This window comes from Pseudomonas sp. WOUb67, from assembly GCF_050058005.1.
GTDB classification, from domain to species: domain Bacteria; phylum Pseudomonadota; class Gammaproteobacteria; order Pseudomonadales; family Pseudomonadaceae; genus Aquipseudomonas; species Aquipseudomonas putida_R.
The window spans coordinates 4,052,225-4,513,597 of the sequence record NZ_CP170112.1 but is presented as its reverse complement, the minus strand read 5'-3'; the positions used below and the strand labels follow the sequence as shown (position 1 = coordinate 4,513,597).

Below are 461,373 nucleotides of genomic sequence, written 5' to 3'. Positions count from 1 at the left end.
CCCAGCTCCGAGCAGTTGGCGCGGATTTCCGGCTTCAGATCTTCAACAAAACCGCGACCGGCCCATGGGTTCTTGATCACGACGGCCAGGCCGACCATGGTCACCGGCTTGTCGGTGGCCTTGCCGCCTTCGATGCGGGTCTCTTCGGAGTAGGTGACGATCTTGCGGATTTCGAAACTCATGGGTGGCTCCTGGTGAGGGTTATCAGCTCTTGTTGTCTGATGGTATACCATAATATTTGTTGTGCAAGAGGTGTCAGGAAATTTCTCTTGCTTGGGGACGAAAGGTGGCCTGATGCCTTGATTTCTCTACTGCCTGTGCTGGCCTCTTCGCGGGTGAACCCGCTCCCACAGGGATACGCGGTCCTTTGTGGGAGCGGGTTCACCCGCGAAGAGGCCAGTGCAGGTTTCAAAAAAAAGCCCGCTCACGCAGGCCGAAGGGGCCCACGGGAGCGGGCGCGTCCCGCAATGATTCAGGCAAAGGGAATTCAGGCGAACGCCGGCACCACTTCCTTGATGAACAGCTCCAGCGACTTCTTCTTCTCGGCGTGTGGCAGGCTGTTGTCGCACCAGAAGCTGAACTCGTCGACGCCGAGTTCCTGGTAGTACTTGATGCGCGCGATGATTTCTTCCGGGGTGCCGATCATGGTGTTCTTGCGGATGTTCTCCAGCTGGAACGCCGGCACTTCGGCAAACTTCGATTCCGGGCTCGGCTCCAGAAAGCCGTTGACCGGCACGGTCTTGTTGCCGAACCAGGCATCGAAGGTACGGTAGAAGCGCGAGATGGCCTGGGCGCCGACCTTCCAGCCTTCAGGCTCGGCCGGGCTGTGTACGTGGGTGTGGCGCAGCACCATCAATTGTGGGCGCGGCACGTCCGGATTGTTGTCCAGGGCCGCCTGGAACTTGTTCTTCAGGTCCAGCACTTCTTCGTCACCCTTCATCAGCGGGGTGACCATGACGTTGCAGCCGTTGGCCACGGCGAAGTTGTGCGAATCCGGGTCGCGGGCGGCGATCCACATTGGCGGCGTCGCGTTGAACGGTTTCGGCACGCTAGTAGAGGTGGGGAACTTGTAGACTTCGCCGTCATGGGCGTAGTCGCCTTCCCACAGTTTGCGTACCACAGGCACCATCTCGCGCAGCGCCTTGCCGCCGTCGGTGGCCGGCATGCCGTTGGCCATGCGGTCGAACTCGAACTGGTAGGCGCCACGGGCCAGGCCCACTTCCATGCGGCCGTTGCTGATCACGTCGAGCAGGGCGCATTCGCCGGCGACGCGGATCGGGTTCCAGAACGGCGCGATGATGGTGCCGGCACCCAGGCGGATCTTCTCGGTGCGCGCGGCCAGGTAGGCCAGCAGCGGCATCGGGCTTGGCGAAATGGTGTACTCCATGGCGTGGTGTTCGCCAATCCACACGGTGCTGAAACCGCCGTCTTCGGCCATCAGGGTCAGTTCGGTCAGGTCTTCGAACAACTGGCGGTGGCTGACCTGTTCATCCCAACGTTCCATGTGTACGAACAACGAAAATTTCATGGGGCTTTCCTCAACGCTTGAAAGGGGCTGGCGCCTGGCAGGGTGGGCACCAGTGGTCACGATTCAGAATAGGCTTCAGGCAAAGGCCGGCAGGCTGGCCATCTTGCCGCGGCAGTACACCATCGGCCGTGGCGCTTCTTCGGGCACGATCAGGTTATGCACCTTGCCGACCATGATGGCGTGGTCGCCACCTTCATATTCACGCCACAGTTCGCATTCGATGACGGCGGTGGCACCGGCCAGGATCGGGTTGCCCAGTTCGCTCATGGACCACTCGATACCGCTGGCCTTGTCTTTGCCCTTCTTGGCAAACGCGTAGGCTTCGGCTTGCTGTTCACCGGAGAGCAGGTGAATGGCAAAGCGCTTCTGCTTGATCAGCACAGGGTAGGAGTCGGAGGTGTAGTTGGGGCAGAACAGCACCAGCGGCGGGTCCATCGACAGGGAGGAGAATGCGCTGGCGGTCAGGCCGACAACCGAGCCGTCGTCGTCCAGGGTGGTGATGACGGTAACGCCGGACGGGAAGGAGCCCAGGACGTTCTTGTAGACGGTTGCGTCGATCATCGGGAGTACCTCTTAAGGGCTGCGGTGGTCCGCGGTTTTTATCGTTGATGTGTCTGATGGTATACCGTAATACCTATTTTGCAAGCGGAATTTTCAGGCCGGGGTATTGCGCGATGAACGGCTAAAGGCCACGTAAACCGTGGCTTTGAATGGTTAGGCGGTTTGTCGCAGGGGTTTCCCAAGCAGATCAGTGGATGCTTTTTCGTGCGGATCAGTGTTGTCAAAAGTTTGGAATACCATAATATGGTCCGCAGCTGAGAGGCCGCCCTGGATGCGGTTTCCTTACAACGATAAAAACGACCTTTCGAGCTGAATCCTATGTCCCAACCGTCATCGCAACACCAGTTTGTCGAGAATCACACGGTCGATTACGTTCCACCTGCCGAGCGCCACGGGAAGGCGCGCGACCTGTTCACCCTCTGGTTCAGTACCAACATTGCGCCACTGCCTATCGTTACCGGCGCCATGGTGGTCCAGGTGTTCCACCTGAACCTGTTGTGGGGGCTGATCGCCATTGTGCTGGGCCATCTGGTCGGGGGCGTGGTTATCGCCCTGGCCTCTGCGCAGGGACCGCAGCTGGGCATTCCACAGATGGTGCAAAGTCGTGGCCAGTTCGGCCGTTACGGCGCCTTGCTGATCGTGTTCTTCACCGCGCTGATCTATGTCGGCTTCTTTATTTCCAACATCGTCCTCGCGGGCAAGACCATTCACGGCATTGCCCCGAGCATGCCGATGCCGGGCGCGATCGTGATCGGTGCCCTGAGCGCCACGGCGATTGGCGTGATCGGCTACCGCTTCATCCATGTGCTGAACCGCATCGGTACCTGGGTGATGGGCTCTGCGCTGCTGGCGGGCTTCATCATGATGTTCGCCCAGGAGCTACCGGCCGACTTCTTCAGCCGTGGTGCGTTCAACCTGTCGGGCTTTATCGCCACCGTGTCGCTGGGCACCATCTGGCAGATCAGCTTCTCGCCGTACACCTCCGACTATTCGCGTTACCTGCCGCGTGAAGTGGGCATTGCCAAGCCGTTCTGGGCCACTTACTTCGGCGCCACCCTGGGCACCATCTTGTGCTTCAGCTTCGGTGCCGTGGCGGTGCTGTGCGTGCCGGAAGGTACCGACGCCATGGACGCAGTGAAGCAGGCCACCGGTTGGCTGGGCCCGATCCTGATGGTGCTGTTCCTGCTCAACATCATCAGCCACAACGCCCTCAACCTGTATGGCGCGGTGCTGTCGATCGTCACCGCGATCCAGACCTTCATCGCCGAATGGACGCCGAGCATCAAGGTGCGGGTGATTCTGGCCACGGTGATTCTGGTGGGCTGCGGGTTGGTCGCACTGAACGCTTCGGCGGACTTCATCGGCCACTTCATCGGCCTGATCCTGGCGCTGCTGCTGGTGCTGGTGCCGTGGGCTTCGATCAACCTGATCGACTTCTATCTGATCAAGAAGGGTCAGTACGACATCGCTTCGATCTTCAGTGCGGACGGCGGCATCTATGGCCGCTTCAACCACCACGCGATCATTGCCTATGCCTGCGGCATCCTGGTGCAGTTGCCGTTTGCCAACACGTCGCTGTATGTGGGGCCGTATTCGAACATTGTCGAAGGGGCGGACTTGTCCTGGGTGTTCGGGCTGATTGTTACGGTGCCGCTGTATTACTGCCTGGCGACCCGGGGTAAGGCTGCCGAGAAGGCGGGGCGGGTTGTGAGTGTCAACGACTGATAAATGAATTTTGCTGTAAATGGGGCTGCTTTGCAGCCCTTCGCGGGCTTGCCCGCTCCCACAGGTTTTGTGTTGCTCTTGAGGCAAGCCACATTCCTGTGGGAGCGGGCAAGCCCGCGAAGGGCCGCAGAGCGGCCCCAGCCATTTCAGATCAAACCCTGAACTGCGCCACCATGCCATTCAGGTCTACCGCCAGCCGCGACAAATCCTGCGCCGCCGCACTGGTCTGGTTAGCCCCCGCCGACGTCTGCATCGCCAAGTCGCGAATGTTCACCAAATTGCGATCCACCTCCCGCGCCACCTGCGCCTGCTCCTCCGAGGCGCTAGCAATCACCAGGTTGCGCTGGTTGATCGATGCAATCGCCTCGGCAATCACTTCCAATGCCTGCCCGGCGCCTTGCGCCACCTCCAACGTTCCGGTGGCACGCCCCTGGCTGCTGTGCATCGCGGTCACGGCCCGCTCGGTACCGTTCTGGATGCCGGCAATCATCTGCTCGATCTCCGCCGTCGACTGCTGTGTCCGGTGGGCGAGGGCACGGACTTCGTCGGCCACTACGGCAAAGCCACGGCCCGCCTCACCGGCGCGCGCGGCCTCGATGGCGGCGTTCAGTGCCAGCAGGTTGGTTTGCCCGGCAATTGCGCCGATCACATCCAGCACGCGGCTGATCTCATTGGCATTGCTGGCCAGCTGTTCGATTTCGGCGGAGGTACCGGTCACGTCGGCCACCAGGTGCTGGATGGAGGCCAGTGCCTGATTGACCCGGTCACGGCCATCGCGGGTAGTCTGGTCGGCGCCTTTCGAGGCATCCGCCGTGCTGACCGCATTGTTCGCCACTTCCTCGACCGCAGCAGTCATCTGGTTGACGGCCGTGGCGGCCTGGTCGATTTCGGCGCTCTGCTGGTGCAGCCCGCGGCTGGTGTCTTCGGTGACGGTGTGCAGTTCTTCCGAGGCCGAAGCCAGTTGGTCGGACGACGCGGCGATCTTGCGAAGGGTGTCACGAAGGCTTTCCTGCATGCGGCCCAGAGCGCGCAACAGCAGGGCGGGCTCGTCGCGGCCGCTAACGCGGATTTCGCGCGTGAGGTCGCCGGTGGCAATACGTTCGGCGACAGCCACGGCATCGGCCAGCGGCACCACGATGCTGCGGGTAAGCACGGTGGCAATGGCGGCCAGGGCGACCATGATCACCAGTAACGAGAGGATGAGGGCAGTGAACGCTTCGTCGGCCACGTCGCTGCTGCGCTGGGAGGCCTCTTCGGCACCTTTGCTGTTATAGGCAATCAGCGCGGTCAGGGCCTTCATCATGGTGTCGGCACGCTGTGTGAGCGGGCCGCTTATCTGCTGCTTGGCCTCGTCCATGCGGCCTGCGGCAATGTCCTGGAGCACGCGCAGCTGCAGGTCGAGGTACTGCTGGTGCGCCTCGTCGAAGGTGTTGAACAGGGCGCGGTCGTCGGCGGCGATGATGGTGTCGGCGTAGTCTTTCAACCCGTCCTTGAGCTCGGCATTGATGCCATCGAGCATCTGCAGGTTGCGTGCACGTTCGGCGGGGTTATCGTCCAGTGCGGCGCGCAGGGTGACGGCGCGGGCGCGCCCCAGGTTGCTGCTGATGTCCCCCAGGGCTGCCACAGCGGGCATCCAGGTGACCCGGATCTCGTCCGTGGCCTTGTCCATCTGGCGGGTTTCGTAGAGTGCGATAAGGCCCATGAACAGGACCAGAATGCCCAACAGGGCGAATACGCTGGCAGCGCGAATGCCGATCTTCATATTCCGTAAATACATGGAATGCTCCTTGACGGTGGCGTGCAGGCCTCAGGAGCTTTGACGGAAAAGCCGGAACACCGGTAAGGCGTCAGGCTCTTGATGCGCTGCGGATTAGATTATGTGCCTCACCCTCGTGAATCCTTTTTTGATTTGAATGATGCCATATTGCCATCATTGTTGAACAGTCATTCAATGTAACGAAATGATTGACAAAACCGTCGTTTTTTGACGGTTTTGTCAGGTTTTTGCCGTTAAACGATCGCAATCATCGGGTCGGCAGCGGCCAGGGCTTGGGCGCGATCAGCTGCGGGTGGGTAGATCCATACCGAGTTGATCTGGCGTTTCAGCGCCTTGCCTTCCTGCCCCTGCAGTTTCAGTTCGCGCTCCCAGCCCTCGCTGTACGCCGCGCCCCATTCACCCAGGTCGAGGCAGGTAACGTACTTGGGCTGGCGGTACACCACCGGCGCCACGCCGAGCAGGTCGGCCATGGCGTTGTTGCCGCTGTGGCGGCCCATGGGGATGGCGTGCTGGCAGGTCATCAGGGCGTGGTTGCCGATTTCATCGACGGCCGCCCAGGCGGTATCACCGGTGGCATAGATGTGTTGCTGGCCAACCACCTTCAGGTGATCGTCGACCTTCAGCCGGCCGAAGTTGTCGCGCTCGCCGGCTACCTGCGCGGTCAGCGGGCTGGCCTTGACGCCAACCGTCCAGATGACCGTGTTGCTGGCGATGTATTCGCCGTTGTCGAGGGTGACACCGCCTGCGTCCACCGCCACCACAGAGGTGCTGGTCAGCCATTCGACACCGGCCTGCTGCGAGGCGGCAACGATCGACGGCTTGATGCCCGCACCCAGTGCCGCGCCGATGCTGGCGCCACGGTCTACAAGCACGACGCGCACATCGGCGTCACCGAGGATGGCACGTACCCGGGCGGGCATTTCGGTGGCGGTTTCGATGCCGGTGAAACCACCGCCGCAGACCACCACGGTGTTACGGGCAGGCGAAGCGGGCAAGGCGGCCAGGCCCGCCAGATGCTGCTCAAGACGCACGGCCGACGGCATCTGGTCGACATCGAAGGTGTGCTCGGCCAGCCCCGGGACTGCCGGGCGTGCCACCTGGCTGCCAGCGGCAAGGATAAGGCGGTCGTAGCCGATCTGCTGGCGCTGGCCGTGGCTGTCGGTGTAGCTGACGCTGCGCGCGTCGGCGTCGATGGCCTCGGCATTGCCGGTGATGAAGCGTACGCCCACGGCTTCGAACAGCTCACCCACAGGTGCCTTCAAGGTGTGCGCGTTGGCCTCGTAGAGGCGTGGGCGAATGTGCAGTTCCGGCTGCGGCGCGAGCACGCTGATGCTCAGGTCATCGCGCTGGGCCTGGTCAAGCAGGCGAGCGGCACTCAGGGCGCTCCATACGCCGGCGAAACCGGCACCGATGATCAGGATGTTGGATTTCATGCAGGTGCTCCGCAAATGTCGTACAGGGAATGTAGAGGGCTTCGATCACACGGCAGGTGTCTCTCGAATAACTACGACTCTATTGGTCGTAGTTTGTCTTTGCAAGTATTTTCTTCGCTGCGAGCAGGCAGCTGATCGGTGGGCTGTAAGCGATTTCTTCTGCGCAGGCTGGCGGGGCGGCGGGGCGCAAGCCTTGATATCCCCACCCCCATCCGTTATAGATAAAAAGGAAACCACAAAGAAAAGAGGCCATTGCAGCCCCCATGTACGAGATCACACGTATCTTGCGCCCCTCAGGCCCCCATTTTGCGCCCCGCGCCGATGGATACGGGCCCACCCCCATGATCCTTTCCCCGCTTTCCAGCCTGTTCCACGTGTTGTCGATTCCGCCCGCCAACATCCTGCTCAACCAGATGCGCAAACGCCCCGTTCCTCCGCCTGCACCGTAACGCCTGAATCCCGCCTCACCCCCGGCTTTTCGCCGTCTGGGGTTGGGGAGCCTTTGCATTTTTTTCAGCGTTCAACTGTTCAGGAATCACTATGACTCTTCGTGTAGCTATCATCGGTGCCGGCCCGTCCGGCCTTGCGCAACTGCGTGCATTCCAGTCTGCCCATGCCCTGGGCGCGCCCATGCCGGAAATCGTCTGCTTCGAAAAACAGGCCGACTGGGGCGGTATGTGGAACTACACCTGGCGCACCGGCCTCGACCAGCATGGCGAGCCGGTGCACGGCAGCATGTACCGCTACCTATGGTCCAACGGCCCCAAGGAGTGCCTGGAATTCGCCGACTACAGCTTCGATGAGCACTTCGGGCGGCCGATCTCTTCGTATCCGCCGCGCGAGGTGCTGTGGGACTACATTCAAGGCCGGGTGAAGAAGGCCGGCGTGCGCGATTACATCCGCTTCAATACCGTGGTCAAGAACGTCAGTTTCGATGAACACACCCGCGCGTTCACCGTCAGCGCCCATGACTACAGCGCAGGGGTGGGTATCGAGCAGGTGTTCGATTACGTGGTGGTGGCCAGTGGACACTTTTCCACCCCGCACGTGCCGGAGTTCGAAGGTTTCGAGCGCTTCACCGGGCGTATCCTGCACGCCCACGATTTTCGCGAAGCGGTGGAATTCAAGGGTCAGGACCTGCTCATTGTCGGCAGCAGCTACTCTGCCGAAGACATCGGTTCGCAGTGCTACAAGTACGGTGCGCGCTCGATCACCACGGCCTACCGTACCCAGCCGATGGGCTACAAATGGCCCAAGGGGTGGGAAGAGCGGCCGCAACTGGTGCGGGTCGAGCACGACCAGGCGTTCTTCGCAGACGGCTCGAGCAAGCGCGTGGATGCGATCATCCTGTGCACGGGCTACCAGCATCACTTCCCGTTCCTGCCGGATGAGCTGACCCTCAAGACCAACAACCGCCTGTGGCCGGCGGGGTTGTACCAGGGCGTGGTATGGGAGCAGAACCCGCAGTTGCTGTACCTGGGCATGCAAGACCTCTGGTACAGCTTCAACCTGTTCGACGCACAGGCTTGGTTTGCCCGCGACTACATGATGGGCCGCATCAAGCTGCCGTCCAGCGCAGACATGCAAGCCGACAGCCAGCGCTGGCGCGAGGACGAAGAAAGCCTGGAAACCACGGCCTCGATGTATGAGTTTCAGGGCAGGTACATCAAGCACCTGATCGAGCAGACCGATTACCCACGCTTCGACATCGATGCGGTCAACCGCATCTTCCTGCAATGGAAGCAGGACAAGAAGCACGACATCATGGGCTACCGGGACAAATCCTACCGCTCGGTGCTCACCGGTACCAAAGCGGTGCCCCACCATACCCGCTGGATGCAGGCGATGGACGACTCGCTGCAGGAGTACTTGCGCGAGACGGACGGCAAGAAGGGCGAAGTGAAGGCTCTGCGCGGGTAGACGCCAGCCTTTTTCAGCACGGCGCGGCTGGCGAGCCGGCGCTTCAAGGCAGAAGACCGCTTTGCGGTGCTGGCCCTACCGGCGTATGATTTGCGACAAAGTTGGTCGGAGATTTAAATGTCGCTTTACAGTGCTGGCGTCGAATACGGCATCCATTGCCTGTTGTTCCTGGTGGACGAGCGTGGTGATTCGCGCGAGTCCAGCGTGCGCGACCTGGCGGAGTTGCAAGGCGTGCCCCAGGAGTACCTGGCCAAGGTCTTCACCAAGCTGGCGCGCGCCAAGCTGGTGGTTGCCACCGAAGGTGTGCGCGGGGGCTTTCGCCTGGCCCGGCCTTCGGACGAGATCACCGTGCTGGACATCGTCAATGCCATCGACGGGCCGAAGAAGATTTTCGACTGCCGCGAGATCCGCGAACGCTGCACGCTGTTCGAGGGTTCTGCACCGGGCTGGGCGACTGAAGGCACCTGTGCGATCCATGCCGTGATGCTCGGGGCACAGAAGCGCATGGAAGAGGCCTTGGCGCAGCAGACCATCCTCGACCTGGCGCGACGGTTCGGGCGCAAGGCGCCGGCCGAGTTCGGCCAACAGGTGAATAGCTGGATGGGTGAGCGACGGGAAGGTAAAGGTGGCGGGGACATACCTGTCAGCCAGGTCTGAATATTTTGCCTGTACCGGCCTCTTCGCGGGTGAACCCGCTCCCACAGGTACTGCACAGGTCTTGAAACCTGTGGTGACCCTGTGGGAGCGGGTTCACCCGCGAAGAGGCCGGTACAGGAGTAACGCTATCAGCGCCCTTCATGCTGGCGCCGATACGCCCCCGGCTGCACCCCCACCGCCTTGGCAAACGCCCGGGTAAACGCCGCCACCGACTGATACCCCACCTGCGCACCCACTTGCTCCACGGTATTCCCTGCCCGCAGCAACTGGCTGGCATGGCGCATGCGCAGCGCCAGCAGCACCTGCCCCGGCGATTGCCCGGCCAGTTCATTGAAGCGCTTGAAAAACGCCGACCGCGACAAGCCGGTGCAGGCGGCCATGCTCTCCAGCGTCCAGGCTTGCCCCGGTTGCTCGATCAATTGTTCCAGCAAACCGGCGAACGCGGGCTGGCGGGCGAGGGCGACCAGCCCGCCCAGTGACTGCCCGGCATTGACCTGCTGGCGCAGCACGTACAGGAACAACAGGTGGGTCAGCCGCTCCAGCAACGCCTGTGACGGGCCAGCGGCACGCCGGCATTCTTCCAGAATCAGCTCGAACAGCGCCCGCGCCGCACTGCCAGCGGGGTCTTCGGCGCGCAGCAAGATCCAGTCAGCCAGGCCCTCGACAATCAGCGAAGACAAGCCGGACTGGAAATGGAAAAAGCCGCACACCAGCCCGACGCCGTCGCTGGCCTCGCTGTCCAGTGCCTGCATGGCCTGGCGCGGTTGGGCACAGGCGTCGACCGGGTCCTGGTCGCTGGACAAGCGATAGGCAAGGTCGCGCAACAGGAATACGGCATCGCCCTTTTCCAGGCGTACCGCTTGCGGCTGGCCGTCGATGTGTAACCAGCAATGCCCTTGCACCACCAGGTGGAAGCTGGCGCGGCCCATGCCCTGGGTGCTGGCGTGCCAGCCGCCGCAGTAGCGGCCGACATGAAACAGGCTGGCATCAAGCTCCAGGCCTTCTAATAACCAATCGACAAGGTGGCTCGACGAAATCATCTAATACAAAGACTCAGGAACAAGGAAAGGCGACTGATGAATATGGAGGGTAATTCTTATAACCAACAGACTGTAGTGACACCCATCAAAGGAGACCACTCCATGTCCTCGCGCATTACTTTACACACGCTGCAGAGTGCTCCGGAAGCGGCCCGGCCGTTTCTCGAGAATGCCCAGAAGAATTCCGGCTTCATCCCCAACCTGCTGGGCGTGCTGGCCAACGCCCCGGCGGCGCTGGAAACCTACGTGACCGTTTCGGCACTCAATGGCAAGGCCGAGCTGAGCCTGGCCGAGCGTGAAGTGGTGCAGCTGATTGCCGCCACCCGGCATGGCTGCGACTTCTGCGTGGCCGGCCACACCGCCGTGGCGCTCAACAAGGCCAAGCTGCCGCAAGAGGTAGTCGATGCCCTGCGTGCCCGCGGCGAACTGCCCGATGCCCGTTACGAAACCCTGGCCGCCTTCGCCCGTGAAGTGATCGACACCCGCGGCAATGTCAGCGAGGCCACCTACCAGGCCTTCCGTGAAGCCGGCTTCAGCGAAGGCAACGCGCTGGAAGTGATTCTGGGGGTCAGCCTCGCAACCCTGTGCAACTTTGCTAATGTTTTCGCCCAGACGCCACTCAACGAAGAGCTTGGCAAGTACCGCTGGCAGCCTTCTGCGTAGCCCACGTGAGAGAGCGGCCGTGACGCGGTCGTGGTAGGAGCGGCCTTGTGCCGCGAATGGGCCGCCAGGCGGCCCCGGCGTTCAAAAGGAGCAAGACCATGCAAGATTGTGCATTTCGACACTGGCTGGATGCCAATGCCGAGGCCATCGACCGGGGCCTGTGCGAACCGCAGCAGGTGCTGGCGCAGATCGCCGAATCGCAGCTGTTGCGCATCGGTGTCGACCCCGCCCTGGGCGGCACGGGCGGGCAGGTGACCGACGCGGTCGAGGCGATTGCCGCCATCGCCAGCCGCTCGTTGGCTGCGGCCTTCGTCTGCTGGGGCCAGCGCGCTTTTATCGAATACCTGTTGCACAGCCCTAACCAGCCCCTGCGCGAGCGCCTGCTGCCGCGCCTGCTGACCGGCGAACTGGCCGGCGCCACCGGGCTGTCCAACGCCATGAAGTTTTTGTCCGGCATCGAAGCGTTGCAGGTGCGCGGTCGCCCTGCAACCGATGGCTGGAACCTGGAAGGGCGCCTGCACTGGGTGACCAACCTGCGCAAGAGCGGCTTTGTGGTGGCGGCGGCCATTGAAGACGAAGCCGGTGGCACGCCGTTCGTGCTGGCCATTCCTTCCGAGGCCCGGGGCCTGGAGCGCTCCGACGACTTGCAACTGCTGGGCCTGCAGTCGAGCAACACGGCGGCGCTGGCCTTCCACCAGGTGCCGTTGGCGCGTGACTGGCTGCTGCACGAAAATGCCCGCGAATTCCTGCCACGGGTACGCCCGGCGTTCCTGGCGTTGCAGTGCGGCATGGCGATCGGCCTGGCGCGACGGGCGCTGGAAGAGGTTCAAACGCACCTGCATGGCCGTGCCTCGTTCCTCGACGAAGCACGTCAGGTGCTCAGCGAACGCCTGGAAAACACCGTGAGCGAGCTCAAGCAGGGATTGCTCGATGGCCGCTTCCAGCAGCAGCCGGCAGCCTTGTTCAAGCTGCGCATCACGCTGGCCGAAAGTGCCGCCGATGCGGTACAGCTGGAGCTGCAGGCCAGTGGAGGCAAGGCTTACCTCAGCGAATATGGCGAAGGTTTTGCCCGCCGCTGGCGCGAATCGGCCTTCGTGCCGATCGTCACGCCTAGCCTGGTGCAACTGCGCGCCGAACTGCAACGCCAGGCGGGCGCCGCATGAGCCACGTGTTGCTCGAGGCCCGCGATATCAGCCTGGGCTACCCGCGTGAGGGGGGCTGGCAGCAGGTGCTGGCGCAGTTCGACCTGCAGCTGGCGCCCGGCGAAGTGGTGAGCATTCTGGGCCCCAGTGGCGTCGGCAAGTCCAGCCTGCTGCGGGTACTGGCCGGCCTGCAACAGCCCCGCGGCGGCAGTGTGGCCTTGCACGGCCAGCCGTTGCAGGGCCCGCACCCCCGGCTGGCGGTGGCGTTCCAGGACCCGAGCCTGCTGCCTTGGCTTAGCCTGGAAAAGAACGTCGCCTTCGGCCTGGACTTCGCCCGCCAGCCCAAGCTGGCCGCTGCCGAGCGACGCGCGCGCATCGACCATGCGATTGCCGCCGTGGGCCTGGCCCACGCCCGTGGCCAGTACCCGGCGCAGTTGTCCGGCGGCATGGCCCAGCGCACCGCACTGGCCCGCTGCCTGGCGCGCCAGCCCGAGGTGCTGCTGCTGGACGAGCCGTTCGGCGCGCTGGATGAAGTGACCCGCGCCGACATGCAGCAACTGCTGCTGCAACTGATCGCCACCCATAACACGGCGGCGGTACTGATCACCCATGATATCGACGAAGCCCTGCTGCTGTCCGACCGGGTCCTGCTACTGGGCAACCACCCAGCGCACATCCTCGGCCAGTGGCACATCGACCTGCCGCAACCGCGCACGCAACGGGTCGAAGAACTGGGTGCGCTGCGCATCGAAATCCTCAAAACCCTTCGGCGGGCAAGCCGCACAGTCGAACCTACCTCAACCCCGTTGCCCTCGGAGGCTGTCCATGTGCATGGATGACTGCTGTTCCTCTTCTTCGCGTCGCGATTTTCTCAAGCTCGGCGCCATGCTCACGGCCGCCGGCGCGCTGCCATTGCTCTCAAGCCTGCAAGCCCGTGCCGCTTCCGAGCCGGACGCGCCGGTGCGTATCGGCTACCTGCCGATCACCGATGCCACGCCATTGCTGGTGGCACATAACAACGGCCTGTTCGAGGCCGAAGGCATCAAGGCCGAGCGCCCGGTGCTGCTGCGCAGCTGGGCACAGGTGATCGAGGCGTTCATCTCCGGGCAGGTCAACGTCATCCACCTGCTGTCGCCGATGACCGTATGGGCGCGCTATGGCAGCAAGGTGCCGGCCAAGGTAGTGGCCTGGAACCATGTAGGCGGCTCAGGCCTGACCGTGGCGCCCGATATAAGCGACATGAAACAGCTCGGTGGCAAGACCGTGGCCATCCCGTTCTGGTATTCGATCCATAACGTGGTGTTGCAGCAGATGCTCAACGACAACGGCCTGACACCGGTGTCAAAGCCTGCCAATGCGCAGTTGGCCGCCAACGAAGTCAACCTGCTGGTGCTGCCGCCATCCGACATGCCGCCAGCCTTGGCCAGCAAGCGCATTGCCGGCTACATCGTCGCCGAGCCGTTCAACGCCCTGGCCGAGAACCTCAAGGTTGGCCGCGTGCAGCGCTTTACCGGCGATGTGTGGCGCAACCACGCGTGCTGCGTGGTGTTCATGCATGAACATGACCTGAACAACCGCCCCGAGTGGTCGCAGAAGGTGGTCAACGCCATCGTCAAAGCCCAGCACTGGACCCGCGACCACCGCGCTGAAGCCGCCGCACTGTTGTCCAAGGCCGGCCCCAACAAGTACACCCCTCACGAGCCTGCGGTGCTGGCCAAGGTTCTCGCCCCGGCCGCCGAGGACCGTGCCGGCTACATTGCCAGTGGCGCCATTCGCCATCAGCAGTGGGACGAAAAGCGCATCGACTTCCAGCCATACCCGTTCCCGAGCTATACCGAAGAGCTGGTCAAGCGCCTGAAAACCACGCTGATCGAAGGTGACAACACGTTCCTTGCCGGGCTGGACCCGGCGCAGACCGCCCGCGACCTGGTCGACGATCGTTTCGTGCGTAACGCCATCGCTGCGGTTGGTGGCCCGTCGGTGTTCGGCATTGCCGACAACTTCGAGCGTAGTGAGGAGTTCGCGGTCTGATGCGCACGCATGTCGTACATGCCGGCCTTGGGCTGGCCGGGTTGCTGGCTTTGTTGCTGTTGTGGTGGGCTGGCGTTGCCGTGTTCGGCCAGGCCGACGGCCTGTCGGCGCGTTTTTCGCCGGCGGCAACCTTGGCCAGCCTGGTCGAGTTGCTGGGGCAGGGCGAGGTTTACGGGCACATCTGGGTCAGCCTCAAACGCATTCTGGTCGGGCTGCTGCTGGCGTTGCTGATTGGCGTGCCACTGGGCTTGCTGGTGGGCAGCTACCGGCATCTGGAAGCGGCGACTACGCCGGCGTTCCAGTTCCTGCGCATGATTTCGCCGTTGTCGTGGATGCCGGTGGTGGTGATGCTGATGGGCGTGGGTGACCAGCCGATCTACTTCCTGCTGGCGTTTGCCGCGTTATGGCCGATCTTGCTGAACACCGCGGCGGGCGTCAGGCAGCTGGACCCACGCTGGCTGCAACTGAGCCGCAGCTTGAGCGCCACGCGCTGGGAAACCTTGTGCAAGGTGATCGTGCCCGGGGTGATCGGTCACGTGCTGACCGGCGTGCGCCTGGCCATCGGCATTCTGTGGATCGTGCTGGTGCCGTGCGAAATGCTCGGGGTGAGTGCGGGATTGGGGTATTTCATCCTCGATACCCGCGACCGGCTGGCATATTCCGAACTGATGGCGATGGTGCTGCTGATTGGCGTGCTGGGGTTTGTGCTTGATGCCCTGGCGCGTGCGCTGCATCGGCGCTGGGTGCATGGCTGAGGGGCCAGTGAGGCGCCTTCGCGGGTGAACCCGCTCCCACAGGGATAACACAGGTTTTGAAAGCTGTGGTGTACCTGTGGGAGCGGGTTCACCCGCGAATAGGCCTTTGGATCAATGCACGGTCTTGCGCTGCCGCACACATTCCTGGGCTTGGGCGGTCAGCTCATCCAGCCGCTCATCGCGCATCTGCTCTGCTTCGATCATCGCATCCTCACCCTGCTGGTTAAGCAGGTAGGTGTGAATCTGCATCACTTCAGTGGTCTGATAAATCGGCGCAATGTCCAGGCGCCCGATTAGCGCACCACTGGCCTGGCCGGTACTGCTCATCAGCACCTGCGGCCCATTGGCGGCCACCACCTGCATGCCCATCGCCTCGAACCACGGCACCTGGCTGGCAAAGGCGTTCAGCTCCACGCAGGCATGGCGTGCCTGCAGGTCGCCCAGCAGGGCGCGGGCGATGCCCTGGCGGCGATGGCTGGGGCGCACGGCAAGAAATGCCAGTGAGCACGCCTGCTCATCGTCCTCGGCCGGCAGCGACAGGGCAAAACCCAGCAACTGGTCCGGCGCCTCGGCATCCAGTGCAAGGGTGAGCGCCACGGCAAGGCCGCGGGTGCCATCCAGCGCTTGCAGGTACTGGTGCACCTCCATGCCGACGCCGTACTGGTACAGCGGGTACAGCGGGTTGTCGGCGGTAATGGCGACACTGCTCAGTTCGCCGACATGGTGGATCACCAGCTCGCGGATCTGGTTCTGGAAAGATTCGGGCGGCACGCTGTCGAGGCGGCTCAGGATGAACATCGGGGGGCGGGCTCCGGCGGGTGGGAATACAGCCCGGGCCAGGTTGGCGCGGGCTGTACAGTTTAACCGGTTTTGCCGTATCAGCCTTGTTGCTGTAGCGCACCGAGCATCAGGTCGAGGTTTTGCACTGCCGCGCCCGAAGCGCCTTTGCCCAGGTTATCGAACACGGCGGTCAGCAAGACCTGGCCATGCTCGGGGTTGGCGTACAGCGCCAGGCGCAGGTCGTTGCTGTCGTTCAAGGCCTCGGGGTCGAGGTTTGCAGCTGCGCCCTGCTGATGCAGCGGCATCACCTGCACATGGCGTGCGCCCTGGTAATGCTGTTCCAGGCAGGCCTGTAGCTGTTCGGCGCTGACATTGCCCGGTAGCAGGCGCAATTGCAGCGGAATGCTCAGCACGATGCCCTGACGGTAGGCACCGTAGCCGGGCATGAACACTGGCCTTGCCGACAGCCCGGCGTGTTGCTGGATTTCGGGTACGTGCTTGTGCGCCAGTTCCAGCCCATAAAGTTGCAAGACCGGGGCGTTGCTGGCGCCGGGTTGTTCGTGGCGTTCAACGGCCGCGCGGCCACCGCCGGAATAGCCGGAGATGGCATGGATGCCCAGCGGGTAGTCGGCTGGCAGTAACCCGGCTTTGACCAGTGGGCGTAGCAAGGCGATGGCGCCAGTGGGGTAGCAGCCCGGGTTGCTGACGCGCTTGCTTTGGGCGATGCGTTCGGCCTGTTGGTCGTCCAGTTCTGGCAGGCCATAGACCCAGCCTGGGGTGGTGCGGTGCGCCGAGCTGGCGTCGATCACCCGCACCTGCGGGTTGTGGATCGCTGCCACGGCCTCGCGAGCGGCGTCATCGGGCAGGCACAGCAGGGCGATGTCGGCGCTGTTGATGGCCTCGCGGCGGCGCTGCGGGTCTTTGCGCTCGGCCTCGGGCAGGGTGAGCAGGCGCAGGTCGCTGCGGCCTTGCAGGCGGGCATGGATCTGCAGGCCGGTGGTGCCTTGGTCGCCGTCGATGAAGACAACAGGAGTGTGCATGTTCGCGTCCGGTTGGGGAAAGATGGCCTATGGTCGCTTGTGGATTTGGTAATGAAAATTTGAATATGATGATCGATATGCTCAGTTTTACTGAACAAAGTATCCAGTGCCGGCCTTTTCGCGGGTAAACCCGCACCCACAAGGTTGGTGGTGGTTTTGATAAAAGTGGTAAACCTGTGGGAGCGGGTTTACCCGCGAATAGGCCGCCACTGAAAATGCGTGAAATCAGCCTCGACCGCCTCCGCACCCTGGTGTTCATCGCCGACCTGGGCTCTTTTGCCGAGGCCGCCCGCCAGCTCAACCTGGCACCGCCCACCATCAGCCTGCATGTGGCCGAACTGGAGGCGCGTATCGGCGCTCCGTTGCTCAGCCGCACCCGCGGCCAGGTACGCCCCACGGCCATTGGCGAAACGCTGCTGGCCCGTGCCCGGCGCCTGCTGGCCGACGCCGACCTGGCGCTGGACGAAGTACGCCGGCAGGTGGAGGGGCTGACCGGCCGGGTACGCCTGGGCGCATCCACCGGTGCTATCGCCCACTTGCTGCCGCAGGCGCTGGAGCACTTGCGTGTGGACCATCCGGGTATCGACGTGCAGGTACAAGTGCTGACTTCCCAGGCATCGCTGGGGCGATTGCGTGAAGGGACGCTGGATATCGGCCTGGTGGCCTTGCCGCAGGTGGCCGGCAAAGGGCTGACCGTTACCCCCTGGTGGCGCGATCCGATCCTGGCCTACGTACCGGCCGACTGGCAGCCGCCGGCGAAGGTCACACCGGCCTGGCTGGCGCAGCGGGCGTTGATTCTCAACGACAGCAGTACCCAGCTGTCACGGGTTACCGGCGAGTGGTTCGCGGCAGCAGGGTTGTACCCCGAGCCGCGGATCGAGCTGAACTACAACGATGCGATCAAGAGCCTGGTCGGGGCCGGGTACGGCGCGACGTTGCTGCCGCAGGAAGGCGAAGCCGCCGAACTGGACCGGCGCATTGCGCGCCGGCCGCTGCGACCAGGGTTGTGGCGGCAGTTGGGTATCGCCTGCCGGGAGGGCCAGGTGGAACGTGCCACGGGGTATGTGTTGCAGGCGTTGGAGCGGTTGCGGCAGTGAGGGGCTAGCAACCCCGCTCTCGCGCCCGGACTGCGGTCACCGTCTCGCCACCTACACCCCAGTTGTCGGTGGGCACCTCTTCGATCACCACAAAGGTACTGGCCGGCGGCTTGCCCAGCACGTCTTGCAGCAGACGGGTCGTCCCCTCGATGAGCCGGCGCTTGTGCTCGGCGGTAACGCCTTCATCGGTCACGCGGATGTGTACATAAGGCATGGCTGCGCGCTCCTTTGATCAGTGCCAGGTGCCAGCGGTGCTACCGCCATCCACAGGCAGTATCACACCGCTGACAAAGCGCGAGTCGGCCAGATACAGCACCGCGTCCACCACGTCCTGGGGTGAGCCGGTGCGGCCACTGGGTGACAACGCGCCCATCCCCTGCACATTGTCACCATGCAGCGGTGTCTCGATGATTCCCGGTGCCACGGCATTCACCTGCACGCCGCTGGCGGCCAGTTCCAGCGCCAGGCCTTTCACCGCCTGGTTCAGGCCACCCTTGACCAGCACCGGCAGCAGGGCCGGCACGCGGGTGTCCGGTTGCAGGGCGATGGAGGCAGTGATGGCGATGATCTGCCCGTACCCTTGCCGGGTCATGATCCGCGCCGCTTCCTGGGCTGGGTAGAAGAAGCCCTTGAGGTTGGTGCCGACCAGCGCGTCGACATCGGCCTCGCTGTACTCGGCAAACGGTTTGGCAATGAATATGCCGGCGTTGTTGATCAGGATGTCCGCGCCGCCAAAGGTTTGCAGGGCGGCAGCGAACAGCCGCTGCGCCGTGTCCGCCTCGGCAATGTCGCCCGCCACGCCGATGAAGCGCGAGGGGTTGCCGAGGCGGGCGGCGGCCTGCTCCAGGCGTGCCTGGCTACGGGCATTGCCGACCACGTTGTCGCCGCGTTCGAGGAAGGCCTCGGCCAGGGCGAACCCCAGGCCGCTGGAGGCCCCGGTGATGATGACGGTGCGTGGGGTGTTCATGTGCATGGTCTCCAGTGAAACGAGCATCGGCTCGGTGTGGCGTCACTGTAGGGCGCTGCCAGCACTTGAAAAATGAGGCGTAAGGCATTTCAATCGATACATCATGTAATCAATAGGGCCGTCATGAGCCGCCATTTCGATGACCTGCAACTGGGCAGCCTGGAGCTGTTCTGCCTGGCCGCTGACAGCGGCAGCTTCACTGCCGCAGCCACAGAGGCCAGCGTCACCCCGGCGGCGGTCAGCCGCAGCGTGGCGCGTCTGGAGGAGCGTCTGGGTGTACGCCTGTTCGTGCGGACCACCCGGCAGATGCGCCTGTCCTCTGCCGGCCAGGCTTATTACCAGCAATGCCGACAGGCGCTTGGGCAACTGGTCGAAGCCGAACGCCAGGTGACGGGCGGGCAGGTCGAACCCAGTGGCCTGCTGCGCATCAGTGCGCCCACGCCTTATGCGCACCATCGGCTGTTGCCGGTGTTGCCGCGTTTTCGCCAACGCTATCCGAAGGTGCAGGTGGACGTGCATGTCAGCAACCGCAACGTAGACTTTGCCGAGGAACCGTTCGACCTGGCCATTCGTGGTCGCGAACCGGCCGATTCACGTTTGGTGGCACGCCGCCTGGAGGATGCCGAGCTGGTGGTAGTGGCCACGCCAGGCTATCTGGCCCGTGCAGGTGTGCCGCAGGCACCGGAGGATTTGCTGCGGCACGAATGCATCCAGTTTGAGATGCCCAGCAGTGGCCGCCGCCCGCCGTGGAGCTTTCGCCAGGATGGCCGCCAGGTGGAACTCGAAACACAGGGCGCTTTTACCTGCCTGGGCGATTTTCTCGCCACTGTCACGCTGGTGCGCAATGGCGGTGGGCTGATGCAGGCTTACCGCTTTACCGTGCAGGATGCCCTGGCGAAGGGTGAACTGGTGGAAGTGCTGACCGAGTTTGGCGGGACTTCGCGGCCGTTCATACTGATCTACCCACAGGCGCGGCACATGCCGTTGCGGGTGCGGGTGTTCATCGATTTCCTGTTTGCCGAGACCGGGCAACCGCTGGGCTGAGGGGGGGCGGGGCAGGCGTGGGCCTACTATGCTTTTGGCTGCGTCGAGCGAACGCGCCTCGACGAACCCTATGGTTTTCCAGGAGAACGCTCCATGAAATCCACGAAATGCATACCCTTGCTAGTGATTGCGTCTGTCCTCAGCTTTGCCGCACACGCCGACCCTGCGAGCAATTGTGCGGCCAAGATCAAGGAGCTTGAAGACATCCAGAAGACAGATGGCCAGGCCATACATGGGGGCATGGCGCACGATTATCACGAGCTGCTGAAGCAAGCCAAGGAAGGGCAGGCTGCGGGCGACATGACCAAGTGCCAGGCCTCGGCAGACCGGGCCAAGACCATCTACAACAAAGCGCGCGGCAGGTAGGCGCATTCCTGCACTGGCCTCTTCGCGGGCTCGCCCGCTCCCACAGGATTTGCAACAGATTCAAGGCTTGTACAGTACCTGTGGGAGCGGGCAAGCCCGCGAAGGGGCCGGTGCAGGATGGCCACGCTGTCAGAACCAGCGATCGTTCTTCTTCCGCCCCCGGGTCAGCGCCGGCAAAATCAGCCCCGCCAGCAACCCCGCACCGGCAATGCTGCCGCCATACACCATGTAGCGCATCATCACCTGTTTGTTCTCGTCACCCAGGCGCGCCTGGGTATCGCGCAGCTCCGACTGGCTCTGGTCGAACTGTTCATTCAGCGCCTTGTTGCGCGCCTCCAGTTCGTCGATCAGCTTTTTCCGTGAGTCGAGGGTTTCCTGCATGCCCTGCACGCGGCTCTTCCAGCTGTCGTCGATGGTCTTCAACTGCCCGGTCAGCTCCGCGACCTGGGTGTCGAGCTGCGGCAGGCGTTCGTTCTGGCCTGGCACCGCTTGCAGGTCGTTGCTGAGTATCCACACCACATCGCCATTCTGCCCGCGCACCTGGCTGTAATTGCCCTGGGTGCCGAGCAGGGTCAGCGGTTGCCCCGACTTCAGGGTACCGACGATGCGGTGGCCATCGGTAGGGCCGCTGCGCACATAGGTACTCAGGCTGTCGCTGACCCAGCGTGCGTCGCTGGCAGGCTCTTCGGCGTGCACCGGCGCGGCAAGGGCCACCAAGGCGGCAATCAGGCCGCCGCGCAGGGCAGGGAGGACGGAAGCGGTTGGGCGGGATTCGGGCATGTTGGGTCTTCGCTGAAACAGGACAAAAGTAGGCCCGGTGACTGGGCCGATGAACCGGTCGGTGAGTTGACCGTCAGCCAAAGACCCTTTTTTTGTAGGCAGGTTCACTACCTGATGTCGGAAATGTCTGCAGGATGTTGCGGAACTCGCCCCAGAGCGCTTCGCCGCCGATGACGCAATTGTAATGCGCGGATCACCTTGGCGTTATCTGCCGGCCGTCAATCTCGGCCAGCCGACACAACTATAAAGACGACGTACAAGGAGCATCGGATGACCTGCAGATCACCCCTGAAACTGGCTGCGTGCATGGCGCTATCCGGCGTCGGCAACCTGGCGATGGCGGCGGACGAAGCCGCGGATGGTTTTATCGAGGGCAGCACGCTCAGCGTGCTCAACCGCAACTTCTACTTCAACCGCGACAACCGCGATTCCGCTGCCCCCACGCACAACTCAGGCAAGCAACCTGATAACGGTTATTCCGAAGCCTGGGCCCACGCCGTGATTGCCCGATTCGAGTCGGGTTTTACCCAGGGCACCGTGGGTGTTGGCCTGGATGCGTTCGCCATGCTCGGCCTCAAGCTGGACACCGGCGGCGGCCGCAACGGCGGGCGCAGTTCGTTCGATGTATTGCCGGTAGACCACGACGGCCAGGCCCGTGACGCGTACACCAAGGTGGGTGGCGCGGCCAAGGTGCGCCTGTACGACACAGTGCTGAAGGTAGGCGATGTGTACCCGGCCAACCCGGTGGTGGCCGCTGGCGACTCACGGCTGCTGCCGGAAAGCTTCCGTGGCGTGACCCTGGAAAACACCAGCATCAAGGACCTCACCCTGCAGGCTGGGCGCCTGCATGCCATGAGCCAGCCGGTGTCCAGTGACCTGCGGGAGAACTTCGTGACCTTCTATGGCGGCCCGGTCGATTCGCCGTGGATCGCTTATGGTGGCGGGGACTACACGCTCAACGAACATGTCAGCGTCAGCCTGTTCAGCAGCCGGCTGAAGGATGTGTGGAACCAGTACTACGCTGGCACCAGCCTCAGTTGGCCGCTGAGCGATGAGCTGGCCCTGATCGGCGGCTTCAACTATTACAAAGCCGTGGATGAAGGGCAGCAGCGCCTGGGCGCCTTCGACAACGATATTTGGAGCGCCAAGCTGGGTTTGCGCTTCGGCGCCCACACCCTGGCGCTGACACACCAGCGCAACAAGGGCGACGATGACTTCGACTACCTGCGCCAGTCAGACTCGATCTTTCTCGACAACTCCATCCAGTACAGCGATTTCAACTCGCCCAAAGAGCGTTCGTGGATGCTGCGTTATGACCTGAACATGGCCGCCTACGGTATTCCCGGGCTGTCGTTCATGACGCGCTACGGCAAAGGCACCGACGCCGACTACTCCAATGCCAACGCTGTGTACATGCGCCGCGATGCCGACGGCAACCCGCTGACCGACCAGAAGCGCTGGGAGCGTGACATCGAGGTCAAGTACGTGGTGCAGACCGGCGCGGCCAAGGACTTGTCGTTGCGCGTGCGCCAGGCCACCACCCGGGCCACGGCGTTCGAGTCGGACCTGGACGAAGTGCGGCTGATCGTGGAGTACCCGTTGTCGATCCTGTGAATTCACCTGGGTAGCCTTGCCGCTCCTTTGGTTTGGGTGGATATTCTGGCGCTCCGTATGGGGCGCTTTTTTTTTGTTCAAGGGAGCGGGCTAGACTGAAGGGTCCACACCCTTCATGGAGCACGGCCATGACTGCCAAGAACACCATCTGCCTCTGGTACGACAACGATGCCGAGGAGGCCGCCAACTTCTACGCCAGCATCTTTCCGGACAGCAAGGTGATCGCGCTGCACAAGGCGCCAGCTGACTATCCTTCGGGCAAGGAGGGCGATGTCATTACTGTCGAGTTCACGGTCATGGGCATTCCCTGTGTGGGGCTTAATGGCGGCTCGACGTTCAAGCACTGTGAGGCGTTTTCGTTCCAGGTCAGTACCGAAGACCAAGCTGAAACCGACCGCTTGTGGGATGCGATCATCGCTAATGGCGGCGAGGCCAGCGTGTGTGGTTGGTGCAAGGACAAATGGGGGATTTCCTGGCAGATCACCCCCCGTATCCTGATCGAGGCCATCGGCCACCCTGACCGTGCAGCGGCCAAACGGGCGTTCGAGGCCATGATGCAGATGGACAAGATCGACGTGGCCAGGATAGCGGCGGCATTGAAGGGGTGATCCCTCGGGTGCGGCTTGGTCTGTCATACGCTGTGGTTATCGATTGACTCTGGAAAATATCGCTTATCGAAGGGTGCCGCTGTTCCTAGACTCAGGTGGCGGCCCCCGAACCAAACGCTGTTTTCCACACAACAATAACCAACGGAATACCGCACGCCATGATGACATCGCCATTCTCGATCCCAGCGCACTCTCGCCGCATCGACCCGTCCCGCCAGCGCGCCGCCGCGCTCAAGGCCGATGGCTCTGTGGATGACAACGACCGCACCGAAATCGGCCCGACGCCGCTGGCCTTTGCCGAGTGGGCGGCACTGGGTCTTGAGCCGCAACATTTGCCGACGATGCGCGAATACCGCCTGCAACGCATTCGCGAACAGCTGGTAGCCCGTGACTTGGGCGGCGTGCTGCTGTTCGACCCGCTGAACATCCGCTACGCCACCGACACCACCCACATGCAGCTATGGACCACCCACAACCCCGCACGCGCCTGCTTTGTCGCCGCCAGTGGCCATGTGGTGCTGTGGGACTTCCATGGCTGCGACCACCTGTCTGCGCATCTGCCGCTGGTCAGCGAGCTGCGCAGTGGTGCTTCGTTCTTCTACTTCGAAACCGGCGACCGTACCGACGCACACGCCAGGCGCTTTTGCGCCCAGGTTGACGAACTGCTGCGCACACACGCCGGCAACAACCGCCGCCTGGCTGTCGACCGTATCGAAGTGGCCGGCCTGCGCGCCCTCGATGCCCTTGGCGTGCAGGTGCACAGCGGCCAGGAGGTCACCGAGTTTGCCCGGTTGATCAAAGGCCCCGACGAAATCCTGGCCATGCGCTGCGCAGTGGCCTCCTGTGAGGCCTCGGTTGCCGAAATGCGCCAGGCCATGCGTGCGGGGGCGACCGAGAACGATGTCTGGGCAGCGTTGCACAGCGGCAATATCCGCCGGGGCGGTGAGTGGATCGAAACCCGCATCCTCAGTTCCGGGCCACGCACCAACCCGTGGTTCCAGGAGTCTGGCCCGCGGGTGCTCAGCGATGGCGACCTGTTGTCGTTCGACACCGACCTTATCGGCGTGTATGGCATTTGCGTGGACATGTCGCGCAGCTGGATCTGCGGTGGCCTGGCACCCACGGCGGAGCAGAAGCGCCTGTACCGCATCGCCCATGAACACATCCACGTCAACGCCGGGATGGTCAGGCCAGGGGTGCGTTTCACCGAGCTCACCCGCAACGGCCACCGCCTGCCCGAAAGCTGTCGCGAGCAACGTTACGGCGTGATGTTCCATGGCGTGGGGCTGTGCGACGAGTACCCGAGCATTCGTTATCCGGAAGACCTTGAGTCCTACGGCTACGAAGGTGAACTGCAGCCGGGCATGGCCTTGTGTGTGGAGGCCTATGTTGGCGAAGTGGGTGGGCGAGACGGGATCAAGCTGGAGAACCAGTTGCTGGTGACCGAGGACGGGTACGAGTTGCTGACCCATTACCCGTTCGAGGACAACTTTCTGCGCGATTGATTGTTACAGGACAGAAGAAACTCCGAAGGTTTGCCGGGAATCATGTGGGAGCGGGTTCACCCGCGAATGCGATGGTGAATTTACCGCCGCATTCGCGGGTAAACCCGCTCCCACAGGGAACATGCGTCAGCTTGGCGGGTTCAACCCTGCCAGCCACCCCCCAGCACTTTGTACAACGTCACCCGGTTCTGCTGCTCGGCCAGCGCCAGGCTGATCAGCGTCTGCTGCGCCGAGTACAGCGAGCGCTGCGCATCCAGTACCTCAAGGAAGCTTTCCGATCCTTGCTTGTACAGCGCCAGCGACAGGTCATAGCTTTTCTCGGTGGCGCTGGTCAGGCCACGCTGGGCGTCCAGCCGCTCATTGATGTGCCCCCGCACGGCCAAGGCATCGGCCACTTCGCTGAAGGCGGTCTGCAGGGTTTTTTCATAGGTGGCCACCTCGATGTCGCGGCTGACCTTGGCCGCATCCAGCGTCGCCCGGTTGCTGCCGGCATTGAAGATCGGCAAGTTGATCGACGGCGCAAAACTCCAGGCGCGGCTACCACCGGCAAACAACCCGGACAGCTCGCTGCTGGCGCTGCCACCGCTGGCGGTCAAGGTGACGCTGGGGAAGAACGCCGCCCGCGCCGCACCAATGTCGGCATTGGCTGCCTTGAGCGTGTGCTCGGCGGCCAGCACATCCGGGCGCCGCTGCAACAGGCTTGACGGCAAGCCAGCCGGCACGCCTACCAGCAACGCCGCATCGAGGCGGGCATCCCCCGGCAACAGTTTGTCGTCCAGGCGGCGCCCCACCAGCAATTCCAGCGCGTTGCGGTCCTGCGCCACCTGGCTTTGGTAGCTGGCAACGTCGGCGCGCGCCGACTCCACAGTACTTAGCGCCTGCGCCAGGCTGAGGCCAGACTCGCCCCCCAGCGCGTGGCTCTGCTGCACAAGGTTGTGGGTTTTCTGCTGGCTGGTGTAGGTTTCCTGGGCCAGTGCCAGCAGTTGCTGGTCGGCCGCCAGGGTCATCCAGGCACTGGCCACTTCAGCCACCAGGCTGATCTGCGTGCTGCGCCGGGTCTGCTCCAGCGCCAGATAGTCTTCCAGCGCGGCGTCCTTGAGGTTACCCAGACGGCCGAACAGGTCCAGCTCGTAACTGCTCACCCCCAGGCCAACGCTGTACTGGCTGCTGACCGCGTTGCTGCCATCGCTCACGCTGCGTTGGCGGGTGCCGTCGGCACTGGCGGAAACCGACGGCAACAACGCCGCACGCTGGATACGGTATTGCGCGCGCTGGTACTCGACGTTCAAGGCCGCCACGCGCAGGTCGCGGTTGTTGGCCAGGGCCAACGCCACGGTGTCACGCAGGCGGGCGTCGACGAACAGGGCTTGCCAGGCGATATCGGCATTGTTGCTGCTTTTGGCCGTGGTGGCCGGCCATTGCTCGGCCACCGGGGCGGCCGGGCGCTGGTATTCCGGGGCCAGGTTCACGCAACCGGCCAGGGCCATTACCAACACCAAGGGAAGAGGGAACAGGCGCATCAGGCTTCTCCTGCGACAACGTCGGTGCGTGGGGCGTTGCGGCGCGCGGCCAGGCGCTGCACCAGCACATAGAACAAAGGGATGAAGAACAGGCCGAGCAGGGTGGCGGCGAGCATGCCGCCAAGCACACCGGTACCGATTGCCTGGCGCCCGCCGGCACCGGCACCGTTGCTCAGGGCCAGCGGCAGCACGCCGAGGATGAACGCCAGTGAGGTCATCAGCACCGGGCGCAGGCGGATGCGCACGGCCTCCAGGGTGGCGACCAGCAAGTCCTGGCCGCGCTCGTAGCCTTCCTTGGCGAACTCGACGATCAGGATCGCGTTCTTCGCCGCCAGGCCCACGGTGGTCAGCAGGCCGACCTGGAAGTACACATCGTTGGCCAGGCCGCGCAGGCCAGTCAGCACCAGGGCGCCAAGGATGCCCACCGGCACCACCAGCATTACCGCGAACGGCACCGACCAGCTCTCGTACAGCGCCGCCAGGCACAGGAACACGAACAGGATGGAGATGGCATACAGCAGCGGCGCCTGGTTGCCGGCCAGGCGTTCCTGGTAGGACTGGCCGGCCCAGGCGTAGCCGATACCTTCCGGCAACTGCGCCATGATCTGCTCGACCGCCGCCATGGCGTCGCCAGAGCTGACGCCGCTGGCCGGCTCGCCAACCAGTTCGTACGCACCAAAGCCGTTGAAGCGCTCCAGCAGCGGCGAGGCGGTGCTCCATGAGGTGCTGGTGAAGGCCGACAACGGCACCATGGCATCGCTGTCGTTGCGCACGTACCAGGCGCCGATGTCCTCGGCCAGCATGCGTTTGTCGGCTTCGCCTTGCAGGTAGACCTTCTTCACCCGGCCGGCGTCGACGAAGTCGTTGACGTAGCTGCCACCCATCACGGTGCTGAGGGTGGCGTTGATGTCACTGGCGGCAACCCCCATGGCACCGGCCTTGCGGTCGTCGATGGCGACGTTCAGCTGGGGCGTGTCTTCCAGGCCCTGCGCACGCACATTGGCCAGGCGCGGGTCCTTGGCGGCCAGGTCGATGAACTGGTCGCGTGCCTTCAGCAGCGCAGAGTGGCCCAGGCCGGCCAGGTCCTGCAACTGCACATCAAAGCCCGAACTCTGGCCCAGGCCCTGAATGGCCGGCGGCGCGATGACGAACACATTGGCGTCGAGGATCTTCGACAGTGCCCTGTTGGCCCGTTGCGCCACGGCCGCGGCGCTGTGCTGCTCGCCCTGGCGTTCGCTCCAGTCCTTCAGCTTGATAAAGCCGCGCCCCGAGTTCTGGGCGTTGCCACCATTGCCCAGGCCGCGCACGGTCAGGATCGAGGCCACTTCCGGTTGTTGCAGGATGTAGTCCTGCACCTGGCTGCTCACCGCCTGCAGGCGTTCGTCGGTGCCGCCCACCGGCAGGGTCATCTGCATCATCAGCATGCCCTGATCCTCTTCGGGCAGGAACGCTGACGGTAGTTTCTGGAACATCAGCGCTACACCGCCCAACACCAGGACGTACACCAGCAGGCCACGCAATGGCCGCGCCAGGACCGAGCCGACAGCCTGCTGGTAACGCCGGGACGTGCGATCAAAGTGGCGGTTGAACCAGCCGAAGAAACCACGACGCGCTTCGCCGTGGGCAGACACGGGCTTGAGCAGTGTCGCGCACAGGGCCGGGGTGAGGGTCATGGCCACCAGTACCGACAGCGTCATTGCCGCTACCAGGGTGACCGAGAACTGCCGGTAGATCACGCCGGTGGAGCCGCCAAAGAAGGCCATGGGCACGAAAACCGCCGACAGCACCACCGCAATGCCTACCAGCGCGCCGCTGATCTCGCCCATCGACTGGCGTGTTGCCTCGCGCGGTTGCAGGCCTTTTTCGGCCATGATGCGTTCGACGTTCTCCACCACCACGATGGCATCGTCCACCAGCAAGCCGATGGCCAGCACCATGCCGAACATGGTCAGGGTGTTGATCGAGTAACCGAGCAGGGCCAGCACACCAAAGGTACCCAGCAACACCACCGGTACGGCAATGGCCGGAATCAGCGTGGCGCGCAGGTTCTGCATGAACAGGTACATGATCAGCACCACCAGGGCGATGGCCTCGAACAGCGTCTTGACCACTTCCTCGATGGAAATCTTCACGAACGGCGCGGTGTTGTAGGCCACTTCGCTGCGCAGTTGCAGCTTGCTGGGGAAGAACTGCTGCAGCTCGGCGAGCTTGGCTTGCACCGCTTCGGACACGTCCAGCGCGTTGGCTCCGGTGGCCAGGCTCACGGCCAGGCCGCCAGAGGGCCGGCCGTTGTGCTCGGCGACCACGTCATAACTTTCGCTGCCAAGCTCCACCCGGGCCACGTCCGCCAGGGTCACCACCGCGCCAGCGCTGTTGTGCTTGAGCACCAGGTCGCGGAACTGCGCAGCGGTTTGCAACTTGCTGCGGGCATTGATGGTGGCATTGAGCTGCTGGCCGGCGCGGGCGGGCAGGGCGCCCAGCTGGCCGGCCGAGGTGTCGACGTTCTGTGCCTCCAGCGCGCTGCTCACATCCGATGGCATCAACGCGTACTGCTTGAGCTTGTCCGGGTCGAGCCAGATGCGCATGGCGTAGCTCGAGCCCAGCGTGGTCACCTGGCCGACGCCGCTGACCCGGCTGATCTGGTCGTACAGGGTGCTGGAGATGAAGTCGCTGATGTCGGTGGCGCTGACGTCGGGGTTGTCCGACACCAGCGAGAGGATGATCAGGAAGTCGCTGGCCGAGTTGTGAATCTCGATGCCTTGTTGCTGCACGGCTTCGGGCAACCGCGCCTTGGCCTGCTCCAGCTTGGTCTGCACCAGCATCTGCGCGGTGTTGATGTCGGTACCGGCCTCGAAGGTGAGGGTGATCGAGGCACTGCCCGCCGAGCTGCTGCTGGACGACATGTAGGTGAGGCCGTCGAGGCCGGTCATCTGCTGCTCGATCACCTGGGTCACCGAGTCTTCCATGGTCTTGGCCGAGGCGCCGGTGTAGGTGGCGCTGAGGCTGATTTGCGGCGGAGCAATGTTGGGGTATTGCGCCAGCGGCAGCTGGAAGATGGCCAGGCCGCCGCCCAGCATCACCAGGATGGCGATGACCCAGGCGAAGATCGGCCGGTCGATGAAGAAGCGTGCCATGTCATTCGCCTCGGTTGCTGTCGTTGTGGGCGGTCAGGGCGGTGTCCTGTACCTGGACTTGCTGGCCGACGCGGACCTTTTGCAGGCCCTGGACGATCAACTGGTCGCCAGCGGCCAGGCCCTGGCTGACCCACCAGCGGTTGCCCACTGCACGGGCCAGGGTCAGTTCGCGCTGCTGCACCTTGCCGTCGACCACCACCAGGGCGGTGGCGTCGCCGCGTTCGTCACGGCTCACGGCCTGCTGTGGCACCAGGATGGCGTCCGCCTGCACGCCTTCCTGCACGCTGGCCTTGAGGTACATGCCCGGCATCAGCAGGCCATCGGGGTTCGGCACCACGGCGCGGAAGGTCACGCTGCCGGTGCTTTCATCCACGCTCACGCCGTTGAAGGTGAGGGTGCCAGGGTGGGCGTAGGTGCTGCCGTCTTCCAGCTCCAGGCTGATACGGGTGGCGTCCTGCTGTGTGCTGGGGGCCAGCTTGCCTTCGGCCAGTTCGCGTTTCAGGCGCAGCAGGGTGCTGCTGGGCTGGGTGAAATCGACGTAGATCGGGTCCAGTTGCTGCACAGTAGTAAGCGCGGTGGTCTGCTCGGCGGTGACCAAGGCGCCGGGGGTGACCGAGGAAGTGGCGGTGCGGCCATCGATGGGTGCGTTGATGCGGGTGTAGTCGAGGTTGATACGCGCGCTGCGCTGCGTGGCCATGGCCGATTGCAGGCTGGCGCGGGCTTCGAGCAGGGCGGCCTGGGCGCTTTCGTTGTCTTCGGCGCTGATGGCGTCGATCTTCACCAGTTGCGCATCGCGCCTGGCTTTCAGCTCGGCGGCCTTGAGCGTGGCGCGGGCCGAACTGACGGTGGCCTCGGCCTGGGCCAGTGCGGCCTGATACGGCTGTGGGTCGATCTGGTACAGCGCCTGGCCAGCCTTGACCGTGTCGCCCTCGTTGAACAGGCGCTTCTGGATGATGCCGCCGACCTGCGGGCGGATTTCGGCGATCAGGTGAGCACTGGCGTGGCCGGGCAGGGTGGTGGTCAGGGCTTGGGCCGCGGTGGTCACTTCGTACACTGCAACTTCTTGCAAGGGGGCCGCTGCGCCAGTTGTTTCGGCCTCGCGGCAACCGCCGGTGAGCAACAGGCCGGCGCCCAGCAACAGGGCGCGCGTCAGGGGCGAACGGGCGAACATCAGGGAGTGGAACAAAGTAGGCATCGCAGGCTCCGAGCCAAAGGATTTCGATGGCTGCAGCGTGCGCGGCAATTGTGCAGGTAATGTGCAGAAAGCATGGAGATTGCCCAGCGCGCCTTGCGGCGCAGGGGCCTGCACGCTTCAATACGGGCTATTCCAACGTGCCGGCGGTGCCATGAGAGTCAGCCTTTCGCGCAAGTTCTTCTTCGCCATGCTCGCGGTGTGCGCGTTCGCCGTGCTGGGCATGGTGTTTGCCGCCTACCTGAGCCTGAAGTACGGCTTTCTCGGCTACCTCAACCAGCAAGCCGAGGAGCGCATGGAGCGCATCGTGCCGCGGGTCGAGCAGGCTTATGCGCGTAATGGCAGTTGGGACTTCATTCGCCGCGACAAGGACCAGTGGTTCGAGCTGCTGCGCCCGGAAGATGTGCTGCCCAATGCCCGTTTCGACCCCAGCCTGCTGACGGTTTCCGACCTGACCGGTGCGTTTGTGCGTTTTGCCCTGCTTGATGCACAACGTCAGCCGATCATTGGTTACCAGGGCGCCCCGGCCGACATGCTGTTGCGCCCTGTCCGCCATCAGGGCCAGGTGGTTGGCTGGATGGCCTTGGCACCCTTGCAGTCGGTGACCAGCGTTGGCGACCAGCGCTTCCAGCTCAACCAGTTGCGCTCCAGCCTGCTGATCGGCCTGGCCTGCTTGCTGGCCACGGCAGTCATCGCCTGGTGGCTGAGCCGCGCCTTGCTGCGGCCCATCCGCGAAGTGGCCAGCGCCACCCATCGTCTGGCTGCGGGCGACTACGCCATTCAGCTGCCGGTGCGCTCGGCAGACGAAGCCGGGCAACTGGCCGGTGACTTCAACCGCATGGCCGCCACGCTGGCCAGTAACGAGCGCCTGCGCCGCGATTTCATGGCGGACATTTCCCATGAATTGCGCACACCATTGGCGGTGATGCGGGCCGAGCTGGAAGCGATGGAAGATGGCATTCGCCCGCTCGACGGCAATGCCTTGCGCTCAATGCTGGGGGAGGTGGGGGCGTTGAGCAAGCTGGTCGACGACCTGTCCGATTTGTCGCTAGCAGAAGTTGGCGGCCCCACTTACCGCCGCGAACGCATCGACCTGTGCGTGTTGTTGCCGGTGATGGCCGAAGCCTTTCAGGCCGGTTTTGCCGAGCGCGGTCTGGCATTGCGCCTGGAGCTGCCCGGCCAGCCGTTGTGGGTGATGGGCGACGAGGCGCGCCTCGGGCAGTTGTTGCACAATCTGCTGGAGAACAGCCGCCGCTACACCGATGCGGGTGGCCTTACGGTGTTGCGTGCATTCCAGGAGGGTGACCAGGTGCTGGTGCAATGTGAAGACACCGCCCCGGGCGTGGACAGCGCGTCGTTGGCGCGCCTGTTCGAGCGCTTCTACCGCGCGGAGCGTTCGCGCAACCGGGCCAGTGGCGGCACCGGGCTGGGCCTGGCAATTTGCCGCGGTATCGCGGAAGTACACGGAGGCCGGCTGACCGCCAAGGCCTCCGCCATGGGCGGGCTGCTGCTGGCGCTGGCGCTGCCGGTTGCAGGAGATGATGCATGAACCGGATTTTGCTGGTTGAAGACGAGCCCAAGCTGGCCGCACTGGTGGGCGATTATCTGCGTGTGGGCGGTTACAGCGTCGAGCACCTGGCTGACGGCCTGGCGGTGATCCCGGCCATTCGCCAGGGCCAGTACGACCTGATGCTGCTCGACCTGATGCTGCCGGGCCGTGACGGCCTGGACATCTGCCGTGAGCTACGCAGTTTCAGCCGGCTGCCGTTGATCATGATGACTGCCCGTGTAGATGAGATCGACCGGCTGCTGGGGCTGGAGCTGGGCGCGGACGACTACATCTGCAAGCCGTTCTCGCCACGCGAACTGGTGGCACGGGTGAAGGCGGTGCTGCGCCGCAGTGGCGAGCAGCCCGGCAACCTGGGCCTTGAACTGGACGCCCGGGCATTCCAGGCGCGCTACCGGGGCGTGGCACTGGAGCTCACACCAGTGGAGTTCCGCATGCTGGCGGCGCTGGCGGTGCACCCGGGGCAGGTGTTGTCCCGGGACCAGTTGATGAACCACATCTACCAGGACCACCGGGTAGTGGCCGACCGTACCGTGGACAGCCATGTAAAGAACCTGCGGCGTAAGCTGACCGCGGTGACCCCGGGGCACGACCCGATCCGCTCGGTGTATGGCGTGGGCTACAGCCTGGAGTTCGAGTAACCCACATCTGAAGGCTTGCGCCATCCCTGTAGGAGCGGCCTTGCGTCGCGATGGGCTGCAAAGCAGCCCCAACAATTTGTGCCGCGAAGCTGAAAACCCGGGGCCGCTTTGCGGCCCTTCGCGACGCAAGGCCGCTCCTACAAGGACCGCGCAGGGTTGGAGTATCAGGTTTCGGACACTTCGCTCGCTGCTGGCGTCACCTTCACCGAAGCCTTCTTCTCCTGCACCACGATGTAGAACTCCTCGCCATGCTTCACCGCCCCATACAACACGGCCTTCTCGATCAGCTCGTTGCCGCGCAGGTGGCGCAGCATCATCGGGTCTTTGCGCAGGTCGCGGTACAGCGCCAGGCACAGCAGCACCATCACCACCACAAAGGGCAGGGCCACGACGATGGTCAGGTTCTGCAGCCCGGTCAGCGCTTCGCCCGGGTCCCGCGGGTCGCCGATCGCCAGCATGATCGCCGCCACCGTCCCGGTGAGCGCGCCCCAGAAAATCACCGTGCGCCGCGATGGCGCGGTGGTGCCGTGCTCCGACAGCGTGCCCATTACCAGTGACGCCGCATCGGCACCGGAAACGAAGAAGATGCCCACCAGGATCATCACCAGTACCGAGGAAGCCGACGCCAGCGGGTAGCTGTCCAGTAACTGGTACAGTGCCTGGTTGCTGTTGACCGCACCGTTTGCCAACTGGAGGGTGCCTTCACGCAGGGCGTCGATGGATGCACCGCCGAAAATGGTGAACCACACCAGGCTGACCAGGCTCGGCACCAGCAGCACCCCGGTGACAAACTGGCGGATGGTGCGGCCGCGGCTGATACGGGCGATGAACATGCCCACGAACGGTGTCCAGGAAATCCACCAGGCCCAGTAGAACACCGTCCAGCCGGCCAGCCAGCTGTTCATCTGCTCGCCGCCGCTGGCGTTGGTGCGGGCCATCATTTCCGGCAGCATCTTGATGTAGATACCGAGCGAGGTCGGCAGCAGGTTGAGCATGAGCAGGGTCGGGCCGACCATGAACACGAACACCGCCAGTACCAGTGCCAGCACCATGTTGGTATTGGACAGCCACTGGATGCCCTTGCCCACGCCGGACACCGCCGAGGTGACGAAGGCGATCGTCAGCAGGGTGATGATGGCGATGTAGAACAGCTTGCCGGGGTGTTCGACCCAGCCGTTGTATTCCAGTCCACCGGCAATCTGCAGCGCACCCAGGCCCAGCGAGGCCGCCGAGCCGAACAGCGTGGCGAAGATCGCCATCATGTCGATCAGGCGGCCGAGCGGGCCGTTGGCGTGCTTGCCGATCAACGGCCGGAATGCGGCGGATATCAACTGCGAGCGGCCGCGGCGGTAGGTGCCGTAGGCAATCACCAGGCCGACGATGGCGTACATCGCCCAGGGATGCAGGGTCCAGTGGAACAGGGTAGTGGCCATCGCCACCTGCATCGCTTCGCTCGTCTGCCCGGTGGCCGAGCCGGGTGGTGGTGTCACATAGTGCGACAGCGGCTCGGCAACGCCGAAGAACATCAGGCCGATGCCCATGCCGGCGCTGAACATCATCGCCACCCAGGACACCGTGCGGAATTCTGGCTGTTCGCCATCACGGCCCAGTGGCACCCGGCCATAACGGCTGGCGGCCAGCCACAGCACGAACACCACGAAAAGCGTCGAGGTGAGCACGAAGAACCAGCCGAAGTTGAGAATGACCCAGGATTGCGCGCTGGAGGCGCTGCTGGCGAGGCTGGCCTGGTTGAGGAAGCCCCAGAGGACGAACGCGAGGGCCAGGAGGCTGGTGAAACCAAAGACAATCCAGTCGAGCTTGCCCTCGAAATGCCGGTCCTGGCGGGCTTCTGCGGTTTTCGAGGGGTCTGTCACGCCAAGGTCGAGTGTTTCGGTGATGTGTTCCTTTGCCATGAATGATGAGGCCCCTTTGTGGTTTACCTGCACGCGCAGGCTTGTTGTTGTATGGGCGACCGAGTTCGATGACGGCCTCGGCGGGGAGATAGCTGGCTGATTATCCTGTGCCCGAAACCGCGGCTCCTGTCCCGTAAACGTCCTGGGGCGTCCATTGCGCGACCTGCCAAATACTTTTAGTTCTGGGGGCGATAGCCCTTTCTGCTTCGCGTTCTGGTACCCTGTGGGCATTACCCTGGCCTACACATCCGGGCACCGTAGAAGCGTTGCTGCTTGTGGGCCAGGCCGCATCAGGAAACGGAGATTCGTCAATGGCCACTGACCGTGTGAGCCTGATTCATTTCGATAAATTGAGCATGAGCCCTGCCGCTGCCGATCGGTTCCAGAAAGCCCTCGACGCGCTGGCAGCGCTCAAGCTGCAGGACCGTTACGTGTACCTCATCGCTCCTTATCTGGGTGATATCGCTGACGCCTCCGACGCCGAGCAACTGGACACCGCCCTGGGCCAGTGCATTCGTGTGGTCGATGAACTGCTGGCCGCCAGGTCGGTCAGCAAAGCCAAGTCTGAAGAAGTCCGCCAGGTGTTCCAGAGCGCTGCCGAACGTGCACGGGCAGAACTGCCCGGCTGAGTGGTGGCATGGCCAAAGATATCGACAACCCTTGTGTCTCGTTATGCCAGCTCAACAGCGAGCTGTGCGTAAGCTGTGGCCGCACCCGTGACGAAATTCGCAAATGGCGGGGCATGAAACGCCCGGAGAAGATGGCGACCGTGCAGCGCGCAGCAACGCGGATGAAAGCTATCGCCAAGAAGGCAGCCAAGCGGCAGAATGCTGACTGAACCTGCGTGCCCTGCACGCGGCCTTGCCCGATTTGCCTGACGAGCCTGAAAATGGATTCTCACTCGCTGTTTGCGTTTACCCTGGTCGCTGCCATCGCGATCGCCAGCCCCGGCCCTGCCACCCTGATGGCCATCAACAACAGCCTGGCCCACGGCCAGCGCAGCGCGATCTGGTCGTCGCTGGGCAATGGCTCGGGCCTGTTCTGCCTGTCGGCTGCGGCCATGCTTGGGCTGGGCGCGTTGCTGGCCAGTTCCGAAGTATTGTTCAACGGCGTGAAAATCCTCGGGGCCGGTTACCTGTTCTACCTCGGGGCGCGGCAGTTGCTGAAAAAGAGCCCGATGCTGGAGCAGGGGGCTGCCGATGGCGCTGCCAAGGTACGGCCCACACCGCTGAAGTTGTACAAATCGGCTTTCCTCACAGCCGTGACCAACCCCAAGGCGACCATGTTCTTCACCGCGCTGTTCCCGCAGTTCATCGACCAGGGGGCGGCACTGTTGCCGCAGTTCCTGACCCTGACCGGGATTTTCGTGGGCTTGTCGCTTGCTTCGCTGAGCTTGTATGCCGCACTGGCTGCGCGGGCCAAGGGTGTGCTGACCCGGCCGTCGATGTCACGCTGGGTGAGCCGCGTGGTAGGCACCACCTTTATCGGCTTTGGCGCGGCGATCCTGGCGATGCGTCGGCAGGGCGCCTGATACCTGGGGGCTGCTGCGCAGCCCATTGCGACACAACCTGGAGCGTGACGCGATCCCTGTAGGAGCGGCCTTGTGTCGCGATTGGGCCGCACAGCGGCCCCGGCATTCTCAACCCTTGGTACGCATCTGCAGCAAGCACCCCGAATCGGGTGCACTGCCCAGCACTTCCAGCTTCAACGCCTGCCGGGCACTGGTAATGAACAGCGTGGTGCCATCTTCCCCGCCAAAACACAGGTCGGTCGGGCAAGGCACCGGCAGGCCGATCATGCGTTCCAGGTTACCGTCGGCATCGAAGCGGGCCAGGCTCCAGCCGTCCAGCTGAGTTGTCCACACGCCGCCTGTGGCATCCAGCGCCAGGCCGCCCAGCCGGCCACCGCCACGCGGCAGCGAGGCCAGCCGGCGCACGCTGCTGCTGCCAGGTTGCAGCAGCAGGATATCGCCAGACTCCGGCGCCAAGGCATACACCGCGCTGCCCTTGGCGTCCCAGCGAAAGGCACTGACCTGCTCTGGTAACGCCCAGCCATGGCGCAGTTCGCCCTCTGCGCTCAGCTCGCCGATCAGGCAGCCACTGGCAGTTTTCCCACACGCCCACAGCGCACCCGAAGGGTGTGTGGCCAGTGCCAGCAGGCGGCTGCCAAGCAAATCCTGCCGGGGGTGTTCGTGGCCGTCCCAGTCGATCAGTGACCAACCGCCAGCCTGGGCCACCAGCAAACCATCGGGGTGCAGCTCCATGCCGCGTACAGGCAGGTCCAGGCGGGTCAACAACCGGCTGCTGCGGCCATCCCAGCAATGGATGGCCGGTGCAAGGGTGTCGGCCCAGTACAACTGCCTTTGACCGGTGTGCCAGCGTGGGAACGCCCCGTGGAATGCCCACGGTCCAGGTAGCACGCTGATCTCGCCCCCGGCTTGCGGCGCGTTGGCTGGGCGTAGCTGCTCACCCACCCGGCGCGCGGCCTCGGCCAGCTCCGGGCCGAGCAGGGTCAGGCGTTCCAGGGTCAGGCGGTACGCCGGCCCGGCTACGCTCAGGGCGCCACGTACCTGGCCTTGCTTGTCGATGATCGGCGCGGCGACGCAGCGAATCCCGAGGCGGATTTCTTCATCGTCCAGCGCGTAGCCGCGGGCCTGGGTGATCTGCAACTCGGCCAACAGCCTGCGGCGGTCGGTGATGGTCAGTGGCGTCAGCGGGGCCAGCACCAGGCCTTTGAGGATTTCGTCGCGTGCCGAGGGCGTCAGTGCCGAAAGAATCGCCTTGCCTTGCCCGGTGCAGTACACCGGCTTGCCTTGGCCCAGGCTGGCCGCCGAGCGCTGGGTATGGGCGCCGTCACAGCGCTCCAGTGACAGCACCTGATTACCGTCGAGCACGGCCAGGTATGAGGTTTCGCCAGTCAGGTCGCGCAAGGCGCGCAGTTCTTCGCTGGCCGCCGCCACCAGGTCGGGCTCCAGGTAGGCGTTGCGCACCATTTCCAGGTAGTTGAAGCCCAGCCGATAGACCTTGCGGGTCGGGTCGCGGCGGATCATGCCCCGTTCCACCAGCGTGGCGATGATGCGGTACAGCGTGGTACGAGGCAGCGGCACCTGTTCGGCCAGCTCGGCCTGGCTGATGCCGCTGGCACTCGCGCCAATGGCCTGGAGCACGTCCAGGGCTTTCTCCAGCGCTGCGGTGCCTTCACCTGTTTTCATTGTTTTCCCACCCTTTGGAACTCGGCCGCGTGAGCGTACAGAATGCCCCTTTCTCGTGGGAATTTCCGCCATAGAATCGGCCTCAGCAGGGCTTGCAACGAAGATGCGTCCCACATCATGGGAATTCGCCCTGGCAGCCCATCGGATGAACCCGCGAGGAGAACCTACAACAATGTCCGTCATCCACAACTACGCCGATGCCCATGAAAGCGTCTCCGGCAAGCAGGTTGAAGTCAGCGACGAAGTGCTGGCCAGGCTCGCCACCTGCAGCAGCGGCTCGCTGACTACCCAATTGTTCAAGCGCGGCTTCCGCCAACCGGCGCTGGTCGGCCTGCGTGCCATGACCCGTGACGTCAAGCCGTTCGCCGGCCGTGCCTTCACCATGCGTTTCATCCCCGCCCGTGAAGACATCGACACCTATTCGACCATGACCACCAAGCCCAATGACGACAACCTGCAATGGGTGGGCGTGGAGCAGATCAAACCCGGCGATGTGCTGGTCATCGACAGCCGTAACGACCCGGCAGCCGCCTCGGCTGGTAACATCCTGGTGACCCGCCTGCTGGCCCGTGGTGCCAAGGCCATCGTCACGGATGGCGCCCTGCGTGACGGCAGCGAAATCGCCGCCATGAGCCTGCCGGCCTATGCCCGCGAAATTACCGCTACCACACGCATTTCCTACCACCACGTGGCCGACCTGCAGGTGCCGATTGGTTGTGCCGGGGTGGCGGTGTACCCGGGTGACATCATCGTCGGCGACGCCGACGGCCTGACCGTGGTACCGGCGCACCTCGCTGAAGAACTGGCCGAGGTGTGCAGCGTGCAAGACGACATTGAAAACTACCTGGCCATGCGCATCGCCTCGGGCGAAGCACTGTGGGGCGTGTACCCACCGAGCCCGGCGTCGGTGTCCGACTATCACGCCTGGGTTGCAGCCGGGCGCCCGGCAATTCCATCGATCATCGACAAGCAGGAGGTCTGAGCCATGGCCGAGCACAAGCATGCGCAAACGATTCGTCGCTACTTCGAGGCTTGCAACGAAGGCGACTACGACAAGCTGGTGTCCTGCTTCACCCCGGATGCGGTGCATTACTTCCCGTCCGGGCTGCCGGAGATTCCGTGGCGCACGGCCGACACCATCGCCCGCAACTGGGTGTGGTGTGTGGAGAACCTGGGGTCGCAGTGGACCATCGAGAAGATCCTCATCAGCCACGACAGCAATGAAGCGGTAATTGAGTGGACCCACTGGAAAAGCAAGCTGGGCACCGCGCTGCGTGGGGATGAGTGGTACGTGTTCGATGAGCAGAGCGGGTTGATTCAGGAGATCCGTGCCTATTACGCGTCACCTGCTGACAAGGATGTGGCGATCAACGAATTGGTCGATTTCGACTATGTCGGCCGTGGGTATCACCTGGAGCCGAAGGCACGTTAGGGCTACTGGCCTCTTCGCGGGCACGCCCGCTCCCACAGGACAGTGGTGCGCTCGACTCGACGCTGTACCTGTGGGAGCGGGCATGCCCGCGAATGGCCGCACCACATTGTTCAAGGAGTTACCCATGACCAACCTGCAAAACCTGAGTTTCGCCGATATCGATGCAGTGGTTGCACAATCCGCCGCCGCAGCCGAATTCTGGGCCGATTCCAGCGCCAACCAGCGTGCCACCTTGTTGCGTGGCCTGGCCACCGCCCTGGAACAACATCAAGCCGAACTGGTCGCCATCGCCGACCGCGAAAGCGGCCTGGGCGAAGCGCGCCTTAACGGCGAAGTGGCGCGCACCACCTTCCAGCTGCGCGGCTTCGCCAGCGAAGTGGAAGCCGGAGTGCCGTATCGCCAGGTCGATGACCAGGCCATTGCCGGTGCCCCGCCTGCAGGCCGCCCCCGCCTGACCCGCGTGCAGCGCGCCCTGGGCCCGGTGGCGATGTTCTCGGCCAGCAACTTCCCGTTCGCCTTCTCGGTGCTGGGCGGTGACACGGCTTCGGCCCTGGCTGCCGGTTGCCCGGTGGTGATCAAGCCGCACTCGGGTCACCTCGAGCTGTCCCGCGCCGTATTCGCCCTGGCCGCTGGCGTGGTGCGCGCCCAGGGCCTGCCGGAAGGCCTGCTGACCCTGGCCGAAGCGCCTGACCGCGCCACCGGCACCTACCTGGTGCAGCACCCGGCGATTGCCGCAGTGGCTTTCACCGGTTCCTACCAGGGCGGCAAAGCCCTATGGCAGGCGGCCAATGAGCGCGCTCGCCCGGTACCGTTCTTTGGCGAGCTGGGTTCGATCAACCCGCTGGTGGCCTTGCCTGCAGCACTGGAAAAGGACAGCGAAAACCTGGCCAGGACCCTGGCGGCGTCGATCACCCTCGGTTGTGGGCAGTTTTGTACCAGCCCAGGCGTGATCGTGCTGCTCGAATCACCGCACAGCCAGCGCTTCGTCGCTCAGTTGGCCGAGGCCATTGCGCCGATCGCTACGCACCGTATGCTCACCCCGGGCATGCAGCAGGGTTTCGAAGCCGCTGCCGCCACAGTTGCCGCCAACGCCGCGCCGGTATTCGCCGCGCATGCCGATGGCGCCGGCCCGGCACCGCGCCTGTTCGCCACCGATGCCGCCGGGTTCATCGGCAACGCCCACCTGCGTGAAGAGATGTTCGGCCCCGCCGCGCTGGTCGTCACCGCGCAGTCGGTAGCCCAGCTCGCCGAAGTGCTCTACGCGGTGGGTGGTACCCTGACGACCACACTGTGGGGCCTGGACGCTGACAGCGAAGACAATCGCCAACTGCTGCGCGCTGCCCAGCGAGTGTCCGGGCGGGTGCTGTTCACGGGTGTGCCGACCGGTGTTGCCGTGTGCCACGCCCAACAGCACGGCGGGCCATGGCCTTCGTCAACTGCCCCGCAGACCACCTCGGTGGGCTATGCCGCCATAGAGCGCTTTTTGCGGCCGGTGGCCCTGCAGGACGCGCCAGCCTGGGTGCTGGGTTGAGGAGGGCAGGGCGATGATGCGACATATCGTGCTGTTCCGCCGCCTGCCGGGCGTCGAGGCGCAGCCTGAACGGGAAGCGACACTGGTGGCGCGCATGCGCGACCTTACGGAGGAAATCGACTTCATTCGCGGCTGGCGGGTAGCCGCCAACGAGCTGGACCGGCCGATCTGCTGGGACTACATCCTCGAGTCCAGCTTCGACGATGCCGATGCGGTACAGCGTTACCTGCCGCACCCGGCGCACCAGGCCCTGGTCGCCGAGCTCAAGCAGTACTTCGAGTGGGTGGCAGTGGATTACAGCGTATAGACCTCAGACCAGCGCCTGGCCCGCTGGCTGGGGGCAGGCGCTATAACAAAAAAGATCCGGCATCACAGGTGCCGGGCGGAGTCGTACATGAACAAGAAAAAGAACTACCGCTGGACGATCCTGACCATGTTGTTCCTGGCCATGATCATCAACTATGTCGATCGCGCTGCCTTGTCGATCGCCATGCCCTTCATTACCCAGGAGTACCACCTCACGCCCGCCGAGAAGGGCATGATCTTCAGCAGCTTCTTCTTTGGCTATGCGCTGTTCTGCTTTGTGGGTGGCTACCTGGCCGACCGCTTCGGGCCTAAACGTGTACTCACATGGTCAATGAGCTTCTGGTCGCTGCTGTGCGGCTCTACCGCGCTGGCTTTCAACTTCTGGTCGTTGCTGATCGTGCGCGCACTGTTCGGAGTGGGCGAAGGGCCAGTGTCGACCACCGCCAACAAGACCGTGAACAGCTGGTTCCCGATCAAGGAGCGCGCCCGCGCCATCGGCATCAACCAGGCAGGCGGCCCGTTGGGAGGGGCCCTGGCCGGTCCGATCGTGGGGTTTCTCGCCTTGTGGCTGGGTTGGCGCGTAGCTTTTGTCGTCATCGCCGTGATCGGCGTGCTGTGGGCCATCGCCTGGTGGCGCATGTCGGCCTCCACGCCCAAGGAGCATCCGCTGGTGTCGGCAGAAGAGCTGGCGCTGATCAATGAAGGCCGCGCGGCGCCGGTTACCGCCGTGGAAGACGCGCCGCGCACGCCGGTGTTGCAGATCATCCTGCAGCGCTCGGTGCTGGTCACCGGGGTTTCGCTGTTCTGCTACAACTACATCCTCTACTTCTTCATGACCTGGTTCCCCAGCTACCTGATCGACGCCAAGGGCATCGACCTCAAAGCCATGAGCATCGTCACCGCGTTGCCCTGGCTGGTGGGCACGGTGGGCTTCGTCTGCGGTGGCCTGCTGATCGACTGGGTATTCAAACGCACCGGCAAGCAGTTGTTCTCGCGCAAGGTGGTGCTGGTGACCTGCCTGCTGATCGCCGCCGTGTGTATCGGACTGACCGGCCAGGTGCAGAGCGTGACCAGCACCGTGGCAGTGATGACCGTGGCCATCGGCTTCCTTATGCTGACCGCGCCCGCCTACTGGTCGCTGATCCAGGATGCGGTGCCGGACCACCAGGTGGGCACTGCCGGGGGGGTCATGCATGGCCTGGCCAACCTCAGCGGCATTGTCGCGCCGACCGTGACCGGCTTCATCATCCAGTCTACCGGCACCTACGCCAGCGGTTTCGGCCTGGCGGCGGGCCTGGGTATCCTGGGGGCACTCATCGTTGCCTTGTTCGTCGGCCAGAAGCCGGTGAAACATGCCACCGTGGCCGTCACAGCCTGACTTGCGCACGCCTGGCGGCCAAGTACCGCCAGGCCCTTGCACTACCTCTGTTTTCGGGAATTCGTCATGCCTACGCTACTTGTCACCGGCGCTGCCGGTATTGTCGGAACCGCACTGCGCCCCTACCTGCGCGCACGTTTCAACCTGCGGCTGCTGGACCGGCGGCCAGTCACTGACCTGGCCGCCGGGGAAACCGCGCTGGTCGGCGACCTGACCGACCCGGCCTTTGTCCGCCAGGCAGCCGAAGGGGTCGACGCGGTGTTGCACCTGGCCTGTGCCCACGGCACCGATATCCAGTTCCAGAGCACGGTGGAGCCCAATTACCACGCCACCCTGTATTTGCTGGAAGCTGCACAGCGCGCAGGCGCCAGGCGTTTTGTCTTTGCCAGCAGCCACCATGTACTGGGCCAGTACCACAGCCAGTCGGCCACGCACTTCGATGACAGCCCGGTAGCACCGGACAGCTATTACGCCTTGAGCAAGGTGTTTGGCGAGGCGGCGTGTGCCACCTTCTCCCAGCGCAGCGAGCTGGCCACCTACATCGTGCGTATCGGCAATGCTGATGCCAAGGTCGCCGATGCCCGCCGCCTGCGTCTGTGGACCAGCGCACGCGACTTGGCGCAGTTGGTGCTGATCGGCCTGGAGCATCCGCAGGTGCGCCACGAAATTGTCTACGGTGTGTCGGAATGCCCCGATGCCTTCTTCCACAACCGCCGCGCGCGCGAACTGGGCTATCGGCCACAAGACCATGCCACCGATCACCTGGCAGACAACTTCCTGGCGTATGAAGCCATGGCACCGGTCGGGTCCGGCCGTGATCACGTAGGTGGCGCTTACGCCGGGGTTCCTTTGGCAAGTGTGCTGGAGCAAGCATGAAGATCGTCCGTATCGATACGCAGATCGTCGAAATCCCCTTCCACGATGGCGGCAAGGGCCAGGGCATTACGCCGACCACCTGGCACACCCTGGAAAACGTCTTGATCCGCCTGGAGGACGAACATGGCAACGTCGGTTGGGGCGAAGCTTTCGGCTACTTCGTTGCCGATGCCACCAAGGCTTTGATCGACCGCCTGATCGCACCTTTGCTGCTAGGGCGGCAGGTCGATGACATTGCCGCGTTCAACTGCGAACTGCAGTTGCGCCTGCACCTTTTCGGTCGCTATGGGGTGACCATGTTCGCCATCTCCGGGGTCGACATCGCCCTGTGGGACCTGGCGGCTCGCCGTGAAGGTGTGCCGTTGCACGCGCTGCTGGGCCACGCCCGACGTGAACAGGTGGCAGCCTACGCCAGCCTGGTGCGCTATGCCGATGCCGAGGTTGCACCGGCAATCTGCGAAAAGGCGCTGGGGATGGGTTTCGGCGATATCAAGCTGCATGAAGTGACCCTGCCGGAAATCGCCGCCTGCCGGCATGCCATCGGCTTCGATGTGCCCCTGGCCACCGATGTGAACTGCGCCTGGGCCGTGGCCGATACCCGCGAGTGGCTGCCGGCGCTGGCCGACCTGCAGCTGGCCTGGCTGGAAGAACCGGTCTTTCCGCCAGAGGATTTCGCTACCCTGGCCAGCCTGCGCGGGCATGGCGTGCCCCTATCGGCAGGCGAGAACTGGTGCACCGCGGTGCAGTTCGAGCAAGCCCTGCTGGCCGGTGCGGTGGATTCGATCCAGCCCAGCGTGACCAAGGTCGGTGGTATTTCCGAATGCTTGCGCATTGCTGCACTGGCCGACCGGCATGACGCAGTGGTGCTGCCGCATTGTCCTTACTTCGGCCCCGGGCTGATCGCCACCTTGCACCTGGCTGCAGTACAACCACGGGTGCCGCAAGTGGAGTACCTCTTCGTCGAACCGGCCGGCTGGCTGTACCCCGTGGAGCAGCTACGCCAGGGCAATCAACTGCAAATCCCGCAGGGGCCGGGCCTGGGCGTGGACATCGACCTTGCTGTGGCCGAGCGCTTCCGCCGCTAAGCCCTACACCATCACCTGTTGAGCTTCTCTGCGCTGCGCCCCGGCGCTGCGGCAGGGCCATGTCGTGCCTGGAAAAGGGCACAGGAGGTTCCATGCAACCTTTGCTGCTGAGCAATGCCACCTGGTCACTTGGCCTGCTTCCCGCCTGGGGCGGGCGCATCGCCCACCTGCGTGCCGACGGGCTCGACCTGCTGCTGCCGATTGCTGCCGGGGCATTCGACCCGCTGGACTGGCCCCGGGCCGGTGCTTACCCGCTGATGCCGTATTCCAACCGTATTCGCAACGCCCACCTGCATTTCGCAGGCCGCGATTACCCCTTGCCGGCGCACCGCGCCGCGCAGCCGCACACCTTGCATGGCGTGGCGCATACGGTGCCTTGGCAGGTAGTGGAGGAGGGGGACCAACAGTTGACCCTCGCCTGCGACTACCTGGGGAAGCACTGGCCCTGGGCATTCCGGGCTGAGCAACGTTTCGTGCTCGACGGCAAGCGCTTGCGTATCGAGCTGGCGCTGGTCAACCGGGGGGATACACCGATGCCCGCAGGGCTGGGGCTGCACCCGTACTTCCAGCGTCACCCTGGCCTTAAGGTCCGCTACCAGGTGGGCCGCGAATGGCAAATCGACGACCAGTACCTGGCCACGGGCGAATTCTGCGAGGTAACCCAGGCGCTGTTGATCGATGCCGACGGCGCCCAGGGGGTGGCGCATTACCAGTCGTGCTGGGATGGTCAGCTGCAGCTGGACTACACCAGCGGCAGCCTGCGCCTGCAGGCCAGCGCGCCGCTCAGCCATTTTGTTGCCTTCGCCCCAGTCGGCAGCCCTTATCTGTGCCTGGAGCCGGTTTCGCACCTGGCCGATGCCTTCAATCAGCCGCAGGACTGTTGGGAGCACACGGGTACCCATGAGCTGGCCCCCGGTCAGCGCCTGCAAGCATCCCTCGATTTTACCTGGCAAGGACGCTGAGTTACTGCCCGACCGCTGTACCCGACACAAACCATAAAGAGAACAACAACAATGAAACACTCCTCGACTGGAGCGGGCTTCGCTCGCGCTGCAAAACCGTTGTCGCTGCTGCTGGGCCTGGGGCCGCTATGTGCCCAGGCAGCGTTTCTGGACGACAGCAAGGCCAACCTGACCTTTCGCAATTTCTACTACAACCACGATCTGCGCGACTCGACCAAGCCGGCCCAGTCCAAGCTGGAGGAGTGGGCCCAAGGCTTTATTCTCAAGGGTGAGTCTGGCTATACCGACACCACGGTAGGGGTCGGCGTGGATGTGTATGCGGGCCTTGGGTTGAAGCTCGATTCATCGCCCTCGCGCAGCGGCACGGCCTTGCTGCCCGGTGCCTATGACCGCGCGGGCGGGCCGCGCAATGCCGACCCGCGCTCGGTCGATGAGTACTCCGAAGCCACGGCAGCGCTCAAGCTCAAGTACTCGAAGAGCGAACTGAAAGTGGGCGGGCTGTTCCCCAAAATTCCGCTGGTCAGTTCTGGCGATGCCCGTTTGCTGCCCCAGTTCTTCGAAGGCGCCATGCTCGATATCCGCGAGCTGGACAACATCGACATCGGTCTGGGCCAGATGCGCAAGGTCAACCAGCGCGAGTTTGCTGGTGCCCGTGACATCCAGGTGGGCAACTACTACAGCGTGTTCAGCGACCGCTTCGACTATCTCGGCGGCACCTGGCGTGCCACCCCGCAGACCTCGCTGGGGCTGTGGAGCGGCCGTTTGCAGGACGTCTACCAGCAGACGCTGTACACCGCCACCCAGGGCTTGAAGGCAGGTGACTGGAACCTGTCCGGCACCCTCAATTACCTCGACACTGGCGAGTCTGGCAGCGAGAAGGCCGGCAATCTGGACAGCCGCATGACCTCGGCGATGCTCAGCGCCAACCTGCGGGCGCAGACATTTCGCCTTGGTTACCAGTACAACGCTGGCGATAGCGCCTTGCCGTTCATTCATGACACCGACCTGCCGGGGGTGGCCAACGCTGTGCAGGTGCTGCGTTTCGACCGTGCGCAGGAACGCTCCTGGCAGGCCCGTTACGATGTGGATTTTGCCGCACTGGGCGTGCCGGGGCTGACGGCGTTCGCCCGTTATGTGCGCGGGGACAACTTCAAGGTGGCGGGGGAGGATGGCAGTGAGTGGGAGCGCAACATTGATGTCACCTACGTGATCCAGAGCGGGCCGTTGAGGAACCTGGCGCTGCGCTGGCGTAACGTCGAACTGCGCGGGGATGCGACCGGGCGGCGCGACGAGAACCGTGTGATCATTGCCTATACCTTACCGCTGTTCTGAGCTTTTGGCCTGGGGCTGCTTTGCAGCCCTGTGGGGGAGGGCTCCGGAGAATCATCCCCCCATTCACAACCCCCCCAGGAGGACACCCATGCCCCAGCCTTTGCACCCCGCCATGCAGGCCTACATCGACAACAGCAAGCGCTTCACCCCGACCGACAACAGCCTGGCCGCCCGGCGCTCGGCATTCTTGCGAGCCTGCCGCCATTGCACTCCGCCACCACCTGAAGGCTGGCTCATCGAGGACATCGACCTGCAGGGCCTGCGCCTGCGCTGTTATCAACCCACCGGCCCGGCACCAGAAGGTGGCTGGCCAACGCTGCTGTACATCCACGGCGGCGGCTGGGACCTGGGCAACCTCGACACCCACGACTGGTTTGCCTACAGCCTGGCGCAAAGGGCCCGGTTGGCCATCGTTGCAGTCGAATACCGCCTTGCCCCCGAACATGCCTTCCCCGCACCCCTGGAAGACTGCCTGAAGGCGTGGGCGGCACTGCGTACCGGCAAAGTCGACGCCAACCTCAGCCAAACCACGCTCATGGTCGCTGGCGACAGCGCTGGCGGCACCCTGGCAGCGGGGCTGTGCAGGGCACTGCTCAGTGCTGGCCAACCACAGCCCTTGGGGCAGCTACTGGTCTATCCGGTGCTGACTGCCCGTCAGCACCTGCCGTCGATGCATGAACATGCCCAGGCACCCATGATGACGGTGGCTGGGTTGACCCAGTCGCTGCAAGGCTTCTTACCCAACGAGGCCGAGCGCAACAACCCTTGTGCCATGCCGCTGGAGGCTGATGATTTTGCCGGGCTGGCACCGGCCCTGGTAATGGTGGCCCGGGTTGATCCACTGTGCGACCACGGCATCGCTTATGCTGCCGCGCTGACCGCGCACAACGTGCCCGCGGAGGTGTGGGTGGGCAAGGGCATGGTGCATTCCAGCCTGCGGGCGTTCGGCGTGGCCGAAGTCGAGCAGGCCTGGGCGCGCATGGCCGCGCAACTGCTGCGCTGGGCATACGGCTGACAGGTCAGGTACTTTCGCGCACCGCCAGGCTGAAGCCCACGTCTTCAACACATTCGCCGCGCCCCAGGCTGCCATCCATGCGTTGCAACAGCAGCTCGGCAGTACGCAGGCCGATGCGCTCGCCATCAATGCTCACGGTGCTGAGCCGCGGGTGGGTGTGGGCGGCGAACTCCAGGTCGCCGAAGCCCATCACGGCAATGTCCCTCGGGATGTGCAACCCCTGGGCCTGGGCTTCGGCCATGGCGCCCTGCGCCAACAGGTCGATGCTGCAGATCACTGCGTCCATTTCCACGTTGGCGGCCAGCAGCCGGGCCATGGCCCGGCGGCCGTGGCCCATGTTCACCGGTGCCGATTGCAATTCGCAGGCGACAATCTCTACACCCGCCTGTTGCAAGCTGGCCACACAGGCCTGGCGGCGGCGGTTGGCGCGGTCGTCATCGCTCCACACCAAGCCGACCCGATGATGGCCGCGCTCGATGATGTGTTCTGCCATGGCGCGGCCAACGGCCTCGTGGGAAAACCCCACCACGGTGTCGATGGGCTGCTCGGTCAGCTCCCAGGTTTCGACCACTGGCACGCCGCGGAGCAGCAGTTTTTCACGTGCGGCATCGCTTTGCAGGCGGCGGGTGAGGACGATGCCATCCGGGCGGCGGGCGAGGATCGTGTCGATCAGCTCGGATTCGTGGCTTTCGTTGAGGTCCGACTGGCTCAGCAGCAACTGATAGCGGGCGGTTGCCAGGCGCCTGCCCAGTTCGGTGATGGTGTCGACAAAGGCGCGGTTGGCCAGGTTGGGCACCACCACGATGACCAGCCGGCTGCGCTGCGAGACCAGGGCGCCGGCCAGCATGTTGGGCACGTAACCAGTCTTGCGAATGGCACTGCGGACCTTTTTCTGGGTTTTTTCCGACACCAGTTCCGGCCGGTTGATCACCCGGGAAACGGTGATCGGCGACACCTTGGCCATTTTCGCCACGTCATCGAGGGTGGCGGGCGCGGCCAGAGATGGCTTCGAATCGGCAACTGTAGCGGGTGTTTCCAGCATCGGGGGCCTCTGCGCGGGAGCTTTGAGCGTGCTGTCGATTCTACCGGAACGGCACGTGGTTTTTTGCACTTCCTGCACATTCCCAACGCATGGGAATGTGCGGCGAAAGGCGATTTGCAAAGCCAGCCAGCTCGGGCCTAGGATTAATGACAGCGCTGTCATTTGATAGCGCTGTCATTGGTCGGAAGCGGCTCTGCGAAAGGCTGCAAGCTGCCAGAATTCAGAGCAGGTGCCGGTGCAAGGCCCTGCATGACGCCAAATAAAAACAATGAGGCAACTGCGATGCACAACCACGATACCTACGCCGCCGGGCCTGCCCCCGGTGCCGTGGCCGCGGCCACCACGGCCACCCGTTATCGCTACCTTATCCTGGCCTTGATCACCATGGTGCTGGCCTTGAGCAGTGGCGACCGTGCCGCCCTGTCGGTGGCCGGGTCGGACATGAGTCAGGAACTGGGCATCAGCTCGGTAGAAATGGGCTATCTGTTCTCCATCTTCAGCTGGGCCTACGTGATCTTCCTGATCCCCTCAGGCTGGCTGGCCGACCGCTTCGGCTCGAAGAAAACCATGGCACTGGCCATCTGCGTGTGGTCTGCCTTTACGGTGTGCATGGGGCTGGTGCACTACGTCGGCATGATCGTGCCACTGCTGCTGGCCCTGCGTTTTCTGCTGGGCGTGGCCGAAGCGCCGGTGGGGCCAGCCTCCACCCGGGTGATCGCGTCGTGGTTCCCGTCGGCGGAGCGGGGCATGGCCGGGGCCATCTTCAACAGTGCACAGTACATCTCGCTGGCGTTCTTCACACCGTTCATGGGCTGGCTCTGCTACGCCTTTGGCTGGCAATACGTGTTTATCGTCATGGGCATCGTCGGCTTCGGTATCGCCGCGGTCTGGTGGAAGAACTACTACCTGCCGGTCAGCCACCCGAAGATGAATGGCGAAGAACTCGACTACCTGCGCAAGGGCGAAGCACTGGTCGACCTCGAAGCCCAGGCCGCGCTGCCCAAGGAAAAGCGCCGCAGTTCGCTGGCTGAAGTGGGCTTGCTATTCAAGAGCCGCATGCTGCTGGGCATGTTCATCAGCCAGTACTGCGTCAGCGCGGTTACCTGGTTCTATGTCACCTGGTTCCCCATCTACCTGGTCAAGGAGCGTGGCTTCGACATCCTCCAGGCCGGCCTGGTGGCGTCGATCCCGGCCCTGTGCGGGCTGATTGGCGCGGTGTCGTCGGGCTTCTTCTCCGACTATCTGCTGCGCCGCACCAAATCCCTGAGCATTGCCCGCAAGACGCCGATCATCACCGGCGTGTTGCTGAGCTCGACCATGATGTTGTGCAACTACGTCGACACCCAGTGGCTGGTGATTGCGGTGATGAGCCTGGCCTTCTTCGGCAAGGGCTTCGGCAACCTCGGCTTCAGCGTGGTGGCCGACACCGCCCCGCGGGAAATGATCGGCATGACCGGCGGCGTGTTCAACGCCCTGGGCAACACCGCCGGCATCGTCACCCCGGTGGTCATCGGCTACCTGCTGCACTCCAGCGGCTCGTTCAACAGCGCGCTGATCTACGTCGGCGCCCACGGCCTGATCGCGGCGTTTTCCTACCTGGTGATCGTTGGCCGCATCCAGCGCCTGCAACTGTCCGACCTGACCGGCAAACCTTCCAGCACTCATTGATTCAGAGGAACGCTCCATGATCGAAAGCAACGTCTACATCGACCCGAAGATCGCTGCCCTGCAAGCCGGCGAAGCCACCACCGACAGCATCGATTGGATCAAGCTGTCGTACACCGTGCTACCGCTGGGCGCGCCGATCAGTGACGCCAAGGTGCTGACCGGACGCCAGAAACCGCTGACCGAAATCGCCTTCATCTTCGCTGAAATTCGCACCCGCGAAGGCCATGAAGGCATTGGCTTTGGCTACTCCAAGCGCGCCGGTGGCCCAGGCATGTACGCCCACGCCAAGGAAATCGCCCCCACACTGCTGGGCGAAGACCCGAACGATATCGCCAAGCTGTACAGCAAGCTGCTGTGGGCCGGAGCCTCGATGGGCCGCAGCGGCCTGACCACCCAGGCCATCGCGCCGTTCGACATCGCCCTGTGGGACCTGAAGGCCAAGCGTGCCGGTTTGCCGCTGGCCAAGTTGCTGGGCGCGCATCGCGACTCGGTGCAGTGCTACAACACCTCTGGCGGCTACCTGTCGACGCCGCTGGAAAAGGTCCTGGAAAACGTTCAGACCTCCCGTGCAAATGGCATTGGCGGCATCAAGATCAAGGTCGGCCAGCCGGACACCAGCATCGACTTCAAGCGGGTGCAGGCTGTGCGTGAGCAACTGGGCGAGGGCTTCCCGCTGATGGTCGATGCCAACCAGCAATGGGACCGGGTAACCGCCCAGCGCTTCTGTCGCAAGCTTGAGCAGTTCGACCTGACCTGGATCGAAGAGCCGTTGGACAGCGCCGACGTTGAAGGCCACGCGGCCTTGTCTGCGTCGCTGGACACCGCCATCGCCACCGGCGAAATGCTCACCAGCTTCAACGAGCATGCCCAGTTGATCACGGCCAATGCCTGCGATTTCATTCAGCCCGACGCGCCTCGGGTCGGCGGTATCACGCCGTTCCTGCAAATCATGAACCTTGCCAGCTTCAAAGGCCTGAAGCTGGCACCGCACTTTGCCATGGAGATTCACCTGCACCTGGCGGCCGCTTACCCGGAGGAGCCATGGCTGGAGCATTTCGAGTGGCTTGAGCCGATGTTCAACGAGCGCCTGGAGTTGAGCGAAGGCCGCATGTGGGTGCCCAACCGCCCAGGCCTGGGCTTCTCCCTCAGTGAACAGGCCCTGGCCTGGACCCAGCACAGCGTCGAGTTCGGCAAGCGCCCCTGAGCCCACCATGGCGGTGGCGCTTATGCCGCCACCGCCTTGGGTGTCACACCTATAGGAAAACACCATGAGTCACCGTGAAGTCAGCCCTGTCATTCGCCTCGATGCTGCCGACAACGTCGTTGTCGCCCGCATCGAAATCCCCGTCGGCACGCCCATTCCGGGTGAAGGTGTGACCACCTTGCAACCCGTGCCGCTAGGCCACAAGATCGCTGCCCGGTTGATCGCCAAGGGCGAGCCGGTGCTCAAGTACAACACGGTGATCGGTTATGCCGCCGAGGACCTGCCAGCAGGCACCTGGATGCACAGCCACAACATCGCCTTCGGCGAAACCGACCGTGACTACCGCTACGGCCTGGACTACGTGCCCACCGACCTGCTGCCGCCCGAGCAACGCGCTACCTTCCAGGGCATTGTCCGGAAAGATGGTCGGGTGGCCACGCGCAATTTTCTGGGTGTGTTCGTCGTCGGCAATTGCGGCGCCACGGTGGCCCGCAAGATCGCCAACCATTTCGACGAAGCGCGCCTGGCGGGCTTCGCCAACATCGATGGCGTGGTGCCTTTCGTGCACGAAATCGGCTGCGGCATGGAGATGACCGGTGAACCCATGGACCTGCTGCGCCGCACCATCGCCGGGCATATCAAGCACCCCAATACGGTTGGCGCGCTGGTGATCGCACTGGGTTGCGAGCGCAACAATATCCACGGTTTCTTCGAGCAGGAAGGGCTGGTGGAAGGCGACATGCTGAAGAAGTTGGTGATCCAGGATGTCGGTGGGGTCAAGAGTGCCACCGACCAGGGTATCGCCCTGATCGGAGGCATGCTGCCCCAGGCAGACCGAGTCCGCCGCCAACCGGTGTCGGCCGAACACTTGATGATCGGCATGCAGTGCGGCGGCTCGGATGGCTTCTCGGGCCTGTCCGCCAACCCGGCGCTGGGGGCGGCGGTGGACATCCTGGTGCGCCATGGCGGCACGGCAATATTGTCGGAAACCTCGGAAATTTTTGGTGTCGAGCACACGCTCACCGCCCGCGCTGTCACCCCGGCAGTAGGCCGCAAGCTGGTCGACCGTATTGACTGGTGGCTGGAATACAACCGCGGCCGCGACACCCAGATCAACGGCCGGGTCAGCCCGGGCAACAACGCCGGTGGCCTGGCCAACGTACTGGAAAAATCCCTGGGCGGGGCGAAGAAGGGCGGCAATGCACCGCTGATGGATGTGTTCGAGTACGCCCACCCGGTGACCAGCCATGGTCTGGTGTTCATGGACACACCTGGCTATGACCCGGTTTCTGCCACCGGGCAGATTGCCGGCGGTGCCAACCTCATTGCCTTCACCACCGGGCGCGGTTCGTGCTTTGGCTCGGTGCCGGCGCCCACCTTCAAGCTGGCCAGCAACTCGCCCATGTACCAGCGCATGAGCGATGACATGGACATCAACTGTGGGCAGATCATCGACGGTGACAAGACCATTGCCGAAATGGGCCAGGAAATTTTCGAACGCTTGCTGGCGCACGCCTCGGGGGAGGCAACCAAGAGCGAGCTCAATGGCCTGGGTGAGGACGAATTCTGCCCATGGCAGATAGGCGTGCTTGCCTGATCGGTCGACCTGCTCCGGCCTGTTCGCGGGCTTGCCCCCGAACAGGCCCTCCCAAACAACCACAACGATAACGGCCAGCGCTCAGCCTGGCCGAACGGACCAGCCATGCACAAAAACAACAAAATCTTGCTTGCCGTTCCTCTGCTTTTCTTCACACTTCCGGCCCATGCTGAAGGTTTTCTGGAAGACAGCCAGGCCACGCTGAAGGCCCAGAATTTCTACCTCAACCGCGACTTTCCCGAGGGGGAGGGCATTTCCAAGCGCGAAGAATGGGCCCAGGGCTTCGTCCTTGATTTGCGCTCCGGCTATACACCCGGCACCGTGGGCTTTGGCGTCGATGCCCTGGGCATGCTCGGCCTGAAGCTCGACTCCTCGGCGTGCCGCAGCGGCACCGGCCTGCTGCCCGTAGGCGATGATGGCCGCGCCCCGGACGAATACAGCAAGTTTGGCCTGACCGCCAAGGCACGCCTGTCGAAGACCGAGTTGAAGATCGGTACCCAGTTGCTCAAGTACCCGACCATCGCCTCCAGCACCGGTCGTATCTTGCCGCAGACTTTCCAGGGCGGCGTTCTCACCTCGAAAGAGCTGGACGCCCTGACCTTCACCTACGCGCAGGTCGACCGCACTACCAAGCGTGACTATTCACACAGCGAGGCCATGAGCCTGGTCAACAAGAATGGACGTTTTCGTGGCACGCCCGAAGCCGATGACTTCCGCATGGGCGCAGTGGACTATGTGCTCAGCCCGAACCTGAGCCTCAGCTACCAGTACGGCGAGCTGGACGAAACCTACGGTCAGCACTACTTCGGCCTACTCGGCAGTACCCCTCTGGGGGCCGGCAAGCTGGCGGTGGATGCGCGCTACTTCATCAGCGACGACAAGGGCCAGGCCCTTGCCGGGCTGGTCGACAACCGCACGCTCAACGTGCTGATCAGCTACAGCCAGTCTGGCCATACTGTCGGTGTCGCTTACCAGGGGTTGTCGGGTTCCACGGCCATGCCGTACCTGATCGGTACCGATGCCTACCTGACCAACTACATGATGGCTGCCGACTTCATGGAAACCGGCGAGCGCACCTGGCAGTTGCGCTATGCCTATGACTTTGTGGCGCTGGGCCTGCCAGGGCTGACCTTCTCGACCCGCTACAACCATGCCGACCACGCCAACCCGGCCACCGTTGCAGGGGAGGGGCGCGAGTGGGAGCGGGACACCGACTTGGGATACACCATCCAGTCGGGGCCGCTGAAAAACGTCAATGTGCTGTGGCGCAACGCGGCGCTGCGCTCCAACTACCAGCGCGATATCGATGAGAACCGGCTGATCGTGAGTTATACCTTGCCGCTGCGCTGACCGCCGTCGCGGTTTAAAAGATCATGTACGAGGAGTAATCGCCCACCATTGGCGGTATGGCCGGCAAAGGTTTTTGCCGGCCTGTTTTTTCCGGCCGATGAAAGGACAGCCGGCTGGCCGCTCATGGTCCAGACTGTCTACAGCACGCGCAGATGAATGCTGCGGTCGAGCACAGGATGTGGCAGCCTTTGGCCACCACGCCGGATCGCCGGATGTTACATGTGCCGAGGGTTGTAGATGATCCAGCGTTGCTTGCGCCAAGCCTTGCTGCTGTTGCCTTGCCTGTTGCTGCCCTTGGCGGTGGCAGCCGACGAACCATGCCGACGGCTGACCGCTACCGGCAACCCGGAATACCCCCCTTACCTGTGGCGCGACCCGCAAAACCCTCAGCAACTGATCGGTGCCAACGCCGACCTGCTCAAGTACCTGGGCAAGCAGTTGGGGCTGGAAATCGAGGTGGTGTACGGTGGGCCCTGGTCGCGTGCCCAGGAAGAAGTGCGCACCGGCCGGATCGACCTGCTCGCCGGGTATTTCATCACCCAGGCCCGGCAGCAACAGATGGACTTTGTCGCCCCGCCATTCCTGAGTACCCCCAGCGTGGTCTGGGTGCGCCAGGACAATGCCTTTGCCTACCGCCAGTGGGCAGACCTGAAGGGCCGCAAAGGCGGGACTCTGGTCAACAACAGCCATGGCCAACAGTTCGATGAATACGCCCAGGCCAACCTCACCCTCGAAGCGGTGCCCGGCGCACGGCAGGCGTTCGAGAAGCTGATGCACAAGCGCAGTGATTACGTGGTGTACGAGCAGTACCCCGGCATGGCGCTGGCGCGCACCTTGGGCATTGCAGCCACTGTGCAGGTGTTGCAACCACCGGTGTCCAGCGAAGGGTTGTACCTGGCGATCTCGCATGATTCGCCCTGCAACAAGCCACAGCTGCGTGAAGCGCTGGCGCGGGAGATGGCGAAGATCGTCGCCGGGGCGCTGCCCGAACAGATGCTGAAGCAGAACCTGGAGCGGTGGCAGTAACCGAGTGATTCAGGTGCTGCGCGGTCTATTTTTGTGGGAGCGGCCTTGCCGGGGCGCCGGACCGGTCGGAAAGGGCCGCAAAGCGGCCCCGGCGATTTTGCGCTCATGCACAGAACCTGGGGCCGCTTCGCGGCCCTTTCGCGACGCAAGGCCGCTCCCACAATGAGATCGCGCCAGCAGGAATCACCGATGCGAGGCTTCTCGGGTTAGCTTGGCCTGGGTCACGTTGACCGCACCGGGCAGGGTGACGTCGTTTTTTGCCGCGAGGATTTCGGCCATGACACTGACGGCGATCTCGGCCGGCGTCTTGCTACCAATGTAGATGCCAATCGGGCCGTGCAGGCGCTGCAGCGAGGTCTCGCTTTCGCCGAAGTGTTCGATCAGGCGCTCACGGCGCAGCTGGCTGTTGCGCCGCGAGCCGATGGCGCCAATGTAGAACGCAGGGCTGTGCAAGGCTTCGAGCAGGGCCAGGTCGTCCAGCTTGGGGTCATGGCTGACCGCGACGATGGCACTGCGAACGTCTGCGTCAAAGGCGCGGACCACGTCGTCCGGCATGCCGGGCAGCAGGTTGACCCCGGCCACATTCCAGCCGGCCGTGTACTCCGGGCGCGGGTCGCACAGCGAAACGCTGAAACCGTTGAACAGCGCCATGGTAGCGAGGTACTCGGCCAAGGCGCCGGCACCGATCAGCAGCAGGCGGTAGCCGGGGCCGAGGGTACTGAGCATGCACTGGCCGTCGAAGCTGAACAGGTCGGGTGTAGAGGTGGAGGCAAGGCTTACTTCGCCGCTGTACAAATCGAGCCTGCGGCGGATCAGGCGGCCATCGTCGAGGCCGGCCAGCAGTTGCTCAAGGTGTTCCAGCGGCAGGGCGAACTCAAGGACCAGCTCCAGGGTGCCGCCACAGGGCAGGCCAAAACGGTGCGCCTCATCGGCACTGACGCCGTAACGTACAACCTGAGGCAGGCCACCGGGCATGCCGGGGCCGCCGTATGCGGTGGTGTAGCGGTGGATGAGGTCGTCCTCGATGCAGCCACCGGAGACACTGCCAACCACGCGGCCGTCGCTGCGCAAGGCCATCATCGAGCCGACCGGGCGGGGGGAGGAGCCCCAGGTGCGGGCGACCGTGGCCAGCAGGACGCTATGGCCGGTGGCGAGCCAGTCTCGGGTGGTGCGCAAAACCAACAGATCAATGCTTTCCATTGGGGTTCCATCAAAGCCTGATGTTCAAGGGTGGCTGTACCGGCCTCTTCGCGGGTAAACCCGCTCCCACAGGAAGCGCGCCGCCTTGGAAACTAGTGAAGTACCTGTGGGAGCGGGTTTACCCGCGAAGAGGCCGGCACAGGCACCCTCACTTTCAGCGCATATGCAGGATGATCGGGCTGCTGCTGGCCGGGTCGGTATGCCCGCGCAACTTACCCACTGCCTGCGCATTCACGGCGCCTCCATGGTTGCCCCAGGCCGTGCGCACGAAGCTCAGCACCTCGGCAATTTCCTGGTCACTCAACTGCTCGCGGAAAGCCGGCATGCGATAGGCATCGGGTACCCCGGCAGCCACCACTCGCTGCGAACCATTGAGGGTGATATTGATCGCCGAGGCGTCTTCTTTCGCCAGTGCCGAGGTGGCCCCCGCCAATGGCGGCATCCACTCGGCCTGGCCTTTGCCGTCCAGACCGTGGCACGACGCGCAGCGGGTCACGTAGGTATGCGCCCCCGGGTTGTCTAGCCGTGCCGCTGCCGATTCGGCCTGGTACTGCCACGGCGCCCCATCGCGCTGTGGGTCGCCCGGCAGCGACTTCAGATAATGGGCGATGGCAGCCAGGTCATCGTCGTTCATGAACTGCGTGGAGTTGTTGAACGCTTCGGTCATCGAGCCGAACACCACGGCATGCCGGTTACGCCCGGTTTTCAGAAACTGCGCGATTTCTGCTTCGCTCCAGCGCCCCAGCCCAGTGTTGTGGTCGGCGCGCAGGCTTGGTGCGTACCAGCCGTCGAGCAGGGCACCTGCCAGGAACGGCTTGCCGCCTTCATCCAGGGCCTTTTCGTTGAAGGCCAGGCCGCGTGGGGTGTGGCAGCTGCCGCAGTGGCCGGGGCCCTGAACGATGTAGGCACCCCGGTTCCACTGCGCATCTTGACCGGGCTTGGCGGCGTATGGCGTGGTGGCAGCGAACAGGCCATTCCACAAGGCGATTGGCCAGCGCAGGTTCAGTGGCCAAGGGATGTCGCTGGCCAGGTTGGCCTGCTGCACCGGTTGCACGCTGTGCATGAAGAACGCGTACAGCGCCTTTACATCGTCATCGCTGAGCTTGGCGTAAGACGGGTAGGGCATGGCCGGGTACAGCCGTCGGCCACCGGGCGCGACCCCCTGGCGCACGGCACGGTCGAAGTCGGCCAGGCTGTAGCTGCCGATACCGCTGTCGCGATCAGGGGTGATATTGGTGGCGTGGATGGCGCCCAGCGGGGTGGCCATTTCCAGCCCGCCAGCGAACGGTTTGCCCTCCGGCAGGCTGTGGCAGGCCACGCAGTCGCTGAGGCGGGCCACGTACTCGCCGCGGCTGATCAGCGCCGGGTCAGCGGCAGTGGCCTGTGCGTCGGCAAGCGGCGAGGCCGGCTCACGGGTGACATACCAGGCCAGCAGGCCTGCCGCGACCAGGCACGGCAGCGCCAGCCAACCAGCGGTTCTTGCGAAACGATGGGTCATGGGGCGTCCCTTGTGCGATCAGCTGAAGGTATGGCGGCTTAGTGGCAGGCTGCGTACGCGCTGCCCGGTAAGCTGCGCGACCGCATTGGCCACTGCCGGGGCCACGGCGGGTAGCGGTGGCTCGCCGATACCGCCCATCTTCGCCCCGCTTTCGACAATGCGCACATGCACCCGGGCCATGCGCGAGGGCGGCAGGATCGGGTACAGGTCGTAGTTGCGCGCGCGTGGCTTGCCATCCACGTATACCGCTTCTTCCACCAGCGTCTGCGACAGGCCAAGGGCAACCGCGCCGTTGACCTGGTGTTCGATGATCGCCGGGTTGACGATGCTGCCCGGGTCGATGGCCTCCCAGATATCGTGCACCTTGACCTGTCCGTTCTCGATCGATACCTCGGCGATGACGGCCGCCTCCGAGCCGAACGGTGAGGCCATGGCCACGCCACGTGCCCGTTTGCTGCCATCCTCGGCGGTGAACGGCCCGCGCTTCCAGCCCCCGGACAACTCGGCGACCGCGTTCAGCAGGTTGGTCAGCCGCGGGTTGTCGCGCAGCAGGTGCAGGCGTAGCGCGAACGGGTCCTTGCCGCCTTTGTCGGCCAGTTCATCAAGGAACGATTCATAGAAGAAGTCGTTCAGCGAGTTGCCCACCGAGCGCCAGTAGCCAAGCATGACAGGGCCTTTGACATAGATCTGGGCAATGCGTTTGTTGGCGATGGCGTACGATTTGCCTGACAGCCCCTCAAGCGCGGTCGGGTCGATCTTTTCCCCTTGCTTGCCAGCCAAGGCCTCGGTTGGGCCTTCGGTGGCGCTGACCGCTTCGAGGGCCACCGGCATGCCGTCGGCATCCAACCCGGCGCGGAACTTCACCACTGCGACCGGGCGCAGCACATCACGCAGGAATTCTTCTTCGCGGCTCCAGATGAGTTTTACCGGCCGGCCAACCGCTTTTGCCAAGGCAATCGCCTGCGGGTAGGGGTTGGCCGAGTCGTACAGGAAGTGGCGGCCAAAGAAGCCACCCAGTAGCGGCGAGTGCAGGTTGATCTGCGCAGGCTCCAGGCCGGTGCGCTTGGCAATGTCGTCACGGAACATGTCCGGGGCCTGGTTGGGCAGCCAGACGTCCAGGGTGCCGTCCGGGTTGAAGCGGGCGAGGGCGGACGGTGGCTCGAGCTGGGCATGGTTCAGGTACTGGTTGTGGTAGCTGGCTTCGACCTTGGTTTTGGCATTGCTCAAGGCGCCGGCGATATCGCCTTCGTTTTCGTCATCACGGGCCGGGCCTTCGACCGTGGCCAGGTGTTCACGCCAGGCGTCGCTGGAGAAATCGGCCGGCATCGGCCGCACCTTGCTGTCGGCGGTCGGCTCTTGCCAGTCCACCTGAATCGCCTCCACCGCACGCTTTGCGTGCCACCAGCGTTCAGCAACCACGGCCACGGCGCCCGCCAGCTGGTGCACCGAGTGCACGCCTTTCATGGCCTTGACCTGCTCTTCGTTGCGCAGGCTGCCCACGGTCATGCCCAGGCGGGGCGCGTGCTGCACCGCGGCGTGGAGCATGCCGTCGACCTTTATGTCGATGCAGTACTGGGCCTTGCCGGTGGACTTGTCGTAGGCATCCAGGCGGCGAACGGGTTTGCCAATCCAGCGAAACTGGCTGGGGTCACGCAGCTTGACGCTGGCCGGGTCGGGCACTGGCAGGTCCATGGCGCGTCCGGCCAGTTCACCGTAGGGTATCGAGCGCCCGGTCGTGGTATGTACTACGTTTCCTGGTGTGGTCGAGAGTTCTTCCACCGGTACGCCCAGCTGTTCGGCGCCCGCCTGCAGCAGCATGGCCCGGGCAAGGGCGCCCAGGCGGCGCATGGTCGGGTAGCTCATGCGCACCGACATGCTGCCACCGGTGATGCGCATGCCGTTTTCCATCACTACATAGGCTTCGCCCGGTGGTGCGCTATCGACCACGAAGTTGACGGGGTCGACATCCAGCTCTTCACCCACAATCTGCGCCATGGCGGTGAAGGGGCCTTGCCCGCCTTCCATGAAAGGGCTGAGCAGGCGCACCGTGCCGTCTGGGCGAATCTCCAGAAACGCAGGCACCTGGGTGCCGCGTTCCGCAGTTGCCGTGGCTGCGGCCTGCACGCGGGCCGAGCCCATGGGCAGGCCGAAGCCCAGCACCAGGGCGCCGACTGCGGTGCCGGCAAGAAAGCGCCGGCGCGACAGGTTGACGGTTTCGCCCAGTTGCAACTTGAGCAGTTCGGCGGGGGTGTCTACTGGCGTGTTCATCAGGCCTGCTCCCCTTGGGCCAGGTCATGCACCGCGGCATGGATGGCGTTGTAGGTGCCGCAGCGGCACAGGTTGACCATGGCCGCGTCGATCTGCGCATCACTGGGCTTGGGGGTGTGCTTGAGCAACGCCGTAGCGGCCATGACCTGGCCGGACTGGCAGTAGCCGCACTGCGCCACCTGGTGCTCGACCCAGGCCGCAACTACCCTTTTGCCGACGACATCGGCTTCGATTGCCTCGATGGTGGTGACCTCGCGCCCCACCACACCGGCCACCGGGGTGACGCAAGCGCGGACCACGTTGCCGTCTACCAGCACCGAACAGGCGCCGCACTGGGCCAGGCCGCAGCCGTACTTGGTGCCGGTCAGCCCCAGGTCATCGCGGATCACCCACAACAAGGGCGTATCGGCGTCCGCCTCGACCTGATAGGTCTTCTGGTTGATGCGTAGTTCCATGGTTCACCTGCCAGTCATCGGTTGCTGTCGCTGTGTTTTTTTCTGTGCGGGGAATACGTTGTTCCCCAGAGAAGAAACGCTAGCACAGGGGGATGACCGCTGGTCTGGAGGCGCGGGCAGGTTCAGAGGATCAGGCAAGCAATCCGGTGGAATGCGCAAGCGATGAGGTAAACAGGACTTCCGGGGTGAAAACCCGGATAATGCCGGCCAATTTCGTTTTGCACGCTTAAATCACGGTAATCCCGCATGGAAATCAAGGTCAATTTTCTCGACAATCTCCGTCTCGAAGCCAAGTTCGACGACTTCACGGTGATCGCCGACCAACCGATCCGCTACAAAGGCGATGGTTCGGCCCCAGGCCCGTTCGACTATTTCCTGGCGTCTTCGGCCTTGTGCGCGGCTTACTTCGTCAAGCTGTACTGCCAGGCCCGGGACATCCCCACCGAGAACATCCGCCTGTCGCAGAACAACATCGTCGACCCGGAAAACCGCTACAACCAGATCTTCAAGATCCAGGTCGAGCTGCCCGAGGACATTTCCGATAAGGACCGCCAGGGCATCCTGCGCTCCATCGACCGCTGCACGGTTAAAAAGGTGGTGCAGACCGGCCCCGAGTTCGTGATCGAAGTGGTCGACAACCTCGATGCCGACGCCCAGGGCCTGTTGATGCCGGTGGCGGACAGCAGCACCTACATCCCAGGCAAGGACCTGCCGCTGGAGCAGACCATCGCCAACATGTCGGGCATTCTCGCCGGGCTGGGGATGAAGATCGAGATCGCTTCGTGGCGCAATATCGTGCCCAACGTATGGTCGCTGCATGTGCGCGATGCGCAGTCGCCGATGTGCTTCACCAACGGCAAGGGTGCAACCAAGGAAGCGGCGCTGGCCTCGGCGCTGGGCGAATTCATCGAACGCCTGAACTGCAACTTCTTCTACAACGACCAGTTCTGGGGCGAGGAACTGGCCAACGCGCCGTTCGTGCACTACCCGAACGAGCAGTGGTTCAAGCCAGGCCCGCGCGATGCGCTGCCGGCCGAGATCCTCGACGAGCATTGCCTGGAAATCTACAATCCGGACGGTGAGCTGCGTGGTTCGCACCTGTACGACACCAACTCGGGCAATACTGCGCGTGGCATCTGCTCGCTGCCGTTCGTGCGCCAGTCCGACCAGCAGGTGGTGTACTTCCCGTCCAACCTGATCGAAAACCTGTTCCTCAGCAACGGCATGAGCGCCGGCAATACCCTGGCCGAGGCACAGGTGCAGTGCCTGTCGGAAATCTTCGAGCGCGCCGTGAAGCGCGAGATCCTTGAAGGTGAGCTGTGCCTGCCGGACGTGCCGCAGGAGGTACTGGCCAAGTACCCGGCCATTGTTGCCGGTATTCAGGGCCTGGAAGAGCAGGGCTTCCCGGTGCTGGTCAAGGATGCGTCGCTGGGTGGCGAGTTCCCGGTGATGTGCGTGACCTTGATGAACCCGCGCACCGGTGGCGTGTTCGCCTCGTTCGGCGCCCACCCGAGCCTTGAAGTGGCGCTGGAGCGCAGCCTCACCGAACTGCTGCAGGGCCGCAGCTTCGAAGGCCTGAACGACCTGCCGCAGCCGACCTTCGAAAGCCATGCGCTGACCGAGCCGAACAACTTCGTCGAGCACTTCATCGACTCCAGCGGCGTGGTGTCGTGGCGCTTCTTCGGCGCCAAGGCCGACTTCGAGTTCGTCGAGTGGGACTTCTCCGGCCATGGCGAGGATTCCAATGTTCAGGAGGCCGCCACCCTGTTCGGCATTCTCGAAGACCTGGACAAGGAAGTGTACATGGCGGTGTACGACAACCTTGGCGCGACTGCCTGCCGTATCCTGGTGCCGGGCTACTCGGAAATCTACCCGGTCGAGGACCTGATCTGGGACAACACCAACCGCGCCTTGTCGTTCCGCGCCGACATCCTCAACCTGCACAGCCTCGAAAGCCGCCCCCTCAAGCTGCTGCTCAAGCGCCTGGACAACTGCGATGTGGATGACTACACCACCATCACCACGCTGATTGGTGTGGAGTTCGACGAGAACACCGTATGGGGCCAGTTGACCATTCTGGAGCTGAAGCTGCTGATCTGCCTGGCAGTGCAGCGCTTCGAGGATGCCAAGGAACTGGTCGAGGCGTTCCTGCAGTTCAACGACAACACCGTCGAGCGCGGCCTGTTCTACCAAGCGCTGAACGTGGTGCTGGAAGTGCAGCTGGATGACGAACTGGAGATGGACGATTACGAAGCCAACTTCCGCCGCATGTTCGGCAATGCGCGCATGGACGCGGTGCTGGGTTCGCTGGACGGCAGCGTGCGCTTCCATGGCCTGACCCCGACCAGCATGAAGCTCGAAGGCCTTGATCGCCACTTGCGCCTGATCGAGAGCTACAAGAAGCTGCACGCGGCCCGGGCCAAGTTGGCCTGATAGCAGCTGTCCCAGCCGTTATTCTGTGCTGGCAAAATCCAAGCGTTTGCGCGATCACTGTGGAAGCGCGCAGGCTTCGAGCTTATGCAGTACCTGTGGGAGCGGCTTTAGCCGCGAACACCGGCGAAGCCGGTGCCATCCAACGCGCTGGGTTCTTCGCGGGTGAACCCGCTCCCACAGGTACGGAGCAGGCTTCAGGCTTGTGCAGTACCTGTGAGAGCTGGCTTGCCGGCGGTTGAGTCATTAGCCCTCCTATAGCACTTTGATCTTGGCGCTATCCCCAATGCGTCTTTCCGCTTCGCCCGACAGAAGCTAAAATTTTCTCCCCCAATATTTGGCGCGAAGACCGCCAGAAGGACCTCGGCCGCGCACGACAAGAAGGCGCAGACCATGAGCACCCCTTTGGATACCAATGCCTTGAAGGCCCGCCAGCAAGCCGCGTGGGCCAGTGGTGACTACGCGGCAATCGGCACCACCCTGCAACTGGTTGGCGAACGCTTGGCCGAGGCCTGCGACTTGCGCTGGGACGAGCAGGTGCTGGACGTTGCTGCCGGCAACGGCAACGCCACCCTGGCCGCTGCCCGGCGCGGCTGTCGCGTCACCTCCACCGACTATGTGCCCGAACTGCTCAAGCGCGGCGAAGAGCGGGCGCGGGCCGAGCACTTGAATGTGCTGTTCCAGGCCGCCGATGCCGAAGCGTTGCCGTTTGCCGACGGTACCTTCGATGCCGTGCTTTCCACCTTCGGCGTGATGTTCGCCCCCGACCAGGCCCAGGCCGCACGCGAACTGGCCCGGGTGTGCCGGCCCGGTGGCCGCATCGGCCTGGCCAACTGGACTCCGCAAGGCTTTGTCGGGCAGATGTTCAAGATTCTCGGGCGGCATGTTCCTCCACCCCCCGGTGCCTTGCCGCCTTCGCGCTGGGGCGATGAGGAGCAGTTGCGCGTGATGTTCGAAGGGGCGCTTGGCGAACTGAAAGTCAGCCGTCAGCAGTTCAACTTCCGCTATCGCTCGGCGGCGCATTTCATCGAAGTGTTTCGCACCTGGTATGGGCCGGTGCACAAGGCATTTGCTTCGTTGGATGCCGAGAAGGCCAGTGCTTTGGAGCGAGACCTTGCTCAGTTGCTGGATGAGTGCAACCTGGGAGGGCCTTCATCGTTGGTGGTACCCAGCGAGTACCTTGAGGTTGTGATCCTCCGAGGCTGAGCTCACGGGCAGGGTGTCAGTTCTTGCACTTGGCCATCACTACTTGGCAAGTCTTGGGTGAGCCCCCCGAGCGGCCGGCATAGCGTATGCAGTTGTTCATGGACTTCTTACGGGCAATGCTCAGGGTGTCGCCCCAGGCCAGGCCGCCTTCGCCGGTCGTGGGCACCGCTTTGGCAAAGCAATTGGAGCCTGAGGCAGGCGTGGCATAGCGGGCCTTGCCGGATTTGCTGGAGCAGCCTGCGATGAGCGCCAGGCTGAGGGCGAGCAGGGTGGCCAGCGCCCAGGACGCGTGTGGGCGAATCGGTTGTCTGCTCATGGTTGTCTCCGTGGTAGCAGTGGGATGCCACAGCTTCAGGCTGAAGATGGTACCGGCTTTACCGATGTTCGCGGTGGTTCGCCGCCTCGATGAGCCAGCTCCCACACGGACTGCGCCAGCCGAGCATCCAATACATTGCAGGATATTTCATTCCAGCGAAGCGGTGAACTATCGCGTCGTGAAGGCGCTCCTTTGCTAAGCGCACCCTGCGCTCACCTGATGGCGCAAGCCCATCAGCCCCTTGGGTCACTGAATGAAAAGGAGGCACTGTGACCGCTACTGACCAAACCCTCTACCGCTGTACGCCCAGCCCGCTGCACGCCCTGCTGCTGGCGGGCAGTGTGCCGTTGTTCCTTGGCGCATTGCTGAGCGACATCGCCTACTTCAACAGCTACCAGATCCAGTGGAGCAACTTCGCGGCCTGGCTGATCGCCGGTGCCTTGGTGTTCTGCGGGCTGGCGCTGTTGTTTGCGCTGGCCAACCTGGTCCGCGCCGAACGCAAGGGCGGGCGCGCCACGTTGTACTTCGTGCTGCTGCTGGTGACCTGGGTGCTTGGGCTGATCAATGCGTTCGAGCACGCCAAGGATGCCTGGGCGGTAATGCCGTCGGGGCTGGTGCTATCGGTAATCGTGACTGTGCTCGCGGTGGCGGCTGCCTGGACCGGCTTGAGCAACCTGCGTTCGGGAGGTGCGGCATGAAGCCTTTGCATGCATTGAGCCTGTTGAGCCTGGCGCTGATGCTGGGTGCCTGCGGTGGCGACGGCGAGCCAACCCAGGCCCATGGCCCGGACCCGAAATTGCCCGCGCCGCAGCGTGGCCTGCTGCCGAGCATGAAGATTGCGCAGCCGGTTGCCTGGGGCGAGCAGAAACCGACCGTGCCGGAGGGCTTCAGCGTCACGGCCATTGCCACTGACCTGAAAATTCCGCGGCAGAGCCTGGTGCTGCCCAATGGCGACATTCTGGTGGCCGAGGGCAGGGGCGGCAGCGCAGCCAAGCTCAAGCCCAAGGATGTGATCGCCAGCCAGATCAAGGCCAAGGGCAATACGCAGGTCAAGGGTGGCAACCGCCTGACCCTGTTGCGCGATGCCGACGGCGATGGCACCTACGAGCTGCAGACCGTGTTCGCGGAAAACCTCAACGCACCGTACGGCCTGGCCTTTGCCAACGGCAAGCTGTATGTGGCCAACCAGGATGCGCTGGTGCGCTTTGACTACAAGGAAGGCCAGACCCAGGCCGACGGCCCGCCATCCAAGGTCACCGACCTGCCGGCCGAGATCAACCACCACTGGACCAAGGCGCTGACGATCAGCCCGGATGGTCGCTACCTGTATGTGGGGATCGGCTCGAACAGCAACATCACCGAGCGCGGCCTGGAGGTGGAGATCGATCGGGCCATGGTCTGGCAGGTCGATGCCGAAACCGGCGCGCACCGGCCTTACGCCACTGGCTTGCGCAACCCGACGGCATTGACCATTCAGCCGCAGACCGGGCAATTGTGGACGGTGGTCAACGAGCGCGATGAACTGGGCCCCGACCTGGTACCGGACTACCTCACTTCGGTGCGTGAAGGTGGCTTCTACGGTTGGCCTTATAGCTACTGGGGCCAGCATGTGGATGAGCGGGTACGGCCGCAAAACCCGGACAAGGTGGCTGCGGCGATCAAGCCGGACTACAGCCTGGGCTCGCATGTGGCTGCATTGGGTGTCGACTTCTCGATCCCGGCCATGGGCAAGGGCTTTGCCGATGGGGTGTTCGTGGGCGAGCACGGCAGTTGGAACCGGCCCGACCCCGTGGGCTACAAGGTTATTTTCGTGCCGTTCAGCAATGGCAGGCCGGCAGGCGAGCCAATCGACTTTGCCACGGGCTTTCGCGGTGAGGATGGCAAGACCCGTGGGCGGCCGGTGGGGGTGACCGTGGACCCGCGCGGGGCGTTGATCATTGCCGATGACCTGGCCAATACGGTGTGGCGGGTGACGCGTAACCGCTGAGTGATGGCCTGGCGCAAATCTGCTCCCGTGCAGGAGCAACTGTCTTGCACCATCACTCAGGCTACCGCATCACCTTGTAGGAGTAGCCTTGTGCTGCGAAGAGGCCGGTAAGGCGGAAGATGACCTTCGGCTGCAATGGCCTCTTCGCAGCACAAGGCTGCTCCTACAGGGCTAGGTGACGCAGCGCAAACCCGTTCCTGCACCAGGCATCAGAAGCGGTAGTTGAAGCTGGCTTCCAGCGTGCGCGGCGCGCCCGGCGTAATCAGGTCCACCGAGCCGTGTGCAGACGCATAATAGTCGCGGTCGAACACGTTCTTCAGGCGCAGCGCGGCATCCCACTGCGGCACGCTGTACAGCAGCGCTGCGTCGAAGGTGGTGTAGCCCGGCATCACCACCACGTTGTCGAGCGCGGTGTAGCGTTCGTCGACGTAATTGGCACCGGCGGCCACGCGCCATTGCGGTGTCAGGGTACGTACCAGCCAGACGTTGGCGCTGTTACGCGGCGTCAGGGTCGGGGTCTGGCCTTCGTTGGCCACGCCGTTGGTCTTGCTGTTGGACTTGGTGATCTGGGCATCCAGGTAGGCGTAGCCGGCGTAGATTTGCCATTTGTCCGTAAGCTGCCCGCTGACGGTGGCCTCGAAGCCGTCGGTGCGTTGTTCGCCGGCCAGCACGGTCAGGTTGGGGTTGGCCGGGTCGGCGGTCTTCATGTTGGTGCGTTCCAGCCGGAACACCGCTGCGGTCAGCGACAGGCGGCTGTCGAGCAGGTCCCACTTGGCGCCGATTTCGTAGTTGGTGGTTTCCTCCGGCTCCAGGTGCTGGTTGGTCGGGCTGACCGCGAACACCTCACCCGAAGGCTGGTAGCTGCGGCTGACCGACACGTAGTAGGACTGAATCGCGTCTGGCTGGTAGACCAGGCCGGCACGTGGGCTCCAGGTTTTGTCGGTACGGTCGAGGTCGACGTTCTGCACGCGGTCGTCGTCGTACTCCTGGCCGAAGATGTCGTAACGCACGCCCACCAGGGCTTTCCAGTGCTCGTTGAGCTCGATCATGTCCTGCAGGTACAGGCCGGTGGTCTGCTGGAAGTTGGTGCCCTTGGACGACAGGTTGGCAGCATGGTCCGGTACCGGCACCAGGGCGTCGCGGTAAACCGGCACCTGGGCCACGTTGTTCTGGCTCAGCACGCGCTGGTACTTGTCCTGGAAGCCCACCTCAACGCCATACAGCAGGTTGTGCTGCATGCCGGCCAGTTGTGCCTGTTGCTTGAGCTCGGTCTGGTTGAACACGCCGTACTCGTCGCGGGCCACGTTGCCGCGGTTGAGCTTGACCAGCAGTTCGCCGTTGGGCGCGGTGACGAAGCGCGTCGGGCTGCTGTCGGCCAGGGTGTTGTTGCGGTCTAGGTCGTAGCGGTAGTAGCGGCTGGTGTTGGTCAGGGTAAAGCTGTCGTTGATGCGGTAGTCCAGGCTTGCGGTCAGCGAGAACACTTCGCTGCGGGCGTAGTCCTGGTCGGCGTCGCCAGAGCCGAAGCGCTTGTCGCGGTCCACGTCTACCGGGCGGTTGCCCAGCGCCGGGATGCCGAAGTCGATCAGGCGCTTGTCGTACAGGTAGGTGGCCCCCAGGTTCAGCTCCAGGTCGTCGGACAGGCGGAAGTAGGCCGACGGCGCAATGGCCTTGCGGTCGATGTAGCCATCGTCGCGGAAGGTGTCGCTGTCTTCGAAGGCGCCAGTCACGCGGTAGGCCTGGTTGCTCTGCGGGTCGGCCCAGCCGGTGTCGAACTGGGTACGGCGCTTGCCTTCGCTGTCGAAGTTCATGCCGACTTCGCGCTTGGGCGTGAAGCTTGGTTTCTTGCTGATGCTGTTGATCAGGCCGCCGGAAGAGCCGCGGCCATACAGCACTGCAGCCGGGCCCTTGATGACTTCGACGCGCTCGATGTTCGACAGGTCGCGGAAGTACAGGGCGTCGTCGCGCACGCCGTCGATGTACATGTCACCAATGGCGCTGAAGCCGCGAATGGTCACCTGGTCGCGCTGACCGTCACCGTTGGACAGGCCGATGCCGGGCACGTTCTTCAGCACGTCTTCCATGGATTGCGCGCCCTGGTCCTTGATCACGCTTTCGGGCACGACGTTGACGGTTTGCGGGATATCGCGCAGCGGCGCGTCAATCTTCATGGCGCTGCGGCTTTCGCTGGCCTTGTAGCTTTGTTGCTCGTAGGTGCTGGTGACGGCGGTGGCGGGCAGGGCAAGGCTGCCCTGTGTATCGGTTGGAACGGCAGCTTGAACAACAGGCACAACCAGCAGGCCCAGCATGGAAATGGATGCTGGGGCAACAGACCTTTTTGCCATTACAGGTGACTCTTTGTTGTTTTGGAAGGTCACGAATAGTAATGATTTGTAAATGTAAATCAAGTGTAAAGGATTCGCATTTGCTATTACAGCGGTCGCGCTGGCGAGATAGAGACGAAATGCGTCGCAGTGGGTGTAGGCCGGCAGGGTGGCGGGTAAGGTCTATGCTTGTGAGCGCGTGAACATTTCGCGCTCCTATCCGGTCTTGATCACATGGAAGCAGGCCTATGAACCCGATTCGCTCTCTCGCTCGTGCTGTTGCCCTGGCCACGCTGGCATCCACTGCCAGCCTCACGGTGCAGGCTGCCGGTATCCCGATTGCCAGCGAGGCGCTTGAAAGTCACGTCACCACGCAAGTTACCGCCATCGACCTGGCCAACCGCCAGGTCACGGTGAAAGGCCCTGATAACAAGAAGGATGTGACGTTCCAGCTCACTGAAAAGGCCAAGGCCTTGCCCAACCTCAAGGTCGGGGACCAGGTCGACATCTTCGTTACCCGTGCCGTGGCCTATGTGCTCAACACCGATGTGGGCGGGGCTCCGAAGGCCAGCGAGGAGTCCGGCACCATTCGCGCCACGGCGCAAAACCCAAACCCGGGCGGCGAGGCATTCCGCCAGGTCCGGGTCACCTCGCAGATCAAGAAGATCGACCTCGCCAAGCATGAAGTAAGCCTGCTGCCGCCAGAGGGCAAGCTGCAGGTGGTCAAGGTCGAGAATCCGGACCTGCAGGCGCGCATGAAGAACCTCAAGGTCGGTCAGACCGTCGACGCGATCTACACCGAAGTGCTGCGCGTCGAAACCTCGCGCTGATTTCAGCTGCTGCCGACCTCGGTTGCCTCCGAGGTCGAGCGTGGGGTGCGGGCATGTGCTGTGAGCAGCCGGATCAAGGGTGAGGCGATGAAAGTACTGATGATGGCCATGATCACCAACAGGGTGAAGTACTCCTTGGGAAGTACGCCCAGGTCATAGCCGACATTCAGCACGACCAGCTCCATCAGCGCCCGGGTATTCATGCACACGCCTATCAGCGCCGCATCACGGCGGCTTTCGCCAAGCAGGCGGCTGGCTCCGTAGGCACCGAAAAACTTGCTGGCGAAGGCCACCAGGCAGATCAGCAGGCAATTCCACAGTGCGGTCGTCCCTTCCAGGGCGCCCACATCCGTGCGCAGGCCGGTGTAGGCGAAGAATATCGGCAAGAAGAATGCATTGACCACGCCACTGACCTTGGCATTCCACTGCTGGACGAAGCGGCGTTCAGTGTGCAGGGCAACGCCGAGAATGAAACCGCCGATGATCGAGAACACGCCGATCAGGTTGGTCACGGTCGCGCTGGCCAGCAGGATGATCAGCATCAGCGATATGCCTTGGGCCGTCAGCGGTCGGCGCTCCAGGTCGCCGAGGATCCAGCGCATGATCAGTGGTCGCACCAGGCCGATCACCAGCAAAATGAACAAGCCCAGCGCCAGCACCCGGGCCAACGAAGCCCAAGGGTTGAACTGCGAGGCGATCAGCGATGTAACGCCACCAAGGATGAGCCAGCCACAGACATCGTCTATTGCCGCCGCACCGATGGTAAGGGTGGCGACTCGCGAGCGCGAAAGGCCCAGTTCCATGAAGATGCGCCCGAGGATGGGCAGAGCGGTAATTGACAGTGCCGTGGCGAAGAACAGCTGGAACGCCAGCAGGGGCGGTCTGTCCCCGCTGATTTGCTGCCAGAAGTACTCGGCAGTGAGCATGCCGCTGGCAAAGGGTACCAGCAGCCCACCCATGCTGATGATGATGACCGAACGCTTGCGGCCCTTGAGGTGCGCACCAAACTCGAACTCCAGGCCGACCTGGAACATCAGCAGGATAAGGCCGATTTGTGCTGTTACCACGAAGGCAGTGGCCGTTTGCGGTACGAACAGCGCGGCCAGTTGCTCAGGAAAAAAGTAGCCGAGCAGGCTTGGGCCTAGCACCAGCCCGGCAAGGATTTCGCCGGCGACTGGCGTTTGGCCCAAGCGGCGGGTGCTGAACCAGGCGATCAGCCGCGAAACACTGAAGATCACGATGAGCTGCAGCAGAAACATCAGGGTCAGGTGTTCGGCCTGGGAGCCAACGGCTGACTGTGCCGGCGCCGTTGGCGCGAGTTGCACGGTACTGGCGTGAAGGGTATTGGGCATGATGGTGTCCCGAATGTGTTGGGTCAGAAGGGCGGTGCGATCCAGCCACCGAATGCGAGCTCCAGTGAGCCTGCTGCGTCGAGCAGCACATGCTCCTGGCCGGGGCCGGCCACCAGCTGCAGGGCCACCGGGCAGCCTTGATTGAGGCGCCCCATGGGTACCGTCAGGGCCGGCAGGCCCAGTACGTTGAACAACGCGGTGTAGCCGATATCCCCCGGGTAGCGCAGGGCATGGCCATGCTCGGGCGAGGTGCCGGGCAACGCTGGCAGGGCCAGTACACTGTTGCCATCCAGCCGTTCGGTCAGCGCGTGGAACAGGGCATCGCGTTTGGGTAGCTGCCTTGCAAGGCCGGGGTTACCCAGGCATTCGCCCAGGCTGTCGAGCACGGTTGCCAGCCAAGGCCCGGTGGCATGCTGCGGTTGGCCGAGCAGTGCTTGCCAGGCATGCGCCAAATGCGCCACAGGCTGGCCGTCACCGAGAATGTCGGCCAGGCGCACGCCGGTTTCCTGCTTGAGCACGGCCAACCAGATGGCGAACGCATCGTTCAGTGCGTGGGGTAGCCAGCGCTCGACATGGGTGCCTTGGCTTTGATAGTGGTGGGCCACGTCATCCAGCGCCTGAGCCACGGCCGGCGAAACCCGGCTTCCCCAGGCCAGGCGTTTGGGCTGGCACAGGTACAGGCGTTGCAACACTACAGGCGGTGGGCGGTGTACGTAGCTGTCGAGGATATTGCGGTCCAGTTGGTCAGGCCCGGCAATGATCTCCAGCAGCACGGGCAGGTCTTCGGCATGCCGACACAATGGGCCGGCAGCAAAGTGCCTGGCGATGGCCATGGCATTCGGCTGCCCCAGGCCGCGTTCGTCCAACGGGAGATGCCCGGTCAGTGGCACCAACCCCCGTGACGGCTTGAGGCCGAAAATGCCGTTGCAGGCAGCCGGGATTCGCACCGAGCCACCGCCGTCGGTACCCAGCGCGAAAGGCACGCAAGCGCTGGCTACCAGCACGGCATCACCGCCACTGCTGCCACCGGCACTCCGGTCGTTCCGGTAGGGGCTGCTGGTACGGCCGTAGACAGGGTTATCGGTTTCTGGCCATAGCGCCATCTCGGCCTGGTTGCCCAGTGCGACCGGAATGGCGCCCGCATCGATCAGGCGTTGCGCGGCGGTGGCGGTAAACCCGGCAATCTTGTGCTGTCGGCGGCGTGAGCCGCACGTTTTGGGCGCATCGGCCAGCCCCAGGCCCTCCTTGAAGCTGAAGGGCACGCCATGCAGTCGACCCAGCGGGACGCCTTGGTCTCGCTGGCGTTCGGCAACTTCGGCGGCCCGCCGCGCCTGGTCGTACAGCGCCACTGCCACCGCGTTGCAGCGCCGTTGCACGGTTTGGCAGCGGCGGATGCTGTGTTCGACCAGTGCTACCGGCGACAGCGTGCCATCACGGACCCCGGCAGCCAGGCGCACACCGCTATGAGCCAGCAGTGAGTCGCTGCTGGCTTCGGCCATGGGCATGCCCATCAGTGGCGCGCCAGGTCGAGGAAGCCGCCGTCGCTGCCGAACGGCGACTTGAGCAGCTCGGGCGCCTCGCCGTACTTGTAGAACAGTGAAGGCATCAGCCGCAGGCTGGTAGCGCGTCCCAAGTCCTGCAGCGTGCCCAGGCTATGCCGCGCCAGCAGTTTCAGGTGGCGAGGCGCCAAACTCCAGCGCACCATGCGCATCAAGCGTAAGCGCAGCAGCGCCGAGCGCAGGAAGTAGCTGGCGGCGTATCGCGGCCGGGCCTGGTTGTCTGCCTTGTACAGGGCGAAGTTGATGGTGCGCGAATACAGGTTGGGGATCATCTGCGGGCTGATGCCCGGATTGGAACGGCGTACTTCACGTAACAGGCAGGCAAAGGGCAGCGGTGATGGCTGCAAGTCCCGCGTGTAGCGTGGCAACAAATCGGCGAATTGCTGGGCCTGATGGCCGTCGAGAAAATCACCGCTGACATACATGGGCAACACCACATGGAAGTACGCCATGTTGGCGAACAGCAGCGTCCAGCCCATCAGGAACGGGTCGTCCATTACCTCGTACCACTTGCTCCAGGTGTCCTGAAGCGCCAGTTGCGCCTGGATGTGCGATTCCAGGCAATTGACATAGGCGGGCGTCAACGTGCCCTGGATGTCTTTCTCGATCATGGCGGCCACTTGCGGTATCTGCTGGGCTACATAGGCCAGCCCCGCACTGTTGGCCGGGTCGAAGGTGAACGCTGCATCGCCGATCAGGAACCAGCCATCGGTGGAGTAGTACTGGTTGGCCTCGTACATGTAGTTGTACATGGCGTGCTGGTCGATGATTTCGCCCGATGCTATCAGCTCGGTGATCACCGGGTGGTCTGCCATGACCCTTTCCTTGAAGGCTTCCAGCGTGCCAATCCGTTCGTTGATCATGTCCGGGCGGTAGGTAATACCGATGCTGATCATGTCGGCACCGTCTTCGCTGCGCATGGGTATGAGCCAGATCCAGTAGCCCTTGCCGTAGAAGTGATGGGTGACGTAATACGGGTCGAAACAGTGATGCTTGTCCTTGTGGGTGTTGATGCTGTGCAGGATGTTGCGATCAAACTGGCGAAGGCGGAACCAGAACGTGCTGCGCTGGTAGGTCGGCTCCTTGTGCAGCTTCAGCTTCTTGGCCATGAAACGGTTGCGTCCGGTGGCGTCGACCACCCAGTCGGCGTCCATTTGCCAGGTTTGCGCTTCGCTGCGCAGGGTCAGGCGGTGACGGGTGTGCTCGCCTTCGTGCAGGTCGACCGCAGCCACGTCGGCCTCGATCAATTGCACCTGCTGGTCGGCCACGATGGCACGCAGGTCTTTGTCGAAGCTGAAGCGGTTGAGGTTGTAGGCGGGCATGCGGATCACCCCAGGTGCCTCATGGACCACGTAGTTACGGCACTCCGGGTTGTTGCGCAGTTTCAGGTAATAGGTCAGGCCGTATTTGTGGTAATGCTTTTCTTCAAGCAGGCTGCCCAGACCGATACCTTTGAAAAAATGCGTGGTCAGCTCGACCGTCGACTCACCGACGATCGGCCGCTTGCGGTCCGGGCGGCCGATCAGCGTCACTTCTACGCCAGGCAAGCGCTTGCGCAGGTACAGGGCAGCCAGGTGGCCGGCCACGCCGGCCCCCATGATAGCGATACGTTTCATGTCATCAGTCCGTGATGAGGTGGGGCACCGGGAAAACCGGTGCCGGGGAGTGGCACTCAGTGGCTGGCGGCTTCGATCAGTGCCTGGGGTTCGGCGCGCTCGGAGTAGTCGACATTGATGAGCGCCCGGCGTATGTGACCATCCTGGCCGATGACGAATGCGCTGGCCATCGGCAAACTGAGGTCGTCGCTGGCATTGAGGGCCTTGAGGTCTGCACCGAGTGAGCGGTACACCGCCTCGAGCTCCGGTTCCAGTTCGAAGACGATGCCGTACTGGCGCGCCAAGTGGTTGCCGGGGTCGCTCAACAGTTGATAGCGTACCCCCAGGGCTTCGCGGGTTTTCCAGGTGGCGGCAGGGCTCTGGGCGGAGACAGCCACCAAGGTGGCACCGCTGGCGGCCAGGTCACCCACCATCTGCTGGTATTCGCCAAGCGCGGCATTGCAGAACGGGCACCACAGGCCGCGATAGAAAACCAGCACCAATGGGCCGCGTGCCAGCAAGGCATGCAGGTCTACCGCCTTGCCATCGGCATCCTCCAACACGGCCAGTGGTGCGCGGTCGCCGGCTTTCAGCGCATGGGCTTCGGGGTGGCGTGCGATCAAGGCCTGTAGCGACGTGCTGAATTTTTCCAGCACGTCGGCGGGCAGTTGGCCCATCTGCTGTTTGATGGCGTCGAGTTTTTCCTTGAGTGACATGCTTCTCTCCTTGTGGTGATTCACTGGGGCAGGCTTCGGGTTGCCCGGGCGTGGATTCGCTGCGAGGCCTTGCAGCCGGGGGGATAGCGCTGGAACAGCTGGAGCACCCAATCGGGTCGGGTTTTGCTGGCATCGTTAAGCCAGTTGGCGACCGAGTCCTGGGCGTACTTTTCAGCCTCGGCCAACAGCGGCACCAGCAACAGCTCGGCCACTTCCGGTTGTTCTTTGAGCGAGGCTATATGCTCACACCAGACGCCACGTGGGCGCAGGATTTCGATACAAAAGCGTCGCACCAGCGGGTCTGCGTCGCCTGCGTAGCGGCTGAGCAACGGCAGGGCGGCGTCCAACTGCTGTGCCAGGCGTGGGCGCAGGGCAATCCAGGCCCATTCGCGTACACCAAAATGCTCATCGCGGGCGAAGCGCAACTGCGCCAGCAGGGCGTCTTGTGCAGGCAAGGTGCGTGACAGGTGCGCCTGAGCGAAGGCTGCCCAGCTGCGTACGGTGTCGGACGGGTGCGCACAGCATTGCTCGAACACCTCCTGGCGCAGGGGGGCGGGTGCATGTTCCAGCCATTGGCCCAGCGCCAGGCCGATGGCTGCAACCTTTTTTGACAGGCCCAGCGTCTGAACCTGGTCAGCGCAGACAGCCAGTTGCGCGACCAGCGCCGCAGGTAACCGGGTGACCAGTGCATTGGCCAGTGTCGCCTGATCCACGGCCAGGCATTCGGCCAGGTTGCGGGTTGGCAGTTGGCCAAGGTCGATCAGGGACTTGCGATCATCAGTCATTGCTGAGGCTCCATCACAGCAGGTTGGCAGTGGGGGGCTGGCGCCAACGGGCAGTAACGCCCTGGCGCGAGCAGGTGCTCTGGGTCCAGCGCATCCTTGATGCGCTGTCCGAGTTGCCAGGCAGACGCTTGTGTTTCGCTCAGCAAGCCCATGAAGGCCAGGGGAAGCCGATAGGGCAGTACGCCTTGCTGTCTGCCCGTGCGGAACAACTGCCGGTAGCAGTCTTCGGCGCGGCTGCTGCCGGGGGCATCGTTGCGGTCGAACAGTAGCGGCACGGTGCAGTCGATTGCGCGGCCCGACAAGGTGGTGAGGGTAACCGGGCAGGGCATTCGGTGGGTTTCGCAAGCCTGTTCCATGTGCGAGACGAAGGTGGCTACCTGCTGGCTGCGCAGAGGCAGGATGGGCGCGTACCAGATCAGGCCGCAGTTGTCCCGGGCCGGGTCGAGCAAGGTGCCTTGCTGCGGTTGCGCACCTGCGGCGTAAGCCAGCGGCAGTGCCACCTGGTTCGGCTGGCCTTCCATCAGTTCAACGCCCATGCGCAGTTTGCTCAAGGTCAGTTGCCAACGCCTGGACCAGGCCCCCGGCAGCAGACGCAAGGCACGCTCAGTCAGCGCCAGCTGGCGTTGGCTGCGGAACAGGTAACGGCTGCAGAACCGCCGCAGTTCGCTGCGGATGATGCCCTTGAGCGAGGCCAGCTGCGCCTGTTCGCAGTAGATCGAACCTACCCCCATCCAGGCGGGCAATGCCAGCGATTGCGCGGCGGCGTTGCGTTCGGCCTGATTCAGTTGGGTAAGGGGCCGGGTATCGTAGGCCATGCTTAGCAGACGCGTGCTGTTCATCAGGTTGATGCCGCCCACCTGGCTGCCGCAACGTTCCAGAATGCGCTTGATGCCATCGAGGGCGGCCGGGAGCTGTGCTGCCGAATCCACCCAGAAATAGAACGGTTGCACGACCTGTGGGCGCTTGACCAAGGCGATCGACATGTTTGTCACCACCCCCAGCCCGCTCTGGCTGAACAGGCCGTCCAGGTAGGGGCCGATGCCCCATTTGAAGCAGGCGGTTGTGCCCGTTGCCCACATCGGCGAGCGATAGCATTGGCCATCGGGCAGAATGGCTTCAAGGCCCATGACGGCTTGCCAGTGGTCCGTTAACGGTGTGATGCCAAAGCCGCGCTCCAGCGCGTTGGCCAACACACTGCAGGTGGGCCCTGCGCCGGTGACTGGCGTAAGGAATGGCAGGTTGCGACTGGCCAGGTAATCGGCCAGCGCGGCCTGGGTAACGCCTGGTTCAAGGGTGACCACACCCAGAGCCTCGTCGAAGGCAAGGATTTTGTCCATGCGCGACAGGTCAAGTTGCACGCAGCGCCCGTGAAGCGTTGCCACGCCGCCATAGCCCCAGTTGTGGCCTGTGCTTACCGGCTGCACCGCGACACCGTGCAGGTGTGCAATGGCCAGGCAGGCAGCTACCTGCTCGCTGTTGGCTGGCCTGAGCCTGGCACTGGCATGGGCGGGCGAGCGCATGGTGTCCTGGCTCAGCTGGCGCAGCGTGCTGGCGTCACTCTGTACATGGGCGTCACCCAGCGCTGCGCGCCAGGCTGCCAAGGCGGCTTGCAGCCCCTGCGGCTCAGAACGCACTTGCCAGGCCTCCCATGCCAAGGAACAGCCGCAGTTGGTCGACATCGGCCCGACGGCTGCGTGGCAAATCGCGGTAGCGTCGCCGAAATTCGCCCTTCATCGCTGCCACACAGCGCCGCTTGGGGGTGCGGATCACCATCATCAGAGGGCTGACCGCCGTGCTGTAAACCTTGGCACAGGGGCCCAGGTAGCTGGCGGCAAGGGTCTGGAATTCTTCCAGAGAGAAAGCAGCCAACAGCGAGTTGCGGTAGTCGAGCAGTGTGGCCTGGTCGGCCCCATCACTGGCGCGGCTGACGAAATAGTCCACCGACTCTACCGACTTGAGCCGGCCAAAGTCGTTCAGGTAGATGGCCCGGTCATTGCGGAGCACGCGTGCGATGTTGCGAAACGTGGCTTCCAGTTGAGCGAGGTCGGCCAGGTGATGCAGCGCCATCGAAGAGATCACCACGTCAACGCTACGGTCGGCGATACCGGCCAGGCGAGTCATGTCTTCCTCGCGCAGTTCGACGTTGTCGATGCCTTGCTGGCGAATCGAGGCCTGCCCCACCTCGAGCATGGTGGCTGACAGGTCGGTGCCGATGAATTCGGCTCTCGGGTTCAGGCGGGCCAGTTGCAGCAACAGGCTGGCCGGGCCACAACCGATGTCCAGCACGACATCGCCGGGTTTGATCAGTGCACACATCTGGGCGCAGTGGTACAGGTACGTACCGGACAGCGCCTGGCCTTGGCCTGCACTGTCGGCGTAAGCCGAGACACAGGCGTCGTCGGCCATTACCAGATCAGGCTCAGGCGTGCGCACCAGCGGGTGCCTGAGGGTAATTTCCCTGTAGATCGCGCGCAGCAATCCCATGTCCATGAACGTATCCTCCATGAAAGTCGTGTGGTGTGGAGCGCGGGGCGGGCTGCTCAATCCAGTTGCAGAATCCGCCGTACCCGCGGCGTCAGATGGCGCGGCGAAGTGCCGCAACGTGCCATGTGGGTGAGCACTTCGTCAGTGCTCCAGTGGGTTTGAGGCGGCGCGACGGGCAACTGGATGTGCGGGAAATGCCGTGCGCAGAAGAAGTCGAAAAGATCGGTGTGCTGCTGCTCGACGGTAAAGCCAAGGCCTGGGTGCTGGTAGACCTTGGCGAACACCTGGCGTGCCTGGTTCAGGTTCAACGCCAGGGGTAGCGACAGGGCATTGTTGAGTTTGGTGTAGGTCTGCACAGGGCCAATGGGCGAAAAGAACAGCACGTTGCGGTAGAAGCTGGCCGCGCGAGGGTGCACGGCGATCAGCAGGCTATTTACCCGGCGATGGTCCATGGCCCAACGGAACATGGCGTTGTACAGCATGAGGGGCACGCCTTTGCCTTTGTAGTGGCTACAGACCGCCAGGGTGCCGACTTCGGCCAGGCGGTTACCGCCCAGGCGTTGCAACACTGCTTCGTTGACATGCACGTCTTCCAGCGGCAAACCGAGCGGCGAGTCTTCGATCAGTGACACGGTCCCCACCACCTGGTCACCTTTCAGTGCCACGAACGTGGTGGTGCCAGGTAGCAGATGAAAGGGTGAGAAGCGCATGCCGGCGCGGCACACAGTAGCAATGCCGCGACGGGCATAGCTGTCGTTGACCAGGCGCAGGGCCTGCTCAAGTTCGTACAGATTCTGCACCGGTCGAAAGCTGAAGCCTTCAATGGCTAGCGGGTGGCTGGAGAGGCGGCGAATGAACAGCCGCCGGTAGAGTGCTGCTGGCAGGCAGGCTTCAAGCCAGGCCTGGCGCCGCCTTACCTGGTCGCGCTCGCTGTGCACGCGCGGCTTCCTGCCGATTCGTGCCAGTACGCTCTGATTCTGCAACATCATCCACCTCCATGTGGTTTGACGGGTGTATTGGCTTCAGTCCTTGTCGGGTGGCAATGCCAGGGCAGGGCTCGCCGAAAGTGCCTGTAGCGCGGCGGAAAGGGCTTCCCGCTGTGTGATGTCCAGTGTGTGCATGATCGTGCCGATCCAGTCGGTGTGTTCGGCGAATACCGCGTCCAGGACAGAAACACCTGCCGGGGTAAGGCTGATGCTCAGTTTGCGACGGTCATGGGCATCCTTGCGGCGCTTGATGAAGCCGTCGCCTTGCAGGCCGTCGAGCAGGCCGGTGACGGTGCCCGAAGTGATCGCCAGACGCGTCGCCAGTTCCAGCGGCGACAAGCGTCCGCCAGCCGCTTGCAACGTCAGCAAGATGGCGAAACGCCCCTCTGACAGGTTATGGCGAGCCAGGCGCACCGCGCACACGCGGTTGATTGCCGCAGCCGCGGACAGCAGTTCGAAACACAGGCGCACGCTTTGCCTGGCGTCGGCAGGGGCCTCTGCCAGTGCGTCGAGCATGATGTGATGCTTGTTCTCAAGAATATTCATAAGGCGCAGTTTATCTTGGTGCCTTAGTAAGTCAATAGTGCCTGTGTTACAGGGCTGCGACAGCGATTGAATTATTGCGTTGCATGGCTGTTTCCATGCATGTTACGAATAGTTCATGTGCATGATTTTGATTTCCATCAGCTTGGTGCATTACGCGATGATGACGGTCATCAAAACGTTGAAAAGGCACGGCCATGTTCAGTAAATCCATGCTTCTGTTGGTTCTGCCGCTTGCCCTGGCGTTGTTTGCCGGTGCCGTATTGCCCTTTCAGGCCACCGCTAACGCTGCCGTAGGCCGGGCATTGGGGCACTGGTTATGGGGGGCGTTCACCTCGTTGACGGTGAGTTCGCTGGTGGTGATTGTTGCCCTGCTGGTTCTCAGGGTGCCCGCACCGGACATGGGCAAGGCGCTGCAGGGGCCTTGGTGGCTGTGGGTAGGGGGTGTTCTGGGGGCTCTGTATGTGGCCGGTGCTGCTGCACTTATCCCTAGGCTGGGGGCGGCGGGCTTCCTGGTACTGGTCGTGGCAGGGCAGATCATCACTGCAGTGCTGGCCGACCATTTTGGTGTAATGGGGTTGGCTGGCAAGCCACTCAACCTGGCCAGGCTGGCAGGCGTGGTGCTGATTTTATGTGGCGTGCTGCTGGTGCAGGGCACCTGGACGACGGCGACACCGGCCGGTGCCGCAGCGGTGGTGAAGCAGCCAGAAGGTTGATCAGCCCCCCGGTTGGCTGCAGGCCCACACGGTTTCGCGTAGCCAGCGATGCCCGGGGTCGTTGTCTTTGCGGCTGTGCCAGGCTTGCTGGTAGTCGAACGAGGGGATTGCCAACGGCGGCTCGAACTGGCGTAACGCCGTGTGCGGGTGCAGTGAGCCTACGGCGCGGCTGGCCACGGTAAGGATCAGGTCGGTACCGGCCAGTACCTCCACCGCTGCGCTCCAGTGCGGCAAGGCCAGGGCAATTCGACGGCGCAGGCCTTGGGCCGCCAGCGCACGTTCAATCTCATCGAAGGCGTCCGGGCGCATGGCCATCAGTACATGCGGGCGCGCCAGCCAGTCTTCCAGCGCCAAGCGGCCGCTGGCTGGCAGCACCTGGCGGTCGGCGACGCTGATGAAGCTGTCGGCAAACAGCGGCTGGGTGGTGATGCCCTGGGGCTGGTCCGGGAAGATGCCCAAGGCCAGGTCAAGCTCACCGTCGAGCAGTTGGGCCAGCATGGTTTCGCGGCTGGCCTGGCTGATGGCCAGGTCTACCCCGGGTGCGACCTGGCGCAGATGGCGCATCAGGGGTGGCAGGATAATGCGCGACGAGTAGTCGGACAGCGACAGCCTGAAGCGACGCTGGGCCTTGGCCGGGTCGAACTGGGGGGTGGCGAGCAGGCCGTTGAGGCTGCCCAGCGCATCCTGCAGCGGGCTGGCCAGCGACTGGGCGAGTGTGGTGAGCGCCATGCGGCCGTTCTGGCGAACCAGCAAGGGGTCGTCGAAGTGTTTGCGCAACTGCGCCAGGGCGTGGCTTACCGCCGGTTGGCTGCGGTGCAGGCGCAGGGCGGCGCGGGTCACGTGTTTCTCGCTGAGCAGCGCGTGAAGGGCCAGCAGCAGGTTGAGGTCGATCTTGCGCAGTTCATCCATGGGGTGAATGGCCTTGGTTAATTCTGGCGACTCAGATCAGCTTAACAAATACCTGCGCCTTACACGGTCGTTGTAGGAGCGCGTCAGCTGTCGGGGGTATACTCTTCGTCCGTTTTACGGTTATCCGAGTACTCCGATGGGTCTTTCCGCAACTGCCACACCCGAACCGCGTCGCCTGGGCGCCCCTTTGATCGCCATGGCCCTGCTGTTGGCAGGCGCCTGGTTCCTCAACCTGAATGCCGGCTTCAAGCAGGTGTTGCTGCTGCTTGTTGGCGCAGCCCTCGGCCTGACCTTGTATCACGCCGCCTTTGGCTTCACCTCGGCGTGGCGGGTGTTCATCAACGAGCGCCGTGGCGCGGGCTTGCGTGCGCAGATGGTCATGCTGGCCCTGGCCGTGCTGCTGTTCTTCCCGGCATTGTCAGCGGGCAGTCTGTTCGGCAACCCTGTCACCGGCCTGGTGGCCCCGGCGGGTGTTTCGGTCGTGTTCGGTGCGTTCATCTTCGGCATCGGCATGCAGCTGGGTGGCGGTTGCGCTTCGGGCACGCTGTTCACCGTGGGCGGTGGCAATGCGCGCATGCTGGTGACCCTGCTGTTCTTCATCATCGGTTCTGTAACCGCCACCCATCACGCTGACTGGTGGTTTGCCTTGCCGTCGTTCCCGGCAACTTCGATCGTTCAGGCCTGGGGTGTGGGGCCTGCGCTGCTGGTGAGCCTGGCAGTGTTCGGGCTGATCGCCTGGGCCACCGTGGTGCTGGAAAAGCGCCGGCACGGCGCGCTGGAAGCGCCAGTTGCCAGCGAACACCAGGGCCTGCGTCGCTTCCTGCGTGGCCCTTGGCCGTTGCTGTGGGGTGCCATCGCTCTGGCACTGCTCAACTACGCGACCCTGGTGCTGGCAGGGCGGCCTTGGGGCATTACTTCGGCTTTCGCCTTGTGGGGTGCCAAAACCCTCAACGGCCTGGGCGTGGATGTCGGCAGCTGGGTGTTCTGGCAGGCGCCGGCCAATGCCAAGGCTTTGGCCTCGCCGTTGTGGCAAGACATCACCACGGTGATGGACCTGGGCATCGTGCTGGGTGCGTTGCTGGCGGCTGGCCTTGCAGGGCGCTTTGCGCCAAGCCTGAAAATCCCGCTGCCGTCGCTGGTTGCCGCAGTCATCGGCGGCTTGCTGTTGGGCTACGGTTCGCGCCTGGCCTATGGCTGCAACATCGGCGCGTACTTCAGTGGCATTGCCTCGGGTAGCGTGCATGGCTGGCTGTGGCTGGTAGCGGCTTATGCCGGCAACCTGATCGGCGTACGCCTGCGCCCGTTGTTTTTCGCCGGTGAGCGGCGCCCTACGGTGCTGACAGGCTGCTAATGCGCTGAGTGAATTGCTGCAAGGGGTGCAGAAATCATCTGCACCCCGCCTGATTGTTCAACTTTTCCTACCTGATTAGCCTGACTCGAACACTCATCAAGCAGGATTCGAACATGGCTATCCGTATCACTCTCAATTGCACCGGCAGCGCCGACGTCATGCAGCCTGAACACGTATCAGCACAAACTCCAGGGCCCGGCCAGGTCTGGCTGGAGCAGACAGCCATGGGCGTGAACCCGCTGGACCTGTTGCAGCGCAAGGGCGGTGCGCCCCTGGCCTTGCCTTCCGGCCTGGGGCTGGAAGGCGCCGGGCGGGTTACTGCCGTCGGTGATGGGGTACACAACGTGCAGGTGGGGGACCGGGTCGCCTATGCCATGGGGCCGGTCGGCGCATACGCCAGCGGCCGGTTGTTCCCGGCCGAACGGCTGGTCAAGCTGCCGCCGCAGTTGGAGGATGAGGCCGCCGCAGCGGTGCTGTTCAAGGGCATCACGGCGCAGTACTTGCTGAAAACCACCTACGCTGTGGGCCCGGGTACCCAGGTGCTGCTGTACGGTGCTGCCGGTGCCTTGGGCCAGCTGATGGCGCCTTGGGCGCGACATCTTGGGGCGACAGTGATTGGTGTGGTATCACGCCTGCAAAGTGTAGCCAGGGCCCAGGCGGCGGGTTGCCACCATGTGCTGGTGTTCGACGCGGAAACGCTGGCCAGGGAAGTGCGCAAGCTGACCCAGGGGCAGGGCGTGGACGTGGCCTATGACTGTGTCGGCAAGGTGTCGCTGGAAGCTTCGCTGGACAGCCTGCGGGTGCGCGGCCTGCTGGTATCGTTTGGGGGCACTTCCGGTGCGCCGGCGGCGATCGAGGTGGCCACGCTCAATGCCAAGGGCTCGCTGTACGTGACCCGCCCCTCGCTGGCGGCACATACACGCACGGTCGAGGAGTACCAGCAGCGCGCCGCCGACGTGCTGGCAGCCGTCGCGGAGGGTATCATCCAGCCTCGGGTCTGGCGTCGCTACCCGCTGGCCGAAGTGGCCAGGGCCCACCGGGACCTGGAGCAGGGGTTGTCGGAGGGCGCGCTGGTCCTTACGGCCTGATGCCCGAACCTGCCACCGAGTTTAGCCATGGATGCTTTCGACAGTCGCCGCGCCGATGAACTTGCCACCTTGCTGGCCCTGCACGAGCAGGGCTCGTTTGCCGCTGCCGGGCGGCAGCTGGAGCGCCACCCTACGGTGCTGTCGAAGCGCCTGAGTGCGCTGGAGGCGCGGTTGGGCATTCGCCTGGTGGAACGCAGCACGCGGCAGCTGCGCTTTACCGATGAAGGCGAGCGGCTGGTGGCCAAGGTACGCGAGGCCAACCGGCTGATCGCCGAGGCGGAGCAGGAAGCTGCCGAGGGTGCGGCAACGGTGCGCGGGCGCTTGCGCCTGGCATTGCCGGCGGCGATGGGGCGGCGCTGGTTGAGCGGGATGCTGGCCGACTTCGTGCTGGCTTATCCGCAGGTGACGGTGGAGGCCGAGTATGCCGACCGTTTCGTCGACCTGATCGGCGAGGGGTTCGATGCCGCCATTCGTATCGGTGAGCTGGCAGACAACCGTCTGGTGGCCAGCAAGCTGTGCGACCACGTGCGTATCCTCTGTGCGTCGCCCCGGTACCTCGCTCAACAGGGCGTACCCGCAATACCGGAAGATTTGTCTAATCATAACTGCTTGGTTTTCAGTGGCTTACGTTCATTTCCTGAATGGCGACTGATGAATGCCGAGCAGCAGATAAGCGTCAAGGTAGCCGGTAGCCTACGCAGCAATGACAACGAAGCGCTGCTGGAGGCGGCCCGGCGCGGTGTGGGGATTCTGGCCGGAGGCGACTGGCTGATGGGCGAGGACCTGGCCAGCGGTCGTCTGGTGCGCGTGCTGCCACAATGGCAGCTAGACGTGGCGGCGGGCATTTATCTGGTGCGCCCGACAGCACGGCTGAACACCGCGGCCATGGGTGCCTTCAAGGCGTGGCTGGAAGACCGCTTCAGGGCTGGCGCCCCCTGGCGGACACGGTCTTTGTAGGAGCAGCCTTGTGCTGCGAAGCGGCCCGCAGCACCGGCCTCTTCGCAGCACAAGGCTGCTCCTAGAGGGCTTCATGTTTGTCTCATAAGCTATTGATAAATAGGTAATTAACGTTTAGCCACGGCATGCTGAACGCACTGCTCATAGTAAGTCTGCCTGATCGCCGCAGGCTTGAGTCGCGAACGGCTGTTATAGGTCTGCTCGGTAATGCCGAAGGCGGTCATGCGCATCCAAGGCTTGGGGAATTTGCGTACCTGCAGCTTTTTGCGCGTCGCATACAAGGTCACCCCTGAAAGCTTGGCCTGCTGGGCCTCGGCGGCTATCTGCGCACCCCAGCCGCAGGTGTGGCGATCATTCTGGCTCAGCGCCCGGGCCTGGGCGCCGAAAGCCAGCGCGGCCAGCATACAACCGGCCATCGTTGCTAGAAATACTCGCATGTTGCTGTCCTAAGCATCTGAAAGAGAACGGAGTTTGCCTTCGCTTTTCGATGCTGGGGGCCAGCAATTTGCCGTCAGACCACGGCCATGCGCAGCGGGCGGGCGGCTGGCTTGCGCAGGCTCGCCCAGGCCAGGCTGGCAACCCAGAGGACCGACACACCATAGTTCAGGCGCTGATACAGGCCGAATAGCTGGCCGTTTTGCGCTGCCTGGCCCATCAGTGCGACGGTAATGATCGCCAGCACCACGCAGGCCAGGGAGAACAACGCCAGGGCCCGTGAGCCGGCAATGCGATTGCCCAGCCATGCCCACAGGGCACTGGCCAGGGTCAGCGAAAGGAACATCAGCAGGCCGGACAGGTTATGCAGTTGCTGTGAGGTGGACGGCTGCGCTGGTGCGCAACCTTGGTCACAGGGAAACCAGCCGGTGCCCAGGCTGCCGACACCATGCAGCAATACCAGGGCCGCACTCAGCATTGCCAGTTTCGAACCACGCCAGCGCCGCGCCAGGCCCCAGGCAAACAGCGCGAACAGGGCGGCCAGTGGGAAGTTGTTTACCAGTGGCGACCAGCCGTGGGTTGGCGCGCCTACGGCGCCGAGCTGGCTCATGGCCTGTTGCAGGTGGTCATAGCCGGGGTAAGCCTGGGCGGTGAGCCACACACCTGCCAGCAACCAGAGGGGTATCAGCAGGCCGCTGGCGAGTAATAGGCGGTCGAGGGGTTTCATGCGGCATTTTCCTTCCATGGATGACTAAGCGCAAAGGCGCACAGTACAGGCTTGCGCGGGCTCTGGGCCAGCACTTGCGCCGGCTTTTTCATAGGCGTGGCTTGCGAGGGAGAGCAAGAAATACCGCACCGGGTGTATGTGATCGTACAACTGCTTGCGCTATGATGAGCGCTGTCTTTCTAGGTGAAATACAGGGCAATGACAGAGCAACAGGTACAGGCAAGGACCCGGCGCAAGCCGCGTAGTCTGGCCCAGGAACTGGTCACAGTGCTGACCGAACGCATCCGCAGTGGCCAGCTCAAGCGTGGCGACAAGCTGCCGACCGAATCGCAGATCATGGTCGAAGAGGGCGTCAGCCGCACCGTGGTGCGTGAGGCGATCTCGCGGCTGCAGGCCGCCGGGCAGGTCGAGACCCGCCATGGCATCGGCACGTTCGTGCTGGACGCGCCGGCGTCGGGGGGCTTTCGCATCGACCCGGCGACGGTGGTCACCCTGCGTGAAGTGCTGGCGGTGCTGGAGTTGCGTATTGCCCTGGAGATCGAGTCGGCGGGCCTGGCGGCGCAGCGGCGCAGCGATGAAGAGCTGGCGGGCATGCGTGCGGCGCTGGACGAACTCAACGAAGGGGCGGCCCATGCCAATGATGCGGTGTCGGCGGACTTCCAGTTCCACCTGCGCATTGCCCAGGCCAGCGGCAACCACTACTTCGCCGACATCATCAACCACCTGGGCACCAGCATCATCCCGCGCACCCGGGTGAACTCGGCGCGGCTGGCCCGTGATGACCAGGCGCATTACATGAGCCGGTTGATGCATGAGCACGAGGCGATTTATGAAGCAATCGCCCGGCGTGACAGCGAAGGGGCGAAGATGGCCATGCGCATGCACCTGAGCAATAGCCGGGAGCGCTTGCGTCAGGTGCATGAAGAGGCTGAGGCGCAAGGGGTCTGAGGCCTTTGTGACCTGTACCGACCTCTTCGCGGGCTCGCCCGCTCCCACAAGTATCACTACACCCTCAGGGATAAGGTGATCCCTGTGGGAGCGGGCATGCCCGCGAAGAGGTCGGTACAGGCAAAAGAAAAGCCCCGCCATGTGCGGGGCTTTCTTGTTTCAGGCCATCAGTCAGACCGCCTCATCACTCCATTGCCCATTCACCAGCCGACGCAGCCCCAGTGGGTTGCCATCGCGCAGTGCCTCAGGCAGCAACGCCTGCGGGTAGTTCTGGTAGCACACCGGCCGCAGGAAGCGGTCGATGGCCAAGGTGCCGACCGAAGTACCGCGGGCGTCCGAGGTCGCAGGGTAAGGCCCGCCGTGGACCATGGCTTCACACACTTCGACACCGGTCGGGTAGCCATTGATCAGGATGCGCCCGACCTTCTCCTCCAGCAACGGCACCAACCAGGCGTAAGCCTCGAAATCTTCCGCTTCGCCGATCAGGGTAGCGGTCAGTTGGCCCCGCAGGCCCAGCAGGGCGGCGCGCAGTTGTTGGTCGTCCCGCACTTCTACGGCGACTGTGGTAGGGCCGAACACTTCTTCCTGCAGCAGCGGGTCAGACTCGACCAGCAGGCGGGCATCGGCCTTGAACAGCTGGGCGCGGGCCTGGCTGCCTTCCTGTGCCTGGCCGGCCAGGTGCTCGATACCGGTATGGGCTTGCAGGTGCTCAAGGCCGCCAACGTAGCTGCGCAGGCCACCCGCGTTGAGCATGGTTTGCCCGGCCTGCTGCTCCACGTGCTGGCCAAGTTCAGACAGAAGCTGGCTGTATTGTGGCGATTGCAGGCCGATCACCAACCCCGGGTTGGTGCAGAACTGCCCGGCACCCATGCACACCGAGCCGGCCAGTTCGCGGGCGATGGCCTCGCCACGTTTGGCCAGGGCGGCTGGCAGGATGATGACCGGGTTGATGCTGGACATCTCGGCGAACACTGGAATCGGCTGCGGGCGCTCGGCAGCCATGCGGCACAGGGCGTCGCCGCCTTTGAGCGAGCCGGTGAAGCCGACGGCCTGGATGGCCGGGTGCTTGACCAGCCACTCGCCGACACCACCACCGAACACCATGTTGAACACGCCCTTGGGCATGCCGGTGCGTTCGGCGGCGCGCACGATGGCGCAACCCACCAGGTCGGCGGTGGCCATGTGGCCGCTGTGCGCCTTGAACACCACCGGGCAGCCGGCAGCCAGTGCAGCTGCGGTGTCACCGCCGGCGGTAGAGAAGGCCAGCGGGAAGTTGCTGGCACCGAACACGGCGACCGGGCCGACGCCAATGCGCATCTGGCGCAGGTCCACCCGCGGTAGCGGCTGGCGCTCGGGCAAGGCCAGGTCGATACGCGCACCCAGGTAATCACCACGGCGCAGTACCTGGGCGAACAGGCGCATCTGGCCGCTGGTGCGGCCACGCTCGCCTTGAATGCGGGCAGCGGGCAAGGCGGTTTCGCGGCAGACTATGGCGACGAAGGCGTCGTCCAGTTCGTCCAGTTCGGCGGCAATGGCGTCGAGGAATTCGGCGCGGCGGGCCGGGGCCAGCTGGCGGAACGCAGCGAAGGCGGCAGCGGCGGCCTTGGCGGCCTGGTCTACTTCGGCCTCTGTGGCTTGAGCGAAGCTGAAGGGCAGGGCTTCGCCAGTGCTGGCGTCCAGGCTCTGCAGGCGCTGTGGGCCAGCGGCGCTGCGCTGGCCGGCGATGAAGTTGTGGCCGAGGATTTCAGGCATGGGGTGCTCCTGTAGGTTGAAAGGCAATCTGGCGGGTTGTCACATGACCTGTGGGAGCGGGCGCGCCCGCGAAGCAGGCAACCCGGTACATGGCACCGGCTTTGCCGGTGTTCGCGGGCATGCCCGCTCCCACAGGGAAAGAGGGGAGTTCTATGATCGAGTTAGCCCGGGGCATCAGGTAATCGGTGCCGGGTTGAACAGGGTGATGTCGTTGTGCAGCCGGTGCTGCTCGGCCCAGGTCTGCTTGCGGCCGCTGGCCACGTCCAGGTAGTAATGGAACAGTTCCCAGCCCAGCTCTTCGATGGTCGAACGGCCTGTGGCGATGCGCCCGGCGTCGATATCGATCAGGTCGGGCCAACGCTGGGCCAGTTCGGTGCGCGTGCACACCTTGACCACTGGCGCCATGGCCAGCCCGTAGGGGGTGCCTCGGCCGGTGGTGAACACATGCAGGTTCATACCGGCGGCCAGTTGCAAGGTGCCGCAGACGAAGTCGCTGGCCGGGGTGGCGCAGAAGATCAGGCCCTTGCGTGTTACCCGCTCGCCTGGGCCGAGCACACTCTGGATGGCGCCGCTGCCGGACTTGACGATCGACCCCAGCGACTTCTCGACGATATTGGACAGGCCACCTTTCTTGTTGCCCGGCGTCGTGTTGGCGCTGCGGTCGGCGGCGCCTTGTTGCAGGTAGCGGTCGTACCAGTCCATTTCGCGTATCAAGGCACCGGCCACCTCCTGGTTTTCGGCGCGTGAGGTCAGCATGTAGATGGCGTCGCGCACCTCGGTCACTTCCGAGAACAGCACGGTAGCGCCGGCGCGTACCAGCAAGTCGGCGGCGTAGCCCAGCGCCGGGTTGGCGGTGATGCCCGAGAACGCATCGCTGCCACCGCACTGCATGCCAAGGATCAACTCGCTGGCCGGTACGGTTTCGCGACGGCGCTGGTCGAGCTTCTTCAGGCGGGTTTCGGCCAGTTCCATGATCTGCTCGATCATTTCCACAAAGCCCAGGCTGGCGTCCTGCAGGCGGTACAGCCACGGGTCGCTGAGGTCTACCGAAGGGTCGTTGTCGTGCATCACCTGGCCGGCTTGCAGCTTTTCACAGCCAAGGCTGATGACCAGGGCCTCGCCACCCAGGTTGGGGTTGCGCGCCAGGTTGCGTACGGTGCGGATCGGGATGTAGGCGTCGCGCGCGTTGATGGCCACGCCGCAGCCGTAGCTGTGGGTGATGGCCACCACGTCATCGACGTTGGGGTATTTGGGCAGCAGTTCGCTGCGAATGCGCTTGACCGCATGCTCCAGCACGCCGGTTACACACTGCACGGTGGTGGTAATACCCAGGATGTTGCGGGTGCCGACGGTGCCGTCGGCGTTGCGGTAGCCCTCGAACGTGAAGCCTTCGAGCGGCGGCAGCGGTTGTGGGACGGCGTCGCAGAGCGGCAAGCTGTCCAGCTCGGGGGCGGCCGGCATGGCCAGCTGGCTTTCCTGCACCCAGCTGCCCTGGCGCAGGTCTTCCAGCGCGTAGCCGATGATTTGCCCGTAGCGGCGCACGGGCTCTCCCTTGGCGATGGCCACGGTGGCCACCTTGTGGCTTTGTGGCACGCCTTCGACCAGGGTCAGGCCGTCGGCAAAGCGGGCGCCTTCGCCCAGGCCGCCGTCGTTGACCACCACCACGACATTATCGTCGTCGTGCAGGCGGACGTAGCGGGGCGAGTCGGAATGTTCGATCAACTGCATGTTTGGGCCCTACTTGTCAGGTTCTCAGGCTTTTTTGTACATCCGCCCGCACCGGTTGCCCCGGCGCGGGCGTGTTCACTCAGTGGCGCGAGCTGGCCAGATCGCCGTTGGCGGCAGGCTCAGCCTGTGGCTTTGGGGCATCTTCGCGCAGCTCGATACGCTTGATCGGGCCGACGATCACCAGGTAGCTGAACACGGCTACCAGGGCGTTGGCACCCACGTACACCAGCGCCCACTTGAACGAGCCGGTGGCGCTGATGATGTAGCCGATCACGATAGGGGTGGTGATCGAGGCGATGTTGCCGAAGGTGTTGAACAGGCCACCGGACAGCCCGGCGATCTGCTTGGGCGAGGTGTCTGCCACCACCGCCCAGCCCAGCGCGCCAATGCCTTTGCCGAAGAATGCCAGGGTCATGAAGCCAACCACCATCCACTCGGCGTCGACGTAGTTGCAGAACACCATGGTGGTCGACAGCAGCAGGCCGCACACAATCGGCAGTTTGCGCGAGAAGGTCAGCGAGTTGCCACGGCGCAGCAGCCAGTCGGAGATCACGCCACCCAGCACGCCACCAATGAAACCGCAGACCGCTGGCAGCGAGGCGATGAAGCCGGCCTTGAGGATGGTCATGCCACGTTCCTGCACCAGGTACACAGGGAACCAGGTGAGGAAGAAGTAGGTGATGGCGTTGATGCAGTACTGGCCCAGGTACACGCCCAGCAGCATGCGGCTGGTCAGCAGTTGCTTGACGTAGCCCCATTTCGGGCCGTCGTTGCCGCGCTTCTGGTCCATGTCCACCAGGCCGCCGTTCTGCTCGATGTGCTCAAGCTCGCTTTGGCTGATGCGTGGGTGTTGGCGCGGGTTGTGAATGGTTTTCAGCCACACCATGGAGAACACGATGCCCAGTGCACCCATGACCACGAACACGTGCTCCCAGCCGAAGCTGAATACGATCCAGCCCATGATCGGGGCGAACAGCGCCGTAGCGAAGTACTGCGCCGAGTTGAAGATGGCTGAGGCAGTGCCGCGCTCCTGAGTCGGAAACCAGGCGGCGACGATGCGTGCGTTGCCCGGGAACGACGGGGCTTCGGCGAAGCCAACCAGAAAGCGCAAGGTGAAGAGGGTGACAACCGCCCAGGCAACCGGCAGGCCACCGACAAAACCCTGCAACAGTGTGAACAGCGACCAGGTGAAGATGCTGAAGGCGTAGACGTTCTTGGAACCGAAGCGATCGAGCAGCCAGCCACCAGGAATCTGGCCAGCCACGTAAGCCCATCCAAAGGCGGAGAAGATATAACCGAGGGTAACGGCGTCAATGCCGAGGTCTTTCTGCAGGCTGGAACCTGCGATTGCGATGGTAGCGCGGTCGGCATAGTTGATCGTGGTCACCAGGAACAGCATGAACAGGATCAGGTAGCGCACATGCGTCTTCTTAGTCGCTTGCATGCTGGCAATACTCCCACTAGTTATTTTTGTGCGGGCTCACGAATTGTAACCGGAGCGGGGCTGGCCCACTCCGGGCGCGGCACTTGGCAGGCCGCGGGCGACGCTTACTGCGGGCCCATCTTGTCCATCAGCGCGGCGAGCATCTCGTACTCTTCTGCGGTGAGGTCGGTCAGCGGGGTACGCACCGGGCCTGCGTCGTAACCGGCAATCCTGGCACCGGCCTTGACGATGCTCACGGCGTAGCCGGCCTTGCGGTTACGGATGTCCAGGTACGGCAGGAAGAAATCGTCGATCAGTTTGGCCACGGCGGCGTGGTCGTCACGGGCGATGGCGTTGTAGAAGTCCATGGCGGTCTTTGGTACGAAGTTGAACACCGCGGAGGAGTACACCGGCACGCCCAGGGCCTTGTAGGCCGCAGCATACACTTCAGCGGTCGGCAGGCCACCCAGGTAGCTGAAACGGTCGCCCAGGCGGCGACGGATCGACACCATCAGCTCGATATCACCCAAGCCATCCTTGTAGCCGATCAGGTTCGGGCAGCGCTCGGCCAGTTTTTCCAGCAGGTCGGCATTCAGGCGGCAGACGTTGCGGTTGTACACCACCACACCGATCTTCACCGATTTGCACACGGCTTCGACGTGGGCGGCGACACCGTCCTGGCTGGCTTCGGTCAGGTAGTGCGGCAGCAGCAGCAGGCCCTTGGCACCCAGGCGCTCGGCTTCCTGTGCGTATTCGATGGCCTGGCGGGTGGAGCCACCAACACCTGCGAGGATAGGTACCGAGGTAGCGCAGGTATCGACGGCAGTCTTGATCACCTGGCTGTACTCGCTGGCGGCCAGGGAGAAGAACTCACCGGTGCCGCCAGCGGCGAACAGGGCGCTGGCGCCATACGGGGCGAGCCATTCCAGGCGCTTGATGTAGCCAGCCGGGTTGAAGTCGCCCTGGGCGTTGAAGTCGGTGACCGGGAAAGACAGCAGGCCGTGGGAGAGGATGGATTTAAGTTCTTGTGGATTCATTGTTGTAGGCATCCTGTGGCGCTTGGGTGAAGGGTGTTGTTTTGCGTTGGAGGTAAGTTATCGTACAACTGGTGCGATGACTAGTCCCCCCGCAAAAAATTTTGTAGGCGCCTGCCTGAAGATTTGTGGTGGGGCATAAATCGAGCGCCGCCCGCGCGGCGCATCGCGAGCTGCGCTCGCTCCTACGTTTGTTTCGGGCCAGTAACGCCTGTGACAAGCACGCGCGACCGCCTTGTGTTCAACGCGATATCACGCCATGCACCAAAGCGTACGCGCGCAAATTCCACAGGAATAACTGGCTTGAAACAAACGTAGGAGCGAGCGCAGCTCGCGATGCGCCGCGCGGGCGGCGCTCGATCTCACAGGCGCTGGAAATGACATGGCGAGCACATGCCAGTCATCGTATCTCTTGAGGGGAGAGGAAAAAAACGATCGCGGAGACAGGCACAAGGCCGCCGCCCGATTCCACGGGAAGTGTTCTGGGACCAGCAGAGGGTGACCGGGGAAACGGGGGCGGCCTTGCGCCGCCCCGCGATCAAAGCAGAGGAAACTGAAGGTCAGGCAGCGTGCTGGCGCTTGATTTGCGCCTTGCGTACCTGGGCACGGCACGCATCGCCGAAGGCCTGGAACATCTTGATCGAATCTGGGTTCTTCGCAGCTTGCCACTCCGGGTGCCACTGCACCGCGAACAGGAAGGGCGAAATGCTCGGGGCGTGGATGGCCTCGACCAGGCCGTCTTCGGCCAGGGCGATGGCTTCGATGCCGGCGCCGAGGGTGCGCAGGCCTTGGCCATGCAGCGAGTTGACGCGAATTTCGTCGGTACCCAGGGTGTCACGCAGCCAGCTGCCCGGCTTGATCTTCACGCCATGTACCTGGGCGTACTGCACTTCAACCGGGTCTTCCGGGTTTTCCCGGTGGTCGTTGAAGCCAGGCTCGGCGTACACCTTCTGGTAGATGTCGCCACCCAGGGCCACGTTGATTTCCTGCATGCCACGGCAGATACCGAAGATCGGCAGGCCACGCTTGATCGCCGCTTTCACCAGCGGGATGTCGAACAGGTCGCGGTTCTGGTCCTGGCCCTTGCCCGGGGTTTCATTCTCCTGGCCGTACAGGGCCGGGTCGATGTTGCTGCCGGCGCCGGTCAGGTACACGCCGTCGGCCATGTCCAGATAGGTGTCGAGGTCTTCAGTGCCGCAGCAGGTGGGCACCAGTACCGGGACGCAATCGGAGAACTCGACCAGCGGGGTAATGTATTTGTGGGTCATGACCTGATAGTCATGGCCTTTGCGCTCTTGGCTGCCCATGGTCATCAGGACGACGGGTTTGCGCAGGGAAGGTTGTTTGTTGCCAATGTTGCTGTTGGACATATGTCACCTTGGGACAGGTTCAGCCTGTCGTTGTTGTGCAGGTGCACGGCGCGGGGCCCTGAGTGCAGCCTGAAGCTCCGAGCACTGCCGGCTCGTCAGAGGCGACGATTCCGGTCGGGGCATGTAGATAGCTTGCCAGAGCCGTTCGATATGTCAAACGACGGAAGACGGCTTTAACGCGGGGAATGCACCGGTTTTTGGGGGCTGAAACCGATGCGGGCCTGTGGCGGCGTGGGTTTGGCGGGGGTGTCGGTCAATAATATTTAACGATGCAGTTGGGTCTTTGCAGCGGTGCAATGAAGTGCTGCCTGTGCCGGCCTCTTCGCGGGTAAACCCGCTCCCACAGGATTACCTTGGCCCTCAGGATCTGTGACACACCTGTGGGAGCGGGTTTACCCGCGAAGAGGCCGGCGCAGGTTTCAGTGCAGTATCTGCGCCAGGAACGCCTTGGCGCGCTCGGTACGCGGCTGGTTGAAGAACACCTGCGGCGGGCTGTCTTCGATGATCTGCCCACCCTCAAGGAACAGCACCCGCTCGGCCACTTGCCGGGCAAAGCCCATTTCATGGGTGACGCAGAGCATGGTCATGCCCGTGCCGGCCAGTTGCACCAGTACATCCAGCACCTCGGCGACCATTTCCGGGTCCAGTGCCGAAGTAGGCTCGTCAAACAGCATGATCCGCGGCTTCATGCACAGTGCCCGGGCAATCGCCACGCGCTGCTGCTGGCCACCGGACAGCTGGCTTGGGTACTTGTGCGCCTGGCTTTCGATACCCACCTTGCTCAGGTACATGCGCGCCCGTTCTTCGGCGTCCTTGCGCGACAGCCCGCGCACGCTGGTGGGGGCCAGCAGGCAGTTGTCGAGCACGCTCATGTGCGGGAACAGGTTGAAATGCTGGAACACCATGCCGATGTCGCTGCGTACCTGCGCCGCTTCACGGGTGGTGGCCGCCAGGTCGATGCCGTCCACCTGGATGTTGCCCTGCTGGGCCACCTCCAGGCGGTTGATGCAGCGGATCAGGGTCGACTTGCCCGAGCCGGACGGCCCACACAGCACGATGCGTTCGCCTTCGCGCACCTGCAGGTCGATGTTGTGCAGCACCTGGAAAGCGCCGTAGTGCTTGTTCAGGCCTTCGATGCGGATCAGCACCGGGCGTGGATCGGGCTCGGGGGCAAGGCTTGCAAGGCTCAGTGGTGCGGTCATGTTGTTTTTCTCCCGCGTGGGTTCAGTCGAAACGGGTCGCGCTGTAAGGCGCGGGGTCGGTGAATGGGCGCTCGCCGGTGATCAGCTCGGCCACCAGTCGGCCGCTGACCGGGCCCAGGGTCAGGCCGTGGTGGGCGTGGCCAAAGTTGAACCACAGCCCCGGGTGGCGCGCTGCCGGGCCGATGACCGGGCGCATGTCGGGCAGGCACGGGCGGCGGCCCAGCCAAGGGGTGTCGTCCAGGCGCTCGCCCAATGCCGGGAACAGCTTGCGTGCCAGGGCCTCGCAGCGGCCCAGCTGAATCTGGTTGCCCGGCGCGCTGCTGGCGTCGAACTCGATGCCGGTGGTCAGGCGCACACCGCGCGCCATTGGCGCCAGCACGTAGCCACCCTGGGTGTCGCAGATTGAATGCTCAAGCGTCGCGCCGTCACGGGTGCTGTAGTGCATGTGGTAGCCGCGTTTGATCGCCAGCGGAATCTGGTAGCCCAGGCCGCTGAACAGGTCGGCCGACTGCGGGCCGAGGCAGGCAACCACCTCGTCGGCGGTGATCGGGCCACGGCGGGTCTCTACCCGCCATTTACCGTTGGCCTGGCGCAGGCTGCGCGCATCACCATGCACGAACTGCCCGCCGCGCTGCTGGAACAGTGCCGCATAGCCGCGGGTGAGGGCGCCGGGGTTGTTCACGGTCTTGGGGTCGAGCCAGTGGATGCCGCCGACCACGGTGGCGTCCAGCTGATGCTCGCGGGCCTGCAGCTGCCCGCATTCGAGGATTTCAAATTGCAGGCCATAGCGGCTCAGGCCCTTGGCGTCGGCCTTGGCCTGCTCGAACAGGGCCGGGTCGCGGAACACTTCGATCCAGCCTTTGGCCTGCACCAGCCCTTCAAGGCCGGCGGCTTTGATCAGCGCGTCGTGTTCTTCGACGCAGCGCTGCACCAGCGGCAGCATGTCGGCGGCGGCCCCGGCCAGGCGCCCGGGCGCCGACTGGCGCCAGTAGCGCCACAGCCACGGCGCGGCCTTGGGCAGGTGCGCCAGGCTGTAGCGCACGTCGGGCTGGCGGTTCAGGCCGTAGCGCAACAAGGCGCCGAACTGCCGGGGGAAGGCGTAGGGGATGACGCTGGAGCGCTCGATCAGCCCGGCGTTGCCGTGGCTGGTGCCGCTGCCGGGTTCATCGCGGTCGATCAGGAGGACCTGGCGCCCGCGGGCCTGCAAGTGCAGGGCGGTGCTGACGCCGACGATGCCGGCGCCGAGGACAAGGGTCTGGCAATGCATGGAACGTATCCTTCGGTCAGTTCAGGTGGCGGCCCAGGCGGCCTTCCAGGTGTTTCAGCAGGCGCCGCACCAGTTCGACGATCACCAGGTAGAGCACGGCGGCCCACAGGTAGATCTGGAAGTCGAAACTGCGCGAGAAGGCCAGTTTGGTCACGCCCATCAGGTCGTAGATGGTCACCAGCGAGGCAATTGCGCTGGCCTTGATCATCAGGATCAGTTCGTTGCCCAGCGGGCCGATGGCCACCAGCAACGACTGCGGCAGAATCACCTTGAAAAAGGTGGTCGAGCGCTTCAGGTTCAGCGCCCGCGCCGCTTCATGCTGCCCCGGCGCGACGGCCATCAGGCTGCCGCGGAAGATCTCCGCCTGGTAGGCAGCGGTGTTCAGGGTGAAGGCCAGCAAGGTGCAGAACCACGCCTCGCGGAAAAACCACCACAGGCCGACGTCCTGCCAGAAGCCCTTGAGCGAACCCAGGCCGTAGTACAGCAGGAACAGCTGAGCCAGCAGGGGCGAACCGCGGAAGAAGTACACGTAGCCGGCAGCCAGGCGTTGCAGCAGCAGGCTGCGCGACATGCGCGCCAGGGCCAGCAACAGGCCGAGCACGGCCCCCAGGGTGAATGAAATCGCCACCAGTTTGGCGGTTACCAGCAGGCCGTCGAGAAAGCGCGGGCCGTAGCGTTCCAGCAGGTCGGGGTCGAGTACCAGTGCCAGCAGTTGTTCGAAGCTCATGCCCGTGCTCCCAGCAGGTGGCGGTTACTGCGCCGTTCGATGAAGGCGAACACGCGCCCGGAAAGCGCTGCGAACAGCAGGTAACCCACGCAGGCGACGCCATAGAAGAACATCGGCTCCTTGGTCACGCTGACGGCCAGGTTGGTCTGGCGCATCAGGTCGACCAGCGAAATGGTCGACACCAGCGAGGTGTCCTTGAGCAGCGACAACCAGTTGTTCGACAGGCCGGGCAGGGCGATACGGGTCAGTTGTGGCAGCAGCACCTTGAAGAAGGCAGTGCGTTTGCTCAGGCCCAGCGCCGAGCAGGCCTCCAGCTGGCCCTTGGGCAGGGTTTTGAACGCCGCCAGCCAGATCTCGCTGGAGAACGCGGCGAACACCAGGCTGAAGGCAATCATCGCGGCGAGGAAGGTGTTGATCAGGAATTCACCCTGGTAGCCCATGGCCGCGAGGATTTTCTGCGCGGCGATCTGGCAGCCGTAATAGATGATCAGCAGTGTCAGCAGTTCGGGCAGGCCGCGGAACACCGTGGAGAAGGTGGTGGCCCAGGCCCGTGGCAGGCGCTTGCGCGAGCGCGCCGCCAGTGCGACTACCAGGCCCAGCGGCAGGCCGATGGGCAGGCAGGCCAGGGCCAGTGAAACGGTAACCAGGGCGCCGGCCAGCAGCGCCTGGCCCCAGCCTCCGCTGGCGAAGGACAGCAAGGACAATTGATCGAGCATGACGAACCTCTTGGGCAGGTTATGCGGCCTTTGTGGGAGCGGCCTTGCGTCGCGAAAGGGCTGCGTAGCGGCCCCAGAATTTATGCAACTTGCAGAGTTTGCCGGGGCCGCTAGGCGGCCCTATCGCGACGCAAGGCCGCTCCCACAGGGGTTTCGCAAAACTTCCTGAAGATCAGTTGTAGATATCGAAAGCAAAATACTTGCTGGCGATCTTCTGGTACGTGCCGTTGGCCACGATCTGTTGCAGCGCGGTGTTCAGGCGCTGGCGCAGGGCTTCGTCGTCCTTGCGCACGGCGATGGACGCATCGGCCTTGGTATCAGCCACGTCGCCGAGGATCTTGCAGCAATCCCCGCCGTTCTTGGTCATCCACTCGTGCAGCGGGAACTTGTCCGCAATTACCCCGTCCAGGCGCCCGGCGGCCAGGTCGGCGTTGGCTTCGTCCATGGTCGGGTACAGCTTCACATCGGCGCCGGCCTTGCCGTACACGTCTTCGGCATAAATAGCCTGGGTGGATGACGACTGGGCACCGACGGTGTAGCCGACGAAGTCGGTCTGGGCGCTGTCGATCTTGCTGTCCTTGGCGACTGCAACGGTCAGCGGGGTGCGGTAGTAGTGGTCGGTGAAGGCGATTTTCTTGCGCCGTTCTTCGGTATTGATCATCGACGCGACGACGGCGTCGTACTTGCGCGCCATCAGGGCGGGGATGATGCCTTCCCAGTCCTGGGCCACCAGCGTGCACTCGACTTTCATCTGTTCGCACAGGGCATGGGTGATGTCGATATCGAAGCCGTGCAGCTTGTTATCGGCGTCTACATAGTTGAAGGGCGGGTAGGCACCCTCGGTGGCGAAGCGCAGGGTTTCGGCACTGGCGGCGCCCGTCAGCAGCAGGGCACACGCACCCACCAAGGCCATGGTCTTGTTCATCTCGCACCTCATTGCACTCTTGCTATTGTTGTTTGCCCGTCGGCCACGAGGTGTAGCCGACGAATTCGTTATGTAGAGCGGCAGTCGCTTCCAAGCGTTTTTCAACATCAGGCCCGAGTTTCTTGCAGACCTCGTTGACCATCAGGTGCACCCACGACAGCATCGTCGAGGTGGATTCCCAGAACAGATTGAACTCGGTGGGGATGCGGAACACCTCGTCGGCGTTGGCATCGGCCCAGTCACAGAAGGTGTCGGTCACCAGGGTGACAGCAATGCCCGCCTCGCGTGCCTTTTGGCACAGCAGCAGGGCGTGGCGGGAATAACGGCGCGCCTCGAACACCACCAGGGCGCTGTCTTCGGCACGCCCCAGCAGCACCTCGCCGAAGTGCCCGGCGCTGATGTCCACCAGTTGCACGCCATCGCGCAGGTACTGCAGCAGGTGGCTCATGCACATGGCGATGCCGCGCTCGGTCTGGAAGCCGGCGATGAATACCCGCGGCTTGCTCGCCAGGCGCTGCGCTACGCTGTGCCAGGTCGGGCTCTGGCGGTACTCGTGCACGCGCATCAAGGCGGCGATTTCCAGCTCCAGGCTGCCGGCGTTGTCACTGGCGTCCTGGTTCTGGCGGTAATCTTGCAGGCGGTCACCTACCAGCCATGGGCCATCGCCCAGGTCGTTCTGCAGGTCTTGCTTAAGCGCCTTGAGGTGGGCATAACCGAGTGAGCGGCAGAAACGCCCGACGCTGGATTCGCTGACGCCCAGCTTGGCGGCAATGCTGGCCGAGGTCTGGAACGGCAGTTCGTGCAGGTTGGCGAGCATGTAGGTGGCGATCGTGCGACCCGAGGCAGCGGCCCCTTCGAGGCTGTTTTCCAGGCGTTGCTTGATCGGTTGGCTCATGCTGCGGCTCCAGGGGTAAGGCTTGGGAAGAAAATGAATGTTTTCTGTCATCAAGTCAACATTTGACAGATTGCTGTCACATGCCGGAAAGTTTTTGTCGTTGCAACGCTGTAGCCATTCCAATACCAACAAGGAGCTTCAGATGTCCGCACCTTCCACCAGCGCCGTCGTGCGTGTGCCTTTTACCGAGCTGCAGGGCCTGTTGCAGGCCATTTTTCAGCGCCATGACTGCAGCGAGAGCGTGGCCCGGGTGCTGGCTTACAACTGCGCCAGCGCCCAGCGCGATGGTGCTCACAGCCACGGCGTGTTCCGTATGCCTGGCTACGTCTCGACCTTGGCCAGCGGTTGGGTCGATGGCCAGGCCACGCCGAAGGTCAGCGATGTGGCGGCCGGCTATGTAAGCGTTGATGCCGCGGGCGGCTTTGCCCAGCCGGCGCTGGCGGCCGCCCGTGAGCTGTTGGTAGCCAAAGCGCGCAACGCGGGTATTGCCGTGCTGGCGATCCACAACTCGCACCACTTCGCCGCGCTGTGGCCGGATGTAGAGCCGTTCGCCGAAGAGGGCCTGGTGGCCCTGAGCGTGGTCAACAGCATGACCTGCGTGGTGCCGCACGGCGCGCGCAAGCCACTGTTCGGTACCAACCCCATCGCTTTTGCTGCGCCTTGTGCCGAACACGATCCGATCGTCTTCGACATGGCCACCAGTGCCATGGCCCACGGTGATGTGCAGATTGCCGCGCGTGCCGGCCAGCAACTGCCGGAAGGCATGGGCGTGGATGCCAATGGCGAACCGACCACCGACCCCTTGGCCATTCTCGAAGGCGGCGCCTTGCTGCCGTTTGGCGGGCACAAGGGTTCGGCGTTGTCGATGATGGTCGAGTTGCTGGCGGCGGCGCTGACCGGGGGCAATTTCTCCTGGGAGTTCGACTGGTCGGGCCACCCGGGGGCGAAGACACCCTGGACCGGGCAGCTGATTATCGTCATCGACCCCGGCAAGGCCGAAGGTGAGCGGTTTGCCCAGCGCAGCCGCGAACTGGTGGAGCAGATGCAGGCGGTGGGGCTTACGCGCATGCCGGGCGAGCGGCGTTACCGCGAGCGTGAGGTGGCCGAGGAGGAGGGCGTGGCGGTGACCGAGCAAGAGTTGCAAGGCCTGAAAGAGCTGCTTGGCTGACCCGGCCCTTTCGCGGGTGGACCCGCTCCTATGTATGGACTCGCCCACACTGTCTAGCTGCTTTTGAACATAGGAGCCCGGTTGCATCTATGTATCAGGCCTATTCGAGGAAGCTTTTCGCTTCTGGCCAACATCGTGGTGAGCTCGCAGCGTGCCGTTTACATTGAGGCCAGTACATCAGGCCTGTAGGAGCGGAGGCATCTGTCTGCGACGGTCTTACCAAAGGTCAATGTTCACTAGCAGGGGTTGGAGCGCTCGGCGCCCCGGTGGCATTGCTCGGTTGGTCAGAGGCTCATAGCAGCCTCCGAGTTGTTGTTCGGTTTGCGTTGGTAAACCTGATTGCTCTGTAACAGGGCCCAGATAATGCGCAGATTTCGATTAGCCAGCCTGATCGCCGCCTCCTTGCGCCCAAGGCGGGACAGCCAGCGCAAGAGGCGGCGATCGTCTGGCTGATCGGAATCAGGCCTCAGCTGACTCAAGACAGCATGCGCGCCTTGGATCATCAGGCTGCGTATGTAGCCGTCACCTCGCTTGCTCATCCTGCCCAGTCTGATTTTGTTTCCGCTGCTGTGCTGGTCGGGCACGATACCGAAGAAAGCAGAATACATTCGGCCACTGGCGAAGCGGCTGGGCTCCGTCTGTTTCGCCACGATTGCCGTGGCAATGATTGGGCCGACGCCACGAATGGTGGTCAGCCGCTGTGCGACCTCATCTTCCTGGGCTGTTGCTTCGAGCCGCCTACTCAGCACCGCAATGCGCTCACCTAGATAGAGCCAGTCAGCCAGCAGCTCATCGAGCAACTCGCGCAACAAATCAGGCAGGGGCAAGGTGGCATCCTCAAGAGCTCGCGGTACATGCGCACTGATCGCGGCATCGCCTTGGGGCATCGACACGCCATGCTCAAGCAGCAAGCCACGTATCTGATTGCCCAGTGCTGTATGCCGCTTGATGCTGCCGCGTCGGACACGGTGCAACGCTTGAATTGCCAATGCTGTGGTGCTCTTGATCGGTATCGAGGCAATGCTGGTATCGCGACCGGCACGCAAAATGGCATGGGCGTCGTTTCGGTCGTTCTTCGCGCCGCTGCGGTGTTCGGCCACTCGTTGCGCAGGCAGGATGCGAACCGGATTACCTTGGGTCTGCAGCAGCCTGGCCCAGGCTTGTGCACCTGGACCGCATTCCATCAAGACGGTCACTGTCGCTGGCAGCTTGAGCAGGAAATCATGGAAAGCCTGCCGTGATTTGATGCGATCTTCGTAGATCACCCGACCGGCAGCATCCTCGCCTGCTAACTGGAAGACCTGTTTGGCCAGGTCTACGCAGATGGTTGTGCAAAGCTCCACATCAGTGGAAGACAGGGGATCGTGCTTCGAACTATGCTTTTTCATGGTCTCGCCCTCGCTGCCGTTGGCTTCTTTGAACGCCACCGTGGCACTGTGATGCCTCGGCGGGGGCGAGTCCATCGATTACAGGTACTGCACAGGTTTCAAGGGCAGTGATATTTCTGTGGGAGCGGGTTTACCCGCGAAGAGGCCGGTATTGGCAAGCCAATTTCAAGCCATGCAATGTTGCATAGACAACCTTGCACAATAGTGGATGTTCCTGAGCGCACACTCCGGGTATGCTCAGGTCTGCCTTTTCGAACTGTCCTGATCCAAGGAGCTGCACGCTGTGTTCAAACATGTCGATGCCTATGCCGGCGACCCGATCCTCTCGCTGATGGAAACCTTCAAGGCCGACCCGCGCGCCGACAAGGTCAACCTGAGTATCGGCCTGTATTACGATGAGGCTGGCGTAGTGCCGCAACTGGCGGCTGTGGATGCGGTGGAAAAACGCATTGCCGGCCAGGACCACGAAGCGTCCCTTTACTTGCCGATGGAAGGCCTGGCCAGCTACCGCCAGGCCATCCAGGCGCTGCTGTTCGGTGCCGATCACCCGGCCGTGACTGGCGGCCGTGTGGCCACTGTGCAGACTGTGGGTGGCTCCGGCGCCCTGAAAGTCGGTGCCGACTTCCTCAAGCGTTACTTCCCGCAGGCTGAAGTCTGGGTCAGCAACCCGACCTGGGACAACCACCGCGCCATCTTCGAAGGCGCCGGCTTCAAGGTGCACACCTACCCGTATTTTGACCAGGCCACCCGTGGCGTGGACTTCGACGGCATGCTGGCCACCCTGCAGACCCTGCCGGCCAACAGCGTGGTACTGCTGCACCCGTGCTGCCACAACCCCACCGGCGCCGACCTTACGCAAAACCAGTGGCAACAAGTGGTCGAAGTGGTCAAGGCGCGTCAGCTGATCCCGTTCCTCGACATCGCCTACCAAGGCTTCGCCGAAGGCCTGGTGGAAGACGCCTACGCCATCCGCGAAATGGCCCGCGCCGGCGTGCCGTGCCTGGTCAGCAACTCGTTCTCGAAAATTTTCTCGCTGTACGGCGAGCGGGTAGGGGGCCTGTCGGTGGTCTGCGACGATGACGCCACTGCCCAGAGCGTGCTTGGCCAGCTCAAGGCAACCGTGCGCCGCAACTACTCCAGCCCGCCCAACTTTGGCGCTCAGCTGGTTGCAGGCGTGCTCAGCGATACCGCCCTCAACGCCCAGTGGGCCGAGGAAGTCGAAGTGATGCGCAAGCGTATCCTCGACATGCGCCAGGCGCTGGTCGATGCCCTGGCCGTGCTGCTGCCAGGCCAGGACTTCCAGTTCTTCCTGCGTCAGCGCGGCATGTTCAGCTACACCGGCTTCAGCGTCGAGCAAGTGCGCCGCCTGCGTGACGAGTTTGGCGTGTACCTGATCGACAGCGGCCGCGTGTGCATGTCCGGCCTGCGCCCGGCCAACTTGCAACAGGTTGCCGAAGCGTTCGCTGCTGTTCAGAAGTAACACCTCAAGGGGCCCTGCGCGGCCCCTCCTGTGGGAGCGCGGCCGCTCCCACAATTATCTCCTTTGCCTACCGGTGTAGCCTGCTTGTAAAGACAAGTGCAACCGCCCCTCGGAAAAGGGCTTCGCAAGTGCAACCTTTCCGTGCACAATCGCGCCCCTCTTTTCCGGTTGAGTTGGGCGAAGGCACTGTTTCGCCATTCTCAGCCTGTTACAGTCTTGCGAGTGGAGCTTCACCCGGAATGAATGAGCAGGCCCCAAGCGTTGAACAACGCTTTGTAGAATCGACCCCCGCCACCCTCGGCAGCTGGGCGCGTCACGACACCACCTGGATGCTGGGCCTGTTTGGCACAGCCATTGGCGCCGGAACCTTGTTCCTGCCCATCAACGCCGGCCTCGGTGGCTTCTGGCCGCTGATGATCCTCGCCGTTCTGGCCTTCCCGATGACCTATTTCGCCCACCGCGGGTTGACCCGTTTCGTGCTCTCCGGGCGCAATGGCGGCGACATCACCGAGGTGGTCAAGGAGCACTTCGGCAGCACCGCCGGTGCTTCGATCACCGTGCTGTACTTCTTCGCGATCTTCCCGATCCTGCTTATCTATAGCGTGGCGCTGACCAACACCGTGTCCAGCTTCATGGAGCACCAGCTGCACATGGCGCCGCCACCGCGGGCCATCCTGTCGTTTGTGCTGATCCTCGGCCTGCTGGCCATCGTGCGCTGCGGCGAGCAGGCCACGGTCAAGGTCATGAGCCTGCTGGTGTACCCGTTCATCGTCGCCCTGGCGCTGCTGGGCCTGTACCTGGTGCCGCATTGGACCGGTGGCATCCTCGACAGCGCCACCCAGGTGCCGCCGGCCTCGGCCTTCCTGCACACCCTGTGGCTGGCCATTCCGGTGATGGTGTTCTCGTTCAACCACTCGCCGATCATTTCGGCCTTTGCCGTTGACCAGAAACGCCGCTACGGCGAGCACGCCGATGAGCGCAGCGGCCAGATCCTGCGCCGTGCCCACCTGCTGATGGTGGTGATGGTGCTGTTCTTCGTGTTCAGCTGCGTGCTCACCCTGAGCAGCGCCCAGCTGGCCGAAGCCAAGGCACAGAACCTGTCGATCCTGTCGTACCTGGCCAACCACTTCAGCAACCCGACCATCGCGTTCGCGGCGCCGCTGATCGCCTTCGTAGCCATCGCCAAGTCGTTCCTGGGCCACTACATCGGCGCCAGCGAAGGCCTGAAGGGTATTATCGCCAAGACCGGCGCACGCCCGGGTGCCAAGACCCTGGACCGCGTGGTAGCCGCGTTGATGCTGGTGGTGTGCTGGATCGTTGCCACCCTCAACCCGAGCATCCTCGGCATGATCGAATCGCTCGGCGGCCCGATCCTCGCGGTGCTGCTGTTCCTGATGCCGATGTACGCCATCCACCGTGTACCGTCGATGCGCAAGTACAGCGGTGCGGCCTCCAACGTGTTCGTTGTGGTGGTCGGCCTGGTTGCGTTGACCTCGGTGGTGTACGGCCTGCTGGGCTGATTCGCTGCCAGAAATAAAGAATGCCCGGGTCGCTTGTCGCAACCTGGGCATTTTTTTGTCCACAAAAATTGTCCGGCAATAGAACAATTTCACCTGACCCCATAGGCACCCGGCCGCCTTCATGCTTAACTCGGTGTCCTTTTCAAACACAGCATAAGGATTTCGTCATGGCTCAAGTGACTCTCAAAGGCGGCCCGGTTCAGGTCAAAGGCGAACTGCCGAAAATCGGCGCCCAGGCTCCGGCATTCTCCCTGGTCGGTGAAGGCCTGGCTGACAAGTCGCTGAAGGATTACGCCGGCAAGCGCAAGGTGCTGAACATCTTCCCGAGCGTCGACACCCCAACCTGCGCCACCTCCGTGCGCAAGTTCAACGCCCAGGCCAACGATGTGGCCAACACCGTGGTGCTGTGCATCTCCGCCGACCTGCCGTTTGCCCAGGCGCGCTTCTGCGGTGCCGAAGGCCTGGAAAACGTGAAGAACCTGTCGACCCTGCGTGGCCGCGAGTTCCTCGAAAACTACGGCGTTGCCATTGCCGACGGCCCGCTGGCCGGCCTGGCTGCCCGCGCCGTGGTGGTGCTGGACGAGAACGACAACGTGCTGCACAGCGAGCTGGTTGGCGAAATCGCTGACGAGCCAAACTACGATGCAGCGCTGGCTGTACTGAAGTAAGGGTTGCGTGGGGCAGGGCTGCTGCCTTTAGCCTGTGCTGGCCCTTTCGCGGGTAAACCCGCTCCTACAAGGGTCCGTACAGTCCTGTAGGAGCGGGTTTACCCGCGAAAGGGCCGGTACAGGCAAAGGAACCCTCAAGCCCGCCACCGCTCCAAGCAACACCCTGTAACGGCCCGGAACGCTTTCCGGGCCGTTTTCATTTAAAGTTCAGCGTCTTGGCAACGTCAGCCAAAGGTAAACCTCTGGTAAAGGCCCTTTGCTAAAACGATGCCATTGCTTATCGTTCACCCTCCCCAAGCCGCCATTCCGAACAAGGTTCGTTCAACCCATGCAAGCGTCCAATTCCCGTTCCCCCCGTCGCTGGCTCGTCGGCCTGCTGATCCTGCTGCTGGTGGCTGCACTGGCCTGGTGGCTGTGGCCTGCAGCAACGCCTGCGCATAAAGAAGCCAGCGGCGGCGGGCGTGGCGGCAAGGGCATGGGCATGATGGGCGGCCGCCCGGGCTTCGGCGGCTCCAGCGAAGCGGTGCCGGTGCGCGTCGAACCGGTACGGGTAGGCGACTTCCCACTGTATTACAAGGCCCTGGGCACGGTCACCGCGACCAACACGGTCAATGTGCGCAGCCGCGTGGCTGGCGAACTGGTGAAGGTCCACTTCAAGGAAGGCCAGCAGGTCAAGGCCGGTGAACTGCTTGCCGAAATCGACCCGCGTTCATACCGCATTGCCCTGCAGCAGGCTGAGGGCACCTTGGCGCAGAACCAGGCGCAGTTGAAAAACGCCCAGGTCGACGTAGCCCGCTACAAAGGCCTGTACGCCGAAGACAGTATCGCCAAGCAAACCCTCGACACCGCCGAAGCGCAGGTGGCGCAGTTCCAGGGCTTGGTCATGACCAACCAGGCGCAGGTCAACGACGCCCGCCTGAACCTCGACTTCACCCAGATCCGCGCGCCAATCGCCGGCCGCGTGGGCCTGCGCCAGCTCGACCTGGGCAACCTGGTGGCGGCCAACGACACCACTGCGCTGGTGGTGATTACCCAGACCGAGCCGATCAACGTCGCTTTCACCCTGCCGGAAACCGAGCTGAGCACCGTGCTGGAACGCTACCGCAGCGGCGCCAGCCTGCCGGTCGAGGCCTGGGACCGCAGTGACAGCAAGTTGCAGTCCACCGGCGTGCTGGGCAGCATCGACAACCAGATCGACACCACCACCGGTACCCTCAAGTTCAAGGGCCGCTTCGAGAACAAGGACCTGGCCCTGTTCCCCAACCAGTTCGTCAACGTGCGTCTGCTGGCCGATACCCTCAAGCAAGTGGTCATGGCCCCGGCAGCAGCCATCCAGTTTGGCAACGACGGTACCTTTGCCTATGTGGTCAACGCCGAGAACACGGTGAACGTGCGCAAGCTCAAGGTCGGCGCCAGCGATGGCGAGAACAGCGTCATCCTCGAAGGCCTGAAGGCCGGTGACCGCCTGGTGCTGGAAGGCACCGACCGCCTGCGCGAAGGCACCAAGGTGGAAGTGGTCGAAGACAGCTCGCAAGTACCGACCACGCCAGGCCAGCACCTGCAAGGCCAGGAAGCCAAAGGTTCGGCGCACACCGGTGAAGCACAGCCTGGCAACGCAGCAGGCAAGGCGGGCGCATGAACCTCTCGCGTCTGTTCATCCTGCGGCCGGTCGCCACCACGCTGAGCATGCTGGCCATCGTCCTGGCCGGCCTGATCGCCTACAAGCTGCTGCCGGTTTCCGCGTTGCCGCAGGTGGATTACCCGACCATCCGCGTCATGACCCTGTACCCCGGCGCCAGCCCGCAGGTCATGACCAGCGCGGTCACTGCTCCGTTGGAGCGCCAGTTCGGCCAGATGCCGGGCCTTAGCCAGATGGCCTCGACCAGCTCCGGCGGGGCGTCGGTGCTGACCCTGCGTTTCAACCTCGACATGAACATGGACGTTGCCGAGCAACAGGTGCAGGCCGCGATCAACGCCGCCAGCAACCTGCTGCCCAGCGACCTGCCGGCACCGCCGGTGTACAACAAGGTCAACCCGGCCGACACCCCGGTGCTGACCCTGGCCATTTCCAGCAAGACCATGCCACTGCCCAAGCTCAACGACCTGGTCGATACCCGCGTGGCGCAAAAGCTCGCGCAGATCAGCGGCGTGGGCATGGTCAGCATCGCCGGCGGCCAGCGCCAGGCGGTACGCATCAAGGTCAACGTCGACGCCCTGGCCGCCAACGGCCTGAACCTGGATGACGTGCGCACGCTGATCGGCGCTTCCAACGTCAACCAGCCCAAGGGCAATTTCGATGGCCCCACCCGGGTGTCGATGCTCGATGCCAATGACCAACTACGTTCCCCCGAGGAATACGCCAACCTGATCCTGGCCTACACCAACGGTGCACCGCTGCGCCTGAAGGATGTGGCCGAAATCGTCGATGGCGCAGAAAACGAGCGCCTGGCCGCCTGGGCCAACGAAAACCACGCGGTGCTGCTGAACATCCAGCGCCAGCCGGGCGCCAACGTCATCGAAGTGGTCGACCGCATCAAGGAGCTGTTGCCGTCGATCACCGACAACCTGCCGGCCGGCCTCGATGTGTCGGTGCTGACCGACCGCACCCAGACCATTCGCGCGGCAGTCAAGGACGTACAGCACGAACTGCTGATCGCCATCGTGCTGGTGGTGATGGTCACCTTCGTCTTCCTGCGCCGCTTCAGTGCCACCCTCATCCCGTCGATTGCCGTGCCGCTGTCGCTGATCGGCACCTTCGGCGTGATGTACCTGGCCGGTTTCTCGGTAAACAACCTGACGCTGATGGCCCTGACCATTGCCACCGGCTTTGTGGTCGACGACGCCATCGTCATGCTGGAGAACATCTCCCGGCACATCGAAGAGGGCGAGACGCCCATGCAGGCAGCGCTCAAGGGCGCCCGGCAAATCGGCTTCACCCTGATTTCGCTGACCTTCTCGCTGATTGCGGTACTGATCCCGCTGCTGTTCATGGCCGATGTGGTCGGCCGCCTGTTCCGCGAGTTCGCCATCACCCTGGCAGTGGCCATCCTGATTTCCCTGGTGGTGTCGCTGACCCTGACGCCGATGATGTGCGCGCGCCTGCTCAAGCGTGAGCCCAAGGAAGATGAACAAAGCCGCTTCTACCGCGCCAGCGGCGCCTGGATCGACTGGCTGATCAAGCACTACGGCAACGCCCTGCAGTGGGTACTCAAGCACCAGCCGCTGACGCTGTTGGTGGCCGTGGCCAGCCTGGTGCTGACCGTGTTCCTGTATATGGTGGTGCCCAAGGGCTTCTTCCCGGTGCAGGACACCGGGGTGATCCAGGGCATTTCCGAAGCACCGCAGTCCACCTCGTTTGCCGCCATGAGCGAGCGCCAACAGGCCCTGAGCAAGGTCATCTTGCAGGACCCTGCCGTGCAGAGCCTGTCGTCCTACATTGGCGTCGATGGCGACAACGCCACGCTCAACAGCGGCCGCCTGCTGATCAACCTCAAGCCACACGGCGAGCGCGATGTCACCGCCACTGAAGTGATCAGCCGCTTGCAGCCGCAACTCGACCGGCTGGTGGGCATCCGCCTGTTCATGCAGCCGGTACAAGACCTGAGCATCGAGGACCGGGTCAGCCGTACCCAGTACCAGTTCAGCCTGTCATCCCCGGACGCCGACCTGCTGGCACAGTGGAGCGGCAAGCTGGTGCAGGCGCTGCAGCAGCGCCCGGAACTGGCCGACGTGGCCAGTGACCTGCAGGACAAGGGCCTGCAGGTGTACCTGGTGATCGACCGTGACATGGCCAGCCGCCTGGGCATCAACGTGTCGCAGATCACCAACGCCCTGTACGACGCCTTCGGCCAGCGGCAGATCTCGACCATCTACACCCAGGCCAGCCAGTACCGCGTGGTGCTGCAGTCCAAGAACGCGGCAGTCATCGGCCCGCAGGCGCTGGAGTCGATCCACGTCAAGGCCGCCGATGGCGGCCAGGTGCGGCTGTCGGCGCTGGCGCGCATCGAGCAGCGCCAGGCCCAGTTGGCCATTTCCCATCTCGGCCAGTTCCCGGCGGTGACCCTGTCGTTCAACCTGGGCCACGGTGCATCGTTGGGCGAGGCGGTGCAGGTGATTGAGCAAGTGCAGAAAGACATCGGCATGCCGCTGGGGGTGCAAACCCGCTTCCAGGGCGCGGCGGAGGCCTTCCAGGCGTCGCTGTCGAGCACCTTGCTGCTGATTCTGGCGGCGGTGGTGACCATGTACATCGTGCTGGGCGTGCTGTACGAAAGCTACATCCACCCGGTGACCATCCTCTCGACCTTGCCGTCGGCGGCGGTGGGGGCCTTGCTGGCCTTGCTCATCAGCGGCAACGACCTGGGCATGATCGCCATCATCGGCATCATCCTGCTGATCGGTATCGTCAAGAAGAACGCGATCATGATGATCGACTTCGCCCTCGAGGCCGAGCGCCACCAGGGCATGAGCCCGCGCGATGCGATCTACCAGGCGGCGCTGCTGCGCTTCCGGCCGATCCTGATGACCACGTTGGCCGCGCTGTTCGGTGCGGTGCCGCTGATGCTCGCCACCGGTTCCGGCGCCGAGCTGCGCCAGCCGCTGGGCCTGGTGATGGTCGGCGGGTTGCTGGTCAGCCAGGTGCTGACACTGTTCACCACCCCGGTCATCTACCTGTACTTCGACCGCCTGGCCCGCCGCTGGCGCCCGGCCACTGACGTGAAGCAGGCCGAGGCATGAACCTGTCCGGTCCTTTTATCCGTCGCCCCGTGGCGACCATGCTGCTGAGCCTGGCGATCATGCTGCTGGGCGGGGTCAGCTTCGGCCTGTTGCCCGTGTCACCGCTGCCGCAGATGGACTTCCCGGTCATCGTGGTGTCGGCCAACTTGTCCGGCGCCAGCCCGGAGGTCATGGCCTCCACCGTGGCCACGCCACTGGAGCGCAAGCTGGGCAGCATCGCCGGCGTGACCACGTTGACCAGCAGCTCCAACCAGGGCTCCACGCGGGTCATTATCGGCTTCGAGATGGGCCGCGACATCGACGGCGCCGCGCGCGAGGTGCAGGCAGCGATCAACGCCACCCGCAACCTGCTGCCCAGCGGCATGCGCAGCATGCCCACCTACAAGAAGATCAACCCGTCGCAAGCACCGATCATGGTGCTGTCGCTGACCTCGGACGTGCTGCAGAAAGGCCAGTTGTACGACCTGGCCGACACCATCCTGTCGCAGAGCCTGGCCCAGGTGTCGGGGGTAGGGGAGGTGCAGATCGGCGGCAGTTCGCTGCCGGCGGTGCGCATTGCGGTCGAGCCGCAATTGCTCAACCAGTACGGCGTGTCGCTGGACGATGTGCGCACTGCCGTGGCCAACGCCAACCAGCGCCGGCCCATGGGCTTTGTCGAGGACGCCGAGCGCAACTGGCAGGTGAGGGCCAACGACCAGCTGGAAAGCGCCAAGGATTACGAGCCGGTGGTGATCCGCCAGCAGAATGGCACCATCCTGCGCCTGTCCGACGTGGCGACCATTACCGATGGCGTGGAAAACCGCTACAACAGCGGTTTCTTCAATGACCAGAGCGCGGTGCTGTTGGTGGTCAACCGCCAGACCGGTGCCAACATCATCGAAACGGTCGACCAGATCAAGGCGCAGTTGCCAGCCCTGCAGTCGTTGTTGCCGGCCAATGTCCAACTGAACGTGGCAATGGACCGCTCGCCGGTGATCAAGGCCACCCTCAAGGAGGCCGAACACACCCTGCTGATCGCTGTGGTGCTGGTGATCCTGGTGGTGTACCTGTTCCTCGGTAGTCTGCGCGCCTCGTTGATCCCCAGCCTGGCAGTGCCAGTGTCGCTGGTGGGCACTTTCGCGGTCATGTACCTGTGCGGCTTCTCGCTCAACAACCTGTCGCTGATGGCCTTGATCCTCGCCACTGGCCTGGTGGTGGACGACGCCATCGTGGTGCTGGAGAACATCTCGCGGCACATCGAGGACGGCCAGCCGCCAATGACGGCGGCCTTCCTTGGGGCCAAGGAAGTGGGCTTCACCTTGCTTTCGATGAACGTGTCGCTGGTGGCGGTATTCGTCTCCATCCTGTTCATGGGCGGCATCGTGCGCAACCTGTTCCAGGAGTTCTCGATCACCCTGGCGGCGGCGATCATTGTGTCGCTGGTGGTATCGCTGACCCTCACGCCGATGCTGTGCGCCCGCTGGCTCAAACCCCACCAGGCCGAGCAGACCCGCGTGCAGCGCTGGAGCGACAAGGTGCACCAGCGCATGGTCAACGCCTATGACCGTAGCCTGGGCTGGGTCTTGCGCCACAAGCGCCTGACCCTGCTCAGCCTGCTGGCGACCATTGGTATCAACATCGCCCTGTACGTGGTCGTGCCCAAGACGCTGATGCCGCAGCAGGACACTGGCCAGCTGATGGGCTTTATCCGCGGTGACGACGGCCTGTCGTTCAGCGTGATGCAGCCGAAAATGGAAATCTACCGCCGCGCCTTGCTGGCCGACCCGGCAGTGCAGAGCGTTGCCGGGTTCATCGGTGGCAACAGTGGCACCAACAACGCCATGGTGCTGGTGCGCCTGAAGCCGATCAACGAGCGCAAGATCGATGCGCAGAAGGTGATCGAGCGCCTGCGCAAGGAAATGCCCAAAGTGCCCGGTGGTCGGCTGTTCCTGATGGCCGACCAGGACCTGCAACTGGGTGGCGGCGGGCGTGACCAGAGCTCGTCGCAGTACCTGTATACCCTGCAGAGCGGCGACCTGGCGGCATTGCGCCAGTGGTTCCCCAAGGTAGTCGCGGCGCTGCGTGCACTGCCGGAGCTGACTGCCATCGACGCTCGTGACGGTTCCGGTACCCAGCAGGTGACACTGGTGGTCGACCGTGACCAGGCCAAGCGCCTGGGCATCGACATGGACATGGTCACCTCGGTGTTGAACAACGCCTACAGCCAACGTCAGATCTCCACCATCTACGACAGCCTCAACCAGTACCAGGTGGTGTTGGAGATCAACCCCAAATACGCCTGGGACCCGAGCACGCTGGAGCAGGTGCAAGTGATTACCGCCGACGGCGCTCGCGTACCGCTGTCGACCATCGCCCACTATGAAAACAGCCTGGCCAACGACCGGGTCAGCCACGAAGGCCAGTTCGCCTCGGAAGACATCGCCTTCGACGTTGCCGAAGGCTACAGCCCCGACCAGGCCATGGCGGCGCTTGAACGTGCAGTGGCCAAGCTGGGCCTGCCCGAGGACGTGATCGCCAAGCTGGGCGGTACGGCCGATGCCTTTGCCAAGACTCAGGAAGGCCAGCCGTTCATGATTCTTGGTGCGTTGGTGCTGGTGTACCTGGTGCTGGGTATTCTTTATGAAAGCTACATCCACCCGCTGACCATTCTCTCGACACTGCCTTCGGCAGGCGTCGGTGCCTTGCTGACGCTGTACGTCACCGGTGGCGAATTTAGCCTGATCTCGCTGCTGGGGTTGTTCCTGCTGATTGGTGTGGTGAAGAAGAACGCCATTCTGATGATCGACCTGGCCTTGCAGTTGGAGCGCCATCAGGGCATGTCGCCGGAAGAGTCGATCCGCCGGGCCTGCCTGCTGCGCCTGCGACCGATCCTGATGACCACCCTGGCTGCCATCCTTGGCGCCTTGCCGTTGCTGCTGAGCCACGCCGAAGGCGCGGAGATGCGCCAGCCGCTGGGCCTGACCATCATCGGTGGCCTTGTGTTCAGCCAGGTCCTAACCCTTTACACGACGCCGGTTGTCTACCTGTACCTGGACCGCCTGCGCCACCGTTTCAACCGTTGGCGCGGCGTGCGCACCGACGCCGCCCTGGAAACCCCGCTATGACTTTTGCCCAGACCCCACTACACCGTGCGCTGCAAGCGCTGACCCGTGGGCGTGGCTCGCGCCTGCTCGGCGCCGGGTTGTGCGTGGCCTTGCTCAGCGCCTGTACCTTGAGCCCGGACTACCACCGCCCCGAGCTGAACAGCCCGGCGGCGCAGTTCAAACACGCCGAAGGCTGGAGCCAGGCCACGCCATCCGATGCCATCGCCCGCGGCGCCTGGTGGGAAATCTACGGCGATGCCGGGCTGAATGCGTTGGTCGAGGAGCTTAACCGCAGCAACCAGACAGTGGCGCAGTCAGAAGCCCAGTACCGCCAGGCCCAGGCGCTGGTGCGCAGCAGCCGCGCGGCGCTGTTCCCCAGCCTGGACCTGAGCGCCAGCAAGAACCGCTCGGCCCAGGGTACCGGCAGTTCCAGTTCCAGCTTGTCCAACAACAGCAGCGGCATTCGCAATACCTACAACGCCCAGCTTGGCGTGAGCTGGGAAATCGACCTGTGGGGCAAGCTGCGCGAAACCATGAATGCGAACGAGGCCAGTGCCGAGGCCAGCCTCGCCGACCTCGCTTCGATCCGCTTGAGCCAGCAATCGGAGCTGGTGCAGAACTACCTGCAATTGCGGGTCATCGATGAGCAGAAGCGCTTGCTGGAAGCCACCGTGGCGGCCTATGAGCGCTCGTTGCGAATGACCGAAAACCAGTACCGTGCTGGTGTCTCTGGGCCGGATGCCGTAGCCCAGGCGCGTACCCAGCTGAAAAGCACCCAGGCTGACTTGATCGACCTGATCTGGCAGCGTGCGCAGTTCGAGAACGCCATCGCCGTGTTGCTGGGCAAAACCCCGGCCGACTTCGCACTGGCTGACAGCAAAGCCATTCCGGCGTTGCCGCAAATACCGGTTTCGCTGCCGTCGCAGCTGCTGGAGCGTCGGCCGGACATCGCTGCTGCCGAACGCAATGTGATGGCGGCCAACGCCAATATCGGCGTGTCGCGGGCTGCGTACTTCCCAGACCTCAGCCTGAGCATGAGTGGTGGTTATTCCAGCAGCAGCTTCAGCAACTGGATCGAGCTGCCCAACCGCTACTGGTCGGTAGGCCCGCAGCTGGCGCTGACCCTGTTCGACGCCGGCAAGCGCAGCGCCGAGGTGGACCGCACGGTGGCAGTGTACGACCAGACCGTGGCGCAGTACCGCCAGACCGTGCTGGATGGCTTCAAGGAAGTGGAGAACCTGCTGGTGCAGTTGAAGGTGTATGGCGATGAAGCCGTGGTGCGCCAGGAGGCGCTGGACGCCGCCCGCGAGTCGCTGCGCCTGACCGAAAACCAGTACCGCGCGGGGCTGATCGGCTACCTGGATGTAGTCAACGTGCAGACCACGGCGCTGAGCAACGAACGCAGCGTGTTGAACCTGTTGCAGGGGCGGCTGGTGGCCAGTGTGCAACTGGTGGCCGCGCTGGGCGGCGGCTGGGATGCCGAGCAGGCGTTTGCCGAGCAGGACTGACGGCATGCGCAGCCCCCTGTAGGAGCAGCCTTGTGCTGCGAATGGGCCGCGGCGCGGCCCCAGGTTGCTGCTTCGCAACAGATATCGCTGGGGCCGCGGCGCGGCCCATTCGCAGCACAAGGCTGCTCCTACAGCGATCGCGTGCAGATTGGGGTGTGGTGGGTATTGGATCCATTCCCATTCGCAAAAACCCCGTGCGTTTCGCCTAAGCTTGAGTACAATCGTCAGCTTTTGCCGGGCCCCCTGTCCCGTCGCTGGAATTCCCAATGCTGACCGGTAGCTACTCCTCTTCGCTGGTGTTGATTTCGCTGTGCGTGGCGATTCTGGCGTCCTATACCGCCCTTGACCTGACCGGCCGCATTGCCACGGCCAAGGGCCGGGCGTCGTACTTGTGGATGGGAGGCGGCGCGCTGGCCATGGGCATTGGCGTATGGTCGATGCACTTTATCGGCATGCTCGCTTTCAGCCTGCCCATCGACCTGGGCTATGACCTGGCCCTTACCGCGTTCTCGCTGCTGATCGCCGTGCTGTCCTCGGGTTTTGCCCTGTGGCTGGTGAGCCAGCCGCGCTTGCCGTGCCTGCAACTGAGTTTTGGCGCGCTGATCATGGGCGCCGGCATTGCCTGCATGCACTACACCGGCATGGCTGCGTTGCGCATGTTGCCGGGCATCGACTACGACCCGACGCTGTTCGGTGCCTCGCTGCTGATTGCCGTGGGCGCTTCGGCGGCGGCGCTGTGGATCGCCTTCCGTCTGCGCCGGCACACCCCCTATGTGCGGCAGATCCGTGGTCTGGCGGCGGTGGTGATGGGCATTGCCATCGTTGGCATGCATTACACCGGCATGGCGGCGGCGAATTTCCCCGAGGGCAGCTTCTGCGGTGCACTGGGCGGCGGGCTGCAGGGTGACGGCCTGGTCTACCTGGTGCTGATCACCACCCTGGCGGTGCTGGCGGTGGCCTTGCTGACCTCGGTACTGGACGCCCGCCTGGAGGCGCGCACCGCCGAGCTGGCCCGTTCACTGACACTGGCCAACCAGGAACTGACCCAGCTGGCCCTGCACGACACCCTCACTGATCTGCCCAACCGTACCCTGCTCGCCGACCGTATCGAGCAGGCCATCGCCAAGGTGGCGGAGCAGGGCGGCTGTTTTGCCCTGATGTTCATCGACCTGGACGGCTTCAAGCCGGTCAACGATGCCTTTGGTCACCACATCGGCGACCTGCTGCTCAAGGCAGTGGCGTCCCGCCTGCGCGGTCACCTGCACAGCCAGGACACCCTGGCGCGTATCGGCGGCGACGAATTCGTGCTGCTGGTAGAGCTGCAGGAGCCTGACGATGCCATGGACGTGGCGGTCAAGCAGGTGAACCTGGTATCACGGCCATTCCGCGTGGCCGAGCATGATCTGCAGCTGTCGGCGAGCCTGGGCATCGTCCTGTACCCCGGCAACGGCCAGGACCAGCACGAGCTGCTGCGCAATGCCGATGCCGCCATGTACCACGCCAAAAGCGCTGGCAAGAACGGCTACAGCTTCTTTGATGTGTCGATGAACAGCAACGCACGCCAGCAACTGCAACTGCTGCAGGACCTGCGCCAGGCCCTGGAACAACGCCAGTTCCGTTTGCATTACCAGCCCAAGTTCGACGCCCAGGCCTGCCTGCCGATTGGTGCCGAGGCGTTGTTGCGCTGGGAACACCCTCAGCACGGCCTGTTGCTGCCCGACCGCTTCATTGGCCTGGCGGAAAAGACCGGCCTGATTATCCCGATCGGTGAGTGGGTGCTTGACGAAGCCTGCCGGCAGATGCGGCATTGGCTGGATCAGGGGCACGAGGACTGGCGCATGGCGGTGAACCTGTCGGCCATCCAGTTCTGCCATGCCGGGCTGGTCGAGAGCGTGGCCCGGGCCTTGAAGGAGAACGGGCTGCCGGCTAACTGCCTGACCCTGGAAATTACCGAAACCACGGCCATGCACGACGCCGATGCCAGCCTGACCGTGCTGCAACGCCTGTCAGACATGGGCGTGGACCTGTCCATCGATGATTTCGGCACCGGCTACTCCAGCCTGATGTACCTCAAGCGCCTGCCGGCCAACGAGCTGAAGATCGACCGTGGCTTCGTGCGCGACCTGGAGCAGGACAGTGACGATGCAGCGATCGTTTCGGCCATCGTCGCACTGGGCCAGGCGCTGGGCCTGCGCATCGTTGCCGAAGGGGTGGAGACCGACAAGCAGCAAGACTTTCTGACCCGTCTGGGTTGTGATTCGCTGCAAGGTTACCTGCTGGGGCAGCCGGTACCGGCCGAGCAGTTCATGGACAAGTTGCAGGCCTTGCACCAGGCGAAGAGCGCCGCAGGCTAGACAGCGTTGCGCAGGGTGAAGGCGGGGATGAAAGCGTCCATTTCCGCTTCGACGGCTTCGATGATGCGCTCTACATCGGCTGCGGCCATGATTGCCGCACACGGGATGCCGGCGATGGCCATCAGGGTTTCGCCGGTAGCGCGGTCGAACAGCCGCGCGATCATGCTGCGGGGCGCATCCATGGTGGCTTCGAAACCCAATGGGTGGAAATGCCAGCGCATCACCTGGCAGGCGTTGGGGAACGTCATCTTGTTCATGCCTGCCTCCTTGTCCGTGCCTGGACATGGTGAATAGCCCGCCACACACACGTGGCTGCCGGGAATGTAAAGATAGCAGCTGTTACCGGTGATTCTCGGCTGCCAACATGACATTTGTGCCAATCCATGACAGCGGTCACATCCGGGTCATCATGCCGATGTGGCGGCTGCTTTCAGGCAAACGTTTACCTCGCACGATCACGCCCGTTATCCGCTTCAATCAGGTAGATCTCCCCGGTTATTGGCGAAACATCTTTCGGACGAGCGGCAGGCTCACCCCAGCAGCCCGGCGGCGATGTTGATGGTGAAACCCAGGATCGCCGTATTGAACACGAAACCCACCAGCGAATGTGCCAGTACTACCCGCCGCAGTTGCCTGCCGGCGACGCCTATGTCCGAGGTTTGCACGGCCACGCTGATGGTGAACGAGAAGTAGTGAAAGTCCCAATAGTCCGGGTTGCGTTCGCCGTCGGCGAAACGCAAGGGTGGTTCGTGGTTTTGCCCGGTATAGAACAGGCGGGCGTAATGCAGGCTGAAGATACAGCCGATCAGCAGCCAGGAGCCCGCCACGGTCAGGCCGGTGTAGAGGTAGTGCAGTGCCAAAGCCGTGCCCTGAAGGCCTTTGCTGGACACGAGTTGCAGGGTGACCGCAGCGAGGCTGGCGATGGCGGCGATGCACACCGTGAGCAGGACCATGCCTGCGTTTTCGTCTTCGACGCGGGCAACCTTGCGGACCTTTTCCGGGCTGGCATCCCAGGTGAGGTGCAACACCAGCAGCAGGTACAGCCACACGCCAAGGTTCCAGCCGGCGAGGATGTGTTGCACGGTGTCACCGGCGGGGATCAACCAGGCGCCGACAAGGCCGACTGCGGCGGCGAAGCTCAGACGGGGGTGGGTACGGGTCAGACGGTGAAAAGCCATGGGGCCTCATTTACTGGGGGTGTGGCTACTACTCTAGACCGTTCCGGCCTGAGTAAGGGTTTACACGGTCTTTGTGGGAGCTACTGTCTTGCACCATCACTCAGGCTATTGCATCACCCTGTAGGAGCAGCCTTGTGCTGCGAAGAGGTCATTGCAGCCAAAGATGATCTCTAGCCTTACCGGCCCCTTCGCAGTACAAGGCTGCTCCTACAGGGCTTGTGGTTGCCTTGAAAACCGCACCAGTCAGGCCTGCTGTTTTCTTTGATCCCCCCCATCGCACGGCATTGCAACTCTCAGTACACTGCACGTTCCAACACCAACATCTGTTGAACTCGAGGTTTTTGCATGACGCTCAGTCCTTTGGCAGGCAAGCCGGCTCCGGCCAGCGTGCTGGTCGATATTCCCCGACTGCTCACCGCCTACTACACCGGCCGCCCCGACGCTGCCGTGGCGGCCCAGCGGGTGGCCTTCGGCACCTCGGGGCACCGGGGCACTTCGCTTGAATTGAGTTTCAACGAATACCACGTGCTGGCCATCACCCAGGCCATCTGCCTGTACCGCCAGGAAAAGGGCATCGACGGCCCGCTGTTCATCGGCGCCGACACCCACGCACTGTCGGCACCGGCCACTGCCAGCGCCCTGGAAGTGCTGGCCGCCAATGGCGTGCAGGTGATGCTGTCCAAGGACGACGAGTACACGCCCACGCCGGCCGTGTCCCACGCCATCCTTTGCCATAACCGTGGCCGCCAGCAGGGCCTGGCCGACGGCATCGTCATTACGCCTTCGCACAACCCGCCGCAAAGCGGTGGCTTCAAGTACAACCCGCCCAATGGCGGGCCTGCCGACAGCGACGTGACCAAGTGGGTCGAGGCCAAGGCCAACGAACTGCTGGCTGCGAACCTGGCGGGCGTCAAGCGCATGGACCATGCCCAGGCGCTGAAGGCGCCGACCACCCAGCGCCACGACTACGTGAGCAGCTATGTGGCGGACCTGGAAAACGTCATCGACTTCGATGTCATCCGCAACGCCAGGCTGCGCCTGGGCGTCGACCCGCTGGGCGGGGCAGGGGTGCGCTACTGGTCGGCCATTGCCGAGCACTACAAGCTGGACCTGGAAGTGGTGAACACCGAGGTTGACCCAACCTTCCGCTTCATGACCGTCGACTGGGACGGCCAGATCCGCATGGACCCTTCCTCGCCTTACGCCATGCAGGGCCTGATCGGCCTGCGCGAGCGCTTCGACGTGGCCTTCGCCTGTGACCCGGACCACGACCGCCACGGCATCGTCACCTCGGACGGCCTGCTGGCGCCTAACAACTACCTGTCCGTGGCCATCGACTACCTGTACCGCCACCGCCCGCAATGGCGTACCGACGCCGCCGTGGGCAAGACCGTGGTGTCCAGCGGCCTGATCGACCGCGTCACCCAGCGCCTGGGCCGTGAGTTGTACGAAGTGCCGGTGGGCTTCAAGTACTTTGCCCAGGGGCTGTTTGACGGCGCGCTTGGCTTTGGCGGCGAAGAAAGTGCCGGTGCGTCGTTCCTGCGCCGTGATGGCTCGGTCTGGGCCACCGACAAGGACGGGCTGATCCCGGCCTTGCTGGCCGCCGAAATGACCGCCCGCACCGGGCGCAACCCGAGCCAGGCCTACGCCGACCTGACCGAGGCACTGGGCAAGCCGTTCGCCACCCGGGTCGAGGCCAAGGCCGATGTGCGGCAGAAGGCATTGCTGAGCAAGCTGTCGCCGGAGCAGGTGAAGTCGACCGAACTGGCCGGTGAACCGATCGTGCAGATCCTCAGCCACGCACCGGGCAATGGCCAGGCGATTGGCGGCCTGAAGGTGATCACCGCCAATGGCTGGTTCGCCGCGCGGCCGTCGGGCACCGAGGACATCTACAAGATCTACGCCGAGAGCTTCATCGACGAGGCGCATCTGCAGCGCCTGGTGCAGGAAGCGCAGGTGCTGGTGGATGCGGCGATTGCCTGACCGGTAACAAACCGCTTGGTGCTGCGGCGCAACGTAAATTAGAATTAATCCTATTTACGCCGCCGCAGGGCCATCCCCATGATCGACGCCGCGCCGCCACCGGAGCCAAGCCTGCCTGCCCTGTACCGGGAGCATCGCGGCTGGCTTGAAACCTGGCTACGTCGGCGCCTGGGCAATGCCTGGGATGCCGCCGACCTCAGCCAGGATACTTTTCTAAGGGTACTGACCAGTGCCCAACCCTTGGCAGACATTCGCGAGCCAAGGGCCTACCTGCTGACAGTCGGCAAACGCCTGCTGAGCAACTTCCACCAACGGCGCAGCCTGGAACAGGCGTACCTCGATGCTTTGGCCACCTTGCCCGAGCAGCATGTGCCCTCGCCAGAAAAACGCTGGATACTGCTGGAAACCCTGCAAGCACTCGACGAATTGCTCGATGGCCTCAAGGCGCCGGTGCGCAAGGCCTTTCTCTGGAGCCAGCTTGAAGGCCTGGGCTACGCCGAAATCGGCAAGCGCCTGGGCGTTTGCGAGCGTTCGGTAAAACGCTACATGGCTCAGGCCTACGAACATTGCCTGCTGGCCGAGTTGCAATGACCACCCATTCCCCTGAAACCCGCGAAGCCGTGCGTGCTGCCGCCCATTGGCTGGCGCTGCTGGACTCTGGTGACGCCAGTGAGAGCGACTTGCTGCGCCTGGCGAAATGGCGGGCCAGCAGCAGCCTGCACGAAGACGCATGGCAGAAGGCATCATTGCTGCGCCAGCGCTTTACCGCACTACCCGGCGCGCTGGCCATGGCCACCCTGGACCGCCCGGACACCGGCCGTCGCGCGCTGCTCAAGCAAGCCCTGGGTATCGCTGCGCTGTTACCGACAGCCTGGCTGGTCAGCCGAGAGCTGCCGCTGGAGGCCTGGGCCGCCGACATGCGCACCTCGGTAGGCGAGCGTCGACAGGTGCTGCTGAGCGATGGCACATTCGTGCAGCTGAACACCGACAGTGCGGTGAATATCGACATGAATGTACGCCGCCTGACGTTGATTCGCGGGGAAGTGGCGGTGAAGGTGCCCGCCAACCTGAACCTGACGTTGCAGGTGCCTTATGGCCAGGTGGCGCTCGGCGGTGGTGAAGCATGCCTGCGGCTGGTCGATCAGGCCTGCCGGGTATCGGTGGCCGATGGCGCAGCCAGCCTGCAGCCACTGCGGGGCCCGGCCCGGGTGGTGCAGGCCGGGCAGCAGGCCAGCTTGCAGGTGGCTGGCGTCGGCCTGGTCACAGCCCTGGACGAATGGTTGTTGGGTTGGCGCGAAGGCGTGCTGCGCCTGGATGACCGTCCCCTGGGCGAGCTGTTGCATGAGCTGCGAAGGTACCGACCGGGTGTACTGCGCTGGGCGCCGGAGCTGGAACGCCTGCGGGTGACCGGCACTTTCCGCCTGGACGATATTGACCGGGTGCTGGCCTTGCTGGCCGCCAGCCTGCCGTTGCAGGTGCAGACGCGCACGCGTTACTGGGTCAGCCTGGCAGCGCGAGAAAATCGTGCATGAGGCTGTCCCCTTTTTTTCACTCACCGGTCATTACCGGTAGGAGAAACTAAAGGGGAGCCTTGTTCAATGCCTGCAGTAATGTCTTGCCGCCTGCGCCCACTGGTGCGCGCAGTACGTCCGTTGTTCGCCATGAGCCTGTTGTTGTGTGCACCCGCCTGGGCCGATGAAGCGGCGCGGCGTGCCTATCAGGTGCCGGCCGCCAGCCTGGGCGCCGCACTCACCCGGTTTGCCGACCAGGCTGGCGTCAGCCTTTCGCTGGACCCAGCACTGGTCCAGGGCCGGCAGAGTAACGGCCTGTCGGGTAGCTACAGTGTCGAAGAAGGTTTCATGCAGCTGCTGCGTGGCAGCGGCCTGCAGTTGCTGCCCGTAGGTGAGGGCGCTTTCACCCTGGTGCCGGCGCCCCAGGCGGGTGGGGCGCTGGAAATTGCCCCGACCAGCATTGTCGGCGGCCTGGCGGTTGGCGGCGAAGCACAGCCTTATGCCGGTGGGCAGGTGGCGCGCCAGGGGGCACAGGGCCTGCTTGGCGCGCGTGATTTCATGGAGACCCCGTTCAGCATCACCAGCTACACCAGCGAACTGGTGAAGAACCAGCAAGCGCGAACCTTGGGCGAGCTTATCGCCACCGACCCCTCGGTGCGGGCCACCAACCCGGCGGGTGGGCGTTTCGAGCAGTTCACCATTCGCGGCTTCAGCCTGTTCAACAGTGACGTGGCGTACAACGGCCTGTACGGCATCTTGCCAACCTACTCGATCGACATGGAAATGGCCGACCGGGTCGACATCATCAAAGGCCCCAGCCAGTTGATCAACGGCATTTCGCCGCGTGGCAGCGTGGGTGGCGGTATCAATGTGCAGCCCAAGCGGGCCGGCGACAAGCCGATCACCGAATTCACCGGCAGCTATGCCTCGGCTGGCCAGGCAGGCGGCGCGGTGGACGTTGGCCGGCGCTTTGGCGAAGGCCAGCAGTTTGGCGTGCGCTTCAACGGTGTGAAGCAGGCGGGCGATACCGAATGGGACCACCAGCGCGTTGAGCGCGAAATGGCAGTGCTGGGCCTGGATTTTCGTGGCGAGCGCCTGCGGTTGTCGGCAGACCTCGGCCACACCGAGCGTGACACCGATGCGCCGCAGGAGCGTGTGCTGGTCGGTGCCAACGCCAAAGTGCCGGACGCCGACGATGTACGCCACAACTATGCCCAGGCCTGGAGCAAGGCGCGTACCAACGACACCTTTGGCGCACTGCATGCCGAGTACGACGTCAGCGAGTCGCTGCTGGCCTATGGTGCGGTCGGCGCGCGCAAGAGCAACCATGACTTTCTGCGGCATAACGTGTCCATCACCAACGATGCCGGCGACTTCACCGTGCAACCGCGCGACTTTACCCGCGATGAAACGGTGCGCACCGCCATGGCGGGTGTACGTAACTGGTTCCACACCGGGCCCGTCAGCCACGAGCTGAACCTGGCTGCCACCTACTTCTACATGGACTTCACCAACGGCGGCGCGCGCTATGCTTCGGCGCCCAGCAACCTCTACAACCCGGTAGCGACACCGACGCCTGGTACCCCCACCCGCATCGACCCCGAGGTCTACACCGAAAACCGCTTCTCTGGCGTGGCCCTGGCCGACACCCTCGGCTTTTTCGATGACCGCCTGCTGCTGACCCTGGGGGCACGCTGGCAGCGGGTGCAGGTGGATGACTGGAGCGACGGCGTCAAAGGCGACACCGCCTACGACGAAGAAAAGGTCTCGCCCTCTGGCGGCGTGTTGCTCAAGGTCACCGACCAGCTGTCGTTGTACGCCAACTACATGGAAGGTTTGAGCCAGGGCAAGATTGCGCCGTCGACCTCGGTCAACGAAGACCAGATCTTCCCGCCGTTCACCAGCCGCCAGGTCGAAGTGGGGGCCAAGTACGACCTGGGCCAGGTCGCCTTTACCGCCAGTGCCTTCCGCATCCGCCAGCCGGCCTACGAAACCAACGCCACTTCGCGGGTGTTCGGCCCCAATGGCAAACGCGACAACCGCGGTATCGAGCTGAGCGTGTTCGGCGAACCCGTGCAAGGGGTGCGGGTGCTGGGTGGGGTGATGTACATCGACAGCGAGCTGACCGATACCGTGGGTGGTGCTTTTGATGGCAACCGCGCACCGGCCACGCCCGAGTACAACGTCAACCTTGGCGCCGAGTGGGACGTGCCGGGGGTGAATGGCCTGACCCTGACCGCGCGGGGCATTCACTCCAGCTCGCAGTACCTGGACCAGAACAACAGCAAGCAGATCGATGGCTGGGAACGCTACGACCTGGGGGCGCGCTATGCCTTCAACGTGGACGCTACCGAGGTGACCTTGCGGGCCAGTGTCGAGAACGTGCTGGATGATCGCTACTGGAGCTCGGCGGGGGCTTCCGATGACAGTGAACCGGGGTTGACCCTTTCCACGCCGCGGACCTACCTGCTCTCGGCAACCGTCGGCTTCTAAGCCCGGCGCCGCCGTCCCTGTGGGAGCGGGTTTACCCGCGAAGAATCCAGCGCGGTGTATGGCACCGGCTTTGCCGGTGTTCGCGGGTGAACCCGCTCCCACAGGGGGTAACGGAAGCTTGCAGATTTTCAGGTTGGTGCTATTGCCCGGCCCAGCTTTTGTGCCTGGCCCTGCAACACCCGCATCAGGTGCATCGCCGCATGCGACGGCGGCTCGAAGCGCGAATAGACAAAGCTGATGTCGAAGTGAATCTCGTCCGCCAGCGGCACCACCGCCAGGCCGCTGTCCTGCGCCACGAATTCGTCGATCACGCTAATGCCCATGCCTTGCTTGACCAGCGCCACAGCCTCGTTGGCATTGGTGAACGACAACAGTGACGGCAACTGTGCGCCGTGCCGCTCGATGTGCTCGGCCAGCAGCTTGCCAAACGGCATGTCGGGCCTGAACAGCAGCAGCGGATGGCCTTCCAGTTGTTGCAAGGTCAGCGAGGTATGCCCGGCCAACGCGTGCTCGGGTGGCATCACCACCACCATGCGACCGCGCATGAAGGGTTGTGAATGCAGGTGGTCGTGGACCACGGGCAGGGCGGCAATCGACAGGTCGACCTTTTTCGACAGGATCTGGTTGGGCATCTCGCCCATCAGCGAGGTTTGCCACTCGATGTTCAGCGAAGGCGCTTCACGCTTGAGCTGGGCCAGGGCTATCGGGATGACCACCGTCGACAGCGAAGCGCTGCACGAGATGCGCAGCTTGCGGTGGCCGCCTGCGCCGAGTGACAAGGCACATTCGTTGACCTCCAGCGCTGCCTGGTACACCCGCTCGACTTCGCGGAACAGCACCTGCGCCTCGGCCGTGGGCACCAGGCGGTTGTTGATACGCTCGAACAGGCGGTAGCTCAAACGCCCCTCGATGTACTGGATCAGCTTGCTGACCGCTGGCTGCGACACGTACAGCAGCTTGGCCGCCGCGCTGATCGAGCCGGTCAGCATCACGGCACGGAACACTTCCATGTGCCGCAGCTTGAACACCATGGGACTTGCGTCTGCGCCTTCGTTGCCAAGCAGCATATCTATTACCTTCGGTTATGGTCTTTGCCATCTGGGTATGAGCGTCAAACCCGGCCACGCAGTATCTTGAACCCAGCCAAATTGCCCTTGCGGCGCACAATAACAAGATCTGAAGGCAAGCGCAGTGGCGCTGCCGGGAGTGCTGCGTGAACATCTTTGACGAACCGAAGATCGATTGCCATAACCATTTGTTTGACCCCGCCCGTTTCCCTTACCACCCCGACGCACCCTATGCGCCCTCCGGCCAGGAAGTCGCCACCCAGGAACAGTTCACCCGGGTGATGGACACCTACGGTGTGCAACATGCCTTGCTGGTGGGCCCCAACAGCGGCTACCACACCGATAACCGCTGCCTGCTGCATGCCCTGGCCACCGGGCAGGGGCGGTTCAAGGGCGTGGCGGTGGTCGAGGCGGGTATCCACCTCGATGCGCTGGCTGCGCTGCAAGCGCAAGGGGTGGTCGGCATCGCCTTCAACCCCGCGCTGTACGGGGTAGCGAGCCTCAAGGACGTTGACGGCCTGTTCGGCAAGCTTGCCGAACTCGACCTGTTCGCCCAGGTGCAGGTGTGCGAAGACCAACTGCTTGAACTGCGCGGCCTGCTTCAGGGCTCGCGTGCACGCCTGCTGATCGACCATTGCGGCCGGCCGGACGTGGCGGCTGGCGTACAGCAACCGGGCTTCCAGGCCTTGCTGCAACTGGCTGACAGCGGCCGCGCCAGCGTCAAGCTGTCTGGCATGCAGAAGTTCGCGGCGGCCGATGCGTTGCTGGAGCAAAGCCGTGTCTATGTGCACGCCTTGCTCGAAGCCTTAGGTGCGGATGCCTGTGTGTGGGGTTCGGATTGGCCGTTCATTCGCCAGCGCTCGCGGGTGGACTACGGCCCGCTGCTGAAACTGGCCGAGCGGCTGATGCCGGATGCCCGGCTGCGCCAGGCAGTGATGTGGGACACCCCACGACGTCTGTTCGGGTTCGCCTAGAACCTGGTTTTGCCATTCCAATAACAAGAGAGCAACCGTCATGAACACTGAACAGAACGCCAGCCTCGGGGTGTTCGACACCCCGGCACGCGCGCAGCAACGCACCCGCACCCGCTTCATGATCCTGGCGCTGATTTCGGGCGGCACCATGATCAACTACCTCGACCGCAGCGTGATGGGCATTGCCGCGCCCAGCATCAGTGCCGACCTGGGCCTGAACGCGGCGATGATGGGGGTGATCTTTTCTGCCTTCTCGTGGACCTATGCCGCCGCGCAGATCCCGGGTGGCATCCTCATCGACCGGCTGGGCACCAAGCTCACCTACTGGCTGGCACTGACGTTGTGGTCGCTGTTCACCGGCCTGCAAGGGCTGGCGCAAGGCTTTTTGTCGTTGCTGGGCATGCGCTTTCTGGTAGGGATGACCGAAGCACCGTGCTTCCCGACCAACAGCCGGGTGGTGGCTACCTGGTTCCCGCAGAGTGAGCGGGCCAGGGCGACCGGTATCTACACCTTTGCCGAATACACCGGGCTGGCGTTCCTGACGCCCTTGCTGTTCTGGGTGCTGCATGCCTATGGCTGGCGCTTTCTGCTGCTGGCCGTCGGCTTGATGGGCATCCTCTATGGCCTGGTGTGGTGGCGCAAGTACCACGAGCCGCACGAGTCGACCACCGCCAACCAGGCCGAACTGGACTACATCGCCGCCGGTGGCGGGGTGGTCGATGGCGGGCAGAAAGCCACCCAGTTCCGCTGGTCGCAGATCCCGGCGCTGCTCAAGCACCGCAACATGCTGGGCATCTGCCTGGGGCAGTTCGCCTGCAACTCCACCAACGTGTTCTTCCTGACCTGGTTCCCCACCTACCTGGTGACCGAGCGGCATATGCCCTGGCTCAAGGTCGGCTGGGTGGCGGTGCTGCCGTTCATTGCCGCTTCGCTGGGCACCCTGGTCGGCGGCTGGCTGTCCGACGCCTTGCTGCGCCGCGGCTACTCGCTGAACGTGGCGCGAAAGCTGCCGGTAATCGCCGGGCTGCTCACCGCTTCGGTGATCGTGCTGGCCAACTACGTCGAGTCCGACGCGCTGGTGATCACCATCCTGTGCATCGCCTATTTCGCCCAGGGCATGTCGGCGCTGGCCTGGATGATCGTGTCCGACATCGCCCCCAAAGGTTTGCTGGGCCTCAGTGGTGGCCTGTTCAACCTGTTTGCCAACGCAGCGGGCATCGTTACCCCCCTGACCATCGGCATCATCGTTTCGATGACTGGCTCGTTTGTCTGGGCCCTGGCGTTCGTGTCGTCGATCACCGTGCTGGGGGCGCTGTGCTACCTGTTCATGGTCAGCGACCTGCGTCGCTTGCCGGAAATTCCTTCTGTCGAAAATGGAGCTAAACAATGAGCCAGTACCTGCAAGGCCAGACCGCAATCGTAACCGGTGGCATGCGTGGCATCGGCCGGGCGATCGCCCAGCGCCTGCATACCGCCGGCGCCCAAGTGGTGATCTGGGACCTCGCTGTCGACGGCTGGGACAGCGTGGAAAGCGGCTTTGAGCCGGTGCTGCGCCAGGCGGTCGATGTGTCGTCGCTGGCCTCGGTGGAGGCGGCGTTTGCCGAGACGCTGGCGCGCTTGGGCCAAGTTCAGATACTGGTCAACAATGCCGGCATCAACGGCCCGGTGGTGTCGTCGTGGGAGTACCCGCCTGAGGCCTGGGACAAGGTAATCGCCATCGACCTGAACGGTGTGTTCTATTGCTGCCGCACCGCCATCCCGCACATGCGTGAACGTGGCTACGGGCGCATCGTCAACATCGCCTCCATGGCCGGCAAGGATGGCGTGCAGTACATCTCGGCGTATTCGGCCGCCAAGGCCGGGGTCATCGCCTTCACCAAGGCCGCGGCCAAGGAGCTGGCGCAGGACGGTGTGCTGCTCAACTGCGTGGCGCCGGCCATGGTCGAGACGCCGCTGATGGCCGAGATGACAGCGGAGCACATTGCCGCGAGCAAGGCCAAGATCCCCATGGGGCGCTTCCTCAAGGCCGAGGAGATCGCCAACATGGTCAGCTGGATTGCCGGGCCTGAGTGCAGCTTTACCACCGGCTTCGTGTTCGACCTCAGTGGTGGCAGGGCAACCTATTGAGCGGCTTGGGCGTAGCGCACCTGACGGCGCTGGCGCTGACGCCGGCGCGGCTGGTACGCGAGGCGCGCCACGCCGGCTTCAGTGCGGTGGGGTTGCGCCTGCACCCAGTGATGGCGGGTGCACTGGCCTACCCGGTTGCGGCCGGTAGCCAGGCAATGCGAGAGCTGCGGGCGGTGCTGGCCGGGGAAGGCGTGCGGGTGACGGACATCGAGTTCGTGTCGCTGACGGCGCAAACCCGGGTGGCTGATTACCAGGCGCTGCTGGCTGCAGGTGCCGAGCTGGGAGCGGTGAGCCTGACAGTGTCCGGCGATGATGAGGATGTGGCGCGGTTGACCGGCAACTTTGCCGCGATGTGTGAAATGGCGCGTGGCCATGGCCTGCGTGTGGACCTTGAGTTCATGCGCTGGCGGCCGGTGGCCACCTTGCAACAGGCTTGCGCGGTGGTGATGGGGGCGGGGCAGGACAACAGTGGCGTCCTGGTCGATGCCTTGCACCTGTTCCGCTCCGGTGGCCAAGTGGCCGACATCGCCGCAGTCGACCCGCGTTTGCTGCGTGCAGTGCAGCTGTGTGATGCACCGATGCTGGCGCCTGCAGAGGCGCTGATCATCCCGGAGGCGCGCGAGCGCCGTTTGCTGCCGGGGCAAGGGCAACTGCCGTTGGCAGCATTGCTCGCGGCATTGCCGGCGGGCGTGGACATCAGTGTGGAGGTGCCGTCCGCCGGCGTGCCCGCAGCACAGCGGCTGCAAGCGGCGGCGCAGGTAACCCACAACTGGCTGCACGGCAGGCGACCTGTGTCACCCGCTGTGCAGGTTGCCGGTCACGCCTGATCCGGTACCACGGCGATCACGTCGATCTCCATCAGCCACTCGGCCTGGGCCAACCCGGCGACCACCAGCCCGGTGGAGATCGGGAACACGCCCTTCAGCCACTTGCCCACTTCCTTGTACACCGGCTCGCGGAAGCGCGGGTCGGTGATGTAGGTGGTGGTCTTGACGATATGCGACAGCTCGGAGCCCGCTTCTTCAAGCAGCTGCTTGACGTTCTTCATGGCCTGTTCGGCCTGCGCCTGAGGGTTACCCAGGCCCACCAGTTTGCCTTCGAAGTCGGTACCGACCTGGCCGCGCACGTAGATGGTGTTACCGGCCCGCACGGCCTGGCACAGGTCGTTGTCCAGAGTCTGGTTGGGGTAGGTTTCCTTGGTGTTGAACATGCGGATGCGAGTATGGGTAGGCATCAGTGGGCTCCGAGGGTGCTGACGTTGCTGATCGTTTTGGTTTGCAGTTCATCCGCGTCGCGCTGTTCGCGGTCGCGGTAGGCCAGGTAGGTGCGCTGCGTGGCGATGTGGCCGGCGACGTGCTTGGCGTCGTGCCACACGCCCCAGATGAACGACGAACCACGGCGCGACAACCACGGCAGGCCAAGGAAGTACACGCCAGGCTCGCGGGCCACGCCGCGCTGGTGCTGGGGCTTGCCGTTGGCATCGAAGGTGTCTACCTGCAGCCAGCTGAAGTCCACGCCGTAACCGGTGGCCCAGATGATGCTGGTGACGCCGGCCTTGGCCAGGTCCAGTTCGCGCAGCGGGTTGCTCATGCAGGCCGGGTCGGCCAGGCGAGTGCGGGCTTCGGGTTCTTCCGGCAGGTCCAGGCCGTTGCTTTCGATGTAGGCATCGGCGGCATCCAGCAGGGCCAGGTAGTTTTCATCGCCGCGGTTGATGTTCTCGACCAGGTTGTCCTGGAAGCGCGCCACGCCGTTGTCGAACGACTGGGTCAGGCCGACCAGGGTCATGCCTTGATGGGCGAGGGCACGGAAGTCCACGGTGTGGCCGCCACGGGCGCCGCTGACGGCGATGGTCACGTGCTCGCGACCGGGCTTGGCGATTTCTGCGTCCCACTCACCCAGCACACCCAGCCACCAGCAGAAATCGCGGTTGCGGTAGGCCCGTGGCGGGCGGTCGTGGGCACCGACCGACAGGTACACTTGGCGGCCTGCGCGCATCAGTTCTTCGGCGATCTGCACCCCGGAAGAACCGGCACCCACCACCAGCACCGCGCCTTCGGGCAACTGCTCGGGGTTGAAGTAGGCAGCAGAGTGGATCTGGTGCAGGTTGCTGTCTTTTGGCGCGATGGCCGGGATTACCGGCTTCTGGAACGGGCCGGTGGCAGCGACCACACGATTGGCGCGGATCACCCCTTCATTGGTTTCGATGGTGAAGCCTGGGCGGTCGCTGTTGCGCACCACGCGCTTCACTTCGATGCCGGTACGCACTGGCAGGTTGTACTTGCGTACGTACTGCTCGAAGTAGTCGGCCACCTGGTCCTTGCCCGCGAAGGCGTCGGCGTCGAGGTTGAATTCCAGGCCCGGGAAGCGGTCGTGCCAGACCGGGCCGTTGGCCACCAGCGAGTCCCAGCGGCCGGTGCGCCAGGCCTCGGCGATGCGGTTGCGCTCCAGCACCAGGTGCGGCACACCAAGCTTGTTCAGGTGTTCACTCATGGCCACGCCGGCCTGGCCGGCGCCGACGACGAGCGTGTCGATTTCGAGGTTGTTCAGTGTCATGTCCGAGCCCTTGTTCAGGCGGTTTTTGTAAGGTCGGTTTGGAGGACCGCCGTTGCCTGGAGCCAGACTAGGGATGCTGCACAAATGGCGAAAATAGTATTTAGCTGGTGCTTGCCGATAAAATGGCGAAGGCCCCGAATTCTATGGCTTGTAGGTTGGTTGATCCCGTGTAGGTCGTGGCTTTTATGGGGAGGCGGAAATCGAGCGCCGCCCGCGCGGCGCTTCGCGAGCTGTGCTCGCTCCTACGTTTGTTTCGGGCCAGTTATGCCTGTGACAGGCGCGCGCGACCGCCTTGTTGATACAACTCGATATCGAGGCATGCGCCAAAGCGTTCGCGCGCAAATCCCATAGGCATCATTGGCCCGAAACAAACGTAGGAGCGAGCGTAGCTCGCGATGCGCCGCGCGGGCGGCGCGCGATCTCTGCCACAGCAAAGTTTTTTCCTGCCTAACCCCTCGGAAAATGTTGGTTTCGCCTGCAGGAAGGTTCCACCCAGAATGCCGTGTATCACACAGCACAACAGGAACCATGACATGACCTTCTCCATCATTGGCCGCTGCCAGGAAACCGGCCAGGTCGGCATCGCCATCAGTTCGTCGAGCATCGCCGTGGGCGCCCGCTGCCCGTGGGTACGTGCGGGTGTCGGCGCTGTTTCCACCCAGAACATCACCTTGCCGGCACTGGGCCCGCAGATTCTCGATGCCCTGGAGCAGGGCCAGTTGCCGCCTGCGGCTGCGCTGGACCGGGTACTGAGCGCCAATGGCTGGAGCGAGTACCGCCAGGTCACAGTGATCGACAGCCACGGCCAGGTGGCGCTGTTCACAGGGCGCGAGGCATTGGGGACGCACAATGCCGTGGCCGGTGAGCAATGCGCGGCGGCGGGTAACCTGTTGTCCTCGACCCAGGTGATCGAAGCGATGGTCGTGGCTTTTGAAGAGGCTGGCGGGCACCTGGCCGACCGCTTGCTGGCGGCCATGCATGCGGCGATGGCCGCAGGTGGCGAGGCCGGGCCGGTGCACTCGGCAGCGCTGAAGATCGCTGGTGAATTGACCTGGCCACTGGTGGACCTGCGCGTGGACTGGGCCGATACCGATCCGATCGGTGTGCTCGATGGCCTGTGGCAGGCGTACCGCCCGCAGATGCAGGATTACGTTACCCGCGCTCTTAACCCGACGGCCGCACCGAGCTACGGGGTGCCGGGCGATGAGTGATTTTGCCAGCCGCGCGCTGCTGGCCCGGCTGGTCGGCTTTGCCACGGTCAGCCGGGATTCCAACCTTGAGCTGATCGGTTTTATCCGTGATTACCTGGCCGAGCTGGGGGTGGAAAGCGAACTGTTCCATAACCCGGAGCGCACCAAAGCCAACCTGTTTGCCACCATCGGCCCCCAGGACGTTGGCGGTGTAGTGCTGTCGGGGCACACCGATGTAGTGCCGGTGGACGGCCAGGCCTGGACCGTCGAACCGTTTGCGCTGAGCGAACGTGACGGGCATCTGTACGGTCGCGGCACGGCCGACATGAAAGGCTTTATCGCGTCGGTGCTGGCCGCCGTGCCCGCGTTCCTTGCCCAGCCGTTGCACATGCCGGTGCATCTGGCATTTTCCTACGATGAGGAAGTGGGCTGCCTGGGTGTGCGGTCGATGCTGGCCGCGCTCGAACAGCGCCCGCACAAGCCACGCCTGTGCCTGATTGGCGAGCCCACCGAGCTCAAGCCGGTGCTGGGGCACAAGGGGAAGCTGGCGATGCGTTGCCACGTGCATGGCGCGGCCTGTCACTCGGCCTATGCGCCGTATGGGGTCAATGCCATCGAGTATGCGGCGAAGCTGATCGGCAAGTTGGGTGATATCGGTGATGCATTGGCATTGCCGACGCATCACGACGCGCGCTTCGACCCACCGTTTTCCACGGTGCAGACCGGGGTGATCAAAGGGGGCAGGGCGCTGAACATCGTGCCGGCAGAGTGCGAGTTCGATTTTGAAGTGCGCGCGCTGCCAGGGTTCGAGGCGCAGGCAGTGGCTGACCAGTTGCAGACTTATGCGCAGGCCGAGCTGCTGCCGCGTATGCGCAAGGTCAATGCGGCCAGTGACATTCGCCTGGAACCGTTGAGTGCCTACCCTGGGCTGGCAACATCGGCAGACAGCGAAGCGGCGCGGCTGGTGGCGTTGCTCAGTGGCACGGATGAATTTGGTACGGTGGCGTTTGGTACCGAAGGCGGCTTGTTCGACCAGGCGGGCATCCCGACCGTGGTGTGCGGGCCTGGCAGCATGGACCAGGGGCACAAGCCGGATGAATTCGTCAGTGTCGAGCAGTTACGGGGGTGTGATGCCATGCTGCTGAGGTTGGTGGATTACCTCAAGCAGGGTTAACTGTGCTGGCTCCTTCGCGGGTAAACCCGCTCCCACAGGTACCTCACTGCCCTTCAGTCCAGCGCTGTCCCTGTGGGAGCGGGTTCACCCGCGAATGGGCCGCAGCGCGGCCCCGGCGGATTAGAAGGTTGCCTTGACCTGCAGGCCAACCACCAGCGCGTTGTCGATGTCCTTCCCGGAGAACGCCCCCGGCTCGATGATGTACTGCACATCCGGGCGCAGGTTCAGCCATGGCGTCGCCTGGTAGCCATAGCTCAGTTCGATCAACTGCTCGGCGCTGTCGATGTCGGGGAACTGCTGGCCAGCGTTGAAGGCGGCATCTTCCAGCACATCGCGGCTACGCGGGTTGGGCACGGCACGGCCGTAACCCAGCGCCACGGTATCCTTCGGGCGGCCTTCGAACGGCTTGTACAGCACCACCCCAGCGCCGTACCACTTGGTGAACGGCGAGGCGGCCTTGCTGGATGCCGAGTACTGGCCGAAGGCGTGCAGGCTACGGCCTGGCGAGCTTTGGTCGTTCCATACGGCCTGGTCGATCAGCAGGTAGTGGCCGCCACGGCCGGATACTTCGTCATCGCTGCCGATGCGTTTAACATCGGAGCTGTCGTAGTAGTAGCCCAGCTTGTACTCGCCGGGCAGTTCACCCTGCAGCTTGTACACCAACTCCACCGGTACCACGGTGCCGGTGGTGTGCTTGGGGCCCAGATGCCAGGCGCGGCTGGAATTGCCGTTGCTCTCGGGGTCGACGTTGAACGCCGCCACGCGCAATTGCCAGGCAGGCGACAGGTCGTACTTCACCCGCACGCCCAGGTGAGCGTTGGGGTAGTTGGTCCAGCCGCTGCCACCGGACATGTTCAGCGGGTGGCCGCAGAAGCCGGCGTTCATGAAGTTGCACAGGATGCCGCTGTCCAGGCCGCCCAGGTCGTTGCCCATGGCCATGTAGCCCAGCTTGACGTTGAGCGCCGGGGTGAACAGGGTGCGCTCGTAGCTCAGTTCGGTCAGGCGGGTGTACAGGCCACCGAAGTTTTCCTGGACCGGCAGGCGGTTGCCGACCAGGTCTTCCGAGGCACTGTTACCACGGCGGTCGTTGACGGTCAGCTGGACCTTGCCGCCGTTGTCCAGGCCGTACAGTTTCGACAGGTCGAACTGCACGCCCAGCTTCAGGTTCTGCGAATAGCGCGCCGAGCGGTGCAGGCCACCGTGGGCGTTGTAGGCGGTTTCGCCGCTGTAGTCGCCGGTGAACTTGACGCCGTCGTCTTCAAGCTGGTGACGCAGGCCGCCCCAGTCACCGGTCAGGGTGCTGCGGGTCATCAGGTCGCCGTCGGCCAGCGCGGTGGTGCTGGCCAGGGCCAGCAGCAGGGTGGGGGTGATGCGGATTGCGGATGGCATTGCTAAATCTCGGTTTGTCTTTCGGGCCTATTCGCGGGTAAACCCGCTCCTACAAGGGCTGCACAGTTCGTAAGAGCAGTGAGCATCCTGTGGGAGCGGCGGTGCGGCGATCCGATTTACCCGCGAATGGGGCGACGCGGTCTTACGGCAAGGCGTAAGAAATTACATAGTCGCCACGGTCAGTGGACTGGCGCGCGCCGCCAGCAGTGATGACCACGTACTGCTTGCCGGTCTTCGGCGAAACGTAGGTCATCGGGCCGCCCTGGCTGCCCACTGGCAGGCGGGCCTTCCAGATTTCGCTGCCGTTGCTGCTGTCGTAGGCGCGCAGGTAGAAGTCCTGGGTGCCGGCGATGAACACCAGGCCGCCTTGGGTCGACAGGGTGCCGCCCAGGGTTGGCAGGCCGATCTTGATCGGCAGGTGCATGCGGATACCGAGCGGGCCGGTGTCTTCAACGGTGCCCACCGGTACTTGCCAGGCCACCTGGCGGGTCTTCATGTCGATGGCGGTCAGGGTGCCGAACGGCGGTGCCTGGCACGGGATGCCGGCTACCGACAGGAAGCGGTTCTTGTTCACCGCATACGGGGTGCCCTTGAGCGGTACTGCGCCCATGCCGGTGTTCAGCGCTTCGCCACCGGAAGAGGCACCGCCTTTGTTCTGCGACGGGATCATCTGGATCCACAGGCCCAGGCGCATGTCGTTGACGAAGATGAAGCCATGGACCGGGTCGGTGGAAATGCTGCCCCAGTTCATGCCACCCAGCGAACCCGGGAAGCTCAGCGAAAGGTCGGTGCCCGGCGCGGTGTACAGGCCGTCGTAGCGCATTTTCTTGAAGTCGATGCGGCACAGCAGCTGGTCATACGGGGTGGCGCCCCACATGTCCGACTCGGTCAGGGTTTGCGCGCCGATCTGCGGCATGCCCACCGACTTCGGCTGGGTAGGGGAGTACGGCTCGTTCGGGATGTTGCTTGGCTTGACCGGTACTTCGTCGACCTGGGTCAGCGGCTTGCCGGTGGCGCGGTCGAGCACGTAGATCTGCCCGGCCTTGGTGCCGATCACCACCGCAGGCACCGACTGGCCGTCGTCCTTGGTGAAGTCGATCAGGCTCGGCTGCATCGGCAGGTCGAAGTCCCACAGGTCGTTGTGCACGGTCTGGAAGACCCACTTCTGGTTGCCGGTGGTGGCGTCCAGGGCAAGCACCGAAGCGCCGTAGGTGTGGTCCAGCTTGTTGCGTTCTACGCCGTAGATATCGGTGGACGACGAACCCATCGGCAGGAACACGGTGTTCATCGCCGGGTCGTAGGACATCGGTGCCCAGCTGTTCGGGGTGCTGCGCACGTAGGTGCTGTCGCCCTGTGGTGCCTGGCGGTCTTCCGGGTTGCCCGGGTCGAATGCCCAGCGCATTTCACCGGTGATCACGTCGAAACCACGGATCACGCCGCCTGGCATGTCGGTCTGGACGTTGTCGGCCACACGGCCGCCGACCACCACGGTGGTACCGGCCATCAGTGGCGCGGAAGACAGCTGGTAGTAGGAGTCCGGCACGTTGCCCAGGCCGGCCATCAGGTTGACCTGGCCGTTGTTGCCGAAGCCCTGGCAGAACTCGCCGTTGTCGGCGTCGACGGCAATCAGGCGGCCATCGATGGTGTTGGTCAGCAGGCGACGCTGGCAGTTGGCACCGGCCGGCACGCTACCGCCGGCGACCGGCGAGCTGTTCGGCTGGGTGGGCTGGGCGATGGCGGCAGTGGCGTCAAAGTAGGCCATGCCACGGCAACGCTGCCAGACCTTGGACTGGGCGTTGATTGCGTTTTTCCACAGCTCTTTGCCGGTGTCGGCATCGAGGGCGATCAGGTTGTTGTGCGGGGTGCAAATGAACACCTTGTTGCCGATCTGCAACGGGGTCAGCTGGTCCTCGGCACCGTTGCCGTCGCTGATGGCCACGTCACCGGTGTGGTAGGTCCAGGCCACTTTCAGCTTGTTCACGTTGTCGCGGTTGATCTGGTCCAGCGCGGCGAAGCGGCTGCCACCTTCGGTGTTGCCGTAGTGGGCCCAGTCCTTCTGCTCTTTGCCAGCCTCGACCGGGGTCATGCCCGGGCCTTTGCCGGTAGGGGCGACGCTTGGGTGGGCAACGAACATGTTGCCGGCGGCGATCACCAGTGCCACGGCCATCACCCCGGCAACGCCGTAGGCACCACGGCCGGCACTGGCGCCGTTGGCACGGGCCAGCAGCGGGTAAACCAGCGCCACCACCATGCCGATCGCAGCAAACATGAACAGGCGCGAGAACAGCGGCCAGAACACCAGGCCAGTGTCGATCAGCGCCCAGATCGCGGTACCGACCAGGAACGCTGCGTACAGCCAGGCACCGGCCTTCTTGCGGCGGGCAATGAGGACACCGGCGATGGCCATGGCCAGGCCGCCGATCAGGAAGTACAAGGAACCGCCCAGGCCGGCCAGCTTGATGCCGCCAGCAGCCAGGAGGAGGCCGAGCAGGGCGATGATCACGCCCAGGCCGATCAGGATGATGTTTGTGGCGCCAGAAGCGCGCGGTGTTTCGTTCATGCCAGGGATCTCAGCAGGTGGAATGCGCGCAGTCTAAGCCCTTAGCTTGCTAATTAACAAGTTGGTACATAATTTTATGAGGCTGATTGTCGCAGGGCTGATCGTGCGATGGTGTGGCTAAAAGTCTAGATCAGGTGCTGAAAAATGCATTAAACGGGGTGTTTGTGCGGGTTATGTAATATGCATTCATACTTTGGTCGAGTACAAAAGTGGACAGGTATCACGCTGGCCACGGCGTGGAGCTGGTGTAGAACACCGCCAGCCAGATGGTGGCTGTGCCAGGGGCGGTCCATTCCACGCGGTGGCGGTAGTGGGGCGGGATGTCCAGGCAATCGCCCGGCGCCAGCAAGCGGGTGTGGTGCTCGTGCTCGAAACGCAGGCCGGCGGCGCCGCTGAGCAGCACGATCCACTCGCCTTCGGCCTGGTCGTACCAGAAGCCGGGCGGGCTGGCCTGGCCGCTGGAGACAATACGCTCCACACGCACGCCAGGGCGGCTGAGCAGTTCGTCGACACGTTCGGCACTGGTAGGGTCGCAGGGTGGCAGGGCAGTCAGCAGGTTGTTCGGTGTCATGGAAAGCCTCGCTTTGAAGGTGTGTTGCCACTATGGACGCAAATGCCGTGCAGCGCGCTTCTTGACCCGCCCGGCTGTTTGTAAGACCTTTCCGAGATTTGGAAGACGGGCAGCAAATGGACAAACTCCTGGCGATGAAGATGTTCGTGGCCACTGTCGATGCCCAGGGCTTCTCTGCCGCTGCGCGCAGGCTGGGGCTGGCGACTTCGTCGGTAACGCGCCTGGTCGATGCCCTGGAAACGGCGCTGGGCGCCACATTGCTCAACCGCTCGACTCGCCAGGTCAGCCTGACCGAAGCCGGCGCCCGTTACTATGAGCGTGCGCGGGGCATTTTCGAGGCGCTGGACGAGGCCGATGCCAGTGTTGCCGACCGTGGCGAGGAGCCTGTCGGCGTGTTGCGTCTGTGCCTGCCGGTGGAGTTCGGCAGGCGGGTCATCGCCCCGCACCTGGGGCCGTTTTTGGCGCGGCACCCGGCGCTGGAGCTGGACATCGACCTCAGCGATCGCCTGGATGACCTGCTGGACGGGCGCTATGACCTGTCGATTCGCCTCGGCGACCCGTCGCCCAATGACGAACTGGTGTGTCGCCAGCTCGGCCGCTTCGAGCGTTGGCTGGTGGCCAGCCCGGCTTACCTGGCCGGGCGTGACACGCTGCAGCACCCCCGACAGTTGCTGGAGCATGCCTGCCTGCGCTTTCGCTACGGGCAGAAAGCGCGGCCCTGGCGCCTGGCGCTTGGCCAGGAAAGCCTGGAGTTGAACGTAGGCGGGCCGCTGCGCAGCGCCAATGCAGACATGTTGCGCGAAGCCGCACTGGCGGGCAGTGGCATCGCGCTGCTGGCCGACTGGCTGGTGCGCGAGGATGTGCTGGCCGGGCGCCTGCTGCGGGTGTTCCCCGACTGGCGGGCCAGCCCTGGCACGGCCAATGACAGCATCAACGCCCTGTACCTGCCCAACCACCGTGGTTCGCGACGGGTGAATGCGTTTATCGATTTTTGCGAAGGTTTGTTAGGTCGGCACAACTAACGTTGCGCTGTGCGCAAAAGCGCGTTGCGCCGGGGCCGGATTCTCGGCATGGACGCGTCTGGTTAAGGTAGCCGGCATATTCCACCCCTTGTCGAGGTACCTCGCATGAATCCCTCCCTTGCCGCCGCACCGCCCGTAGCCACAGGCCTGAGCCGGGCGCTGGTCGTGCTGCTGGCGTTCTGCTGCGGCGCTATTGTCGCCAACATCTACTACGCACAGCCCATCGTCGGTTTGATCGCCCCGGACCTGGGGCTGTCCACCGAGCATGCCAGCCTGATCGTTTCACTCACCCAGCTGGGTTATGCCCTGGGCCTGCTGTTGCTGGTGCCGCTGGCCGACCTGCTGGAAAACCGCCGCTTGATGGTCGCCACCGCAGTGCTGGCCTGTGTCAGCCTGCTTCTGGCAGGGACCAGCAGCAGCGGTCAGGGCCAGTTGTTTCTGGGCTATGCGCTGTTGATCGGGTTCAGTTCGGTGGCGGTGCAGATGCTGATTCCGCTGGCGGCGCACCTGGCGCCGGAGCAGCAGCGTGGCCGGGTGGTCGGCAACATCATGGGCGGGTTGCTGCTGGGGATCCTGCTGGCGCGGCCGTTGTCCAGCCTGGTGGCCGACCACTTCGGCTGGCGCGCGGTGTTCATTGGCGCTGCCGGGGTGATGCTGGCGATCATCCTGCTGCTGGCCCTGACCCTGCCGCAGCGGCGGCCCGAGCACAAGGCCAGCTATGCCGGGTTGATGCTGTCGTTGCTCACCCTGTTCCGCCGCTATCCGTTGCTGCGCCAGCGTTCGTTGTACCAGGCGCTGTTGTTTGCAGCGTTCAGCCTTTACTGGACGGCGGTGCCCATGGCGCTGGCGGGTGAGCATGGCCTGTCGCAAAGCCAGATCGCCGTGTTCGCCCTGGTGGGCGCGGTCGGCGCCGTTGCCGCGCCTTTGGCTGGCCGCCTGGCAGATGCCGGGCATGCGCGGGCCGGCTCGCTGTTGGCACTGCTGCTGGCCCCGGCGGCCTTGTTGCTGGGCTTGACGGCGCCGGGCTACAGCGTGATCGGCCTGGGCCTGACCGGCGTGTTGCTGGACTTTGCGGTGCAGATGAACATGGTCATCGGCCAGCGCGAAGTGTATGCGCTGGACCCGGCCAGCCGCGGGCGGCTGAACGCGGTGTACATGACCAGCATCTTCCTGGGTGGGGCGCTGGGGTCGGCGGTGGCCAGTGCGCTGTTCAGCCAGTTTGGCTGGCAAGGTGTGGCGCTGGTGGGGGCAGGGTTGCCCGGTGTCGCGTTGCTGGTGTTCCTGCTCAAGGCCCGGCGTAGCTGAACAATGGTCTGTGGGAGCGGCCTTGTGTCGCGATAGGTGTGCGAAGCGCCCCCGGAATTTTGGAATCATGCAGAATCGCCGGGGCCGCGTTGCGGCCCTATCGCGACGCAAGGCCGCTCCCACAGGGACAGCGAATGCCTTTACAAAATGCTATCGAGTCAACGGCAGCGCCACGCCAATCAAGGCAAACAGGCTGCCGCAGCAGCGGTTGAAACCTTTTCCCCCCTTGGCCAGCCACGGCCGGACGCGAAACGCCAGGCGGGCCAACAGGTATTCGACCAGAAACTCCACACTGGCAAAGGTCGCCGCCATCACCACGAACTGCAGCATCAGCCCGCGTTGCGGGTCGATGAATTGCGGCAGGAAGGCGCCATAGAACAGCAGCACCTTCGGGTTGGCCATGGCCGACAACAAGCCTTGGCGGAACAAACCCGCATTACCGAGCCGTGCACTGCGCTCGGTCAATTCCAGGTGCAGGCCCGGGCTGCGCCACAGCTGGATACCCAGCCACACCAGATAAGCGCCGCCTACCCACTTGAGCACGCTCAACACCGAAGCCGAGGTTTGCAGTAACGCGCTGAGGCCAAACATGGCCAGGGCGATAAGCGCACTGAAGCCAAACACGCCGCCCACAATGGTGAACAACGTACGGCGGGCGCCATAGAGGGCGCCATGGGTCAGCGCCAATAGGCTGTTGGGGCCTGGTGTCAGCGACAGGCCGATGCTGGCGAGCAGGTAGATGAGCCAGGTGTCGAGAGCCATGGTGGTGCAAAGCCTTGGTGATTTGGAGGGTGCCAGTCTATGGCGCGGCGCCCCGTCAGGAAGGGTATTATCTGGACATCGAATAGTCTTTTCTGGACGCAATGCCATGCTGCCTGATATCCGTCTGCTGATCCTGCCATTACCGGATTTCGCCCTGCTGCCATTCGGCGGCTTTCTCGACAAATTGCGATTCAGCGCCGACGACGAAGACTACAGCCAGCAGCGTTATTGCAGCTGGACTGTGGCAGGGCTCACGCTCGACCCGGTACCGTCGAGCAGCGGTGCGGTGGTACAGGTCGAGGCGGTGGCCGGCCAGCTGGAACTGGCCAGTTTCGACTATCTGGTGGTGTTCGGCGGGCGCAATGCCATGGCTACTGCTGCATTGGCGCCACGCTACCAAACCTTGCTCAGGCAGGCCGGCAAAGCCGGGGTCAAGCTGGTGGGGGTCGACAATGGCGCCTTCCTGTTGGCCGCGTGTGGGTTGTTACGGGGGCACAAGGTGGTCGTGCACTGGCGTCACGAAGCCGAGTTTCGCGCAGCATTTCCACAATTGCAGGTGCTGCGCGATCAGCTGTATTGCATCGACGCAAACCGTATCACCTGTGCTGGCGGCACGGCGGCCATCGACCTGGCGGTGGCGCTGTTGTCACAGGCCTGCGGGCGAACCCGTGCGCTCAAGGGGCTGGCCGACATGCTGGTGGACGAGACCCGCGACAGCCGCCATGCCTTGCGCTCGCTGGAGTTGGGCGCGGGCCAAGGGCGCCAGGTGCAGCGGGCACAGGCCTTGATGCGTCACCACCTGGGCACCCCGCTGGCGGTGGAGCAACTGGCCGCTGAACTGGGCATCAGCCGGCGCCAGCTGGACCGGCAGTTCCACGCCAGCCACTGCATGAGCGCCAAGGCCTGGTGGCTGGAAATGCGCTTGCAGCAGGCGCGCTGGCGCCTGCTCAACTCCAGCCACAGCCTGGCGCAGATTGCCGACGAGGTGGGCCTGGGCGATGCCAGTTACCTGGGTAAATGTGTGCGCCGGCGGTTTGGTTGTACGGCCCTGGCGCTACGCACTGGCAATAACCCAGCCTAAAGCAATGCCGCCGGGGCCGCTTTGCGGCCCATCGCCGGCAAGCCAGCTCCCACAGGATCGCGCAATGCTCAAGATTTGCGCAGTACTTGTGGGAGCTGGCTTGCCGGCGATGGGGTGCGCAGCAGCCCCAAGTGCTACAGATTTATTGCGGTGTGCCGAACAAGCCGGTCCAGTAGATCCCGGCATCGCTTTTCGGGTCCACGGCATAGGCGGCACCCAGCTCGCGGAAATCCGGGTTCATCAGCGTGGCGCAATGCCCCGGGCTGTCCAGCCAGCCATCAACCACCTTGTGCGCGGTGTCACGCCCGGCGGCGATGTTTTCGCCGACTTGCTGGTACAGGTAGCCGGCCAGTTCCGCCCGGTCACCGGGGGTGCGGCCCTCCTTGTCGATGTGGTCGAAGAAGTTCTGGTTGGCCATGGCCCGCGTGTGGTTGGCGGCGGCCCCGGCCAGTACCGTGCTCCAGCTCAGTGCGGGGGCTGCGGCGTACGGCTGGCCGCCGCATTGGCGCGGCACCTTGCGGGCAGCGTTGATCTCTTGCAATACCTTCTGCCCCTCGGCTTGCCAGTCGCCCAGGCGGCCGCTGAGCAGTGGCCGGGCTAGCACGATGCGCCAGTCGCGGCCCTCCTGGCTGACGCCGATATCGACGAACTGCGGGTCAAGCACCACTTGGCAGAAGCTTTCTTCGATGGCATGCATGGCCGCGCGCGCATCACGTGGCCCCGACAGGCTGATTGCCTGCACGTTGACCATGGGGTAGGCGGCGCGGGTCATGGCCTGCTGCAGGTCACGGGTGCCCTCTGGCGACAGCGCCAGGCGGGTGTCGCTATTAAGCGGCGGCAGCTCCAGTGACGCCTCTCCACCGCAGGGCTGGGCCTTGCTGCGATAGACGTTGATCGAATCGATCAGTTGCGCCTCTTCGCCGGTGACAGCCAGCGCCCCGGTCGAGAAAACCAGGCCCAACGACAAGGCGGCAACGGATGACAGCACGCGCATGTGGATCTCCCTATGACTGGCAGCGTCGTGGTATGCGCTGCTCATCCTACACAAGCCGGGGGCTTTTGGCCCTAGCAGGTGCAAAGCAATGAAAACGCCGGCAATCGTTGCTGGCGGCAAAAGAGGGAGTAGACCACTGGTGGCCGGAAAAGTGCGATGAGTTGCAAATCATTCGTATCGCGCCAGGGCTTTCAGCCGTTCTGGCATCAACGCGCCAACGCCTGGTTCGGCTTGTAGAACAGAAAATGCGTGGTCTGCGCAGTCTTGCGGTAGGCCTTGGCCCAGTCGGGGTGCACCGTGCGGTCGTGGAAGTACAGCGCACCGCCGGTGGGGTCTTTCAATTGCTGGTTGAGCGCCTTGCGTGCGATCTCCTTGGCTACATCATAGCGTTGCGCTTCCTCGACCTGGTCCGGGCGCCCGTCACACCACCAGGAAAACTGGCAGGCCTTGGTCTCGACGCCCTGCTTGACCACACCGCAGATGGTGTCGGGGAAACCATCATGGCCTAGGCGGTTGAGCACCACGCTGGCCACGGCCGACATGTCTGCGGCATCGGCGCCCTTGGCTTCCCAGTAGATGGTGCGGGCCAGGCAGGTGATGCTGTCGTCCAGTGGCGCCCGGCCAGCCGGGTCGACGGCCTGGGCTTCGCTTGAGGTCAGTTTTTCTGTTTTTTTCGGCGGCGGGGCATCGTTGGCCACCTTTTCCTCCAGTACTTCGGCCTTGTCTTCGGCCACTGCGGCCTTGGCCGTGTCGGCTGCGTGCAAGGGGCCTGCGAGCAGGGCCGAGGTCAAGCCGATCACTATCCAGACAAGGCGCATGGCAAGGCTTCCGAGTGGGGGCTGATTCCCAGTCTAGCCAAGCGTAAGCATTAATACCAAAGGCAGGGTGGCAGCAGCGGCCACGGTCTGCAGGGCAATGATGGTGGCCATCAGCGGGGCGTTGCCACCCATTTGCCTGGCCATTACATAGGAGGACGAAGCAGTGGGCAGGGCCTGGAACAGCACCGCCACCACGGCTGCCTGGCCGCTGAGACCAAGCACGCGGCACAGGCCCCAGGTGGTCAAGGGCATGACCAGAAACTTGAACGCCGACGCCGCCATCAGCGGGCGCACCTGCTGGCCCAGGCTGGCCCCACCCAGCGCTGCGCCCACGCACAACAGGCCCAGCGGCAGGGCGGCCTGGCCCAGCGCCTTGACCGTGGGTTCGATGCCCGGTGGCAAACCCAGCCCCGTCACCCGCAACATCAGGCCGCCAGCACAACCGACGATCAACGGGTTGGCGAAGATTGCCCGCAGCACCGTGGCCGGTGAACTGTGGCGGGCGCTGAAACGGGCGAACACCAGCACGCAGAGCAGGTTGACCAAGGGCACGATGGCGGCGTTGGCCACCGCCGCCAGGGCGATGCCGGCGCTGCCGTAGATGCCGGCGGCCAGGGTGGCGCCGATGTAGTTGTTGAAGCGAATGCCGCCTTGGAACACCGAGGTGAAGTCTGCGCCGTCGTGGTTGATCGCGCCTTGATACAGCACCAGCAGCACGGCCCCGGCCAAGGTCGAGAGCATCAGCACACCGACCATGCCCATCACCGGCACGCCATCGAGGTTGGCGGTGGCCAGGCCGTGCAGGAACAGCGACGGCAGCAGTACGTAGTAGCTCAGGCGCTCGGCACCGGGCCAGAAACTTTCGGCCAGAAAGCCGCGCAGGCGCAGGAAAGTGCCCAAGGTAATCAGCAGGATGATCGGGAGCAGGGTGGTCAGCAGCAAGTGGAGCATGGTCGACGTTCCGTGGTCGGGTACGGGCCCAGACTACTGCTGCGGACTGATCTGTAAAAACGTTGTTTTCTGCACTGACTGTTGAGAAAAAATGCATGGTTTAGGCGTTAGGCGGTAACTGTGGGGGCGGGCGTGCCCGCGAAGAATCCAACGCGATGGATGGCACCGGCTGCGCCGGTGTTCGCGGGCGCGCCCGCTCCCACAGAGATCCCGCGCAACTACGCCTCAAGCGCAGTCTTCAGCACCGCACTCAAATGCCGCCGCTGGCTTTTCTCATGCTCAAGCAACACCACCCGCCGGGTCAGTTGTGGTTCGCCAAACGGCAGGCAGGTGGCTGGTGGCAGGCGTTTCAGGTCGTCGTCTGCCATCGGGATGATCGCCACACCCAGGCCCATGACGGCCATGCTTGCCAATGCTTCCTGGCTGTCCAGTTCCATCTGCTCGCTCACTTGCAAATGCTGGCGGCGCAGTTCCTGCTCGATCTGCCGCCCGGCCCAGGCACGCTTGTCGAAGCGCAGGAACGGTTGACTGGCGAGCAGCTCCGGTACGCTGTGCCCGGCCAGTTCGGGGCTGGCGATGGCCCAGAAGCGGTCCTCGAACAGCGGCGTGAAATCCAGGCTTTGTGGGTACGGGCTGACCGGCTCAGTGGTGATTGCCGCGTCCAGCTCACCGTCCTCCACGCGGCGTGCCAGCTCCGCCGACATGCCCGAGGCCACGCTGATGTGCAACTGTGGGTGGTTGGCCTTGATCCACACCAGCGCCTTGGGCAAACGCCGCGCCAGTACGGTATGGATCGCCCCCAGGCGCAGGCGGCCGCGCAGGCTCGGGCCGCTGGCCACTGCGTCGGCCAGTTCGTCGTAGGCAGCCAGAATGCTCTCGGCGCGGGCCACCGCCAACTGGCCTGCTTCGGTCAGCACCACCTGCCTGCGGCTGCGGTCGAACAGGGGTGCCTGCAGCTCGTCCTCAAGGGTCTTGATGTGCAGGCTTACCGCCGAAGGGGTGAGGCTGAGCAAGTCGGCGGCGCGGGCGAAGGTGCCGTGGCGGGCGATGGTTACCAGGGTGCGCAAGGCTTTGAGAGACATGCGGATCAGATCCGGTGGCAGGCTGACAGAGCAGTATTTTCAGGCCAGGCCCTTTCGCAGCACAAGGCTGCTCCTACAGGTATTGTGCATGCTGTAGGAGCAGCCTTGTGCTGCGAAAGGGCCGGTTCAGGCAACACTGTTCAACGCTCAACACGCCCATACGCCTGGCTGATCCGGTCGATCACCATGGCCAGGGCGACGATCGCCAGGCCGGCTTCCACACCTTGGCCGACGTTCAAGGTCTGGATGCCTGCCAGCACATCCTCACCCAGCCCGCGGGCACCGATCATCGATGCTACTACCACCATCGACAAGGCCATCATCACCGACTGGTTGAGCCCGGCCATGATGCTTGGCAGCGCCAGCGGCAAGGCAATGCGCCGCAGCCGCTGCCAGCGGGTTGCCCCCAGGCCGTGTGCGGCCTGCAGCAGCGAAGGGTCGATCTGGCTCAGGCCCAGTTCGGTCAACCGCACCAGCGGCGGCAGAGCATAGATCAGCGTGGCGAACACGGCGGGTACCTTGCCCAGGCCAAACAGCATCAGCACCGGGATCAGGTAAACGAAGGCGGGCAGCGTCTGCATCACATCCAGTACCGGTAACAGCAGCCGTCTTGCCAGTGGCCGGGATGCGAGCAGTATGCCCAGCGGCACGCCCACTACCACGCACAGGCCGGTACTGACCAGCACCAGGGCCAAGGTTTGCAGCAGCTTGTCCCACAACCCGAGCATGCCGATCAGGGCCAGCAGCGCCACCAGCACTGCGCTGCGAAGCAGGCTGCGGCTGGCGTGCCAGGCAAGCAGGCCAACCAGCAGCAACAGCAGCCACCAGGGCAGCAGACGCAGCAGGTTCTCCAGGCCGACCAGCAGTTGCAGCAACTGGTCAGAGACGGTGCGCAGATGGTCGCCGTAGTTCAGTACCAGCCAGTCGACCAGCCTGTTTACGCTGTCGGCGAAAGAAAATTGCAGGGCTTGGGGAAAGCCATTGCTCACAGGCTACCCTCGACTTTGCCGGCAACGTCCGCAGGCAGCCAGGCTTTCCACACCTCGCGGTTTTCACGCAGGAAGGAGAGGGCGGCTTCACGCGGCGGCGTGCGTTTTTCGCTCATGTTGGCCAGTGCCTTGTTGAGCCGATCGATCGGCAGGTCAACCCGCTCGAACACCGCCACCAGGTCCGGGTAGCCTTCACGGAAGGCCTTGGATACACCGATCGACAGCTTGGCCGGTAGTGAGCGGCTGCCCTTGGGGTTGGGGTTGCTGGCATCCGTCAGGGTGGCCCAGGCCTGTGCATCGAACGGTGGCTCTTCCAGGCGGATGAGCTTGTACCGCCCCATCAACGGGGTCGGGTTCCAGTAGTAGAACAGCACCGGCTGGCCACGGCGGATGGCCGAGCCGATTTCGGCATCCATCGCCGCACCGGAGCCGCTGCGAAAGTTGGTGTACAGGTCATTCAGGCCATACGCCTTGAGTTTCTGGCTGTTGACCGTCTCCGATGTCCAGCCGCTGGGGCTGTTCAGAAAACGGCCCTTGTCGGGTGACTCGGGGTCACGAAACACCTGCGGGTAGCGCTTCAGGTCGTCGACGCTGCGCAGCTCGGGCGCCAGCGGCTTCAGCTTGCGAGCTGCGTCGCCTTCGATCACGTACGCAGGTACCCACCAGCCTTCTTCGGCATGCTTGACCGTGTCGCCCAGTGCAAATACCTGGCCGGCCTGCTCGGCCTTGACCCACGCAGGGCTGCGCCCGGCCCACTCTTCGGCGATCACCTGGAGGTCGTTGCGGGCCAGGGCCACTTCCATGCTGACGGTGCTGCCGGGGAGGGTATCGGTGGTGTAGCCATAGCCGCGCTCCACGATCAGGCGCAGGATTTCGGTGGTGAGGGCACCGCTTTCCCAGCCGATGGCACCGAAATGGATCGGTGGGCGTTGCTCTGCCGATACAGCGTTGTTGGTGTTGGCCAGGCCTACGGCCAGCAGCAGGCCGGTCAGCAGCGTTGCAAATTTGTTCATCCAGACCTCGTCGTTTGCCGCACCTTGGGGGTGGGGGCAAGTGTAGACGACGAGGTATTGGCGGGGGTCAGGGCCGCGCGGGGCGGCCCCGTTTACCTCAGACGCGGAACTGGTCCATCAGCGCCTGCTGCTGGTTGGCCAGGCTGTTCAGGGACTGGCTGACACGCGCCGACTCGTTGGCCTGGCCCGACAGCGATTCGGTGACATCGCGGATGGTTGCCACGTTGCTGTTGATCTCTTCGGCTACAGCGCTTTGCTCTTCGGCGGCCGAGGCAATCTGCAGGTTCATGTCGGTGATCACCGTCACCGCCTGGCCGATACGCTGCAGCGCAGTCACGGCCTGGCCAACCTGTTCGACACCGCCCTGGGCCTGGCGGTGGCTGTTGTCCATGGCGCCGACCACTTCGCGGGTGCCGTCCTGCAGGGCCTCGATCACCTGGCGGGTTTCTTCCACCGACTCCTGGGTGCGTCGGGCCAGGTTGCGCACTTCATCGGCAACCACGGCAAAGCCACGGCCGGCTTCACCCGCACGGGCTGCCTCGATGGCCGCGTTGAGCGCCAGCAGGTTGGTCTGCTCTGCAATCGAGCGGATCACTTCCAGCACCGAACCGATCTTCTCGCTGTTCTGCGCCAGGCCTTCGACTTCGGCCATGGCGTTGCTCATGTCGGCGGCCAGGGCGTCGATGCTTTGGGTGGTACGGTCGATGACTGCCAGGCCTTCGCGGGTGGCCTGGTCGGCATCACGGGCGGCCTGGGCCGCCTGGGAAGCACTGCGCGCCACGTCCTGGGCCGTAGCGCTCATTTCGTGCGAGGCCGTGGCCACCTGGTCGACCTGGCGGTATTGCTGCTCCATGCCGGCGCTGGTTTGCGTAGCGATGGCCGAGGACTGGTCGGCAGTGCCTCGGGCGGCCTGCACCGAGCGTTTGACCTCGGCAATGGTCGGCTGCAACTTGTCGAGGAAGCGGTTGAACCAGCCGGCCAGTTCACCCAGCTCGTCCTGCTTCTGATAGGTCAGGCGGCGGGTCAGGTCGCCTTCGCCGCTGGCAATGTCCTTGAGCATGGCGGCCACGCCGAGGATCGGCCGGGTAACGCCGCGGGCCATCAGCCATACCATCAGCAGGCCGGCAATGGCTGCCGCCAGGCCCAGGCCCAGCTCCAGCAGGGTACCGCTGGTGTTCAGCGCGTCCAGTTCCTGCTTGAGTTTTTCGGCAGGCCCGGTCAGGGCATTTTCCGGCACATCCAGCAGCACGCCCCAGGGTTGCGCGTCGGGGATCGGCCGGAACGCGGCCAGCACCTTCAGGCGCTGCTGGTCGTGCAGGATGGTCATCTTGCCATCGGCCAGCTTGCGTACCAGTTCGGCGCCGTTGGCCGGGTCCACCTGGTCGAAGCGCTGGGCCAGCTTGCTGGCATCGGCACTGTAGCCGGCCAGCAGGCCGACCGGGCTGAGGATACCAACCGTGGTGCGGCCTTCGTACAGGCCGCGGCTGGCCTCTTGGCTCAGGGCTTGCAGGCTGTTGAGGTTGATGTCGATGGACAGGGTGGCAATGATCTTGCCGTTGACTGCCAGCGGGAAGACGATGCTGGTCATCAGCACCTGCTGGCCATCGATGTCATAGAAGTAGGGCTCAACCACGCACACCTTGCCGGTTGTACGCGGGCACACCCACCAGGTGTTGGCCGGCTGGCCGCTGGGGCCGATCTCGGTGTTGGCCATGTCGTGTTCGGGCAGCGCCATGGCGGTCAGCTGGCCGGCGCGCGGCTGCGACCAGTACAGGGCAAAGCGCCCGGTTTCGTTGCTGCCCAGCTCCGCCTTGCCGGCGAACAGGCTGTCCTTGGTGTCCAGCGCGTTGGGCTCGAACACCAGCGACAGGCCGAGCAGGTCGGGGTTGGCCTGCAGGGCGGTGCGCACCTGGCGCGTCATGTCTTCACGCAGGTCAAAGGCGTCGAGGTAGCGCTTTTCTGCCTGTTCGCGCAGGAACAGCACCTGGCGGGCGAAGCCGGCGCCGTACTGGTAGGCGTCCATGAACTGGCGACGGATGTTCAGCGCTTGCACTTCACCCTGTGACTCGATGCGCGATTGCGCCGCCTCGGTCAGCATCTGCATGCTGCTGGCCTTGACCAGGTCCGAGCTGTGGTCCATGCGGTACAACGACAGGCCGACGAGCAAGGTGACGATGCCGGCCAGGCAGAGGCCGGCGAGCAGGGTGATCTTCCACTGGATGGAAAGTTGGCGCAAAGGCATGGGGGCGGATCCCTTTTTTGAACAGTAAGGGTTATGGCTTTGGGGCTGGGTTGGGCTGACAGGTGCATGACTGGAGATTGCTGTCGCCTGTGAAATCGAGCGCCGCCCGCGCGGCGCATCGCCGGCAAGCCAGCTCCCACATTTGTTTCGGGCCAATGAGTCCTGAGGTGAAGGCGCGCGCCCCTTTGGCGCCCACCTCGATATTGTGCCGGGCAAACAAGGCGGTCGCGCGCAATGGCACAGTAGTTACTGGCCCGAAACAAATGTGGGAGCTGGCTTGCCGGCGATGCGCCGCGCGGGCGGCGCTCGGTCTCACGAGCGGCATAAATCTCCAGCCAGGCACCCTCAGCCCACCACCTTATCGGCCCCTTCAAATTTTTCTTTATTCAAACATTCAATTTAAATTCTGATCACTGAGAAATGCGCCGCAACATGGCGCTTTTGACATCTGCTGCCCACTGCTTCAGAGTGCGCGCTTTTTTCTGTCGTAATGAGGTAAGCCAACCATGAATGCAGTGATCGCCGCGGTCGGCATCATGCTGATACTCAGCCTGTCCCGCGTGCACGTGGTCATCGCCCTGATCATCGGTGCACTGGTCGGTGGGCTGGTGGGCGGCCTGGGCATCGAGGGCACGCTCAAGGCGTTCAACGGCGGCCTGGGTGGTGGCGCCACGGTTGCCCTGTCCTACGCACTGCTGGGGGCTTTTGCCGTGGCCATCGCCAAGTCTGGCCTGGCCCATGCCTTGGCCGACCGTGCACTGGCCATGATCGATCGCCAGGGCCACGCCAATGGCGGCAAGGTCAAATGGCTGATGATCGGCCTGATGCTTGTGGTGGCGGTGTCGTCGCAGAACATCCTGCCCATCCACATTGCCTTTATTCCGCTGCTGGTCCCGCCGTTGCTGTATGTACTGACCCGCCTGCGCATCGACCGCCGGCTGATCGCCTGCGTGATCACCTTCGGCCTGATCACCCCGTACATGTTCCTGCCGGTGGGCTTCGGCAACATCTTCCTCAACGAAATCCTGCTGGCCAACGTCGCCCGTGCTGGTGTCGACGTGAGCGGTGTCAACGTCACCCACGCCATGGCCATCCCGGCTGCGGGCATGTTGGCGGGCCTGCTGCTGGCAGTGTTCATCAGCTACCGCAAGAAGCGTGACTACGACCTGGCGCGCATCGAGCAGGTGGAGCAGGTGAGCGTGCAGTACAACCCGCTGACGCTGCTGGTGGCGGGGCTGGCCATTGCCACAGCGTTCATCGTCCAGTTGTTGCTGGACTCGATGATCATCGGTGCCATGGTCGGTTTCCTGATTTTCTCGCTGTCAGGCATCGTCAAGTGGAAGGACACCGACGACCTGTTCACAGAAGGCATGAAGATGATGGCCATGATCGGCTTCATCATGATTGCCGCCTCGGGCTTTGCCGACGTGATGAAGGCCACCGGTGAGGTGAAAAGCCTGGTGGAAACCTCGGCCCAGTGGATCGACCACAGCAAGGGCATCGGTGCCTTGCTGATGCTGCTGGTGGGCCTGCTGGTGACCATGGGCATCGGCTCATCGTTCTCCACCGTGCCGATCCTGGCCGCGATCTTTGTGCCACTGTGCGTGCAGCTGGGCTTCGACCCGCTGGCCACCGTGTGCATCGTCGGTACTGCCGGTGCCCTGGGTGACGCAGGCTCGCCGGCCTCGGACTCGACCCTGGGCCCGACCTCGGGCCTGAACGTGGATGGCCAGCACCACCATATCTGGGACACCGTGGTACCGACCTTCATCCACTACAACCTGCCATTGCTGGCGTTTGGGTGGGTGGCGGCGATGACGCTGTAGGGGGCGAGGGGGTCAGCCCTTGTCGGGCGGCGGCGAGATGCGGTTGAGCACGGTGCTGCCGTCCTTGCTGCGGGTGAGGTAGATCGGCAGCACCTTGGGCAGGTTGTTGACCAGGCGCGCGACCTCACGGGTGTTGTAGATACCACTGATGCGGATGCGGCCGGTGCTGGCATCGGCCAGTTGCAGCGGCGCGTCGAGGTAGCGGTTGATCACCGGCAGCGCCTGCTCCAGGCTCAGGTTGTCGAGCACCAGCTTGCCGCTGCGCCAGGCCAGGCTGTTGCCGTAGTCGTCGCTCTGTTCCAGCTGTGGCTCGAAGTCGCCCTTGTGATAACTGGCCTGCATCCCCGGGCCCAAACGGTACCCACCGGTGGTGCCGTCGCTGGACACCAGTACCGATCCTTCCACCAGGGTGACCTTGACCTGGTCCTGGTACTTCCACACGTTGAACTGGGTGCCAGTGACGCGGGTCTGCCCGCTGCCGGCATGCACGATGAACGGGTGGCTGCTGTCGTGCTGCACCTTGAAGAACGCCTCGCCACGCTTGAGCGTGACCTGGCGCTGGTCCTTGTAGTTGAGGTAGGTCAGCTCGGTGTGGAGGTTGAGCTGTACCGTGCTGCCGTCGCTCAACGCCACGGTCTGCATGCGGTCGCCGGCTTCGAAGTGCTGATAGTGGTTGGGCAGCCAGCCTTGTTCCCAGCCCACCCAGCCGGCCAGCGGCAGCACGGCCAGGGCGAGTGCGGCGGCAGATGCCAGCGGGCGCCAGTTGCGTGGGCGTGCAGGTTGCCGAGTGGGTGGGTTGAAGTCGACGACGGTGGCGTTGCGTGGCAACAGGTCGGCGGTTTGCCAGATCTCCAGCATCGCCTGGTATTCCTCGGCATGCTGCGGGTCCGCCGCCAGCCAGCGGGCAAACGCCTCGCGCTCGGACGCCGTGCAATCTTCGGCGTGCAGGCGCATGCACCAATGCGCGGCGGCGTCGGTGATGGCATCGTCAGGGCTGGGGTTGAGGCGGTCGTGGTTCATTGCGGCTCCGGATTTTGCGTATTCTACCCTTGCTAGAGGGCTCCCGAGAACCGACGTAATGGCGAATGACTATCAGTTGTGACGGTTTTTCGTCGGATTTGCAACGGTTTTTCAGCGTCTGAGAACCCTTCGCGTAAAGCATGGCGATGGCCGAAATTGCTTTTGTAGCAGCAGCCTTGTGCTCCGAAGAGGCCAGTGTTTGCTGTACAGATGCGGCAATCCTGCCGCGGCCTCTTCGCAGCGCAAGGCTGCTCCTACAAAAAGCGTGCGCTCGATACGCTGTTTAGAACTGCGCCGCCTCCAGCCCATAAAGGCTGTCACTGCCTGCCCTGATACTGGCCTCCAGCCCCAACCCCCGCGGCAACACCCGCTGGAAGAAGAACGCCGCACACGCAAGCTTGGCCCCATGAAACGCGTCATCCTCCTCATGCCTGGCCAAGGCCGCCGCCGCCATCCGCGCCCACATGTAGGCATACGCCGTCAGCCCGAACAGCTGCAGGTACTCCACCGCCACCGCACTGACCAGGTTGGCATCCTCGCCTGCCCGTGCCCGCAGCCAGGCGCTGGTAGCCTCCAGCCGCGCCAGGCTCGCCTGCAACGCCTCGCGGTGCAGCGGTGCATCAACACTGAAAGCACGTACTTCGGCGGCAAAGCTGGCCAGTGCCTGGCCACCGTCGCCCAGCACCTTGCGCCCCAGCAGGTCGAGCGCCTGGATACCGTTGGTACCTTCATAGATCTGCGCGATGCGTACATCGCGCACCCGCTGCTCCTGCCCCCATTCGCGAATGTAGCCATGGCCACCGTATACCTGCTGGCCGAGCACGCAGGTTTCCAGGCCGTTGTCGGTGAAGAAGGCCTTGGCCACTGGCGTCAACAGTGCCACCAGGCGCTGGGCATGCTCACGTTCACCGGCGTCTTCGGCGTAACGCGCCAGGTCCAGTTGCTGGCCGACGTAGGCGGCAAACGCCCGGCCACCTTCGGTGAGGGTGCGCATGGTCAGCAGCATGCGCCGTACATCACCGTGGTGGATGATCGGGTCGGCAGCCTTGTCGTGTGCCTGCGGGCCAGTGGCGGCGCGGCTTTGCAGGCGCTCGTTGGCGTACCGGGCGGCGCTCTGGTAGGACGCTTCGGCACAACCGATGCCCTGGATGCCGATGGACAGGCGCTCGTAGTTCATCATGGTGAACATGGCCGCCAGGCCCTTGTTCGACTCGCCCACCAGGTAACCCTCGGCATCGTCGAAGTTCATCACGCAGGTGGCCGAAGCCTTGATGCCCATCTTGTGCTCGATCGAACCACAGTAGGCGGCGTTGCGCGCGCCCAGTCGGCCATCGGCCTCGACCCGGTATTTCGGTACAAGGAACAGCGAGATGCCTTTGGCGCCGGCGGGCGAATCCGGCAGCTTGGCCAGCACCAGGTGGATGATGTTCTCGGTCAGGTCCTGTTCGCCGCCGGTGATGAAAATCTTGCTGCCGCTGATGCGATAGCTACCGTCGGCCTGGGGTTCGGCGCGGCTGCGGATCAGCCCCAGGTCGGTACCGGCATGGGGCTCGGTCAGGCACATGGTGCCGGCCCAGCGGCCCTCATACAGAGGTGGCAAGTAAGTTGCCTTGAGCGTTTCGCTGGCGTGGGCATCGATTGCCAGGCAGCTGCCGGCGCTCAACGCCGAATACAGGCTGAAGCTGCAGTCGGCGGCGTAGAGCATTTCTTCGAACAGCACCCCGAGCATTTTCGGCATGCCCATGCCGCCAAATGCCGGGTTGCCGCCCAGGCCGACCCAGCCGCCTTCGCGGTAGGTCTGCCAGGCTTGGCGAAAACCGTCTGGTGTGGTGACCTGGCCGGCGTCGAAGCGCACACCTTGCTCGTCGCCGTTACGGCTGAGCGGGGCGATCAGCTGGCCAGTGACTTTGGCTGCTTCTTCCAGGATGGCGTCGGCGGTGTCGGCATCGATGCGCTCGGCCAGGGCGGGCAGGCGGGCCCACAGGGCCGGAGCGTTGAACACGTCATGCAGGACGAAGCGCATGTCGCGCAGGGGGGCGGAGTAAGTAGTCATCAGGGGCTCTTGAAGTGAAGAGGATATCTGTCAAGGTTGCGCCGTACCTGTGTAGGAGCAGCCTTGTGCTGCGAAAGGGCCGGCATGGCTGAAGGTAGTCTTCGCCGGTAAGGGCCTCTTCGCAGCACAAGGCTGCTCCTACAGGGAAACGCCGGGGCCGTTACGGGTTCAGAGGGTTTTGGCCCGGTCGCGCAGGACGTACTTCTGGATCTTGCCGGTGGAGGTTTTCGGCAGCTCACCAAACACCACGGTCTTCGGCACCTTGAACCCGGCCAGGTGCTCGCGGCACCAGCTGGTGATGTCGGCTTCGCGGGTGTCTTCCCGGCCTGGCTTCAGGGCAATGAACGCGCACGGGGTTTCCCCCCACTTTTCATCCGGGCGCGCCACCACGGCGGCTTCAAGCACTGCCGGGTGTTTGTACAGGGCGTCCTCGACTTCAATGGTGGAGATGTTCTCGCCACCGGAAATGATGATGTCCTTGAGCCGGTCCTTGATCTCGACATAGCCGTCGGCATGCCACACGGCCAGGTCACCGGTGTGGAACCAGCCGCCACGGAACGCTTCGGCGGTGGCTTCGGGGTTTTTCAGGTAGCCCTTCATCACGGTGTTGCCGCGCATGAAGATCTCGCCCAGCGTGTTGCCATCGCGTGCCACCGGCTGGAGTGTCTGCGGGTCGGCCACCATCAGCCCGTCCAGGGTCGGGTAGCGTACGCCCTGACGCGACTTGATCCGGGCACGCGCTTCCAGCGAAAGCTCGTCCCATTCGTCATGCCAGGCACACACGGTCACCGGGCCGTAGACTTCGGTCAGGCCGTAGGTGTGGGTGACGTGGATGCCCATCTCTTCCACGGCGCCAATGACCTTGGCCGGGGGCGCGGCGCCGGCGACCATGGCTTGTACCGGGTGCTCGATGGCGGCTTTGGCTGCATCGGGCATGTTGACCAGGGCGTTGAGCACGATCGGGGCGCCGCAGAGGTGGGTGACCCGGTGTTCGCGGATCAGGTTCAGGATCTTCTGTGGGTCGACCCGGCGCAGGAACACATGGGTGCCGGCCAGGGCGGTAATGGTCCAGGGGTAGCACCAGCCGTTGCAGTGGAACATGGGCAAGGTCCACAGGTACACCGGGCGGTGGCCCATGGCCCAGGTCATCTGGTTGCCAATGGCGTTCAGGTAGGCGCCGCGGTGGTGGTAGACCACGCCCTTGGGGTTGCCGGTGGTGCCGGAGGTGTAATTGAGCGAAATGGCCTGCCATTCATCATCCGGCCATTCCCAGGCAAATTCCGGGTCGCCTTCGGCGAGCAGGGCTTCATAGTCCAGCGCGCTGACCGCACGGCCTTCACCGTACTCCGGGTCATCCACATCCACCACCAAGGGTGGGTGTTCGAGCAACGCCAGGGCGGCTTCGATCACAGCATGGAACTCGCGGTCGGTAATCAGCACCTTGGCTTCGCCGTGCTGCAGCATGAAGGCGATGGCCTCGGCGTCCAGGCGCACGTTCAGGGTGTTGAGCACGGCGCCGGTCATGGGCACGCCAAAGTGCGCTTCGAGCATCGCCGGGGTGTTGGGCAGCATCACCGCCACCGTGTCGCCTCGACCGATACCACGGCCTGCAAGGGCGCTGGCCAGGCGCCTGCAGCGTTGGTAGGTTTCTTGCCAGTTGCGGCGGATGGCGCCATGGATTACCGCCGGGTAGTTGCCGTACACGGCAGCGGTGCGTTCGATGAAACTCAGCGGGGTGAGGGCGACATGGTTGACGGCAGCGGGCATCAGGCCCTGGGCATAGATCGACATGCGGTAATCCTGTAGGGGAGGCAGGCGCTGCTTGTGCGCTTGACCCCCGATGGCTGATTGTTAGCTCTGTTCAGGGTGCAGGGGGGCGGACGGTGGGCCGCTCCCTCTGTCGCAGTTTTACGCGAGTCGCTATGGTAGTAGGAATATCGACTATAGCAATATAGTAAAACTACTATAACAACGAGCCGCCTACCGTGGACCAGACTGCTTACCCCTTGCTTGCCAAGGACCCACAACCCAGCCTTTTGCTGGCGGCCGACGCCAGGCCGCTGGCGCTCAACCCGGCGCTGCAAGCGTGGGTTGACGAAGGCCCGGCGCTGGCCAGCTGGCTGCCGGCCAACTGTGCCGCCCTGGTGCGTGCGTGCCTGCGCCAGCATCGGGCGATTGCCGACGTCGAGGTGCAAGTGGGGGAGCGCACCGTGCTGTGGTCTTTCATTCCGGATGACCAGGGCCAGCAGGTGCTCGGGCGCTGTCGCGACGCCAGCGAAGAGCGCCGTGGCGCACGCGAAGCCAGCCGTGCCCGGCGCCTGTACCGGCTGATCATTGAAAACACCACCGACCTGATCTCCCGGCATAGTCCGGATGGCCGCTTCCTCGATGCCTCGCCGGCAGCGTTTCGCCTGCTTGGCCTGTGGCCCGAGCAATTGCGTGGCATGGCCGTGCATACCTTGCTGCACCCGCGTGAGCGTCGCCAGGTGCTACGTCAGGCGGCTGCTGCCCTGGACCAGGATGGCTATCACACCATGACCTGCCGGGTGCGCCAGGCTTCTGGCGGCTATCGCTGGTTCGAAATCGCCAGCCGCGCCATCCGCGAAACCTACACCGGTGCGGTGGTGGAGGTGGTCAGCGTGTCCCGCGACATCACCTTGCGCATCGAAGCCCAGGAAAGCCTGGCGCACAGTGCACGGTTGGCCACCCTCGGCGAGCTGGCTTCGGGGATCGCCCACGAGATCAACCAGCCACTGGCGGCGGTGGTCAACTATGCCAACGCCAGTCAGCGGTATCTGCAGGGCCTGGAGCGTGACCCCCAGGCCCGCGAGCGGGTAGGGCAGGGCCTGCTGCGTATCAGCGAGCAGGCCACCCACGCCGCCGAAGTGATCCGCCGCCTGCGCGCCTTCCTGCGCAAAGGGCCACGGCGCCTGCAGGCGCTGGACGTGGCCGAGGTGGCCGGCGAGGCCATGCGGCTGTGCGCGTGGGAAGCCGCGCGCGACCATGTGCTGGTGGAACTGCGCGTGAGTGCGCAGCTGCCTTCGGTGTATGCCGACCGGGTGTTGCTGGAGCAGGTGCTGCTCAACCTGTTGCGCAATGCCATCGATGCCAACCGCGAGCTGCACGGCGACCAGCCGTCACGTATCCTGCTCGGCGCCGCGCGGGACGGCGATGGTGTGCGGGTCGAGGTGGCCGACCAGGGCCCGGGTGTATCGCCCGAGCGGCTGGATGAAATCTTCACGCCGTTCACCACCAGCAAGGCCGACGGCCTGGGCCTGGGTTTGAGCATGAGCCGCAGCCTGATCGAAGGCTTTGGTGGCAGCCTATGGGCGCGCGCGGGTGACAACGGCGGCTTGGTACTGTGCTGCCGGCTGGCAGTCAGCAGGGGATAAAGGGGGGCGGTGGTGCAAGCGAAAGTGTATGTGGTCGATGACGACCAGGGGATGCGCGACTCGACAGTCTGGCTGCTGCAGTCGGTGGGCCTGCAAGCCCTGCCGTTCGCCAGCGGGCAAGCGTTTCTCGATGCCTGCGTCGACGATGGGCCCGCTTGCGTGCTGCTGGATGTGCGTATGCCGGGGCTGGGCGGGTTGGCGGTGCAGCAGGCGATGCGCGAGCGCGGCCTGGCGCTGCCGGTGATCTTCGTCAGCGGCCATGCCGATGTGCCGATTGTGGTGCGGGCATTCAAGGCTGGCGCCTGCGATTTCATCGAAAAGCCCTACAACGACCAGCTGCTGCTCGACAGCGTGCAGGCGGCGCTGGAGCACGCCGGGCGGGCGCGGCAGGGCGACCAGGCGATGGCCTTGGTGCAGGCGCGCATCGACGGCCTCACCCCGCGTGAGCGTGACGTTTTCGTGCCGTTGGCCCAGGGGTTGAACAACCGCGAGATTGCTGAGCAACTGGGCATCAGTGTGAAGACCGTCGACCTTTACCGCAGCCGGGTGATGAAGCGGCTAGAGGCGGGCAGCCTGGCTGAGCTGGTGGGTATGGCGATTGCCTGCGGGACGGTGGAGGCGTTGGGCCTGCAAGCCCGCTAACTGCCCTGGCGCAGATCCCTGTAGGAGCGGCCGCATTTCAGGCAGAAATATGAAATTTTTCATAGCTAGCTAATCAAAGCTTTGACATTCACTGCCTAGGCAGTAATATTTTCACACAATTACCCGAGCAGCCTCCGATGGCCCATTTCTCCCCCGAAAACTTCCAGACCTGCGCCATCGGCATGCTGCTTGGCCGTGCGGCGATCCTGAAGGACCGCATTCTCGACTGGCACCTCGAATCAGAGGGCGTCACCGCCGCGCAGTTCAAGGTGCTGATCATCGTCACCCAGTACCAGGTGGATACCCCGGCCGAGCTGTGCCGCTACCTGGGCCTGGACAGCGGTTCGATGACCCGCATGCTCGACCGGCTCGAGCAGAAGGAGCTGATTGTGCGCAACCGCTGCGCCGACGACCGTCGCCTGGTGCGCCTGGCGCTCACCGCCGATGGCCAGCGCCTGGCCGACCGCCTCCCGGAAATTGGCGCTGCCGCCATGAACGAGTTGTGCGGCGTGCTGGCGCCCGAAGAGCTCAAGGCCCTGGAAGGCTTGCTGGCCAAGGTTTTGCTCGGTGCCGGCGACCCGTTGACGATCCGCCGCTTTGGCGACCGTTGAACCCTGTCACGAATTATCCAAGGTATTGTCATGGCCACTCCCGCAGATACCCCGACTCCCTCCGCCGCGCCCGAGCCGTCGCGCAAGCGCAAGGCCTGGCTGCTTGGCCTGCTGCTGTTGCTGATACTTGCCGGTGCATGCACCTGGGCCTGGTACAGCCTGGTAGGGCGCTGGCACGAAAGCACCGACGATGCCTACGTCAACGGCAACGTGGTGGAGATCACCCCGCTGGTCACCGGCACCGTCACCAGTATTGGTGCCGATGACGGCGACCTGGTCCATGCCGGCCAGGTGTTGCTGCAGTTCGACCCGGCCGACAGCGAGGTAGCCCTGCAGTCTGCCGAAGCCAAACTGGCACGCAGCGTGCGCCAGGTGCGCGGGCTGTACAGCAATGTCGACTCGCTCAAGGCCCAGCTGGAAACCCGCCAGGCCGAACTGCGCAAAGCCCAGCAGGACTTCAACCGGCGCAAGGTGCTGGCCGACAGCGGGGCGATTGCTGCAGAAGAGCTGTCCCACGCCCGCGATGACCTGAGTGTGGCCCAGGCCGCTGTCAACAGCGCACGTCAGCAGCTCAGCACCAGCAGCGCGCTGGTCGACGACACCGTGGTTTCCTCGCACCCCGAGGTCATGGCCGCTGCCGCCGACCTTCGCCAGGCCTACCTCGACCACGCCCGCACCACATTGGTGGCACCGGTTACCGGTTACGTTGCCAAGCGCACCGTTCAACTGGGCCAGCGCCTGCAGCCGGGCACCGCGACCATGGCGGTCATCCCGCTGGACCAGGTATGGATCGACGCCAACTTCAAGGAAACCCAGTTGCGTGAGATGCGCATCGGCCAGCCGGTGCAGATCAGCGCCGACCTGTACGGCAGCGAGGTCAAGTACACCGGCACGGTCGACAGCCTTGGCGCCGGCACCGGCAGTGCCTTCGCCCTGCTGCCGGCACAGAACGCCACCGGCAACTGGATCAAGATCGTCCAGCGCGTACCTGTGCGGATTCACTTGAGCCCCGACCAGCTCAAGGACCACCCACTGCGCATTGGCTTGTCCACCGTGGTAGAAGTCGACCTGCATGACCAGAGCGGCCCGGCCCTGGCCCAGCAGCCCCCACAGCAGGCCAGCTACACCACCCAGGTGTATGACCGTCAGCTGGTCGAGGCCGACAACCTGATCGCCCGGTTGATCCACGACAACAGCGCACCCGGCAAGACGGCCCAGCGATGAGCAACAACGCCGCTGCCCAGTTCACGCCGCCGAGCCTGCTGCTGACTACCATCGGGCTGTCGCTGGCGACGTTCATGCAGGTGCTCGACACCACCATCGCCAACGTGGCGTTGCCGACCATTTCCGGCAATCTGGGGGTGAGTTACGAGCAGGGCACCTGGGTCATTACCTCGTTCGCGGTGAGCAACGCCATCGCCTTGCCGTTGACTGGCTGGCTCAGCCGGCGGTTTGGCGAAGTGAAGTTGTTCATCTGGGCCACGCTGTTGTTCGTGCTGGCGTCGTTCCTGTGCGGTATCGCCCAGTCGATGCCCGAACTGGTCGGCTTCCGGATTTTGCAGGGCGTGGTCGCCGGGCCGTTGTACCCGATGACCCAGACCTTGCTGATTGCCGTCTACCCCCCGGCCAAACGGGGGATGGCCCTGGCGCTGCTGGCGATGGTCACGGTGGTGGCGCCGATTGCCGGGCCGATATTGGGGGGCTGGATCACGGACAGTTACAGCTGGCCGTGGATCTTCTTCATCAACGTGCCCATCGGCCTGTTTGCCGCCGCCGTGGTGCGCCAGCAGATGCGCACCCGGCCGGTGGTCACCAGCCGCCAGCCGATGGACTACATCGGCTTGCTGACGCTGATCGTCGGTGTCGGGGCTTTGCAGGTCGTACTCGACAAAGGCAACGACCTGGACTGGTTCGAATCGTCGTTCATCATCATTGGCAGCCTGATTTCGGTGGTGTTCCTGGCGGTGTTCGTGATCTGGGAGCTGACCGACCGCCACCCGGTGGTCAACCTGCGTCTGTTCGTGCACCGCAACTTCCGCGTCGGCACCATTGTGCTGGTCGGCGGTTATGCGGGCTTCTTCGGCATCAACCTGATCCTGCCGCAATGGTTGCAGACGCAGATGGGCTACACCGCCACCTGGGCCGGCCTGGCGGTGGCGCCGATCGGCTTGCTGCCGGTGATCATGTCGCCGTTCGTGGGCAAGTACGCGCACCGCTTCGACCTGCGGGTGCTGGCGGGGCTGGCGTTCCTGGCGATCGGTACCAGTTGCTACATGCGTGCCGGGTTCACCAGCGAGGTGGACTTCCAGCATGTGGCCCTGGTGCAGCTGTTCATGGGTATTGGCGTGGCGTTGTTCTTCATGCCGACGTTGAGCATCCTGCTGTCCGACCTGCCGCCGCACCAGATTGCCGATGGTTCGGGGTTGGCGACTTTCCTGCGTACCTTGGGCGGGAGTTTTGCGGCGTCATTGACGACGTGGATCTGGATTCGCCGGGCGGACCAGCATCATGCTTATCTCAGTGAGAACATCAGCCAGTTCGACCCGGCGACGCGGCATACGCTCGAGCAGTTGGGCGGGGCCAACCCGCAGAGTTATGCGCAGCTGGAGCAGATACTCAACGGGCAGGCTTACATGATGTCGACGGTGGATTACTTCACCCTGATGACCTGGGTGTTTGCCGGGTTGATCTTGTTGGTGTGGTTTGCGAAGCCGCCGTTCACGGCCAAGGCTGGGCCGGCATCAGCGGGGCATTGAGCGAATCCACACCACAAAGGTTCCGGCGTTATCGCTCTTGCTCTTGCTCTTGCTTCGGCTTTTGCTTCTAAGCGCGCGATAGCCCAGGCGACACAGATTGCGACTTCAGGAGGCCGAGCGCAGGGCTTGCGAAGGGAGGTGACGGGCATGGATGCCCGTCAAGCGCTAGGCCCCAGGATGGGGCCTGCAGCGCGGTCCTCCCGGGAGCAAGCCCGGAGCGAGGGGACCCCGGAGCGCAGCGCAGGGGCCGGATGACGGGAGCGGACGGTTTTTGGTTCCTTTTTGCCACGACAAAAAGGGACCCGCCGGAAGGGCGGAAAGGTGACTAAGCGCCACCTACGCGAACGAATGTGTACACTGGGTTAAGGCCCACATCCCAAGATCAAGGGCTTCTGCGGCGGTATTGAAACGGAGAACAGTCCGTTCGCGATGGTGACGCAGACTCACCTTTTCGCCCTTACGGCGAGTCACTTTTTGCCAAACGCGGCAAAAAGTAACCAAAAAACGCTGCGCTCCGATCATCCGGCCCCTGCGCTGCGCTGCGGGGTTCCCTCGCTCCGGGCTTGCTCCCGGGAGGACCGCGCTGCAGGCCCCATCCTGGGGCCCAGCGCTTGACGGGCATCCATGCCCGTCACCTCCCTCCGCAAGGCCTGCGTTCGGCCTCCTGAAGTCGCGAAGATCAAAAGCCAGATCAAAAGCCAGAGCAAGAGCAAGAGCAAGAGCAAGAGCAAGCGCAGGGCGGAGCAGGGCAGGTACAGGGTTGTTTCAGCTGACCCTGGTCATTCCCATCTGTAACCTTTTCGCCTATTGTCGATCCTCCTTTCCCCAAGCGATTGGCAAATTCATGGAGAACGTCATCGTCATCACCGGCGGCAGCCGCGGTATCGGTGCCGCCACGGCGCTGTTGGCCGCCCGCCAGGGCTACCGCATCTGCATCAACTACCACGCCGACGACCAGGCCGCCGAAACCCTCCTCGGCCAGGTCCGCGCCCTGGGCGCCGAGGCCATCGCCGTGCGCGCCGACGCCAGCGTCGAGGATGAGATCATCCAGCTGTTCCTGCGCGTCGACGCAGAGCTGGGCCCGGTCACCGCACTGGTCAACAACGCCGGCACCATCGGCCAGCAGAGCAGGGTCGAGGACATGTCCGAGTTCCGCCTGCTCAAAGTCATGAAGACCAACGTCGTCGGCCCCATGCTCTGCGCCAAGCATGCATTGCTGCGTATGGCGCGCCGGCATGGTGGGCAGGGCGGGGCCATCGTCAACGTGTCATCGATGGCGGCGCGCCTGGGCTCGCCCAACGAATATGTCGACTATGCCGCCTCCAAGGGCGCGCTCGACACCTTCACCATCGGCCTGGCCAAAGAAGTGGCAGGCGAGGGTGTACGGGTCAATGGCGTGCGCCCGGGCTACATCCACACCGGGTTCCATGCCTTGTCCGGCGACCCCGACCGGGTCAGCAAGCTTGAGCCCGGTTTGCCCATGGGGCGCGGCGGGCGCCCCGAGGAAGTGGCCGAAGCCATCCTCTGGCTGCTCTCGGACAAAGCGTCCTACTCCACCGGCAGTTTCATCGACCTGAGCGGCGGGCGCTGAGCACCCGCTGTTTCACGCTTCAAGCATCTGGCTGACGCGCGTTGCCAATGCTGGCAGGGTGAACGGCTTGGTCAGCACGCTCATGCCGTCGTCCAGAGAGCCCTCGGCAAGCACGGCATGCTCATCGTACCCGGTAACGAACAAGACCTTGAGGCCCGGGTAGGACAATCGCAGCCTGTCGGCCAGCTGGCGCCCGTTGATACCCCCCGGCAACCCGACATCGCTGATCAGCAGGTCGGGCCGGGGGCGGCCCTCCATCCCGGCAAGCGCCATGGGGCCGTCTCCGAACACCTTGACCCTATGCCCCAGGTCATGCAGCGTTTCTGCAATGACCAGGCGCATGGCGTCTACGTCTTCCACCACGACGATCTCTCGCACGGCGCTTGCAGGTCGGTACGCCACTGATTTTTCCGGGCCGGGCAAGCGGGCGTCTGGACACGCATGATGCCGCGGCAGGAACAGGCTCACCCGCGTCCCCTGGCCCTGGGTCGACTCGATCTGCAACTGCCCCCCTGATTGCCGCACGAAGCCGTACACCATCGACAGGCCAAGCCCGGTACCTTGGCCCATGGGTTTGGTAGTGAAGAACGGGTCGACCGCGCGCGCCCGAACATCATCTGCCATGCCGCCCCCGTTGTCTTCGACGCTCAGGCAAAGGTATTCGCCTGGCGCCAGGTCCAGTGGCTCGGCGCGCTGTGGAGGGATTTGCAGGTTGTCGAGCGTTATCCGGATCCTGCCTCCGGCAGCAAGGGCGTCGCGAGCATTGATACAGAGGTTGAGCAGTGCACTTTCGAGCTGTGGCGGGTCGATGCGCACGGCCCACGCAGCCTCGTTGTGGCAGAAGCCAAGCGTGATGTGCGGGCCAATGGTGCGGCTGATCAGCTCCAGCATGCCACTGACCAGCTCTGATACATTCGTAGGGCAGGGTTGCAAGGTCTGTTGGCGGGAAAATGCCAGCAACCGGTGAATAAGTGCGGCAGCCCGTTGCGCGGCATTGTGCGCACTGTCCAGCAGCGCAGGAAGAGTCGCCTGTTGATGTTCGTCGGCCACCCTCAACCTGGCAAGCTCAAGAGCGCCAAGTACGCCACCGAGCAGGTTGTTGAGGTCGTGGGCTAGCCCCCCTGTCAACTGCCCGACCGCTTCCAGCTTTTGCGCCTGCTGCAGGGCAGCTTCGGCTTTCTGGTGCTTGGCAACGGCCTGTGCCACGCGTTCCTCAAGTTCTTCGTTCAGGGTCCGCAGTGCGTTTTCAGCGTGTTTGCGCGCCGTCACATCGCGGAAGATCACTGCGACCAGGTGATCCTCGGACGTTTCGATGCGGATCGCTGCCAAACCCAGGCAACGCCCGGTTGCGAGCAGCTCATGCTCGAAGTACAGCGGTTCTCCCGTACGCTCCACGGTGCCGAAGTAATTCAGCCAGACATCCGCCTCGTCAGGAATCACCTCACGCAGCCTGCGCCCCACCACACCGTTGAGCCCGGCATGACGGCAGTAGGCCGGGTTGGCCATCAGGTGGACATAGTCACTCAGAGGCCCCTGTGGGCCGTCGATGAACTGGATGATGCAAAAGCCTTCCTCCATGTTTTCGAACAGGAACCGGTACCGATCCGCCTCTTGCAGGCGCTGGGCAATGCCTGCCAGTGCAGACTGCAACTGACCATTGTGCCGTTCGAGGTACGCAATTCGATCATGCAGGCGTTGCAGTTCTTCGGCTACTTCCAAAGAGCAGTCGTTGCTCATCCCTGGCGCTCCTTGTCCACAGGCAATTGCTCCAGCAACCTTGTCACTTCATTGGCCAAGGTAATCAGGTCAAAGGGTTTGGTAAGCACGCTGGAGTGCTCCAGCGGCTGGCCTTGGTTCAATACTGAGCTCTCATCGTAACCGGTGATGAAAAGCACCGGAGTGAGCGGGTGCAAGGCTCGGCAACGCTCGGCGACTTGTCGGCCATTCAGCCCGCCGGGTAGGCCTATATCACTGATCAGCAGGTCTGGAGACTGGCAGCTTTCAAGATAACCCAGTGCTTGCGGGCCCGTCGCAAACGCCTGAACAATATGCCCAGATTCCTCGAGCACTTCGCTGAGCACCGCGCGCAGCGCTGCCTGGTCCTCGACCAGTACGACCAGGGCGCCGGTTACGCTGGCTTGCGCTTCAAACGTTGCAGATAAACCTGCATGCTCTTCAGCCTGCTGGCTATGGTGGCGTGGCAGGTATATGTCCACGCATGTGCTTTTGCCGAGCGCGGAATCAATTTGCAGTTGGCGACCGGACTGGCGCACGAAACCATACACCATGGACAGCCCCAGGCCGGTCCCCTGGCCCATGGGTTTGGTGGTGAAAAACGGATCCATCGCTTGCGCGAGCACCTGCGGCGACATACCCAGCCCGTTGTCTTCGACACCCAGGTGAAGATAGTCGCCCGGCAACAGACCCAGTGCCTGCGCGCGCTGCGGATCGATGCTGAGATTCTCACCGTGGATCAGCACCTTGCCGCCGTCCGGCAGTGCGTCGCGTGCATTGAGGCACAGGTTGAGCAGGGCGCTTTCCAGCTGAGGAGGGTCGATGAACGTTGACCATAGCTGTTCTTGAAGACGGTAATGCAGCTCTATGCCGGGGCCGACACTGCCCTGGATCAATGCCTCCATCCCCGCAATCAGACGAGATACGTCAGTGGGTTGCGGTAGCAGTGTTTGCTGGCGCGAGAACGCCAATAGCCGGTGAACCACAGCGGCTGCCCGCTGTGCAGCGCCACTGGCAACCTGCAGCAGTTCGGGCAACTGGTCGAAACGCTTCTGCTCAAGCCGCCGCTGCATCAACTCCTGTGCGCCCTGAATCCCCCCAAGCAGGTTATTGAAGTCGTGGGCAATGCCGCCACTGAGGTGCCCCACAGCTTCCATTTTCTGCGCTTGGCGCAGTGCATGTTCGGCTTTGAGCAAGCGTTGCTGGTCGGCGACCCGCTCGCTGATGTCGTATGCAAACAGATAGGCGCTGTGAACGTTACCGTCCGCATCACGCATGCAGTTGAAGCGCAATTCGTAATGCCGTTGTGTTGGCGCTGGTCCGAACATGCCCGTCGTTGTGAACTGCTCGCCAGACAAGGCGCGCTGCCAGAGCGGCAGGATGAAGTCCTGGTCTTGCGGGTAACCGGCCATCAGGTCGGGCAGGCAGTCACCCACTTCCGGCGTCACCCCGTAGAGGTGATGAAAGTCGAGCTTGGCCTGACGGTTTATGGCCACCCAGCGCATGCCGGTGTCGATCATATGCACGTTGGCAACGCTGTGTTCGACCAGTTCGGCAAAGCGTGTGCGCTCGGCTAGCGCGGCGCGAACGCGCTGTTCAAGTTCGTCATTGAGACGTTGCAGTGCCACTTCGGCCCGCCGCCGTTCGGTCACATCCTTGAACAGCACCGCTACCTGGCGCTTGCTGGCGGGCTCGATGCGAAAGGTGGTTACCGACAGCACATGGCCGGTGGCGACCAGTTCTTGCTCAAAATGCAAAGGCTCACCCGTGTGCAGCACCCTTCCGTAGCAGGCCACCCAGACGTCGGCCTCGTCGGGTACCATCTCGCGCAACTTCTGGCCGGCAACGTTGGGGATGCCGGCGTGCTTGGCGTAGGCGGCATTGGCAATGACGTGCACATAGTCGCTGAGTGGGCCATGCGGGCCATCGAAGAATTCGATGATGCAGAACCCCTCGTCCATCGTGTCGAACAGAAAGCGGTAGACGCTGTGGTCCTGATCCTGCTGTTGCCGAAACTGTGATTCGAGCTGCGCGTTACGTTGGCGCAGAGTCTCGATTTCCCGGTGCAGGCCGGACAGGTCGCGGTGGGGCATGGTGACATCCAGAATAAGTATCAGCCAGACTTTAGTGTGGCTTGCCCTTGCGCGTACAGCCGTTCATTTCGACGAATGCAGGTTGGCCAGCAGTTTTTCGACGTGCTGGTCGAGCGACGTCAGGTCGAATGGCTTGCACAGCACGCTGCAGAGTCGTGATGGCGCGACACCGACCTGGTCGGCGGTGTAACCGGTAATGAAAAGCACTGCCACGTCTGAGGGAAGGGCTGCGGCCAATTGTCGGCCGTCGATGCCGCCCGGCAGGCCAATGTCGGTGACCAGCAGCTCAGGCCGCAAGCCGGCCTGTACAGCATCCAGTGCGCTGCGCCCGTCGCTGAATGTGCGTACATCGTGCCCGTGTCCTTGCAAAACATCTTCGATCACAAGGCGCATGTTGGCCTGATCTTCCACGAGCATGATCAGGCGGGGCCTGTTAGGGAATTTGTCGGCTGCCGGTTGGGGGAGGGCAAGCGGTGCAACTACGGCATCGCTATCTTTGGGCAGGTACAAGTCAACACGCGTCCCCTGCCCTGGTTCGCTGGTGATCTGCATTTGCCCCCCGGACTGGCGGACGAAACCGTAGGCGATCGACAGCCCGAGGCCGGAGCCCTGGCCCAATGGTTTGGTCGTGTAGAATGGCTCCAGCGCGCGTTGGGCCACCTCGGCGGCCATGCCAATGCCGTTATCGCTGACCCAGACCTGTAGGTAGTCACCCGGAAGGAGGTCCAGTACGCTGGCCTGTGCTTGATCAAGTGAGGCATTCGCACAACTGATACACAATTTGCCACCCAATGGCATGGCATCGCGGGCGTTGATGCACAGATTTAGCAAAGCACTTTCCAGTTGTGGAGGATCAATTGCAATCAGCCATTGGCCGGCCTGTGTCTGGTCAACGAAGTGGATACCTTCATGCAGCGAACTCTTGATCAGGTCGTGCATGCCGGCCACCAGTTGATGCACATCCGTGGTTTGCGGAATCAAGGTTTGCTGGCGGGAAAATGCCAGCAGGCGTTTTACCAGCGCGGCGGCACGCTGGGAGTCCTGCCGGGCGATGGCCAGCAGCCGTGTGGCTTCCGGGTACCGGTGTTCTGCCTGGCGTTCGCAGGCCACCTCCAGGGCTGCCAGGATGCTGCCGAGCAGGTTGTTGAAATCATGTGATATACCGCCGGTCAACTGGCCGACGGCTTCCATCTTCTGGGATTGGCGCAAAGCGTTTTCGATTTCTCGCAGGCGCTCCTGCTCAGCGACGCGTTCCGTGATGTCGTAGGCAAACAGGTATCCCCCCTGTATTTGCTGCTGAGCATCAAGCAAGGGGTTGTAGCGGAGCTCATAATGACGCAGTGCGTGCGGCCCACCCAAGGCGATGTTCTCGACGAATGCCTCGCCGGCCATCACCCGTGGCCACACCGGGTCGAGCTGGCTCTTGATATCCGGCTGGCGTGACAGGAATTGCGGAATGTAGTCACCCACCTTGGGTACGAAACCGCGCAGGCGCTTGAAGGTTTCCTGTGCTGTGCGGTTGATCGCCAGCAGCCTGAAGCTGCGGTCTGCGGCAAACACGTTGGCCAGGCTGTGGTCGACCAGCTCGCCTAGCAGCCTGTTGTTGGCTTGTTCCTTGTCGACCTTGTTCGACAGCTCCTGGTTACGTGCTTGCAGGTTATCGAGGGTTACCTGTTCGGCCGGCATGCCGGTAAAGATCACTGCCACTCGTTTCTGGCTGGCGGGCTCCAGACGGTGCACCGACAGCTTCAGCCAGCGGTCGGTCAACGCCAGCCGTTCCTCGAAATGCAAGGGTTGCCCAGAGCGCGCCACTTCTGCGAAGCGCGGAAGCCAGGTGTCGATTTCGTCCGGGATCGTTTCGCGGGCCGTACGGCCCAATTGTTTGGGGTGGGCGGTGTGGTGCAAACAAGCGTCGTTAGCAAGGATGTAACGGTAGTCATACAGCTGCCCGTTCCTGTCCTCGAGCATTTCGAGTACACAGAAACCTTGATGCATGTGGCCTGCCATGACGTCATGACAGGCCGCCTTGAGGCGCAGTTCGGCATTCTGCGCCTCCAGTTCGAGCAATTTTTCTTGTAGTTGCTCGATGCAAGCTGAGGTGTTTTCCGGGGGCATGCTGGCTATCCTGCCTGCGAGTTTGGCAACTATAGCTGGCATTGTGCATATTTACTTCAGAACGAGCGGATGATTCGTCCCAAGGTTTCCATGGCCCGTTCGGCGCTGTCATGCCAGGGGCTGCCGTAGTTCAGGCGAATGCAGTTGCCGAAGCGGCGGGTGGGCGAAAAGATCGGCCCCGGGGCGATGCTGATGCCTTGGGCCAGGGCCATGTGGAACAGCTTGAGGGCGTCCATCTGCTCGGGCAGCTCCAGCCAAAGGAAGTAGCCGCCCGAGGGCTGGCTGACCCGTGTCTGCGCCGGGAAGTGGCGGGCGATGGCCGACAGCATGTTGGCCTGCTGGCCCTCTAGGGCGTAGCGCAATTTGCGCAAGTGGCGGTCGTAGCCGCCGTGCTGCAGGTAGTCGGCTATCGCAGCCTGGGCCGGCATCGAGGCACACAGCGAGGTCATCAGCTTCAGTCGCTCGATCTTCTGCGCAAAGCGCCCGGCCGCCACCCAGCCGATGCGGTAACCGGGTGCCAGGCTTTTGGCGAACGAGCCACAGTGCATCACCAGGCCTTGGGTATCGAAGGCCTTGGCCGGCTTTGGCGCCTGTTGCGAGTAATACAACTCGGCGTACACGTCGTCTTCGATCAACGGTACCTGGTGCCGCGTCACCAGCTCCACCAGCGCCTGCTTCTTCGCCTCCGGCATGCTTGCGCCTACCGGGTTCTGGAAGTTGGTCATGCACCAGACGGCCTTCACCGGGTGTTTTTCCAGCGTCTGTGCCAGTACCCCCAGGTCCATGCCTTCGCGCGGGTGCACGGGAATTTCCACAGCCTTGAGCTTGAGCCGTTCCAGCACTTGCAGGCAGGCATAGAAGGCGGGGGCCTCGATGGCCACCAGGTCGCCCGGTTGGGTCACTGCCTGCAGGCACAGGTTCAGGGCTTCAAGTGCACCGTTGGTGATCAGCAGCTCTTCCATCGGCAGCATCAGCCCACCGACCATGTAACGCAGGGCAATTTGCCGGCGCAGCTGCGGGTTGCCGGGCGACAGGTCGGTCACCACCATGCGCGGGTCCATGCTGCGGCTGGCGCTGGCGAGCGAGCGCGACAGGCGCTGCAGCGGGAACAGTTCGGGGCTGGGGAAGGCTGAGCCGAACGGTATGGTGTTGGGGTCCTTGATCGAGTCGAGGATCGAGAACACCAAGCCGCTGACGTCCACGTCAGTCGACTCGCTGACCGGCTGCAATGCCTGCGGCTCGCTGAACTGGCGCGGGGCGTGGGCGTTGACGAAATAGCCCGAGCGCGGCCGGGCACGGATCAGCCCGCGCCGCTCCAGCAGGTAGTAGGCCTGGAACACGGTGGACGGGCTGACCCCGTGGGTCTGGCTGGCGTAGCGCACCGAAGGCACGCGTTGGCCGGGGCCCAGGACCCCGGAGCGGATCAGTTCGGCAATGTCGTCGGCGAAGCGTTCGTAGCGTTTCATTCTGGCCTTCTGTCGAAGCCTGGCAGGCAAGGTGGAGTCAGTGTAAGGGATCAGCGGTTCATCGGTGCGACGAAGCGGCTTTGCGCCACGCTGCGAATGGCAGGGTCGTCGCGCTCGCTGATTTCGAAGCTCAGCGTTTGCGAACTGCTGGCCGGGCGCTCGGCCAGCATCGCCACCGAGACCGGCAGTTCGCTCATTTCGCCGGCCGGGATCACCAATGCGGTGTTGCCCTGCAAGATGAAACCGTCAGCGTCCAACAGGCGCAGCGCATAGTGCTGGGTGCGCTCGGTCTTGTTGATGACCTTGAGCAGGTAAATGTTCTCGATCTGGCCCAGGGCGTTTTCACGGAACAGGCCGCGGTCCTTGATCACGTCCAGCGAAACCATCGGGCGCATCTGCAAGGCCACCACCAGTGCCGCGATCATCACCCCGAGCGCAGCGACGTAGCCCAGCAGGCGCGGGCGCAGCCAGTGGGTGGTGCCGCCCTGCAAACTGTGTTCGGACTTGTAACCGATCAACCCGCGGGCGTAGCCCATCTTGTCCATCACTCCGTCACAGGCGTCGATGCACGCCGCGCAGCCGATGCAGGCCATTTGCAAGCCATCGCGGATATCGATGCCGGTGGGGCACACTTGCACGCACAGCGTGCAGTCGATGCAGTCGCCCAGGCCTTGCGCGCCCACGTCACTGCCTTTCTTGCGCGGGCCACGGGCTTCACCACGGCGCGGGTCATAGGCGACCGCGAGCGTGTCCTTGTCGAACATCACCGCCTGGAAGCGCGCATACGGGCACATGTGCAGGCACACCGCTTCACGCAGCAGGCCTGCGTTGATGTAGGTGGCAGCAGTGAAGAACAGCACCCAGAACAGCGCCACGCCGCCCAGTTGCAATGTGAACAGCTCTGCAGCCAGTGGCCGGATAGGCGTGAAGTAGCCGACAAAGGTCAGCCCGGTCACTACACCGATGGCCAGCCACAGGCTGTGCTTGAGGGTGCGGCGTGCCAGTTTGTTCAGGCTCCAGGGCGCGGCGGCGAGCTTGATGCGCTGGTTGCGGTCACCCTCGATGACCTTTTCGCACCACATGAACAGCCAGGTCCAGGTGCTCTGTGGGCAGCTGTAGCCGCACCACACCCGGCCGGCATACACGGTGATGGCGAACAGGCCGAAGGCGCAGATGATCAGCAGCGCCGACAGCAGGATGAAATCCTGTGGCCAGAAGGTGGCGCCAAAGATGTGGAATTTGCTTTCGCCCAAGTCCCACAGCACGGCTTGGCGGCCATTCCAGTTCAGCCAGGCAGTGCCAAAAAACAGCACGAACAGGGCGCCGGCAAAGCCGATGCGCAGGCTACGGTACAGCCCGGTAAAACTGCGGGTGTGGATGCCGTTGTCGATGCGACGCGGTGGGTGGCTGGCTGGGGCGGCGGCGATCTCTGTAAAAGGGATTCTGTTATTCATGGTTCGGTGCTCATCAGGCCTCGATCAGGCATGAGCACTATGGCCCTGAGGCTGTTATCAGCACAGGCTCAGATTTTGCGATAAAAACCGTATCAGATTACCCGCTCGGCCCCGCCAGGCCTTAGATCACCGAGCCTGGCACACTGGTCTTCAGGTGCCTGCGGCTATCCACCGCACCCGCCACGGTCAGTGCATCCGCCTCGGATTCGGTGATGGGCACGCGTTGGCCTGCGAGCAAGGCCACGGACATGCGCAGTTGTTCGTCGGTGATGATTTCGATATCAGGGCCATCACCCTCGATGCGCAGGTCTTCGCCGATCAGGGTGCAGCGTTGGGTGGATTCTTCAATTTCAACGGGCATGGTGAAGTCCTCCTCGGGGATGTACAGAGTGGACCGCGGTGAGGGGCTGGTTGCTGCATCAACAGGCTGAGCGGCACTTTGCCCTGTGTGCAGAGGTCAACTCTGCATAGGGCAGGCTTGGCCTCTTCGCGGGCACGCCCGCTCCCACAGGATCACCACAAATATCAAGAACGGTGCAGTACCTGTGGGAGCGGGCATGCCCGCGAAAAGGCCGGATCTGCTACACAAGGCTCTGCATGGGGACAACTGTGATGGACGTCATCTGGGAAGCAATCCAGGCCGAATTCGCCGATGTCACCGATGAGCGCGAGGTCACGCGCATTCTGGTGCGCCTGCTGATGGCAGCCATACTTGGCGCTGTGCTGGGCTTTGAACGCGAACACAAAGGCAAATCCGCCGGGGTGCGCACCCACATGCTCGTCTCGCTGGGTGCCGCACTGTTCGTGCTGGCACCCAGCATGGCCGGGGCCGATGAACAAGCGCTAAGCCGGGTGATCCAGGGTATCGTCGCCGGTATCGGCTTTCTGGGGGCGGGTACCATCCTCAAAGGTAACGGCCAGGACACCAGCCATGTGAAAGGCCTGACTACCGCCGCGGGGCTATGGATGACTGCTGCCATCGGTACGGCTGCCGGCATGGGGCGCGAAGCCACGGCGTTGATCAGTACGGTACTGGCCCTGCTGGTACTGGGCACGATGCCGTTGCTGGTGGAGAAGATCGAAGGACAGAACGAGGAAAAGCAGGAGGAGGAGAATGAGGAGGGCAGGAAGCACTAAGGGGAGCCGAAGCTCCCCCCAAAGCGTTGCTGCTTGCTCTTTTTTTATTATTGAGACCGGCTTTTTGTTGTTTTTGTCAGCCTGCCTTGGTGTTGCGAGCGACCCCCATGCGGGGTCAAGAGCAAACGTATTTTTTTGAGCGCTGACCTGCTTTCATCATTGATCCGAACCTGGCTGTAGCTACCTTCAGGTAGTTTTATTGTTCTGTGCCAGACCGCGGGGCGTACCCCTGAAAAGCATGTCGACTCCAAAAAGATCTGCTTGCTACGCCTCTGCCGTGTTGTTCTTGTTATGTCAGAGCCGTTACCTGTTGTTTTTATTGGGTGTCACATTTTTTTTGTTCTTGTACGAAAGATATAGCAGGGTGCGTGCCAACTTTTTCAAACCCTTTAAAATCAAGCGCTTAGCGATTTGCATGGAAATTGTCTGGCCTGAAATTCTGTCGATTTGTTTCCCTGTTACCCGATTTTTTGCTGTGAAACGTGGGGGCGGTAACACTTCGCCCACACCTATGTGACACCCGTATGACTTATTGCGCGCTGCGCGCCCGTGCTACCCGCGACCCATTGCCGCGGCCCAGTACGCTGCTGATGCGCTGGCCCGCGGCGATCAGCCGGTCCAGGTCGATACCGGTAGCAATGCCCAGCCCCTGCAGCAGGTACACCACATCTTCCGTGGCGATGTTGCCGGTAGCGCCTTTGGCGTAAGGGCAGCCACCCAGCCCGGCCACCGAGCTGTCGAACACATTGATACCTTCGAGCAGGCTGGCATAGACGTTGGCCAATGCCTGGCCATAGGTATCATGGAAGTGCCCGGCCAGTTGCTCGCGTGGTACCTGGGCCGATACCACCTCGAACAGGCGTCGGGTATCACCGGCGGTACCGGTGCCGATGGTGTCGCCCAGCGAGACCTCGTAACAGCCCATGTCATGCAGGGCGCGGGCCACGAGGGCCACCTGTTCGGCGCTGACCTTGCCTTCATAGGGGCAGCCGAGTACGCACGAAACATAGCCGCGCACGCGCACACCGTGGTTGCGCGCGGCTTCCATGATCGGTTCGAAGCGCTTGAGGCTGTCGCTGATCGAGCAGTTGATGTTGCGCTGCGAGAACGCTTCGGAGGCAGCTGCAAACACCGCCACTTCCTTCACCCCGGCAGCCAGGGCGTCCTCGAAGCCGCGCAGGTTTGGCGCCAGCGCCGCATACGTCACACCGGGGCGTTGCTGGATACCGGCGAACACCTCGGCGGAACCGGCCATCTGCGGCACCCACTTGGGCGAGACGAAACTGCCCACCTCGATATAGGCCAGGCCCGCCTCGGTGAGGTCGTCCACCAGCCGCACCTTGTCGGCAACGCTGATGGGCTGGGCTTCGTTCTGCAAACCGTCGCGGGGGCCTACTTCGACCAGACGGACTTCTTTGGGCAAGGGCATGGCGGGTTTCCTGTGGCGTTCAGCGGTTGTCTTTGTTGTTCAGGGTGGCGGCCAGGGCTTGCTCACAGCGCTCCTGGGCGGTGTCCAGTTCAAGTTGCATCTGGTGGATGTCGAGCATCTGCTGTTCCAGCTGGGCGCGGCGTTCGGCGATTTTCGCCAGCATGCTGTTGAGCTGCTTGAGGTTGCCGCTGGTGGGGTCGTACAGCTCAATCAGCTCGCGGCACTCGGCCAGCGAAAAGCCGATGCGCTTGCCGCGCAGGATGAGCTTCAGGCTGACCTTGTCGCGCGCCGTGTAGATACGTTCCAGGCCTCGGCGTTCAGGGCTCAGCAGGCCCTGCTCCTCGTAGAAACGGATGGCACGGGTGGTGATGTCCAGCTCGCGGGACAGGTCGGAGATGCTGTAGGTCTGGGTGCTCATGCTGGGGCTCGGCGTGGGGTATGCGGTTATCCTGAGGGCAGGTTTACGTATACGTCAAGCAAGGGCTGAAAATGCGTGTTGCTTGCACCGGCCTCTTCGCGGGCTTGCCCGCTCCCACAGAGGTGCGCCGCTTGCGGGCGTGATGCAATACCTGTGGGAGCGGGCGTGCCCGCGAAGAGGCCGGTACAGACAGCCACAATTCATTCCGGCTGCACCGACCTGCGATACCCATTGGGCGTCTGCCCACTCAAGCGCTTGAACCACCGGGCAAAGTAAGTTGGGTCGGTGAACCCCAGGTTATCCGACAGCTGCCCGATACTCATCCGCGTATAGATCAGGTTGCGCCGCGCCTCCAGCAGCAAGCGCTGGTGCAGCACCTGCAGCGCAGTCTGGCCACTCAGCGCCCGGCACAACTGGTTCAGTTGCAGGCTCGGAACATTCAATCGCGCGGCGAAGTCCTCTACCGACAGGTGCTCGCGGTAATGCGCTTCGACCAGTCGCAGGTACTGCCCCAACAACTGGCGGTCACGCTCATCCCGATTGCGCGGCGCTTGCCCCAGTTGCTGGCGGCGGCTGATCCACACCATCAGCGCGGTCACCAGCGCTTCGAGCATGGCCGCCCGCGCGGGGGCATTGCCTTGGTACTCCTGCTGCAAAGTGCCGATCAGGCTACGCAGGTGCACGCGGTCCTGGCCTAGCGGGTAACACGCCGGTTTCGCCAGCACCGTCAGCGGCGCGCCCAAGCGCTGTTCCAGGTTCGCCACCAGTGCGGTGCCAAAGGTCAGCACATACCCCTGTATATCGGCACTGAAGCGAAAGCCATGCACGGTCATTGGCGGCACCACCTGGATCGCCGCCTCGCCGATGGCACTGCGCACGCCTTCGACCTCCACCTGGGCCTGGCCGCGCTGTACGTAAAGCAGCTGGAACAGTTCGGCATGCTGGTGCGGCTTGATTTCCCAGTGGTGCAAACGGCTACGCGCCGGGATCGACTCGCAGTGCAGCAGGTCGGTGCCGGGCCAGGCCTGGTTTTCGCCATACAGCTTGAACAACGGGACACCGGGGAGGGTGGATTTCATGCGGTCAGGCCTGTCCGTTAATCGAACGTTTTTTGCAAAAGTGCAGTTTATTCATTGAATAGCACACTTAATGGGCAATTTTTGCCAGTAAAAATGCAAGGGCAAACCCTAACAGCAGATGCCGCCCCACTGCCAGTCCAGGGCCGGCATCGTCCGAACAGAGACAACAACAATGAAAACTCAGGTTGCAATTATTGGTGCAGGTCCGTCTGGCCTGCTGCTGGGCCAACTGCTGCACAAGGCCGGTATCGATAACGTCATCGTCGAGCGCCAGACGCCCGAGTACGTCCTTGGCCGCATCCGCGCCGGTGTGCTGGAACAAGGCACGGTCGACCTGCTGCGCGAAGCCGGTGTGGCCGAGCGCATGGACCGTGAAGGCCTGGTGCACGAAGGGGTCGAGCTGCTGGTTGGCGGGCGCCGTCAGCGCCTGGATCTCAAGGCGCTGACCGGTGGCAAGACGGTGATGGTGTACGGCCAGACCGAAGTCACCCGTGACCTGATGCAGGCCCGCGAAGCCAGCGGTGCACCGATCATCTATTCCGCCAGCAATGTCCAGCCCCATGAACTGAAGGGCGAGAAGCCGTATCTGACCTTCGAAAAAGATGGCCTTGTGCACCGGGTGGACTGCGACTATATCGCCGGCTGTGACGGCTTCCATGGCGTGTCGCGGCAAAGCATCCCCGAGGGCGTGCTGAAGCAGTACGAACGGGTTTATCCGTTTGGCTGGCTGGGCCTGCTGTCGGACACACCGCCGGTCAATCACGAACTGATCTACGCCCACCACGAGCGTGGTTTCGCCTTGTGCAGCCAGCGCTCGCAAACACGCAGCCGGTACTACCTGCAGGTACCTTTGCAGGACCGCGTCGAGGAATGGTCTGACGAGCGCTTCTGGGACGAACTCAAAGCCCGTTTGCCCGCCGACGTAGCGGCTGACCTGGTCACTGGCCCAGCCCTGGAAAAAAGTATCGCGCCGCTGCGTAGCCTGGTGGTCGAGCCCATGCAGTACGGTCACCTGTTCCTGGTGGGTGACGCTGCGCACATCGTCCCACCCACCGGCGCCAAAGGCCTGAACCTGGCAGCCTCGGACGTCAACTACCTCTATCGCATCCTGGTCAAGGTGTACGGCGAAGGGCGTACCGACCTGCTTCAGCACTATTCGCCGCTGGCCCTGCGCCGGGTATGGAAGGGCGAGCGTTTCAGCTGGTTCATGACCCAGCTGCTGCACGACTTCGGCAGCCACAAGGATGCCTGGGACCAGAAGATGCAGGAGGCTGACCGCGAGTACTTCCTGAACTCGCCGGCGGGGCTGCTGAACATTGCCGAGAACTATGTGGGGCTGCCGTACGAAGAAGTGGTCTGAGGCTCTGTGCTGCCCGTCTTGGCCTCATCGCCGGCAAGCCAGCTCCCACAGGTACTGCACATGACTTGAATTGATGCGGTCAATGTGGGAGCTGGCTTGCCGGCGATCACGGGCGAAGCCCGTGCCATGCATACCTTGCCTATTGGGCCAGCAGGGTCTCCATTTCTCGATACCCGCGCTGGCGCGCATGCTCCAGCGCGGTAACCCCGTCCTTGTCGGCGATCTGCCGATCCGCGCCCGCCGCCAGCAGCCGGCGCACAATCTCCACATGGCGCGGCCCGCCATCCCCCAGGATCACTGCCTCCATGAGTGCGGTCCAGTGCAGGCGGTTCAGGTGGTTCACGTCCACGCCGGCATCGATCAGCATCTGCACCGTCTCGACATGGCCGCGCTCAGCCGCAGGGATCAACGCCGTTCCCCCGTATCGGTTGGTACTCTTCAGGTCGGCACCGTGGCTCAAGGTCAGGCGCAGGATGTCGTTGAGGCCCCGGGCGCCGGCATACAGGTAAGGGCTGTCATCAATATTGTCTTTCGCGTTCACGTCGGCACCGGCCTCGATCAGCGCTTGGGCCGCCGCAACCTGGTTGCCGTGGGTGGCCACCAGCAGGGCAGTGCGGCCTTGCTCATCACGGCTGTCCAGTGGGGCACCTTGTGTCAGCAACTGTTGCAGGGTGCGCACGTCGTCCTGGCGGGCGGCGTTGTGCAGGCGTTGGTCCATGGGGGTGTTCTCGGCGTGGGCGGCAAGGCTGGTGAGCAGGGCGAACAGCAGGGTTGCGAGTGATCTACGCATGGGGTGGCTCCTGATTGACCTGCCTGCATCCTAGAAAAATCACACCAAGTCTTGAAGTTAAGTTTGCGCATGACCGACAGTGGTCTGCTGAATAGACAAGGCAGGAAACAAAACGATGAAGTTCTCCACACCGCTGATGAGCGCGCTGTGCCTGGCGGTCGCGAGTGGGTGGGTCTGTGCCGATCAGGTGTTGCCCGCCCCACCCGAACTGGCCTCCGGCTACCGCACCGGCCTGCAGCCTGTGCACGCCAACCGGCATATGGTCGCCGCCGCCAACCCGCTGGCCAGCGAAGCGGGGCGGGCGATGCTGCGTGCCGGTGGCAGCGCCATCGACGCGGCCATCGCCATGCAACTGGTGCTGACCCTGGTCGAGCCGCAATCCAGCGGCATCGGTGGCGGGGCATTTATCCTGTACTGGGACGGCAAGCGCGTGCAGGCTTTCGACGGCCGCGAGGCAGCCCCGGCGCAGGTAACGGAAAAACTGTTCTTGCAAGCCGATGGTTCACCGATGCCGTTCAGGTCGGCGCAGATCGGCGGGCGCTCAGTGGGTGTGCCCGGTGTACTGCGCGCGTTGAAGCTGGCACACGAGCAGCACGGCAAGCTGCCTTGGCAGCAACTTTTTGCCCCGGCCATCAAGTTGGCTCGTAATGGTTTCCCGGTTTCCGAACGCCTTCACACCCTGGTGGCGGGCGACCCGTACATTGCCCGTTCACCGGCCATGGCGCGCTACTTCCTGGATGAAAAGGGCAAGCCGCTGGCGGTGGGCACGACGTTGCGCAACCCCGAGCTTGCGCAAACGTTCGAGCAGATTGCCGCGCACGGTCCCCAGGCGTTCTACACCGGTGAGATTGCCCGGGCCATCGTGGCCAAAGTGCGCAGCCATGCCAATGCCGGTTACCTGTCGTTGCAGGATCTTGAGCAGTACAGCGCCAAGGAGCGCGAACCGGTGTGCGGCCCCTACAAGGCCTGGCGCATCTGCGGCATGCCGCCGCCATCGTCGGGTGGGGTGACGGTGTTGCAGACGCTGGGCATGCTTGAAGCCGTGCAGCGCGCCACGCCACAACGCGACCTGGCGGCGCTGCGGCCGCTGGCGAACACGTCCCCGGCAGGCCTGGAGGCACCGCCGCTGGCCGTGCACCTGATCGCCGAGGCCGAGCGCCTGGCCTACGCCGACCGCGCTCAGTATCTGGCCGACAGCGATTACGTGCCGGTCCCGGTCAAGGCCCTGACCGACGCCACCTACCTGGCCAGCCGAGCAGCGCAGATCGGCGAGCACAGCATGAAGCGTGCCCGCCCGGGCCAGCCGCAAGGCGCCGACCTGGCGCTGGCACCCGATCGCTCGCCTTTGCGCATTTCCACTTCGCACCTCAGCGCAGTGGATGACAGCGGCCAGGCACTGGCCATGACCACCTCGGTGGAGGCCGCGTTCGGTTCGCACCTGATGGTCAAGGGCTTCTTGCTCAACAACCATCTGACCGACTTTTCGTTTATCCCCCAGGAGCACGGCAAGCCCGTGGCCAACCGGGTGCAGCCGGGCAAGCGGCCACTGTCGGCGATGGCGCCGACCTTGGTGTTTTCGCGCGCCTCCGGCCAGCTTGTGGCCAGCCTTGGTTCACCGGGCGGCTCGCAGATCATTGGCTACGTGAACAAGGCGCTGATCGGCCTGCTGGACTGGCAACTCGACCCGCAGCGGGCCGCCGGCCTGCCCAACTTCGGCAGCCGCAATGCCGGCACCGAAGTGGAGGCCGGGCTGGCCAGCCGGGCGCTGATCCGCCAACTGGCGGCCTGGGGCCATGAGGTGACAACGATGACCATGACCAGCGGCATGCAGATCATCCAGCGCAGCGGCGAGGGCTGGTCCGGTGGCGCCGACCCGCGGCGTGAAGGTGTGGCCCTCGGCGACTAGCCGTGATAGAACGCAGTCTTGCCATTCAGTAGTTGAATACCAAGATGTCTATCAGCGTGAAATCGAATAGGGCCCTGTTCGACCTCGACCTGCTACGCGCCATTGTGGTGGTGGCGGACTGCGGCAGCTTCACCACGGCGGCGGCGCGCCTGCATTCGACCCAATCGACCATCAGCCAGAAGGTGCGCCGCCTGGAAGACATGGTCGGCCATCGGCTGTTGGTGCGGGGTAACCGCGATGTGCTGCCGACCGACGCCGGGCAGACCTTGCTCGGCTATGCCCGGCACATGCTGGCGCTGAATGACCAGATGCTCGAAGCCCTGGCCGGGGCGATGGTCGGTACCACCGTCCGCCTCGGCGTGCCCGAGGACTTCGTTGGCGGGCGCACCACCAATGCGCTGTCGGCGTTCAGCCGGCTGCACCCGCAAGTGAAGCTGGAAGTGACCAGCGGCCTGTGCCGCGACCTCAGCCAGGCCTACGACAACGGTGAACTCGACCTGGTGCTGCTCAAGCAGCGGCGCAACACCCGGGAGGGCGTGGCTTGCTGGCCCGAGCGCCTGCAATGGATCGACAGTGCGCGCACCCCCGCCTTCGAGCTGGACCCGATCCCGCTGGTGACCTTCCCGCCGCGCGGCCTGTACCGCGAGGACATGATCAACGCTATCGAAAGCATGGGCCGGCGCTGGCGCATCAGTTTTACCAGTTCCAGCCTCAGCGGTATCCAGGCGGCAGTTGCCGATGGCATGGGCATCAGCCTGCTGCCGCCAAGGGCGGCCACGGGTGAGCACCGGGTGCTGGGGGCAGGGCAGGGGCTACCGGAGGTCGACAGCTATGAAATCGTTATTGTCCACCGGCCGACGGCCGATGTGATGGTCAAGGCGTTGGCCGAGGTCATGACGCAACTGCTGGCGGGGGGTGGGATCTGACGATTCGGCGTGGCCGTTGTGGTATCTGCCTTGCATAGAATGCAGGCGATTACCCGCCCCTTGTGGGAGCGGGTTTACCCGCGAAGAATCCAGCGCGGTGCATGGCACCGGCTTCGCCGGTGTTCGCGGGTGAACCCGCTCCCACAAGGGTGCGTGTCAATGCGGCAACGGCTGCACCGCAGCCAGGCGTGGCGACAGGTGAATGCCGGCAATCATGCAGCGCACCGACCCGCCGGCCATCTCGATGGTGGGCACGTCCAGCGGTACCAGCCGTGCCGAGCGCTCGATGCGCTGGCGTTGCTCGCCGGTCAGGCTGTCGAAGGCCTTGCGTGACAGCGCCAGAATGCGCCCGTCACGCCCGGACAGTTCGATGGCATTGCCGGCAAACTGGCTGATCTGCTGGTTGCTCAGGTCAATCACGTCGCGGCCGGACTCGATCAGCCGCATGCGCACTTCCTCGGCCCGCGCCTTGTTGGTAAACGTGCCAAAACCCACCAGTGCAAACTCGGTCGCCACGCACATCAGTACGTTGGTGTGGTAGATCGGCGTACCTTGCTCGTCGGCGGTATCGAACACCATCGGCTCGAAGTTGAAGTGCGTGCTGAAGCGCTCCAGGGCTATCGGGTCGGCGCGGTTGGAACGCGCGGTATAAGCCACCCGCGACAGGTGGTCGAACACCATGGCGCCGGTCCCTTCAAGAAACAGTTCGTCCTGCTCCAGCCCCGAATAGTCGATTACGTCCTGCACGCGGTAGTCGTGCTTGAGCATCTCGATCACATCTGCGCGCCGTTCGCGGCGGCGGTTGCGCGAGTACATCGAGTAGATCGCAATGTGCCCCCCGGGGTGGGTGGAAAACCAGTTGTTGGGGAAGACCGAGTCCGGGGTGTTGTGTTCGCCGAAGTCGTCGAACAGGTGCACGCGCACACCTTCGGCCTCCAGCCTGCCCGCGGCCTGGGTGACTTCATCGCGTGCTACTTCGGCCAGGGCCTGCGCCGCGATGTCGGGGCTGCTGCGCTGGAACGAGTTGTCGGCTGCCGTTTCCGGGTTGGGCGTGAAGGCATGTGGCCGCACCATGACCACTGCTGCAGGTGCTTGAATCGAACGCGTTGGGAATGCCATCTGGAAGTACCGGGTAGGGAGCTGGGTTAGGCAACGCGTCGGATGCGGCTTTTTGCGGCGCGGCCGCGGGTGTGGCTGAACAGGTCTTTCGGGTCGTCTTCCACCCATGGCACCAGGTCGATCTTCGTGCCCAAGCCGCGCTTTTCTGCTTGCTGTAATACGTAACGTAGTACGGTGTAATCCTCCAGGGCGAAGCCCACCGAGTCGAATACGGTGACCTGGCTGTCAGACTGGCGGCCCTCGGTTTCGCCGCCCAGCACGCGCCACAGGTCAACCACCGGGAAGTCCGCTGGCAACTGCTGGATGTCGCCTTCAATACGGGTTTGCGGCTCGTACTCGACGAACACCCGGGCGTTGCGCAGCACATCGGCGTGCAGTTCGGTCTTGCCCGGGCAGTCACCGCCCACGGCATTCAGGTGCATGCCGGGTTCGAGCATGTCGGGGGTGATGATGGTGGCGTAGGCCTTGTCGGCCGTCACCGTGGTGATGATGTCCACGCCTTTCACGGCCTCGGCCACCGAGCCGGCCCGGCGGATGGTGAGGCCGCTGTATTCCTTGAGGTTGGCAATCAGCTTGGCGGTGGCCAGCGGGTCAGTGTCGTAGGCGACGATCTCTTCGATGCCCAGGTGCTTGTGGAAGGCCAGCGCCTGGAATTCGCTTTGCGCGCCGTTGCCGATCAGCGCCATCTTGCGCGAGTTCGGTCGGGCCAGTGCCTGGGCTGCCATCAGCGATGTCGCAGCGGTGCGCAGGGCGGTGGCGATGGTCAGTTCGGACAGCAGCACCGGGTAACCGGTTTCGACATCGGCCAGCACGCCGAAGGCCATCACCGTATGCAGGTCGCGAGCGGTGTTGGCCGGGTGGCCGTTGACGTATTTGAAGGCGTAGCGGCTGTTGTCGGCGACCGGCATCAGTTCGATCACGCCCACTTCCGAATGGTTGGCAACCCGTGCGGATTTATCAAACTCCTGCCAGCGTTTGAAGTCGTCCCGAAGGGCCTCGGCCAGTTCGCCAATAAACGGCGCCACGCCAATGTCATGTACCAATTCCGACATGGTTGGAACATCAATGAAATACGTCATGCTCTTGCACCTTGTTATTGTGCGCTGGCCCTCAGGCATTGCAGGGTAAACGCTGGGGATTATTGAAGTGTCGCCGCTCGAACATTTTGATGAAAGGTTGCGTCAACAGGAAGAATGCAGGTTGCCAGTTTCGTCAACTTTCTAGACAATCTGCCACCCCAAAGTAGCAATCTGATTATTTGGCAGGCATATGGACACTATCGATCGGGAACTGATTGCACTGTTGCGGGACAATGCCCGTACCCCCGTGCTGACCCTGGCGAAGAAGCTCAAGGTGGCCAGGGCGACGGTGCAAAACCGCATCAGCCGGCTCGAAGAGCAGGGCGTGATCATCGGCTACACGGTGCGTTTGCGCTCCGATGCGCTGGACCAGGGCGTGCGGGCCATTACCAGCATCGGCATCAGCGGCCACCACGCCGCAGAGGTCAAACACGCGCTGCGCGGGCATCCCAATGTGGTGGCCATCCACACCACCAATGGTCGCTGGGACCTGATGGCAGAGCTGCGCGCCGACACCCTTGAAGCGTTCGACCGGGCGCTGAATACCATCCGCTCGATCCCGCACATCGAGAATACCGAGACCAGCATCCTGCTCTCGACCTACAAAATGTGACCGCTGGGTCAGGCCGTTTGACAGGTGCATTGCGCAAACTGTCACCCAGGCTTTCCACAGTGCAAAAAATCCGTTTGGCTGTGCGCATTCTGTAGCGTTCCGCTTGGCCAAGGCCGCTGGCAGAATGAAACCGTTTTTTGCACAACCGTATCAGGCGCACCACTCAAGGGGCGTTTCAAACAATAAAAATATCCCGCTGCGAAGTTGCACCGGGCATGAGTGTCTGTCTTCGTTATTATCTGCGCTTTTGTTATTTTCAATGACAGGGAACCTGTACCTTAGTGCCAATTAATTGGTGCGGCGCGGGGCGCTGAAGTTTTACAAAAAAAGAATAAGAGGTTGACTATGCATCAAACGTGCAATTCGCAAAGCACCGCGCCAGAAGAGGGCCGAGTGCTCAAGCGACGGTTGGAAAACCGCCACATCCAGCTTATTTCGATCAGTGGCGCCATCGGCACCGGGTTGTTCATGGGCTCGGGCAAGATCATTGCGCTGTCCGGCACGTCGATCATCCTGGCTTTTTCGTGTTCTGCATCATGCGCGCCATGGGCGAAATGCTGCTGGCCAACCTGCAGATGGAGTCATTTGCCGACCTGGTACACAACTACCTGGGGCCGCGGGCTGGCTTCATCCTCAGCTGGTCGTACTGGCTCAGCTGGGTGGTGGCGGCAGTGGGCGACGTGGTGGTGGTGGCGGGGTTCGTGCAGTACTGGTACCCGGATGTACCTACCTGGCTGCCGGCATTTGCCACCATGTTCCTGTTACTGGGCCTGAACATGCTGGCGGTGAAGGCTTTTGGTGAAGTGGAGTTCTGGTTCGGCCTGATCAAGATTGTCGCCATCGTGTTGCTGGTGGTCACCGGCCTGGTGATGGTCGCCACCTCCTATACCACGCCCGGCGGCGTGACGGCCTCGTTCAGCCACCTGGTGGCGCCAGGCGTGGTCATGCCGCATGGCATTCTCGGCTTCCTCGCCGGGTTCCAGATCGCGATTTTCTCCTTCGTCGGCACTGAGCTGATCGGTACTGCGGCGGCAGAGGCCAAGGACCCCGAGAAGACCCTGCCCAAGGCAATCAACACCATCCCGGTGCGCATCCTGCTGTTCTACATCTGTTCGCTGGTGTGCATCATCAGTGTGGTCTCCTGGGCCAATGTGCCGGCCAACCGAAGCCCGTTCGTCGAGTTGTTCCTGCTGGGCGGGTTGCCCGCGGCTGCTGGCATCATCAACTTCGTGGTGCTGACCTCGGCTGCGTCGTCGGCCAACAGTGGCGTTTATTCGGGCTCGCGTATGCTCTACGGCCTGTCGCATCAGCAGCAGGCGCCGACGGCGTTCGGGCGGCTGTCCGGCTCGGGTACGCCGGTGCGTGCGCTGGTGTTTTCGGGGGTATGCATGGCAATTGCGCTGACGCTGCTGTTCGTCATTCCTGAAGTGATGACGGTGTTTACCCTGGTGTCGACCATTTCTGCCGTGATGATCATCGTCACCTGGTCGCTGATCCTGCTGTCCTACTTCGCTTACCGTCGGCAAAACCCGCAGGCGCACGCGCAGTCGAAGTTCAAGCTGCCTGGCGGCAAGGTCACCGCCGCGCTGTCGCAGCTGTTCCTGATCTTCGTGCTGTGCCTGCTGGCGCTGGAGCCGGACACCCGCACCGCGTTGTATGTGATGCCGTTGTGGTATGCGGGCCTGTTGCTGGCCTACCGGCGCAGAACCAAAGCCTCTGCCCAACCGCAGACAGCTACCGCTGTCTGAACCTGCACTGGCCTTTGTAGGAGCGGCCTTGTGCCGCGAAAGGGCTGCAAAGCAGCCCCAGCAATTTGTGCATTTACGCTGAACCCGGGGCTGCTTCGCAGCCCTTTCGCGGCACAAGGCCGCTCCTACAGGGGCCGGTGCAGGTATTCCAGTACGCTTCAGGGCTGGCGCTCGGCAACAGCCCGTAAGGTGCGCAACGTCACCACCGGCGCATCCACCACGAACCGGTTCGCCAGCCACCCCGGCACATCCCCGGCCGGGTCTGCCTGCAGTTGGTACGTCACCTCGGTCTTTCGCTCGCCCAGCGGTTTCATCCGCCACTCGCCGCTCAGGTGCTGCACGCGGATCAGCCCTTTTACCTCGGGGATCCTGCCAGGCTCGGCGCTCAGGCGCCGCAGCAAGGTGCCGTCATCCAGGCGTTCGCTGGTCACCTTCAGCACAATGTCCCGCGGCATCGTCGGCCACGGCAAGTTGGTGGTCAGGTACACCCAGGTGTTGGCGCCATCCACCTCCAGCAAGCGCATCTGGTCACAGGCGTACAGCCACTTGCAGGCTACGCGCAGGTTCTCTTGCAGGTCGGTGAGGGTGCGCACGCTGGCTTTCATGGTGCTCACACCGCGAAATTGCTGGTAGGACGAGTCGGCCACGCCACTGAGATAGACGCGTATGCCTTCGCGGTCGTAAGCCAGGTTCCAGTCTTCGGCGGCTGGAGCAGGGGTGCACAGCAACAGGGCAGCGAGCAGCAGGCAGCGGTTCATGGCCGGTACCGCGCAGGGGATGGGTGTTTGAGTATGCGCGGCAAACAGAAAGCCCGCCAGGTTGGCGGGCTTGCGGGCATCAGCCTGGGCTTAGCGCTTAGGGTTCAGCGTCAGGTGTACGTGACGGTTCACGTCTTTGTACAGCAGGTAGCTGAAGTTGCCTGGGCCGCCGGCGTAGCAGGCTTGCGGGCAGAAGGCGCGCAGCCACATGAAGTCGCCGGCTTCCACTTCGACCCAGTCCTGGTTCAGGCGGTATACCGCCTTGCCTTCCAGCACGTACAGGCCGTGTTCCATCACGTGGGTTTCAGCGAACGGGATCACGCCACCCGGCTGGAAGGTGACGATGTTCACATGCATGTCGTGGCGCATGTCGGCCATGTCGACGAAACGGGTGGTTTTCCAGCGGCCTTCGGTGCCCGGCATCTCGATGACGGTGGCGTTGTCGCGGTGGGTGACGAACGACTCCGGTACGTCCAGGCCTTCAACTTTCTGGTAGTGCTTGCGCAGCCAGTGGAAGGTGACGTTGGACTTGCTGTTGTTGCGCAGGCTCCACTCGGCGCCTGGGGCCAGGAAGGCGTAGCCGCCCGGTACCAGGGTGTGGTGCTTGCCTTCAACGGTGATGTCCAGTTCGCCTTCGACGATGAACACCACGGCTTCTGCATTAGGGTCCAGCTCAGGGCGTTCGCTGCCGCCTTCCGGGGCCAGCTCGACGATGTACTGGGAGAAGGTTTCGGCAAAACCGGTCAGCGGGCGGGCGATGACCCACATGCGCATCTTGTCCCAGAACGGCAGGTGGCTGGTGACGATGTCACGCATCACGCCCTTGGGGATGACGGCATAGGCTTCGGTGAACATGGCACGGTCAGTCAGCAGCTCGGTTTGAGCCGGGTGCCCACCGTGGGGGGCGAAGTACGAATGGTTCGACATGGACAATCTCGACTTGTTGTTCTCTCCCCATGCCGTGAACCGCACCGGCCGGTGCGGCGCAGGGGATGTGGCAACAGAATAGGGTCGAGCGCGCGCCATCCACAAATTAAATGTTGGAATACCCGGTATTTGATCGCTGAATGTCGACCTGGCGCCCAGCGTGCTGTTCCGGCAGTCGATCGCCTTGGCCGAACAGTTTCTGGCGCAGGGTGCCTTCGCAGTAGCCCGACGGGTAGCGGCCACGGCGTTGCAGCTCGGGCACCAGCAACTCGACCACATTGGCCAGGTCGTCCGGCTGTACGGCGTAGGTCAGGTTGAAACCGTCTATGCCGGTCTGGTCCAGCCAGCTTTCCAGCTGGTCGGCGACCTCGCTGGCGGCGCCTACCAGTACCGGGCCGCGACCACCCAGGCCAACGAACTCGGCGGCCTCGCGTACGGTCCAGCGGCGGTTCGGGTCGGCGGCGGTAAACGCGGCCAGGGCAGCGCGGCCGGCGTCGTTTTCGACGTATTCGATGGGCGCATCGGGGTCGAGGCCGGCAAAGTCGATGCCGGTCCAGCCCGACAGCAGCGCCAGGGCAGCGTCCAGGTCGACATAACTACGGTATTCGGCGAAGCGGGCCTCGGCCTCTTCGCGGGTAGGGGCTACGATCAACAGCGCCTGGGCATAGATCAGCACTTCATCGCGGCCTCGCCCGACGGCCTCGCTGGCCTGGCGGATGCCGTCGGCGTAGCGGCGCAATACGGTGGGGGTCGGGCCGCTGATGAACACGCATTCGGCGTGGCGCGCGGCAAACTGCTGGCCGCGTGCCGAAGCGCCGGCCTGGAACAGCACCGGTGTGCGCTGCGGTGACGGCTGGCACAGGTGCATGCCGGGCACCTGAAAGTGCTCGCCCACATGGTTGATCGGGTGCACCCGGGTTGGCTCGATGTAGCGCCCGCTGTCGCGCTCCAGCAGCACCGCGTCGTCGTCCCAGCTCTTCTCCCACAGCTTGTACAGCACCTGCAGGTATTCCTCGGCCAGGTCGTAGCGCTGGTCGTGGCCCAGCTGACGCGCCAGGCCAAGGTTGCGGGCGGCGCTGTCGAGGTAGCCGGTGACGATGTTCCAGCCGACCCGGCCATTGCTCAGGTGGTCGAGTGTGGACATGCGCCGGGCGAAGGGGTAGGGGTGCTCGTAGGTGAGCGAAAAGGTGACGCCAAACCCCAGGTGCTCGGTGACCCCGGCCATGGCTGGCACCAGCAGCAGCGGGTCGTTGACCGGTACCTGCACGCCACCGCGCAAGGCGGCTTCGGGGCCGCCCTGGTAGACGTCGTAGATGCCCAGCACATCGGCAATGAACAGGGCGTCGAACAGGCCGCGTTCCAGCAGGCGGGCCAGGTCGGTCCAGTAGCTCAGGCGGTTGAAGGCCACGCTGGTATTGCGTGGGTGGCGCCACAGGCCGGGGGACTGGTGGCTGGCGGCGTTCATGCTGAAAGCGTTGAAGCGGATCGGGCGGGGCATGTCAGGTGCGCTCCACTCAAGGCAACACGGATGCCGGGTAGACCGCGTCGGCCACCTGCAACTTGTGTGGGATCAGGCCCAGGCCCTGGAAGGTGTCAGCCAGTTTCTGTTGTTCGGCGACAATCTGCGGGGTGATGGCCACGGCGTTGTAGTTACGGCGCTCGCTGGCCACTTCCAGCACGTTGGCGGTGATGCCTAGCTGCGGGGCCAGCAGTGCTGCGACTTCTGCAGGTTTGGCGTTGGCCCACTGGCTGACTTTGCCCAGCTCGGTAAAGAAGGTTTTCAGCAGCGCACGGTGCTGGTCGGCGTAGCTGGCAGTGGACAGGTAGAAGGTGCGGTTGTTGGACAGGCCGCTGCCGTCACGCAGGTTTTTCAGGCCTGGCTGGCTTTCTGCTGCGGCGAGGAACGGGTCCCACAGGGTCACGGCCTGCACGCTACCCGACTGCAAGGCGGCCACGGCATCGGCAGCGTTGTTGACGTAGGCGGGGGTGATGTCCTGGTAACTCAGACCGGCCTGTTCCAGCGCGACGGCCAGCAGGTACTGCGCGTTCCAGCCACGGCCGGTGGCTACGCGTTTGCCTTTCAGGTCCTGCACGCCGGCCAGGTGGTCCCCCTCGCGCACCACCAGGCCGATACCGCGTGGATAAGGCTGTTCGGCGGCCAGATACACCACCGGTTTGCCGGCGGCCTGGGCGAACACCGATGGGGCGTCGGCGGCGTGGCCAAGGTCGATGGCGCCGGTGCTGAGGGCTTCGAGCAACTGGGGGCCGGCGGCAAATTCGTGCCAGCTGACCTTCACGCCTTGCGGGGCCAGGGCCTTTTCCAGGGCGCCGCTGCCTTTGAGGATGTTGATGCTGTTGAACTTCTGGTAACCGATGCGCAGGGTCTTGGCGTCGTCGGCCAGGGCTTCGGACCAGGGCAGCAGGGCACTGGCGACGCTGGCCAGCAGGCCGCCGATCAGCAGGCGGCGCAGGGGGGAGAAGGCACGGATTGGCATGGGGTTGCTCCTTGAAACCGGGTGGGAAGCGATGCGCCCAGACTAAGGAGGTGGCGTTTGGCTTTCAATTTTTATATTCCGTTTCGTTAGATTGTTTTGTTATTTTTATATCCTTTTGTTTTGTAACGGTTTGCATTCTTTCGACATTTTTTTCACATTCGCTTGCTAGCATCCCGGCATTCCCGAGGAGCCCTCCATGCCGCAATTCCTGCGCAAACGCAGCACCCGCATCGCCCTGGCCGCTACTACCGGCTTGCTCACCGCTACCCTGGGTTTCTTCGCCTGGCAGAGTTTCTACCCGGTCCAGGCTGCCACCGGCTGGGATGTCGAGGTGCTGCATCGTGACGTGGCCAAGGCCGCATCGCTGTTGCCGCAAGCGGATGGCAGCCTGCTGGTCAGCCGCGAGCTGGACGACGGCCGTGGCAGCATCCTCAAGATCACAGCAACAGGCGACCGCGTTGTGGTAATCGATAACCTGTCCAAGCCCGACGGCATGGTCGCGGCACAGGGCGGATGGGTGTTCAGCCAGGAGGGTGGCCAGGCGCCGGTAAGCCTGGCCCGCGATGGCCAGGTTACCCACCTGTTCAACGGTGAAAGCGTGCAGGGCCTGTGGAATGACGGCGACCACCTGTATGCCATCGAAGACCGCAAGGGTAATGGCCGCCTGATGCGTTATGACTGGGCCAACGGCCAGCTTGATGTGCTGCGCTCCGGCCTGACCGAAACCGAAGGCCTTACCCGCTGCAACGACGGCCGCTTGCTGTACACCGAAAAAGCCAATGGCAAGGTTCGCGCCCTGTCTGACGATGGCAAGGACCCGGTGGTGGTGGATGGCCTGCGCAACCCCACCTTCCTGTTCTGTGACCAGCGTGGCCTGTGGATCAGCGAAGACAACACCCACCGCGCACGCTTGTTGCTCATCGACGCTGACGGCGTCCAGCACGCCATGCTGACCTTCCTCAAGGCGCCACAGTCGATCGTGGCGGACGGCAAGGGCGGCTACCTGCTGGCCGAAGGCGGGCGTAACCGCGTGCTGCACCTGACTCCGCCACCGGCGCGTGACACCGCCCAGCGCTAGCTGGGCAGGCGCTGCTTGCGGGCTGGCAGCAGGCCCAGCACCAGCATGCAGCCAAGTAGAATCACCAAGCCGCCCGTCGCCTGCAACAGGCTGAGGGCTTCATCGAGAAACAACGCGCCCACCAGTACCGCCACCAGCGTGACCACGAATTCCACGCTGATGGCGCGGGTGGCGCCGATCCGGGCCACTAGGCCAAAGTACAACACGTAGGTGGTAGCGCTCATCACGGCGCCGCTGATCAGCAGGTAAAGCCAGTCGCCTGCTTGTGGCACGCTGGGCACCGGTACTACCAGCAACAGCGGCAGGGTCAGCAGCCCGCCCGCCAGGAACGCACCGCCGGTGACCGTCCACGGGTCCTGGCCGCGCAGGTGCAGGCTGGCGTAATTACTGCCGTAGGCGGCGCTGATGGCACCCAGCAGCGAGGCGATGCAGCCGTGGATGAAGTCGTCATCGACCGGCCTGGCCGGAAAGCCGACCAGTATGGCGATGCCGACAATGCCCAGCAGCAGCCCGGCCAGGCCTTGCGGGGTTATTTTCTCCAGCCCCCACACCCGCCCGATCAGCATCGAGAACAGCGGAATGGTGGCGACAAAAATCGCCGCCATCGCCGTGCCGATGCGAGGGGTGGCGTATGACATGCCGATCAGTTGCCCGGCCACCGTAGTCGCGCCCACCACCAGCAAGGGCACCAGCAGCGGGCGCAGGCGTAGCGGGCGGCCCAGCAGGGCTGCGAGGGCCGCCAGGGTGGCGCTGGCAATCAGTGCCCGCAGGCTGACCGCGCCCACCCAGCCAAAGGCATGCACCACCTTGAGCAACACCAGGAACGAAAAGCCCCAGGCGATGGCCAGGAACAGGTAGGCGGCGAGGTCGCGCGGTTGCATGAGGCAGGGTCCATCCAGGGCAGGGGCAGGCAGGCTAGCGGGTTGCACGGCGCGATATCAAGGCCGGCCAGCCGCAATGCATTATGGCTACCCGACCAACAGCGTGCTTCCCTGCATGGCTGCGCTCGCGGATAATCCCCGTATTCCAATAAATAGCCTGTGAGTGGGTATGAGTGATTCCGTAATCAGCCTTGGCCAGCCTGAAACCGAAGGGGGGCGCAAAACGCGCAAGAACAACCCCGAGAAAACACGCGAGGACATCCTCCAGGCAGCCATCAACGAGTTCGTCCAGCAAGGGCTGGCCGGCGCGCGCGTCGACGCCATCGCCGAGCGCACCGCTACCTCCAAACGCATGATCTACTACTACTTCGGCAGCAAGGAGCAGCTGTACTGCGAGTGCCTGGTGAAGTTGTACGGCGATATCCGCAAGACCGAGCAAAGCCTGGACCTGGAGTCGTTGCCGGCTGAGCAGGCGATCCGCCGGCTGGTCGAGTTCACCTTCGATCACCATGACCGCAACGTCGATTTCGTGCGGATCATCTGCACCGAAAACATCCATTATGGCGAGTACGTCAAGCAGTCGCCGGCGATCCGCGAAATGAGCAGCCTGGTGCTCGAGGCCCTGGGCAACACCCTGCACCGTGGCGTGCAGGAAGGTGTGTTCCGCGCCGGCATCGAAGTGATCGACCTGCACATGCTGATGAGCTCGTTCTGCTTCTACCGGGTGTCGAACCGCCATACCTTTGGCGAGATCTTCCAGATCGACCTGTCTGACGACCAGGTCAAGCTACGCCACAAAGCCATGATTTGTGACGCCGTATTGCGCTATATCTGCGCCTAAGTAGGGCGGTAGGTATTCGGCGCCCATGAAACTGAGCGCCGCGTGGGCGGCGCTCGGTTTAACAGACGCAGAAACTGCTGCGGCGAACACCTTGCAGCCTTCTCACACCCTGAAGGTAAGCCCTCACTGCTTCATGCCCAACTCAGCATCATCCATCAGCGCCTTGGCCATAGCGCTTAGGTAGTGAGCGGCCCAGATCATCATCGGTTTTTCATCCATCAGGCCGGTGATGGTCAACTCACGGACATAGCCCATCAGTTCCGACGATTGTTCGCGAGCATCCCGACAAGGAATGCCTGGCTCGATACGGAACAGTGGATGCGTGCCGTTTTCGCCTTGGTAGAAAGTAGTCTTGCCGACGGTGAACTGGGTGTCTTCTGTTGCCATTGTTCAATCCCCTGAAAATTCTCCAGTGCCTGGGCGGGCCCTTTCGCGGGTAAACCCGCTCCCACAGGTACGGTGCAGGTCATGGGGCATGTGATGACTCTGTGGGAGCGGGTTTACCCGCGAAAGGGCCCGCCAAGACAACACCTCAATCAAGCCTTAGTGCGAAGTCCTGGGCTCTGCGGGCATCTGCACCTGTACCAAGGCCGACTCAAGCAAAGCCTGCAGCGCCTCCAGCTCATGCATCGAGGTCATCATCAGGATCGAAGCCGGTGATCTGGGCTGAAGCAGCAACGCCTGATGCACCACGGTGGCTGCGCATAACGCGTAGTCGGTGGCCTGGATCAGGGTGTCTTCGAGGGAATGGGGATGGCGGGGTGGATCGGGGACAATCTTCAGCATGCTCTAACCCTCAATTTGCGGATTTGAGCCGCCACCATTTGCTGTCAAACAAAGGGCGGCGGCTGTGCGCGGGTTGACAGACCGGTCAAATTGAGGAAACCCGGCGCACTCGAAAGTGCCCCACGCACAGCCGCCATAACAAGCAAAGCCATGAGGTTGTCATTTGAGTCGGCCTGTCAAAGCCGGTCGTTGATTAGCAACGACCACTCGAGACTAGAGCGCAACTCCGGACACCACAATGGCAGGAAGTATCTTTGGGAAACGCCCTACAAGGAAGGGGTTAAATCTGAGTTTTTCCCACTCACTCGCCCAGCCGTTGCTCGCGCGACGGCGGGTAGCCGAAGTACGCCGCATAGCACTTGCTGAAGTGCGACACCGAGACAAACCCGCAGGCGACTGCCACTTCCATCACTGACAAGTCCGAATATTGCAGCAGCCGGCGGCTTTTGGTGATGCGCAGTTCCATGTAATAGCGCCGTGGCGAGGTGCCCAACTGCGCCTGGAACAGGCGGTCGATCTGCCGGCGCGAGCGCCCGCTGTAGGCGGCCAGCTGGTCGAGGCTGAGGGTTTCTTCCAGGTTGTTCTCCATCAGCTCGACGATGGTGCGCAGGTGCAGGCTCATGGACTTCTTCGCCCCCGGCCCAACCTGGCGGTAGCGGGCCCCGGAGAACGACAGGATTTCCTCCACGCCTTCAGCCAGCCCGTCGCCATACAGCCGGCGCACCAGGCCCAGCATCAGCTCCATGGCGCCATTGGGGCTGGCGGCGCTGAGGCGGTCGCGGTCGAGGGTGAAGCTGGCCGGGGTGATGCGGGTTTGCGGGCTGCGCTCGGACAGGCTGGCGCGCTGTTCGGGGTGGATGCTGCAGCCATAGTCGTCCAGCACCCCGGCGCGGCCGAGGAACCAGGCACCGTTCCACAGGCCGCCCAAGGCCATGCCGTGGGCGGCGCAGTCGTCCAGCAGGCGGTCGAGTTCAGGGTACTTCAGTGGGGTGCGCAAGCCGCCGCAGATCACCAACAGGTCCAGTTCTTTCAGCGCCCCGGCGGACAGCTCGGTGGCCACCAGCTCCAACCCCAGGTCGCTGGTGACGCGGTCGCCATCCATCGACAGCGGGGTGAACTGGAAGCTGTCGGCGCGCAGCAGGTTGGCTGTGACCAGCACGTCCATGGCCACGGTGAAGCTGGCCATCGAGAAATGTTCGAGCAGGACGAAATCAACCCGATAGGGGGCCTGGGCATTGGCGCTGGTGGATTTCAGCCGCAGCATGTTGCTGGTGCTGGTCTTCTTGCTGAACTGACGTGGCGTGGGCACTCTGGACTCCGCTTCCTGGCTGGCCCGCAGAGTGTGGCGGGTGGCCGGGGGAAAGACAATGTCCCGGGTGGGTGTGTCGTATTTCAGGTCGTGTTCAGGCAACCTGGCGTGAGACCGCATTTTTAAACAAAGGGCCATTACCGGGTTGCCGCTCAGCGCCTCAGTCAGGAATTACTCGAGTACAACTGGCACAGCCTTTCCAGTGTTTGCGGATTCGACAACCGCTATGCCTGTGGCGAGTGACCAGAGGCCATCAACCCCGGATGCAGCGGGTTGCGAGCGCCCGGCAACAGCCTCACTGAAATCGCGAACTGCTGTCTCATAAAGGTTGGCGTGCTCCAGGAAAAGCTTGCGGGAACCAGCTTGGTTAATCAGAACGACCTCACCTTCTGGAAACTGCGTCATCACATTGCGGGCCACTAGCGTTCCCTCAGTGCCTATGATCTCGATGCCTGTTTCGGCATATTTGGCGGTGAAGGCGTCGTGGAATTGCGCCAGAAGGCCGGATTTGAAACGGATCACGCCCATTACTGAGTCGGCGACCCCGTTTACACTTAGCTCACCTGCCTGGGTGAGGGCTGTTACTTCGACGGGGTCATCGTTCAGGATGAATCGCAGGGTGTCTGTGTCGTGAACAGTGATGTCCAGAATCACACCGCCACCATTATCCGAATCGGCGATCCGCCATCCTTGAAGGTGAGGGGGAAGGGACACGGCATGGAAGACACGGGCGGCCAGGGGTTTGCCAATCATCCCCCCTTGTATTGCTCGTCGCAGAGCTTTATGGCTTTCAGCATTACGAAGGTGGTGGTTGGTCGCGAATACCACGCCTGCCTCTTCTGCAGCCGAAACCATTTCTGCAGCATCGGCCACGCTCAAGGCCAGAGGTTTTTCACAGAGAACGTGCTTGCCTGCGCCAATTGCTTTAAGCGATTGCACTTTGTGCAGGTGATTTTGAGTAGAGACGTAGATGGCTTGAATGTCTGGGTCCAGCAGCAGTTCCTCTACGCTAGTTCCGTATTTTTTGATGCCGTTGTGTTTTGCAAAATCTTCGGCGCGAGATTCACTTGCGCTGACCACGGCAGAAACTTCGTCTCCGATGCTGCGAATCGCCTCGATCATCCATTCTTGTGCGATTGTGCTCGCCCCAATAAGTCCCCACTTCATGAGTCAGTACCTTTTACTTGAATGTAAGTGCGAATGAACACAGCTTTTCAATGGTGCAGGAGTGCATGAGGCTTGAGGAGATCCATCTTGGGCTTGTGTTGATACTATTGAGGCGACTTTCATGAGAGGGCAGAAGCTGAATGCCTTTATGCGTGCTTCCAGTGAAAAATGGACGCTCGGGCGCACGGAGGCCTCGATCGTAGATGGCTCAACTACGGCTGGTTTGGTTCCTGAGGTATGAGCGCCGCTCTTGTTCAGTACTGAAATGAAGTGACGCCCGTTTATTCGAAGTTGTTTGGGCTCAGCGCTTTACCCGATGGGCACCACAGGTGTCGCGAACGATCAGTCTCGGTTTCAGCAGATATTTCATGGGCGGTGCCTCTGGGTTCTTCAGTCGAGTCAGCAACATCTCACTCGCTATCTCCCCGAGGCGCTCGGGCTCAAGAGCAAGCGTCGTCAGAGGAGGGCTGCAGTAAGCCGATGCGGCAGTGCCATCGCTGCCAACCAAAGCGATGTCTTCCCCTGCCTTCAGGCCGCGATTACCCAGCTCGCTCAGAGCACCTGTTGCGATGAGATCGTTGTAGCAAACGACTCCAGTGGGTCGGTGTTCTTGGTCAAGCAGACGGCTCATGCCGTCCTTTCCACCTGCAAGGCTGATCGCAGTCTCGATCATCCAATCGGTATTCGGTGTGATGCCATTCTTTTCGAGGCAGTCGCTGTAACCGCGGAGACGCTCCATGCTGACAGCATAAGTGCTGTTTCTGCCGATGAAGGCGATATCCTTGTGGCCAAGGTCAATCAGATGCTGAGTCGCCATCTGTATCCCTACATAATTATCAGCGCCGACGAAATCAGTGTCCTCACCTCCTAACGAGCGCATCACCGTCACAAATGGAAGCCCCCACTGCCGGAGGGAGGCGACGAGTTCCACGGGAGTCTCAAAGGTCGGACAGATGATGATGCCGGCAGCTTTGTGTTCTCGCATCGAGGCGAGTACCTGGCGCTGCACATTCTGATCTTCAGCGGTGTGGGCGAGGAGGGTGATGTAACTGGACTCCAGCATTTTCCGTTCGGCCCCGATCAGCAACTCCACGAAGAAGGAGTTGCTCAGGTCATTCACCACCATCCCTATGACGTTTGACACACCCTGGCGAAGGTTAGCGGCGCTTCGGTTGTACACGTAACCAAGCTGCTCTGCAGTCGCGCGAACTTTCTCTGCGGTGGCAGGGCGGACGAGAGGGCTGTTGTTCAGAACCAGCGAAACGGTGGATTTCGACACACCGCTCGCTTTAGCGATATCGGTGATGGTGACCTTTTCTTCGCTCAGTCGCGTGCTCAACGGAAAAATCTCTACTGGGATCGGGATAGGAACGTTCCAAACGTACCAATTTTATACCGCTCTTTGCTAGCCGATTATCGACGATGTTGCCGATTCTCTTGGCTTTTTTCCCACAAATCGTCTCCTTTTCCCGCTATTGAGAATCATTGCAAAAGCGCTTCAGCCGACGAAGGGTGTTGACAGCGTAAATCAAGCAATTTACCTTTTTGGAACGTTCCAAAAACAATATGGAACGATTGAATAACAAAAAATGGTGGCCGTCATGAACGTTGTCTACTCTCTGCTCTCCCTGCTTCGCTTGCGTACTTCAGTGCGTCCTTCCTCTTCGCTTCAATCCCCGACCAACTCCTTGGCTGCTCCTGCACCATCCGTTCTCACTGAGGTGAGCGCTGATCCGTTTGCAGGCGCGCTTGGCCTGGCCGTGCTCGCGAACATCGCAAGTTTCAGCCCAAGACATTGAGGGACAGCCGCCCCTAGGCGCTGCCATTCCAAAATTCCATACGGCGTAAGGATTTATGAAAAAGCTCATCACTGCTGAACAGGCTGCGAGCCTTATCCACGACGGCGACACGGTTACCGTCAGCTCTTCCAGTGGTCTTGCATGCCCTGATGCAGTGCTGGCCGCCCTTGGGCAACGCTACCGTGACACTGCTCATCCCGCTGGCCTGACCATGCTGCATCCGATCGCAGCTGGTGACATGTACGGCATCAAGGGGATCGAGCACCTCGCACAACCTGGCCTGATCAGTAAGGTGATGGCGGGTTCTTACCCAAGTGGCCCTTCCTCGCTGCCGATGCCAGAGATCTGGCGGATGATCACCGACAACGAAATCGCGGCGTACAACGTACCCAGCGGCATCATGTTCGATCTCCACAAAGATGCCGCCGCCAAGCGTCCTGGCGTACTGACCAAGGTAGGGCTCGATACGTTCGCTGATCCTTCCCGCCAGGGTTGCGCCATGAATGATCTCGGCGCTGAGCATCCGATCGTAGAGAAAGTTTCGTTTGCTGGCGAAGAGTGGCTGTTCTTCCCAACCGTCATCCCGAAGGTCGCGATCATTCGCGCGACGACTGCGGACGAGCGCGGCAACCTTTCCTTCGAACATGAAGGGGGTCTCCTCGGTGCACTTGACCAGGCTCTGGCAGTGCGCAACAACGGTGGCATCGTCATTGCCCAGGTCAAGCGAGTGGTTCGTGCTGGCTCGCTCAAGCCTCACCACGTTCATGTGCCATGCAATCTGGTCGATCACGTAGTAGTAGATCCGAACCAGATGCAAACCACCCAGGTCGCTTACGATCCGGCCATCAGCGGTGAAATCCAACAGCCGGAATCGACTTTCGAGACCGCGCCTTTCAATCCGGAAAAAGTCATTGCCCGTCGTGCTGCTCTGCATGTGGAGCAGGGGATGGCTGTCAACCTGGGCTTTGGCATCTCCGCCAACGTGCCTCGTGTCCTTCTCGAGGAAGGCCACAACGGAGCAGCAACTTGGGTGATCGAGCAAGGCGCTGTGGGTGGCATGCCACTGCTGGGCTTCTCGTTCGGCTGTGCAGCCAACGCTGATGCCATCATGCCGTCCTCGGCCCAGTTCACCTACTTCCAGGGCGGTGGCTTCGACCTGACTCTGCTGTCGTTCCTGCAGATCGACCGTCACGGCAACGTCAACGTTTCCAAGCTGCCAGGCAAGCCGTACCTGACTGCTGGTTGCGGCGGTTTTGTGGACATCACTACTCACGCCAAGCGCATCGTGTTCTCCGGCTTCTTCACAGCTGGTGCCAAGCTCGAAGTGGGCAACGGCGAACTGCAAATTCTGCAGCCAGGTAAGTCGCGCAAACTGGTCGAGGCAGTGGATCACGTCACCTTCAGCGGTCGCATGGCGCTTGAGCGTGGTCAAGATGTGACCTACGTGACTGAACGCTGCGTAATGAAACTCACCGCTGAAGGGCTCATGGTTACTGAGGTCGCGCCAGGCATCGACCTGGAGAAAGATGTGCTCGCCGAAGCCGAGTTCCCACTGCTGGTCGCTGACAAGGTGGGTGTCATGCACCCGGCACTGTTCACCGACGCCCTGATGGGCCTGCAACTGAAGGAGCGTCAAGCATGAGCGCTGAAGGCATCGTCTCCCTTGAGATCCAGGGTCACGTGGCAATCGTCACCCTCGAGCGTCCAGCGAAGCTGAACGCCCTGACCCCTGAAATGATCACCGCGCTAGGCAACATTGCGAGTGATTTGGACAAGCGCACTGACCTGCGGGCTGTAGTGCTGACCGCCAGTGGCGAACGCGCATTCTGTGTTGGCGCCGACATCCGGGTTTGGTCGGGCTTGCAGCCTCTCGATATGTGGCGTCAGTGGGTTCGCGATGGGCATCGTGTCTTTGATGCCTGGGCCAATCTTCGCTTGCCTGTTATCGCTGCCATCAATGGCCATGCCTTCGGCGGCGGCTTGGAGCTGCTGGCGACTGCGGACATTCGTGTGTCCGATCCTGCAGCGACCTTTGCCCTGCCTGAGGCCGGGATCGCCACCTGCCCGGGCTGGTCGGGTACCCAACGCTTGGTCAAGTTGATCGGCCCAAGCCAGGTCAAGTTGATGGCACTTACCGGTCGCCGCATTAATGCGAGCGAGGCCCAGCGTGTAGGGCTCGTACAGGACGTCTGCGAGCCTGGGAATGCGCTGAACCATGCCTTGGAATTGGCGCAACAGATCAGCAAACAGGCACCGATCTCGGTGCAACTGACCAAACAACTTATCGACGCGGGCACCGGCATCAATGTAGCCGCAGTGCTCGAGGGAATGGCCGGCGCACTCGCCGCCACCACCGTAGACGCTAAAGAAGGCTTGGCCAGCTTCAGCGAGCGTCGTCCAGCAGATTACCAAGGAGTTTGAAATGCAATTTTTGACCGTAGAAAACACCACCCAGATCATTGGCCAGCCTTACAAAGGCCGCATGCTGATTGATGGCGAGTTGTGTGAAGCGCACAGCGGTGCAAGCGCTGAGCGTCGTAGCCCTGCTCATGATGTCGTGGTGGGTATCTATCCTGACGCTGCCCAAGGTGATGCCGAGCGTGCTGTAGATGCCGCACGTGCTGCCTTTGACGAAGGTACTTGGCCGAACATGTCGGGTCGTGAGCGCGCTGAAGTGCTGCTCAAGGTTGCAGAAGGCATCTCCGCTCGCGTGGAAGAGATGGCCCTGATCGAATGCCTGGAAACCGGTAAACCACTGAGCCAGGCTCGTGGTGAGGTGAGCGGCTGCGTTGATCTGTGGAAATATGCTGCTTCCCTGGCTCGTACCCTGCACGGCGAAAGCTACAACACCCTGGGTGAGTCGCATCTGGGCGTGGTTCTGCGTCAGCCGGTCGGTGTGGTCTCGATGATCACCCCTTGGAACTTCCCGATCTGGATCCTGAGCCAGAAGCTGCCGTTTGCGCTGGCGGCTGGTTGCACCGCTGTTATCAAGCCAAGCGAGCTCACCAACGGCACTACCCTGATGCTGGGGGAGATCCTGGTCGAAGCTGGCCTGCCTAAAGGCGTCGTAAACATCGTTACCGGTCTGGGCCCGGCTGTAGGACAGCCGCTGGTTGGTCATCCGAAAGTCGACATGGTCTCGTTCACAGGCTCCACTCGCGTTGGTCGTCTGATCGCCGCCGAAGCCGGTGCTGCACTGAAGAAGGTCTCGCTGGAACTGGGTGGCAAAAACCCACAGATCATCTTCCCTGACTGCGACTGGGATGCAGCAGTGGATGCGGTCGTATTCGGCGTGTACTTCAACGCCGGTGAGTGCTGCAACAGCGGCAGCCGCATCCTGGTACACAAAGACATCGCGGAGCGCTTCTCCGAGGCAGTTATTGAGCGTGCTCGCCAAGTGCCGGTTGGTGACCCTCTGCACCCAGACGTAAAAGTCGGCGCGATCATCAGCGAGATGCAACTCGGCGGTATCCAGGCCGCAATCGAAGAAGCCCGTAAGGCAGGCGCGACCATCAGCCTGGGTGGCGAACGTCATGAAACCGAGCGCGGCCTCTACCTGCAACCAACCATCGTTACCGGTGTAACCCCGGAGATGACCATCGCCCGTGAAGAAGTATTCGGCCCTGTGCTGTCGGTACTGACCTTCGAATCGGTAGACGAAGCCATCGCGCTGGCCAACGACACCTGCTATGGCCTGTCGGCTGCTGTATGGAGCAAAGACATTGATGTCTGCCTGAAGGCTGCCCGGAAAATCGACGCAGGTACCGTATGGGTCAACACCTTCCTGGACGGCTTCGCCGAACTGCCGTTTGGTGGCTTCCGCGATTCCGGTCTGGGCCGTGAGCTGGGTCACCACGCAGTTGAAGATTACACCGAGCAGAAAACCGTCCAACTGCATATCGGTGAGCGGCAGAACTGGTGGCTGCCGAAGTAAGACGCCGAGCTTTTTAGCTCAAAAATTGGAACGTTCCAAAAGTTGAGAATGCAGCCATGACAAACAACAACAATATTTCGCAACGTCCCATCGCACTGGTCACCGGAGGCCGGCGCGGAATTGGCGCCGCCATCGTCCTTCGACTGGCGCGTGATGGGTTCGATGTTGCCTTTACCTGCCGCAACGAAGATGAAGTAGCGCAGCAACTGTGCGCCGAGATCGAAACACTGGGTGGGCGAGGGCTGGCGGTAGCCAGTGAGTTGCAGAGCCTGGAGGCACACGCGCAATTGCTTGAGCGTGTTCAGGCGTGGGGTGGTGCAGTCGATTGCCTGGTGAACAATGCCGGCATTGGCTCGCCTTCCCGTGGCGACCTGCTGGCCATGAAACCAGAGGCATTTGATGTAGTGCTGGAAACCAACCTGCGTGGGACTTTCTTCCTGACGCAGCAGGTGGCCAAGCAGATGATTGAGAATCCGTCGTCGCATGCTCGCAGCATTGTGAATGTCTCGAGTGTAAGCGTGGAGTTGGCTTCGCCTGAGCGTGGCGAATACTGCATGTCCAAAGCTGCTTTGGGCATGTCCACTAAGCTGTTCGCCCTGCGCTTGGCCGCAGAGAACATTGGTGTATTCGAAGTACGACCAGGCGTGATCCGCACCGATATGACTGCGGGTGTCGCCGACAAATACGAGCAACGCTTCAAAGATGGTCTGGTACCGATGGGCCGCTGGGGTGAAACCAGCGACATCGCCGCCATCGTCAGCTCGTTGGCCTCCGGCCAGTTTGGCTTCGCAACGGGTTCTGTCATCCACGCCGATGGCGGTCTCGCCATCCCTCGTCTGTGAGTGCCGTCATGACTTACGACTACATCATTGTCGGAGGCGGTTCGGCGGGCTGTGTGCTCGCCAATCGACTCAGCGAAAACCCAGCCAATAATGTGCTGCTGCTGGAAGCTGGAGGAGGGGATCGCCACCCACTCTTCAGCATGCCTGCGGGTTTCGCCAAGATGACCAAAGGACGGGGTTCCTGGGGCTGGTCGACAGTCCCTCAGAAACACCTGAAAAACCGGGTACTGCATTACACCCAGGCGAAGGTCATTGGCGGGGGCTCCTCCGTCAATGCCCAGATCTACACCCGTGGCGCTGCTGCTGACTACGACGAGTGGGCGAGCGAGTTCGGTGCTGAAGGTTGGGCTTATAAAGATGTGCTGCCTTACTTCAAGCGTGCCGAGAATAATCAGCGGTACGCCAACAAGTATCACGGCTATGAAGGGCCATTGGGTGTCTCGAACCCCATCAGCCCTTTGCCAATCTGCGAGGCATTTTTCCAGGCGGGTCAGGAGTTGGGCATTCCGTTCAACCCTGACTTCAATGGCGCCGAGCAGGACGGTCTGGGGTACTACCAACTTACTCAGTTGAACGCCAAGCGCTCTTCGACTTCGGTAGCGTATCTTCGCCCGGCGATGAGCCGCTCGAATCTGACTGTTGTGCTCGATGCGCTGACTCATCGAATTGTGCTCGAAGGCAAGCGTGCAGTTGGCGTTGAGGTTTCGGTACAGGGTGCGAAGCCGGTGCTCTACAAGGCAGCCCGGGAAGTCATTGTCAGCAGCGGTTCCATTGGTTCACCAAAGCTGCTCCTGCAATCCGGTATTGGCCCTGAGGATCACCTGCGCGAAGTGGGCGTGAAGGTTGAGCACGTGCTGCCGGGTGTTGGCAGTAATCTCCAGGATCACCTGGATCTGTTCGCCATCGCTGAGTGCACTGGCGACCATACCTACGACCCTTACGGGAAACCGCATATGGCGGCGTGGGCGGGTCTGCAATACCTGATGCTGAAGAAAGGCCCGGTGGCGTCCAGCCTGTTTGAAACAGGCGGCTTCTGGTACGCCGATCCTGCAGCACGTTCGCCTGACATTCAGTTCCACCTTGGTCTGGGGTCTGGCATCGAAGCAGGTGTTGCTCAGATGACCAATTCAGGTGTGACCCTCAACTCGGCACTCCTGCGTCCTCGCTCTCGCGGCACCGTTCGGTTAGCCAGCGCCAATCCAACGGATGCTCCGCTGATTGACCCGAACTATTTCGCCGATCCTTACGACCGCGAAATGTCGATCAAGGGCCTGCGGCTGGCACGTGAAATCCTTGCGCAACCTGCGCTCAAGCGCTTCGTCTTGGCTGAGCGCCTGCCTGGTCTCGACAAGGTCAGCGATGAGCAACTGTTCGAGTACGCCTGCGCTAACGCCAAGACCGATCACCACCCAGCAGGCACCTGCCGTATGGGCCATGGGGAAGATGCGGTGGTGTCTACCGACCTCAAGGTTCATGGCATCGCCGGGCTGCGCGTAGTGGACGCTTCGATCATGCCGCGTCTGAACAGCAGCAACACCAATGCCCCGACCATCATGATCGCCGAGAAAGCGGCAGATCTCATTCTTGGCAAAGCCCCCCAGTCAGAGGAAAAGTCTCGTGAATATTCTGTTGCCCACGCTTGATGGCCGTATCGAACGCTACGACCTGAAAAACGCTGACGCGCCGTTTGCCAAGTTCGAGAAACGCCCGCTCAGCCGTATTGCTTACGCTGCTGCTCACGTAGTTATCGATCCTGCTCGTCCGGCTAACCCATGGGACGAAACTGTTGCTATCGATTGGGACAAGACCTTGGGCTTCCGCGAGTACCTGTGGAGCCTCGGTTTCAAGATCGCTGAGGCCATGGACACTGCTCAACGTGGCATGGGTCTGGGCTGGAAAGAGTCGGCGGAGCTGATCCGTCGTAGCGTGACTCACGCACGCCAGATCGAAGGCGCTGACCTGAGCTGTGGCGTAGGTACCGATCAACTGGTCGTGACCCCTTCGACCACCCTGGACGATGTATTGGCCGCTTACCGCGAGCAGTTCGAAGTGGTCGATAGCGTGGGCGGCAGCGCCATCCTGATGGCTAGCCGCGCCCTGTGCGCGGTAGCCAAAGGTGGTGAAGACTACGAGAAGGTCTATTCGATCCTGCTCGGCGAGGCTCGTGAGAAGGTTGTCCTGCACTGGTTGGGCGAGGCATTCGATGCCAACCTGCGCGGCTACTGGGGAAGCACCGATGTACCGACCGCGATGAATACCGTGCTGTCGATTATCGAGTCCAACGTGGACAAGGTCGACGGCATCAAGATCTCGCTTCTGGAAGCTGAGTGGGAAATCGAGCTTCGTCGCCGTCTGCCAGAGGGCGTCAAGCTCTATACCGGTGACGACTTCAACTTTGGTGAGTTGATTGCCGGTGATGCCACTCATCATTCGCATGCACTGCTGGGGATCTTCGATCCTATCGCGCCTGTTGCGGCTCACGCACTGGCAGCGCTGACCGATGGCGACCTGGCGCGCTACCACGCGCTGATGAACCCAACCGTGGCGCTCTCGCGCGAGATCTTCAAGGCTCCAACCCGCTACTACAAAGCAGGTGTCGTGTTGCTGGCTTGGCTGAACGGTCACCAGGATCACTTCACCATGCTGGGTGGCATGCAATCTGCCCGCTCGCTTTCTCACTACAGCGAAGTGTTCCGTTTGGCGGATCAAGCCGGTGTGCTGATCCAACCTGAGCTCGCAGTTGAGAGAATGAAAGGACTGGCATCGGTGTACGGAGGCATCACTGGCTGATTGACGCAGCACAATCGGGCGTAGGGTTCGTGCGTGCGAACCCTACTGTGCGGAACAAGAACAATAAGGGGACTCCCCATGAGCACCATAGCCAATAGCGTTTCGGACACTGCGACTGCTGCTGAGGCGGTCGACAAGAAGGATCTGCACCGGGTCATCGTGGCGAGCATCGCCGGGAGCGCCATGGAGTGGTACGACTTTTCGATCTATGGCACAGCGTCTGCGTTGATCTTCTCCGAGCTGTTTTTCCCAGGGCTCGACAAAGTCACTGCACTGCTGGCGATCTTTGCCACTTATGCCGTTGGGTTTGTTGCGCGGCCGTTTGGCGGTCTGTTCTTTGGTCGCGTAGGCGACCGCAAGGGCCGCAAATTCGTGTTGGTTTCCACCGTATTGTTGATGGGTGTCTCCACGCTGTTGATCGGCTTGCTGCCTACCTATTCGCAGATAGGCGCCTGGGCTACAGGACTATTGGTAATCCTACGATTACTGCAGGGATTTGGCTCAGGGGCTGAGCAGGCGGGTGCTTCGCTGATCGTTGCGGAGTTCGCGCCCAAAGAGACTCGAGGCTTCTACGCATCGCTGCCTTTCGCCGGCATCATCATTGGCATTCTGTTGGCTGCTGGCATGTTCTCGCTGGTGCAGCAGATGCCTCATGAGGACTTCATGGCATGGGGTTGGCGAATCCCCTTCCTGTTCAGTGTTGTAGTGATTGCCGTGGGCATCATCATCCGGTTGCGGGTCAAGGAAAGCCCTGTCTTCGAGGAGATGAAACGGAAGAAACTTGCGAGCAAGCAGCCTGTGAAAGACCTGCTCCGATTCTCACGCAAGAATCTAATCGTTGCCTGCTGCCTACGCATTGGCGAGAACGGCACCTCATACCTCTACCAGGTTTTCGCGTTGAGCTACCTCGCCAAGGTACTCCTGGTCGACAAATCGGTGGGGACGATGGGTCTGATCGTCGCGGCTGCGCTGTCGGTCTTCACGATTCCGCTCATCGGCTATCTGTCTGACCGCCTGGGCCGTCGAGTGATGTACCGAGTGACGTCGTTGATTGCTGCGCTGTGGGCATTTCCTGCGTTCTGGCTGTTCAACACGATGGACTCGATCTTAATCGTTCTCGGCATGGTTGTCGCGATCAGCCTGGGGGCGTTCGGTATGTATTCGGTTCAAGCCGCTTACTTCCCTGAGTTGTTCGACGCGAGGTATCGATACACCGGCATCGCCGTAAGCAAGGAGTTTGCTGCACTGGCTTCTGGTGGTATCGCGCCCTTTGTTGCAGCTGCATTGCTAAGTTGGTCGGGTAACCACTACTGGCCGATAGCCGCTTACGTAGTCCTCTTAGCAGGTATCTCGTTCGTGGCCACATTCTTCGCACCCGAAACACGCGGTTCTGAGATCAGTATCTGATCTCGGCGATTACACCTATCCAATAAAAAAAGTGAGGCGTGTATGACTGTTCAACTCGAAATGCCTGTGCAGGTCAAGGCCACTGCACCATCTGCAACCAAAATTGCCTTCATTTTGGTCACCAGTTTGTTCTTCATGTGGGGTCTTTCCCACGGTCTGCTGGATGTGCTCAACAAGCACTTCCAAGACACGTTGAATGTAAGCAAAGCTCAGTCTGGCTACCTGCAGGCTGCTTACTTCGGCGCTTACTTCATTGTTGCGTTGCCGGTTGGGATCTTCATGGATCGCTTTGGCTACAAGGCCGGGATCCAGATTGGACTTGCGCTCTTCGCACTGGGCGCACTGCTATTCATTCCTGCTACCGGCGCCGGTACATTTTTCGCTTTCCTCGGTGCTTTGTTTGTTCTGGCGTGCGGCTTGGGGTGCCTGGAAACTGCCGCTAACCTCTATGCCTCGGTATTAGGTAAACCGGAAACTGCTGAGCGCCGCCTGAACTTTGCTCAGTCCTTCAACGGTCTGGGGGCTTTCGTTGGCCCACTGATTGGCGGGTCGCTGTTCTTTGCGCCTCCCGTTGCCTTGGTGGGTTTCACCATTGATCCCGTCATGTTGACCTATGTCTGCCTGGGCCTAGTGGTCATCCTGATGATGGTCGTGTTCGCTGCGGTACCGCTGCCTGAGATCCAGGCCCAGAGTTATTCGTCAGAGCAGGAGGGGACTAGCCGCTCGCTGTGGTCGCATTCGAATTTCACCGGTGCCCTGGTTGCTCAGTTCTTCTACATTGCTGCTCAAGTGGGCGTAGGTGCATTCTTCATCAACTATGCCATTGAGCACTGGAGCGGTCTGACCACTCAGAAAGCCTCGTATCTGCTGTCTATTGCGATGCTCAGCTTCATGATCGGTCGCTTCGTCAGTACCTGGTTGATGCGCTTCATCCCAGCTACCGGGATGCTCATTGCATACGCATTGATCAACGCTGTCCTGTGTGCCGTGGCAGTTTCCGGTATCCAAGAGTTCTCGGTGTATGCCCTGATCGGCGTGTTCTTCTTCATGTCGATTCTCTACCCCAGCATCTTTGCCATGGGTGTCAGGAACTTGGGCGCACACACCAAGAAAGCGGGTTCGTACCTGGTCATGACGCTGGTGGGTGGGGCTATCGCTCCCTACTGCATGGGTGCTATTGCCGATGTCTACGGCACAGCTATGGCGTTCATTGTTCCTCTCGTATGTTTCCTCGTTATCGCTGGCTACGGCATTAAGCAGCGTCGCGAGGTGTAATTGCTGGTGTTTGATCATACCTAACTAACTCGGTATCTCGATCAGTCACTGCTATCTGTGGTCATTTTGCACCGGTTTTACCCGAGGCTTTCACGCGCTTTTGTTTTGGGTAAGTCGGTGCCTTTTTTTCAACAAATTAGTTTGACTTGTAGCTCTAGCCGCTCGCTCTGGGTATGCCATTTCCAGTGGGTGCTTAAGTCTGTGCGTTTCGCTGACCTTGACGAACAAATAAAATAATCAAAGGTTTTTCCATGAAATTCAAAACTCTCGGCGTTGTTCTGGGTGCGTTGTCTGCTGCTGGTTTTCTGCCTCACGAAGCATATGCAACTAATTTCAGCGGGTATTTCAGGACAGGAGTTGGGGACTCTACGGCGGGAGGGAAGCAGTCGTGCTTCCAGTTACCAGGTGCGGGGTCAAAATATCGCTTGGGTAACGAATGCGAGCAGTATCTTGAACTGGATCTGCGCCAGGATCTTCTGACCCTTGACGATGGCTCCGTAGTCAGCGTTGAGGGCATGGCCCAATTTTTCAATGAGTATGGTCATTCTCCAAAGTTTGACGGTGAGTACGGTTACACCCGCATGGCTCAACTGTATGCCGAGTGGAGCAAAATGCCCGTGCTGAACGGTGGCTCGTTCTGGGCTGGTCGCCGTTACTACAATCGAAACGACATCCATATCACTGACTACTACTATTGGAACCAAAGCTCGACCGGCTTCGGCTTTGACCAGGTAGCCCTCGGTGACCTGAAGTACAGCTATGTCTTCTCGCGTAAAGACAATATTTTCCAGAAGCAGATGGTCACCCGTCATGACTTCACTGTCAGTGGTTTCGATACCAATCCAGGGGGAGAACTGCAGCTAGGAGCCAGCTACCTGGACAAGCCGAGCCGGGAAGGGGCCCACCAAGGTTGGTCGGTGATCGCCCAGCATAAGCAGACTGACTTCCTAGGCGGCGTGAACAAGTTCGCGATGCAATATGGCCAAGGTTCCGGTACCGCGCTGAGCTATACCGGCGACACCTCTTTGGATCAGGCCAACAAAAGCTGGCGGGTGGTTGAGTTCTTCGATTGGCAGATGACCCGAGCCTTCAGCGGCCAGGTTCAGCTGGTCTATCAAAAAGACATCCGCCCTGATGGAGAAGATCAAAACTGGCTGTCGGTGGGTATTCGTCCGGTCTATGCGATCAGTGATCAGTTCAAGTTCGTCACTGAGGTTGGCCGAGACCAGGTCGAGGCTCCCGGGGGAACGCGCAAGCTGACCAAGTACACCATCGCGCCTACATGGTCGCCGAAAGGGCCTGGCTTCTGGGAAAGGCCAGAGATTCGCCTCTACTACACCTATGCGACCTGGAACAAGGCAGCCCAACGCGCCGCAAGCCTTCAGTCCCCGGGGGCTGCACTGTCCGACACAGGCTCATTCGGTACCGACCTGCATGGATCCAACGTCGGGGTTCAGGTCGAGTATTGGTGGAAGTAGCTGAGCCTCCGCAATGCGAGTTGGTCGGGCTGACAACCCGTCAGCTCGACGGCCAGAAATCATGAAAAGGGAGTTGGTCATGCAAAGATCAATGGATGTGCAGAGCTTTCTAGGCGAGCAGCGGTTTGGACGTTTTCACTGGAAGATTTTGCTGCTCTGCGTGACGGTATTGGTGCTCGACGGGTTTGATGTGGTGGCCATGGGTTTCATAGCCCCGGCCATCGTTGCAGACTGGGGCGTTCCCCGCGAGGCACTTGGCGTCGTGATGAGCGCCGGCCTTTTTGGTTTAGCGATAGGTGCGTTGGTGGGAGGGCCTTTGGCCGATCGCTTCAGTCGTAAGAAGGTAATCATTGGGGTGGTGTTCTTCTTCGGAATCATGAGTGTACTCAGCGTTGGGCTCCCAAATTCGAGCTGCTTTCCATCCTGAGATTTGCGATCTCGGGCGCCTAGATCGGTTCGGGTTTGATTGGGTTCAACTGGGATCTTCGACAGTTGTTCCTGATCCTCACTGTGCCTATTGGATCGCCATGGTCGCGGCCTGTGCGAAGGGGCGTGCGACTGCTAACAGTCACGCGTACGCAGGCCCGCCCAATCGGAAGTGAGGTTGTCTGATCGCATCGGAGGCGAGGAAGCTCAAGATGCTACCTCTCTCCCAAATCGACAAGTGAAGTCCAACGCTCAGCCTTGATATCAGTAAGCCCTATGCGACCTACCTTAGAAGCTGTTGCCATCGAGCCCTCCACCTCTTGGTCATTCACCCATCGTGAGCTGAAGGAGGGTATTCCTTTCGAGTGGCATTATCACCCGGAGTATGAGCTAACCCTGACCCTGAACAGTGAGGGGTATCGCTACATTGGGGATGATGTCAGTGAGTATGGTGATGCTGATCTCGTGCTGCTGAGGGCAGGTACACCTCATAGCTGGAGATCAGTCAGTGAGATTCGTAAGGGGGCTGGGCACCAGGTCGTGGTGGTAAAGTTCTCCCAGCTTTGGTTGGATCAGATGGTCACTACAATCCCCGAAATGGCCGAGATAAAAGACCTGTTCAACCAACCATTTCAAGCCTTGCAATTCTCTGGCTTGATCCGAAAGCGAGTCATACCGCTACTGCTCGGGATGCTAGACCGGCCATCCTCTCAGCGCTTCATCAAACTCTTGGAGGTTTTGCTGGAGCTTGCGAGCGATAGGTCGACTACAGTCATTGGTACCAGCGCCATCGCTTCGATTTCCAAGAGCGGCGAGACAAAAATCTTAAAGGCGCTGGGCTATCTTCACGAGAATTTCCACCGGAGCATAAAAATTTCTGAAGTTGCCGATGTCGCATGCTTGAGTGTTTCTGGATTCCAGCGCATGTTTAAGCGGCACACAAATACTTGCCCAGTCGACTACCTGATGAGCCTTAGAGTCGCAAAGGCCTGCGCGCTGCTAGTTGGTACGGATCAACCCGTCAGCTTCATAGCCTATTCGGTTGGGTATTCAAATATATCCCTGTTCAACCGGCAGTTCTTCAAATTGAAATGCGAGACGCCCAAGTCATTTCGAAACAGGCACGCGATGCCACGGTGGCAGCCAGAAATCAATTTGAACCCTCAACGCTATCAGTAACCCAACGCATTACATGCCAAATGGGAGAGCGCTCATGGAAATAGGAACGATCTGGATCATCATCGCAGCCTTGGTCATCCTGCTGGAAATCTGGGCCATCTGGCACATCATCGGCAGTGACCGGCGCGCCGAGCGCAAGATGCTGTGGATCGTATTCGTCGTCTACGCACCCTTCCCGGGGTTGTTGTTCTGGGCCTGGCGCGGGCCGCGGGCGGTGAAGGGCAGGGCGGTCCTGCAGGAAAAATGACGGTGTCCGGCATCAGGCGCGGGGGCGCCTGATGCCATCGAGATTCATTTGGGCAGGATCTCGAAGCGAATGGCCGGGCCCAGCCCGTCAACCATCAGGCAGCCGTAGAATTTCACGGTCGACAGCACCCGTAGCTGCTTGAGCGCTTCATGGATGTAATCGTGCAGCAGCCTTTCAGCTTCGCGCTTGCGGTCTGCGAGGATGGTGCTTTTAAGCGTGATCACGCCGAGCAGGGTGGTTTCGATTTGCTCGACGGTGTCCAGGCCGAGCTTCTCGCGCAGGTGCAGGCGTGCCTGCGCGGCATCGGCTTCATCGTGGGCAGGGTTTTGCGGCTTGATGGTATAGGCCAGCAGAAAATCATATTTGCTCATGCGCTTTTCCTTGTGACGTACAGGCCTCCATGCCGGGTCTTGCAATCTACTGCCTGGCGACTGCTACGCAAACAGACGCGTGGTTCAAGCATGGCAATGCATTGTGCGAAATGTCCTACCCTGCGCTTGACCTCGAGTTAACTTCAGGTCCGATACTCCGCCACTCTTCCTACCGAGTGAGGGCTTGTCGTGACCCAATCAACTGCATTTCAGCTGAGCAACCCTGAAGGCCTGTACGACCCCAGTGGCAATGCCTATTCCCATGTCGCCGAAGTGCGCGCCGGCAGCCGCCTGCTGTTCATCGCAGGCCAGGGCGGGGAGGATAGCAACGGCCAGTTGTCGCCAGTGTTCGCTGAACAGGCCCGCCAGGCGCTGGCCAACCTTGAACTGGCCCTGGCGTGCAAAGGCGCCAGCTTGGCCCAGGTGTTCAAGCTGACCCTGCTGATTGTCGAGCACTCTGAAACCCGCCTGGGCCAATGGGTGGCAGAAGCCGACAGGGCCTGGGGCCCGCACATGAAACCGACCTGCACGCTGATCCCGGTACCCCGGCTGGCACTGGACGGCATGCTGGTGGAAATCGAAGCGGTGGCAGCGCTTTAGCGCTGAGTGATGCTGTGGTGGCGCCTTGGAAACACTTTGTTGTATATCGGTACACGCATGGCCGCTATAACAACAATATTCCCTCAGAGGTGACCACACCATGAGTACCGGCACTACCACGCTGACCGACCGCAAGGCCAGGGCCTGGGTCTGGCCCGCGTTCTTCAGCCTGATCGCCTTCGCCGCCAACTCGGTGTTCTGTCGGCTGGCGCTAAAGGATGGGGCCATCGACCCGGTTTTGTTTACCGTGGTGCGCCTTGCCAGTGGTGCGTTGTTCCTGCTGCTGTTGATCCGCCTGCGTAAACCTGCGCTGGGCATGGGCGGCAGTTGGCGTGGTGGCCTGGCCCTGTTCCTCTACGCCTCCCTGTTTTCTGCGGCATACCTGCAGCTGGGTGCAGGGGCGGGGGCATTGCTGCTGTTCGCTGCGGTGCAGATCACCATGTTCGGCTTTGCCTGGTACAAAGGTGAACGCATTACCGCACGCATGCTGCTGGGCATGTTGATTGCCTTTGCCGGGCTGCTGGTGCTGTTGTTGCCTGGGGCCGCGGCGCCACCCTTGGCGAGTGCCTTGCTGATGGCCCTGTCTGGCGTGGCCTGGGGCGTGTACACGTTGCTGGGCAGAGGCTCGCCCAGGCCGCTGGCCGATACTGCCGGCAATTTTGCCCGTAGCCTGCCTTGCCTGGCACTTTTGCTACCGATGCTGTTGCTGGGCGCCGGCCCGCACCTCTCGCCGCTGGGCTTGTTGTATGCCCTGGGCTCCGGCGTGCTGGCCTCTGGCGCGGGCTACGCCGTTTGGTATGGCGTGGTCAGGCAGGTCAGTGCGCAGCAGGCGGCGACCATGCAGCTAAGCGTGCCGGTGATAGCCGCGCTGGGCGGTGTTGCCCTGATTGGCGAGCCGCTGTCGTTGCGCTTGCTGATCGCGTGCGTGGTGGTGCTGGGCGGTATAGCCCTGGCGCTGGCACCACGGCCTTAGAAGAAACTGCGCTGCGCCTTGAGCGTGACCACGCTGTCGCAATAGGTGTTGATGCCCGTATAGGCATCGCAACCGCCGCCACTGAGATTGGAGTTGCTGTAGATCAGGTTCAGGTCGATGCCAAGCCAGGGCCGCGACAGCTCCAGCGACCAGTCGGAAAAGGCATTCACCTGGCTGCCGTCGCCAATGGTGAACGGCGTGCCCAGGCGATGATGGGCAAGCTTGACGGTCAGGTCGACATCGAACAGGGGCAATTGGCCAAAGTCGGCGAACAGGGTGCCGGTGCGGTTGCCGGGGTTGTCGCGCAGCGCGCCGCCGAAGCGGTTGCCCAACAGCGAGATGCCACCGTACAGGGCATAGCTGTCGGGGCCTGCGATAGTCGGCTGGCTGTAATGAATCAACCCCACTTCATAGCCCAGGCTGCTGTCGAGACGGTGCTTGTAGCCCAGGTAGCTGTCCAGGCGCAGTGTCGAATTGGGGGTAACGCCCATGCTGGGTGCATACTGGCCCAGGTACCAGCCACTGGGGTGGCTGAAGTCCAGCCCGCCATGGAATGCGCCGACGGCACTGGGTGAAATGAGGCCTTGGGCCATGCTGCGCGAGGGTGTGGTGCCGAGTGTGAAGTCGAAGTCGCCCAGTTCGCGTTTTATCTGCTGGGCCATCAACACTGGGCTGAACAGCAGTGCAGCACTCAGCAACAGAAGTGGCCTGGTCATGGTCTCCGTCCTGGAAGGCTTGCGGTTGAGCGGTAGAGGATACCTGCGCAGGTGGAAGGAGGGAACCTTTGCCTGCCCCACTCAGCCTTTGGTCGAACGGTCTGCGTCGGCGGCTTCGGTCACCACGGGCAGGTTGCCGGCACGCTGGATCACCCGGCGTTGCTGCTCGTAGTCGTCCAGCGACAGGCCGCGGCGCTGCAACGCTTCCAGTTGCAGCTGGCGGGTTTCTGCGGCGCTGTACGCACGCAGTTCAGGGTGGTTGGCACAACCGGCCAGTACAGCAATGCAGGTAGCGGCCAGGGCAGTGAGGAAGAGGCGGGCCTTGGTGTTCATCGAGCAGCTCCAAAATGCAGGGATTCGCCAGGTTCGAATCGATGGAGCTAGGTTATTAAGCCTGCGCGATCAGTAGAAATTGCCTTGTTCGATAGTCACTATTGACGCAAGCATCAGTGCTAAAAGTTTGCGCCCTGGCATCTGGCCAAAAGCATCGCCATTGCTACCCTTAACCCACGCGATCTGACCATTGTTTGCTTTGCTGTCGGCGCTGATGTACCTGAACCCGGCGCCCGGCCTGGTGCTGGCGCAAGACGTACCCGCCCCCGACCCGGCCCCGCAGACCGAGACGGTCGCGGCCAAGACCCCGGTGTTCACGCAAGAGCAGTTGGACCAGATGCTGGCGCCGGTTGCGTTGTACCCCGACCCGCTGCTGGCCCAGGTACTGATGGCGGCCACTTATCCAGGGCAGGTGAGCGAAGCTGTGACCTGGTCCAAGGCCAACCCCAAGGCGTCGGGCGATGCTGCGGTGAAACAGGTGGCGAAGCAGCCGTGGGACCCGAGCGTGCAAGCGCTGGTAGCCTTCCCGCAACTGCTGGCGACCCTGGGCCAGGACCCGGTGTGGGTGCAGCGCCTGGGTGATGCGTTCCTGGCGCAGCCCGACGATGTCATGGGCGCGGTGCAGCGCTTGCGTCACCAGGCACAGGCGGCCGGCAACCTGCAAAGCAACCAGTACCAGAACGTGACCGTGCAGGCCGCCCCGGCAACACGGGCTGCCAGCAGCGCCCCGTCCACCATCATCATCCAGCCGGCCGACCCACAAGTGGTGTACGTGCCCACCTACAACCCGACCACCACCTATGGTACCTGGGCCTACCCGGCCTCACCGCCCATGTATTATCCGCCGCCGCCGATGTACTACCCCGGTTCCGCGCTGGTGGCCGGCCTGGCCTTCGGTACCGGCGTGGCGATCGTCGCCTCGTTGTGGGGCGACTGCGACTGGGGCAACAATGACATCGACATTGACGTCAACCGTTACAACAACATCAACGCCAACAACCGCATCACCAACAACCAGAACAAATGGCAGCACAATGCCGCCAACCGCGAAGGCGTGCCATACCGCGATGCCCGCAGCCGACAGCAGTATGGCCGCCAACTGGACGGCGCCACCCAGCGCACCGCCTTCCGTGGCGACGATGCTCAGCGGGCGCAGGCTCGGGACAAGGCCCGGGCCTCGATGGACCGCGCGGGTATCGAACGGCCGGCCACCGACAACCGCCAGGCACGCCAGCAAATGCGCGAAGCGCAGGCGGGTAATTCGGTGGGCAACCGCATGCAACCCCGTGGCGACAATGCCAGAGTAACCGACCGTCGCCAGGAAACACGCAGTGCCCAAGGCCGGCAGGTGGCACAGAACCGGCCGGCCAACAGCGCAGGCCGGGCGCGTAACAATGCCTTTGATGGCGTGCGTTCGCCGTCACGCACCAACCTGCAGGCCAACCGCGGTCGTACCAGCCAGTCGTTTGCTCAGCGCCCCAATGCATCACGTGCTGCCGGGCATCAGATCTCCCGACCCAGTGCGCCAATGCGGCGCGGCGGAGGAGGCCGTCGATGAAACGTCCAGTATTTGCAGCCATGCTGCTAGCGACAGGTTTGGCATGGGCTTCCCTGGCTGCTGGCCAGGAAGCATTCCCGACGCCGGAGAAGGCCGTGGAGTCCTTCGTTGCGGCGCTGGGCACGGAAAAGGCCGATGAAGCCCGCCTGGCCCAGTTGCTGGGTGATGACTGGCGCACCTACATCCCGCGTGGTGGTGTGCAGCGTAGCGACGTGGACACCTTTCTGGAGCAGTATCGCGCGCAGCACAGTATCGACATGGCAGGCGAGGGCAAGGCCATCCTTGCGGTGGGCGGGGATCACTGGACTTTGCCCATTCCGTTGACCAGAAGCAGCCAGGGCTGGCGCTTCGACCTCAAGGCCGGCAGCGCCGAAATCCGCGCCCGGCGCATCGGCCGCAACGAACTGGCGGCCATGCAGGCGTTGTTGGCCTACCACGACGCGCAGATGGACTATGCCAGCCAGGACCGCAACGGCAACGGTGCGCTGGAGTACGCGCAGAAGATTTTCAGCGAGCCCGGCAAACATGACGGGCTGTATTGGGATGACGACGGCGATGGCCAGATCAGCCCGCTGGGACCGCTGTTTGGCCAGGATGTGGTGGGTGATGACTGGTATGGGTACCACTTCCGCATCCTCGACGCACAAGGCCCATCCGCCCCAGGGGGCGCCTACAGCTACCTGATCGGCAACCAGATGAGCCGTGGCTTCGCCATGGTCGCCTGGCCCGCCAGGTACGACGACACCGGGGTGATGAGCTTCATGATCAGCCATGACGGCCAGGTGTTCGAGAAAGACCTCGGGCCGCACGGCGACAGGCTGGCCAAGGAGATGAAGCGCTTCGACCCGGATGACAGCTGGAAGGTGGTGGATGTGGCAGCGGATGAATGACTTTGCAGAATCACTGCAATGTTGATCAATGCACCGCGCCAGCCAGTAGTTCCATCAGGGCGTCGGCATCCAGCTTTGCGCTCACTTCGCCACCCTCAAGCAGGCTTTCGGCCAGGTCTCGTTTGCGAGCGTGCAAGCCGACAATCTGCTCCTCGATGCTGTTTTCGGCCACCAGTCGGTAAATCGTCACCGGGCGCTGCTGACCAATGCGGTAGGCCCGATCACTGGCCTGGTCCTCAACAGCCGGGTTCCACCAAGGGTCCAAGTGGATTACATAGTCGGCGGCAGTAAGGTTGAGGCCACTGCCGCCAGCCTTCAGGCTGATAAGGAAAATTTCACCCGCGCCAGCCTGGAAGGCGTTCACGCGGCGCTCCCGCTCTTTGGCGGGTACGCTACCGTCGAGGTATTGGTAGGCAATGTGCTTTCCGTCGAGCAATTTACGGACGATGCTCAAGTGGTCGACGTACTGGCTGAACACCAACGCTTTGTGGCCGTTCTGCAAAAGCTCTTCGACCAGGGCAGTGAAGGCCTGAAGTTTACTCCCCGGCAGGATCGATTCCGGCACTACCAGGTTTGGATGGCAGCAGAAGCGGCGCAGACGGGTAATTTCGGTCAATATTTTAAAGGACCGGCCTGCGCCGGGAACCGAATCGGAGACGTTGATGAGTGCTTGCTGGCGTAGGGCTTCATAGAGGTGAGCCTCTTCATCGGACAGCGGTACTTTATAGGTAATCTCTGTCCGTGCGGGCAGTTCGTCGAGTACCTGGCTTTTGAGGCGGCGCAGGATAAAGGGCTGAATGAGGTTTTTCAAAGCCCGTCGGGCTGCTGCATCGCCCTGTTCGATTGGGGTAGCGAAGCGGCTGTTGAAGCTTTCCTGGCTGCCGAGTAGCGAAGGGTTGATGAAGCGGAACAGGCTCCACAGCTCGCCCAAATGGTTTTCCAAGGGGGTGCCAGTGGCGATCACGCGGAAGTTTGCCTGCAAGCCCATGACGGCCTGTGAGCGCTTGGTCTGGGCGTTCTTGATAGCCTGGGCTTCGTCCAGCACGACACTGTTCCAGCAACAGGCGGCGAAGGCTGCACTGTCCTGTTGCAACAGGCCATAGCTGGTGATGACCAGGTCGCCGGGGGCGAGGTCAGCCAGGTTTCGCTCTTGCTGATACAGATGCAATTTCAGTTGTGGAGCAAACCGCCTGCTCTCGGCCAGCCAGTTGAAGGTTACAGACGTAGGGGCCACAACCAGTTGCGGGCCGTTGGCCGCCCGCAGCTGCAGGAGGGCCAGTATCTGGAGCGTCTTGCCCAGGCCCATGTCGTCGGCAAGGCAAGCACCAACGCCCCATTCAGCCAGGCGCGCCAACCAGATGAAGCCCTCATGCTGATAGGCGCGCAGATCGGCCTGCAGGTTGCGCGGTAGCTGAGGCTGGTAATCACGCAGCGATTGTAGTTTTTGCAGGTGCGCCTGCCAGCTTTTGTCGGCAGTGAATTCGCCAACCTCTCCTGCCAACCCGGCCAGGATCGGCGTGCTCAACGGGGTAAGGCGCAGGCCTTGGTCTGTGACCCGATCGGCCAGGTGCGCCAGTTCACCCAGGCGCTTGCGCAACGTTTCGTCAAGTGCCAGCCAGTCCCGCTCGTCGAGCTTGAGGAAGCGCCCGGGGCCTGCCTTGAGCAGCTCCAGAAGCTGACGCAGACGCAGCACCTTACCGTCATCGAATTCGATCTCGCCTTGTAACAGGAACCAATCTCCCTCTTTGCGCAGGCCCAGCTTGAGCCCATTCAGCTTCAGGCGGCCTTTCAGGCGCATGCGTTCGCCTTCTGGCCACACGCACTGCACCTGGTTGCCGTCCAGTGCGTGCAATTCGCCGAGTACCTGCAAGGCGTCCTGAGGCTGGTCCAGTTGCCATTCATGGCCATCGGTGTGGGCGTTGGCGAGGCCGGGGCAGGCCTGCAATACCTGTTGCAGTGCCTGCCGTTCACCCGCCAGGTCACGGCTCACCTGCAGCGGTTTGCCATCGCGCTCACCGAGCACGTTTTGCGCGCCCTGGCCCGGGCGAAACCAACTGCTCTCGGCCAAGGGGCGCACCAGCAGTTGCAGGCGCAAACCCTCGGCAAGTGGCAGCAAATGTGCGTAGAGACGCTGATCTGCCAGTTCGTGGTCGACATGCGCCGCGAGCTCAGGGAGGTCCGAATGGATCGGTAGCAGTGGGGCGATAGCACTGATTGCGTCGATCAGATGAGCCTTGCCGGATAGCGGTACGTTCAGGCCGTCACCGATGATCTTGCCGATCTGGCGCAGGTCGCTGTTGAGCGTATAAATCTGCAGGCGGGTGGGTGTTTGCTGGTGCAGGTAGTAGGTGTCGTCGGTGGCGATGCCGTGCGGCTCAAGGCGCAGATGAATCTGCCGATCTGCGGCTTGAAGGTGCAGGCTGGCGTGACCTGCCTCAAGCTCGACCCGCACGTCCGGGGCGTCGTACCAGAACAGCGCCGGATGGCCGACCAACCTGGATAGGGCTACGCCGAGGGGCAGTTCGTACTCGGCATGGGAGTAGTAGGTCTGGCTGGCCTGGATGACGCTGATCGCTTGGCGATCTTGCTCGCAAAGAAAATCCATCCGGTCGGCTTCATCCATCAGGCGTTTAAGCGCAACTGGACGGCCTTTGCTCCACTGTCCCTTGGCGCCAAGCTTCTGCTCGCGCGGCTCAAGCTGGTTGGAGTATCGACTGGTATTTATCAGCCACGCCAGGCGAGTGGTCTTCTTTACCGCGGCGCTGGTTGGAGCGTTGGCAGGTTTGAGCTGACTCAGTGCAGTGAGGGCATGCTGCCAGGCTTCCTGGCGTTGGAGCAGGGTTGCCAGTGGCTTTAGTGCTGCCTTGTGATGCAGGTCGTGAACTCGCCGTGGCACGCCGAATTGCAGTGTGATCAACGCATCGAACTCTGCCGCCAGCCAGGCGTAGCCCGCTTGATCAAGTTTATCCCGGTAAGCTTGCAGCGTTGCGCACCAGCCCTGCTCGCGTGCGTTCGGGGCATCCAGCCAGTAGAGGGCAAGCGCGAGCAGTAGGCCATCCAGGCCGTTGAGTGCACTTGTGCGCAGGTACGATAAATCTGGTTTGTCACCTTGCAATTGCTCGAGCAGCTTACGGAGGACTGGGTAGGCCCAGCCGTAGTTCTCCTTTTCGCCTAGTGCCAGTGCCTGCTTGAGTGCAGCGTGGTGCTGGCTGTCATTCTCAGCGATAAGCGCCAGGCAATACAGAGCGTTAAGCAGCGGCGGGAGGTCAATCTTGCGTTTTTTCGTCTGCCTGCGCTGATCGGTGAGCCAAGCGCGCAACAGTACCAAGGTCTCGCTGAATTGGCCGCGGAGCATCAACTGCAGGCTCTGGTAGGTCAGGGGATAGTCCTGCTCGCCGCAGCGCTGCAGCGTTTTCCAGTCACCTCGCCACAGGGCTTGCTGCATCAACTGACGCCCCAGCGCTGGGGACCGGTGGAGCGCCATCTCTTGCTGGGCCAATGCATAGGTCTCACTTACTGGCCCTGGCAGGATGTTGTTCAGGCAAAGATGATCCTGCAGCAGCAAGTTGCGCACGACCTCGTCCAGTTGGCCAAATACCTCCCGGCCGATCGGGTCGGACTGCAGGAGCTGCATAGGGTGCCGGGTAGCCCATTCAGTCGCGTTGTGCAGCCGGCCGGTCAGATACAGCGACTGCTGCAGCAATGTGCCGTTACCACTTAGCAGATTCAGCCAGAGCTCTTGCAATGCCCGGGGCTTGCCAGGAACTTGCCACTCCCCAAGTGCAGGCAAGCTGGAGCTGATCTGTTGCAACCGCAAAGTACCGTCGGCGGCGCCCAGCAAGCTTTGCAGCACACTGTTTCGTCTTTGTGCAGCCACGACGAAGTACTGACCTTCGTTACGTTGCTCCACTTCGACCCACCCTTGGTCCTGGAGCAATTCCAGCAGGCCGGGCAGCGTACTGGCATCAAGCGGTTTGCCGTCCGTGTCACAGATACCCATGCTTCGCAGCAATTTGAGTAGCGAGGTTTTCCCTTTGCCAGGGAACGATGTCGCCAGGGCGTAAAGCAGCACCCTGCAGTTATCGGGCAGAGAGTCGGGGCTGAGCGATTGGAAATGCATCCAGAGCCTCGTTGAATCAGTTGTGTGGGGAACCTGCGCAGCAGACCCAGCATCGTGAAAGTAAAATGAAGCCTACAGGCCCAACATCTGCCGCACCAGCCATTGCCCCGCCGGCCCTAGCGCCCGCCGGCTCGACCAGGCCACATCCATATCCACCCGGCGCGGGTAACCGGCTATCTGCAACTCCACCAGCTCGTTGCCAAACCGCGCCACCAGCGCCCTGGGCAGTTCCGCCCAGCCAAACCCGCGCACGGCAAACTCCAGCAGGGTGAGGTAATCCGGTGCCGACCAGGCTTGGCCGCGGCCGTGGTGCAGGCTGGGGGCATAGGTCTTGATGTACAGCTGCCGCGCGTTTTCAAGGTGTTGCGTTTGCACCGTTTCCAGAGTTGCCAACGGGTGCCCGCTGGCCACATACACACCGAACTCCGCCTGCTCGGGCAAGCGCGCCACGGCAACGTCGGCGGGGTAGCTGGGCTGTGTGGCGAGAATGCCGACGTGTGCCAGGCCCTGCTGGATCATGTCGATCACATCGGCGTCTTCCGCCGGGCCGCAGCGCAATTCGGTGTGCGGGTACTGCTGGGCGAAGCGGGCCATCACCGCGCCCTGGAAGGTGACGCTGTAGCTGTCCGACATCACCACCGAGACCAGCGCCTCGACGTTCTGCCCCAGCCTGACCGCCAGGGCATCGAGCTGGGCGCTGGCGTCCAGGATCGCTTCGACATGGCTCAGCACCTGCCGACCAGCCTCGTTCAGCGTGGGGTGGCGGCCACTGCGATCAAACAGCGGGCAGCCGATATCGGCCTCGAAATTGGCGATGGCGATGCTGATCGTGGACTGGCTTTTGCGCAGTTTGCGTGCCGCCGCAGAAAACGAACCCAGCGATGCGGCTTCAACAAAGGCGACCAGGGCTTCGGGTGAGTAGCGCATGGTATTGATAAAACCGATGGTAGCTATGTCGCGAGTATCAGTTCTATCAAAGAAAATAGGAAGCACGACTCACGCAATGGATGGAATTTGCAATGAAAACGGTCTCTTTCACCGAACGCCTGGTACACGCCGTGGGCTACGAAGTATTCGCCGTGCTGCTGTGCGCACCGCTGTTGTCCTGGGTGATGGGCAAATCGCTGGCGACGGCGGGGGCACTGGCGGTGACCCTGTCGCTGATCGCCATGTTGTGGAACATGGTCTACAACGCGCTGGTCGACCGCTGGGTGCAGACTGAGCGCATCCACTGGAAGGCCAGTGCGCGCTTTGTGCACGGCCTGGGCTTCGAGGCCGGGCTGGTGGTGTGGTGCCTGCCGGTGGCGGCATGGATGCTGGATATTTCGCTGCTGCAAGCGTTCATGGTTGAACTGGGCTTCTTCGTGATCATTCTGCCCTACACCGTGCTGTACAACTGGGCGTTTGACAAAGCACGGCACCTGCTGATGCAGCGTCGCCTGGCATAACTTGCTGCTCGCAAGTCCGAACGCTCACGCGTTCCCTGTGGGAGCGGGCGCGCCCGCGAAGCAGGCGACGCGGTGGATGGCACCGGCTGCGCCGGTGTTCGCGGGCACGCCCGCTCCCACAGGGTCATCAACCCCTTCAACAAAAACGGGGCATGCCATTGCTGGCATGCCCCGTTTTCATACAGCTGATGCGCCTCAGGCGACTTTGACGATCCAGCCTGCCGGTGCTTCAACATCACCGCTCTGGATGCCGGTCAGCTCGTTGTAGAGCTTCTGGGTAACCGGGCCGACCTTTTCCAGGTCGTGGAACACGTGCAGCTTGCCGTTGTACTCGATACCGCCGATCGGGGTGATTACCGCAGCAGTACCGCAAGCGCCGGCTTCGATGAAGCGGTCCAGCTTGCTGATTTCGACGTCGCCTTCGATCACGGTCAGGCCCAGGCGTGATTGCGCCAGTTCCATCAGCGACAGGCGGGTGATGCCTGGCAGCACCGAGGCCGATTTCGGGGTCACGAACTCGTTGTTGCCGGTAATGCCGAAGAAGTTGGCCGAACCGACTTCCTCGATCTTGGTGTGGGTCAGCGGATCGAGGTAGATGGCGTCGGCGAAGTTGGCCTTCTTGGCTTCAGCGCCCGGCTGCAGGCTGGCAGCGTAGTTGCCACCGACCTTGGCTGCGCCGGTGCCTTGTGGGGCGGCGCGGTCGAAGCTGGAGATCTGGAAGTTGTGCGGCTTCATGCCGCCCTTGAAGTACGAGCCAACCGGAATGGCGAAGACCGAGAAGATGAACTCGGGGGCGGTGCGCACGCCAATGTTGTCACCGGTACCGATCACGAACGGGCGCAGGTACAGGGCGCCTTTGCCGTGCGGTGGCACGAACTTTTCGTTGGCCTTGACCACTTGCTTGCACGCTTCGATGAACACATCGGTCGGCACGTGCGGCATCAGCAGGCGGGCGCAGCTGCGCTGCATGCGGGCGGCGTTCTGGTCCGGGCGGAACAGGTTGATCGAGCCGTCCTTGCAACGGTAGGCCTTGAGGCCTTCGAAGCACTGCTGGCCGTAGTGCAGGGCCGTGGAGCCTTCACTGATGTGCAGGACGTTGTCGTCGGTCAGGGTGCCCTTGTCCCACTCGCCATTGCGCCATACGGACAGGTAGCGTTTGTCGGTTTTGATGTAGTCGAAACCCAGCTTGTCCCAGTTAATGCTTTCGTTGCTCATGACACCCTCATTGTCTTGCAAGTGCCCGATCGCTCGGGCTGCTGTTATATGCGCACCACGCCACCATAATACATCCATCGCGGATCGGGAACGGCCAGTCACGAATTGATAGCCTGCGATGCATTATTCTGGGTCTGCGGTCGTTGTAGGAGCAGCCTTGTGCTGCGAAGAGGCCGGTCCATTGGATGCAATTGTGTCGCCAGTACCGGCCCTTTCGCAGCACAAGGCTGCTCCTACAAATGCAGGTAGCCATGCAGGGCCAGGTTTTCCAGCAGTACCGCATCATGGGACGCCACCATCAGCGCCCCGCGAAACTGACCGAGCATGCGCTCCAGGGCTGCCAGTGACGGCAGGTCCAGGTGGTTGCCGGGCTCGTCCAGCAGCAACAGGTCGAGTGGCCGCTCGCGGTACAGCACGGCGGCCAGCGCGGCCTTCATCCGCTCGCCTCCGCTGAGCAGGCTGCTGGGCAGTTCGATACGGGCCGCATCCAGGCCCAGTTGTGCCAGGCGGCTGCGCAATTCGCCCTGGGCCAGCACCGGGTTGGCCCGGCGCAGGTGTTCGAGCACGCTGATGTGGCCTGGTAGCGTGCTGCAGTGCTGGTCGAGCAGGGCGGTTTCGCCACTGAGGCGTAACTGGTCGGGCGGTGCGGGTAACTCCCCGTTCAGCAGCCTGAGCAGGGTGGACTTGCCACTGCCATTGGCGCCGGTCAAGCCCAGCCGCTGGCCCAGGCACAAGCGCAGGTCAAGCGGTTTGCGGGTGCCTCGGGGCAAGCGAAGTGCCTGCAGGGCCAACACCTCCCGGCCCGCATGACGTTGTGGCGTGGGCGCGTGCAGGGCAATGGCGCTGTGTTGTTCGACCTCGCGGGTGGCGTCATGCACTTTGCCCAGCAGTGCTTGGCGGGCATCGCGATGGTCGCGGCGCTGCTTGCCCGCTGTGGCCTGGCTGCGCTCCTGCTGGCGGTCGACCAGGATCTTGGCCTGGTTGGCATTTTTGGCTTGGCGCCCGGCGCGGGCCTGATGGCGTTCCAGGCTTTCGCGCTGGCGCAGCAATTCACGGGCCTGGCGCTGCTGTTCTTGCTTAAGCCGGGCAAGTTGCTGCTCGGCCAGTGCCGCCTGGCTAGCCTTTTGTGCTGCATAGAAGTTGTAGTTGCCGCCATAGGCCTGCAACCCCAGGCTAGATAATTCGACGATGCGCGCCATGTGCGCCAGCAGGCTGCGGTCGTGGCTGATCACCAGCAAACCCCGGTCCCAGGCCTCGATCATGCCAAGCAGCTGGGCACGAGCGTCGCTGTCCAGGTGATTGCTCGGTTCGTCGAGGATCAGGTAGTCGGCACCGCTTAGCCATGCGCCAACCAGCGCCACGCGCATGGCCTGGCCACCGCTCAGGCTGCTTGCGGGCTGGCGCCAGTCGAGTTGACCCAGGCCGTTGCGCTGCAGGTGCACCTGCAATTGTTCGCGGATATCCCAGCGCTCGCCAACGGTGTCGAAATCCTGGGGGTTGATGCTGCCGTGCTCGATGCGCTCCAGCGCCGCAATCACCGACCCCACCTGGGCCAGATCGGCAAGCGTGGCGCTGCGTTCGATTACCTGCTGGTTCAGTAGATGGACAAGGCCAAAGCGCCGGCAATGGCCGCTGCTCGGTTCGCGCTGGCCGGCAAGCATTTGCCCAAGCAGGCTCTTGCCCACGCCATTGCGCCCGACCAGGCCGGTGCGGCGTTGGTCGAAGGTTTCGTTGAGGTCGGTAAACAGCAGCCTGCCATCAGGCAAGGCCAAGGAGACGCTGTCCAGCGTCAGGATTGACGTGTTCGTCATGCACAACTCCACAAATGCCGCGACATCTCCGGCGCGAACCGGAGGCTGAAGACTGGCCGTCGAACGGACGGCGGCATCAATGGCGCATTGGACGAACACCTCGTAATAGGGGAGTGCGTAGCCTAACGAACCGCCGGGGGCGGGTAAAGCACCGCCCGCCAGCTGGCCTCAGCGCTGCTTCTGCAAGCACTTGGCCCAGTCGCCACCGTGGCCGTGTGCGCAGGCCTCTTCACTGTCGAAGCGCACGTGCCAGGCAGGGTGATCCAGCTGGATGCCGGCGTGGTCCAACGCCTGACTGGTCAGCGCCACCATGCGCGCTTTTGCTTCGCCCGCCACCGCAGCAGCTTTGTCGGCCTCGTGCTCGAACACCCAGGTGATCCGCAGGCTGGCTGGGAAATCCTCAGGGTCAAGGCGGTGGGTGAGCCAGGTGAAACCGACGATTTCTGCTTTGGCGGTTTCGCAGGCATCGGTCAGGCACGCCACCAGCTCGCGCTCCAAGCGGGCCATTTCGCGTTTGCCCAGCGTCTTCACGGGTTGGCCTCGTCATCAATCTGCTGGCAGAAGCGCAGGCGGTTGCCGAACGGGTCGTACACCTGCATCTGCAGGCCCCAGTCCAGGCGCTCGGCTTCGGGCCGGGCGTAGCCGTACTGTTTGCCTTGCAGTTCACGCTCCAGCGCGCGCAGGTCGTCGATGCGGGCAAACACGGTAGAGCCGGGGCAGGCATCACCGTGGTGCTCGGAAAGGTGCAGGATCAGGCCGTCGCGGTGAATCTGCACATACAGGGGCAGGTCCGGGCTGAATCGGTGCTCCCAGTCGACGCTGAAGCCGAGGAAATCGAGGTAGAACTCCTTGGCCTTGTCGACCGAGAAGATGCGCAGTACCGGTATGGCGGGGGCGAGGGGCATGGGGCTTCCTTGACCGTGGGCAAAGGTGCCACTGTAGCGCAGTTGCAGCCCTTGTGGTCGGCCAGCCCGCAGCAATGGTTGACCACCCGCCAGGCACTGCGTAGCCTTGCCACTTCGAGGTTCTTCGGCCAGGCCGAAGCTAAGACGGGAACGCGGTACAAGCCGCGGCTGCCCCCGCAACTGTAAGCACCGACAACGGATCGACACAGCCACTGCGTCAACGCGCGGGAAGGCGTCATCCCGCCAGCCCGCTGTTCAACCGAACGGGGAGATGGAACGGTGCAAGCCAGGAGACCTGCCTCGCAACGTTTTCGACTTTCAACCGGGCGGGGTGATCCGGTGGCGAACAAGCCCGGCCTACCTGGCCCGCGGCTGTCGTCCTGCATGCCCGCGCCACTCTGCCAAGGGCAATGCGACATGAAAACACTGGCCAAGCTCCCCGTTACCATCGTCACCGGCTTCCTCGGCTCGGGCAAGACCACCTTGCTGCGCCACATGCTCGACAACGCCCAGGGCCGCCGCATTGCGGTCATCGTCAACGAATTTGGCGAACTGGGCATCGACGGCGAAATCCTCAAGCAGTGCAGCATTGGTTGCACCGAAGAAGAAGCCAGCGGCCGCGTCTATGAACTGGCCAACGGCTGCCTGTGCTGCACCGTGCAGGAAGAGTTCTTCCCGGTCATGCGCGAGCTGGTGGCCCGCCGTGGCGACCTGGACCACATCCTGATCGAAACCAGCGGCCTGGCCTTGCCCAAACCGTTGGTGCAGGCCTTCCAGTGGCCGGAAATCCGCAACGCCTGCACCGTCGACGCGGTCATCACCGTGGTCGACAGCCCGGCCGTGGCCGCCGGCACCTTCGCCGCCTACCCGGACCAGGTCGATGCCCAGCGCAAGCTCGACCCTAACCTGGACCACGAATCGCCACTGCACGAGCTGTTCGCTGACCAACTGGCCAGCGCCGACCTGGTGGTACTGAACAAGGCCGACCTGATCGACGCCGAAGGCCTGGCCAAGGTCCGCGCCGAAGTGGCCGAAGAACTGCCGCCGGCCGTCAAGGTGGTCGAGGCCAGCAGCGGCAAGCTGCCACTGGAGGTGCTGCTGGGCGTGGGCGCCGAGTCCGAGGCACACATCGATGGCCGCCGTACCCACCACGATTCGCACCACGACGGCGATGATCATGACGACCATGACCATGACGCCTTCGATTCCATCTCCATCGACCTGCCGGAGGCTGACGAAAGCCTGCTGCTCGACGCCCTGACCCAGCTGGTGGTGGAGTTCGGCATCCTGCGCGCCAAAGGCTTCGCTGCCATCCCGGGCAAGCCGATGCGCCTGCTGGTACAAGGCGTGGGTACCCGTTTCGACAAGCACTTCGACCGCGCCTGGCGTGCCGACGAGCCGCGCATCACCCGCCTGGTGCTGATCGGCCAGGAACTGGACGCTGCCCAGCTGGAAGCGCGCCTGCGCCAGGCCTTGGGCGCCTGACCCATGCACCTGCTGCGGACCCAGCCCGGCGGCTTCGTGCCGGACGACAGTATTGCCGATCTCGGCCAGACACCCGCCGAACTGGTGATTCTCTGCAGCGGCGATTCGCACCTGGCGTTGCTCGCCGATACCGCCGAGCAATTACCTGAAGGCTTCCCCAGCCTGCGCCTGGCCAACCCGATGCAGGTGCAGAACCACGCTTCGGTCGACCTGTATGTCGACCAGGTGCTGCGCCATGCCAAGGTCATTCTGGTGTCGCTGCACGGCGGCGTCGGTTACTGGCGCTATGGCGTCGAGCAACTGGTCGAGCTGGCCGCCCGTGGCGTGCAGCTGATTATGGTGCCGGGCGATGACCGCCCGGACCCGGAGCTGACCCGCCTTGGCACCGTTACGGGCGAGCAGGCCGAGCGCCTCTGGCACTACTTGCGCCAAGGCGGCAAGGCCAATGCCATAAACCTGTACAACTGCCTGGCCAACCAGTGGCTGGGCCGCGATTATGCCTGGGACGAGCCGCAACCCTTGCCGCGCACCGCCGTGTATCACCCGGCCAAGGGCAGTGTGGCGCTGGAAGACTGGTACCCGCACTGGCACCCGGACTACCCGGTGGCGCCGCTGCTGTTCTACCGCTCCCACTTGCAGGCGGCCAACACCGGGTTCATCGACGTGTTCTGCCAGCGCCTGCAGGCGGCTGGCTTGAACCCGTTGCCGATCGCCGTGGCCAGCCTCAAGGAAAGCGCCTGCCTGGAGCAGGTCGAAGCCTGGCTGGACGAAGTCGGTGCCGAAGTGCTGGTCAATACCACCGGTTTTGCCCTGTCCAGCCCCGAACGCCCCAACCTGCGCCCGTTCCGCCGCGACATCCCGGTACTGCAGGCCATCTGCGCGCAGGACAACCAGCCCGGCTGGGAAGCCAGCGAACAGGGGCTGGGTGCGCGTGACCTGGCCATGCACATCGCCTTGCCCGAACTGGACGGGCGCATCATTACCCGCCCGGTCAGTTTCAAAGACATGGCCTGGCGCAGCGAGCGCAGCCAATCCGACGTGGTGTGCTACCGCGCCCACCCCGAGCGGATGGACTTTGTTGCCGAACTGGCCCGCCGCTGGGTCGAACTGGCGCGCCTGCCCAATACCCAGAAGCGCGTTGCCCTGGTGCTGGCCAACTACCCGACCCGCGATGGCCGTATTGGCAATGGCGTCGGCCTGGACACGCCCGCTGCCGCACTGAACATCCTCAAGGCGCTGCAAGCCGAAGGCTACCCGCTGGCCGATTTGCCGGGCAGCGGCACGCAACTGATTCACCAGCTGCTTGGCGGCGTGACCAACGACCTGGACCATCTCGACCAGCGCCCCTGCGCCCAGAGCCTGAGCCTGGCCGACTACCAGGCCGCTTTCGAGCGCTTGCCCGAGGCCAATCGCCAGGCAGTGCTGGAGCGCTGGGGGCCGCCCGAGCAGGACCCGATGCACCGCAGTGGCCGGCTGATGGTGGCCGGCTTGCGCTTTGGCCTGACCTTCGTCGGCATCCAGCCAGCCCGGGGCTACCAGGTAGACCCCAGCGCGGTGTATCACGACCCCGACCTGGTGCCGCCGCACGGCTACCTGGCGTTTCACTTCTGGCTGCGCCACGCGTTCGCCGCCGACGCGGTGATCCATGTCGGCAAACACGGCAACCTCGAATGGTTGCCCGGCAAGGGCGTCGGTTTGTCGGCGCAGTGCTGGCCGGACGCGCTGCTGGGCCCACTGCCGAACATCTACCCGTTCATTGTCAACGACCCGGGCGAGGGCGCCCAGGCCAAGCGCCGTACTCAGGCGGTGATCATCGACCACCTGATGCCGCCGCTGACCCGCGCCGAAACCTATGGCCCGTTGCGCCACCTGGAGCAGTTGGCCGACGAGTTCTACGAAGCGCAGTTGCTCGACCCGCGGCGCGCCCGCGAGTTGCAGCGTGACATCCTCGAGCTGGTCAAGGTCAACCACATCGACCGCGAGCTGGAACTCGAAGGGCAGCTGGACGATGCCGCCGTATGGCTGCCGCGCCTGGACACCTACCTGTGCGACCTGAAGGAATCGCAGATTCGCGATGGCCTGCATGTGTTTGGCCAGTCGCCAGAAGGGCGTCTGCGCCTGGATACGCTGCTGGCACTGTTGCGGGTTGAGCGTGGTGACGGCCGTGGCGGCAATGCCAGCTTGCTGCGGGCTTTGGCCAAGGCCCTGGTGCCAGGCTTCGACCCACTCGATTGCGAGCTTGGGCTGCCCTGGCAGGGCGCACGCCCCGAGCAGCTGCAGGCCATCAGCATTGAACCCTGGCGCACCTGCGGGGATACCCGCGAGCGCCTGGAGCTTTTGGCGCAGCAGGTGATCGAGCAAGCGCTGGGTGGCACCCTGCAGTTGCCTGACCTGAGCGAATGGCAGCCGGTGCACGACGTTGTGCACGCCTTGCGCGAAGCAGTGGCACCCAGCCTGGATGCCTGCGGTACTGCTGAAATGAATGGCCTGCTGGCAGCGCTGGCCGGGCGATTCGTGCCAGCCGGCCCCAGCGGTGCCCCCAGCCGTGGGCGCCTCGACGTGCTGCCCACCGGCCGCAACTTCTATACCGTGGACGTGCGCAACCTACCCACCACCACGGCCTGGCGCCTGGGCTTCGCCTCGGCCAGCCTGATCCTCGAACGCCACCTGCAGGACCACGGTGACCACCTGCGCCAGCTTGGCCTGTCGGTGTGGGGCACGGCGACCATGCGTACCGGCGGCGACGACATCGCCCAGGCCATGGCGCTGATGGGCGTGCGGCCGGTGTGGGCCACCGGCAGCCAGCGCGTGGACGATTTTGAAATACTGCCGCTGAGCCTGCTCGACCGCCCGCGGGTGGATGTGACCTTGCGCGTTTCGGGCTTTTTCCGTGATGCCTTCGGCAACCTTATCCGGCTGTTCGACGCCGCCGTGCAGGCGGTGGCCGCGCTGGATGAGCCCGACGACCTCAACCCTTTGGCCGCCCGTGTACGCAGCGAGCGTGCCACGCTGCAAGCGCAAGGCGTAGACGCCGAGCAGGCCGCGCGCCAGGCCGGCTGGCGGGTGTTCGGCGCCAAACCAGGTGCGTATGGGGCCGGGGTGCAGAACGCCATCGACGGGCGCTTGTGGCACAGCCGCGACGACCTGGCCGAGGTCTACCTCAACCACGGCGGCTACGCCTACGGCGGCAGCGACGACGGCACCCCGGCCCGCGCCCAGTTCGCCCAGCGCCTGGCCAAGGTGCAGGCGGTGCTGCAGAACCAGGACAACCACGAACACGACCTGCTTGACTCGAACGATTACTACCAGTTCCAGGGTGGCATGCTGGCGGCGTCGGAAACCTTGTCCGGGGCGACGGTGGCCAGCTACCACGGCGACCACAGCCAGGTCGACCGACCCCGCATCCGTACCCTCAAGGAAGAGCTGAACCGGGTGATCCGCGCCCGCGCGCTCAACCCCAAGTGGATCGACGGGGTCAAGCGCCACGGCTACAAGGGCGCCTTCGAGATGGCGGCGACGGTCGACAACCTGTTTGCTTTCGACGCCACCACGCACCTGATCGACGACCATCATTACCAGGGGCTGGCCGATGCCTACGTGCTCGACCCGGCGACCCGCGACTTCATGCGCGAGCACAACCCCGAGGCCCTGCGCGACCTCACCGAGCGCCTGCTGGAGGCCCAGCAGCGCGGGCTGTGGCAGGCGCCGGGCGACTACCGCGAAGCCCTTGAGGAACAACTGCTCGACGGCGAGGAACAGGCTTGAAATGAGTGAACCCGTGCAATTTCCGCTGGCCGCCGTGGTCGGTGCCGACGACCTGAAGCTGGCGCTGTGCCTGACCGCCATCGACCCGAAAATCGGCGGTGTGCTGATCGAGGGACCGCGTGGCATGGCCAAGAGCACCTTGGCCCGGGGCCTGGCTGACCTGCTTGGCGAGGGCCCGTTCGTCACCCTGCCACTCGGCGCCAGTGAAGAACGGCTGGTCGGCACCCTCGACCTGGATGCCGCGCTGGGGCAGGGCAAGGCGCAGTTTTCCCCGGGTGTGCTGGCGCACGCCGACGGTGGCGTGCTGTATGTCGATGAGGTCAACCTGCTGCCCGACACGCTGGTCGACCTGTTGCTGGACGTGGCTGCCAGTGGTACCAACCGCATCGAGCGCGACGGCATCTCGCACCGGCACAGCGCCCGCTTCGTGCTGATCGGTACCATGAACCCGGAAGAGGGCGAACTGCGCCCGCAGTTGCTCGACCGTTTTGGTCTGAACGTGGCCCTGGAAGGCCTGCCCGAGCCTGAGGCCCGTCAGCAGATCATTCGCCGGCGCCTGGCCTTCGACAGTGACCCGCAGGCTTTCTGCACGCAATGGGCTGCGGCCCAGGCGCAGTTGCGCGAGCGCTGCCAGGCGGCGCGCCATGCCCTGGCCGGTATTGCCCTGGATGACCAGGCGCTGGCCTGGATTACCGAGCGTTGCTACGCCGCCGGCGTCGACGGCTTGCGCGCCGACCTGGTGTGGTTGCGTGCGGCACGTGCCCACTGTGCCTGGCGTGGTGGTGCGGCCATCGAAGAAGTGGATGTCGAAGCGGTGGCCGAATTTGCCCTGCGCCATCGCCGCCGCGTTGCGCCCCAGGCCAACCCGCCGTCAGCACCGCAGCCGCCTGAGCAGCAGCCCGGCCAGCAAAGCGCTGGCAACGCTGGCGAACAAGGCGGACAGGGTGACTGGGGCGCGTTGCCGGCGCAACCCGTGGCCAGCGGCGCACGCCGCGAGGTACCCAACTGGGCAAAAAAGCCCTGAGCATCCCCCAATCAACTGCAAAAGGGGCGGATGCCAAAGCGGGCGCAGGCAAGCAGAACGCTACCAGCCGTGGCCGCGCGCGCAGTACGGCAAGCGGCCAAGTGGCCTGGCTGCCGACCTTGCTCAAAGGGCGGCCACGGCTGCGCCAGGACCTGTGCTGGCAACAACGCCAGGCCAAACCGGCAGAGTTGTGGCTGGTGATCGTCGATGCTTCGTCCTCGACCCGCCGTCACCAGGCGCTGGCACACACCAAAGGGCTGTTGGCAGCACTGTTCGACCAGGCCTACCGACAGCGCGCCCGGCTGGCCTTGCTGACCGCCAGCGGGCGTGCACCGCAGTGGCAGCGCCACGGCCTGAAGGCCTCGGCGGCCTTGCAACCTTGGCTGCAGGCCTTGGGCGCAGGTGGTGGTACGCCGCTGATCGCGGCACTGGAACAGGCCCGGCATTGGCTACAGGCACGCCAGCGCGCGCATCCGGATGAAGCCGTGCGCTGCTTGGTATTTACCGACGGTCGCCTGCAACACTGGAACACCGTACAACCCATGCCCTGTGCCACTATGCTGGTGGACATGGAATTGGCGCCGGTGCGTGTTGGGCGCGCACAGCGTCTGGCCGAACAACTGCAGGCCGAATACCAACACTTGCAGCAGTTCAAAGCCGTGGACTGAACAATAATGATGCGACACTATGTCGCAATGGTGGAAGTTGCCAGAACAGCAACTTTGCATTTGAACAAGTGCGTGGCATTGCACGCACTTGGTTTGCAAGGCGATATTACTTTGGCATCGACCACGGTTGCAGGTCGTAACCTTTTTCGCACAGTTCGGCGCGCACTTCTTCGATCAGGCTGGCCCACTGGGCAGGGTCGGAGTAGATGCTCGAAGACACTTGCTTGCTGCCGATGCGGGTGCTGGTCCGGTCGATCACTGCCAGGCTCAGCTCACCAGTACCATTGGGTGCATCCCAGGCTACGCACTGGAAAGGTTCGAAGGCGTGGTCGGCAATCAGCAGTGCTTCGTTGACACGGAGCGGGGCATTCATGGTTCGGTCTCTCTATGGTCCCAAACATCGAAGTGATTCCGCGTTGCTTTAAAGTCGCCTCAATGGTCGCGAAGTGCAGCGCGGGGTTATGTGTACTGATGCTCGTTGTCCGGGGGCAAGTCACACATTAGATGTAAAATTTTTTGTCAGGCTTCAATCCGTTCTGTCCTGCGCCGCCATGTGATGTCGATAAAGTGCGAAAATTCCCGTGGCACTTTGTAAAAAAATACGTCAGCAGACAGACGGTAGTGGGCACCGTCAACTTCGTTGCTACTGTTAAACGGGCGCCACAACTTGCTGTTTTACTTCATAAAACCAAAAACTGGCGCCAAGGATCGGTCATGCAACAGCCTGCCGCTCAACGTCGTTTGCTCATCGTCGACCCCTGCGACGACTGCCACCAATTGTTGCCTGGCCTGAGTAGTGCAGGCTGGGATGTGGACAGCTGTATGCTCGGTGCCGCGCTCGATCACCCTTGTGATGTGGGCCTGCTGCGCTTGCAGGCTTCGCACCTGAGGCACCCGGACGCGGTCAAGGACATGATCAAGCGCAGTAACACCGAATGGATCGCGGTGTTAAGCGCCGAACAGTTGCGCATGCCGGCCGTCGGCGATTTTGTCTGCGAATGGTTCTTCGACTTCCACACCCTGCCATTCGATGTCTCTCGCGTGCAGGTCACCCTTGGCCGGGCGTTCGGCATGGCGCGCCTGCGAGGCAAAGGGGCCGCCAAGGTGGACGAAGCCACCCACGAACTGCTCGGCGAAAGCCGGCCGATCCGCGAGTTGCGCAAGCTGCTGGGCAAATTGGCGCCCACCGAGTCGCCGGTGCTGATCCGTGGTGAAAGCGGTACGGGCAAGGAACTGGTGGCCCGCACCCTGCATCGGCAGTCGCAACGCAGCGACCAGCCGTTCGTCGCCATCAACTGCGGGGCAATCCCCGAGCACCTGATCCAGTCCGAACTGTTCGGCCATGAAAAGGGCGCTTTCACCGGTGCCCACCAGCGCAAGACCGGGCGCATTGAAGCCGCCCATGGTGGCACGTTGTTCCTGGATGAAATCGGTGACCTGCCGCTGGAATTGCAAGCCAATCTACTGCGTTTTCTGCAAGAGAAGCACATCGAACGGGTGGGCGGCAGCCAGCCGATTCCGGTGGATGCGCGGGTGTTGGCTGCAACCCACGTGGACCTGGAAAGAGCCATCGAACAGGGGCGTTTTCGCGAAGACCTGTACTACCGCCTGAACGTGTTGCAGGTGGTGACTGCGCCCCTGCGCGACCGGCACGGTGACTTGTCGATGCTGGCCAGCCATTTTGCCCATTTCTACAGCCTGGAGACCGGTCGCCGGCCACGATCGTTCAGCGACCATGCGCTGGCGGCCATGGGCCGACATGACTGGCCGGGCAATGTGCGCGAGCTGGCCAACCGGGTGCGCCGCGGCTTGGTGCTGGCTGAAGGCAGGCAGATCGAGGCGCAGGACCTGGGCCTGCAAACGTTGGACCAAGGGCAACAGCCCCTGGGCACGCTGGAAGAGTACAAGCAGCGGGCCGAGCGCCAGGCCTTGTGCGATGTGCTTAACCGGCACAGCGATAACATGAGCGTGGCGGCGAAGGTGCTGGGGATTTCGCGGCCGACCTTCTACCGCCTGCTGCACAAGCATCAGATCCGCTGATTGTGGGAGCGGGCTTGCCCATGGCACCGGCTTCGCCGGTGTTCGCAGCACAAGGCTGCTCCTACAGGTACAGCGCGGGCCTCGAAGGCGGTGCTGTACCTGTGGGAGCAGCCTTGCGCTGCGAAAGAGCCGTTACAGGCTAAAGGTGATCAGTGTGGCGCGCGCACAATGGTCTTCAGCAGGTCTTCCGGGCTGATGTGCCCCACCACCTGGGCCACCGCGCTGCCTGGGGTTGGCAGGTCGATGATGTGGCTTTTCATCTTCCCGACCACATGCATCTCGCACGGTTTGCAGTCGAACTTCAGGGTCAGCACTTCATCACCCTGAATCAGCTGCATCGGTGCCACCTTGGTGCGCACGCCGGTCACGCCCTTGGCCTGTTTGGGGCACAGGTTGAAGGAGAAGCGCAGGCAGTGCTTGGTGATCATCACCGGCACTTCACCGTGTTCTTCATGGGCCTCGTAGGCCGCGTCGATCAGCTGCACGCCGTGGCGGTGGTAGAAGTCGCGGGCCTTCTGGTTGTACACGTTGGCCAGGAACGACAGGTGCGACTCGGGGTACACCGGTGGTGGCGTGGTCTCGGCCTTGCGCCCGCCACGCGGGTGCGCCTTGATGCGTGCCTCGGTCAGCGCCTCGATGGCTTCACGGCGCAGGGCCTTGAGCTGCGAGTTGGGGATGAAGTACGCCTGCGGCGCGTCCAGCTCGATGCTGCTGGCGTGGTACATCGTGGTACCCAGCTGGCCAAGCAGGTCGTGCAACTGGTCCAGTGCCTGCTGCGGCTTGTTGGCCGCGCCGAACGGGCCGTCCAGGGCCACCTGCACGCTGACGCCTTCCTCACTGCTGAGGGTCAGCATCAAGCGTTGCTCGCGCAGTACAGCATGCCATTCCACACCCACCCGGCGCTCGGAGGAGGTGCGTTGCAGGGCCTGCTGCCAGTTGTGGTCGAGGTTGCGCGACAGCGGGTGGTTGGGCCGCAGCTTGTGCAGGCCTTCGGGCATTTCGTTGGGCTCGACGCGGTAGCGGTAGCGCTTCTGGCCGTCTTCTTCGAACTCGCCACGGGGTTCTGCGATGTTGGCGCGGAACCCCACCACTTCACGTTTGACCAGCACATTCAGGCCGTCGCCGTTGGTCAGTGGCACCTCGGTGACGACTTGCATGTCACGCTTGCCGACCTTCTCCACCACACCTACCGGCAGGCCGGTGAAAGTTGGCGAGTCGAAGGCGCCGATATCGACTTTGCGGTCGGTAACGAAATAGTCGGTGCTGCCACGGTGGAAGGTTTTATCCGGGTCGGGCAAGAAGAAGTGCTCGGTCCGGCCGCTGGACGCACGGGCATATTGCGGGCGGCCTTCGAGGATGGCGTCGAGCTCTTTGCGGTAGTGGGCGGTGATGTTCTTCACATAGCCCATGTCCTTGTAGCGGCCCTCGATCTTGAACGAGCGCACGCCGGCATCGACCAAGTCGGCCAGGTTGGCGGTCTGGTTGTTGTCCTTCATCGACAGCAGGTGCTTCTCGAACGCCACCACGCGGCCCTGGTCATCTTTCAGGGTGTAGGGCAGGCGGCAGGCCTGCGAACAGTCGCCACGGTTGGCGCTTCGGCCGGTCTGCGCGTGGGAGATGTTGCACTGGCCGGAGAAGGCCACGCACAGCGCACCGTGGATGAAGAACTCGATGGCAGCGTCGGTTTCGGCGGCGATGGCGCGAATTTGCTGCAGGTTCAGCTCACGGGCCAGTACCAGCTGGGAGAAACCGGCCTGGTCGAGGAACTTGGCCCGCTCCAGGGTGCGGATGTCGGTCTGGGTACTGGCGTGCAACTCGATCGGCGGGATGTCCAGCTCCATCACCCCCAGGTCCTGCACGATCAGCGCGTCGACGCCGGCGTCGTACAGCTGATGGATCAGCTTGCGTGCCGGTTCCAGCTCGTTGTCGTGGAGGATGGTGTTGATGGTGGTGAACACGCGCGCATGGTAGCGACGGGCGAACTCGACCAGTTCGGCGATCTCGCCCACTTCGTTGCAGGCGTTATGGCGCGCGCCAAAGCTTGGGCCGCCGATGTAGATGGCGTCAGCGCCGTGCAGGATCGCTTCACGGGCGATGGCCACGTCACGGGCAGGGCTGAGCAGTTCCAGGTGATTCTTTGGAAGGGACATGTCGTTATATTTTCGGGCTGCCACGGTTTAGGCGGGCATTGTAGCGGCGAAACGGGCTGGCGGCACCCTCGGGGTGCCGGGAGGTGCGGGACGGGTTGCCAGGCACCGCTTTTTGTAGGAGCGGCCTTGTGTCGCGATGGGCCGCAAAGCGGCCCCAGCGATATCTGCGGCGAAGCTGAAAATCTGGGGGCGCTGCGCACCCCAATCGCGACACAAGGCCGCTCCTACAGGGATCGTGTATTACGCGAAGATCAGCGCTTGGCAGCCATCGCGGTCACTTCGACGCGCATGCCTTCGAATGCCAGGGAGGCTACACCCACGGCCGCGCGAACGGGCCATGGCTTGCTGAAGAAGCGCTGGTACACCTCGTTGAATGCCGCGCGGTCAGCCATGTCGGTGAGGTAGATGGTCAGGTGCAGCACGCGGTCCATGCCGCTGCCGGCCTTTTCCAGCGCCACTTTCAGCGCCTCAAGGGTGCATTCGCTTTGCTCGACGATGCCGCCCAGCTCCAGGCTGCCATCGGCGTGGGTCGGGATCTGGGTGGTGACCAGCACGCCGTTGAACTCGGCGACGTCGGACGAAATCGACTCGGCGTCCGGGTCCGGGGTGTAGATGATGTCTGCATGTGCCATGGTGTGTTTTGCCTTGCTACGGAAGGAAAGCGGCAAGCCTACGCGAGCAGGCGGATCCGGTCGAGGGCGCCCCGGTGTTTGAAATGCGCGGCATTCGCCGTCAGAATCGCGCCCCATTGCAAAGCCAGGGGCACATTTTGAACGAACAGACTTTGTCCAGGCGCCTGGAGCGCGTGGCTGCACATGTACCGCAGGGCGCGCGCTTGGCCGACATCGGCTCGGACCACGGTTACCTGCCGGTAGCGTTGATGCTGCGGGGTGTGATCGAGGCCGGGGTGGCGGGCGAGGTGGCGCAGACGCCGTTCGCCTCGGCACAGCGCAATGTACGCAGAAACGGCCTGCAAGACCGGTTGACCGTGCGCCTGGCCGATGGCCTGGCGGCGGTCGAGCCGCACGACAGCATTTCGGTGGTCAGCATCTGCGGCATGGGCGGCGACACCATGTGCGAGATCCTCGAGGCCGGCAAGCAGCGCCTTGGCGGCGTCACGCGCCTGGTATTGCAGCCCAATGGCGGTGAGCGCGAGCTGCGCCAGTGGCTGGCGGGCAATGGCTACCAGATCGTCAGCGAAGAACTGCTGCGGGAAAACCGCTTCGATTACGAAATCATCGTCGCCGAGCCTGGCAGGGTGGTGTACAGCGCTGAACAGCTGTACTTCGGCCCGGTGTTGATGCAGGAAAAAAGCGAGGCGTTTCTGGTCAAGTGGCGGCGCATGTTGCGGCAGAAGCAGCAAACCCTGGCCAATTTCCAACGGGCCCGCGATGCGGTGCCTCAGGCGAAAATCGACGATTTCAATCAACAGGTGGGCTGGATCACCCAGGTACTGGCCTGACTCACTGCTGCGAGCAGTTGCCCATTTCGCGGTAATCGATTTCGCGTTTCTGGCCCTGGTGGTCGACGTACACCATGTGCGCAGTGCCAATCTGGCAGTCGGCGGCGTTGCTGGCCGGGGTGATGGAGATGACCTTGGCGACGTCCAGCGGCATGCCGTACTCGTAATTGCTGCTGGTTGGCTGTGCACTGCCCGCATCGGCAAAGGCGGCGAACGAGGCAAGGGTGGCGGCAACAGCAAGGACAGCGATCGAACGTTTCATGACAGGCTCCTTTTCTTGAATGTATGACTAATGATGTATTCAGTGGTCATCCACAATAAATGGGCCAGTCCGTGATAGATTCCTGCCTGTAACGCAAGAATAAGACTGAACAAGGAGCTCACCCCATGGACATGCTGCATGCCATGCGTACCTTCGCCCGTGTGGTGGAATGTGGCAGCTTCGCTGCGGCCGCCAATGCGTTGGATATTTCTGCCGCACAGGTTTCGCGCATCGTCGCCGAGCTGGAAAACCAGCTGCAGACCCGCCTGCTGCACCGCACCACCCGGCGCTTGCGCATGAGTGAGGCGGGTGAGCGGTTTCTGGAGCGTGCGCGGCAGATCATGCTGCTGACCGAAGAAGCGGTGGGTGAAGCCCGCGGTGCGCACCTCACGCCTCGCGGCCATCTGCGTTTGCATTGCCCACATGGCCTGGGCCTGTTGCTGATGCCGCTGGTGGCCGGCTACAACGCGCTGTGCCCGGAAGTGGTGATCGAGCTGACGCTGTCCCAGCGCAACCCTGACCCGCTGGCCGAAGGGCATGACGTGGTGATCACCGTGGACGGTGCGCTGCCGGACTCCCAGCTGATTGCCGTCCCGCTGGGCAATATCTTCAGTATCCCCTGCGCAGCACCCAGTTATCTGGAGCGCCATGGCGTGCCTGAGCGCCCCGAGGACCTGCATGCGCACCGCTGCCTGCGCATGGCGTATCCCATGTATGAAGGCGACTGGGTATTCCCCCAGGGGGTTGACCAGTGCGTGATCGCCCCGAGCGACAACTTCTCCACCAACGTTGCCGACGCCATGCTGGTGGCCAGTGAATTGGGCATGGGCATCGGCCTGCTGCCGTTCTATACGGCCAGCCAGTCGATCCAGCAGGGGCGTTTGTGCAGGCTGCTGGCGCCGTACCGGCTGCGCGAAAGTGCGCTGTATGCGATGTACCCGTCGCGGCATTACCTGGATGCCAAGGTGCGCACCTGGATCGACTACCTCAAGGAGCAGCTGCCGGCGGTGTTCGAAGGGCATGCGAAGGTGGTGGATGATTCGCGCTATTGGCGATAGGCGCCTACTGCTCGCGCAAGCCTGTCACTCATCCTGTGGGAGCGGGCATGCCCGCGAACACCGGCGAAGCCGGTGCCATCAATCGCGTTGCCTGATTCGCGGGCACGCCCGCTCCCACAGAGACGATGTCGCCGCGCGACTACAGGGGGTAGTGCTTCAGCTCCCGCGCAATCAGCATCCGCTGGATCTCGCTCGACCCTTCATAGATCTGGGTAATCCGCGCATCGCGGTAATGGCGCTCCACCGGGTAATCCTCCAGGTAGCCATACCCGCCATGCACCTGGATCGCCATCGAGCACACCCGCTCGGCCATTTCCGAAGCGAACAATTTGGCCTGCGAGGCCTCTGACAGGCACGGCTTGCCGGCACTGCGCAGGCGGGCGGCATGCAGGATCAGCAAACGTGCGGCGTTCACCTGTACCTGCATGTCGGCCAGCAGGTTGGCGATGCTCTGGTGCTCGTTGATCGGCTTGCCGAACTGCACCCTGTCGCGCGAGTAGACCAGCGCCGCCTCGAACGCGGCGCGGGCGATGCCCAACGCCTGGGCGGCGATGCCGATACGGCCGCCTTCCAGGTTGGACAGGGCGATGGCCAGGCCCTTGCCACGCTCGCCAAGGAGGTTGGCAGCTGGGATGCGGCAGTTGTCGAAGGTAACCGCGCAGGTGTCGGAGGCGCGGATGCCCATCTTGTGCTCGCTGCGGTCCACCTTGAAGCCCGGGTTGTCGGTGGGCACCAGGAATGCCGACAGGCCCTTCTTGCCCAGCTCCGGGTCGGTCACCGCAAAGACGATGGCCAGGCCGGCGCGGCGGGCATTACTGACGAACTGCTTGGCACCGTTGATTACCCACTCGCCGTTGACCAGCTCAGCGCGGGTGCGCAGGTTGTGGGCCTCGGAGCCGGCCTGCGGCTCGGTCAGGCAGAAGCAGCCGATTACCTCGCCGCTGGCCAGGCGCGGCAGCCATTGCTGTTGCTGTTCGGCGGTACCGTAGGCCAGCAGCGGGCCGCAGCCTACCGAGTTGTGAATGCTCATCATCGCCCCGGTGGCGCCGCAGCCAGCGGCGATTTCTTCCACGGCCAGGGCGTAGGCGACATAGTCGGTATAGCTGCCGCCGAAGTCCTCCGGCACCACCATGCCCAGCAGGCCCAGTTCGCCCATCTTGCGCACCACGCCGTCATCGATCCAGCCGGCCTTTTCCCAGGCCTGGGAGTGCGGGGCGATCTCGCCACGGGCAAAGTCCCGGGCCATGTCGCGGATCATGATCTGTTCTTCGCTCAGTTCCAGGTCTTGCATCTGTGTACTCCCGGGCTCACAGGCCTTCGAAGAATTGGTCAACCCGCTGCGGTTGCAGCGCGGCCAGGGTCGGAGGGTTCCAGCGAGGCTGTTTGTCCTTGTCGATGATCAGGGCGCGCACGCCTTCGATGATGTCGCCGTGCTGGAACCACTGGCGGTCCAGGTGCAGCTCCATGGCGAAGCAGTCTTCCAGCCCCAGCTGGCGACCGCGGCGCAACATCTCCAGGGTAACCGCCATGGCCAGCGGTGAGCGGCTTTCCAGCTGGTCGGCGACGGCCACGGCCCAGGCATGGCTGTCACCGATACTGACCGCACGCAATTGCTCTACGATGGCTTGCAGGTTGGGCAGGGCGAAGAAGTGGTCGATGACCGGGCGCAGTTTTTCCAGGGGTGCATCTTCCAGCGCCTGGGTGCCGAGCGTGGCCAGCAGGTTCTGCAGGTCCTTGAGCGGGTTATCGCCGAAGCTTAGTTGGGCCAGGCCCTGTTCGAGGGCGGCGAGTTTGTCACTGGCCAGGTACCAATCGGCCAAGCCGCAGTACAGGGCGTCGGCCGCCTGGATCTGGGTGCCGCTGACGCCCAGGTAGATGCCCAGCTCGCCGGGGATGCGTGACAGGAAGTAGCTGCCGCCGACATCCGGGAAGTAGCCGATACCGACCTCGGGCATGCCCAGGCGGCTGCGCTCGGTGACCACGCGCAGGTCGCAGCCCTGGGCCAGGCCCATGCCGCCGCCGAGGGTGAAGCCGTCCATCAGCACCAGCACGGGTTTGCGGTAGCGGTGGATGACCAGGTCGAGGGCGTACTCCTCGACGAAGAAGGTTTCATGCAGCGTGTCGCCAGCTTTGAAACTGTCGTGCAGCGAACGGATATCGCCCCCGGCACAGAAGCCTTTTGGGCCCTCGCCGCGTAGCACCACGGCGCGCACTTGCGGGTCTTCGGCCCACTGGTCCAGGTGCTGGCGCAGGCTACGGACCATGTCCAGGGTCAGGGCATTGAGGCCGGCGGGGCGATTCAGGGTCAGGTGGCCGACCTGGTTGCGGACCTCGGCCAGCACATGATCGGTTGCCGAGGTATTAGCGTGCGCAGTCATTGCGTTCTCCCTGCTTTGTTATTGATTTTCCAAGTGAAGTCTGGAGTTCGCTGGAGGATCGCAGGATCCTGTCATGCGAATTTGCCTTGCACAATCGACAATTATGCAGGGGCATCGTGCATTTTTGCTCTAGGCCACTGATCCGGTTGGGCAATTCATTAACCTGACCGTAACGAACACGCCGGTAGCTTGATTGATCCGCCAGGCAGCACAGCCCTAAGGTGACCTCCACGACAGCGAACCTGTGGAGCCACCATGACAATAACTCAGAATCCACCGCCGCAATGGTCGCGGCGGCGCGCCGAAAAGCAGCGCCGCCTCGACCGGGTGCGTCACCTCGCCGACGGCGTGGTGCTGCCCACCGAACGTATCGTCGAAGCCCTCGAACTGCTGCTGGCCCCCGGCGACCGGGTGGTGCTGGAAGGCAACAACCAGAAGCAGGCCGACTTTCTTTCGCGCTCGCTGGCCAAGGTCGACCCTGGGCGCCTGCACGATCTGCACATGATCATGCCAAGCGTCAGCCGCGCCGAGCACCTGGACCTGTTCGAGCGTGGCATCGCCCGCAAGCTCGACTTTTCCTTCGCCGGCCCGCAGAGCCTGCGCATCAGCCAGTTGCTGGAAGATGGCCTGCTCGAAGTCGGTGCCATCCACACCTATATCGAGCTGTATTCGCGGCTGCTGGTCGACCTGATCCCCAACGTCACTCTGGTGGCCGGCTTCATGGCCGACCGCGACGGCAACCTGTACACAGGCCCCAGCACCGAGGACACCCCGGCACTGGTGGAACCGGCCGCGTTCAGCGACGGTATCGTCATCGCCCAGGTCAACCAGCTGGTGGACCGCGTGGACGACCTGCCACGGGTCGACATTCCAGCGTCCTGGGTCGATTTCGTGGTGGTCGCTGACCAGCCTTTCTATATAGAGCCGCTGTTCACCCGCGACCCGCGCCACATCAAGCCGGTGCATGTGTTGATGGCGATGATGGCCATTCGCGGCATCTACGAAAAACACCAGGTGCAATCGCTGAACCATGGCATCGGCTTCAACACCGCCGCCATCGAGCTGATCTTGCCCACCTACGGCGAGTCCCTGGGCCTGAAGGGCAAGATCTGCCGCAACTGGACCCTCAACCCGCACCCGACCCTGATACCGGCCATCGAGACCGGCTGGGTGCAAAGCGTGCACTGCTTCGGCACCGAGCTGGGCATGGAGGACTACATCGCCCAGCGCCCGGACGTGTTCTTCACCGGCCGCGATGGCTCGCTGCGCTCCAACCGCATGATGTGCCAGCTGGCGGGGCAATACGCCGTCGACCTGTTCATCGGCGCTACCTTGCAAGTGGATGGCGATGGCCATTCCTCGACCGTGACCCGCGGCCGCCTGGCCGGCTTTGGCGGTGCGCCGAACATGGGCCACGACCCGCGTGGCCGGCGCCACGCGACACCGGCCTGGCTCGACATGACCGTGCCGGAAACCCTGCTGGAGCGCGGGCGCAAGCTGGTGGTGCAAATGGTCGAGACCTACCAGGAAGGCGGCAAGCCCACCTTCGTGGAAACCCTCGATGCCGTGGAAGTGGCCAAGAAGGCCGGCATGCCATTGGCGCCGGTGATGATCTACGGCGATGACGTTACCCACCTGCTGACCGAGGAGGGCATTGCCTACCTGTACAAGGCCCGCAGCCTGGAAGAACGCCAGCAGATGATTGCCGCCGTGGCCGGGGTGACCGCCATCGGCCTGCGCCACGACCCGAAAGACACCCTGCGCATGCGCCAGCAAGGCCTGATCGCCTTGCCTGAGGACCTCGGCATCCGCCGCGCCGACGCCAGCCGCGAGCTGCTGGCCGCACGCAGCATTGCCGACCTGGTCGAGTGGTCCGGCGGCCTCTACAACCCGCCTGCACGGTTCAGGAGTTGGTGATGAAAGCACTCAGTCTCGAGCTCACCCAGATTCCTGTGGGAGCGGGTTCACCCGCGAAGAGGCCCGCCCAGGCAACAGAAATCCCCCTGGCCGACCACCTGGCCGACCTGGCAGTAGAAGCCCTGATCGACGAAGCAGACCTGTCCCCCAAACCCGGCCTGGTCGACCGCCGCAGCAACGGCGCCCACCACGACATGACCCTGGCCCTGATGCACGCCTCGGCCCTGGCCCTGTGGCCATGCCTGCGCAACATGGCCGAAGCCGCCCAATCCATCGGCACCATCAGCCAGCCCCTGCGCGCCACACTGGGCCAGCTGGGCCGCGAAGGCGAGGCCGCGATGCTTGCCGCCACGCACGGGGTCAATACCCATCGCGGCGCCATCTGGGCACTTGGCCTGCTGGTAGCGTCCACGGCCCTCGATACCCAGGCAGACGCCTGCACCGTGGCCGCCCGCGCCGGGCGTATAGCCCTGTTCGACGACCCGGCCATGCCGCACCAGCACAGCCACGGCGTGCAGGTACGCCACCGCTACGGCACCGGCGGCGCCCGCGAACAGGCACAACAAGGCTTCCCCGCCGTCATCGGTCACGGCCTGCCACAACTCCAGCGCAGCCGCGCAGCCGGTGCCAGCGAGCCGCACGCCCGGCTCGACGCGCTAGTGGCGATCATGGCCGTACTCAGCGACACCTGCGTGCTCTGGCGCAGCGGCCGGGCCGGGCTGGCTGCCGTCCAGCAAGGTGCCCACGCCGTACTTGCCGAAGGCGGCAGCGCCACACTGGCAGGGCGCCGACAACTGCGCCAGCTGGACCAGCAACTGCTGCACCTGAATGCCTCGCCGGGCGGCGCCGCCGACTTGCTCGCCGCCTGCCTGTTCCTCGACAAAGCCGGGAGCCTGTGACATGGAAACCCTGAATTTTCAATTCCCCGCCGCCGAACCGGGCCGCGGCCGCACGCTGGTGGGCTGCGTCAGCTCCGGCGACCTCGAAGTGCTGATCGAACCCGGCACTGCCGGCAGCCTGCACATCCAGGTGGTGACCTCGGTCAACGGCAGTGCTGCACGTTGGGCGCAACTGTTCCAGCGCCTGTTCGAGGGCCGTGCCTGGCCTGCCGTGAACATCGACATCCATGATTTTGGCGCCACCCCGGGCGTGGTGCGCCTGCGCCTTGAGCAAGGCTTCGAGGAGATTGCCCATGACTGACACCGAACGCTTGCTGCGCAGCCGCAGCTTTGTCGAACTGGGCGCCCGCCAGCGCGCCCGCGCCGTGCTCGACCCGGGCAGCTTCCGTGAACTGCTGGGCCCGTTCGACCGGCTGATGTCGCCGTGGCTGCCGCGCCAGGGCATCGTGCCGCAGGCCGATGATGGCGTGGTTATCGCCAAGGGCCGGCTGAACGGGCGCCATGCCGTGGTCGCCGCCATTGAAGGCGGCTTCCAGGGTGGCAGCATGGGCGAGGTGGGTGGGGCCAAGATCGCTGGTGCCTTGGAACTGGCCATCGAAGATAACCGCAATGGCATCCCCACTTGCGCCGTGTTGCTGCTGGAAACTGGCGGTGTGCGTTTGCAGGAGGCCAACCTGGGACTGGCGGCAATCGCCGAAATCCAGGCTGCGATTGTCGAGTTACGGGCCTTGCAGCCGGTGATCGGCCTGATCGCAGGGTCGGTGGGCTGCTTTGGCGGCATGTCCATCGCCGCAGGCCTGTGCAGCCACCTGCTGGTGACCCGCGAGGCGCGCCTGGGCCTGAACGGCCCGCAGGTGATCGAGCAGGAGGCCGGCATCGGCGAATACGACGCCAAGGACCGCCCCTTCATCTGGAGCCTGACCGGTGGCGAACAACGCCACGCCAGCGGGTTGGTGGACGGCTATGTGGCCGATGACATCGATGCGCTGCGCGAACGCTTGTTGCAACTGCTGGACGCACCCTCCAAAGACCGCGCCAGCCAGCACGCCTGGTTCCTCGACCGCCTGGCCCGGCTGGGCGATGACTGCCCGCAACTAGATGCCGCCGCGGTGCGCGCCCTTTACCAAGGAGAAGCCCAATGAACCGTGCCTTGAACTGGCTGCCGGGCCTCGCAGGCGGGCAAGCCTTGCCAGGCTACCCCGCGTCGTTGCGGGTGATCGACGGCGAACTGGACAACCGCCCGGCGCGTTTCATTGCCGTGGTACCTGATGCCGGCAATCCCTTCCCCCGGGCCCGCTCGGGCGAGGTCGGCCTGCTGGAAGGCTGGGGCCTGGCCAAAGCGGTGAGCGAGGCGGTGGAGGCTGACCGCAATGGGCAGAAACGCGCCATTGTCGCGGTGATCGATGTGCCCAGCCAGGCCTATGGCCGTCGCGAGGAAGCGTTGGGCATTCACCAGGCACTGGCCGGTGCGGTGCAGGCCTACGCCGAGGCGCGGTTGGCCGGGCACCCGGTGATCGGTCTGCTGGTCGGCAAGGCCATGTCCGGCGCCTTCCTGGCCCACGGCTACCAGGCCCAGCGCCTGATCGCCCTGGACGATGCCGGGGTCATGGTGCACGCCATGGGCAAGGCGGCTGCGGCGCGGATTACCCTGCGCAGCGTCGAGCAACTGGAGGCCCTGGCCGCCGAAGTACCGCCCATGGCCTACGACCTGGCCAGCTACGCCTCGCTGGGCCTGCTGTGGCGCCGCCTGACAGTGGATAACGCCGAGGCACCGAGCCCCGCCGACGTCGCCCAGGTGCGCGCGTGCCTGGCGGAAGCGGTGCGCGACATTGGTAGCTCGACCGACCTGTCGTCGCGGTTGGCGGGGGAACACCGCAGCGCCTCGCGCCAGGTACGCGAACAGCTGCGCCGCCAGTGGCAGGGCGCCTGAGATGAACGCGCCAAGGCCGCACGACCTGCTGTGGGGGATGCCTGTGTCGGGCTTGCCCGCCGATGCACCCCAGTGGGCTCAGGATGTGCTGGCAAGCGGCCGGCCGGTGGTGGTGCGCCGTGCTCGCTGCGAGGATGGCTGGGTGGCGGTAGGGCTGCGTGGGCAAGGCCGGGCGCAGCGGTTGGGTGCGTTGATGCGCCTGGCCGATGTCCAGCGTCAGCAAAGCCCCGAATCGCTGCGCGTGGACGTACAAAGCCCATGGCTTGCGTTGCAGGCACTGGCTTCGGTCACCCCGGTGTTGCAGGCCAGCGGCCTGGCCTGGGGGCCGACGGGCGGGGTGGGGTACCAGATAGCGACCGGCATTGAAGTGGTCCATGCCGACAGTGACCTGGACCTGCTGCTGCGCACACCGCAACCGCTCGCCCGCGCCCAGGCGAGAGAGCTGCTGGATATCCTCGACTGCGCGCCGTGCCGTATCGATGTGCAGCTGGAAACCCCGGCGGGCGCCATCGCCTTGCGTGAATGGGCCGGTTTTGCCCGCCGCGTGCTGCTCAAGTCGCCTGATGGCCCGTGCCTGGTCTGCGACCCTTGGGCAGTAATGGGGCGTGCCGCATGAGCAGCCTGTTCGCCTTCCCCGGCCAGGGCGCCCAGGAGGTGGGCATGCTGCAGCGTCTGCCCGAGGGCGCCGGGCAACTGCTGGAGGAGGCCAGCGATACGCTCGGCCAATCCGTGCTGGCGCTGGACAGCCAGCAAGCGCTGCAGTCTACCCGCGCTGTTCAGCTGTGCCTGCTGCTGAGCGGCGTGGCCTGGGCCCGCTGGCTGATGCAGCGCAGCCCTGTGCCGGATTATGTGGCGGGCTTGTCGATTGGCGCCTATCCAGCGGCGGTTACGGCGGGCGCCCTGGGGTTTGCCGATGCCGTGCGCCTGGTCGCCCTGCGTGGCGAACTGATGCAGGGCGCCTATCCGCAAGGCTACGGCATGACGGCACTCAGCGGCCTGGACCTGGCCAGTGTCGAGTGTTTGCTGAGCGAGGTGGGGGGCGAGGTGTACGTCGCCAACCTCAACAGTGAAAACCAGATCGTCATCGCCGGTAGCGATACCGCGATGGCTGCGGTCGCTGCCCGGGCTCGCCGCCAAGGCCAGGGCGTGGCCCGACGCCTGGCGGTAAGCGTGCCGTCGCATTGCCCGTTGCTTGCTGGCCCGGCAGCGGAGCTGGCCAGTGCCTTCGCAACGGTCGAGTTGCAGCGCCCACGCATTACCTACCTCAGCGGCAGCAGCGCGCGCCCGGTATTCGACCCACAGCGCCTGCGCGACGACCTGGCTGGCAACATGGCCAGGGTGGTCGACTGGCGTGCGACGTTGCGCAACGCCTTTGAGCGCGGCGTGCGCCTGCACCTGGAAATACCGCCCGGCAGCGTGCTCAGCGGGCTGGCCCGACCAGTGTTCGAACAGGGCAGGGTGGTGGCCGTGGAAGATACCCGTTGGGACACTCTGGATGCGCTGCTGCGCCAGGAGGTGGCGGGCGACCGATGATGGCGGCATCGCGGTGGATGGCACGGGCTGCGCCCGTGTTCGCGGGTAAACCCGCTCCCACAGGTACTGCATGAGCCTCAGGCCTGCGCCGTACCTGTGGGAGCGGGTTCACCCGCGAAGAAACCAGCGCGGTACCCGCAGGTTTACTGATGGCGAAGAACAACAACAAGCAACTTCGACACTACCTGAGGACAACAATAATGATCATCTATGGTGTGGCACTGCTGGCGGTCTGCACGCTTGCCGGCGTTATCGTCGGCGACTTCCTGGGCGTGCTGCTGGGCGTCAAATCCAATGTGGGCGGGGTTGGCATCGCCATGATCCTGCTGATCTGCGCACGGCTGTACATGCACCGCAACGGGGGCATGAGCAAGGAGTGCGAGTTTGGCGTGGGCTTCTGGGGTGCCATGTACATCCCGGTGGTGGTGGCCATGGCCGCCCAGCAGAACGTGGTTACTGCCCTGCACGGCGGGCCGGTAGCGCTGCTGGCGGCAGTGGGCGCAGTGCTGGTGTGCGGCGCGACCATCGCCCTGATCAGCCGCAGCCACCGCGGCGAGCCTTTGCCCGCGCTTGAACCGACCCCTGAAACCCGCGCGCAAGTTGCCCCTGCAGGAGGTCGTTGAACATGTGGCCGATTATTGAAAATGCCCTGGAACACAACGGCCTGATCACCGCCTTTGCAGTGGTGGGCGCAATCATGTGGTTGTCGGTTGTGCTGTCGAAATACCTCACCTTCGGCCGGGTGCACGGCTCGGCCATCGCCATTGTCATTGGCCTGGTGCTGGCCTGGGTCGGCGGTACCGTGACCGGCGGGCAGAAAGGCCTGGCCGACATGGCGCTGTTCTCCGGTATCGGCCTGATGGGCGGGGCCATGCTGCGGGACTTCGCCATTGTTGCCACAGCCTTCGAGGTGCAGGCCACCGAAGCCCGCAAAGCCGGGATGATTGGCCTGGTGGCGTTGTTGCTGGGTACGGTGCTGCCGTTCATTGTCGGCGCAGCAGTGGCCTATGCCTTCGGCTACCGCGATGCGGTGAGCATGACCACCATCGGCGCGGGGGCGGTGACCTATATCGTCGGGCCGGTGACCGGGGCGGCGCTGGGTGCGAGTTCAGATGTGATGGCCCTGTCGATTGCCACCGGGCTGATCAAGGCGATCCTGGTGATGGTATTCACCCCGGTGTCGGCGCGCCTGCTGGCGCTGGACAACCCACGCTCGGCGATGGTGTTCGGCGGGTTGGCAGGGACGGTGTCGGGGGTGACGGCCGGGCTGGCAGCGACGGATCGGCGGCTGGTGCCGTATGGCGCGCTGACGGCCACCTTCCATACCGGGTTGGGGTGCTTGATGGGGCCTTCGATTCTGTACTTCTGCGTACGCGGTCTGGTCGGCTGACGTCCTACTCTCCACTCTGTGGGAGCGGGCGTGCCCGCGAAACAGGCGACTCGGTGCATGGCACCGGCTTCGCCGGTGTTCGCGGCCACGGCCGCTCCCACAGTGATCGCGTCGCTTTCAAGTCATGCAACCCGTTGCCCCCAAATCGGGGAAAACTGCCGGGTGATCCTCCCCAATCTGTTTCGATTGGTCGCGCAACTTACTGATAAATAACTAAATCTGCTTCTGGCACACACCTTGCTCCACCCCTCCGCAGAGTTCCCGTGTTCCGGAGGTGCAGCATGTCTACGCCACGCAAAGGCCCCCTTCTGTCATCACTCGTTCTGGCCTTGTTAGGCTGGGAATCGACCAGCGAGGCGGCCGTGCAGTGCCAGCGCACCTTGGTCGCCAATGTGGTGGCACTGGACCAGCCACTGATGTTCAACCGCCTTGGCGCGCAAAACGCCAACGGCATGATGTTCGCCCTTCGTGAAGATGTGGTGGACGACAAGCAGGTCCCCCTCGGCAAGGGCGGGGCCGCGGTACCGGGCAAGGTCACCTTGCGCCCGGACAAACGCCCACGGCCAATTGTGCTGCGGGTAGCCGCCGGTGACTGCCTCACGGTCAACCTGACCAACCTGCTGACCTACCAGGCCAACCCCAACAAGCACGGCATCGACCCTGAAGAAAACGAAGCCGAAGGCGAAGAAGAAGGCCCGGAGAACGAGGTCGAGAACGAAGGCGGTGAAGATTTCGTCGCCGATGAGCAGGTGAACGACCGGCATGTCGGCTTCCAGGTGAACGGCATGCAGGCGGTCAACAGCATTGGCGATATCGCCGCCAACACCGGCCGTAATGGCAACTTCCTGGTGTCGCCCGGCAACACCCGCAGCTACACCCTGTACGCCGAGCGCGAGGGGGCCTTCGCCGCCACCAGCCAGGGCGCTACCTTTGGCGGGCAGGGTGGGGCAGGTAACGTCGCCAACGGCTTGTTCGGGCAGGTGGTGGTTGTCCCCAAAGGTGGGCGAACCTTCCGCAATACCCTGACCGAAGAAGAGATGCGCCTGGCCACCACCGGCCGCACCGCCACCGGCCAACCGGTCATCGATTACCAGGCCCGCTACCCGCAGACCCAACCGTGGATCAGCGAGGGCAAGGCCGGCAAGCCGATCATTGCCATGGTCGACGGCAATGAAATTCTCAACAGCGAGACCGACGCCATTGTCATGGGGCCAAACCCGGACGGCAGCTTCCCGCGCTCCACCTACCCGCTGGAAAGCGTCAACAAGCGCAACCCCGCATTGCCCAACCGCCTAGAAGCCTTCCGCGACTTTGCCTCGCAGTTCGCCGATGAAGTGGCCGCCACTCAGGCCTTCCCGGGCTACTGGGCGGACCCGGTGATGGGCCATGTGCTGGAACCGACGCGCGATTCGTTCATGATCAACTATGGCTCCGGCGGCATGGGCGCCGAAGTGGTCGCCAACCGCCTGGGCGTGGGGCCGATGCATGATTGCCTGTCGTGCGCCTACGAGGAGTTCTTCCTCAGCGCACACACCGTGGGCGATATCGGCACCCTGGTGGACGTGCCGGCCAACGTCGGCCTGGAGAACATTCGCCCAGGCCAGACGCCGCCGGCCAGTGCCGTGGGGGTAAAGGCCAACATGGCGCTGTACCCGGCCGAGCCTGCCAACGTGCACCACAGCTACATTGGCGACTTCACCAAGTTCCGCAACACCCACAATGGCCATGAGCAGCACATCTTCCACCTGCATGGCCACCAATGGCTGTTCAACCCCAACGACGACAACTCCGACTACATCGACGCCCAGGGCATAGGCCCGGGGATCGGCTACACCTACGAGATTGCCAACGGCGGTTCGGGCAACCGTAACCGCGTGGCCGGCGATGCCATTTACCACTGCCACTTCTACCCGCACTTCGCCCAAGGCATGTGGGCCATGTGGCGGGTGCACGATGTGTTCGAAGAAGGCACCCGGCTGGAAGTGAGCGGGCAGGGCGAGAATGGTTTCCACAGCACCCCGTTTGCCCTGCGCAGCGGCAAACCGGCTGCTGGCGCCCGGGCATTGCCGGATGGCGAAATCGTTGCCGGTACGCCGATCCCGGCCATCGTGCCGCTGCCTGGCAAAGCCATGGCGCCGATGCCCGGCAAGGTGGTGGTAGTACCCAAACTGTCTGAGCAACGGGTCGCCGCCAACGACGATGATGATGAAGCCGACGACGAAGGCGATGACGACCACGCCAGCCAGGCGCCGGTACGCAAAGCCGTCGGCTCGCTGGCGCTGGTCGACCGTACCGATGCCAACCGCAACGCCGATGGCACCCTGAAAAACCCGGGCTACCCGTTCTGGATCGGCGGCATGGAAAGCAGTGTCGGCAACCGCCCGCCAACCCCGCCGCTGGACATGCTCGACCCGGCCCTGGCCCGGCAGCTGAAAGACAGCGGCAAGGCCCTGTGGGCCAACCTCGACGCCAACCAGGTCGATGGCTGGGATGGCGGCCTGGGCCGTCATGCGCTGGACGGTGTATCCGCCGGCGGCGAGGCCGTGACCACCACCACCAAGCTGGACTTCTCCAAGGTGGTGCACAAGGCCAAGCCCATCTACCTGCCTGAAGAAGGTACCGATGTCGAGCAGGCCGCCATGCAGTTCCATGCCAAGGCCGAGCACGCCAGCTTCGCCCTGATCCCTGGCAGCCAGCCGGTGGCCAAGGCGTTCCGCACCAACGGCGCCTTGCCTACCGCCGGCGCGCCGTTCTACGAGCCTTGCATGGATGACCGCGGCAAGCGCCTGACCCAAACCTCGGGGGTAGGCGAGTTTGCGAGCGGTGAGAGCCTGACCGGCATGAGCTTCCGTGGTTCGTCCACCTTCACCGCCGACCGCCCACGCATCTACAAAGGTGCCAACATCCAGTTCGACGCGGTGTACAACAAGGTCGGCTACCACTTCCCGCAGGCGCGTATCCTGGCGCTGTGGGAAGATGCCTGGCCGGTGATCACCAAGCAGCGCCCGCCAGAGCCGCTGGTGATGCGCATGAACACCTTCGACTGCACCATGTACACCCACACCAACCTGATCCCGTCGTACTACGAAATGGACGACTACCAGGTGCGTACCCCGACCGACGTGATCGGCCAGCACATCCACCTGCCCAAGTGGGACCTGACGGCCGCCGACGGCTCGGCCAACGGCTGGAACTATGAAGACGGGGTTCTCTCGCCCGGCAGCGTGGTCGAGCGTGTGCATGCCATCCGAGCCTACAACGGCTGCACCGAAGGCGACAGCCGCGACGGCACCGCCGCCTGCCCGAAAGCCAAGCAGCACCCGTACTTTGGCCGCTTTGGCCGGGCCGACTGGCTGGGCGCGCGCACGGCCATGCAACGCTGGTTCGCCGACCCGTTGGTGAACGTCAACAACGTCGACCGTGGCCTGGGCACCATCTTTACCCACGACCACCTCGGCCCATCGACTCACCAGCAGCTCGGGCTGTATGCAACCGTGCTGGCCGAGCCAGCCGGCTCTACCTGGTACCACGCCGAAACCGGCGAGCAACTGTACAACCCGGCCACACGCCAGGATGGCGGGCCGACCTCGTGGCAAGCCGTGATCAAGACGGGCGACCACGATGGCGATGGCAAGAACGACAGCTACCGCGAGTTCTTCCTTGAATACAGCGACTTCCAGCATGCCTATGAAGCGGGTGTGTACGTGGGCGCAGGCCCGGATGGCATCCCCAGTGGCCAGTCCTACCCGGCCACCGCCGACAGCTTCCGCTACGCCATCAACCCGCCGGTACGGCAGAAGGCATCCAACCTGCTTGAATCGGTGGTCGAGTCGCGCGGAGGCCTGGCCCCCGGCTGCCCAAGCCGGCCTTGCCCACAGGCGATTTCGGTCGATGACCCGGGCATGTTCGTCGTCAACTACCGCAACGAGCCGCTGGCCCTGCGGGTATTCGACCCGAACAAAGTCGGCCCCGATGGCAAGCGCGGCATGCAGGCGGACGGCCTGGCCGGCGACCTGAGCTATGCCTTGCAGAGCCGTACCGACCGTGCGATTCCGGCCATGAACCTGGCGCCTTCGGCGATCACCTCGGCGGTTGGCCCTACCGGCGGGACCACACTGTTCCCACCCCACATCAACAAGGCCGGCAGCGAGCCGGGTGACCCGTTCACGCCCATGCTGCGCACCTACTCCGGCGACAACGTACGGCTGCGCCTGCACGCCGGTGGCCACGAGGAAGAGCACAACGTGACCTTGCACGGCGTGAAGTGGCTGCAGAACGGTTCGGGCTTCGGTAACAGCTCCAACTCGGGCTGGAAGGCCTCGCAGATGATCGGTATTTCCGAACAGATGGGCTTCATGGCACCGGTGTCGATGATTTCCAGCTCTGCTGCCACCAACGGCGATTACCTGTACTCCATGGACGCCGCCCTGGAAGGCTACTGGAACGGCATCTGGGGCGTGATGCGCAACTACACCGCACAACGCGCCGACCTGTTCCCGCTGCCGAACAACACGCAACCCGTGGCCATGCGCAACACCGTGAACTTTGACGGCATCTGCCCGAAAACCACGGCCAACCCCAACGGCATCGGTACCCGTACCACGGTCAAGCGCAGCTATGAGATTGTCGCGGCGCTGGCCAACGACATCCTCGAGAACCGCAACGGCGTCAGCATCAACGACCCGGCTGGTGTGGGCCAGCATGTCGGCGGCCCGTTGAAGGCCAATGGCGGCACCCTGGTGTTCAACAGCCGCAAGACCAGCATCCCGCAGGTGACGGTGGTCGACGAAGAAGACGGCACCACCTTCACCGTGGGTGGTCACAGCGCGCCGCTGCATGACCCGACCGCCGTGCTGTATGTGCGCAAGGCCGACCTGGACGCCACTACCGGCAAGCTCAAGGCCGGCGTGCCGGTGGAGCCGCTGGTGCTGCGGGCCAACGCCGGGGACTGCATCAGCATCACCCTGGAAAACCGCCTGCCACAGGTCATGCCAGACCTGCCAAGCACGGCCGTGATGCAGAACGTGGTCAAGCGTGACCGCTTCGACAGCGAAGGCTCCACCGCCTTCAACAACAACCTGATGCGGCCGTCCAGCCATGTGGGCCTGCATGCCCAGTTGCTGGCCTACGACATCACCAAGTCCGACGGTGCGAACGTGGGCAGCAACCCGGTGCAAACCGTGCCACCGCGGGTGGGCAACAGCGGTGCCTACCCAAGCCGGGTGTACCAGTACTACGCCGGCCACCTGGAGCGCGAGGGCAAACCGGTGCTGCAACTGGGCCGCACGGTGGACAACATCAACACCACGGCAATCGAGTTCGGTGGCCTTAACCTGATGCCGTCGGACTTCATCAAGCAGCCACAGAAAGGCCTGGTGGGTGGCATGAGCATCTTGCCGCAGACCGCAACCTGGACCGAGGACACCGCCAGCCGGGCCCAGGCCACGGTCAAGGTCACAGGCCAACCCGACTACCGCGACCTGGTAACGGTGTGGCAGCGCTCGATGAACATGCGCTGGGCGGACGGCCGCCCGGTCGAAGGCATCGCCACCGAAGGCAATGGCGTGCCGGGTGACCCGAAAGACAACGGCAACATGGCCATGAACTACAAGACCGAACCGCTGTGGCTGCGCTTTGGCCTGGCGCCGGATGCACCGTTCGGCCATGCCGATGGCTTTGGCTTTGCCGATGTGCCCAACGCGCACATGGCCTACAGCAACGCCCTGGTTGGCGGTGACCCGCAAACCCCGGTGCTGTACGCCAAACCTGGCCAGCCGGTGCGCAGCCATGTGCTGATGCCCAGCGGTGGCAGCCGCGGCATCACCTACCAGCTGGACGGGCACCTGTGGCCATTGCACAACTACCAGGCCGAGAAGAGTGACGTGGACGGCTATCCGATGAGCCTGCCTGGCATCGGTTCGGTGCGCTTCGGCTACAACCCGATGGCCATGTACATCGGGGCCCAGGAGAGCGTACTGCCCGCGGCGCACTTCAGCTTCATGCTGCCGAGTGCCGGCGGTGCCAACGCGGTGGCGGGGGACTACCTGTTCCGCGACTACGCCGCCTACGGCAACGCCTCGGGGCTGTGGGGGATTCTGCGGGTGACCAACGAAGCGCCGCCGGCAACGGCCGCGGCGCAGTGACGGAAGGGGAGCGCGAGCATGAACAAAAAGACTCGCCCTGCTTACTTGGGGGTAGTGCTGGGAGTAGCGCTGATCGGCCTGGGCGTGGCGTATGAAAAGCTCTGGTGCGATCCCCGCGAGCTGTTGCAGGAACCTGCCGACCCGCAGGCCCTGCACCGGCTCAGCCGGGACGGCGTGACCGTGGAGTTCGAGGCCCGGCCGCTGGCCGGTGGCGAATTGAAGGAAGGCGCCTTCGCCAACATTCGCTTCAAGGTCAGCGACCAGACCAGTGGCCAGCCGCTGTCGGGCATGGCGCCGGGGGCGTGGATCGACCCGGCGCAGTCGGCCCCCATAGGCGACCGCAACCAAAGCTGCAAGGCGCGGGTTGCGCTGTTTCTCAAGAGCAGCATCGGCGCCCGGCCGCTGCTCGACCTGAACAGCTATTTCCTGTTGATGCTCAACAACGACGCCAGCCTGACGGTGATCGACCCGACCGTTTCGGTGGGTGGGGTGACCAGCACCATGGCCCGCATCGACCTGCCCGGGCGGCCCATGGACTGGGTGGCCACCGGCGACGACAAGCAGGTGTTCGTGTCGATCCCCGAGCGCGGCAAGGTGGCGGTGATCGATACCGAAACCTTCACCCGCGTGGCCGACCTGGACGCCGGCGACCAGCCGCTGCGCGTGGCCCTGCAACCCGACCAGCACCGGTTGTGGGTGGGCAACAACAGCAGTGACCCGGCCAAGGGCGGGGTGACGGTGATCGACGTGCCAGGGCGTACCACCCTGAAAAGCTTCAACACCGGCACCGGGCACCACGAAATCGCCTTCAGCGCCGACTCGCGTTTTGCCTACGTCAGCAACCGCGACAGCGGCACCTTGAGCGTCATTGATATCCCGGAAATGCGCCTTGCCAAAACCATCAAGGTTGGCCCGCACCCGCTGTCGGTCAGCTACTCGGCGCTGTCCCAGGCCGTTTACGTGGTCGATGGCGAGGAAGGCAGCGTGCGGGTGTTCGATGCCCGCAGCCACGCGCTGCGCCACACAGTCAAGGCAGAGCAGGGCCTGGGGCCGATGCGCTTCAGCAGCGATGGCCGCTACGGCGTGGTGCTCAACACCCTCGAGAACCAGGCCCTGGTGATCGATGCCAGTACCGACAAGCTGATCCACCACATCCCGGTCGCGGCCGAACCCTACCAACTGACCTTCACCAAGGGCTATGCCTATGTGCGCGGCCTGGCTTCGCCGAAAGTGACCATGATCAACCTGTCCAGCCTGGGCGAAGGGCGCACGCCGATCGTGCAGGGCTTCGAGGCCGGCCCGGCAGCGCCGCGCCAGGCCGGTGACCTGCCACTGGCCCAGGGGTTGTCGGTGTCGCGTGATGACAATTCGGTGTTTGTGGTCAACCCGGTGGACAACACCACCTACTTCTACGCAGAGGGCATGAATGCGCCGATGTCCGGCTACAACAACCGTGGCCACCAGGCCCGCGCTGCCATCGTCGTCGACCGCAGCCTGCGCGAGGTGGCGCCCGGGGTGTACGGCTCGACGGTGAAACTGCCCGCTGCCGGCAAGTTCGACGTGGCCTTCCTGCTCAACCAGCCGCAAATCATCCACTGCTTCAGCGCCGATGTCGCCGAAGCGCCAAACGCCGGCAAGCGCAAGGCCGCGCATGCCGAGTTCATCGGCCTGGACCAACCGATGCCGCAGCACAGCGCCATTACCGCACGGGTGCGTATCGTCGGTGACGACGGCCAGCCGCGGCTGGGCCTGAACGACCTTAGCCTGCGCTACTTCCTGGCGCCGTCGTCGATGCCGCGCAACCTGCAGTTGCAGGAAGTGGGTGAGGGCGTCTATCAGGCCGCCCTGACACTGCCCGAAGCCGGCGCCTGGTACCTGCATGTGCAGTCCCCGTCATTGGGGCGCAAGTTTGCCGAAGAGAACTACACCAGCCTGCGCATCCTGCCGGCCGCAGCAACCAACGCTTCCCAGACCGAGATGAGGAGTGTGCGATGAACGCCAAGCATTCTTTGCAACTGCTGGCCCTGAGCCTGGCACTTGCCAGCAACCTGGCCCTGGCCCACGCCGGCCACGATCACAAAGGCCACGCCGAACAGCCACCGGCGGCTCGCCAGGAAAAGACCAGTGTACGTTTTGCCGACGTTTCCCTGCTGAACCAGGACGGCATGCCGGTGCGCCTGGAGAAGGACCTGGTCGGTGACCACCTGGTGGTCATGGGCTTCATCTACACCAGCTGCACCACGGTGTGCCCGGTGGTGTCGTCGATCATGGGCAAGGTCCAGCAACAGCTGGGTGGCCGGGTAGGCGAAGAAATCCACATGGTGTCGATCAGCGTCGACCCGCAGCGTGACGACGCCAAGCGCCTGCAAGACTACGCCAAGGCCTTCCAGAAGGGGCCGGGCTGGAGCTGGCTGACCGGCACCCCGTACGCCGTCACCGAAACCCTCAAAGGCCTGGGCAGCTTCAGCGCCGACCTCAGCCAACACCCGCCGCTGATCCTGGTGGGTGACGGGCGCAGCGGGCACTGGACGCGCTACTACGGCTTCACCGACCCCGCGGTACTGATCGATGAGATCAACCGCCTCAGCGCCCGCCGGGTGCATGCCAAAAGCACGGCCATTGCCGACCACCATGAGGTGCAACCATGAGCTCTGTAACCTCCCGCCGCGCCGGCATGCGCGGTTTCGACTGGCTGGTGCTGGGCGGCTGCCTGTGGATTCTCGCCTCGGTGGCGTTCGCCCATGAAGGCCATGTGGAGCAGGCGCCCGAACCGCAACCCGCCCCCCAGGCAATGACCAGTGGCGGCGGCACCCGCGATGCCCAGACCTGGTTCACCGATACCGTGCTGAAAGACCAGAACGGCCGCGAGCTGCGGTTCTACAGCGATGTGCTCAAGGACAAGGTGGTGATGCTGAACGTGATCTTCACCCACTGCACCGATGCCTGCCCGCTGATCACCCGCAAGCTGCGCGAAGTGCGCGCGGCCATGGGGCCGCAACTGGCCAGCCAGGTGACCTTCGTGTCGATCAGCAGTGATCCGCTCAACGATACCCCGCAGGCACTCAAGGCGTTTGCCGAGAAACAGGGGGTGGATGGGCCGAACTGGCTGTTTCTGACCGGGGACAAGGCCAATGTCGACCTGGTGCTCGGCCGCATCGGCCAGTTCCTGCCCAGCCCCGAGCAGCATTCCACACAACTGATTTCCGGCGATGTGGCGGGCAAACGCTGGAGCAAGATCCGCCCGGATGCGCCGGCCATGGCCATTGCCCAGCGCATGCAGCTGCTGACCCAGCCTTTGGCTGGCCGGTGAGCATCATGAATACCTGGGCTGCCTTGCGCTGTTGCTACCGGCCACATCGCCGGCAAGCCAGCTCCCACAGAAATTGCGCTGCCCATGAAAGCAGTGTTATCCCTGTGGGAGCTGGCTTGCCGGCGATGAGGCCAGAACAGTCTAAAGGCAGCATCAGCACAACATTGGGCCTGTTTTTTGGCATGATACTTGGCACTTCGGCCTTTGCCCTGGACCTGACCGAACACGAACAAGCCGGCAAGCGCCTCTACCGCGAGGGCATCTCCAGCAGCGATGCACAGTTGCAGGCCCGGGTCGGCGCCAGCGACATCAGTGTGCCCGCCAGCGTGCTGCCCTGCGCCAGCTGCCACGGCAACGACGGCCGTGGCCGCGCCGAAGGCGGCGTGCGCCCACCCAACCTGGACTGGCAACGCCTGGCACAAGGCCAGGGCACACGCGAAGCCAACGGCCGCAGTTACCCGGCGTATACCGATCGCAGCCTGGCCCGGGCCATACAGCATGGCGTAGACCCGGCGGGCAATCGCCTGGACCCGGCAATGCCACGCTTCGAACTGACCATGGCCGACCAGCGCAACCTTACCGCCTACCTGAAACGCCTGGCCGAGGAACGCGACCCCGGCATAGAGGAGGGCATACTGCGCCTGGGCACCCTGCTGCCGGCGTCCGGCCCGCTGGCCGAAGCCGGGCAGGTGGTACGTGCGGTGCTGGAAGACGGGCTGGCGCAACTCAACCAGCAAGGCGGCATTCACGGGCGGCGCCTGGAGCTGGTGGTGCTGGACCCCGGGTTCGACCCGGCCAGTGCCGAGCAAGCTTTGCAGCAGTTGCTGGAGCAGGAGCGCGTGTTCGCGCTGATTGCGCCGTTGGCCCCGATGCTCGGCCCGCGCCTGACTACCTTGCTGGCGCCACAGAATGTGCCCCTGATCGGCAGCACGCCCCGCAGTGGCGGCAGCGCACAGATCTTCGACCCGCTGCCCGGCCTACCTGCGCAATTGCTGAGCCTGGCGGGCCACGCCCGTGCTGGTTTGGGCCTGGCACCGGGCGACTTGCGCGTGGTGTACGCCGGCAACGAGCAGGCAGCGGCGGCCGAGCAGGTACGTGAGCGCCTGTTGCAGCAAGGCTGGGTAACCCCCGCCATCGAGGCCTTCGACGGCCAGGCCGTGGACGGGCAGGGCATCGTCTTCCTTGGCCGCGCCCAAGCATTTGCCGAGCTGGCGACGGTGTTGCAGGCAGCGGGGCGCCAGCCATACCTGTTCGCCGCGTCCAGCCAGGTGGCCGGCGCCGTGGCGCGCTTGCCCGAGCAATGGTCGCAACGGGTGTTCCTGGCCTACCCCTATGTGCCCGAAGACTGGACCGAGCAGGGCCTGGCCAACCTCGCCGGGCTGCAGCAACGCCAGGGCCTGGACCCACGCCAGGCGTCGTTGCAGGTCAATACCTTGTGCGCCCTGCGCCTGCTGAGCGAAGCGCTGAAACAGATTGGCCGTGACGCCAGCCGTGAACAGCTGATTGGCGCACTGGAAGGCTTGCACGATGTGTCTACCGGCCTGACCCCGGCGCTGGGCTTCGGCCCCGGTCGCCGCCAGGGCATGGCCGGTGCCCATGTGGTGGCGGTGGGCTTGCCCGGGCCGCGCTTTACCGCAGTTACCCCTTACCGGCCAGTGCCGGACAGCCTTTGAGCGGAGGTTGCCATGCGTATCGTGTTGCTGTGCCTGTTGCTGGTAATGGCCAAGGCCAGCTGGGCCGATGTACCTGCTGCACGGGTCAATGGCGTGGAGATCGGGTTGACGCGCCTGGAGCGCTATTTCAGCGAGTACCTGGCCGCCCAGGGCCGCGCGCTGACCAGCATCCGCAACCCGGGCCTGTACAAGCGCCTGCGCGATCAGGCGCTGAATGAACTGATCGACAAGGAGCTGCTGTGGCAGGAGGCGCGGCGCCAAGGCATCGCCATCAGCGACGCGCAGGTGTCCGCCCATGTCGGCGAGGTAGAAGCTGCGTTCGGCAGCCCGGCAATTTTCGAACGGCGTCTGGCAGAGGCGGGCTTTGATAGGGCACAGTACACTGAGTACACCCGGCAAGACATGGCGGCCCAGCAGGTGTATGCCCAGCTCAGCGCAGTCGACGCGCCGACCCCGGCCGAAGTGCAAGCATTCTATGAGGCCAACCGAGAAACACTGCAAGGAGCGCAGAACCAAAGTGATAACCCTTCGGTCATACACGAACAGGGCCTGGTCTTGGCCAGGGCCGCGCTCATCGGTCAGCGCGAGGCGCAAGCGCGCCAATCGGCACGCCAACGTTTGCGCGATTCCGCTAAAGTGGAGATCGCTGACTGAAGCCCCTGATAGCGTTTCCCCCAATGCTGGGGAATTAGGGTTTGGCAATGTGCCATCAGTTTCCCCGGTTGTGGGGAAGCGGGCGGGTGTGCCTGCCCGCCGTGTTTCGGGTGCTGGCTTGTACCTTTTGCAAATCAATGACTTACAGCGGTGCAACATGACTATTCACGCCTGGCACGAAGCCTGCTCAAGCTTGTACAAGGGCGCACTTCGCAGACCGGGTAACCGGGCAGTTCTTGGGAGTCGACCTTGGTGAACAGAGTATTGGTAGTCGATGACGAACAGACCCTTGCGCAGAACCTGCAAGCGTACCTGCAGGCGCAAGGCCTGGAAGTTCATGTTGCCCACGACGGTGCTAGTGGTATCGAGCAGGCTGAACGCCTGGCGCCACAAGTGATCGTGCTGGATTACCGCTTGCCCGACATGGAAGGTTTTCAGGTTCTGGAGGCTGTACGCAAGAACAGGCAGTGCCACTTCATGCTGATCACCGCCCACCCCACCGTCGAGGTGCGTGAGCGGGCCGCGGAGCTGGGTGTGAGCCATGTCCTGTTCAAGCCGTTCCCACTGGTGGAACTGGCCCGTGCAATCTTCGACCTGATGGGCATCGAGCGCCGGCGCAGGGCCACGGACAACCCGGCTGAAGGGTTCGTCGAACGACGCCAGAACAGGAACCAATCGTTCCCCCTGCAGTTGTACGATGGAAGCTGGGTGTTGGCTGACCGCCGCCGTAACGGCGCCAAGCCACCAGGGCCCGACGACGATCAACTGCTCACAGGGGAATAGCGGCGCCCGCACCCCTGGCTGAGCCAGCCTGCGACGCGCCCCCTGAGCGGAGTCGCAGGCCATGCCAGAAGCATTCGATGCAACCCGGGATTTGCAACAGCCTGCACCGGCCTCTTCGCGGGTAAACCCGCTCCCACAGGTTCTCTGCAAACCTGAAGATAACGGAAGCCTTGTGGGAGCGGGTTTACCCGCGAAAGGGCCGGCACAGGTAAAACAAGACCAGGCTTACCCCCGCGATCTTTTGGCCCAGGCCCGCCTGCAAGCCAGCGACGAGCGCTTGCTCAACTGCCTGGAACGCCTTGCTTGCGACAGCCCCGATACCTTCACCCGTCGCCTGGGCCTGACCCTGCATTACCCGGTGCTGGACAGCCACACCCTGCTGGCCAGCAGCCCACGCTTCGACAAGGTCAGCCTTGCCGCGTGCCTGAAGCGCGAATTCGTGCTGATCGAGCAGGGCGGCCAGCTGTTGGGCGTGTTCGCCGACCCCTTCGACCCCGCCCGCCTGGCCTGGATCGACGATGTGCTGCAAGGCGCACCGCTGTACCTGGCCCACGCCGCCGAACTGGCCACCTTCCTGGCCCGCCACGAAGAAAGCTTCCACGCCGTCGATGCCCTTGACCATGACGCCGAGGCCAGCAGCGAAGGCGACCCGCTGCAACGCCTGTCGCTGGCCAGCATCAGCGAAGACCAGAGCCGCGTGGTCAAACTGGTCAACTCCACCCTGTACGACGCCCTCAAGCTGCACGCCAGCGACATCCACCTGGGCATGACCGGCCAGGGCCTGACCATCAAGTACCGCATCGACGGTGTGCTCAACGGCGCCGGCAAGGCCAGTGGCAGTGCCTTTGCCGACCAGGTGATCTCGCGCATCAAGGTCATGGCCGAGCTGGACATCGGCGAAAAGCGCGTGCCCCAGGACGGCCGCTTCAAGGTTGCCGTGGGCGACCGGCAAATCGACTTCCGGGTATCGATCATGCCCAGCATCTTTGGCGAAGACGCGGTGCTGCGGGTGCTCGACAAGCAGGACTTGTCCGACCGGGTCAGCGGCGTGCAACTGCAGGCCCTGGGCTTTGCCGACGAAACCCTGCGCGCCCTGCGCCGGCTGGCTGCCGAACCCTACGGCATGATCCTGGTCACCGGCCCCACCGGCAGCGGCAAGACCACCACCCTGTACGCCATGATCAGCGAGATCAACCATGGCGTGGACAAGATCATCACCATCGAAGACCCGGTCGAGTACCAGCTGCCCGGCGTGTTGCAGATCCCGGTCAACGAGAAGAAGGGCCTGACTTTCGCCCGTGGCCTGCGCTCGATCCTGCGCCACGACCCGGACAAGATCCTGGTGGGTGAAATCCGCGACCCGGACACCGCGCAAATTGCCGTGCAGTCGGCGCTTACCGGCCACCTGGTGTTCACCACCATCCACGCCAACAACGTGTTCGACGTGATCGGCCGCTTCAGCCAGATGCAAGTCGACCCCTACAGCTTCGTTTCTGCACTGAACGCAGTGCTGGCCCAGCGCCTGATTCGCCTGGCCTGCACGCATTGCTCCAGCCCCTGCGAAGTGGACGACGACACCCTGTATGGCTCGGGCCTGACCCGCGAGGGCGTGGCCGGCTGGAAGTTTGTCCGCGTGCAGGGCTGCGGCCAGTGCCGGGGCAGTGGCTTTCGCGGCCGCAGCGCGATCGCCGAGTTGCTGCACCTGGACGACGACCTGCGGCAGATGATCGTCGAGCGCCGCCCCCTGTCGCAAATCAAGACACTCGCCTGCCAGCGCGGCCTGCGCCTGCTGCGGGCTTCGGCCCTGGACCTGGTCCGTGATGGCCGCACCACCCTTGAGGAGATCAACCGTGTCACATTCATCTGATCGTTTCTGCGCTGTTTTAGGCGCCGAGGGTGTCGGCTTGGGTTGCTGGCACAAACACCAACACCAATGGCTGGGCAGTCGCGAGTTCAGTTGCGACGCCGCCCAGCCCGCCTGGGAAGCCGCCGTCGATGCGCTGGCCGCGCTGTTGGCCGAGCATGCCGTAAGGGGCGCCCAGTTGCGGGTGCTGCTGTCGGCCCGCTACAGCCGCTTCTGCCTGGTGCCCTGGAGTGATGCCATCGGCCACCCGCGCGAGCTGGACGCCTATGCCCGGGCCTGCTTCGAAAACCTCTACGGGCAGCCGCTGGACGACTGGCGCATCGTGCTGTCGCCCGAGCCTGCCGGTGCCGCCCGCATCGCCACGGCGCTGCCCGAAGCCCTGCTGCAACGGTTGCAGGGCCTTGGCCGGGAAAGCCGCCTGAGCCTGCGCTCGGTGCAGCCGTACCTGATGGCGGCCTACAACCGCTGCTCGCCACAGCTGGAGCAGGGCGACTTCCTGTTTGTGCTGGCCGAGCCGCGCCGCAGCGTGCTGCTGCTGGCCGCCGGCGGCGCCTGGCAGCAAGTGCTGGCGCAAGGCTGTGCTGACAGCGACCAGGCCCTGCAAGCGTTGATCGAGCGCACCTGCGAGCTGTATGGCGAGCACCTGCCACGGGTGTACCTGCATGCCCCGGGCCGGGGCGACGTGCCGCAACTGGCGGCGGTGCAGCTGTGCCAGCCGGCCAGCGAAGCCGACCCCCTGTGCGCCATGTGGCGGGCGGTGGCCTGACATGCGCCGCCTCGAACTGGAGTTCCAACCCCGGCGCAGCGGCCCGCTGGCCTGGTCGCTGCTGGCCCTGGGCAGCGCCATGGTCGCCGGCCTGGTACTGCTGCAACAGAATTTGCAGACCGAGCAGGTAGACCTTGAGGCCAGCGTGCACAGCCTGGAGCTGCAACTGGGCCGCCGCCCGGCCACCGTGGCCCCGCAAAGCACTGCTGCGAGCCGTGAGCAGGCCGAGCGGCTGGCCCAGATGCGCAGTGTGTCGCAACAACTGCAACGCCCCTGGCAGCAGCTGTTCGCCATGCTCGAAGCTTTGCCGCAGGACGATGTCGCGCTGCTCGGCCTGACCCCGGACGCGCGCAAGGGCCAGGTTCGTATCGCCGCTGAAGCACGCAACCTGGAAGCGATGCTGCAGTACCACCAGCGTCTGGAAGCCAGCGATGAGCTCAGCGATGTATCGCTGCTCAACCACGAAGTGTTGGCCGCGCAGCCCGAGCACCCGGTGCGCTTCACCCTCACCGCCACCTGGGAGACTGGCCATGCGCGCCCTTGAATCGCTGAACAGCCTGATTCTCCAGGAGCGCCTGCGCCGCGTCGGCCCGGTAGGCCTGGCCGCCATCGCCGTGGGCGTGCTGGCGCTGGGCGTGGTGTGCGCCGGGGTACTGCCGCAGTGGCAGAGCGTACGCGAGCTGCGCGCCACCGAAGCGGACGCCAGTGTGCAGGTCGGGCGGGTCAAGCGTGGCGAGGTGAAAATCGCCGTCAAGCCCGAGCAGCAGGCCCTCGACAGCCTTCGCCAGCAACTGCCGGGGCAGCCCCAGGCCAGCGAGCTGATCGAGCGCCTGTACCACCTGGCCAGCGCCGAGCACATCAGCCTGGCGCGCGGTGAGTACGCCTTGGGCATCGATCCCAAGACCCAGCTGGCGCGCTACCAGATCGTACTGCCGGTGCGCGGCAGCTACCCGCAGATTCGCGCCTTTATCAAAGGCCTGCTGAAGCAGCTGCCGACCGTGGTGCTGGAAGACCTCGAACTGCAACGCAAACGCATCGGCGACAGCGAGCTGAATGCCCGCCTGCGCATGACCCTTTACCTGTCGAGGTCGTGATGAACACACAGCGTGCAGTCATCTGGGCCGGCTTCCTCGGTTTGAGCGCGGCGTTGGCGTGGGCACCGGGCCATTGGTTCGGTCAGGAAGACGGTGTTGCGGCCTTCGCAGGTAAACCCGCTCCCACAGGGGCTGTGGGCGCCGCCGAACCTGTGGGAGCGGCTTCAGCCGCGAAAGGGCCGGAACAGGCCTCCAGAGACTTGTTCCCAACCCAGCAATGGACCAAACCCCAAGCCCTGGCCACCGTCACCGAACAACCCGTGGCAGTTGCGCCCGTCGTGGCCGCAGCGCCGACCGCACCGGAGCTTCCGTTCCAGTTCATCGGCCGCATGGGCAACAACGACGACCTGCAGATCTTCCTGCAGAGCGGCGAGAAACTCTACGTCGTGCGCCAGGGCGACGTCATCGAAGACACGTATCGCCTCGATCGGGTATCGGCCAGCGAACTGAGCCTGGTCTACCTGCCTTTGCACCAGTCGCAGACCTTGTCTGTCGGGAGCGCACCATGAAGTCGTCAAAGCTGTGCAAGCCTGCTCCGTTCCTGCTGTTGGCGTTGTGCGTGGCCATTGCCGGCTGCGGCTCCAGCGCGGTACGCAAGGACAGCGACCAGTTGATGAAGGAGGGCCAGTACGAAGCCGGCATCGCCCGGCTGGAAGAAGCCCTGCGCGAGGACCCGCGTGATACCGAGCTGAACATTTCCCTGGCCCACAGTCGGCAGGCTGCGGTTGAGGCGCTGATCACACAGGCTGACGCCGACCGCATCCGCCATGACTTTGCCAGCGCCCGCATGGGGTATGGCCGAGTGCTGACCCTGGAACCGAACAACCGCCGCGCCCAGGAAGGAATCCGCCAGCTGGAGCTGATCCGCACCCTCGACGAGCGCGTCGCCCTGGGCCAGGCAGCATTACGCCAGGGCGACCTGTTCGGCGCCGAGCGCTACACCCGCGAAGTGCTGCGCCTGGACCCGCAAAACCAGAAGGGCATGGCCCTGCGCAGCGACATCGAGAACGTCCAGGCGCGCACCGCGCAACCCTTCCCGCAGCTGCGCAGCAAGCTGGACCGGCCGGTCACCCTGGAGTTTCGCGATGCCAACCTGAAGACCATTTTCGAGGTGCTGTCCCAGGTCGCCGGCATCAACTTCATCTTCGACAAGGACATGCGCCCAGACATGAAGGCCACCATCTTCGTGCGTGAAGTGCGCATAGAGGACGCCGTGGCGCTGCTGCTGGAGCAGAACCAGCTGCGCCAGAAGATCGTCAACGACAACACCCTGATGGTCTACCCCGACTCGCCGCAAAAGACCAAGGACTACCAGGAACTGGTCATGCGCACTTTCTACCTGACCAGCATCGACGCCAACACCGCGCTGAACATGGTCAAGACCATGCTCAAGACCCGCGACGTGTTCGTCGACGAGCGCCTCAACACCCTGACCATGCGCGACACCCCCGATGCCGTGCGCATGGCCGAAAAGCTGCTGCAGTCGCAGGACCAGTCCAACCCCGAAGTGGTGCTGGAAGTGGAGGTGATGGAAGTGGCCACCTCGCGCATCCTCGACCTTGGCCTGCAATGGCCCAACACCTTCGGCGTACTGACTTCCGACGGCAAACCAGTCAGCGTGCTCGACCAGCTACGCGGCATCGACTCCAGCCGCATCAGCATCGGGCCGGCCCCGCAGGCTAAGATCAATGCCTCGGACAAAGACATCAACACCTTGGCCAGCCCGGTGATTCGCGTCAGCAACCGTGAGCAGGCGCGCATTCACATCGGCCAGCGGGTGCCGATCATCAGCGCCACTTCGGTACCGTCCACCCAAGGCCCGGTGATCACCGAAAGCGTCACCTACCTGGACGTGGGTCTCAAGCTTGAAGTGCAACCCACCGTGCACCTGAACAACGAAGTGGCGATCAAGGTGGCCCTGGAAGTGAGCAACGCCACCCCACTGGAGGCCACCCGCCAGGGCACCATCCCGGTCCAGGTCGACACCCGCAACGCCCAGACCACCCTGCGCCTGCACGATGGCGAAACCCAGGTTCTGGCCGGCCTGGTGCGCGATGACCACAACGCCAGCGGCAACAAGATCCCGGGGTTGGGTGACATCCCGGGCCTGGGCCGGCTGTTCGGCAGCAACAAGGACGACATGAGCAAGAGCGAGCTGGTGCTCGCGATCACCCCGCGCATCGTGCGCAACCTGCCGTACCAGAGCCCGTCGGACATGGAGTTCTCCACCGGCACCGAGTCGGCCATGCAGGTACGCCAGATGGCACCGCTGCCGCCAATGGACGTGCCCGGCAACGCGCCGACCACCGACGCCCCGGTCGTGAACAGCCAGATGGCGGTCGCCCCGGTCAACGGGAGTCCGCGGCCATGAAAGCCCGGCGCCGCATGCAGGGCTTCAGCCTGATCGAAGTGGTGCTGACCCTGGCATTGCTCGGGCTGCTGGCCAGCATGGCCGCGCCGCTGACCGAAACCGTGGTGCGCCGCGGCAAGGAGCAGCAACTGCGCGAGGCGCTGTACCAGATTCGTGATGCCATCGACGCCTACAAGCGGGCCTTCGACGCGGGCTACATCGAGAAGCGCCTGGATGCCAGCGGCTATCCGCCGAACCTGCAGGTGCTGGTGGACGGCGTGCGCGATGTGCGCAGTGCCAAGGGCGCCAAGTTCTACTTCCTGCGGCGCATCCCGCATGACCCGCTGGTGGCGGCCAAGGATGAAGACGAAGGTGGCTGGGGCCTGCGCGCCTATGACAGCAGCCCCGACAACCCGCGCGAAGGCGAAGACGTGTTCGACGTGTACTCCAGGGCCCGTGGCAAAGGCCTCAACAGCATCCCTTACGGGCAATGGTGACAGCCATGAAACGCAGCAAAGGCTTCACCCTGATCGAACTGCTGGTGGTCATGGCGATCATCGCCACGCTGATGACCATCGCCATGCCGCGCTACTTCAACAGCCTGGAAAGCTCTCGCGAAGCCACCCTGCGCCAAAGCCTGGCGGTGCTGCGCGAGTCGCTGGACCACTACTACGGCGACACCGGCCACTACCCGGATTCGCTGGAGCAACTGGTGGAGCAACGTTACCTGCGCAACACTCCGGTCGACCCGATCACCGAGCGCAGCGATGCCTGGCAGCTGGTGCCACCACCCGAGGGCGTGGCCGGCGGTGTGGCCGATATCAAGAGCGGTGCCACAGGGAGGGCGCGTGATGGCAGCCTCTTCGCTGAGTGGTAAGGCCGACGGCGGCTTCACCTACCTGGGCGTGCTGCTGCTGATTGCGGTCAGCAGCGTGGCGTTGGCCGCCACTGGCACGATCTGGGCCAGTGCCGCCCAGCGCGACCGCGAACGCCAGCTGCTGTGGGTGGGCAGCCAGTACGCCCAGGCCCTGCGCAGCTACTACCGTGCCTCGCCGGGCCTGGCCCAGTACCCGCAGGAACTGGCCGACCTGCTGCAGGACAACCGCTTCCCGCAGGCCCAGCGGCACATTCGCCGGCTGTACCCCGACCCCATTACCAACAGCGACGAATGGGGCCTGCTGCGTGCGATCGACGGCCGCATCACCGGCGTGTACAGCCGCTCGGACGCCACCCCGTTCAAGCACAGTGGCTTCAGCGCCGAATGGAGCGGTTTCGAAGGGCTGGAACACTACAGCGACTGGCAGTTCGTCGCCGAACAGGCCTTCAGCGAAAGTGCCGGCGGCGTGCAGACCCACAGCGGCCCGGGAGACACGCCATGAATACCTTGGCTGCGCTGTGCCTGGGCCTGCTGCTGGCGTTGGCCACTTCGGCCAAGGCCGGGAGCGAAGACGAGATGCAGGGCTTCATCGTCGACAACACCATTTCGCACATCGGCCACGACTTTTACTACTACTTCGCCGACCGCCTGCGCGCCACCAGCCGCCTGGATTTCAACCTGGTGGTACGCGAACGCCCGGATGCCCGCTGGGGCAGCCTGGTCACCGTGGAGTTCGAGCGTGAAGTGATGTACCGCCGCTTCCTGCCACCGAACACCACCGAACTCAAAGACGAGGCCGTGGCAGCCGCCGACCTGGTCAAGCAGCAAATTATTCAACGCAAGCTGCAACGCCTGCTACAGGACACCACCGACTTGGAGAGGGACGAGCTATGAACCACCGCATTCCACGTTGCATTGCCGCCTGCCTGCTGGCCAGCGCTTGCGCTGCCCAGGCCACCGAGCTGGTGTACACCCCGGTCAACCCGGCCTTTGGCGGCAACCCGTTGAACGGCACCTGGCTGCTGAACAACGCCCAGGCGCAGAACGATTACGACGACCCCGACCTCAAGGACCGTGCCTCGGCCTTTACCGGCACCACGGCCCTGGAACGCTTCAGCAACCAGCTGGAGTCGCGGATGTTGTCGCAGTTGCTGGACAACATCAGTAACGGCAGCACCGGCAGCATGGCGACCGATGCGTTTCTGATCGACGTCATCGACGATTCCGGGGCCTTGAGCATCAAGGTTACCGATCGTGCCACAGGAGAAATTTCGATCATTGAGGTCAGCGGCCTGAACCCCTGAGAGGGAAGGGCTTTTATGTTGGGGAGAGAACACCATGAAACGTCTGCTGAGCACGCTGCTGATCCTCACCGCCCTGGGCCTGCAAAGTGGTTGCAGCCTGCGCGAACCCATGTCGGCCGAACAGGACTCGGAAACCCCGACCCTGACCCCTCGGGCCTCGACTTATTACGACCTGATCAACATGCCACGGCCCAAAGGCCGGCTGATGGCCGTGGTGTATGGCTTTCGCGACCAGACCGGGCAGTACAAGCCCACCCCGGCCAGCTCGTTCTCCACCAGTGTCACCCAGGGCGCGGCCAGCATGCTGATGGACGCCCTGAGCGCCAGCGGCTGGTTCGTGGTCCTGGAGCGTGAAGGCCTGCAGAACCTGCTGACCGAGCGCAAGATCATCCGTGCTTCGCAAAAAAAGCCTGATGTGGCGGAAAACATCATGGGCGAACTGCCACCGCTGCAGGCTGCAAACCTGATGCTGGAGGGCGGCATCATCGCCTACGACACCAACGTGCGCAGCGGCGGCGAGGGCGCCCGCTACCTGGGTATCGATATCTCCCGCGAGTACCGGGTGGATCAGGTGACCGTGAACCTGCGCGCCGTGGATGTGCGCACCGGGCAGGTGCTGGCCAACGTGATGACCAGCAAGACCATCTACTCGGTCGGCCGCAGCGCCGGGGTGTTCAAGTTCATCGAGTTCAAGAAGCTGCTGGAAGCCGAGGTGGGCTACACCACCAACGAACCGGCGCAGCTGTGTGTGCTGTCGGCGATCGAGTCTGCGGTAGGGCACTTGCTGGCGCAGGGGATTGAACGGCGGTTGTGGCAGGTGGCCGGGGATCCAGCGGATGGCAAGGCAACGGTGGACAAGTACCTGAGCCAGAATCAGCAGCCGTGATCGACCTTGAGGGCCTCTTCGCGGGCACGCCCGCTCCCACAGGTACTGCGTCGCCTTTGAGATCACGCTATCCCTGTGGGAGCGGGCGAGCCCGCGAAGAGGCCGGTGCAGCCAACAGAAGTGTTACTGCGTATACCCTCAGCTTGAATCCCCTCTCTGACCCCGGTAGTCTTTGCCCGCTGCTGTCAATCCAGCAGCCGGGTTTGGTAGCCCGCGATCAATCAAGGCGCACAAGCGCCCGCTCTGCGATACAGTTGGCGCTTTTTTGTGCCCGGCTGTTTCGTTTTATGGCGGCTGTGCGTAGGGCGCCTCCGTGCGCGCCGGTTTCCTTGATTCCCGGTCTACCAACCTGCGTACAGCCGTCACCCATTCGTTTGGTAGCGATCTGTGGCGGCTCCAGTGAATCAAGGAGCGACACAATGACAAAAGGCTTACCTGATCCCCCCGCCCGCGCCACCACGGCGGCCTCCAGTTTCTCGACCTGCGAATGCAGCCATCCGCCGCTGTTTGCCGTGCGGTCGGGGGTGGACTACGAAGATGCGCTGGTGCATCTGTCCACGCTGCTCAAGGGGGCCTTTGCGACCAACCTCAAGGCGTTGGAGCTGGCTAAGGGGACCTGCCGCGATCTGCTGTTGAGCAATGACCATGGGCTAGATTCGGCCAAGGCGGTGGTGGAGGCGTTGCTGGATGGGGTGGAGGGGCAACAGTTGGCCGGGCAGGGGAAGACGCCGATTCAGGGTGCTTGAGGGCCGACTTGGGGCCTGCGTATGGGCTTCCAGGTGTCTGCCGATAGAGGTTTGGCGCCTGTGAGATCGAGCGCCGCCCGCGCGGCGCTTCGCGAGCTACGCTCGCTCCTACGTTTGTTTCGGGCCAGTAACGCCTGTGACAGGCGCGCGCGACCGCCTTGTTTGGACGACGCGATATCGAGCCATGCGCCAAGGCGTTCGCCCGCAAATCCCACAGGCCTAATTGGCCCGAAACAAACGTAGGAGCGAGCGTAGCTCGCGATGCGCCGCGCGGGCGGCGCTCGATCTGCGCCCCACCCGAAAACCCAAGCCATACACCCCCAGCTATACCCCAACCCATCAACCAGATGACGCCCAGCCTTTTCTCCCGCACACTGCGGAAAATTCCCAAGCCCGTACCCCGCTACCTTGCGGGGCACAGCCGGAGTAGAAAATGGCGCGACAACTAATAACAAACGCCCACGACCCGTTGCACGAATCCCGCCAGGCCCGCCTGAAGCTGGCCAGCGAAGGCGAACTGCCGCTGGGCATGCTGCGCGACGAGATTGACGCGTCCTGGCGGCGCAGCCTGGGCCATGGCCTGGATTGCCTGCAGGGCGAACAGGTCGGCCTGGGCCTGGAGCAGGGCCACGACCTGCGCATGCTGCTGGAGCGCAATCGCCTGCTGGTCGACGCCGTTACCCCGGAGCTGGACTACCTGGTTGCACGCCAGGGCAAGGCGGGCATCGTCATCCTTGGCGACGCCCAGGCCAACGTGCTGGCCATCGAAGGGCAGACCCACGTGCTCAGCCGCGAGGGCCTGCGCGACCTGCACCCGGGCAGTTGCTGGAGCGAGTCGCTGCGCGGCACCAATGCCATCGGCACGGCCGTGGTGGAAGGCCGGCCGACGCTGATCAACTGCGGCGAACATTACCTCGACCGCCTCAGCCCGTTTTCCTGCACCTCGGTGCCCCTGCGCGACCCGCGTGGCGAGGTGATCGGTGTGCTGGACATCACCCGCGAAGGGGTGATGGCGCAGCCACAGGACAGCCTGTCGACGCTGATGCTGGCCGCCGGCAATATCGAAAGCCGTATGTTCGGCCTGTGCCACCCGGACCAACTGGTGCTGGCCTTCCACAGCCGCCCGCAATACCTCAACAGTGCCTGGCACGGCCTGCTGGCGCTGAGCCTGGACGGCGAAGTGCTGGCCGCCAACGACAGTGCCTGCCAGTTGTTGCAGGTGCCGCGCCATGAGCTGATCGGCCGGCGCAGCACGGACCTGCTCGGCGAGCGTTCACCTGCATTTATCGCACGCCTGTGGCAGGGCGGGGTGAGCAGTGTGCAGACGGCCAAGGGCGAGTTCTACTTCCGTGCCTTGCAGCTGCCGCGCCATGGCCGTGTCAATGGCAGCGTGCCGGCCAGCAAGCCGACGCTGAGCAAGCAGTCGCCGGCACTCGACGCCCTGGCCGGTGGCGACCCACGGCTGGCGCGCAACCTGCGCATGGCCCGCCAGGGGCTGGGCAATGGCCTGCCGGTGTTGCTGCTGGGCGAGACCGGTACCGGCAAGGAAGTGGTCGCCCGGGCCTTGCACCAGGCCAGCCCGCGCGCCGAGAAACCGTTTGTGGCCGTCAACTGCGCAGCCATCCCCGAAGGCTTGATCGAATCCGAGCTGTTCGGCTACCGCGAGGGTGCGTTCACGGGATCGCGCCGAGGCGGCATGGTCGGGCGGCTGATGCAGGCCCATGGTGGCACGCTGTTCCTTGACGAAATCGGCGACATGCCGCTGGCCCTGCAGGCGCGCCTGCTGCGGGTATTGCAGGAGCGCCGGGTGGCGCCGTTGGGGGCGGGCGACGAACAGGACATCGATGTGGCGCTGATCTGCGCCACCCACCGCGACCTCAAACGCCTGGTGCTAGAGCAGCACTTTCGCGAAGACCTGTACTACCGGGTCAACGGCGTGTCGCTGCGCTTGCCGGCGCTGCGTGAACGCGATGACCTGGCCGCCATTATCCAGGGCCTGCTGGACAAGTCCGATGCCCGTGGGGTAACCCTCGACCCGGCGTTGACCACATTGCTTGAAGGCTTCGACTGGCCGGGCAACATCCGCCAGCTGGAAATGGTCGTGCGCACGGCCCTGGCCATGCGTGAGGACGGCGAGCAGGTGCTGACCCTGGACCACCTCACCGATTGCCTGCTGGACGAACTGGCCAGTGGCACGGCGCCCTCCGGCAGCCTCAAGGACAACGAGCTGGAATTGATTCGCGGCGCCCTGGCGCGCCACCAGGGCAACGTTTCGGCCGCAGCCGAGGCACTGGGGATCAGCCGGGCGACGTTGTACCGCAAGCTCAAACAGTTGCGCGGCTGAACCATGGGCCCATTGTTCGCAAGGCTGGTCGACTCCAGCGACCCTGTACTCATGCGCCAGGCGTTGGCCTGGCTGTATGGTTTCGTCCGCCCCCATCGGCGCGCCATCGGGCTGTTGCTCGGCTTGTCGCTGGGCGCCTCGCTGCTGGCGCTGGCGCAACCCTGGCTGGTCAAGACGCTGATCGACGAAGGGCTGCTGGCCAAGGATTACCAGACCCTCTGGCACATGGCGGCGATCATGATCGGCGCGGGCCTGCTGGGCACGGTGCTGGCCGGGGTCAACCGCTACCTGCATACGCGCCTGTCGGGGCGCATCCTGTTTGCCCTGCGTGATGACCTCTACCGCCACCTGCAGCAGTTGTCGCCGACGTTCTATGGGCGGCGGCGCATGGGCGACATTCTTTCGCGGCTGGATGGCGATGTGGCGGAGATCCAGCGCTTTGCCGTGGATTCGCTGTTTTCGGCGGTGTCAGCGGTGATCGGCCTGGTGGGCGCGGTGGCGTTGATGCTGATGCTGTCGTGGCAGCTGTCGCTGCTGCTGGCGCTGCTGGTGCCGATCGAGGTGCTGTGGCTGCGCTGGATGCGGCGCAAGGTGGAGCGCGAAGTGCGCAACCTGCGCGAGCGTTCGGCGGATGTGTCGTCGTTCCTGGTCGAGACCTTGCCGGCGATGAAGTTCATTCAGGCCGCCGGCCAGCAGGGTCGTGAGGCAGGGCGGCTGGATCAGCTTGGCCAGGGTTACATGCGCCAGTTGCTGAAGGTGCAGGTGACCGAGTTTTTCACCCAGGCCATCCCCGGCACGCTCACTTCGTGGTGCCGCGCTTGCGCGTTTCTGGTCGGCGGCTGGTGGGTGATCCAGGGGACGTGGCAGTTGGGTGCACTGATCGCATTCTCCACTTACATGGGCATGGCGGTAGGCCCGGTGCAGAGCCTGCTGGGCCTGTATGTGGCGGTGCAGCGCATGGCGGTGAGCCTGGGGCGGGTGATGGAACTGAAGCGGGAGGCCGTGGCCGTACGCCCGGCTGACAACCCGCAGCCGATTCCCGACGGGCCGGGCGAACTGCGTCTTGAGGCGCTGAGCTTTGCCCACGAAGGGCGGCAAGGGGCGGTGCTGAGCAACGTGCAGGTGTGCGTGCCGGGCGGGCTGAAGGTGGCCATCAGCGGTGCTTCGGGGGTGGGCAAGTCGACCCTGATCGACCTGCTGCAACGTTTTTATGACCCGGACGCCGGGCGCATCCTGCTGGATGGCGCCGACCTGCGCGACCTGGACCTGGCTGCGCTGCGCCGTCGTATAGCTGTTGTCAGCCAGGACATCGTGTTGTTCCGTGGCACGCTGGCGCAAAACCTGGCCTACGGCGTGCCGGAAGCCAGCCGTGCAGAGCTGGAGCGCGTAGTGCGCCTGGCACGGCTGGACAGCCTGGTCGAAAGCCTGCCGCTGGGCTTGGACGGCCTGCTGGGTGAGCGGGGCCAGCAGTTGTCCGGCGGCCAGAAGCAACGCATTGCCATCGCCCGTGCGGTGCTGCAAGCCCCGGCGATTCTGGTGCTGGACGAGGCCACCTCGGCAGTGGACGAAGCCACCGAGCGCGAAGTGATCGCGGCCATCGACCAACTGTTCGCCGGCCGCACGCGCATCCTGATCAGCCACCGTGCTTCGACCCTGGCCGATGCCGACCTGCACTTGCAGTTGCATGACGGCCAGTTGCAGGTGCTGCCGCAGGAGGTGATCAAGCATGGGCACTGACGTACGCATTGGCATCATCGACAGTGGCTGTGCGCCGCAGCAGGCCCGCGGTTTGCTGGGCGCCCGGCGTTTCTGGCTGGAGGACGGCCAGCTGCGTGAAGGAGAAATGCTGCCCGACCAGCTAGGGCATGGCAGTGCGGTACTTGCCAGCTTGCAACGTGAGGCCGGGCCGATGCCGGTGCTGGTCGCCCAGGTATTCAGTGCCCAGGCCAGTACCAGTGCCTTGCAAGTGGCTGCGGCGCTGCTGTGGCTGGTGGAGGCGGGGGCTACGCTGGTCAACCTTAGCCTCGGCTTGCAGCAAGACCGACCTGTGCTGCACCAGGCCTGTAGCGAAGCGCTGGCTGCCGGTGTGCTGCTATGTGCATCCAGCCCGGCACAGGGTGGACCGGTGTACCCGGCCAGCTATCCCGGGGTGCTCCGGATTACCGGCGATGCGCGTTGCGCGCCCGGCCAATGGTCGTGGCTTGGCACCCGGCAGGCGGACTTTGGCGGTTATGTAGGTGCGGGCGGCAGAGCGGGCGCGAGCTTGGGCTGTGCGGCCTTGAGCGGGAGAATTGCGGCGTTGCTGCGTGACGAGCCGGGTATGGACCGCCAGCAGATCCATGACTGGTTGCGCGATCACGCGACGTTCATCGGCCCTGAGCGGCGAGGTGCCAGCCATGGCTGATGCGCGCATTGTAGTGCTGGGTGCCGGCCCTGCGGGTGCTGCCACGGCCATTGGCCTACGGCGGCTGGGCTACACCGTGACGGTGGTGTCGCAGTGGCGCCGTTTCGCGGCAGTTGAAGGGGTTTCGCAGCGGGTGCTGGAGGGCTTGCGGCATGCGGGCCTTGGCGGGGCCTTGAGCCAGGCGGCCATGCCGGCTACCCGGCAGGTGCACTGGAATGGCCAGCACCTGCACATGAACCAGGAATTTCTGCTGGATCGACAACGGTTTGACCGGGCGCTGCGCGACGACCTTCAGCGTGCAGGCGTGAGTGTGGTCGAGGGGCGTGTGCGTGAGGTCGTGCACGAGGGCAGTCATCATGTTCGTCTGGACGATGGGCAGGTACTGATTGCTGATTTCCTCGTCGAGGCCCGAGGCCGCCAAGCACCGCTGGCTGCGGACCGCCTGCGCGGGCCGGAAACCGTCAGCCTGCTCAATGCCTGGCAGGGTAGCCCCGCAGCGCCTGCCTCGGCAGTGGAGAGCCTGGAGGATGGTTGGGCGTGGATGGCGCGGCTGGAGGATGGCCGCTGTTACTGGCAAGTCACGCTGGACGCCGCGGGGTTGCCGGGCAAGTCCGAGCTGGCCGCCTACTGCGCTGAGCGCCGAGGCCAGAGTTCTCTTGTAGCCGAACTGTTCGGTGCGCGAGCGCTGGAGCCAGCGCAAGTGCATGCACGCAGCAGCACGGCAATTTTGGCGGGCGATTGCGTCGGGGAGGATTGGCTGCGGGTAGGTGATGCCGCCATGGCGGTTGACCCCTTGTCGGGGAACGGCATTTTCCAGTCACTGTCTTCCGCGCTGCAGGCGCCTGTGGTGATCAACACCTTGCTGCGCAAACCCGAACGCGCAGGGTTGGCGCGCCAGTTTCATCAGCAGCGGATCAAGCAGCTGTTCCTGCGCTTTGCCCGCATCGGCCGGGATTTCTATGCCCAGGAGCAACGCCGGGCGCTGCAACCGTTCTGGGCCCGGCGCCAGGGTTGGCCGGATGCGCAGCCGCTGCACCTGAGCGCCGACTGGCGCGCGGTGCGTGTGGCGCGGCAGCCCGTGCTACGTGACGGGCTGGTGGATGAAGCCGAGGTCGTGGTGACGGCAGACCAGCCGCTGGGGGTTTGGCATTTGCAAGGTGTGGAGCTGGCGCCGATCGTTCGCGGGCTACAGGCTGGCCAGGCGCTCAGTGCTGTGCTTGCAGGGCAGCAGGTCGAGCATCAGAAAATGCTCCGACGTTGGCTCACTGAGCAGGGCTATACCTGAGAATCCGGGGCTGCATGGCGGCCCCAGGATCCGGGATCAGAGCCTCTGAGCCGCTATTCGCTTACCGCCGTCAGGTTATTGCGCCCAACCGTGCGCAGCGGGGCGGTTTCTATCAGGCCCAACCCCAACACCCCAACCACGATTGCGCACCCCGCCTGCAGCAGCAACGGGGCGCCGAGGCCATGAAGGTCCGCTAGCCAGCCACCCAGCACGGGGCTTAACACGCCGCCGACCACTTCACCCATGCCCATCACCAGCCCGACGCAGGCGGCGATGCGATGAACAGGTACGGTTTCCGATGGGATGGTAGCCATGAAGATCGGCGCCACACCACTGGCCGACCAGGTAATGAACAACACCGCGCAAAGCATCCAGAACGGCCCTTCAAAGTACAGCGCAGCCAGCGGCGTGAGCGCCCCGATCAGGGAGAACACCACCACCACAGTGCGCCGGCCCAAGCGGTCGGAAAGCGCAGGCACGATGAAACTGCAGAGGGTCGCGCTGGCCCCCAGCACGCTCATCAGGATGCCCATGTCGGTAGAGCTGAACTGCCGCGCGTTCATGTAGTACACCGGCATGAACGCCCAGCCCAGCACCATCCAGGCCACGTAGAAGCACGCGATGAGCATGCTCAACCAGACGTTGCGATAACGCAGCAGTTCGACAAGCGAGCCCGCTTCTGCGGGCTGCGAAGCGGGCTGTGCAACGACTACATCCTTGGGCTCGCGCACGTACTTCCAGATCATGCAAGCGGCGATCAACCCGGGGATGCCCGCAACGATAAACGCAAGGCGCCAGTGGTAGTGGCTGGCAATTGCCACCAGCAGCAGGGGCGCGATGCAAGAGCCCAGCAGGTTGCTGCCAAAGTTCTGCATGATGCCCATGTTGTGGCCGCGGCGGCTTGCCGTGGAGTTCATCGCCATCAGGGTTTGCGAGATGGGCAGTATCGGGCCTTCGGCCACCCCCATCAGCAGGCGGGCAGCCAGCAGCATGAAGAAGGTGCTGGCCAGCCCGGAGAAGAACGAGCACACCGAAAACACGATCACGGCCACCAGCAGGTACGGCTTGCGGCGCCCGCTGCGGTCGGAGCGGGCACCCAGCAGGTACCCGGACAGTGCCCAGGTCAATGACAAGGCCGATACCAGCAGGCCGATCTGGGTGTTGCTCAAAGACAGGTCGGCGGCCACGAAGGGGGCCAGGAAACTCATGGCATTACGGTCGAAGAACACAAAACCGAAACTGAGGCTGAGCACGAACAGCAAGCGGTTTTCGTAGGAAGAGAACCAGCGGCGCATGGTGTATCTCCTGCATGATTATTGTTATTGGATTACGCGACGTTCAAAGGCGTCCGCCAGCAGGTAATAGCAAACGCCAGGCCAATCGCGGCGGGCGGCACCAAGCCCTTGAATGCCGGGCTGTGAGCGGAGGCTGCAGTGGCGCAAGCCTTGATCTTTGTTGATCAAGCTGGCAAAAGTTGATGATCAAAAACGGCCTCGCCATCGCGTAGCACCACACCTGCGCAGAACAAGAACAACAGGAGAAGGTATGAGTCGTTCATCCACCGTGGCACCCCGCGAAACCGTGTCGCGGGCCCCTCAGGCCTATGAAACCAGCAGCCCGACCCCGGCCGACCTGCGTCGCTACCTGCGGTTTTCGGATGAGGATGCGCGTATCTGGCTGGATGACCAGAGCATGGTCATGCTGCACGCCAGCGCGCTGGGTGCGTTGCGCCGCGAGTTGATCGAAAGCGTGGGGCGCGAAGGCGCGCGGCGTATCCTGATGCGCATCGGCTATTCAGCGGGTAGCCAGGATGCCGCGCTGGTACGCAAGCGCTGGCCGGCCTCGGACGAGCGCAGCTCGTTCATCGCCGGCGGCCGGCTGCATGCGTTGCAGGGTGTGGTGCGGGTGGAAACGGTCGACCTTGACCTGGACATTGAGCGCGGCCACTTCCACGGCGAATACCTGTGGCACGATTCGCGCGAAGCCCATGAGCACATTGCCCATTACGGGGTTGGCGACGAGGCCGCATGCTGGATGACCCTGGGCTATGCAGCGGGTTATGCCAGCGCCTTTATCGGCAAGCTGGTGGTGTACCGCGAGGTCGAATGCGTGGCCGCCGGCGGGCGCTGCTGCCGGATTGTCGGCGATACGGCAGATCGCTTGCCCGATCATGAACACGGCGCCGAGCAGCGCTACTGGGACCCTTCGCACTTCATTCAGATGAACTCGATCTGGTCGCCATCCGAGGGCGAGGCGGTACAGCCTGCCTGCACGGCCAGCAGCTTGCCGCTGCAGGACGACATGGTCGGTATTTCTGCTGCGTTCAGCGTTGCCCGTCATCAAATTGCGCAAGTGGCACCCACCCGTGCCACGGTGCTGTTCAGCGGTGAATCGGGGGTGGGCAAAGAGGTGTTTGCCAAGGCGCTGCATCGGCTCAGCCCGCGCGCCCAACAGCCGTTGGTGGCCGTCAACTGTGCGGCTTTGCCGGAAAGCCTGCTGGAGGCCGAGCTGTTTGGTGCCGAAAAAGGCGCCTACACCGGCGCAACGCAGGCGCGTGCCGGTCGCTTCGAGCGGGCCTCTGGCGGCACGCTGTTCCTGGATGAAATCCAGGCGTTGAGCATGAGCGCGCAAACCAAGCTGCTGCGCGCCTTGCAAGAGGGGGAAATCGAGCGGGTGGGGGGCAACCGGCCGATCAAGGTCGACCTGCGGGTGATTGCTGCGACCAACGCCAACCTGCGCGAGGCAATTGCCCGTGGCACCTTCCGCGAAGACCTGTTCTTCAGGCTGAACGTGTTCCCCATCCACCTGCCACCGTTGCGCGAGCGACGGGATGACATCCCGCTGCTGATGGAGCACTTTTTCAAGCACTTCACCCAACTGCACGGCAAGCAGGTTACCGGGTTCAGTGCCCGGGCCGTGGAAGCGCTGCTCAACTACAGCTACCCCGGCAACGTGCGAGAGCTGCAAAACCTGGTGGAGCGCGGTGTAATTGCGGCGCCCGGGCAAGCGGCCATCCGCACCCAGCACCTGTTCCCCTCCGGTGAGCAGGCGCCCCGCACCGGGCTGGGTGTGGGCGGTGACGGCAGCCTGTGCAAAGCGGCCAGCGAGCCTGACCCGCAGGGCTCGCCCATGGCCGAGCTCAAGCACGCTATCCACAACCAGCAGCTGGAACAATACCGGCTGGTGCTGCAGGCCTGTAATGGCAACTTGTCCGCCGCCGCCCGGCAACTGGGCATCAGCCGCCCGCAACTGGCCTACCGCCTGAAGGCACACGGGCAGGGCTGAGTTGATCATCGAGCTTGATCAAAGCGGATCAATTTGATCAAGCCCGGTCACGTGTCCCGTTTAGAAAACCCCATGGCACAGGGCGTTTCGCCGCGTTCAGGGGGCTGGCACAGCCCTTGCGATGCACCTGGCGCGACTTCCTGAAGCGGTAGTTTCAGGCCGCACTTCATAACAACAAAAACAGAGAGTGCATCATGAATGCTCAACCGAGCGGCACCTGGGTGCCTGGCGTTCGCGTTACCGCCTTGTCCATTGCATTGACCGCCTTCGCGTGTGCTGCCCACGCACAGGAGGCGCTCAAGCTGGACCTGCAAGTGTGGAACCTGTCGGTGAAAAACCTCGATACCGGCCCCGACCCTTACCACTATGCCAACAGCGGCAACGTGTTTGCCGGTGTCGAGGGCGACCTTGACGCACTGGCCAACATCGCCGGGGCATCGTTCAGTTTGCAGTACGTGTTCTTCCCGTTCATGCGGGGCGAGGGGCAGCCCGCCCAGGACAGTTGGCAGGGCAAGGCCGGGAGTTTCTTTGCCGGGGCACCGATGCACAACGACATCGATACCGGCTACCTGGCCCGCTTCACCTGGAACCAGCGCCTGTTGCAGGACCGCCTGGAGCTGGCAGTAGGCCGCAGCAATGCCCGTCAGCACTTCTACATGGCCAACTGTGAAAACGTGATCACCTGCAACGACCCGGTCATCGATAACTCCACCGGTATCCTGCCGTACCCCTATGGCAGTTGGGGTGGCTACGGCCGGTACCGTTTTGATTCAGGTTACTACCTGCACAGCGGGGTGTTCGAGTCCAACCCCCAGCACTACTTCAAACGTACCAAGGGCTTTGACTGGGACCCGGGTGACGCCAGCGGCGTGACCTGGCTGGCCGGGGTAGGGGCGAAAGCGGATTTTACCCAGGACCCGTATGCGTACCATTACGAACTGAACGGTTTTCATAACACCGGCGAACAGATCGATCCCATGGACGGCCACTTGCGCAGGGGGAGCGATGGGCTGCTGTTCAAGTTCCGCCAGACATTGGCCAGAGAAGGCGAGGCCGCTGTGCCCGAGCGGGGCTGGCAGGTGTTTGGCGCCTGGTCCTGGAGCGCCGATGACATGCAGCCGTTTTCCCATTTTGCCGAAGTTGGCGTGACCCGGCTTGGCCCGTTCGGTCGGCCGCAGGATACGTTGAACCTCAAGGCCAGCTACCTGCGCCTGGGGGCGCGCCAGGCAGCCTGGCAACAGCACGCGCGCCTGCTGGCTACTGGCAACGATGAGCGTACGCGCCGCGGTGTATCGCGCATCGAGCTCAACACCCACTGGCAAGTCACCCGCAACCTTGCCCTGGAGCCCAGCGTGCAGTACATCTTCAACCCGGACAACTTCTACAACCCCGGCGCGCCAGTGAGTGGCGACGGTGCGGTGATAGCCCTGGAGGTCATGTACAACCTCGGTTCGGCACTCGGTTTGTAGGGCCTGAACGCAAACCTCCCGCCGAAGCGGGAGGTTTTTACCGGTGGCAATTGAAGTGATCAGGCCTGCTGGGGCGCTACCATGACCTTGCATTGATGCTGGTGTTGGCGCAGCGCTTCGAATGCCTGCGGCATCTCGGCCAGCGACACGGTTTCGCTGACCATCGTCAGCGGGGTGGCATCCGGGCCGTCAAGCACGTCTACAGCGGCGCAGAACTCGTCCATGTTGAAAAACGCCGACATGATCAGGTTCACCTCCTTGGACACAGCCTGGAACGGCATGAACCTGTCCGCGACCGTGCACAGCCCAAGCACCACCACCGTACCCCGTGGGCGCACATGGTCGATGGCCTGGGCAATCAGGCCTGGGCGGCCGACGCACTCGAACACGATATCGGCTGCGCCGCCCAGGCTTTGCGCAACACGCGCAGGCAGTGCGCCGTCGTCCACCAGAAAGTGTGTCGCCCCAAGGTGCAAGGCGCGCTCGCGCTGCCAGTCGCCCAGGTCGGTGATGGCGACCGCGGCTGCGCCGAGGCGCCTGGCCCAGTAGGCCACCGCCAGGCCGATAGCCCCTGCGCCCAGAACCAATACCTTCGCGCCAGGCTTGAGCCCTGCGCGCATTACCCCGTGCAAAGCCACGGCAAGGGGCTCGGCCAGGGCGCTGTCCTTAAGCCCGACACTGCTGGGAATGACCCGGCACTGGTGGCCCTTGGCAGTTGCCCACTGCGCAAAACCACCCCCCTGCAAGCTGAACGCCGCGCACCAGGCGGGCTCACCGCGCAGGCAACTGCTGCACTGGCCACAACCGCGCAATGGCGCCACGGCCACTGCATCACCGATTTTCAGGTTGTTGACCTGTTTGCCACACTCAACCACACGCCCGCTGTACTCATGGCCCAGCACGCTGCCTGGGGCGATATCGAAAGCAGGGTCCTGGGTCATGTGCAGGTCACTGCCGCAGATGCCGCAACGGCACACCTCTATCAGCACTTCGTCGGCAGCGGGCACCGGCATCGCAACCGTGCCCAATTGCAGGGGCTGGTTCAGCCCCTTGAACAGAATCGCTTGCATCATCGCCTCCTCAGTCCACCCGGCCGAGCATTTGCCCGCCATCGATGACGATCTGCGCGCCCGTGACGTAATCCGAGGCCGGCGAGGCCAGGAACAAGGCCAGGCCTTTGATTTCTTCGGTGGAGGCGATCCGGTGTTGCGGCACCCGTTGGGCGAACGCTGCGCGGTCGGCCGGGTTGCGCAAGCGGCCCCCGGCGATGTTGGTCACGAACGGGCCAGGCGCAATCGCATTCACGTTGATGCCGTAGCGGGCCAGCTCCATCGCGGCCTGCCGCACCAGTGATGCCGCGCCGGCCTTGGCAGGCATATAGGGTGTGCCGACGATGGCTTCATTGATGATCGCGGCATTGGAGGTAGTGACGATGATGCGGCCCTGGCCACGCGGTTTCATCAAGCGCACCGCAGCGCGCAGGGTGGTGAACACCGAGGTGAGGTTGGTTGCCAGTACCTTGTCCCAGTGCGCTTCGTCCAGCGTCTCCAGTGCGCCTTCAGCGCAGCGCTGGCCCTCGCTGTCCAGAAAGCCGGGGCCGGCGTCGATGCCGGCGTTGGCGAACACCACATCCAGCCGGCCATGGCGCTCGCCGATGCGTTCGAAACAGGCATACATCGCCTGGCGATCGGTGGCGTCCACCACTTCGCCGTGCACAGCGAAACCCAGCACGGTCAAGCGCGCTACCTGTTCTTGCAGGCGGTCGGCGTCCAGGTCCAGCAGGGTGACCTGTGCCCCGGCTTCGGCCATCACTTCGGCATACGCCAGGCCAATGCCGCTGGCGGCGCCGGTGACCACACAGGTCAAGCCTTCGACGGCAAATCGTTCCCAGTATTTCATCCGCATCTCCCTGTCCGTTGACTGCTGCACCCGCTCACAGGAACAACGCCTGGTTGATCGGCAGCCCGTGTTTTTCGCAATGGCTCACGTAGTGGTTGATGAACCAGAACACGTCGGTGGTTTCGGTGTGCTGGCCGTGCTCGTCGAAAAACTCGATGGGCCCGTGAATCCAGAACAGTGCCTTCATGCCTTGCGGGTCATCGGAATACAGGGTGTGGGCGGTGCCTGGGGTTTCGTAGACAAAGCTGCCGGGCCGCGATACCCAGTCGTACTCGTAATATCCCCAGCTGCCTTCCAGCGTGACGGCCGACACCGCTGCGCGGTGCCGGTGGGTGCCGATGCGCCCGCCGCCCTTGACCCAGAGGATGTTGCACACACTGCCGGTTCGTACATCGAAGCTGAGGTGGCGTATGGCGGCGCAATCGCCAAACGGCACCCAGGGCGATTCATCTTCGCCGGTGCCGATGTGCCCGCCATGCAGGGCATAGCGGTCGACGATGGCGGCATGGGGCTCAGGCGGCAGTTGGACAATGCTTGGTTTCAGGGTGGAGTTCATGAACAGGCCTCGTTGTTTTGTTGTTATGGTCGAGCGTTGGCTCGCGAGGATGCTTTTTGCACAGCCTGTGCCAAGAGCTGAAAGGCCTGATTTACGGGCGTTTGGGCGGGTTAAGGTGGTGGGAATTCATGCAGGTCGACAGGCTTGATGATCAAATTTGATCAAGCCCGGTGGTGCAGAAGGGGCGCGCCGCGCCCCCTTGTTGCAGGTCAGAAAAAGGTCCCGACCACCAACTGCATGTAGGTGCCGGCGTCACGGCTGCCCATCTGCGTGCCGCCGTTGGCCGCACTGCGCTCAGGCTTGTAGAAGCCCACCAGCGGGCTGATCAGCAGGTGGTCGTTGACCATCCACTCCACATACAGGTCCAGCTCCCGCCCGCCGAGGTTGCCCTGGTCGGTGTCCAGCGTATCGAAGTCGAAGTACAGGGCGCCGACGGTCAGGTTGTCCCGTGGCTTGCCTTTGAGCGCCACGTGGTGCACCTGGCTGTTCTTGTTGAACGGCCCGGCATAGTTGGCCGCCACTTCACCCTGGAACCAGGTGCCGTAGCCTCGGCTCAGGCCATAGAACAGCGGGTCGAAGCCTTCGGAGAAGCGGCTGTAGCGGTAGGTGGCAGTGGGTGACCAGGGCAGTTCGGAGAAGGTCCAGTTACCCTCCAGGTACCAGGCATTCTCGCGCCCGCCGGTCTTGTCCTGGGACACGTACTCGGCAGCCAGTTCGAGGTCTTTCACGCCCAGGTTGCCGCGCCCGCGCAGGCTGGCGGTGTCCATGCCGTCGCGGTGCTCAAGGCCCATGATCTGCGCGTAGCGCTGGTCCACGTCCAGGCCGCGAATCCAGCTGATGCCGACGGTACCGGCGTCGGCGACGTGTTCCAGGTTGGCCACCGCCAGCGAGGTGTCGGCCTGGTAGTGGTTGTCGGACTTCAGCCACATCAGGTCGCCGCGCCAGCCCTGTTTGCCGCCCAGGCGCAGCACGGCGGTGCGGTCGAAGGCCTTGCGTGCTGCCAGGTAGTAGGCGCCGCCGCGGTCGAAGTTGGCGCCCAGGTCGACCTTGCCCAGGTTCACCGGGTCGCCCTGGATCAGGAAGCCGTCACCCAGCGTCACCACCTGGCGCCCGCCGGAAATATCCACGCCGTCTTCGCCCAGGGCCGGGAACAGGTTGGCCGAGCGCCAGCCCAGGTACACATCTTCGATGGCGGTGCGGCGCTCATCGCCCAGGGTCAGGCCGGCAGCATCGCCGTCGCCCCAAGTGGCGGAACTGAGCAGGTTGAAGGCGCCATAGAGGGCGCCGCTATCGGCCAGGGCCTGGCTGCCGCTGAGGCCGTATTTGACGTAACCCTCCTGCCAGGCGGTGCTGCCCGGTTGTCGGTTGCCGGCCTGGTTGAAGCTTTCGTCGCTGTGGAAGGCGCCGAACAGGGCTTCGAGGTCGGCGTTGAGGGTGGTGCCGTTCTGGTTGTACAGCTCGTGGGCCTGGCTGGCGGGTGCGGCGAGCAGCAGGGCCAATGTGCAGGCGAGTGTGTGCCTCATGGGGGCTCCATGGTTTTTTATTGTTGTTTTTGGGTTGCCTGGGCCGGCCTCTTCGCAGCACAAGGCTGCTCCTACAGGGACCGCGTGCGCTTGTAGGAGCAGCCTTGTGCTGCGAAGAGGCCGGTACAGGAAAAAGTCAGAGCTTGATCAGCACCGACTTAAGTTCGGTGTAGTGCTCGATGGCAGCAGCCCCCATCTCACGGCCAACGCCAGACATCTTGTAGCCACCAAACGGCAGTGCCGGGTCCAGCGCGCTGTGGCAGTTGACCCACACCGACCCCGACTTGATACGCGGGATCATGCGGTGCACAGCAGCCAGGTCGTTGGACCAGATGCTCGCGCCCAGGCCATAGGGGTTGTCGTTGGCCATGCCGATCACCTCGTCCAGGTCATCGAACGGCATCGCCACCAGCACCGGCCCGAAGATTTCTTCCTGGACCAGGCGGTGGCGCTGGTCGACATCGACGATCACCGTCGGTTTGACGAAGTAACCGGGTCCAAAGCCTTCGCCACCACAGGCAATGGTCGCACCCAGTTCGCGGCCAAGCTCGATATAGCCGGTGACGCGGTCCTGCTGCTTGGCCGAGATCAACGGGCCCATCTGCACGGCCGGGTCCAGCCCGTTACCCAGCTTCATGCCGTTGGCGATGCCGGCGATGTCGGCCACCACGTTGTCGAAGTGCTTGCGGTGTACGTACAGCCGCGAGCCTGCGCAGCACACCTGGCCCTGGTTGAAGAAGATCGCCGTGGCGGCGCCGGCAGCGGCATCCTGCAGGTTGGCGTCGGGCATGACAATGGTCGGCGACTTGCCGCCCAGCTCCAGGGTGACGCGGGTCATGTTGTCCATGGCCGCCTTGCCGATCAGCTTGCCCACTTCGGTGGAACCGGTGAAGGTCAACTTGTCCACGCCGGGGTGGCGGCTGAGCGCGGCGCCGGCATTCAGGCCGGTACCGGTCACCACGTTGAACACGCCTGCGGGGTAGCCGGCTTCGTCTACCAGTTCAGCCAGCTTCAGCACGCTCAGCGGGGTTTCATCGGCGGGCTTGAGCACGAGGGTGCAGCCGGTGGCCAGGGCCGGGCCGAGCTTCCAGCAGGCCAACAGCAGCGGGAAGTTCCAGGCGACGATGGCGCCCACCACGCCGACGGCCTCACGGCGCACAAAGCCGTGGAACTGGTCGTTTGGCATCAACGGCATGGAGGCTTCGACGGTGCTACCCTCGATCTTGGTGGCCCAGCCGGCCATGTAGCGCAGGAAGTCGATGGCCAGTTGCACGTCCATCACCTGGGCCACGGCGGCGCTCTTGCCGTTGTTCAGGCATTCCAGCTCGGCCAGCTGGCGGGCGTCGCGCTCCATCAGGTCGGCCAGGCGCCACAGCAGGTTTTGCCGTTCGCGCGGGCGCAGGCGGCTCCACGGCGAATCGTCGAAGGCCTGGCGTGCGGCGCGCACGGCGCGGTCGACATCCTCGGCGTCGGCGGCGGGCACTTCACCCAGCACGTCGCCAGTGGCCGGGTTGCGGAACGACAGGGTGCGACCGCTGGTGGCGTCCTGCCAGTCGGCGCCGATGCGCATCTTCAGCTTGCGTTCGAGGAAGGCGCGGGTGGCGGGCAGGATGGGCAGTTCGGAAAGCATGGGGCTGTGCCTCTTGTCATTGGGTGTGAAGGGCACAGGCGCAATGGGCGTGCCAAGGTGGGCAAATGGCCGCAAAGTGTTGAAGGCGTTGGGTTTTGCCTGGGTGCAAGGTTGTGATTGCAGGCGTGCGCTGTTGCACATTGAGACGGTGTGAGACGGTGGTGCAACAGTGGCTTCAAGGGCCAATCGCCGGCAAGCCAGCTCCCACAGGTTAACCATTGCCTTGAAGACCTGCGCTGTATCTGTGGGAGCTGGCTTGCCGGCGATTGGCCTGCGCAGCAGGCCCTTGTCTCAGGATGAAACACCCAGTCGCGAAATGGCACGCTGCAACTGGCCATCCTGGCTGCTGGCCAAGCCCCGGAAACTCCCTAAAAGGTTGAAAGGCAACACTTTTACAGCAACTGGCACAGTTCCTGTATCACAACTGTCACATGCACACCTGCTGTACCAAAGCGTGCGAAAAACGATAAGAACAACAACCGTGGAGGTCTGACCTTGAAGACGACTCGACTCCGGCGGCATGCGGGCAAACTGGCGCTGGTCGCCGCCGCGCTGCTGAGCACCCAGGCCATGGCGGCCGAGCAGGGCCCGAGCCTGTTGCAGAACAAGTGCATGGGGTGCCATATCCCCGAAGGCAACGATACCTACAGCCGCATCAGCCACCAACGTAAAACGCCGGAAGGCTGGCTGATGAGCATCGCCCGCATGCAGGTGATGCACGGTCTGCAGATCAGCGACGATGACCGTCGCACGCTGGTCAAGTACCTGGCCGACAAGCAGGGCCTGGCGCCCAGCGAAACCGATGGCGTGCGCTATGCCATGGAGCGCCGGCTCAACACGGTCGAGCATTTCGACACCCAGCTCAGCGAAACCTGTGGCCGTTGCCACTCCGGTGCTCGCGTCGCCTTGCAGCGGCGCCCGGCCAAGGAGTGGGAGCACCTGGTCAACTTCCACCTCGGCCAGTGGCCGTCCCTCGAATACCAGGCCCAGGCGCGGGACCGCGACTGGTTGCCGATTGCCCTGCAACAGGTGGTACCGGAACTTGCCAAGCGCTACCCGCTGGACAACCCGGCCTGGGCTGAATGGCAGCAGGCAAAACCGAAGGCCGACGTGCTGCCGGGGCAGTGGGCTTTTAGCGGCCACATGCTGGCCAAGGGCGATGTGCGCGGGGTAATGAGCGTTTCGGCCGGTGAGGGCGACACCTTCAAGGTCGAGGTCAAGGGCGCCTATGCCGACGGTACGCCGTTCAACGGCAGCGGCACGGCGATCCTGTACAACGGCTACGAATGGCGCGGCAACGTCAAGGTTGGCGACACCAACCTGCGCCAGGTATTTGCGGCGCTGGATGGCGAAATGAAAGGCCGCATGTTCGAGGCCGAGCACGACGAGCGTGGCCTGGACTTCACGGCTGCCAAGGAAGGCAAGGCGCGCCTGCTGGCGGTGCAACCGGCATTCATCAAGGCCGGCGGCGAAAGCGAGATTACCCTGGTGGGTAGCGGCCTGGACGGCAAACCCGACCTGGGTGCCGGGGTAGAAGTGACCGAAGTGCTGGAGCAGACCCCGACCCTGGTACGGGTCAAGGCCCGCGCTGCAGCTGACGCCAAACCTGGCCAGCGCGAAGTTGCAGTAGGCGCGCTCAAGGGCGTGAACCTGGCGGTGTACGACAAGGTCGAGGAAGTGAAAGTGGTGCCGGCGTTCTCCATTGCCCGCATCGGTGAAAACGGCGCTTCGGTGCCGAAAGTGCAGGGCCGCTTCGAGGCCGAAGCCTGGGGCAAGGATGCCAGTGGCCAGCCGCTGCGCATCGGCTACCTGCCGGCCACCTGGAAGGTCGAGCCGTTCAATGAGCGTGCGGTCGAGGACGAAGACGTCAAGTTCGCCGGGCAGATGCAGGCCGATGGCGTGTTCGTGCCAGGCGGCGCCGGCCCTAACCCTGAACGCAAGATGATGACCAACAACGCGGGCAACCTGAAGGTCATCGCCACCCTGGCCGACGGTGGCCAGACCGGCGAAGGGCACATGATCGTCACCGTTCAGCGCTGGAACAACCCGCCGCTGCCGTAACGGCAGGGTGCAACGGTTTTCCAACGAATCGATTACCGGGAGGTCGCCATGGGCGCACTACTGAACCTGGTCGAACGCAACCTGCATGAAGTGCAGGTAGATGCCGACCGCATGCTGTTCCATATCCCCAGCAGTTCGCTGTTCACCGCCGACGCGGTGACCGGGGGCATCATCGACACGTTGCGCCAGCAAGGCTGTTCGGCCGAGGAGCTGATGCAGCGCCTGGGCCAGCAGTTTGCCGGCAATGATATCCAGGACACCCTGCGCGAGCTGATTGCGCTGGAACTGGTCAGCGACGGCTCGCCGCTGACCCCGGAAATCGGCGTCAAGCGGGTCGAGCGCACCGCGCTGAATACCGTGGTGCTCAACGTCAACACCGGTTGCAACCTTAGCTGCACCTATTGCTACAAGGAAGACCTGGACAAGCCTTCTGCCGGGAAGAAGATGAGCACTGCCACCGCCGAAGCCTCGGTGGAAATGCTGCTCAAGGAGTCGCCCGACGAGGAGCGCTACAGCGTGGTGTTCTTCGGTGGCGAGCCGTTGTCCAACCGGCCGCTGATCGAGCACATGGTGGCCTACTGCGAGCGGCGTTTCGCCGAGGCGGGCAAGCAGGTGGAGTTCATCATGACCACCAATGCCACGTTGCTGACCGAAGAGATCGTCGACTGGCTCAATGCCCACCGTTTCGGCCTGTCGATCAGCATCGACGGCCCCAAGACCGTGCACGACCGCAACCGTATCACCGTGGGTGGGCAGGGCACCTATGACGTGGTGCGGCGCAAGGCCGACATGTTGCTGTCGCGTTACAACAGTCGCCCGGTGGGGGCGCGGGTAACCTTGACCCGCGGCATTACCGATATCGAGACCATCTGGAACCACCTGTTCAACGAAATGGGCTTTGCCGAAGTCGGCTTTGCCCCGGTCACCTCCGGCGACATGTCGGCCTTCAACCTCACCGGCGAAGAACTGGTAGAGGTCTTCGCCAACATGAAGGCGCTTGGCCGCCGTTACCTGGACGCAGCGCTGGAACACCGCAACATCGGGTTTTCCAACCTGCACCAGCTGATCACCGACATCCACGAGGGCCACAAGAAGGCCCTGCCATGCGGTGCCGGGCTGAAAATGCTGGCGGTGGACCATGAAGGCGAGCTGAACCTGTGCCACCGCTTTACCGGTTCCAGCCTGCCGACCTTCGGCAACGTGCACCAGGGTGTGAAGCAGGTGGAGCTCAACGACTTCCTGTCGCAGCGCCTGGACCGTAGCAATACCGGCTGCGAGAGCTGCCGCATTCGCAACCTGTGCTCCGGCGGCTGCTACCACGAGAGCTACGCCCGCTACGGCGACCCGCAGCACCCGACGTACCACTACTGCGAGCTGATGCGCGACTGGGTCGACTTCGGCATCGAGGTCTACAGCCGCATCATGGCCGCCAACCCGGCCTTCATCGACCGCTACATCACCCCGCGGAAGGCGCACTGACATGAAGCACTTGAAGCCCCTGAACAACAAGGCGCGCATCCTTGAGCAGGCCGCCGCCGAAGACCGCATCGAAGAAGTCATGGCCATGAGTGCGGTGGCCGGCTGCACGGCCACCACCGACCCGGGTTGGGAAGTGGATGCCTTTGGTGGCGTGAGCTCGCTGTGCCAACCGATGGAAGCCGACCTGTATGGCTGCTCCGACCCTTGCTGGTGGCCGGCCCAGGTGCCGGACATGATGAGCACCTATCAGGACTGGAACGCCCAGGCGACCAACTCGGCGGATGACTGGCGCAACCTCGGCACTGTGTTCCCGAAAGACAAGTGACCGGCCCAACAAGAATGACAAGGGGAAACCGCATGAAAGCTGGACGCTGCGCGCAACTCGCGCTCACCATCGCCGCCACGGCCTGCGCCGGGCTGGTTCAGGCTGACGACACCGGGCCTGCGCTGAAGGCTGGCCACGAATACATGATCGTGACCAACTACCCGAACAACCTGCATGTGGTCGATGTGGCCAGTGACACGGTGTACAAAAGCTGCCAGATGCCCGACAAGTTCGGCCCTGGCACCGCCATGATGGCGCCGGACAACCGTACCGCCTATGTGCTCAACAACCATTACGGCGACATCTACGGCATTGACCTGGACACCTGCAAGAACACCTTCCGGGCCAACTTGTCGAGCGTGGCGGGCGAAGTGGGCAGGGCGATGTACTCGTTCGCCATCAGCCCGGACGGCAAGGAAGTGTACGCCACGGTCAACCCGACCCAGATGCTGAACGACCATTACGTGGTCAAGCCGCCACGGCTGGAGGTGTTCAGCACCACCGATGGCCTGCAGGCCAAGCCGGTGCGCACCTTCCCGATGCCGCGCCAGGTGTACCTGATGCGTGCCGCCGACGATGGCAGCCTGTTTGTCGCAGGGCCGGACATCTACAAGATGGATGTGAAGACCGGCAAGTACACGGTGGCCTTGCCGCTGCGCAACTGGAACCGCAAAGGCTACAGCGCCCCGGACGTGCTGTACTTCTGGCCGCACCAGAGCCCGCGTCACGAGTTCACCATGCTGTACACCATTGCCAGGTTCAAGGACGACAAGCAGGACCCGGCCACCGCCGAGCCGCTGTATGGCTACCTGAGCGTCGACCTGAAGACCGGCAAGACCCACACCCAGGAATTCGCCGACCTGACCGAGCTGTACTTCACCGGCCTGCGCTCGCCTAAGGACCCGAACCAGATCTACGGCGTGCTCAACCGCCTGGCCAAGTACGACATCAAGCAGCGCAAGCTGATCAAGGCGGCTAACCTTGAGCACACCTACTACTGCGTCACCTTCGACAAGAAGGGCGACAAGCTGTACCTGGGCGGCACCTTCAACGACCTGGCGGTGTTCAACCCGGATACGCTGGAGAAGGTGAAGAACATCAAGCTGCCGGGTGGTGACATGTCTACCACTACGCCGCAGGTGTTCATCCGCTAGAACCAGGGTGGATTTACTGGCCTCTTCGCAGCACAAGGCTGCTCCTACAGGTCACCGCGTTCCAATGTAGGAGCAGCCTTGTGCTGCGAAGAGGCCGGCCCGTACAACACAAGAACAACAAGAGAACACCCATGCCCCAGCCAAGCTACTCCCAGGGCAACCCGGACAAAGCCCTGCTTACCCAATGCATCGGCGACGCCTTCGACGCTACCGTCGCCCGCTTCCCCGACCGCGAAGCGCTGGTGGTGCGCCACCAGGCCCTGCGCTACACCTGGCAGCAATTGGCCGAGGCTGTCGACCAGCACGCCCGCGCGCTGATGGCACTGGGCGTGCAACCCGGGGACCGGCTGGGTATCTGGGCGCCCAACTGCGCCGAGTGGTGCATCACCCAGTTCGCCAGCGCCAAGGTGGGCGCGATCCTGGTCAATATCAACCCGGCCTACCGCTCCAGCGAACTGGACTACGCCCTAGGCCAGTCCGGCTGCCGTTGGGTGATCTGTGCCGACGCGTTCAAGACCTCCGATTACCACGCCATGCTGCAGGGCCTGATCCCTGGCCTGGCCAGCGGCCAACCCGGGGCGCTGATCTGCGAGCGCTTTCCCGAATTGCGCGGCGTGGTCAGCCTGGCCGTTTCGCCACCCCCAGGCTTTTTGGCCTGGCATGTGTTGCAGGACCGTGCCGACGCTGTCAGCCGCGAGGCCCTGGCCGAGCGCCAGGCGCAACTGCGCTGCGACGACCCGATCAACATCCAGTACACCTCGGGCACAACCGGTTTCCCCAAGGGTGCCACCCTCAGCCACAGCAACATCCTCAACAACGGCTACATGGTCGGCGAAAGCCTGGGCCTCACCGAGCACGACCGGCTGGTGGTGCCGGTGCCGCTGTATCACTGTTTCGGCATGGTCATGGCCAACCTTGGCTGCATGACCCACGGCAGCACCCTGATCTATCCCAACGATGCCTTCGACCCGCTAGCCACCCTGCGTGCGGTGGCGGAGGAAAAGGCGACCGCGCTGTACGGTGTGCCGACCATGTTCATCGCCGAACTGGATCACCCGCAACGCGGCGAGTTCGACCTGTCGAGCCTGCGCACCGGGATCATGGCCGGCGCCACCTGCCCGATCGAGGTGATGCGCCGGGTGATCGGCGAAATGCACATGGCCGAGGTGCAGATTGCCTATGGCATGACCGAGACCAGCCCGGTGTCGCTGCAGACCGGGCCTGACGATGACCTGGAGCGCCGGGTGACCAGCGTCGGCCGTACCCAGCCACGGCTGGAGAACAAGGTGGTCGATGCCGACGGCAATACTGTGCCGCGTGGCGAGATCGGCGAACTGTGCACCCGCGGCTACAGCGTGATGCTTGGTTACTGGAACAACCCCAAGGCCACGGCCGAAAGCATCGATGCCGAGGGCTGGATGCACACCGGCGACCTGGCGGTGATGGACGAGCAGGGGTATGTGCGCATCGTCGGGCGCAGCAAGGACATGATCATTCGTGGCGGCGAGAACATTTACCCGCGCGAGCTGGAAGAGTTCTTCTTCACCCACCCGGCGGTGGCGGATGTGCAAATAATTGGCGTGCCGTGCAGCAAGTACGGCGAAGAAATCGTGGCCTGGGTGCGGCTGCACCCGGGGCATACCGCCAGTGAAGAGGAGATGCGGGAGTGGGCGAAGGCGCGAATCGCGCACTTCAAGGTGCCCCGGTACTTCCGCTTTGTCGACGAGTTCCCGATGACGGTGACCGGCAAGGTGCAGAAGTTCAGGATGCGCGAGATCAGTGTCGAGGAATTGTCTGCAGGGTGATGCATTTTCTGTACTGGCCTCTTCGCGGGTAAACCCGCTCCCACAAGGGCATCACAGGTCTGAAGGGCCGTGATGAACCTGTGATGGTACAGGTACAGCACAGGATTGAAGGGCAGTGCAGAACCTGTGGGAGCGGGTTTACCCGCGAAGAGGCCGGCACAGGCAGCAGAAGATCTTAGCCTCGCAGCAGTTCCGGGCTGTTGAAGTTGCTCAACCGGCGATCATCATCGGCACACGCCAACCCCTGCACCGCCTCGCGCAGCAAGGCCTTCTGCAAACTCCGCTCGCCCGCCGCCCAGGCCTGCTCCAGCATTGGCAGTAACCGCCGTGGCAGCACACTGAACATCGGCTGCCAATACCCACCCTGACGCACCATTGCCGCACTGTCACTGGCCACCGCCAGCCGCAGCAGGTCCTCGATCAATTCGCGGTCAACCCGTGGTGCATCGCAAGCCAGCAGTACCACCCATTCATGCCGTGCCACCCTGAGCCCGGCAATCACCCCCGCCAACGGCCCGGGGAAGTCAGCCTCGGCATCCCCCACCAGCTGGTCAGCGTATGCGCGGTAAGCCTCCTGGTTACGGTTGCAGGAAATCACCAGGTCATCGCTTAGCGGCCGCACCACCCGCTGTACATGGGAAACAAGCGGTTCGCCCTGCCAGGCGACCAGGCCTTTGTCGCGCCTGCCCATGCGTTGGCCGCGGCCGCCGGCGAGAATGAGGATGGAGCACAGGGGCAATGCATCAGACATGAAAAAGGGTTCCGGGCAGTCACTGCCGGGAACCCTCCCATTTCACACGGGGCTTGTCCAGTCAGCTTTCGCTGATCTCGCCTTGTGCGCTGGCGTCACGCGCCTGGCGCCGCCCCGCAAGGCGCATCACCACCACGAAGAACACTGGCACAAACACCACCGCCAACGTGGCGCTGAGCATGCCGCCGATCACCCCGGTGCCGATGGCCTGCTGGCTGGCCGAGCTGGCGCCGCTGGCGATGGCCAGGGGTACCACGCCGAGGATGAACGCCAGCGAGGTCATCACGATGGGCCGCAGGCGCAGGCGGGCGGCCTGCACGGCGGCGTCTGCGGCGTCCACGCCCTGGTCGACCAGGTGCTTGGCGAACTCGATGATCAGGATGGCGTTCTTTGCCGACAGGCCGATCAGGGTAATCAGGCCAACCTTGAAGAACACGTCGTTGGGCATGCCACGCAGGGTCACGGCCAGAACCGCACCCAGGATGCCGAGCGGCACCACCAGCAGCACGGCGGTCGGGATCGACCAGCTTTCGTACAGCGCTGCCAGGCACAGGAACACGATCAGCAACGACAATGCCATCAGCATCGGGGCCTGGCTGCCGGACAAGCGCTCCTGCAGCGACAGGCCGGTCCACTCCAGGCCGGCACCGGGCGGCAGCTGCGCCACCAGGCGTTCGATTTCGGCCATGGCTTCGCCCGAACTGTGGCCGGCTGCCGGCTCACCGGAAATCGACACCGCCGGGTAACCGTTGTAGCGGGTCAACTGCACCGGGCCGCTGACCCACTTGGCCTGCACGAATGCGCCCAGTGGCACCATCTTGCCGCTGTTGTTGCGTACATGGATTTTCAGCAGGTCCTCGACCTGGCTGCGCTGGTCGCCTTCGGCCTGCACCACCACCCGTTGCATGCGGCCCTGGTTGGGGAAGTCGTTGACGTAGCTGGAGCCCACTGCCACGTCCAGTACCGAGCCGATGTCGGCAAACGACACGCCCAGGGCATTGGCCTGGCGGCGGTCGATCTCCAGTTGCACCTGCGGGCTTTCGGCCAGCGAGGCTTCGCGCACGTTGGTCAGCACCTTGCTTTTGCCGGCACTGGCCAGCAGCGTGTCGCGGGCAGCCATCAGCTCGGCATGGCCCATGCCACCACGATCCTGCAGGCGGAACTCGAAGCCGGTCGACTCGCCCAGGCCGTCGATAGGCGGCGGCAGCACCGAAAACGCCACGGCGTCCTTGAGCTGCGAGAACGCCGCGCTGGCGCGGTCGGCAATCGACTGGGCGCTGTCATCGGCACCGCGCTCGGACCAGTCCTTGAGGGTGGTAAAGGTCAGTGCCGCGTTTTGCCCGCTACCCGAGAAGCTGAAGCCGAGGATCACGGTAGTGTTGCCCACGCCGGGTTCTTCAGCGTTGTGCGCCTCGATTTGCGCGGCCACCTGCTCGGTGCGCATGCGGCTGGCACCCGGTGGCAGCTGGGTGTCGGTAATGGTGTAGCCCTGGTCTTCGGTGGGCAGGAATGCCGTCGGCAACTGGCTGAAGCCATAGCCCAGCACCGCCAGCAGTACCGCGTATACCAGCAGGTAGCGGCCGCTGCGCTTGAGCGCCTGCACCACCCAGCGCTGATAGCCGTTGCTCATGCTTTCAAAGCGCCGGTTGAACCAGCCGAAGAAGCCTTTGCGTTCATGGTGCTCGCCCTTGGCCACCGGTTTCAGCAACGTGGCGCACAGCGCCGGGGTGAGGCTGAGGGCCAGGAATGCCGAGAAAAGGATCGACACCGCCATCGACAGCGAGAACTGCTGGTAGATCACCCCCACCGAGCCTTGCATGAAGGCCATGGGCAGGAACACCGCCACCAGCACCAGGGTGATGCCGACGATCGCACCGCTGATCTGGCCCATGGCCTTGCGCGTTGCTTCCTTGGGCGGCAGGCCTTCTTCGGCCATGATGCGCTCGACGTTTTCCACCACCACGATGGCATCGTCGACCAGGATGCCGATGGCCAGCACCATGCCGAACAGGGTCAGCACGTTGACCGAGAAGCCCATGGCCAGCATGACGGCGAAGGTGCCCATCAGCGCTACCGGCACCACCAGGGTGGGGATCAGGGTGTAGCGCAGGTTTTGCAGGAACAGGAACATCACCGCAAACACCAGCAGCATGGCTTCGAACAGGGTTGTAATGACCTGCTCGATGGACACCTTGACGAACGGCGAGGTGTCGTAGGGGATGTCGTACTTGACGCCTTCCGGGAAGTAACGCGCCAGTTCCTGCATCTTCGCCCGCACCAGGGTGGCAGTTTCCATGGCGTTGGCACCCGGCGACAGCTGCACGCTGAACGCGGTGGCCGGTTTACCGTTCAGGCGCGTGCCGTATTGGTATTCCTGGGCGCCGATCTCTACCCGGGCGACATCACCGACGGTGACCGTGGAACCATCGAGGTTGGCGCGCAGCACAATGGCGGCGAATTCTTCGGGGGTGCTCAGCTGGCCCTTGACCACCACGTTTGCGGTGATTTCCTGGGTGTCGCGGCTGGGCAGGTCGCCGATGCTGCCAGGCGCGACCTGGGCGTTCTGCGCGGCGATTGCCTCGGCCACGTCGTTGGGCGTGAGGTTGAAGCCGATCAGCTTGCCCGGGTCGATCCAGATGCGCATGGCGCGCTCCGAGCCGTACAACTGGGCCTTGCCGACGCCCTTGAGGCGGCGGATTTCGTTCATCACGTTGCGCGCGAGGATGTCCGACAGTGCGGTTTCGTCGAGCTTGCCGTCTTCAGAGGTGAGGGTGCCCAGCAGCAGGAAGCCGGTGGACACCTTTTCCACTTGCAGGCCCTGCTGGGTGACCGGGCGCGGCAGGCGCGACTCGACCACCTTCAAGCGGTTCTGCACGTCGACCTGGGCCAGGTCCGGGTGGGTGCCCGGGGCGAAGGTGGCGGTGATGGTGGCGCTGCCCAGGCTGCTCTGCGATTCGAAGTACAGCAGGTTGTCGGCGCCGTTGAGCTCCTGCTCGATCAGGCTCACCACGCTTTCGTCCATGGTCGCCGCCGAGGCGCCCGGGTACACGGCATAGATCTCTACCTGCGGCGGCGCCACGTTGGGGTACTGGGCCACCGGCAGTTGCGGGATGGCCAGCGCACCGGCCAGCAGGATGAACAGCGCGACCACCCAGGCGAACACCGGGCGGTCGATGAAGAATTGCGGCATGAATCAGGCCCTCACTGGCCGGTGTGCTGTGCGATGGGCGCTGCCCCGGATGCGTTGTCGACCTGCACCTGGTCACCGGCCTTGACGTGTTGCAGCCCCTCGACCACCACCCGCTCGCCGGGGGCCAGGCCTTCGCTGACGACCCAGCGGTCGCCCTGGGCGCTGCCCAGCACCACCTGGCGGTCGCTGACCCGGGCCTGCTGGTCGACCACCAGCACCTTGGGCACGCCGGCGCTGTCGCGCAGGATGGCGCGCTGCGGCACGCTCAGGCCCTTGGGTTGCACGGCCTGCTCCAGGCGCACGCGCACGTAGCTGCCGGGCAGCAGGTCGAGGTCCGGGTTGGGGAACTCGCTGCGCAGGGTGATCTGGTTGGTGGTGGGGTCGACGCTGATGTCGGAGAACAGCAGCTTGCCAGGCAGCGGGTAGGCGCTGCCGTCGTCCTGGATCAGCGTGGCGCGGGCCTGGCCGTCGCCCACCTGCTGCAATTCGCCTGCGCGCAAGGCGCGGCGCAGGGCGTTGAGCTCGCGGGTAGACTGGGTAACGTCGGCGTGGATCGGGTCCAGCTGCTGGATGGTCGCCAGCGGCGTGCTCTCGTTCTGGCCGACCAGTGCGCCTTCGGTGACCAGGGCGCGGCCGATACGGCCGGAAATCGGCGCCGTTACGGTGGCGTAGCCGAGGTTCAGGCGGGTGCGTTCCAGGGCAGCCTTGGCGGCGGCCACTTCGGCGTCGGCCTGCAGGAAGCTGGCCTTGGCGTTGTCATATTCCTGGCGGCTGACAGCCTTGTCGTCGACCAGTTCGCGGTAGCGTTGCTCCTGCAACCGCGCCTGGTACAAGGTGGCCTCGGCCTTGGCCAGGGTGGCGCGGGCGCTGTCATGGTCGGCCTTGAACGGCGCCGGGTCGATCAGGAACAGCACATCGCCCTGTTTGACGTCGCTGCCCTCGCGGTACACCCGCTTGAGCACCACGCCCGCGACGCGCGCACGCACTTCGGCGGTGCGCGGCGCCAGGATGCGGCCGCTGAGTTCGCTGCTGATGGCCAGTGGCTGCAGTTGCAGTGTTTCTACCCGCACTTGCGGGGTAGGCGCTTTTTCGTCTTGCTCGGCGCTGTCGCTGCAACCGGCCAGGGACAGGCTCAGAAGCGCCATGAGCGCCACAGGGCGCAGGCGAAGGGGGAGGGTAGTAGGCATGCGGATCTTCCGATGATGACCGTGCCTATGGTACGGCAGCGGTTGCCCGTGCGGCTGTTAATACCTGTAGGGCGAGTGTGAAAAAGTGTGAAGAACAATCCTTTCGTGCGGCTGGGTTCTATATTCTGCGTATGCCTGTGCTGGCCTCTTCGCGGGTAAACCCGCTCCCACAGGTACTGCACTGGCCTCAGATATTGTGCGGTCCCTGTGGGAGCGGGTTTACCCGCGAAGAGGCCGGCACAGGCATACCTCAACCCAGATTCCCAAGCACCTATGCCGAATATTTTCCTGGTCGAAGACGACAGCGCCCTGTCCGAGCTGATCGCCAGCTACCTGCAACGCAACGACTTCCATGTCCAGGTGATCGCCCGGGGCGATCATGTGCTGGACGAATATCGTCGGCAAAAACCTGACCTGGTCATCCTCGACCTGATGCTGCCAGGTATCGATGGCCTGCAACTGTGCCGCCTGCTGCGCCAGGAGTCGCAAACCCTGCCGATCCTGATGCTGACCGCCCGCGACGACAGCCATGACCAGGTATTGGGCCTGGAAATGGGCGCCGACGACTACGTGACCAAGCCCTGCGAGCCCCGCGTATTGCTGGCCCGCGTGCGTACCTTGCTGCGCCGCAGCAGCGTCAACGAACCGCGTCTGGATAACGACCTGATCCTGATTGGCGGCCTGCGCATCGACCTGGCCGAGCGCACGGTCAGCTGGCGCGGCGAAGAGGTGGAGCTGTCCAGCGGCGAGTACAACCTGCTGGTGGTGCTGGCGCGCAATGCCGGCGAAGTGCTGAACCGCGACCGCATTTTGCAGCAGTTGCGCGGTATCGAGTTCAACGGCACCGACCGTTCGGTGGACGTGGCCATCTCCAAGCTGCGGCGCAAGTTCGACGATAACGCCGGCGAAGCGCGCAAGATCAAGACCGTGTGGGGCAAGGGCTACCTGTTCAGCCGCGTCGAGTGGGAGTGCTGACCGGCCATGCTCAAGATCCTGGTGCGGCTGTACCTGGTGATCATCGTCGCCTATGCCGGTGCGCTGCTGTTCATTCCCGACACCATCGTCGGCCTGTTCCAGGAACGCTTCATGGCCTACAACCTGGACCAGGCCAAAGGCGTGCAGTCATTGATCGTGCGCCAGTTCCACCAGGCCCCGCGCGAGCAGTGGCCGGCCGTGGAGCAAGACCTTGCCAGTGCGTTCGCCCCGCTGGAAGTGAAGCTGCTGCGCATGGACCAGGCCGAACTCAACGCCGATGAGCAGGCGCGCCTGGTGCACGGCCAGTACGCCGTGCGAATTGCCGAGTGGGGCTACTACGAAACGGTGCTGGCACCGTTGGACAAGGAGTGGCTGGTGCGCCTGCATGCACCGCCAGACCCACTGGACATCAATGTGCTGTCGTGGGGCGTGACCGTGCTGATCGGTGCGGCCATGCTCGGGTGCCTGCTGTTATGGGTGTGGCCGCACTGGCGCGACCTGGAGCGCCTGAAGGAAACCGCCCGGCGCCTCGGCCAGGGGCAGATGGCCGAGCGCACGCACATTTCGCCACATTCCAACATCGGTGAGTTGGCCGGGGTGTTCGACACCATGGCCAGTGACCTGGAACGCCACGTCAACCAGCAGCGCGAGCTGCTCAATGCGGTGTCCCATGAACTGCGCACACCGCTGACCCGCCTGGACTTCGGCCTGGTGCTGTTGTTCGACGAGGTGCCGCCGGCCAGCCGCAAGCGCCTGCTTGAACTGGTGGGGCATGTGCGCGAGCTGGATGAGCTGGTGCTGGAGCTGCTGTCCTACAGCCGCCTGTACAACGCCGACCAGGCCCGCGAGCGGGTCGAGGTGTCGTTGCTGGAACTGGTCGACAGCGTACTCGGTGGCTTTGCCGAAGAGCTCGATGGCCGGGGTATCCAGTGGGAAGTGCGGGCCGAGGGCAATTTGCCCCGGTTTGTGCTGGACCCACGGCTGACGGCGCGGGCGGTGCAGAACCTGGTGCGCAACGCCATGCGCTATTGTGATGAAAGCCTGTTGCTGCGCTTGCGTCTGGAAGACGATGGCGCCTGCCTGCTGACGGTGGAAGATGACGGGATCGGCATACCGGTGGAGGAGCGCGAGCGGATTTTCCAGCCGTTCTACCGGCTGGACCGCAGCCGCGACCGCAACACCGGCGGGTTTGGCCTGGGGCTGGCCATCAGCCGGCGGGCGATCGAAGGGCAGGGCGGCACCTTGACGGTGGCTCAGTCGGCGCTGGGTGGGGCTCAGTTCCGCATTCGGTTGCCTGCGGGGTGATGGGTGCCTGTGCCGGCCTCTTCGCGGGTAAACCCGCTCCCACAGGGACCGCACAGATTTTGAAAGCTGTGGAGTACCTGTGGGAGCGGGTTTACCCGCGAAGAGGCCGGGCCTGCTAACCCTGTTGCGCCAACTGTGTACTCCACAACACAAACCGGTCCTTGCCGGTGTGCTTGGCTTCATACAGCGCCTGGTCGGCCTTGATCAGCGCCATGGTTAACGTATCGCCTGCGCTCACCTGTGCCAGGCCGATGCTGATCGTCACCGGATGAGCGCCTGAATCTTCACGCACCCTGCGTAGCAGTGCCTCCACCTGCTGTTCAGCGCCTTGCTGGTCCAGCCCCTCAAGAAAGATCGCGAATTCCTCGCCGCCCAACCGCGCAAACTCGGCGTCGACCATGGCTGTCTTGATGTGTAGCGCAACGCGTTTGAGTACTTCGTCACCAACGTCGTGGCCGAAGCGGTCGTTGACCTTCTTGAAGTTGTCTATGTCGACCATCGCCAGGTACTGCCCGGGGGTTGCCTGTTGCAACTGTTGCTCCGCTTTGGCCATGAACGAGCGGCGGTTGGGGATTTCGGTCAGCGCGTCGACATAGGCCTGCTCCAGCAGCACCTTGGACAGGTAGAAGTTGTGCAGCTTGGTCTTGCGGATCTGCAGGTAGCTGTAGCTGACCAGGCCGCTGAGGAACACGGCATAGCTGATCAGCATGGCGCCTTCGAGTGCGTCGGGCTCGATACGGGTGTGGTAGAAGGGGTTGAGCATCACCCAGGTCATGACCATGGCGCAGAAAAACGACCAGCGCCGCACCGGCAGCACCGACACGGCATACAGGACGGCGGAGACCCCAAGCACCAGCCACACCGGCCGCAGGGTGACCGGGATGCCCTCGATCAGCAGGCGCATGCCCAAGGTGATGATGGCAATGAACAGCAGGTTGAGCACGTCGAAGTGATGGCTGCGGCGGGTAAAGTTCAGGACGACGGCCAGGCAGCCGAGCATGGAGATGAACAGGTAGGACAGCCAGGTGAAGCCCTGTCCTGCGAGGAAACTGACGATCAGGTCGAAGACCAGCCAGATCAGGATACTGACGCAGATAACCAGCAGGCAGAACGGGCGCATGGACTCGAATTCGTGCTGGCGGAACTCGGCGCGCAGGGCGGCGGGGGCAACCTGCTTGCGTACGTGTTCCTCGATGGTCTTGAACATGGGTGAGCTCCTGGGGGTACTGCGTTGTCAGGCCGGCCTCTTCGCAGCACAAGGCTGCTCCTACAGGAGGCATGCGAGACCTGTAGGAGCAGCCTTGTGCTGCGAAAGGGCCGGGCCTGGCAACTCAATTCTGTGGCAAAACGCCCTGGGCCCAAGGCCGGTAGCGCAAGGCAAACACTGCCTCGGCATGGCACCCGCTGGCAAGCTTCGGCTCGGCAGGCTCAGCCCTGAATACCTGACCTGGCGCACTCACCTGGCGGAACGCCTCGCGCACTACCCCTATCCGGCACGGCAAGGCCTGTTCGTAACCTTGGCGCACCAACGGCGGCAATCGCCCGGTCCCTGCGCCATCCTGCCACCACACCCTCAAGCCCAGGCCAGCCAGTTGATCCAGCCAGGCGGCGTTGACCCGGGGCGACAGCTTGCCTGCGCTGAAGGCACTGATGTGCAGTGGCTTGTCCAGCTGGCCGTTAAAGGCTTGCAACTGGCTGAACAGCGCTTCGCGCCGCGCGGGGTCGCGAAAATGCTGGTCGTCCAGCTCCATGGGCAGGTACCAGCCCTCCACCGGCAATTGCCAGGCCTGGCGCAGTTGCTGGTACTGGGTGAGTGAGCGCCCCAGTTGCGCTGTCCAATAGCTGTTCAGGCCTTCGCCGTCCAGTTCGTCCAGGCGCTGGTAGTAGGCGGGGTCCATGTACAGCCCCAGCACCACCTGCAGGCCTTGGGCACGTGCGCTGCGCAGGCTGCTGGCCAGCCAGCCCTGGGCGCCGCCGAAGTCGCTGTCGCCATAGGCGCTCCATTGCACGATCAGGGTCTTGCCCCCCTGGGCCACGGTGGCATGCCACAGTTGTTGCCACTGGGCGGGGGTGACATTGGCGTCGCGGTTGAGGGGTTGGTAGAACAGGCGCTGGTCGGCCGTGGCGGGCAGGCACAGGGCAAGCAGGCAGAAGGCGAGGATCGCACGCATCAGAAGGTCATCTCCGCACCGACCAGCACGCCGTTGGCGCGCTGGTAAAGATTGCCGCCCAGCGACTGTTGGTACTCGGCACGCACTTTCAGCGAGCCGCGGTAGGCGTTGTAGCGGTCGTCATCGAACCACCATTGCCAGCGCACACCAACCCCGGCCCGGGCGTCCTGGCGCCAGTCGTTGCTCGGGTCCTGGCTGGAGAACTCGACAAAGCCATAGGGCATGAGGGTTTGCGGGGAGCTGCCGGGTAGTTTCCAGGCATGGCCTTGCTGGTAGCGCGACAGCCAGGCGTGGTCGCCGGCGCGGGTCCACCAGGCCGCGTCGAGGTAGAGGAAGCGCTCGTTCCAGTTGTCTTCATCCACACGCCAGTCATTGCGCCAGTCGCCCTGGTCGAGGAACGAGGCGGTGGCGCGCAACAGCAGGTCGTTGCTCGATTCGGCATGGTGGCGCAGGTCGCCCCAGTTGCCGCCGACTTTGGCCGGGCTCAGCAGCTGGCCAAGGCTCAGGCCCCGGTAATGCGCTTCGTCGATCTGCCGCTGGTGGTACAGCTCGGCGTACAGGTTGAGGTTGGCCTGGCCGAGCGGTTTGTAACGCAGGCCGACGCCAGTACCCATGCTTTGCGCATAGTCGGTGCGGCTCTGGCCACCGAACAGTACCCGGCCATACACCGACAGGGTGCTGCCGTTGCGACTGGGTTCTTCGCCCAGAGCATGGTCCCACATGGCCAACTGCACGTTCTGCGATTGGGCACGGCGTGAGCTGCCGCTGCGCTGGCCGTTGTCGAGGAACTTGTCGTTGGTCGAGGTGCCGGCGGGTGACCAGGTACTGGCCAGGGTGATGGTGTCACGCCGTGACAGGCTTTCGTGGGCACGGCGCTGGCGGTATTTGCGGGCTTCCAGGCTGCCGTATTCGTCGTCACCGTCGACCAGGTTCTGCTCCACATCGAGGATGCGCCGCAGCTCGCGGCGTGCCGAGGCGCTGTCTTCGGCTTCGTCGTAGCGCAAGGCCAAGGTTTCGCCAAGGCGGTAATCCTCGGGGAAGTCGTGGGTGGCACGCTCCAGGTAAGGGATCGATTGGCGGCGCTGGGCCTTGTCTGTCGAGCCGGCCAGGCGCATGCCGTAGTCGGCGCGGTAACGCGGCTGATCGGGGGCCAGGCGCACGGCTTCGGCGAGCCAGGCCATGCTCTGGGCGCTGTCGCCGGCCAGTTGCGCGGTGCTGGCAGCCGCGTAGTAATGGTCGGCCCGTGGGTTGCTTGCCAAGGCCCGGCGCTGGAAACCCAGGGCCGCCTGGTAGTCGCCCTGGCGCTGGGCAATGGCTGCGCCCAGTGCCCAGTCATCGGCGCTGCGGTGTGCGGCGGCGTCCCAATAGCGGCGGGCCGCGTCAGCGTCGCCTGCGTTCAGCGCGCCACCGGCGGCCGTGAGGCGTGCGTTGTCGGTCCAGGCGGCGTCTGGCAGGCTGCGCCAGATGGGCAACGCGGCTTCGGAATCGCCGGCGGCTTCAAGTGCATAGGCCAACGGCAAGCGGTTGCCGGTGTCGCCCAGGCGCTCGGCGGCCTGGTAGTAGACCACCGCTTCACCGGGTTGGTCGGGCATGGCGCAGCGGCCCAGGGCGCGGTACTGGCCGGGCTCGCGGGGTGTGGCCGGCACCGCCTGGCGCACGGCGTCGCACTGGCCTGCCTCGGCCAGGCGGCCGAGCAACTGGGCACGGGTATTGGCATCGACCCGGGGGATCAGGCCGAGCATGCGGTGGCTGTCCAGCGGCCCGTCGTTGCGGGCATACAGGTTGCCCAGGCGCTGTAACAGCGATGGGCTGAGGCGGCCCTGGCGGCGGTCGTAGGCCTGTTCCAGCAGTTGCCGGGCGTGTCCGGTCTGGCCCTGTTCCACCAGCAGGAAGGTGGCTTGCTCCAGTGCGGCCAGGTCGCCGCTTTGCCGGTAGCGGTTTTCCCACTCGCTGGCTGTGCGCGGTTGTGGGGGCTGCGGCGGGTCGCCATACAGGCGTTGCTTGAGCACGGGGTAGGCGCGTGCGTCGGTAGTGGGTGTGCAGCCTTTGAACTGTTCGCGGGCCAGGTCCGGGTCATGGCGTGACAGCCAGTCGACGGTGTCCAGGCAGGGGCGCTGCAGGTCGTTGCTCAGGCGCCGCACCAGCGCTGCATCGTCGCCTTTGCGGGCCAGCTCCCACAGTTGCTGGCGCTGGTCGGGTTGGTTCAGCTGATCGGGCGGCAGCGACTGCAACCAGCGCTGGGCTTGCTGGTTGTGGCCCACGGCAATGGCGCGGTTGGCCATGGCCAGGCGCGCCTGGTCAGCTGCTTGGGGGGAGGGCGCGCTGGCAAGCAGTGCGTTCAACCCTTTTTCATCCACCTGCTGGACATAGGCATTGGCCAGGCGTTGCCAGTCTTCGGCGGGCAACTGGCCCTTGTCGGCGAGCGGTTGCAGTTGCTCGATGGTTTCTTTCCAGTTGCGCAGTTGTTCGGCGAAGTTGGCCCGGACCAGGCGCAATACCTGGCCGTCATCCCTGGGCGGCAACTGGCTGAGCCAGTCCAGCGCCTTGCCCGCGCCACCGAATTTGGCCAGGCTCAGGCTGTAGGCCTGCCACAGGCGCACGCGTTGATTTCCCTCACTGGCCGCCAGCCACTGTTCCACCTGACTGGCCGGCGGTGGGTCCTGTTCGATCCAGGTCAGGCGCAGTTCGAGCAGGGCGTCGGCGTATTCGGGGCTGCCGTCAAGCTGTGCCGCCAGCGCTTCGGCTTCCTTGTAGCGGCGTTGTTGGGCCAGGGCTTCTACCAGCAGTGCGCGGGCCTCGTCGTTGTTCGGCACCCGGCCCAGCACGTGGCGGGTCAGGCGCTCGACCTCGGCCCAGTTGTCTTTCTTGGCCTCACGGTAGCCACGGTCCATGAACGGGAAGCTGGTGAACCGCTGAAAGTCGGTCATCGGTGCCGAGGCGGCCACAGGCAGCGCGGCGGAGCACAGCAACAGGCCAGTGAAAGTGAGGGAAAAGCGCGGCTTCATGCCACCTCCCGGGTCAGATCAAGGGCGGCCTGCTGCTCGCTGGCCTGTTCGTCAAGCGCCTGCTGCAACACCTGCTCGGTGATGATGCCGCGGGCGATCAGGTGCTCGCCCAGGCTTTGGCGCTCGGGGTCGAAGTCGATCAGCGCCTGGTTGAACAGGGTGACCGGGACCATGCCGCGCACCTGCAACAGGGTGCCGAGCATGATCTGGTGGTGGCTGACACGCTCCAGCAGCGCTTCATCGTCCTGATGGCGTTCGAGGATGGCCAGCATGTCGCGGGTTTCCGGCTTCTGCCAGGGGCTTGGGTAGTGGTAGCGCAGCCCCAGGGTTACCCGGCCTTGCGGCGCCAGGCGCACGCGGACCGGGCGTTTCAGGTAGCGGCTGATCACCCCCAGCGACACTTGGCTGACCGGGCTTTCGCTGGCCAGGATCAGCGTGTCGCCGTCTTCGGCAACGGGCAGCACGCCATAGTGCGTCGCCAGTTTGCGGGGTAGCGTGGCAATCAGTTGCGGGTCGAGCTTGAACGGGTTCAGCGGCGCCCAGGGCAGGTCCAGTTGCTCGGCCAAGGTGGCGACGAGCTGTTCGCTGTTCACCCAGCCGCGCAGCAGCAGTTCGCGGCCCAGGCGCCGGCGTACCGGGCTGGTGATTGCCTCTTGCAACTGTTCATCACTGATCAGCCCTTTGGCCACCAGGCGCTGGCCCAGCGGCGTGCGGGCAGGGGCGGCGATGTCGGGGAATTCATGGGTGGTCTTGTCCCAGGCCACGCGCCGCGAGTCGCCCATTTCCATCACCTGGCGCAGGGCACGCAGGTTGGCGAAGAAGTTGACGAAGTTGCTCCACATCATCCGCGGTGCCGACAGCAGGCCTTCGCCAATGCCATAGAAACGGGTGACGAACCAGCCGCGCTGGAACAGGCGATTGAACAGCATCAGCCCGTTCAGCCACAGCAGGGTAGACAGCAGCCAGCTGTCGCTGAGGATCGACATGAAGCGCCACGAGTTCGGCGCAATCACCGTGACCAGCCACATGGCCAGCAACACCAGCAACAGCAAGTTGACCAAAAAGCTCAGCAGGTAGGCGAACAGCCCGCGGCGGTCGCGCCAGAGGAAGTAGTTGAGCGCGCCCTTGCGGCTCCAGCCGAGGTTGCTGGTGCCCTGGAACACGATACCCACGATCCACCGTGACTTCTGCCGGATGGCATGCTGCCAGTCACGCGGGAAGTGCTCGCGCACGCAGATCACCTGGGAGAATTCCCGGCTCATGCCCGGGCGCCATTCCTGCTTCAGGGTCAGCGCCGGGTCGGTGATGGAATAGCGGGCGAAAATGCACTTCATGCCCTTTTGCTTCAGGCGAAAGCCAATGTCGTAGTCTTCGGTGAGGCTCTGCACGTCGAAGGCAATGCCGTCGCCGTCCTCCAGCAGCGCGCTGATGGCGCGGCGGCTGAAGCAGGTGCCGACACCGGCGCTGGGCACCTGGCCTGTCAGGGCTTCGCGGACGATGACGTCCTTGCCGTGGTTTTCGGCAAACTCGTCGACATAGTGGCCGGCGGTAAAGCCTTTCCATTCCGGTGCGTAGGGGTAGACCGGGATCTGGATCATGTCCTTGTTCGGCAGCAGGTAGTTGAACAGGCGCAGTTCCATGGGCGAGATCACGTCTTCGGCGTCATGCAGGATGAAACCGGCGAACTCGATGCCAGCGTCCTGCTGGAAGCGCAGCAGGGCGTCGATGATGTTGTTCAGGCAGTCGGCCTTGCTGGTAGGCCCAGGGCGTGCGCACACCACCTTGTGCACGTTGGGGTAGTGCAGGCACACCGCGTCGACGTCGGCCTGGGTTTGCGGGTCGTTGGGGTAGGTGCCGACGAAAATCTGGTAGTTCTCGTAGTCGATGGTGGAAGCCGCCAGGCGCGCCATTTCACCGACCACGCCCACTTCGTTCCAGGCCGGGACCATGATGGCCAGGGGTTTTTCCGGCACTTCGTACAGGCGCTTTTCGTCGGCCTTCTCAAACTTGTCATACACGCGAAAGCGCCGGATCAGCTTGCGGCCCCAGTAGCACAGGTCGATGAACAGGTCGTCCAGGCCCAGCAGGAACATCAGCGAGGCCAGGGTGATGGCCAGGATCTTCAGGCCGAACAGCACGTAGGTGAGAAAATCGATGAATGCCAGGCTCATGCAGCAGTCACCGGCAGGGGGCAGTGGACCATCGTCTTATCCTCGCTCGGTTCCCTCGACGAAGTTGTACGAGATGTCGCTGTTTGTACGGGATAGATACAAGCAGCCGAACGCGCCGTTGTCCAAATTTCGGGCTTTTTCTTGTGTGCGACATATTGTAGCTTTACGGGTCGTCTACCCAGAGAACTGAACATGCAAGGCAAGGCCCGCAAGATCGTCCAGGCCATTCTTTACGAAGCCATCGCTGTCGCCTGCGTGGCGCCTGCGCTGGAGCTGGCGTTTGGTGCCGGCATGGCGCAGTCGGCCATCCTGTCGGTGCTGATGTCAGGCATCGCGATGAGCTGGAACATGGGCTACAACTGGGTGTTCGAGCGCTGGGAAGCGCGCCAGCGCAACCGTGAGCGAACCTTCCTGCGGCGCTTGCTGCATGCCTTGGGCTTCGAGGGCGGGTTGGTGGTGATTTTGCTGCCACTGGTGGCGTACTGGCTGGATGTGAGCCTGTGGGCGGCGCTGCTGACCAACCTGGCGTTGTTCGTGTTCTTCTTCGTTTACGCCTTTGCCTTCCAGTGGGGGTTCGACAAGGTGTTCGATGTGCCGCTTTCGGCGCAGCAGGCCAAGTGTTGACTTTGTGCTGCACTAACGGCTAAGTTCCTACCCCATGAATACATTCCCGCATGTGAACGCCATTATTATTACCGCCATTATCAGCTTGGCGGGCTAGCGCGTACGTGCACCTGACCCGCCCTGGAGGCGGGTTTTTTCTCTCTGACTCCTGGGCACCATAAAAAAGCCAAGGAGTCATCGATGACCAGCTTCAGCGTCCCTCGTACAACCGTCACCCCCCAGCAACTGCTGTCGGAGCAGGTGCGGCGCATTCTGGCCGCGCCGGTGTACGACCTGGCCATCGAAACGCCGCTGCAAGCCGCGCCTGCGCTGTCTGCCAGCCTGGGTAACCAGGTGTTGCTCAAGCGCGAAGACCTGCAGCCCACCTTCTCGTTCAAGATCCGCGGCGCCTATACTCGTCTGTCACGCCTCAGTACCCTGCAGCGCGAGCGAGGGGTGATCACCGCCTCGGCGGGCAACCATGCCCAGGGCGTTGCCCTGGCCGCGTCGCACCTGGGCCTGAAGGCCACCATCGTCATGCCGACCACCACGCCGTCGCTGAAGGTGGAAGGGGTGCGTTCGCGCGGCGGGCACGTGGTGCTGCACGGCGAGAGCTTCCCGCACGCCCTGGCCCATGCCCTGACGCTGGCCGACAGCGAAGGCGCCACCTTTGTGCCGCCGTTCGATGACCCGGACGTGATCGCCGGGCAGGGCACCGTGGCCATGGAAATCCTGCGCCAGCGCCCGGGCGCGCTGGACGCCATTTTCGTACCGGTGGGCGGTGGCGGGCTGATCGCCGGCATTGCTGCCTACGTGAAGTACCTGCGCCCCGAGGTGAAGGTGATCGGCGTCGAGCCGGAGGACTCCAACTGCCTGCAGGCCGCCATGGCCGCCGGCGAGCGGGTGATCCTGCCGCAGGTCGGGACCTTCGCCGACGGTGTGGCAGTGGCGCAGATCGGCGCCCACTGCTTTGAGCTGTGCCGGCATTTTGTAGATGAAGTGGTCACCGTCAGCAGTGACGAACTGTGCGCGGCGATCAAGGACATCTACGACGACACCCGTTCGATCACCGAGCCTTCTGGTGCCTTGGCGGTAGCCGGGATCAAGAAGTATGTGGCCCGCGATGGCGTGCAGGGGCAGACCCTGGTAGCGATTGATTCCGGGGCAAACGTCAATTTTGACCGCCTGCGCCATGTGGCCGAGCGTGCCGAACTGGGCGAGCAGCGCGAGGCGATCATCGCCGTGACCATCCCCGAGCAGCCGGGCAGCTTCCGCGCCTTCTGCCAGGCGCTGGGCAAGCGGCAGATCACCGAATTCAACTACCGCTATTACCCAGGTAAGGAAGCGCGCCTGTTTGTCGGGGTGCAGACTCACCCTGTGCACGACCCGCGTGACCAGCTGCTGGTCAACCTGAGCGAGCAGGGTTACAGCGTGCTGGACCTGACCGACAACGAGCTGGCGAAACTGCATGTGCGCCATACCGTGGGTGGCCACGCTGCGCCAGGCGCTGATGAGCGGGTGCTGCGCTTCGAGTTCCCCGAGCGCCCGGGAGCGTTGCTGGGCTTCCTGGAACGGTTGGGCAAGCGCTGGAACATCAGCCTGTTCCATTACCGCAACCACGGGGCGGCGGAGGCCCGGGTATTTGCCGCGCTGGAGGTACCAAAGGATGAGTTGGCCGGCCTGCCGCTAGCGCTGGACGAGATGGGGTATCGGTACTGGGATGAGACTGAAAACCCGGCGTACAGGCTATTCCTGGGTTGACGGCCAAACCACACCAGCGACCCGTTTGTCGCCTCGGTAGCGGTAATCGGGTGTCCTGACCCACAGTGGGGAACGACCTGGGCCCGAGGTGGTCTGCTATGACGGCCTCTGCCGGATCAGGCGGTGTTGAACAAGCATCGCCTGCCCGCTGTGTAGCCCTTTGGGACCCCGTCAGTAAAGGACATGGCGGTCTATTATGTTCAGGTAGGTAAAGTTAGGTAAAAGCGGCCGCAGCACATCCACGGTTCAGTATTGTGGTTTGAACCGTCCAGTTAAAGATGCCATAGATGAACACACTTCCGTCGCAGCCAAGCGCTGAACGCGGGGCGTTCTCCAGTTTCGAGGCGTGTCGCAATACCCAACAGGGCCCCGTGGTGATCCTTGCCTCCGGCGCCTCTGCCAAGCATTTTCCGCTGGGCGAATTCGCCCATTTACCCATCATCGCCATGAACGGTTCGGTCGCGATGACCGCTGAACACGGCATCCAGCCTTTCTTCTACGTGTGCACCGACAAAAGCTTCCGCCAGCAACAGCCCGCCTTGTTCGCCACCGCCTTGCGCGACAGCGAGCGCCTGGCGCTCTGGCCGGAACAGTATGCGGGTGCCGATGTGCCAGCCGCCACCGAGTGCTACGCCCTGCACAAAGCCGATACGCCGGGGCTGCTGGACGGTTTGCGGGGCCATGGTGACAACTGCGTGTGTAACCGCACACTGTGGAGCAAACGCAGCCGCTCGATTGCCTTCAGCAAAGACCTGGCCCATGGTTTCTTCGATGCCCGCACAGTGGCGTACGTGGCCTTGCAGCTGGCCTATCACCTGGGCTTTGAAGAAGTGTTGCTGGTAGGGGTGGACCTGGATCAGAGCGTCGGCCGCTTCTACGAGAACGGCCAGGGGCAGTGTTCGCCGTGCGGGCTCGACCAGCATTGGGACAGCCGCATTCTGCCGTCATTGACGCTGATGGCCAGGGAGGTGGTGAACGAGCACTTCCACGTTTACAACCTGTCGTCGATCTCGCGCATTCCGGCCGAGCTGATCCCCAAGGTCAACCTCAGGGAAGCGCGCCGGATTGCCGGTTGTGCAATTACCTGAGCAAGAAAGCGGGTGCGTGCAGGGCTGTGGATGCGTACAGTACGCCGAACGCAAACAGGCAGGAACCCGCTCATGTCCAGCGCATTCACCTTCATGCATTCGCCCGTCGGCACCCTGACCCTGGTCGCCCGCGGCGAGTGCCTGGCAGCCGTACTGTGGGAAGAGGAACGGGAAAACCGCGTGCGCCTCGGTGCCTTGCACCGTGACGACCAGTGCTCGGTGCTACTGGACACCGCGCGGCAGCTTGGCGAGTACTTTGCGGGCAAACGCCAGCGCTTCGAGCTGGCGCTGGATTTCGCCGGTACCGAGTTCCAGCGCCAGGTATGGGCCGCGCTGCTGGCGATACCCTTTGGTGAAACCCGCAGCTACGGCGACATCGCCCGGCAAATCGGCAACCCCAGCGCGGTGCGAGCGGTAGGCGCCGCCAACGGTCGCAACCCGATCTCGATCATTGCCCCGTGCCACCGTGTGATCGGTGCTTCGGGCAGCCTCACCGGCTTTGCCGGTGGCCTGGCGGCCAAGCAGTACCTGCTGGCGCTGGAGGGCCGGCAAAGCCTGGCACTGGACCTGTAGGGGTCAGCTGAACCAGCTGGCGACCAGGCAGGCGAATAACGCCAGCGCCGAGCCTGCCATCAGGGTGTATTGCCGATGGGCCCGGCGCGCGTGGGCTTTGACCTCACGCAGGTACTCGCCGGGTGTCGGTGCATCGGGCCGATGGCGCAAACCCTCGGCCACATCGGCAAGCTGGCCCTGGATCAGCAAACCGACCAGGTAGTAGGTGCAGGTGTAACTCAGCAACGCCACAAACAGGTAGATCATGCCGGGTATGGGTCCAAGGGCAGTGCCATTGCGCTGGCATGGGTAGTGTCCAGCATGATCAGCCCTTCACTGTGATCATCCAGGCTGGCCAGCAAGCGCCCTTGGCTGTCCCACGCTGCCGAACCGCCGGCACCGATGAAGGTGTCTGCCGGCCCCACACAGTTAGCCATCAATACCGGCATGGCCAGTTCACGGGCCACCTCCGGGTAGTGCGCATATCCCTCGCGGATGCCCTTCGCGGTTTTCGCCACGCTGACCAGATACAGGTCGGCGCCGTGCTCGCGGGCAGCGGCGGCGTGCGCCATGAACATCGATTCGTAGCAGATCGCCGGTGCTACCCGAAGGTCGCCTACTTGCAGCAGCAATGCCTGATCGCCTGAGGTGAAATAGGGCAGCTCGTCATCATGCAGGCGCCGTTTGGCATAGGCCTGGCGCGGTGCCCCGGGGCTGAAGATGGGCATGCCGATGCGAATACCGTCGGGTGTCGGCAACGGCAGGCCAACGGCCACGGTGACACCGAGGCGGTCACAGGCTGCCTGCAGCGGGGCCAGTTGCGCGGAGTTGACCGGCAAGGCGGCCTGGCGCGCAAGGCTTGGCTCGTAGCCGGTCAGCGACAGTTCGGGGAACACCAGCAGCTCGGCGCCAAGGGCCGCGGCTTGCTCGATGCAGGCCAGGTGACGCTGGAGGTTGCCTGGCAAATCGCCCTTGAGCGACGCCAGTTGCACGGCGCACAGTTTCATTGAAAAACCCTTCCCTGGTACAGGTTGAAGGGCCGAGCATACTATCGGCACCAACGCCTGTACCAGTGAAGGGTTTTTCAGGTTGCGGGGTTCGCTGCGAAGCGCTGGCGGAACCAGTCGTTGAGCATGGCCTTCTCGGCATACAGGCGGTCGCTGCTGCTGGCGACCCGGCCGGGGCGGCTGAGGTACATCTTGTCGCTGACCCGTTCCTCGGCCTGCTGGGCGGGTTTACCCGGCTGGCTGAGGGTGTAGGTGAGGTCGATGGTCGGCCAGGTGATCTCACGCATGAAACGCACATCGTAGGCCTGGCTGTGCCAGGGCTCGAAGCGCCCGGCCAGGTCGATATCGCGGATGTCGATGACCAGTTGCTGGCCTGGTCGCAGGTAACGCTGGCCGAGCTTCTGCAGGTACTGGGTAAGGGATTTCATCACATAGTCGTCAGCGCCACGCTCATAACCGTGGCTGTTCAGGCTGGCGTCGCGGAATTTTTCCGGGTGGTCGAAACGCACCTCGACCTGCGCGGCCGGGGCGCCTTGTGCCATGCTGTTCAGTGACAGCGCCATGAGCACGGCACACACGAGGGCGGTACGCATGATGCACCTCCGGGGTAGATGGGGGGTGTCTCCATTTTACGCCCGCCATGGCAGCACCTGCAGAGGAAGATTGTAATGGGACGGTTTCGGCGGCTGCTCGCCAATATCCGGGGACGTGACTTGGCGGTGGGCGATATCCATGGTCACTTCCAGCGCCTGGAACAGTGCCTGGAAGCGGTGGGTTTCGACCCGGCCGTAGACCGCCTGTTCAGTGTGGGTGACCTGGTCGACCGCGGGCCGCACAGCGAGGCCGTGCTGGAGTGGCTCGCGCGACCTTGGTTCCATGCGGTGCAAGGTAACCATGAGGCGCTGGCGATCACTCGCGTGCGTGGGGGGCGGCTTGACCTGGACATGTACCGCGCAGCGGGTGGAAGCTGGTTCCTGGACCTGCCGCGGGCCGCGCAATTGCGCTTCGTGGAGCGCTTCGAGCAATTGCCGATTGCCATCGAAGTGGAAAGCGCGGCCGGCCTGGTCGGGTTGCTGCATGCAGACAGCCCGTTTGCTGACTGGACAGTGCTGCGTTCATGGCTGGAGCTGGAGCTGGATGACGACCCGAAGGTACGCGAGGTGTGCCAGTGGTCGCGGCGGCGCCTGAAGGAAGGCGATACCCAACCGGTGCAGGGCCTGCGTGCCTTGCTGGTCGGCCACACGCCGGTGCTGGAGGCAAAGCGGCTGGGCAATGTCTGGCACCTGGATACGGGAGGCTGGGCGAGTGGCCACTTTACCTTGATGGACATGCGCACCTTGCAACTGGTCAGCCCCGGGCCAGATGCAGCAGCAACGCCGCAGCCAATATCACCAGCATGACCCCTGAAGCCCGCTCCAGCCACGGCAGGCTGCGAGCGAAGCGCCGCAGTACCCGCTGGTTGCCGATGGCCACGGCAACCAGCAGGTCCCAGAGCAGGACGATACTGAACATCCACAGGCCGTAAGCCGTTTTCCAGCCGACGCTGGCGCTGGCGACCATGCTGGCCAGGCTGGCATAGAACAGTGCGTTCTTGGGGTTGAGGATGCCGGACAGGAAGCCCATGCCCAGATTGTGCCACCAGCCTTGAACCCGCTGGTTGTCAGCGACTGAGCGCAGGCTGGTTTGCCCGGCATGACGCAGGAACAGCACGCCGATGTACAGCAGGTAACTGGCGCCGGCCAGTTGCAGGGTGGTGAACAGCAGGCTGCCTTCCTGCAACACTGACAGGCCGGTGAAGGCCATGGCGATGAACGCGCCATTGGCCAGGGCAATGCCCAGGCAGGCGCCGCTGGCGATGCGCCAGCCGCGGTTGATCGAGCTGCGTGCGACCAGGAAGAAGTCCGGGCCGGGTGAGAGCAGGGCGAGGAAATGGGCGAGGGCGATGATCAGGAACTGTTGCATGGGCGGGGCGGCTCTGCGGGAAAACCGCAGTCTGCTGCAGGGTATGTCGGGGGTATTGAAGAATATTGCAAACCTGAGCGGTAGGCACATTGCCTTTGTAGGAGCGGCCTTGCCGGAGCGCCGGACCGGTCGGATGGGCTGCGCAGCAGCCCCAGATTTTCAGCTTCGCAGCAGAGATTGTCGGGGGCTGCTGCGCAGCCCATCGCGACACAAGGCCGCTCCTACAAGGGGATCGCGCATGCCTTTAATCGCCCCGATACTGCCCCGGTGTCACCCCCACATGGGCCTTGAACACCCGCTGGAAATGGCTCTGGTCGGCAAACCCGAGCTGGTAAGCGACCTCCGCCAGTGCCAGCCCTTCGCCCAACAACTGCCGCCCGCGATTGACCCGGGCATTGAGCACATAGGCATGCGGCGTCAACCCGGTGGCCGTGCGGAACGCGCGGATCAGCTGGTAGCGCCCAAGGCCGGCTTCGCGGGCCAGCACCTCCAGGCTCAGTTGCGCAGGGTCCTGGCCTTCGAGACGCGCGATCAACCCGCTCAACGCAGTCGCCCCCAAGGCAGGGGCTGCAGCCAGAGGGGCCTGGGCTGAAACGTCCAGGTCACCCACAAAGGCCATCAGCGCCGCATCCTTCTCACCGTTGCTGGCGCCGGAGAACAGTAACCCGTTCAGTTCGCAGAACTGCCTATACACCGCTGGATCCCGACAGATACGCGCCGGCTCGCCGAGCCCGTCGCCGGCAAGCCCCGACTCCAGACGCAGCTGCATGAGCCAGTCGGCATCCACATGCAGCATCTGGTAGCTCCAGGCTTTCCCGGGCTCGGGGTTGCAGGCGTGTACGCGGTGGGCTGGCACCAGCACCAGCGTACCGGGTGTCAGGCGTTCCTGGCCATTCGCGGCGCCGCTGAAATGGCTGTGGCCGGCATCCACCGCACCGATGGAAAACGTCGGGTGGCTGTGGGCCTTGTAACAGGCCCGGCTATGACAGGCGCGGCGGCTTTCCACATGCGGGAGTGCCGGGTCGCGCCACTGCGCGGCGTGGGAGCGGGGCATCACAAGATCCTCGGTTTCGCCGGCAGCGTAACAGGTGCCGTGTACCCATACAGTTTTTATCGCTGGCTGTAGCTTGACCGCAAGGCCCGGCACACGCGGAAATAGACACCTGTTGCCAATGGAAAACAACAATGGACCTTTCAAGCCTGCTGCTTTTCATCCCCGCCTGCTTTGCCCTGAACATGGCGCCGGGGCCGAACAACCTGCTGTCGCTGCACAACGCCAGCCGCTACGGCCTGCGCACGGCCTGCGTGGCCGGTGGTGGTCGCATCGTCGCCTTCAGCGGCATGATCGCCCTGGCGGCCATGGGCCTGGCCGTGGTGCTGCACACCAGTGAATACCTGTTCCTGGCCATCAAGGTAGTGGGTGCGGCGTACCTGTTCTACATCGCCTGGCAACTGTGGCGTGCACCGGTAGGCGACGCCGTGGTGGCAACGGACCACCCGCGTGGCACCTGGCGCCTGACGCGCCAGGAGTTCTGGGTGGCGGCCGGCAACCCCAAAGCCATCCTGATCTTCACCGCCTTCTTGCCGCAGTTCGTTACGGTCGGCAGCGCCACGCCGGTGAGCGAGCAGTTCCTGTGGTTGGGCGCGCTGTTCCTGCTGCTGGAATGGGCGGCCATTGCCCTTTACGCAGGCCTGGGCGCCTACATGCAGCGCTGGTTCAGCCAGCCTGGCCCGCGCCGCGTGTTCAACCGGGTCAGCGCCTCCCTGCTGGGCTGCGCCGGCCTCGGCTTGCTGGCGGCGCGCCGCTAGAACTGCCAGCGCACCCCCAGGTTGACGCCGCTGGCTTCCTGCTGGCGGCTGTCCAGGTTGGCGGTGTACTGCACGCCGCCATGCAGGCTCAGCGCTTCGCTGACCTGCGCCACCACGCCGCTTTCCAGTTGCACCGAGGTATAGCGGTAGTCGGTCTTGATCTTGTCGACATCATCGAAGGTCAAGGTGTCGCGACCACCGTCGCCGTGCCACAGGTTGACCTGCGCATAGGGCTGCAGCAGGCGCCCGCTGTTTCCCGTGAACGCACCTTCCAGGCGCACGCCCAGGCGGCCGGTCAGCTCGACCTGGGCGTCATGGCTGACGCGCGAGACACCATCGCTTGCGCTGTCGAGCGACACTTTTTGTGCAATCAGCTGGACTTGTGGCTCCAGCGTCCAGTGTTCGGACAGGGCAATGGGGTAGCCGGATTCCAGCGACGTCGTCCAGGCGTGGCCGTCGATGTTCAGCTTGTCGCCACGGTCCGAGCGGGCTCGCCCATCGAGACGGGTGTACTGCAACACTGCATCCAGGTACGCGTCTTGCGGCCCGACCAGCGTCCAGTAGGTGCCGACGCTGTCGCCATCGAGCTTCAGGTCACCCACGCTGCGGTCCTGCACGGCCAGGGCGAAACCTTTGACGTCGGCGTCCAGGCGGCTGTGGCTGACGTAAAAACCGACATGTTGGCGATAACCGCTGTCACCCGCCTTGGCATACAGGTCCTGGCCCACCTTGAAGCCATACAGATCGCCATCCAGGCTCGGGCTGACCGTACCGCTCCATTGCTGGCGCAGCGTGCCGCCGTAGGCCTGCCCCCAACTGGCGGGCAGGGCGCCTTCGCCTTTGAGCAACTGCTGGTCGCCCTGGCGCTGATGGAAGGTGCCCAGGGCCTGGCGGGCGATGATCGCAGCGCCTCTTGGGGCCGCAGCGTAAACCGGGACCTCCGGGCGATACAGCGGCAGGCTTTCGCCTTGCACGGGGGCAGGCAGGTCGACCTGGCCGGGTGCCGGTGCGGCAACAGGTGGCGTCAGGGCAGGAGCTATCACCGGTGGCTCACCCGGTTCCGATGGTTGTGTCGGTTGTGTCGGTTGTCCGGGCTCGGGCACCGGTGCGGGAGCAGGTGGCGCGACCAACGTCGAGCGCAGGTACCAGCTGTTTTCGCTGCCAGCGGTCACACCACCTTTGAACAGGCGGTAGTCATAGGCCCCCACCGTTAGCGTTTGTGTCTGCACGAATGCTGTGGCGGTGCTGGTGGCGCCGTCACGGGCCTCGACCACCTGGATGCCGTTCTGGGCAGTCGCTGCACCTGCGCCATTGAGGTTGTTGATGAGCAATTGGCTGGAGCCGCTGATGGCGCCACGGCTGACCACCAAACGGTCGGAGGCAGCGCCATCGCCTGCCAGCACGCTGTTCAGGCGCAGGGTGCCGTTGGTGCCGGTGTAATCGCCCTGAATGGTCAAGCGGCCCTGGGCGTCGTTGCCACGACTCAGGTCGATGGTGCCGGCGTTGACTACCGATGCGTTGGTGCCATTCTGGATGCTGACAATGCTGCCCTGGCGGCTGATCAGCGAGCTGCTTGCATCGATTTGCAGGGTGCCGGTCCCGGTGGCGGGGATCACGCGTGGCTGATCGCTGCCAAGGTCTCCCAGGGTGAGGGTGTCGTTCAGGGTCAGCTGGCTGCCTTGCTTGAGGTGGATGGACTCCCAGTTGTTATACAGCGCCCCTTGGCCGACCTGGCTCTGCTCGAACGTCAGCGTGTCGGTTCCGGTGCCGCCGTCCAGGATTACGGCCGAGTTGCCGAGGTCGAGGGCGCGGACGGTGGCAGTGTCATCGTCACTTTCCAGGATGACCCGCTTACCGATCTGGCCACCCGTCCAGGTGAATTCATCCTTGCCGTTGCCGGTGCGTATCTCGCCTTCGAGCGTGCCGCCGCTGATGGTTATCTTGTCAACGCCGCTACTGGTGCTGATATCACCGCCGATGGTGCCGCCTGTCATGATGATCGTGTCGTTGCCAAGCCCACTGACGACGTTGCCGACAACAACCGTTTCGACCCCGAGCCCTTGGGATATCTCGAGGAAGTTGTCAGCAAGCTTGAGGTCGATTCGGCCAATGCTGCCGCCTTTGAACCACGCGGTGTCGCCATCTTCGAATGCGCCCGTGATGGTGCCGCCGGTCATGCTGAAGGTGTCCATGTCGCCGCCCTGGTTCAACGACCCTAGCGTGCCACCGGACATGGTGAAGGTGTCCAGGCCATTGCCTTGTTGCAATGACTGCACCGAGCCGCCACTGATGTTGAACTCATCAGCAGCATCGGTTTGCACGAGGGCACCAAGGTTTTCTCCGGGCGTCACCGTCAGGGATTGGGCGTGAGCCAGTAACGGCAGTGCCAGAAGCGGAAATGCAACAGGCAGCAGCAAGCGGGGGCATCGCATAGGCAGGTCTCCGGGGCCATTGAAGGGTCCACTACCTGAAGCGACGCCAGCGGGGCGGCTTCGGCCCTGCCTGAGTTGTATGTAATGCGGGGCGACGGGACAACTGGCAGAAATGTCAGGTGGCCCGCTGCCATCAATCGCGGTAGAACGTTTGCACCAGGTGGTAGCCGAACTTGCTCTTGATCGGCCCGTGCACCACACGCAACGGCTTCTTGAAAATCACTTGGTCGATAGCGCCGACCATCTGTCCTGGGCGGACTTCGCCCAGGTCGCCGCCGCGCTTGCCTGAAGGGCAGATCGAAAACTTTTTGGCGAGCACGTCGAAAGCCTCGCCGTTGGCGATGCGCTGTTTGAGCTTTTCGGCTTCGTCAGCGGTTTTGACCAGGATGTGGCGGGCTTGGGCTTTCATGGGGTACCTGTGCTTCGTGGCGCAAAAAAGGGGCGCATTATGCCTGATAGATTCGCTTCGAAGCGATTGCGTGCTCTGTGTAGGAGCGGCCTTGTGCCGCGATGGGCCGCAAAGCGGCCCCACATTTTCAGCTTCGCAGTGCAGATTGCCGGGGCCGCTTTGCGGCCCATCGCGGCACAAGGCCGCTCCTACAGGGATCGCGTAGGCTTCGAGCTCACTCGGCTTTGGCCTTTTTCACGTCCTGGGACGCTGACCAGATGCGGTAGCGCACCTCGACATCCTTGGGCACATACACCACCACCGGCAGCTTGCTGTTGTAGCGCAGCAGGAAGCCGTCACCGATCACTGGCACGAAGGCCTTGGTCTTCTTGCCATCCGGGCAGGCCATCAGGGTGCTGGCCGGGCCGCTGACTTTGTCCAGGCGGTAGTAGTTGTAGCCCCAGCCTTCCAGGGTGCGTTCTTCCAGGCTGCCGCCCAGGCGCTGGCGGTTGCAGTCGACCTGCAAGGTCTTGCCGGCAAGGATTTCCAGTTTGTAAGCCGACTCATCGGCCTGTGCCGGCAGGTGGATGACCTGCCGGGTAAAGCCTTTTTCCGCTTCGGGGTAAGGCGCGACGTCCTTCAGGCTGGCCGCCATCGCAGGCGCGGCGGCAGCCAGGGTGAGGGCCAGGATTGCAGTCATCGGGGTAGGGCGCATAGGGCCTCCTTGCAGATAAACGAATGCGAACCCGCTGCCAGGCCCAGGCCGCCCGTCACTGGGCCAACCAGCCACCATCGACGTTCCAGGCGGCGCCGCGAACCTGGCTTGCGGCTTCGCTGCACAGGAATAGTACCAGCTCACCCAGGTGCTCGGGAGTGACAAACGCCAGCGACGGTTGCTTCTCGGCCAGCAGATCATGCTGTGCCTGCAGCGGATCGCTACCGTTGGCAGCACGATCGTCGATCTGCTTTTGCACCAGCGGGGTCAGCACCCAGCCGGGGCAGATGGCGTTGCAGGTGACATTGCTGGTGGCGGTTTCCAGGCCCACCACCTTGGTCAGGCCGACCACACCATGCTTGGCCGCCACGTAGGCTGCCTTGCCGGTCGAGCCGACCAGGCCATGCACCGAGGCAATGTTGATGATGCGTCCCCAGTTGCGGGTGCGCATGCCCGGCAGGGCCAGGCGCGTGCCATGGAACACGGCTGACAGGTTCAGGGCGATGATCTTGTCCCAGCTTTCCAGCGGGAACTGTTCCACCGGCGCTACATGCTGGATGCCGGCATTGTTGACCAGGATGTCGACGCCACCGAATTCGCGCTCGGCCAGGGCGAACAACGCTTCAATCTGGGCCACGTCCGACAGGTCGGCGGGGTGGTGGACAGCCTTCACTCCATGCCGGGTGATCTCGGCGAGCGGCGGTGTCGGGTCGCCAAAGCCGTTGAGTACGATATTGGCGCCAGCCCGGGCCAGCACCTGGGCGATACCCAGGCCGATGCCGCTGGTGGAACCGGTGACGAGTGCAGTCTTGCCTGTGAGGGTCATGCAAAGCTCCTTGTCAAGTGAAGGCAGGTCCGGCCTCTTCGCGGGTGAACCCGCTCCCACAGGGTCTCCACAGGCGCTGTGGGAGCGGGTTTACCCGCGAAGAGTCCGGGCGTGAAAACTCATCTTCTGGGGTCGAACGCCTCGCGCAAGGCATCCCCGATGAACACCAGCAGCGACAAGATCACCGCCAGCGCAAAAAACGCCGTAAAGCCCAGCCACGGCGCTTCCAGATGTTGCTTGCCCTGGGTCACCAGCTCACCCAGCGAGGCACTCCCGGCCGGCATGCCGAAACCGAGAAAATCCAGTGCAGTCAGGGTGGTGATCGCCCCGGTCAGCATGAACGGTACATAGGTCAGCGTGGCGTTCATGGCATTGGGCAAGATATGCCGCAGCATCACCTGGCTGTCCGGCAACCCCAGCGCGCGAGCGGCTTTCACGTACTCCAGGTTGCGCCCACGCAGGAACTCGGCGCGCACCACATCGACCAGGGTTAGCCAGGAGAACAGCGCCATGATGCCCAACAGCCACCAGAAATCCGGCTCGACAAAGCCGCTGAGGATGATCAGCAGGTACAGCACCGGCAACCCCGACCACACCTCCAGCAGGCGTTGGCCGAGCAAGTCGACCCAACCGCCGTGGTAGCCCTGCAACGCGCCGGCCACCACGCCGATAAACACACTGACCATGGTCAGAGCAAAGGCAAACAGCAGCGATACCCGCGTGCCATACAGCACCCGTGCCAGCACGTCGCGGCCCTGGTCGTCGGTGCCTAGCCAGTTGCTCGCGCTGGGCGGGCTGGGGGTGGGTACCAGCAGGTCGTAGTTAGGCGTATCGGCGCTGAACGGGATGGGCGCGAACAGCATCCAGCCGCCCTGGTCCGCGATCAGTTGCCGTACATAGGCACTGCGGTAGTCGGGCTGGAATGGCAGCTGGCCGCCGAATTCCCGCTCGCTATAGCGCTTGAGCGCCGGCACATAGAGCTCGCCCTTGTAACTTAGAAGCAGCGGCTTGTCGTTGGCCACCAGTTCAGCGCCCAGGCACAGCAGCAGAAGGCCGGCGAACAGCCACAGCGAGACCCAGCCCAGGCGGTTGCGGCGAAAGCGTTGCAGGCGGCGGCGCGAGACGGGCGACAGCATCAGTGCGCCCTCGTGTCGAAGTCGATACGCGGGTCGAGCAGGGTGTACGACAGGTCCCCGATCAGGCGGATCAACAGGCCTGCCAGGGTAAAGATGAACAGCGTGCCAAACACCACCGGGTAATCTCGCGATACGGCGGCCTCGTAACTCAGGCGGCCCAGGCCATCGAGCGAGAAGATCACCTCGATCAGCAACGAGCCGGCGAAGAACACCGTGATCAGTGCCTGCGGCAAGCCGGCCACCACCAGCAGCATGGCATTGCGCAGGACATGGCCATACAGCACCCGGCGCTCACTCAGGCCCTTGGCCCGGGCGGTGACCACGTACTGGCGGGAAATCTCGTCGAGGAAGGCGTTCTTGGTCAGCAACGTAAGGGTTGCGAAGCCGCCGATCACCAGCGCCCCGACCGGCAGCACCAGGTGCCAGAAGTAGTCGGCGACCTTGCCCAACAGGCTGAGCTCGTCGAAGTTTTCCGAGACCAGGCCGCGTACCGGGAACCAGTTGAGCGAGGTGCCACCGGCGAACAGCACGATCAGCAGCAAGGCGAACAGGAACGAGGGCAGGGCGTAGCCGATCACGATCAGTGCGCTGCTCCAGGCATCGAAACGGCTGCCGTGGCGCACCGCCTTGCGGATGCCCAGCGGGATCGACACCAGGTAGGTGATAAGGGTGGCCCAGAAACCCAGGGACAGGGTGACCGGCAGCTTGTCGAGGATCAGGTCGGTGACTTTGGCACCACGGAAGAAGCTGCTGCCAAAGTCCAGGCGGGCATACTGGCCGAGCATCAACCACAGGCGTTCGGGGGCGGACTTGTCAAAGCCGTACTGGCGCTTGATCTCCTCGATCAGTTTCGGGTCCAGGCCACGGGTGGCACGCGACTCGCTGTGCACCACTTCGGCCCGGGCGCCCGGTGCGCCGCCGCCGAGGCCTTGCAGGCGCGCCACGGCCTGTTCCACCGGGCCACCCGGCGCGGCCTGGACGATGGCAAAATTGACCAGCAGGATCGCCAACAGCGTCGGGATGATCAGCAACAGGCGGCGCAGGATGTAGGTGGTCATGGCGAGGCCTTCCGGCGTTCGGCCATTTGCGCGTTGGTCAGCGGGGTGGGGCTTACTTCCCACCAGGTGTCCAGGCCTTCGTCATAGGCGGCCTGCACCTTGGGCAGGCCAAAGCGGTTCCACCAGGCAGTGGAGCTGCCCGGCGGGTAATAGTTGGGGATCCAGTAGTAGTTCCATTGCAGCACCCGGTCCAGTGCATGGGCGTGGCGCAGCATGTCGGCCTGGGTGTCGGCGCGCACCAGGCCGTCGACCAGCTGGTCCACGGCCGGATCCTGCAGCACCATCAGGTTGTTCGAGCCGGGGTCGTGGGCGGCTGCCGAGCCGAAGTAGTTGTACAGCTCGGCGCCGGGCGACAGGGTGACCGGGTAGCCGGTGACGATCATGTCGTAGTCGCGTGCCATCAGGCGGTTCACGTACTGGGCCGAATCGACGTTGCGGATGTTCAGGGTGACGCCGATTTGTGCCAGGTTGCGTTTCCACGGCAGCAGCAGGCGCTCCAGGCCTGACTGGCCGTTGAGGAAGGTGAATGCCAGCGGTGTGCCCTGGCTGTTCACCAGGCGGTCGCCTTCGGGGTGCCAGCCGGCTTGTTCAAGCAGCGCCAGGGCCTGCAGCTGCTGCTTGCGGATAATCCCCGAGCCATCGGTGACCGGAGCGGTAAACACGGTGGTGAAGACTTCGTCCGGTACGCTGCCACGCAGCGGTTCGAGCAGCTTCAGTTCGCCGGCATCCGGCAGCTTGCGGGCCGCCAGTGGGGTGTTGGAAAACACGCTCTGTTGGCGGATGTACAGGTTGCGCATCATCTGCCGGTTACTCCACTCGTAGTCCCACAGCATGCCCAGCGCCTGGCGCACGCGCTTATCCTTGAACTGCGGCTGGTCGAGGTTGAACACGAACCCTTGGGCAACCTGCGGTTTGGCCGGGCCCAGGTGGGCGCGCTGCAAGCGGCCGTCGTCCAGTTGCGCGCCGTTGTAACCCAGGGTGTAGGCGGTGGCGGAGAACTCACGGTTGTAGTCGTAGCCACCGCCTTTAAGCACTTGCCGCGCCACTTCGGTGTCGCCGAAGTACTCGATGCGCAGCTGGTCGAAATTGTAGCGGCCACGGCTGGTCGGCAGGTTGCGCGCCCACCAGGTCGGGTTGCGTTCGAAGGTGATGCTGCGGCCATTGTCGATGCGCCCGATGCGGTAAGGCCCGCTGCCGACCGGCTTGTCGAAACCGGCACCGTTGGCGAAGTCGCGCTGCTGCCAGTCATGTTCGGGCAGTACCGGCAGGCTGGCGAGGTCCAGCTCCAGGGTGCGGCCGTGGTCGGGCTTGAAGTCGAAGCGCACGTGCTGTGGGCCTTCCACGGTCACGCCGGTCACGTCGGCGAACTGGGTGCGGTACTTGAGGCTGCCCTTGCTCATCAACAGCTCGAAGGTGAACCGTACGTCCTCGGCGCGCACCGGCTTGCCATCGGCGAAGGTGGCGCGCGGGTCTATCTCGAAACGCAACCAGGCATCGTCCGGGCCACGCTCCATGCTTCGGGCGATCAGGCCATAGACGGTGTAGGGTTCATCGAACGAGCGGACCGCCAGGGGCGCGTAGAGCAGGCCGTCGACCTCGCTGACGCCGATGCCCTTGTCGATATACGGCAGGATATGGTCGAACTGGCCGATCTCGATGGCCGAGCGGCGCAGGATGCCGCCCTTGGGGGCGTCGGGGTTTACGTAGTCGAAGTGCTGGAAGTTGGGGGTGTAGCGGGGAGTTTCGTCGTAGACGGTGAGGGCGTGGCTGGGGGCGGCCTGGATCGTAACAGGCGTGCAGGTCACAACAAACGCCAATAAAACCTGTGGGAGCGGGTTCACCCGCGAATAGGCCAGAGCAGACAATGAGGTTTTCAGGTCTGGCCTATTCGCGGGTGAACCCGCTCCCACAGGGAGTCTCATCACCGGGAGGGGTGAATCAGTCCTGGCGGCTGGTCACTTCCAGCAGGTGGTAGCCGAACTGGGTCTTCACCGGGCCTTGCACGGTGTTGACCGGGGCGCTGAACACCACGGTGTCGAATTCCTTGACCATCTGGCCTGGGCCGAACGAGCCCAGGTCACCGCCCTGACGGCTGGACGGGCAGGTGGAGTTGGCTTTGGCGATTTCAGCGAAGTCGGCGCCTGCTTCGATCTGGGCTTTCAGTTCGTTGCATTTGTCTTCGCTGCTGACCAGGATGTGGCGGGCGGTTGCACGGGCCATGGGTACTGCTCCTTGGGGTAAAAAGGCAAGCCTAGCGCACTTGCTTGGGGTATGTCTCGCCAGGCTCGCAACCTCGGCTTACAGTTTTTGTGCCGCCTCACGCAACAGGGTTTCAGTCGAGGCCCAGCCCAGGCAGCCGTCGGTGATCGACACGCCGTACTTCAGTGCCCCCTTGCCCAGCGCCTGGCAGCCATCGAACAGGTGCCCCTCGATCATCACGCCAACGATCGAGCGGTCGCCGGCCAGGCGTTGTTCCAGCACATCGTTGAACACCGCTGGCTGGCGAGCAGGGTCCTTGCCACTGTTGGCGTGGCTGCAATCGACCATGATCCGCGCCTGCAACCCCACCTTGGCCAGGGCCTGGCGGGCCATGGCGATGCTGTTGGCGTCGTAGTTGGGGCCCTTGTGGCCACCGCGCAGTACCAGGTGTGTATCGGGGTTGCCCAGGGTTTCGATGATCGCCGGGTGGCCCTGCGCATCCATGCCGAAGTGGCGGTGCGGGTGGGCAGCGCTGCGCATGGCGTCGCTGGCGATGGCGATGCCGCCGTCGGTGCCGTTCTTGAAGCCGACCGGCAGCTCCAGGCCGCTGACCATTTCGCGGTGAATTTGCGATTCGGTGGTACGTGCGCCAATTGCGGCCCAGGCCAGCAGGTCGTCGAAGTAGCCGGCGGCCATAGGTTGCAGCAGCTCGGTGGCAACCGGCAGGCCCCGTTCGATCATGCTCAGCATCAGCCCGCGGGACAAGGCGATACCCGAGTGCATGTCGTCGCTGCCATCAAGGTGCGGGTCGTAGGCCAGGCCTTTCCAGCCCACGGTAGTACGCGGTTTTTCGACGTAGGCGCGCATCACCAGCAGCAGCTTGTCATCGACTTCGCGGCTGAGGGCGGCCAGGCGGTCGGCGTATTCCAGGGCCGAGCGGGGGTCGTGGATCGAGCACGGGCCGACGATGACCAACAGGCGCTCGTCACGGCCTTCGAGGATATTGCGGATGGCCTGGCGGTGGGCCTGGACTTGCTGGGCCAGTTCACTGGACAGCGGCATCTGCTGCTTGAGCAGGTGTGGGCTGGGCAGGCGCTTGCTGACGGTGGTGTTGGCGGCTTGCGGCTGGGTCAGGGGCAGGGCGAGGTTGGAAGCTTGCATGGCGTTTTTCCCTGGGCGGACGGCGGGTTCTGGCCCGCGTGGTCGGCCCTATCGAGGTGTTCGACAGATCGTTGAATTCGTATTGGCTGCTGCATTGCCACCTGTAGAAGACCGATCGGAGGCGGCAGGCTGGCCCGAGCGGGATTGGCTAAATCGCCATGCATAGGTGTTTGCGTAGTAATAAGTGGCGTAGTTCATGAATCTGTCCTCAATAGGAATCGGTGTTGTTCAAAGGCCTGAAAAGCAAAACCCCCGGTCGGGGAGCCGACCGGGGGTTTGAGTATTCTCATGTTCGGCGGCCCCTCGAAGGTGGGCGCCGTGTGGGTATCGGCGCCTAGTGGCTAAACCAATACCCAAAGTAATAGCTGGCAGGTGCCACGCAGCCGGCAACGGCCAGCACAGGGCGCAGGTTGCGACCGGTGTGGTTGGCGTGGTTGCGGGTGTGTTTTGGCATGTTGCTCTCCAGTGAATGAGCCCGAGCTTACTTCAGTTTTACCGACCCATTCAATGGATAAATGCTATGGGGCTGATCATTTGTTTTTGTACTGGTTGGTTCAATGGCCGTAACGCCCGACCAGGCTCTGCGCCCCCAAGGCATGGCCTTGCAGCAACTGCAACAGGCCACTGCGGTCGAGGCCTTCGGGCAATGTGCCTAATGGCAGGTCGGTGGCGATCAGGGTCAGTGCGTAATGGTGCGGGTTATCGCCAGCGGGTGGGCAAGGGCCCCGGTAGCTGAGGGTGCCACGGGAGTTGCGCCCGACAGTCACGTATTGCCCACTGAGCCCGGCCGTGCCTGCCTTCAGCCCATCCTGTTCCGGGTCGATGTTGTAGGCGACCCAGTGCACCACGCCGATACCCTTGCCGCCGTCCGGATCGAACATGATCAGCGCCAGCGACCTTGTACCTGCGGGCAGGTTGTCCCAGCTCAGCTGCGGGGTACGCTCTTCGCCGGCGCCGCAGGCCGGGTCTGGCCCGACCTGCTGCAGGGCGATCACGCCCCCATCGGTGAACGACGAAGAGCTGATCGACAGCGCACCCTGATTGCCGCTGCCAGCCAAGGCCGTGCAGGGCAGCAGGGTTGCGAGTAGCCAGGGTTTGACGTTCATGGCGAATCCTTGGCAGGGCTTTGGGCGCAGTGTAGACGAGGCGAACCTTAGTGGCTGTCCTGGTCCTCGGCGGTGCCGCCAGTGTGCCCGGCGCCAGAGCCCGTCGCCTCGCCTGTGCTGTTGGAGCCGCCAGCGGCGCCGTCTGCGGCATCGCTGTTGCTGCCGGTGTCGCTGCTGTCGTTGTCCTGGCCACTGCCAGGGCTGTTGACGCTGCTGTCGTCACCGGCGGTCTTGCCGCCAGACTGGTCGGTTTGCGGTCGGCTGTCGGTGTTGGTGTCGGTGGCAGCGAAGGTGGTGCCGGTGAGACTGGCCAGCGCGAGCGCCAGGCACAGGGAGAGGGAGCGAATGCGGATCATGGAAGTTCTCCTTGGCGGATGATCTGTCATTCGTTTGGCTGAGTACCACCGGCGGGGTGCCGTCTGGGCGACGGGTGGTAGCTGGGGCGGGGCCGCTGTGCGGCCCAATCGCCGGCAAGCCAGCTCCCACAGGGGCGCGCCAGCTCAAGGCCTGTGCAGTACTTGTGGGAGCTGGCTTGCCGGCGATTGGGCTGCACAGCAGCCCTTTGGTTCAGTGCGTTTCGCTACGGGTAGCTTGGACAGGTTCCACCGGCTCCAGCGGCGGGTGCTCCTGCGCCGCATGCATCAGGTCTTCGGTCACCCGCAGCTCGGCGCCGGTTGGCGAGAAGGTGGTCGACGCAGTGAACGGTGCCGGGTGCTCTGCGGCCGGGCGCTTGCCGCGGCGCCACATGAAGAAGCACACCATGGCCAGGTTGACCACGGCAAAGGCCCAGAACAACCCGGCCTCGCCAAACTCGGTCATCATCGGCGAAATCGCCACCGGTGCCATGGCCGAACCCAGCGAGTTGATCAGCAGCAAGCCTTGAATCATCGGTACCAGTGCATCGGACGGCGCCCGGTCGGCCGCATGGCTGACCGCCACCGGGTACAGGGTAAACACGCCGCCACCCAGCAGGAACAGCATGGCCGGCAGCAGGAACGAGTCCGACGGCAGGAACACCGTGATCAGCGAAAGCACCACGCACAGCGCGGCCAGGGCGATCAGTACATCCTGACGGTCCTTGCGGTCGGACCAGCGGCCCACCGGGTATTGCAGCAGCATGGCGCCGAGGATCACCCAGGCCATCATGTTGCCGACCTCGCCCACTTCCAGGCCAATGCGCTGCAGGTACAGCGGCAGCAGGGCATAGATACCGGCAATCGCCACGCCCGAACCGAAGCAGCCAACCAGGCCCGACGGGGCCACACCCAGCAATTGGCGGGGCTTGAGGGGTTCGACCTGGTCCAGCAACGGCGATACCCGCGGCAGGATCACGATAGGCAGCACCGACAGGGCCGCCAGCACACCCGCCAGCATGAACGGCGCGGTGTCGCCAAGCTGGGTGATTTCGCCAAGGCCCGCCTGGGCGATCACCCCGGCGCCGTAGAAGGCAATCATGTACAGCGCCAGCAGGCGGCCGCGGATCTTCGCGTCGCCGGCCAGCAGCAGCCAGCTTTCGATCACCAGGAACACGCCGACTGCCGCCCAGCCGTTGATCAGGCGCAGCACCGACCACCAGGTGACGTCGTAGAACAGCCCCTGCAGCAGGATGGTCGCGGCAATCAGCGAAGCGAAGCTGGTGTAGGCGCGGATATGGCCGATGCGCAAGATCAGCCGGTCGTTGAAGATGGCACCCAGGGTCAGGCCGATGAAGTAGGTCGACGAGACGACACCGATGGTGGTGGCCGATTCACCGGCAGCGCCCAGGCGCAGGGTAGTCAGGGAAGACATGAAGCCGTTGCCCAGGGCAATGATGAACAGCCCGAGCAGGGGCGCCAGCGCCATGGCCAGCAAACGCGGAGACATACGAACCTCTAGTTGGATGAGCGGAATGAGCGCCTTCTCGGACGCGCACCGGCTCGACCCGACAAGGGGGCGAGTGGCTACACGGATGCGACCTGGGCAAGACTCAACCGCTGGGCCTGTCGGGAACAGGGCTGTGCGGGGAGGGTTGAGCCTATTTCACATGTGCGTTCATGTGTTCAGGCACGGACTCTGTCATTGCTGCGGGTTGCCACCGTTCAAGGCGACGGGCGAAAAGGAAGCGGGATTCTACGGGCTTGGAAGCGTTTGCCCAAGGGGCAACCGTATGCGACGAGACGCCGCAGTCCAAGGGCGACATGAAAGTGTCTTGGGCAGACATTTTCGATGACTGCGATGGGATGTTTGTAGGAGCAGCCTTGCGCTGCGAAAGGGCCGGCAAGCCTTGAGGTTGTTTGTGGCTGAAATGGCCTCTTCGCAGCACAAGGCTGCTCCTACAGGAGACGGGGTCGCCTGGGCAATTGCGCAGACTGCTGCATAATGCTGCATCCACACCAAGGAAGGCCCACCATGTTCGCGTCGCTGTTCGCAGTCCTGGCCCCGGTTTTCATCGTTGCCGGCATCGGCTTTGCCTGGGCCCGCAAGGGCCTGGACTACCCCACCGACTTCATCGCCCGGGTGGTGATGACCGTCGGCACCCCGTCGCTGGTGCTGTCCACCCTCAGCCGCACCGAGCTGAACCCGAACGCGTTCACCAGCATGGCCGTCGCCTGCTTGCTGTGCACCCTGGGTATGGCCCTGGCCGCGTTGCTGGTGTGTCGCGCTTCTGGCATGCATTGGCGCGTGCTGCTGCCGGCGTTCATGTTCCCCAACACCGGCAATATGGGCTTGCCAATCAGCCTGTACGCCTTCGGTGAGCACGGCCTGGCACTGGCCGTGGCGTTTTTCCTGACCCTGTCGATCGTGCAGTTCACAATCGGCATGGCCATCTCCGGCACGGCGGCTTCGCTCAAGGCGCTGCTGCGCAACCCGATCGTCATCAGCCTGGCGGGCGCCATGCCCATCATCTTTCTCGATTTCGAACTGCCGCGCTGGTTGGCCAACACCGCAGACCTGCTGGGGGGCATGACCATCCCGCTGATGCTGCTGACCCTGGGCGTATCGCTGGCCAGCATTCGCCTGCGTCATGTGGGCAGTGGGCTGCTGCTGGGCGGTTTGCGCATCGGCCTGGGGGCTGCGATGGGTTGGGCAGTGGGGGCGGCGCTGGGCATGGACAACCTGGAGCGAGCGGTGCTGGTGGTGCAGTCGGCGATGCCGGTGGCAGTGTTCAACTACCTGATGGCGGTGCGCGCCAACCGCGAGCCGGAGCAGGTGGCGAACCTGGTGATGTGTTCGACGGTGCTGTCGTTTGCCTGGTTGCCGGTGGTGTTGGCTTGGTGGATGTAAGCCAGTTTCGGCTTCAGCGCGTGTCGATACTGACCACCACCGACATCCCCGGCCGCAGGTGCCTGGCCGCCGCCTGATCGGCATCCACGGTAATGCGCACCGGGATACGCTGGGCAATCTTGACGAAGTTGCCGGTGGCATTGTCCGCCTGCAGCAGGGCGAACTCCGAGCCGGCAGCCGGTGAAATCTGCTGCACGTGCCCCTGCAGCTTGAGGTGGTTGAGCGCATCCACGGTGAAGCTCACTGGTTGGCCGATGCGTACATTGGCCATCTGGGTTTCCTTCATGTTGGCAATCACCCACAGGGTGTCGGGCACCAGCGCCATCAATTGCGCGCCGGAATTTACATAAGCCCCCAGGCGGGTACCGATCTGGCCAAGCTGGCCGTCGCGCGGGGCGGTAACCCGGGTGTTGTCGAGGTCGATGCGCGCCAGCTCCACAGCCGCCTTGGCGTTCTCCACCGAGGCTTGTAGCGCCGCCCGGTTGACCACCACCGTTTCGCGGTCCTGGCGGGCGATTTCCAGCGCCGCTTTGGCCTGGGCCAGGCTGGCGACGGCAGCGGCTTCACTGGCCCGGGCCAGGTCCAGGTCGCGGCGCGACACCGAGCCGTCATTGACCAGCGCCTGATTGCGGCCAAGGTCGGCTTTGGCCTTGGCAGCCTGGGCCGCCGCATCCCCGATGGCTGCCTGGCGCTGGGCAATGGTGGCTTCGGCGCTGTTGCGCTGCTGCAGGTTGTTGGCCAGGGCCGCCTGCTGTTGCTGCAACTGGGCAATGGCCTGGGCCAGGCGCTGCTTGTAGATGCGGTCGTCCAGTTGCACCAGCAGGTCACCGGCCTTGACGAACTGGAAGTCGTGCACCGGCACGTCGACGATGTAGCCACTGAGTTGCGGGCCGATGATGGTCACCTGGCCGCGTATGAGGGCATTTTCGGTACTTTCGATGGCGCTGCCGAATGGCGGCAGGCGCCAGGCATACAGCACCAGCAGGATGCCGGCCAGGGCCACGCAGGCAAAGCTGACTGTGGAAAGGATGCGCATCCGCCGCGAGCGCACCGGGCTGGTCGGCTCGCTGGGCGGAGTAGTGCCTTCTGGGGTTTCGGCGATGGCAGTGGTGGTTGTGGTGCGGGTGTCGTCGGTCATCGGGTGGGCGCGCCAGGGGTGGAGTCGGTGGAGGTGCTCTGGCGCCTTGCGTACCAGAGCCAGGTGCTACGGATGCAGATCCAGATCATGGTCAGGATAGCGATGCTGCCAATCAGCACGAACACATCGTTGTAGGCCATTACATTCGCTTCGCGGGTGGCGGCATTGGCCAGCACACGCATGCCGGCCTCATTGCGCAGGGCCGGGTCGGCGAAGATGCCGCCGTAACCGGCTCCGCCGCTTTGTACGCGGGCGGTAACCAACGGTTCCAGGAAGCTGATGCGGTCCATCAGGTGGCTGGAGTGGAATTTTTCCCGCCAGGTCTGGAAGGTGCCCAGCAGCGCTGCGCCAATCAGGCCGCCGAGGTTGTTGCAGATACCGAACAACACCGAAAAACTCACCAGGTTGCGCGGGTTGGCGCGCACATGGCTGATGCCCAGGGCCATCGACGGGCCGAGGAAAAAAGTGCTGCCAAACGCCAGCAGGAACTGGCTGAAGTACATCTGTGCCGGGCGTGTGAGGTTGCTTGAGCTGCTGTCCATGAACGCGCCTGTGGCCATCGCCAGCAGCGAGACCAGCAGCGGGATCACCAGGTGGTTGGGGTTGATGGTCAGGGCACTGCTGGCCAGGCCCGCCACCGCACCCAGCAGCATGATCCAGTACAGTGTGCGCATCTGCTCGCTGCCCATGTTCAGCGCCTGCAGGAATCCGACCGCGCCGGTGGACTGTTCGGAGGTCACCATGCGGATCAGCACCACACACAGGGCCAGGCGAATGATTGCACCGCTGCCCAGCCAGTGGGTCATCAGCAACGGGTTGCGCCGGTTGTGCTCGATGGCCAGGCCGCTGAAAATCAGCGCGATCGAGGCCGCCAGTGCCACGCCGATCCACGGCGCCTCCAGCCACCAGTCGATGCGCCCCAGCGACAGCGCCGCGCAGAGCAGGGCGGTGCCGCTGGCCATCAGGGTGAAGGTCAGGAAGTCCAGTGGCTCGAACGTCTTGAAACGGTCACCGGGCGGCAGCTTGAGCATCAGTACGCAACCCAGCGCCGCCAGCGCCAGGCCCAGTTCAAACAGGTACAGGCCACGCCATTCGGCGATCTGCAGCAGGTCTTCGGAAAAGATCCGCGCCAGCGGCAGCGCCAGTTGCGAGGCGCCCAGGCCCAGCACCATCGCCTTCAGCCGCCATTGCGCGGGGAACGCCTGGATCATGTAGTACAGCCCCAGCGAGCTGAGCGCTGCGCCGACCATGCCGTGGGCCGCACGCACGGCGATGGCCGAGTTGAGGTCGTTGACCAGCAGGTGGGCGAAGGTGACCAAGGCATACAGCACCAGGAACACTTCGGTGAACGCGCGCAGGCCGAACTGTTGGCGGAACTTCACCAGCAACAGGTTGATGGACACGTTGGTCATGACGTAGGCGGCGGGCAGCCAGGCCATTTCTGCGGTGGTCGCACCCAGGGCGCCCTGCAGGAACACCAGATTGGCGGTGACCAGCGCGTTGCCCAGGCCACCGGTGATGGCTACCAGCAGGCCGACCACCCCGTAGGCCAGGCGTTTGCCTGGCGAATGCAAGGGCGTGGAGGGCGAGCCCGGCAAGCTGGGTTTTTCGTGGGGGAGCCACTGGCGGGGGGCGTATTTGTCCATGGGGCAAACTGTACTTGAGCGGTGGTTGGTGCTGCTAGGTGCATGCTTTGGTTTTTGTGGTGGGATGGAGATCGAGCGCCGCCCGCGCGGCGCATCGCGAGCTGCGCTCGCTCCTACGTTTGTTTTAGGCCAGTCATGCCTGTGCCAGAGGCGCGCGACCGCCTGGTTTGCATGACGCGATATCGAACATTGTACCAAGGCGTTCGCGCGCAAATCCCACAGAAATAACTGGCCCGAAACAAACGTAGGAGCGAGCGCAGCTCGCGATGCGCCGCGCGGGCGGCGCTCGATCTGATAGGCGCTGCAACCCTCAAGGCAAGCGCATTACGCGCTCATCAGAAATCTATACTGGCCGACAAGCGCAGCACGCGCGGCGTACCTTGGGTCAGGTAGTTGTTCGAGGTCGACGCCGATGCCCAGTACGCCTTGTTCGCCACGTTCTCTACGTTGGCGCGCAACGTCACCTGCTTGTCATCGACCTTGAAGCGGTAGCGCCCGCCCAGGTCCACGCGGGTCCAGGCCGGGATGCTCAGGCTGTTGGCCGCATTCACATACTGGCCGCCGGTACGCAGCACCCGGGCGCTGAGTGCGGCGCCCTGGATGCCTGGCACGTCCCAGTCGGCCCCCAGGTTGTACTGGAAGCGCGGCACGCCGGCAGCGCGGTTGCCGTCATTGCTGCCATTGGCGGTGTTCTTCTGCTCGGTGTGCATGAACACGGCGCCGGTCAACAGGCGCAGGCCGTCCACCGGTTCACCGAACAGGTTCAGTTCCACACCCTTGTTGACCTGCTCGCCGTCCATGCTGAAGGTGTCCAGCGTTGCGCCGGGTGCGCGATAGGTAACGCTGTTGGGTTGTTCGATGCGGTACACACCCAAGGTGGCGCCGAAACTGTTCCAGTCCAGCTTCACCCCGGCCTCGACCTGCTTGCTGCGCTTGGGCGGGAACACTTCGTTGGCGTTGCTGACGCTGGAGGGCGCTGTCGGGCCCTGGGCCAGGCCTTCGATGCGGTTGGCATAGAACGACACATGCTCCCAGGGCTTGATGACCAGGCCATAGACCGGAGTAATGATGGACTCGTCGTACGGCGTGTTGCGCACACCGGTGGCGGTCGCCCAGCTGTCCACGCTGATCGACTGGCGGCGCACGCCCACGGTCAGCAGCACGCGGTCATCGAAAAAGCCCAGGGTGTCGGACAACGCCACGCTCTTGTTGCGGTTCTTGCCGACAATACGCGGGTCGTGCAGGTCGCTGCCGAAATAGGTATCGGTCGGGCGCGGCACCTTCACCGGGTTGTACAGGTTGCTGTCGTAGCGCTTGGCCGCAGCCAGCGCCTCATAGGCCGAGCGCTGCTCACCCCACATGCCCGACAGGCCGAAATTGAAGCGGTGGCTGACCGGGCCGGTGAGGAAGCGGCCATTCAGCCCGGCAACGGCGCTCTTGTTGTCTTCGTCGTGGGGCGAGTAGAGGAAACCACCGCGCGCGGTGCCGTTGTCGTCGCTGACGTACAGGGAGGAATACTCGCCATTTTCGCGGGTGTGCTTGGCGCCGGCGCCGGCGTACAGCATCCAGTTGTCGTTCAGGTCGTACTCGGCGTTGACCATGCCGTAGGTGTCTTCGAGCTGCGACCAGGTCCAGTCCTGCGAGTAGTTGTCGCGTGCCGACGGGGCGTGGGGCACTTTGCTGCCGTTGGGGTAGATCACCGCCCGGCCCTGGTTGATGCGCTCTTTCTGGTAACCCAGGTCGGTGGACAGGCGCAGGCGTTCGCCACGGTAGTCCAGGGCCACGGCAACCAGGGTGGAATGCTGGGCTTCGTCGTCGACGCCGGTGCCGCCGTCATGCTGGGCCAGGTTGATGCGTGCGCCGAAGCGGTTGTCTTCACCAAAGCGCTTGCCCAGGTCGAGGTGGCCGCCGATGTTGTCGCCGGTGGCATAGTCGAGGGTGATATGGCGAGTGGGGGTGTCTTCGGCGCGCTTGGGCACCAGGTTGATGGCACCGCCAATGCCGCTGCCCTGCGGGGCGACACCATTGAGAAACGCGTTGGAGCCCTTGAACACCTCGACCCGCTCAAGGGCTTCGGTGGTGACGATCTGCCGCGGCAGCACCCCGTACAGGCCGTTGTAACTGATGTCATCGGTGTTCAACGGCAGGCCGCGGATGGTGAACACTTGCGAGAAGTTGCCGAAGCCGGCCGACTGGCGCACCGAGGCGTCGTTGAGCAGCACGTCACCCAAGGTACGGGCTTGCTGGTCGGCGATGGTCTTGGCGGTGTAGCTGGTAACACTGAACGGCACGTCGCTGATTGCCTGGTCGCCGAGCACGCCCAGGCGGGCGCTGCGGGCGACCTGGCCGCCTTGCCAGGTGTTGCTGTTGGCGGCCAGGTCGCTGTTGATGGTGGTCGCGCCCAGTTCCAGGGCATTGCCCAGGTCGACCGTCGGCGCCAGGGTGTAGCCGCCACTGTCGGTGGTTATCAGGCTGTAGCCACTGCCGGCCAGCAGGCGGGCGAAGCCTTCCGGCACGCTGTAGCTGCCCTCAAGCCCTTGGCTTTGTGCGCCCTTGAGCAACGCGGGGTCGAACGACAGCGGTACCCCGGCGCTGGCGGCAAAGCGCGCCAGGACGTCGGCCAGTGGCCCGGCAGCCAGGTGGTAGGTGCGCGGGGTGGCGTCGGTGGCCATCGCTGTGGGGGCCAGGGTGGCCATGGCGATGGCAAGGCTCAGGGCCTTTAATGGCAAGCGGTACGTCTGGCGAGGCGTCATGCGAGGGTCCTGTGGGTGCAGAAAATGAAGGTTCTGCACTCATCACCGGACGACGCAGGAAAAGGTATCACCGAAATGTTCACGGCCCCTGTAGGAGCGGCCTTGCGTCGCGATGGGCCGCAAAGCGGCCCCGGCAATCTTGCAAGAAGGCATAGAATCTGGGACCGCTACGCGCTCCATCGCGACACAAGGCCGCTCCTACCGGGGCCGCGTTAGCCGAGGGGTTCTACGGTCACCCAATAGCGGGTGAGGCCCTGGATGGTGACCGGAAGGGTGTCGCTCAGCAGCCGCAGGCTGGCATCGGTGTCGGCCAGCGGGAAGGCGCCGGACACCTTCAGCTCGCGCACTGCCGGGTGGCAGCGCAGCACGCCGTGGCGATAGCGGGCCAACGCCTGCAGCAGATCGGCCAGGCGCATGTCACGGGCCAGCAGCATCCCGTGCTCCCAGGCCAGGTCACCGGCTTCCAGCGCAGAGGCGGGCAGTACCCGGTCGGCATCGAAAGCGCTGCGCTCGCCGGCCCGGAGCAGCAGGCCGCTGGTGGCGTGCACCGGTCGGGCCTCGACCGCGCCTGCGAGCACGGCTACCCGGGTCAACGGGCCATCGAGGTACACGCTGAAGCGGGTGCCCAGTGCAATGGCCTGGCCATGCAGGGTACGCACTAGCAATGGCCGCGCCGGGGTGGCAGGGTCCTTGGCGCTGGTAAGCAGGATTTCGCCCGCCAGCAGGTCGATGCGGCGCTGTCGGGCGTCGAAGGTGATATCGATGGCTGTGTCGGTGTTCAGCAGCACTTGGCTGCCGTCGGCAAGTGTCAACGCGCGTTGCTCGCCGACCGCAGTGCGGGCATCGGCGGTCCATTGCTGCCAGGGGGCTTCACGCCAGGCCAACAACGCCGCGGGTGCTGCCAGCAGCCACAGCCCCAGGCGATGCAAGGCCTGGCGGCGGCTGACTGCGCCGTTACGGCTCAGGCGGCGCAGGGTTTCACCGGTAACGGGGGTGGGCAGGCGACGGAAATCACCCAGGATGGCCTCGGCACGCTGCCAGGCCTGGGCGTGCTGGGCGCTGCGTTGGCACCAGGCCTGCACGGCGTGGTGATCGTCCTCGGTGGCCGTGCCCGATTGCAGGTGCACCAGCCAGTCAGCGGCTTCGCCAAGGATCAGCGGGTCGATACGGGCTGTCATCAGTCGATGCTCAGGCAGGCGAGGAAGGCCGTGCGCATGTCACGTTTGATGGTGATCAGCGACAACTGCAGCTGTTCGGCGATTTGCGCATAGGTCAGCCCGTCCAGTTGCGACAGCAGGAACACTTGGCGTACCCGCGCCGGCATGTCGCGCAGCATGGCGTCGATGCGGTACAGGGTTTCAAGGATCAGCCAGCGTGTTTCCGGCGAGGGTACCTCGGGTTGCGGCAAGTGGGCGATGGCTTCCAGGTAGGCGCGCTCGACATCCTGGCGGCGCCAGCGGTCGACCACCAGGCCCTTGGCGATGTGGGTAAGCAAGGCCCGGGGTTCGCTGCCGAAGTAGCTATTGCCCTGGCGGCTGAGCAGGCGCACGAATGTGTCGTGCGCCAGGTCGGCTGCATCGCAGGCATTGCCGAGTTTGCGCCCCAGCCAGCCCTGCAGCCAGCCATGGTGCTCGGTGTACAGCGTCTGGACCTGCAGGTTGAGAGTAGGGTCGGCGGGCGGCATGGCGTGCGCGAGGTTCCGGGAGAAGGGTGTAATTAAGAATTGATCGCATTCTAAACGGCATCCCGCGAACCTGGCAATGTACTGGCATCAGCCTTGTGTTGCCTTTATCGGCCTCATCGCCGGCAAGCCAGCTCCCACCTTGACCGCATCGACCTTAAGTCATGTGCAGTCCCTGTGGGAGCTGGCTTGCCGGCGATGGGCCGGTACAGGCTACAGAGCTTTGGCCAGAAACTCCGCTGTGCGACTCTCCCTACTTTCAGCCACCACCTGCGGCGTGCCACTGACCACCACCTTGCCCCCGGCATCCCCGGCCCCTGGCCCGATATCGATCACCCAGTCGCTCTGCGCCACCACGCGCATGTCATGCTCGACCACCACCACGCTGTGCCCACCGTCGACCAGGCGGTTCAACTGCACCAGCAGCCGGTCGATGTCTTGCGGGTGCAAGCCGTTGGTGGGCTCATCCAGCACATACAGGGTTGCCCCGCGGGCCTGGCGTTGCAGTTCGGTAGCCAGCTTGATCCGCTGCGCTTCGCCACCGGACAGCTCGGTGGCCGGCTGGCCCAGGCGCAGGTAGCCCAGGCCGATATCCTGCAGCACTTGCAGGCAACGGCGCGCCGGTGGCTGTTCGGCAAATACCTGCAGGGCCTGGTCGACCGTCAGTTGCAGCACCTGGGCGATGTTCATGCCTTGCCAGCTGACAGCCAGGGTTTCGGGGTTGTAGCGGGCGCCATGGCAGGTCGGGCAGGGCGCATAGACGCTGGGCATGAACAGTAACTCGACGCTGACAAACCCTTCACCTTCACAATTGGCGCAACGGCCCTTGGCGACGTTGAAGGAAAAGCGCCCGGCGTCGAAACCCTGGGCCTTGGCCTGTTCGGTGGCAGCGAACAGCTTGCGCACATGGTCGAACAGGCCGGTGTAGGTGGCCAGGTTGGAGCGAGGCGTGCGGCCGATCGGCTTCTGGTCGACTTGTACCAGGCGCTTGATGCTACCCAGGCCGGCGCTGACCTGCCCCCTGCTGGTTTGCTCGGGTTCGTCCTCCAGGCTCTGCTCTTCTGCCTCGCTACGCTGCTCGGCATGGCCCAGGTGCGCGCCCACCAGTTCCAGCAGGGCCTGGCTGACCAGGCTGGACTTGCCCGAGCCGGAAATCCCGGTAACGGCGGTGAAGCAGCCCAGCGGAAACTCGGCGCTGAGGTTATCGAGGTTGTTGCGGGTGATGCCTTCGAGCTTCAACCAGTCGTGGGCTTGGCGTGGCGCACGTGCGGCCTGGGCCGGTGCACCGAACAGGTAGGCGCGGGTGCAAGACTGCTCGACCCCGGCCAGCCCTGCGGGCGGCCCACTGTAGAGGATGGTGCCACCGTGCTCACCGGCAGCGGGCCCCACATCCACCAGCCAGTCGGCGCGGCGCATGGTGTCCAGGTCATGCTCGACCACGTACACCGAGTTGCCGGCGTGCTTCAGGCGCTGCAAGGCCTCGTACAGCGCTTCGCTGTCGGCCGGGTGCAAACCGGCCGATGGCTCGTCGAGCACGTAGATCACGCCGAACAGCTGCGAATTCAGCTGGGTGGCCAGGCGCAGGCGTTGCAGCTCACCGGAGGACAAGGTCGGGGTGCTGCGCTCCAGGGCCAGGTACCCGAGGCCAAGGTCGAGCAGCGTGTCGATGCGCTCCAGCAACTCGTTGGCGATCCGTTGGGCGGCCAGGCGCTTTTCAAGGGTCAGGTCGTCCTGCTGTTGTGTCAGGTAGTCCGCTGCCGCAACGGTGCGGAACACCTCGGCCAGCGCCTGCAATGACAGGTGTGACAGCTCGGCGATGTCCAGGCCGGCGAAGGTCACGCCCAGCGCCTCGCGCTTGAGGCGCTTGCCCTGGCATTGCGGGCAAGGGCTGGGGCGCATGAACTGGGCTACGCGTTTGCGCATTTGCGCGCTTTGCGAGTGCATGAAAGTGTGCAGCACATAGCGGCGGGCACCCATGAAGGTGCCCTGATAGCTGGGCTCCTGCTTGCGCTTGAGCGCTGCGCGGGTTTGCGCCGGGGTCAGGCCGGCATACACCGGTGCGGTGGGTGTCTCTTCGGTGAACAGGATCCAGTCGCGCTGCGCCTGGGGCAGGTCGCGCCAGGGAATGTCGACGTCATAGCCCAGGGTTACCAGGATGTCGCGCTGGTTCTGCCCCTGCCAGGCCATTGGCCACGAAGCCACCGCGCGCTCGCGGATGGTCAGCGACGGGTCGGGGACCATGGTCGCTTCGGTCACCTCATAGACCCGGCCCAGGCCGTGGCATTCCGGGCAGGCGCCCTGGGGCGTGTTCGGTGAAAAGTCTTCGGCGTACAGCATCGCTTGGCCGGCCGGATAGTGGCCGGCACGGGAGTAGAGCATGCGAATCGAGCTGGACAGCGTGGTCACGCTGCCCACCGAAGAGCGGGCACTCGGCGTACCGCGTTGCTGCTGCAAGGCCACCGCCGGCGGCAGGCCTTCGATGGCATCCACGTCCGGCACACCAACCTGGTCGATCAGGCGCCTGGCATAGGGCGCTACCGACTCGAAATAGCGGCGCTGGGCTTCGGCATACAACGTGGAAAAGGCCAGCGAAGACTTGCCCGAGCCAGACACGCCCGTAAACACCACCAAAGCGTCGCGGGGGATATCGACATCGATGTTCTTCAGGTTGTGCTCGCGGGCACCGCGCACGCGGACGAAGCCGTTCGGGGTGGTTTGGCGTGGGGGCATGACGCAATCCTTGGCTGGGGGAAGTGCTGAAGGTAACAGTAAAGTGCGGTTGAGGCGCCAAGCCCTGCACTGGTTCCACCCAGCGGAACCACATTCAATTGTGCTCCCGCTTCACTCGCGTAAACCTGTCGTAAAGCACGACCTGCCTTACCCGTCGTGACCTCAAGGCAAACAAAAAGAACGGGAAACCACCCGCGCGAGGAGACTCTACATGTCCCGACATCAGCACATCCTGGCCTGGCTGAACGATGTGGCCAGCGACCTGCACGCGATCCGTCACGATATCCACGCTCACCCGGAACTGGGTTTTGAAGAAAGCCGCACCTCGGCGCTGGTTGCCCGCCTGCTGGAGGTGTGGGGTTATGAAGTGCATACCGGCATCGGCAAGACTGGCGTGGTCGGCGTGCTGCGCAATGGCAGCAGCCCACGCCGCCTGGGCCTGCGTGCCGATATGGACGCGCTGCCCATTCATGAAGCGACCGGCGCTGCCTACAGTAGCCAGCACCAGGGGTGCATGCACGCCTGCGGCCATGACGGTCACACCACCATGCTGTTGGGCGCCGCCCGCTACCTGGCCGCAACCCGGCAGTTTGACGGCACGCTGACGCTGATCTTCCAGCCGGCCGAGGAGGGCCAGGGCGGCGCCGAGGCGATGCTGGCCGACGGCCTGCTGGAACGCTTCCCCTGCGATGCCCTGTTCGGTATGCACAACATGCCTGGGCTACCGGCCGGGCATCTTGGTTTTCGCGAGGGGCCGATGATGGCCTCGCAAGACCTGCTCACGGTGACCCTCGACGGGGTTGGCGGGCATGGTTCGATGCCACACCTGACCGTCGACCCGCTGGTGGCGGCGGCCAGTGTGGTGATGGCGCTGCAAACCGTGGTGGCGCGCAACATCGATGCACAGGAAGCTGCGGTGGTGACCGTCGGCGCCTTGCAGGCTGGTGAAGCGGCCAACGTGATCCCACAACAGGCACTATTGCGCCTGAGCCTGCGCGCACTCAACGCCGAAGTCCGGGCGCAGGCCCTGGAGCGGGTGCGGGCGATCATCGTCAGCCAGGCCGAAAGCTTTGGCTGCCGCGCCAGCATCGAGCACCGCCCGGCCTACCCGGTGCTGGTCAACCATGCGGCAGAAAACGCTTTTGCCACGCAGGTAGGGGTGGAATTGCTGGGCGCCAATGCGGTGGATGGCAACACCCGCAAGCTGATGGGCAGCGAAGACTTCGCCTGGATGCTGCAACGCTGCCCGGGCGCCTACCTGTTCATCGGCAATGGTGTATCGCGGCCGATGGTGCACAACCCGGCCTACGACTTCAACGACGACATCCTGCTGACCGGCGCCGCCTACTGGGGCGCGCTGGCAGAGCGCTGGCTCGCGCCTGCCTGACCTTTCCTTTTTGACGACTGCCGCTGGAACCCGGGCGCGACCGCGCCTGGGCGATCACCCAATCATTGTGTGGAGTGTTCCCTATGCAGACTTCGAGCACCGGCGTGTCGCGTACCCGGCAAGTGGTCGCCGCCGTTATCGGCAACGCCCTGGAGTGGTACGACTTTATTGTTTACGGCTTTCTGGCCAGCATCATTGCCCGGCAGTTTTTCCCGTCGGATGACGAATACGCCTCGCTGCTGATGGCCCTGGCCACCTTTGGCGTCGGCTTTTTCATGCGCCCGGTGGGCGGGGTGTTGCTGGGCATGTATTCCGACCGCAAGGGCCGCAAGGCGGCGATGCAGTTGATCATCCGCCTGATGACCGTGTCGATCGCCATGATCGCCTTTGCCCCCGACTACCTGGCCATCGGCATGGCCGCGCCGCTGCTGATCGTGGTGGCGCGCATGCTGCAGGGCTTTGCCACCGGTGGCGAGTACGCCAGTGCCACGGCGTTTCTGGTGGAAAGCGCGCCGGCGCACCGCAAGGGCCTGTACGGTTCGTGGCAACTGGTGGGGCAGTGCCTGGCGGTGTTTTCCGGGGCGGCGATGGTGGCCTTGGTGACCCACCTGTGTTCGCCAGAAGCGCTGGACAGCTGGGGCTGGCGGATCCCGTTCGTGCTCGGCCTGCTGATCGGCCCGGTCGGGCTGTGGATACGCAAGCACATGGAAGAACCCGAGGAGTTCGTCGAGGCGCGCCGCCAGGCCAAGGGCCAGTCGCCCACCCTGTGGCAGGTATTGCGTGAACATCGCCGCAGCCTGCTGGTGTCGATGGGCCTGGCCTGTGGCGCGACGGTGTCGTTCTACGTGGTGCTGGTGAACATGCCGACTTTTGCCCACAAGAGCCTCGGGCTGCCGCTGGACCAGGTGCTGATGGTGCAGATGCTGGCCGTGGGGCTGATGACCGTGGTCATTCCCCTGGCCGGGGCGTTGTCTGACCGGGTCGGGCGGCGCCCGGTGCTGATGGCCTTCACTTTGGCCTTTTTCGTGATGGTCTACCCGCTGTATGTGTGGGTGGCCGCCGCGCCTTCGCTGGAGCGCCTGCTGGTGATGCAACTACTGCTGTGCACGGCCATTGGCGGCTTCTTCGGGCCGGCACCTACTGCCCTGGCCGAACAGTTCCCGGTGGAGGTGCGTTCCACCGGCGTCTCGGTGGCCTACAACGTGGCGGTGATGGTGTTCGGCGGCTTTGCCCCGTTGATCGTCACCTGGCTTACCAAGGTGCTGGGTACCCCGGTGGCACCGTCGTTCTACGTGCTGTTTGCCTGCCTGCTGACGTTGCTGGGCACCTACTGCCTGAAAGAAGCACCCCGGGCGGGCAAGCCCGCCACTTTCAACCTTGGAGTAAAACCGTGAAGCCGTTAGCCATCGACCCCATCGTTGCCCTCGATGCCGAAGCATTGTCCCAGGCCATCCATGCCCGGCAGCTCTCGTGCCGGGAGGTGATGCAGGCCTACCTGGCGCACATCGACCGCTGCAACCCGCAGGTCAACGCGCTGGTGTCGCTGCGCCCGGCCGAGGCGGTGTTGGCCGAGGCCGACGAGCGTGACCGCGAGCTGATGCGAGGCCATTCCCGCGGCTGGATGCACGGCATGCCACAGGCGATCAAGGACCTGGCTGCCACTGCCGGGCTGCGCACCACTCTGGGCTCGCCGTTGTTCGCCGAACAGGTACCCGAGCATGACGCAATCAGCGTGGCGCGGGTGCGGGCGAGCGGGGCGCTGATCGTTGGCAAAAGCAACGTGCCCGAGTTCGGCCTCGGCTCGCAAACCTACAACACCCTGTTTGGCACCACCACCAATGCCTACGACCCGCAGCGGGTGGCCGGCGGCAGCAGTGGCGGGGCTGCAGCGGCGCTGGCCATGCGCCTGCTGCCAGTGGCAGACGGCAGCGACATGATGGGTTCGCTGCGCAACCCGGCGGCGTTCAACAATGTGTTCGGCCTGCGCCCGTCGCAGGGCCGTGTGCCCCATGGTCCGGCCCCTGAACTATTCGTGCAGCAGCTGGCGACCGAAGGGCCGATGGGGCGCAGCGTGGTGGATGTGGCGCGGCTGTTGTCGACCCAGGCCGGCGTTGATGCACGGGTGCCGCTGTCGCTGAGCGATGGCCCGCGTGATTTCGCCGCCGGGCTGCAGCGCGACTTTCGTGGCGTGCGGGTTGGCTGGCTGGGTGACTACAACGGCTACCTGCCGATGGATGACGGGGTGATGGGCCTGTGCGAGGCGGCGTTGGCCGATTTCGCTGAACTGGGCTGCCGGGTCGAGGCTTGCCAACCGGCATTCGACCTGGCGCGTTTATGGCAATGCTGGCTCACCCACCGCCACTTCCTGGTGCACGGCAACCTCGGCGCGGCCTATGCCGACCCCGCCAGGCGCGGCTTGCTCAAGCCCGAAGCACAGTGGGAGGTGGAGGGTGGCTTGCAACTGAGTGCGGCAGCGCTGTACCAGGCTTCGCTGGACCGCAGCGACTGGTACCGCGCCGTGGCCAGCCTGTTCGAACGTTACGACTACCTGCTGTTGCCGGCTGCCCAGGTGTTCCCATTCGATGCCAAACTGGCGTGGCCGACGGTGGTCGGGGGGCAGGCGATGGACACCTACCATCGCTGGATGGAGGTGGTGATCGGGCCGACCCTGGCGGGCTTGCCGAGCATCAGCGTACCGGTCGGCTTCAACAGCGTCGGCTTGGCCACGGGCCTGCAGATCATAGGCCCGGCCCAGGCCGACCATGCGGTGTTGCAACTGGCGTACGCCCATGAACAACTGACCCGTTGGGTTGAACGGTGCCCGCCACCGTGCCTGCTGGCCGGATGAAAGCACTGGGCAGGCGCGGTTCTTGCTGGCTATGCTGACCATCCAGCTACAAGGAGGTCATACCCATGGGCATTACGGCAGACGGTGGCGGCGTGCGTTCGGTGGAGCGTGCGCTGGCCATTGTCGACCTGCTGGGCGAGCACCAGGCACTTGGCCTGGAAGAACTGCATTACCTCACAGGCCTGCCCAAGGCCACGGCGTCGCGCATGCTGGCCACCTTGCAGGAGCAGGGCTGGGTTTACCGTGGCCTTAGCGACCGGCGTTACCGCCTGTGCGCGCGGCGGTTGTTCGGCGACCGGCAGATGCGCTTCAAGCGGCGCCTGGTGGAAAGTGCCGCACCGATGCTGCTGGACCTGAGCGAGCGCACCGGGCTGGTGGTGGACCTGTCGTGTTTCGACGGCGAGCGGCTGGAGGTAATGGAGAGCGCCATTCCTCAGGTTTTGCGCAAGCGGTACCCGCATACCTGCCAGATCGTCGGGCACCATGCCAGCCTGTTTCACTCGGCAATGGGGCGGGCGTGCCTGGGTGAGCTGGCGGTCGATGAGGTCCAGCGCCTGGCGGCCCATGAGCGGCTGCGCGATGACACGGTGCTGCGCAACATCGAAGAAGACGCGCACAAAGGCTTCGGCCAGCGGACGGAAGGGTACTGGGAATACCCGGTGCGCTTGCCATTCCTGATCCGCGCCATTGCTTTGCCGGTGCATGCCGAAGGGCGCCTGGCCGGCAGCATTGCCTTGCACTGGCCGCTGGATCAGGCACCCGTGGATCGGGTGATGAACCTGCACCTGAGCAGCCTGGCAACCACGGTGGGTGAGGTGCAGCGGGCCTTGGCGGTCTAGTGCTGACCTGTGCCGGCCTCTTCGCAGCACAAGGCTGCTCCTACAGGTATCGCGTGCTCCTGTAGGAGCAGCCTTGTGCTGCGAAGAGGCCCGTGCAGGCCACAGTAAAAGCCGGCAGGTGTTATTGACCCTCGCGAAACCCGCTAGGGCTCACCCCTGCATGCTTGCGAAAGAACCGGCTGAAATACCCCACATCGGCAAACCCCAGTTCATGGGCGATCTCTTTCACACTCAGGCTTGAATGCCCCAGCATGCGCTTGGCCTCCAGCACCAGCCGGGCATTGATCACATTCATGGGCGTCATGCCCAGGTGCTCCTGGCACAAGCGCCCCAGCGTAGCCAGGGTCATGCCGAGCTCGGCGGCGTAGTCCGCTAGTGGCCAGTGCGCGCGGTAATGCAGGTCCACCAACTCACGAAAAGCGGTCAGCTGCTGGCTGCGCCTTGACACTGGACGCTGCTCGCCGTGGGGCAGGTGCGGTTCATGGCGCAGCACCTGGATCAGTAGCGTCAGCAACAGCGCCATGCTGCTGGCCACATGCTCACGGGCGCGGTTGTGGTACTCCTCGCGCAAAGCCATGCACAGCGGCAACAGCGGGTCTTCATCGGCTGCCCACAACGGCAGGGCGATCACCTGCGGTTTGCGCACCTGCACCAGCAGGTTGGGTGCCAGCACCTGGGCAATGCTTTCCAGCGGGTGCTGGGCGGCGGTGATCACCAGGCCCTCGACCTGGTCGGCCCAATGGAAACCATGCACCACTTGCGCCGGTACATACACCACGCAGGGCGCCTGCACCTGGAGCCGGTCACTGTCGAACAGCACTTCACCGCCGCCGCTTTGCAGGTACAGCAGCTGCAGCAAGCCTTCATGACGGTGCGCGGCTATTTCCCAGTTGTGTGCGCCAGACCGCTGGGAGATCTGCTCCACATGCAAGGCTTCGTGCCACACCGGTTGCGCGGTTTCACCGTACAGGGCGTAGTTGGGGATCTTGTTCATGGTGTTGTAATTGTTCTGTTCGGTACCTGGCTACTGTGCCACAGCTGCCTGCAGGCTTCAGGCGGCAGGGCGAAAATTGTCGGGAATGTGGGGCTGGTTGCAGGTTTTGTCCATTCTGCCGGTGTGCCTGCCGGCCCTAGGCTGTGGCCCAGATGAAGCGACACTCTGGAGAGCAGCATGCACAACAACAAGATCCCCTCTCAATGGCTGGGCCTGGACTCGGCCGTATGCGTGGTCACCGGTGCCGCCGGTGGTATCGGCGCAGCGCTGGCCGGCGCCCTGGTCGAGCAGCACGCCCATGTGGTGCTGCTGGACCGTGACCTGGACAAATGCCGTGAACTGGCTGCCACCCTGGGTGAACACAGTGTCGGTGAGGTCAGCGCCCTGGGCTGCGACATCGCCGACCCGGCCAGCGTGGAGCAGGCTGCCGCCCAGGTTCAGGCGCTGCATGGGCGCTGCGATGTACTGGTCAACAATGCCAGCGTGCTGCGCCCCGGTGCGCTGGACGTGCTGACCCTGGAGCAATGGAACCAGGTGCTGGCGGTCAACCTCACGGGTTACCTGCTGTGTGCCCAGTCCTTTGGCCGTTCGATGCTGGCCCGGGGCGAGGGCCGTATCGTGCACGTGGCCTCGATTGCCGCCCATTACCCACAACCCAACAGCGGCGCCTACAGTGCGGCCAAGGCCGGGGTCAGCATGCTGTCGCGGCAGATTGCCGTGGAATGGGGGCCGCGCGGGGTGCGCAGCAACGCAGTGTGCCCAGGGTTGATCCGCACACCCTTGTCCGCAGCGTTTTATGCCGACCCGCAAATCGAACGCCAGCGCAGCGCCATGACGGCCAACCAGCGCATCGGTGAGCCACAGGACATCGCCGAAGCCGTGCTGTTTCTGGCCAGCCGGCGCGCCGACTACATCAACGGCGCAGAGCTGACCGTGGATGGCGGGCTCGAGAGCATGCCCATGGCGCTGATACCGCGCCCAGGCTTCGAGGGGGCACGCTCATGACCACACGAAACTGCGATGTGCTGGTGGTCGGCGCGGGCGCCGGTGGCCTGGCGACGGCGATTACAGCGAAGAAGCACGGCCTTGACGTGATCGTCATCGAAAAAGACGACTGTTTTGGCGGTACCACGGCGTTTTCCGGCGGTGTGCTGTGGGTGCCTGGCAACAGGCACGGGGCCAACGACAGCCCTGAGGCGGCCATGACTTACCTGCGTAACGAAACCGGTGCCTGCTTTGACGCGGCGGGGGTCGAGGCGTTCTTGCGCTACGGGCCGCAAATGGTGGACTTTTTTGAGCGGGAAACCGCCGTCAAGTTCGTGCCTACGCTGTACCCCGACTATCACCCCCAGGTAGAGGGTGGCGTGGATGTCGGTCGCTCCATATTGGCCGCACCTTACGACATCCGTGGCCTCGGGCCAGACATGTCGCGCCTGCGCCCGCCGCTGAAAACCATCACCTTCATCGGCATGATGTTCAATTCGTCGAATGCCGACCTCAAGCACTTCTTCAACGTTACCCGCTCGTTGACGTCATTTGTGTATGTGGCCAAGCGCCTGCTGACCCACCTGAAGGAGCTGGCCGTGTATCGTCGCGGCACTCAGGTCACCAGCGGCAATGCCTTGGCGGCGCGCCTGGTGCGCTCGGCATTGGACCTGGGCATCCCGATCCTCACCGGCACCCCGGCGCGGCAGCTGCTGCGCGACGGTGGGCGGGTGGTGGGGGCATTGGCCGGGCAAGGCGACAGCGAAGTGCGCATTCAGGCCCGGCGCGGGGTGGTGCTGGCCTGTGGTGGGTTCTCCCATGACCTGCAACGGTTGCGTCAGGCCTACCCGCATGTGCGTCGAGGTGGTGAGCATTTTTCACCGGTGCCAGCGGGCAATACCGGCGATGGTGCTCGCATGGCCGAGGCGCTGGGTGCCAAGGTTGATATCCGCCTGCAAGCGCCAGCAGCCTGGATGCCCGTGTCGAAGGTGCCGGTGGGTGCCGGGCGTTACATCGCCTTTCCGCATCTGCTCGACCGCTACAAACCAGGTGTGATCGGGGTGCTGCGTTCGGGCCAGCGTTTCACCAACGAGTCCAACTCCTACCACGACGTGGGCGCAGCGCTGATCGAAGCCTGTGCCGACCAGGCAGAGACGGCCATGTGGCTGGTGTGCGACCGCCGCACCCTGGCCAAGTACGGCCTGGGTTTCGCCAAGCCTGCCCCGGTGCCGACGGGGCCACTGTTGCGTAACGGCTACCTGCTCAAGGGCAAGACCCTGGCCGAGCTGGCAGGCAAGGCCGGTATCGATGCGCAAGGGCTGGAACGGACCGTGCGCGATTACAACCTGGGCGCAGTGCAGGGTGAGGACCGCCAGTACGGCCGCGGCAATACCAGCTTCAACCGCTACCTGGCCGACCCGCAGCAACAGCCCAACCCTTGCGTGGCGCCAGTGGGCGAGGGGCCGTACTTTGCCGTGAAGGTGATCATGGGCGACCTGGGCACCTTCGACGGGCTGCGCACCAGCGTGGTCGGCGAAGTGCTGGCCGCCGACGGGCAGGCCATCGAAGGGCTGTATGCGGTGGGTAACGACCGCGCCAGCATCATGGGCGGCAACTACCCCGGTGCCGGCATTACCCTCGGGCCGATCATGACCTTTGGCTACATCACCGGGCGCCACCTGGCCGGTGTCGAGCAGGGGCTGGCGGCGGCGGACACTGCGCGGGAGGTGGCGTGATGGACAAGGCAGTGGTCGATCACCGCATCTATACCATCCGCCCGCGCTGCATGGCGGCCTTTCTCGAAGCCTTCGACCAGTTGGCGATGCCGATCCTGCTGCGCCACCTCGGCGCACCGCTGGCGTTCTACACCAGCAGCATCGGGCCGCTGAACCAGGTGGTGCACCTGTGGGGTTATGACAGCCTCGATGACTTTGAAAAGCGCAGTGCGGCGCGGGATGCCGACCCGGACTTTGCCGCGTATCTGCACGCCACCCGTGACCTGGTGGTGGCACAGGAAACACGGATCATCCGGCCAGTGCGCTTACCCAGCCTTCGCTCTTAAGGCGTGCGCTGGCGCTGTAGGAGCAGCCTTGTGCTGCGAAGAGGCCGTTAAAACCACAGACGCATCTGTGATGCTGCTGGCCCTTTCGCAGCACAAGGCTGCTCCTACACCGATCTCGACCCAGCCGCTTACTCACGAAACACCGTCATAAAAACAACAACAGGTGATACCCATGAACAACACGCTCGACGTGCGCCAACTGATCGACCAGCAACCCATCGGCCGCTACCAGAAATGGGTGGTGTTCCTCGGCTTCCTGATCATTGCCCTGGACGGCCTGGACGTGGCCATCATCGGCTTCATTGCCCCGCAACTGAAAAGCGACTGGGGCCTGGATGCGCAAAGCCTGGGCCCGGTATTGAGCGCCGCGCTGATCGGCCTGGCCCTTGGCGCACTGATTGCCGGCCCCCTGGCTGACCGCTACGGGCGCAAGGCGGTATTGCTGTGCAGCGTGCTGCTGTTTGGCATCTGGACCCTGGCCTCGGCTTTTTCCCCAAACCTGGAAACCCTGGTTGCGCTGCGCTTTCTGACCGGCCTGGGCCTGGGGGCTGCCATGCCCAATGCCAGCACCCTGGTCAGCGAATACGCCCCGGCGCGCAGCCGCTCGCTGCTGATCACCCTGGCGTTCTGCGGGTTCTCCCTGGGGGCAGCGATGGGTGGTTTCGTCAGCGCCTGGATGATTCCCAACCTGGGTTGGCGCAGTGTGCTGGTACTGGGCGGGGTGTTGCCGCTGCTGGTCTTGCCGCTGCTGTATTGGCGGCTGCCGGAATCGGTCACCTTTTTGGTCAGCAAAGGCGCAGACCGCCAGCGCATTCTGGCCATTGTCCGCCGCCTGGCCCCTGAACATGTCAACGCCGGCAGTACCTTTGTCATGCCCGCCAAACCCCAAGGCACGGGTGGCGCGATTGGCACTATCCTCTCGCCGCGCTACCGCTTTGGTACCTGCATGCTCTGGGCGGGCTACGTGCTGGCGCTGTTCCTGGTCTACCTGTTCAGCGGCTGGCTGCCCACGCTGGTGAAGGAGGGCGGTGGTTTTTCGGTGTCCGAAGCCGCCATTGTCACGGCCTGTTTCCAGATTGGCGGCCCGGTAGGGGCGATTTCAGTAGGCTGGGCCATGGACCGCTGTAACCCGCAGCGCGTACTGATGCTGACGTTTCTGTTCAGCGGCGCGGTTATCTTCACGATTGGCCAGGTGGCGGGGGATTTCGCCTGGCTGTGCGCCATTGCCTGCGCCGTGGGCTTTGGGCTCAATGGCGCGAGCGTTGGCATGAATGCACTGGCGGCGGCCTTTTACCCCACTGAAGCACGGGCGACCGGTGCCAGCTGGATGAGCGGCATCGGGCGCATTGGCGCCGTGCTCAGCGCCTTTGCCGGGGCCCAGATGCTGGCGCTGGGCTGGAGCTTTGCGCAAGTGTTCGCCTCATTGCTGATCCCTGCAGGCTTGGCAGCGTTGGCGGTTTTGCTGCAAGGGTGGCACGCGAGCAGGGCTTCCCTTGTCATAAATGAGACACGTTATCAATAGTATTTACTTCCCGTTACCTTTGCCCCAGACTCCGCTCCGCCTGCACCGAAGAACGTGCGTGCGTACGGCAATAACAAAAGCAATCTGTCGAAGGAGCGGGGCGTGGACGTCAAGAAAAGTACACTGGCATTGGCAGTGGGGTCGGCCCTGTGCCTGGCAAACAATGCCTGGGCAGCGGCACCGGTCGGGGCGGTGGAGCTGGAACAGATCACGGTGACCGGGGAAAAGATCAACCGCACCCTGGCGCAGACCCAGTCGAGCGTCGTCGTGATTACCGACAAGCAACTGCGCGAGAAGGAAGACCACAACCTGGTCGATGTGTTTGCCCGCACGCCCGGTGTGTACAACCAGTCAGGCAATGAAAACTGGGGTATCCGTGGCGTACCCGTGTCCGGGTTCGAGGACCAGGGGCCTGCGACACTCAATGGTGCGGTGTCGGTGTTTGTCGACGGCGCCGTACAACCCAACCGCGCCTTGACCTTGAGCCCCATGCAGCTTTGGGATACCGAGCAGGTCGAGGTATTCCTCGGCCCGCAATCCACTACCCAGGGCCGCAACTCCCTGGCGGGTGCGGTGGTGATCCAGACCCGTAACCCCACCTTCGACCCCAGTTTCTCGGCGCAGACCAACATGGGCAACTACGGCGAACGCGGGGCGGCCGTGGCCGGTGGCGGTGCGCTGGTCGACAGCAAGGTAGCCGGCCGGATTGCCGTGGACTATCAGCAAGGTGATGGCTACATCGACAACACCACCCTGCACGACGATGCCAACCCCACCCGTACCGCCAATGCCCGCGGCAAGTTGCTGATCCTGCCCAGCGACGACCTCGATATCCTGCTGACCTATGCCCACGGTGAAAGCCGCAAGGGTGATAACACCGTCATGCGGGAAAACGGCAAGGTCCGCTACTACAAGATGACGTCCAACACCAAGGCCTACGACAAGCTGGAGCAGGACACGGTCAGCGCCAAGGTCGACTACCGTCTGGACGATTACTGGTCGCTGACCAGCCTTACCGCCAACACCCGCTCGGACTACGACGCCCGCCTGGACTTCGACCAGTCGGCCGATGCCAACCAGGTGGTGTTGCGCCAGCAGGACGGCAACCTGTTCAGCCAGGAACTGCGCCTGAATTACAACGGCGACACCTTGAAGAGCTTTGTCGGGGCCTACTACGGGCACAACACCAACAACTTCCATGACCGCCTGTTGTTCGACGACAGCCTGTTCGGCACTGCCAAGGGCGATACCACCATTGAAAACCAGGCGCTGTTCGGCGAGATCAACTGGACCTTCATTCCGCGCTGGACGCTGATCACCGGCCTGCGCTACGACCACGAAACCAACGACACCGACATTGACCAGGACGACTTCTCCAGCCCCGGCAAGGTCAGCAAATCGTTTGACGCCGTGCTGCCCAAGCTTGGCCTGGACTATGAACTGGCCGATGGGCAGTACCTGGGCTTCATGGTGCAGAAGGGGTATCGCGGCGGTGGGGTGAACATGCGTGCCGGTGGCGGGCATGAGGCCTACGACCCGGAATACACCACCAACTACGAGTTCTCCTACCGTGGCTCGTTCTTCGACGATACGCTGCGCACCCGCGCCAACCTGTACTACACCGACTGGAAAGACCAGCAGGTCAGCGTGCTGGACCCGAACACCGAGTTCGTCCATGTGTTCAACGCCGGCAGCAGTGATATCAAGGGCCTTGAGGTGTCTGTCGAAAAAGACTTCGGCGAACAGTTGACCCTCAATGCTGCAGCCTCGGTGACCGACGGCAAGTACAAGGACTTTGTCACCGGCGACGGTCGCGACATGAGTGGCGAAGCCTTCCTCTATTCGCCCAAATACAAGATGTCGCTGGGCGCGACCTATCGCTGGAACGAGCGCCTTACCCTCAACACCGACGTCGTCTACCAGAGCACGGCGCCGTCCGAGTATGAGTTCGATGACGCGGGGCAAGTCACCGGTGAGCGTCGCAGCGACAACTACTGGCTGGCCAACTTCAATACCGAGTACAAGATCACCCGCAACATTGCCGTGTCCGGTTTTGTGAAGAACGCCTTCGACAAGGAATACATCACCAACAACCGCAGCGGTGACATCCTTGATGTGGGCGCACCGCGCACCGTGGGCCTGGCGTTGCGTTACGACCTTTGACCCCACGAGCCTGCGCTGGCCGGTGCTGGCGCAGGTTAGTTATCCCGGCTGTACATCCGGCACTCTGCAAGGAGTGCCAGCAAGTTGGGCTCCCGCTCCCGCGCTTTCAGAAACACCACGCCAATGTGCTGCTGCAAGCGGTATTGCGGCTTCAAGGCAATCAGCCGGACGCGGTTTTCGTACACCGCCGCGATGCGCCCGGGCAGCAGGGCAAAGCCCACACCCGAGCTGACCATGCTCAGCAGGGTGAAGATGTCGTTCACCTGCATGGCTACCTTGGGCTCGAAGCCGGCCTGCTGGAACACCCGCGCGCCATCGCGGTGGGTGGCGAAGCCCTGGGTCAGGGTGATGAAGGTGGAGTCGGCGAGGTCGGCCAGGTCCACTTCGGCCTGTTCGGCGAAGGGCGAGTCGGTGGGGACAGCAAGGAAGATGTCGTCGGAAAACAGCGCCAGCTGCTCGCAGGCCGGGTCGCTGACACTTTCGTCGAGCGACACCAGAATGGCTTCCAGCTCGTGGTTTTTCAGGCGCTGCAGCAAGTCGACGTTGGAGCCCAGGGTGAGGTCGATGTTCAGCTCGCTGCGGCGCAGTTTCAGGCCCATGACCAGTTTGGGCACGGTTTTTACCGTCAGCGAATAGAGCGCACCCAGGCGGAAGCGCTCGGCGTAGAACCCCGCGGCCTCACGGGTGTGGCGCACCATCTGCTCGGCGTCCTGGATCAGCTGCCGGGCTTTCTTTTCCAGCACGTAGGCGCTTTCCAGCGGGATCAGCTGGCGGCCTTCGTGCTTGAACAACGGGCAGCGCAGGGCGCTTTCCAGCGAGTGGATGGCGCGGTGCACGCTGACGGCGCTGGTGGACAACTCGACCGCCGCGCGGCCGAGGTTGCCGGTGCGCATGAAGGCGAGGAAGGTTTCCAGCTTTTTGAGCGTCAGTTCTTCGTCGATGAGCATGGGTGGCCTGGGTGAGTATGGCTTCAGAGTTATGGTGTGTTTGAGATCGAGCGCCGCCCGCGCGGCGCTTCGCAGCACAAGGCTGCTCCTACATTTGTTTCGGGCCAATTATTCCTGCGGCAGAGGCGCGCGGCCCCCTTGGTGTTTACCTCGATATCGTGTCGGACAAACCAGGCGGACGCGCGCGTTGGCCCAGGTGTTACTGGCCCGAAACAGATGTAGGAGCAGCCTTGTGCTGCGAAGCGCCGCGCGGGCGGCGCTCGATCTCAAACACACCCCACACCTCAAGCCATACGCTCGATCAACCCCCACAACGCCGGGTCATTGAAGTCCTTAACAACCAGCTTGGCACCCGCCTCCAGCAACCGCTCCGGCGTCTGCGTCGTAGCCACGCCCACGGTAAAGATCCCCGCGCCACTGGCTGCCGCCACCCCCGGCAATGAATCCTCGAAAGCCAGCGCCTGCCCGGCCTCGACGCCCAGCCGCTGCAGGCCGGTGAGGTAAGGCAGCGGGTCTGGCTTGGGCCGTGCCAGTTCCTCGGCCACCAGCACATGTTCGAAATGCTGGCCAAGGCCCATGGCGTTCAGCATGTGTTCGGCGTTCAGCCGCGGTGCGTTGGTTACCACGCACATGCCGATGTCATGGGCCTGGGCATGGTCCAGCAGGCGCAACAGGCCTCGCATCGGTTCAAGAGAGGGCGACAGGTCGCGGAACAATGCTTCCTTGCGGTCGGCCAGCGCCTGGCACTGTTCGACGCTCGCGCCGCTGAACAGCTCGGCGAACAGCTCACCGTTGGCGCGGCCGCTGACCTGGGCATCGAACTGCGCCTGGCTCAGTTCGCGGCCGTCCTGTTCACGCAGCAGTTGGCGAAAGGCCTGCAGGTGCAGGGTGTCGGTGTCGGTGAGGGTTCCGTCGAGGTCGAACAGCAGGGCGGTCAGCATGGGATATCCAGGGCAAAGTCACAAACGCGAAGATGATATCGAAAATCCCGGGAACTGGACTCAATTGATTCGTTGGCTATCCGGTCACCCCGCACGCCTGAAGAACGCGATCAGCTGGTCTGATGCTTCTGTAAAATGCCTAACGTGGCTAGAATGGTACCAACCACGTCCATCCCTCCGAGGAGAAAGGTATGCGGAAGAAAAAGGGTCTCACTGAACAAGAGATTCGGTACCTTGAAGGCGAGATACCAGCAGTTGCTGAAAGTGCGACCCGTAGTGCCTATGTTCGTGCGCTTGCAGCCGGACACACGGTGATAAGGGTGCAGGGCAATTGCCTGGTCGAATCCAAGGCCGATGGCTCGGCGACGGTAGTCGGTGAGGCCAAGCCGCGTCGAAAGGTGAACGTTGGCCGACCTATCCAGGTTCAGCGAGTCAGCGCCAGTGCCGGTGCCTAGACTACGCATGTTTGCGGGGCCAAATGGGTCGGGTAAAAGCACTATAAAAGAGCAGGTCCCGGCTGGCCTGATAAATACCTATGTAAACGCGGACGAAATCGAGAAAGCAGCGAAAGCCGAAGGTATTGTCGACCTCGCCTCGTTCAATGTCCAGGCAACTACTGACGAGTTCAGTGCTTTCTTCGCTGCACACGGTCTTATTCAGAAAGAGCAACTGCAAGAGCAGGCTGGCTTGTTTGACATCGACGGGCTTCATCTCGATGTTCGTCGCATCGACTTCGATCATACCACGCTTCGGTGATCGCTGATTTCATCAGGCATAAACTCCTGGACAATCGCGTCAGCTTTACGTTCGAGACGGTGATGTCGTCGTACGATAAGGTTGCATTCATGCTTCAGGCTCAGGAAAAGGGCTATCGCACGTACCTTTATTTCGTGGCTACCGACACGCCGAAAATCAACATTAACCGAGTGGCTAACCGTGCTGATGACGGTGGTCACAACGTCCCGGTCGACAAGATAGTTCAGCGTTACCATCGGTCACTCAAGCTGTTGCCTGAGGCAGTCGCTCCCTCTAACCGAGCCTATATATTCGACAACTCGGGGGATAGTTCTATCTGGCTGGCTGAGATCACTGACGGTACATCCCTCGTGTACAAGACTGAAGACCAGCCTGATTGGTTTATGGAAGCCTACGTCGACAAGGTCACCGACGGCCCTTCGGCTTAGCTGGAAAGAATTGTCAAAAAGCCGCCAGTATGCGGCTTTTTGACGTTATAGGACGGGTTAGCGAGGGCGGGAGCGCGATAGCTGCACAGTGATTTTCGGGCGCCCAGGTCAAGGCGCCGGAACCCGCTGAGCGCCATCTCAAAGCCATGAGCGTGCAAAAACATCCAGCAACGTGGTCAGGACGAGATCTGACGACGAAGGGGGCTGTTCAGCGTGCGCTGAAAAGAGTACAAATGTACTCCATGGACAATCTTACCCCCAAACGCCGCGCCATCTTCGAATTCATCCGCGAGCGCATTGCCGACCAAGGGCAGCCACCGAGCCTGGCCGATATCGCCACGCGCTTCGGTTTTGCTTCGCGCAGCGTTGCGCGCAAGCACATCACCGCCCTGTGCCAGGCCGGTTACATTGATGTCACGCCGAACCAGGCGCGGGGCATTCGCCTGGCCGCACCGCTGCGTCGGCCGGAAATCCTTGAAGTGCCGGTGCTGGGCCAGGTGGCGGCTGGCGCCCCGATCGGCCCGGACCTCGATATCCACGAACAGTTGCTGCTCGACCCCAGCCTGTTCCGTCGCACCCCTGACTACCTGCTTAAAGTGCGTGGCGATTCGATGGTCGACGACGGCATCTTCGACGGTGACCTGGTCGGCATCCTTCAACAGGCCGACGCCCGTGATGGCCAGATCGTGGTTGCGCGCCTGGACGGCGAAGTGACCATCAAGCGCCTGCAGCGCCAGGGCAGCGGTTACCGGCTGTTGCCACGCAACCCGGCCTATGCACCCATCGATGTGCAGCCAGAACAGGAATTTTTCATCGAAGGCGTGTTCTGCGGCCTGCTGAGGCGTGACTGATGGGCGCAGTGGTCGATCTCGACAGGCTGCTCGACCAGCGCCGTGTCTGGCGCGGGCGGCAGGCCCAGGCACGGCCACTCGACTTGCAGCCGACCGGCCATGCTGCCCTTGACGAGCGCCTGCCTGAGGGCGGCTGGCCGGCGGCGGCACTCAGCGAGTTGCTACTGGCCAGCCCTGGTTGCGGCGAACTGCAACTGCTGTGGCCCACACTGGCGCGGCTAAGTGCTGAAGGTAGCCGGGTAGTACTGGTGGCGCCGCCGTTCATTCCTTACGCACCGGCCTGGCAGGCAGCGGGGGTGGACCTGCGCTGGCTGGTGCAGGTGGATGCCGCCCCTGCCGATGCCCTGTGGGCCGCCGAGCAGTGCCTGCGCTCGGGCAGTTGCGCGGCGGTGCTGTGCTGGCCTGAACGTGCCGATGACCGGGCCCTGCGGCGTTTGCAGGTGGCCGCAGAAACCGGCCAGGCGCTGGCATTCGCCTGCCGGCCGCACCAGGCAGCACACAATCCGTCGCCAGCAGCGCTGCGGGTTGCTGTCGACACCCGTCCGGCGCAGTGGCGTGTGCTGAAAAGCCGGGGCGGCATGCCACCGACGCTGCCCATCGCCTGCCCGGGGCGGGGCTGATGCACCATGCTCTGGGCCTGCATCCTGCTCCCGCAGCTGGCGCTGGACACGGTCCTGCGTGAGCGTGACGACCCTGACACACCCTTGGTGCTGCTTGGCGGACCTACCCAGCGTCGGGTATTGCAAGCGGTCAGCCCGGCAGCGGCCGCACTCGGGCTGAGGGCAGGGCAGACCCTGACGGCGGCACGTGCCCTGGCGGAGGGTTTCACCTGCGTCGAAGCCGACCCCAGGCGTATCGAGCAGGTGCAGCAATTGCTGGCGGCCTGGGCCTATCGCTTCAGTGCCCAGGTCAGCCTGCATTACCCGCGGGCGTTGCTACTGGAAGTAGGCTCCAGCCTGCAACTGTTCGGCCCCTGGCCCTTGTTCGAGGCACGTCTGCGCCAGGAGCTGGCAGACCTGGGCCTGCGCCAACGCATTGTCCTGGCCAGCAACCCGGTGGCGGCGCGCATGCTTGCCAATGGTCATGATGGCTTGGCCGTGGGCGATGCCGACGCTACCCGTACGGCCCTGCTAGGCATGCCTATCACCCGTGTCGGCTTGCCGGCAGACGCCGCCGAAGCTTTTGCCCGCATGGGCCTGCGCCAGCTGGGCCAGGTGCTGTCCTTGCCGCGCGATACATTGGCGAGGCGTTTTACGGCGCAGGTGCAGTTGCACCTCGACCAGCTGCTTGGCCTGCGCAATCTGGGCCTGGACTTCTACCAGCCACCGGACCGTTTCGAAACCCGGCTGGAGCTGAACTTCGACGTCGAGTCGCACCAGGCACTGCTGTTCCCCCTGCGGCGCATGCTCAACGACCTTGCCGTATTCCTCGCCGGGCGCGATTGTGGCGTGCAGCGCTTTTGCCTGCACCTGGAACATGCCGAAGGGCCGGACACCCTGCTCAAGGTAGGCCTGCTGGCTGCCGAACGCGATGCCGCCATGCTGTTCGAACTGGCCCGTGGGCGCCTGGAGCCGCTGCGCATTCCCGCCCCCGTGCGCAACCTGCGGCTGGTTGCCGAGGACCTGCCACCCTTCGTGCCCCAGCACCAGGCGTTGTTCGACCCTCGTGCGCAGCAGGCACAACCCTGGGAACAATTGCGCGAGCGGTTGCGCGCTCGCCTGGGGGATGAGGCCGTGAAGGGGCTGAGCGCTGCAGCCGATCACCGCCCCGAGTGCGCCTGGCAGCTGACCGAGCAAGGCGCTCAAGGCATCATGCCGGTTGCCCCGGGCAGTCGCCCGGGCTGGCTGCTGCCAGCCCCGATGGCGCTGGACGGCGCCAGCTACCAGGTACAGGGCCAGGCCGAACGCATCGAGTCGGGCTGGTGGGATGGCGGCGACGTGCGCCGCGACTACTACCGCATCGAAACCCGTGATGGCCTGCGCGGCTGGGCCTACCGCGACCTGGGCCAGGCCGGCCCGCTGTGGCTGCAGGGCTGGTTCGCATGAGCACGCCGGGGTATGCCGAGCTGCATTGCCTGTCCAATTTCAGCTTCCAGCGCGGGGCGTCGAGCGCCGACGAGCTGTTCCGGCGCGCGCGTGAACAGGGCTACCAGGCCCTGGCGATTACTGACGAATGCACCTTGGCTGGCATCGTTCGGGCCTGGCAGGCTGCCAAGGCGCACCAGCTACGGCTGATCGTGGGCAGTGAGGTGCAGCTGCAGGACGGCCCCAAGCTGGTGCTGCTGGTAGAGAACCTGGCCGGTTACCAGAGTTTGTGCGCGCTGATCACGCGGGCCCGTCGGCGGGCGCAAAAGGGCGAGTACCAGCTGTTTCGCGATGACCTGCAGCAGCACCATCAAGGCCTGCTGGCGCTGTGGGTGGCCGATGACTGCGCCGACATGGCCACGGGTGAATGGTTACGCAGTGTGTTCGGCGAACGCCTGTGGCTGGCCGTGCACCTGCACCGAGGCAGTGACGATGCCCTGCACCTGCAACGCTTGCGAGGCCTGGCGGCTGAAGTGGGTATCCGCGTCGTGGCCTGTGGCGATGTGCACATGCATGTGCGCGGTCGCCGTGCCTTGCAGGACTGCATGACCGCCATCCGCCAGCATTGCCAGGTGGCCGAGGCCGGGCGCTTTCTGTTTGCCAATGGTGAGCGGCACCTGCGCAGCCAGGCACAGTTGGGCGAACTCTATCCTGCCGACCTGCTGGCCGAGACCCTGGCCATTGCCGAGCGCTGCCAATTTGACCTGAGCGAGTTGAAATACCAGTACCCGCGCGAACTGGTGCCCCAGGGCCATACCCCGGCAAGCTGGTTGCGTGAACTGTGCGAGCAGGGCTTGCCGCTACGCTGGCCAGGGGGGGCGAGTGACAAGGTGCGTGATGTGCTGGCCACGGAGTTGGCGCTGATCGAGGAGCTCGGTTACGAAAGTTACTTCCTGACCGTGCACGACATCGTCGCCTTCGCCCGCAGCCAACGCATCTTGTGCCAGGGCCGCGGTTCGGCGGCCAACTCGGTGGTGTGTTTCGTGCTGGGTATTACCGAGCTCGACCCCATGCAGCATCGCCTGCTGTTCGAGCGCTTCCTGTCGCGTGAACGCAACGAGCCGCCTGATATCGACGTGGACTTCGAACATGACCGGCGCGAAGAAGTGATCCAGTACGTGTTTCGCCGCTATGGGCGGGACCGTGCGGCACTGACGGCGGTGGTCAACACCTACCATGCCGCGGGTGCGGTGCGCGATGTGGCGCGGGTATTGGGTTTGCCGGTGGACCAGGTGGATGCGCTGGCCAAATGCTGTGGTCGCTGGAGCGACCGCATTCCCGATGACCAGCGCCTGGCCGAGGCCGGCTTTGAGGCCGGCAGCCCTTCACTGCGCCGGGTGCTGGTGCTGGCTGGCGAGCTGATCGGCTTCCCTCGGCACCTGTCGCAGCACCCGGGCGGCTTTGTCATCTCCCAGCAGCCACTCGACCAGCTGGTGCCGGTGGAGAATGCCGCGATGGCGGAGCGCACGGTGATCCAGTGGGACAAGGATGACCTGGACATGGTCGGCCTGCTCAAGGTCGACGTGCTGGCGCTGGGCATGCTCAGTGCCCTGCGCCGCTGCTTCGACCTGCTGCAGCACCATCGCGGCCGGCAACTGACCCTGGCCACCATCCCCGACGAAGACCCGGCCACCTACGCGATGATCAGCCGCGCCGAGACCATGGGGGTGTTCCAGATCGAGTCGCGCGCGCAGATGGCCATGCTGCCTCGGCTGCGGCCCAACACGTTCTATGACCTGGTCATCGAAGTGGCGATTGTCCGCCCCGGGCCGATCCAGGGCGACATGGTGCACCCGTACCTGCGCCGGCGCCTGAAGCAGGAACCGGTAACCTACCCATCGCCGCAGCTCAAGGAAGTGTTCGAGCGCACCTTGGGTGTGCCGCTGTTCCAGGAGCAGGTGATGGAACTGGCCATGGTAGCCGCTGATTACACGCCGGGCGAGGCCGACCAGTTACGCCGCAGCATGGCGGCCTGGAAGCGCCACGGTGGCCTGGAGCCGCACCGCGAGCGGCTGGTGCAAGGCATGCTGCGCAATGGTTACGACCTGGCGTTTGCCGAGCGCATCTTCGAGCAGATCAAGGGTTTTGGCAGCTATGGCTTCCCGGAATCGCACGCGGCCAGCTTTGCCTTGTTGTGTTATGCCAGCAGCTGGCTTAAGTGCCATGAGCCGGCAATCTTTACCTGCGCGTTGGTCAATAGCTGGCCCATGGGGTTCTACAGCCCTGACCAGTTGTTGCAAGAGGCCCGGCGCCAGGGTATCGAGGTGCGACCGGTAGATGTTTGCCAAAGCGAGTGGGACTGCACCCTCGAGCCTGATGCTGAAGGCACATTGGCTATTCGTATGGGCTTGCGCCTGGTGCGCGGTTTGGCCGAGGCGGATGCCAGGCGCCTGGAGCAGGCGAGGGCGCAACGGCCATGGCGCGATGTCGAAGACCTGTGCCTGCGTGCCGGGCTCGATTCACGGGCCCGAGCCCGCCTGGCCGATGGTGGTGCGCTGCGTGCCTTGGCCAGTGATCGGCATCAGGCACGCTGGCAGGTGGCGGCGGTGCAGCCGCAGCTGCCCCTGTTCGCCGAGATAGAAGCGGTGCCTGAAACGCCAGTGGACTTGCCTGTGCCAACCGTAGGTGAAGACCTGATGGCCGATTATCAGGCCCTGGGCACCACGCTGGGGCCGCATCCGCTGGCCCTGTTGCGCTCACGCCTGAGGGCGCTGGGGTGTCGCAGCTCCAGCGATTTGCAGGGTGTGGAACATGGCGACAACATTGCCGTGGCCGGGTTGGTGGTGGGGCGGCAACGGCCCCAGACCGCCAGCGGAGTGACCTTTGTCACCCTGGAAGATGAGCACGGGATGGTCAACGTGGTGGTGTGGCGGGACATTGCCGAACGGCAGCGTCGGGCGCTGGTGGGGTCGAAGCTGCTCAAGGTCAGTGGGCGGCTGGAGCAGGAGAATGGCGTGCGGCACCTGATTGCCCGGCGGCTGGAGGATGTGAGCCCGTTGCTGCAAGGGCTGGATGTGCGCAGCCGGGACTTTCATTAAGCCCCGATGCCGCAATTATGCAAACAGGCGTTGTGCTCGAATCTCGGTCCTTGCGAGGACCCCTGTGGGAGCGGGCGTGCCCGCGAAGCAGCCACCGCGTTGCATCGGTGTTCGCGGGCATGCCCGCTCCCACAGGGATCGCGTTCTGGTCCAGATTGCGCTCGCCCTACACCATCGCCAACCGCTGCTTGCGTGTCGGCGCCGGGAACGCCCGGTCGATCGCCCGCAGGTCTTCGCTGTTCAAGGTCAGTGCACCTGCGGCCGCATTCAGCCGCACATGCTCGGGCGCCACGGCTTTGGGGATGGCGATCACCCCATCAGTGCGGGTCACCCACGCCAGGCTGACCTGGGCAGGTGTGGCACCATGGCGCTCGGCGATTTCTGCCAGCACCGGGTGCTGCAACAAGCGCCCGGCCTGGGCCAGCGGGCAGTAGGCCATGGTCGGCAGCGCGCGCTTTTCGCACCACGGCAGCAGGTCGAACTCGATTCCACGCTGGGCCGGGTTGTACAGCACCTGGTTGGTGGCGCAGTCAGGTTGGTGCAGTTCGCGCAGGTCGTCGACGTCGAAGTTGGACACGCCCCAGCGCTTGATCTTGCCTTGCGCGCGCAAACGCTCGAAGGCTTCGACGGTTTCTTCCAGCGGGTGTTGGCCACGCCAGTGCAGCAGGTACAGGTCGATGCAGTCGGTACCCAGGCGGGCGAGGCTGCGCTCGCACGCGGCCGCCATGCTGCGCAGGCTGGCATTGTGCGGGTACACCTTGCTGACCAGAAACACCTGGTCGCGGCGCCCGGCAATGGCCTGGCCAACCACTTCTTCCGCCCCGCCTTCGGCATACATCTCGGCGGTGTCGATCAGGGTCAGGCCCATCTCGATACCCTGTTGCAGGGCTGCCACCTCGGCAGCCTTGCGGCTGGAGTCTTCACCCATGTACCAGGTGCCCTGGCCAATGGCCGGAACGCTCGAACCTGCCAGTTTCACGTAACGCATGTCACCTCCGGGATCCGGGTATTGGAAAGCAGAACCTCAAGCAGCGCCTGGGCTGCAGTGGAAAGCTTGTGTTCGCTGAGGGCAATCACGCCGATGCGCCGTTCGACGGTGGGCTCCACCAGCGTAATGCAGCGGGCGCCGAGTTCCTGCATCTGGTTGATGCACAGCGCCGGTACGGCACTGACCCCCAGGCCGCTGGCGACCATGCGGCCAATGGTTGCCAGCTGGTGGCTCTCGAATGCCACGGCCAGTTTGCCGTGGTGGGCAGCCACATTCTGCTCCATCAGCAGGCGCACCGCCGAAGGGCGTTGCAGGGCCACGAAGTCTTCAGCCATCAGCTGTGCCCAGCTGACCTGGGGCAACAGCGCCAGGGGCGAGTCGGCCGGGACCACCGCGACGAATCGGTCCAGGTACAACGGGCGGAAGTCCAGGCCGTCGATGTTGTCCGGCTCGAAGCCGATGCCCAGTTCGACGCGGCGATGGCGTACCAGTTCCAGCACCTGTTCGTTGATCACGTCATGCACCGTGACGTTGACCTTGGGGTAGCGCTGGCGAAACACCTTGAGCGAGTGGGGCAGGAGGTTGCCGGCAAAGGCGGGCATGGCCGCCACCGACACCCGACCCAGTTGCAGGGTGAAGCGTTGGCGCAGCATCTCTTCAGTGTCGTCCCAGTCCGCCAGCAGGCGCCGAGCCAGCGGCAGCAACACCTCGCCCTCGGCGGTCAGGCTGACGCTGCGTGTGGTGCGGCTGAGCAGGGCGCCGCCGAGGTTTTCTTCCAGGGCCTTGATGGTCAGGCTCAGGGCGGGCTGCGAGATATGCAGGTGCTCACCGGCCTGGGCGAAGCTCTGGTACTTGGCCACGGCGACAAAGGCACGCAGTTGCTTGACGTTCATGGCAGGCCTATTGTTTGTTTTGTAAAAGTTATCAATCGATGACGAAAACAAAATTAACAAATCAGTCGCGTGCGGTGAAGATGTCTGCACACGCTCACCGACAGCCTCGTCGGTTCTACAACTACAAAAGGCGGATCAGCATGGCCGGACTGGACAAGCGCGTTGCAACCTACGAACAGGCCCTCGAAGGCCTGACCGACAACATGACAGTGCTGGCCGGTGGTTTCGGCCTGTGCGGCATCCCGGAAAACCTCATCAGCGAAATCAAGCGACGCGGCGTCAAGGGCTTGACCGTAGTGTCGAACAACTGCGGCGTCGACGGCTTCGGCCTGGGCGTGTTGCTGGAAGACCGGCAGATTCGCAAGATGATCGCCTCCTATGTGGGTGAAAACGCCGAATTCGAACGCCAACTGCTCAGCGGTGAGCTGGACGTGGAGCTGACTCCTCAGGGCACCTTGGCCGAAAAAATGCGCGCCGGCGGTGCCGGAATCCCGGCGTTCTTCACCGCTACCGGCTACGGCACCCCGGTTGCCGAGGGCAAGGAAGTGCGCGAGTTCAATGGCCGCAAGTACATCCTTGAAGAATCCATCACCGGTGACTTCGCCATCGTCAAGGGCTGGAAGGCCGACCACTACGGCAACGTGGTGTACCGCAACACCGCGCAAAACTTCAACCCGCTGGCGGCCACCGCCGGCAAGATCACCGTGGTCGAAGTGGAAGAGATCGTCGAGCCCGGCGTGCTGTTGCCCAGCGAAATCCACACCCCGGGCATCTACGTGGACCGTGTCATCGTCGGCACTTTCGAAAAGCGTATCGAAAAGCGCACCGTCAAGGCCTGAGCGGCCTCTACCAGAACAACAAAGAGATCCTGACCATGGCACTGACCCGCGAACAGATGGCGCAACGCGTCGCACGTGAACTGAAGGACGGCTACTACGTCAACCTGGGCATCGGTATTCCGACCCTGGTGGCCAACTACGTACCCGCCGACATGGATGTGATGCTGCAATCGGAAAACGGCCTGCTCGGCATGGGCGAATTCCCGACCGAAAGTACCCTTGATGCCGACATGATCAACGCCGGCAAGCAAACTGTCACCGCCCGCCGCGGTGCCTCGATTTTCGATTCGGCACAATCGTTCGCCATGATCCGTGGTGGCCACGTCGACCTGACCGTGCTGGGCGCCTTCGAAGTGGACGTGCAAGGCAACATCGCCTCGTGGATGATCCCCGGCAAGCTGGTCAAGGGCATGGGCGGTGCCATGGACCTGGTGGCTGGCGCCGAGAACATCATTGTCACCATGACCCACGCCTCCAAGGACGGTGAGTCCAAGTTGCTGGCGCAATGCAGCCTGCCGCTGACCGGTGCCGGCTGCATCCGCAAGGTGCTGACCGACCTGGCCTACCTGGAGATCGAAGACGGCGCCTTCATCCTGCGCGAAACCGCCCCAGGGGTAAGCGTTGAAGAGATCATCGCGAAAACCGCCGGCAAGCTGATCGTGCCGGATGATGTGAAGGAAATGACCTTCTAGTTACCCGCATCACACCGCCCCCTGTAGGAGCAGCCTTGTGCTGCGAAGCGGCCAGTGCAGGCATTCACATAATGTTTGTCTGCACTGGCCCCTTCGCAGCACAAGGCTGCTCCTACAGGGGTTTTGTGTTTTTGCTGATTTATCCGATAAAACCAATAAAAGGAATTCGACTGTGGCCGCTGAAATTCAAGACAGCCGTTCCGCGCGCTTTGCCTTGCGCTGTTCCAACTGGGCCGAACGCTGGTTCCCCGACTCCTGGGTGTTCGCCGCCCTTGCTGTGCTGCTGGTGTGCATCGGTGCCCTGGCCATGGGGGCCAAGCCGACCGACACCGCCAAGGCCTTTGGCGATGGGTTCTGGAGCCTGATCCCGTTCACCATGCAGATGGCCTTCGTGGTCATCGGCGGTTACGTGGTGGCCAGCTCGCCACCCGCCGCACGGCTGATCGATCGCCTGGCGCGCATCCCCGGCAATGGTCGCTCGGCAGTGTGCTGGGTAGCGCTGATCTCGATGCTGGCGTCCTTGCTCAACTGGGGCCTGTCGCTGGTGTTCGGTGGCCTGCTGGTACGCGCACTGGCGCGGCGCACCGACCTGAAGATGGACTACCGCGCCGCCGGCGCGGCCGCCTACCTGGGCCTGGGCGCAGTGTGGGCACTGGGGTTGTCATCGTCGGCGGCGCAGCTGCAGGCCAACCCGGCCAGCCTGCCACCTTCGATCCTGTCGATTACCGGGGTGATCCCGTTCACTGAAACCATCTTCCTCTGGCAGTCCGGCGTCATGCTGGCGGCGCTGGTGGTGGTCTCGCTGTTCATGGCCTACGCCACGGCCCCAGGCCCGAACAGCGCGCGCAGTGCCGAAGACTGCGGCGTCGACCCCAGCTTCACGGCGCCACCTGCACCGCAGCGCACCCGCCCGGGTGAGTGGCTGGAGCACAGCCCGATCCTGATCCTGCTGCTGGTGGCCCTGGCCGCTGGCTGGCTCTACCAGGAGTTCGCCACCAAGCCTGCGATTACTGCGATCTCCGGGCTGAATACCTACAACCTGCTGTTCATCATGCTCGGTGCCTTGCTGCACTGGCGCCCGCGCAGCTTCCTTGACGCGGTGGCGCGCGCCGTACCGACCACCACGGGTGTGCTGATCCAGTTCCCGCTGTACGGTTCCATCGCGGCCATTCTCACCCAGGTGAAGGGCGTCGATGAACAGACCCTGGCGCACCATATTTCGCTGTTCTTCACCCAGATTGCCACCCATGACACCTATGCCGTGCTGATGGGGGTGTATTCGGCGGTACTGGGCTTCTTCATCCCTTCGGGCGGTGGCAAGTGGATCATCGAGGCACCGTACGTGATGCTGGTGGCCAACGACCTGCAGTACCACCTGGGCTGGGCGGTGCAGATCTACAACGCGGCCGAAGCCTTGCCGAACCTGATCAACCCGTTCTACATGCTGCCGCTGCTGGGCGTGCTGGGGCTCAAGGCGCGCGACCTGATCGGCTTCTCGTTCGTGCAGTTGCTGGTGCACGTGCCGCTGGTGCTGGTGCTGCTGTGGGCGCTGGGGACGACGCTGCAGTACGTACCGCCTGTGATGCCATGAAGGCAGGGCCGCTGTGCGGCCCATCGCCGGCAAGCCAGCTCCCACAGGTACGGCGCATGCCTCGAAAGTGATGCTATATTTGTGGGAGCCTGGCTTGCCGGCGATGGGCTGCAAAGCAGCCCCAGCATTTCCTGGGCAGTTTACGTATCATTGCCAGGCTGCCTCAGCCTGGGAAACCCGCGTCACATGTCTATCCGATTGAAACTGCTGCGTAAGAAACTGGGAATGACCCTGGAAATGTTGGCCGAGAAGACCGGTATGACCAAAAGCTACCTGTCGAAGGTCGAGCGCGGCCTGAATACACCCTCGATTGCCGCCGCGCTAAAGCTCGCCCGGGCGTTGAACGTCAACGTCGAAGAGCTGTTTGCCGAAGAGCAGGTCGGCCAGAGCCGCTACAGCCTGGTGCGCCATGGCGAACGCCAGGCCCTGGTCGGCGATGGGCAAGGCCCGGGCTATGCAGCCCTCACCAGCCAGGTCGGGCAGCGCAGCCTGCTGCCGTTCCTGATCCAGCCGCCGCCCGAGTTCAGCGACCCCACGTTCAAGGAACACCTGGGCGAGGAGTTTCTGTTCGTGCACGCAGGCCAGGTGGAGGTGGACTTCATGAGCGAACGGGTGCTGCTGGAGCAGGGCGATGCCTTGCATTTCAACGCCCAGACACCACACCGACTACGCTCGGTAGGTGCCCGGCCGGCGCAATTGCTGGTCGTGGTTCACCACGCAGACGAATAAAACCACAGGGGGCAGGGCACGCCCCCACGTATTCTCATCCGTGAAACGCAGCCTCCATCGCAGCGGCATTTCTTTGCATAATTTGCATGTCGACATTTTGACGAATACGCCCATCTCCCATTGAATTTTATTATGGTGTCGGATCATTGACGTAGTGTCATTGTGCCCATAAGCTCAAGTCAACAGCGAAACAACTCCCGCCACACCGAGCAAATAACTAATTGATTTTCCTGTTTTTTTGGAGGGGCGTATGCGCACGACTCTGATTATCAAATCGATGTTCTTGCTGGTGTTGCTGAGTGGTGCTGCGCGTGCGGCCGATTCGTATGTAAACCAAAACAGTATCATTCCTGTTTCAACCGCCGGCTGGTTGTTGGCCTTCGCGGTTGTTGGCTTTGTGCTGGTGGCAAACAGAAGAAAAATCTGAGGCTGACCGGCTCCTTTCCAGAGCGGCCAGAGGTTGTTGCAAGCCCGGGGCCTGGCTTGTGAATTTCCCAACCGTTGCTATATTCCCAGTAGCCATTGAAAGGCCTTGGTTGCAGAGCAATGCAGCCCTCCTGTAAAGCGTCAAGGTTGGGGCCTCCAGGAAGGTTGAGGCCATCGCGGCGGGTTTAAGCCGCGAAGCAGAGCGAGAGTTGGTGTGCTGTTCTCATTCAGTGCTCTTTTTCGGGCCATTTGGCCGGAGGGACCCTCATGATGCGTTCATTGATTGCCGCATTCTGCGTGCTGACCGTGTGGTCCAGTGCCGGCAACGCCGATCAGAGTGGTGCGGCTTACCTGCTCAGCCCCGGTGATGTGGTGATGGTTTCGGTGTGGCAGGAAGACAGCCTGCGTCAAGAAGCCACCGTACTACCCGATGGCAGTATTACCTTCCCCTTGGCCGGGCGCATCAATGTTGCCGGGCTGGATGTAACGGCAGTCGAGAAGCAAGTGGCTGCCAAACTCGAAAAATTCCTCCCCGATCCGAACGTCAGCGTTGTCGTCAAGAGCATCGCCGGCAATCTGGTCTATGTCCAAGGCAAAGTGATCAAGCCGGGGCCCGTGCAGATGGCGGGGCCCACCGCAGTGCTTCAGGCGCTGAGCATGTCGGGCGGCCTGGACAAGTTTGCTGACGAAAGCGATATCAAGGTGGTCCGCGGCACCGGCGCTTCCCAAAAGATCCTGCCCGTGCGATATAAGGACCTGGTGTCTGGGCGGGACATGTCCACCAACATCCAACTTCAGGCTGGCGACACGCTGGTCGTTCCTTGATCTTGCCTTTAATAAGAACATTTAATGCCTCTTCTTAGAACAACTCGCATTGCAACGGCAATCTTGGTCTTGCCGTTCACGGACGCGGTCCTGGCGGCAAATTGGCAGTCTACGGTGGTGGTACCGACATCCGTCGAATATGACAGCAACCCGTTGTTGCTGACGTCGGGGGAAAAGGGTGTAACGCGCACGATCATCGCGCCGGACTACACCCTGATCGGTACCTTCGACCAGGACGAATTGAGGTTGGGGCTGGGCATGCATGTGTTGCGCTCGTCCGACACGGATGTGGTCGATGACCGTGAAGACCCTGATATCAGCCTGGGCTGGCAGCGCACCACCGAGCGTGGGCGTTTCGGCCTGGTGGCGCGCTACAACGAAAGTTCGACCCTGTCGGGGACCGTGCTGGATACCGGGGTAATTACCACCGACGGTACGCAAAAGCTCTACACCCTGACCGGCAACTGGAGCCAGGCGGTTACCGAGCGCAGTACGTTGAGCAACGAAACCACCTTCAACCGTGCCCGTTATGACATCAGTACGCTGACGGGCTACGACGAACTGGCAAACGTATTTACCTGGACCTACGCCTGGAGCGAGCGGGCCGACGTGTATACCCGCTTCGGGGCCCGACGCTATGAGCCCGAGCAGGACCTTACCGCGACCGCCTCCAACAGCTACACCCCGGCAGTCGGCATCAAGTACCAGCTTGCCGAGGGTTTGAGCGCCGATGCCCACATTGGCGTCAACCAGGTGTCTGGCGATGGCGGCGGCCGACGCGGGGAAGGTGGACTGGCGTTGCTGTACACCGGCACGCGTGCCGATGCCAGCCTGACCGCCGAGCGCAGCACGGTGGCCAGTGCCGAAGGCGGCTTCGCCGAGCTGGACCAGGTGCGTGGTGTGTGGAGCTATGCGCTCACCGAGCTGTCCCGGGTGGGCGCTGACGCTGCCTGGCAAGACAGCAAAGGGCAGAGCCCTAATACATTGCAGACTTACAGCGTCTGGGCCAGCCGCCAGTTTTCACCGTACTGGGACCTGCGCCTGTCGCTTATGTACAAGGAACGGCAACAGGACCGGGCGCCCGACGCAACCGCTACGATCGTTGGTTTGACGTTGACGTACAGGTACCCCGACATCTGAACTTCAGGCAGGTGGCCCCATGAAGTCTGACTACGAACTCTCCATCAGAGATTACATCGCCATTATCAAGGACAGGGCCCTGGTGTTAGGGGTGAGTGCCGTAGTCATTCTTGCCGCGACCGTGGCGGTCGCGTTGATGGTGCCGCCGCTCTACCAGTCGACCGGCACCATTCTTGTGGAGTCGCAACAGATTTCCCCCGAGCTGGTGTCGACCAACACCACCAGCTTTGCCGATGAGCGCATCGAGGTGATTCGCCAGCGGGTGATGACCCGTGAGAACCTGCTGCGCATCATCGACAAGTACAACCTGTTCGCCGACAAGCGCTTGAGCGAGTCCGACAAGATCGACCAGATGCGCAATGCCATCGTAGTCGAAACCCTCACCACGTTCGTGCGCGGGCGAGGCGAGGCGACGGTTGCGTTCAATGTGTCCTTCGAACACAAGCAGGCGGAAGTGGCCAAGGAAGTGGCCGACGAACTGGTCACCCTGTTCCTCAACGAAAACCTCAAGCAGCGCACCGAGCGGGCCAACGAAACCACCGAGTTTCTGACCCAGGAGGCCAACAAGCTGGGGGCCGAACTGGCCAGCCTGGAAAACCAGTTGGCCGATTTCAAGCAGGCCCACGCCAATGCCTTGCCAGAGCACCAGACCCTGCGCATGAACATGCTCTCGCGTTCGGAGCTGGAGTTCCGCGAAGTCGACCGTGACTACAAGGCCGCCCAGGAAGAACTGCGCTACCTGGAGCTGGAGTTGTCAGCGGCCAATGCCGGCCTGGCCACCAAGACTACCGAAGGCAGCAAGCCAGCGAGTGCCGACCAGCCCCAGGACCTGCCAAGCCTCAAGGCTGAGTACGCCCGGTTGCTGACCCGCTACAAGGAGGCCCACCCGGATGTGGTGGCGGTCAAACGCAAGATACAGGCGCTCGAAGCCAGCGGGGGTGGCACGACAACAGCGTCCTCGGTCAGCCTCGATGTGGCGCGCGTGCGGGCCAAGATGAGCGCGGCGCAGGATCGTATCAGTTCGCTGGCCGACCAGAAGCGCGAGCTGACCCGGAAGATGGACGGCTACGAGGCCGAGATCCTTGAGGCGCCGCAGGTCGAGCGTGGCCTGGTGACCTTGATGCGTGACCACGATAACGCGCGCAAGAAGTACGAAGAAATCCGCGCCAAGGAAATGGGCGCGAAGATTACCGAAAGCCTGGAGCAGGAGAACAAGGCCGAACGCTTCGTGCTGCTGGAGCCACCGCTGATGCCTGAAAAACCGATCAAGCCCAATCGCAAGAAGATCGCTGCGTTGGGCCTGGTACTGGCACCGGCAGGCGGCGGTGCCCTGGTGATGTTGCTGGAAATGCTCAACCAGCGCGTGCGCGGCGTCGGCGCGCTGGAAAACCTGCTGGGCAAACGGGTGCTGGTGGCAATCCCCTACATCGATACCCGGGCCGACGTGGCCAGGCGCAAACGCTGGCGTAACTGGCTGATCCTGGCGGCACTGGCGTTGGCGGCTATCATGGTAGTGCTGGTGCACGTCTTCTACATGCCACTGGATGTGCTGTTGTACAAAGTCATATCTCGGTTTGCATAGGGAAAGCAGTGATGGACAGGACCAAGCCGACTGTTGGCAACAATATTCACCAGGTTACCCCGGGTACCCCCCAGGCATTGTCACCCGCCCCCGGCACCGCCCTGGCGGAAGTGCCTGGCCAGTTCGATTATGTGAACACCAAAGTGGTGCCGCTGCGGGCGGACCATCTGGAGCGCCACCGCATCGTGGCGTATAACAAGAACTCCAACATGAACGGGCCGATCGACCTGCTGCGCACGCAGGTGCTCAGGGCCATGGAGGAGAACGGCTGGCGTACCCTCGCCATCACCTCGCCAACGCCTGAGGCGGGCAAGACGGTGCTGGCGATCAACCTGGCCATGAGTATTGCCCACCACACGACCAAGACGGCGTTGCTGGTGGACTTTGACCTGCGCCGGCCCAAGGTGGGTAGTACCCTTGGCCTGCCCATGGAGCAGGCGCTGAACGAGTACCTGACGGACAAGGCCGAGTTGCAGGAATGCCTTGTAAACCCGACGTTGCCGCGCTTTGTGGTGTTGCCGACGCGGGTGCCGGTGCCGATGTCGACCGAGATGCTGTCGTCGCCCAAGGTAAACAACCTGATCAGCGATTTACGCAACCGCTACGACTCGCGCATCTGCATTTTCGATTTGCCGCCACTGCTTAGCTCTGACGATGCGATCACCGTCATACCCAAATTCGATTGTGTACTGCTGGTGGTGGCCAACGGGATGAACAACAAGAAGGAAATCGAGGACTGCCTGCATCACCTGGCCACGGTGAACCTGATCGGGACAGTGCTGAACAAGGCCGACGAGCAGCCACGCACGTATTACTAAAGTCCTGAAACCATGCTCTTGTAGGAGCAGCCTTGTGCTGCGAAGAGGCCAGTAAAGACAACACATTTTGTGGATGTCAGCACTGGCCTCTTCGCAGCACAAGGCTGCTCCTACAGGAATTGAGACCCACTCACCGGGCCCAGGGATACTGCAACTCCCACTGCCACGCATGTCGCACGATCTGCTCCAGCGAAGCAAACTCCGGCCGCCAGCCCAGCACCTGCAGCGCCTTGCTCGCATCCGCCACCAGCCGTGGCGGGTCGCCAGCGCGGCGTGGCGCGTCAAGGGCATTGATCTGCCGCTTGGTCACCGCCCGGGCGGTATCGATCACTTGCTGCACCGAAAAGCCCAGGCCGTTGCCCAGGTTGAACGCAGCGCGCTCGCCACCCGCCAACAGGTAATCCACCGCCAACGCATGCGCCGTCGCCAAATCGGCCACATGCACGTAGTCGCGGATACAGGTGCCATCCGGGGTATCGTAATCCCGGCCAAACACCGTCACCGCCTCGCGGCGGCCTGAAGCGGCCTGCAGGATCAGCGGGATCAGGTGGGTTTCCGGTTCGTGGCGTTCACCCAGCTGGCCATCGGGGTCGGCACCGGCGGCATTGAAGTAACGCAGGCATACCGATTTCAAGCCATACGCCCGGTCAAAGTCCTCGAGAATCTGCTCGACCATCCATTTGCTCAGCCCGTAAGGGTTGATCGGCCCTTTGGCATGCGCTTCATCGATCGGCACGTACTGCGGGTTACCGTAAACGGCGGCACTCGAAGAAAACACCAGGTGCCTGATGCCGGCATTCACCATCGCCTGCAGCAGGGCGAGGGTGGCTGCGACGTTGTTCTGGTAGTACTTGCCGGGAGCGCTGACGGACTCGCCTACCTGGATGAACGAGGCAAAGTGGAACACCGCATCGAAGTGACAAACGCCGAACAGCACATCCAGGGCCGCTTCGTCGGCAATGTCGAGCTTGGCCCACTGGATGCCGGGGCCAGGCGATACCAAGTCGGCCACCACCACCTCATGGCCGGCACCGAGCAGATGCTTGACCATGTGCGAGCCAATGTAGCCCGCACCACCCACTACCAGAAATTTCATCCGCACCTCCTGGAATCTGCTGTTTACAGACGCAGTGAACCGTCCCTGAAACGTGCAGGTGGGATGATCAGCTACAGGTGAGCTGAGCGTAGATGGCCCTATACCCTATTTCAAGAACAGCCAGTTGGACATGTAGTTGCCGTCGAACGTAATGCTGTACTGCCCATTCTTGTAGTCCACCGGCAATGCCTTCAACTGTGCCTGTGCATCGCGGGCGAACAGTTTCAGACCGGCGGGTGCCTTGATGGTCAAGCTGCCTTCAAGCGGTTCGACGTTGAACGGTGTCTTGTCATCGGCCTTGGGCATGGCACGCGTGCCCAGTGACAGCAGCAGCTCACGCGACTGGCCCAAGGGTTTGCCGTCCAGGCTTTGTACCGCGACGCTGGCGTAAGGCGTTTTCGTCTGTACCTGTACTGCACCCAGGTTGATCGAGCGACCACCCAGCCAGCCGGTGGCGGCCTGGGTCAGTGGTGTGTCGATGGTGTAGATGCCTTGCTGCCAGTTGCGCTTGAGCTCGCCGGTGTCGGTCACCGACTCCGTGGCATCGGCGGCCAGCAGCGATTGTTCCGGGTCCTGCAGCACTTGCGCGCCAGACGGGATGGCAGCGGGTTTCAGCCAGGGCAGTTCCGGTGTCGGCGGCAGGGCGATCTGCAGTTGGCCCTTCTCCATGGCAGTGCGCAACAGTACCGAATTGCGCGGGGTGATCTCCTGGTTGTAGAGGGTGGCGGGCGTCGGTGCGAACACGTAGCGGGTGGTGGCCGGCTTGACGTCCGCACGGCGGTAGAGCAGGGCGGCCGCGGGCAGGGTGGCGATCATCGCCGGGTCGTTGTACGCGTGCCAGTTGTCCGCCGTGCGCCAGCCCGGGTTGAACCCTTGCTGGCTGTAGGCGTACTGCATCATGGCGTCCCAACCCTGGTGGCTGGCAGTACCGGCCACGTACAGCGGCAACGAGTGGCGGTCGGGCAGCGGGAACGGCTCGGCGTTCCACTCGGTGACGGTCAGCGGTTTGCCGACCACCTGGGCGGCGGCGATCCAGTCGATCATGCCGTCGCTGGTCAATGGGTTCTTCTCCAGCTGGCCAATGGCGCCATAGCTGTGGGCGTCGACTACATCCCCTGCGGTCAGCGCCGGCAGTGCGCTGAGGCCGTTGCCGCCCCAGGTGCTGGTGGTGGCAATCGGCACTTTCACGCCCAGGCCACGCAGGTGGGCGATCATGTCGGCGTTGAAGCGTTGCTCCAGGTTGTTGAGGAACAGTTTCGACGGACCATGTTCCCAAGCACGCCAGGTAAGGTCGGCGGGTAGGTCATGCTGCCTGGCGAAGGCTTTGGCTGCCGCCATGTAGCGCTCGCTATGGCGCGGTACATCCTTGTCCGGCATCAGCGCGTTACCGTAGTGCTGGGTGAGGTCGTTTTCGTTGGTGATCAGCACGGCGGCGATGGCCGGGTCGTCCTTGTAGGCCAGGCCGGTGTATTCGTTCACGTGGGTCAGGTATTGCTCGGCAAAGCGTTTCATTGCCTTCTGGATACTGTCGTTGACGTAGGCGTAACCCTTGAGGTCTGCGCGGCCCTCCTTCTCGGGCAGCTCATCGAAGTCTTCAATGTTGTCGTTGGCGGTCAACGCACGTTGCACGTGCATGTCCAGCCAGATGTAGATGCCTTCGTCCTTGAGTGCCTTGATCCACAAGTCGAGCTTGCGCAGCGATTCGGCGCTGAGCTGCTGGGTATCGCGCACCAGGGTGCCGTCGCCAAACACGTTCGGGCTGACCCACGGCGAGTCGTGGTGGTGCAGCCGCACCAGGTTGAAGCCCAGTGCCGACAGGCGCTTGGCCTGTTGGCGGATTTCTTCGTCGGGGCTCTTGAACAGCGAATAGGCAGACAGGTTGGTCCCCCAGAAGCGCACCGGGGTGTTGTCTGCAAACATCAACTGTTCACCGACCGCCTTGACGAAGCCGCGCTTGCCGGCGGGCTTTTCCGCGGCGTTGAGGAACGACAGGTCCACCGGCGAGGTGCGCCAGTCCAGCTGGTCATCGGGCCAGCTGGTGGGGTCGGCCAGGCCAAAACGCTCGGTGGGCGTAGGGCCCAGTTCGATGTCGCCGGTAACGTTGAGCACCGCCTTGAGCTGCTGCTGGCCGGCGTTGATCGGGTCTTTGTAGAGGAACGCACGCAGCTCGGACGGGTTGCCACGCTCAAAATAGACCTTGGCCAGTGGCGGCTCGAAGCGCATCTCGACGCGCCGGCCCTGGTCGGCCTTGCCCCACGACCAGCCGCGGTTGTCGGGCAGCAATTGCGGGGCGCCCATGTCGCCGGCGATCTGCGCCGGGTCGAACTGGAACACCATGCCGCCGCCCATCACCCCGGCCTGGCGGCTGTGGGCGGTAAGGTCGAAGGCCCAGCTCAGGGTTTGTGCCTGTTCCTTGCGGATATCCGCCTTCAGGTCGAAGTCCAGCTCCTTGTTCTTGCCCAGCAACGTGTAATGGTAGGGGCCATTGACCTTGAAGTCGGTGTAAAAGCCGGTCCAGCTCCAGTTGGCCGCCCAGAAGACGAACTTGGCTTTCATCACCGGCCCGCCGCCGTATGTCACCGTAGGCAGGCCATTCTGTTCATCGACACTGACCTGCCACTGCGAAGCCCAGCTGGCCAACGGCAGCAAAGCCAGGCCAGCCATGGCCGAAGCCTGCACAAGGTGACGCAGGGTGAGCACATTCATGGACATTACCTGGGTTGAAGGCCTGCATCGGCCAGCTCGGTGGCCTGGCTATCGTCAAGCCGTCGGACCATCTGGATGTAGGCCACGCCAAGGCCTGCGATTGACCAGTACACCACCGGGATGAAGGTGATGCTGCTGACGGTGAAGATAATCACCAGAATGCCGATCAGCGTCGCCAGCAACACCCGCCCGAGCTGTCGTCGCTCGTCGTCCTTGTCGGCAAAGCTGCGCATGGCCTTGCGGATCCCCAGCAGCACCACGGCGAAAAACGCCACGAACAGGCCAAGTCCGACCAGCCCGACCCGCAGTGCGAGGTTGATGTAGGTGTTGACGATGTCGATGATGCCTTCGCCCTGGATCATCGATTGCATTTCCGGGGTGTTACGGAAGTCGAACGAGCCGAACAGCGGGTTTTGCTGAATGACGATCCACGAATTGTCCATCAGCCGCTCGCGGTAGGTGATGTTCTCTTTTTCCAGGTTGCCAATGAAGGGCAGCAGGTCCAGCACCTTTTCGCCGCCGGGCACGATGGTCAGCAAGGGCAGGGCGAGCATGCCGGCAGCCGCCAGCAGCGTCAGGCGCTTGACGGCCCCTTTGCCCAGGGCGATGAACACCACCACGATGACCACCACGCCGATCCACGGGCCACGGGACAAGGGCGCGAACAGCCCGGCGGCCAGCAACAGCCCGCCCATCGCCCGCTGCAGGGGGCTGCGAACATAACCCTGAACGAACAGGAACAGGCCAATGGCCACGCTCATCACATAACCCAGTGCGATGGCCTGCCCGGTGGTGGCGCTGGCACGCAGCGCGCCGCCACGGCTCAGGTACCCGGACATGCTCCACGGCACCCCCATGGCGTCCACCAGTGCGCTGTACAGCAGCCAGTGGCGCACATACTCGGCCACGGCGATCAATGCCAGTACGAAAGAGGCGAGCACGAAGGCCAGCAGGGTGTCCTTGAAGTCGCTGATCTGGCGCAGGCCACGGCTGGCGACGTAATACGGCAGGAAGACGTCGACATACAGGTACAGGGCCTGGCGCAGCGTGTCGGTGAGGGTGGTTTCGCGCAGGTACAGGACGCTCATCAGCACCAGGCCGGCCGCCAGCAATTTGTCGGGCCAGCTGCGGCCAAAGCGCGGGGTGTCGCCCTGCCGGCGCAGTTCCAGCGCCGCGGGCAACAGTACGCACAGGGTCAGCAGGCGGATGTGGTTGAGGTCGACCAGGTAGTTGACCACGCCAAACCCGGGTACCTGGACCGACGCCGGCGGAATCAGGAACAGCAGCATGTAGAACAGCGCCATGGGGTTGTGCTCGCGGCGCCCGGCAATGAACAGGATGACGGCGCCCGCGCCCAGATACAGCCAGAAGCTGTGCGAGACGAAGGCCAGCACGGTGAGCAGGAACCACAAATTGCGCCGGCGCATGAAGTCGCCCAGCGGTATAAGGTCGGTGGCAGGCCGCCGTGCCAGCAGAAACACCACGCTTGCCAGAAACAGGATGACGATCAACGCACGGAAATGTTCAGGCATCGGCTATGTACACCTTTCCCTCGGTGGGCAACGGCTAGCATCGTGGCTAATTGAAACTATAGTGACTTTTAGCCAATCAGTCAGAGATTGAAGTCATGCCGTCGATTGATGTGTCAGCCTCCGCAAGCCTGCGCCAGCGGGCAATGAGGGCCGGGTCATGGAACCTGGTATCGCAGGTGGCATCACAGGTCATGCGCCTTGGCGGCAACCTGATCATGGCTCGGCTGCTGCTGCCGGAAATGTTCGGGGTGATGGTTATCGCCACCACCGTTTCGGTACTCCTGCATTTGCTGTCGGACGTAGGCCTGCGCCAGAACATCATCCAGAGCCATCGGGGTGACGACCCGGACTTTCTCAATACCGCCTGGACCGTGCAGATCATCCGCGGCTTCCTGTTGTTCGGCCTGACCCTGCTGCTGGCCCTCGGCGCCTGGCTGGCCCAGCTGGCTGAGCTGTGGCCGGCAGACTCCACGTATGCCGCGCCCGTATTGCCAATGGTGCTGGCGGTTACCGGGCTGTCGGCGCTGATCTGGGGTTTCCAGTCCACCAAGATAGATGTGGCTGTACGAACTTTCCAACAAAAGCGCGTGGTGCTGGTGGACCTGGCGTCGCAAGTGGCTGGGCTGGTGGTGATGCTGGTACTCGGCCTGCTTACCCATTCGATCTGGGCGCTGGTGATCGCCGGCCTGGTTTCGGCCGTGGCCTGGACCGTGCTGGGCCATACCGCCCTCGAGGGGCCAAATAACCACTTGCGCTGGGACCGCACGGCGCTCACCGAACTGATCGTGTTCGGCCGCTGGATCCTGTTGTCGTCGATGGTGGGCGTACTGGCCATGTACGGCGACCGTATCCTGTTTGGCGCCAGTATGTCGGCGGCGCAGCTAGGCGTATATTCGATTGCCGTGCTGATCCTTGGCGCGGTGCAGATGGCACTGATGAAAATTGTCGGGGCCGTGGCGCTGCCTGCCTTCAGCGAAGCGGCCCGGGCCGACGACAAGGAGCGCCTGAAGGCGCTGTATTACCGCTTCCGTCTGCTGGTCGACCTGCTGGTGCTGTTCATCTGCGGCGGTTTTTTGACCGCCAGCCCTTTGCTGATCGGCTGGATGTACGACGAACGTTACAGTGAAGCCGGCCCGATGCTTGCAATTCTCTCGCTGTCGTTCCTCACATTGCGCTATACATTGGCACATCAGGTGTGGATTGCGCTGGGCCTGACCAAATACCAGGCCATGGACAACATCATCCGCCTGGTCTCGCTGTGGGGGCTACTGCCGCTGTTGCTGGCGATGGGCGGTGTGGACTGGGCGATCTGGGGGGTTGCCCTGCATACCGTGCCAACGCTGGTGCTGATCGTGTATGTGAATTGCAAGCTGGATATCTTCAGCCTCAAGCGTGAGCTGGTGGTGTTGCCGATGTTGCCGGTCGGGGCACTGTGCGGGGCATTGCTGACAAGCTTTTTCAACTGGCTGTGATACGCCTGGTTGAATGAAACATTCATGGGGACAGGGCACGGAATCATGGGGAAGCTCACTTTTTGTTCTGGGCAGCTGGGGCGTAGAGGCTTTCTCCAGAGTTGTGTCTTGCTGGGCGTAGGCAGCGCCGTGTTCGGCGCTTCAACGGCTGTTGCGGGCAAACCTGCCGAAAAAACCGGGTACGTGGTGATCAACGGCTGGGTATTGCCGTCCCGCTACTTTCGGAACGAGCACGCATGATCAAGGACTATCAGCAGCACAAAGCGCTGCGTGACCACTATGACTTCTGCATCATTGGTGCAGGGCCGGCCGGGATCACCCTTGGCCTGCGCCTGGCCACCGCCGGCTGGAGCGTCTTGCTCGCCGAAGGCGGGGGGCGTGAGTACTCACCGCACTCACAAGGCTTGTACGCCTGTACCTCTACCGGCCTTGAGTTGTATGCAGAAGAAACCCGCCTGCGTTACCTGGGCGGCACATCGAACCACTGGGCTGGCCGCTGCCGGCCCTTTACCCCCTCCGATTTCACCATCGCCCCCCCGGGCGACTTGCCGGGCTGGCCGATCCCTTACTCGGAGATCGAAGGCTACCTGCCGGCCGCCATGGACATTGTCGACCTGCCGCCCGGGTCGGACTTTCATGCCATGAATACCGGCCTCGGTGGCGGCGATTTCGAGCCTGACCGCTTCCTGCTCAGCCCGCCCACGCGTTTTGCCCAGAAATACGCCACGGCACTGGAGCAGACCAAGGGCCTGGACGTGTTCATCAACTGCAACTGCGTTGACCTTGAGTTCGACAAGGCGTCCGGGCACCTGACTGCGGTGGTCCTGTCCGACTATGAGCGTAAACGCCAGCGCCTGGTTGCCCGACAATTCATCCTGGCCACGGGCGCAATCGAGAATGCCCGGCAACTGCTCAACAGCGAGTCGTTGCGGGCAGCGGGCGTGGTGAGCAAGGACGGCCTGACTGGTGGGTGCTTCATGGAGCACCTGAACATCGACCTGGGCACGTTCATCCTCAAGTCCGGGGAGGACCCGGAGCCGCGCCAGTACTACACCACCGATGCCTTCGTCGACGAGTACAAGGCGGGCAAAGGCAACGTCACGGCCGCCTTGCTGGCCGATGTGCAAACCTATGGGCGCACCGCCGAGGTCAAGCATTTTCTTGAAAACCTGGCCTGTGACTGGGGCTTTGCCAGCAAGGTGGCGTTCGTCGCCAAGTTCAGTTGCCCCGGTGACGGCGTGATCAGCACCATGATCGAGCAGTTCCCCAACCTGCACAGCCGCATTTCGCTGCTGGACGAGAAGGACGCGCTGGGCGTGGCCAAGGTCAATGTCAATTGGGCGCTGACCGCCGACGACCGGCACACCATCAAGTGCATTGGCAGCGAGCTGGCCAAGCAATTTGCCGACATGGACCTGGGGTTCGTCAAGCTGAACGACTTTGTCTATGACACGTCGGTGCCGCTGAAAATGGCACCGCATGCCCACCACATGGGCACCACGCGCATGGCCGCCTCGCCGCAGTTCGGCGTTGTCGATGCCAATTGCAAGGTGTTCGGTACCGAAAACCTGTACGTCGCCGGCAGCAGCATCTTTGCCAAGGGTGGCGCCTCCAACCCGACCATGCCGCTGTTGCAGTTTGCCGTGCGGCTGGCCGACCACCTCAATGCCAAGATGACGGCGGCCAGTGGCGCCGTGGCGTGATGCATGTTGTACATGGGTGAGTGCGCTGCGGTCAGCACCTAAAAGAACGAGACCGGAACGCCTCAGGACACTTCAGATTGTTCAGATCGCGAGGCCAGGGAGTATGAAGGGATGGATACGCAAGGCAGTGGCGCACTATGCCCATGCAACCGGGCGAGGGGGCACGTTCTACAGGAGGTTCTGCAAGCCTTCAGGGCTTGAATGGGGTGCCTACCTCGCCCGTTGGGGCAACTTTCACTCGGTCGGCAGCAACTTCTTCGTCAATACGGGCTGCAAGTTTCTCGACCCTTCACTGGTTCGCATCGGTAACAGCGTGGGCTTGTCCGACTGCACGCTGATCGGTCATGACGGCGTGGTACTGCTGATCGAACACCGCTTCGGCAAGCACCTCGATTCGGTCGGTTTCATCGACATCAAGGACAACTGCTTCATCGGCCATGGTGCGATCGTGATGCCCCGCGTGACCATCGGGCCTGAGTCCATCGTGGCCGCAGGGGCGGTGGTGACCAAGGACGTACCGCCAGGCACTGTCTATGGTGGCAACCCGGCCGTATTCATCTGTACCACCGAGCAGTTGATCCAACGGGTCGAGGCCCGTTGCGAATCCTACCCATGGATCGACCTGGTCAAGCAGCGCAAAGGCGCCTACGACCCGGAAGTGGAACCGCAGTTGATGGCCCAAAGGCGGCAGTACTTCTTCGGGGACAGCAAAAATGGCTAGCAAACCGGTGGATGTCATGGTGGTCAATTTCAATACTGCCGGGCTGCTGCAGCCGATGTTCGATGCGTTGCGCCGGGCCGACAGCGAGCGGCTGGCCAGCTACCTGGTGGTGGACAACGCCTCGCGCGATGACTCGGTGCAGCGCATGGGCCAGGTGTGCCCCGAGGCATTGCTGCTGAGCAACAAGCAGAACGTGGGTTTCGGGCGGGCCAACAACCAGTTGCTGGCGCACCTGCAGGGCAAGTACGCCTTGCTGCTCAATACCGATGCCTTCGTTGCCGCCGACTCCCTGCAAAAAACCCTCGACTACATGGACGCCCACCCGGAGTGCGGCGTGCTGGGGGTGCGCCTGGAAGGCCGCGACGGCGATCTGCAGCCCAGTTGCCGCTACTTCCCGACACCGCTCAACGTGTTTGTCGGGCGTACCGGGTTGGGGCGGTTTTTTCCGGGGTTGAAGATGGTTGATGAAATGACCTGGGACCACGCTTCGGTGCGCGAATGCGACTGGTTGCCGGGTTGCTTCTACCTGGTGCGCCGCGAAGTACTGGACAAGGTGGGCCTGTTCGACCCGCGCTACTTCCTTTATTACGAAGAGGTGGACCACTGCAAGCGGGTGAAGGAGGCGGGCTGGAAAGTGGTGTTCTACCCGCATACCACGGTGGTACACATCGGTGGTGAAAGCTCCAAGTCGGTGGCAGAGCTGGAGGCGGCCAGCCGGCAGATCTCGTCCTACCAGATCGAAAGCGAGCTGTTGTATTTCCGCAAGCATCACGGGGTGTCGGGGCTTGCCCAGCACATGCTGCTGGTCACCCTGGGCGACCTGGTACTGGCACTCAAGGCGCTGTTGAAACGACGCGGCTGGGGGGCGATTCAGGCCTGCTGGCGTCATTGCCGGGCGACCTGGTCACTGTTGTTCAAGACCCGCTACGCCACCCAACCGACAAGGTAGGTAGAGCCATGTTCGAGAATATTCGTGCCGACCTGCGGGCCCATGGCGGAGACTGGGGCGCCCAGGGGTTCTGGGTATTGCTGGTGTATCGCTTCGGCCGCTGGCGCTACACCGTACGCCCGGCGCTGCTGCGCAAAATCTTCTCGCTGGTCTACAAGGTACTGTTCAAGTTCGTGCAGATCATCACCGGCATCGAACTGCCGTGCGAAGTGGTGATCGGCCGCAACTTCGTCATCGACCATTTTGGTGGCATCGTCGTCAGTGGCTATGCCCGGTTTGGCGATGACTGCCGCATCCGCAACGGTGTGGTGGTGGGCCTGAAGAATGTCGACGAGCCGATTGCCCCGGTGTTTGGCAACAACGTCGATATCGGTACCGGGGCCAAGGTGCTGGGCAGCATCCGCATTGGCAACAACGTGATCATCGGCGCCAATGCCGTGGTACTGGTGGATGTGCCGGACAATTGCCTGGCGGTAGGGGTGCCGGCGACCATCAAAGCCCGGCAGCCAGCCGCCACGGCGCCCGTCGAGTGAGGCCCATGGCGACAGCAATCGGTGTGGTGGTGATCGGCCGTAACGAGGGCTCGCGTCTGGAACGCTGCCTGCGTTCGCTGGTGCACGGTGCGGGCAAGGTCATGTATGTCGACTCGGGCTCCACCGACGGCTCGCTGCAGCTGGCTCGCAGCCTGGGGGTGGAAGTGTTGGCGCTGGACATGGCCATCCCGTTCACCGCCGCGCGCGCACGCAACGAAGGGTTCAGCGCCTTGCAGCGGCTACTGCCTTCGATGCAACTGGTGCAGTTTGTCGATGGCGATTGCGAGGTGGATCCCCACTGGCTGGCCACGGCGCAGGTGTTTCTCGACCAGCACCCCGAGGTGGCGGTGGTGTGTGGGCGCCGGCGTGAGCGCTTCCCGGAACGGTCGGTGTACAACCTGTTGTGCGACCTGGAATGGGACACCCCCATCGGAGAAGCCAAGGCGTGCGGTGGCGATGCGCTGATGCGGGCAGACGCTTTTGCCGCCGTCGGTGGCTATCGCGCCGAGCTGATTGCCGGTGAGGAACCTGAACTGTGCGTACGCTTGCGCGCCACGGGCTGGAAGGTCTGGCGCCTGGCTGCCGAGATGACCCTGCACGACGCTGGCATGACCCGGTTCAGCCAGTGGTGGCGGCGCAGCCTGCGTGCCGGCCATGCCTATGCCGAAGGGGCCTACCTGCACGGGCAGCCGCCCGAACAGCACTGGTTGCGCGAGTCGCGCCGGGCCTGGTTATGGGGCCTGGGCATCCCTTTGCTGATCGCACTGGCCTGCCTGCTGCTGGGTGGCTGGGGCTTGCTGTTGCTATTGATTTACCCGTTGCAGGCCGTACGCCTGGCTCGCCGTGGTGGCAAGTCGGCGCGCGAAAACTGGCTGCAGGCGGTGTTCCTGGTGTTGGGCAAATTCCCGGAAATGCTCGGCCAGCTGAAGTTCTTGCGCCACCGTTTCGCGGCCGGCAAATCAGCGTTGATCGAGTACAAATGAGAGATGACCATGATGCTCGGCACCCTCGTGAAAAGCGTGTTTACCTTGCAACCGGGCTACTCGTTGCGGGCGTTGAACAACAAGTACAAGTTGACGCGGCAGATTGCCAGGCAATGGCCTGAACTGAAGGGGTTCATGCAGCGGATGAAAGCGGCGATCGGTGAGCAAGGTTTGCAGCGGCTGGGCGTGGACTGCATCGGTGTCGTGCAGTGGCCTTACCTCAGCAAATGCTGGGAAGCCCCGCAGCGCCTGGCAGTGGTCGCTTCGCACTTTGAAGTGCTGGCCGGCCAGTTTCCGGGGCTGTTGCTGCTGGGGCGGGATGAGAGCCTGACGCTGTGCGATCTGGCCAGCCATTCGCCGGGCTGCCGCCTGGTGCTGGACCGGCCGATCTGGTTCAAACGCGAAGGCGAGTTGGTGCTGAACCTGTTCCAGGGCGACCTGCGCGTGGCTTCACTGGCGTTCACCCTGTGCCGCAGCCAAGGTCAGCTGTACCTGTTCATCGGTGCCGTGCAGGGCATCCACAAAGGCATCGACAGCGAAACCTCATTGGCCATCTACCGCGACCTGACCAAGGACTTCGAAGGCCTGCGCCCGCGCAGCCTGGTGCTCGAAGCGCTGAAGTGTCTGGCCCGCACGCTGGGCGTGACGCAACTGTACGCGGTCAGCGATGACTGCCGGCACCATCGGCATCCGTATTTTGGTAGCGACAAAGGCCAGGACCTTGCCGCCAACTATGACGTCATCTGGCAGGAACACGGTGCCAGCGCCTCGAATCTTGCGGATTTCTTCACCCTGCCGCTGGACCCGGCGCAACGGGCAGAAAGCGACATTCCAGCGAAAAAACGAGCGATGTACCGCCGTCGCCAGGCGATGCTCGACGATGTTTTCGCGCGCTTGCAGGCCGCATTGCCAAGCAGCAGTCACAACCTTGGACTACAAGGAAAACAGGGGGATGCATTTGCTGTGAGTGCATCGGCAGTAGACAGACCGCCCGTAGTCGACAGCCTGAAGTGAAGGTTGACAGGGGAGGTGGGTCATCAAGCGGGTTTGGATCTGGATTCGTATGCGCATCGCTTACTTCATCAATCAGTACCCGAAGGTCAGCCACAGTTTCATCCGCCGCGAGATACTGGCGCTGGAGCGCCAGGGCGTAGAAGTACAACGCATTGCCCTGCGGGGGTGGGACGCCGAGTTGCAGGACGCCGAGGACACGAGCGAGCGGGCCAGGACCCGTTATGTGTTGCAAGGCGGCGTCAAGGGGTTGCTGACGCCAACGTGGCAGGTGCTGCGTGCGCAACCGCGGCGCTTTTTCCAGGCGTTGCGGGTAGCCATGCGCCTTGGCCTGCGCGCCGACCGCGCGTGGCCCTACCACCTGGTGTACCTGGCCGAGGCCTGCCAGGTGTTGCAATGGCTGCAGGCCGGGGAGGCCAGGCACGTGCATGCCCATTTTGGCACCAACTCGACCGAGGTGGTGATGCTGGCCAACCTGCTGGGCGGTCCGGCCTACAGCTTTACCGTGCATGGGCCGGAAGAATTCGACAAGCCGCAGTTCCTGCACATGGGTGAGAAGGTGCGGCGTGCCGCCTTTGTGGCTGCGGTAAGTTCCTACGGGCGCAGCCAGCTTTTTCGCTGGGTGGCGCACGAGCATTGGGCCAAGGTAAAAGTGGTGCATTGCGGCCTGGAGCGAGGCTTTCATGAAGTGGCGCCGGTCGATGTGCCGGCGGTGCCACGGCTGGTGTGCGTCGGGCGGCTCTGTGAACAGAAAGGCCAGCTGCTGTTGCTTGAGGCGGCGCATCAGCTTGCGGCGCAGTCGATAGCCTTCGAACTGGTGCTGGCAGGTGACGGTGAGATGCGCGAGCAGATCGAGGCCCTGATTAGCCGGTACGGCTTGCAGCAGGTACGTATCACCGGCTGGATCAGCAGCGCACAGGTGCGCGAGGAAATCCTTGCCGCCCGCGCACTGGTATTGCCCAGCTTCGCCGAGGGCCTGCCGGTGGTGATCATGGAAGCCATGGCCTTGCGCCGGCCGGTGCTGACCACCTATGTGGCCGGTATCCCCGAGCTGGTGCGCCCGGGCGAGAACGGTTGGCTGTTCCCCGCTGGCGCCGTGGACGAACTGGCCCAGGCCATGGCCGAGTGCCTTGCGCAACCCGCCGAAGTGCTGCAGCGCATGGGCGAGGCTGCTTACCAGCGCGTGCTGCAACGGCATGATATCGACACCGAGGCGGCCAAGCTGGCCGGCTACTTCAAGGCATCCGCATGATGAGTGTATTGAGTTGGTTACTGGGCCTGCTGGCGGTCATCGCCTTCGTGCCTGTGTCCGTTTTCTTCCTGCAGATGCTGCTGGCTTGCCTGCCGCCGCGCTCGCGGCCCTTGGGCATCAGCGTGCGCCCGCGGGTGGCTGTGTTGGTACCGGCCCATGATGAGGCTGCGATCATTCGTGCAACGCTGGCGAGCATTACCCCGCAGTTACTGGCCGGCGACCGTTTGCTGGTGGTGGCCGACAACTGCACTGACGACACGGCGCGGCTGGCCCGCGAGGCCGGCGCCGAGGTGGTGGAGCGCTTCGATACGGTGCTGCGTGGCAAAGGCTATGCCCTGGACTTCGGCGTACGTCACCTGGCCGAGCAACCGCCCGAGGTGGTGATTGTGGTGGATGCCGACTGCCAGGTAGGCGAGGGGGCAATTGACTGCCTGGCGCGCCGTTATCACCAGGCCCAACGCCCGGTGCAGGCGCTGTACCTGATGCGTGCACCTGCCGGTAGCGGGCTGAAGGTGCAGGTGGCCGAGTTTGCCTGGCGGGTGAAGAACCTGGTGCGCCCGCGTGGTTGGGCGCGGCTGGGGCTGCCGTGCCAGCTGATGGGGGCAGGCATGGCATTCGGTTGGCACGACCTGGCCTTGATCAACCTGGCCAATGGGCACTTGGTGGAAGATGTGAAGCTGGGCCTGGACCTGTGCCAGCAGGGCAAGCCGCCGGTGTTTTGCCCCGAGGCATTGGTCACCAGCCAGTTTCCTGCCAGCCAGCAAGGCATGAACAGCCAGCGCACCCGCTGGGAGCATGGCCACCTGGGCTTGATGCTGGCCGATGCGCCCAAGCGTGCGCTGGCCGCCATAAAGGGGCGCAACGGCAACCTGCTGGCCATGACCCTGGACCTGTTGGTGCCACCCCTGGCGTTGCTGGTGCTGGCATTGCTCGGGCTTAACCTGGTGACCTGGCTGGTGTACCTGCTGTCAGGCCATGCGACACCTGCATGGATCGCGCTTGCTGCGCTGGCCATGCTCGGCCTTGCCGTGGTGCTGGCGTGGGCGCGCTTCTGCCGAGAGCTGATCCCGTTTTCCGTGCTGCTGTACGCGCCTTTTTACGCCGCAAGGAAGATCCCCTTGTATTTGGGGTTCCTGATCAAGCGCCAAGTCGAATGGGTGCGCTCCAAACGGGATGATGACTGATGGCTCAGTGGCAATGGCAGAAGCGCTGGAAGCGCATTATCGACACGCTTGAGGTGGTGCCTGACAGCACCGCGGCGCAGCGCCTGCTCGAAAGGCTCGCCGCCCCAAAATCAGCAACCGTGCTGGGGTTCGTCAATGCCCATGCAATGAACCTGGTGGTGCACGACGGTGAGTATTGTCAGGCGCTGTCGGCGGCCGATGTGCTGCTGCGCGACGGCTCTGGCATGGCGATCCTGTATCGCCGGTTGGGGCTGGAGCCTGGGCTCAACATGAATGGCACCGACTTCATACCCAGCCTCATGGAGGCATACCGCGGGCGGCGGGTTGCGTTCTGGGGCACGCAGCAACCGTACCTGAACCAGGCGGTGCAGCGCAGCGAAGCCTTGTTTGGCGTGGTGCCGGTATCGGTCCACGATGGCTTTGCCAGTATCGACACCTACTTGCAACTGGCCAGGGAACAGCAACCGGAACTGATCGTGCTGGGGATGGGCATGCCCAAGCAGGAAGCGGTGGCGGCGAGGTTGGCAGCCGTTGGCGGGCCGTGCCTGATCGTGTGCGGCGGGGCGATCCTGGATTTTCTCGGTGGCAAGGTCAGCCGGGCACCGCAGTGGTTGCGGCATGTAGGTGGCGAGTGGGCCTACCGGCTGTTACGCGAGCCGAAACGTTTGTTCATGCGTTATGTGGTGGGCAATCCGTTGTTCTTGCTGCGCACCCTGCTGTGCCGCAAGGCAGCCGATTCGGCCAGGGGCACCGTATGAATCGGCCAAAATCCGCGCTGATGGCGGGTGGCTGCTACAGTGAGAGAGTGGCTTGGGGGCTGCACGATCCTGCTTCACTGGCGTTGAATAAGCTGTATTCAAGACTTGATGTTTGATGGACGGCACTTGCTACGCTCAAATAGATGAGGTCTGAAATGGTTTTCGAACCCAGAAGCAGTCGTTCCTTACTCCAAAGAAGAAGCAGCGTAAGTAACGCCATTCAGGCGGGGCTCGATGGTATTGCTGTAACCGGTATTGCCTGGTATCTCATCTATGACCAGTTTGGTTACATCACCTCTGATTATGTAATCATGCTGCTGTTGCTGGTGGGTGCGCTGGCCGTCATCTACGACCACTATGCAATCTACCGCACTAACGTCGGTCTTTCGATCAAGGCGTTCCGCTTGTTCAAGGCGTGGTCGGCAACATTCTGTTTTCTTGTGGTCATGGCCTTTCTCACCAAACAGAGTGAAACCTACTCACGGTTATTGGTCGTGCAGTTGTTCATCATTGGTTATATTGCCCAGTTGTTCTTGCACTTTGCAGTTCGTGAATTGCAAAAACGCTTTACCGCGCATGCGCGGCTGGACAATGCCCTGATTATCGGCAACGGCGACCTGGCCAATTTCCTTTATCAGAAAATCAGCAACAACCCCTGGTTTGGCGAACGGGTACTGGGGTGTGTGCTGACCGACAAGGCTGGCGAGCAGGCGTACGAAGGTGCCGAGGGCAAGCAGCGCCTGCCCGTGCTCGGACACATTGCAGATCTGGATGAAATCGTTGCCCAGCATGGCATTCGCACCGTCTACCTGGTGACACCGCTGGGGGGCTCCGAGGTAATCAACGACGTGTACTTCAAGTTGCTCGACAAGTGCATTGCCGTGAACTGGGTGCCGGATATTTTCTCGTTGCGCCTGATCAACCACAGCGTGCGGGAAATTGCCGGTATTCCTGTGCTGACCTTGTCTGAAACACCGTTGACGGGCATGAGCCTGTTCCTGAAGAATATCGAGGACCGGGTGCTGGCGGCATTGATATTGCTGTGTGCATCGCCTGTGTTGATTGGCGTTGCGCTGGCTATCAAATTCACCAGCCCCGGGCCGGTGTTCTTCCGCCAGGAACGTACGGGCTGGACCGGCGAATCATTCCGTATCTGGAAGTTCAGAAGCATGCATGTTCATCAGCCGGACAATGGCGTGGTCAAACAGGCGCAGAAGAATGACCCGCGATTGACTAAAATTGGCGCCTTCATCCGCCGCACCAGCCTCGATGAACTGCCACAGTTGTTCAATGTGCTGACCGGGGAAATGTCGCTGGTTGGGCCACGGCCACATGCGTTGCAACATGACACGTTATATTCGCAGGACATCGTCGATTACTTTGCCCGCCACAACATCAAGCCGGGCATGACTGGCCTGGCGCAAGTGCGCGGTTTCAGGGGGGAGACCAAGGACATCGAACAGATGATCCAGCGGGTGGACTCGGACATCGAGTACATCAACAACTGGTCGCTGTGGCTGGATTTCGTGATTCTGGTGCGCACCCTCAATGCCTTTACCGGCAAGCAGGCTTACTGAGCTTGCAATTCGACGCGCACGGTGTGGGAGCGGGTTTACCCGCGAAGAATCCGACGCGGGGTATGGCACCGGCTACGCCGGTGTTCGCGGGTAAACCCGCTCCCACAGTCAACGTGTGTAGCCGCAAAAACGGGTTATTCCTTGTTTAGTGGATGCAGCTCCCTGAACCCCCGCGCTTCCTCCACCAGCCAGTCATGCACCGCCCGCGCGCCCGGCTGGTTCAATCCGCCTGGCGGGTAATGCACCACGTAGCGTTTGTGGTTGGCGATCGGCACGCCGAACGGCACGATCAGTGCGCCACGCTCCAGTTCGTCATTCAGCAGCGTGCGCCGGGCGATCGCTACACCAATACCGGCGATTGCAGCCTCGATCGTCAGGTGGTTGCGGTTGAAGGTATGCCCACGCCGCACATTCAGGCCGGCGGCGCCAATGCCCTCCAGGTAGAACTCCCATTCCGCATACTCCGAACTGCCACGCCAGGCCGTGATGTCATGCAGCAGCGGGTAGTGCGCCAGGTCCGCCGGGCCATGCAGTGGCGGGCGCCCGCGCAGCAAGGTGGGTGAGCACACCGGAAAGATCTGTTCGTCCAGCAGCGGTGTCGAGAGCATGCCAGGGTAGCTGCCATCGTTCAGGTCGATAGCCAGGTCGAAGTCGCCTGGGGTCAATGCCTGGGCACTGTCTTCGGCCACAAGGCGCAGCTCGATGTCCGGGTAACGCTGCTGAAAACGCGGCAGGCGCGGGGTGAGCCATTTGGCCAGGAACGACGGAATTGAGCGCACCCGCAAGGTGCCGCGAATTTCACCGGCGTCCAGGCGCAACAATTCAGCCTCGATGCTGCCGTAGGCTTCCGCCACCGTCTGGGCCAGGCGTTGCCCTTCGGCGCTCAACTCCACACCGCGCGCCCGGCGCAGAAACAGCCGGTAACCCAGGCGCTCTTCCAGTTGGCGCATCTGCTGGCTGACCGCGCCCGGGGTGATGTGGAGCTCTTCGGCACAGCGGGTAAAGGACAGATGCCGGGCTGCACAGGCGAATACATGCAGCCAGACGAACATCTGGCCATTGAGTTGCCGTCGCATTGTTTAGTCCTGCTAAAGGCTTGCTTAGAAAGTTTCGTTGGTCATCCATGATCCAGCGCGTCAGTATCGCGCAAAATCGCAATACCGCTCAATTTCTTCAGATAACCGTGCTGTGGATTCAAATCAGGGTACGGTCAGGCATTAGCATGGCTATCAGTGTTTTCGACCTTTTCAAAATCGGCATCGGGCCGTCCAGCTCCCACACCGTCGGCCCCATGCGGGCCGCGGCGACGTTTGCCCAGGCCCTGCGTGAGCAGGGGCTGCTGGCGCGGGTAACGCGCGTCGAAGTGCGGTTGTATGGCTCGCTGTCGGCTACCGGGGTTGGCCACGCCACCGATCGTGCCTGCCTGCTTGGCCTGATGGGCCAGTGGCCGGACCGCATCGACCCGGCCACCATCGAGTCGCGCATCGGCCAGGTACTGCAGGAGCATTGCCTGATGCTGGATGGCAGCCATCCGCTGGCCTTCGAGTCTGACCGTGACATGTTGCTGCTCGACGAGAACCTGCCTTACCACCCCAATGCCATGAGCCTGGAAGCGATGGGCGAGCAGGGCAGCCTGCTGCTGCAGACCTACTATTCGGTTGGCGGCGGTTTCATCGTCGAGCAGGGCGAAATTGATGCCCCGGCAGGCCAAAGCAACGCAATTGAGCTGCCGTATGAGTTCGACAGTGCCGCCCAGTTGCTGGACTTGTGCAAAGCCCACGGTTTGAGCGTGGCGCAATTGATGATGGCCAACGAACGTGCCTGGCGCCCGGAAGCAGAAGTACGTGAAGGCCTGCTGCGCATCTGGGCGGCCATGCGTGAGTGCGTGGATAACGGGCTGCGCAACGAAGGCATCCTGCCTGGCGGGCTGCACGTCAAGCGCCGCGCCGCGCGGCTGCACCGCAGCCTTCAGGAACTGGGCAAGCCCAATGTGATTGGTTCGACCCTCAGCGCCATGGAATGGGTCAACCTGTTCGCCCTGGCGGTGAATGAAGAAAATGCCGCCGGCGGGCGCATGGTCACTGCGCCCACCAACGGCGCGGCCGGTATCATCCCGGCGGTGTTGCACTATTACATGAAGTTCAACCCGGTCGCCTGCGATGCGGATGTGGTGGACTTCCTGCTGGCCGCAGCGGCCGTTGGCATCCTGTGCAAGAAAAACGCGTCGATTTCCGGTGCCGAGGTTGGCTGCCAGGGGGAGGTGGGCTCGGCATGTTCGATGGCTGCTGCTGGCCTTGCGCAGGTGCTGAGCGCCACACCGCCGCAGCTGGAGAACGCGGCCGAAATTGCCCTGGAGCACAACCTGGGGCTGACGTGCGACCCGGTTGGCGGCCTGGTGCAGGTGCCGTGCATCGAGCGCAATGCGATTGCCGCGGTGAAGGCGATCAACGCCGTGCAGATGGCGTTGCGTGGCGATGGCGAGCACTTCATTTCGCTCGACCGGGTGATCCGCACCATGCGTGACACCGGGGCGGACATGCATGCCAACTACAAGGAGACCTCGCGCGGCGGTTTGGCAGTAGCATTTGTCGAGTGCTGAGTTTCAACGCGGTCAACTGTAGGAGCGGCCTTGCCGGGGCGCCGGACCGGTCGGATGGGGCGCGCAGCGGCCCCAGAATCTGTGTATCTACGCTGAAATCGCCGGGGCCGCTGTGCGGCCCATCCGACCGGTCCGGCGCCCCGGCAAGGCCGCTCCTACAACAGATAGCGTTTAACCCATTGGGGCAGGGATGGATCAGCGGGCTTTCTGCTTGGCCTCAATGAAGCTGGCACGCATGTCCTTGGCCCAGCCATCCAGCACCGGCTTGACGTCATTCAGGGTCAGCTTCTGGGTATCGTTCTCCAGCTCCTGGCCCGCACCTTTGCGCACCACCTGGGCCAGCACCTTCTGGCTGCCACCGTCCAGGAAGGCCGCCTCCACGCCGACATCCACGTCCTGGTCACGTCCGCCCATGGCGGTGTTCACACCCGCCGAAATAAGCGCGATGGGGATCACCTCGTAAGGCTTGAGGCCTTCATTGCTGGTGGACACCGCCGTGATCGCCGGGCGCACCACGATCACACCCGGGCCTGGCCCCTTGGCCAAGGGCATCACGCTGCCAATTTCACGGCGCAGGGCTTCATTGAAGTAGCGGGTGATTTCCTGCAGCGTCTGCTGCGAGATCACCGCTGTCGGCTGCGGCTTGGGGTAGAACTGGCTGGGTTCGATGAACACCTGGCTGTACTGGTTGATATTGACCTTGGGGTCGATCCAGCGCATCACCGGGTCACCCGATGGGCTCTTGGCTTCTTGCAAGCGGCTGTAGTCCTTGAGGAAGCCGGAATAATCCTTGGGGTCCACGCTATGGCTGGAGCATGCGGCCACGGCAAGCAGTGCGGCGCACAACAGGGTAATGCGAGGCAGTGATTTCATGATGAAGGCGCATCCATGAGAGGTCGGCCAGAACAACGCTAGCAGGTGCGCGACAGTTGGCCAGTGGGCGAGTTCAAACTGGGGCGACGAGGGCTACCGTTGTAAACCTCGGTCGGTCTCTCTCCCTCAAAGCGCACGCGACGATAATTCCTACGTCACGATAGGAATTCACTGGCTTTGAATCCGTTGCCGCTCTCGGAAAACTATTCCCGTCATGGGTATGGTTGGGACAGGTAACGGGGATTTTCAAGCCCAAGAACTTTTCGCGTTGTCAGATGGCCGCCAGCTGCGCTCAATCGGGAGTACTAATGGAGGTCCGCTGTGAGCAGCAAACTGGTTGAATCGTTACGTGAGGATCTTGTAGCCCTTCATGAAGTTGGGGCAATCAGCAAGGTTACCCTTCGGGACTACGACGCGCTGTGCCCAGCGCCGGTGCTGGACTTCACAGCGCTGGATATACGCCGGTTACGTGAGGCACTCAATTTCAGCCAGCCGGTCTTCGCAATGCATCTGCATACGAGTGCTTCAACGGTGCGCAAATGGGAGCAGGGGGGAACTCGCCCATCAGGGCCGGCCTTGAAATTGCTAAACATTATAAAAAACAAAGGGTTGCAGGTTGTTCTTTAAGCTAATTGTTTAGCTATGGTCAAACTCTATAAGAAATAGGATGTTGGGCCGATTAGTTTGGATTTTTCTTTAAATCAGCCAGGCCTGTGTAGGCGCCACAACGAAGCGGCGACTGCACAGGTAGCATCCCGTACCCTGGTTAACCCAGCGCTTCGCGCAACCGGTACCACAGCATGCCCATTGCCAGCAGCGGCGAGCGCAGCGCCTTGCCGCCCGGGAAGGTCAGGTGGGGCACGGCGCTGAAAACGTCCAGGCCTTGGCTGTGGCCCAGGGCGATGCTTTCGGCCAGCAGTTTCGCCGTCCAGTGCGTCACGTTCAGCCCGTGCCCGGAATAGCCTTGGGCGTAATAGACGTTTGGGTGCTGGCTCAGGCGCCCGACCTGTGGGAAGCGGTTGGCGGTGATGCCGATCATGCCGCCCCACTGGTAGTCGATGCGCACGTTGGCCAGTTGCGGGAACACCTTCAGCACCTTGGGGCGCATGTAGGCGGCGATGTCCTTGGGGTCGCGGCCGGAGTAGTGGCAGGCACCGCCGAACAGCAGGCGGCGGTCTGCGGTGAGGCGGTAGTAGTCCAGGCCGACCTTCTGGTCGCACAGCGCCATGTTCTGTGGGATCAGGGCTGCGGCCAGTGCTTCGGGCAAGGGTTCGGTGGCGACTACGTAACTGCCGGCCGGTAGCACCTTGCCGCTCAGCCGCGGTTCCAGCTCATCGAGGTGGGCGTTGCAGCCCAGTACCAGGCTGTCTGCCCGCACCTTGCCATGGGCCGTGTGCAGGGTCACGCGGGGGCCGTGCTCGATACGCAGTACAGGGCTTTGTTCGAAGATGCGCACGCCCAGGCCATGGGCGGCACGGGCTTCGCCCTGGACCAGGTCGAGCGGGTGCAGGTGGCCCGAGCCCATGTCTACCAGGCCGCCGGCGTACTGGTCGCTGGCGACGATCTCATGCAACTGCCCCGCGCCTACCAGGCGGGTTTCAGGGCGATAGCCAAGCGCTGCCAGGTCATCCTGCTCATCCTTGAAGGCGGCGAACTGGTCGGCTGTGTTGGCCAGTTCGCAGAACCCCCAGCGCAGGTCGCAGGCAATGCCGTACTGGGCGACACGGCTGGCCACCAGCGCCACCGAATCGATGCCGGCCTGCTTCAGGTAGCGCACGCCGTCCTGACCGACATGCCGGGTAAAGCCGCTGACGTCATGGCCGATACCGCGAATCAGCTGGCCGCCATTGCGCCCGCTGGCGCCCCAGCCGATGCGCCGGCCTTCCAGCAGGACCACCGACAAGCCGCGTTCAGCCAGTTCCAGGGCGGTGTTGACGCCGGTCAGCCCGCCGCCGACCACGCACACATCGGCCGTCAATTCGTCGTCCAGGCTGGGGTAGGGCGCCGCGTTGCGTGCCGTGGCAGCGTAGTACGAAGCAGTGTGTTGGGAATCGAAAGACATGGGCTGTTCTCGGCTCAGCGGTTGGACTTGATCTTGCTCCAGGAGCGGGTCATGACGCGCATGATCTTCGGGCTCGGGGTGCTGGAGATGTACAGCTTGTCCAGCACGTCCTGGGGTGGATAGATCTCGGGGTTGTGCACCAGCGATGCATCCATGTAGGCCTTGGCGTCCGGGTTGGCGTTGGCATAGCCGACCGTGGCACTGACTTTGGCGATCACTTTCGGGTCGAGCAGGTAATTGATGAAGGCCAGGGCCTGGTCGGGGTTGCTGGCGTCCTTGGGGATGGCCAGCAGGTCGAACCACAGGTTGCTGCCTTCCTTGGGAATGCTGTAGGCGACTTTTACGCCGTTCTTCGCCTCTACGGCGCGGTTGGCGGCCTGGAACACGTCACCGGAATAGCCGAACGCCACGCAGACATCGCCATTGGCCAGGTCGGACACGTATTTGGATGAATGGAAGTAGGTGATGTAGGGGCGCAGTTCGAGCAGGCGTGCTTCAGCCTTGGCGTAGTCGGCCGGCTTTTCGCTGCGCGGGTCCATGCCCAGGTAGTTGAGTATCGCCGGGAACAATTCGTCGGGCGAGTCCATGAACGCCACGCCGCACTGCTTGAGCTTTTTCAGGTTTTCGGGCTCGAACAGCACCGCCCACGAGTCGATATGGTCGACGCCCAGTGCCGCCTTGACCTTGTCGACGTTGTAGCCGATGCCGTTGGTGCCCCACAGGTAGGGCACTGCGTACTGGTTGCCGGGGTCGTTCTGCTCAAGCTGCTTGAGCAGCTTGGGGTCCAGGTGTTGCCAGTTCGGCAGCTTGCTGCGGTCCAGCGGCAGGAAGGCGCCGGCCTGGGCCTGGCGGGCGAGGAAGTGGTTGGACGGCACCACCACGTCATAGCCGGTGCGCCCGGCCAGTAGCTTGCCTTCCAGGGTTTCGTTGGAGTCGAACACGTCATAGACCACCTTGATCCCGCTGCTGGCCTGGAAGTCAGCCAGGGTGGTGTCACCGATGTAATCGGTCCAGTTGTACACGCTGACCGAGGGCGTGGCCTGGGTGGTGGTGGCGAACAGCAGGCTGAACGCAGCGGGGATCAGGGCTTGCAGATGACGCATGGGGACACCTCGTTGGTTTTGTTCTTCGAGTGCGGTGTACTGGGGCGCAAAGCGCCCCCGTCCGGGTCGTCAGACGCTCATCATCAGGAACTCACGCTCCCACGAGCTGATGACCCGCTTGTAGTTCTCATGCTCGGCACGTTTGACGGCCACATAGCCCTGGACAAACTGCTTGCCCAGGTACTGCTGCACGGTCTCGCAGTCTTCCATGTGCTGCAGGGCGTCTTCGATGGTGATCGGCAGGCGCAGGTTGCGCCGCTCGTAGGCACGGCCCTGTACTGGCGCACTGGGGTCAAGCTGCTCGACCATGCCCAGGTAGCCGCACAGCAGGCTGGCAGCGATGGCCAGGTACGGGTTGGCATCGGCGCCCGGCAGGCGGTTTTCCACGCGCATTGCCTCGGGGCTGGAGGTGGGCACGCGCAGCCCGGCGGTGCGGTTTTCTTCACCCCACTCGACGTTCACTGGCGCCGAGGTGTCCGGCAGGAAGCGGCGGAACGAGTTGACGTTGGGCGCGAACATCGGCAGCAGCTTGGGGATGTACTTCTGCAAACCGCCGATGTGGTGCAGGAACAGCTGGCTCATGCTGCCGTCTTCATTGGCGAAGATCGGCTTGCCCGTGGCGATGTCGACCACACTCTGGTGCAGGTGCATGGCACTGCCCGGTTCGTCGGTGATCGGCTTGGCCATGAAGGTGGCGGCCACGTTGTGCTTGAGCGCAGCTTCGCGCATGGTGCGCTTGAATACGGTGATCTGGTCGGCCAGGTCCAGCGCGTCACCGTGGCGGAAGTTGATCTCCATTTGCGCCGGGCCGTCTTCGTGGATCAGCGTGTCCAGGTCCAGGCCCTGGATCTCGCACCAGTCGTAGACATCCTCGAACAGCGGGTCGAATTCGTTGGCAGCGTCGATCGAGAACGATTGACGACCGCTTTCGGCACGGCCGGAACGCCCCAGCGGCACCTGCAATGGCAAGTCCGGGTCTTCACAGCGCTTGGTGAGGTAGAACTCCATCTCGGGCGCGACGATTGGCTGCCAGCCCTTGTCGGCGTAGAGCTTGAGCACCTTCTTCAGCACGTTGCGCGGCGACAGCTCGATGGGGTTGCCTTGCTTGTCGAAGGTGTCGTGGATCACGATCGCGGTTGGCTCGATCGCCCACGGGATCTGGTAAACGGCGGAAGGGTCGGGGCGGCAGACCATGTCGATGTCGGCCGCATCGAGGAGGTTGTAGTAGATGTCATCGTCAACGTAGTCGCCGGTGACCGTCTGCAGCAGCACGCTTTCAGGCAGGCGCATGCCACGCTCGTGGAGGAACTTGGCGGTGGGCGCGATCTTGCCGCGGGCGATGCCGGTCAGGTCGCTGATCACGCATTCGACTTCGGTGATGCGGTGTTCTTTCAGCCAGGTGTACAGCTGATCGAAGGGGGCGTTCATACAGACCTCTTGGTTGGGTTTTAGTGTGGGAGCAACGCTTGCAAGGCATTGGACTTCCCAGGTGACGCACTGGAGACTATCTTGGTCGCAGCCCCCGGGGCCGATCTATCCATTTTCTCCGGCAAGCAATGCACCAAAAGAGTGCAACTAGGATCTCGCGTGACAACGCCCAATGCGCTGCAAGTCCAGGCCTTCCATACCACCGACGTCTCTGAGCAAGTGCGCGCTACCCCCGGCTGGCAGCAGCAGTACCGGCAGATGTCGCCCGGGCATTTCAGCGGTGAGCTGCGCTGGCTGGGGATGGATGGCGTGGAGGTGTACGAGGAGCGGCTGAACACCCGCGTGGAGCAGTTTTTCCGGGCGCCGAGCGGTTCACTGGCGTTCTGCTTCGACCGCAGCGAAAACAGCCTGTACTTACTGAACGAGCAAAGCCGCAACATCTGGATCACCCCGGAGAACTACCAGGAAGTGGCAGTGGTGTTCGACCAGGCCTTCCTGGCCCGCCACGGGCTGGACCCGCAACGCCTCGAAGGGTTGTTCATGGTGCCGCTGGGCAGCGGGCAGAACGCGCTGTTTGGCAGTTGGTTGAGTGCCACGCTGACCCGCCTCGGGCAGGCCGATTGCCCATTGCAGGGGCAAGCCCTGGCGGAGCAACTGCTGGAGGATTGCCTGTTCATCCTCGATAACGCCAGTCAGCGCCTGCAGGGCGTAGCCTTGGGACGTCGCGACGAAGAGCGGGCGATCATGCGCCGGGTCAGCGAATGGGCGGCAGATTGCCCCGAGGAGACGTTAAACCTGGTGGAGCTGGCGGCTGTGGCTGGGGTTTCGCTGCGCCAGTTGCAGCAGGCGTTCAAGGCCTTTACCGGCATGCCGCCGGCGCAGTGGCTGCGCTTGCGCCGGCTGAACGGCGCGCGTCGTGATCTGTTACGCGATGGCAGGGCGACCGTGGCCGAGGTCGCGATGCGTTGGTCATTCTGGCATTTGGGAAGGTTTTCAGAGAGTTACCGGCAATTGTTCAAGGAGTTTCCGAGCGAGACTTTGAAGCGGAGCAGGGGCTAAGTTAGCGATATAGCTGCCGGCCTCTTCGCGGGCTTACCCGCTCCCACAGGGACCTGAGGCGATCCTGTGGGAGCGGGCGGGCGCGCGAAGAGGCCGGCCCAGCCAACACTGAACTCAGCATCTCACGCCGAAAGTTGCTATCGTGCCGCCCTGATCCAACCCGAGGTGCCGATGTTCTACCTGCCTTTGCCCAGCGACCAGGCCGACCGCCTCGCCAGCGAACCCAACACCGACTTTTTCACCACCGCCAGCATCCTCGAAGCCGCCGCAGTGCTGTTCGTGCAAAACCTGCCGCGCCAGCCCGCCACCGCCTCGGCCGACGCGCAAGAGCGCCGTTTCGCCGAAATCGTGCGCATCGCCAACGAAGTCGAAAGCGCCGCACCCGGGCGTTTCCAACGCCAGGTAGCGCAGCACTTCGACCGTGAAGCCTTTGCCATGGGCCTGGGCATGCTGGGCGAAAACGGCATTGCTCTGCTGTTGGTCGAGGTCGAGTACACGGTAGACGAACTGCTGGATAGCGAAGGCCAGTGGAATTTCCAGTTCGCCGACACCTACCGCCAGCGGGCCACACCGTTGCATCCGGTGTACCTGCCGTCGCTGGCCAGCGACCTGATGCTCAGCGACCAGCAGAACCGCCTGCTGCGCGAGTTTCTCAGTGGTGTCGACGAGTCAGTGGCGGTGCAGGGCTTCGCCGGCACTGGCAAGACCTTCCTGATTCACCAGTTCGCCCGCCTGCTGGAGCCGCAGCGCACGTTGCTTCTGGCATTGACCGAAGGCCAGTTGCGCGCCTTGCAGGCGCGGGTAAAGGACGCTGCCGCCTACACCGCACTGACCTTTGGCCAGTTGGCTGACGAGCTGCTCAACCGCGACCTCACCAACAACGGCTGGCGTCTGCGCGACCCGTATCGCACCAAACTGTCATGGCGCCCGCAGAATGAGCAGGTTGTACGCTGGTTGGCCATCCCTGACATCGGCCCGCTCGCCGCGCGCGATGTGGTTGCCTTGTGCATTCGCGCCGTGCGCACCTTCTGCCACAGTGCCGACATCCAGCTTCAGCTGCACCATTTGCCCTGGGCCGGGCCGGGTGCCTCGCCGCTGGATCAGGAGGTGCTGCTGGAAAAGGCCCGCCTGTATTGGCAAGAGCTGATTCGCCCGTCGGCGCGGGAAGTCCAGCTGCCGGTGCGCGACTACCACCGGGTCAAGCTGCTGTCGCTGACCGGTTATGTGATCGATAGCCGTTACACCCACGTGATCGTCGACGAGGCTCACGAGCTGTCGGCACCGATGCTTGCCGTGCTGGACCGCAGCCCGCAGTCGATCATTGCGTTGGGCGACGAGTTGCAGAACCTCAACGGCCTCAGCCCGCACCATGGCAGCTTCATCCGCCAACGCCACATCGACCATTCCCTGCGTGCCGGGCCGGCGATGGACAATGTGCTCAACCCGCTGATCCAGGCCCACCCGGCGTCGATCCAGGCTGCCTTCAGTGGTAGCGCCGAGCACTACACGCGGGTCAGTTTCTTCGATACGGTGACCGTGCCGGAACAGCCCACGGCGCTGATCGTCGATGACGAATGGGGGCTGTTTGGCTGGTTCCAGCGCCTGACGCACCAAAACGTGCCGTTCGTATTGCTGCAAAGCGCACGCAAGGACTTCGAACTGTTCGTCGAGGACTGCATCGAGCTGTACCGCTTTGGCACTCGACCGCGTCACCCGATGTTGTTCCGCTACGCCAGCTGGCAGGCGCTGGAGCAGGACAAGGGCGATGACAAGGCGTTCGTTGCCGTGGCCAACATGCTGCGCAAAGGCTATACGCCGGAGCACTTTGCCAAAGCCAAGAGCCGTTACCGCTGGGACAAGGCGCCCAAGTTGTTCCTGGGGCGGGTACGGGACGTGAAAAACATGGAGTTCGCCCGGGTGATGGTGTCGCCAGAGCTGATGGTGGCGCCGCAGGTGGTGGGCAACCGCAATGAGCGGGCGCGGATGCTGGCGGGGCTGTATACCGCCTGTTCGCGGGCGCGGCATGAACTGATCGTGCCGGGGGGGATGCTGGACTGGGTCAAGGACCAGGTTCGGGATTAAGATTTTTTGGGGCTGCTTTGCAGCCTGTGGGAGCGGGTTCACCCGCGAACACCGGCGCAGCCGGTGCCAGGCACCGTGTCGCCTGCTTCGCGGGTGAACCCGCTCCCACAGGGCCGCAACGCGGCCCCAAAATTGCCGATCAGTTACGGTCCAGCCACACCGTCTGGGCGTTGGTGAACTCGCGCACACCAAAGTGCGACAGTTCACGCCCGAACCCGCTCTTCTTCACGCCGCCAAACGCCACGCGGGGGTCGGAAGCGCAGTAGCCGTTGATGAACACGCCACCGGTATCCAGTGCCGCAGTCATGCGCTCGGCCAGTGCATAGTCGGCGGTGTAGATGGTCGCGGCAAGGCCGAACTCGCTGTCGTTGGCCAGCTCCACCGCATGCTCGGCATCACGTGCAGTGATGATCGCGGCCACCGGCCCGAACAGCTCTTGCTTGAATGCGGTCATTTGCGGGGTGACGTTGGCGAGCACGGTCGGCGCATAGAAGTTGGCCACGCCTTCGACCTTGTTGCCGCCCAGCAGCAGGGTGGCGCCTTCGGCGAGGGTCGCCTGAACCTGGCCATCCAGCTCGTCGCGCAGGTCGTAACGGGCCATCGGGCCGATGTAAGTGCCGTCTTCCAGTGGGTTGCCGACTTTCAGTTCGCGGGTGGCTTCAACAAACTTACGGGTGAATTCCTCGACAATGCTGTCTTCCACGATCAGGCGCTTGGCCGCAGCACAAACCTGGCCGGTGTTCTGGTAACGGCCAATGACCGCAGCCTTGACGGCGGCATCCAGGTCGGCGTCGGCCAGCACGATGAACGGGTCGGAACCCCCCAGCTCCAGTACACACTTCTTCAGCGCGGCACCCGCCTGGGCGCCAATCGCCATGCCGGCGCGCACGCTGCCGGTCAGGGTCACGGCGGCGATACGCGGGTCGTTGATGGCGCGGGTAACGCCATCCGGGGTCACGTTCAGCACTTCGAACACGCCTTCCGGCAGGCCGGCATCCTTGAACAGCTCGCCCAGCAGGTAGGCACTGCCCATCACGTTCGGCGCGTGCTTGAGCACGTAGGTATTGCCTGCCAGGATCGCCGGCACGGCGCCGCGCAGTACCTGCCAGACCGGGAAGTTCCACGGCATCACCGCCAGGATCGGGCCGAGCGGGCGGTATTCGATACGGGCTTTTTCAACCTGGGTCGGCTCGGCTGCAAGCATGGCCGGGCCGTGTTCGGCATACCAGCGGCACAGGCCGACGCACTTGCTGACTTCGCCACGGGCCTGGGCAATCGGCTTGCCGATTTCGCGGCTGATCATCTGGGCAAAGGCTTCGGCCTTGGCTTCGAGGGTGCTGGCCAGGGCCAGCAGGTACTCGCTGCGCTGACCCAGCGACACTTGGCGCCACTGGCCGTAGCCAACCTTGGCACGTTGCAGCGCCGCTTCCAGTGCGGCGTCGGTGTCGAACGGGTAGGCGCCGATCTGCTCGCCGCTGTACGGGTCGAGGGAGATGGCGTGGGTCAGGCTGCTGATCGCGCTCATGGCGGGACACTCTCGTTGTTGTTAATCAGTGACGCCAGACTAGTGGGCTATGGCTTTAATGAAAACTGAATAATAATGAGCGAAACATTCACGTTTGGAGAAAGGCTGTGGACCTGGTGCAACTGGAGATCTTCAAGGCCGTGGCAGAGCAGGGCAGCATCAGCGCCGCCGCGCAGCACATTCATCGAGTGCCGTCGAACCTGACCACGCGCATCAAGCAACTGGAAGAAGACCTGGGCGTGGAGCTGTTCATTCGCGAGAAAAGCCGCCTGCGCCTGTCGCCTGCAGGCTGGAATTTTCTGGAATACACCCGGCGCATCCTCGACCTGGTGCACGAGGCCCGTCTGACCGTGGCCGGCGAAGACCCCCAGGGCACCTTTGCCCTCGGTTCGCTGGAAAGCACGGCAGCGGTACGCATCCCGGCTTTGCTGGCGGCGTACAACCAGCGCTATCCCAAGGTTGACCTGGACCTGTCCACCGGGCCTTCCGGGACCATGCTCGAAGGCGTGCTGTCTGGCCGGCTGGTGGCAGCGTTTGTCGACGGCCCGGTGCTGCACCCGACACTGGAAGGCATGCCGGTGTTCGAAGAGGAGATGATGGTCATCGCGCCGCTCAACCACGCGCCAGTTACCCGCGCCCAGGATGTGAACGGTGAAAGCATCTACGCCTTCCGCGCCAACTGTTCGTACCGCCATCACTTTGAAAACTGGTTCGTCAAAGACCAGGCAGTGCCGGGCAAGATCCACGAGATGGAGTCGTACCATGGCATGTTGGCCTGCGTCAGCGCTGGCGCCGGCCTGGCCATGATGCCGCGCAGCATGCTCGACAATATGCCCGGGTGCAGCACAGTCAGTGCCTGGCCAATGTCTGAAGATTTCCGCTTTCTGAAAACCTGGCTGGTGTGGCGGCGGGGCGCTGTATCGCGCAGTTTGAGCATGTTCGTCAAGTTACTTGAGGAAGGTCACTCAACTAGTTGATAAATATGTAAATGTGTATTCGTTAGAAGGGTTATTCCTTAATATCACGATCACAACCCTGCCTGCGCACGAACACCGTTACGCCTGAAGAATCAAATGACAGGTAAGCCATCCTCGAACGGAGGGTCGAACCATGCGTAACCACCACTATGCGCTCGGCGCCGCGCTGCTGATGACCTTGGCCATGCCATGGACGCTGGCTGCAGCCGCCGACCTCAATGCCCCTATCGACATGCAGGCTGTGCAGTTGCAACCGCAGGAACAGAACGGCGTGCGCTTCGTTCAAGGCGGTATTGGCCAGGATGAGGCCAATGCGCTGCGCAAAACCACCGGCTATGACTTGCACGTGGAGCTTTCCACTGGCCCGGAAGGCCAATTCCAGAGCGGTGCCACAGTCGACATCCACAATGCTCAGGGCCAGCCCGTACTCAGCGTCACGGATGCCGGGCCGCTGCTGTATGTGCAGTTGTCTCCCGGCAAGTACAAAGTCACTGGCAGTGCCCAAGGCGAGACGGTGCAGCAATGGGCGACCGTGAACGGCAAGGGCCCGACGACCGTAAACCTCAACTGGCGTTGATCAGAAAGACGGTAGGAGTACGGATGTGCTCCTGCCTTGCTGGGGGGCCATGGAGAGGCTGAATCCGGCTGAAACCAGTGCGTGGCAAGGCCTATCCTGAGCAAGTGAATTAGCCAATAGTGGCAATACACTTTCAACTTTCTGATTATCTGGACAATAATCAAAAAACTATTACTTCGTGTGACCGGTCTGGATGCGCCGGGTCACCGTAAAAATCGAGGGGCCAAAGCCCCCGCTTGCTGTGTAGACCATCAGGAGAAGTCATTGATGAAAACCCGTCTCGCTGCTTCGCTGGCCGCTGCAGTGCTGGCCTTTGCAGGGGCCAACCTGGCCCAGGCCGCGCAGGTATCCGGCGCCGTTGGCGCCACCAGTCAAGGCGACATGACCTACCGTATTGGCCTGTCCTTCGATTGGGACAAGAAGTGGCTGGAGAGCAGCACTGGCTATGTGACCGGTTACTGGGATGCTGCCTACACCTATTGGGAGGGCGGTGACGCCAGTGGTGCGCATTCGCTGTCGTTCAGCCCGGTGTTCACTTACGAGTTCAGTGGGTTCACCTATACCCCGTATATCGAAGCCGGTATTGGCCTGGCGGCGTTTTCCAAGACCGAAGTGGGCGACCAGCGCATGGGGTCGTCGGTCAACTTCGAAGACCGCATCGGATTCGGTCTGAAGTTGCCAGGTGAGCAGAAAGTCGGGATTCGCGCGATGCATTATTCCAATGCGGGAATCAAGCAGCCTAACGACGGCATTGAGTCCTACTCGCTGTTCTACAGCAAAGGTTTCTGACACAACGTCAAGCCGTGCTCGATACCTGTAGGAGCAGCCTTGCGCTGCGAAGAGTCCCGTATGCCAGAAGAATTTCTGTGGCAACAATGGCCTCTTCGCAGCGCAAGGCTGCTCCTACAGGCAGTCTGGAGATTGGCGCAAGGCCATTGCACCTTAAATATCAAAAGGTATAGGAAACCCCAGCCTGCACCGTCCGAGGTGCCCCCGGGTAGGCGTAGGTGTTGAATGCACCTTCGTCATATTCCTTGTTGAACAGGTTCTTCACGTCCAGGTTCAGACGAACGTGTTCGTTGACCTGGTAGAAGCTGAGCAGGTCAACCACGGTGTACTGGTCCATGTTGTAGGTGACCGCCTCCGTCTGGCCATTGCGGTCATCCACGTATTTCACCCCAAGACCAAGACCAAGACCTTTGGCAAAGCCGTCCTGAAACTCATAGGTGTTGAGAAGGCTGAAGCTGTTACGTGGAATGTTTGCCAGGCGGGTGCCGTTGGGCAAGCGGTTGTCCTTGGTCACTTCTGCGTCGACATAAGCGTACCCGCCGATCACCCGCCACTCTGGCGTGATGTTGCCCGCAATGTTGATGTCCAGGCCGCGGCTGCGTACCTGGCCAGCGGCGACACTGTAGTTGGGATCAACCGGGTCGCGCGTGAGCACGTTTTCCTTGACGATGTGGTAGATCGCCGCGTCGACGCTCAATTGGCGATCAAGCGCTTCCCATTTCACGCCCAGTTCGTAGGACTTGCCTTTTTCTGGATCAAAGCCGCCTCCGCCTGCTGGCGTACCTGTGTTTGGCTTGAATGAACGCGCCGTGTTGGCATAGACCGCCACGGTGTCGGTCAGGTCGTAAAGCAGGCCGAATCGCGGAGTGACGCCGTTCTCGCCCTTGTTGAAGTCACCCGCTGCGCTGAGTTTGTTGACGTAGTCGTGCTCAAAGCGCTCGAAACGAACGCCAGCCAGCGCCTTCAGTCGCTCGGTCAAGGCCACCTGGTCCTGGATGAACAACGCCCAGGTCTTGAGGTTTTCCTTGTCGTGGGTGGTGGTACGGGTCAGCGCAGGGCGCGCCTGGCCCAGAACCGGGTCGAAAATATCGACAGGATAAGCAGCAGCGCCGGCGGCCGAGCGCTGGATGATCGAGTTGTAGTCGTAGTCTTCGTACTCGATACCGGTCAGCAGCGTGTGGGCGAAACCGCCGGTGTCGAAGTGGCCGGTAAGGTTGAACTGGTAATCGCGGTCGGTCCACTCCAGGTTGCGGTAGTTGAAGTTGCGTCCCAGGGTGCGGCCGTCAGCTTGCAAGCCGTTGGCTTCCACTGCATTGCCTTTGAGCGAGCCGTCCAGCCACTGCATGCCACCGCCCAGTGTCCAGTTGTCATTGAGCAGGTGCTCGAAACGTAACTGGGCCATGTTGTTGTCGTTGTGCAGCAGGTTGTCGCTGCCTTTCTCCCAGATATTGGTATCGCGGGAGGCTGTACCGGCTTGGCCGGGCAACCGGGTCAGGCCGCGGTCCAGCGGGTGGTTGTTACGCATGAAGTCGCCTTCGAAGATGATCTTCGTGGCGTCATTGACCTGCCAGCTGATGACCGGTGCGACATCATAGCGCTCGCTTTCCACGTCATCGCGGAAGCTGTCGCCACCTTCGCCCAGCACGTTCAGGCGGTAAGCCAGCGAGCCGTCCTGGTTCAGCGGCCCGGTGGCGTCCAGGGTAGCGCGGTGCATGCCCTGGTCATCGAACTGGCTGCCCAGGGTGACCTTCGATTCTGGCAGTGGCTGCTTGCTGACCACGTTGAAGGTGCCACCTGGGTCGCCACGGCCATACAGGCTGGTGGCCGGGCCACGGATCACTTCCAGGCGCTCGACGGTATTGGCATCCGGGGCGTTGGGGTAACCACGATTGATCGGGAAGCCATTGCGGTAGAACTCGCCGGTGGTGAAGCCCCGCACCGTGAAAGTGGTCAGGCCCTGGCCGCCAAAGTTGTTGGCACGGCCGACACCGCCGGCGTAGTCCAGGCCGTCCTGCAGGCGAGTGGCGCCGGTGTCTTCCAGCACATCCTTGGGCACCACGCTGACCGATTGCGGCGTTTCGTGCAGCGCCGTGTCGGTGCGTGTGGCACTGGCCGAGCGATTGGCCTTGTAGCCAACGACCGGGCCATCAACGCGTTCACTGTCGGCAGTACTGGTGATGCTGAGTGCCTGAAGTTCTATCTGGGCCGGGTCGCTGAACGGTTCAGGCTCGGCAAAGGCCAGTGGGGAGACAGCATGAAGCACACAAAGCGAAACGAACGTGCGACGCATCGACGGTACGATCCTGGAGTAGGGCGCTGAAGGATGGGGTAGGGAAGCGCCGTGAAACTACTACGAATCATTATCAAATGCATTCTTTTTAAGTGGCACTGGTGTACCAGATGCCAAGCGTGAAAATCGCGCTGATTTCTTCGCGGGTAAACCCGCTCCCACAGGTAATCAATGCCCTCAGGCTCGGTGGTATCCTTGTGGGAGCGGGTTTAACCGCGAAGAGGCCGGTTCAGGTATACCAAAAATCAGCGGGCCGCCTTGATCGCCAGCACATTGCACAGCGGGTGTTCCAGTACATGCGCTGTGGTCCCGCCCAGGTATGTCTGCATGGCGTCATGCCGGTGGCTGCCCATCACGATCACATCTGCCCGGCTGTGGCCGACAAACTGGGCAATGGCCCTGATCGCTGGGCCTTCCAGGAAGTGCCGACGCTCCAGCGGGATCTGCTGATGGTCACCCAGTCGATTGAACGCCGCCCGCTGCGCGGTACGCACACTGCCGTCGAAGCCGGGCATGGTTACCGTGCCGGCGCCGAAGTCGGCAATATGGGTCTTGGCCGCATCGCACACATGCAGCAAGTGCAACTCGGCGTTGCACTGCAGGGCCAGGGCACGGGCGCAGTGGATCACTTGTTCGTCCAGGTGCTCGCCAGCACCGTGGCTGTTGAGGTCCACGGCCGCGGCAATCTGCCGGGGCAGGGGCAGGCGGATGTCGCTGACCAGATGCACGGCAACCGGGCTGTCCTTGAGCAACTGCCAATCCAGTGGCGTGACCAGCAGGCGTTTGAGCACCGGTTCGTGCTGCACGTCCTTGACCAGCAGGTCGCAGCCTTGCCGTTCGACCCGCTCCAGCGCGCTGCCCAGCGGGTCGCGGGTCAACAACAGTTCGGTAGACACGTCCAGGCCAGCATTGCCCAACTGTTCAGCCTCATCTGCCAGCCACTGGCGGTTGTCACTGAGCAGCCGCTCACGCTCGCGGCCATCGCTCATCAAGCCAAAGGTGTCGACATCGTCGACGAACACATTGATATCCAACAGTGCACCGCTGGACTCCGCCAGCGCCGCCGCGCGTTGCAGCGCTGGCGTATGGCGCATCTGCGGGCCGAGCATGACAAACAAGCGCTTGAACTGGCTCATCTCACACCTCCACGTGTGGCAGCCCCCCGGTTACCTGGTTCTGTTGAGTCTAGACCCGTGTGCGCCCGGTAAAACCGTTCACGCTTTTTTCACCCGGCGCTGGTATCATCGCCCCACTCTTTGGGGAGTAGCCTGCCTTCGCGCCCTTGCGAGGGCGCACTGGTCAACACATTTGGCAACCTGCCATGGCCTGTGCATCCAACCGGATTGGCGAGACCAACGACCTTTCTGTGGCCAAGCCGGGCCTGCGGATAGCTGTCGTTGACTCGTTGCCCGGCGGAGCCTGACCGTTGAACGCCATTTCCCTCGTTTTCCTTGCCTTCGCCATGTCCACGGATGCCTTTGCGGCCGCCATCGGCAAAGGCTCGAGCCTGCACAAGCCACGTTTGGTCGAAGCCCTGCGCACCGGCCTGATCTTTGGTGTCATCGAAGCCATCACCCCGGTCATCGGTTGGCTATTGGGCCAGGCGGCCAGCCAGTACGTCGAGCAATGGGACCACTGGATTGCGTTTGTCTTGTTGCTGTTGCTGGGCGCGCACATGGTGCATGCCGGCCTGAAACCGGATGAAGAAGCGGAAGAAAAACAAAGCCAGCACTCATTCTGGATTCTGGCGGTGACGGCGGTAGCGACCAGTATCGATGCCTTGGCGGTAGGCGTAGGCCTGGCGTTCGTCGATGTGAACATCTGGGTAGCGGCTGCGGCAATCGGCCTGGCGACCATGACCATGGTCACGATTGGCACCATGCTCGGCCGGGTGTTGGGTTCGGTGGTGGGCAAGCGTGCCGAGATCATCGGCGGCATCGTGCTGATGCTGGTGGGCGCGACCATCCTGTATGAGCACCTGACAGCGGTGTAGTCACCCAGCGCCGCTTTACGAGCAAGCCACATACCCCATGGCGCCGCACAGGCGGGCTGCACACAACCCGTGTCAGCCCCCTGGGTGCTCTTTCCACCCCCCACCCAACGCCGCATACAGGTTTACCTCTGCCACCAGCTGCGCCAACCGGTCAGTGATCAAACCCTGCTGGGCGCTGAACAACGAGCGCTGCGCATCCAGAAACGTCAGGCTGCTATCCACGCCAACGCGGTAGCGGTGCTCGGCCAGGTCGTAATAGCGCTGGTTTGACGCCACCAGGTCGCGTTGCGCCTGAAGCTGGCGTTGGTAGGTCGCACGCGCTGCCAGGCCGTCCGCGACTTCCTGAAAGGCACGCTGAATGGCTTTCTCGTACTGCGCCACCTGCACGTCCTTCTGCAAACGGGCATAGTCGAGGCTGGCCTGCAGGCTGCCGGCCGTGAACACAGGCAGGCTGATCTGTGGCTGGAACAACCAGGTGCCGGAGCCTGCATCGAACAGGCCATTGAGTTCGGGGCTGGTAGTGCCGGCATTGGCAGTCAGGCTGATAGTGGGAAAAAACGCCGCCCGTGCTGCGCCGATGTTGGCGTTGGCCGCGCGCAGCTGGTACTCGGCCTGGAGAATGTCCGGGCGGCGTTGCAGCAGGTCCGAAGGCAGGCCTGCGGGCAAGCCGGCAATCTGCTCGGCAGCCAGCGGCAGTGCGGCAAGGTCTTCGTCCACCGCGGCGCCTACCAGGACCGTCAACTGGTTGAGGTCCTGTGCCACTTGGCGTTTGTAGCGGGCCACAGCGGCTCGGGTACTGTCGACACTGGTGCGCGCCTGGATCTGGTCCAGGGCCGAACGCGTGCCGGCGCGGCGCTGGTTGCGGGTCAGGCGCAGGCTGCGTTCGTCGGCCACCAGGGTTTCGTTGGCCAGGGTCAGCAGTTCCTGGTCGGCGCGCCAGGTCAGGTACACGCTGGCAACACTGGCCACCAGGCTGAGGTGCGTGCTGCGGTGGGCCTCTTCGCTGGCCAGGTAGGTCATCAGGGCCTGGTCGCCAAGGCTGCGTATGCGGCCAAACAGGTCAAGCTCGTAGGCGCTTACGCCCAGGGTGGTGGCATAGGTCGAGCTGATCATGCCCTGGTCGGTGCCGGTCATGCCCCGCGGCAGGTACTGCCGCTGCCCCTGGCCATCAACGGATACCTTGGGCAGCAGGTCGGCGCGCTGGATACGGTATTGCGCCTGGTAGGCCTCGACGTTGAGCGCGGCCGTGCGCAGGTCACGGTTGTTAGCCAGGGCGTTGCTGATAAGCTGGCGCAGCACCGGGTCCTGGAACACCTGCTGCCAATCCTCGGCAGGCTGGTAATGCCGTGTCTGTGAGGCGTAGGCCACCCCGTGCGGGAATTGTCCGTCAATGGGGGCAGCGGGGCGATGATAGTCAGGGGTTAATGAACACCCGCACAAAAGCACGGCACACAAAGTAAGCGCATGTCGAGGCATTACTGTTTCTCGCTGTCAGGCACCGGCCATCCATTTCGCCAGGCCATGGCGGCCACTGACCCCAAGCTTGGCGGTGGCGCGTTTGAGGTAGGTTTCGACCGAGCTGTTCTTCACATTCAGCCGCTGCGCCATCTCTGGCACCGTACCGCCGGTGAGCAGGCCCAGGCACACTTCCTGTTCACGGGTCGATAGCCGCACCGCTTCCTGCAACAGCCGTTCGCCGAACGAATGCCGTAGCGAACCCGCTTCAAGGTCGGCCAGCGGTGACCCTGCGCGACGGACTGCGCCTTGCTCAAGCAGTTGCCCGTGGTGTTCCACCAGGGGGAGCAGGGTGTCGGACAAACTCTTCAGTTTTGACAGTTCGCTCAGTGAGAATGCCCGCTGGCTGGGTAAACGGTGAAAGCTGATCACCCAGCGTTTGCTGCCACTGCAGGACACCAGGTGGCACTGGTGGGCATTCTCGAGCGATGGGTGAGGGGGCTGTGGCGCCTTGAGTTCGATCAACAACGGGTCTTTCATCTGCATGATGCGCTGCAGCAGCGGTTGCCGCAGGCTGTCTGTATCCGCCGGGGTGGGCCGCAGCCCCGCACTGCCCAGCACGTCAATGCGGCTGGCATTGGCCTGATGCAGGTCGAGGGTCCACTCGCTGAGTTCGAGCCGCTGGATGGGCACTTGAGCTTCGACCAGACGTAGCATCTGTTCGGCAAAGCCTGCAGCACCGGTGCTGGCGATCAGTTCGCCCAGTTGCAGATACAGCTGTGGATCGGGGCGGTATTCGCGGCGGTCGGTCAGCATCATTTCCTTGTCTTCCTCGGTTCTGGATATTGCAACGGTTGGTCTCGCGGTCGAGTACTCCGGGTGGGGTAATGGCGGTATTCAAGCCCGGTGGCGGGCAGGCGTCTGTAATGGAAAACCGGGACAGAAAATGACACTGATCGGTAGTGGCCGTATGGCTCGGGGGCGATAGGTGTAACGGCTGATACAACGTCTAGCCAGCCAATTGACGCCAGAAGCGCGGCGAATCCAGGCTGTTCGCGGCGCACACCGTGTGCAGTAGGCCATCGTGGATGGCCCCTTGTGGCAGATCTCCTACACGTTTTTCAGCAGCACGCCCCTGTGCGACGGTTGTCCGGGATTCAGGGGCCATACAGCTCAGGGTGGCGATGTTTGAATCCGCGGATGATCATTCAGAAGGACCTGCCTAATCATGCCTGCCGCCGAAACCTTTGCCCTGACCGTTGCCCAGCGCGACATCTGGCTGGACCAGCTCAGCCATGGCGATTCGCCGCTGTACAACATCGGCGCCTACGTCGAACTGCAAGGCAGGGTGGATGCCGAGCTGCTGCACCAGGCGCTGCAGCACCTTGTCGCCGAGCATGATGGGCTGCGTACGGTGCTGGTGAGCGAAGGCGGTATTGCCCGCCAGTACTTCGCCGAGCGAATGGATGTGGCACTGGCACGGCACGACCTGCGTCAGGTGGCTGAGCCGTTCGCCGCCGCGCAGGCTTTGCTCAAAGCGCAGATGCAAAAGCCTTATAGCCTGGAGGCCAGCCCGCTATGGGGCGCAACGTTGGTTCGCGTGGCCGAACAACACTACCTGCTGGCTGTGCAGGCGCATCACCTGATACTCGATGGCTGGGGGGTGGATCAGTGGTTCAGGCAGCTCGCCGATTGTTACCGCCTGCTGGAACAGGGGCTGGCGTTGCCGCGCGGCGCGGCATCCTACCAGGCGTTTATCGAGGATGATGCCCAGTATCAGGCCTCGCCGCGCCACAGCAGCGACCGTGACTACTGGTTCGCCAAATACCAGCAACTGCCCGACGCGCTGCTGGCGCCGCGTGACCGCGGTACATCGGGCAACGCCTTGCCCAGTGGTGCGCTGGAGCAACCATTCGACAGCCAGCTGCTGGCGCGCATGCGGCACTTCGCTGCCGGGCTGCAAGCCTCGCCATTCCACGTGCTGCTGGCTGCGCTGCACGTGTGCGTGGCCCGCAGTTGGCAGCGTGACGAGTGGGTCGTCGGGCTGCCCGTGCGCAACCGCAGCAATGCCCGCTTCAAGTCGACCCTGGGGCTGTTCACCCAAGTCAGCGCGCTGCGCATGGGTTTTGGTCGGGAGTGCTCGTTTGCCGCGCTGGTGCAGGGGATTCGCGACGCGTTGAAGCAGGACTTTCGCCACCAGCGCTTTGCCCTGAGCGAGCTCAACCGCAGCCTCGGGGCCCTGCAAGAACAGCGGCCGCAGCTGTTCGAACTGATGGTGTCGTTCGAAGAGGACAGCAATGCGCTGCGCATCGGTGACGCGCCTGGCCACACGGTGATGATCTGCAATGGCCACGAGCCGACGCCGCTGAGTATCCACCTGCGTTGCAACAGCCACAGTGGTGCGGCATACCTGCACCTGGTGCATAACCGCGCCTGGTTTGCCGACGATGACGCCAAGGCGCTGGCCGAGCGTCTTCTGCACATCCTGGAGCAAGGCCTGGAGCACTCGCAAACGCCCATCAACGCATTCGACCTGCTGACCGCGGGTGAACATGCCGCGCTACGGCAGTGGAATGCCACGGCGCTGTCGCCGGCGGCCGTAGGGCAGCCGTTGATCCAGCGCCGTATCGAGGCGCAGGCGAAGGCCCGGCCGCAGGCGCTGGCTGCCCTGCACGAAGGCCAGGCGCTGACCTATGGCGAACTCGACCGCCGTGCCGAACTGATGGCCCAGCACCTCGCAGGGCTGGGCGTGCGGCCAGAGCGGCGGGTGGCAGTGATTGCCCAGCGGGGCCTCGATACCTTGGTGGGCCTGTTGGCCGTGCTCAAGGCCGGTGCCGCTTACGTACCTGTCGACCCGGCCCACCCCCGCGAGCGCCTGGCCTACTTGCTGGAAGACAGCGCACCTGATGTGGTCTTGACACTCTCGCGGCTGGCCGAACGCCTGCCGGCCCATGGCTTGCCGCAGATCGATCTGGATCGGTTCGACTGGGCCGCGACACCGGCCCAGGCGTTCGGGTACGCCGCGCAGTCAGAGCACGATCTGGCCTATGTCATCTATACCTCGGGCTCTACGGGGTTGCCCAAAGGCGTGATGGTCGAGCAGCACATGCTGGCCAACCTGGTTGACTGGCACTGCAGCACCTTCGACATGGGCCCGGGGCGCCACCAGTCGAGCCTGGCCGGTTTCGGTTTCGATGCCATGGCCTGGGAAGTCTGGCCTGCGCTGTGCAGCGGCGCGACCTTGCACCTGGCACCGGTACGCGATGGCGCCGAGGACATCGACGCCTTGCTCGGCTGGTGGCGGGCCCAGCCGCTGGATGTCAGCTTCCTGCCCACGCCGGTGGCCGAGCATGCGTTTGCCCAGGGTGAATTGCACCCGACCCTGCAAACGCTGCTGGTGGGCGGCGACCGCCTGCGACGCCTTGCGCGCGAGCGCCGGTACCGGATAGTCAACAACTATGGCCCTACCGAGACGACAGTGGTGGCCACTTCAGGCCTGGTGCAGGCGGGCGGGCCGCTGCACATTGGGGGGCCGGTGGCCAACACCCACCTGTACGTGCTTGACGATCAGCGCAACCTGCTGCCGATTGGCGCTGCGGGTGAACTCCATATCGGCGGCAAGGGGGTTGCCCGGGGTTATTTCAATCGGCCGCAGATGAGCGCCGAACGCTTTGTCCGGGATCCGTTCAGCAGTGTGCCGGGTGCCCGCATGTACCGCACCGGCGACCTGGTGCGCTGGCTGCCGGACGGTTCGCTCGAGTACCTCGGGCGTAACGATGACCAGGTGAAGATCCGTGGTGTACGGGTTGAGCTGGCCGAGATCGAAACGGCCCTGGCCAGCCATGTGGCTGTGCGCGAGAGCGTGGTGATGCTGCGCGACGGCCAGTTGCAGGCCTGGTTCATCGGTGATCAGGCCGTGACCCCGCGAGCACTGCATGAGCACCTGAGCGAGCGCCTGCCCGTTGCCTTGTTGCCGGTGGCCTATGTGCGCCTGGCCGCCTGGCCATTGACCACCAACGGCAAGCTTGACCGCCGTGCCTTGCCCCTCGCGGATGAAACCGCCAAGGTTCGCCGAGAGCATGAAGCGCCCGTAGGCGACATTGAGCAGCGCCTGGCCCGGCTGTGGGCCGAGTTGCTGCAAGTGGAGCGGGTAGGGCGGCAAGATCATTTCTTCGAATTGGGTGGCCATTCACTGCTGGCTGTTCAGCTGATCGAAAGCATGCGCCAGCAAGGTTTGCAGGCTGATGTACAGGTGCTGTTCGGCCAGTCGACACTGGCCGCGCTGGCGGCCAGCGTGAAGCGCGCAGACGCCGTGACGGTACCGGAGAACGGCGTGGCGCAGGATTGCACGCACATCACGCCCGGCATGCTGGCATTGGCCGAGCTGGACCAGGCCGCCATTGACCGCATTGTTGCCGCAGTCCCGGGAGGCGCCGGTAACGTGCAGGAGATCTACCCCTTGGCCCCGCTGCAACAGGGGTTGCTGTATCACCATGTCGCCGACGAGAACGACCCGTACCAGCAACACGCCTTGTTCACCTTCGCCAGCCGCGGGCACTTGCAAGCTTTTGTCGATGCCCTGCAGAAGGTGATCGACCGCCATGACATCCTGCGCACCAGCCTGGCCTGGGAGGGCCTGGAGCATCCACAACAGGTGGTGTGGCGTAACGCACGCCTGCCGGTCGAACACTGGCAAGGCCCCGCCGGGCAACTGCGCAGCCATTTCAACCCGCAGCAAAGGCCACTGGACTTGCGCCAGGCACCGATGATGGCGCTGGTATACAGCGAAGATGCCAGCCAGGGCCGCTGGTTGGGCTTGTTGCGCTTTCACCACCTGGTCAACGATGCCATTTCCCTGCAAGTGCTTCTCGGCGAGCTTGCAGCGTTCATGGCCGGGCGCGGTGAAAACCTGCCCACGCCCGTGGCCTATCGGGACTACGTAGCCATCAGCGCCAGTGCCGAGCGCCAGGCCGGGCATGAAGCGTTCTTCCGGGCGCAGTTCGCCGGTCTTGAGCCACACGCGCCGCTTCCAGGGCTGGGTGGTGCAGCGGTCGACGAACAGGACCTGGAGAGCCGCGAGCTCAGGCTCGATAGCGCGTTCGCCCTCGGGTTGCGCCGGCAGGCGCGGCACCAGGGTGCCAGCCTTGCCAGCCTGCTGCACCTGGCCTGGGCGCAGGTACTCGGCGCCTTGGGCGGGCGTGACGAGGTCGTCCTCGGTAGCGTGTTGCTGGGGCGCAGCGTGGCAGGCCCTGGCGCCGGCCGCGCCATGGGCATGTTCATCAACAGCTTGCCGCTGCGCATCACGCTTGCGCACCGTTCGCCCGCACAGGCACTGGGTGAAACCCATGCCAGCCTGGCGGCCTTGCTTGCCCATGAAGACGCGCCGTTGACCCTGGCCCAGCGTTGCAGCGGTTTGCCAGCGGGCACAGGCTTGTTCGACAGCCTGATCAACTACCGCCAGGGTGCAGTGCCGTTCGGGCAGGTGCTGCCGGGGGTGGAACTGGCCGAAGCCAGCGAGGTACAGAGCCACAGCCTGGTGCTGACCGTGGATGAACACGCTGACGCGTTGCAGCTGGCTGTCCGGGCCCCGCGTGCCATTGGCGCGCAGCGCGTACTGGCGTTCATGTTGACGGCCCTGCAACAGCTGCAGGACGCACTTGCCAACCACAGCAGTACAGGGATGCAGGCGCTGCGCGCAGTGCCTGAGGGTGAGTTGCAACACCTGTTGTCGGGCTTCAACAGCACTGAAGACTGCAGCAGCCCGACCGGGCAGACCCTGCCTGCATTGTTCGAGGCCCAGGTTAGGCGAACGCCCGACGCCATCGCGCTGCAGGTGGACGATGTCAGCCTCGACTATGCGACGCTGAACGCCCAGGCCAATCGCCTGGCCCATCACCTGGCAAGCCAAGGCGTTGGCCCCGATTGCCGGGTGGCGGTGTGCATCGAGCGTGGCGTCTCGCTGATGGTCGCCTTGCTGGGCGTGCTCAAGGCAGGGGGTGCCTACGTGCCGATGGACCCTGGCTACCCGCAGGAGCGTCTGCGCTTCATGCTGCAGGACTGCACCCCGACCCTGGTACTGGTGCACGGTGCCACCCTGGGGCTGTTCAGCTCATTGCCTTGCCGCTTGCTGGACCTTGACAGCCGTACCTGGCAGGCCGGGCCGGGCGACGACCCCAAGGTGCAAGGGCTCGGGGCATCGCAGCTGGCCTACGTGATGTACACCTCGGGTTCCACCGGTACCCCCAAGGGGGTGATGATCGAGCACCGCGGGCTGTGCAACCTGATGCACTGGGGCTCGCGTATCTGCCCGCCGCGCCCGGGCGCTGCCTTGCTGCAGCGGGCGCCGTTCACCTTCGACGGCTCGGTGTGGGAGCTGTTCTGGCCGTTGACCGCCGGCTTGCGCCTGGTCCTGGCGCGGCCCGATGGCCATCGCGACCCGGCGTACATGGCGCAACTGATCCAGCAGCAGCAGGTGAACATCGTCAAGTTCGTACCGGCACTGCTGCATCAGTTTCTGGAACAGCCCCAAGCCGCGCAGTGCTCAAGCCTGACCGATATTTTCTGCGGTGGTGGCGAGTTGACCCTGGCGCTGGTGCAAAGCGTACGCCAGCGCTTGCCCAACGCCCGCCTGCACAATGTCTACGGCCCCACGGAGGCCACGGTAGACAGCACTGCGTGGACCTTGCATGCGCATGAACCGTTGCCCACGCAGGCTCCGCCAATCGGGCGACCAATCGTCAACACCCGCGTGTATGTGCTCGATGCCCATGACCGGCCGGTACCCTTGGGCGCGGTGGGGCAGCTGCATATCGGGGGTGTCGGGGTGGCCCGCGGCTACCTGGGGTTGCCGCAACTGCAGGCCGAGCGTTTCATCGCCAGCCCGTTCGTGGAGGGTGATCGCCTGTATCGCACCGGTGACCTGGTGCGCTACCGCGCAAACGGCGAACTCGACTTCATCGGCCGTGACGACTTCCAGGTCAAGCTGCGCGGTTTGCGGGTCGAGCTGGGCGAAATCGAAGCCTCGTTGGCCGCGCACCCTGCGGTGGGGCAGGCGGTGGTGCTGATGCGCGAAGAGCGCCTGGTGGCTTACTTCACCTGCCGCGATGGCCTGCAGGCACCGGCACTGGAGGCGCTGCGCAGTCATCTGTTGGCGCGCATGCCCGAATACATGGTGCCGCAGGCGTTCGTGGGTTTGTCCGAGTTGCCGTTGAGCCTGAACGGCAAGGTCGACCGCAAGGCGTTGCCGGCCCCTGGCGCGCAGGCGGTGATCAGCCGGGAGTACCAGGCACCGCTGGGTGAGCTGGAAACAGCGCTTGCCGGGATCTGGACCGAGGTGCTGAAGATCGAGCAGGTCGGCCGTGACGACAACTTCTTCGAACTGGGCGGGCACTCGCTGCTCGCTGTCAGCCTGGTCGCGCGCATGCGCCAGGCCGGGTTGTACGTGGACGCCCGCACACTCTTCAGCCAGCCGACCCTGGCCGGGTTGGCGGCCAGCACCCGACGCGAGCAGGTTGAGGCGGTGATACCGCAAACAACCATTCCCAGCCTGGGCAAACGCAGGCGTATCTGACGGGTTCGCCCGGTTTTTCTGGTGTCGTCGACATCAAGCGCCGCCCGCACGGCGCTTGATGGTCGCCTCACCCATACCCTGAGACGTACCGCTCAAATCCGTCTCTGTCCCCGCTTCCCATGTCAGACCGTTCGGTCACGATCCTTTAGCGTTTCCACCATTCCCCTTTCCAGGCAAAGCAGGATGCTTACCGATGCACTTCAGCGAACTGATGGCTGCTCTTTCCACTCGTGCGATCCGACTCCAGCGTGAAGACCAGGACCTGATCGTCCTCGGCGACGACGACACCCTGGACGACCATTTGTGGGAGGCGTTGTCTCGGCACAAGCCGGCCTTGCTGGAGATGCTTGCCGAACAGGATGATGACTGGCTCAGCCCGGCATTTCGGATTACCCCCGACATGCTGCCCCTGGTCACACTGGACCAGGCAGCCATCGACCGTATCGTCGACAGCGTGCCGGGCGGCGCGGCCAACGTGCAGGACATCTACCCGCTGGCGCCGCTGCAGCAGGGCATGCTGTACCACCACCTGTCCGCCAGCGATGGCGACCCTTACCTGTCGCAGGTGCAACTGCGCTTCGCCAGCAAGGCCCGCCTGGACGCCTTTGCCCAGGCGTTGCAGTGGGTCATCCAGCGCCACGATAGCCTGCGTACCGCTTTGCATTGGGAATACCTCGATGCGCCCGTGCAAGTGGTCTGGCGCGAGGCGGCACTGGTGCGTGAGGCCGTGCCACTGGCAGGGAGAAGCGCCCTGGCCGGCCTGTGTGAACGCTTCGACCCGCGCCATTACCGCCTCGACCTGCGCCAGGCGCCGCTGATGCAATTGATGCATGCGCAGGGCGAGGGTGATGAATGGGTGGCCCTGTTGATGTTCCACCACGTGATCATGGACCACACCGCGCTGGACATCGTGCGCCGTGAAATCCAGGCGCACCTGGCCGGTACGTCCGCGCAACTGCCTGCCCCCATGCCGTTTCGCAATGTGCTGGCCGCAGCCCGCCAGGCCCTGGACGAACAGGCCCATGAGCGCTTCTTCGGCGAGATGCTGGCCGACATCGACGAGCCGACACTTGCCTTCGGCCTGCAGGGCAAGACAGACCACCCCCTTCAGCAGGCCCGCCATACCCTGGCGCCGGCGCTCAGCCAGCGCCTGCGCAACCAGGCCCGGCTACTTGGGGTGAGCCCGGCCAGCGTGCTGCACCTGGGCTTTGCGCGGCTGATCGGGCAGCTTTCTGCACGCCAGGCAGTGGTGTTCGGTAGCGTGCTGCTGGGCCGCATGACCACCGGCGACGGAGGCGAGCAGGCGCTGGGCATGTTCATCAACACCTTGCCACTGCGCATCGACCTTGGTCAGCAGGCAGTCCGTGACGGGCTGCTGGCCACCCATGCGCGGCTCAGCGCTTTGCTTGCCCACGAACAGGCATCGCTGGCCCTGGCTCAACGCTGCAGCGGTGTGGCGGCACCGGCGCCGCTGTTCAACAGCATGCTCAACTACCGTCACAGCGATGCCGGGGATGCCGCCGAGGTCATTCCTGTGGCACCTGGCATCGACATCGTCGGGGCCGAGGAACGTACCGACTATCCGCTGACCGTCAGCGTCGATGACCTGGGGCTGGACCTGCGCCTGACCGTGCAAAGCCTGCCGCAATGGGATGCCGCACGGCTGTGCCGGCAGTTCGAACAGGTGCTGGCCAGCCTGGTCGATGCCCTGGAACAGGCACCTGCCACGCCATTGCAGGCGCTGGCGGTGCTGCCGCCGGTTGAGCGTGAGCAGGTCGTGCAGCAGTTCAACGCCACTGCCCGGCACTACCCACAGGGCCACACCGTGCATGCGCTGGTCGAGGCCCAGGCGGCCCGGGCCCCCGACGCGCGCGCACTGCTGCAGGACGGGCAGGCGCTGAGCTACGGTGAATTGAACCGGCAAGCCAACCGGCTGGCCCACCAGTTGCTCGCCCAGGGCGTGCAAGTGGGCGACCGGGTCGCCCTGTGCCTGCCGCGCAACGGCAGGCGCCTGGTAGGCCTGCTGGCAGTGCTCAAGGCTGGCGCTGCTTACGTGCCGGTCGATCCTGCCTACCCGGCCGAGCGCATTGCCTACCTGTTGACCGACAGCGCCCCGGCACTGGTGCTGGCGCAAACGGGTATCGAAGGCCTGCCGCCAGAGGTGCCACGCCTGAACCTGGACCAGGCCAATGCCTATGGCAGCATCGACAGCAACCCGCAGCTGCCCGCGCTGGACGCGCGGCAACTGGCCTACCTGGTCTACACCTCGGGCTCCACCGGCCAACCCAAGGGCGTGATGATCGAACACCACACCTTGGCCAACCTGGTGCACTGGCACTGTGAGGCCTTTGCCGTGGATGCCGATGCGCATACCTCCAGCGTCGCCGGCTTCGGCTTTGACGCCATGGCCTGGGAAGTGTGGCCAACCTTGTGCGCCGGGGCGACATTGCACCTGCCACCGCCCCCTATCGCCAACGAGCACGTCGACGAGTTGCTCGACTGGTGGCTGCAGCAGCCGCTCACGGTCAGCTTCCTGCCCACCCCGGTGGCCGAGCAGGCCTTGCGCCGCGAGCAACAGCACCCGACCTTGCGCACCTTGCTGGTGGGTGGCGACCGGCTGCGCCAGTTCGACCGTGACCCGGGCTTTGCCCTGGTCAACAACTATGGCCCGACCGAGACCACGGTGGTGGCGACCTCGGGGCGCATCCTGCCTGGCGGCGTGTTGCATATCGGGCAGCCGGTTGCCAATACCCGGGTCTATGTGCTGGATGAAGGCTTGCAGCCCGTCCCCGTCGGCGTTACCGGCGAGCTCTACATCGGCGGTGCGCAAGTGGCACGTGGCTACTTCAATCGCCCGGACCTGACCGAACAACGCTTCCTTGCCGACCCGTTCAGCACCCAGGCCAACGCACGGATGTACCGCAGCGGTGACCTGGTGCGCTGGAACGCCGACGGCACCCTCGACTACCTCGGGCGCAACGATGACCAGGTAAAAATCCGCGGTGTGCGGGTGGAGCTTGGTGAAATCGAAGCCGCAATCAGTGCGCAACCGGGTATCGGCGATGCCGTGGTGCTGGTACGCGGCGATCGCCTGCTGGCCTGGTACACCGACACCAACCCGGTTGGCCCGCAAGCCCTGCGTGAGGCCCTGCTGGCCAGCCTGCCTGCACAACTGCTGCCAGTGGCATTCATCCGCCTGGACGAACTGCCCCTGACCAGCCACGGCAAGCTGGACCGCCGGGCGCTGCCCGACCCGGACTCGTCGGAACTGTTCGGCCAGCAATACGAAGCGCCCCAAGGCGCGACCGAAGCTGGCATGGCAAGGGTCTGGGCCGAGGTGCTGGGGGTGGAGCAAGTCGGGCGGCACGACAACTTCTTCGAACTGGGCGGCCACTCGCTGCTGGCCGTGACCCTGGTCGAGCGCCTGCGCAAGGCGGGCCTGCTGATCGATGTACGGGTACTGTTCGCCCAGCCGACCGTGGCGGCACTGGCGGCCGTGGTGGGGACAGGCCAGGAAGTCGCAGTACCGGCCAACCGGGTGCCGCCAGGTGCAGAACGTATTACACCGGACATGCTCAGCCTTGTAGCGGTGGACCAGGCCGTGATCGACCGAGTCGTCGCCAGCGTGCCCGGTGGGGCTGGCAACGTGCAGGAAATCTACCCTTTGGCACCGCTGCAACAGGGTGTGCTCTACCATCACCTGAGCGCCGAACAGGGCGACCCCTACCTGCTGCAGACCCGCCTGGCCTTCGACAGCGTCGAGCGGCTTCTGGCCTGGGCCGGGGCCTTGCAACAGGTGATCGACCGTCACGACATCCTGCGGACTGCCGTGCACTGGCAGGGCCTGCCTCAGCCGGTACAGGTGGTGTGGCGCAAAGCGCAGCTGTGCGTCAGTGAAATCGATGACCTGCCCGAACAGGAAGGCGCCGAACGCATCGACCAGTTGCACGCTCGCTTCGACGCCCGCCAGCACCGCATGGACTTGCACCAGGCGCCGCTGACCCGGCTGTACTACAGCCTGGACCCGGCCAACCACCAGGTGGTGGCGATTCTGCTGTTCCACCACCTCACCCTCGACCACACGGCCATGGACGTGGTTGCCCGCGAAATGCGCGCGCTGCTGTTCGGCCAGGGGCACACCCTGCCGCCCGCCGTGCCGTATCGCAACTATGTGGCCCAAGCCTGCCTGGGTGACCACAGCGGGCATGAAGCGTTCTTCCGTGAGATGCTGGCAGATGTCGATGAGCCGACCTTGCCGCTGGGCCTGGCCGATGTGCAGGGCGATGGCCGTGACATCGAAAGCGCAGCGCATGCGCTGGACGACGCCGTGGCGCAGCGCTTGCGCAGCCAGGCCAGGCAACTGGGTGTCAGTGCCGCCAGCCTGATGCACCTGGCCTGGGCCCGCGTGCTGGGCGTGCTGGCCAACCGCAGCGACGTGGTGTTCGGCACCGTGTTGATGGGGCGCCTGCAAGGCGGCGAGGGCGCCGACCGGGCCTTGGGCATGTTCATCAATACCTTGCCGCTGCGGGTTGATACCACGGCGCCGGTACAGGCTGGCGTACGTAGCACTCACCGCAATCTGTCGGCACTGCTGGCCCATGAACACGCGCCCCTGGCCCTGGCCCAACGCTGCAGCGGCGTGGCAGCTTCGGCGCCGTTGTTCAGCGCGCTGCTCAACTACCGGCACAGTGCCGATGATGCACCGCGCGAAGGCGAGGGCATCTGGGAGGGCGTGCGCCTGCTGGGCGGCGAAGAACGCAGCAACTACCCCTTGACCCTGAGCGTCAACGACCTGGGCCGCGGCTTTACCTTCAGCGTGCTGGCCGTGCCCGTCATTGGCGCAGCGCGGGTGGCCGGGTGGATGGCCAACGCCGTCGCGCAACTGGTCCTGGCGCTGGAACAAGGCCAAGGCACCACGGTGGGCAGCCTGCCTGTTCTGGGGGCTGCGGACTGCCAGCAGCTGCTGGGCAGCTTCAACGCAACGGCACAAGCCTACCCACAGGGGCAAACCGTGCATGCGCTAATCGAAGCCCAGGCTGCTCGTACACCCGATGCCAGTGCAGTGAGCCAGGGTGACCAGACGCTCAGTTACGGCGAGCTGAACCTGCGCGCAAACCAGCTGGCGCACCGCCTGATCGCCGATGGCGTGCGGTGTGGCGACCGGGTTGCCCTGTGCGCGGGCCGCCACTGCGAGCGGATCATCGGCCTGCTTGCAGTACTGAAAGCCGGCGCGGCCTATGTGCCGGTGGACCCGGCGTATCCGGCCGAGCGTATAGCCTACCTGCTGGCCGACAGCGCCCCGGTGCTGGTGCTGGCAGACTCGCACACTGTCGGGCTGCCCGGCGATATCCCTCGGCTGGACCTTGACCAGCCAGGCGCATTCCACAGCCGGGCCGACAACCCACAGGTGCAGGGGCTGGATGCACATCAACTGGCGTACCTGGTGTATACCTCGGGTTCCACCGGCCAGCCCAAAGGGGTAATGGTCGAGCACCACACTTTGGTCAACCTGGTGCACTGGCACTGCCAGGCCTTCGCCCTGGAGGCCGGCGACCGCACGTCAAGCGTGGCGGGCTTTGGTTTCGACGCCATGGCCTGGGAGCTGTGGCCGGCGTTGTGTGCAGGTGCCACGCTGCACCTGCCGCCAGCGCACATCGGCAACGAACACGTCGAGGAACTGCTGAACTGGTGGCTGGAACAGCCCCTGGTGGTCAGCTTCCTGCCTACCCCGGTGGCCGAGCAGGCCTTACGCCGTTCACGCCAGCATCCGACCCTGCGCACCCTGTTGGTCGGTGGCGACCGGCTGCGCCATTTCGACCGCGACCCGGGGTTTGCCTTGGTCAACAACTACGGCCCGACCGAAACCACGGTGGTGGCGACTTCGGGTGTGCTGCTGCCAGGGGCCGCACTGCATATCGGCAAGCCCGTCGCCAACACCCGGGCCTACGTGCTGGACGAACACCGCCAGCCGGTGCCGGTCGGCGTTACGGGCGAGCTGTACATTGGCGGTGCCCAGGTGGCACGCGGCTACTTCAACCGCCCGGAACTGACTGAGCAGCGCTTCCTGGCCGACCCGTTCAGCCGGCTGCCGGGCGCACGCATGTACCGCAGTGGCGACCTGGTGCGCTGGAACACCGACGGCACCCTGGACTACCTGGGCCGCAACGACGACCAGGTGAAAATCCGCGGAGTGCGGGTGGAACTGGGCGAGATCGAAGCCGCGCTGGCCGCCCAGGAGGGTATCCGCGATACCGTCGTGCTGGTTCGCGACGAACGCCTGCTGGCCTGGTTTACCGAAACGGCAGCCGTGGCAGTGGGCAGCCTGCGCCAGGCGCTGCAGGCCTGCCTGCCCGCGCATATGCTGCCACAGGCCTTTATCCGCCTGGACGAACTGCCGCTGACCAGCCATGGCAAGCTTGACCGTCGGGCGCTGCCGGAGCCGGACACGGCCGACCTGGTCGGGCATGGCTATGAAGCCCCAGTGGGCGATACCGAAGCGGCCGTGGCACAGGTATGGGCCGAGGTACTGGGCGTGGACCGGGTAGGGCGGCATGACAATTTCTTCGAATTGGGCGGCCACTCGTTGCTGGCGGTTACCTTGATCGAGCGCTTGCGCCAACAGGGCCTGCCAACCGATGTGCGTGTGTTGTTCGGCCAACCGACGGTTGCGGCGCTGGCTGCCGCCCTCGGCAAAGGCCGGCAAGTGGTTATACCCGACAACGGTATTCCGGCCGGCTGCACGCAAATCACGCCGCAGATGCTGGCGCTGGTGACGCTGCACCAGGCGGCCATCGAGCGCATCGTCGCCACGGTGCCTGGCGGTGCTGCCAATGTGCAGGACATCTACCCGCTGGCGCCGCTGCAGGAAGGCATCCTTTACCACCATCTTCGCGCAGCCGGTGAAGACCCGTACTTGCTGCAATGGCCCATCGTCTTCGACAGCCAGCAGCGCCTGCAGGCCTTTGCCGGCGCACTGGACAAAGTCATCGCCCGCCACGATGTGCTGCGCACCGCCGTGCTCTGGGATGGCCTGGCCCAGCCCGTGCAAGTGGTACTGCGCAAGGTTCCGCCGGTTGGGCAGGAAACCTGTGGCAGCGAAGCGTCCGGCACTGACCTTGATCTGGCCCAGGCCCCTTTGATTCGCTTGCGCTACAGCGCTTCGGGCGGCCCCATCAAAGCCACCCTGCAGTTCCACCACATCGTCCTCGACCATACCGCGATGAAAGTGGTGCTGGAAGAAATCCGTGATCATCTGCACGGCCTGCCACCGACGCAACTGCCGGTACCGTACCGCAACTATGTTGCCCAGGCGCGCCTGGCCATCAGCGAAGCCGAACACGAAGCCTTTTTCCGTGCCGGGCTCGCCGATATCGACGAGCCGACCTTGCCCTATGGCCTGGCCGACATGCAGGGCCGGGCCGGCGACTTCGACCTTGCCAGCGTGGCACTGCTGCCCCCGCAGTACCAGCGCCTGCGCGACCAGGCCCGGCAACTGGGCGTGAGTGCCGCGAGCCTGGTGCACCTGGCCTGGGCGCGGCTGGTCGCCGCCACCAGCGGCAACGACAGCGTGGTATTTGGCACGGTGTTGCTCGGCCGCCTGCAAGGCGGTGCCGGCGCCGACCGTGGCCTGGGCATGTTCATCAATACCTTGCCGCTGCGCCTGGACCTGCAAGGGTTGAGTGTGCGCGAAGGGGTCCGCCAGGCCCATCAGCGGCTTGCTGCGCTGCTGGTGCATGAACACGCTTCGCTGGCACTGGCCCAGCGTTGCAGTGGCGTGAAGGCCCCGGCGCCGCTGTTCAGCGCCATGATCAATTACCGCCACGGTGCCACGGCCAGTGAGCGGCAGGCGCGTCACCAGGCACTGGAAGGGATAGAAGTACTGCCGGCAGGCGGGCATGGCAACTACCCGCTCAGCGTCAACGTCGATGACCTTGGCGACGGGCTGCGCATCACCGCGCAGGTGGCCCCGCAGGTGGGCGCCCAGCGCGTGTGTGACCAGTTGCAGCAGGCAATCATTGGCTTGCTGGATGCGCTCGAGCATCAGCCAGGCCTGCCTGTGCAGCAGCTTTCGGTGCTGACACCCGCCGAGCGCCAGCAGTTGCTGGCCAGCCAGCCCCCCCGGCTGCAAGGGCTTGAGCAGCCGCTGCATACCCTGTTCGAGGCGCAGGTGCGCCGCTCCCCCGACGCCATTGCGCTGGAGGCCGAGGACGGTGAACTGAGCTATCGCCAGCTTGACGAGCAGGCCAACCGCCTGGCCCATCACCTGATCGCCCTGGGGGTTGAACCCGATGATCGTGTGGCAATCTGTGTTGAACGCGGGCTGAGCCTGCCGGTTGGCTTGCTGGCGATTCTCAAGGCCGGGGCTGCCTACGTGCCGGTCGACCCCGGTTACCCGGCCGAACGTATTCGGCACATGCTGGCTGACAGTACGCCACGGGCAGTGCTGGTGCATGGCGCCACCCGTCACATCGCCGCCGCTGCGCAGGCGCCGGTGATCGACCTTGACCAACCGTGCTGGGCCGAGCAACCGATAAGCAACCCGCGGGTACCTGGCCTTGGCGCGGAGCATCTGGCCTATGTGATCTACACCTCGGGCTCCACCGGCCTGCCCAAGGGCGTGATGGTCGAGCACCGCAACGTGGTCAACCTGGTGCAATGGAGCCGGCGCCTGATTCCGACTGCGGGCGAGGGGGGTGTATTGCACAAGACCCCGGTCAGTTTCGACGCATCGGTCTGGGAACTGTTCTGGCCGCTGTGCAGCGGCTTGCGCCTGGTGCTGGCACGCCCCGACGGCCAGCAAGATCCCGCCTACCTGGTGCAGTTGATCCAGGCGCGACGGGTAGCCGTGGTGCAGTTCGTACCCGCCTTGCTCCAGCAATTCCTCGAACAGCCAGGCAGCAGCAACTGCACCAGCCTGACCGACATCGTCTGCGGCGGTGGTGAACTGACCGAAGCCCTGGCAGCCCAGGTGCGCCAACGCTTGCCGCTGGTACGCCTGCACAACGTGTATGGCCCCACCGAAACCACGGTGGATTGCAGCGTGTGGACGCTGGCCCCTGATGCTGCATTGCCACAACGGGCGTTGCCGATCGGCAAGCCGATCGATAACACCCGGCTCTACGTGCTGGACCCTTACGACCAGCTTGTGCCGTGGGGGGTAGCCGGCGAGCTGCACATCGGCGGCGCCGGCGTGACACGTGGGTACCTGGGCCTGCCCGAGCAACAGGCCGAGCGTTTCATCGCCAACCCGTTCGTCGAAGGCGAGCGCCTGTACCGCAGTGGCGACCTGGTACGCCTGGGGCAGGACGGCAACCTGATGTTCCTTGGCCGCGCCGACCAGCAGATCAAACTGCGCGGCCTGCGTATCGAACCTGGCGAAATCGAAGCCTGCCTGACCGCCATGCCGGATGTGCGTGAAGCGGTCGTGCTCGCGGTCGACGACGCGCGCCTGGTGGCCTGGTACACCGGGGTTTCGCAGCCCTCGCAGAGCCTGCGCGAGGCATTGCTGGCACACCTGCCCGAGTACATGGTGCCGGCCTTGTACATCCATCTCGAGGCACTGCCACTCACGCCCAACGGCAAGCTCGACCGCAAAGCGCTGCCGGCAGCGGATGCTGCACTGCATGGGTGCCCTTATGAGGCACCGTTCGGGGCTACCGAACGCCTCCTTGCGCGGCTGTGGGAAGAGCTGCTCGGTGTGCAGCAAGTCGGCCGCCACGACAACTTCTTCGAACTTGGCGGCCATTCATTGCTGGCTGTCAGCCTGACTGCACGCCTGCGGCTGGAGGGCCTGCAAGTCGATGTTCGCACCCTGTTCGGCCAACCGACCATCGCGGCGCTGGCCACGACCCTGGGCGCCAACCAGCAGGTGAGCGTGCCCGAAAACCGTATACCCGCAGGATGCACGCACATTACTGCAGACCTGCTCAGCCTGATCGACCTCGACCAGGCCTCCATCGAGCGCATTGTCGCCCAGGTCCCTGGTGGTGCGGCCAACGTTCAGGACATCTACCCCCTGGCACCCTTGCAGGAAGGCATCCTGTATCACCATCTGAGCGCCGAGCACGACCCCTACGTGCTCTTCTCCAGGCTGCGCTTCTCAAGCTTCGAGCGTTTGCAGGCCTTTGCAGCTGCCCTGGACCAGGTCATTGCCCGCCACGACGTGCTGCGCACCGCCATCCTCTGGGAGGGGCTACCCCAGCCCGTCCAGGTGGTGCTGCGCAGCGCCAGGCTGTCGCTGACCCCTGCAGGCGCAGCCTTGCACTGCGAAGAAGCCACCCCGGCACTCGACCTGAGCCAGGCGCCGCTGATCCGCCTGCTGTACACCGACTCGGATGGCCCCATTGAAGCCACCTTGCAGTTCCACCACATTGTCCTCGACCACACCGCCCTTGAGGTCATTGGCGAAGAGCTGACCGCCCACCTGCAAGGCGCCCCGGCACCGGCCCACCTGCCGGTGCCATACCGCAACTACGTGGCCCAGGCCCGCCTGGGCACCAGCCAGGCCGAGCACGAGGCGTTCTTCCGTGAACAACTGGCGGATATCGATGAGCCGACCCTGCCGTTCGGCCTCAGTGACGTACAAGGCGACGGACGTGGCATGGAAGAAGCCAGCCTGCCGCTCACGGCCGAACTTGCAGCACGCCTGCGCCAGCACGCCCGGCAGCTGGGTATCAGCGTTGCCAGCCTGTTCCACCTGGCCTGGGCCCGCCTGCTGGCAGCCGCCAGTGGCAAACACAACGTGGTATTCGGCACCGTGCTGCTGGGCCGCCTGCAGGGCGGTGAGGGTGCGGAGCGGGCATTGGGTGTGTTCATCAACACCTTGCCGCTGCGTGTCGATCTCGCCGACACCGACCTGCGTAGCGCAGCCCAGGCGGTGCATCAGCGGTTGAGTGCACTGCTGGCCCATGAACACGCCTCCCTGGCCCTGGCCCAGCGCTGTAGCGGCGTGGCCGCGCCGTTGCCACTGTTCAGTGCCATGCTCAATTACCGTCATGGTGCCGAGCGCGATGCTTCGCAGCGCCAAGGCTGGGAAGGCATAGAAGTGCTCCAAGGGCAGGAGCGCACCAATTACCCGCTGAGCCTGAACGTGGATGACCTGGGTGCAGGGTTCCGGCTGGTGGCCATGACACCGGTCGAGATCGGTGCAGCGCGCATCTGCGGGCAGATGAACCAGGTGCTGCAGGCCATGGTCGGGGCCCTGGAGCACACACCAACCCTGGCGGTGCAGCGCTTGCCAGTGCTGGAGCCTGCGGAACGCCAGCAGGTGCTGGTGGGCTTCAATGACACGGCGGTGGATTACAACCTGGCGCAGACGCTGCACGGCATGATCGAGGCGCAGGTTGCGCGCACCCCGGATGCCCTCGCAGTGCGGGCCGAAGAGGGCGAGCTGAGCTACCGGCAGCTCAACGAACAGGCCAACCGTTTGGCGCACCACCTGATTACTCTGGGGGTAAAACCCGATGATCGGGTGGCGATCTGCGTCGAACGTGGGCTTTCGATGGTGGTGGGGCTGCTGGCCATCCTCAAGGCCGGGGGTGCCTATGTGCCTGTCGACCCGGATTACCCAGCCGAGCGTGTACGTCACATGCTCAGCGACAGCGCGCCGGTGGCGGTGCTGGTGCATGCGGCCACCCGGCATGTGCCGGACACCGGGCTGCTGATCGACCTGGATGCGCCGAGCTGGAGCGGCTTGCCAGCGAGCAACCCGGTGGTTGCAGCGCTGACCCCGCAGCACCTGGCCTACGTGATCTACACCTCGGGCTCGACCGGGCTGCCCAAAGGTGTGATGAACGAGCACGCCGGGGTGGTCAACCGCCTGTTGTGGATGCAGGACGCCTACGGCCTGCACGCCGACGACGTGGTCCTGCAGAAGACACCGTTCAGCTTCGACGTGTCGGTGTGGGAATTCCTCTGGCCCTTGCAGACCGGCGCACGCCTGGTCATGGCTCGGCCGGGCGGGCACCGCGACCCCGAGTACCTGCGTGAGGTCATTGCCCGCGAAGGCGTCACCACCCTGCATTTCGTGCCTTCGATGCTGGACGTATTCCTATCTTCAGCAACAGGCACAGGAGCAGCCCATACCCCGACAGTTGCACCTTCCCCACAATTGGCCCGTGTGCTGTGCAGCGGCGAGGCGCTGCCAGGCAGCCTGGTGCGGCGCTTCCACGCACAGTTGCCAACGGTAGAACTGCACAACCTGTACGGCCCGACCGAAGCCGCGGTGGATGTCAGCGCCTGGCACTGCCTGAGCGCCCCCGACAACACCCCCATCGGCAAGCCCATCGCCAACACCACGCTCTATGTGCTCGATGAGCAACGCCAGCCCGTCCCGCAGGGCGTTGCCGGCGAGCTGTATATCGGCGGTGTCCAGGTGGCCCGCGGTTACCTGAACCGCGCCGAGCTGACCGCCGAACGCTTCATCGACGACCCGTTCAGCACCCGCCCGGGCGCACGCCTGTACCGCACCGGCGACCTGGCGCGGCACCTGGCGGACGGCCACCTCGAGTACCTGGGGCGCAACGATGACCAGGTCAAGCTGCGCGGCCTGCGCATCGAACTGGGCGAGATCCAGGCCGGCCTGACGGCCCTTGTCGGCATCAACGAAGCCGTGGTCGTCGCCAGGGACCAGCGCCTGGTCGCCTACTACACCGGCGAGCAGCAACCGGTCGAAACCCTGCGCACGGCCTTGCTGACGCACCTGCCGGAATTCATGGTGCCGGCGCTGTTCATGCACCTCGACGCGCTGCCGCTGAGCCCCAACGGCAAGCTCGACCGCAAGGCACTGCCAGCGCCCGAGGCAATCGAGGAGCGCCCCTTCGAGGCCCCCGAAGGCGAAACCGAAAACCTGCTGGCAGCCTTGTGGAGCGAATTGCTGGGCGTCGAGCAGGTAGGGCGCCACGACAACTTCTTCGAACTGGGCGGCCATTCGCTGCTGGCGGTGACCCTCACTTCGCGCCTGCGCGAACAGGGCCTGCAGGCCGACATCCGCGTGCTGTTCGGCCAGCCGACCCTGGCTGCACTGGCCGCAGCAGTAGGTGGTGAAACCCAGGTGGTTGTGCCGGCCAACCGCATTGAACCCGGCTGTACACGTATCACGCCGGCCATGCTGCCACTGGCCGATCTTTCGCAAGCAGCCATCGACACACTGGTGGCGCATATGCCCGGTGGCACAGCGAATATCCAGGACATCTATGGCCTGGCCCCGCTGCAACAAGGCATCCTCTACCACCACTTGGCCAGCGAGGGCGCCGATCCCTACGTGTTGCAGGCGCGATTCATCTTCCCCGGTCAGGCCGAACTGGACGCATTTGCCGCAGCCCTCGACCAGGTCATCGCCCGGCACGACATCCTGCGCACCAGCATCCACTGGCAAACCCTGGATGAGCCCGTGCAGGTGGTGTGGCGCAAAACCCCGTCTGTGGCTGCCTTGCGCTGCGACGAAGCCCTTGCAACCCTCGACCTCAACCAGGCCCCGTTGATTCGCCTGATACCCACCGAGGTGGACGGACGCCTGCAAGCCACCTTGCTGATCCACCACATCATCCTCGACCATGCCGCCGTCGAGCAGTTGGTGGCCGAGGTCAGCGCCGTCCTGCAGGGCCAGCCCTTGCCCGAGGCCAGCGTGCCTTACCGCAACTACGTGGCCCAGGCCCGGCTGGGTGGCGACCCTGAGGCCGACGAAGCCCTGTTCCGTGAACTGCTGGGCGACATCGACGAACCCACCACCGTTTTTGGCCTGCAGGATACCCAAGGCGACGTCAGCCACGTGCTCGACAGCCGGCATGCCCTGGATAACGGCTTGTCTGGCCGCCTGCGTGAGCAGGCACGGCTACTGGGCGTGAGTGTCGCCAGCCTGGTGCACCAGGCCTGGGCGCAGGTACTGGCCCAGCTGTCCGGGCGCGAAGAAGTGGTGTTCGGCACGGTGCTGCTCGGTCGCCTGCAAGGCGGCGAGGGTGCCGAACGGGCACTGGGGATGTTCATCAACACGCTGCCGCTGCGTGTCAGCGTGGGGGCGGCAGGTGCCGCCGATGGCGTGCGCCTGACCCACCAGCGCCTGGGCCGCCTGCTGGCCCACGAGCAATCCTCACTGGCCCTGGCCCAGCGCTGCAGCGGTGTGCCGGCTTCGCAGCCACTGTTCACCAGCCTGCTCAACTTCCGCCACAGCTCAACGGGCAAGGCTGAGCTGCGCCAGGCCTGGCGGGGCATCGAGCAGGTGGCTGCCCACGAACGCAGCAACTACCCGCTGGTGGTCAATGTCGACGATCTGGGTGATGGCTTTGTCCTGACGGTACAGGCTGTAGCGCAGGTTGACGGTGGCCAGGTAGGCCGTTTGCTCGGCAGTGCCCTGGAGCAGCTGGCCGAGGCACTGGCGCGAGCGCCGGCCACGCCACTGCGCGCGGTCAGCCACCTGACAAGCAGCGAGTGGGCGCTGGTGTTGCAAGGCTTCAACGCTACCCGTCGCGACTACCCCAGTGAACATGCGCTTCACAAGGTGTTCGATGCGCATGCCGCCCTGACGCCGGATGCACCGGCAGTGCTGCATGGCCAACGGCAATGGACTTACCGGCAGCTGGAACACTATGCCAACCGCCTGGCGCACCACTTGCTGAGCCTGGGCGTGAACCCGGGTGACCGTGTTGCGCTGCTGCTGCCGCGCAGTTTCGAGCTGCTGGCTGCACAGTTGGCGGTCAGCAAATGCGCAGCCGTTTACGTGCCACTGGACAACAACGCGCCTGCCGACCGCCAGGCCTTCATGATCGAGGACAGCGGTGCCCGGGTACTGCTGACCCTCGCCAGTGAAGCGCAAGTAGGCCAGGCCCTGCGGGTCGAACTTGACTGCTGCGCGCTGGGCGATTGCCCGACGCATTCCCCGGGCCTGGTGGTAAACGCCGAGAGCGCGGCCTACATCATGTACACCTCGGGCTCCACCGGCACCCCAAAAGGCGTGCAAGTACCTCACCGGGCCATCGTGCGCCTGGTGATCAACAACGGCTTTGCCGAATTCACCCGCCAGGACCGGGTTGCCTTCGCCTCCAACCCGGCGTTCGACGCCAGTACCCTGGAGGTCTGGGCACCGTTGCTCAACGGCGCCAGCGTGGTGGTCATCGACCAGCTACAGGTACTGTCACGCGAGGCATTGCGTGACGTGCTGCTGGCACAGGGCGTAAGCGTGCTGTGGCTGACTGCGGGGCTGTTCCATCAATTTGCCGAAGCCCTGATGCCGGCCTTTGCCAGGCTGCGCTACCTGATGGTGGGCGGTGACGTGCTGGACCCGGCGGTCATCGCCCGTGTGCTGCGCGAAGGCGCGCCAGCGCACTTGCTCAATGGCTATGGCCCGACCGAAGCCACCACTTTCAGCACCACCCATGAAATTGTCACCGTGGACAAGGGCAGCATCCCGATCGGCAAGCCCATCGGCAATGGCCGCTGCTACGTGCTCGATGCCCGCCAGCAACCGTTGCCGGTGGGGGCCGTGGGTGAACTGTACATCGGTGGTGATGGTGTGGCCCTGGGGTATCTTGGCCAGCCCGAACTGACGGCCGAGCGCTTCCTCGACGACCCGTTCAGCCACCAGCCAGGGGCACGCATGTACCGCAGCGGGGACCTGGCCAGCTGGCAAGCCGACGGCACGCTGCTTTACCTTGGGCGCGCCGACCACCAGGTCAAGCTGCGCGGCTTCCGTATCGAACTGGGGGAAATCGAAGCCCGCCTGGCGCAGTGTGCCGGCATTCGTGATGCAGCCGTGGTACTGCGTGAAGATACCCCGGGCGACAAGCGCCTGGTGGCGTACTTCACGGCGCACGCCGTGGCACCGGCACTTGCCGGGTTGCATACGCAACTGCAAGGCCAGCTGCCGGACTACATGCTGCCGGCCGCTTACGTGTGCCTGGCCGAATTGCCCTTGACCGCCAACGGCAAGCTCGACCGCCGCGCACTGCCGCAACCGGGCAGCGACGCTGTGATCAGCCGCGCCTTCGAGGCACCACAGGGCGAAACAGAAACGGCACTGGCAGCGATCTGGGCCGACGTGCTCAAGGTCGAGCAGGTGGGGCGCCATGATCACTTCTTCGAACTGGGTGGCCATTCGTTGCTGGCCGTGACCCTGGTCGAACGCATGCGCAAAGCCGGCCTCGGTGCCGATGTGCGCGTGCTGTTTGCCCAGCCGACCCTGGCTGCCCTGGCCGCAGCAGTGGGCAGCAGCCGCGAGGTGCGGGTGCCTGCCAATGCCGTACCTGCAGATGCCCGCTTCATTACCCCTCAGATGCTGAGCCTGATCGACCTGGACCAGGCCAGCATCGACCGTATCGTCGCCAGCGTTCCGGGTGGTGCCGCCAACGTGCAGGAAATCTACCCGCTGGCGCCACTGCAGGAAGGCATTCTTTACCACCACCTGAGCGCCGAACAGGGTGACCCGTACTTGCTGCAGTCGCGCCTGGCATTCGACAGCCTGGCAGACTTGCAGCGCTGGGCCGGCGCCTTGCAGCAGGTTATTGATCGGCACGACATTCTGCGCACCGCGGTGGTCAGCGAGGGCCTCGAACAGGCGGTGCAAGTGGTGTGGCGTGAAGCGCGGATGGCCGTGACGGCGATTGGCGGGCTTGGCGACGAGCGGGTGCTCGATGCCTTGCAGGAACGTCACGACGCCCGCCACCAGCGCCTGGACCTGAGCTGCGCGCCGTTACTGCGGCTTGTGCATGCCGATGACCCGGCCAACCAGCGGGTGGTGGCGATTCTGCAGTTCCACCACCTGGCCCTGGACCACACCGCCATGGAAGTGATCGCCGGTGAAATGCAGGCGCTGCTGGCGGGGCAGGGCGAACGCCTGCCAGTACCTGTACCGTACCGCACCTACGTCGCCCAGGCCCGTCTGGCGGCTGATGATGCCGGGCATGAGGCGTTCTTCCGTGGCATGCTGGGCGACCTGGACGAACCCACGCTGCCGTTCGGCCTGGCCGACGTGCAAGGTGAAGGCCACGCCATCGAGGAAGCCAGCCTGGCCGTGGATACCGAGCTGGCCGGCCGCCTGCGTGAACAGGCGCGGCGCCTGGGTGTCAGCGCCGCGAGCCTGGCGCACCTGGCCTGGGCACGGGTACTGGGTGTGCTGGCCAACCGCACCGACGTGGTGTTCGGTACGGTACTGATGGGCCGCCTGCAAGGCGGCGACGGGGCCGACCGGGCGCTGGGGGTGTTCATCAACACCTTGCCCTTGCGCATCGACCTGTGCGCGCCGGTGCAGCAGGCAGTGCGTGTGACCCATCAACGGCTGTCGGCGCTGCTGGCACACGAACATGCTTCGCTGGCATTGGCCCAACGCTGCAGTGGCGTGGCGGCTTCCTCCCCGCTGTTCAGCGCCTTGTTCAATTACCGCCATAGCAGCGCCGGGCGAAATGATTCGGTGGCCGGCGCGCATGGCGTGCGCCTGCTTGGCGGGGAAGAGCGCAGCAACTACCCGCTGACCCTGAGCGTCGACGACCTGGGCGAGGGCTTTGGCTTGAGTGTCCTGGCCCAGCAGGGTGTCGGGGCAGAACGGGTAGCCCGCTGGATGCACCAGGCGCTCGGCGAGCTCGCCCGGGCGCTGGAACTGGCGACGGATGTGCCGGTGGCCACGCTGCCGATCCTGGACGAGGCTGCACGCCGGCAATTGCTGGAAACCTTCAATGCCACCCAGCGCGACTACCCGACCGGGCACACCGTGCACGCCCTGTTCGAAACCCAGGCGGCCCGCACCCCGCAGGCTGCGGCCCTGGTGCAAGATGGCCGGGTGCTGAGCTATGGCGAACTGAACCGTAGCGCCAACCGGCTGGCCCACTACCTGATTGCGCGCGGCGTGCAAGCCGGCGACCGCGTCGGGCTGTGCCTGCCGCGCAACCTGGAGCGCCTGGTCGGCCTGCTGGCAGTGCTCAAGGCCGGTGCAGCCTATGTACCGATCGACCCCGCTTACCCCGCTGATCGTATTGCCTACCTGCTGGCCGACAGCGCCCCGGTGCTGGTGCTGGTGGACGCGTCTACCCGGGCGCTGGTTGGCGATATGCCCCCGGTTGCGCTGGACCGTGACGCCTGGCAAGGCGAGGCGGATGGCAACCCGCTGGTGGCCGGGCTGGACCATCGACAGTTGGCCTACGTGATCTACACCTCCGGTTCGACCGGCCAGCCCAAGGGGGTGATGGTCGAGCACGCCACCCTGGCCAACCTGGTGCACTGGCACTGCGAGGCCTTCGCCTTGCACGCTGGCAGCCATACCAGCACGGTGGCCGGGTTCGGCTTCGACGCCATGGCCTGGGAGGTCTGGCCTGCGCTCTGTGCAGGGGCAGTGCTGCACCTGCCACCGGTACAGGTTGGCGCTGAACACGTTGATGAATTGCTGGACTGGTGGCTTGAACAACCGCTGGCGGTCAGCTTCCTGCCGACACCGGTGGCCGAGCAGGCGCTGCGCCGTGATCGCCAGCACCCGACCTTGCGCACGTTGCTGGTGGGGGGAGACCGCCTGCGCCAGTTCGAGCATGAGCCCGGTTTTGCCCTGGTCAACAATTACGGCCCCACCGAAACGACGGTGGTGGCCAGCTCCGGGCAGCTGACACCTGGCGGCCGGCTGCACATCGGCAAGCCGATCGCCAACACCCGGCTCTACGTGCTCGACGACCAGCGTCAGCCGGTACCGGTTGGCGCAGTAGGTGAGTTGTACATAGGCGGTGCCGGGGTTGCCCGGGGTTACCTGAAACGTGAACACCTGACCACAGAACGCTTTGTGGCCGACCCGTTCTGCACCGAAGCCAATGCGCGGATGTACCGCAGTGGGGACCTGGTGCGCTGGAATGCCGATGGCACTCTGGATTACCTGGGGCGCAACGATGATCAGGTGAAGATCCGCGGCGTGCGGGTGGAACTGGGTGAAATCGAAAGTGTGCTGGCGGCCCAGCCTGGCATTGCCGGTGCCGTGGTACTGGTGCGCGGCGAACGCCTGTTGGCGTGGTTCACCGAAACCACGCCGGTGGCCCCCGACACCTTGCGCCAAGCCTTGCAGGCGAGCTTGCCGGCGCACCTGGTACCGTTGGCCTTTGTCCGTCTGGACGCCTGGCCGCTGACCAGCCACGGCAAACTCGACCGCAAGGCCTTGCCCGAGCCGGCCCCGTCATTGCTTGCCAGGCAAGCCTACGTGGCACCACAAGGTGAGGTTGAAACCGCGTTGGCGGCGGTGTGGGCCGACATGCTGCAGGTCGAGCGGGTGGGCAGGCACGACAACTTCTTCGAACTCGGCGGGCATTCGCTACTGGCCGTCAACCTGACCGCACGCCTGCGCCGGCAAGGGTTGCAGGTGGATGTACGTACCCTGTTCGGCCAACCGAGCATTGCCGCCCTGGCCGCCACGATGGGCCAGCGCCACGAGGTACAGGTACCGGATAACCTGATTCCGGCCGGCTGCACCCATATCACGCCGGCCATGCTACCGCTGGTGGCCATGGAGCAGCCTGCGATTGACCGTATCGTGGCCCAGGTGCCGGGTGGTGCGCCCAACGTGCAGGATATCTACCCGTTGGCGCCCCTGCAGGAAGGTATCCTTTATCACCACTTGAGCGCAGCCGGGCACGACCCGTACGTCCTGCAATCGCGCTTCGCCTTCGCCAGCCGCGCGCACCTCGACAATTTCGCCGCTGCGCTGGACAAGGTCATCGGCCGCCATGACGTGCTGCGCACTGCCATCTTCTGGGAAGGCCTGCCCCAGCCCGTCCAGGTGGTGTTGCGCAACGCCAGCCTGTCGCTGTCCCCCGCAGACGCAGCCACCCCGGCTCTGGACCTGAGCCAGGCGCCACTGATCCGCCTGCTCTACACCGACTCGGATGGCCTGATCGAAGCCACCCTGCAATTCCATCACATCGTCCTCGACCACACCGCCATGGAAGTGGTTGCCGAAGAGCTGATCGGTTATCTGCAAGGTCACGCCGAGCCGGGCCATGCCCCGGTGCCATACCGCAACTACGTGGCCCAGGCCCGCCTGGGCATCAGCCAGGCCGAGCACGAGGCGTTCTTCCGTGAACAACTGGCCGATATCGATGAGCCGACCCTGCCGTTCGGCCTGAGCGACGTTCAAGGCGATGGCCGTGACATCGAAGAGGCACAGCTGTGGCTGGATGCGGGCCTGGCCGGGCGCCTGCGTTTGCAGGCGCGTCAACTGGGCATCAGTGTCGCCAGCCTGTTCCACCTGGCCTGGGCGCGCCTGCTGGGTGCTGCCAGCGGCCAGCAGCGCGTGGTGTTCGGCACCGTGTTGCTGGGGCGCCTTGCAGGCGGCGAGGGGGCCGAGCGGGCGTTGGGCATGTTCATCAACACCCTGCCACTGCGCATCGATCTTGCTGATATCAGCGTGTGCGACGCCGCCCATGCCACGCACCAGCGCCTCAGTGCACTGCTGGCCCACGAGCATGCCTCGCTGGCACTGGCCCAGCGCTGTAGCGGTGTGGCCGCGCCGTCGCCTTTGTTCAGTGCCATGCTCAACTACCGCCACAGCACCCAGGTCACGGCCAGCCAGAAGCAGGCGACCGCAGGGATGGAAACCCTCGAAAGCCAGGAACGCAGCAACTACCCGCTGGGCCTGAACGTGGATGACCTGGGTGCAGGGTTCCGGCTGGTGGCCATGACACCGGCCGAGATCGGTGCGGCGCGCATCTGCGGGCAGATGAACCAGGTGCTGCAGGCCATGGTCGAGGCCCTGGAGCACACACCAACCCTGGCGGTGCAACATTTGCCGGTACTGGAGCCTATGGAACGCCAGCAGGTGCTGGCGGGCTTCAATGACACAGCGGCGGCTTACAACCTGGCGCAGACGCTGCACGGCATGATCGAGGCGCAGGTTGCGCGCACCCCGGATGCCCTGGCAGTGCGAGCCGAAGAGGGCGAACTGAGTTACCGGCAGCTCAACGAACAGGCCAACCGTTTGGCGCATCACCTGATTGCTCTGGGGGTAAAACCCGACGACCGGGTGGCGATCTGCGTCGAACGCGGGCTTTCGATGGTGGTGGGGCTGCTGGCCATCCTCAAGGCCGGGGGTGCCTATGTGCCCGTCGACCCGGATTACCCGGCCGAGCGAGTGCGCCACATGCTCAGCGACAGCGCGCCGGTGGCGGTGCTGGTGCATGCGGCCACCCGGCATGTGCCGGACACCGGGCTGCTGATCGACCTGGATGCGCCGAGCTGGAGCGGCTTGCCAGCGAGCAACCCGGTGGTTGCAGCGCTGACCCCGCAGCACCTGGCCTACGTGATCTACACCTCGGGTTCGACCGGGTTGCCCAAGGGTGTGATGAACGAGCACGCCGGGGTGGTCAACCGCCTGCTGTGGATGCAGGACGCCTACGGCCTGCACGCCGACGACGTGGTCTTGCAGAAGACGCCGTTCAGCTTCGACGTTTCGGTGTGGGAGTTCCTCTGGCCCTTGCAGACCGGCGCACGCCTGGTCATGGCCCGGCCGGGCGGGCACCGCGACCCCGAATACCTGCGTGAGGTCATTGCCCGCGAAGGCGTCACCACCTTGCATTTCGTGCCCTCGATGCTGGATGTATTCCTCTCTTCAGCCGCAAACACAGCAGCAGTGCATGCCCCGGACGCTGCACCTTTCCCTCAATTGGCCCGTGTGCTGTGCAGTGGCGAGGCGCTGCCAGGCAGCCTGGTACGGCGCTTCCACGCACAGTTGCCAACGGTAGAACTGCACAACCTGTACGGCCCGACCGAAGCCGCGGTGGACGTCAGCGCCTGGCACTGCGTGAGCGCCCCCGACAACACGCCCATCGGCAAGCCCATCGCCAATACCACGCTCTATGTACTCGACGAGCAACGCCAGCCCGTCCCCCAAGGCGTTGCCGGCGAGCTGTATATCGGCGGTGTCCAGGTGGCCCGCGGTTACCTGGGCCGCGCCGAGCTGACCGCCGAACGCTTCATCGACGACCCGTTCAGCACCCGCCCGGGCGCACGCCTGTACCGCACCGGCGACCTGGCGCGGCACCTGCCAGACGGCCACCTCGAGTACCTGGGGCGCAACGATGACCAGGTCAAGCTGCGCGGCCTGCGCATCGAACTGGGCGAGATCCAGGCCGGCCTGACGGCCCTTGTCGGCATCAACGAAGCCGTGGTCGTCGCCAGGGACCAGCGCCTGGTCGCCTACTACACCGGCCAGCAGCAACCGGTCGAAACCCTGCGCACGGCCTTGCTGACGCACCTGCCGGAATTCATGGTGCCGGCGCTGTTCATGCACCTCGACGCGCTGCCGCTGAGCCCCAACGGCAAGCTCGACCGCAAGGCACTGCCAGCGCCCGAGGCAATCGAGGAGCGCCCCTTCGAGGCCCCCGAAGGCGAAACCGAAAACCTGCTGGCAGCCTTGTGGAGCGAATTGCTGGGCGTCGAGCGGGTAGGGCGCCACGACAACTTCTTCGAACTGGGCGGCCATTCGCTGCTGGCGGTTACCCTCACTTCGCGCCTGCGGGAGCAAGGCCTGGAGGCCGACGTGCGTGCCCTGTTCGAGCAACCCACCCTGGCCGGCTATGCAGCCATCACAGACAGAATGGAGATCGTCCTGTGAGCATCAACCAACTACTGGCAACACTGACCGCCCACAATGTGCAGCTGGAACTCAAGGATGGCCAACTGGTAGTGCAGGGCAACCGCCAGGCACTCACCGACAGCGCTCTGGTGGCGCAGTTGCGTGCGCACAAGCCTGCGCTGGTGAGCATGATCGAACGCGGCGAGTACAGGGCGGTAAAACAGGGCGCGGTGCAGGTGCCGGGCAACCTCATACCCGCGGGCTGCACGCACATCACCGCGCAGATGCTCAACCTGGTGACGCTCGACCAGGCCACCCTGGACCTTATCGTCGCCGACATCCCGGGCGGGGCAGCCAATGTGCAGGACATTTACCCGCTGGCGCCCTTGCAGCAAGGCATGCTGTTCCACCACGCCAGTGCCACCGAAAGCGACCCTTACGTGATGCAGGCGCGTTTCAAATTCGCCAGCGAGGCTCGCCTGCTGGCTTTCGCAGACGCGCTGCGCGGCGTGATCGCCCGGCACGATATCCTGCGGACCTCGGTGCACTGGCAAGGGCTGGAAACACCGCTGCAGGTGGTAAGGCGTGAAGCCGAGCTACCGGTGCTTACGCTGCCTGCCGATGCCCCGGGGCGCAACTGGCTCGACCTGACCAAGGCCCCGCTGATTCGCCTGCTGCGCGAAGCGCCAGGGGCCGACGGCACGCTTGGCGCCACCTTGCAGTTTCACCACATTGCCATGGACCACAGCGCGCTGGACGTGGTGCGCCAGGAGTTGATTGCTTTTCTGGCCGGCGAACACGCGCGCCTGGGCACACCGGTACCGTTTCGCAACTACGTGGCACAAGCCGTGCTGGGTATCAGCCAGGCCCAGCACGAGGCGTTCTTTCGCGACATGCTGGGTGACATCGACGAAGCAACCCTGGCCTACGGGCTTCAGGACGTTCAGGGTAATGGCGAGGTGCACACCGAGCACCAGGTGGACCTGCCACTGGCGCTGTGCCAGGGCCTGCGCGCCCAGGCGCGCACCCTTGGGGTGAGTGTCGCCAGCCTTTTCCACCTGGCATGGGGCCGGGTACTGGGCGGCCTGACCGGGCGCGAGCAGGTGGTGTTCGGCACCGTGCTGATGGGTCGTTTGCTGGGCGCCGAAGCGACCGACCGGGCGCTGGGGATCTTCATCAACACGCTGCCGCTACGGGTGGACCTGGACGGTGCCGATCTGGGCAGCGCCATTCGCGCCACTCACCAGCGGCTGAGCGCCCTGATGCGCCATGAACATGCCCCCCTGGCACTGGCCCAGCGTTGCAGTGGCGTGGCCGCGCCGGCGCCACTGTTCAATGCCTTGCTCAACTATCGTCACAGCGCACAGGGCGGCAATGCCGAACCCCGGCGCGCGGCGTTGGCCGGCATCGACGTTGTAGAGTCGACCGAGGCGACCAATTATCCGCTGACCCTGAGCGTGGATGACCTGGGCGAGGCATTTCGCCTGACCCTGCTGGCCAATGCCCAGGTGCCGGTCCAGCGCGTTTGCGCCTACCTGCAACAGACGCTGGAAAGCCTGCTGCAGGCGCCGCATGTGGCAGTGCAAGCGCTGCAGATGCTGCCGGCCGCGGAGCGCGAGGAGCTGCTGGAGGCCTTCAACGACTGCACCGCCCACTACGAACAGCAGCTCACCCTGCATCAACGCATCGAGCAGCGGGCAGCCATGTGCCCCGAGGCGATTGCCGCCACCAGCGGTGGCGCGCAGCTTACCTATGCCGAGCTCAACCAGCGTGCCAATGCCTTGGCGCATCACTTGATAGGCCTGGGCGTACGCCCCGACGACCGGGTCGCGGTGTTGGCCCGCCGCGGCCTGGAAACACTGGTGGGCTTGCTGGCTGTGCTCAAGGCCGGCGCTGGCTACGTGCCTGTGGACCCGGCGCACCCGGACGAACGCGTTCGCTACCTGCTCGAGGACAGCGGCCCGGTGGTGGTGCTGACACAACAGGCGTTGCGTGATCGCCTGGGCCAGCTGGCCGTGCCGTTGCTGTTGCTGGACCAGCCGAACTGGCCGGCGGACGGGAACAACCCGGTGGTGCCGGGGCTCGCCGCGAACCACCTGGCCTATGTGATCTACACCTCCGGCTCGACCGGCCAGCCCAAGGGCGTCATGGTCGAGCACCGGGCCGTCAACAACCTGGTGGACTGGCACTGCCGCGCGTTCGACCTGTGCCAGGGCCGACACACCTCAAGCCTGGCCGGCTTTGGTTTCGATGCCATGGCCTGGGAAGTATGGCCAGCGTTATGCGCCGGAGCCACGCTGCACCTGGCGCCTTCGGCCGAGGGCAACGACGACCTCGACGCCATGCTTGCCTGGTGGCAAGCGCAGCCGCTGGACGTGAGCTTCCTGCCCACGCCGGTGGCTGAATATGCCTTCAACCACCAGCTGGAGCATTCCACCCTGCGCACGCTGCTGATCGGTGGCGACCGTTTGCGCCAGTTCAACCGTACCCAGCGCTTTGCCGTGGTCAACAACTACGGGCCCACCGAAACCACTGTTGTGGCCAGCTCCGGTGCCCTGGATGCGGGTGCTGTGCTGCATATCGGCAGGCCGGTGGACAACGTGCGGTTGTATGTGCTCGATTCCCGTTTGCAACCGGTGCCGCTGGGCGTACCGGGTGAGCTGTACATTGGCGGCGCCGGGGTAGCCCGTGGCTACCTGAACCGCCCCCAGTTGACTGCCGAGCGCTTTCTCGACGACCCGTTCGTGGGCGCCGGGGGCGGGCGCATGTACCGCACTGGCGACCTGGTGCGCTGGCTGGCGGACGGCACCCTGGACTACCTGGGCCGCAACGATGACCAGGTGAAGATCCGGGGCGTGCGCATCGAACTGGGCGAAATCGAGAGCCGCCTGGCGGCCTTGGCCGGCATCGACGAAGCCGTGGTGATTGCGCGCGAGGACCAGCCTGGGCAGCCTCGCCTGGTCGCCTACTTCACGGCCACAGCCGCCGTGCAGCCGCTCACCCCACAAGGGCTGCGCGCCCAGATGCAGGCCCAACTGCCGGAATACATGGTACCGGTGGCGTTCGTCGAGCTGTCAGACCTGCCGCTGACCGCCAATGGCAAGCTTGACCGCAGGGCGCTGCCGCGGCCCGAACGTGCGGCGCTGTTCGAACACGCTTTTGAAGCACCCGAGGGCGAGCTGGAACACGCCTTGGCGCAGCTCTGGGCGGAGTTGCTGCACGTGGAGCGGGTAGGGCGGCGTGATCATTTCTTCAGCCTGGGAGGCCATTCGCTGCTGGCCATGCGCATGGTGTCGCAGGTGCGCGTGCGCCTGGGCGTGGAGCTCAGCCTGGCTGCGCTGTTCGCCAACCCGGAGCTCGCCGCCGTGGCACAGGTGCTGGCCAATGCCGGGCGCAGCGAGCTGCCGGCCATCATGCCCGTGGCACCCGGCCAAGCGCTGCCAATGTCGTTCGCCCAGCAGCGGCTGTGGTTTCTGGCGCAGATGGAGGGCGGCAGCCAGGCCTACAACATACCCCTGGCCCTGGGGCTGCGCGGGCCACTGGATGTCGAAGCACTGGAAGGCGCACTGCTGGCCATGCTGGAGCGCCACCAGACCTTGCGCAGCCGCTTCATCGCCCGGGGTGACAGCGCCGAGGTGGTGATTGCCGCTACCCCGGGTGCGGGCTGGTTCCAGTGCGAAGACCTGAGTGTCGATGCCCTGCCAGGCCGCCTGCGCGAGGTGGCGGCGGCGCCATTCGACCTTGCCCATGGGCCACTGCTGCGGGCACACCTGCTGCGCCTGGGCGCACAGCACCATGTGCTGGCCCTGACCGTGCACCACATCGTTGCCGACGGCTGGTCGCTGGGTGTGCTCACCCATGAACTGAGCGCCCTGTACAGCGCGAAGCTGACAGGTGCCTGCGACTCGCTACCCGCCATGGGCATCCAGTATGGCGACTACGCGGTGTGGCAGCGGCGCTGGCTTGCCGGTGAGCAGTTGCAACGCCAAGCCGCCTACTGGCGCCAGGCGCTGGAGGGTGCACCGGACCTGCTCAAGCTACCTGGCGATCGACCCCGCCCCGAGCGCCAGGACTTTGCCGGTGCAAGCCTGGCACTGCAACTTGAACCGCGCCTGAGCGCTGCGCTGCGAACTTTGGCCCAGCGCCACGGGATAACCCTGTACATGACCGTGCTCGGGGCCTGGGCTGTCTTGCTGGCACGCCTGGCCGGGCAGCCCGAAGTGGTCATCGGCTGCCCGGTAGCCGGCCGGGGCCGCGCCGAACTGGAACCCTTGGCAGGGTTGTTCGTCAACACCTTGGCCCTGCGTATCGACACCCGTGTCGCGCCCACTGCACAGGCTTTGCTGGAGCAGGTGCGCGACCGCGTACTGGACGCCCAGGCACACCAGGACCTGCCTTTCGAACAGGTGGTGGAAATCGTCCGGCCGGCGCGCAGCCTTGGCCATACGCCGCTGTTCCAGGCCACCGTGAACTGGCAGGCGACCGAAGGTGCAGTACTGAACCTGCAAGGGCTGCAACTGGAAGCCGTGGCGCAGGCTGACGCAGTGGCCAAGTTCGACCTCACGCTCAACCTGGGCGAGCGGGGCGACACCTTGGCGGGCAGCCTCGACTACGCGACAGCGCTGTTCGACAAGGCGACCATGCAGCGTTACCTGGGGTACTTCGAGCGGCTGCTGTGGGCCATGGCCGATGATGACCAACAGGTGCTTGCGCAGGTGGCCCTGCTGGGCACGGAAGAACGCCAGACCTTGCTCGCCACCTTCAATGCGACCGCTTACGAGTACCCGCGTGACACACCCGTCCAGCGCCTGTTCGAACAGCGCGTCGCCCGCCATCCGCTTTCCCTCGCCGCCGTGCATGGCGAGCAGGCCCTGAGCTATGGCGAACTGAACGAGCGGGCCAACCGCCTGGCCCATTACCTGATCGCCAGAGGGGTGCAGCCGGGGGCCAGCGTGGCGATCCTGCTGCCACGTTCGCTGGCACTGCTGGTAGCGCAGCTGGCCGTATTGAAAGCTGCTGCCGTCTACGTGCCGCTGGACATTCATGCCCCAGCCGAGCGCCAGGCCTTCATGGTCCAGGACTGCCAGGCGGCCTGGCTGTTGACCTTTGCCGATATCGCGGCTGACGTGCAGGTTCAGCGCGTCGAACTCGACTGCCTGGCGCTCGACCTTCAACCCGGGCACAACCCTGGTTTGCAACAGGATGCCGGCAGCGCCGCCTACGTGATGTACACCTCCGGCACCACCGGCCAGCCCAAGGGGGTGTGCGTGCCGCACCGGGGTATTGCGCGGCTGGTGCTGAACAATGGTTTTGCCGAACTGCTCGACACCGACCGGGTGGGTTTTGTATCCAACCCGGCATTCGACGCCAGCACGCTGGAAGTCTGGGGCGCACTGCTCAATGGTGGCCAGGTGCGCGTGGTCGACCACGCCACGCTGATCGACCCGTGCCAGTTCGCCCGTGCGGTGGTGGAGCAGGGGCTCAGCGTGCTGTTCCTGACCACTGCGCTATTCAACCAGTATGTACAACTGATCCCCGAAGCCCTGGCCAGGCTACGGCTGCTGATAAGTGGCGGTGAGCGGGCCGAACCCGCCGCTTTCCGTGCCTTGCTGCAACAGGCACCGACCCTGCGTTTGCTCAATGGCTACGGGCCGACGGAAACCACCACGTTTGCCGTTACCTGCGAGGTGCGCGAGCTGGCAGAAGACGCGGCACAGGTACCCATCGGGCGCCCGATCGGCAACACCCAGGCCTACGTCCTGGATGCCTGGCAGCAACTGGTGCCGCAGGGCGTTACCGGCGAGCTGTACATCGGTGGCGATGGCGTGGCCCTGGGCTACCTGCACCGCCCCGAGCTTACCGCGCAGCGGTTCATCGACGACCCGTTCAGCCAACAGCCAGGTGCCCGCCTGTACCGCACCGGGGACCTGGCGCGCTGGCGCGCCGACGGCCAGCTGGAATGCCTGGGGCGCAATGACGACCAGGTGAAGATCCGAGGCTTTCGTATCGAACTGGGTGAGGTCGAGCAGCAGCTGGCACAGGCCCCGGGTATCGGCGAGGTGGTGGTGATGGCCATCGCCGATGAACAAGGGCCGTTGCGGTTGGTGGCCTGGTGTACGCGCAAGGTGGCGACGCTGGATGCGCTGCAACTGCGCAGTTACTTGCAAGGGCGTTTACCGGAGTACATGGTGCCCTCGGCCTTTGTCATGCTTGAGCGGATGCCGCTGAACAACAACGGCAAGGTCGATCGCCAGGCCTTGCCAGCGCCTGGGCCGCAGGACTACGCGGTGGCGGCATTCGAGGCCCCCGAAGGCGAGCGGGAGCAGGCCTTGGCAGCGTTGTGGGAGGAGCTGCTGGAGGTACAGCCCATCGGGCGCAACGATCGCTTCTTCGAACTGGGCGGCCATTCGTTGCTGGCCATGCGCATGCTGGCGCAGGTCCGTCAGCGCCTTGGCTGCGGGTTGGCATTGGCCGACCTGTTTGCCGACGACACACTGGCCGCCGTCACCGCCTGCCTGGAGCGCAATGGCCAGGTGCTGCCAGCCATCACGCCCATGCCGCGCGAAGGCATGTTGCCGCTGTCGTTCGCCCAGCAGCGCCTGTGGTTCCTTGCCCAGTTACAGGACGCCAGTGCGGCGTATCACATCCCGGTCGCCTTGCGCCTTGAAGGCAAGCTCGACCGCGCTGCGCTGGAGCGGGCCGTGCGGCGCCTGATCGAGCGGCACGAAAGCCTGCGTTGCCACTTTGCCGAGCGCGACGGTGAGCCGCATGTGAGGCTGGCAAGTGACAGCCTGAGCTTCACACTGGGGTGGCAAGATTGCCTGGGGCTGGACGAACCGGCACTGCAAGTGCTACTGCGCGAGGAATCCGCCCGGCCCTTCGAACTGAGCCGGGAACTGCCCATACGCGGGCGGGTGTTGTGCCTGGCGCAGCACCGGCATGTGTTGTTGCTGACCCTGCACCACCTGGTTGCCGATGGCTGGTCCTTGGGTGTGCTGGTCCGTGAGCTTGGTGAACTTTATCGGGCCTTCAGCGGCGGCCATGATGACCCGTTACCGGCCTTGCCGGTGCAGTACGTCGACTATGCCTTGTGGCAACGTCGCTGGCTGAGCGGGGATGCATTGCAACAGCAGGCCGATTACTGGGCCGCGCAACTGAACGGGGCCCCGGCGCTGATCAGCCTGCCTTGGGACCGGCCACGGCCCGAGCGACAGCAGTATGCCGGCGACAGTGTCGAACTGAGCCTGGACCCGCGCTTGAGCCGCGAACTCAAGTCACTGTGCGGGCGCCATGGCGTCACGCCGTTCATGCTGTTCACGGCGGCCTGGGCCGTGCTGCTGAGCCGCCTGGCAGGGCAGGACGAGGTGGTGATCGGCACGCCAGTCGCCAACCGCCAGCAAGCGGAAGTGGACGGGCTGATCGGCATGTTCGTCAACGCCTTGGCGCTGCGCGTGGATGTTTCCGGCGCGCCGGATGTGGCCACGCTGCTGGCCCGGGTCAAGGCCGTGGTGCTGGCCGGTCAGGCCCACCAGGACCTGCCGTTCGAGCAGGTGGTCGAGTTGCTGCGGCCACGGCGCAGCCTGGCGCACACGCCTGTGTATCAGGTGACGCTGGACTGGGATGCCAACCCTGGGCGCCAGGCGCTGCAGTTGGCGGACCTTGAGGTGACAGCGGTGGGCGGGCAGGCCAGCATCGCCAAGTTCGACCTGAGCCTGAGCCTGGGTGAGCGCGCCGACGGATTTGCTGGCGGTATCGTGTACGCCATCGCCTTGTTCGAACGAGCGACCATCGAACGTTTTGCCGGTTACTTCGAACAGTTGCTGTGGGCCTTCGCAGCGGGTGACCGGGCAATTCCGGCGCATGCCGGGTTGCCGGGTGCGGATGAGCGCAAGCGCTTGCTGCTTGAGTTCAACGACACAGCAGCGGCTTACGACCTGGCGCAGACGCTGCACGGCATGATCGAGGCGCAGGTTGCATGCACCCCGGATGCCCTGGCAGTGCGAGCCGAAGAGGGCGAACTGAGTTACCGGCAGCTCAACGAACAGGCCAACCGTTTGGCGCATCACCTGATTGCTCTGGGGGTAAAACCCGACGACCGGGTGGCGATCTGCGTCGAACGCGGGCTTTCGATGGTGGTGGGGCTGCTGGCCATCCTCAAGGCCGGGGGTGCCTATGTGCCCGTCGACCCGGATTACCCGGCCGAGCGAGTGCGCCACATGCTCAGCGACAGCGCGCCGGTGGCGGTGCTGGTGCATGCGGCCACCCGGCATGTGCCGGACACCGGGCTGCTGATCGACCTGGATGCGCCGAGCTGGAGCGGCTTGCCAGCGAGCAACCCGGTGGTTGCAGCGCTGACCCCGCAGCACCTGGCCTACGTGATCTACACCTCGGGTTCGACCGGGTTGCCCAAGGGTGTGATGAACGAGCACGCCGGGGTGGTCAACCGCCTGCTGTGGATGCAGGACGCCTACGGCCTGCACGCCGACGACGTGGTCTTGCAGAAGACGCCGTTCAGCTTCGACGTTTCGGTGTGGGAGTTCCTCTGGCCCTTGCAGACCGGCGCACGCCTGGTCATGGCCCGGCCGGGCGGGCACCGCGACCCCGAATACCTGCGTGAGGTCATTGCCCGCGAAGGCGTCACCACCTTGCATTTCGTGCCCTCGATGCTGGATGTATTCCTCTCTTCAGCCGCAAACACAGCAGCAGTGCATGCCCCGGACGCTGCACCTTTCCCTCAATTGGCCCGTGTGCTGTGCAGTGGCGAGGCGCTGCCAGGCAGCCTGGTACGGCGCTTCCACGCACAGTTGCCAACGGTAGAACTGCACAACCTGTACGGCCCGACCGAAGCCGCGGTGGACGTCAGCGCCTGGCACTGCGTGAGCGCCCCCGACAACACCCCCATCGGCAAACCCATCGCCAACACCACGCTCTATGTGCTCGACGAGCAACGCCAGCCCGTCCCGCAGGGCGTTGCCGGCGAGCTGTACATCGGCGGTGTCCAGGTGGCCCGCGGTTACCTGAACCGCGCCGAGCTGACCGCCGAACGCTTCATCGACGACCCGTTCAGCACCCGCCCGGGCGCACACCTGTACCGCACCGGCGACCTGGCGCGGCACCTGGTGGACGGTAATATCGAATACCTGGGCCGCAACGATGACCAGGTCAAGCTCCACGGCCTGCGTATCGAACTGGGTGAGATCCAGGCTTGCCTCACCAGCATCGAAGGGATAAAGGAAGCAGTGGTGATTGCGCGGGAGCAGCAACTGCTGGCCTTCTACACCGGCCAGCCGCATGCGCTGGAGGCCTTGCGGACGGCGTTGCTCGCCCGGTTGCCGGCGTTCATGGTGCCGGCACTGTTCATGCACCTGGATGTGCTGCCGCTGAGCCCCAATGGCAAGCTCGACCGCAAGGCACTACCCGCGCCCGATACCACCCAGGGCCGTGCATACCAAGCCCCGGAAGGCGAAACCGAGCGCTTGCTGGCCACTGTCTGGGCGCAACTGCTGGATGTGCAGCAGGTAGGGCGCCACGACAACTTCTTCGAACTCGGCGGCCATTCGCTGGCAGCCATTCGCCTGGTCGACAGCCTCAACAAGGCAGGCTTGCGGGCAGCCATCAATGATGTGTTCCAGCACCCCAGCGTGGCGTTGCTGGCGGCAAGGCTTCACGACACTGCAACCACCCCGCAAGGGGTCATCACGCTGCGCCCGGGCGGTGCACAGACGCCGCTGTTCCTGGTGCACGAGTTTACCGGGCTGGACTTCTACTTCCCGGTACTGGGCCAGCAACTGGGCGGCGACTTCGCCCTCTACGGCTTGCCCGGCGTGCCTGCCGGGCAGCCACAACCCCGTACGCTGGAATGCCTGGCCCGTTACCAGATCGGGCAGATGCGCACTGTGCAGCCGCAGGGGCCATACCGCCTGGCGGGCTGGTCGTTTGGCGGCGTGCTGGCCTTCGAGATGGCCAGCCAGTTGCTGGGGATGGACGAAACTGTGGAATTCCTCGGCCTGATCGATAGCTACGTGCCGCGCCTGGCGGACCAGGGCAAGGCACGTTGGTCGGGCCCGCAGGCGCTGGAACGGCAACTGCTGCTGAACTGCAGCACGTTCTGGCGCACACAGGGGGCGGCCGCTGCCGAAAAACTCGCGCACTTGCAGCGCCTGGAAGCGGAGCAGGGCGATTTCGGCAGCTTGCTGGCAAGCTGCCGCGAACACGCGCTCTTGTATGGCTTGTGGGCGAGCATGAGCGACGCACAATTGCTGCATTACTTCACCCGTGAACTTGCCCACGGCCATGCCCTGGCGCACTACCGCCTTGCACCACTGAGCCTGCCGGTGCACCTGTTCCGTGCCGAGCAAGGCAGCGAAAGCCTGCCAACCCTGGGCTGGCGCGAGGCGCTTCCTACGCAGCCACTGTTGATCGTTGAAGTGCCGGGTGACCACCGCAGCCTGATGCAGGCGCCCCATGTGACGGCCGTCGGGCAGGCGCTGACCCTGGCACTTGCCAAGTGCCCGGTTGCAGCTGCGCCGAGCTACGCGTCACCCGTTGCCATCCAGGCCGGGCAACCGGGGCATGCACCGCTGTTCTGCGTACCTGGGGCCGGCGATAGCGTGACCAGTTTCATTGGCCTGGCAGAAGCGCTGGGACCGGACTGGCCGTTGTACGGGTTGCAGCCGCGTGGCCTGGACGCAGGCGCGGTGCCGCACAGTTCGGTGGAAGCCGCCGCTGACTGCCACGTACAGGCCATCGAAGCGCGTTACCCGGAAGGGCCGCTGAACCTGGTGGGGCATTCGTTCGGTGGCTGGGTGGCGCATGCCATTGCCGCCAGGCTGGAGGCCAAGGGGCGGCCGGTGCGTTCATTGACCCTGATTGACAGCGAGGCGCCAAACGCGGAGGGGGCCTGCGGCCAACCGTACACCTTCGGCGAAGCCTTGCAGCGCCTGATCGATGCCTTGCAGTTGTCTACCGGCAAAGCCCTGGGTATCGACCCGGCTGCGTTCGCCCTGGCCACCGATGACGAGCAGATGCAACAGGTGCATGCAGGCATGGTACGTAACGGGCTGTTGCCTGCACGCTCCACTCCACGCGTGCTGGATGGCACCGTGCGTACGTTTGCCACGGCACTGCGCACGGTTTATCGGCCAGCGTTGGCCTACACCGGGCCGGTCGGGTTGGTGTTGGTGGATGACCCGGGTCTGGATGCGTTGGGTAATGCCCGTGAGCACGCAGCAATGCGCGAGGGGTGGCTGCAACTGATGCCGCAGTTGGCGCAGTGGCAGGGGCCGGGTGACCACTTCAGCATCCTGAAAGTGCCGGATGTGTTCAGCCTCGCGGCCTGGTGGCACGAAGGGCAGGCACTGCAGCACAGCAAGGTTACCCAGTAGCCATGCCCCAGCACCGATTACCTGTGGACGCGGGCTTGCCCGCGAACATTGTTGCAGGCGGTGCCTTGCGCCGCCGCTGCCACAGGTGTCGTACCCGGTCGATGCATCTGAATTGCAGAGGAAAGTGAGTGTTCATGGACAAGTCGAGATTCCGCAAGTACAGCCTCGGTCTCGCCGCGGCCCTGGTGGCCGGCATCAGCCTGTACGCCATCCAGGCCCCTGCCAAGGCGCCGCAGTACATTACCGCCACGGTGGAGCGTGGTGACATCGAAAACGCCGTGCTGGCTACCGGCATGCTCCAGGGCATCAAGCAGGTAGACGTCGGTGCCCAGGTGTCCGGGCAGCTGAAGTCGCTCAAGGTCAAGCTCGGCGACAAAGTCAGCGAAGGCCAGTGGCTGGCCGAGATCGACCCGCTGGTGCTGCGCAATACCTTGCGCCAGGCCGAGGTGGATGAAGAAAAGCTGCAGGCCGAGCGGCGGTCGAGCCTGGCCCAGCTCAAACAGGCCCGGCGCGTGTACGAGCGCTACCGCGAACTGCAGGCCGACGAGTCGGTGTCGCGGCAGGACTTCGAGAGCGCCGAGTCCGAGTACGAGGTACAGCAGGCCGCCGTGCGCTCGCTGGACGCGCAGATCCAGAGCGCCCGTGTCGAGATCGACACGGCCCGGGTCAACCTCGGCTATACCCGCATCAACGCGCCGATCACCGGCCATGTGGTGGGTATCGTCACCCAGGAAGGGCAGACCGTGATCGCCAACCAGCTGGCCCCGGTGCTGCTCAAGCTGGCCGACCTCGACACCATGACGGTGAAGGCCCAGGTGTCGGAAGCCGACGTGATCCACATCACCCCTGGCCAAGAGGTGTATTTCACCATCCTCGGCGAGGACAAGCGCTATTACGCCAGGCTGCGCGGCACCGAACCTGCGCCGCAGAATTACGCACAGAGCAGCGACAAGTCCGACGGTGGCACCAGCAAACCCAGCGGCGCGGTGTTCTACAACGCCTTGTTCGAAGTGCCCAACCCGGAGCACAGGTTGCGGATTTCGATGACGGCCCAGGTGCACATCGTGCTCGACACCGCCCAGGCCGTGCTCACCGTGCCGGTGGCGGCCCTGGGCGGGCGCAACGGAGATGGCAGCTTCCCGGTGCGGGTGCTGGACGCCAAGGGATTCGCCCAGGTGCGCAACGTTCAGGCGGGGATCAACAACAACGTCAAGGTCCAGATCAAGGACGGGCTGGCAGAGGGTGACCGGGTAGTGATCGGAGAGCCGGTGTCGGGCGAAACGGGGGCGTGAGCATGAACATGAATGTACAGCCGAGCCCGCACATGGCGCTTGCCAGCGGTACTGCCGAGCCATTGCTGCGCTTGCGTGGGGTAACGCGCAGCTTCCAGGCCGGCGACCGCGAATTCCTCGCACTCAAAGGCATCGACCTGCAGATTCACAGCGGCGAACTGGTCGCCATCATCGGCGCTTCCGGCTCCGGCAAGTCGACCCTGATGAACATCCTTGGCTGCCTGGACAACGCCAGCAGCGGCAGCTACCAGGTGGGCGGGCAGGAAACCCGCGAGCTGGATGACGACGCTCTGGCGGCTTTGCGTCGCGACCACTTCGGCTTCATCTTTCAGCGTTACCACCTGCTGCCGCACCTGGATGCGCTGCACAACGTCGAGATCCCCGCCGTGTATGCCGGCACGTCGCAGGGGCAGCGCCACGATCGGGCGCGCGAACTGCTGACGCGGTTGGGCCTGAAGGGCCACCTGACGCATCGCCCCAGCCAGTTGTCAGGTGGCCAGCAGCAGCGAGTGAGTATCTGCCGGGCGTTGATGAACGGCGGCCAGGTGATCCTCGCTGACGAACCCACAGGCGCCCTGGACACTGCCAGCGGCAAGGAAGTGATGAACATCCTGCTGGAGTTGCACGCTGCCGGGCACACCGTGATCCTGGTCACCCACGATCCCAAGGTGGCCGCCCATGCCGAGCGCATCATCGAAGTCAGCGATGGGCAGATTGTCAGCGACCGGCGCACTGGCGCGGCGGCCATCCCCGTGCAAGACGCGCAGGCTGCGCCCCAGGCGCAGGGCGCGCGGCGCCTGCTGGTAAGCCTGGGCATGTTCCGCGAAGCATTCAAGATGGCCTGGATTGCGCTGATCTCGCACCGTATGCGCACCCTGCTGACCATGCTCGGGATCATCATCGGCATCACCTCGGTAGTGTCCATCTCGGCCATCGGCGAAGGCGCCAAGGGCTATGTGCTCAAGGACATCCAGGCCATTGGCAGCAACACCATCGACATCTACTCGGGCAGCAACTTCGGTGACAACCGGGCCAAGACCATCGAAACCCTGGTGCCCGCCGATGTCGCCGCGCTCAATGAACTTTACTACGTGGACAGTGCCACCCCGGTGATCGGCCAGAGCACGCTGGTGCGCTACCGCAACCTGGATGTCGACGTACAGCTCAACGGTGTCAGCGAGCATTACTTCCAGGTGCGTAACATTCCGTTGGCCGCGGGTATCGTGTTCAGCGCCGACGACGCCCGGCGCCAGGCCCAGGTGGTGGTGATCGACCACAACACACGCAAGCGCCTGTTCGGCCCGAACATCGACCCGCTGGGGCAGGTGATTCTGGTCGGCAACCTGCCGTGCACGGTGATTGGCGTGACGGCCCAGAACAAGAACCTGTTCGTCGCCAGCAACCAGTTGAACATCTGGGTACCTTACGAAACGGCGGCCGGGCGGGTACTTGGGCAGCGTCACCTAGACAGCATCAGCGTGCGTATCAAGGACGGTGTGCCGAGCAAGCGGGTAGAGGACGAGGTGACCCGGGTGATGTTGCAACGGCATGGTACCAAGGACTTCTTCACCAACAACCTCGACAGCATCATGCAGACCGTGCAAAAGACCAGCCGTTCGCTGACCTTGCTGTTGTCGCTGATTGCGGTGATCTCGCTGGTAGTCGGGGGCATCGGGGTGATGAACATCATGCTGGTCTCGGTGACCGAACGGACCCGTGAAATCGGCATTCGCATGGCGGTGGGTGCCCGGCAATCGGACATTCGCCAGCAATTTCTGGTGGAAGCCGTGATGGTCTGCCTGTTTGGCGGGCTGGTGGGGATTGGTTTGTCGTATGGCGTGGGTTATCTGTTCGAGTTGTTCGTCAAGCAATGGGAGATGGTGTTCTCGCTTGCATCGGTAGTAATGGCATTTGCCTGCTCGACGCTGATCGGCGTGGTGTTCGGGTTTGTGCCGGCGCGCAATGCAGCGCGGCTCGACCCG

Annotated in this window: 358 protein-coding genes, 3 pseudogenes and 1 riboswitch (2 of these 362 only partly in view); of the genes and pseudogenes, 201 read left to right on the top strand and 160 right to left on the bottom strand. The window is 63.8% G+C overall.

The genetic code is table 11. The features are described from left to right. The 3 genes from ABOC32_RS20060 to ABOC32_RS20050 form a co-directional block, all read right to left on the bottom strand. Positions 1–182: the start of an amino acid synthesis family protein gene (locus tag ABOC32_RS20060; protein ID WP_003256068.1), read on the bottom strand. It extends 415 nt beyond the left edge of the window; only the first 182 of its 597 coding nucleotides appear in the window; the start codon lies at positions 180–182; the stop codon falls past the left edge of the window. Between the two features lie 305 nt (positions 183–487). Continuing rightward, positions 488–1,528, bottom strand: a complete 1,041-nt coding sequence (locus tag ABOC32_RS20055; RefSeq protein WP_172232850.1) for an LLM class flavin-dependent oxidoreductase — start codon at positions 1,526–1,528, stop codon at positions 488–490. A 75-nt stretch (positions 1,529–1,603) separates the two neighbouring features. Further along, on the bottom strand, positions 1,604–2,089 hold the full coding sequence (locus ABOC32_RS20050) for a flavin reductase family protein (protein ID WP_016487516.1): 486 nt from the start codon (positions 2,087–2,089) through the stop codon (positions 1,604–1,606). A 318-nt stretch (positions 2,090–2,407) separates the two neighbouring features. Here ABOC32_RS20050 and ABOC32_RS20045 point away from each other — a divergent pair, with 318 nt between their 5' ends. Then, positions 2,408–3,814, top strand: coding sequence for a purine-cytosine permease family protein (locus tag ABOC32_RS20045; protein WP_426808549.1), 1,407 nt, complete (start codon positions 2,408–2,410; stop codon positions 3,812–3,814). Between the two features lie 151 nt (positions 3,815–3,965). On the opposite strand, the gene ABOC32_RS20040 is transcribed toward ABOC32_RS20045, so the two are convergent. Both ABOC32_RS20040 and ABOC32_RS20035 read right to left on the bottom strand, forming a co-directional pair. Then, a complete protein-coding gene (locus ABOC32_RS20040; protein ID WP_426808548.1) occupies positions 3,966–5,591 on the bottom strand; it encodes a methyl-accepting chemotaxis protein in 1,626 nt (541 codons plus the stop codon). A 233-nt stretch (positions 5,592–5,824) separates the two neighbouring features. Then, the gene (locus tag ABOC32_RS20035; protein WP_426808547.1) at positions 5,825–7,024 is read right to left on the bottom strand and encodes an NAD(P)/FAD-dependent oxidoreductase; all 1,200 of its coding nucleotides are present in this window, start codon (positions 7,022–7,024) and stop codon (positions 5,825–5,827) included. A gap of 540 nt (positions 7,025–7,564) precedes the next feature. Between ABOC32_RS20035 and ABOC32_RS20030 the strand changes: the two genes are divergently transcribed. Beyond that, positions 7,565–8,944 carry an NAD(P)-binding domain-containing protein gene (locus tag ABOC32_RS20030; protein ID WP_426808546.1) on the top strand — a complete coding sequence of 460 codons (1,380 nt, stop codon included), beginning with the start codon at positions 7,565–7,567 and terminating at the stop codon, positions 8,942–8,944. A gap of 117 nt (positions 8,945–9,061) precedes the next feature. After that, entirely contained in the window at positions 9,062–9,601 is a 540-nt protein-coding gene (locus ABOC32_RS20025; protein WP_234227994.1) for an RrF2 family transcriptional regulator, read from the top strand. Between the two features lie 128 nt (positions 9,602–9,729). Here the strand turns inward: ABOC32_RS20025 and ABOC32_RS20020 are convergent, their stop codons facing one another. After that, a complete protein-coding gene (locus tag ABOC32_RS20020; RefSeq protein ID WP_426808545.1) occupies positions 9,730–10,641 on the bottom strand; it encodes an AraC family transcriptional regulator in 912 nt (303 codons plus the stop codon). A 102-nt stretch (positions 10,642–10,743) separates the two neighbouring features. Between ABOC32_RS20020 and ABOC32_RS20015 the strand changes: the two genes are divergently transcribed. The 5 genes from ABOC32_RS20015 to ABOC32_RS19995 all read left to right on the top strand — a co-directional run bounded on the left by ABOC32_RS20015 (position 10,744) and on the right by ABOC32_RS19995 (position 15,232). Next, positions 10,744–11,304 (top strand): carboxymuconolactone decarboxylase family protein, encoded by a 561-nt coding sequence (locus ABOC32_RS20015; protein WP_086975044.1) that lies wholly within the window; start codon positions 10,744–10,746, stop codon positions 11,302–11,304. A gap of 98 nt (positions 11,305–11,402) precedes the next feature. Beyond that, the gene (locus tag ABOC32_RS20010) at positions 11,403–12,467 is read left to right on the top strand and encodes an acyl-CoA dehydrogenase family protein (protein WP_426808544.1); all 1,065 of its coding nucleotides are present in this window, start codon (positions 11,403–11,405) and stop codon (positions 12,465–12,467) included. Then, positions 12,464–13,285 carry an ABC transporter ATP-binding protein gene (locus ABOC32_RS20005; protein WP_426808543.1) on the top strand — a complete coding sequence of 274 codons (822 nt, stop codon included), beginning with the start codon at positions 12,464–12,466 and terminating at the stop codon, positions 13,283–13,285. The genes ABOC32_RS20010 and ABOC32_RS20005 overlap by 4 nt, the downstream gene beginning before the upstream one ends. Beyond that, positions 13,272–14,477, top strand: coding sequence for an ABC transporter substrate-binding protein (locus tag ABOC32_RS20000; RefSeq protein WP_426808542.1), 1,206 nt, complete (start codon positions 13,272–13,274; stop codon positions 14,475–14,477). Before ABOC32_RS20005 ends, ABOC32_RS20000 begins: the two co-directional genes overlap by 14 nt. Further along, on the top strand, positions 14,477–15,232 hold the full coding sequence (locus ABOC32_RS19995; protein ID WP_426808541.1) for an ABC transporter permease: 756 nt from the start codon (positions 14,477–14,479) through the stop codon (positions 15,230–15,232). Before ABOC32_RS20000 ends, ABOC32_RS19995 begins: the two co-directional genes overlap by 1 nt. A 111-nt stretch (positions 15,233–15,343) precedes the next feature. Here ABOC32_RS19995 and ABOC32_RS19990 read toward each other — a convergent pair whose 3' ends face one another. Continuing rightward, a complete protein-coding gene (locus ABOC32_RS19990) occupies positions 15,344–16,030 on the bottom strand; it encodes a GNAT family N-acetyltransferase (protein WP_426808540.1) in 687 nt (228 codons plus the stop codon). Between the two features lie 80 nt (positions 16,031–16,110). Continuing rightward, a complete protein-coding gene (gene argC / locus ABOC32_RS19985) occupies positions 16,111–17,052 on the bottom strand; it encodes an N-acetyl-gamma-glutamyl-phosphate reductase (RefSeq protein ID WP_426808539.1) in 942 nt (313 codons plus the stop codon). A 215-nt stretch (positions 17,053–17,267) separates the two neighbouring features. Here argC and ABOC32_RS19980 point away from each other — a divergent pair, with 215 nt between their 5' ends. Further along, the gene (locus ABOC32_RS19980) at positions 17,268–18,149 is read left to right on the top strand and encodes a LysR family transcriptional regulator (RefSeq protein WP_426808538.1); all 882 of its coding nucleotides are present in this window, start codon (positions 17,268–17,270) and stop codon (positions 18,147–18,149) included. A 4-nt stretch (positions 18,150–18,153) separates the two neighbouring features. Here ABOC32_RS19980 and ABOC32_RS19975 read toward each other — a convergent pair whose 3' ends face one another. Together ABOC32_RS19975 and ABOC32_RS19970 are read right to left on the bottom strand one after the other, a co-directional pair. Then, on the bottom strand, positions 18,154–18,363 hold the full coding sequence (locus ABOC32_RS19975; protein WP_426808537.1) for a tautomerase family protein: 210 nt from the start codon (positions 18,361–18,363) through the stop codon (positions 18,154–18,156). An 18-nt stretch (positions 18,364–18,381) separates the two neighbouring features. Further along, complete coding sequence (locus tag ABOC32_RS19970; RefSeq protein ID WP_426808536.1) at positions 18,382–19,116, bottom strand: SDR family NAD(P)-dependent oxidoreductase; 735 nt, start codon at positions 19,114–19,116, stop codon at positions 18,382–18,384. 123 nt (positions 19,117–19,239) lie between these two features. Between ABOC32_RS19970 and ABOC32_RS19965 the strand changes: the two genes are divergently transcribed. Continuing rightward, on the top strand, positions 19,240–20,160 hold the full coding sequence (locus ABOC32_RS19965; RefSeq protein ID WP_426808535.1) for a LysR family transcriptional regulator: 921 nt from the start codon (positions 19,240–19,242) through the stop codon (positions 20,158–20,160). A gap of 93 nt (positions 20,161–20,253) precedes the next feature. Further along, positions 20,254–20,526, top strand: a complete 273-nt coding sequence (locus ABOC32_RS19960; protein ID WP_043204205.1) for a hypothetical protein — start codon at positions 20,254–20,256, stop codon at positions 20,524–20,526. Positions 20,527–20,655: 129 nt separating this feature from the next. Here the strand turns inward: ABOC32_RS19960 and ABOC32_RS19955 are convergent, their stop codons facing one another. Further along, a complete protein-coding gene (locus ABOC32_RS19955; RefSeq protein WP_426808534.1) occupies positions 20,656–21,306 on the bottom strand; it encodes a TIGR04211 family SH3 domain-containing protein in 651 nt (216 codons plus the stop codon). Between the two features lie 306 nt (positions 21,307–21,612). Between ABOC32_RS19955 and ABOC32_RS19950 the strand changes: the two genes are divergently transcribed. The 3 genes from ABOC32_RS19950 (at position 21,613) to dddP (ending at position 25,033) form a co-directional block, all read left to right on the top strand. Then, entirely contained in the window at positions 21,613–22,920 is a 1,308-nt protein-coding gene (locus ABOC32_RS19950) for an OprD family porin (protein ID WP_426811632.1), read from the top strand. Positions 22,921–23,048: 128 nt separating this feature from the next. Continuing rightward, positions 23,049–23,528, top strand: a complete 480-nt coding sequence (locus tag ABOC32_RS19945) for a VOC family protein (protein ID WP_086975034.1) — start codon at positions 23,049–23,051, stop codon at positions 23,526–23,528. A 158-nt stretch (positions 23,529–23,686) separates the two neighbouring features. Then, positions 23,687–25,033 (top strand): dimethylsulfonioproprionate lyase DddP, encoded by a 1,347-nt coding sequence (dddP, locus tag ABOC32_RS19940; protein WP_426808533.1) that lies wholly within the window; start codon positions 23,687–23,689, stop codon positions 25,031–25,033. A 140-nt stretch (positions 25,034–25,173) separates the two neighbouring features. On the opposite strand, the gene ABOC32_RS19935 is transcribed toward dddP, so the two are convergent. The 3 genes from ABOC32_RS19935 to ABOC32_RS19925 are packed head-to-tail and all read right to left on the bottom strand — an operon-like array spanning position 25,174 to position 30,882. Further along, positions 25,174–26,553 (bottom strand): efflux transporter outer membrane subunit, encoded by a 1,380-nt coding sequence (locus ABOC32_RS19935; protein WP_426808532.1) that lies wholly within the window; start codon positions 26,551–26,553, stop codon positions 25,174–25,176. Continuing rightward, entirely contained in the window at positions 26,553–29,687 is a 3,135-nt protein-coding gene (locus ABOC32_RS19930) for an efflux RND transporter permease subunit (RefSeq protein WP_426808531.1), read from the bottom strand. Before ABOC32_RS19930 ends, ABOC32_RS19935 begins: the two co-directional genes overlap by 1 nt. Before the next feature lies 1 nt (position 29,688). Next, on the bottom strand, positions 29,689–30,882 hold the full coding sequence (locus ABOC32_RS19925; RefSeq protein ID WP_426808530.1) for an efflux RND transporter periplasmic adaptor subunit: 1,194 nt from the start codon (positions 30,880–30,882) through the stop codon (positions 29,689–29,691). 151 nt (positions 30,883–31,033) lie between these two features. Between ABOC32_RS19925 and ABOC32_RS19920 the strand changes: the two genes are divergently transcribed. Both ABOC32_RS19920 and ABOC32_RS19915 read left to right on the top strand, forming a co-directional pair. Next, positions 31,034–32,428: an ATP-binding protein gene (locus ABOC32_RS19920; RefSeq protein WP_426808529.1), complete on the top strand. Its 1,395-nt coding sequence runs from the start codon at positions 31,034–31,036 to the stop codon at positions 32,426–32,428. Then, positions 32,425–33,087, top strand: a complete 663-nt coding sequence (locus ABOC32_RS19915) for a response regulator (protein ID WP_426808528.1) — start codon at positions 32,425–32,427, stop codon at positions 33,085–33,087. The genes ABOC32_RS19920 and ABOC32_RS19915 overlap by 4 nt, the downstream gene beginning before the upstream one ends. A 164-nt stretch (positions 33,088–33,251) precedes the next feature. On the opposite strand, the gene ABOC32_RS19910 is transcribed toward ABOC32_RS19915, so the two are convergent. Then, positions 33,252–35,000: a BCCT family transporter gene (locus ABOC32_RS19910; protein WP_426808527.1), complete on the bottom strand. Its 1,749-nt coding sequence runs from the start codon at positions 34,998–35,000 to the stop codon at positions 33,252–33,254. Positions 35,001–35,311: 311 nt separating this feature from the next. On the opposite strand from ABOC32_RS19910, the gene ABOC32_RS19905 reads away from it, so the two are divergent. From ABOC32_RS19905 to ABOC32_RS19895, 3 genes are read left to right on the top strand one after another with little or no spacing between them, the layout of a single operon-like run. Next, positions 35,312–35,629: a hypothetical protein gene (locus ABOC32_RS19905; RefSeq protein ID WP_234227973.1), complete on the top strand. Its 318-nt coding sequence runs from the start codon at positions 35,312–35,314 to the stop codon at positions 35,627–35,629. Between the two features lie 8 nt (positions 35,630–35,637). Then, positions 35,638–35,838: a DUF1289 domain-containing protein gene (locus ABOC32_RS19900; protein WP_012271937.1), complete on the top strand. Its 201-nt coding sequence runs from the start codon at positions 35,638–35,640 to the stop codon at positions 35,836–35,838. A 51-nt stretch (positions 35,839–35,889) separates the two neighbouring features. Continuing rightward, the gene (locus ABOC32_RS19895) at positions 35,890–36,531 is read left to right on the top strand and encodes a LysE family translocator (RefSeq protein WP_426808526.1); all 642 of its coding nucleotides are present in this window, start codon (positions 35,890–35,892) and stop codon (positions 36,529–36,531) included. Between the two features lie 108 nt (positions 36,532–36,639). On the opposite strand, the gene ABOC32_RS19890 is transcribed toward ABOC32_RS19895, so the two are convergent. After that, positions 36,640–38,211, bottom strand: coding sequence for an IclR family transcriptional regulator domain-containing protein (locus ABOC32_RS19890; RefSeq protein WP_426808525.1), 1,572 nt, complete (start codon positions 38,209–38,211; stop codon positions 36,640–36,642). A gap of 172 nt (positions 38,212–38,383) precedes the next feature. Between ABOC32_RS19890 and ABOC32_RS19885 the strand changes: the two genes are divergently transcribed. The 10 genes from ABOC32_RS19885 (at position 38,384) to ABOC32_RS19840 (ending at position 48,128) form a co-directional block, all read left to right on the top strand. Beyond that, entirely contained in the window at positions 38,384–39,193 is an 810-nt protein-coding gene (locus ABOC32_RS19885; protein WP_426808524.1) for a ribonuclease activity regulator RraA, read from the top strand. Between the two features lie 3 nt (positions 39,194–39,196). Beyond that, on the top strand, positions 39,197–39,643 hold the full coding sequence (locus ABOC32_RS19880; RefSeq protein ID WP_426808523.1) for a nuclear transport factor 2 family protein: 447 nt from the start codon (positions 39,197–39,199) through the stop codon (positions 39,641–39,643). A gap of 124 nt (positions 39,644–39,767) precedes the next feature. Further along, the gene (locus tag ABOC32_RS19875; RefSeq protein ID WP_426808522.1) at positions 39,768–41,174 is read left to right on the top strand and encodes an aldehyde dehydrogenase (NADP(+)); all 1,407 of its coding nucleotides are present in this window, start codon (positions 39,768–39,770) and stop codon (positions 41,172–41,174) included. Between the two features lie 13 nt (positions 41,175–41,187). Beyond that, positions 41,188–41,481 carry a Dabb family protein gene (locus ABOC32_RS19870; RefSeq protein ID WP_426808521.1) on the top strand — a complete coding sequence of 98 codons (294 nt, stop codon included), beginning with the start codon at positions 41,188–41,190 and terminating at the stop codon, positions 41,479–41,481. Between the two features lie 87 nt (positions 41,482–41,568). Further along, positions 41,569–42,858, top strand: a complete 1,290-nt coding sequence (locus ABOC32_RS19865) for an MFS transporter (protein WP_426808520.1) — start codon at positions 41,569–41,571, stop codon at positions 42,856–42,858. A 66-nt stretch (positions 42,859–42,924) separates the two neighbouring features. Next, positions 42,925–43,734 carry an NAD-dependent epimerase/dehydratase family protein gene (locus ABOC32_RS19860; RefSeq protein WP_426808519.1) on the top strand — a complete coding sequence of 270 codons (810 nt, stop codon included), beginning with the start codon at positions 42,925–42,927 and terminating at the stop codon, positions 43,732–43,734. Further along, positions 43,731–44,819, top strand: coding sequence for a mandelate racemase/muconate lactonizing enzyme family protein (locus ABOC32_RS19855; protein WP_426808518.1), 1,089 nt, complete (start codon positions 43,731–43,733; stop codon positions 44,817–44,819). The genes ABOC32_RS19860 and ABOC32_RS19855 overlap by 4 nt, the downstream gene beginning before the upstream one ends. Positions 44,820–44,911: 92 nt before the next feature. Beyond that, the gene (locus ABOC32_RS19850; RefSeq protein ID WP_426808517.1) at positions 44,912–45,781 is read left to right on the top strand and encodes an aldose 1-epimerase; all 870 of its coding nucleotides are present in this window, start codon (positions 44,912–44,914) and stop codon (positions 45,779–45,781) included. A gap of 51 nt (positions 45,782–45,832) precedes the next feature. Continuing rightward, the gene (locus tag ABOC32_RS19845; RefSeq protein WP_426808516.1) at positions 45,833–47,113 is read left to right on the top strand and encodes an OprD family porin; all 1,281 of its coding nucleotides are present in this window, start codon (positions 45,833–45,835) and stop codon (positions 47,111–47,113) included. Positions 47,114–47,201: 88 nt separating this feature from the next. Then, positions 47,202–48,128 carry an alpha/beta hydrolase gene (locus tag ABOC32_RS19840; RefSeq protein WP_426808515.1) on the top strand — a complete coding sequence of 309 codons (927 nt, stop codon included), beginning with the start codon at positions 47,202–47,204 and terminating at the stop codon, positions 48,126–48,128. Positions 48,129–48,132: 4 nt separating this feature from the next. Here ABOC32_RS19840 and ABOC32_RS19835 read toward each other — a convergent pair whose 3' ends face one another. After that, positions 48,133–49,170, bottom strand: a complete 1,038-nt coding sequence (locus ABOC32_RS19835; protein WP_426808514.1) for a LacI family DNA-binding transcriptional regulator — start codon at positions 49,168–49,170, stop codon at positions 48,133–48,135. A gap of 282 nt (positions 49,171–49,452) precedes the next feature. On the opposite strand from ABOC32_RS19835, the gene ABOC32_RS19830 reads away from it, so the two are divergent. The 5 genes from ABOC32_RS19830 (at position 49,453) to ABOC32_RS19810 (ending at position 56,015) form a co-directional block, all read left to right on the top strand. Next, positions 49,453–50,838 (top strand): MFS transporter, encoded by a 1,386-nt coding sequence (locus ABOC32_RS19830; protein WP_426808513.1) that lies wholly within the window; start codon positions 49,453–49,455, stop codon positions 50,836–50,838. A gap of 16 nt (positions 50,839–50,854) precedes the next feature. After that, entirely contained in the window at positions 50,855–52,042 is a 1,188-nt protein-coding gene (locus ABOC32_RS19825) for an L-talarate/galactarate dehydratase (protein ID WP_426808512.1), read from the top strand. A gap of 64 nt (positions 52,043–52,106) precedes the next feature. Then, complete coding sequence (locus ABOC32_RS19820) at positions 52,107–53,639, top strand: UxaA family hydrolase (RefSeq protein ID WP_426808511.1); 1,533 nt, start codon at positions 52,107–52,109, stop codon at positions 53,637–53,639. 105 nt (positions 53,640–53,744) lie between these two features. Further along, positions 53,745–54,989: an OprD family porin gene (locus tag ABOC32_RS19815; RefSeq protein WP_426808510.1), complete on the top strand. Its 1,245-nt coding sequence runs from the start codon at positions 53,745–53,747 to the stop codon at positions 54,987–54,989. Positions 54,990–55,226: 237 nt separating this feature from the next. Beyond that, a complete protein-coding gene (locus ABOC32_RS19810) occupies positions 55,227–56,015 on the top strand; it encodes a substrate-binding periplasmic protein (RefSeq protein WP_426808509.1) in 789 nt (262 codons plus the stop codon). A 183-nt stretch (positions 56,016–56,198) separates the two neighbouring features. Here ABOC32_RS19810 and ABOC32_RS19805 read toward each other — a convergent pair whose 3' ends face one another. From ABOC32_RS19805 to ABOC32_RS19790, 4 genes are all read right to left on the bottom strand, one after another. Beyond that, on the bottom strand, positions 56,199–57,215 hold the full coding sequence (locus ABOC32_RS19805) for an XdhC family protein (RefSeq protein ID WP_426808508.1): 1,017 nt from the start codon (positions 57,213–57,215) through the stop codon (positions 56,199–56,201). Between the two features lie 154 nt (positions 57,216–57,369). Then, complete coding sequence (locus ABOC32_RS19800; protein WP_426808507.1) at positions 57,370–58,713, bottom strand: c-type cytochrome; 1,344 nt, start codon at positions 58,711–58,713, stop codon at positions 57,370–57,372. An 18-nt stretch (positions 58,714–58,731) separates the two neighbouring features. Beyond that, complete coding sequence (locus tag ABOC32_RS19795) at positions 58,732–60,981, bottom strand: molybdopterin cofactor-binding domain-containing protein (RefSeq protein ID WP_426808506.1); 2,250 nt, start codon at positions 60,979–60,981, stop codon at positions 58,732–58,734. Beyond that, a complete protein-coding gene (locus ABOC32_RS19790) occupies positions 60,981–61,436 on the bottom strand; it encodes a (2Fe-2S)-binding protein (protein WP_400622914.1) in 456 nt (151 codons plus the stop codon). Before ABOC32_RS19790 ends, ABOC32_RS19795 begins: the two co-directional genes overlap by 1 nt. 246 nt (positions 61,437–61,682) lie before the next feature. On the opposite strand from ABOC32_RS19790, the gene ABOC32_RS19785 reads away from it, so the two are divergent. Continuing rightward, a complete protein-coding gene (locus ABOC32_RS19785; RefSeq protein WP_426808505.1) occupies positions 61,683–63,869 on the top strand; it encodes an OsmC domain/YcaO domain-containing protein in 2,187 nt (728 codons plus the stop codon). Positions 63,870–64,259: 390 nt separating this feature from the next. Next, entirely contained in the window at positions 64,260–65,072 is an 813-nt protein-coding gene (locus ABOC32_RS19780; protein WP_426808504.1) for a class I SAM-dependent methyltransferase, read from the top strand. A 16-nt stretch (positions 65,073–65,088) separates the two neighbouring features. Here the strand turns inward: ABOC32_RS19780 and ABOC32_RS19775 are convergent, their stop codons facing one another. After that, entirely contained in the window at positions 65,089–65,388 is a 300-nt protein-coding gene (locus ABOC32_RS19775) for a hypothetical protein (RefSeq protein WP_426808503.1), read from the bottom strand. 269 nt (positions 65,389–65,657) lie between these two features. Between ABOC32_RS19775 and ABOC32_RS19770 the strand changes: the two genes are divergently transcribed. Both ABOC32_RS19770 and ABOC32_RS19765 read left to right on the top strand, forming a co-directional pair. After that, complete coding sequence (locus ABOC32_RS19770) at positions 65,658–66,086, top strand: DUF2231 domain-containing protein (RefSeq protein WP_426808502.1); 429 nt, start codon at positions 65,658–65,660, stop codon at positions 66,084–66,086. Continuing rightward, the gene (locus ABOC32_RS19765) at positions 66,083–67,375 is read left to right on the top strand and encodes a PQQ-dependent sugar dehydrogenase (RefSeq protein WP_426808501.1); all 1,293 of its coding nucleotides are present in this window, start codon (positions 66,083–66,085) and stop codon (positions 67,373–67,375) included. The genes ABOC32_RS19770 and ABOC32_RS19765 overlap by 4 nt, the downstream gene beginning before the upstream one ends. A gap of 209 nt (positions 67,376–67,584) precedes the next feature. Here the strand turns inward: ABOC32_RS19765 and ABOC32_RS19760 are convergent, their stop codons facing one another. After that, the gene (locus ABOC32_RS19760) at positions 67,585–69,717 is read right to left on the bottom strand and encodes a TonB-dependent receptor (protein ID WP_426808500.1); all 2,133 of its coding nucleotides are present in this window, start codon (positions 69,715–69,717) and stop codon (positions 67,585–67,587) included. A gap of 227 nt (positions 69,718–69,944) precedes the next feature. Here ABOC32_RS19760 and ABOC32_RS19755 point away from each other — a divergent pair, with 227 nt between their 5' ends. After that, the gene (locus tag ABOC32_RS19755) at positions 69,945–70,526 is read left to right on the top strand and encodes a hypothetical protein (RefSeq protein WP_426808499.1); all 582 of its coding nucleotides are present in this window, start codon (positions 69,945–69,947) and stop codon (positions 70,524–70,526) included. A 2-nt stretch (positions 70,527–70,528) separates the two neighbouring features. Here ABOC32_RS19755 and ABOC32_RS19750 read toward each other — a convergent pair whose 3' ends face one another. Genes ABOC32_RS19750 through ABOC32_RS19710 form a run of 9 tightly spaced genes read right to left on the bottom strand, consistent with a single transcriptional unit; the run spans position 70,529 to position 80,549 of the window. Beyond that, positions 70,529–71,878 carry a cation:proton antiporter gene (locus tag ABOC32_RS19750; RefSeq protein WP_234227955.1) on the bottom strand — a complete coding sequence of 450 codons (1,350 nt, stop codon included), beginning with the start codon at positions 71,876–71,878 and terminating at the stop codon, positions 70,529–70,531. A 23-nt stretch (positions 71,879–71,901) separates the two neighbouring features. Beyond that, complete coding sequence (locus tag ABOC32_RS19745; protein WP_426808498.1) at positions 71,902–73,389, bottom strand: amidase; 1,488 nt, start codon at positions 73,387–73,389, stop codon at positions 71,902–71,904. Beyond that, positions 73,389–75,053 (bottom strand): NAD(P)/FAD-dependent oxidoreductase, encoded by a 1,665-nt coding sequence (locus tag ABOC32_RS19740; RefSeq protein ID WP_426808497.1) that lies wholly within the window; start codon positions 75,051–75,053, stop codon positions 73,389–73,391. The genes ABOC32_RS19745 and ABOC32_RS19740 overlap by 1 nt, the downstream gene beginning before the upstream one ends. A 56-nt stretch (positions 75,054–75,109) precedes the next feature. Then, positions 75,110–75,748, bottom strand: a complete 639-nt coding sequence (locus ABOC32_RS19735; RefSeq protein ID WP_426808496.1) for a peroxiredoxin-like family protein — start codon at positions 75,746–75,748, stop codon at positions 75,110–75,112. 20 nt (positions 75,749–75,768) lie between these two features. Then, positions 75,769–76,533: a hypothetical protein gene (locus tag ABOC32_RS19730; RefSeq protein WP_426808495.1), complete on the bottom strand. Its 765-nt coding sequence runs from the start codon at positions 76,531–76,533 to the stop codon at positions 75,769–75,771. Further along, positions 76,530–78,167 carry an FAD-binding oxidoreductase gene (locus ABOC32_RS19725; RefSeq protein WP_426808494.1) on the bottom strand — a complete coding sequence of 546 codons (1,638 nt, stop codon included), beginning with the start codon at positions 78,165–78,167 and terminating at the stop codon, positions 76,530–76,532. Before ABOC32_RS19725 ends, ABOC32_RS19730 begins: the two co-directional genes overlap by 4 nt. Then, on the bottom strand, positions 78,157–79,023 hold the full coding sequence (locus ABOC32_RS19720) for a class I SAM-dependent methyltransferase (RefSeq protein ID WP_016713824.1): 867 nt from the start codon (positions 79,021–79,023) through the stop codon (positions 78,157–78,159). The genes ABOC32_RS19725 and ABOC32_RS19720 overlap by 11 nt, the downstream gene beginning before the upstream one ends. Before the next feature lie 50 nt (positions 79,024–79,073). After that, positions 79,074–80,006 carry a GNAT family N-acetyltransferase gene (locus tag ABOC32_RS19715; protein WP_426808493.1) on the bottom strand — a complete coding sequence of 311 codons (933 nt, stop codon included), beginning with the start codon at positions 80,004–80,006 and terminating at the stop codon, positions 79,074–79,076. A gap of 33 nt (positions 80,007–80,039) precedes the next feature. Next, positions 80,040–80,549 carry a MarR family winged helix-turn-helix transcriptional regulator gene (locus ABOC32_RS19710; protein WP_426808492.1) on the bottom strand — a complete coding sequence of 170 codons (510 nt, stop codon included), beginning with the start codon at positions 80,547–80,549 and terminating at the stop codon, positions 80,040–80,042. A gap of 194 nt (positions 80,550–80,743) precedes the next feature. On the opposite strand from ABOC32_RS19710, the gene ABOC32_RS19705 reads away from it, so the two are divergent. Continuing rightward, positions 80,744–81,262 carry a DMT family transporter gene (locus tag ABOC32_RS19705; RefSeq protein ID WP_105947464.1) on the top strand — a complete coding sequence of 173 codons (519 nt, stop codon included), beginning with the start codon at positions 80,744–80,746 and terminating at the stop codon, positions 81,260–81,262. On the opposite strand, the gene ABOC32_RS19700 is transcribed toward ABOC32_RS19705, so the two are convergent. Next, positions 81,263–82,171 (bottom strand): LysR family transcriptional regulator, encoded by a 909-nt coding sequence (locus ABOC32_RS19700; RefSeq protein ID WP_426808491.1) that lies wholly within the window; start codon positions 82,169–82,171, stop codon positions 81,263–81,265. 136 nt (positions 82,172–82,307) lie between these two features. On the opposite strand from ABOC32_RS19700, the gene ABOC32_RS19695 reads away from it, so the two are divergent. The 3 genes from ABOC32_RS19695 (at position 82,308) to ABOC32_RS19685 (ending at position 85,567) form a co-directional block, all read left to right on the top strand. Beyond that, positions 82,308–83,522, top strand: a complete 1,215-nt coding sequence (locus ABOC32_RS19695; protein WP_426808490.1) for a YeeE/YedE family protein — start codon at positions 82,308–82,310, stop codon at positions 83,520–83,522. Positions 83,523–83,635: 113 nt separating this feature from the next. After that, a complete protein-coding gene (locus ABOC32_RS19690; protein WP_426808489.1) occupies positions 83,636–84,610 on the top strand; it encodes a quinone oxidoreductase family protein in 975 nt (324 codons plus the stop codon). Positions 84,611–84,637: 27 nt separating this feature from the next. Continuing rightward, positions 84,638–85,567, top strand: coding sequence for a LysR family transcriptional regulator (locus ABOC32_RS19685; RefSeq protein WP_426808488.1), 930 nt, complete (start codon positions 84,638–84,640; stop codon positions 85,565–85,567). 107 nt (positions 85,568–85,674) lie between these two features. On the opposite strand, the gene ABOC32_RS19680 is transcribed toward ABOC32_RS19685, so the two are convergent. Next, complete coding sequence (locus ABOC32_RS19680; protein WP_426808487.1) at positions 85,675–86,004, bottom strand: hypothetical protein; 330 nt, start codon at positions 86,002–86,004, stop codon at positions 85,675–85,677. A gap of 74 nt (positions 86,005–86,078) precedes the next feature. After that, complete coding sequence (locus tag ABOC32_RS19675; protein ID WP_426808486.1) at positions 86,079–86,729, bottom strand: DUF998 domain-containing protein; 651 nt, start codon at positions 86,727–86,729, stop codon at positions 86,079–86,081. A 198-nt stretch (positions 86,730–86,927) separates the two neighbouring features. Between ABOC32_RS19675 and ABOC32_RS19670 the strand changes: the two genes are divergently transcribed. Then, positions 86,928–87,677: a FadR/GntR family transcriptional regulator gene (locus tag ABOC32_RS19670; protein ID WP_016499305.1), complete on the top strand. Its 750-nt coding sequence runs from the start codon at positions 86,928–86,930 to the stop codon at positions 87,675–87,677. Positions 87,678–87,848: 171 nt separating this feature from the next. On the opposite strand, the gene ABOC32_RS19665 is transcribed toward ABOC32_RS19670, so the two are convergent. The 11 genes from ABOC32_RS19665 to ABOC32_RS19615 all read right to left on the bottom strand — a co-directional run bounded on the left by ABOC32_RS19665 (position 87,849) and on the right by ABOC32_RS19615 (position 100,716). Then, on the bottom strand, positions 87,849–89,429 hold the full coding sequence (locus ABOC32_RS19665) for an aldehyde dehydrogenase (NADP(+)) (protein WP_426808485.1): 1,581 nt from the start codon (positions 89,427–89,429) through the stop codon (positions 87,849–87,851). 174 nt (positions 89,430–89,603) lie between these two features. Continuing rightward, complete coding sequence (garD, locus tag ABOC32_RS19660; RefSeq protein ID WP_426808484.1) at positions 89,604–91,157, bottom strand: galactarate dehydratase; 1,554 nt, start codon at positions 91,155–91,157, stop codon at positions 89,604–89,606. A gap of 79 nt (positions 91,158–91,236) precedes the next feature. Beyond that, positions 91,237–92,601: an MFS transporter gene (locus ABOC32_RS19655; protein ID WP_426808483.1), complete on the bottom strand. Its 1,365-nt coding sequence runs from the start codon at positions 92,599–92,601 to the stop codon at positions 91,237–91,239. A 104-nt stretch (positions 92,602–92,705) separates the two neighbouring features. Next, complete coding sequence (kdgD, locus tag ABOC32_RS19650) at positions 92,706–93,617, bottom strand: 5-dehydro-4-deoxyglucarate dehydratase (protein WP_086974529.1); 912 nt, start codon at positions 93,615–93,617, stop codon at positions 92,706–92,708. A gap of 557 nt (positions 93,618–94,174) precedes the next feature. Then, entirely contained in the window at positions 94,175–94,984 is an 810-nt protein-coding gene (locus ABOC32_RS19645; protein ID WP_016487465.1) for a gamma-glutamyl-gamma-aminobutyrate hydrolase family protein, read from the bottom strand. Between the two features lie 419 nt (positions 94,985–95,403). Next, the gene (locus ABOC32_RS19640; RefSeq protein ID WP_063424647.1) at positions 95,404–96,186 is read right to left on the bottom strand and encodes an amino acid ABC transporter ATP-binding protein; all 783 of its coding nucleotides are present in this window, start codon (positions 96,184–96,186) and stop codon (positions 95,404–95,406) included. A 22-nt stretch (positions 96,187–96,208) separates the two neighbouring features. Next, positions 96,209–97,453: an FAD-dependent oxidoreductase gene (locus tag ABOC32_RS19635; protein ID WP_426808482.1), complete on the bottom strand. Its 1,245-nt coding sequence runs from the start codon at positions 97,451–97,453 to the stop codon at positions 96,209–96,211. Between the two features lie 16 nt (positions 97,454–97,469). Next, the gene (locus tag ABOC32_RS19630) at positions 97,470–98,180 is read right to left on the bottom strand and encodes an ABC transporter permease subunit (protein ID WP_234227939.1); all 711 of its coding nucleotides are present in this window, start codon (positions 98,178–98,180) and stop codon (positions 97,470–97,472) included. Continuing rightward, positions 98,177–98,896: an ABC transporter permease gene (locus ABOC32_RS19625; RefSeq protein ID WP_043196623.1), complete on the bottom strand. Its 720-nt coding sequence runs from the start codon at positions 98,894–98,896 to the stop codon at positions 98,177–98,179. Before ABOC32_RS19625 ends, ABOC32_RS19630 begins: the two co-directional genes overlap by 4 nt. A 172-nt stretch (positions 98,897–99,068) precedes the next feature. Beyond that, positions 99,069–99,821 carry a transporter substrate-binding domain-containing protein gene (locus tag ABOC32_RS19620; protein WP_043196620.1) on the bottom strand — a complete coding sequence of 251 codons (753 nt, stop codon included), beginning with the start codon at positions 99,819–99,821 and terminating at the stop codon, positions 99,069–99,071. A gap of 22 nt (positions 99,822–99,843) precedes the next feature. Continuing rightward, on the bottom strand, positions 99,844–100,716 hold the full coding sequence (locus ABOC32_RS19615) for a MurR/RpiR family transcriptional regulator (protein WP_234227938.1): 873 nt from the start codon (positions 100,714–100,716) through the stop codon (positions 99,844–99,846). Positions 100,717–100,858: 142 nt separating this feature from the next. Here ABOC32_RS19615 and ABOC32_RS19610 point away from each other — a divergent pair, with 142 nt between their 5' ends. Then, entirely contained in the window at positions 100,859–101,884 is a 1,026-nt protein-coding gene (locus ABOC32_RS19610) for an Ldh family oxidoreductase (RefSeq protein WP_426808481.1), read from the top strand. 284 nt (positions 101,885–102,168) lie between these two features. Here the strand turns inward: ABOC32_RS19610 and ABOC32_RS19605 are convergent, their stop codons facing one another. Continuing rightward, positions 102,169–103,227 carry an IS110 family transposase gene (locus tag ABOC32_RS19605; protein WP_426811631.1) on the bottom strand — a complete coding sequence of 353 codons (1,059 nt, stop codon included), beginning with the start codon at positions 103,225–103,227 and terminating at the stop codon, positions 102,169–102,171. A gap of 328 nt (positions 103,228–103,555) precedes the next feature. On the opposite strand from ABOC32_RS19605, the gene ABOC32_RS19600 reads away from it, so the two are divergent. The 8 genes from ABOC32_RS19600 to ABOC32_RS19565 all read left to right on the top strand — a co-directional run bounded on the left by ABOC32_RS19600 (position 103,556) and on the right by ABOC32_RS19565 (position 118,619). Further along, entirely contained in the window at positions 103,556–104,752 is a 1,197-nt protein-coding gene (locus ABOC32_RS19600) for an aromatic amino acid transaminase (protein WP_086974536.1), read from the top strand. 239 nt (positions 104,753–104,991) lie between these two features. Beyond that, positions 104,992–106,272 carry a serine/threonine transporter gene (locus tag ABOC32_RS19595; protein WP_426808480.1) on the top strand — a complete coding sequence of 427 codons (1,281 nt, stop codon included), beginning with the start codon at positions 104,992–104,994 and terminating at the stop codon, positions 106,270–106,272. 167 nt (positions 106,273–106,439) lie between these two features. After that, positions 106,440–106,940 carry a thiol peroxidase gene (gene tpx, locus ABOC32_RS19590; protein ID WP_086974539.1) on the top strand — a complete coding sequence of 167 codons (501 nt, stop codon included), beginning with the start codon at positions 106,440–106,442 and terminating at the stop codon, positions 106,938–106,940. A gap of 328 nt (positions 106,941–107,268) precedes the next feature. After that, the gene (locus ABOC32_RS19585; RefSeq protein ID WP_086974540.1) at positions 107,269–108,579 is read left to right on the top strand and encodes an MdtA/MuxA family multidrug efflux RND transporter periplasmic adaptor subunit; all 1,311 of its coding nucleotides are present in this window, start codon (positions 107,269–107,271) and stop codon (positions 108,577–108,579) included. Beyond that, complete coding sequence (locus tag ABOC32_RS19580) at positions 108,576–111,674, top strand: MdtB/MuxB family multidrug efflux RND transporter permease subunit (RefSeq protein ID WP_426808479.1); 3,099 nt, start codon at positions 108,576–108,578, stop codon at positions 111,672–111,674. Before ABOC32_RS19585 ends, ABOC32_RS19580 begins: the two co-directional genes overlap by 4 nt. Beyond that, complete coding sequence (locus tag ABOC32_RS19575) at positions 111,671–114,778, top strand: efflux RND transporter permease subunit (RefSeq protein WP_426808478.1); 3,108 nt, start codon at positions 111,671–111,673, stop codon at positions 114,776–114,778. Before ABOC32_RS19580 ends, ABOC32_RS19575 begins: the two co-directional genes overlap by 4 nt. Next, positions 114,775–116,265 (top strand): efflux transporter outer membrane subunit, encoded by a 1,491-nt coding sequence (locus tag ABOC32_RS19570; protein WP_426808477.1) that lies wholly within the window; start codon positions 114,775–114,777, stop codon positions 116,263–116,265. The genes ABOC32_RS19575 and ABOC32_RS19570 overlap by 4 nt, the downstream gene beginning before the upstream one ends. Before the next feature lie 266 nt (positions 116,266–116,531). Continuing rightward, positions 116,532–118,619 (top strand): putative bifunctional diguanylate cyclase/phosphodiesterase, encoded by a 2,088-nt coding sequence (locus ABOC32_RS19565; RefSeq protein WP_426808476.1) that lies wholly within the window; start codon positions 116,532–116,534, stop codon positions 118,617–118,619. Here ABOC32_RS19565 and ABOC32_RS19560 read toward each other — a convergent pair. After that, the gene (locus tag ABOC32_RS19560; RefSeq protein WP_016499326.1) at positions 118,616–118,876 is read right to left on the bottom strand and encodes a DUF1652 domain-containing protein; all 261 of its coding nucleotides are present in this window, start codon (positions 118,874–118,876) and stop codon (positions 118,616–118,618) included. The genes ABOC32_RS19565 and ABOC32_RS19560 overlap by 4 nt on opposite strands. A gap of 273 nt (positions 118,877–119,149) precedes the next feature. Next, positions 119,150–119,797: a DUF1345 domain-containing protein gene (locus ABOC32_RS19555; protein ID WP_426808475.1), complete on the bottom strand. Its 648-nt coding sequence runs from the start codon at positions 119,795–119,797 to the stop codon at positions 119,150–119,152. 345 nt (positions 119,798–120,142) lie between these two features. Here ABOC32_RS19555 and pgm point away from each other — a divergent pair, with 345 nt between their 5' ends. The 4 genes from pgm to ABOC32_RS19535 all read left to right on the top strand — a co-directional run bounded on the left by pgm (position 120,143) and on the right by ABOC32_RS19535 (position 125,784). Continuing rightward, a complete protein-coding gene (pgm, locus tag ABOC32_RS19550; RefSeq protein WP_426808474.1) occupies positions 120,143–121,780 on the top strand; it encodes a phosphoglucomutase (alpha-D-glucose-1,6-bisphosphate-dependent) in 1,638 nt (545 codons plus the stop codon). 78 nt (positions 121,781–121,858) lie between these two features. Beyond that, positions 121,859–122,371 carry a sigma-70 family RNA polymerase sigma factor gene (locus tag ABOC32_RS19545; protein WP_391133960.1) on the top strand — a complete coding sequence of 171 codons (513 nt, stop codon included), beginning with the start codon at positions 121,859–121,861 and terminating at the stop codon, positions 122,369–122,371. Next, entirely contained in the window at positions 122,368–123,312 is a 945-nt protein-coding gene (locus ABOC32_RS19540) for a FecR domain-containing protein (protein WP_426808473.1), read from the top strand. The genes ABOC32_RS19545 and ABOC32_RS19540 overlap by 4 nt, the downstream gene beginning before the upstream one ends. 66 nt (positions 123,313–123,378) lie before the next feature. Then, positions 123,379–125,784, top strand: coding sequence for a TonB-dependent siderophore receptor (locus tag ABOC32_RS19535; protein ID WP_426808472.1), 2,406 nt, complete (start codon positions 123,379–123,381; stop codon positions 125,782–125,784). Between the two features lie 128 nt (positions 125,785–125,912). Here the strand turns inward: ABOC32_RS19535 and ABOC32_RS19530 are convergent, their stop codons facing one another. After that, positions 125,913–126,851 carry a LysR family transcriptional regulator gene (locus ABOC32_RS19530; RefSeq protein ID WP_426808471.1) on the bottom strand — a complete coding sequence of 313 codons (939 nt, stop codon included), beginning with the start codon at positions 126,849–126,851 and terminating at the stop codon, positions 125,913–125,915. A 146-nt stretch (positions 126,852–126,997) separates the two neighbouring features. Between ABOC32_RS19530 and ABOC32_RS19525 the strand changes: the two genes are divergently transcribed. The 4 genes from ABOC32_RS19525 to ABOC32_RS19510 are packed head-to-tail and all read left to right on the top strand — an operon-like array spanning position 126,998 to position 130,779. After that, positions 126,998–127,825, top strand: a complete 828-nt coding sequence (locus ABOC32_RS19525; protein ID WP_426808470.1) for an amidohydrolase family protein — start codon at positions 126,998–127,000, stop codon at positions 127,823–127,825. Positions 127,826–127,865: 40 nt separating this feature from the next. After that, positions 127,866–129,215, top strand: a complete 1,350-nt coding sequence (locus tag ABOC32_RS19520; protein ID WP_049275925.1) for an MFS transporter — start codon at positions 127,866–127,868, stop codon at positions 129,213–129,215. Beyond that, positions 129,212–129,952: an SDR family NAD(P)-dependent oxidoreductase gene (locus ABOC32_RS19515; RefSeq protein WP_426808469.1), complete on the top strand. Its 741-nt coding sequence runs from the start codon at positions 129,212–129,214 to the stop codon at positions 129,950–129,952. Before ABOC32_RS19520 ends, ABOC32_RS19515 begins: the two co-directional genes overlap by 4 nt. Continuing rightward, entirely contained in the window at positions 129,949–130,779 is an 831-nt protein-coding gene (locus ABOC32_RS19510) for a sugar phosphate isomerase/epimerase family protein (protein WP_426808468.1), read from the top strand. The genes ABOC32_RS19515 and ABOC32_RS19510 overlap by 4 nt, the downstream gene beginning before the upstream one ends. Here ABOC32_RS19510 and ABOC32_RS19505 read toward each other — a convergent pair. The 3 genes from ABOC32_RS19505 to ABOC32_RS19495 form a co-directional block, all read right to left on the bottom strand. Continuing rightward, the gene (locus ABOC32_RS19505) at positions 130,770–131,186 is read right to left on the bottom strand and encodes a RidA family protein (protein WP_426808467.1); all 417 of its coding nucleotides are present in this window, start codon (positions 131,184–131,186) and stop codon (positions 130,770–130,772) included. The genes ABOC32_RS19510 and ABOC32_RS19505 overlap by 10 nt on opposite strands. Continuing rightward, positions 131,186–132,505, bottom strand: coding sequence for a flavin-containing monooxygenase (locus ABOC32_RS19500; RefSeq protein ID WP_426808466.1), 1,320 nt, complete (start codon positions 132,503–132,505; stop codon positions 131,186–131,188). Before ABOC32_RS19500 ends, ABOC32_RS19505 begins: the two co-directional genes overlap by 1 nt. A gap of 262 nt (positions 132,506–132,767) precedes the next feature. After that, positions 132,768–133,040, bottom strand: a complete 273-nt coding sequence (locus ABOC32_RS19495) for a hypothetical protein (RefSeq protein ID WP_426808465.1) — start codon at positions 133,038–133,040, stop codon at positions 132,768–132,770. On the opposite strand from ABOC32_RS19495, the gene ABOC32_RS19490 reads away from it, so the two are divergent. Beyond that, positions 133,039–133,716, top strand: coding sequence for a DUF1028 domain-containing protein (locus ABOC32_RS19490; protein ID WP_426808464.1), 678 nt, complete (start codon positions 133,039–133,041; stop codon positions 133,714–133,716). The two genes, ABOC32_RS19495 and ABOC32_RS19490, sit on opposite strands and share 2 nt — an antisense overlap. Continuing rightward, positions 133,709–134,869: an acetylornithine deacetylase gene (gene argE, locus ABOC32_RS19485; protein WP_426808463.1), complete on the top strand. Its 1,161-nt coding sequence runs from the start codon at positions 133,709–133,711 to the stop codon at positions 134,867–134,869. Before ABOC32_RS19490 ends, argE begins: the two co-directional genes overlap by 8 nt. 120 nt (positions 134,870–134,989) lie before the next feature. On the opposite strand, the gene ABOC32_RS19480 is transcribed toward argE, so the two are convergent. The 3 genes from ABOC32_RS19480 to ABOC32_RS19470 all read right to left on the bottom strand — a co-directional run bounded on the left by ABOC32_RS19480 (position 134,990) and on the right by ABOC32_RS19470 (position 139,389). After that, positions 134,990–136,258: a carbohydrate porin gene (locus tag ABOC32_RS19480; RefSeq protein ID WP_426808462.1), complete on the bottom strand. Its 1,269-nt coding sequence runs from the start codon at positions 136,256–136,258 to the stop codon at positions 134,990–134,992. A 142-nt stretch (positions 136,259–136,400) separates the two neighbouring features. Next, complete coding sequence (locus ABOC32_RS19475) at positions 136,401–138,818, bottom strand: glucose/quinate/shikimate family membrane-bound PQQ-dependent dehydrogenase (protein ID WP_426808461.1); 2,418 nt, start codon at positions 138,816–138,818, stop codon at positions 136,401–136,403. Positions 138,819–139,038: 220 nt separating this feature from the next. Further along, a complete protein-coding gene (locus tag ABOC32_RS19470) occupies positions 139,039–139,389 on the bottom strand; it encodes a cupin (protein WP_043196586.1) in 351 nt (116 codons plus the stop codon). Positions 139,390–139,505: 116 nt separating this feature from the next. Here ABOC32_RS19470 and ABOC32_RS19465 point away from each other — a divergent pair, with 116 nt between their 5' ends. Both ABOC32_RS19465 and ABOC32_RS19460 read left to right on the top strand, forming a co-directional pair. Further along, on the top strand, positions 139,506–140,411 hold the full coding sequence (locus ABOC32_RS19465) for a LysR family transcriptional regulator (protein WP_426808460.1): 906 nt from the start codon (positions 139,506–139,508) through the stop codon (positions 140,409–140,411). A 105-nt stretch (positions 140,412–140,516) separates the two neighbouring features. Further along, the gene (locus tag ABOC32_RS19460; protein WP_426808459.1) at positions 140,517–141,716 is read left to right on the top strand and encodes an MFS transporter; all 1,200 of its coding nucleotides are present in this window, start codon (positions 140,517–140,519) and stop codon (positions 141,714–141,716) included. A 150-nt stretch (positions 141,717–141,866) separates the two neighbouring features. On the opposite strand, the gene ABOC32_RS19455 is transcribed toward ABOC32_RS19460, so the two are convergent. After that, positions 141,867–142,478, bottom strand: a complete 612-nt coding sequence (locus tag ABOC32_RS19455; protein WP_426808458.1) for a LysE family translocator — start codon at positions 142,476–142,478, stop codon at positions 141,867–141,869. Positions 142,479–142,584: 106 nt separating this feature from the next. On the opposite strand from ABOC32_RS19455, the gene ABOC32_RS19450 reads away from it, so the two are divergent. Beyond that, entirely contained in the window at positions 142,585–143,559 is a 975-nt protein-coding gene (locus ABOC32_RS19450) for a GlxA family transcriptional regulator (protein ID WP_426808457.1), read from the top strand. A gap of 142 nt (positions 143,560–143,701) precedes the next feature. On the opposite strand, the gene ABOC32_RS19445 is transcribed toward ABOC32_RS19450, so the two are convergent. The 8 genes and pseudogenes from ABOC32_RS19445 to ABOC32_RS19410 all read right to left on the bottom strand — a co-directional run. Then, entirely contained in the window at positions 143,702–144,553 is an 852-nt protein-coding gene (locus ABOC32_RS19445) for a CAP domain-containing protein (RefSeq protein WP_426808456.1), read from the bottom strand. A 206-nt stretch (positions 144,554–144,759) separates the two neighbouring features. Next, positions 144,760–145,371, bottom strand: a complete 612-nt coding sequence (locus tag ABOC32_RS19440; RefSeq protein ID WP_426808455.1) for a cell wall hydrolase — start codon at positions 145,369–145,371, stop codon at positions 144,760–144,762. 33 nt (positions 145,372–145,404) lie between these two features. After that, positions 145,405–146,322 carry an AEC family transporter gene (locus tag ABOC32_RS19435; protein WP_426808454.1) on the bottom strand — a complete coding sequence of 306 codons (918 nt, stop codon included), beginning with the start codon at positions 146,320–146,322 and terminating at the stop codon, positions 145,405–145,407. A gap of 218 nt (positions 146,323–146,540) precedes the next feature. Then, positions 146,541–147,404 carry a LysR family transcriptional regulator gene (locus ABOC32_RS19430; RefSeq protein WP_234227908.1) on the bottom strand — a complete coding sequence of 288 codons (864 nt, stop codon included), beginning with the start codon at positions 147,402–147,404 and terminating at the stop codon, positions 146,541–146,543. A gap of 140 nt (positions 147,405–147,544) precedes the next feature. Next, positions 147,545–148,393: an ABC transporter permease gene (locus tag ABOC32_RS19425; RefSeq protein WP_426808453.1), complete on the bottom strand. Its 849-nt coding sequence runs from the start codon at positions 148,391–148,393 to the stop codon at positions 147,545–147,547. After that, a complete protein-coding gene (locus tag ABOC32_RS19420; protein ID WP_426808452.1) occupies positions 148,390–149,406 on the bottom strand; it encodes an ABC transporter substrate-binding protein in 1,017 nt (338 codons plus the stop codon). The genes ABOC32_RS19425 and ABOC32_RS19420 overlap by 4 nt, the downstream gene beginning before the upstream one ends. Positions 149,407–149,503: 97 nt before the next feature. Beyond that, the gene (locus ABOC32_RS19415) at positions 149,504–150,259 is read right to left on the bottom strand and encodes a methyl-accepting chemotaxis protein (protein WP_370453613.1); all 756 of its coding nucleotides are present in this window, start codon (positions 150,257–150,259) and stop codon (positions 149,504–149,506) included. A 102-nt stretch (positions 150,260–150,361) separates the two neighbouring features. Further along, positions 150,362–151,327: pseudogene (locus ABOC32_RS19410) on the bottom strand (HAMP domain-containing protein); the annotation flags it as partial. Positions 151,328–152,154: 827 nt separating this feature from the next. Between ABOC32_RS19410 and ABOC32_RS19405 the strand changes: the two are divergent. Beyond that, positions 152,155–153,474 carry a Na+/H+ antiporter family protein gene (locus tag ABOC32_RS19405; protein WP_426808451.1) on the top strand — a complete coding sequence of 440 codons (1,320 nt, stop codon included), beginning with the start codon at positions 152,155–152,157 and terminating at the stop codon, positions 153,472–153,474. 12 nt (positions 153,475–153,486) lie between these two features. Here ABOC32_RS19405 and ABOC32_RS19400 read toward each other — a convergent pair whose 3' ends face one another. From ABOC32_RS19400 to ABOC32_RS19390, 3 genes are all read right to left on the bottom strand, one after another. Continuing rightward, complete coding sequence (locus tag ABOC32_RS19400) at positions 153,487–154,494, bottom strand: FecR family protein (RefSeq protein ID WP_426808450.1); 1,008 nt, start codon at positions 154,492–154,494, stop codon at positions 153,487–153,489. Positions 154,495–154,777: 283 nt separating this feature from the next. After that, the gene (locus ABOC32_RS19395; protein WP_426808449.1) at positions 154,778–156,547 is read right to left on the bottom strand and encodes an acyl-CoA dehydrogenase C-terminal domain-containing protein; all 1,770 of its coding nucleotides are present in this window, start codon (positions 156,545–156,547) and stop codon (positions 154,778–154,780) included. A 168-nt stretch (positions 156,548–156,715) separates the two neighbouring features. Beyond that, the gene (locus tag ABOC32_RS19390) at positions 156,716–158,338 is read right to left on the bottom strand and encodes an acyl-CoA synthetase (RefSeq protein ID WP_426808448.1); all 1,623 of its coding nucleotides are present in this window, start codon (positions 158,336–158,338) and stop codon (positions 156,716–156,718) included. 194 nt (positions 158,339–158,532) lie between these two features. On the opposite strand from ABOC32_RS19390, the gene ABOC32_RS19385 reads away from it, so the two are divergent. The 6 genes from ABOC32_RS19385 to ABOC32_RS19360 all read left to right on the top strand — a co-directional run bounded on the left by ABOC32_RS19385 (position 158,533) and on the right by ABOC32_RS19360 (position 165,539). Beyond that, the gene (locus tag ABOC32_RS19385; protein WP_426808447.1) at positions 158,533–159,939 is read left to right on the top strand and encodes a sensor histidine kinase; all 1,407 of its coding nucleotides are present in this window, start codon (positions 158,533–158,535) and stop codon (positions 159,937–159,939) included. Between the two features lie 9 nt (positions 159,940–159,948). Continuing rightward, positions 159,949–160,581, top strand: coding sequence for a response regulator transcription factor (locus ABOC32_RS19380; RefSeq protein WP_426808446.1), 633 nt, complete (start codon positions 159,949–159,951; stop codon positions 160,579–160,581). A 137-nt stretch (positions 160,582–160,718) separates the two neighbouring features. Then, on the top strand, positions 160,719–161,192 hold the full coding sequence (locus ABOC32_RS19375) for a MarR family winged helix-turn-helix transcriptional regulator (protein ID WP_086974202.1): 474 nt from the start codon (positions 160,719–160,721) through the stop codon (positions 161,190–161,192). 30 nt (positions 161,193–161,222) lie between these two features. Further along, positions 161,223–162,416 (top strand): HlyD family efflux transporter periplasmic adaptor subunit, encoded by a 1,194-nt coding sequence (locus ABOC32_RS19370; RefSeq protein WP_426808445.1) that lies wholly within the window; start codon positions 161,223–161,225, stop codon positions 162,414–162,416. Then, complete coding sequence (locus tag ABOC32_RS19365) at positions 162,413–163,948, top strand: DHA2 family efflux MFS transporter permease subunit (protein WP_426808444.1); 1,536 nt, start codon at positions 162,413–162,415, stop codon at positions 163,946–163,948. Before ABOC32_RS19370 ends, ABOC32_RS19365 begins: the two co-directional genes overlap by 4 nt. An 844-nt stretch (positions 163,949–164,792) precedes the next feature. Next, positions 164,793–165,539, top strand: coding sequence for an SDR family oxidoreductase (locus tag ABOC32_RS19360; RefSeq protein WP_426808443.1), 747 nt, complete (start codon positions 164,793–164,795; stop codon positions 165,537–165,539). A 12-nt stretch (positions 165,540–165,551) separates the two neighbouring features. Here the strand turns inward: ABOC32_RS19360 and ABOC32_RS19355 are convergent, their stop codons facing one another. The 6 genes from ABOC32_RS19355 to ABOC32_RS19330 all read right to left on the bottom strand — a co-directional run bounded on the left by ABOC32_RS19355 (position 165,552) and on the right by ABOC32_RS19330 (position 174,762). Next, complete coding sequence (locus ABOC32_RS19355; protein WP_426808442.1) at positions 165,552–167,276, bottom strand: ATP-binding protein; 1,725 nt, start codon at positions 167,274–167,276, stop codon at positions 165,552–165,554. Then, entirely contained in the window at positions 167,273–169,366 is a 2,094-nt protein-coding gene (locus tag ABOC32_RS19350) for a PAS domain-containing protein (RefSeq protein WP_426808441.1), read from the bottom strand. The genes ABOC32_RS19355 and ABOC32_RS19350 overlap by 4 nt, the downstream gene beginning before the upstream one ends. 63 nt (positions 169,367–169,429) lie before the next feature. Further along, positions 169,430–171,052, bottom strand: coding sequence for an ATP-binding protein (locus ABOC32_RS19345; protein WP_426811630.1), 1,623 nt, complete (start codon positions 171,050–171,052; stop codon positions 169,430–169,432). A gap of 485 nt (positions 171,053–171,537) precedes the next feature. Next, on the bottom strand, positions 171,538–172,947 hold the full coding sequence (gene mapR / locus ABOC32_RS19340) for a GntR family transcriptional regulator MpaR (RefSeq protein ID WP_426808440.1): 1,410 nt from the start codon (positions 172,945–172,947) through the stop codon (positions 171,538–171,540). 50 nt (positions 172,948–172,997) lie between these two features. Next, positions 172,998–174,401, bottom strand: a complete 1,404-nt coding sequence (ccoG, locus tag ABOC32_RS19335) for a cytochrome c oxidase accessory protein CcoG (RefSeq protein WP_426808439.1) — start codon at positions 174,399–174,401, stop codon at positions 172,998–173,000. Positions 174,402–174,522: 121 nt separating this feature from the next. Beyond that, positions 174,523–174,762: a DUF3203 family protein gene (locus ABOC32_RS19330; protein ID WP_043196021.1), complete on the bottom strand. Its 240-nt coding sequence runs from the start codon at positions 174,760–174,762 to the stop codon at positions 174,523–174,525. Between the two features lie 251 nt (positions 174,763–175,013). Here ABOC32_RS19330 and ABOC32_RS19325 point away from each other — a divergent pair, with 251 nt between their 5' ends. Then, positions 175,014–175,538, top strand: a complete 525-nt coding sequence (locus ABOC32_RS19325) for an MgtC/SapB family protein (protein ID WP_426808438.1) — start codon at positions 175,014–175,016, stop codon at positions 175,536–175,538. A 529-nt stretch (positions 175,539–176,067) separates the two neighbouring features. Here the strand turns inward: ABOC32_RS19325 and ABOC32_RS19320 are convergent. From ABOC32_RS19320 to ABOC32_RS19310, 3 genes are all read right to left on the bottom strand, one after another. Continuing rightward, the gene (locus tag ABOC32_RS19320) at positions 176,068–176,967 is read right to left on the bottom strand and encodes a hydroxymethylglutaryl-CoA lyase (RefSeq protein WP_426808437.1); all 900 of its coding nucleotides are present in this window, start codon (positions 176,965–176,967) and stop codon (positions 176,068–176,070) included. Between the two features lie 19 nt (positions 176,968–176,986). Beyond that, complete coding sequence (locus ABOC32_RS19315; protein WP_016487404.1) at positions 176,987–177,385, bottom strand: MerR family transcriptional regulator; 399 nt, start codon at positions 177,383–177,385, stop codon at positions 176,987–176,989. A 200-nt stretch (positions 177,386–177,585) separates the two neighbouring features. Continuing rightward, a complete protein-coding gene (locus ABOC32_RS19310; RefSeq protein ID WP_426808436.1) occupies positions 177,586–178,464 on the bottom strand; it encodes a helix-turn-helix domain-containing protein in 879 nt (292 codons plus the stop codon). Between the two features lie 172 nt (positions 178,465–178,636). Here ABOC32_RS19310 and pobA point away from each other — a divergent pair, with 172 nt between their 5' ends. After that, the gene (pobA, locus tag ABOC32_RS19305; RefSeq protein WP_426808435.1) at positions 178,637–179,824 is read left to right on the top strand and encodes a 4-hydroxybenzoate 3-monooxygenase; all 1,188 of its coding nucleotides are present in this window, start codon (positions 178,637–178,639) and stop codon (positions 179,822–179,824) included. Between the two features lie 139 nt (positions 179,825–179,963). Here the strand turns inward: pobA and ABOC32_RS19300 are convergent, their stop codons facing one another. Further along, positions 179,964–180,614: an ankyrin repeat domain-containing protein gene (locus ABOC32_RS19300; protein WP_426808434.1), complete on the bottom strand. Its 651-nt coding sequence runs from the start codon at positions 180,612–180,614 to the stop codon at positions 179,964–179,966. A gap of 115 nt (positions 180,615–180,729) precedes the next feature. Here ABOC32_RS19300 and ggt point away from each other — a divergent pair, with 115 nt between their 5' ends. Continuing rightward, complete coding sequence (gene ggt / locus ABOC32_RS19295) at positions 180,730–182,520, top strand: gamma-glutamyltransferase (RefSeq protein WP_426808433.1); 1,791 nt, start codon at positions 180,730–180,732, stop codon at positions 182,518–182,520. Between the two features lie 44 nt (positions 182,521–182,564). Then, positions 182,565–183,446, top strand: coding sequence for a LysR substrate-binding domain-containing protein (locus tag ABOC32_RS19290; protein ID WP_016487399.1), 882 nt, complete (start codon positions 182,565–182,567; stop codon positions 183,444–183,446). 156 nt (positions 183,447–183,602) lie between these two features. Here ABOC32_RS19290 and ctlX read toward each other — a convergent pair whose 3' ends face one another. Together ctlX and ABOC32_RS19280 are read right to left on the bottom strand one after the other, a co-directional pair. Continuing rightward, positions 183,603–184,565, bottom strand: coding sequence for a citrulline utilization hydrolase CtlX (gene ctlX / locus ABOC32_RS19285; protein WP_426808432.1), 963 nt, complete (start codon positions 184,563–184,565; stop codon positions 183,603–183,605). Positions 184,566–184,591: 26 nt separating this feature from the next. Then, positions 184,592–185,644, bottom strand: a complete 1,053-nt coding sequence (locus tag ABOC32_RS19280; RefSeq protein ID WP_426808431.1) for an ornithine cyclodeaminase — start codon at positions 185,642–185,644, stop codon at positions 184,592–184,594. 190 nt (positions 185,645–185,834) lie between these two features. Here ABOC32_RS19280 and ABOC32_RS19275 point away from each other — a divergent pair, with 190 nt between their 5' ends. Then, a complete protein-coding gene (locus tag ABOC32_RS19275) occupies positions 185,835–186,257 on the top strand; it encodes an Lrp/AsnC family transcriptional regulator (protein WP_426808430.1) in 423 nt (140 codons plus the stop codon). A gap of 350 nt (positions 186,258–186,607) precedes the next feature. On the opposite strand, the gene ABOC32_RS19270 is transcribed toward ABOC32_RS19275, so the two are convergent. Further along, positions 186,608–186,769 (bottom strand): hypothetical protein, encoded by a 162-nt coding sequence (locus tag ABOC32_RS19270; RefSeq protein ID WP_426811674.1) that lies wholly within the window; start codon positions 186,767–186,769, stop codon positions 186,608–186,610. Here ABOC32_RS19270 and ABOC32_RS19265 point away from each other — a divergent pair. Continuing rightward, positions 186,696–188,005: pseudogene (locus ABOC32_RS19265) on the top strand (amino acid permease). The gene ABOC32_RS19270 and the pseudogene ABOC32_RS19265 overlap by 74 nt on opposite strands. Before the next feature lie 158 nt (positions 188,006–188,163). Here the strand turns inward: ABOC32_RS19265 and ABOC32_RS19260 are convergent. The 4 genes from ABOC32_RS19260 to ABOC32_RS19245 form a co-directional block, all read right to left on the bottom strand. Beyond that, positions 188,164–188,763, bottom strand: coding sequence for an START domain-containing protein (locus ABOC32_RS19260; RefSeq protein WP_426808429.1), 600 nt, complete (start codon positions 188,761–188,763; stop codon positions 188,164–188,166). 90 nt (positions 188,764–188,853) lie between these two features. Beyond that, positions 188,854–189,690 carry a bifunctional allantoicase/(S)-ureidoglycine aminohydrolase gene (locus tag ABOC32_RS19255; RefSeq protein WP_016499386.1) on the bottom strand — a complete coding sequence of 279 codons (837 nt, stop codon included), beginning with the start codon at positions 189,688–189,690 and terminating at the stop codon, positions 188,854–188,856. A 106-nt stretch (positions 189,691–189,796) separates the two neighbouring features. Continuing rightward, entirely contained in the window at positions 189,797–191,188 is a 1,392-nt protein-coding gene (locus tag ABOC32_RS19250; RefSeq protein ID WP_426808428.1) for an LLM class flavin-dependent oxidoreductase, read from the bottom strand. 16 nt (positions 191,189–191,204) lie between these two features. Further along, positions 191,205–192,185, bottom strand: a complete 981-nt coding sequence (locus ABOC32_RS19245; protein WP_426808427.1) for an aliphatic sulfonate ABC transporter substrate-binding protein — start codon at positions 192,183–192,185, stop codon at positions 191,205–191,207. Between the two features lie 196 nt (positions 192,186–192,381). On the opposite strand from ABOC32_RS19245, the gene ABOC32_RS19240 reads away from it, so the two are divergent. Next, entirely contained in the window at positions 192,382–193,263 is an 882-nt protein-coding gene (locus ABOC32_RS19240; protein WP_426808426.1) for a hypothetical protein, read from the top strand. Here ABOC32_RS19240 and ABOC32_RS19235 read toward each other — a convergent pair. Next, the gene (locus tag ABOC32_RS19235; protein ID WP_426808425.1) at positions 193,260–194,144 is read right to left on the bottom strand and encodes a DMT family transporter; all 885 of its coding nucleotides are present in this window, start codon (positions 194,142–194,144) and stop codon (positions 193,260–193,262) included. The two genes, ABOC32_RS19240 and ABOC32_RS19235, sit on opposite strands and share 4 nt — an antisense overlap. A gap of 169 nt (positions 194,145–194,313) precedes the next feature. On the opposite strand from ABOC32_RS19235, the gene ABOC32_RS19230 reads away from it, so the two are divergent. Further along, entirely contained in the window at positions 194,314–194,985 is a 672-nt protein-coding gene (locus tag ABOC32_RS19230; protein WP_426808424.1) for a TetR/AcrR family transcriptional regulator, read from the top strand. Positions 194,986–195,108: 123 nt separating this feature from the next. Here ABOC32_RS19230 and ABOC32_RS19225 read toward each other — a convergent pair whose 3' ends face one another. The 5 genes from ABOC32_RS19225 to ABOC32_RS19205 form a co-directional block, all read right to left on the bottom strand. Next, complete coding sequence (locus ABOC32_RS19225; RefSeq protein WP_426808423.1) at positions 195,109–195,372, bottom strand: DUF3077 domain-containing protein; 264 nt, start codon at positions 195,370–195,372, stop codon at positions 195,109–195,111. 156 nt (positions 195,373–195,528) lie between these two features. Then, positions 195,529–195,771 carry a hypothetical protein gene (locus ABOC32_RS19220; protein WP_426808422.1) on the bottom strand — a complete coding sequence of 81 codons (243 nt, stop codon included), beginning with the start codon at positions 195,769–195,771 and terminating at the stop codon, positions 195,529–195,531. A gap of 301 nt (positions 195,772–196,072) precedes the next feature. Then, positions 196,073–197,080, bottom strand: coding sequence for a GlxA family transcriptional regulator (locus ABOC32_RS19215; protein WP_049277485.1), 1,008 nt, complete (start codon positions 197,078–197,080; stop codon positions 196,073–196,075). A 171-nt stretch (positions 197,081–197,251) separates the two neighbouring features. Continuing rightward, positions 197,252–198,247: a Gfo/Idh/MocA family protein gene (locus tag ABOC32_RS19210; protein ID WP_426808421.1), complete on the bottom strand. Its 996-nt coding sequence runs from the start codon at positions 198,245–198,247 to the stop codon at positions 197,252–197,254. Between the two features lie 301 nt (positions 198,248–198,548). Next, positions 198,549–199,586, bottom strand: a complete 1,038-nt coding sequence (locus ABOC32_RS19205; protein ID WP_426808420.1) for a LacI family DNA-binding transcriptional regulator — start codon at positions 199,584–199,586, stop codon at positions 198,549–198,551. Between the two features lie 515 nt (positions 199,587–200,101). Between ABOC32_RS19205 and ABOC32_RS19200 the strand changes: the two genes are divergently transcribed. The 12 genes from ABOC32_RS19200 (at position 200,102) to ABOC32_RS19145 (ending at position 213,624) form a co-directional block, all read left to right on the top strand. Further along, positions 200,102–201,688 carry an acyl CoA:acetate/3-ketoacid CoA transferase gene (locus tag ABOC32_RS19200; RefSeq protein WP_426808419.1) on the top strand — a complete coding sequence of 529 codons (1,587 nt, stop codon included), beginning with the start codon at positions 200,102–200,104 and terminating at the stop codon, positions 201,686–201,688. Further along, on the top strand, positions 201,685–202,467 hold the full coding sequence (locus ABOC32_RS19195) for an enoyl-CoA hydratase/isomerase family protein (RefSeq protein WP_426808418.1): 783 nt from the start codon (positions 201,685–201,687) through the stop codon (positions 202,465–202,467). The genes ABOC32_RS19200 and ABOC32_RS19195 overlap by 4 nt, the downstream gene beginning before the upstream one ends. 1 nt (position 202,468) lies before the next feature. Beyond that, positions 202,469–203,980, top strand: coding sequence for an aldehyde dehydrogenase family protein (locus ABOC32_RS19190; RefSeq protein ID WP_426808417.1), 1,512 nt, complete (start codon positions 202,469–202,471; stop codon positions 203,978–203,980). 56 nt (positions 203,981–204,036) lie between these two features. Continuing rightward, positions 204,037–204,822 carry a 3-ketoacyl-ACP reductase gene (locus ABOC32_RS19185; protein WP_426808416.1) on the top strand — a complete coding sequence of 262 codons (786 nt, stop codon included), beginning with the start codon at positions 204,037–204,039 and terminating at the stop codon, positions 204,820–204,822. Between the two features lie 8 nt (positions 204,823–204,830). Next, on the top strand, positions 204,831–206,465 hold the full coding sequence (locus tag ABOC32_RS19180) for a GMC family oxidoreductase (RefSeq protein WP_426808415.1): 1,635 nt from the start codon (positions 204,831–204,833) through the stop codon (positions 206,463–206,465). Next, a complete protein-coding gene (locus ABOC32_RS19175) occupies positions 206,440–207,612 on the top strand; it encodes a dihydrodipicolinate synthase family protein (protein ID WP_426808414.1) in 1,173 nt (390 codons plus the stop codon). Before ABOC32_RS19180 ends, ABOC32_RS19175 begins: the two co-directional genes overlap by 26 nt. Before the next feature lie 78 nt (positions 207,613–207,690). Then, entirely contained in the window at positions 207,691–209,019 is a 1,329-nt protein-coding gene (locus ABOC32_RS19170) for an MFS transporter (protein ID WP_426808413.1), read from the top strand. Positions 209,020–209,061: 42 nt separating this feature from the next. Next, entirely contained in the window at positions 209,062–210,294 is a 1,233-nt protein-coding gene (locus ABOC32_RS19165; RefSeq protein WP_426808412.1) for a sugar MFS transporter, read from the top strand. Positions 210,295–210,545: 251 nt separating this feature from the next. Further along, positions 210,546–211,772 (top strand): maltoporin, encoded by a 1,227-nt coding sequence (locus ABOC32_RS19160; protein WP_426808411.1) that lies wholly within the window; start codon positions 210,546–210,548, stop codon positions 211,770–211,772. A 79-nt stretch (positions 211,773–211,851) separates the two neighbouring features. Then, positions 211,852–212,199, top strand: a complete 348-nt coding sequence (locus tag ABOC32_RS19155; protein ID WP_426808410.1) for an MFS transporter — start codon at positions 211,852–211,854, stop codon at positions 212,197–212,199. A gap of 275 nt (positions 212,200–212,474) precedes the next feature. Next, positions 212,475–213,377: a helix-turn-helix domain-containing protein gene (locus ABOC32_RS19150; RefSeq protein WP_426808409.1), complete on the top strand. Its 903-nt coding sequence runs from the start codon at positions 212,475–212,477 to the stop codon at positions 213,375–213,377. Positions 213,378–213,411: 34 nt separating this feature from the next. Next, on the top strand, positions 213,412–213,624 hold the full coding sequence (locus ABOC32_RS19145; RefSeq protein WP_016499394.1) for a PLDc N-terminal domain-containing protein: 213 nt from the start codon (positions 213,412–213,414) through the stop codon (positions 213,622–213,624). Positions 213,625–213,668: 44 nt separating this feature from the next. Here ABOC32_RS19145 and ABOC32_RS19140 read toward each other — a convergent pair whose 3' ends face one another. After that, entirely contained in the window at positions 213,669–213,995 is a 327-nt protein-coding gene (locus tag ABOC32_RS19140) for a hypothetical protein (RefSeq protein WP_426808408.1), read from the bottom strand. A gap of 189 nt (positions 213,996–214,184) precedes the next feature. Between ABOC32_RS19140 and ABOC32_RS19135 the strand changes: the two genes are divergently transcribed. Both ABOC32_RS19135 and ABOC32_RS19130 read left to right on the top strand, forming a co-directional pair. Beyond that, on the top strand, positions 214,185–214,595 hold the full coding sequence (locus ABOC32_RS19135) for a RidA family protein (protein WP_426808407.1): 411 nt from the start codon (positions 214,185–214,187) through the stop codon (positions 214,593–214,595). 100 nt (positions 214,596–214,695) lie between these two features. Continuing rightward, complete coding sequence (locus ABOC32_RS19130; RefSeq protein ID WP_426808406.1) at positions 214,696–215,568, top strand: DMT family transporter; 873 nt, start codon at positions 214,696–214,698, stop codon at positions 215,566–215,568. Here ABOC32_RS19130 and ABOC32_RS19125 read toward each other — a convergent pair. Together ABOC32_RS19125 and ABOC32_RS19120 are read right to left on the bottom strand one after the other, a co-directional pair. Continuing rightward, positions 215,565–216,284: a TorF family putative porin gene (locus tag ABOC32_RS19125; protein ID WP_426808405.1), complete on the bottom strand. Its 720-nt coding sequence runs from the start codon at positions 216,282–216,284 to the stop codon at positions 215,565–215,567. The genes ABOC32_RS19130 and ABOC32_RS19125 overlap by 4 nt on opposite strands. Before the next feature lie 81 nt (positions 216,285–216,365). Continuing rightward, the gene (locus tag ABOC32_RS19120) at positions 216,366–216,617 is read right to left on the bottom strand and encodes a hypothetical protein (RefSeq protein ID WP_426808404.1); all 252 of its coding nucleotides are present in this window, start codon (positions 216,615–216,617) and stop codon (positions 216,366–216,368) included. Between the two features lie 214 nt (positions 216,618–216,831). Between ABOC32_RS19120 and ABOC32_RS19115 the strand changes: the two genes are divergently transcribed. Together ABOC32_RS19115 and ABOC32_RS19110 are read left to right on the top strand one after the other, a co-directional pair. Continuing rightward, the gene (locus ABOC32_RS19115) at positions 216,832–218,175 is read left to right on the top strand and encodes a DUF3300 domain-containing protein (protein ID WP_426811629.1); all 1,344 of its coding nucleotides are present in this window, start codon (positions 216,832–216,834) and stop codon (positions 218,173–218,175) included. Then, positions 218,172–219,065, top strand: a complete 894-nt coding sequence (locus tag ABOC32_RS19110; RefSeq protein WP_426808403.1) for a DUF2950 domain-containing protein — start codon at positions 218,172–218,174, stop codon at positions 219,063–219,065. The genes ABOC32_RS19115 and ABOC32_RS19110 overlap by 4 nt, the downstream gene beginning before the upstream one ends. Before the next feature lie 25 nt (positions 219,066–219,090). Here the strand turns inward: ABOC32_RS19110 and ABOC32_RS19105 are convergent, their stop codons facing one another. Both ABOC32_RS19105 and ABOC32_RS19100 read right to left on the bottom strand, forming a co-directional pair. Continuing rightward, positions 219,091–223,065: a DEAD/DEAH box helicase gene (locus tag ABOC32_RS19105; protein ID WP_426808402.1), complete on the bottom strand. Its 3,975-nt coding sequence runs from the start codon at positions 223,063–223,065 to the stop codon at positions 219,091–219,093. Between the two features lie 192 nt (positions 223,066–223,257). Further along, complete coding sequence (locus tag ABOC32_RS19100; protein WP_426808401.1) at positions 223,258–224,112, bottom strand: LysR family transcriptional regulator; 855 nt, start codon at positions 224,110–224,112, stop codon at positions 223,258–223,260. Positions 224,113–224,204: 92 nt separating this feature from the next. Between ABOC32_RS19100 and ABOC32_RS19095 the strand changes: the two genes are divergently transcribed. Then, complete coding sequence (locus ABOC32_RS19095) at positions 224,205–224,633, top strand: multidrug/biocide efflux PACE transporter (RefSeq protein WP_043202308.1); 429 nt, start codon at positions 224,205–224,207, stop codon at positions 224,631–224,633. 195 nt (positions 224,634–224,828) lie between these two features. Here ABOC32_RS19095 and ABOC32_RS19090 read toward each other — a convergent pair whose 3' ends face one another. The 4 genes from ABOC32_RS19090 to ABOC32_RS19075 form a co-directional block, all read right to left on the bottom strand. Continuing rightward, positions 224,829–225,848 (bottom strand): branched-chain amino acid aminotransferase, encoded by a 1,020-nt coding sequence (locus tag ABOC32_RS19090; protein ID WP_043202306.1) that lies wholly within the window; start codon positions 225,846–225,848, stop codon positions 224,829–224,831. 233 nt (positions 225,849–226,081) lie between these two features. Next, positions 226,082–227,659 carry an ATP-binding cassette domain-containing protein gene (locus tag ABOC32_RS19085; protein WP_426808400.1) on the bottom strand — a complete coding sequence of 526 codons (1,578 nt, stop codon included), beginning with the start codon at positions 227,657–227,659 and terminating at the stop codon, positions 226,082–226,084. A gap of 168 nt (positions 227,660–227,827) precedes the next feature. Then, complete coding sequence (locus ABOC32_RS19080) at positions 227,828–228,190, bottom strand: hypothetical protein (protein WP_426808399.1); 363 nt, start codon at positions 228,188–228,190, stop codon at positions 227,828–227,830. Continuing rightward, a complete protein-coding gene (locus ABOC32_RS19075) occupies positions 228,187–228,564 on the bottom strand; it encodes a glyoxalase superfamily protein (protein WP_086977056.1) in 378 nt (125 codons plus the stop codon). The genes ABOC32_RS19080 and ABOC32_RS19075 overlap by 4 nt, the downstream gene beginning before the upstream one ends. 100 nt (positions 228,565–228,664) lie before the next feature. Continuing rightward, a riboswitch (cobalamin riboswitch) is annotated at positions 228,665–228,881 on the top strand. A 100-nt stretch (positions 228,882–228,981) separates the two neighbouring features. Here ABOC32_RS19075 and cobW point away from each other — a divergent pair. From cobW to ABOC32_RS19055, 4 genes are all read left to right on the top strand, one after another. Then, a complete protein-coding gene (gene cobW, locus ABOC32_RS19070) occupies positions 228,982–230,049 on the top strand; it encodes a cobalamin biosynthesis protein CobW (protein ID WP_016487376.1) in 1,068 nt (355 codons plus the stop codon). Between the two features lie 3 nt (positions 230,050–230,052). Next, positions 230,053–233,814 (top strand): cobaltochelatase subunit CobN, encoded by a 3,762-nt coding sequence (gene cobN / locus ABOC32_RS19065; protein WP_426808398.1) that lies wholly within the window; start codon positions 230,053–230,055, stop codon positions 233,812–233,814. A gap of 1 nt (position 233,815) precedes the next feature. Beyond that, positions 233,816–234,838: an ATP-binding protein gene (locus ABOC32_RS19060; RefSeq protein ID WP_426808397.1), complete on the top strand. Its 1,023-nt coding sequence runs from the start codon at positions 233,816–233,818 to the stop codon at positions 234,836–234,838. Between the two features lie 101 nt (positions 234,839–234,939). Further along, positions 234,940–235,506, top strand: a complete 567-nt coding sequence (locus ABOC32_RS19055; protein WP_426808396.1) for a vWA domain-containing protein — start codon at positions 234,940–234,942, stop codon at positions 235,504–235,506. 106 nt (positions 235,507–235,612) lie between these two features. On the opposite strand, the gene ABOC32_RS19050 is transcribed toward ABOC32_RS19055, so the two are convergent. Further along, entirely contained in the window at positions 235,613–235,879 is a 267-nt protein-coding gene (locus ABOC32_RS19050) for a hypothetical protein (protein ID WP_186676691.1), read from the bottom strand. Positions 235,880–236,220: 341 nt separating this feature from the next. Between ABOC32_RS19050 and ABOC32_RS19045 the strand changes: the two genes are divergently transcribed. Further along, positions 236,221–237,546 carry a sigma-54 dependent transcriptional regulator gene (locus tag ABOC32_RS19045; protein WP_043202284.1) on the top strand — a complete coding sequence of 442 codons (1,326 nt, stop codon included), beginning with the start codon at positions 236,221–236,223 and terminating at the stop codon, positions 237,544–237,546. A gap of 149 nt (positions 237,547–237,695) precedes the next feature. On the opposite strand, the gene ABOC32_RS19040 is transcribed toward ABOC32_RS19045, so the two are convergent. Together ABOC32_RS19040 and ABOC32_RS19035 are read right to left on the bottom strand one after the other, a co-directional pair. Continuing rightward, complete coding sequence (locus tag ABOC32_RS19040) at positions 237,696–239,696, bottom strand: peptidase U32 family protein (protein ID WP_426808395.1); 2,001 nt, start codon at positions 239,694–239,696, stop codon at positions 237,696–237,698. Between the two features lie 251 nt (positions 239,697–239,947). Then, positions 239,948–240,328 carry a RidA family protein gene (locus tag ABOC32_RS19035; protein ID WP_043202280.1) on the bottom strand — a complete coding sequence of 127 codons (381 nt, stop codon included), beginning with the start codon at positions 240,326–240,328 and terminating at the stop codon, positions 239,948–239,950. Positions 240,329–240,465: 137 nt separating this feature from the next. Here ABOC32_RS19035 and ABOC32_RS19030 point away from each other — a divergent pair, with 137 nt between their 5' ends. Further along, a complete protein-coding gene (locus tag ABOC32_RS19030) occupies positions 240,466–241,158 on the top strand; it encodes a tRNA (adenine(22)-N(1))-methyltransferase (RefSeq protein WP_426808394.1) in 693 nt (230 codons plus the stop codon). Position 241,159: 1 nt separating this feature from the next. On the opposite strand, the gene ABOC32_RS19025 is transcribed toward ABOC32_RS19030, so the two are convergent. Continuing rightward, positions 241,160–241,420 carry a DUF2790 domain-containing protein gene (locus ABOC32_RS19025; RefSeq protein ID WP_426808393.1) on the bottom strand — a complete coding sequence of 87 codons (261 nt, stop codon included), beginning with the start codon at positions 241,418–241,420 and terminating at the stop codon, positions 241,160–241,162. Between the two features lie 125 nt (positions 241,421–241,545). On the opposite strand from ABOC32_RS19025, the gene ABOC32_RS19020 reads away from it, so the two are divergent. Further along, on the top strand, positions 241,546–242,478 hold the full coding sequence (locus ABOC32_RS19020) for a LysR family transcriptional regulator (RefSeq protein ID WP_426808392.1): 933 nt from the start codon (positions 241,546–241,548) through the stop codon (positions 242,476–242,478). A gap of 139 nt (positions 242,479–242,617) precedes the next feature. On the opposite strand, the gene ABOC32_RS19015 is transcribed toward ABOC32_RS19020, so the two are convergent. Together ABOC32_RS19015 and ABOC32_RS19010 are read right to left on the bottom strand one after the other, a co-directional pair. After that, entirely contained in the window at positions 242,618–243,769 is a 1,152-nt protein-coding gene (locus tag ABOC32_RS19015) for an acyl-CoA dehydrogenase family protein (RefSeq protein WP_426808391.1), read from the bottom strand. Positions 243,770–243,785: 16 nt separating this feature from the next. Beyond that, positions 243,786–244,856 (bottom strand): enoyl-CoA hydratase/isomerase family protein, encoded by a 1,071-nt coding sequence (locus ABOC32_RS19010; RefSeq protein WP_426808390.1) that lies wholly within the window; start codon positions 244,854–244,856, stop codon positions 243,786–243,788. Between the two features lie 255 nt (positions 244,857–245,111). Between ABOC32_RS19010 and mdcA the strand changes: the two genes are divergently transcribed. The 33 genes from mdcA to qhpG all read left to right on the top strand — a co-directional run bounded on the left by mdcA (position 245,112) and on the right by qhpG (position 281,008). After that, positions 245,112–246,773, top strand: a complete 1,662-nt coding sequence (gene mdcA / locus ABOC32_RS19005) for a malonate decarboxylase subunit alpha (protein ID WP_426808389.1) — start codon at positions 245,112–245,114, stop codon at positions 246,771–246,773. Continuing rightward, on the top strand, positions 246,773–247,672 hold the full coding sequence (locus tag ABOC32_RS19000; RefSeq protein WP_426808388.1) for a triphosphoribosyl-dephospho-CoA synthase: 900 nt from the start codon (positions 246,773–246,775) through the stop codon (positions 247,670–247,672). Before mdcA ends, ABOC32_RS19000 begins: the two co-directional genes overlap by 1 nt. A gap of 1 nt (position 247,673) precedes the next feature. Next, complete coding sequence (locus ABOC32_RS18995; protein WP_426808387.1) at positions 247,674–247,973, top strand: malonate decarboxylase subunit delta; 300 nt, start codon at positions 247,674–247,676, stop codon at positions 247,971–247,973. Further along, complete coding sequence (locus tag ABOC32_RS18990) at positions 247,966–248,814, top strand: biotin-independent malonate decarboxylase subunit beta (RefSeq protein ID WP_049275015.1); 849 nt, start codon at positions 247,966–247,968, stop codon at positions 248,812–248,814. The genes ABOC32_RS18995 and ABOC32_RS18990 overlap by 8 nt, the downstream gene beginning before the upstream one ends. Then, positions 248,811–249,602 carry a biotin-independent malonate decarboxylase subunit gamma gene (mdcE, locus tag ABOC32_RS18985; protein ID WP_426808386.1) on the top strand — a complete coding sequence of 264 codons (792 nt, stop codon included), beginning with the start codon at positions 248,811–248,813 and terminating at the stop codon, positions 249,600–249,602. Before ABOC32_RS18990 ends, mdcE begins: the two co-directional genes overlap by 4 nt. Before the next feature lies 1 nt (position 249,603). Continuing rightward, a complete protein-coding gene (locus ABOC32_RS18980; RefSeq protein WP_426808385.1) occupies positions 249,604–250,218 on the top strand; it encodes a malonate decarboxylase holo-ACP synthase in 615 nt (204 codons plus the stop codon). Further along, positions 250,215–251,135, top strand: coding sequence for a malonate decarboxylase subunit epsilon (gene mdcH, locus ABOC32_RS18975; RefSeq protein ID WP_426808384.1), 921 nt, complete (start codon positions 250,215–250,217; stop codon positions 251,133–251,135). Before ABOC32_RS18980 ends, mdcH begins: the two co-directional genes overlap by 4 nt. A 200-nt stretch (positions 251,136–251,335) precedes the next feature. Next, complete coding sequence (madL, locus tag ABOC32_RS18970; RefSeq protein WP_028613847.1) at positions 251,336–251,758, top strand: malonate transporter subunit MadL; 423 nt, start codon at positions 251,336–251,338, stop codon at positions 251,756–251,758. Between the two features lie 2 nt (positions 251,759–251,760). Then, positions 251,761–252,525: a malonate transporter subunit MadM gene (gene madM, locus ABOC32_RS18965; protein WP_341798723.1), complete on the top strand. Its 765-nt coding sequence runs from the start codon at positions 251,761–251,763 to the stop codon at positions 252,523–252,525. Between the two features lie 281 nt (positions 252,526–252,806). Further along, entirely contained in the window at positions 252,807–258,668 is a 5,862-nt protein-coding gene (gene mnxG, locus ABOC32_RS18960) for a manganese-oxidizing multicopper oxidase MnxG (RefSeq protein WP_426808383.1), read from the top strand. An 18-nt stretch (positions 258,669–258,686) separates the two neighbouring features. After that, entirely contained in the window at positions 258,687–260,663 is a 1,977-nt protein-coding gene (locus ABOC32_RS18955; RefSeq protein ID WP_426808382.1) for a cytochrome D1 domain-containing protein, read from the top strand. Next, positions 260,660–261,316 carry an SCO family protein gene (locus ABOC32_RS18950; RefSeq protein WP_426808381.1) on the top strand — a complete coding sequence of 219 codons (657 nt, stop codon included), beginning with the start codon at positions 260,660–260,662 and terminating at the stop codon, positions 261,314–261,316. The genes ABOC32_RS18955 and ABOC32_RS18950 overlap by 4 nt, the downstream gene beginning before the upstream one ends. Then, positions 261,313–261,978, top strand: coding sequence for an SCO family protein (locus tag ABOC32_RS18945; protein WP_426808380.1), 666 nt, complete (start codon positions 261,313–261,315; stop codon positions 261,976–261,978). The genes ABOC32_RS18950 and ABOC32_RS18945 overlap by 4 nt, the downstream gene beginning before the upstream one ends. A gap of 182 nt (positions 261,979–262,160) precedes the next feature. Beyond that, positions 262,161–263,651, top strand: a complete 1,491-nt coding sequence (locus ABOC32_RS18940; protein WP_426808379.1) for an ABC transporter substrate-binding protein — start codon at positions 262,161–262,163, stop codon at positions 263,649–263,651. A 12-nt stretch (positions 263,652–263,663) separates the two neighbouring features. Continuing rightward, entirely contained in the window at positions 263,664–264,305 is a 642-nt protein-coding gene (locus ABOC32_RS18935) for a SurA N-terminal domain-containing protein (protein ID WP_426808378.1), read from the top strand. A gap of 249 nt (positions 264,306–264,554) precedes the next feature. Beyond that, on the top strand, positions 264,555–265,088 hold the full coding sequence (locus ABOC32_RS18930) for a response regulator (RefSeq protein ID WP_300021003.1): 534 nt from the start codon (positions 264,555–264,557) through the stop codon (positions 265,086–265,088). A gap of 61 nt (positions 265,089–265,149) precedes the next feature. Next, positions 265,150–266,955, top strand: coding sequence for a GspE/PulE family protein (locus tag ABOC32_RS18925; RefSeq protein WP_426808377.1), 1,806 nt, complete (start codon positions 265,150–265,152; stop codon positions 266,953–266,955). Continuing rightward, the gene (locus tag ABOC32_RS18920) at positions 266,939–267,718 is read left to right on the top strand and encodes a hypothetical protein (RefSeq protein WP_426808376.1); all 780 of its coding nucleotides are present in this window, start codon (positions 266,939–266,941) and stop codon (positions 267,716–267,718) included. Before ABOC32_RS18925 ends, ABOC32_RS18920 begins: the two co-directional genes overlap by 17 nt. A 1-nt stretch (position 267,719) precedes the next feature. Then, on the top strand, positions 267,720–268,262 hold the full coding sequence (locus ABOC32_RS18915; protein WP_086977074.1) for a pilus assembly protein: 543 nt from the start codon (positions 267,720–267,722) through the stop codon (positions 268,260–268,262). Continuing rightward, positions 268,249–268,812 (top strand): type 4a pilus biogenesis protein PilO, encoded by a 564-nt coding sequence (gene pilO, locus ABOC32_RS18910; RefSeq protein ID WP_426808375.1) that lies wholly within the window; start codon positions 268,249–268,251, stop codon positions 268,810–268,812. The genes ABOC32_RS18915 and pilO overlap by 14 nt, the downstream gene beginning before the upstream one ends. Then, entirely contained in the window at positions 268,812–269,321 is a 510-nt protein-coding gene (locus tag ABOC32_RS18905) for a hypothetical protein (RefSeq protein WP_426808374.1), read from the top strand. Before pilO ends, ABOC32_RS18905 begins: the two co-directional genes overlap by 1 nt. Beyond that, entirely contained in the window at positions 269,318–271,183 is a 1,866-nt protein-coding gene (locus tag ABOC32_RS18900) for a secretin N-terminal domain-containing protein (protein ID WP_426808373.1), read from the top strand. Before ABOC32_RS18905 ends, ABOC32_RS18900 begins: the two co-directional genes overlap by 4 nt. Next, positions 271,180–271,659 carry a type II secretion system protein gene (locus tag ABOC32_RS18895; protein WP_016499461.1) on the top strand — a complete coding sequence of 160 codons (480 nt, stop codon included), beginning with the start codon at positions 271,180–271,182 and terminating at the stop codon, positions 271,657–271,659. Before ABOC32_RS18900 ends, ABOC32_RS18895 begins: the two co-directional genes overlap by 4 nt. Before the next feature lie 5 nt (positions 271,660–271,664). Next, positions 271,665–272,039, top strand: coding sequence for a type II secretion system protein (locus ABOC32_RS18890; RefSeq protein WP_012272103.1), 375 nt, complete (start codon positions 271,665–271,667; stop codon positions 272,037–272,039). Further along, the gene (locus tag ABOC32_RS18885; protein ID WP_426808372.1) at positions 272,014–272,541 is read left to right on the top strand and encodes a type II secretion system protein; all 528 of its coding nucleotides are present in this window, start codon (positions 272,014–272,016) and stop codon (positions 272,539–272,541) included. Before ABOC32_RS18890 ends, ABOC32_RS18885 begins: the two co-directional genes overlap by 26 nt. Beyond that, positions 272,538–272,933 carry a curli production assembly/transport protein CsgE gene (gene csgE, locus ABOC32_RS18880; protein WP_043197482.1) on the top strand — a complete coding sequence of 132 codons (396 nt, stop codon included), beginning with the start codon at positions 272,538–272,540 and terminating at the stop codon, positions 272,931–272,933. Before ABOC32_RS18885 ends, csgE begins: the two co-directional genes overlap by 4 nt. Further along, the gene (locus ABOC32_RS18875; RefSeq protein ID WP_016487339.1) at positions 272,930–273,343 is read left to right on the top strand and encodes a curli assembly protein CsgF; all 414 of its coding nucleotides are present in this window, start codon (positions 272,930–272,932) and stop codon (positions 273,341–273,343) included. The genes csgE and ABOC32_RS18875 overlap by 4 nt, the downstream gene beginning before the upstream one ends. Before the next feature lie 34 nt (positions 273,344–273,377). Beyond that, the gene (locus ABOC32_RS18870) at positions 273,378–274,229 is read left to right on the top strand and encodes a CsgG/HfaB family protein (protein ID WP_043197480.1); all 852 of its coding nucleotides are present in this window, start codon (positions 273,378–273,380) and stop codon (positions 274,227–274,229) included. Between the two features lie 503 nt (positions 274,230–274,732). After that, complete coding sequence (locus ABOC32_RS18865) at positions 274,733–274,975, top strand: hypothetical protein (protein ID WP_426811628.1); 243 nt, start codon at positions 274,733–274,735, stop codon at positions 274,973–274,975. 433 nt (positions 274,976–275,408) lie between these two features. Continuing rightward, positions 275,409–277,319, top strand: coding sequence for a sigma-54-dependent Fis family transcriptional regulator (locus ABOC32_RS18860; RefSeq protein ID WP_426808371.1), 1,911 nt, complete (start codon positions 275,409–275,411; stop codon positions 277,317–277,319). A 3-nt stretch (positions 277,320–277,322) separates the two neighbouring features. Next, entirely contained in the window at positions 277,323–279,056 is a 1,734-nt protein-coding gene (locus tag ABOC32_RS18855; protein ID WP_426808370.1) for an ABC transporter ATP-binding protein, read from the top strand. Beyond that, positions 279,046–279,723, top strand: coding sequence for a subtilisin-like serine protease QhpE (gene qhpE, locus ABOC32_RS18850; RefSeq protein ID WP_426808369.1), 678 nt, complete (start codon positions 279,046–279,048; stop codon positions 279,721–279,723). Before ABOC32_RS18855 ends, qhpE begins: the two co-directional genes overlap by 11 nt. Next, on the top strand, positions 279,716–281,008 hold the full coding sequence (qhpG, locus tag ABOC32_RS18845; RefSeq protein ID WP_426808368.1) for a flavin-dependent monooxygenase QhpG: 1,293 nt from the start codon (positions 279,716–279,718) through the stop codon (positions 281,006–281,008). The genes qhpE and qhpG overlap by 8 nt, the downstream gene beginning before the upstream one ends. A 53-nt stretch (positions 281,009–281,061) precedes the next feature. Here qhpG and ABOC32_RS18840 read toward each other — a convergent pair whose 3' ends face one another. Then, positions 281,062–282,303 carry an MFS transporter gene (locus tag ABOC32_RS18840; RefSeq protein ID WP_426808367.1) on the bottom strand — a complete coding sequence of 414 codons (1,242 nt, stop codon included), beginning with the start codon at positions 282,301–282,303 and terminating at the stop codon, positions 281,062–281,064. Between the two features lie 250 nt (positions 282,304–282,553). Here ABOC32_RS18840 and ABOC32_RS18835 point away from each other — a divergent pair, with 250 nt between their 5' ends. Together ABOC32_RS18835 and ABOC32_RS18830 are read left to right on the top strand one after the other, a co-directional pair. After that, positions 282,554–284,293: a sigma 54-interacting transcriptional regulator gene (locus ABOC32_RS18835; protein ID WP_426808366.1), complete on the top strand. Its 1,740-nt coding sequence runs from the start codon at positions 282,554–282,556 to the stop codon at positions 284,291–284,293. A gap of 194 nt (positions 284,294–284,487) precedes the next feature. Next, positions 284,488–285,762: a carbohydrate porin gene (locus tag ABOC32_RS18830; RefSeq protein ID WP_426808365.1), complete on the top strand. Its 1,275-nt coding sequence runs from the start codon at positions 284,488–284,490 to the stop codon at positions 285,760–285,762. A gap of 59 nt (positions 285,763–285,821) precedes the next feature. Here the strand turns inward: ABOC32_RS18830 and ABOC32_RS18825 are convergent, their stop codons facing one another. From ABOC32_RS18825 to ABOC32_RS18805, 5 genes are all read right to left on the bottom strand, one after another. Next, on the bottom strand, positions 285,822–286,835 hold the full coding sequence (locus ABOC32_RS18825) for an alcohol dehydrogenase catalytic domain-containing protein (protein ID WP_426808364.1): 1,014 nt from the start codon (positions 286,833–286,835) through the stop codon (positions 285,822–285,824). A gap of 7 nt (positions 286,836–286,842) precedes the next feature. Further along, positions 286,843–287,661, bottom strand: a complete 819-nt coding sequence (locus ABOC32_RS18820; protein ID WP_426808363.1) for an SDR family NAD(P)-dependent oxidoreductase — start codon at positions 287,659–287,661, stop codon at positions 286,843–286,845. A gap of 34 nt (positions 287,662–287,695) precedes the next feature. Then, a complete protein-coding gene (locus ABOC32_RS18815) occupies positions 287,696–288,217 on the bottom strand; it encodes a 2,4'-dihydroxyacetophenone dioxygenase family protein (RefSeq protein ID WP_081042021.1) in 522 nt (173 codons plus the stop codon). 209 nt (positions 288,218–288,426) lie between these two features. Continuing rightward, positions 288,427–289,740, bottom strand: coding sequence for a hypothetical protein (locus tag ABOC32_RS18810; protein ID WP_426808362.1), 1,314 nt, complete (start codon positions 289,738–289,740; stop codon positions 288,427–288,429). Positions 289,741–289,876: 136 nt separating this feature from the next. Then, a complete protein-coding gene (locus tag ABOC32_RS18805) occupies positions 289,877–291,370 on the bottom strand; it encodes an aldehyde dehydrogenase family protein (protein ID WP_426808361.1) in 1,494 nt (497 codons plus the stop codon). Positions 291,371–291,865: 495 nt separating this feature from the next. Here ABOC32_RS18805 and peaA point away from each other — a divergent pair, with 495 nt between their 5' ends. The 5 genes from peaA (at position 291,866) to ABOC32_RS18780 (ending at position 298,194) form a co-directional block, all read left to right on the top strand. Then, positions 291,866–293,431 (top strand): quinohemoprotein amine dehydrogenase subunit alpha, encoded by a 1,566-nt coding sequence (peaA, locus tag ABOC32_RS18800; RefSeq protein WP_132840568.1) that lies wholly within the window; start codon positions 291,866–291,868, stop codon positions 293,429–293,431. A 48-nt stretch (positions 293,432–293,479) separates the two neighbouring features. Then, the gene (gene peaB, locus ABOC32_RS18795) at positions 293,480–294,910 is read left to right on the top strand and encodes a quinohemoprotein amine dehydrogenase maturation protein (protein WP_426808360.1); all 1,431 of its coding nucleotides are present in this window, start codon (positions 293,480–293,482) and stop codon (positions 294,908–294,910) included. Position 294,911: 1 nt separating this feature from the next. Further along, the gene (gene qhpC / locus ABOC32_RS18790; protein ID WP_016499473.1) at positions 294,912–295,235 is read left to right on the top strand and encodes a quinohemoprotein amine dehydrogenase subunit gamma; all 324 of its coding nucleotides are present in this window, start codon (positions 294,912–294,914) and stop codon (positions 295,233–295,235) included. Between the two features lie 32 nt (positions 295,236–295,267). Further along, positions 295,268–296,389, top strand: coding sequence for a quinohemoprotein amine dehydrogenase subunit beta (peaD, locus tag ABOC32_RS18785; protein WP_234228337.1), 1,122 nt, complete (start codon positions 295,268–295,270; stop codon positions 296,387–296,389). 131 nt (positions 296,390–296,520) lie between these two features. After that, on the top strand, positions 296,521–298,194 hold the full coding sequence (locus ABOC32_RS18780) for a fatty acid CoA ligase family protein (protein ID WP_426808359.1): 1,674 nt from the start codon (positions 296,521–296,523) through the stop codon (positions 298,192–298,194). Positions 298,195–298,369: 175 nt separating this feature from the next. Here ABOC32_RS18780 and mobA read toward each other — a convergent pair whose 3' ends face one another. From mobA to ABOC32_RS18765, 3 genes are all read right to left on the bottom strand, one after another. Beyond that, positions 298,370–298,945, bottom strand: coding sequence for a molybdenum cofactor guanylyltransferase MobA (gene mobA / locus ABOC32_RS18775; RefSeq protein ID WP_426808358.1), 576 nt, complete (start codon positions 298,943–298,945; stop codon positions 298,370–298,372). 61 nt (positions 298,946–299,006) lie between these two features. Then, positions 299,007–302,135, bottom strand: coding sequence for a multidrug efflux RND transporter permease subunit (locus ABOC32_RS18770; protein WP_426808357.1), 3,129 nt, complete (start codon positions 302,133–302,135; stop codon positions 299,007–299,009). 11 nt (positions 302,136–302,146) lie between these two features. Next, positions 302,147–303,322 (bottom strand): efflux RND transporter periplasmic adaptor subunit, encoded by a 1,176-nt coding sequence (locus ABOC32_RS18765; RefSeq protein ID WP_426808356.1) that lies wholly within the window; start codon positions 303,320–303,322, stop codon positions 302,147–302,149. A gap of 273 nt (positions 303,323–303,595) precedes the next feature. Here ABOC32_RS18765 and ABOC32_RS18760 point away from each other — a divergent pair, with 273 nt between their 5' ends. Both ABOC32_RS18760 and ABOC32_RS18755 read left to right on the top strand, forming a co-directional pair. Then, a complete protein-coding gene (locus tag ABOC32_RS18760; RefSeq protein ID WP_016499479.1) occupies positions 303,596–304,297 on the top strand; it encodes a response regulator transcription factor in 702 nt (233 codons plus the stop codon). A 6-nt stretch (positions 304,298–304,303) separates the two neighbouring features. Then, a complete protein-coding gene (locus ABOC32_RS18755; RefSeq protein ID WP_426808355.1) occupies positions 304,304–305,602 on the top strand; it encodes an ATP-binding protein in 1,299 nt (432 codons plus the stop codon). A gap of 115 nt (positions 305,603–305,717) precedes the next feature. Here the strand turns inward: ABOC32_RS18755 and ABOC32_RS18750 are convergent, their stop codons facing one another. From ABOC32_RS18750 to nrfB, 4 genes are all read right to left on the bottom strand, one after another. Then, positions 305,718–306,809, bottom strand: coding sequence for a diguanylate cyclase domain-containing protein (locus ABOC32_RS18750; protein WP_426808354.1), 1,092 nt, complete (start codon positions 306,807–306,809; stop codon positions 305,718–305,720). A gap of 124 nt (positions 306,810–306,933) precedes the next feature. Beyond that, entirely contained in the window at positions 306,934–307,773 is an 840-nt protein-coding gene (locus tag ABOC32_RS18745; protein WP_426808353.1) for a DUF4434 family protein, read from the bottom strand. Next, positions 307,773–310,778, bottom strand: a complete 3,006-nt coding sequence (locus ABOC32_RS18740; protein ID WP_426808352.1) for a phage receptor — start codon at positions 310,776–310,778, stop codon at positions 307,773–307,775. Before ABOC32_RS18740 ends, ABOC32_RS18745 begins: the two co-directional genes overlap by 1 nt. Then, positions 310,775–312,949, bottom strand: a complete 2,175-nt coding sequence (gene nrfB, locus ABOC32_RS18735) for a cyclic di-3',5'-guanylate-activated glycosyltransferase NrfB (RefSeq protein WP_426808351.1) — start codon at positions 312,947–312,949, stop codon at positions 310,775–310,777. Before nrfB ends, ABOC32_RS18740 begins: the two co-directional genes overlap by 4 nt. A gap of 192 nt (positions 312,950–313,141) precedes the next feature. Between nrfB and ABOC32_RS18730 the strand changes: the two genes are divergently transcribed. The 4 genes from ABOC32_RS18730 (at position 313,142) to ABOC32_RS18715 (ending at position 316,974) form a co-directional block, all read left to right on the top strand. Further along, positions 313,142–313,573 (top strand): PACE efflux transporter, encoded by a 432-nt coding sequence (locus ABOC32_RS18730; RefSeq protein WP_086974925.1) that lies wholly within the window; start codon positions 313,142–313,144, stop codon positions 313,571–313,573. A 180-nt stretch (positions 313,574–313,753) separates the two neighbouring features. Then, positions 313,754–315,313 (top strand): threonine ammonia-lyase, biosynthetic, encoded by a 1,560-nt coding sequence (gene ilvA, locus ABOC32_RS18725; protein WP_426808350.1) that lies wholly within the window; start codon positions 313,754–313,756, stop codon positions 315,311–315,313. Positions 315,314–315,600: 287 nt separating this feature from the next. Next, a complete protein-coding gene (locus tag ABOC32_RS18720) occupies positions 315,601–316,401 on the top strand; it encodes a lipopolysaccharide biosynthesis protein (protein ID WP_426808349.1) in 801 nt (266 codons plus the stop codon). 72 nt (positions 316,402–316,473) lie between these two features. Beyond that, positions 316,474–316,974 carry a methylated-DNA--[protein]-cysteine S-methyltransferase gene (locus ABOC32_RS18715; protein ID WP_426808348.1) on the top strand — a complete coding sequence of 167 codons (501 nt, stop codon included), beginning with the start codon at positions 316,474–316,476 and terminating at the stop codon, positions 316,972–316,974. A 3-nt stretch (positions 316,975–316,977) separates the two neighbouring features. Here the strand turns inward: ABOC32_RS18715 and ABOC32_RS18710 are convergent, their stop codons facing one another. From ABOC32_RS18710 to ABOC32_RS18700, 3 genes are all read right to left on the bottom strand, one after another. After that, complete coding sequence (locus ABOC32_RS18710) at positions 316,978–317,220, bottom strand: hypothetical protein (protein ID WP_426808347.1); 243 nt, start codon at positions 317,218–317,220, stop codon at positions 316,978–316,980. Further along, the gene (locus tag ABOC32_RS18705) at positions 317,217–317,960 is read right to left on the bottom strand and encodes a carbon-nitrogen hydrolase family protein (protein ID WP_426808346.1); all 744 of its coding nucleotides are present in this window, start codon (positions 317,958–317,960) and stop codon (positions 317,217–317,219) included. The genes ABOC32_RS18710 and ABOC32_RS18705 overlap by 4 nt, the downstream gene beginning before the upstream one ends. Positions 317,961–318,037: 77 nt before the next feature. After that, on the bottom strand, positions 318,038–318,553 hold the full coding sequence (locus ABOC32_RS18700; protein WP_426808345.1) for a DUF3016 domain-containing protein: 516 nt from the start codon (positions 318,551–318,553) through the stop codon (positions 318,038–318,040). Between the two features lie 75 nt (positions 318,554–318,628). Between ABOC32_RS18700 and ABOC32_RS18695 the strand changes: the two genes are divergently transcribed. Continuing rightward, a complete protein-coding gene (locus ABOC32_RS18695) occupies positions 318,629–319,360 on the top strand; it encodes a metallophosphoesterase (protein ID WP_426808344.1) in 732 nt (243 codons plus the stop codon). On the opposite strand, the gene ABOC32_RS18690 is transcribed toward ABOC32_RS18695, so the two are convergent. Together ABOC32_RS18690 and ABOC32_RS18685 are read right to left on the bottom strand one after the other, a co-directional pair. Then, positions 319,308–319,922: a LysE family translocator gene (locus tag ABOC32_RS18690; RefSeq protein WP_426808343.1), complete on the bottom strand. Its 615-nt coding sequence runs from the start codon at positions 319,920–319,922 to the stop codon at positions 319,308–319,310. The two genes, ABOC32_RS18695 and ABOC32_RS18690, sit on opposite strands and share 53 nt — an antisense overlap. 244 nt (positions 319,923–320,166) lie before the next feature. Next, positions 320,167–320,976 (bottom strand): AraC family transcriptional regulator, encoded by an 810-nt coding sequence (locus tag ABOC32_RS18685; protein WP_426808342.1) that lies wholly within the window; start codon positions 320,974–320,976, stop codon positions 320,167–320,169. Positions 320,977–321,107: 131 nt separating this feature from the next. Between ABOC32_RS18685 and ABOC32_RS18680 the strand changes: the two genes are divergently transcribed. After that, entirely contained in the window at positions 321,108–321,731 is a 624-nt protein-coding gene (locus tag ABOC32_RS18680) for a LysE family translocator (RefSeq protein ID WP_426808341.1), read from the top strand. Here the strand turns inward: ABOC32_RS18680 and ABOC32_RS18675 are convergent. The 12 genes from ABOC32_RS18675 to ABOC32_RS18620 form a co-directional block, all read right to left on the bottom strand. Continuing rightward, complete coding sequence (locus ABOC32_RS18675) at positions 321,728–324,163, bottom strand: autotransporter outer membrane beta-barrel domain-containing protein (protein WP_426808340.1); 2,436 nt, start codon at positions 324,161–324,163, stop codon at positions 321,728–321,730. The two genes, ABOC32_RS18680 and ABOC32_RS18675, sit on opposite strands and share 4 nt — an antisense overlap. A 133-nt stretch (positions 324,164–324,296) precedes the next feature. Continuing rightward, the gene (locus tag ABOC32_RS18670) at positions 324,297–324,572 is read right to left on the bottom strand and encodes a peptidylprolyl isomerase (protein WP_016499499.1); all 276 of its coding nucleotides are present in this window, start codon (positions 324,570–324,572) and stop codon (positions 324,297–324,299) included. 214 nt (positions 324,573–324,786) lie between these two features. After that, complete coding sequence (gene eco / locus ABOC32_RS18665; RefSeq protein WP_426808339.1) at positions 324,787–325,266, bottom strand: serine protease inhibitor ecotin; 480 nt, start codon at positions 325,264–325,266, stop codon at positions 324,787–324,789. Positions 325,267–325,321: 55 nt separating this feature from the next. Next, positions 325,322–326,092 carry a 3-hydroxybutyrate dehydrogenase gene (hbdH, locus tag ABOC32_RS18660; RefSeq protein ID WP_426808338.1) on the bottom strand — a complete coding sequence of 257 codons (771 nt, stop codon included), beginning with the start codon at positions 326,090–326,092 and terminating at the stop codon, positions 325,322–325,324. 119 nt (positions 326,093–326,211) lie between these two features. Next, positions 326,212–327,228: an ABC transporter permease gene (locus tag ABOC32_RS18655; protein WP_426808337.1), complete on the bottom strand. Its 1,017-nt coding sequence runs from the start codon at positions 327,226–327,228 to the stop codon at positions 326,212–326,214. Continuing rightward, positions 327,228–328,286 carry a microcin C ABC transporter permease YejB gene (locus ABOC32_RS18650; RefSeq protein ID WP_063424135.1) on the bottom strand — a complete coding sequence of 353 codons (1,059 nt, stop codon included), beginning with the start codon at positions 328,284–328,286 and terminating at the stop codon, positions 327,228–327,230. Before ABOC32_RS18650 ends, ABOC32_RS18655 begins: the two co-directional genes overlap by 1 nt. After that, positions 328,283–330,211, bottom strand: a complete 1,929-nt coding sequence (locus ABOC32_RS18645; RefSeq protein ID WP_426808336.1) for an extracellular solute-binding protein — start codon at positions 330,209–330,211, stop codon at positions 328,283–328,285. Before ABOC32_RS18645 ends, ABOC32_RS18650 begins: the two co-directional genes overlap by 4 nt. A gap of 13 nt (positions 330,212–330,224) precedes the next feature. Beyond that, entirely contained in the window at positions 330,225–330,506 is a 282-nt protein-coding gene (locus ABOC32_RS18640) for a peptidylprolyl isomerase (protein ID WP_003248318.1), read from the bottom strand. Positions 330,507–330,584: 78 nt separating this feature from the next. Next, positions 330,585–331,646 carry a 3-deoxy-7-phosphoheptulonate synthase gene (locus tag ABOC32_RS18635; RefSeq protein WP_086975592.1) on the bottom strand — a complete coding sequence of 354 codons (1,062 nt, stop codon included), beginning with the start codon at positions 331,644–331,646 and terminating at the stop codon, positions 330,585–330,587. A gap of 554 nt (positions 331,647–332,200) precedes the next feature. Next, positions 332,201–332,752 (bottom strand): YbhB/YbcL family Raf kinase inhibitor-like protein, encoded by a 552-nt coding sequence (locus ABOC32_RS18630; protein WP_426808335.1) that lies wholly within the window; start codon positions 332,750–332,752, stop codon positions 332,201–332,203. A 47-nt stretch (positions 332,753–332,799) separates the two neighbouring features. Beyond that, positions 332,800–333,108, bottom strand: coding sequence for a hypothetical protein (locus tag ABOC32_RS18625; protein ID WP_426808334.1), 309 nt, complete (start codon positions 333,106–333,108; stop codon positions 332,800–332,802). A gap of 211 nt (positions 333,109–333,319) precedes the next feature. After that, positions 333,320–334,615 carry an MFS transporter gene (locus ABOC32_RS18620; protein ID WP_426808333.1) on the bottom strand — a complete coding sequence of 432 codons (1,296 nt, stop codon included), beginning with the start codon at positions 334,613–334,615 and terminating at the stop codon, positions 333,320–333,322. Between the two features lie 525 nt (positions 334,616–335,140). Here ABOC32_RS18620 and ABOC32_RS18615 point away from each other — a divergent pair. Beyond that, the gene (locus tag ABOC32_RS18615) at positions 335,141–336,016 is read left to right on the top strand and encodes an AEC family transporter (protein ID WP_426808332.1); all 876 of its coding nucleotides are present in this window, start codon (positions 335,141–335,143) and stop codon (positions 336,014–336,016) included. A gap of 13 nt (positions 336,017–336,029) precedes the next feature. Here the strand turns inward: ABOC32_RS18615 and ABOC32_RS18610 are convergent, their stop codons facing one another. The 6 genes from ABOC32_RS18610 to ABOC32_RS18585 form a co-directional block, all read right to left on the bottom strand. Then, entirely contained in the window at positions 336,030–337,154 is a 1,125-nt protein-coding gene (locus ABOC32_RS18610; RefSeq protein ID WP_426808331.1) for an HlyD family secretion protein, read from the bottom strand. Beyond that, positions 337,151–338,800, bottom strand: coding sequence for an MFS transporter (locus ABOC32_RS18605; protein WP_426808330.1), 1,650 nt, complete (start codon positions 338,798–338,800; stop codon positions 337,151–337,153). The genes ABOC32_RS18610 and ABOC32_RS18605 overlap by 4 nt, the downstream gene beginning before the upstream one ends. 335 nt (positions 338,801–339,135) lie before the next feature. Beyond that, entirely contained in the window at positions 339,136–341,553 is a 2,418-nt protein-coding gene (locus ABOC32_RS18600) for a TonB-dependent siderophore receptor (protein WP_426808329.1), read from the bottom strand. 212 nt (positions 341,554–341,765) lie between these two features. After that, positions 341,766–342,731, bottom strand: coding sequence for a FecR domain-containing protein (locus ABOC32_RS18595; protein ID WP_426808328.1), 966 nt, complete (start codon positions 342,729–342,731; stop codon positions 341,766–341,768). Continuing rightward, the gene (locus tag ABOC32_RS18590) at positions 342,731–343,237 is read right to left on the bottom strand and encodes a sigma-70 family RNA polymerase sigma factor (protein ID WP_043197396.1); all 507 of its coding nucleotides are present in this window, start codon (positions 343,235–343,237) and stop codon (positions 342,731–342,733) included. Before ABOC32_RS18590 ends, ABOC32_RS18595 begins: the two co-directional genes overlap by 1 nt. A 210-nt stretch (positions 343,238–343,447) precedes the next feature. Next, on the bottom strand, positions 343,448–345,964 hold the full coding sequence (locus tag ABOC32_RS18585; protein WP_426808327.1) for an excinuclease ABC subunit A: 2,517 nt from the start codon (positions 345,962–345,964) through the stop codon (positions 343,448–343,450). A gap of 211 nt (positions 345,965–346,175) precedes the next feature. Here ABOC32_RS18585 and ABOC32_RS18580 point away from each other — a divergent pair, with 211 nt between their 5' ends. From ABOC32_RS18580 to ABOC32_RS18565, 4 genes are all read left to right on the top strand, one after another. Continuing rightward, entirely contained in the window at positions 346,176–347,351 is a 1,176-nt protein-coding gene (locus tag ABOC32_RS18580) for a M20 aminoacylase family protein (protein ID WP_426808326.1), read from the top strand. An 83-nt stretch (positions 347,352–347,434) separates the two neighbouring features. Next, positions 347,435–348,745: a citrate-proton symporter gene (locus ABOC32_RS18575; RefSeq protein ID WP_426808325.1), complete on the top strand. Its 1,311-nt coding sequence runs from the start codon at positions 347,435–347,437 to the stop codon at positions 348,743–348,745. Then, positions 348,742–350,199 (top strand): amidase, encoded by a 1,458-nt coding sequence (locus ABOC32_RS18570; RefSeq protein ID WP_426808324.1) that lies wholly within the window; start codon positions 348,742–348,744, stop codon positions 350,197–350,199. The genes ABOC32_RS18575 and ABOC32_RS18570 overlap by 4 nt, the downstream gene beginning before the upstream one ends. Before the next feature lie 65 nt (positions 350,200–350,264). Next, a complete protein-coding gene (locus ABOC32_RS18565; protein ID WP_426808323.1) occupies positions 350,265–351,038 on the top strand; it encodes an IclR family transcriptional regulator in 774 nt (257 codons plus the stop codon). 121 nt (positions 351,039–351,159) lie between these two features. On the opposite strand, the gene ABOC32_RS18560 is transcribed toward ABOC32_RS18565, so the two are convergent. Then, complete coding sequence (locus tag ABOC32_RS18560; protein ID WP_426808322.1) at positions 351,160–352,032, bottom strand: helix-turn-helix domain-containing protein; 873 nt, start codon at positions 352,030–352,032, stop codon at positions 351,160–351,162. Positions 352,033–352,209: 177 nt separating this feature from the next. Between ABOC32_RS18560 and ABOC32_RS18555 the strand changes: the two genes are divergently transcribed. From ABOC32_RS18555 to ABOC32_RS18535, 5 genes are all read left to right on the top strand, one after another. After that, on the top strand, positions 352,210–353,037 hold the full coding sequence (locus ABOC32_RS18555; RefSeq protein ID WP_426808321.1) for an SDR family NAD(P)-dependent oxidoreductase: 828 nt from the start codon (positions 352,210–352,212) through the stop codon (positions 353,035–353,037). Then, entirely contained in the window at positions 353,034–354,752 is a 1,719-nt protein-coding gene (locus ABOC32_RS18550) for an FAD-dependent oxidoreductase (protein ID WP_426808320.1), read from the top strand. The genes ABOC32_RS18555 and ABOC32_RS18550 overlap by 4 nt, the downstream gene beginning before the upstream one ends. Next, a complete protein-coding gene (locus ABOC32_RS18545; protein ID WP_426808319.1) occupies positions 354,752–355,078 on the top strand; it encodes an NIPSNAP family protein in 327 nt (108 codons plus the stop codon). The genes ABOC32_RS18550 and ABOC32_RS18545 overlap by 1 nt, the downstream gene beginning before the upstream one ends. 172 nt (positions 355,079–355,250) lie before the next feature. Continuing rightward, on the top strand, positions 355,251–356,600 hold the full coding sequence (locus ABOC32_RS18540; protein WP_426808318.1) for an MFS transporter: 1,350 nt from the start codon (positions 355,251–355,253) through the stop codon (positions 356,598–356,600). 102 nt (positions 356,601–356,702) lie between these two features. Beyond that, complete coding sequence (locus ABOC32_RS18535; RefSeq protein WP_426808317.1) at positions 356,703–358,763, top strand: TonB-dependent receptor; 2,061 nt, start codon at positions 356,703–356,705, stop codon at positions 358,761–358,763. 35 nt (positions 358,764–358,798) lie between these two features. Here ABOC32_RS18535 and ABOC32_RS18530 read toward each other — a convergent pair whose 3' ends face one another. After that, complete coding sequence (locus ABOC32_RS18530; RefSeq protein ID WP_426808316.1) at positions 358,799–359,710, bottom strand: LysR family transcriptional regulator; 912 nt, start codon at positions 359,708–359,710, stop codon at positions 358,799–358,801. 284 nt (positions 359,711–359,994) lie between these two features. Beyond that, positions 359,995–360,651 (bottom strand): HAD family hydrolase, encoded by a 657-nt coding sequence (locus ABOC32_RS18525; RefSeq protein ID WP_426808315.1) that lies wholly within the window; start codon positions 360,649–360,651, stop codon positions 359,995–359,997. A 441-nt stretch (positions 360,652–361,092) separates the two neighbouring features. Between ABOC32_RS18525 and ABOC32_RS18520 the strand changes: the two are divergent. The 5 genes and pseudogenes from ABOC32_RS18520 (at position 361,093) to ABOC32_RS18500 (ending at position 367,808) form a co-directional block, all read left to right on the top strand. Next, positions 361,093–361,835, top strand: a pseudogene (locus ABOC32_RS18520) (zeta toxin family protein). A 233-nt stretch (positions 361,836–362,068) separates the two neighbouring features. Further along, on the top strand, positions 362,069–362,686 hold the full coding sequence (gene lexA, locus ABOC32_RS18515; protein WP_426808314.1) for a transcriptional repressor LexA: 618 nt from the start codon (positions 362,069–362,071) through the stop codon (positions 362,684–362,686). Further along, entirely contained in the window at positions 362,686–363,306 is a 621-nt protein-coding gene (imuA, locus tag ABOC32_RS18510) for a translesion DNA synthesis-associated protein ImuA (protein ID WP_426808313.1), read from the top strand. Before lexA ends, imuA begins: the two co-directional genes overlap by 1 nt. 6 nt (positions 363,307–363,312) lie before the next feature. Further along, a complete protein-coding gene (locus tag ABOC32_RS18505) occupies positions 363,313–364,731 on the top strand; it encodes a Y-family DNA polymerase (protein ID WP_426808312.1) in 1,419 nt (472 codons plus the stop codon). Then, positions 364,728–367,808 (top strand): error-prone DNA polymerase, encoded by a 3,081-nt coding sequence (locus tag ABOC32_RS18500; protein WP_426808311.1) that lies wholly within the window; start codon positions 364,728–364,730, stop codon positions 367,806–367,808. Before ABOC32_RS18505 ends, ABOC32_RS18500 begins: the two co-directional genes overlap by 4 nt. Positions 367,809–367,974: 166 nt before the next feature. Here the strand turns inward: ABOC32_RS18500 and ABOC32_RS18495 are convergent, their stop codons facing one another. Both ABOC32_RS18495 and ABOC32_RS18490 read right to left on the bottom strand, forming a co-directional pair. Continuing rightward, on the bottom strand, positions 367,975–368,796 hold the full coding sequence (locus tag ABOC32_RS18495) for an aldo/keto reductase (RefSeq protein WP_426808310.1): 822 nt from the start codon (positions 368,794–368,796) through the stop codon (positions 367,975–367,977). Next, a complete protein-coding gene (locus ABOC32_RS18490) occupies positions 368,784–369,689 on the bottom strand; it encodes a LysR family transcriptional regulator (RefSeq protein ID WP_426808309.1) in 906 nt (301 codons plus the stop codon). The genes ABOC32_RS18495 and ABOC32_RS18490 overlap by 13 nt, the downstream gene beginning before the upstream one ends. A 140-nt stretch (positions 369,690–369,829) precedes the next feature. Here ABOC32_RS18490 and ABOC32_RS18485 point away from each other — a divergent pair, with 140 nt between their 5' ends. From ABOC32_RS18485 to ABOC32_RS18445, 9 genes are all read left to right on the top strand, one after another. Beyond that, on the top strand, positions 369,830–370,528 hold the full coding sequence (locus ABOC32_RS18485) for a CoA transferase subunit A (protein ID WP_043197372.1): 699 nt from the start codon (positions 369,830–369,832) through the stop codon (positions 370,526–370,528). A gap of 35 nt (positions 370,529–370,563) precedes the next feature. Next, positions 370,564–371,220, top strand: coding sequence for a CoA transferase subunit B (locus ABOC32_RS18480; protein ID WP_016499568.1), 657 nt, complete (start codon positions 370,564–370,566; stop codon positions 371,218–371,220). Positions 371,221–371,392: 172 nt separating this feature from the next. Further along, on the top strand, positions 371,393–372,811 hold the full coding sequence (locus ABOC32_RS18475) for a short-chain fatty acid transporter (protein ID WP_426808308.1): 1,419 nt from the start codon (positions 371,393–371,395) through the stop codon (positions 372,809–372,811). A 186-nt stretch (positions 372,812–372,997) separates the two neighbouring features. Next, complete coding sequence (locus ABOC32_RS18470) at positions 372,998–373,540, top strand: helix-turn-helix domain-containing protein (RefSeq protein WP_426808307.1); 543 nt, start codon at positions 372,998–373,000, stop codon at positions 373,538–373,540. Positions 373,541–373,790: 250 nt separating this feature from the next. Continuing rightward, positions 373,791–373,967 (top strand): EPS-associated small membrane protein EppA, encoded by a 177-nt coding sequence (eppA, locus tag ABOC32_RS18465; protein ID WP_016487266.1) that lies wholly within the window; start codon positions 373,791–373,793, stop codon positions 373,965–373,967. Positions 373,968–374,233: 266 nt separating this feature from the next. After that, positions 374,234–374,791 carry a polysaccharide biosynthesis/export family protein gene (locus ABOC32_RS18460; protein ID WP_016499571.1) on the top strand — a complete coding sequence of 186 codons (558 nt, stop codon included), beginning with the start codon at positions 374,234–374,236 and terminating at the stop codon, positions 374,789–374,791. 24 nt (positions 374,792–374,815) lie between these two features. Further along, on the top strand, positions 374,816–375,931 hold the full coding sequence (locus ABOC32_RS18455; protein WP_426808306.1) for a hypothetical protein: 1,116 nt from the start codon (positions 374,816–374,818) through the stop codon (positions 375,929–375,931). 19 nt (positions 375,932–375,950) lie between these two features. Beyond that, positions 375,951–377,513, top strand: coding sequence for a GumC family protein (locus ABOC32_RS18450; protein WP_426808305.1), 1,563 nt, complete (start codon positions 375,951–375,953; stop codon positions 377,511–377,513). Between the two features lie 11 nt (positions 377,514–377,524). Beyond that, a complete protein-coding gene (locus ABOC32_RS18445) occupies positions 377,525–378,331 on the top strand; it encodes a CpsD/CapB family tyrosine-protein kinase (protein ID WP_043197365.1) in 807 nt (268 codons plus the stop codon). A 130-nt stretch (positions 378,332–378,461) separates the two neighbouring features. Here ABOC32_RS18445 and galE read toward each other — a convergent pair whose 3' ends face one another. From galE to ABOC32_RS18430, 3 genes are all read right to left on the bottom strand, one after another. Further along, positions 378,462–379,427, bottom strand: coding sequence for a UDP-glucose 4-epimerase GalE (gene galE / locus ABOC32_RS18440; protein ID WP_426808304.1), 966 nt, complete (start codon positions 379,425–379,427; stop codon positions 378,462–378,464). A gap of 105 nt (positions 379,428–379,532) precedes the next feature. Next, complete coding sequence (locus ABOC32_RS18435) at positions 379,533–382,133, bottom strand: cellulase family glycosylhydrolase (protein WP_426808303.1); 2,601 nt, start codon at positions 382,131–382,133, stop codon at positions 379,533–379,535. Positions 382,134–382,138: 5 nt separating this feature from the next. Continuing rightward, on the bottom strand, positions 382,139–383,665 hold the full coding sequence (locus ABOC32_RS18430) for an O-antigen ligase family protein (RefSeq protein ID WP_426808302.1): 1,527 nt from the start codon (positions 383,663–383,665) through the stop codon (positions 382,139–382,141). Positions 383,666–383,760: 95 nt separating this feature from the next. Here ABOC32_RS18430 and ABOC32_RS18425 point away from each other — a divergent pair, with 95 nt between their 5' ends. From ABOC32_RS18425 to ABOC32_RS18375, 11 genes are all read left to right on the top strand, one after another. Continuing rightward, positions 383,761–385,137 (top strand): oligosaccharide flippase family protein, encoded by a 1,377-nt coding sequence (locus ABOC32_RS18425; RefSeq protein WP_426808301.1) that lies wholly within the window; start codon positions 383,761–383,763, stop codon positions 385,135–385,137. A gap of 236 nt (positions 385,138–385,373) precedes the next feature. Next, a complete protein-coding gene (locus tag ABOC32_RS18420) occupies positions 385,374–386,840 on the top strand; it encodes an FAD-dependent oxidoreductase (RefSeq protein ID WP_426808300.1) in 1,467 nt (488 codons plus the stop codon). Between the two features lie 103 nt (positions 386,841–386,943). Beyond that, positions 386,944–387,561, top strand: a complete 618-nt coding sequence (locus ABOC32_RS18415) for an acyltransferase (RefSeq protein ID WP_426808299.1) — start codon at positions 386,944–386,946, stop codon at positions 387,559–387,561. Beyond that, positions 387,554–388,510, top strand: a complete 957-nt coding sequence (locus ABOC32_RS18410; RefSeq protein WP_426808298.1) for a glycosyltransferase family 2 protein — start codon at positions 387,554–387,556, stop codon at positions 388,508–388,510. Before ABOC32_RS18415 ends, ABOC32_RS18410 begins: the two co-directional genes overlap by 8 nt. A gap of 8 nt (positions 388,511–388,518) precedes the next feature. Beyond that, on the top strand, positions 388,519–389,043 hold the full coding sequence (locus ABOC32_RS18405; protein ID WP_426808297.1) for a serine O-acetyltransferase: 525 nt from the start codon (positions 388,519–388,521) through the stop codon (positions 389,041–389,043). 5 nt (positions 389,044–389,048) lie between these two features. Beyond that, the gene (locus ABOC32_RS18400) at positions 389,049–390,026 is read left to right on the top strand and encodes a glycosyltransferase family 2 protein (protein WP_426808296.1); all 978 of its coding nucleotides are present in this window, start codon (positions 389,049–389,051) and stop codon (positions 390,024–390,026) included. Between the two features lie 9 nt (positions 390,027–390,035). Further along, entirely contained in the window at positions 390,036–391,040 is a 1,005-nt protein-coding gene (locus tag ABOC32_RS18395; protein WP_426808295.1) for a VirK/YbjX family protein, read from the top strand. 49 nt (positions 391,041–391,089) lie between these two features. After that, positions 391,090–392,289, top strand: coding sequence for a glycosyltransferase (locus tag ABOC32_RS18390; protein ID WP_426808294.1), 1,200 nt, complete (start codon positions 391,090–391,092; stop codon positions 392,287–392,289). Beyond that, on the top strand, positions 392,286–393,473 hold the full coding sequence (locus tag ABOC32_RS18385) for a glycosyltransferase family 2 protein (protein WP_426808293.1): 1,188 nt from the start codon (positions 392,286–392,288) through the stop codon (positions 393,471–393,473). Before ABOC32_RS18390 ends, ABOC32_RS18385 begins: the two co-directional genes overlap by 4 nt. Continuing rightward, the gene (locus ABOC32_RS18380) at positions 393,473–394,231 is read left to right on the top strand and encodes a WecB/TagA/CpsF family glycosyltransferase (protein ID WP_426808292.1); all 759 of its coding nucleotides are present in this window, start codon (positions 393,473–393,475) and stop codon (positions 394,229–394,231) included. The genes ABOC32_RS18385 and ABOC32_RS18380 overlap by 1 nt, the downstream gene beginning before the upstream one ends. Before the next feature lie 155 nt (positions 394,232–394,386). Then, positions 394,387–395,808: an undecaprenyl-phosphate glucose phosphotransferase gene (locus ABOC32_RS18375; protein WP_426808291.1), complete on the top strand. Its 1,422-nt coding sequence runs from the start codon at positions 394,387–394,389 to the stop codon at positions 395,806–395,808. 134 nt (positions 395,809–395,942) lie between these two features. On the opposite strand, the gene ABOC32_RS18370 is transcribed toward ABOC32_RS18375, so the two are convergent. After that, the gene (locus tag ABOC32_RS18370; protein ID WP_086979560.1) at positions 395,943–396,884 is read right to left on the bottom strand and encodes a LysR substrate-binding domain-containing protein; all 942 of its coding nucleotides are present in this window, start codon (positions 396,882–396,884) and stop codon (positions 395,943–395,945) included. A gap of 146 nt (positions 396,885–397,030) precedes the next feature. Here ABOC32_RS18370 and ABOC32_RS18365 point away from each other — a divergent pair, with 146 nt between their 5' ends. After that, complete coding sequence (locus ABOC32_RS18365; RefSeq protein WP_426808290.1) at positions 397,031–398,407, top strand: L-serine ammonia-lyase; 1,377 nt, start codon at positions 397,031–397,033, stop codon at positions 398,405–398,407. A 195-nt stretch (positions 398,408–398,602) separates the two neighbouring features. Here ABOC32_RS18365 and ABOC32_RS18360 read toward each other — a convergent pair whose 3' ends face one another. After that, positions 398,603–399,280: a DUF3313 domain-containing protein gene (locus ABOC32_RS18360; RefSeq protein ID WP_234228405.1), complete on the bottom strand. Its 678-nt coding sequence runs from the start codon at positions 399,278–399,280 to the stop codon at positions 398,603–398,605. Between the two features lie 321 nt (positions 399,281–399,601). On the opposite strand from ABOC32_RS18360, the gene ABOC32_RS18355 reads away from it, so the two are divergent. Next, on the top strand, positions 399,602–399,907 hold the full coding sequence (locus ABOC32_RS18355; protein ID WP_426808289.1) for a helix-turn-helix domain-containing protein: 306 nt from the start codon (positions 399,602–399,604) through the stop codon (positions 399,905–399,907). 139 nt (positions 399,908–400,046) lie between these two features. On the opposite strand, the gene ABOC32_RS18350 is transcribed toward ABOC32_RS18355, so the two are convergent. From ABOC32_RS18350 to ABOC32_RS18340, 3 genes are all read right to left on the bottom strand, one after another. Next, the gene (locus ABOC32_RS18350; RefSeq protein WP_426808288.1) at positions 400,047–401,342 is read right to left on the bottom strand and encodes an NAD(P)/FAD-dependent oxidoreductase; all 1,296 of its coding nucleotides are present in this window, start codon (positions 401,340–401,342) and stop codon (positions 400,047–400,049) included. 14 nt (positions 401,343–401,356) lie between these two features. Next, positions 401,357–402,445, bottom strand: coding sequence for a polyamine ABC transporter substrate-binding protein (locus ABOC32_RS18345; protein WP_426808287.1), 1,089 nt, complete (start codon positions 402,443–402,445; stop codon positions 401,357–401,359). Positions 402,446–402,514: 69 nt separating this feature from the next. Then, positions 402,515–403,873: a glutamine synthetase family protein gene (locus ABOC32_RS18340; RefSeq protein WP_016499593.1), complete on the bottom strand. Its 1,359-nt coding sequence runs from the start codon at positions 403,871–403,873 to the stop codon at positions 402,515–402,517. A gap of 159 nt (positions 403,874–404,032) precedes the next feature. On the opposite strand from ABOC32_RS18340, the gene ABOC32_RS18335 reads away from it, so the two are divergent. Then, complete coding sequence (locus ABOC32_RS18335; RefSeq protein ID WP_426808286.1) at positions 404,033–404,932, top strand: helix-turn-helix domain-containing protein; 900 nt, start codon at positions 404,033–404,035, stop codon at positions 404,930–404,932. Between the two features lie 171 nt (positions 404,933–405,103). After that, entirely contained in the window at positions 405,104–407,014 is a 1,911-nt protein-coding gene (locus ABOC32_RS18330) for an AAA family ATPase (RefSeq protein ID WP_426808285.1), read from the top strand. Positions 407,015–407,153: 139 nt separating this feature from the next. Here ABOC32_RS18330 and ABOC32_RS18325 read toward each other — a convergent pair whose 3' ends face one another. Further along, entirely contained in the window at positions 407,154–408,539 is a 1,386-nt protein-coding gene (locus tag ABOC32_RS18325) for an aldehyde dehydrogenase family protein (RefSeq protein WP_426808284.1), read from the bottom strand. A 107-nt stretch (positions 408,540–408,646) separates the two neighbouring features. Here ABOC32_RS18325 and ptrR point away from each other — a divergent pair, with 107 nt between their 5' ends. The 3 genes from ptrR (at position 408,647) to ABOC32_RS18310 (ending at position 410,882) form a co-directional block, all read left to right on the top strand. After that, entirely contained in the window at positions 408,647–409,516 is an 870-nt protein-coding gene (gene ptrR / locus ABOC32_RS18320) for a putrescine utilization regulator PtrR (protein ID WP_426808283.1), read from the top strand. Between the two features lie 133 nt (positions 409,517–409,649). Then, on the top strand, positions 409,650–410,093 hold the full coding sequence (locus ABOC32_RS18315; RefSeq protein ID WP_426808282.1) for a carboxypeptidase regulatory-like domain-containing protein: 444 nt from the start codon (positions 409,650–409,652) through the stop codon (positions 410,091–410,093). A gap of 267 nt (positions 410,094–410,360) precedes the next feature. After that, positions 410,361–410,882 (top strand): acyloxyacyl hydrolase, encoded by a 522-nt coding sequence (locus ABOC32_RS18310; protein ID WP_264359211.1) that lies wholly within the window; start codon positions 410,361–410,363, stop codon positions 410,880–410,882. A gap of 160 nt (positions 410,883–411,042) precedes the next feature. Here ABOC32_RS18310 and ABOC32_RS18305 read toward each other — a convergent pair whose 3' ends face one another. Both ABOC32_RS18305 and ABOC32_RS18300 read right to left on the bottom strand, forming a co-directional pair. After that, positions 411,043–413,172: a TonB-dependent siderophore receptor gene (locus ABOC32_RS18305; protein ID WP_426808281.1), complete on the bottom strand. Its 2,130-nt coding sequence runs from the start codon at positions 413,170–413,172 to the stop codon at positions 411,043–411,045. A 245-nt stretch (positions 413,173–413,417) separates the two neighbouring features. Next, entirely contained in the window at positions 413,418–414,308 is an 891-nt protein-coding gene (locus ABOC32_RS18300) for a universal stress protein (RefSeq protein WP_426808280.1), read from the bottom strand. A gap of 290 nt (positions 414,309–414,598) precedes the next feature. On the opposite strand from ABOC32_RS18300, the gene mntP reads away from it, so the two are divergent. Beyond that, positions 414,599–415,165, top strand: coding sequence for a manganese efflux pump MntP (gene mntP / locus ABOC32_RS18295; RefSeq protein ID WP_426808279.1), 567 nt, complete (start codon positions 414,599–414,601; stop codon positions 415,163–415,165). A 72-nt stretch (positions 415,166–415,237) separates the two neighbouring features. Here mntP and ABOC32_RS18290 read toward each other — a convergent pair whose 3' ends face one another. Both ABOC32_RS18290 and ABOC32_RS18285 read right to left on the bottom strand, forming a co-directional pair. After that, positions 415,238–416,641 (bottom strand): efflux transporter outer membrane subunit, encoded by a 1,404-nt coding sequence (locus ABOC32_RS18290; protein WP_426808278.1) that lies wholly within the window; start codon positions 416,639–416,641, stop codon positions 415,238–415,240. Positions 416,642–416,656: 15 nt separating this feature from the next. After that, the gene (locus ABOC32_RS18285; RefSeq protein WP_426808277.1) at positions 416,657–417,439 is read right to left on the bottom strand and encodes a helix-turn-helix transcriptional regulator; all 783 of its coding nucleotides are present in this window, start codon (positions 417,437–417,439) and stop codon (positions 416,657–416,659) included. Between the two features lie 409 nt (positions 417,440–417,848). Here ABOC32_RS18285 and ABOC32_RS18280 point away from each other — a divergent pair, with 409 nt between their 5' ends. The 5 genes from ABOC32_RS18280 to ABOC32_RS18260 all read left to right on the top strand — a co-directional run. Beyond that, a complete protein-coding gene (locus tag ABOC32_RS18280) occupies positions 417,849–424,190 on the top strand; it encodes an amino acid adenylation domain-containing protein (RefSeq protein ID WP_426808276.1) in 6,342 nt (2,113 codons plus the stop codon). A gap of 193 nt (positions 424,191–424,383) precedes the next feature. Then, positions 424,384–446,754 (top strand): non-ribosomal peptide synthase/polyketide synthase, encoded by a 22,371-nt coding sequence (locus ABOC32_RS18275; protein WP_426808275.1) that lies wholly within the window; start codon positions 424,384–424,386, stop codon positions 446,752–446,754. Beyond that, positions 446,751–458,099, top strand: a complete 11,349-nt coding sequence (locus tag ABOC32_RS18270; RefSeq protein ID WP_426808274.1) for an amino acid adenylation domain-containing protein — start codon at positions 446,751–446,753, stop codon at positions 458,097–458,099. Before ABOC32_RS18275 ends, ABOC32_RS18270 begins: the two co-directional genes overlap by 4 nt. Positions 458,100–458,233: 134 nt before the next feature. Continuing rightward, entirely contained in the window at positions 458,234–459,391 is a 1,158-nt protein-coding gene (gene macA, locus ABOC32_RS18265) for a macrolide transporter subunit MacA (RefSeq protein ID WP_426808273.1), read from the top strand. A gap of 2 nt (positions 459,392–459,393) precedes the next feature. Beyond that, positions 459,394–461,373 carry the 5' portion of a MacB family efflux pump subunit gene (locus ABOC32_RS18260; protein WP_426808272.1) on the top strand. It continues 24 nt past the right edge of the window, so only the first 1,980 of its 2,004 coding nucleotides appear in the window; the start codon lies at positions 459,394–459,396; its stop codon lies beyond the right edge, outside the window.

Excerpts from the sequence above, each read along its gene's own strand:
- ABOC32_RS19855 (WP_426808518.1), top strand. The coding sequence starts at position 43,731 with ATGAAGATCGTCCGTATCGATACGCAGATCGTCGAAATCCCCTTCCAC.
- ABOC32_RS19490 (WP_426808464.1), top strand. The coding sequence starts at position 133,039 with ATGACCTTCTCCATCATTGGCCGCTGCCAGGAAACCGGCCAGGTCGGC.
- ABOC32_RS19475 (WP_426808461.1), bottom strand. The coding sequence starts at position 138,818 with ATGAACGAAACACCGCGCGCTTCTGGCGCCACAAACATCATCCTGATC.
- ABOC32_RS19440 (WP_426808455.1), bottom strand. The coding sequence starts at position 145,371 with ATGCGCCTTGTCTGGATAGTGATCGGCTTGACCTCGGCCCTGCTCGCA.
- ABOC32_RS18995 (WP_426808387.1), top strand. The coding sequence starts at position 247,674 with ATGGAAACCCTGAATTTTCAATTCCCCGCCGCCGAACCGGGCCGCGGC.
- ABOC32_RS19545 (WP_391133960.1), top strand. The coding sequence starts at position 121,859 with ATGATCGACGCCGCGCCGCCACCGGAGCCAAGCCTGCCTGCCCTGTAC.
- ABOC32_RS19025 (WP_426808393.1), bottom strand. The coding sequence starts at position 241,420 with ATGAAACGTTCGATCGCTGTCCTTGCTGTTGCCGCCACCCTTGCCTCG.
- ABOC32_RS19915 (WP_426808528.1), top strand. The coding sequence starts at position 32,425 with ATGAACCGGATTTTGCTGGTTGAAGACGAGCCCAAGCTGGCCGCACTG.
- ABOC32_RS19010 (WP_426808390.1), bottom strand. The coding sequence starts at position 244,856 with ATGACTGCGCACGCTAATACCTCGGCAACCGATCATGTGCTGGCCGAG.
- ABOC32_RS18310 (WP_264359211.1), top strand. The coding sequence starts at position 410,361 with ATGAAAACCCGTCTCGCTGCTTCGCTGGCCGCTGCAGTGCTGGCCTTT.
- ABOC32_RS19375 (WP_086974202.1), top strand. The coding sequence starts at position 160,719 with ATGGCCCATTTCTCCCCCGAAAACTTCCAGACCTGCGCCATCGGCATG.
- ABOC32_RS19270 (WP_426811674.1), bottom strand. The coding sequence starts at position 186,769 with ATGATCGACGTGCCGGACAGCGCAATGATCTTGCCCGAGCCCATGAAC.
- mdcA (WP_426808389.1), top strand. The coding sequence starts at position 245,112 with ATGACAATAACTCAGAATCCACCGCCGCAATGGTCGCGGCGGCGCGCC.
- ABOC32_RS18950 (WP_426808381.1), top strand. The coding sequence starts at position 260,660 with ATGAACGCCAAGCATTCTTTGCAACTGCTGGCCCTGAGCCTGGCACTT.
- ABOC32_RS19290 (WP_016487399.1), top strand. The coding sequence starts at position 182,565 with ATGTCTATCAGCGTGAAATCGAATAGGGCCCTGTTCGACCTCGACCTG.
- ABOC32_RS19230 (WP_426808424.1), top strand. The coding sequence starts at position 194,314 with ATGAGTGATTCCGTAATCAGCCTTGGCCAGCCTGAAACCGAAGGGGGG.
- ABOC32_RS19455 (WP_426808458.1), bottom strand. The coding sequence starts at position 142,478 with ATGGCTCTCGACACCTGGCTCATCTACCTGCTCGCCAGCATCGGCCTG.
- ABOC32_RS19505 (WP_426808467.1), bottom strand. The coding sequence starts at position 131,186 with ATGCCTACCCATACTCGCATCCGCATGTTCAACACCAAGGAAACCTAC.
- ABOC32_RS18415 (WP_426808299.1), top strand. The coding sequence starts at position 386,944 with ATGAAGGGATGGATACGCAAGGCAGTGGCGCACTATGCCCATGCAACC.
- ABOC32_RS18690 (WP_426808343.1), bottom strand. The coding sequence starts at position 319,922 with ATGCAACAGTTCCTGATCATCGCCCTCGCCCATTTCCTCGCCCTGCTC.
- ABOC32_RS19830 (WP_426808513.1), top strand. The coding sequence starts at position 49,453 with ATGCACAACCACGATACCTACGCCGCCGGGCCTGCCCCCGGTGCCGTG.
- ABOC32_RS18815 (WP_081042021.1), bottom strand. The coding sequence starts at position 288,217 with ATGAACTCCACCCTGAAACCAAGCATTGTCCAACTGCCGCCTGAGCCC.
- eppA (WP_016487266.1), top strand. The coding sequence starts at position 373,791 with ATGCGCACGACTCTGATTATCAAATCGATGTTCTTGCTGGTGTTGCTG.
- ABOC32_RS19775 (WP_426808503.1), bottom strand. The coding sequence starts at position 65,388 with ATGAGCAGACAACCGATTCGCCCACACGCGTCCTGGGCGCTGGCCACC.
- ABOC32_RS19970 (WP_426808536.1), bottom strand. The coding sequence starts at position 19,116 with ATGAACACCCCACGCACCGTCATCATCACCGGGGCCTCCAGCGGCCTG.
- ABOC32_RS18490 (WP_426808309.1), bottom strand. The coding sequence starts at position 369,689 with ATGAACGTCAAGCAACTGCGTGCCTTTGTCGCCGTGGCCAAGTACCAG.
- ABOC32_RS19740 (WP_426808497.1), bottom strand. The coding sequence starts at position 75,053 with ATGAAACGTATCGCTATCATGGGGGCCGGCGTGGCCGGCCACCTGGCT.
- ABOC32_RS20010 (WP_426808544.1), top strand. The coding sequence starts at position 11,403 with ATGCAAGATTGTGCATTTCGACACTGGCTGGATGCCAATGCCGAGGCC.
- mapR (WP_426808440.1), bottom strand. The coding sequence starts at position 172,947 with ATGAAACGCTACGAACGCTTCGCCGACGACATTGCCGAACTGATCCGC.
- ABOC32_RS19200 (WP_426808419.1), top strand. The coding sequence starts at position 200,102 with ATGAAAAAGCTCATCACTGCTGAACAGGCTGCGAGCCTTATCCACGAC.
- ABOC32_RS19580 (WP_426808479.1), top strand. The coding sequence starts at position 108,576 with ATGAACCTCTCGCGTCTGTTCATCCTGCGGCCGGTCGCCACCACGCTG.
- madM (WP_341798723.1), top strand. The coding sequence starts at position 251,761 with ATGTGGCCGATTATTGAAAATGCCCTGGAACACAACGGCCTGATCACC.
- ABOC32_RS19945 (WP_086975034.1), top strand. The coding sequence starts at position 23,049 with ATGACTGCCAAGAACACCATCTGCCTCTGGTACGACAACGATGCCGAG.
- ABOC32_RS18525 (WP_426808315.1), bottom strand. The coding sequence starts at position 360,651 with ATGCTGACCGCCCTGCTGTTCGACCTCGACGGAACCCTCACCGACACC.
- ABOC32_RS19020 (WP_426808392.1), top strand. The coding sequence starts at position 241,546 with ATGGACATGCTGCATGCCATGCGTACCTTCGCCCGTGTGGTGGAATGT.
- ABOC32_RS19625 (WP_043196623.1), bottom strand. The coding sequence starts at position 98,896 with ATGCTCGATCAATTGTCCTTGCTGTCCTTCGCCAGCGGAGGCTGGGGC.
- ABOC32_RS19220 (WP_426808422.1), bottom strand. The coding sequence starts at position 195,771 with ATGCTGAAGATTGTCCCCGATCCACCCCGCCATCCCCATTCCCTCGAA.
- ABOC32_RS19555 (WP_426808475.1), bottom strand. The coding sequence starts at position 119,797 with ATGGCTTTTCACCGTCTGACCCGTACCCACCCCCGTCTGAGCTTCGCC.
- ABOC32_RS19405 (WP_426808451.1), top strand. The coding sequence starts at position 152,155 with ATGAATGCAGTGATCGCCGCGGTCGGCATCATGCTGATACTCAGCCTG.
- ABOC32_RS19415 (WP_370453613.1), bottom strand. The coding sequence starts at position 150,259 with ATGGAGCAGCAATACCGCCAGGTCGACCAGGTGGCCACGGCCTCGCAC.
- ABOC32_RS19810 (WP_426808509.1), top strand. The coding sequence starts at position 55,227 with ATGATCCAGCGTTGCTTGCGCCAAGCCTTGCTGCTGTTGCCTTGCCTG.
- ABOC32_RS19955 (WP_426808534.1), bottom strand. The coding sequence starts at position 21,306 with ATGCCCGAATCCCGCCCAACCGCTTCCGTCCTCCCTGCCCTGCGCGGC.
- ABOC32_RS18755 (WP_426808355.1), top strand. The coding sequence starts at position 304,304 with ATGCTCAAGATCCTGGTGCGGCTGTACCTGGTGATCATCGTCGCCTAT.
- ABOC32_RS19595 (WP_426808480.1), top strand. The coding sequence starts at position 104,992 with ATGAATGAGCAGGCCCCAAGCGTTGAACAACGCTTTGTAGAATCGACC.
- ABOC32_RS20005 (WP_426808543.1), top strand. The coding sequence starts at position 12,464 with ATGAGCCACGTGTTGCTCGAGGCCCGCGATATCAGCCTGGGCTACCCG.
- ABOC32_RS19120 (WP_426808404.1), bottom strand. The coding sequence starts at position 216,617 with ATGAACACCAAGGCCCGCCTCTTCCTCACTGCCCTGGCCGCTACCTGC.
- ABOC32_RS19670 (WP_016499305.1), top strand. The coding sequence starts at position 86,928 with ATGACAGAGCAACAGGTACAGGCAAGGACCCGGCGCAAGCCGCGTAGT.
- ABOC32_RS20045 (WP_426808549.1), top strand. The coding sequence starts at position 2,408 with ATGTCCCAACCGTCATCGCAACACCAGTTTGTCGAGAATCACACGGTC.
- ABOC32_RS18575 (WP_426808325.1), top strand. The coding sequence starts at position 347,435 with ATGCAGACTTCGAGCACCGGCGTGTCGCGTACCCGGCAAGTGGTCGCC.
- ABOC32_RS19355 (WP_426808442.1), bottom strand. The coding sequence starts at position 167,276 with ATGAGCAACGACTGCTCTTTGGAAGTAGCCGAAGAACTGCAACGCCTG.
- ABOC32_RS19815 (WP_426808510.1), top strand. The coding sequence starts at position 53,745 with ATGCACAAAAACAACAAAATCTTGCTTGCCGTTCCTCTGCTTTTCTTC.
- ABOC32_RS18595 (WP_426808328.1), bottom strand. The coding sequence starts at position 342,731 with ATGACAGCCCGTATCGACCCGCTGATCCTTGGCGAAGCCGCTGACTGG.
- ABOC32_RS18500 (WP_426808311.1), top strand. The coding sequence starts at position 364,728 with ATGAGCACGCCGGGGTATGCCGAGCTGCATTGCCTGTCCAATTTCAGC.
- ABOC32_RS19875 (WP_426808522.1), top strand. The coding sequence starts at position 39,768 with ATGACCAACCTGCAAAACCTGAGTTTCGCCGATATCGATGCAGTGGTT.
- ABOC32_RS18765 (WP_426808356.1), bottom strand. The coding sequence starts at position 303,322 with ATGCCTACTACCCTCCCCCTTCGCCTGCGCCCTGTGGCGCTCATGGCG.
- ABOC32_RS18745 (WP_426808353.1), bottom strand. The coding sequence starts at position 307,773 with ATGCGTGCGATCCTCGCCTTCTGCCTGCTTGCCCTGTGCCTGCCCGCC.
- ABOC32_RS19700 (WP_426808491.1), bottom strand. The coding sequence starts at position 82,171 with ATGGATGAACTGCGCAAGATCGACCTCAACCTGCTGCTGGCCCTTCAC.
- garD (WP_426808484.1), bottom strand. The coding sequence starts at position 91,157 with ATGCAGTTGATCGAACATTCCGACTCGCCCCGCTACGTCCGCCTGCAC.
- ABOC32_RS19470 (WP_043196586.1), bottom strand. The coding sequence starts at position 139,389 with ATGACACCGAACAACCTGCTGACTGCCCTGCCACCCTGCGACCCTACC.
- ABOC32_RS19105 (WP_426808402.1), bottom strand. The coding sequence starts at position 223,065 with ATGGGTATCTGTGACACGGACGGCAAACCGCTTGATGCCAGTACGCTG.
- ABOC32_RS19370 (WP_426808445.1), top strand. The coding sequence starts at position 161,223 with ATGGCCACTCCCGCAGATACCCCGACTCCCTCCGCCGCGCCCGAGCCG.
- ABOC32_RS19100 (WP_426808401.1), bottom strand. The coding sequence starts at position 224,112 with ATGCGCTACTCACCCGAAGCCCTGGTCGCCTTTGTTGAAGCCGCATCG.
- ABOC32_RS19155 (WP_426808410.1), top strand. The coding sequence starts at position 211,852 with ATGCAAAGATCAATGGATGTGCAGAGCTTTCTAGGCGAGCAGCGGTTT.
- ABOC32_RS18340 (WP_016499593.1), bottom strand. The coding sequence starts at position 403,873 with ATGAACGCCCCCTTCGATCAGCTGTACACCTGGCTGAAAGAACACCGC.
- ilvA (WP_426808350.1), top strand. The coding sequence starts at position 313,754 with ATGACCAGCTTCAGCGTCCCTCGTACAACCGTCACCCCCCAGCAACTG.
- ABOC32_RS18895 (WP_016499461.1), top strand. The coding sequence starts at position 271,180 with ATGAAAGCCCGGCGCCGCATGCAGGGCTTCAGCCTGATCGAAGTGGTG.
- ABOC32_RS19245 (WP_426808427.1), bottom strand. The coding sequence starts at position 192,185 with ATGCCAATCCGTGCCTTCTCCCCCCTGCGCCGCCTGCTGATCGGCGGC.
- ABOC32_RS19880 (WP_426808523.1), top strand. The coding sequence starts at position 39,197 with ATGGCCGAGCACAAGCATGCGCAAACGATTCGTCGCTACTTCGAGGCT.
- ABOC32_RS18430 (WP_426808302.1), bottom strand. The coding sequence starts at position 383,665 with ATGCCTGAACATTTCCGTGCGTTGATCGTCATCCTGTTTCTGGCAAGC.
- ABOC32_RS19730 (WP_426808495.1), bottom strand. The coding sequence starts at position 76,533 with ATGACTGATGATCGCAAGTCCCTGATCGACCTTGGCCAACTGCCAACC.
- ABOC32_RS19790 (WP_400622914.1), bottom strand. The coding sequence starts at position 61,436 with ATGGAACTACGCATCAACCAGAAGACCTATCAGGTCGAGGCGGACGCC.
- ABOC32_RS18620 (WP_426808333.1), bottom strand. The coding sequence starts at position 334,615 with ATGTCTCCGCGTTTGCTGGCCATGGCGCTGGCGCCCCTGCTCGGGCTG.
- ABOC32_RS19140 (WP_426808408.1), bottom strand. The coding sequence starts at position 213,995 with ATGAGCAAATATGATTTTCTGCTGGCCTATACCATCAAGCCGCAAAAC.
- ABOC32_RS18860 (WP_426808371.1), top strand. The coding sequence starts at position 275,409 with ATGGCGCGACAACTAATAACAAACGCCCACGACCCGTTGCACGAATCC.
- ABOC32_RS18545 (WP_426808319.1), top strand. The coding sequence starts at position 354,752 with ATGGACAAGGCAGTGGTCGATCACCGCATCTATACCATCCGCCCGCGC.
- hbdH (WP_426808338.1), bottom strand. The coding sequence starts at position 326,092 with ATGACCCTCACAGGCAAGACTGCACTCGTCACCGGTTCCACCAGCGGC.
- ABOC32_RS20040 (WP_426808548.1), bottom strand. The coding sequence starts at position 5,591 with ATGTATTTACGGAATATGAAGATCGGCATTCGCGCTGCCAGCGTATTC.
- ABOC32_RS18810 (WP_426808362.1), bottom strand. The coding sequence starts at position 289,740 with ATGAGGCACACACTCGCCTGCACATTGGCCCTGCTGCTCGCCGCACCC.
- ABOC32_RS18630 (WP_426808335.1), bottom strand. The coding sequence starts at position 332,752 with ATGAACGTCAAACCCTGGCTACTCGCAACCCTGCTGCCCTGCACGGCC.
- ABOC32_RS19185 (WP_426808416.1), top strand. The coding sequence starts at position 204,037 with ATGACAAACAACAACAATATTTCGCAACGTCCCATCGCACTGGTCACC.
- ABOC32_RS19570 (WP_426808477.1), top strand. The coding sequence starts at position 114,775 with ATGACTTTTGCCCAGACCCCACTACACCGTGCGCTGCAAGCGCTGACC.
- cobN (WP_426808398.1), top strand. The coding sequence starts at position 230,053 with ATGCACCTGCTGCGGACCCAGCCCGGCGGCTTCGTGCCGGACGACAGT.
- ABOC32_RS19225 (WP_426808423.1), bottom strand. The coding sequence starts at position 195,372 with ATGGCAACAGAAGACACCCAGTTCACCGTCGGCAAGACTACTTTCTAC.
- ABOC32_RS18685 (WP_426808342.1), bottom strand. The coding sequence starts at position 320,976 with ATGCCCCGCTCCCACGCCGCGCAGTGGCGCGACCCGGCACTCCCGCAT.
- ABOC32_RS18980 (WP_426808385.1), top strand. The coding sequence starts at position 249,604 with ATGAACGCGCCAAGGCCGCACGACCTGCTGTGGGGGATGCCTGTGTCG.
- pgm (WP_426808474.1), top strand. The coding sequence starts at position 120,143 with ATGACGCTCAGTCCTTTGGCAGGCAAGCCGGCTCCGGCCAGCGTGCTG.
- mdcH (WP_426808384.1), top strand. The coding sequence starts at position 250,215 with ATGAGCAGCCTGTTCGCCTTCCCCGGCCAGGGCGCCCAGGAGGTGGGC.
- ggt (WP_426808433.1), top strand. The coding sequence starts at position 180,730 with ATGAAGTTCTCCACACCGCTGATGAGCGCGCTGTGCCTGGCGGTCGCG.
- ABOC32_RS19325 (WP_426808438.1), top strand. The coding sequence starts at position 175,014 with ATGGACGTCATCTGGGAAGCAATCCAGGCCGAATTCGCCGATGTCACC.
- ABOC32_RS18455 (WP_426808306.1), top strand. The coding sequence starts at position 374,816 with ATGCCTCTTCTTAGAACAACTCGCATTGCAACGGCAATCTTGGTCTTG.
- ABOC32_RS19615 (WP_234227938.1), bottom strand. The coding sequence starts at position 100,716 with ATGAGCCAACCGATCAAGCAACGCCTGGAAAACAGCCTCGAAGGGGCC.
- ABOC32_RS18720 (WP_426808349.1), top strand. The coding sequence starts at position 315,601 with ATGAACACACTTCCGTCGCAGCCAAGCGCTGAACGCGGGGCGTTCTCC.
- ABOC32_RS19430 (WP_234227908.1), bottom strand. The coding sequence starts at position 147,404 with ATGTCTCTCAAAGCCTTGCGCACCCTGGTAACCATCGCCCGCCACGGC.
- ABOC32_RS19910 (WP_426808527.1), bottom strand. The coding sequence starts at position 35,000 with ATGGCAAAGGAACACATCACCGAAACACTCGACCTTGGCGTGACAGAC.
- ABOC32_RS19495 (WP_426808465.1), bottom strand. The coding sequence starts at position 133,040 with ATGTCATGGTTCCTGTTGTGCTGTGTGATACACGGCATTCTGGGTGGA.
- ABOC32_RS18635 (WP_086975592.1), bottom strand. The coding sequence starts at position 331,646 with ATGCAAGCTTCCAACCTCGCCCTGCCCCTGACCCAGCCGCAAGCCGCC.
- ABOC32_RS18655 (WP_426808337.1), bottom strand. The coding sequence starts at position 327,228 with ATGCTGTCGCCCGTCTCGCGCCGCCGCCTGCAACGCTTTCGCCGCAAC.
- ABOC32_RS18830 (WP_426808365.1), top strand. The coding sequence starts at position 284,488 with ATGAATGCTCAACCGAGCGGCACCTGGGTGCCTGGCGTTCGCGTTACC.
- ABOC32_RS19420 (WP_426808452.1), bottom strand. The coding sequence starts at position 149,406 with ATGAACAAATTTGCAACGCTGCTGACCGGCCTGCTGCTGGCCGTAGGC.
- peaD (WP_234228337.1), top strand. The coding sequence starts at position 295,268 with ATGAAAGCTGGACGCTGCGCGCAACTCGCGCTCACCATCGCCGCCACG.
- ABOC32_RS18760 (WP_016499479.1), top strand. The coding sequence starts at position 303,596 with ATGCCGAATATTTTCCTGGTCGAAGACGACAGCGCCCTGTCCGAGCTG.
- ABOC32_RS19960 (WP_043204205.1), top strand. The coding sequence starts at position 20,254 with ATGAAATCCACGAAATGCATACCCTTGCTAGTGATTGCGTCTGTCCTC.
- ABOC32_RS19990 (WP_426808540.1), bottom strand. The coding sequence starts at position 16,030 with ATGTTCATCCTGAGCCGCCTCGACAGCGTGCCGCCCGAATCTTTCCAG.
- ABOC32_RS18780 (WP_426808359.1), top strand. The coding sequence starts at position 296,521 with ATGCCCCAGCCAAGCTACTCCCAGGGCAACCCGGACAAAGCCCTGCTT.
- ABOC32_RS19075 (WP_086977056.1), bottom strand. The coding sequence starts at position 228,564 with ATGCCCCTCGCCCCCGCCATACCGGTACTGCGCATCTTCTCGGTCGAC.
- ABOC32_RS19090 (WP_043202306.1), bottom strand. The coding sequence starts at position 225,848 with ATGAGCAACGAAAGCATTAACTGGGACAAGCTGGGTTTCGACTACATC.
- ABOC32_RS19145 (WP_016499394.1), top strand. The coding sequence starts at position 213,412 with ATGGAAATAGGAACGATCTGGATCATCATCGCAGCCTTGGTCATCCTG.
- lexA (WP_426808314.1), top strand. The coding sequence starts at position 362,069 with ATGTACTCCATGGACAATCTTACCCCCAAACGCCGCGCCATCTTCGAA.
- ABOC32_RS19805 (WP_426808508.1), bottom strand. The coding sequence starts at position 57,215 with ATGGAAAGCATTGATCTGTTGGTTTTGCGCACCACCCGAGACTGGCTC.
- ABOC32_RS18650 (WP_063424135.1), bottom strand. The coding sequence starts at position 328,286 with ATGACCACCTACATCCTGCGCCGCCTGTTGCTGATCATCCCGACGCTG.
- peaB (WP_426808360.1), top strand. The coding sequence starts at position 293,480 with ATGGGCGCACTACTGAACCTGGTCGAACGCAACCTGCATGAAGTGCAG.
- ABOC32_RS18450 (WP_426808305.1), top strand. The coding sequence starts at position 375,951 with ATGAAGTCTGACTACGAACTCTCCATCAGAGATTACATCGCCATTATC.
- ABOC32_RS19630 (WP_234227939.1), bottom strand. The coding sequence starts at position 98,180 with ATGAGCTTCGAACAACTGCTGGCACTGGTACTCGACCCCGACCTGCTG.
- ABOC32_RS19900 (WP_012271937.1), top strand. The coding sequence starts at position 35,638 with ATGGCCAAAGATATCGACAACCCTTGTGTCTCGTTATGCCAGCTCAAC.
- ABOC32_RS18315 (WP_426808282.1), top strand. The coding sequence starts at position 409,650 with ATGCGTAACCACCACTATGCGCTCGGCGCCGCGCTGCTGATGACCTTG.
- ABOC32_RS19115 (WP_426811629.1), top strand. The coding sequence starts at position 216,832 with ATGTACCTGAACCCGGCGCCCGGCCTGGTGCTGGCGCAAGACGTACCC.
- ABOC32_RS19950 (WP_426811632.1), top strand. The coding sequence starts at position 21,613 with ATGGCGCTATCCGGCGTCGGCAACCTGGCGATGGCGGCGGACGAAGCC.
- ABOC32_RS19885 (WP_426808524.1), top strand. The coding sequence starts at position 38,384 with ATGTCCGTCATCCACAACTACGCCGATGCCCATGAAAGCGTCTCCGGC.
- ABOC32_RS20025 (WP_234227994.1), top strand. The coding sequence starts at position 9,062 with ATGTCGCTTTACAGTGCTGGCGTCGAATACGGCATCCATTGCCTGTTG.
- ABOC32_RS19160 (WP_426808411.1), top strand. The coding sequence starts at position 210,546 with ATGAAATTCAAAACTCTCGGCGTTGTTCTGGGTGCGTTGTCTGCTGCT.
- qhpE (WP_426808369.1), top strand. The coding sequence starts at position 279,046 with ATGGGCACTGACGTACGCATTGGCATCATCGACAGTGGCTGTGCGCCG.
- ABOC32_RS18740 (WP_426808352.1), bottom strand. The coding sequence starts at position 310,778 with ATGAAGCCGCGCTTTTCCCTCACTTTCACTGGCCTGTTGCTGTGCTCC.
- ABOC32_RS19680 (WP_426808487.1), bottom strand. The coding sequence starts at position 86,004 with ATGCGAGTATTTCTAGCAACGATGGCCGGTTGTATGCTGGCCGCGCTG.
- ABOC32_RS18700 (WP_426808345.1), bottom strand. The coding sequence starts at position 318,553 with ATGCGTACCGCCCTCGTGTGTGCCGTGCTCATGGCGCTGTCACTGAAC.
- ABOC32_RS19165 (WP_426808412.1), top strand. The coding sequence starts at position 209,062 with ATGACTGTTCAACTCGAAATGCCTGTGCAGGTCAAGGCCACTGCACCA.
- ABOC32_RS18600 (WP_426808329.1), bottom strand. The coding sequence starts at position 341,553 with ATGACGCCTCGCCAGACGTACCGCTTGCCATTAAAGGCCCTGAGCCTT.
- ABOC32_RS19000 (WP_426808388.1), top strand. The coding sequence starts at position 246,773 with ATGAAAGCACTCAGTCTCGAGCTCACCCAGATTCCTGTGGGAGCGGGT.
- ABOC32_RS19895 (WP_426808526.1), top strand. The coding sequence starts at position 35,890 with ATGGATTCTCACTCGCTGTTTGCGTTTACCCTGGTCGCTGCCATCGCG.
- ABOC32_RS18390 (WP_426808294.1), top strand. The coding sequence starts at position 391,090 with ATGCGCATCGCTTACTTCATCAATCAGTACCCGAAGGTCAGCCACAGT.
- qhpG (WP_426808368.1), top strand. The coding sequence starts at position 279,716 with ATGGCTGATGCGCGCATTGTAGTGCTGGGTGCCGGCCCTGCGGGTGCT.
- ABOC32_RS19450 (WP_426808457.1), top strand. The coding sequence starts at position 142,585 with ATGCTGCCTGATATCCGTCTGCTGATCCTGCCATTACCGGATTTCGCC.
- ABOC32_RS19785 (WP_426808505.1), top strand. The coding sequence starts at position 61,683 with ATGGAAATCAAGGTCAATTTTCTCGACAATCTCCGTCTCGAAGCCAAG.
- ABOC32_RS19765 (WP_426808501.1), top strand. The coding sequence starts at position 66,083 with ATGAAGCCTTTGCATGCATTGAGCCTGTTGAGCCTGGCGCTGATGCTG.
- ABOC32_RS19860 (WP_426808519.1), top strand. The coding sequence starts at position 42,925 with ATGCCTACGCTACTTGTCACCGGCGCTGCCGGTATTGTCGGAACCGCA.
- ABOC32_RS19460 (WP_426808459.1), top strand. The coding sequence starts at position 140,517 with ATGAATCCCTCCCTTGCCGCCGCACCGCCCGTAGCCACAGGCCTGAGC.
- ABOC32_RS19920 (WP_426808529.1), top strand. The coding sequence starts at position 31,034 with ATGAGAGTCAGCCTTTCGCGCAAGTTCTTCTTCGCCATGCTCGCGGTG.
- ABOC32_RS19085 (WP_426808400.1), bottom strand. The coding sequence starts at position 227,659 with ATGACGAACACGTCAATCCTGACGCTGGACAGCGTCTCCTTGGCCTTG.
- eco (WP_426808339.1), bottom strand. The coding sequence starts at position 325,266 with ATGCGCCCTACCCCGATGACTGCAATCCTGGCCCTCACCCTGGCTGCC.
- ABOC32_RS18580 (WP_426808326.1), top strand. The coding sequence starts at position 346,176 with ATGTCCCGACATCAGCACATCCTGGCCTGGCTGAACGATGTGGCCAGC.
- ABOC32_RS19835 (WP_426808514.1), bottom strand. The coding sequence starts at position 49,170 with ATGCTGGAAACACCCGCTACAGTTGCCGATTCGAAGCCATCTCTGGCC.
- ABOC32_RS19665 (WP_426808485.1), bottom strand. The coding sequence starts at position 89,429 with ATGCCTGAAATCCTCGGCCACAACTTCATCGCCGGCCAGCGCAGCGCC.
- ctlX (WP_426808432.1), bottom strand. The coding sequence starts at position 184,565 with ATGGCATTCCCAACGCGTTCGATTCAAGCACCTGCAGCAGTGGTCATG.
- ABOC32_RS19825 (WP_426808512.1), top strand. The coding sequence starts at position 50,855 with ATGATCGAAAGCAACGTCTACATCGACCCGAAGATCGCTGCCCTGCAA.
- ABOC32_RS19130 (WP_426808406.1), top strand. The coding sequence starts at position 214,696 with ATGAGTACCGGCACTACCACGCTGACCGACCGCAAGGCCAGGGCCTGG.
- ABOC32_RS19315 (WP_016487404.1), bottom strand. The coding sequence starts at position 177,385 with ATGAGCACCCAGACCTACAGCATCTCCGACCTGTCCCGCGAGCTGGAC.
- ABOC32_RS18410 (WP_426808298.1), top strand. The coding sequence starts at position 387,554 with ATGGCTAGCAAACCGGTGGATGTCATGGTGGTCAATTTCAATACTGCC.
- ABOC32_RS19820 (WP_426808511.1), top strand. The coding sequence starts at position 52,107 with ATGAGTCACCGTGAAGTCAGCCCTGTCATTCGCCTCGATGCTGCCGAC.
- ABOC32_RS18675 (WP_426808340.1), bottom strand. The coding sequence starts at position 324,163 with ATGCGATGCCCCCGCTTGCTGCTGCCTGTTGCATTTCCGCTTCTGGCA.
- ABOC32_RS19640 (WP_063424647.1), bottom strand. The coding sequence starts at position 96,186 with ATGACCGCACCACTGAGCCTTGCAAGCCTTGCCCCCGAGCCCGATCCA.
- ABOC32_RS18840 (WP_426808367.1), bottom strand. The coding sequence starts at position 282,303 with ATGCGCCGCTGGTTCTCTTCCTACGAAAACCGCTTGCTGTTCGTGCTC.
- ABOC32_RS19280 (WP_426808431.1), bottom strand. The coding sequence starts at position 185,644 with ATGACGTATTTCATTGATGTTCCAACCATGTCGGAATTGGTACATGAC.
- ABOC32_RS19480 (WP_426808462.1), bottom strand. The coding sequence starts at position 136,258 with ATGCCATCCGCAATCCGCATCACCCCCACCCTGCTGCTGGCCCTGGCC.
- ABOC32_RS18370 (WP_086979560.1), bottom strand. The coding sequence starts at position 396,884 with ATGCGACGGCAACTCAATGGCCAGATGTTCGTCTGGCTGCATGTATTC.
- ABOC32_RS18530 (WP_426808316.1), bottom strand. The coding sequence starts at position 359,710 with ATGCTCATCGACGAAGAACTGACGCTCAAAAAGCTGGAAACCTTCCTC.
- ABOC32_RS19695 (WP_426808490.1), top strand. The coding sequence starts at position 82,308 with ATGGGTCTTTCCGCAACTGCCACACCCGAACCGCGTCGCCTGGGCGCC.
- ABOC32_RS19235 (WP_426808425.1), bottom strand. The coding sequence starts at position 194,144 with ATGCAACCGCGCGACCTCGCCGCCTACCTGTTCCTGGCCATCGCCTGG.
- ABOC32_RS19400 (WP_426808450.1), bottom strand. The coding sequence starts at position 154,494 with ATGAACCACGACCGCCTCAACCCCAGCCCTGACGATGCCATCACCGAC.
- ABOC32_RS18855 (WP_426808370.1), top strand. The coding sequence starts at position 277,323 with ATGGGCCCATTGTTCGCAAGGCTGGTCGACTCCAGCGACCCTGTACTC.
- ABOC32_RS20030 (WP_426808546.1), top strand. The coding sequence starts at position 7,565 with ATGACTCTTCGTGTAGCTATCATCGGTGCCGGCCCGTCCGGCCTTGCG.
- ABOC32_RS18435 (WP_426808303.1), bottom strand. The coding sequence starts at position 382,133 with ATGAATGTGCTCACCCTGCGTCACCTTGTGCAGGCTTCGGCCATGGCT.
- ABOC32_RS18285 (WP_426808277.1), bottom strand. The coding sequence starts at position 417,439 with ATGATGCTGACCGACCGCCGCGAATACCGCCCCGATCCACAGCTGTAT.
- ABOC32_RS19930 (WP_426808531.1), bottom strand. The coding sequence starts at position 29,687 with ATGGCACGCTTCTTCATCGACCGGCCGATCTTCGCCTGGGTCATCGCC.
- ABOC32_RS19390 (WP_426808448.1), bottom strand. The coding sequence starts at position 158,338 with ATGTCGATCTATGCCCAGGGCCTGATGCCCGCTGCCGTCAACCATGTC.
- ABOC32_RS19750 (WP_234227955.1), bottom strand. The coding sequence starts at position 71,878 with ATGCCCAATACCCTTCACGCCAGTACCGTGCAACTCGCGCCAACGGCG.
- galE (WP_426808304.1), bottom strand. The coding sequence starts at position 379,427 with ATGAAATTTCTGGTAGTGGGTGGTGCGGGCTACATTGGCTCGCACATG.
- ABOC32_RS18485 (WP_043197372.1), top strand. The coding sequence starts at position 369,830 with ATGGCCGGACTGGACAAGCGCGTTGCAACCTACGAACAGGCCCTCGAA.
- ABOC32_RS19260 (WP_426808429.1), bottom strand. The coding sequence starts at position 188,763 with ATGAACCGCTGCCTGCTGCTCGCTGCCCTGTTGCTGTGCACCCCTGCT.
- ABOC32_RS19850 (WP_426808517.1), top strand. The coding sequence starts at position 44,912 with ATGCAACCTTTGCTGCTGAGCAATGCCACCTGGTCACTTGGCCTGCTT.
- ABOC32_RS18890 (WP_012272103.1), top strand. The coding sequence starts at position 271,665 with ATGAAACGCAGCAAAGGCTTCACCCTGATCGAACTGCTGGTGGTCATG.
- pobA (WP_426808435.1), top strand. The coding sequence starts at position 178,637 with ATGAAAACTCAGGTTGCAATTATTGGTGCAGGTCCGTCTGGCCTGCTG.
- ABOC32_RS19800 (WP_426808507.1), bottom strand. The coding sequence starts at position 58,713 with ATGACCCATCGTTTCGCAAGAACCGCTGGTTGGCTGGCGCTGCCGTGC.
- ABOC32_RS18770 (WP_426808357.1), bottom strand. The coding sequence starts at position 302,135 with ATGCCGCAATTCTTCATCGACCGCCCGGTGTTCGCCTGGGTGGTCGCG.
- ABOC32_RS19015 (WP_426808391.1), bottom strand. The coding sequence starts at position 243,769 with ATGCAAGACCTGGAACTGAGCGAAGAACAGATCATGATCCGCGACATG.
- ABOC32_RS19995 (WP_426808541.1), top strand. The coding sequence starts at position 14,477 with ATGCGCACGCATGTCGTACATGCCGGCCTTGGGCTGGCCGGGTTGCTG.
- ABOC32_RS19610 (WP_426808481.1), top strand. The coding sequence starts at position 100,859 with ATGTCCGCACCTTCCACCAGCGCCGTCGTGCGTGTGCCTTTTACCGAG.
- ABOC32_RS19710 (WP_426808492.1), bottom strand. The coding sequence starts at position 80,549 with ATGAATATTCTTGAGAACAAGCATCACATCATGCTCGACGCACTGGCA.
- ABOC32_RS18730 (WP_086974925.1), top strand. The coding sequence starts at position 313,142 with ATGCAAGGCAAGGCCCGCAAGATCGTCCAGGCCATTCTTTACGAAGCC.
- pilO (WP_426808375.1), top strand. The coding sequence starts at position 268,249 with ATGCGCGCCCTTGAATCGCTGAACAGCCTGATTCTCCAGGAGCGCCTG.
- ABOC32_RS19780 (WP_426808504.1), top strand. The coding sequence starts at position 64,260 with ATGAGCACCCCTTTGGATACCAATGCCTTGAAGGCCCGCCAGCAAGCC.
- ABOC32_RS19170 (WP_426808413.1), top strand. The coding sequence starts at position 207,691 with ATGAGCACCATAGCCAATAGCGTTTCGGACACTGCGACTGCTGCTGAG.
- ABOC32_RS18275 (WP_426808275.1), top strand. The coding sequence starts at position 424,384 with ATGCACTTCAGCGAACTGATGGCTGCTCTTTCCACTCGTGCGATCCGA.
- ABOC32_RS20055 (WP_172232850.1), bottom strand. The coding sequence starts at position 1,528 with ATGAAATTTTCGTTGTTCGTACACATGGAACGTTGGGATGAACAGGTC.
- ABOC32_RS19435 (WP_426808454.1), bottom strand. The coding sequence starts at position 146,322 with ATGCTCCACTTGCTGCTGACCACCCTGCTCCCGATCATCCTGCTGATT.
- ABOC32_RS18540 (WP_426808318.1), top strand. The coding sequence starts at position 355,251 with ATGAACAACACGCTCGACGTGCGCCAACTGATCGACCAGCAACCCATC.
- ABOC32_RS19715 (WP_426808493.1), bottom strand. The coding sequence starts at position 80,006 with ATGATGTTGCAGAATCAGAGCGTACTGGCACGAATCGGCAGGAAGCCG.
- ABOC32_RS19345 (WP_426811630.1), bottom strand. The coding sequence starts at position 171,052 with ATGCCGGCCGAACAGGTAACCCTCGATAACCTGCAAGCACGTAACCAG.
- imuA (WP_426808313.1), top strand. The coding sequence starts at position 362,686 with ATGGGCGCAGTGGTCGATCTCGACAGGCTGCTCGACCAGCGCCGTGTC.
- ABOC32_RS20000 (WP_426808542.1), top strand. The coding sequence starts at position 13,272 with ATGTGCATGGATGACTGCTGTTCCTCTTCTTCGCGTCGCGATTTTCTC.
- csgE (WP_043197482.1), top strand. The coding sequence starts at position 272,538 with ATGAATACCTTGGCTGCGCTGTGCCTGGGCCTGCTGCTGGCGTTGGCC.
- ABOC32_RS18905 (WP_426808374.1), top strand. The coding sequence starts at position 268,812 with ATGAACACACAGCGTGCAGTCATCTGGGCCGGCTTCCTCGGTTTGAGC.
- ABOC32_RS19620 (WP_043196620.1), bottom strand. The coding sequence starts at position 99,821 with ATGAACAAGACCATGGCCTTGGTGGGTGCGTGTGCCCTGCTGCTGACG.
- ABOC32_RS18380 (WP_426808292.1), top strand. The coding sequence starts at position 393,473 with ATGGCTCAGTGGCAATGGCAGAAGCGCTGGAAGCGCATTATCGACACG.
- ABOC32_RS19060 (WP_426808397.1), top strand. The coding sequence starts at position 233,816 with ATGAGTGAACCCGTGCAATTTCCGCTGGCCGCCGTGGTCGGTGCCGAC.
- ABOC32_RS19890 (WP_426808525.1), bottom strand. The coding sequence starts at position 38,211 with ATGAAAACAGGTGAAGGCACCGCAGCGCTGGAGAAAGCCCTGGACGTG.
- ABOC32_RS18955 (WP_426808382.1), top strand. The coding sequence starts at position 258,687 with ATGAACAAAAAGACTCGCCCTGCTTACTTGGGGGTAGTGCTGGGAGTA.
- ABOC32_RS18425 (WP_426808301.1), top strand. The coding sequence starts at position 383,761 with ATGCCGTCGATTGATGTGTCAGCCTCCGCAAGCCTGCGCCAGCGGGCA.
- macA (WP_426808273.1), top strand. The coding sequence starts at position 458,234 with ATGGACAAGTCGAGATTCCGCAAGTACAGCCTCGGTCTCGCCGCGGCC.
- ABOC32_RS19675 (WP_426808486.1), bottom strand. The coding sequence starts at position 86,729 with ATGAAACCCCTCGACCGCCTATTACTCGCCAGCGGCCTGCTGATACCC.
- ABOC32_RS19935 (WP_426808532.1), bottom strand. The coding sequence starts at position 26,553 with ATGCGCCTGTTCCCTCTTCCCTTGGTGTTGGTAATGGCCCTGGCCGGT.
- ABOC32_RS19040 (WP_426808395.1), bottom strand. The coding sequence starts at position 239,696 with ATGTCCCTTCCAAAGAATCACCTGGAACTGCTCAGCCCTGCCCGTGAC.
- ABOC32_RS19275 (WP_426808430.1), top strand. The coding sequence starts at position 185,835 with ATGGACACTATCGATCGGGAACTGATTGCACTGTTGCGGGACAATGCC.
- ABOC32_RS20020 (WP_426808545.1), bottom strand. The coding sequence starts at position 10,641 with ATGATTTCGTCGAGCCACCTTGTCGATTGGTTATTAGAAGGCCTGGAG.
- qhpC (WP_016499473.1), top strand. The coding sequence starts at position 294,912 with ATGAAGCACTTGAAGCCCCTGAACAACAAGGCGCGCATCCTTGAGCAG.
- ABOC32_RS18445 (WP_043197365.1), top strand. The coding sequence starts at position 377,525 with ATGGACAGGACCAAGCCGACTGTTGGCAACAATATTCACCAGGTTACC.
- ABOC32_RS19195 (WP_426808418.1), top strand. The coding sequence starts at position 201,685 with ATGAGCGCTGAAGGCATCGTCTCCCTTGAGATCCAGGGTCACGTGGCA.
- mdcE (WP_426808386.1), top strand. The coding sequence starts at position 248,811 with ATGAACCGTGCCTTGAACTGGCTGCCGGGCCTCGCAGGCGGGCAAGCC.
- ABOC32_RS18375 (WP_426808291.1), top strand. The coding sequence starts at position 394,387 with ATGGTTTTCGAACCCAGAAGCAGTCGTTCCTTACTCCAAAGAAGAAGC.
- ABOC32_RS18325 (WP_426808284.1), bottom strand. The coding sequence starts at position 408,539 with ATGAGCGCGATCAGCAGCCTGACCCACGCCATCTCCCTCGACCCGTAC.
- ABOC32_RS18990 (WP_049275015.1), top strand. The coding sequence starts at position 247,966 with ATGACTGACACCGAACGCTTGCTGCGCAGCCGCAGCTTTGTCGAACTG.
- ABOC32_RS19870 (WP_426808521.1), top strand. The coding sequence starts at position 41,188 with ATGATGCGACATATCGTGCTGTTCCGCCGCCTGCCGGGCGTCGAGGCG.
- ABOC32_RS19905 (WP_234227973.1), top strand. The coding sequence starts at position 35,312 with ATGGCCACTGACCGTGTGAGCCTGATTCATTTCGATAAATTGAGCATG.
- ABOC32_RS19575 (WP_426808478.1), top strand. The coding sequence starts at position 111,671 with ATGAACCTGTCCGGTCCTTTTATCCGTCGCCCCGTGGCGACCATGCTG.
- ABOC32_RS19745 (WP_426808498.1), bottom strand. The coding sequence starts at position 73,389 with ATGGGCATGCCCATGGCCGAAGCCAGCAGCGACTCACTGCTGGCTCAT.
- ABOC32_RS19535 (WP_426808472.1), top strand. The coding sequence starts at position 123,379 with ATGCCTGCAGTAATGTCTTGCCGCCTGCGCCCACTGGTGCGCGCAGTA.
- ABOC32_RS18495 (WP_426808310.1), bottom strand. The coding sequence starts at position 368,796 with ATGCGTTACGTGAAACTGGCAGGTTCGAGCGTTCCGGCCATTGGCCAG.
- ABOC32_RS20015 (WP_086975044.1), top strand. The coding sequence starts at position 10,744 with ATGTCCTCGCGCATTACTTTACACACGCTGCAGAGTGCTCCGGAAGCG.
- ABOC32_RS19395 (WP_426808449.1), bottom strand. The coding sequence starts at position 156,547 with ATGACTACTTACTCCGCCCCCCTGCGCGACATGCGCTTCGTCCTGCAT.
- ABOC32_RS19690 (WP_426808489.1), top strand. The coding sequence starts at position 83,636 with ATGGCTATCCGTATCACTCTCAATTGCACCGGCAGCGCCGACGTCATG.
- ccoG (WP_426808439.1), bottom strand. The coding sequence starts at position 174,401 with ATGAATAACAGAATCCCTTTTACAGAGATCGCCGCCGCCCCAGCCAGC.
- ABOC32_RS18305 (WP_426808281.1), bottom strand. The coding sequence starts at position 413,172 with ATGCGTCGCACGTTCGTTTCGCTTTGTGTGCTTCATGCTGTCTCCCCA.
- ABOC32_RS20035 (WP_426808547.1), bottom strand. The coding sequence starts at position 7,024 with ATGAAATCCAACATCCTGATCATCGGTGCCGGTTTCGCCGGCGTATGG.
- ABOC32_RS19035 (WP_043202280.1), bottom strand. The coding sequence starts at position 240,328 with ATGGCACATGCAGACATCATCTACACCCCGGACCCGGACGCCGAGTCG.
- ABOC32_RS19445 (WP_426808456.1), bottom strand. The coding sequence starts at position 144,553 with ATGCGCGTGCTGTCATCCGTTGCCGCCTTGTCGTTGGGCCTGGTTTTC.
- tpx (WP_086974539.1), top strand. The coding sequence starts at position 106,440 with ATGGCTCAAGTGACTCTCAAAGGCGGCCCGGTTCAGGTCAAAGGCGAA.
- argE (WP_426808463.1), top strand. The coding sequence starts at position 133,709 with ATGAGTGATTTTGCCAGCCGCGCGCTGCTGGCCCGGCTGGTCGGCTTT.
- ABOC32_RS18710 (WP_426808347.1), bottom strand. The coding sequence starts at position 317,220 with ATGATCTACCTGTTTGTGGCGTTGCTGAGTTACACCTGCACCTACTAC.
- ABOC32_RS18555 (WP_426808321.1), top strand. The coding sequence starts at position 352,210 with ATGCACAACAACAAGATCCCCTCTCAATGGCTGGGCCTGGACTCGGCC.
- ABOC32_RS19980 (WP_426808538.1), top strand. The coding sequence starts at position 17,268 with ATGCGTGAAATCAGCCTCGACCGCCTCCGCACCCTGGTGTTCATCGCC.
- cobW (WP_016487376.1), top strand. The coding sequence starts at position 228,982 with ATGAAAACACTGGCCAAGCTCCCCGTTACCATCGTCACCGGCTTCCTC.
- ABOC32_RS19530 (WP_426808471.1), bottom strand. The coding sequence starts at position 126,851 with ATGCTGCTTGGCAACGAAGGCGCAGACGCAAGTCCCATGGTGTTCAAG.
- ABOC32_RS19635 (WP_426808482.1), bottom strand. The coding sequence starts at position 97,453 with ATGCATTGCCAGACCCTTGTCCTCGGCGCCGGCATCGTCGGCGTCAGC.
- ABOC32_RS19515 (WP_426808469.1), top strand. The coding sequence starts at position 129,212 with ATGAGCCAGTACCTGCAAGGCCAGACCGCAATCGTAACCGGTGGCATG.
- dddP (WP_426808533.1), top strand. The coding sequence starts at position 23,687 with ATGATGACATCGCCATTCTCGATCCCAGCGCACTCTCGCCGCATCGAC.
- ABOC32_RS18395 (WP_426808295.1), top strand. The coding sequence starts at position 390,036 with ATGATGCTCGGCACCCTCGTGAAAAGCGTGTTTACCTTGCAACCGGGC.
- ABOC32_RS18940 (WP_426808379.1), top strand. The coding sequence starts at position 262,161 with ATGATACTTGGCACTTCGGCCTTTGCCCTGGACCTGACCGAACACGAA.
- ABOC32_RS19125 (WP_426808405.1), bottom strand. The coding sequence starts at position 216,284 with ATGACCAGGCCACTTCTGTTGCTGAGTGCTGCACTGCTGTTCAGCCCA.
- ABOC32_RS19540 (WP_426808473.1), top strand. The coding sequence starts at position 122,368 with ATGACCACCCATTCCCCTGAAACCCGCGAAGCCGTGCGTGCTGCCGCC.
- ABOC32_RS18480 (WP_016499568.1), top strand. The coding sequence starts at position 370,564 with ATGGCACTGACCCGCGAACAGATGGCGCAACGCGTCGCACGTGAACTG.
- ABOC32_RS19365 (WP_426808444.1), top strand. The coding sequence starts at position 162,413 with ATGAGCAACAACGCCGCTGCCCAGTTCACGCCGCCGAGCCTGCTGCTG.
- ABOC32_RS19685 (WP_426808488.1), top strand. The coding sequence starts at position 84,638 with ATGGATGCTTTCGACAGTCGCCGCGCCGATGAACTTGCCACCTTGCTG.
- ABOC32_RS19110 (WP_426808403.1), top strand. The coding sequence starts at position 218,172 with ATGAAACGTCCAGTATTTGCAGCCATGCTGCTAGCGACAGGTTTGGCA.
- ABOC32_RS18565 (WP_426808323.1), top strand. The coding sequence starts at position 350,265 with ATGGGCATTACGGCAGACGGTGGCGGCGTGCGTTCGGTGGAGCGTGCG.
- ABOC32_RS18350 (WP_426808288.1), bottom strand. The coding sequence starts at position 401,342 with ATGTCTTTCGATTCCCAACACACTGCTTCGTACTACGCTGCCACGGCA.
- ABOC32_RS18945 (WP_426808380.1), top strand. The coding sequence starts at position 261,313 with ATGAGCTCTGTAACCTCCCGCCGCGCCGGCATGCGCGGTTTCGACTGG.
- ABOC32_RS18805 (WP_426808361.1), bottom strand. The coding sequence starts at position 291,370 with ATGCTTTCCGAACTGCCCATCCTGCCCGCCACCCGCGCCTTCCTCGAA.
- ABOC32_RS18550 (WP_426808320.1), top strand. The coding sequence starts at position 353,034 with ATGACCACACGAAACTGCGATGTGCTGGTGGTCGGCGCGGGCGCCGGT.
- ABOC32_RS18705 (WP_426808346.1), bottom strand. The coding sequence starts at position 317,960 with ATGAAACTGTGCGCCGTGCAACTGGCGTCGCTCAAGGGCGATTTGCCA.
- ABOC32_RS18900 (WP_426808373.1), top strand. The coding sequence starts at position 269,318 with ATGAAGTCGTCAAAGCTGTGCAAGCCTGCTCCGTTCCTGCTGTTGGCG.
- ABOC32_RS18560 (WP_426808322.1), bottom strand. The coding sequence starts at position 352,032 with ATGAACAAGATCCCCAACTACGCCCTGTACGGTGAAACCGCGCAACCG.
- ABOC32_RS19735 (WP_426808496.1), bottom strand. The coding sequence starts at position 75,748 with ATGTCACTCAAGGAAAAACTCGACGCCATCAAACAGCAGATGGGCCAA.
- ABOC32_RS19350 (WP_426808441.1), bottom strand. The coding sequence starts at position 169,366 with ATGCCCCACCGCGACCTGTCCGGCCTGCACCGGGAAATCGAGACTCTG.
- madL (WP_028613847.1), top strand. The coding sequence starts at position 251,336 with ATGATCATCTATGGTGTGGCACTGCTGGCGGTCTGCACGCTTGCCGGC.
- ABOC32_RS19240 (WP_426808426.1), top strand. The coding sequence starts at position 192,382 with ATGCCGCAATTCCTGCGCAAACGCAGCACCCGCATCGCCCTGGCCGCT.
- ABOC32_RS18585 (WP_426808327.1), bottom strand. The coding sequence starts at position 345,964 with ATGCCCCCACGCCAAACCACCCCGAACGGCTTCGTCCGCGTGCGCGGT.
- ABOC32_RS18290 (WP_426808278.1), bottom strand. The coding sequence starts at position 416,641 with ATGCCTCGACATGCGCTTACTTTGTGTGCCGTGCTTTTGTGCGGGTGT.
- ABOC32_RS18505 (WP_426808312.1), top strand. The coding sequence starts at position 363,313 with ATGCTCTGGGCCTGCATCCTGCTCCCGCAGCTGGCGCTGGACACGGTC.
- ABOC32_RS18330 (WP_426808285.1), top strand. The coding sequence starts at position 405,104 with ATGTTCTACCTGCCTTTGCCCAGCGACCAGGCCGACCGCCTCGCCAGC.
- ABOC32_RS20050 (WP_016487516.1), bottom strand. The coding sequence starts at position 2,089 with ATGATCGACGCAACCGTCTACAAGAACGTCCTGGGCTCCTTCCCGTCC.
- ABOC32_RS18925 (WP_426808377.1), top strand. The coding sequence starts at position 265,150 with ATGCCAGAAGCATTCGATGCAACCCGGGATTTGCAACAGCCTGCACCG.
- argC (WP_426808539.1), bottom strand. The coding sequence starts at position 17,052 with ATGCACACTCCTGTTGTCTTCATCGACGGCGACCAAGGCACCACCGGC.
- ABOC32_RS18400 (WP_426808296.1), top strand. The coding sequence starts at position 389,049 with ATGGCGACAGCAATCGGTGTGGTGGTGATCGGCCGTAACGAGGGCTCG.
- ABOC32_RS18385 (WP_426808293.1), top strand. The coding sequence starts at position 392,286 with ATGATGAGTGTATTGAGTTGGTTACTGGGCCTGCTGGCGGTCATCGCC.
- ABOC32_RS19720 (WP_016713824.1), bottom strand. The coding sequence starts at position 79,023 with ATGGACATGGGATTGCTGCGCGCGATCTACAGGGAAATTACCCTCAGG.
- ABOC32_RS18625 (WP_426808334.1), bottom strand. The coding sequence starts at position 333,108 with ATGATCCGCATTCGCTCCCTCTCCCTGTGCCTGGCGCTCGCGCTGGCC.
- ABOC32_RS19705 (WP_105947464.1), top strand. The coding sequence starts at position 80,744 with ATGTTCAGTAAATCCATGCTTCTGTTGGTTCTGCCGCTTGCCCTGGCG.
- ABOC32_RS19795 (WP_426808506.1), bottom strand. The coding sequence starts at position 60,981 with ATGAACACGCCAGTAGACACCCCCGCCGAACTGCTCAAGTTGCAACTG.
- ABOC32_RS19845 (WP_426808516.1), top strand. The coding sequence starts at position 45,833 with ATGAAACACTCCTCGACTGGAGCGGGCTTCGCTCGCGCTGCAAAACCG.
- ABOC32_RS19465 (WP_426808460.1), top strand. The coding sequence starts at position 139,506 with ATGGACAAACTCCTGGCGATGAAGATGTTCGTGGCCACTGTCGATGCC.
- ABOC32_RS19050 (WP_186676691.1), bottom strand. The coding sequence starts at position 235,879 with ATGAATGCCCCGCTCCGTGTCAACGAAGCACTGCTGATTGCCGACCAC.
- ABOC32_RS19585 (WP_086974540.1), top strand. The coding sequence starts at position 107,269 with ATGCAAGCGTCCAATTCCCGTTCCCCCCGTCGCTGGCTCGTCGGCCTG.
- mobA (WP_426808358.1), bottom strand. The coding sequence starts at position 298,945 with ATGTCTGATGCATTGCCCCTGTGCTCCATCCTCATTCTCGCCGGCGGC.
- ABOC32_RS19500 (WP_426808466.1), bottom strand. The coding sequence starts at position 132,505 with ATGACACTGAACAACCTCGAAATCGACACGCTCGTCGTCGGCGCCGGC.
- ABOC32_RS19180 (WP_426808415.1), top strand. The coding sequence starts at position 204,831 with ATGACTTACGACTACATCATTGTCGGAGGCGGTTCGGCGGGCTGTGTG.
- ABOC32_RS19565 (WP_426808476.1), top strand. The coding sequence starts at position 116,532 with ATGCTGACCGGTAGCTACTCCTCTTCGCTGGTGTTGATTTCGCTGTGC.
- ABOC32_RS19095 (WP_043202308.1), top strand. The coding sequence starts at position 224,205 with ATGAAAACGGTCTCTTTCACCGAACGCCTGGTACACGCCGTGGGCTAC.
- ABOC32_RS18365 (WP_426808290.1), top strand. The coding sequence starts at position 397,031 with ATGGCTATCAGTGTTTTCGACCTTTTCAAAATCGGCATCGGGCCGTCC.
- ABOC32_RS18640 (WP_003248318.1), bottom strand. The coding sequence starts at position 330,506 with ATGGCCCGTGCAACCGCCCGCCACATCCTGGTCAGCAGCGAAGACAAA.
- ABOC32_RS18420 (WP_426808300.1), top strand. The coding sequence starts at position 385,374 with ATGATCAAGGACTATCAGCAGCACAAAGCGCTGCGTGACCACTATGAC.
- ABOC32_RS19975 (WP_426808537.1), bottom strand. The coding sequence starts at position 18,363 with ATGCCTTATGTACACATCCGCGTGACCGATGAAGGCGTTACCGCCGAG.
- ABOC32_RS18590 (WP_043197396.1), bottom strand. The coding sequence starts at position 343,237 with ATGCCGCCCGCCGACCCTACTCTCAACCTGCAGGTCCAGACGCTGTAC.
- ABOC32_RS18300 (WP_426808280.1), bottom strand. The coding sequence starts at position 414,308 with ATGAGCCAGTTCAAGCGCTTGTTTGTCATGCTCGGCCCGCAGATGCGC.
- ABOC32_RS19250 (WP_426808428.1), bottom strand. The coding sequence starts at position 191,188 with ATGCCCCGCCCGATCCGCTTCAACGCTTTCAGCATGAACGCCGCCAGC.
- ABOC32_RS19310 (WP_426808436.1), bottom strand. The coding sequence starts at position 178,464 with ATGAAATCCACCCTCCCCGGTGTCCCGTTGTTCAAGCTGTATGGCGAA.
- ABOC32_RS18870 (WP_043197480.1), top strand. The coding sequence starts at position 273,378 with ATGAAACGTCTGCTGAGCACGCTGCTGATCCTCACCGCCCTGGGCCTG.
- ABOC32_RS19045 (WP_043202284.1), top strand. The coding sequence starts at position 236,221 with ATGCAACAGCCTGCCGCTCAACGTCGTTTGCTCATCGTCGACCCCTGC.
- ABOC32_RS18715 (WP_426808348.1), top strand. The coding sequence starts at position 316,474 with ATGTCCAGCGCATTCACCTTCATGCATTCGCCCGTCGGCACCCTGACC.
- mnxG (WP_426808383.1), top strand. The coding sequence starts at position 252,807 with ATGTCTACGCCACGCAAAGGCCCCCTTCTGTCATCACTCGTTCTGGCC.
- ABOC32_RS19655 (WP_426808483.1), bottom strand. The coding sequence starts at position 92,601 with ATGCAAGCGACTAAGAAGACGCATGTGCGCTACCTGATCCTGTTCATG.
- ABOC32_RS18680 (WP_426808341.1), top strand. The coding sequence starts at position 321,108 with ATGGACCTTTCAAGCCTGCTGCTTTTCATCCCCGCCTGCTTTGCCCTG.
- ABOC32_RS18280 (WP_426808276.1), top strand. The coding sequence starts at position 417,849 with ATGCCTGCCGCCGAAACCTTTGCCCTGACCGTTGCCCAGCGCGACATC.
- ABOC32_RS19330 (WP_043196021.1), bottom strand. The coding sequence starts at position 174,762 with ATGCCCGTTGAAATTGAAGAATCCACCCAACGCTGCACCCTGATCGGC.
- ABOC32_RS19840 (WP_426808515.1), top strand. The coding sequence starts at position 47,202 with ATGCCCCAGCCTTTGCACCCCGCCATGCAGGCCTACATCGACAACAGC.
- ABOC32_RS18460 (WP_016499571.1), top strand. The coding sequence starts at position 374,234 with ATGATGCGTTCATTGATTGCCGCATTCTGCGTGCTGACCGTGTGGTCC.
- ABOC32_RS18670 (WP_016499499.1), bottom strand. The coding sequence starts at position 324,572 with ATGAAAGCCCAAGCCCGCCACATCCTGGTCAAAACCGCTGACGAAGCC.
- ABOC32_RS19965 (WP_426808535.1), top strand. The coding sequence starts at position 19,240 with ATGAGCCGCCATTTCGATGACCTGCAACTGGGCAGCCTGGAGCTGTTC.
- ABOC32_RS19320 (WP_426808437.1), bottom strand. The coding sequence starts at position 176,967 with ATGCCCTTGCCCAAAGAAGTCCGTCTGGTCGAAGTAGGCCCCCGCGAC.
- ABOC32_RS19300 (WP_426808434.1), bottom strand. The coding sequence starts at position 180,614 with ATGCGTAGATCACTCGCAACCCTGCTGTTCGCCCTGCTCACCAGCCTT.
- ABOC32_RS19925 (WP_426808530.1), bottom strand. The coding sequence starts at position 30,882 with ATGCCTACTTTGTTCCACTCCCTGATGTTCGCCCGTTCGCCCCTGACG.
- ABOC32_RS18405 (WP_426808297.1), top strand. The coding sequence starts at position 388,519 with ATGTTCGAGAATATTCGTGCCGACCTGCGGGCCCATGGCGGAGACTGG.
- ABOC32_RS19645 (WP_016487465.1), bottom strand. The coding sequence starts at position 94,984 with ATGTCCAACAGCAACATTGGCAACAAACAACCTTCCCTGCGCAAACCC.
- ABOC32_RS18750 (WP_426808354.1), bottom strand. The coding sequence starts at position 306,809 with ATGTTCAAGACCATCGAGGAACACGTACGCAAGCAGGTTGCCCCCGCC.
- ABOC32_RS18695 (WP_426808344.1), top strand. The coding sequence starts at position 318,629 with ATGGGACGGTTTCGGCGGCTGCTCGCCAATATCCGGGGACGTGACTTG.
- ABOC32_RS19755 (WP_426808499.1), top strand. The coding sequence starts at position 69,945 with ATGAACCCGATTCGCTCTCTCGCTCGTGCTGTTGCCCTGGCCACGCTG.
- ABOC32_RS18835 (WP_426808366.1), top strand. The coding sequence starts at position 282,554 with ATGAGTCGTTCATCCACCGTGGCACCCCGCGAAACCGTGTCGCGGGCC.
- ABOC32_RS18360 (WP_234228405.1), bottom strand. The coding sequence starts at position 399,280 with ATGAAATCACTGCCTCGCATTACCCTGTTGTGCGCCGCACTGCTTGCC.
- nrfB (WP_426808351.1), bottom strand. The coding sequence starts at position 312,949 with ATGAGCCTGGCATTCATCGATTTTCTCACCTACGTGCTGTTCGGCCTG.
- ABOC32_RS19255 (WP_016499386.1), bottom strand. The coding sequence starts at position 189,690 with ATGTCGAACCATTCGTACTTCGCCCCCCACGGTGGGCACCCGGCTCAA.
- ABOC32_RS18915 (WP_086977074.1), top strand. The coding sequence starts at position 267,720 with ATGCGCCGCCTCGAACTGGAGTTCCAACCCCGGCGCAGCGGCCCGCTG.
- ABOC32_RS18605 (WP_426808330.1), bottom strand. The coding sequence starts at position 338,800 with ATGGACAAATACGCCCCCCGCCAGTGGCTCCCCCACGAAAAACCCAGC.
- ABOC32_RS19520 (WP_049275925.1), top strand. The coding sequence starts at position 127,866 with ATGAACACTGAACAGAACGCCAGCCTCGGGGTGTTCGACACCCCGGCA.
- ABOC32_RS18875 (WP_016487339.1), top strand. The coding sequence starts at position 272,930 with ATGAACCACCGCATTCCACGTTGCATTGCCGCCTGCCTGCTGGCCAGC.
- ABOC32_RS19865 (WP_426808520.1), top strand. The coding sequence starts at position 41,569 with ATGAACAAGAAAAAGAACTACCGCTGGACGATCCTGACCATGTTGTTC.
- kdgD (WP_086974529.1), bottom strand. The coding sequence starts at position 93,617 with ATGAATCCACAAGAACTTAAATCCATCCTCTCCCACGGCCTGCTGTCT.
- ABOC32_RS19360 (WP_426808443.1), top strand. The coding sequence starts at position 164,793 with ATGGAGAACGTCATCGTCATCACCGGCGGCAGCCGCGGTATCGGTGCC.
- ABOC32_RS18615 (WP_426808332.1), top strand. The coding sequence starts at position 335,141 with ATGTTCGCGTCGCTGTTCGCAGTCCTGGCCCCGGTTTTCATCGTTGCC.
- ABOC32_RS19760 (WP_426808500.1), bottom strand. The coding sequence starts at position 69,717 with ATGGCAAAAAGGTCTGTTGCCCCAGCATCCATTTCCATGCTGGGCCTG.
- ABOC32_RS18345 (WP_426808287.1), bottom strand. The coding sequence starts at position 402,445 with ATGCGTCATCTGCAAGCCCTGATCCCCGCTGCGTTCAGCCTGCTGTTC.
- ABOC32_RS18470 (WP_426808307.1), top strand. The coding sequence starts at position 372,998 with ATGTCTATCCGATTGAAACTGCTGCGTAAGAAACTGGGAATGACCCTG.
- ABOC32_RS19150 (WP_426808409.1), top strand. The coding sequence starts at position 212,475 with ATGCGACCTACCTTAGAAGCTGTTGCCATCGAGCCCTCCACCTCTTGG.
- ABOC32_RS18885 (WP_426808372.1), top strand. The coding sequence starts at position 272,014 with ATGGCAGCCTCTTCGCTGAGTGGTAAGGCCGACGGCGGCTTCACCTAC.
- ABOC32_RS19190 (WP_426808417.1), top strand. The coding sequence starts at position 202,469 with ATGCAATTTTTGACCGTAGAAAACACCACCCAGATCATTGGCCAGCCT.
- ABOC32_RS19560 (WP_016499326.1), bottom strand. The coding sequence starts at position 118,876 with ATGAACAAGATGACGTTCCCCAACGCCTGCCAGGTGATGCGCTGGCAT.
- ABOC32_RS18825 (WP_426808364.1), bottom strand. The coding sequence starts at position 286,835 with ATGATGCAAGCGATTCTGTTCAAGGGGCTGAACCAGCCCCTGCAATTG.
- ABOC32_RS18610 (WP_426808331.1), bottom strand. The coding sequence starts at position 337,154 with ATGACCGACGACACCCGCACCACAACCACCACTGCCATCGCCGAAACC.
- ABOC32_RS19210 (WP_426808421.1), bottom strand. The coding sequence starts at position 198,247 with ATGAAGTGGGGACTTATTGGGGCGAGCACAATCGCACAAGAATGGATG.
- ABOC32_RS18820 (WP_426808363.1), bottom strand. The coding sequence starts at position 287,661 with ATGAAATACTGGGAACGATTTGCCGTCGAAGGCTTGACCTGTGTGGTC.
- ABOC32_RS18935 (WP_426808378.1), top strand. The coding sequence starts at position 263,664 with ATGCGTATCGTGTTGCTGTGCCTGTTGCTGGTAATGGCCAAGGCCAGC.